426 protein-coding genes and 11 pseudogenes (1 of these 437 only partly in view) are annotated in these 461,373 nt (G+C 56.3%); 213 read left to right on the forward strand and 224 right to left on the reverse strand.

Going from position 1 to position 461,373, the window contains the following annotated elements:
• The 11 genes from CU103_RS07775 to CU103_RS07825 form a co-directional block, all read left to right on the forward strand.
• The coding region (locus tag CU103_RS07775) for a helix-turn-helix domain-containing protein (protein ID WP_146147757.1) at positions 1-435 on the forward strand (435 nt) is incomplete at its 5' end.
• A gap of 130 nt (positions 436-565) precedes the next feature.
• Entirely contained in the window at positions 566-1,336 is a 771-nt protein-coding gene (locus tag CU103_RS07780) for an ABC transporter ATP-binding protein (protein WP_106663889.1), read from the forward strand.
• Positions 1,333-2,010, forward strand: coding sequence for an ABC transporter permease (locus CU103_RS07785; protein WP_106663365.1), 678 nt, complete (start codon positions 1,333-1,335; stop codon positions 2,008-2,010). Before CU103_RS07780 ends, CU103_RS07785 begins: the two co-directional genes overlap by 4 nt.
• Positions 2,011-2,020: 10 nt before the next feature.
• Complete coding sequence (locus CU103_RS07790; RefSeq protein WP_106663366.1) at positions 2,021-2,779, forward strand: ABC transporter permease; 759 nt, start codon at positions 2,021-2,023, stop codon at positions 2,777-2,779.
• Entirely contained in the window at positions 2,776-3,966 is a 1,191-nt protein-coding gene (alr, locus tag CU103_RS07795; RefSeq protein ID WP_106663367.1) for an alanine racemase, read from the forward strand. Before CU103_RS07790 ends, alr begins: the two co-directional genes overlap by 4 nt.
• Positions 3,963-4,802, forward strand: coding sequence for a transporter substrate-binding domain-containing protein (locus tag CU103_RS07800; protein WP_106663368.1), 840 nt, complete (start codon positions 3,963-3,965; stop codon positions 4,800-4,802). The genes alr and CU103_RS07800 overlap by 4 nt, the downstream gene beginning before the upstream one ends.
• Before the next feature lie 317 nt (positions 4,803-5,119).
• A complete protein-coding gene (locus tag CU103_RS07805; protein ID WP_106663890.1) occupies positions 5,120-5,323 on the forward strand; it encodes a CsbD family protein in 204 nt (67 codons plus the stop codon).
• 107 nt (positions 5,324-5,430) lie between these two features.
• A complete protein-coding gene (locus tag CU103_RS07810; RefSeq protein ID WP_106663369.1) occupies positions 5,431-5,664 on the forward strand; it encodes a hypothetical protein in 234 nt (77 codons plus the stop codon).
• Positions 5,665-5,670: 6 nt separating this feature from the next.
• A complete protein-coding gene (locus tag CU103_RS31955) occupies positions 5,671-6,327 on the forward strand; it encodes an EF-hand domain-containing protein (protein WP_245448665.1) in 657 nt (218 codons plus the stop codon).
• Between the two features lie 526 nt (positions 6,328-6,853).
• Positions 6,854-7,108, forward strand: a complete 255-nt coding sequence (locus tag CU103_RS32725; RefSeq protein ID WP_170116993.1) for an alpha/beta fold hydrolase — start codon at positions 6,854-6,856, stop codon at positions 7,106-7,108.
• A 158-nt stretch (positions 7,109-7,266) separates the two neighbouring features.
• Positions 7,267-7,476: a cold-shock protein gene (locus CU103_RS07825; protein ID WP_106663892.1), complete on the forward strand. Its 210-nt coding sequence runs from the start codon at positions 7,267-7,269 to the stop codon at positions 7,474-7,476.
• A 92-nt stretch (positions 7,477-7,568) separates the two neighbouring features.
• Here CU103_RS07825 and CU103_RS31320 read toward each other — a convergent pair whose 3' ends face one another.
• Together CU103_RS31320 and CU103_RS07830 are read right to left on the reverse strand one after the other, a co-directional pair.
• Positions 7,569-7,739, reverse strand: a complete 171-nt coding sequence (locus CU103_RS31320; RefSeq protein ID WP_162707355.1) for a hypothetical protein — start codon at positions 7,737-7,739, stop codon at positions 7,569-7,571.
• Between the two features lie 268 nt (positions 7,740-8,007).
• The gene (locus tag CU103_RS07830) at positions 8,008-9,453 is read right to left on the reverse strand and encodes a tetratricopeptide repeat protein (protein ID WP_106663371.1); all 1,446 of its coding nucleotides are present in this window, start codon (positions 9,451-9,453) and stop codon (positions 8,008-8,010) included.
• A gap of 447 nt (positions 9,454-9,900) precedes the next feature.
• Here CU103_RS07830 and CU103_RS07835 point away from each other — a divergent pair, with 447 nt between their 5' ends.
• Complete coding sequence (locus tag CU103_RS07835) at positions 9,901-10,905, forward strand: zinc-dependent alcohol dehydrogenase family protein (protein ID WP_106663893.1); 1,005 nt, start codon at positions 9,901-9,903, stop codon at positions 10,903-10,905.
• Between the two features lie 145 nt (positions 10,906-11,050).
• Here CU103_RS07835 and CU103_RS07840 read toward each other — a convergent pair whose 3' ends face one another.
• A complete protein-coding gene (locus CU103_RS07840; RefSeq protein WP_106663372.1) occupies positions 11,051-11,413 on the reverse strand; it encodes a DUF6481 family protein in 363 nt (120 codons plus the stop codon).
• Positions 11,414-11,753: 340 nt separating this feature from the next.
• On the opposite strand from CU103_RS07840, the gene CU103_RS07845 reads away from it, so the two are divergent.
• Positions 11,754-12,659, forward strand: coding sequence for a hypothetical protein (locus CU103_RS07845; RefSeq protein WP_112761087.1), 906 nt, complete (start codon positions 11,754-11,756; stop codon positions 12,657-12,659).
• 74 nt (positions 12,660-12,733) lie between these two features.
• Here the strand turns inward: CU103_RS07845 and CU103_RS07850 are convergent, their stop codons facing one another.
• The 3 genes from CU103_RS07850 to CU103_RS07865 form a co-directional block, all read right to left on the reverse strand.
• Entirely contained in the window at positions 12,734-13,147 is a 414-nt protein-coding gene (locus tag CU103_RS07850; protein ID WP_106663374.1) for a cupin domain-containing protein, read from the reverse strand.
• Between the two features lie 414 nt (positions 13,148-13,561).
• The gene (locus tag CU103_RS07855; RefSeq protein ID WP_106663375.1) at positions 13,562-14,947 is read right to left on the reverse strand and encodes an MFS transporter; all 1,386 of its coding nucleotides are present in this window, start codon (positions 14,945-14,947) and stop codon (positions 13,562-13,564) included.
• Between the two features lie 269 nt (positions 14,948-15,216).
• Positions 15,217-16,164: a dihydrodipicolinate synthase family protein gene (locus tag CU103_RS07865; protein WP_162707301.1), complete on the reverse strand. Its 948-nt coding sequence runs from the start codon at positions 16,162-16,164 to the stop codon at positions 15,217-15,219.
• Positions 16,165-16,296: 132 nt separating this feature from the next.
• On the opposite strand from CU103_RS07865, the gene CU103_RS07870 reads away from it, so the two are divergent.
• The gene (locus CU103_RS07870; protein WP_106663377.1) at positions 16,297-17,328 is read left to right on the forward strand and encodes a LacI family DNA-binding transcriptional regulator; all 1,032 of its coding nucleotides are present in this window, start codon (positions 16,297-16,299) and stop codon (positions 17,326-17,328) included.
• 214 nt (positions 17,329-17,542) lie between these two features.
• Here CU103_RS07870 and CU103_RS07875 read toward each other — a convergent pair whose 3' ends face one another.
• The gene (locus tag CU103_RS07875) at positions 17,543-17,911 is read right to left on the reverse strand and encodes a DUF488 domain-containing protein (protein ID WP_106663895.1); all 369 of its coding nucleotides are present in this window, start codon (positions 17,909-17,911) and stop codon (positions 17,543-17,545) included.
• A gap of 1,808 nt (positions 17,912-19,719) precedes the next feature.
• On the opposite strand from CU103_RS07875, the gene CU103_RS07890 reads away from it, so the two are divergent.
• Together CU103_RS07890 and CU103_RS07895 are read left to right on the forward strand one after the other, a co-directional pair.
• A complete protein-coding gene (locus CU103_RS07890; RefSeq protein WP_106663379.1) occupies positions 19,720-19,908 on the forward strand; it encodes a hypothetical protein in 189 nt (62 codons plus the stop codon).
• A 489-nt stretch (positions 19,909-20,397) separates the two neighbouring features.
• Positions 20,398-20,673: a response regulator gene (locus CU103_RS07895; protein ID WP_106663897.1), complete on the forward strand. Its 276-nt coding sequence runs from the start codon at positions 20,398-20,400 to the stop codon at positions 20,671-20,673.
• Positions 20,674-21,138: 465 nt separating this feature from the next.
• Here the strand turns inward: CU103_RS07895 and CU103_RS07900 are convergent, their stop codons facing one another.
• Positions 21,139-21,417 (reverse strand): hypothetical protein, encoded by a 279-nt coding sequence (locus tag CU103_RS07900; protein WP_106663380.1) that lies wholly within the window; start codon positions 21,415-21,417, stop codon positions 21,139-21,141.
• A 1,120-nt stretch (positions 21,418-22,537) separates the two neighbouring features.
• Between CU103_RS07900 and CU103_RS07905 the strand changes: the two genes are divergently transcribed.
• Positions 22,538-22,813, forward strand: coding sequence for a DUF1488 family protein (locus CU103_RS07905; RefSeq protein WP_106663381.1), 276 nt, complete (start codon positions 22,538-22,540; stop codon positions 22,811-22,813).
• A gap of 95 nt (positions 22,814-22,908) precedes the next feature.
• On the opposite strand, the gene CU103_RS07910 is transcribed toward CU103_RS07905, so the two are convergent.
• Both CU103_RS07910 and CU103_RS31030 read right to left on the reverse strand, forming a co-directional pair.
• Positions 22,909-23,118 carry a hypothetical protein gene (locus CU103_RS07910; RefSeq protein ID WP_106663382.1) on the reverse strand — a complete coding sequence of 70 codons (210 nt, stop codon included), beginning with the start codon at positions 23,116-23,118 and terminating at the stop codon, positions 22,909-22,911.
• An 18-nt stretch (positions 23,119-23,136) separates the two neighbouring features.
• Positions 23,137-23,433, reverse strand: coding sequence for a hypothetical protein (locus CU103_RS31030; protein WP_146147759.1), 297 nt, complete (start codon positions 23,431-23,433; stop codon positions 23,137-23,139).
• Between CU103_RS31030 and CU103_RS07915 the strand changes: the two genes are divergently transcribed.
• On the forward strand, positions 23,427-23,891 hold the full coding sequence (locus CU103_RS07915; RefSeq protein WP_106663383.1) for a VOC family protein: 465 nt from the start codon (positions 23,427-23,429) through the stop codon (positions 23,889-23,891). The two genes, CU103_RS31030 and CU103_RS07915, sit on opposite strands and share 7 nt — an antisense overlap.
• Before the next feature lie 289 nt (positions 23,892-24,180).
• Entirely contained in the window at positions 24,181-24,549 is a 369-nt protein-coding gene (locus CU103_RS07925; RefSeq protein ID WP_245448666.1) for an XRE family transcriptional regulator, read from the forward strand.
• Positions 24,550-24,677: 128 nt separating this feature from the next.
• Here the strand turns inward: CU103_RS07925 and CU103_RS07930 are convergent, their stop codons facing one another.
• The 5 genes from CU103_RS07930 to CU103_RS07950 form a co-directional block, all read right to left on the reverse strand.
• Positions 24,678-26,879 (reverse strand): xanthine dehydrogenase family protein molybdopterin-binding subunit, encoded by a 2,202-nt coding sequence (locus tag CU103_RS07930; RefSeq protein ID WP_106663384.1) that lies wholly within the window; start codon positions 26,877-26,879, stop codon positions 24,678-24,680.
• A gap of 11 nt (positions 26,880-26,890) precedes the next feature.
• The gene (locus tag CU103_RS07935) at positions 26,891-27,907 is read right to left on the reverse strand and encodes an FAD binding domain-containing protein (RefSeq protein ID WP_106663385.1); all 1,017 of its coding nucleotides are present in this window, start codon (positions 27,905-27,907) and stop codon (positions 26,891-26,893) included.
• Positions 27,904-28,404 carry a (2Fe-2S)-binding protein gene (locus tag CU103_RS07940; RefSeq protein ID WP_106663386.1) on the reverse strand — a complete coding sequence of 167 codons (501 nt, stop codon included), beginning with the start codon at positions 28,402-28,404 and terminating at the stop codon, positions 27,904-27,906. The genes CU103_RS07935 and CU103_RS07940 overlap by 4 nt, the downstream gene beginning before the upstream one ends.
• Positions 28,405-29,176: 772 nt before the next feature.
• Positions 29,177-29,383 carry a DUF6494 family protein gene (locus CU103_RS07945; RefSeq protein ID WP_106663898.1) on the reverse strand — a complete coding sequence of 69 codons (207 nt, stop codon included), beginning with the start codon at positions 29,381-29,383 and terminating at the stop codon, positions 29,177-29,179.
• Positions 29,384-29,901: 518 nt separating this feature from the next.
• Positions 29,902-30,132, reverse strand: a complete 231-nt coding sequence (locus CU103_RS07950; RefSeq protein ID WP_106663387.1) for a hypothetical protein — start codon at positions 30,130-30,132, stop codon at positions 29,902-29,904.
• Positions 30,133-30,354: 222 nt separating this feature from the next.
• On the opposite strand from CU103_RS07950, the gene nadE reads away from it, so the two are divergent.
• From nadE to CU103_RS07985, 8 genes and pseudogenes are all read left to right on the forward strand, one after another.
• Positions 30,355-31,176 (forward strand): ammonia-dependent NAD(+) synthetase, encoded by an 822-nt coding sequence (gene nadE / locus CU103_RS07955; protein WP_106663388.1) that lies wholly within the window; start codon positions 30,355-30,357, stop codon positions 31,174-31,176.
• A gap of 138 nt (positions 31,177-31,314) precedes the next feature.
• The gene (locus CU103_RS07960; RefSeq protein ID WP_106663389.1) at positions 31,315-32,229 is read left to right on the forward strand and encodes a 4-hydroxyproline epimerase; all 915 of its coding nucleotides are present in this window, start codon (positions 31,315-31,317) and stop codon (positions 32,227-32,229) included.
• A 14-nt stretch (positions 32,230-32,243) separates the two neighbouring features.
• Positions 32,244-33,024, forward strand: a pseudogene (locus tag CU103_RS07965) (pyrroline-5-carboxylate reductase family protein).
• Positions 33,025-33,363: 339 nt separating this feature from the next.
• Positions 33,364-34,353, forward strand: coding sequence for a GlxA family transcriptional regulator (locus CU103_RS07970; protein WP_106663390.1), 990 nt, complete (start codon positions 33,364-33,366; stop codon positions 34,351-34,353).
• A 316-nt stretch (positions 34,354-34,669) separates the two neighbouring features.
• A complete protein-coding gene (locus CU103_RS07975) occupies positions 34,670-34,930 on the forward strand; it encodes a GlsB/YeaQ/YmgE family stress response membrane protein (RefSeq protein WP_106663391.1) in 261 nt (86 codons plus the stop codon).
• A gap of 564 nt (positions 34,931-35,494) precedes the next feature.
• Positions 35,495-35,749, forward strand: coding sequence for an HVO_A0114 family putative DNA-binding protein (locus CU103_RS32965; protein ID WP_483428616.1), 255 nt, complete (start codon positions 35,495-35,497; stop codon positions 35,747-35,749).
• Positions 35,750-35,777: 28 nt separating this feature from the next.
• Positions 35,778-37,829 (forward strand): hypothetical protein, encoded by a 2,052-nt coding sequence (locus CU103_RS07980; RefSeq protein ID WP_106663392.1) that lies wholly within the window; start codon positions 35,778-35,780, stop codon positions 37,827-37,829.
• A gap of 277 nt (positions 37,830-38,106) precedes the next feature.
• A complete protein-coding gene (locus CU103_RS07985) occupies positions 38,107-38,871 on the forward strand; it encodes an SDR family oxidoreductase (protein ID WP_106663393.1) in 765 nt (254 codons plus the stop codon).
• A gap of 130 nt (positions 38,872-39,001) precedes the next feature.
• Here the strand turns inward: CU103_RS07985 and CU103_RS07990 are convergent, their stop codons facing one another.
• From CU103_RS07990 to CU103_RS08005, 4 genes are all read right to left on the reverse strand, one after another.
• Positions 39,002-39,991 carry a Bug family tripartite tricarboxylate transporter substrate binding protein gene (locus CU103_RS07990; protein ID WP_106663394.1) on the reverse strand — a complete coding sequence of 330 codons (990 nt, stop codon included), beginning with the start codon at positions 39,989-39,991 and terminating at the stop codon, positions 39,002-39,004.
• A gap of 452 nt (positions 39,992-40,443) precedes the next feature.
• Positions 40,444-40,638 carry a DUF982 domain-containing protein gene (locus CU103_RS32730; protein WP_106663395.1) on the reverse strand — a complete coding sequence of 65 codons (195 nt, stop codon included), beginning with the start codon at positions 40,636-40,638 and terminating at the stop codon, positions 40,444-40,446.
• A gap of 174 nt (positions 40,639-40,812) precedes the next feature.
• Positions 40,813-41,205: a hypothetical protein gene (locus CU103_RS08000; protein WP_106663396.1), complete on the reverse strand. Its 393-nt coding sequence runs from the start codon at positions 41,203-41,205 to the stop codon at positions 40,813-40,815.
• Between the two features lie 519 nt (positions 41,206-41,724).
• On the reverse strand, positions 41,725-42,129 hold the full coding sequence (locus tag CU103_RS08005; protein ID WP_106663397.1) for an ester cyclase: 405 nt from the start codon (positions 42,127-42,129) through the stop codon (positions 41,725-41,727).
• Positions 42,130-43,344: 1,215 nt separating this feature from the next.
• Between CU103_RS08005 and CU103_RS31325 the strand changes: the two genes are divergently transcribed.
• Positions 43,345-43,482, forward strand: a complete 138-nt coding sequence (locus CU103_RS31325; protein WP_162707304.1) for a hypothetical protein — start codon at positions 43,345-43,347, stop codon at positions 43,480-43,482.
• Between the two features lie 914 nt (positions 43,483-44,396).
• Positions 44,397-44,819 carry a hypothetical protein gene (locus CU103_RS31330; RefSeq protein ID WP_106663398.1) on the forward strand — a complete coding sequence of 141 codons (423 nt, stop codon included), beginning with the start codon at positions 44,397-44,399 and terminating at the stop codon, positions 44,817-44,819.
• A gap of 210 nt (positions 44,820-45,029) precedes the next feature.
• On the opposite strand, the gene CU103_RS08015 is transcribed toward CU103_RS31330, so the two are convergent.
• Both CU103_RS08015 and CU103_RS08020 read right to left on the reverse strand, forming a co-directional pair.
• Positions 45,030-45,986, reverse strand: coding sequence for an NAD-dependent epimerase/dehydratase family protein (locus tag CU103_RS08015; protein WP_106663399.1), 957 nt, complete (start codon positions 45,984-45,986; stop codon positions 45,030-45,032).
• Positions 45,987-46,801: 815 nt separating this feature from the next.
• Entirely contained in the window at positions 46,802-47,053 is a 252-nt protein-coding gene (locus tag CU103_RS08020) for a DUF982 domain-containing protein (RefSeq protein ID WP_162707306.1), read from the reverse strand.
• Positions 47,054-47,227: 174 nt separating this feature from the next.
• On the opposite strand from CU103_RS08020, the gene CU103_RS08025 reads away from it, so the two are divergent.
• On the forward strand, positions 47,228-47,887 hold the full coding sequence (locus CU103_RS08025) for a LuxR C-terminal-related transcriptional regulator (RefSeq protein WP_106663401.1): 660 nt from the start codon (positions 47,228-47,230) through the stop codon (positions 47,885-47,887).
• Between the two features lie 889 nt (positions 47,888-48,776).
• On the opposite strand, the gene CU103_RS08030 is transcribed toward CU103_RS08025, so the two are convergent.
• Positions 48,777-49,289 carry a Hint domain-containing protein gene (locus tag CU103_RS08030; protein ID WP_170116995.1) on the reverse strand — a complete coding sequence of 171 codons (513 nt, stop codon included), beginning with the start codon at positions 49,287-49,289 and terminating at the stop codon, positions 48,777-48,779.
• Between the two features lie 171 nt (positions 49,290-49,460).
• Between CU103_RS08030 and CU103_RS08035 the strand changes: the two genes are divergently transcribed.
• On the forward strand, positions 49,461-50,681 hold the full coding sequence (locus tag CU103_RS08035; protein ID WP_106663899.1) for an adenylate/guanylate cyclase domain-containing protein: 1,221 nt from the start codon (positions 49,461-49,463) through the stop codon (positions 50,679-50,681).
• A 404-nt stretch (positions 50,682-51,085) separates the two neighbouring features.
• On the opposite strand, the gene CU103_RS08040 is transcribed toward CU103_RS08035, so the two are convergent.
• Both CU103_RS08040 and CU103_RS08045 read right to left on the reverse strand, forming a co-directional pair.
• Positions 51,086-52,105, reverse strand: coding sequence for an NAD-dependent epimerase/dehydratase family protein (locus CU103_RS08040; RefSeq protein ID WP_106663403.1), 1,020 nt, complete (start codon positions 52,103-52,105; stop codon positions 51,086-51,088).
• A gap of 18 nt (positions 52,106-52,123) precedes the next feature.
• A complete protein-coding gene (locus CU103_RS08045; protein WP_106663404.1) occupies positions 52,124-52,420 on the reverse strand; it encodes a hypothetical protein in 297 nt (98 codons plus the stop codon).
• A gap of 391 nt (positions 52,421-52,811) precedes the next feature.
• On the opposite strand from CU103_RS08045, the gene CU103_RS08050 reads away from it, so the two are divergent.
• Together CU103_RS08050 and CU103_RS08055 are read left to right on the forward strand one after the other, a co-directional pair.
• Entirely contained in the window at positions 52,812-53,438 is a 627-nt protein-coding gene (locus CU103_RS08050) for a DUF4142 domain-containing protein (RefSeq protein ID WP_106663405.1), read from the forward strand.
• Positions 53,439-53,690: 252 nt separating this feature from the next.
• A complete protein-coding gene (locus CU103_RS08055) occupies positions 53,691-55,970 on the forward strand; it encodes a PBP1A family penicillin-binding protein (RefSeq protein ID WP_106663406.1) in 2,280 nt (759 codons plus the stop codon).
• Between the two features lie 407 nt (positions 55,971-56,377).
• Here CU103_RS08055 and CU103_RS08060 read toward each other — a convergent pair whose 3' ends face one another.
• Together CU103_RS08060 and CU103_RS08065 are read right to left on the reverse strand one after the other, a co-directional pair.
• Positions 56,378-56,728 carry a hypothetical protein gene (locus CU103_RS08060; RefSeq protein WP_106663407.1) on the reverse strand — a complete coding sequence of 117 codons (351 nt, stop codon included), beginning with the start codon at positions 56,726-56,728 and terminating at the stop codon, positions 56,378-56,380.
• 142 nt (positions 56,729-56,870) lie between these two features.
• Complete coding sequence (locus CU103_RS08065; RefSeq protein ID WP_106663408.1) at positions 56,871-57,782, reverse strand: glycosyltransferase family 8 protein; 912 nt, start codon at positions 57,780-57,782, stop codon at positions 56,871-56,873.
• Positions 57,783-58,008: 226 nt separating this feature from the next.
• On the opposite strand from CU103_RS08065, the gene CU103_RS08070 reads away from it, so the two are divergent.
• Positions 58,009-58,317, forward strand: a complete 309-nt coding sequence (locus CU103_RS08070; protein WP_106663409.1) for a hypothetical protein — start codon at positions 58,009-58,011, stop codon at positions 58,315-58,317.
• Positions 58,318-58,343: 26 nt separating this feature from the next.
• On the opposite strand, the gene CU103_RS08075 is transcribed toward CU103_RS08070, so the two are convergent.
• The 5 genes from CU103_RS08075 to CU103_RS08095 all read right to left on the reverse strand — a co-directional run bounded on the left by CU103_RS08075 (position 58,344) and on the right by CU103_RS08095 (position 64,878).
• Positions 58,344-59,795 carry a hypothetical protein gene (locus CU103_RS08075; protein ID WP_106663410.1) on the reverse strand — a complete coding sequence of 484 codons (1,452 nt, stop codon included), beginning with the start codon at positions 59,793-59,795 and terminating at the stop codon, positions 58,344-58,346.
• Between the two features lie 78 nt (positions 59,796-59,873).
• Positions 59,874-61,247, reverse strand: a complete 1,374-nt coding sequence (locus tag CU103_RS08080; RefSeq protein ID WP_245448668.1) for a polysaccharide biosynthesis/export family protein — start codon at positions 61,245-61,247, stop codon at positions 59,874-59,876.
• An 86-nt stretch (positions 61,248-61,333) separates the two neighbouring features.
• Positions 61,334-62,338, reverse strand: a complete 1,005-nt coding sequence (locus tag CU103_RS08085; protein ID WP_106663412.1) for a glycosyltransferase family 2 protein — start codon at positions 62,336-62,338, stop codon at positions 61,334-61,336.
• Positions 62,335-64,074, reverse strand: coding sequence for a GumC family protein (locus CU103_RS08090; RefSeq protein WP_106663413.1), 1,740 nt, complete (start codon positions 64,072-64,074; stop codon positions 62,335-62,337). The genes CU103_RS08085 and CU103_RS08090 overlap by 4 nt, the downstream gene beginning before the upstream one ends.
• 93 nt (positions 64,075-64,167) lie before the next feature.
• Positions 64,168-64,878 carry a sugar transferase gene (locus tag CU103_RS08095; RefSeq protein ID WP_106663414.1) on the reverse strand — a complete coding sequence of 237 codons (711 nt, stop codon included), beginning with the start codon at positions 64,876-64,878 and terminating at the stop codon, positions 64,168-64,170.
• Between the two features lie 337 nt (positions 64,879-65,215).
• Here CU103_RS08095 and CU103_RS08100 point away from each other — a divergent pair, with 337 nt between their 5' ends.
• The 6 genes from CU103_RS08100 (at position 65,216) to CU103_RS08125 (ending at position 72,167) form a co-directional block, all read left to right on the forward strand.
• Positions 65,216-66,547: a glycosyltransferase family 4 protein gene (locus CU103_RS08100; RefSeq protein ID WP_106663415.1), complete on the forward strand. Its 1,332-nt coding sequence runs from the start codon at positions 65,216-65,218 to the stop codon at positions 66,545-66,547.
• Complete coding sequence (locus CU103_RS08105; protein WP_106663416.1) at positions 66,544-67,788, forward strand: glycosyltransferase family 4 protein; 1,245 nt, start codon at positions 66,544-66,546, stop codon at positions 67,786-67,788. The genes CU103_RS08100 and CU103_RS08105 overlap by 4 nt, the downstream gene beginning before the upstream one ends.
• 126 nt (positions 67,789-67,914) lie before the next feature.
• Positions 67,915-69,396 (forward strand): lipopolysaccharide biosynthesis protein, encoded by a 1,482-nt coding sequence (locus CU103_RS08110; RefSeq protein ID WP_106663417.1) that lies wholly within the window; start codon positions 67,915-67,917, stop codon positions 69,394-69,396.
• 45 nt (positions 69,397-69,441) lie between these two features.
• Positions 69,442-70,269, forward strand: coding sequence for a glycoside hydrolase family 16 protein (locus tag CU103_RS08115; protein ID WP_106663418.1), 828 nt, complete (start codon positions 69,442-69,444; stop codon positions 70,267-70,269).
• Positions 70,270-70,635: 366 nt separating this feature from the next.
• Positions 70,636-71,322: a Crp/Fnr family transcriptional regulator gene (locus CU103_RS08120; RefSeq protein ID WP_106663419.1), complete on the forward strand. Its 687-nt coding sequence runs from the start codon at positions 70,636-70,638 to the stop codon at positions 71,320-71,322.
• A 344-nt stretch (positions 71,323-71,666) separates the two neighbouring features.
• A complete protein-coding gene (locus CU103_RS08125) occupies positions 71,667-72,167 on the forward strand; it encodes a hypothetical protein (protein WP_106663420.1) in 501 nt (166 codons plus the stop codon).
• Positions 72,168-72,207: 40 nt separating this feature from the next.
• Here the strand turns inward: CU103_RS08125 and CU103_RS08130 are convergent, their stop codons facing one another.
• The 3 genes from CU103_RS08130 to CU103_RS08140 all read right to left on the reverse strand — a co-directional run bounded on the left by CU103_RS08130 (position 72,208) and on the right by CU103_RS08140 (position 74,966).
• Positions 72,208-72,861, reverse strand: a complete 654-nt coding sequence (locus CU103_RS08130) for a response regulator (protein ID WP_106663421.1) — start codon at positions 72,859-72,861, stop codon at positions 72,208-72,210.
• Entirely contained in the window at positions 72,858-74,249 is a 1,392-nt protein-coding gene (locus CU103_RS08135) for a sensor histidine kinase (protein WP_106663422.1), read from the reverse strand. Before CU103_RS08135 ends, CU103_RS08130 begins: the two co-directional genes overlap by 4 nt.
• 285 nt (positions 74,250-74,534) lie before the next feature.
• Positions 74,535-74,966, reverse strand: coding sequence for a hypothetical protein (locus CU103_RS08140; RefSeq protein WP_106663423.1), 432 nt, complete (start codon positions 74,964-74,966; stop codon positions 74,535-74,537).
• 586 nt (positions 74,967-75,552) lie between these two features.
• Between CU103_RS08140 and CU103_RS32735 the strand changes: the two genes are divergently transcribed.
• Together CU103_RS32735 and CU103_RS31735 are read left to right on the forward strand one after the other, a co-directional pair.
• Positions 75,553-76,188, forward strand: coding sequence for an LLM class flavin-dependent oxidoreductase (locus CU103_RS32735; RefSeq protein ID WP_425350584.1), 636 nt, complete (start codon positions 75,553-75,555; stop codon positions 76,186-76,188).
• Positions 76,189-76,718: 530 nt separating this feature from the next.
• The gene (locus CU103_RS31735; protein ID WP_210203728.1) at positions 76,719-76,979 is read left to right on the forward strand and encodes a hypothetical protein; all 261 of its coding nucleotides are present in this window, start codon (positions 76,719-76,721) and stop codon (positions 76,977-76,979) included.
• A gap of 116 nt (positions 76,980-77,095) precedes the next feature.
• On the opposite strand, the gene CU103_RS08155 is transcribed toward CU103_RS31735, so the two are convergent.
• Together CU103_RS08155 and CU103_RS08160 are read right to left on the reverse strand one after the other, a co-directional pair.
• A complete protein-coding gene (locus CU103_RS08155) occupies positions 77,096-77,869 on the reverse strand; it encodes an SDR family NAD(P)-dependent oxidoreductase (RefSeq protein ID WP_106663425.1) in 774 nt (257 codons plus the stop codon).
• Positions 77,870-77,979: 110 nt separating this feature from the next.
• A complete protein-coding gene (locus CU103_RS08160; protein ID WP_106663426.1) occupies positions 77,980-78,276 on the reverse strand; it encodes a YciI family protein in 297 nt (98 codons plus the stop codon).
• A 159-nt stretch (positions 78,277-78,435) separates the two neighbouring features.
• Between CU103_RS08160 and CU103_RS08165 the strand changes: the two genes are divergently transcribed.
• From CU103_RS08165 to CU103_RS08195, 7 genes and pseudogenes are all read left to right on the forward strand, one after another.
• The gene (locus CU103_RS08165) at positions 78,436-78,867 is read left to right on the forward strand and encodes a winged helix-turn-helix transcriptional regulator (RefSeq protein ID WP_106663427.1); all 432 of its coding nucleotides are present in this window, start codon (positions 78,436-78,438) and stop codon (positions 78,865-78,867) included.
• Positions 78,868-79,006: 139 nt separating this feature from the next.
• Positions 79,007-80,041: an NADP-dependent oxidoreductase gene (locus CU103_RS08170; RefSeq protein WP_106663428.1), complete on the forward strand. Its 1,035-nt coding sequence runs from the start codon at positions 79,007-79,009 to the stop codon at positions 80,039-80,041.
• 492 nt (positions 80,042-80,533) lie between these two features.
• Positions 80,534-80,884 (forward strand): CAP-Gly domain protein, encoded by a 351-nt coding sequence (locus tag CU103_RS08175; RefSeq protein WP_106663429.1) that lies wholly within the window; start codon positions 80,534-80,536, stop codon positions 80,882-80,884.
• Positions 80,885-81,618: 734 nt separating this feature from the next.
• Positions 81,619-82,374: a pentapeptide repeat-containing protein gene (locus CU103_RS08180; protein WP_106663430.1), complete on the forward strand. Its 756-nt coding sequence runs from the start codon at positions 81,619-81,621 to the stop codon at positions 82,372-82,374.
• 239 nt (positions 82,375-82,613) lie between these two features.
• Positions 82,614-83,497, forward strand: a pseudogene (locus CU103_RS08185) (ISNCY family transposase); the annotation flags it as partial.
• Between the two features lie 284 nt (positions 83,498-83,781).
• A complete protein-coding gene (locus tag CU103_RS08190) occupies positions 83,782-83,976 on the forward strand; it encodes a hypothetical protein (RefSeq protein ID WP_106663431.1) in 195 nt (64 codons plus the stop codon).
• 268 nt (positions 83,977-84,244) lie between these two features.
• Positions 84,245-84,403 (forward strand): annotated as a pseudogene (locus CU103_RS08195) (helix-turn-helix domain-containing protein); the annotation flags it as partial.
• A 22-nt stretch (positions 84,404-84,425) separates the two neighbouring features.
• On the opposite strand, the gene CU103_RS08200 reads toward CU103_RS08195, so the two are convergent.
• The 4 genes from CU103_RS08200 to CU103_RS08215 all read right to left on the reverse strand — a co-directional run bounded on the left by CU103_RS08200 (position 84,426) and on the right by CU103_RS08215 (position 87,479).
• Positions 84,426-84,914, reverse strand: coding sequence for a DUF1772 domain-containing protein (locus tag CU103_RS08200; protein WP_106663432.1), 489 nt, complete (start codon positions 84,912-84,914; stop codon positions 84,426-84,428).
• 500 nt (positions 84,915-85,414) lie between these two features.
• The gene (locus tag CU103_RS08205) at positions 85,415-86,062 is read right to left on the reverse strand and encodes a DUF6766 family protein (protein WP_106663433.1); all 648 of its coding nucleotides are present in this window, start codon (positions 86,060-86,062) and stop codon (positions 85,415-85,417) included.
• 27 nt (positions 86,063-86,089) lie between these two features.
• Entirely contained in the window at positions 86,090-86,506 is a 417-nt protein-coding gene (locus CU103_RS08210) for an HD domain-containing protein (protein WP_106663434.1), read from the reverse strand.
• A 415-nt stretch (positions 86,507-86,921) separates the two neighbouring features.
• On the reverse strand, positions 86,922-87,479 hold the full coding sequence (locus tag CU103_RS08215) for a YybH family protein (RefSeq protein WP_210203729.1): 558 nt from the start codon (positions 87,477-87,479) through the stop codon (positions 86,922-86,924).
• A 652-nt stretch (positions 87,480-88,131) separates the two neighbouring features.
• On the opposite strand from CU103_RS08215, the gene CU103_RS08225 reads away from it, so the two are divergent.
• On the forward strand, positions 88,132-89,379 hold the full coding sequence (locus tag CU103_RS08225) for a DUF763 domain-containing protein (protein ID WP_106663436.1): 1,248 nt from the start codon (positions 88,132-88,134) through the stop codon (positions 89,377-89,379).
• A gap of 257 nt (positions 89,380-89,636) precedes the next feature.
• Positions 89,637-89,909, forward strand: a complete 273-nt coding sequence (locus tag CU103_RS08230; RefSeq protein WP_245448669.1) for an ATP dependent DNA ligase — start codon at positions 89,637-89,639, stop codon at positions 89,907-89,909.
• Between the two features lie 165 nt (positions 89,910-90,074).
• Here CU103_RS08230 and CU103_RS32740 read toward each other — a convergent pair.
• Positions 90,075-90,628: pseudogene (locus tag CU103_RS32740) on the reverse strand (pyridoxamine 5'-phosphate oxidase family protein).
• Between the two features lie 202 nt (positions 90,629-90,830).
• Positions 90,831-91,400, reverse strand: coding sequence for a DNA-3-methyladenine glycosylase (locus CU103_RS08240; protein WP_106663438.1), 570 nt, complete (start codon positions 91,398-91,400; stop codon positions 90,831-90,833).
• A 190-nt stretch (positions 91,401-91,590) separates the two neighbouring features.
• Here CU103_RS08240 and CU103_RS08245 point away from each other — a divergent pair, with 190 nt between their 5' ends.
• Positions 91,591-91,950, forward strand: coding sequence for a hypothetical protein (locus tag CU103_RS08245; protein ID WP_106663439.1), 360 nt, complete (start codon positions 91,591-91,593; stop codon positions 91,948-91,950).
• 225 nt (positions 91,951-92,175) lie between these two features.
• Here CU103_RS08245 and CU103_RS08250 read toward each other — a convergent pair whose 3' ends face one another.
• Complete coding sequence (locus CU103_RS08250; protein ID WP_106663440.1) at positions 92,176-92,742, reverse strand: sigma-70 family RNA polymerase sigma factor; 567 nt, start codon at positions 92,740-92,742, stop codon at positions 92,176-92,178.
• 503 nt (positions 92,743-93,245) lie between these two features.
• Between CU103_RS08250 and CU103_RS08255 the strand changes: the two genes are divergently transcribed.
• Positions 93,246-93,746: a YciE/YciF ferroxidase family protein gene (locus CU103_RS08255; protein ID WP_106663441.1), complete on the forward strand. Its 501-nt coding sequence runs from the start codon at positions 93,246-93,248 to the stop codon at positions 93,744-93,746.
• Positions 93,747-93,812: 66 nt separating this feature from the next.
• A complete protein-coding gene (katE, locus tag CU103_RS08260) occupies positions 93,813-95,927 on the forward strand; it encodes a catalase (protein ID WP_106663442.1) in 2,115 nt (704 codons plus the stop codon).
• 34 nt (positions 95,928-95,961) lie between these two features.
• Here katE and CU103_RS08265 read toward each other — a convergent pair whose 3' ends face one another.
• The 4 genes from CU103_RS08265 to CU103_RS08295 form a co-directional block, all read right to left on the reverse strand.
• Complete coding sequence (locus CU103_RS08265) at positions 95,962-97,155, reverse strand: glycoside hydrolase family 1 protein (RefSeq protein ID WP_245448671.1); 1,194 nt, start codon at positions 97,153-97,155, stop codon at positions 95,962-95,964.
• Between the two features lie 37 nt (positions 97,156-97,192).
• The gene (glf, locus tag CU103_RS08270; protein WP_170117023.1) at positions 97,193-99,424 is read right to left on the reverse strand and encodes a UDP-galactopyranose mutase; all 2,232 of its coding nucleotides are present in this window, start codon (positions 99,422-99,424) and stop codon (positions 97,193-97,195) included.
• 1,549 nt (positions 99,425-100,973) lie between these two features.
• A complete protein-coding gene (locus tag CU103_RS08290) occupies positions 100,974-101,474 on the reverse strand; it encodes a YciE/YciF ferroxidase family protein (RefSeq protein WP_106663447.1) in 501 nt (166 codons plus the stop codon).
• A 129-nt stretch (positions 101,475-101,603) separates the two neighbouring features.
• On the reverse strand, positions 101,604-102,344 hold the full coding sequence (locus tag CU103_RS08295) for a Crp/Fnr family transcriptional regulator (RefSeq protein WP_245448672.1): 741 nt from the start codon (positions 102,342-102,344) through the stop codon (positions 101,604-101,606).
• 174 nt (positions 102,345-102,518) lie between these two features.
• Here CU103_RS08295 and CU103_RS08300 point away from each other — a divergent pair, with 174 nt between their 5' ends.
• Entirely contained in the window at positions 102,519-103,415 is an 897-nt protein-coding gene (locus tag CU103_RS08300; RefSeq protein WP_106663449.1) for a transglutaminase family protein, read from the forward strand.
• An 87-nt stretch (positions 103,416-103,502) separates the two neighbouring features.
• Positions 103,503-104,315 carry a transglutaminase-like domain-containing protein gene (locus tag CU103_RS08305; protein ID WP_106663450.1) on the forward strand — a complete coding sequence of 271 codons (813 nt, stop codon included), beginning with the start codon at positions 103,503-103,505 and terminating at the stop codon, positions 104,313-104,315.
• 188 nt (positions 104,316-104,503) lie between these two features.
• Here the strand turns inward: CU103_RS08305 and CU103_RS08310 are convergent, their stop codons facing one another.
• Positions 104,504-105,481, reverse strand: a complete 978-nt coding sequence (locus CU103_RS08310; RefSeq protein ID WP_106663451.1) for a sensor histidine kinase — start codon at positions 105,479-105,481, stop codon at positions 104,504-104,506.
• Between the two features lie 240 nt (positions 105,482-105,721).
• On the opposite strand from CU103_RS08310, the gene CU103_RS08315 reads away from it, so the two are divergent.
• The 7 genes from CU103_RS08315 to CU103_RS08345 all read left to right on the forward strand — a co-directional run bounded on the left by CU103_RS08315 (position 105,722) and on the right by CU103_RS08345 (position 112,053).
• Positions 105,722-106,615 carry a DUF72 domain-containing protein gene (locus tag CU103_RS08315; RefSeq protein ID WP_106663452.1) on the forward strand — a complete coding sequence of 298 codons (894 nt, stop codon included), beginning with the start codon at positions 105,722-105,724 and terminating at the stop codon, positions 106,613-106,615.
• Positions 106,616-106,851: 236 nt separating this feature from the next.
• A complete protein-coding gene (locus CU103_RS08320; RefSeq protein WP_106663453.1) occupies positions 106,852-107,346 on the forward strand; it encodes an acyl-CoA thioesterase in 495 nt (164 codons plus the stop codon).
• 439 nt (positions 107,347-107,785) lie between these two features.
• Positions 107,786-107,974: a hypothetical protein gene (locus CU103_RS08325; protein WP_106663454.1), complete on the forward strand. Its 189-nt coding sequence runs from the start codon at positions 107,786-107,788 to the stop codon at positions 107,972-107,974.
• Positions 107,975-108,219: 245 nt separating this feature from the next.
• Positions 108,220-109,044, forward strand: a complete 825-nt coding sequence (locus CU103_RS08330; protein ID WP_106663455.1) for an isocitrate lyase/PEP mutase family protein — start codon at positions 108,220-108,222, stop codon at positions 109,042-109,044.
• A 2-nt stretch (positions 109,045-109,046) separates the two neighbouring features.
• Positions 109,047-109,517: a methyltransferase family protein gene (locus tag CU103_RS08335; RefSeq protein WP_106663456.1), complete on the forward strand. Its 471-nt coding sequence runs from the start codon at positions 109,047-109,049 to the stop codon at positions 109,515-109,517.
• A 329-nt stretch (positions 109,518-109,846) separates the two neighbouring features.
• Positions 109,847-110,224, forward strand: coding sequence for a YciI family protein (locus CU103_RS08340; RefSeq protein WP_106663457.1), 378 nt, complete (start codon positions 109,847-109,849; stop codon positions 110,222-110,224).
• 578 nt (positions 110,225-110,802) lie between these two features.
• Positions 110,803-112,053 (forward strand): MFS transporter, encoded by a 1,251-nt coding sequence (locus CU103_RS08345; RefSeq protein WP_106663458.1) that lies wholly within the window; start codon positions 110,803-110,805, stop codon positions 112,051-112,053.
• A gap of 180 nt (positions 112,054-112,233) precedes the next feature.
• Here the strand turns inward: CU103_RS08345 and CU103_RS08350 are convergent, their stop codons facing one another.
• Positions 112,234-113,676, reverse strand: a complete 1,443-nt coding sequence (locus CU103_RS08350) for a mechanosensitive ion channel domain-containing protein (protein ID WP_106663459.1) — start codon at positions 113,674-113,676, stop codon at positions 112,234-112,236.
• A gap of 460 nt (positions 113,677-114,136) precedes the next feature.
• On the reverse strand, positions 114,137-115,171 hold the full coding sequence (locus CU103_RS08360) for a LacI family DNA-binding transcriptional regulator (RefSeq protein WP_106663460.1): 1,035 nt from the start codon (positions 115,169-115,171) through the stop codon (positions 114,137-114,139).
• A gap of 165 nt (positions 115,172-115,336) precedes the next feature.
• Here CU103_RS08360 and CU103_RS08365 point away from each other — a divergent pair, with 165 nt between their 5' ends.
• The 6 genes from CU103_RS08365 (at position 115,337) to CU103_RS08390 (ending at position 121,466) form a co-directional block, all read left to right on the forward strand.
• Positions 115,337-116,359, forward strand: coding sequence for a Gfo/Idh/MocA family protein (locus CU103_RS08365; protein ID WP_106663461.1), 1,023 nt, complete (start codon positions 115,337-115,339; stop codon positions 116,357-116,359).
• Between the two features lie 12 nt (positions 116,360-116,371).
• Positions 116,372-117,268, forward strand: a complete 897-nt coding sequence (locus CU103_RS08370; RefSeq protein WP_106663462.1) for a sugar phosphate isomerase/epimerase family protein — start codon at positions 116,372-116,374, stop codon at positions 117,266-117,268.
• A gap of 117 nt (positions 117,269-117,385) precedes the next feature.
• Positions 117,386-118,594 carry an ABC transporter substrate-binding protein gene (locus CU103_RS08375; protein WP_106663463.1) on the forward strand — a complete coding sequence of 403 codons (1,209 nt, stop codon included), beginning with the start codon at positions 117,386-117,388 and terminating at the stop codon, positions 118,592-118,594.
• Positions 118,595-118,665: 71 nt separating this feature from the next.
• Complete coding sequence (locus CU103_RS08380) at positions 118,666-119,568, forward strand: carbohydrate ABC transporter permease (protein WP_106663464.1); 903 nt, start codon at positions 118,666-118,668, stop codon at positions 119,566-119,568.
• A 45-nt stretch (positions 119,569-119,613) separates the two neighbouring features.
• Entirely contained in the window at positions 119,614-120,393 is a 780-nt protein-coding gene (locus tag CU103_RS08385; RefSeq protein WP_106663902.1) for a carbohydrate ABC transporter permease, read from the forward strand.
• 8 nt (positions 120,394-120,401) lie between these two features.
• Positions 120,402-121,466, forward strand: coding sequence for an ABC transporter ATP-binding protein (locus CU103_RS08390; protein ID WP_170116996.1), 1,065 nt, complete (start codon positions 120,402-120,404; stop codon positions 121,464-121,466).
• Positions 121,467-121,733: 267 nt separating this feature from the next.
• On the opposite strand, the gene CU103_RS08395 is transcribed toward CU103_RS08390, so the two are convergent.
• Positions 121,734-122,315, reverse strand: a complete 582-nt coding sequence (locus CU103_RS08395; RefSeq protein ID WP_106663466.1) for a TetR/AcrR family transcriptional regulator — start codon at positions 122,313-122,315, stop codon at positions 121,734-121,736.
• A gap of 122 nt (positions 122,316-122,437) precedes the next feature.
• Here CU103_RS08395 and CU103_RS08400 point away from each other — a divergent pair, with 122 nt between their 5' ends.
• Positions 122,438-123,466: a saccharopine dehydrogenase family protein gene (locus CU103_RS08400; protein ID WP_106663903.1), complete on the forward strand. Its 1,029-nt coding sequence runs from the start codon at positions 122,438-122,440 to the stop codon at positions 123,464-123,466.
• A gap of 93 nt (positions 123,467-123,559) precedes the next feature.
• Here the strand turns inward: CU103_RS08400 and CU103_RS08405 are convergent, their stop codons facing one another.
• Genes CU103_RS08405 through CU103_RS08415 form a run of 3 tightly spaced genes read right to left on the reverse strand, consistent with a single transcriptional unit; the run spans position 123,560 to position 126,219 of the window.
• Positions 123,560-124,381, reverse strand: a complete 822-nt coding sequence (locus CU103_RS08405) for an ABC transporter ATP-binding protein (RefSeq protein ID WP_106663904.1) — start codon at positions 124,379-124,381, stop codon at positions 123,560-123,562.
• A gap of 25 nt (positions 124,382-124,406) precedes the next feature.
• Entirely contained in the window at positions 124,407-125,405 is a 999-nt protein-coding gene (locus CU103_RS08410) for an ABC transporter substrate-binding protein (protein WP_245448673.1), read from the reverse strand.
• Positions 125,406-125,436: 31 nt separating this feature from the next.
• A complete protein-coding gene (locus CU103_RS08415; RefSeq protein ID WP_106663467.1) occupies positions 125,437-126,219 on the reverse strand; it encodes an ABC transporter permease in 783 nt (260 codons plus the stop codon).
• A gap of 544 nt (positions 126,220-126,763) precedes the next feature.
• On the opposite strand from CU103_RS08415, the gene CU103_RS08425 reads away from it, so the two are divergent.
• On the forward strand, positions 126,764-127,423 hold the full coding sequence (locus CU103_RS08425) for a TetR/AcrR family transcriptional regulator (protein ID WP_106663469.1): 660 nt from the start codon (positions 126,764-126,766) through the stop codon (positions 127,421-127,423).
• Positions 127,424-127,649: 226 nt separating this feature from the next.
• On the opposite strand, the gene CU103_RS08430 is transcribed toward CU103_RS08425, so the two are convergent.
• The 7 genes and pseudogenes from CU103_RS08430 to CU103_RS08460 all read right to left on the reverse strand — a co-directional run bounded on the left by CU103_RS08430 (position 127,650) and on the right by CU103_RS08460 (position 135,230).
• Positions 127,650-128,693: an amidohydrolase family protein gene (locus CU103_RS08430; protein ID WP_106663470.1), complete on the reverse strand. Its 1,044-nt coding sequence runs from the start codon at positions 128,691-128,693 to the stop codon at positions 127,650-127,652.
• Between the two features lie 159 nt (positions 128,694-128,852).
• Positions 128,853-129,932: pseudogene (locus tag CU103_RS08435) on the reverse strand (ABC transporter ATP-binding protein); the annotation flags it as partial.
• Between the two features lie 34 nt (positions 129,933-129,966).
• Entirely contained in the window at positions 129,967-131,040 is a 1,074-nt protein-coding gene (locus CU103_RS08440; protein WP_106663472.1) for a Gfo/Idh/MocA family protein, read from the reverse strand.
• A gap of 1 nt (position 131,041) precedes the next feature.
• The gene (locus tag CU103_RS08445; RefSeq protein WP_106663473.1) at positions 131,042-132,058 is read right to left on the reverse strand and encodes a Gfo/Idh/MocA family protein; all 1,017 of its coding nucleotides are present in this window, start codon (positions 132,056-132,058) and stop codon (positions 131,042-131,044) included.
• Positions 132,059-132,092: 34 nt separating this feature from the next.
• Positions 132,093-132,977, reverse strand: a complete 885-nt coding sequence (locus CU103_RS08450) for a carbohydrate ABC transporter permease (protein WP_106663474.1) — start codon at positions 132,975-132,977, stop codon at positions 132,093-132,095.
• Positions 132,970-133,929, reverse strand: coding sequence for a carbohydrate ABC transporter permease (locus CU103_RS08455; protein ID WP_162707215.1), 960 nt, complete (start codon positions 133,927-133,929; stop codon positions 132,970-132,972). The genes CU103_RS08450 and CU103_RS08455 overlap by 8 nt, the downstream gene beginning before the upstream one ends.
• A gap of 5 nt (positions 133,930-133,934) precedes the next feature.
• The gene (locus CU103_RS08460; RefSeq protein WP_106663907.1) at positions 133,935-135,230 is read right to left on the reverse strand and encodes an ABC transporter substrate-binding protein; all 1,296 of its coding nucleotides are present in this window, start codon (positions 135,228-135,230) and stop codon (positions 133,935-133,937) included.
• A gap of 711 nt (positions 135,231-135,941) precedes the next feature.
• Between CU103_RS08460 and CU103_RS08470 the strand changes: the two genes are divergently transcribed.
• The 5 genes from CU103_RS08470 (at position 135,942) to CU103_RS08490 (ending at position 141,865) form a co-directional block, all read left to right on the forward strand.
• Complete coding sequence (locus CU103_RS08470) at positions 135,942-137,090, forward strand: Gfo/Idh/MocA family protein (RefSeq protein WP_106663908.1); 1,149 nt, start codon at positions 135,942-135,944, stop codon at positions 137,088-137,090.
• 3 nt (positions 137,091-137,093) lie between these two features.
• Positions 137,094-138,257 carry a dihydrodipicolinate synthase family protein gene (locus CU103_RS08475; RefSeq protein ID WP_106663476.1) on the forward strand — a complete coding sequence of 388 codons (1,164 nt, stop codon included), beginning with the start codon at positions 137,094-137,096 and terminating at the stop codon, positions 138,255-138,257.
• Between the two features lie 5 nt (positions 138,258-138,262).
• A complete protein-coding gene (locus CU103_RS08480) occupies positions 138,263-139,684 on the forward strand; it encodes an enolase C-terminal domain-like protein (protein WP_106663477.1) in 1,422 nt (473 codons plus the stop codon).
• A gap of 23 nt (positions 139,685-139,707) precedes the next feature.
• The gene (locus tag CU103_RS08485; protein WP_106663478.1) at positions 139,708-140,529 is read left to right on the forward strand and encodes a sugar phosphate isomerase/epimerase family protein; all 822 of its coding nucleotides are present in this window, start codon (positions 139,708-139,710) and stop codon (positions 140,527-140,529) included.
• A 76-nt stretch (positions 140,530-140,605) separates the two neighbouring features.
• Entirely contained in the window at positions 140,606-141,865 is a 1,260-nt protein-coding gene (locus CU103_RS08490; protein WP_106663479.1) for a Gfo/Idh/MocA family protein, read from the forward strand.
• A 15-nt stretch (positions 141,866-141,880) separates the two neighbouring features.
• Here the strand turns inward: CU103_RS08490 and CU103_RS08495 are convergent, their stop codons facing one another.
• From CU103_RS08495 to CU103_RS08510, 4 genes are read right to left on the reverse strand one after another with little or no spacing between them, the layout of a single operon-like run.
• The gene (locus tag CU103_RS08495; protein WP_106663480.1) at positions 141,881-142,651 is read right to left on the reverse strand and encodes a sugar phosphate isomerase/epimerase family protein; all 771 of its coding nucleotides are present in this window, start codon (positions 142,649-142,651) and stop codon (positions 141,881-141,883) included.
• Complete coding sequence (locus tag CU103_RS08500) at positions 142,648-143,655, reverse strand: hydroxyacid dehydrogenase (protein WP_170117024.1); 1,008 nt, start codon at positions 143,653-143,655, stop codon at positions 142,648-142,650. The genes CU103_RS08495 and CU103_RS08500 overlap by 4 nt, the downstream gene beginning before the upstream one ends.
• Positions 143,655-145,508 (reverse strand): DUF2264 domain-containing protein, encoded by a 1,854-nt coding sequence (locus tag CU103_RS08505; protein ID WP_106663482.1) that lies wholly within the window; start codon positions 145,506-145,508, stop codon positions 143,655-143,657. The genes CU103_RS08500 and CU103_RS08505 overlap by 1 nt, the downstream gene beginning before the upstream one ends.
• Positions 145,505-146,536, reverse strand: a complete 1,032-nt coding sequence (locus CU103_RS08510) for a LacI family DNA-binding transcriptional regulator (protein ID WP_106663483.1) — start codon at positions 146,534-146,536, stop codon at positions 145,505-145,507. Before CU103_RS08510 ends, CU103_RS08505 begins: the two co-directional genes overlap by 4 nt.
• Before the next feature lie 149 nt (positions 146,537-146,685).
• Between CU103_RS08510 and CU103_RS08515 the strand changes: the two genes are divergently transcribed.
• Entirely contained in the window at positions 146,686-147,978 is a 1,293-nt protein-coding gene (locus tag CU103_RS08515) for an ABC transporter substrate-binding protein (protein ID WP_106663484.1), read from the forward strand.
• A 180-nt stretch (positions 147,979-148,158) separates the two neighbouring features.
• On the opposite strand, the gene CU103_RS08520 is transcribed toward CU103_RS08515, so the two are convergent.
• A complete protein-coding gene (locus tag CU103_RS08520) occupies positions 148,159-149,217 on the reverse strand; it encodes a LacI family DNA-binding transcriptional regulator (RefSeq protein ID WP_106663485.1) in 1,059 nt (352 codons plus the stop codon).
• 225 nt (positions 149,218-149,442) lie between these two features.
• On the opposite strand from CU103_RS08520, the gene CU103_RS08525 reads away from it, so the two are divergent.
• The 5 genes from CU103_RS08525 (at position 149,443) to CU103_RS08545 (ending at position 154,864) form a co-directional block, all read left to right on the forward strand.
• Complete coding sequence (locus CU103_RS08525) at positions 149,443-150,429, forward strand: autoinducer 2 ABC transporter substrate-binding protein (RefSeq protein WP_106663486.1); 987 nt, start codon at positions 149,443-149,445, stop codon at positions 150,427-150,429.
• A 78-nt stretch (positions 150,430-150,507) separates the two neighbouring features.
• Positions 150,508-152,019, forward strand: coding sequence for a sugar ABC transporter ATP-binding protein (locus tag CU103_RS08530; protein WP_106663487.1), 1,512 nt, complete (start codon positions 150,508-150,510; stop codon positions 152,017-152,019).
• Entirely contained in the window at positions 152,012-153,013 is a 1,002-nt protein-coding gene (locus tag CU103_RS08535; RefSeq protein WP_106663488.1) for an ABC transporter permease, read from the forward strand. The genes CU103_RS08530 and CU103_RS08535 overlap by 8 nt, the downstream gene beginning before the upstream one ends.
• Positions 153,010-154,005 carry an ABC transporter permease gene (locus CU103_RS08540; protein WP_106663489.1) on the forward strand — a complete coding sequence of 332 codons (996 nt, stop codon included), beginning with the start codon at positions 153,010-153,012 and terminating at the stop codon, positions 154,003-154,005. The genes CU103_RS08535 and CU103_RS08540 overlap by 4 nt, the downstream gene beginning before the upstream one ends.
• Before the next feature lie 4 nt (positions 154,006-154,009).
• Positions 154,010-154,864, forward strand: a complete 855-nt coding sequence (locus CU103_RS08545) for a sugar phosphate isomerase/epimerase family protein (RefSeq protein ID WP_106663490.1) — start codon at positions 154,010-154,012, stop codon at positions 154,862-154,864.
• A 36-nt stretch (positions 154,865-154,900) separates the two neighbouring features.
• Here CU103_RS08545 and xylB read toward each other — a convergent pair whose 3' ends face one another.
• From xylB to CU103_RS08600, 11 genes and pseudogenes are all read right to left on the reverse strand, one after another.
• On the reverse strand, positions 154,901-156,379 hold the full coding sequence (xylB, locus tag CU103_RS08550; protein ID WP_106663491.1) for a xylulokinase: 1,479 nt from the start codon (positions 156,377-156,379) through the stop codon (positions 154,901-154,903).
• A complete protein-coding gene (locus CU103_RS08555; RefSeq protein WP_106663492.1) occupies positions 156,379-157,464 on the reverse strand; it encodes an ABC transporter ATP-binding protein in 1,086 nt (361 codons plus the stop codon). Before CU103_RS08555 ends, xylB begins: the two co-directional genes overlap by 1 nt.
• 1 nt (position 157,465) lies before the next feature.
• Entirely contained in the window at positions 157,466-159,073 is a 1,608-nt protein-coding gene (locus CU103_RS08560; RefSeq protein WP_106663493.1) for an FGGY-family carbohydrate kinase, read from the reverse strand.
• Between the two features lie 37 nt (positions 159,074-159,110).
• Positions 159,111-160,082 (reverse strand): sugar-binding transcriptional regulator, encoded by a 972-nt coding sequence (locus tag CU103_RS08565; protein WP_106663494.1) that lies wholly within the window; start codon positions 160,080-160,082, stop codon positions 159,111-159,113.
• A gap of 8 nt (positions 160,083-160,090) precedes the next feature.
• Positions 160,091-161,008, reverse strand: a complete 918-nt coding sequence (locus tag CU103_RS08570) for a sugar phosphate isomerase/epimerase family protein (protein WP_106663495.1) — start codon at positions 161,006-161,008, stop codon at positions 160,091-160,093.
• Positions 161,005-161,817: a carbohydrate ABC transporter permease gene (locus tag CU103_RS08575; RefSeq protein WP_106663496.1), complete on the reverse strand. Its 813-nt coding sequence runs from the start codon at positions 161,815-161,817 to the stop codon at positions 161,005-161,007. The genes CU103_RS08570 and CU103_RS08575 overlap by 4 nt, the downstream gene beginning before the upstream one ends.
• The gene (locus CU103_RS08580) at positions 161,814-162,716 is read right to left on the reverse strand and encodes a carbohydrate ABC transporter permease (RefSeq protein ID WP_245448674.1); all 903 of its coding nucleotides are present in this window, start codon (positions 162,714-162,716) and stop codon (positions 161,814-161,816) included. Before CU103_RS08580 ends, CU103_RS08575 begins: the two co-directional genes overlap by 4 nt.
• Positions 162,717-162,759: 43 nt before the next feature.
• Positions 162,760-163,311, reverse strand: coding sequence for an SIS domain-containing protein (locus tag CU103_RS08585; RefSeq protein WP_245448675.1), 552 nt, complete (start codon positions 163,309-163,311; stop codon positions 162,760-162,762).
• 79 nt (positions 163,312-163,390) lie between these two features.
• Positions 163,391-164,743 (reverse strand): ABC transporter substrate-binding protein, encoded by a 1,353-nt coding sequence (locus CU103_RS08590; protein ID WP_106663498.1) that lies wholly within the window; start codon positions 164,741-164,743, stop codon positions 163,391-163,393.
• A 1-nt stretch (position 164,744) separates the two neighbouring features.
• Entirely contained in the window at positions 164,745-165,785 is a 1,041-nt protein-coding gene (locus CU103_RS08595) for a zinc-dependent alcohol dehydrogenase (RefSeq protein WP_106663499.1), read from the reverse strand.
• Between the two features lie 446 nt (positions 165,786-166,231).
• Positions 166,232-168,003: pseudogene (locus tag CU103_RS08600) on the reverse strand (SLC13 family permease).
• Between the two features lie 350 nt (positions 168,004-168,353).
• Between CU103_RS08600 and CU103_RS08605 the strand changes: the two are divergent.
• Positions 168,354-169,841, forward strand: coding sequence for a S10 family peptidase (locus CU103_RS08605; RefSeq protein WP_106663910.1), 1,488 nt, complete (start codon positions 168,354-168,356; stop codon positions 169,839-169,841).
• A gap of 72 nt (positions 169,842-169,913) precedes the next feature.
• Here CU103_RS08605 and CU103_RS08610 read toward each other — a convergent pair whose 3' ends face one another.
• Together CU103_RS08610 and CU103_RS08615 are read right to left on the reverse strand one after the other, a co-directional pair.
• Entirely contained in the window at positions 169,914-170,174 is a 261-nt protein-coding gene (locus CU103_RS08610; RefSeq protein WP_146147763.1) for a hypothetical protein, read from the reverse strand.
• Positions 170,175-170,206: 32 nt separating this feature from the next.
• Positions 170,207-171,796: an alpha/beta fold hydrolase gene (locus CU103_RS08615; protein WP_106663501.1), complete on the reverse strand. Its 1,590-nt coding sequence runs from the start codon at positions 171,794-171,796 to the stop codon at positions 170,207-170,209.
• 257 nt (positions 171,797-172,053) lie between these two features.
• Between CU103_RS08615 and CU103_RS08620 the strand changes: the two genes are divergently transcribed.
• Together CU103_RS08620 and CU103_RS31335 are read left to right on the forward strand one after the other, a co-directional pair.
• Positions 172,054-173,307, forward strand: coding sequence for a helix-turn-helix transcriptional regulator (locus CU103_RS08620; protein ID WP_210203731.1), 1,254 nt, complete (start codon positions 172,054-172,056; stop codon positions 173,305-173,307).
• Between the two features lie 104 nt (positions 173,308-173,411).
• The gene (locus tag CU103_RS31335) at positions 173,412-173,564 is read left to right on the forward strand and encodes a hypothetical protein (protein WP_170116998.1); all 153 of its coding nucleotides are present in this window, start codon (positions 173,412-173,414) and stop codon (positions 173,562-173,564) included.
• Positions 173,565-173,660: 96 nt separating this feature from the next.
• On the opposite strand, the gene CU103_RS08625 is transcribed toward CU103_RS31335, so the two are convergent.
• Positions 173,661-174,128 carry a hypothetical protein gene (locus CU103_RS08625; RefSeq protein WP_106663503.1) on the reverse strand — a complete coding sequence of 156 codons (468 nt, stop codon included), beginning with the start codon at positions 174,126-174,128 and terminating at the stop codon, positions 173,661-173,663.
• 888 nt (positions 174,129-175,016) lie between these two features.
• Positions 175,017-175,454 carry an SRPBCC family protein gene (locus CU103_RS08630; RefSeq protein WP_106663504.1) on the reverse strand — a complete coding sequence of 146 codons (438 nt, stop codon included), beginning with the start codon at positions 175,452-175,454 and terminating at the stop codon, positions 175,017-175,019.
• 121 nt (positions 175,455-175,575) lie between these two features.
• Here CU103_RS08630 and CU103_RS08635 point away from each other — a divergent pair, with 121 nt between their 5' ends.
• A complete protein-coding gene (locus CU103_RS08635; RefSeq protein WP_106663505.1) occupies positions 175,576-176,649 on the forward strand; it encodes an adenylate/guanylate cyclase domain-containing protein in 1,074 nt (357 codons plus the stop codon).
• A gap of 742 nt (positions 176,650-177,391) precedes the next feature.
• Here CU103_RS08635 and CU103_RS08640 read toward each other — a convergent pair.
• The 7 genes from CU103_RS08640 to CU103_RS08670 all read right to left on the reverse strand — a co-directional run bounded on the left by CU103_RS08640 (position 177,392) and on the right by CU103_RS08670 (position 185,626).
• Positions 177,392-179,353 (reverse strand): DUF3604 domain-containing protein, encoded by a 1,962-nt coding sequence (locus tag CU103_RS08640; RefSeq protein ID WP_106663506.1) that lies wholly within the window; start codon positions 179,351-179,353, stop codon positions 177,392-177,394.
• An 18-nt stretch (positions 179,354-179,371) separates the two neighbouring features.
• Positions 179,372-180,247, reverse strand: a complete 876-nt coding sequence (locus tag CU103_RS08645; protein ID WP_245448676.1) for a HupE/UreJ family protein — start codon at positions 180,245-180,247, stop codon at positions 179,372-179,374.
• Positions 180,248-180,393: 146 nt separating this feature from the next.
• Positions 180,394-181,290 (reverse strand): peptidyl-prolyl cis-trans isomerase, encoded by an 897-nt coding sequence (locus CU103_RS08650; RefSeq protein WP_245448677.1) that lies wholly within the window; start codon positions 181,288-181,290, stop codon positions 180,394-180,396.
• Positions 181,291-182,532: an alpha/beta hydrolase gene (locus CU103_RS08655; protein WP_245448678.1), complete on the reverse strand. Its 1,242-nt coding sequence runs from the start codon at positions 182,530-182,532 to the stop codon at positions 181,291-181,293. It lies immediately after the preceding gene.
• Positions 182,533-182,606: 74 nt separating this feature from the next.
• Positions 182,607-182,819, reverse strand: coding sequence for a hypothetical protein (locus CU103_RS08660; protein WP_106663508.1), 213 nt, complete (start codon positions 182,817-182,819; stop codon positions 182,607-182,609).
• Positions 182,816-183,628 (reverse strand): DUF2092 domain-containing protein, encoded by an 813-nt coding sequence (locus tag CU103_RS08665; protein WP_106663913.1) that lies wholly within the window; start codon positions 183,626-183,628, stop codon positions 182,816-182,818. Before CU103_RS08665 ends, CU103_RS08660 begins: the two co-directional genes overlap by 4 nt.
• Before the next feature lie 204 nt (positions 183,629-183,832).
• Positions 183,833-185,626 carry an adenylate cyclase gene (locus CU103_RS08670; protein ID WP_106663509.1) on the reverse strand — a complete coding sequence of 598 codons (1,794 nt, stop codon included), beginning with the start codon at positions 185,624-185,626 and terminating at the stop codon, positions 183,833-183,835.
• 130 nt (positions 185,627-185,756) lie between these two features.
• On the opposite strand from CU103_RS08670, the gene CU103_RS08675 reads away from it, so the two are divergent.
• The 3 genes from CU103_RS08675 (at position 185,757) to CU103_RS08685 (ending at position 189,071) form a co-directional block, all read left to right on the forward strand.
• Entirely contained in the window at positions 185,757-186,038 is a 282-nt protein-coding gene (locus tag CU103_RS08675; RefSeq protein WP_106663510.1) for a hypothetical protein, read from the forward strand.
• A gap of 422 nt (positions 186,039-186,460) precedes the next feature.
• Entirely contained in the window at positions 186,461-187,975 is a 1,515-nt protein-coding gene (gntH, locus tag CU103_RS08680) for a guanitoxin biosynthesis MBL fold metallo-hydrolase GntH (RefSeq protein WP_106663511.1), read from the forward strand.
• Positions 187,976-188,030: 55 nt separating this feature from the next.
• A complete protein-coding gene (locus CU103_RS08685; protein WP_106663512.1) occupies positions 188,031-189,071 on the forward strand; it encodes a CobW family GTP-binding protein in 1,041 nt (346 codons plus the stop codon).
• Between the two features lie 257 nt (positions 189,072-189,328).
• Here the strand turns inward: CU103_RS08685 and CU103_RS08690 are convergent, their stop codons facing one another.
• Positions 189,329-190,117: a DUF481 domain-containing protein gene (locus tag CU103_RS08690; RefSeq protein ID WP_146147764.1), complete on the reverse strand. Its 789-nt coding sequence runs from the start codon at positions 190,115-190,117 to the stop codon at positions 189,329-189,331.
• A 404-nt stretch (positions 190,118-190,521) separates the two neighbouring features.
• Between CU103_RS08690 and CU103_RS08695 the strand changes: the two genes are divergently transcribed.
• A complete protein-coding gene (locus CU103_RS08695; protein WP_106663514.1) occupies positions 190,522-190,881 on the forward strand; it encodes a hypothetical protein in 360 nt (119 codons plus the stop codon).
• A 371-nt stretch (positions 190,882-191,252) separates the two neighbouring features.
• On the opposite strand, the gene CU103_RS08700 is transcribed toward CU103_RS08695, so the two are convergent.
• The 3 genes from CU103_RS08700 to kduI are packed head-to-tail and all read right to left on the reverse strand — an operon-like array spanning position 191,253 to position 193,213.
• Positions 191,253-191,594: a cupin domain-containing protein gene (locus CU103_RS08700; protein WP_106663515.1), complete on the reverse strand. Its 342-nt coding sequence runs from the start codon at positions 191,592-191,594 to the stop codon at positions 191,253-191,255.
• Between the two features lie 12 nt (positions 191,595-191,606).
• Entirely contained in the window at positions 191,607-192,371 is a 765-nt protein-coding gene (gene kduD, locus CU103_RS08705) for a 2-dehydro-3-deoxy-D-gluconate 5-dehydrogenase KduD (protein ID WP_106663516.1), read from the reverse strand.
• Positions 192,368-193,213 carry a 5-dehydro-4-deoxy-D-glucuronate isomerase gene (gene kduI / locus CU103_RS08710; RefSeq protein WP_106663517.1) on the reverse strand — a complete coding sequence of 282 codons (846 nt, stop codon included), beginning with the start codon at positions 193,211-193,213 and terminating at the stop codon, positions 192,368-192,370. Before kduI ends, kduD begins: the two co-directional genes overlap by 4 nt.
• Positions 193,214-193,542: 329 nt before the next feature.
• Here kduI and CU103_RS08715 point away from each other — a divergent pair, with 329 nt between their 5' ends.
• The 7 genes from CU103_RS08715 to CU103_RS08745 all read left to right on the forward strand — a co-directional run bounded on the left by CU103_RS08715 (position 193,543) and on the right by CU103_RS08745 (position 200,600).
• On the forward strand, positions 193,543-195,147 hold the full coding sequence (locus CU103_RS08715) for an ABC transporter substrate-binding protein (protein ID WP_210203732.1): 1,605 nt from the start codon (positions 193,543-193,545) through the stop codon (positions 195,145-195,147).
• A gap of 75 nt (positions 195,148-195,222) precedes the next feature.
• Complete coding sequence (locus CU103_RS08720) at positions 195,223-196,239, forward strand: ABC transporter permease (RefSeq protein WP_106663518.1); 1,017 nt, start codon at positions 195,223-195,225, stop codon at positions 196,237-196,239.
• Positions 196,236-197,144, forward strand: a complete 909-nt coding sequence (locus CU103_RS08725; protein WP_425350576.1) for an ABC transporter permease — start codon at positions 196,236-196,238, stop codon at positions 197,142-197,144. Before CU103_RS08720 ends, CU103_RS08725 begins: the two co-directional genes overlap by 4 nt.
• A 10-nt stretch (positions 197,145-197,154) precedes the next feature.
• Entirely contained in the window at positions 197,155-198,015 is an 861-nt protein-coding gene (locus CU103_RS08730) for an ABC transporter ATP-binding protein (protein ID WP_106663519.1), read from the forward strand.
• Positions 198,012-198,770: an ABC transporter ATP-binding protein gene (locus CU103_RS08735; protein WP_106663520.1), complete on the forward strand. Its 759-nt coding sequence runs from the start codon at positions 198,012-198,014 to the stop codon at positions 198,768-198,770. Before CU103_RS08730 ends, CU103_RS08735 begins: the two co-directional genes overlap by 4 nt.
• 64 nt (positions 198,771-198,834) lie before the next feature.
• Positions 198,835-199,548 (forward strand): FadR/GntR family transcriptional regulator, encoded by a 714-nt coding sequence (locus tag CU103_RS08740; RefSeq protein ID WP_106663521.1) that lies wholly within the window; start codon positions 198,835-198,837, stop codon positions 199,546-199,548.
• On the forward strand, positions 199,545-200,600 hold the full coding sequence (locus CU103_RS08745; RefSeq protein ID WP_106663522.1) for a dienelactone hydrolase family protein: 1,056 nt from the start codon (positions 199,545-199,547) through the stop codon (positions 200,598-200,600). Before CU103_RS08740 ends, CU103_RS08745 begins: the two co-directional genes overlap by 4 nt.
• Before the next feature lie 57 nt (positions 200,601-200,657).
• Here CU103_RS08745 and kdgD read toward each other — a convergent pair whose 3' ends face one another.
• Together kdgD and CU103_RS08755 are read right to left on the reverse strand one after the other, a co-directional pair.
• The gene (gene kdgD, locus CU103_RS08750) at positions 200,658-201,599 is read right to left on the reverse strand and encodes a 5-dehydro-4-deoxyglucarate dehydratase (protein ID WP_280954584.1); all 942 of its coding nucleotides are present in this window, start codon (positions 201,597-201,599) and stop codon (positions 200,658-200,660) included.
• A gap of 34 nt (positions 201,600-201,633) precedes the next feature.
• Positions 201,634-202,782, reverse strand: coding sequence for a mandelate racemase family protein (locus CU103_RS08755; protein WP_106663524.1), 1,149 nt, complete (start codon positions 202,780-202,782; stop codon positions 201,634-201,636).
• A 509-nt stretch (positions 202,783-203,291) separates the two neighbouring features.
• Between CU103_RS08755 and CU103_RS08760 the strand changes: the two genes are divergently transcribed.
• Positions 203,292-203,726, forward strand: coding sequence for a hypothetical protein (locus tag CU103_RS08760; protein ID WP_106663525.1), 435 nt, complete (start codon positions 203,292-203,294; stop codon positions 203,724-203,726).
• 212 nt (positions 203,727-203,938) lie between these two features.
• Here CU103_RS08760 and CU103_RS08765 read toward each other — a convergent pair whose 3' ends face one another.
• Positions 203,939-204,505 carry a L,D-transpeptidase gene (locus CU103_RS08765; protein ID WP_106663526.1) on the reverse strand — a complete coding sequence of 189 codons (567 nt, stop codon included), beginning with the start codon at positions 204,503-204,505 and terminating at the stop codon, positions 203,939-203,941.
• Positions 204,506-205,011: 506 nt separating this feature from the next.
• On the opposite strand from CU103_RS08765, the gene CU103_RS08770 reads away from it, so the two are divergent.
• A complete protein-coding gene (locus CU103_RS08770) occupies positions 205,012-206,667 on the forward strand; it encodes a GMC oxidoreductase (RefSeq protein ID WP_170116999.1) in 1,656 nt (551 codons plus the stop codon).
• A 184-nt stretch (positions 206,668-206,851) separates the two neighbouring features.
• On the forward strand, positions 206,852-207,106 hold the full coding sequence (locus tag CU103_RS08775; protein WP_245448679.1) for a KTSC domain-containing protein: 255 nt from the start codon (positions 206,852-206,854) through the stop codon (positions 207,104-207,106).
• Between the two features lie 256 nt (positions 207,107-207,362).
• On the opposite strand, the gene CU103_RS08780 is transcribed toward CU103_RS08775, so the two are convergent.
• Positions 207,363-207,626 carry a hypothetical protein gene (locus CU103_RS08780; RefSeq protein ID WP_106663529.1) on the reverse strand — a complete coding sequence of 88 codons (264 nt, stop codon included), beginning with the start codon at positions 207,624-207,626 and terminating at the stop codon, positions 207,363-207,365.
• A gap of 331 nt (positions 207,627-207,957) precedes the next feature.
• The gene (locus CU103_RS08785; protein ID WP_106663916.1) at positions 207,958-208,197 is read right to left on the reverse strand and encodes a DUF982 domain-containing protein; all 240 of its coding nucleotides are present in this window, start codon (positions 208,195-208,197) and stop codon (positions 207,958-207,960) included.
• A gap of 690 nt (positions 208,198-208,887) precedes the next feature.
• Between CU103_RS08785 and CU103_RS32745 the strand changes: the two genes are divergently transcribed.
• Positions 208,888-209,091, forward strand: coding sequence for a DUF4167 domain-containing protein (locus CU103_RS32745; RefSeq protein WP_106663530.1), 204 nt, complete (start codon positions 208,888-208,890; stop codon positions 209,089-209,091).
• A gap of 156 nt (positions 209,092-209,247) precedes the next feature.
• On the opposite strand, the gene CU103_RS31340 is transcribed toward CU103_RS32745, so the two are convergent.
• Positions 209,248-209,400, reverse strand: coding sequence for a hypothetical protein (locus CU103_RS31340; RefSeq protein ID WP_170117000.1), 153 nt, complete (start codon positions 209,398-209,400; stop codon positions 209,248-209,250).
• A gap of 11 nt (positions 209,401-209,411) precedes the next feature.
• Here CU103_RS31340 and CU103_RS08795 point away from each other — a divergent pair, with 11 nt between their 5' ends.
• Positions 209,412-209,678 (forward strand): hypothetical protein, encoded by a 267-nt coding sequence (locus CU103_RS08795; RefSeq protein ID WP_106663531.1) that lies wholly within the window; start codon positions 209,412-209,414, stop codon positions 209,676-209,678.
• 125 nt (positions 209,679-209,803) lie between these two features.
• On the opposite strand, the gene CU103_RS08800 is transcribed toward CU103_RS08795, so the two are convergent.
• The gene (locus CU103_RS08800) at positions 209,804-210,184 is read right to left on the reverse strand and encodes a hypothetical protein (RefSeq protein ID WP_106663532.1); all 381 of its coding nucleotides are present in this window, start codon (positions 210,182-210,184) and stop codon (positions 209,804-209,806) included.
• A 1,155-nt stretch (positions 210,185-211,339) separates the two neighbouring features.
• Here CU103_RS08800 and CU103_RS08810 point away from each other — a divergent pair.
• Both CU103_RS08810 and CU103_RS08815 read left to right on the forward strand, forming a co-directional pair.
• Positions 211,340-211,960 carry a hypothetical protein gene (locus tag CU103_RS08810; protein ID WP_106663534.1) on the forward strand — a complete coding sequence of 207 codons (621 nt, stop codon included), beginning with the start codon at positions 211,340-211,342 and terminating at the stop codon, positions 211,958-211,960.
• Positions 211,961-212,334: 374 nt separating this feature from the next.
• Positions 212,335-212,874, forward strand: coding sequence for a hypothetical protein (locus CU103_RS08815; RefSeq protein ID WP_146147765.1), 540 nt, complete (start codon positions 212,335-212,337; stop codon positions 212,872-212,874).
• Between the two features lie 500 nt (positions 212,875-213,374).
• Here the strand turns inward: CU103_RS08815 and CU103_RS08820 are convergent, their stop codons facing one another.
• A complete protein-coding gene (locus CU103_RS08820; RefSeq protein WP_106663536.1) occupies positions 213,375-213,731 on the reverse strand; it encodes an antibiotic biosynthesis monooxygenase in 357 nt (118 codons plus the stop codon).
• Positions 213,732-213,862: 131 nt separating this feature from the next.
• Between CU103_RS08820 and CU103_RS08825 the strand changes: the two genes are divergently transcribed.
• Positions 213,863-214,750 (forward strand): LysR family transcriptional regulator, encoded by an 888-nt coding sequence (locus CU103_RS08825; RefSeq protein WP_106663537.1) that lies wholly within the window; start codon positions 213,863-213,865, stop codon positions 214,748-214,750.
• Between the two features lie 171 nt (positions 214,751-214,921).
• On the opposite strand, the gene CU103_RS08830 is transcribed toward CU103_RS08825, so the two are convergent.
• Positions 214,922-216,343: an amidase gene (locus CU103_RS08830; RefSeq protein WP_106663917.1), complete on the reverse strand. Its 1,422-nt coding sequence runs from the start codon at positions 216,341-216,343 to the stop codon at positions 214,922-214,924.
• 203 nt (positions 216,344-216,546) lie between these two features.
• Between CU103_RS08830 and CU103_RS08835 the strand changes: the two genes are divergently transcribed.
• The 3 genes and pseudogenes from CU103_RS08835 (at position 216,547) to CU103_RS08845 (ending at position 218,630) form a co-directional block, all read left to right on the forward strand.
• The gene (locus CU103_RS08835) at positions 216,547-217,434 is read left to right on the forward strand and encodes a hypothetical protein (protein WP_245448680.1); all 888 of its coding nucleotides are present in this window, start codon (positions 216,547-216,549) and stop codon (positions 217,432-217,434) included.
• 180 nt (positions 217,435-217,614) lie between these two features.
• Positions 217,615-218,161, forward strand: a pseudogene (locus tag CU103_RS08840) (type 1 glutamine amidotransferase domain-containing protein).
• A 241-nt stretch (positions 218,162-218,402) separates the two neighbouring features.
• Positions 218,403-218,630: a hypothetical protein gene (locus tag CU103_RS08845; RefSeq protein ID WP_106663538.1), complete on the forward strand. Its 228-nt coding sequence runs from the start codon at positions 218,403-218,405 to the stop codon at positions 218,628-218,630.
• A gap of 107 nt (positions 218,631-218,737) precedes the next feature.
• Here CU103_RS08845 and CU103_RS08850 read toward each other — a convergent pair whose 3' ends face one another.
• Complete coding sequence (locus CU103_RS08850) at positions 218,738-218,974, reverse strand: DUF6894 family protein (RefSeq protein ID WP_106663539.1); 237 nt, start codon at positions 218,972-218,974, stop codon at positions 218,738-218,740.
• Positions 218,975-219,258: 284 nt separating this feature from the next.
• Between CU103_RS08850 and CU103_RS32750 the strand changes: the two genes are divergently transcribed.
• The 4 genes from CU103_RS32750 (at position 219,259) to CU103_RS08880 (ending at position 222,862) form a co-directional block, all read left to right on the forward strand.
• A complete protein-coding gene (locus CU103_RS32750; RefSeq protein WP_106663540.1) occupies positions 219,259-219,582 on the forward strand; it encodes a DUF982 domain-containing protein in 324 nt (107 codons plus the stop codon).
• Positions 219,583-221,102: 1,520 nt separating this feature from the next.
• On the forward strand, positions 221,103-221,531 hold the full coding sequence (locus tag CU103_RS31345) for a hypothetical protein (RefSeq protein WP_170117002.1): 429 nt from the start codon (positions 221,103-221,105) through the stop codon (positions 221,529-221,531).
• A 266-nt stretch (positions 221,532-221,797) separates the two neighbouring features.
• Positions 221,798-222,310 carry a GNAT family acetyltransferase gene (locus CU103_RS08875; protein ID WP_106663543.1) on the forward strand — a complete coding sequence of 171 codons (513 nt, stop codon included), beginning with the start codon at positions 221,798-221,800 and terminating at the stop codon, positions 222,308-222,310.
• A gap of 165 nt (positions 222,311-222,475) precedes the next feature.
• A complete protein-coding gene (locus CU103_RS08880; protein ID WP_106663544.1) occupies positions 222,476-222,862 on the forward strand; it encodes a helix-turn-helix domain-containing protein in 387 nt (128 codons plus the stop codon).
• A 1,217-nt stretch (positions 222,863-224,079) separates the two neighbouring features.
• Here CU103_RS08880 and CU103_RS08885 read toward each other — a convergent pair.
• The 3 genes from CU103_RS08885 to CU103_RS08895 all read right to left on the reverse strand — a co-directional run bounded on the left by CU103_RS08885 (position 224,080) and on the right by CU103_RS08895 (position 225,557).
• Entirely contained in the window at positions 224,080-224,418 is a 339-nt protein-coding gene (locus CU103_RS08885) for a hypothetical protein (protein WP_106663545.1), read from the reverse strand.
• A gap of 196 nt (positions 224,419-224,614) precedes the next feature.
• Positions 224,615-224,965 (reverse strand): hypothetical protein, encoded by a 351-nt coding sequence (locus CU103_RS08890; RefSeq protein ID WP_106663546.1) that lies wholly within the window; start codon positions 224,963-224,965, stop codon positions 224,615-224,617.
• A 139-nt stretch (positions 224,966-225,104) separates the two neighbouring features.
• Positions 225,105-225,557 (reverse strand): hypothetical protein, encoded by a 453-nt coding sequence (locus tag CU103_RS08895; RefSeq protein WP_106663547.1) that lies wholly within the window; start codon positions 225,555-225,557, stop codon positions 225,105-225,107.
• 360 nt (positions 225,558-225,917) lie between these two features.
• Here CU103_RS08895 and CU103_RS08900 point away from each other — a divergent pair, with 360 nt between their 5' ends.
• The 3 genes from CU103_RS08900 (at position 225,918) to CU103_RS08910 (ending at position 227,594) form a co-directional block, all read left to right on the forward strand.
• The gene (locus tag CU103_RS08900; RefSeq protein WP_106663548.1) at positions 225,918-226,106 is read left to right on the forward strand and encodes a hypothetical protein; all 189 of its coding nucleotides are present in this window, start codon (positions 225,918-225,920) and stop codon (positions 226,104-226,106) included.
• Between the two features lie 582 nt (positions 226,107-226,688).
• Complete coding sequence (locus CU103_RS08905) at positions 226,689-226,976, forward strand: PepSY domain-containing protein (RefSeq protein WP_425350585.1); 288 nt, start codon at positions 226,689-226,691, stop codon at positions 226,974-226,976.
• Between the two features lie 24 nt (positions 226,977-227,000).
• On the forward strand, positions 227,001-227,594 hold the full coding sequence (locus CU103_RS08910; protein ID WP_106663550.1) for a hypothetical protein: 594 nt from the start codon (positions 227,001-227,003) through the stop codon (positions 227,592-227,594).
• Positions 227,595-227,797: 203 nt separating this feature from the next.
• On the opposite strand, the gene CU103_RS08915 is transcribed toward CU103_RS08910, so the two are convergent.
• The 7 genes from CU103_RS08915 to CU103_RS31045 form a co-directional block, all read right to left on the reverse strand.
• Positions 227,798-228,187 (reverse strand): hypothetical protein, encoded by a 390-nt coding sequence (locus tag CU103_RS08915; RefSeq protein WP_106663551.1) that lies wholly within the window; start codon positions 228,185-228,187, stop codon positions 227,798-227,800.
• 415 nt (positions 228,188-228,602) lie between these two features.
• A complete protein-coding gene (locus CU103_RS08920; protein WP_106663552.1) occupies positions 228,603-228,938 on the reverse strand; it encodes a hypothetical protein in 336 nt (111 codons plus the stop codon).
• Positions 228,939-229,257: 319 nt separating this feature from the next.
• A complete protein-coding gene (locus CU103_RS08925; RefSeq protein WP_425350586.1) occupies positions 229,258-230,481 on the reverse strand; it encodes an alpha/beta hydrolase in 1,224 nt (407 codons plus the stop codon).
• Between the two features lie 625 nt (positions 230,482-231,106).
• Entirely contained in the window at positions 231,107-231,493 is a 387-nt protein-coding gene (locus CU103_RS08930) for a hypothetical protein (RefSeq protein ID WP_106663554.1), read from the reverse strand.
• Positions 231,494-231,782: 289 nt separating this feature from the next.
• The gene (locus CU103_RS08935) at positions 231,783-232,178 is read right to left on the reverse strand and encodes a hypothetical protein (RefSeq protein ID WP_106663555.1); all 396 of its coding nucleotides are present in this window, start codon (positions 232,176-232,178) and stop codon (positions 231,783-231,785) included.
• Between the two features lie 891 nt (positions 232,179-233,069).
• Positions 233,070-233,261 (reverse strand): hypothetical protein, encoded by a 192-nt coding sequence (locus CU103_RS31350; protein ID WP_170117003.1) that lies wholly within the window; start codon positions 233,259-233,261, stop codon positions 233,070-233,072.
• A gap of 360 nt (positions 233,262-233,621) precedes the next feature.
• Positions 233,622-234,320, reverse strand: a complete 699-nt coding sequence (locus CU103_RS31045; protein ID WP_146147766.1) for a hypothetical protein — start codon at positions 234,318-234,320, stop codon at positions 233,622-233,624.
• A gap of 882 nt (positions 234,321-235,202) precedes the next feature.
• On the opposite strand from CU103_RS31045, the gene CU103_RS08960 reads away from it, so the two are divergent.
• Both CU103_RS08960 and CU103_RS08965 read left to right on the forward strand, forming a co-directional pair.
• Positions 235,203-236,690, forward strand: coding sequence for a bifunctional aminoglycoside phosphotransferase/ATP-binding protein (locus tag CU103_RS08960; protein ID WP_245448681.1), 1,488 nt, complete (start codon positions 235,203-235,205; stop codon positions 236,688-236,690).
• Between the two features lie 455 nt (positions 236,691-237,145).
• The gene (locus CU103_RS08965; protein WP_106663561.1) at positions 237,146-239,485 is read left to right on the forward strand and encodes a heavy metal translocating P-type ATPase; all 2,340 of its coding nucleotides are present in this window, start codon (positions 237,146-237,148) and stop codon (positions 239,483-239,485) included.
• Between the two features lie 168 nt (positions 239,486-239,653).
• Here CU103_RS08965 and CU103_RS31355 read toward each other — a convergent pair whose 3' ends face one another.
• Positions 239,654-239,803 (reverse strand): hypothetical protein, encoded by a 150-nt coding sequence (locus CU103_RS31355; RefSeq protein ID WP_170117004.1) that lies wholly within the window; start codon positions 239,801-239,803, stop codon positions 239,654-239,656.
• 521 nt (positions 239,804-240,324) lie between these two features.
• On the reverse strand, positions 240,325-240,990 hold the full coding sequence (locus tag CU103_RS08970; RefSeq protein ID WP_106663562.1) for a GntR family transcriptional regulator: 666 nt from the start codon (positions 240,988-240,990) through the stop codon (positions 240,325-240,327).
• Positions 240,991-241,146: 156 nt separating this feature from the next.
• Between CU103_RS08970 and CU103_RS08975 the strand changes: the two genes are divergently transcribed.
• From CU103_RS08975 to CU103_RS08985, 3 genes are all read left to right on the forward strand, one after another.
• Positions 241,147-242,580, forward strand: coding sequence for a malonyl-CoA decarboxylase (locus CU103_RS08975; RefSeq protein WP_106663563.1), 1,434 nt, complete (start codon positions 241,147-241,149; stop codon positions 242,578-242,580).
• Positions 242,577-244,103 (forward strand): malonate--CoA ligase, encoded by a 1,527-nt coding sequence (locus CU103_RS08980; protein ID WP_106663564.1) that lies wholly within the window; start codon positions 242,577-242,579, stop codon positions 244,101-244,103. The genes CU103_RS08975 and CU103_RS08980 overlap by 4 nt, the downstream gene beginning before the upstream one ends.
• A 120-nt stretch (positions 244,104-244,223) precedes the next feature.
• The gene (locus tag CU103_RS08985; RefSeq protein WP_106663565.1) at positions 244,224-245,576 is read left to right on the forward strand and encodes an SLC13 family permease; all 1,353 of its coding nucleotides are present in this window, start codon (positions 244,224-244,226) and stop codon (positions 245,574-245,576) included.
• Between the two features lie 545 nt (positions 245,577-246,121).
• On the opposite strand, the gene CU103_RS08990 is transcribed toward CU103_RS08985, so the two are convergent.
• Genes CU103_RS08990 through CU103_RS09020 form a run of 7 tightly spaced genes read right to left on the reverse strand, consistent with a single transcriptional unit; the run spans position 246,122 to position 252,720 of the window.
• Positions 246,122-247,117, reverse strand: a complete 996-nt coding sequence (locus CU103_RS08990) for a Gfo/Idh/MocA family protein (RefSeq protein ID WP_106663566.1) — start codon at positions 247,115-247,117, stop codon at positions 246,122-246,124.
• Positions 247,114-247,995 carry a sugar phosphate isomerase/epimerase family protein gene (locus tag CU103_RS08995; RefSeq protein WP_106663919.1) on the reverse strand — a complete coding sequence of 294 codons (882 nt, stop codon included), beginning with the start codon at positions 247,993-247,995 and terminating at the stop codon, positions 247,114-247,116. The genes CU103_RS08990 and CU103_RS08995 overlap by 4 nt, the downstream gene beginning before the upstream one ends.
• Positions 247,996-248,021: 26 nt before the next feature.
• Positions 248,022-248,855, reverse strand: coding sequence for a carbohydrate ABC transporter permease (locus CU103_RS09000; protein WP_106663567.1), 834 nt, complete (start codon positions 248,853-248,855; stop codon positions 248,022-248,024).
• On the reverse strand, positions 248,852-249,775 hold the full coding sequence (locus CU103_RS09005; RefSeq protein ID WP_106663568.1) for a carbohydrate ABC transporter permease: 924 nt from the start codon (positions 249,773-249,775) through the stop codon (positions 248,852-248,854). The genes CU103_RS09000 and CU103_RS09005 overlap by 4 nt, the downstream gene beginning before the upstream one ends.
• Positions 249,776-249,823: 48 nt before the next feature.
• Positions 249,824-251,023 carry an ABC transporter substrate-binding protein gene (locus CU103_RS09010; RefSeq protein ID WP_106663569.1) on the reverse strand — a complete coding sequence of 400 codons (1,200 nt, stop codon included), beginning with the start codon at positions 251,021-251,023 and terminating at the stop codon, positions 249,824-249,826.
• A gap of 27 nt (positions 251,024-251,050) precedes the next feature.
• On the reverse strand, positions 251,051-252,031 hold the full coding sequence (locus tag CU103_RS09015) for an alpha/beta hydrolase (protein ID WP_106663570.1): 981 nt from the start codon (positions 252,029-252,031) through the stop codon (positions 251,051-251,053).
• Entirely contained in the window at positions 252,028-252,720 is a 693-nt protein-coding gene (locus CU103_RS09020; RefSeq protein WP_245448682.1) for a GntR family transcriptional regulator, read from the reverse strand. The genes CU103_RS09015 and CU103_RS09020 overlap by 4 nt, the downstream gene beginning before the upstream one ends.
• A 97-nt stretch (positions 252,721-252,817) precedes the next feature.
• Here CU103_RS09020 and CU103_RS09025 point away from each other — a divergent pair, with 97 nt between their 5' ends.
• Positions 252,818-253,975, forward strand: a complete 1,158-nt coding sequence (locus tag CU103_RS09025) for an ABC transporter ATP-binding protein (protein WP_106663921.1) — start codon at positions 252,818-252,820, stop codon at positions 253,973-253,975.
• A gap of 358 nt (positions 253,976-254,333) precedes the next feature.
• On the opposite strand, the gene CU103_RS09030 is transcribed toward CU103_RS09025, so the two are convergent.
• The gene (locus tag CU103_RS09030; RefSeq protein ID WP_106663571.1) at positions 254,334-254,579 is read right to left on the reverse strand and encodes a DUF2188 domain-containing protein; all 246 of its coding nucleotides are present in this window, start codon (positions 254,577-254,579) and stop codon (positions 254,334-254,336) included.
• Positions 254,580-254,759: 180 nt separating this feature from the next.
• Between CU103_RS09030 and CU103_RS09035 the strand changes: the two genes are divergently transcribed.
• Positions 254,760-255,707, forward strand: a complete 948-nt coding sequence (locus CU103_RS09035) for a hypothetical protein (RefSeq protein WP_106663572.1) — start codon at positions 254,760-254,762, stop codon at positions 255,705-255,707.
• A gap of 136 nt (positions 255,708-255,843) precedes the next feature.
• On the opposite strand, the gene CU103_RS09040 is transcribed toward CU103_RS09035, so the two are convergent.
• Positions 255,844-256,644, reverse strand: coding sequence for a hypothetical protein (locus CU103_RS09040; protein WP_106663573.1), 801 nt, complete (start codon positions 256,642-256,644; stop codon positions 255,844-255,846).
• Positions 256,645-257,041: 397 nt separating this feature from the next.
• Between CU103_RS09040 and CU103_RS09045 the strand changes: the two genes are divergently transcribed.
• Both CU103_RS09045 and CU103_RS09050 read left to right on the forward strand, forming a co-directional pair.
• Positions 257,042-258,106: a dsDNA nuclease domain-containing protein gene (locus CU103_RS09045; protein WP_106663574.1), complete on the forward strand. Its 1,065-nt coding sequence runs from the start codon at positions 257,042-257,044 to the stop codon at positions 258,104-258,106.
• A gap of 44 nt (positions 258,107-258,150) precedes the next feature.
• A complete protein-coding gene (locus CU103_RS09050; RefSeq protein ID WP_106663575.1) occupies positions 258,151-259,899 on the forward strand; it encodes an ATP-binding protein in 1,749 nt (582 codons plus the stop codon).
• Here the strand turns inward: CU103_RS09050 and CU103_RS09055 are convergent, their stop codons facing one another.
• A complete protein-coding gene (locus tag CU103_RS09055; RefSeq protein WP_106663576.1) occupies positions 259,900-260,238 on the reverse strand; it encodes a hypothetical protein in 339 nt (112 codons plus the stop codon).
• 377 nt (positions 260,239-260,615) lie between these two features.
• On the opposite strand from CU103_RS09055, the gene CU103_RS09060 reads away from it, so the two are divergent.
• Positions 260,616-261,002: a hypothetical protein gene (locus CU103_RS09060; RefSeq protein ID WP_146147767.1), complete on the forward strand. Its 387-nt coding sequence runs from the start codon at positions 260,616-260,618 to the stop codon at positions 261,000-261,002.
• On the opposite strand, the gene CU103_RS31050 is transcribed toward CU103_RS09060, so the two are convergent.
• The 3 genes from CU103_RS31050 to CU103_RS09070 all read right to left on the reverse strand — a co-directional run bounded on the left by CU103_RS31050 (position 260,950) and on the right by CU103_RS09070 (position 264,815).
• A complete protein-coding gene (locus CU103_RS31050) occupies positions 260,950-261,375 on the reverse strand; it encodes a hypothetical protein (protein WP_146147768.1) in 426 nt (141 codons plus the stop codon). The two genes, CU103_RS09060 and CU103_RS31050, sit on opposite strands and share 53 nt — an antisense overlap.
• A gap of 388 nt (positions 261,376-261,763) precedes the next feature.
• Positions 261,764-262,774, reverse strand: a complete 1,011-nt coding sequence (locus tag CU103_RS09065; protein WP_106663578.1) for a GSU2403 family nucleotidyltransferase fold protein — start codon at positions 262,772-262,774, stop codon at positions 261,764-261,766.
• Between the two features lie 349 nt (positions 262,775-263,123).
• A complete protein-coding gene (locus CU103_RS09070; RefSeq protein ID WP_146147769.1) occupies positions 263,124-264,815 on the reverse strand; it encodes a hypothetical protein in 1,692 nt (563 codons plus the stop codon).
• A gap of 348 nt (positions 264,816-265,163) precedes the next feature.
• Here CU103_RS09070 and CU103_RS09075 point away from each other — a divergent pair, with 348 nt between their 5' ends.
• Positions 265,164-266,285: a hypothetical protein gene (locus CU103_RS09075; RefSeq protein ID WP_106663580.1), complete on the forward strand. Its 1,122-nt coding sequence runs from the start codon at positions 265,164-265,166 to the stop codon at positions 266,283-266,285.
• 58 nt (positions 266,286-266,343) lie between these two features.
• Here the strand turns inward: CU103_RS09075 and CU103_RS31740 are convergent, their stop codons facing one another.
• Positions 266,344-266,571, reverse strand: coding sequence for a hypothetical protein (locus CU103_RS31740; RefSeq protein ID WP_210203734.1), 228 nt, complete (start codon positions 266,569-266,571; stop codon positions 266,344-266,346).
• 16 nt (positions 266,572-266,587) lie between these two features.
• On the opposite strand from CU103_RS31740, the gene CU103_RS31745 reads away from it, so the two are divergent.
• Positions 266,588-266,818: a LysR substrate-binding domain-containing protein gene (locus tag CU103_RS31745; protein ID WP_210203735.1), complete on the forward strand. Its 231-nt coding sequence runs from the start codon at positions 266,588-266,590 to the stop codon at positions 266,816-266,818.
• Positions 266,819-266,939: 121 nt separating this feature from the next.
• Entirely contained in the window at positions 266,940-267,548 is a 609-nt protein-coding gene (locus tag CU103_RS09085; RefSeq protein ID WP_106663582.1) for a TetR/AcrR family transcriptional regulator, read from the forward strand.
• A gap of 350 nt (positions 267,549-267,898) precedes the next feature.
• Here CU103_RS09085 and CU103_RS09090 read toward each other — a convergent pair whose 3' ends face one another.
• From CU103_RS09090 to choX, 4 genes are all read right to left on the reverse strand, one after another.
• Positions 267,899-268,546 carry a class I SAM-dependent methyltransferase gene (locus tag CU103_RS09090; RefSeq protein ID WP_106663583.1) on the reverse strand — a complete coding sequence of 216 codons (648 nt, stop codon included), beginning with the start codon at positions 268,544-268,546 and terminating at the stop codon, positions 267,899-267,901.
• Positions 268,543-269,481 carry an oxidoreductase gene (locus CU103_RS09095; protein WP_106663584.1) on the reverse strand — a complete coding sequence of 313 codons (939 nt, stop codon included), beginning with the start codon at positions 269,479-269,481 and terminating at the stop codon, positions 268,543-268,545. Before CU103_RS09095 ends, CU103_RS09090 begins: the two co-directional genes overlap by 4 nt.
• An 833-nt stretch (positions 269,482-270,314) precedes the next feature.
• Complete coding sequence (locus CU103_RS09100; RefSeq protein WP_106663585.1) at positions 270,315-271,331, reverse strand: NADP-dependent oxidoreductase; 1,017 nt, start codon at positions 271,329-271,331, stop codon at positions 270,315-270,317.
• A gap of 262 nt (positions 271,332-271,593) precedes the next feature.
• Positions 271,594-272,535: a choline ABC transporter substrate-binding protein gene (gene choX, locus CU103_RS09105; RefSeq protein ID WP_106663586.1), complete on the reverse strand. Its 942-nt coding sequence runs from the start codon at positions 272,533-272,535 to the stop codon at positions 271,594-271,596.
• Positions 272,536-272,811: 276 nt separating this feature from the next.
• Between choX and CU103_RS32475 the strand changes: the two are divergent.
• Positions 272,812-273,353: pseudogene (locus CU103_RS32475) on the forward strand (IS66 family transposase); the annotation flags it as partial.
• Between the two features lie 24 nt (positions 273,354-273,377).
• On the opposite strand, the gene pdxR reads toward CU103_RS32475, so the two are convergent.
• Entirely contained in the window at positions 273,378-274,835 is a 1,458-nt protein-coding gene (gene pdxR / locus CU103_RS09115; protein WP_106663587.1) for a MocR-like pyridoxine biosynthesis transcription factor PdxR, read from the reverse strand.
• A 75-nt stretch (positions 274,836-274,910) separates the two neighbouring features.
• Here pdxR and CU103_RS09120 point away from each other — a divergent pair, with 75 nt between their 5' ends.
• Together CU103_RS09120 and CU103_RS09125 are read left to right on the forward strand one after the other, a co-directional pair.
• Complete coding sequence (locus CU103_RS09120) at positions 274,911-275,534, forward strand: FMN-binding negative transcriptional regulator (protein WP_106663588.1); 624 nt, start codon at positions 274,911-274,913, stop codon at positions 275,532-275,534.
• A 44-nt stretch (positions 275,535-275,578) separates the two neighbouring features.
• Positions 275,579-276,262: a B3/B4 domain-containing protein gene (locus tag CU103_RS09125; RefSeq protein WP_106663589.1), complete on the forward strand. Its 684-nt coding sequence runs from the start codon at positions 275,579-275,581 to the stop codon at positions 276,260-276,262.
• A gap of 265 nt (positions 276,263-276,527) precedes the next feature.
• Here CU103_RS09125 and CU103_RS32755 read toward each other — a convergent pair whose 3' ends face one another.
• The 3 genes from CU103_RS32755 to CU103_RS09150 all read right to left on the reverse strand — a co-directional run bounded on the left by CU103_RS32755 (position 276,528) and on the right by CU103_RS09150 (position 279,424).
• Positions 276,528-276,968: a GNAT family N-acetyltransferase gene (locus CU103_RS32755; protein WP_425350577.1), complete on the reverse strand. Its 441-nt coding sequence runs from the start codon at positions 276,966-276,968 to the stop codon at positions 276,528-276,530.
• 672 nt (positions 276,969-277,640) lie between these two features.
• The gene (locus tag CU103_RS09145) at positions 277,641-278,885 is read right to left on the reverse strand and encodes an MFS transporter (protein WP_170117005.1); all 1,245 of its coding nucleotides are present in this window, start codon (positions 278,883-278,885) and stop codon (positions 277,641-277,643) included.
• The gene (locus tag CU103_RS09150; RefSeq protein ID WP_106663593.1) at positions 278,882-279,424 is read right to left on the reverse strand and encodes a Chromate resistance protein ChrB; all 543 of its coding nucleotides are present in this window, start codon (positions 279,422-279,424) and stop codon (positions 278,882-278,884) included. Before CU103_RS09150 ends, CU103_RS09145 begins: the two co-directional genes overlap by 4 nt.
• A 254-nt stretch (positions 279,425-279,678) precedes the next feature.
• Between CU103_RS09150 and CU103_RS09155 the strand changes: the two genes are divergently transcribed.
• Positions 279,679-279,915, forward strand: a complete 237-nt coding sequence (locus CU103_RS09155; protein ID WP_106663594.1) for a hypothetical protein — start codon at positions 279,679-279,681, stop codon at positions 279,913-279,915.
• Positions 279,916-279,983: 68 nt separating this feature from the next.
• Positions 279,984-280,169 (forward strand): hypothetical protein, encoded by a 186-nt coding sequence (locus CU103_RS09160; RefSeq protein WP_106663595.1) that lies wholly within the window; start codon positions 279,984-279,986, stop codon positions 280,167-280,169.
• 30 nt (positions 280,170-280,199) lie between these two features.
• Here CU103_RS09160 and CU103_RS09165 read toward each other — a convergent pair whose 3' ends face one another.
• From CU103_RS09165 to CU103_RS09195, 7 genes are all read right to left on the reverse strand, one after another.
• Positions 280,200-280,478 (reverse strand): DUF982 domain-containing protein, encoded by a 279-nt coding sequence (locus CU103_RS09165; RefSeq protein ID WP_106663596.1) that lies wholly within the window; start codon positions 280,476-280,478, stop codon positions 280,200-280,202.
• Between the two features lie 65 nt (positions 280,479-280,543).
• Complete coding sequence (msuE, locus tag CU103_RS09170) at positions 280,544-281,104, reverse strand: FMN reductase (protein WP_106663597.1); 561 nt, start codon at positions 281,102-281,104, stop codon at positions 280,544-280,546.
• A gap of 222 nt (positions 281,105-281,326) precedes the next feature.
• Entirely contained in the window at positions 281,327-282,205 is an 879-nt protein-coding gene (locus CU103_RS09175) for an ABC transporter permease (protein ID WP_106663598.1), read from the reverse strand.
• Entirely contained in the window at positions 282,202-283,161 is a 960-nt protein-coding gene (locus tag CU103_RS09180; RefSeq protein ID WP_245448683.1) for an ABC transporter permease, read from the reverse strand. The genes CU103_RS09175 and CU103_RS09180 overlap by 4 nt, the downstream gene beginning before the upstream one ends.
• A gap of 17 nt (positions 283,162-283,178) precedes the next feature.
• The gene (locus tag CU103_RS09185) at positions 283,179-284,822 is read right to left on the reverse strand and encodes an ABC transporter substrate-binding protein (RefSeq protein ID WP_106663599.1); all 1,644 of its coding nucleotides are present in this window, start codon (positions 284,820-284,822) and stop codon (positions 283,179-283,181) included.
• Positions 284,823-284,834: 12 nt separating this feature from the next.
• Complete coding sequence (locus CU103_RS09190; RefSeq protein WP_106663924.1) at positions 284,835-285,641, reverse strand: DUF427 domain-containing protein; 807 nt, start codon at positions 285,639-285,641, stop codon at positions 284,835-284,837.
• Between the two features lie 25 nt (positions 285,642-285,666).
• Positions 285,667-287,025 (reverse strand): LLM class flavin-dependent oxidoreductase, encoded by a 1,359-nt coding sequence (locus CU103_RS09195; RefSeq protein ID WP_106663600.1) that lies wholly within the window; start codon positions 287,023-287,025, stop codon positions 285,667-285,669.
• 178 nt (positions 287,026-287,203) lie between these two features.
• Between CU103_RS09195 and CU103_RS09200 the strand changes: the two genes are divergently transcribed.
• The gene (locus tag CU103_RS09200) at positions 287,204-289,000 is read left to right on the forward strand and encodes a dipeptide ABC transporter ATP-binding protein (protein WP_245448684.1); all 1,797 of its coding nucleotides are present in this window, start codon (positions 287,204-287,206) and stop codon (positions 288,998-289,000) included.
• A 452-nt stretch (positions 289,001-289,452) separates the two neighbouring features.
• Entirely contained in the window at positions 289,453-289,869 is a 417-nt protein-coding gene (locus CU103_RS09205; RefSeq protein WP_146147770.1) for a hypothetical protein, read from the forward strand.
• 84 nt (positions 289,870-289,953) lie between these two features.
• On the opposite strand, the gene CU103_RS09210 is transcribed toward CU103_RS09205, so the two are convergent.
• The 8 genes from CU103_RS09210 to CU103_RS09245 form a co-directional block, all read right to left on the reverse strand.
• Positions 289,954-291,585, reverse strand: a complete 1,632-nt coding sequence (locus CU103_RS09210; protein ID WP_106663602.1) for an ABC transporter substrate-binding protein — start codon at positions 291,583-291,585, stop codon at positions 289,954-289,956.
• Between the two features lie 182 nt (positions 291,586-291,767).
• Positions 291,768-292,847 (reverse strand): amino acid ABC transporter permease, encoded by a 1,080-nt coding sequence (locus CU103_RS09215; protein WP_106663603.1) that lies wholly within the window; start codon positions 292,845-292,847, stop codon positions 291,768-291,770.
• Positions 292,844-294,049: an amino acid ABC transporter permease gene (locus CU103_RS09220; RefSeq protein ID WP_106663604.1), complete on the reverse strand. Its 1,206-nt coding sequence runs from the start codon at positions 294,047-294,049 to the stop codon at positions 292,844-292,846. Before CU103_RS09220 ends, CU103_RS09215 begins: the two co-directional genes overlap by 4 nt.
• Positions 294,050-294,068: 19 nt before the next feature.
• On the reverse strand, positions 294,069-295,112 hold the full coding sequence (locus tag CU103_RS09225) for an amino acid ABC transporter substrate-binding protein (protein WP_106663605.1): 1,044 nt from the start codon (positions 295,110-295,112) through the stop codon (positions 294,069-294,071).
• Between the two features lie 255 nt (positions 295,113-295,367).
• On the reverse strand, positions 295,368-295,910 hold the full coding sequence (locus tag CU103_RS09230) for a GNAT family N-acetyltransferase (protein WP_106663606.1): 543 nt from the start codon (positions 295,908-295,910) through the stop codon (positions 295,368-295,370).
• 24 nt (positions 295,911-295,934) lie between these two features.
• A complete protein-coding gene (locus CU103_RS09235) occupies positions 295,935-297,116 on the reverse strand; it encodes a M20 aminoacylase family protein (protein ID WP_106663607.1) in 1,182 nt (393 codons plus the stop codon).
• On the reverse strand, positions 297,116-298,474 hold the full coding sequence (locus tag CU103_RS09240) for an LLM class flavin-dependent oxidoreductase (protein ID WP_106663608.1): 1,359 nt from the start codon (positions 298,472-298,474) through the stop codon (positions 297,116-297,118). Before CU103_RS09240 ends, CU103_RS09235 begins: the two co-directional genes overlap by 1 nt.
• Positions 298,475-298,490: 16 nt before the next feature.
• On the reverse strand, positions 298,491-299,498 hold the full coding sequence (locus tag CU103_RS09245) for an LLM class flavin-dependent oxidoreductase (RefSeq protein ID WP_106663609.1): 1,008 nt from the start codon (positions 299,496-299,498) through the stop codon (positions 298,491-298,493).
• A gap of 484 nt (positions 299,499-299,982) precedes the next feature.
• Here CU103_RS09245 and CU103_RS09250 point away from each other — a divergent pair, with 484 nt between their 5' ends.
• Entirely contained in the window at positions 299,983-301,020 is a 1,038-nt protein-coding gene (locus tag CU103_RS09250; RefSeq protein WP_170117006.1) for an isopenicillin N synthase family dioxygenase, read from the forward strand.
• 68 nt (positions 301,021-301,088) lie between these two features.
• Here CU103_RS09250 and CU103_RS09255 read toward each other — a convergent pair whose 3' ends face one another.
• From CU103_RS09255 to CU103_RS09265, 3 genes are read right to left on the reverse strand one after another with little or no spacing between them, the layout of a single operon-like run.
• Complete coding sequence (locus CU103_RS09255) at positions 301,089-302,051, reverse strand: homocysteine S-methyltransferase family protein (RefSeq protein ID WP_106663611.1); 963 nt, start codon at positions 302,049-302,051, stop codon at positions 301,089-301,091.
• Between the two features lie 10 nt (positions 302,052-302,061).
• Complete coding sequence (locus tag CU103_RS09260) at positions 302,062-302,916, reverse strand: amino acid ABC transporter permease (protein ID WP_106663612.1); 855 nt, start codon at positions 302,914-302,916, stop codon at positions 302,062-302,064.
• Entirely contained in the window at positions 302,906-303,733 is an 828-nt protein-coding gene (locus CU103_RS09265) for a transporter substrate-binding domain-containing protein (RefSeq protein WP_106663613.1), read from the reverse strand. The genes CU103_RS09260 and CU103_RS09265 overlap by 11 nt, the downstream gene beginning before the upstream one ends.
• 461 nt (positions 303,734-304,194) lie before the next feature.
• On the opposite strand from CU103_RS09265, the gene CU103_RS09270 reads away from it, so the two are divergent.
• From CU103_RS09270 to CU103_RS09330, 13 genes are all read left to right on the forward strand, one after another.
• Positions 304,195-304,815 (forward strand): GNAT family N-acetyltransferase, encoded by a 621-nt coding sequence (locus CU103_RS09270; protein ID WP_106663614.1) that lies wholly within the window; start codon positions 304,195-304,197, stop codon positions 304,813-304,815.
• Positions 304,816-304,858: 43 nt separating this feature from the next.
• Positions 304,859-306,496 carry an ABC transporter substrate-binding protein gene (locus tag CU103_RS09275; protein WP_245448685.1) on the forward strand — a complete coding sequence of 546 codons (1,638 nt, stop codon included), beginning with the start codon at positions 304,859-304,861 and terminating at the stop codon, positions 306,494-306,496.
• Between the two features lie 52 nt (positions 306,497-306,548).
• A complete protein-coding gene (locus CU103_RS09280) occupies positions 306,549-308,183 on the forward strand; it encodes an ABC transporter substrate-binding protein (protein ID WP_106663616.1) in 1,635 nt (544 codons plus the stop codon).
• Positions 308,184-308,250: 67 nt separating this feature from the next.
• Positions 308,251-309,252 (forward strand): ABC transporter permease, encoded by a 1,002-nt coding sequence (locus CU103_RS09285; RefSeq protein ID WP_106663617.1) that lies wholly within the window; start codon positions 308,251-308,253, stop codon positions 309,250-309,252.
• Positions 309,253-309,261: 9 nt separating this feature from the next.
• On the forward strand, positions 309,262-310,125 hold the full coding sequence (locus CU103_RS09290; RefSeq protein WP_106663618.1) for an ABC transporter permease: 864 nt from the start codon (positions 309,262-309,264) through the stop codon (positions 310,123-310,125).
• Positions 310,122-311,789 carry a dipeptide ABC transporter ATP-binding protein gene (locus CU103_RS09295; protein WP_106663619.1) on the forward strand — a complete coding sequence of 556 codons (1,668 nt, stop codon included), beginning with the start codon at positions 310,122-310,124 and terminating at the stop codon, positions 311,787-311,789. Before CU103_RS09290 ends, CU103_RS09295 begins: the two co-directional genes overlap by 4 nt.
• 105 nt (positions 311,790-311,894) lie before the next feature.
• Positions 311,895-313,256 (forward strand): LLM class flavin-dependent oxidoreductase, encoded by a 1,362-nt coding sequence (locus CU103_RS09300; protein WP_106663620.1) that lies wholly within the window; start codon positions 311,895-311,897, stop codon positions 313,254-313,256.
• A 49-nt stretch (positions 313,257-313,305) separates the two neighbouring features.
• Entirely contained in the window at positions 313,306-314,592 is a 1,287-nt protein-coding gene (locus CU103_RS09305) for an NtaA/DmoA family FMN-dependent monooxygenase (RefSeq protein WP_106663621.1), read from the forward strand.
• 206 nt (positions 314,593-314,798) lie between these two features.
• Positions 314,799-315,767, forward strand: a complete 969-nt coding sequence (locus tag CU103_RS09310; RefSeq protein WP_106663622.1) for an aliphatic sulfonate ABC transporter substrate-binding protein — start codon at positions 314,799-314,801, stop codon at positions 315,765-315,767.
• Positions 315,768-315,818: 51 nt separating this feature from the next.
• On the forward strand, positions 315,819-316,622 hold the full coding sequence (locus CU103_RS09315) for an ABC transporter permease (protein ID WP_245448712.1): 804 nt from the start codon (positions 315,819-315,821) through the stop codon (positions 316,620-316,622).
• A 2-nt stretch (positions 316,623-316,624) separates the two neighbouring features.
• Complete coding sequence (locus CU103_RS09320; RefSeq protein ID WP_106663624.1) at positions 316,625-317,374, forward strand: ABC transporter ATP-binding protein; 750 nt, start codon at positions 316,625-316,627, stop codon at positions 317,372-317,374.
• A gap of 18 nt (positions 317,375-317,392) precedes the next feature.
• On the forward strand, positions 317,393-318,568 hold the full coding sequence (gene ssuD, locus CU103_RS09325) for an FMNH2-dependent alkanesulfonate monooxygenase (RefSeq protein ID WP_106663625.1): 1,176 nt from the start codon (positions 317,393-317,395) through the stop codon (positions 318,566-318,568).
• Complete coding sequence (locus CU103_RS09330) at positions 318,565-319,983, forward strand: FAD/NAD(P)-binding protein (RefSeq protein ID WP_170117007.1); 1,419 nt, start codon at positions 318,565-318,567, stop codon at positions 319,981-319,983. Before ssuD ends, CU103_RS09330 begins: the two co-directional genes overlap by 4 nt.
• Here the strand turns inward: CU103_RS09330 and CU103_RS09335 are convergent.
• The 5 genes from CU103_RS09335 to CU103_RS09355 are packed head-to-tail and all read right to left on the reverse strand — an operon-like array spanning position 319,967 to position 325,803.
• Entirely contained in the window at positions 319,967-321,178 is a 1,212-nt protein-coding gene (locus CU103_RS09335) for an acyl-CoA dehydrogenase family protein (RefSeq protein WP_106663627.1), read from the reverse strand. The genes CU103_RS09330 and CU103_RS09335 overlap by 17 nt on opposite strands.
• A gap of 23 nt (positions 321,179-321,201) precedes the next feature.
• Positions 321,202-322,203 (reverse strand): ABC transporter permease, encoded by a 1,002-nt coding sequence (locus tag CU103_RS09340; protein ID WP_106663628.1) that lies wholly within the window; start codon positions 322,201-322,203, stop codon positions 321,202-321,204.
• A 1-nt stretch (position 322,204) separates the two neighbouring features.
• Entirely contained in the window at positions 322,205-323,227 is a 1,023-nt protein-coding gene (locus CU103_RS09345; RefSeq protein ID WP_106663629.1) for an ABC transporter permease, read from the reverse strand.
• Positions 323,217-324,764: a sugar ABC transporter ATP-binding protein gene (locus tag CU103_RS09350; protein WP_106663630.1), complete on the reverse strand. Its 1,548-nt coding sequence runs from the start codon at positions 324,762-324,764 to the stop codon at positions 323,217-323,219. The genes CU103_RS09345 and CU103_RS09350 overlap by 11 nt, the downstream gene beginning before the upstream one ends.
• Positions 324,765-324,789: 25 nt before the next feature.
• Positions 324,790-325,803: a sugar ABC transporter substrate-binding protein gene (locus tag CU103_RS09355; RefSeq protein WP_106663631.1), complete on the reverse strand. Its 1,014-nt coding sequence runs from the start codon at positions 325,801-325,803 to the stop codon at positions 324,790-324,792.
• Between the two features lie 356 nt (positions 325,804-326,159).
• Between CU103_RS09355 and CU103_RS09360 the strand changes: the two genes are divergently transcribed.
• Positions 326,160-327,398 carry an SfnB family sulfur acquisition oxidoreductase gene (locus CU103_RS09360; RefSeq protein WP_106663632.1) on the forward strand — a complete coding sequence of 413 codons (1,239 nt, stop codon included), beginning with the start codon at positions 326,160-326,162 and terminating at the stop codon, positions 327,396-327,398.
• Between the two features lie 15 nt (positions 327,399-327,413).
• Positions 327,414-328,805: an LLM class flavin-dependent oxidoreductase gene (locus CU103_RS09365; RefSeq protein WP_106663633.1), complete on the forward strand. Its 1,392-nt coding sequence runs from the start codon at positions 327,414-327,416 to the stop codon at positions 328,803-328,805.
• A 108-nt stretch (positions 328,806-328,913) separates the two neighbouring features.
• Here CU103_RS09365 and CU103_RS09370 read toward each other — a convergent pair whose 3' ends face one another.
• Positions 328,914-329,960, reverse strand: coding sequence for a substrate-binding domain-containing protein (locus CU103_RS09370; protein WP_106663926.1), 1,047 nt, complete (start codon positions 329,958-329,960; stop codon positions 328,914-328,916).
• Positions 329,961-330,357: 397 nt separating this feature from the next.
• Between CU103_RS09370 and CU103_RS09375 the strand changes: the two genes are divergently transcribed.
• Positions 330,358-331,842: a sugar ABC transporter ATP-binding protein gene (locus tag CU103_RS09375; RefSeq protein WP_106663927.1), complete on the forward strand. Its 1,485-nt coding sequence runs from the start codon at positions 330,358-330,360 to the stop codon at positions 331,840-331,842.
• Positions 331,839-332,897 carry an ABC transporter permease gene (locus tag CU103_RS09380; protein ID WP_106663634.1) on the forward strand — a complete coding sequence of 353 codons (1,059 nt, stop codon included), beginning with the start codon at positions 331,839-331,841 and terminating at the stop codon, positions 332,895-332,897. The genes CU103_RS09375 and CU103_RS09380 overlap by 4 nt, the downstream gene beginning before the upstream one ends.
• Before the next feature lie 293 nt (positions 332,898-333,190).
• Here CU103_RS09380 and CU103_RS09385 read toward each other — a convergent pair whose 3' ends face one another.
• The 5 genes from CU103_RS09385 to CU103_RS09410 all read right to left on the reverse strand — a co-directional run bounded on the left by CU103_RS09385 (position 333,191) and on the right by CU103_RS09410 (position 339,927).
• Positions 333,191-334,177, reverse strand: a complete 987-nt coding sequence (locus CU103_RS09385) for an LLM class flavin-dependent oxidoreductase (protein ID WP_170117008.1) — start codon at positions 334,175-334,177, stop codon at positions 333,191-333,193.
• Between the two features lie 879 nt (positions 334,178-335,056).
• Positions 335,057-336,061, reverse strand: coding sequence for a TRAP transporter substrate-binding protein (locus CU103_RS09395; RefSeq protein WP_106663637.1), 1,005 nt, complete (start codon positions 336,059-336,061; stop codon positions 335,057-335,059).
• Between the two features lie 17 nt (positions 336,062-336,078).
• Entirely contained in the window at positions 336,079-337,869 is a 1,791-nt protein-coding gene (locus CU103_RS09400) for a TRAP transporter large permease (RefSeq protein WP_425350587.1), read from the reverse strand.
• 69 nt (positions 337,870-337,938) lie between these two features.
• Complete coding sequence (locus CU103_RS09405) at positions 337,939-339,069, reverse strand: LLM class flavin-dependent oxidoreductase (protein ID WP_106663639.1); 1,131 nt, start codon at positions 339,067-339,069, stop codon at positions 337,939-337,941.
• A gap of 15 nt (positions 339,070-339,084) precedes the next feature.
• Positions 339,085-339,927 (reverse strand): ABC transporter substrate-binding protein, encoded by an 843-nt coding sequence (locus CU103_RS09410; RefSeq protein WP_106663640.1) that lies wholly within the window; start codon positions 339,925-339,927, stop codon positions 339,085-339,087.
• A 240-nt stretch (positions 339,928-340,167) separates the two neighbouring features.
• Here CU103_RS09410 and CU103_RS09415 point away from each other — a divergent pair, with 240 nt between their 5' ends.
• Both CU103_RS09415 and CU103_RS09420 read left to right on the forward strand, forming a co-directional pair.
• Positions 340,168-340,542, forward strand: a complete 375-nt coding sequence (locus CU103_RS09415; RefSeq protein ID WP_106663641.1) for an ArsR/SmtB family transcription factor — start codon at positions 340,168-340,170, stop codon at positions 340,540-340,542.
• 8 nt (positions 340,543-340,550) lie between these two features.
• The gene (locus CU103_RS09420; protein WP_106663928.1) at positions 340,551-341,198 is read left to right on the forward strand and encodes a glutathione S-transferase family protein; all 648 of its coding nucleotides are present in this window, start codon (positions 340,551-340,553) and stop codon (positions 341,196-341,198) included.
• 106 nt (positions 341,199-341,304) lie between these two features.
• On the opposite strand, the gene CU103_RS09425 is transcribed toward CU103_RS09420, so the two are convergent.
• On the reverse strand, positions 341,305-341,655 hold the full coding sequence (locus tag CU103_RS09425) for a hypothetical protein (RefSeq protein WP_146147771.1): 351 nt from the start codon (positions 341,653-341,655) through the stop codon (positions 341,305-341,307).
• A 210-nt stretch (positions 341,656-341,865) separates the two neighbouring features.
• A complete protein-coding gene (locus tag CU103_RS09430) occupies positions 341,866-342,858 on the reverse strand; it encodes a quinone oxidoreductase family protein (protein ID WP_106663643.1) in 993 nt (330 codons plus the stop codon).
• A gap of 165 nt (positions 342,859-343,023) precedes the next feature.
• On the opposite strand from CU103_RS09430, the gene CU103_RS09435 reads away from it, so the two are divergent.
• The gene (locus CU103_RS09435) at positions 343,024-343,995 is read left to right on the forward strand and encodes a GlxA family transcriptional regulator (RefSeq protein ID WP_170117009.1); all 972 of its coding nucleotides are present in this window, start codon (positions 343,024-343,026) and stop codon (positions 343,993-343,995) included.
• A 342-nt stretch (positions 343,996-344,337) separates the two neighbouring features.
• Here CU103_RS09435 and CU103_RS09440 read toward each other — a convergent pair whose 3' ends face one another.
• Positions 344,338-345,249 (reverse strand): LysR family transcriptional regulator, encoded by a 912-nt coding sequence (locus tag CU103_RS09440; RefSeq protein ID WP_106663645.1) that lies wholly within the window; start codon positions 345,247-345,249, stop codon positions 344,338-344,340.
• Positions 345,250-345,399: 150 nt separating this feature from the next.
• Here CU103_RS09440 and CU103_RS09445 point away from each other — a divergent pair, with 150 nt between their 5' ends.
• From CU103_RS09445 to CU103_RS09460, 4 genes are all read left to right on the forward strand, one after another.
• Positions 345,400-346,173, forward strand: coding sequence for an SDR family oxidoreductase (locus CU103_RS09445; RefSeq protein ID WP_106663646.1), 774 nt, complete (start codon positions 345,400-345,402; stop codon positions 346,171-346,173).
• 95 nt (positions 346,174-346,268) lie between these two features.
• Positions 346,269-347,645: an aldehyde dehydrogenase family protein gene (locus tag CU103_RS09450; protein ID WP_106663647.1), complete on the forward strand. Its 1,377-nt coding sequence runs from the start codon at positions 346,269-346,271 to the stop codon at positions 347,643-347,645.
• 13 nt (positions 347,646-347,658) lie between these two features.
• The gene (locus tag CU103_RS09455; protein WP_106663648.1) at positions 347,659-347,928 is read left to right on the forward strand and encodes a hypothetical protein; all 270 of its coding nucleotides are present in this window, start codon (positions 347,659-347,661) and stop codon (positions 347,926-347,928) included.
• A 15-nt stretch (positions 347,929-347,943) separates the two neighbouring features.
• Positions 347,944-349,158, forward strand: a complete 1,215-nt coding sequence (locus CU103_RS09460) for a low temperature requirement protein A (RefSeq protein ID WP_106663649.1) — start codon at positions 347,944-347,946, stop codon at positions 349,156-349,158.
• A gap of 301 nt (positions 349,159-349,459) precedes the next feature.
• Here the strand turns inward: CU103_RS09460 and CU103_RS09465 are convergent, their stop codons facing one another.
• The 7 genes from CU103_RS09465 to CU103_RS09495 form a co-directional block, all read right to left on the reverse strand.
• Positions 349,460-351,406: an FAD-binding monooxygenase gene (locus CU103_RS09465; RefSeq protein ID WP_106663650.1), complete on the reverse strand. Its 1,947-nt coding sequence runs from the start codon at positions 351,404-351,406 to the stop codon at positions 349,460-349,462.
• Between the two features lie 53 nt (positions 351,407-351,459).
• A complete protein-coding gene (locus tag CU103_RS09470) occupies positions 351,460-352,248 on the reverse strand; it encodes a class II aldolase/adducin family protein (RefSeq protein WP_106663651.1) in 789 nt (262 codons plus the stop codon).
• Between the two features lie 11 nt (positions 352,249-352,259).
• Entirely contained in the window at positions 352,260-353,714 is a 1,455-nt protein-coding gene (locus CU103_RS09475) for an aldehyde dehydrogenase family protein (RefSeq protein WP_106663652.1), read from the reverse strand.
• 49 nt (positions 353,715-353,763) lie between these two features.
• The gene (locus CU103_RS09480; RefSeq protein ID WP_106663653.1) at positions 353,764-354,525 is read right to left on the reverse strand and encodes an SDR family NAD(P)-dependent oxidoreductase; all 762 of its coding nucleotides are present in this window, start codon (positions 354,523-354,525) and stop codon (positions 353,764-353,766) included.
• A 21-nt stretch (positions 354,526-354,546) separates the two neighbouring features.
• Complete coding sequence (locus tag CU103_RS09485; RefSeq protein WP_170117010.1) at positions 354,547-356,724, reverse strand: hydantoinase B/oxoprolinase family protein; 2,178 nt, start codon at positions 356,722-356,724, stop codon at positions 354,547-354,549.
• Positions 356,711-358,828, reverse strand: a complete 2,118-nt coding sequence (locus tag CU103_RS09490; RefSeq protein WP_106663655.1) for a hydantoinase/oxoprolinase family protein — start codon at positions 358,826-358,828, stop codon at positions 356,711-356,713. Before CU103_RS09490 ends, CU103_RS09485 begins: the two co-directional genes overlap by 14 nt.
• A gap of 202 nt (positions 358,829-359,030) precedes the next feature.
• The gene (locus CU103_RS09495; RefSeq protein WP_106663929.1) at positions 359,031-360,002 is read right to left on the reverse strand and encodes a LysR family transcriptional regulator; all 972 of its coding nucleotides are present in this window, start codon (positions 360,000-360,002) and stop codon (positions 359,031-359,033) included.
• Positions 360,003-360,140: 138 nt separating this feature from the next.
• On the opposite strand from CU103_RS09495, the gene CU103_RS09500 reads away from it, so the two are divergent.
• From CU103_RS09500 to CU103_RS09515, 4 genes are all read left to right on the forward strand, one after another.
• Complete coding sequence (locus tag CU103_RS09500) at positions 360,141-361,184, forward strand: sugar ABC transporter substrate-binding protein (RefSeq protein ID WP_170117011.1); 1,044 nt, start codon at positions 360,141-360,143, stop codon at positions 361,182-361,184.
• 5 nt (positions 361,185-361,189) lie between these two features.
• Positions 361,190-362,701 carry a sugar ABC transporter ATP-binding protein gene (locus CU103_RS09505; protein ID WP_106663657.1) on the forward strand — a complete coding sequence of 504 codons (1,512 nt, stop codon included), beginning with the start codon at positions 361,190-361,192 and terminating at the stop codon, positions 362,699-362,701.
• Positions 362,698-363,696, forward strand: coding sequence for an ABC transporter permease (locus CU103_RS09510; protein ID WP_106663658.1), 999 nt, complete (start codon positions 362,698-362,700; stop codon positions 363,694-363,696). Before CU103_RS09505 ends, CU103_RS09510 begins: the two co-directional genes overlap by 4 nt.
• A gap of 467 nt (positions 363,697-364,163) precedes the next feature.
• Entirely contained in the window at positions 364,164-365,216 is a 1,053-nt protein-coding gene (locus tag CU103_RS09515; RefSeq protein WP_170117012.1) for a type I restriction endonuclease, read from the forward strand.
• 194 nt (positions 365,217-365,410) lie between these two features.
• On the opposite strand, the gene CU103_RS09520 is transcribed toward CU103_RS09515, so the two are convergent.
• The 7 genes from CU103_RS09520 to CU103_RS09545 all read right to left on the reverse strand — a co-directional run bounded on the left by CU103_RS09520 (position 365,411) and on the right by CU103_RS09545 (position 377,118).
• Complete coding sequence (locus CU103_RS09520; RefSeq protein ID WP_170117013.1) at positions 365,411-367,804, reverse strand: DEAD/DEAH box helicase; 2,394 nt, start codon at positions 367,802-367,804, stop codon at positions 365,411-365,413.
• 824 nt (positions 367,805-368,628) lie between these two features.
• The gene (locus CU103_RS09525) at positions 368,629-369,942 is read right to left on the reverse strand and encodes an EH signature domain-containing protein (RefSeq protein WP_170117014.1); all 1,314 of its coding nucleotides are present in this window, start codon (positions 369,940-369,942) and stop codon (positions 368,629-368,631) included.
• Position 369,943: 1 nt separating this feature from the next.
• A complete protein-coding gene (locus tag CU103_RS09530) occupies positions 369,944-370,789 on the reverse strand; it encodes an OmpA family protein (RefSeq protein WP_245448686.1) in 846 nt (281 codons plus the stop codon).
• Between the two features lie 56 nt (positions 370,790-370,845).
• Complete coding sequence (locus CU103_RS09535; protein WP_106663662.1) at positions 370,846-372,294, reverse strand: hypothetical protein; 1,449 nt, start codon at positions 372,292-372,294, stop codon at positions 370,846-370,848.
• Between the two features lie 177 nt (positions 372,295-372,471).
• On the reverse strand, positions 372,472-373,719 hold the full coding sequence (locus tag CU103_RS31980) for a DEAD/DEAH box helicase (protein WP_245448687.1): 1,248 nt from the start codon (positions 373,717-373,719) through the stop codon (positions 372,472-372,474).
• Positions 373,719-375,782 carry a TM0106 family RecB-like putative nuclease gene (locus tag CU103_RS31985; protein WP_245448688.1) on the reverse strand — a complete coding sequence of 688 codons (2,064 nt, stop codon included), beginning with the start codon at positions 375,780-375,782 and terminating at the stop codon, positions 373,719-373,721. Before CU103_RS31985 ends, CU103_RS31980 begins: the two co-directional genes overlap by 1 nt.
• Before the next feature lie 433 nt (positions 375,783-376,215).
• Positions 376,216-377,118: a LysR family transcriptional regulator gene (locus CU103_RS09545; protein ID WP_106663663.1), complete on the reverse strand. Its 903-nt coding sequence runs from the start codon at positions 377,116-377,118 to the stop codon at positions 376,216-376,218.
• Positions 377,119-377,239: 121 nt separating this feature from the next.
• On the opposite strand from CU103_RS09545, the gene CU103_RS09550 reads away from it, so the two are divergent.
• The 6 genes from CU103_RS09550 to CU103_RS09575 all read left to right on the forward strand — a co-directional run bounded on the left by CU103_RS09550 (position 377,240) and on the right by CU103_RS09575 (position 382,239).
• Positions 377,240-377,965, forward strand: coding sequence for an SDR family oxidoreductase (locus tag CU103_RS09550; protein WP_106663664.1), 726 nt, complete (start codon positions 377,240-377,242; stop codon positions 377,963-377,965).
• Between the two features lie 193 nt (positions 377,966-378,158).
• Positions 378,159-378,851 (forward strand): type 1 glutamine amidotransferase domain-containing protein, encoded by a 693-nt coding sequence (locus CU103_RS09555; RefSeq protein WP_106663665.1) that lies wholly within the window; start codon positions 378,159-378,161, stop codon positions 378,849-378,851.
• 97 nt (positions 378,852-378,948) lie between these two features.
• Complete coding sequence (locus tag CU103_RS09560; RefSeq protein ID WP_106663666.1) at positions 378,949-379,791, forward strand: type 1 glutamine amidotransferase domain-containing protein; 843 nt, start codon at positions 378,949-378,951, stop codon at positions 379,789-379,791.
• A gap of 96 nt (positions 379,792-379,887) precedes the next feature.
• Positions 379,888-380,184 carry a putative quinol monooxygenase gene (locus tag CU103_RS09565; RefSeq protein ID WP_106663667.1) on the forward strand — a complete coding sequence of 99 codons (297 nt, stop codon included), beginning with the start codon at positions 379,888-379,890 and terminating at the stop codon, positions 380,182-380,184.
• Between the two features lie 33 nt (positions 380,185-380,217).
• Positions 380,218-381,240 (forward strand): Gfo/Idh/MocA family protein, encoded by a 1,023-nt coding sequence (locus CU103_RS09570; protein ID WP_106663668.1) that lies wholly within the window; start codon positions 380,218-380,220, stop codon positions 381,238-381,240.
• Positions 381,241-381,285: 45 nt separating this feature from the next.
• Complete coding sequence (locus CU103_RS09575; protein ID WP_106663669.1) at positions 381,286-382,239, forward strand: alkene reductase; 954 nt, start codon at positions 381,286-381,288, stop codon at positions 382,237-382,239.
• On the opposite strand, the gene CU103_RS09580 is transcribed toward CU103_RS09575, so the two are convergent.
• A complete protein-coding gene (locus CU103_RS09580) occupies positions 382,214-383,005 on the reverse strand; it encodes an aldolase (RefSeq protein WP_106663670.1) in 792 nt (263 codons plus the stop codon). The two genes, CU103_RS09575 and CU103_RS09580, sit on opposite strands and share 26 nt — an antisense overlap.
• Before the next feature lie 26 nt (positions 383,006-383,031).
• The gene (locus CU103_RS09585; protein WP_106663931.1) at positions 383,032-383,736 is read right to left on the reverse strand and encodes a haloacid dehalogenase type II; all 705 of its coding nucleotides are present in this window, start codon (positions 383,734-383,736) and stop codon (positions 383,032-383,034) included.
• Between the two features lie 89 nt (positions 383,737-383,825).
• On the opposite strand from CU103_RS09585, the gene CU103_RS09590 reads away from it, so the two are divergent.
• On the forward strand, positions 383,826-384,710 hold the full coding sequence (locus CU103_RS09590) for a LysR family transcriptional regulator (protein WP_106663671.1): 885 nt from the start codon (positions 383,826-383,828) through the stop codon (positions 384,708-384,710).
• A gap of 222 nt (positions 384,711-384,932) precedes the next feature.
• Here the strand turns inward: CU103_RS09590 and CU103_RS09595 are convergent, their stop codons facing one another.
• The 4 genes and pseudogenes from CU103_RS09595 to CU103_RS09610 form a co-directional block, all read right to left on the reverse strand.
• Positions 384,933-386,099: an alpha/beta hydrolase gene (locus CU103_RS09595; protein WP_106663672.1), complete on the reverse strand. Its 1,167-nt coding sequence runs from the start codon at positions 386,097-386,099 to the stop codon at positions 384,933-384,935.
• A 126-nt stretch (positions 386,100-386,225) separates the two neighbouring features.
• Positions 386,226-386,385 (reverse strand): annotated as a pseudogene (locus tag CU103_RS31990) (hydrolase); the annotation flags it as partial.
• A gap of 217 nt (positions 386,386-386,602) precedes the next feature.
• Positions 386,603-386,944, reverse strand: coding sequence for a hypothetical protein (locus CU103_RS31995; protein WP_106663673.1), 342 nt, complete (start codon positions 386,942-386,944; stop codon positions 386,603-386,605).
• A 326-nt stretch (positions 386,945-387,270) separates the two neighbouring features.
• Positions 387,271-387,539: pseudogene (locus tag CU103_RS09610) on the reverse strand (pirin family protein); the annotation flags it as partial.
• Between the two features lie 203 nt (positions 387,540-387,742).
• Here CU103_RS09610 and CU103_RS09615 point away from each other — a divergent pair.
• Complete coding sequence (locus tag CU103_RS09615; RefSeq protein ID WP_106663674.1) at positions 387,743-389,308, forward strand: methionine--tRNA ligase; 1,566 nt, start codon at positions 387,743-387,745, stop codon at positions 389,306-389,308.
• A gap of 140 nt (positions 389,309-389,448) precedes the next feature.
• Here the strand turns inward: CU103_RS09615 and CU103_RS09620 are convergent, their stop codons facing one another.
• Complete coding sequence (locus CU103_RS09620) at positions 389,449-390,357, reverse strand: LysR family transcriptional regulator (protein WP_106663675.1); 909 nt, start codon at positions 390,355-390,357, stop codon at positions 389,449-389,451.
• A 274-nt stretch (positions 390,358-390,631) separates the two neighbouring features.
• Between CU103_RS09620 and CU103_RS09625 the strand changes: the two genes are divergently transcribed.
• Complete coding sequence (locus CU103_RS09625) at positions 390,632-392,107, forward strand: alginate export family protein (RefSeq protein WP_106663932.1); 1,476 nt, start codon at positions 390,632-390,634, stop codon at positions 392,105-392,107.
• A gap of 147 nt (positions 392,108-392,254) precedes the next feature.
• Here CU103_RS09625 and CU103_RS09630 read toward each other — a convergent pair whose 3' ends face one another.
• On the reverse strand, positions 392,255-392,671 hold the full coding sequence (locus CU103_RS09630; protein ID WP_106663676.1) for a VOC family protein: 417 nt from the start codon (positions 392,669-392,671) through the stop codon (positions 392,255-392,257).
• Positions 392,672-392,878: 207 nt separating this feature from the next.
• Between CU103_RS09630 and CU103_RS09635 the strand changes: the two genes are divergently transcribed.
• Positions 392,879-393,397 carry a prolyl oligopeptidase family serine peptidase gene (locus CU103_RS09635; RefSeq protein WP_106663677.1) on the forward strand — a complete coding sequence of 173 codons (519 nt, stop codon included), beginning with the start codon at positions 392,879-392,881 and terminating at the stop codon, positions 393,395-393,397.
• 27 nt (positions 393,398-393,424) lie between these two features.
• On the opposite strand, the gene CU103_RS09640 is transcribed toward CU103_RS09635, so the two are convergent.
• Both CU103_RS09640 and CU103_RS09645 read right to left on the reverse strand, forming a co-directional pair.
• Positions 393,425-394,165, reverse strand: coding sequence for an SDR family NAD(P)-dependent oxidoreductase (locus tag CU103_RS09640; protein WP_106663933.1), 741 nt, complete (start codon positions 394,163-394,165; stop codon positions 393,425-393,427).
• Positions 394,166-394,334: 169 nt separating this feature from the next.
• Positions 394,335-395,168, reverse strand: coding sequence for an enoyl-CoA hydratase/isomerase family protein (locus tag CU103_RS09645; RefSeq protein WP_106663934.1), 834 nt, complete (start codon positions 395,166-395,168; stop codon positions 394,335-394,337).
• Positions 395,169-395,294: 126 nt separating this feature from the next.
• Between CU103_RS09645 and CU103_RS09650 the strand changes: the two genes are divergently transcribed.
• Positions 395,295-395,681 (forward strand): winged helix-turn-helix transcriptional regulator, encoded by a 387-nt coding sequence (locus tag CU103_RS09650; protein ID WP_106663678.1) that lies wholly within the window; start codon positions 395,295-395,297, stop codon positions 395,679-395,681.
• Positions 395,682-395,849: 168 nt separating this feature from the next.
• Here the strand turns inward: CU103_RS09650 and CU103_RS09655 are convergent, their stop codons facing one another.
• A complete protein-coding gene (locus CU103_RS09655; protein ID WP_210203736.1) occupies positions 395,850-396,461 on the reverse strand; it encodes a TetR/AcrR family transcriptional regulator in 612 nt (203 codons plus the stop codon).
• Between the two features lie 78 nt (positions 396,462-396,539).
• Between CU103_RS09655 and CU103_RS09660 the strand changes: the two genes are divergently transcribed.
• Positions 396,540-397,547: a saccharopine dehydrogenase gene (locus CU103_RS09660; protein ID WP_106663935.1), complete on the forward strand. Its 1,008-nt coding sequence runs from the start codon at positions 396,540-396,542 to the stop codon at positions 397,545-397,547.
• Between the two features lie 170 nt (positions 397,548-397,717).
• Here CU103_RS09660 and CU103_RS09665 read toward each other — a convergent pair whose 3' ends face one another.
• Positions 397,718-398,605, reverse strand: coding sequence for a LysR family transcriptional regulator (locus tag CU103_RS09665; protein ID WP_106663936.1), 888 nt, complete (start codon positions 398,603-398,605; stop codon positions 397,718-397,720).
• 226 nt (positions 398,606-398,831) lie between these two features.
• Here CU103_RS09665 and CU103_RS09670 point away from each other — a divergent pair, with 226 nt between their 5' ends.
• The 13 genes from CU103_RS09670 to CU103_RS09730 all read left to right on the forward strand — a co-directional run bounded on the left by CU103_RS09670 (position 398,832) and on the right by CU103_RS09730 (position 411,741).
• Positions 398,832-399,485: a hydrolase gene (locus CU103_RS09670; protein WP_106663680.1), complete on the forward strand. Its 654-nt coding sequence runs from the start codon at positions 398,832-398,834 to the stop codon at positions 399,483-399,485.
• Positions 399,486-399,723: 238 nt separating this feature from the next.
• On the forward strand, positions 399,724-400,761 hold the full coding sequence (locus tag CU103_RS09675; protein WP_106663681.1) for an Atu2307/SP_0267 family LLM class monooxygenase: 1,038 nt from the start codon (positions 399,724-399,726) through the stop codon (positions 400,759-400,761).
• 31 nt (positions 400,762-400,792) lie between these two features.
• Positions 400,793-401,683 (forward strand): LysR family transcriptional regulator, encoded by an 891-nt coding sequence (locus tag CU103_RS09680; RefSeq protein WP_106663682.1) that lies wholly within the window; start codon positions 400,793-400,795, stop codon positions 401,681-401,683.
• A gap of 306 nt (positions 401,684-401,989) precedes the next feature.
• On the forward strand, positions 401,990-402,829 hold the full coding sequence (locus CU103_RS09685; protein WP_106663683.1) for an alpha/beta fold hydrolase: 840 nt from the start codon (positions 401,990-401,992) through the stop codon (positions 402,827-402,829).
• A 120-nt stretch (positions 402,830-402,949) separates the two neighbouring features.
• Complete coding sequence (locus CU103_RS09690; RefSeq protein ID WP_106663684.1) at positions 402,950-404,692, forward strand: monovalent cation:proton antiporter-2 (CPA2) family protein; 1,743 nt, start codon at positions 402,950-402,952, stop codon at positions 404,690-404,692.
• Complete coding sequence (locus tag CU103_RS09695) at positions 404,692-404,934, forward strand: alpha/beta hydrolase (protein WP_106663685.1); 243 nt, start codon at positions 404,692-404,694, stop codon at positions 404,932-404,934. Before CU103_RS09690 ends, CU103_RS09695 begins: the two co-directional genes overlap by 1 nt.
• The gene (locus CU103_RS09700) at positions 404,931-405,941 is read left to right on the forward strand and encodes an alpha/beta hydrolase (RefSeq protein ID WP_106663686.1); all 1,011 of its coding nucleotides are present in this window, start codon (positions 404,931-404,933) and stop codon (positions 405,939-405,941) included. Before CU103_RS09695 ends, CU103_RS09700 begins: the two co-directional genes overlap by 4 nt.
• Before the next feature lie 225 nt (positions 405,942-406,166).
• Positions 406,167-406,841, forward strand: a complete 675-nt coding sequence (locus CU103_RS09705; RefSeq protein ID WP_106663687.1) for a response regulator — start codon at positions 406,167-406,169, stop codon at positions 406,839-406,841.
• Positions 406,838-408,163: a sensor histidine kinase gene (locus CU103_RS09710; protein ID WP_245448689.1), complete on the forward strand. Its 1,326-nt coding sequence runs from the start codon at positions 406,838-406,840 to the stop codon at positions 408,161-408,163. Before CU103_RS09705 ends, CU103_RS09710 begins: the two co-directional genes overlap by 4 nt.
• A gap of 153 nt (positions 408,164-408,316) precedes the next feature.
• Entirely contained in the window at positions 408,317-409,006 is a 690-nt protein-coding gene (locus CU103_RS09715; protein ID WP_245448691.1) for a CPBP family intramembrane glutamic endopeptidase, read from the forward strand.
• Positions 409,007-409,198: 192 nt separating this feature from the next.
• On the forward strand, positions 409,199-409,531 hold the full coding sequence (locus tag CU103_RS09720; protein ID WP_106663689.1) for a hypothetical protein: 333 nt from the start codon (positions 409,199-409,201) through the stop codon (positions 409,529-409,531).
• A 369-nt stretch (positions 409,532-409,900) separates the two neighbouring features.
• Positions 409,901-410,668 carry an alpha/beta fold hydrolase gene (locus tag CU103_RS09725; protein WP_106663690.1) on the forward strand — a complete coding sequence of 256 codons (768 nt, stop codon included), beginning with the start codon at positions 409,901-409,903 and terminating at the stop codon, positions 410,666-410,668.
• A gap of 107 nt (positions 410,669-410,775) precedes the next feature.
• Positions 410,776-411,741, forward strand: coding sequence for a zinc-binding dehydrogenase (locus CU103_RS09730; RefSeq protein ID WP_106663691.1), 966 nt, complete (start codon positions 410,776-410,778; stop codon positions 411,739-411,741).
• Positions 411,742-411,757: 16 nt separating this feature from the next.
• Here CU103_RS09730 and CU103_RS09735 read toward each other — a convergent pair whose 3' ends face one another.
• The 4 genes from CU103_RS09735 to CU103_RS09750 form a co-directional block, all read right to left on the reverse strand.
• Positions 411,758-412,156: a RidA family protein gene (locus CU103_RS09735; RefSeq protein WP_106663692.1), complete on the reverse strand. Its 399-nt coding sequence runs from the start codon at positions 412,154-412,156 to the stop codon at positions 411,758-411,760.
• Positions 412,157-412,216: 60 nt separating this feature from the next.
• The gene (locus CU103_RS09740) at positions 412,217-413,161 is read right to left on the reverse strand and encodes a pirin family protein (RefSeq protein ID WP_106663693.1); all 945 of its coding nucleotides are present in this window, start codon (positions 413,159-413,161) and stop codon (positions 412,217-412,219) included.
• A gap of 24 nt (positions 413,162-413,185) precedes the next feature.
• Positions 413,186-413,437, reverse strand: a complete 252-nt coding sequence (locus CU103_RS09745; protein WP_106663694.1) for an MFS transporter — start codon at positions 413,435-413,437, stop codon at positions 413,186-413,188.
• Positions 413,438-413,952: 515 nt separating this feature from the next.
• Positions 413,953-414,510: a TetR/AcrR family transcriptional regulator gene (locus CU103_RS09750; RefSeq protein WP_245448713.1), complete on the reverse strand. Its 558-nt coding sequence runs from the start codon at positions 414,508-414,510 to the stop codon at positions 413,953-413,955.
• A 172-nt stretch (positions 414,511-414,682) separates the two neighbouring features.
• Between CU103_RS09750 and CU103_RS09755 the strand changes: the two genes are divergently transcribed.
• Together CU103_RS09755 and CU103_RS09760 are read left to right on the forward strand one after the other, a co-directional pair.
• Positions 414,683-415,621: an alpha/beta hydrolase family protein gene (locus tag CU103_RS09755; RefSeq protein ID WP_106663696.1), complete on the forward strand. Its 939-nt coding sequence runs from the start codon at positions 414,683-414,685 to the stop codon at positions 415,619-415,621.
• A 91-nt stretch (positions 415,622-415,712) separates the two neighbouring features.
• A complete protein-coding gene (locus tag CU103_RS09760) occupies positions 415,713-416,462 on the forward strand; it encodes an SDR family oxidoreductase (RefSeq protein WP_106663697.1) in 750 nt (249 codons plus the stop codon).
• Positions 416,463-417,022: 560 nt separating this feature from the next.
• On the opposite strand, the gene CU103_RS09770 is transcribed toward CU103_RS09760, so the two are convergent.
• The 9 genes from CU103_RS09770 to CU103_RS09810 form a co-directional block, all read right to left on the reverse strand.
• Positions 417,023-417,745, reverse strand: coding sequence for an amino acid ABC transporter ATP-binding protein (locus tag CU103_RS09770; RefSeq protein WP_106663699.1), 723 nt, complete (start codon positions 417,743-417,745; stop codon positions 417,023-417,025).
• The gene (locus CU103_RS09775; protein ID WP_106663700.1) at positions 417,742-418,395 is read right to left on the reverse strand and encodes an amino acid ABC transporter permease; all 654 of its coding nucleotides are present in this window, start codon (positions 418,393-418,395) and stop codon (positions 417,742-417,744) included. The genes CU103_RS09770 and CU103_RS09775 overlap by 4 nt, the downstream gene beginning before the upstream one ends.
• A gap of 9 nt (positions 418,396-418,404) precedes the next feature.
• A complete protein-coding gene (locus CU103_RS09780) occupies positions 418,405-419,067 on the reverse strand; it encodes an amino acid ABC transporter permease (RefSeq protein WP_106663701.1) in 663 nt (220 codons plus the stop codon).
• 92 nt (positions 419,068-419,159) lie between these two features.
• The gene (locus tag CU103_RS09785) at positions 419,160-419,981 is read right to left on the reverse strand and encodes a transporter substrate-binding domain-containing protein (RefSeq protein WP_106663702.1); all 822 of its coding nucleotides are present in this window, start codon (positions 419,979-419,981) and stop codon (positions 419,160-419,162) included.
• A gap of 99 nt (positions 419,982-420,080) precedes the next feature.
• Positions 420,081-420,989: a bifunctional Delta(1)-pyrroline-2-carboxylate/Delta(1)-piperideine-2-carboxylate reductase gene (gene lhpI, locus CU103_RS09790; protein WP_106663703.1), complete on the reverse strand. Its 909-nt coding sequence runs from the start codon at positions 420,987-420,989 to the stop codon at positions 420,081-420,083.
• Between the two features lie 2 nt (positions 420,990-420,991).
• Positions 420,992-421,999, reverse strand: a complete 1,008-nt coding sequence (gene lhpH / locus CU103_RS09795) for a trans-3-hydroxy-L-proline dehydratase (RefSeq protein WP_106663704.1) — start codon at positions 421,997-421,999, stop codon at positions 420,992-420,994.
• A 207-nt stretch (positions 422,000-422,206) separates the two neighbouring features.
• Positions 422,207-422,635 (reverse strand): GNAT family N-acetyltransferase, encoded by a 429-nt coding sequence (locus CU103_RS09800; RefSeq protein WP_106663938.1) that lies wholly within the window; start codon positions 422,633-422,635, stop codon positions 422,207-422,209.
• 38 nt (positions 422,636-422,673) lie between these two features.
• Positions 422,674-423,708, reverse strand: coding sequence for an Ldh family oxidoreductase (locus CU103_RS09805; protein WP_106663705.1), 1,035 nt, complete (start codon positions 423,706-423,708; stop codon positions 422,674-422,676).
• Positions 423,701-425,884, reverse strand: a complete 2,184-nt coding sequence (locus CU103_RS09810) for a N,N-dimethylformamidase beta subunit family domain-containing protein (RefSeq protein ID WP_106663706.1) — start codon at positions 425,882-425,884, stop codon at positions 423,701-423,703. The genes CU103_RS09805 and CU103_RS09810 overlap by 8 nt, the downstream gene beginning before the upstream one ends.
• A 109-nt stretch (positions 425,885-425,993) precedes the next feature.
• On the opposite strand from CU103_RS09810, the gene CU103_RS09815 reads away from it, so the two are divergent.
• Positions 425,994-426,704 (forward strand): GntR family transcriptional regulator, encoded by a 711-nt coding sequence (locus tag CU103_RS09815; protein ID WP_425350578.1) that lies wholly within the window; start codon positions 425,994-425,996, stop codon positions 426,702-426,704.
• 747 nt (positions 426,705-427,451) lie between these two features.
• Positions 427,452-428,183, forward strand: coding sequence for a bifunctional helix-turn-helix transcriptional regulator/GNAT family N-acetyltransferase (locus tag CU103_RS09825; RefSeq protein ID WP_245448716.1), 732 nt, complete (start codon positions 427,452-427,454; stop codon positions 428,181-428,183).
• Between the two features lie 194 nt (positions 428,184-428,377).
• Here CU103_RS09825 and CU103_RS09830 read toward each other — a convergent pair whose 3' ends face one another.
• Entirely contained in the window at positions 428,378-428,587 is a 210-nt protein-coding gene (locus tag CU103_RS09830; protein ID WP_106663940.1) for a cold-shock protein, read from the reverse strand.
• A 291-nt stretch (positions 428,588-428,878) separates the two neighbouring features.
• On the opposite strand from CU103_RS09830, the gene CU103_RS09835 reads away from it, so the two are divergent.
• Positions 428,879-429,298 carry a VOC family protein gene (locus CU103_RS09835; protein WP_106663709.1) on the forward strand — a complete coding sequence of 140 codons (420 nt, stop codon included), beginning with the start codon at positions 428,879-428,881 and terminating at the stop codon, positions 429,296-429,298.
• Positions 429,299-429,337: 39 nt separating this feature from the next.
• Here the strand turns inward: CU103_RS09835 and CU103_RS09840 are convergent, their stop codons facing one another.
• The gene (locus CU103_RS09840; protein ID WP_106663710.1) at positions 429,338-430,036 is read right to left on the reverse strand and encodes an RES family NAD+ phosphorylase; all 699 of its coding nucleotides are present in this window, start codon (positions 430,034-430,036) and stop codon (positions 429,338-429,340) included.
• Positions 430,030-430,443 carry an MbcA/ParS/Xre antitoxin family protein gene (locus CU103_RS09845; RefSeq protein WP_106663941.1) on the reverse strand — a complete coding sequence of 138 codons (414 nt, stop codon included), beginning with the start codon at positions 430,441-430,443 and terminating at the stop codon, positions 430,030-430,032. Before CU103_RS09845 ends, CU103_RS09840 begins: the two co-directional genes overlap by 7 nt.
• 468 nt (positions 430,444-430,911) lie before the next feature.
• Here CU103_RS09845 and CU103_RS09850 point away from each other — a divergent pair, with 468 nt between their 5' ends.
• The 4 genes from CU103_RS09850 (at position 430,912) to CU103_RS09865 (ending at position 434,657) form a co-directional block, all read left to right on the forward strand.
• Positions 430,912-431,469: a hypothetical protein gene (locus tag CU103_RS09850; RefSeq protein ID WP_106663711.1), complete on the forward strand. Its 558-nt coding sequence runs from the start codon at positions 430,912-430,914 to the stop codon at positions 431,467-431,469.
• 232 nt (positions 431,470-431,701) lie between these two features.
• On the forward strand, positions 431,702-432,319 hold the full coding sequence (locus tag CU103_RS09855; protein WP_106663712.1) for a hypothetical protein: 618 nt from the start codon (positions 431,702-431,704) through the stop codon (positions 432,317-432,319).
• A gap of 61 nt (positions 432,320-432,380) precedes the next feature.
• Positions 432,381-432,719 carry a DUF6634 family protein gene (locus tag CU103_RS09860; RefSeq protein ID WP_106663713.1) on the forward strand — a complete coding sequence of 113 codons (339 nt, stop codon included), beginning with the start codon at positions 432,381-432,383 and terminating at the stop codon, positions 432,717-432,719.
• Between the two features lie 12 nt (positions 432,720-432,731).
• Positions 432,732-434,657 (forward strand): AAA family ATPase, encoded by a 1,926-nt coding sequence (locus CU103_RS09865; RefSeq protein ID WP_106663714.1) that lies wholly within the window; start codon positions 432,732-432,734, stop codon positions 434,655-434,657.
• A gap of 2 nt (positions 434,658-434,659) precedes the next feature.
• On the opposite strand, the gene CU103_RS09870 is transcribed toward CU103_RS09865, so the two are convergent.
• The gene (locus tag CU103_RS09870; RefSeq protein ID WP_146147774.1) at positions 434,660-434,884 is read right to left on the reverse strand and encodes a hypothetical protein; all 225 of its coding nucleotides are present in this window, start codon (positions 434,882-434,884) and stop codon (positions 434,660-434,662) included.
• A gap of 729 nt (positions 434,885-435,613) precedes the next feature.
• On the opposite strand from CU103_RS09870, the gene CU103_RS09875 reads away from it, so the two are divergent.
• The 4 genes from CU103_RS09875 to CU103_RS09890 all read left to right on the forward strand — a co-directional run bounded on the left by CU103_RS09875 (position 435,614) and on the right by CU103_RS09890 (position 437,927).
• The gene (locus CU103_RS09875; RefSeq protein ID WP_106663716.1) at positions 435,614-435,814 is read left to right on the forward strand and encodes a hypothetical protein; all 201 of its coding nucleotides are present in this window, start codon (positions 435,614-435,616) and stop codon (positions 435,812-435,814) included.
• 69 nt (positions 435,815-435,883) lie between these two features.
• Positions 435,884-436,426 (forward strand): PIN domain-containing protein, encoded by a 543-nt coding sequence (locus CU103_RS09880; protein ID WP_106663717.1) that lies wholly within the window; start codon positions 435,884-435,886, stop codon positions 436,424-436,426.
• Between the two features lie 188 nt (positions 436,427-436,614).
• Positions 436,615-437,388: a hypothetical protein gene (locus CU103_RS09885; RefSeq protein WP_106663718.1), complete on the forward strand. Its 774-nt coding sequence runs from the start codon at positions 436,615-436,617 to the stop codon at positions 437,386-437,388.
• Positions 437,389-437,639: 251 nt separating this feature from the next.
• Positions 437,640-437,927, forward strand: coding sequence for a hypothetical protein (locus CU103_RS09890; RefSeq protein ID WP_106663719.1), 288 nt, complete (start codon positions 437,640-437,642; stop codon positions 437,925-437,927).
• Between the two features lie 2 nt (positions 437,928-437,929).
• On the opposite strand, the gene CU103_RS09895 is transcribed toward CU103_RS09890, so the two are convergent.
• The gene (locus CU103_RS09895; RefSeq protein WP_106663720.1) at positions 437,930-438,322 is read right to left on the reverse strand and encodes a hypothetical protein; all 393 of its coding nucleotides are present in this window, start codon (positions 438,320-438,322) and stop codon (positions 437,930-437,932) included.
• 336 nt (positions 438,323-438,658) lie between these two features.
• Between CU103_RS09895 and CU103_RS09900 the strand changes: the two genes are divergently transcribed.
• From CU103_RS09900 to CU103_RS09925, 6 genes are all read left to right on the forward strand, one after another.
• Complete coding sequence (locus CU103_RS09900; protein WP_106663721.1) at positions 438,659-438,886, forward strand: hypothetical protein; 228 nt, start codon at positions 438,659-438,661, stop codon at positions 438,884-438,886.
• A gap of 514 nt (positions 438,887-439,400) precedes the next feature.
• The gene (locus tag CU103_RS09905; protein WP_106663722.1) at positions 439,401-440,018 is read left to right on the forward strand and encodes a PDDEXK family nuclease; all 618 of its coding nucleotides are present in this window, start codon (positions 439,401-439,403) and stop codon (positions 440,016-440,018) included.
• A gap of 12 nt (positions 440,019-440,030) precedes the next feature.
• Positions 440,031-442,202 (forward strand): Mu transposase C-terminal domain-containing protein, encoded by a 2,172-nt coding sequence (locus CU103_RS09910; protein ID WP_106663723.1) that lies wholly within the window; start codon positions 440,031-440,033, stop codon positions 442,200-442,202.
• Between the two features lies 1 nt (position 442,203).
• Positions 442,204-443,283, forward strand: a complete 1,080-nt coding sequence (locus CU103_RS09915) for an ATP-binding protein (protein ID WP_170117016.1) — start codon at positions 442,204-442,206, stop codon at positions 443,281-443,283.
• Complete coding sequence (locus tag CU103_RS09920; RefSeq protein ID WP_170117017.1) at positions 443,283-445,118, forward strand: TniQ family protein; 1,836 nt, start codon at positions 443,283-443,285, stop codon at positions 445,116-445,118. The genes CU103_RS09915 and CU103_RS09920 overlap by 1 nt, the downstream gene beginning before the upstream one ends.
• Before the next feature lie 577 nt (positions 445,119-445,695).
• Positions 445,696-446,115 carry a hypothetical protein gene (locus CU103_RS09925; RefSeq protein WP_106663726.1) on the forward strand — a complete coding sequence of 140 codons (420 nt, stop codon included), beginning with the start codon at positions 445,696-445,698 and terminating at the stop codon, positions 446,113-446,115.
• A gap of 432 nt (positions 446,116-446,547) precedes the next feature.
• Here CU103_RS09925 and CU103_RS31055 read toward each other — a convergent pair whose 3' ends face one another.
• A complete protein-coding gene (locus CU103_RS31055; protein ID WP_146147775.1) occupies positions 446,548-446,742 on the reverse strand; it encodes a hypothetical protein in 195 nt (64 codons plus the stop codon).
• Positions 446,743-447,229: 487 nt separating this feature from the next.
• On the opposite strand from CU103_RS31055, the gene CU103_RS09940 reads away from it, so the two are divergent.
• Entirely contained in the window at positions 447,230-447,691 is a 462-nt protein-coding gene (locus CU103_RS09940; RefSeq protein WP_106663729.1) for a hypothetical protein, read from the forward strand.
• On the opposite strand, the gene CU103_RS09945 is transcribed toward CU103_RS09940, so the two are convergent.
• The gene (locus CU103_RS09945; protein WP_106663730.1) at positions 447,688-448,113 is read right to left on the reverse strand and encodes a transposase; all 426 of its coding nucleotides are present in this window, start codon (positions 448,111-448,113) and stop codon (positions 447,688-447,690) included. The two genes, CU103_RS09940 and CU103_RS09945, sit on opposite strands and share 4 nt — an antisense overlap.
• A gap of 213 nt (positions 448,114-448,326) precedes the next feature.
• Between CU103_RS09945 and CU103_RS09950 the strand changes: the two genes are divergently transcribed.
• Positions 448,327-449,151: an alpha/beta fold hydrolase gene (locus tag CU103_RS09950; protein ID WP_106663731.1), complete on the forward strand. Its 825-nt coding sequence runs from the start codon at positions 448,327-448,329 to the stop codon at positions 449,149-449,151.
• 57 nt (positions 449,152-449,208) lie between these two features.
• Here the strand turns inward: CU103_RS09950 and CU103_RS09955 are convergent, their stop codons facing one another.
• The 3 genes from CU103_RS09955 to CU103_RS09965 all read right to left on the reverse strand — a co-directional run bounded on the left by CU103_RS09955 (position 449,209) and on the right by CU103_RS09965 (position 451,406).
• On the reverse strand, positions 449,209-449,499 hold the full coding sequence (locus CU103_RS09955) for a hypothetical protein (protein WP_146147776.1): 291 nt from the start codon (positions 449,497-449,499) through the stop codon (positions 449,209-449,211).
• 190 nt (positions 449,500-449,689) lie between these two features.
• A complete protein-coding gene (locus CU103_RS09960) occupies positions 449,690-450,310 on the reverse strand; it encodes a transposase (RefSeq protein ID WP_146147777.1) in 621 nt (206 codons plus the stop codon).
• 283 nt (positions 450,311-450,593) lie between these two features.
• Positions 450,594-451,406 (reverse strand): hypothetical protein, encoded by an 813-nt coding sequence (locus CU103_RS09965; protein WP_245448694.1) that lies wholly within the window; start codon positions 451,404-451,406, stop codon positions 450,594-450,596.
• Positions 451,407-451,897: 491 nt separating this feature from the next.
• Between CU103_RS09965 and CU103_RS09970 the strand changes: the two genes are divergently transcribed.
• Complete coding sequence (locus CU103_RS09970) at positions 451,898-453,820, forward strand: potassium transporter Kup (protein ID WP_106663735.1); 1,923 nt, start codon at positions 451,898-451,900, stop codon at positions 453,818-453,820.
• Positions 453,821-454,402: 582 nt separating this feature from the next.
• On the opposite strand, the pseudogene CU103_RS09975 reads toward CU103_RS09970, so the two are convergent.
• Positions 454,403-454,588, reverse strand: a pseudogene (locus CU103_RS09975) (IS110 family transposase); the annotation flags it as partial.
• 387 nt (positions 454,589-454,975) lie between these two features.
• Here CU103_RS09975 and CU103_RS09985 point away from each other — a divergent pair.
• The gene (locus tag CU103_RS09985) at positions 454,976-455,905 is read left to right on the forward strand and encodes a LysR family transcriptional regulator (protein WP_106663737.1); all 930 of its coding nucleotides are present in this window, start codon (positions 454,976-454,978) and stop codon (positions 455,903-455,905) included.
• Here the strand turns inward: CU103_RS09985 and CU103_RS09990 are convergent.
• The 5 genes from CU103_RS09990 to msrB all read right to left on the reverse strand — a co-directional run bounded on the left by CU103_RS09990 (position 455,894) and on the right by msrB (position 459,570).
• Complete coding sequence (locus CU103_RS09990) at positions 455,894-456,850, reverse strand: alpha/beta fold hydrolase (protein WP_106663738.1); 957 nt, start codon at positions 456,848-456,850, stop codon at positions 455,894-455,896. The genes CU103_RS09985 and CU103_RS09990 overlap by 12 nt on opposite strands.
• Before the next feature lie 22 nt (positions 456,851-456,872).
• On the reverse strand, positions 456,873-457,094 hold the full coding sequence (locus CU103_RS09995; protein WP_106663739.1) for a DUF2798 domain-containing protein: 222 nt from the start codon (positions 457,092-457,094) through the stop codon (positions 456,873-456,875).
• A gap of 257 nt (positions 457,095-457,351) precedes the next feature.
• Positions 457,352-458,242: a YeeE/YedE thiosulfate transporter family protein gene (locus CU103_RS10000; protein WP_210203738.1), complete on the reverse strand. Its 891-nt coding sequence runs from the start codon at positions 458,240-458,242 to the stop codon at positions 457,352-457,354.
• Between the two features lie 377 nt (positions 458,243-458,619).
• Positions 458,620-459,126, reverse strand: a complete 507-nt coding sequence (gene msrA / locus CU103_RS10005) for a peptide-methionine (S)-S-oxide reductase MsrA (RefSeq protein WP_106663741.1) — start codon at positions 459,124-459,126, stop codon at positions 458,620-458,622.
• Positions 459,127-459,570, reverse strand: a complete 444-nt coding sequence (gene msrB, locus CU103_RS10010; protein WP_106663742.1) for a peptide-methionine (R)-S-oxide reductase MsrB — start codon at positions 459,568-459,570, stop codon at positions 459,127-459,129. It lies immediately after the preceding gene.
• Between the two features lie 242 nt (positions 459,571-459,812).
• Here msrB and CU103_RS10015 point away from each other — a divergent pair, with 242 nt between their 5' ends.
• Positions 459,813-460,763, forward strand: coding sequence for a DMT family transporter (locus CU103_RS10015; RefSeq protein WP_106663743.1), 951 nt, complete (start codon positions 459,813-459,815; stop codon positions 460,761-460,763).
• Positions 460,764-461,023: 260 nt separating this feature from the next.
• On the opposite strand, the gene CU103_RS10020 is transcribed toward CU103_RS10015, so the two are convergent.
• Positions 461,024-461,373: the 3' portion of a TetR/AcrR family transcriptional regulator gene (locus tag CU103_RS10020; protein WP_106663744.1), read on the reverse strand. 238 nt of this gene lie beyond the right edge of the window; only the last 350 of its 588 coding nucleotides appear in the window; its start codon lies beyond the right edge, outside the window; it ends in the stop codon at positions 461,024-461,026.

Consider the following 461,373-nt stretch of genomic DNA (forward strand, 5'->3'; position numbering starts at 1 on the left):
CCGCTCAGCACCATGCTTGTCGAGAGCTATACCGCCACAATCTTCACCCAGCTGATGCGCAAGCAGAAATATCCGCCCCCCGTGCGCAAAGGCGGGCTCGCCGCCACGAACCTTAACCGGGTGATTGCGAAAATTGACGATGACCTCACGGCCGACTTGTCGCTTTTACAACTGGCCGAACTTGCCGGTTTGAGCGTTCCCCACTTTTGCCGCGCATTCAGGCAAACGCTCGGTTGTCCGCCATACACCTTCATTATCCGGCGCAGGATCGAGCGGGCAAAGGACTATTTGCGCCACTCCTCCAGGCCTGTCACCGATATCGCCCTGTCCTGTGGTTTCTCCAGTTCAAGCCATTTTTCCAATGCCTTCCGGCGAGAAACGGGAACGACCCCCTTGGCATATCGCGGCACCTGGCCGGGCAACGCACCGCAATGATTTACTGATCAGATCCCGCACTTGCATCAATTTACTGCAAGCACGGTCGCGCTGGCTATCGCATCCTCGCGAAAACGAGCCGAGGTCCCCAGTGAATACTCTCCCTGATGCCGGCAAAGTCCGGTCGATCATTTCTGACATCAACGCCCCGCTACGCGTCAAGAATCTCAAGAAGCGCTTTGGTGCGATCGAGGTCCTCAAAGGGATTTCCATGACCGCGCAGCGCGGCGATGTGATCTCCATCCTCGGAAGCAGCGGTTCAGGAAAAAGTACGTTTCTGCGATGCCTAAACTTTCTGGAAGAGGCTACGGAAGGTGAAATCTGGATTGCCGGAAAACGTGTCAGGATGACCGGCGGTCTCGTGGGTCAGCGAGAGGTCAACGCTCTGCGCGCCAAGCTGGGAATGGTATTCCAGCACTTCAACCTTTGGTCATGCAAGACCGTTCTCGAAAACATCGTTGAAGCACCGGTCCATGTACTCGGCATCTCGAAACAAGAGGCTCGCCTAAGGGCAGAAGAGTTGCTTCTAAAAGTGGGCCTGGTCGACAAACGCCACAATTATCCAACTCATCTTTCCGGCGGGCAACAACAAAGGGTGGCGATCGCGCGTGCTCTGGCGATGGAACCAGAGATACTCCTCTTTGACGAACCAACCTCCGCGCTGGATCCGGAGTTGGTTGGGGAGGTTTTGAAAGTCATTCGATCGCTCGCGGATGAAGGGCGCACGATGCTCATCGTTACACACGAGATCGGATTTGCCCGCGAGGTGTCCAACCACATCGTGTTTATGCATCAGGGGCAGATCGAAGAGGACGGCAATCCGGGCGAACTCTTCAGCAAGCCCTCCTCACCGCGGTTCAAACAGTTTCTGTCGGCGCATCTCGGGGATCGTTGCCAATGATCGAGTTGCAAGGCTTTGGCGATCAAATAGCCGTTGGCGCATTCACTACACTTCGCACAGCATTCACAAGTCTGGCGCTTGGTGTCTGCGTCGGTATTTGCGGTGCGGTGGCGAAGCGCAGCCGGCTTCGGATTATTCGGTGGCTCGCTGACTGCTACACCACGATTGTCCGTGGCGTTCCCGAGCTCCTTATCATTCTTATCCTGTACTTTGGCGGCACCGTTGCGTTGACAGCGCTGTTTGGTCGCTACGTCGAGGTCGATGCGTTCGCCGCTGGCGTCTTTGCATTGACGATCGTTTTTGGAGCGTACGCGACCGAAGTCTTCAGGGCGGCAATTCAGGCGGTGCCTTCAGGGCAGATTGAGGCGGCTCAAGCCCTTGGTCTGTCGAGGCTTTGCATATGGCACCTCGTTATTCTCCCCCAGATGTGGCGCTATGCGTTACCTGGACTCGGCAACCTTTGGCTCACGTTGCTAAAGGACACGGCGCTGATTTCCGTGGTCGGTCTCGAAGATCTGATGCGTAAGACGAGTATTGCTGCAGGAACCACCCATGATCCACTGACGTTCTATTCGATCGCTGCCAGCCTTTATCTGTTGTTCACCTCCCTTTCGCTGTTCGGCCTGACATGGCTCGAGCGCCGCGCCGATCGTGGCGTCCGGTTCGCGAAGTGAGACATTGGTCATGAACTTGCATCTCATTGTCGAAGTTCTGCCACTTCTTATCGAAGGTATGCTCCTCACGGCGCAACTGACGGTGACTTCCGTTGCTATGGGACTTCTCATTGCCGTTCCACTTGCGCTGTTGCGAACATCGCCGTGGCCCGTATTCTCGCATGCCATTCTCCTCTACACGTTCGTGTTTCGCGGCACCCCCCTGCTGGTACAGCTATTCCTCATCTATTACGGGGCCGGCCAGGTTGAGTGGATACGGTCAAGTGTTGCCTGGAGCATATTGAGAGAGCCTTACTGGTGCGCACTCATCACGTTTTCCCTGAACAATGCAGCCTACACGACGGAGATTTTGCGTGGTGGAATACGTGCGGTTCCTGCGGGTGAAATCGAAGCTGCGAAAGCGCTCGGTATGTCCTACGCGTTGCGCATTCGACGGATCGTCCTTCCTGTCGGCTTTCGGCTCGCGCTTCCGGCCTACGCCAATGAGGTCGTCTTGATGCTGAAGGCGAGTTCTCTCGCCAGCACCATCACTCTCATGGAATTAACCGGCACGGGGCGCAAGATCGTGGCGCAGACCTTTTCTCCTTACGAGGTCTTCATATCGGCGGCACTGATTTATCTCGGCTTAACATTTGTGATCGTTCATTTCTTTGGCCAGTTGGAAAGGCATATGGCAAAGCATCAAAGACGCATCGACCCAAGCAACAACAGCCGCTCGCGTCCCAGCGCCGCCGAGAAAATGTCCGCATCGCAGGAATTGGCATCATGAAGCCCGTTCTGGTGCCTTTTTCGGAAGTACGGGGGGCAGATCATGCCACCGCCGCAATCATGCGAGGTAGCTGGTACGAGATCGACCTTGATGCAATTCGACACAACTACCGGCAATTGCGCAGTCATCTGCCTCGGCACGTTAAGATCTATGCTTGCCTGAAACGCAACGCATACGGGTGCGGCGCTGGTCCAGTCGCCTCTGCCTTGGCCAAGGAGGGGGTCGATGGCTTCGCGGTGGCTTCGCTGCTCGATGCGATCGCTATTCGCCAGGAGGGCGTGTCCCACCCGCTTCTGCTCTATCCGGGCGCCCTGCCTTCGGCAGCGCCGACGATTGAGTCTCTTGATCTGACCGTCAGCGTTTCGACCATTGATGAGTTGGTGCAATGGCGAACTGCCATGACGAGACCGCGTGTGTTCATAAAGGTCGATCTTGGGTTCTTCCGTGCCGGGACCACACCGATGGAAGCGAACAAAATTCTCGCCACAGCCAGAGGTCTTGCGGATGTGGATGTCGAGGGCATCTACGCCCACATGAGTGAGTTGCCGACCGCGCAGCCATCAGATGCGCACGAGCAGCTTGATAGAATGCGTACAATATTGCGAGAAGCCGGCGTTCTGGGTTTGCGGCCAGCTGTGGTGATGATGTCCAGTACAGAGGGGGTGTTAAACCATCCGGACATGGACTTCGATGCCGTTGATCCAGGGGCGCTCTTTTTCGGGCTGTCAGAGTCCGACAAGCCCACCCGCCCGGTAACGTTGCGCCCCGCACTGAAATCCATCTCCGCAAGCCTAGTCTCGGTCAAGCGCCTCGACGCTTCACTCGGCCCCGTACCCGCCATATTCGGGACCAATCCGGGGATGACAATAGGGGTGATTGGCATGGGTTGGGGAGACGGGTTTCCCAGGCAGGTTCCAAGCGGTGCGGTGGGCCTCATACGGGGAAAGCGAGCTCGGTTGCTGCCTCCCGCCCATCTTGAACACATACGTATCGACTTAACCGATGTTCCAGAAGCTCGCTTTGGAGATCAGGTCGTGCTGCTCGGCCGTCAAGGTGATCAATCCATCACGCATGAAGAAGTCGCCACCTCCTGGGGGACAGATATCGTCGGCCTCTACGCGCAGCTCAGAGATCATGTCCCGAGGATTTACACCGCCAAGCAAACTCGAAAGGGTAATCCACAATGAATGGTTTCAAACGACTGTTATCTTTCCTTTTCGCTACCGCGATTGCCGCCCAGGCAAATGCCCAGGACGGCAAACCGATCAGGATCGCCACGGAAGGCGCATTTCCACCCTGGAATGCAGTCGACATGTCTGGAAAACCGGTCGGTTTTGACATCGATGTAGGAACGGCGCTTTGTGAACGCGCGAAATTGAAATGCCAATTCGTCACGCAGGCATGGGACGGTATCATTCCCGCTCTGAACGTCGGCAAATTCGATGCAATCATGGCCGGAATGTCGATCACCGAAAAAAGAAAGCAGGTTATCGCCTTTTCGAATCCCTATGCACTGACCTCCAATTACTTTGTTGTCAGAAAGTCGTTTGATCTTCCCGAGATGGCCAGCAATTTGAAAGTGAATCTGTCGTCCGAAGCGGAGGAGGAGAGGGGCGTTCTCCAGGCCCTGAAGGACAACCTTAAGGGAACAATTATCGGCGTGCAGGGATCAACGAACGCTGAAGTATTCGTACGGGAATATTTTGGCGACACCGTCGAAGTCCGGACATACGACAAGCAGGACAACCTGAATCTCGATCTGGTCGCAGGCCGCATCGACGGGGGACTCGCAGATTACTCCGTCTGGAAGGCATTTCTGGAGTCCAAAGAGGGTGCGATCGCAGCGCTCTACGGCCCCAGAATTTCGGGAGGACCCTTCGGGCCCGGCATCGGTATAGGATTGCGGAAGCATGACGAGATGATTGCCGGACAGTTTAATGGCGCGATTGAAGAAATTAAAGCGGATGGTACTCTGAAGGCACTGAGCTTGAAATGGTTCGGGGCAGACTTGGTGTCCAACTAGACTTGTGAGTTCTCGCTGAGGCGCGACTTTTGAGCATCGCTAGCGTATTCATCGCGTCCTCGCCATGATCTTTTGCCGAGACACTTCGGCGGGTCTTGTAGCCGAGGCATTTGCGCGGTGTCATATTGCGCTGATCGTAGACACGGCGCAGTTCGCTGTCACTGCTGGTGCAACTGGCTATCGGCCAGCTCGAGGAACCTATTTGCTTTCCAGCTGACGCCATCCTCATGATTTGGAGCGCCAAGCGATTGTGGAACTTTGATCGGAACACTGTCACCGTGTGGCGCGTTTCAAACCATCAAACAAGGAGGTTTGTCATGGATTGGGATCGCGTAGAAGGCAATTGGATGCAGCTGAAGGGCAAAATTAAAGAGCAATGGGGCAAATTGACCGATGATGACCTCGACGTCATCGCCGGGAAGCGTGAACAACTTGAAGGTAAGATTCAGGAGCGGTACGGCAAAGCCAAAGACGCGGCCAAGCGTGAGGTCGACGATTGGTATAACAGTCAGACTTGGTAGAGTTCAACCGGCGATGAATATGGCCCAGCACCGTGCGATTGCTGGGCCACTTACGACAGTTTTCAATTCTTCCGCTGTAAGTTCGCACAGTGACTGGAGGACATCGGATGGATCAGATTTATTTTGTTGCGGTCTTTGAACAGGGTGACGGCGGAGAGTTGTTTCGGGTCGGCGAACCGCAACGGTGTGGATCGGAGGAACAGGCGAGGACAGTCGCAAGGGATCTGGCGTCAAAGCACGCAGGGGTTATTGCCTGGAGCCAGGAAACAAAGCAGGGGACGGAGAAATATGGTCCTCCTATCGTTTTCTATACCGCTGGTGAAGTTATTGACATGAAATGACGGGCGTTGCTTGTAGACATCGCGTTGTACCTACCAAAAATTAACCCACCCATCATCTCCCATTCATTTTCGCACCGCTACGGTCTCTTCAACGGGCGGAGAAACCGCTTGCGATATAGGAGACAACGAATGAAACGTATCCTCGCTCTTATTTTGTCTGGCACATTTCTTACGGTATTTGCAGTGGGTGGCGTCTTCGCGCAAACGCAAACGCTCGCACCGACGCAGACACCAGCGTCCGGCGAAGCGCAAAACAAACCCGCGCCTGCCAGCAGGAATGCGAAACAAATAAGAGGAAATATGGACGCGAACGACGATGGGGCTGTGGACCTGACTGAGTTCACCAACACGGATCGCTTGAAGCAGGCCGATACGAACGGCGACGGAACGCTATCACAGCAAGAAATTGAGGCGATGGTGATGAAGCGTATGGTCGAACGTCAGGCCCGGCGAATGACCAATCGCCTTGACGTCAACCGCGATGGTGCCGTGACGATCGCAGAAGTCGAAAAGCAGAAAGGAAAGCGCTTTGCCTTGTTGGATCGCAATGACGATGGCAAATTGGAACAAAGCGAACTTCGCCACGGCAGGAAGACCGATGAACGTGGCGGCCATAGGCATCATCAGCATCAAAAGGCCGAAGAAGGCGATACCAACGATTAAGACAGGGCTTGGCTTGGGGGCTCCGAAATGGGCAACACGGGCCGCTACACGATCGCTATGGAAGACACGTGAGTGCCTGAAAGTTCTGCCACAGCCAGCGCTCGCTGCCAAACCCGGCCCAGTAGTCAGGGGAGGCATTTCGGGACGACAGTGATGCAGACACGCATGATCGAAGGTGACGCAATCACTATTGCGACGCAGGTCCACGGGGATCGGTCCGATTCACCGATTGTTCTCGTCATGGGGCAAAGGCATCTCTGGCGCGCTCAGGACGCTACGTTATCCGATACGATAACCGCGATACGGGGGGCTCTCGACGACCGGGAGCGGCGCCCTACGATATGAGCGATATGGGGAACGACAGCATGTCCGTCATGAACGGCAATCGCGCCGATATTCTGAAGTTTATGCTGCGCGATGCGCACGCGCCTTACTCGAACGGTCTCCATCATTTGCTTGCGCTACGAACCATTTCCTTATTCCAGACGACAACGGGACCAGAACGCTTGCCGCTTTTGACATTAAGGTGCCGACGCTCGTTATCCATGGCAAAACCGATCCGACCTTTCCCATTGAGCACGGCGAGGCGATAGCGTCAGTGCTTAGCGGTGCGACCCTTGTTCGAGTCGAAGGCGGAGGCATGAATTACACAAGGCGGACTGGCCACAGATCCCCAAAGCGTTCATTGAACATACCGAAAGGCGTTGAAGATAACGCGTCAAACGGTGCCGTTCGGCGAATAGTCAGAGGCACAATTATTGCTTTTAGGTTAGTTGCTTGACGTTCATGAAGCTTGGAAAGAGCTCGCCGTGCATATGATCTGAAACAATCCTGCGCATTGGTCGAAACCGTCCGAGCAATTTCAACGTCCTGATTGTGAAGCAGAGCATATCGCGCTATTGATGCGATACGTATCATGTGAAAGGGGAGGGTTTCATCTTGGCTAAAGGCACCGTTAAATGGTTTAATTCGACCAAGGGTTTTGGATTTATCCAGCCTGACGATGGCGGCGCAGACGTGTTCGTACACATCTCTGCGGTTGAGCGCGCTGGATTGCGTGGTCTCAATGATGGTCAGAAGATCAGTTATGAGCTCGTGCAGGACAAGAGGTCGGGCAAGACATCAGCTGATCAATTAAGTACGCTTTGACGTAGGACTCAGCGAGGAATCCTACGCGTAACAGAATCTATCCCAAGCGACGGGCCATGCAACTAGATACGGCGACTTTTAGTAATGCCTATCTATTTTTCATGGTCCAGCTTGGCATCGATTTCAGGAGCTTTTGGCGTTTCGCCGACCGCATCCGTTGCAGATTTAAGTTGCTTGGCGTCCCATAATGGCACTTGTTCACGAACGAGCTGCCGACGGCCGTTGCGTTTGATTTCAACGACAAATGATTTCGAATGCTTCATGAGATCTCTTTACGTTCGGAAGGAGCAAACCTGATTATAGGCATCAACGGAGTCAAACATATCCCGTTTCGATCCTCCAAAGCGCCCTGATTGCGCATCGCTAGTGCCTGTTTCCGGGAAGCAATGCTTTTACTTCGCAAGCGCTTGAGCATGTTAGTTCGACGGAACGCTTGCCAAGAGTGAGTTGAAATTTTTCCCCGAGGTTTCTGGCCGTAGGGTAGGACGGGTCGCAGCAAGATCATAAAATACAACGGTTACATACATTTGTTTAATGCTCTTGAATCGAATTCTTCCAAAATTTCGTTTTGCTCTGATGACTAGACCTTAGCTTCGCGACATAGTCTTCATGGGAATCGATGAAGGTCCGGTCTCCAATCTCCGCCCCCAGCCGCTTGGCCTCCGCTAAATGACGGGCAGCGTGCTTATATCGGGCGGTCCGTGCGCGATCGAGCACGAAGTCGATCAATGCGCGCAGCATGATGACTGATGCAGATGGGTGATTCTCCCGCAGCACCTCGGCTGCTGATGTCAGGAATTCATAGCGGTCGCCGTCGAACTCTGTTGCGCGCGAGATCACAAGTTTCGCTGCGTGATCCAGCGACGGCCACGACAATAAGAATGCCAAGGCGCGGTGAACGTCCGGATACTGATACCCATACGCGAGCGCCTTCTCCTCCGCCTCCATGTCGTCGAAATCCGGCAGACGTTTCAGAAATGCTCGCAGATGATCGGCGCTAAGCGTTCGTTCAAAAGAATGCCACCGAAATTCCTGGGCCTCCTCTTTACGTCCCAGCGCTTCCAATACCTCCGTGTATGCGACTTCCCATTCGAAAGTGTCTGGGTGGCCGACTGTGTGGTTCGCCTTGTTAATGGCATCCAGCGCTTCGTCCGGTCGCCCCGCGTCGACCAGCTTGCGGGCAATCTGTGCGGCGACCACTGGCTCGGACTTCGCTTGCGCATCTTGCAGGGCGATGAATGCGTCGACATCTCCCTGAGCGTTAGCGATTTGCTCCAGGGCAGTTCGTATGGTTCGATCGCGTTTTCGCAGATTGAGGATATCCTCGTAGGATGCTCTTGCATCGCTTGGGCCAGCGGTAGCTCGGTCAGCTCCTGGCAGATTGCTCTCGGCCAGTTTTGACCATTCCAAAAATAGAAATCTCAAGTGGTCGAGACCCTTCACGCCGAGTGAAGGCGCTAGCGCCTCTATCAGAGTGTCGTACTGGCCATATTCATTGTCCTGCAGCGCACTGAAGACGCGGTCCGCAAGCCGACGCGGGTTTCGTTCGGCCGCCTTTGCGATCACGCTCAGATCAGCACAAGCGAGACGGAAAATGGCCATGATCGTTCCATTGGCGTCGGCACAACGGCTAAAGACAGAACGAGCCACTCCCATAAAACGCCACATCACCTCCAGCGCTTCATCTGCGTTGCTGCCGGCGATTGTTTCAGCGATCACACGACGCTGGGTGTCGAGATCGTTCTTGAGCGCTTTAACCCGCCGCCATCCTACCTTAGACTTTGAACGGTCAATGGATGTCAGACGCTTGGTCACTTCCCGGGCAACCTCTTCGCCGCTCTGCATTCCGGCGAGCTCGATCCGCAAGAGTCGCTTGTTGGCCGCACTTCCCCTACTGATATCGATCAGCAAGGCGGCCAGCCTTTCGACACCTAGTGTCTCAAGATTCTTTGCGTTTAACGTCGTCTTCGATGCCACTTGTTATTCCTGCGTTCGTCGTCGAAACGACCTTATAGACGGTGATAGGCTCGGCCAACGATCGTGGCAAATTGTTTAAAGCAGGGATCTGTTCCACCGTACGGCGGCCAATCGCCCCTCCAGTGGAACCACCAAAAGAATGCCGCTGCCGAAGCGGTGCGGGCCTGAGCGGCGTGATTGACGTTTACAACACAATCGAGGTCAATCCGCGACCGACCGCTTGGGACATCAAAAGCGCATCGAGGACGCGTTGAAACGAGCAGCCGAAGTCGAAGCCAAGAGCATCACAGTGGCCGTCGACGGGTTCGGAAAAGTCAAACTCGAGGGCGTGTGAACGCCTGGTCTGCTCGGGGGGTAACGCTGGTGGACGACCGCATCATCGTTGTATGATTGTCCGCAGGACCCGCATTCTCTTCTTGCTATTGGGAAACGCCAATGAAAGCGGACATGCAAGCAATGGTTCTCCATAAAATCGGAGAGCCATTGATATTGGTGAAACGCCGAATACCGGAGCCGAGCACCGGCGAAATTCTGATTAGAATCGAAGCCTGCGCGGTTTGTCGAACGGATCTCCATGTCATCGACGGCGATCTCACCGCAGCGCGGTTGCCGCTTGTGCCGGGACATGAAATTGTCGGCACCGTGATCGATGTTGGACAAGGCGTCGATCCGATACGAAAGGAGCAGCGCGTTGGCGTTCCTTGGCTCGGCCACACGTGTGGTCGATGTGCCTATTGCCAACGCGGAGACGAAAACCTGTGCGATGAACCAGTCTTCACTGGATACACCCGCGATGGCGGCTTTGCCACGCATGTGGTTGCCGACGCAAATTTCTCGATCGAACTCGATTCCCATGCGGATCCAGTCTCTTTGGCACCACTCTTGTGCGCGGGTTTGATAGGCTGGCGTTCACTGAAAAAGACTGGCAAAGCCGAGAAAATCGGACTTTATGGTTTCGGCGCTGCGGCCCATATCATCACGCAAATCTGCACATGGCAGGACCGGGAAGTCTACGCATTCACTCGTCCGGGAGACACGCCGGCGCAGGTCTTTGCAAAGAGCCTTGGCGCCGCATGGGCGGGTGGTTCTGATGAAAGACCACCCGTGGAACTGGATGCCGCCATCATCTTCGCTCCAATCGGCGACATTGTCCCAACGGCCTTAAGAGCCGTGCGGAAGGGTGGCCGCGTGGTTTGCGGCGGTATCCATATGAGCGAAATTCCAGCCATGCCATATGCCACAATTTGGGGAGAGCGCGAGCTGGTTTCCGTGGCGAACTTGACGCGTGAGGATGCCAGAGACTTCTTCACGATCACCGGAAAAGCCGGTGTAAAAACGACGACCTCTTGCTATTCTCTGCAAGCGGTGAACCTCGCGCTTGCAGATCTGCGCTTCGGACGCTTGACTGGGGCCGCGGTCATCCTTCCACATGGAAACCGGCAGAATTCGTAACACCAAAACTCGTGCTTAAAAGAGTGTATTGCGATATGCGGCCATCGGCCAATCTATTCCAATGGATTGTGCATTCGGTGCGTAATCGTCGTCAACGATCTAGTTGTCGCTCATCGACGTCTTTGAAGACTGATCAGGCTGACTTTTACCGCTGCTTGGCTTTGCGGGCGGCATAACGTCGATCACGTTCGGCTTTGCGCTCAGCTTCATCGGTCAGAACCCGAGCGATGCGATTTCTTGCGTCAGCTTCGCGTGCGTCGGCCTCGGCCGAGGCGGCACGAGCAATGGCTTCAGCCTCGGCAGTTTGGCGGGCGAGATTTTCCTGCACCGATCGTTCGCGATCTGCTCGTCTTGCTTCCCGTGCCGCGGCAACTTCCACTCGTTTGGCACGTCTAACAACCATATCGGGGTCGCTCGATTTCGGCGCGGCCCCGAATTTTTTGAGCAGCTGTTCTTTGGCCTGCGCCGCAGCTGCACGCCGTTCACTCAATTCTTTGAGATTTTTCAATTGATGGTCGTCCTATGGGCGCAATGGCTTCGCTTGCGAAGCGATTGCCGACAATAAAGACCAGGCAAGAGCCCAGACTCAAGTTTATATTTAATCCATTGATGCCATCACTATGTCCATTGCAAGGCGGACGCTGATTATACAGCGCTTAATTATACTGGCGATGCCAGACGGGCCGTAACACGACTAGAGGGAGACTTTATGGAGTTTGATGCTGGGCCTGCAAACGATGTGACGACGATGAACCGCCAAATCCCTTGTGATCATGGCACGATATTTCCTGACGGCATATCGTTCGCCCGCAGTGTCGCTGGTGCATCCGTTTTTCGGGGAGACCATCATGGCTAAAACCTCTGTTCACCTTGATTTCAAGACTGCCTTCAAGATGGAGCCCGATCCAAAAGAAGCTCTCGTGTTCAAGATCAGGCCACGAAAGGGGATCTCGGCATCTGATGCCGTGAGAACAATGCGGCGTATAACGCTTGCGGAGCAGTTGGTAACAACAATGTCGGCAGGAGGCAGGATAAAGATCCTGGCCGAGGGAGATTCTTGGGTCAACCTCCTTTGGCCCGAGTCAAGCGCGTTGGGATACGAGATGACCTTTGTTAACGCCCTCGCTAAAGATATGGCAAAGTACGATACACTTAATATTGGTTTTCCAGGCGACACATTCGCGGAAATTACAAAAAATCCGCCCCAATATAAGCAACCGATTTCGGGCGGACAAAGGCAATTTTTCATATTTTCCGGTGGCGGCAACGATTTCCTCGGAGGTGGCAGTTTGGTCAAGTACGTCAAGCGCTTTTCTCAAGGTGGAGGCTCGAGCAACCCCCGCGACTACATCAAAGACAATGAGTTCAAGGCAATCCTGAACAGGCTCAAAATCGGATACAGACAAATGGTGAGGAACGTGGACGTTTGGTCAAGCGGCTACACCCACGTTCTGCTGCAGGGGTATGACTATGCGCATCCGCGTAACAACGGGCCGTGGTTGGGCAAACCGTTTAAGGCACTGGGATACGCCTGGGACAGCAATATCGCCAAAGAGATCGTGAAATACTCAGTCGACAGGTTTTATGAAATGCTGGGCGGAGTCGCGGATTCATCGGCAAAGGTACACCTTGTTGATGCAAGGAATTGCTGCCAGGGCAATTGGCATGATGAACTTCACCCCAACGAAAAAGCATCAAAGAAGATTGCAAAAAAATTCGATGCGGCAATCGACCAAATTCTGGCCGTGTCGTGACAATTCAACACGTCAACGGATACATGCAAGACCTTGAGTTATCGATCACTTTTGTCATTGATCGACGCAGCGGCTTAAGCCGGCACCAATTCATCCAGATCCGGCCGCAGCACGACACTTTCCTGCTCATTCGGGTCGGTGCGGGCGATGACAGCGGTGCACGGCGTGTTGCTGAGATTAGCGGGAAGGTGCGGGACACCGGCCGGTATGTAGAAAAGCTCCCCGGTATGCACGACAACATGTTCCTCCAGCCGATCGCCGTACCAGGTATGCGCTTCGCCGGACAGAACATAGATCGCCGTTTCGTGTGCCTCGTGCAAATGTGCCTTGGCGCGCGCGCCTGGCGGGATAGTGAGAATATGCATGCAGATTCCCGTGGATCCGACCGTCTCCGCGGCGATACCCTCGAAATAGTTGAGACCCTGCTTGCCGCCATAGGTGTGATGCGGCTTGACAATGCGGCAGGTGGGCTTGGACTTTGCGTCCATCATTCTCTCCTTCATCAACATTAGGGCTGAGCTCAAACACTAACATATCCGCGTGCCAGTTACCTCAGTTTCGAAGCGTACCGCGGGAGGCAGAGATGAGACGGCGGGAGACTGGTGGCAAAAACTTGTTATCAAGGGCATGAAAAAAGCATTCCGTTTTGGTAATTAACAAATTCAAGTTCCTGCGCGATGAAGAGATGGCCAGCCAAGCAACTGGTCTGTCATGCGATGGTCGCGCGGCAGTGTTGCACGCGACACTTTGCCGTCCCTTTTAATTCCTGCACCAAACCGCCAGCGCCGGACACGTCCCCAAAGGGTCAGTGAGGGTGCATTTGCACGCCCGACAGAACAATGACGCGGCAGAGAGAACTGCCGCGTCAGGTGTAACAATCGCAAGAACGGCCTAGCCCGGGTTTAAGGAGAGAGTTCTTCGAGAACCTTCCCCTTTGTTTCGATCGCAAAAAGCATGGTTATTAGCGCGCCAACGATCAGTATGGCCGAAAAAGTTGCGAAAACGTATTGGATACCCAACGTCGACATGATGAAGCCCACAACAATCGGGCCTGCCGAGGAGCCCAGACGCAGCCAGGCACTGCCAGTTCCCGTGCCAATCGCACGCAGCCGTGTTGGATAGATCTCGGCCGAATACAGATAAAGCGAGAATGTGACAGTCTGCACGATCGCATATGCAAGTCCCGCGAGGATAAGCACTTGCGTGGCCGATGTCGCGCCGAGCCACGCCAGGAGAAGCAGCGGAAGCGGTGCGATCAGCAATGCTCCAGTGTACCACCGTTTACGACCAACTTTGTCAATCAAAAGCGCGCAGATAACCGCTGCGACGACACCACCGACCGATGTGAAGAACCCGTATAGGATGCTTGTTTCCAGAGGCAGGTTGAACGTTTGGCGGTAAAGCGTCGGCAGCCAGGTGATCATGCCGTTGGCCACCATGTAGGCACAGAACCACATGGCCCAGATCGAAAGTGTGCGCTTGAGATAGATTCCCTGGAACAACTCCCGCCAGTCTGACTTTCGTTGGAAAGGTGCGGCGACAATTTTGGGTTCCGGCAGTTGCTGACCTGCATCGCGGGCACTTTTTTCCAACCGCGATACAATGCGATCAGCCTCCTCATAACGGCCATTAGCCACCAGCCAGCGCGGCGATTCATGCAAAAACCAGCGCAGCGGAATCATCAGGATCGCAGGAACAAGCCCGACAACAAACATGGCCTTCCAGCCATAGAGGGGAACCATGAAGTACCCGATTAAGCCGGCGCCAACCAGACCGAGCAGAAACATGACCTCATAGAGAAGGAAGAAGCGGCCGCGTCCCTTGGAGCTGATCATTTCGTTGATATAGGCGCTGGCGACAGGTACTTCGCCACCGGTACCGATCCCTTGGACGAAGCGGAATGCCATCATCATTGTCGCTCCGGCGGCAAAAAGGCAGGCTACATCCATGCTGACGAACAACAGGATGGTAAATAGCAGGACTTTGAGCCGACCGATCTTCTCGGCAAGCCAGCCAAACAGGATCGCACCAATCAATTGGCCGAGATAGCCCATCGACAGTATCATACCTGTCTGGCCCGGTGTTAATCCCCACTCTCGAACAAGGACGGGCATAGCATAGGCGATTGCGATGACCGTATAACCGTCGAAGAAAGTGGCAGCCCCAACGATGTTACGAGCCCAGAAGACTTCCCGGGTTATTGGAAGACGCTCAAGGCGGGCGCTGATGTCGGCCTGCGGTTCGGTAACCTGTGCCGATCCAACGGGTATTGGCTGAACTAAATTCATTACTCCTCCTTCCCGCCCTGTGGCCTACCATTCTCCCGGCCATGGGGCGCTCCAATGTGATTGGTTGTACGGCACAATCCGGTGCCGATCGCAAAAAGACCTTGATGAAAGCTGCCTTCATAGCCTGTCAACTTGGAATGGTTTGAAGAAAGAGCTGCCTGGCGGCAATCAGTTCTGTCCTGAATTGCCAGAAGCAAACCTGGCGGAACTGCAAATTTCTCCTCCCATCAACAATAATCCCCCCGGACCGCTCGGGGGGGTATTGTTGTCTATTCCGCAGCCAAGAGCTGTTCGACCCGACCAATACCCGCAGCATCGAAGGCGGCAAAGATTTCGGCTTCGGCCTTTTCGCCAAGGTCTTTCAGCGGCTCACGGATCGTCGCGTGTTCCAGAATCCCTCGATGAACAAGACCAAGTTTCAGTGCAACGGTGCCTTCCATGTGTGAGCCGCGATGATAAACGGCGCGGGTAACTGGCAGGAGGCGTTCAAAGATCTTGCGTGCCTGGGGATAATCCTGTGCCTTGCCGGCTTTGATCAGGTCGACAAGGAGTTCAGGCGCTATGTTGCCATAACCAACGAGCAGCCCATCAACGTCAAACATTGTCGGTAGCAGCCATTCATCATGGCAGCTCAGAATCTGCAGATTGGGATTGGCTTTCTTGAGTTCAGGAATCTCGACATACCAACGTTTCATGTTGCGTACACCGTTCTTCGTCGCAACGACGCCAGGCTGCGTGGCGATCTCAAGCTGGGTATCAAGATCATAGGAGGCTTTGGTCGCGTCCGGATATTGGAACAGGATGCACTGAAGTCCGGACTCTTCCCAGATGGCCTTGTACCGGTCCTGGGGTGCGCCCCTTTGGAAACCAAAGCGCAGCCAGCCGTGATTTGGGTAGACAAGCGCGCCAGTGGCACCGGCGGCCTTGCACTTCTTGGCCTCCGCGGCGGCAACCTTCGTGCCTTCACCAGTGATGCCGGCAATGATTGGAACAGCGCCGTCAACCGCTTCGACATAGGTGCGGATCAGGGCAAGGCGTTCTTCTTCAGTCAGGAAAGTGCCTTCACCAGCGTGACCGAGGATGACAAGGCTCTTCACGCCCTCCATCGATACGAGCCATTTCGCGATACGCGCATTGGCTTTGTGGTCTACTTCGCCATCGCGGGTAAACGGGGTAACGGGAGCAGGACTAAGGCCGCGTAAATCCATCGGGTTCATATCAATCTCCTCCATAGGATCGTTAGTGGGAACGTTCCCATAATCGTTCTCAAAAACTCTGGTGTCAACGATTTTTTTAGGGCATCTTACAATGTAGTGGTCGCTTAGGGCCTATAAACGCGGAAAGTTGTAATGAATTCAAAGGTAGACGAAGTTTCGTGGCAGCAACGCGTCACCCTCTATGACGTTGCGGCCGCGGCTGGTGTGTCAAAATCCACTGTGTCGCGCATATTGGATGAAAGACTGCCGCGCTCGGACAATGAGACTGCAAAGCGGGTCAGAAAGATCGCCGAAAAGCTCGGTTACGTCCGCGATGTCTCGGCATCGAGCCTCAGACGTGGCAACACCATGACTGTCGGCGTCATCGTGCCCCGGCTCACGGACACCGTAATGGCGATGCTGTACGAATCTCTGGCAAAGGCCTGCAGTCGTTCAGGCCGCTTTGCGATCGTCGCAACGACCGATGATAAGCCCAACGCTGACCGGCTGGCCGCAGAGTCTTTGCTGAGGCGAGGGGTCGATGGACTCATATTGTCAACGGCTCGTGAGGATGATGACTTCCCGGACGAACTCAGTCGAAGGGGAATTCCCTATGTCCTGGCGTTGCGAACAGATGGCCACAGTCTGTCCTCGATCGGCGACGATAGGCTCGGCGGGTACCTTGCGACCCGCCATTTGCTCGATCTGGGACATCGAATGATTGGGGTCATTGCCGGGCCTTCCTATGCCTCCAGTTCCCGTGGCCGCGTCGAAGGTTATAAGCAAGCGCTCGGTGAAGCAGGTATCGTGGTTAATCAAGACTACATCATACCCTCAACGTTCGGTATCAATTCCGGAACGGAGGCCGTCGAAGGGCTCATGCGACTCGATCCCCGACCGACCGCAGTGTTCGCCGTTAACGACAATACCGCTATTGGCGCGCTATCGGGTCTCGCCAGGCTCAGTTTGTCCGTCCCTGGCGATGTTTCATTGGTCGGCTACAACGACATTCCGATCCTAAGCCATTTGCCAACGCCGCTGACCACGCTGAGGGTACCCTTTGATCAGATTGCATCCGAAGCCCTCGACCTGTTGGGGCGCGAGAATGTCGTTCAAGAGGAGCGAATTCGCGTTTCCGCTCCCACTCTTATCCCCCGGAAGTCCACCGCACCGCATGATGGCTGATTTATTGGCACAACTACGATGTCGGAAAGTGTCAGTCGATGAAAGTAGGGCGGACCTGACTATAAGCTCTACTGGGCAGGTTGAAAAATTTTAAACGAGGATACGTCGAGCGATCGTGAAGGAAGCGAATGAGCTTATTGCAATGGGCAGCGTCGCAATTCCGTGGTCATGCGGTGCGGAACGATCTGTTTGAGCGCGGGGGTCATTTCCTCCGCTAGTGATCCAAAATCAGGGTTTTCAACGCCACGGCGTTATTATGCGCTTCGTCATGGGCGGCAAAAACCAGTGTAATTTTCTCATTTTGCGCGAAGGAGCGCAATTGATCCAGAAGAGCATGATTTTGTTTGACCTCTCGTGCATAGCGCCGACGAAATTCGTTCCAGCGGGCAGGATCGTGCGCGAACCACTTGCGCAATTCTGTGCTGGGCGCAATTTCCTTCATCCACAGATCAAGCGCAGCATCTTTCTTTGAAACACCGCGCGGCCAAATGCGGTCCACAAGAATTCGCATGCCGTCGTTCGCTGCCGGAGGTTCGTATATCCGTTTCAACTTCACATTTTCGGCCGGAACAGATGTCATCATTTGCTTGGGTCCCTGGCTTGATTCTTCAATGATACACTTGGGCACATATTTCACGGCCCTTTTGGCTCCCACCACAAACAAACCGGAAATTGGGCAGCAGAAAGCGTTTGCTCCCCCCAAGTTGGATTTATCGACATACCATTCGTGATCGAGCTTTCAGATGGCTCACTCGGCGACACGAGAAATTGCTTCGCGCTTGTTCGCAAGATTTCAAGACCGTAGCAACCGCTTACCTTTATGCCACGTGGGCGCGAGCTTGCCTGTCGGCGGTGAGCCCGTGGCGTGGTGTCGATAAAGACACCAGCTTCCCACAGCCTCGACAAAATGGCCAGCCAGGCACATTGCCAAAATTTCCGTGCAATTTGTCAGCTTCGGCCCGCCCGCGTCGTCATTGCTCCAATATGGATCTGGCGACGTCGTAAGCGCAATCAATGGCGATGGCGAAAAGCGCCGGTTCCTGGCTCAACACTAGCCCTTTCGAATGATTAGTCCGTCGTGCATTTCGAAGACACCATATTGTCCTCCCTGCCTATTGAAGCACTGTTCCAGATCACCCCAACTGCCAAGGAATCTACCGCAGGTGGTACAGGTGATCGGGGTATCGCCTGTGACGTGTTTAGGGATGTTGAGATAGATGGTGCCGCAGTCTGGGCAGCCGAGTCCGTGGTCCAACTTCTGATCCATTTTTAGCCCCATGAGCGAACAAACAAGAGAAGAAGAACGGAAAAAATATATTTCGCTTTTTGGTAACTTCAATGGCATGTCAAGCAGCGGACAATTCTTGCAGCAGCGGCGAACCGCTGGGCTCTGAGACTTTTGTCGGAGAGCAGTGCCAAGGAACCCGCATCCAATTTAGGGGTGGCAGCACTTGCGCTGAGGCGGCAGATGTTAACGGGCTTCCGTTCGGTCCCGGCCCGCTCCAACCGCAATGGATGCGACATTCGAGAGCCTGCTGGCAAAACAAGAGCAGGCGGAGCTCGACCAAGCAAGGCGCTAGGCCTCACCATCCGATCGTGCGCGCGGCCGTACCGCTTTTCAAAGCCGACGCTCCCGATGTTGCAACCGGATGTACGCAGCCATGCTCGAACAGCCCGGCCGGCGCTCTTCGTGCGCTTATGGGTTAGCTAAGCGGGCGGTATTTCAGAAGTTTCGTTTCTTCATGAGCTGCGCGACATGCAATTCAATTGATAATGCCACATCCTCACGCCTGGCGAGGGCCAGATTGTCAGTCAGCTCGGCTATTGCTGCCAGCACTTCGTCTCGGTGCCATCCAACATCGCAAGCGCGGCCGACCAGCTCAATCGGCTCGTCCGCTATTGCCATCTTACAGGCATCAAAGCGGTCTGAATGTTTCCTCGGTTTGTCTGGTCTTAACATCGCCATTGTGAGCCCTCCGGTTCACAATAACATAGTCTCGCTTTTCGTCTTCTGGCTATTAAGAATGAGGCTGATGTCAGAAAGTGATCTCTGCTCTGCGGCACAAATTGGCCTTGGCGAATGAAATTTGCTCGCGTTCTGTTCTCTCGTCGAAATGATAAAAGGTATGCGCTGGCAGGCGGTTCGCCAAGCGGTGATGGTGCAAGTGACGTGGTGCCATTTCTCGCTGCGCGATTGGCATTTAGTTGGGCTTTCATCGTTAACTTGGAAAGAGCTATCGAGCCCGACGTGTTTAGGCGGTTTCTTGGGCTATCGAAGGTTGGCGCAGCGCAACCGGCCTGACTGAAGGCGGCCCCAACAAAACTGTGATTTTGCCGAATTGGGATTAGCGGTTATTCTGGCCGCGCACCACAAAAGCTCGGAGTTGGACGATGAGAATGATTCTCGTACTTGCCGCTGCGTTCGGTTTTACCGTTTCGGCCGCCTCGGCCGACTGTGTCGGACATACCGCGTCCGTTGACAAAGAAATGACAACGGCAAGTGTTTCGAAAGACCAGACCCCCATTCCTTCTGATGCCCAGTCGGTCAAGAAGGAACTGCCGCAACAGGAAGCCGAATAGCTCGAGCCTCCAAGGAATGTGACGGATCGAATGCCGTCGGGAGGTTGGACGACCAACGTCGCCCAAGCAATTTTGGGCGCCGCCAGGGACTGGCCGATTGGCCTCCAACGTGAGTATGAGTGTCGGCGAGATCGGCCAATGTAGCGGTGCTCTTGTTCTCGCCACCTGGCAGCCGGGGCCCACTAATAATCTGACGCGATCTGCATCGCATTCTAACACCGAAGTTCCAACGTCAAGTTCCGGTAAGAAGGTCGAAGCGTTGTGCCTGGCAGCCGTTCGCCTGCGATGACGACCGAATGATATCAACCTGCAGCCCTTCATTTCCAACACCCGCTTCATGAGTGAAGCCTGTGCACTTGCCTTTAGGACAGCATCGGAGATCCTTAGTCAGCTCTATCATCCATCGAGCTGACCATTTTCTCAAATCTGGCTGAAGTGACGCACACAGTGGGACCAAGCATCGTGGCTGTCGTGGAAGTCGATCCGAGCATGCGCAGGAGCGTTCAGCGCTTGCTGAATGCCCATGGCTCCGTGACGGAGGAATATTCGTCGGCCGCAGACTTTCTTTGTCACTCCGAATTGCAGCGCCGATTGAGGGCTTCGGGCTCCAAGCTTCCGGTGATTTTCATCACTGCTCTCGAAGACGGCGCACTGGAAGCGGAGGTGACACAAGCCGGTTGCGTCGCCTATCTGCGCAAGCCGTTTCCGGCCAACCTACTAATCAACGCAATCAACAATGAATGGGTAGCTTCTACGACCGATTGATCGGCAGGTGACTGCTCATGGCGCCGAAGCGACCATCGGGCCACCGCCAACAGCTGATAGTCGGGGGGCCAGAGTTTAATCTGTTCAGCGATCTTCAAGGCTGATGCTACAGACCGCAATATCGATGAGATCGACGGCCGGCTGAAAACGGTTGAGAAACCGATTGCGGAGTTTGAGAAATGGCGGGAGAGGCGATAATGCTCGGTTCTCTCGTTTCGGCCTATATCGGGGTTATCGCTAAATGCGATATGGCGCAAGCCAGTAAGACTTCTGTCGTAGCTTAAAATACATTAGAAAATCGCGGGTGAGCTAATTACGTGAGCCCCGCTCAGCTTACAATCCTGTCGATGCAGGGTGTCAGCCGTTTTTCGCTGCGTTCGTCGCTGCCAATCATCGCAGAAAACACGCCCACTCAAACATCGGTCGGAAAGCCTGCTCCCTATTAACAGCCGTTTCTTTGGATAATTACGCGTCTGCCGGTCCCTTAAAACTGTTGCGGTCGCCACTGCTCCAGATGTCGAGGGCTTCAAGATTATCTTCCGTTGTGATCCGTTCGTATTTCTCTTCAGCGTCGCGGATGCGGTACTGGAAGGAGCGGCCCAAAGGTGGAAGGGTAGCCAAAATCTGGAATATGGCGCTCGGTTTCATCATCGCCCCACCGCCGCTTCGCATTCGGACCTGCTGACCGATTACAAAACGGTGTGGAGGTGTTTCAGGGGCTTTATAACGCCGGTGGATGTGCATGTGATTGTCTCCTGATCTTCTAATTGCCGTCTCGCGTTCGGGGTAGGCGATCGCGAAAGCTGCGTTTGGGGGGGTGGAATTCCTGGCCGGATGTGGATGAAAGTCGCGACGCTGGTAGGCCTAGCCAAGGACAGACCTTCGATTATATTTTCGTCCTCGTTGATATCGTCGTCGCCCACAGGCCGAATCCCATCCAGTCCGCGCAAGGCGAAGGGGGCCTCGAAATAAGCCATTGAACGTTTGGTGCGCGTGGTCATGTCATTTCCTCTGAGGAACGATGCTCAGATGAGAGCAACCATCGCGTGGCAAGGAATGACACGCAAAGGATCGGCAGTTTGGGATGAGATTGGCGGGTCGGGGATTTTTGACGCCGCGAAGAGCCAAAGTTTGGCCAAAAGACGATAGCACAACGTTGCTCTGCAATTGCGCCTTAATTGCGACTGAGCGGCATGTCGATGTAAAATAAAAACCAACAAGATAGCTTCAAAGCGCAAATAAGCTCCCCACGATTTGTCACATTGTGCTACTATGTTTTTCGGGTCGGTTTATTTTAAACAAAGGAAGCCGCCATGAAAAACCTTAGTCATGTCAAAAATTATTTCGACGACCACAAGATCGTTGTATTCAAGGCTTTATTTTCCATCGCCATTGTGTTGCTAATCTATTCAATACTCTTTGGAATCACTTGGTAAATTCAGTTTGACAGGACGCTGGGCCTTTACTTCACTGAGCCGCGATTGTTCGCGCTCTGGCAATCGATCAACGAAAACTTGAGGCTCAACAGTCTATAAGGTGTTGATTTTGACTATCAATGAATTCCACAACAATCAGAACGCCATCGATATTGGCGTTTGGGAAAACCAAGGCGGCGCGCTCCATCGCTTCAGCATGCATCATCATTATGGCCGTCGAATAGAGCCCAATCGATGTGGACGGTCTATCGCGTCTATACCGGAGTTCCCGCGGATTGGGGCAAGCGTTCCACGACAGGACTTAACGAAAGGACCGCAATTTCGATGTTGAGATCACTCAATGCGAACAATGCAACGGCGTCGCGCTGCGAGGATCAAACGGGCATTGATCGACACCCCACCATTTCGCGTGTCTTAAGGATGATAAAATGGCGCTAACTTTTCCGAACCGAAGCCGCAGCTATGATACGGCATATCAGCGCGTACGCTTCCTTGGTTATGACGGATTGCTTGAAGTTCCGTTTTTCATCGAGGCTTCCGCACTCTCGAATGCCGAATCAAATACAATTTCGGCGGAAGAGCATAACCTCGCCGCATTTGATGCAGCGCGCGGTAGAATTCTAGATGTGGCACGACAAGTTTATTCATATGGTCGCAAGAACGTGTACGTTCTGACGCCAGCCGATTTTGAACGGGGCAATTAACCAAGCCGCTGACGATGATGATCTTGTGTGCCCCAATCGCTGCTATGTGCGCAAACTTTTCGACGAGCACTCGCTGACCAGCGTTGCGACGCCTGTCATGAAAAACGATGGTATATGTTGCAGTCAGCCGGGTTCGGACGAAATGCCGAGGTCGCGGCAATTGCGTCAACAGAACACAGTTCTATTTGTGCCTCAGACATCACCTTGCGTATGTCGTCGGCTTTGACCCCATCGCTCGCCATTACGAGACGGATGATAGGTTCTGTCAGCAACTCATCCAGCGTTGGTTCAAGTTTTTCCAACATGATCTCCTCCCATCTAAGTCAGTCTCTGGATAGGATGCCATCACGCGATGTCTTGCGCATGTCGTCAATGTGACCGTTCTGTGAGATTGCTGCTGCCCAATTGGCCACAGCTAGGCAGCAATGGGTGGATTTCGCACCTTCGGGCCGTAGATGATCCGGCGACTTCGACGGCAACCCTTCAGGGTAGAGGCGATGGGCGAGAACCATGGCCAGTGTGATTGCTGTGCCAAGGAGAGCCGCTGCATCCAAGGCTTCGTCTACGACGGTGACGTCGCACAGTGGGAAACCAAGAGCGAAAGGACCACGTAATGGCAAAGAACACGATCTGCCTTTGGTACGACAAAGACGCCGAAGATGCCGCCCGCTTCTACGCAGAGACTTTTCCCGACAGCGCTTTGGGCGCCGTCATTCGTGCACCTGGCGACTATCCAGAGGGTAAGCAGGGAGACGTCTTGGTTGTCGAATTCACCGTTGCGGAGATTCCTTGTATCGGTCTCAATGGCGGTTCACACAACGAAGCCTTCTCATTTCAAATCGCAACTGACGATCAGGAAGAAACCGACCGCTACTGGAATGCCATTGTCGGCAATGGCGGCCGGGAAAGTGACTGTGGCTGGTGCAAAGACAGGTGGGGTGTGTCCTGGCAGATCACACCGCGCGTTCTGACCGAAGCGCTTGCGGCAGGCGGTGATCAAGCAAAACGTGCTTTCGATGCGATGATGACCATGAAGAAGATTGATGTTGGGATGATCGAAGCGGCTCGGCGCGGCTGAGGCCCCGTCGCGTCGGGCGCTTGATCCCTGGGGCTTGAAGAATGAAAGTGACTGGGCGGGCCGCCCTTACGGCGAGAATTCCTTCGCCGCAAACCTTCCGCTGTACTCGGGACATCGTCGGGCGTGATCGGGACGGCGGTCGACAGCAGAGCCGCCACCACAGTTGAATGCCCGGAAAGCTTGCATCCAGCTTACGCCGGGCCTGATCGCGGACAGCCGTGAGGTACGGTCGAAGCTACCGAGGAATTCATATATTCATCGAGCGGAGGATTCTGACGGGACATCAGAAATGTTTACCGGTGCCCAATGTCGTGCGGCACGTGCATTTGTCGAAATATCCCGCGATGTTCTCGCCAAACTGGCCGAAACAGAGATTTCGGCAATCGAACAATTCGAGCGAGGACTGGCAAAGCGCGACGCGGAAACCATTTCGGGTTGCGCCGTGATCATTCCCGAAAGCGAGAATGGCAGCGGCGTGGGAGTTCAGCTGGGGTTCAACAGTTCGTCGACGAGGCGACTCGCCATTCTTGAGGCAGAAGGTGGTATCGTTCAACTGGACGACATTCATAACCGAGTTGTGGCTTTTGTTCGGTCGATCGGAGTCTTGTACTTCGCTTGGTCTCGGCCTCCTGATTACGATCGCGAACTGCCTTCGTGACGTTGACCTTCTGCATTGTCGCCCTACAGGTGTTTGGCGGTCGTCAACCAAATGCAGGTGCTGACGCGCGTTAATAACAAAGGTCCCGGAAGTGGTGCGGATGATAGGACAAGCAGATCTCTTTGGGACTAATCACTCAATCGTGTCAGACGATCAATGGTGATTGGAAGGTCCCGCATCCGTTGCCCTGTCGCATGGAATATTGCATTGGCAATGGCGGGCGCGACAGCGACCGAGCCGATTTCGCCCAAACCCTTCACACCGATCGGACTGACTTTGTCATCAGTTTCTTCGACGAACAAGACTTCAATGTCATACACATCTGCATTTGATGGGATGTGATAATCTGCGAAATTGTGAGCCATGCATCGCCCTAAATTGTGGTCGGTGGCCGCGTCTTCGTACAGAGCTTTGCCAATCCCCATGACCGAGGCACCGATGATCTGGCTTCGGGCTGTGGCAGGGTTGAGGATGCGCCCAGCTGCGACCGTGCATACAAGCCGGGTGACCCGAACGACAGCAAGTTCTTCGTCGATGCGGACTTCGGCAAAAACCGCAGAATGAGTGGCGCTCGCGTATTTCTTGCCAAATTTAACGTTGATGATGGTCGCGGTGGCGCTCAGATTATCGCTGCCCGACAGTTTTAATAAATCAGCGAGAGCCGCCGGAGAAAGCAATTCCGTTGCTTGCCCATTTCCCACGATCCCGGTTTGCTTCGCACGCAACAGGATCTTCTTCTTCAGCTTGTCGCAGGCCGCTTGGACAGCGGAACCTGACGTTGCGGCAGTCCACGAACCTCCTTGAATGGGATTGAAAGGCAGGGCGGAGTCACCGAGCTTGACAACCACTCGCTCCCTTGGCGCTCCAAGCGCATCGGCAGCAATTTGGGTGAGAATCGTGTAGGTGCCAGTGCCGATGTCCGTAATAGACGTCGTCACCTCGAACCTGCCGTCGGCAAGAAGGCTGACTTTGACGCGTGCAGGCGCGGGTGACATTGCCGCCTCCCAAACCCCCGTTGCCATGCCCCATCCGATCAGCTCTTTCCCCTTACGCATCGATCGCGGCGCGTGGCTACGCTTAGCCCAACCAAAGCGCTCGGCCCCTTGCAAATAGCATTCGCGGAGGGCTTTGCTGCTGAACGGGCGGTTTTCGCTTTGATCGCGCTCCGTGTAATTTGCGAGGCGCAGGGCGAGCGGATCAATATTGATAGCATAAGCCAACTCATCCATCGCGCATTCCAGTGCGAACATGCCGGTGGCCGCACCCGGTGCGCGCATGTCGCACGGGGAAACGGTGTCAAGTTTTGCGAGTTGGTAGGTGAGCTTGACATTGTCGCAGCGGTAAAGGCTCGCCGAGAAATTCAGCATCGGATCCTGGGCATCCTCGCTTTGCGACGTGGCGGCAACGGCTTGATGCTTGATCGCGAGCAGGCGGCCGTTCTCGTCGGCACCAAGAGAGACGGTTTGTATGGCATTGGCGCGGTACCCGAGCGCGAACATGTGGTCGCGCGGCAGCACCAGCCGAACGGATCGCTTGAGCGCCTTAGCCGCTAGAACTGCGAGGATTACAGATTGCTGAGGTCGAAGACCGAGACCGAACGCGCCGCCGACAAAGCTGCTTACAACACGAACTTTGCGTCGAAACAGGCGCAAGGCGACTTTAAGAAAAATCTCCACGCTCTTGGGGCTCTGTGTCTTATCATAGACGGTGACGATTTTGTCGCTCCATTCTACCGTCGTTGCGAACAGTTCCATCGGATGATGATTTTCCGCAGCGGTCGTATAACTAGCCTCAACCTTGACGGGAGACGCCAAAAACGCGCGATCAGCATCACCAGTGGGGTGGGGTGTTGGAGCAAGGCCGAGCCGATGTCTCGGGGGCTTATAAGCTTTTGATACTTCAACAGCCAAATCAGTCGCGTGTTGCTCGCGTTCATAGGAGACGCTGACCAACGCCGCCGCGTCGCGCGCCGCTTCGTAATTGTCGGCGACAATAAGCGCTACCGGTTGACCGCTGAAAAGCACCCGATCATCGTACAGCGGCCGAAAGGGTTTGCCGGGCGGGCCAGCCAGATCCTTGTAAAGAAAGCTGAACGGCCAGAACCAGGGGCGGTTTTTGTGGGTGAGAACCGCCACGACGCCTGGGAAATTTTTTGCGGCTGCAGCATCGATCGAAATCACCCGGCCTTTTGCGATCGATGCAGATACGATTGCGGCATGCAGCAGATCCGCGACGTCATATTCCGCGGCATATTTTGCCTGACCCCGAACCTTTACTGGCCCGTCAATCCGAGGGATGCTCTTGCCCGTGATCGCAGGTCCCTGATCCACAATTGCCTCTTTCAATGGACACGCTTATCTGACTGCGACTGCGGCGTTCGCGACGCGGCCTGTTCGAGCGCCCGAACGACAGTTCTGCGGGCGAGTTCTATCTTGAAGCCATTCTGCGACAGCGCTTCGGACCGTGACAACAGCATCGACGCAAACTGATGGAAATTTCCGCGGGACGCGGGACGCCCGACAAGCACGACTTCCGCAGCTGTGTCCCGCCAGGGTTTATGCGCGACACCACCCAGGGCCACATGTGCCGTGGAGATCACACCATCATCGATTGTCAGCAAGGCTGCAGCCGATACGAGGGCAAAAGCATAGGACAAGCGGTCGCGGATCTTTAGATAGCTGTATCGCTGAAACTCGGGAGCAGGGGGCAACTCGATACCAAGGATGATCTCGTTGTTTCGCAGCGTTGTGTCCTGCTCGGGTGTATCGCCGGGCAGTCGGTGAAAATCTGCAAGCGAAATCGAGCGTGCTCCGTTAGGGCCCTGCACGACGATCATGGTTCCTATCGCGGCAAGAGCGACACACATGTCGGAAGGGTGGGTTGCTACACAGTCTTGGCTCGCGCCAAGAATGGCGTGGTTGCGATTTAACCCATTTCGCGCAGGACAACCGCTGCCGGGTGTTCGCTTATTGCACGGTGTCATCACGTCATAAAAATAGGAACAACGCGTGCGCTGCAGCAGGTTGCCAGCGACTGTGGCAGCGTTGCGGAGCTGCGCAGACGCACCCGCAAGAATGGCGCTCGCTAACAGGGGATAACGGTTTTCGATGACTGGATGAAATGCCAGGTCCGAATTCGTCACGAGCGCGCCGATCCTAAGTCCCCCGTCCGAGGTTTCCTTAATATCTCCGAGCGGCAAGTCGTTGATGTCAATGATCGTCGTCGGACACGCTACATCGTACTTCATCAAATCCACGAGGTTGGTGCCACCGGCCAGCAGTTTTGCGCCAGGATCGAAAGAAAGCCTCTCGATAGCCTGATCGATGCTCGCCGCGCGCAAATATTCAAAACGTCTCATCGCACCGTCTTTCGCCTGGGGGCTGCAATGACCTCTTCGATCGCGTCGACAATGCCAATGTAAGCGCCACACCGGCAAAGATTGCCGCTCATTGCCTCCCGGATTTCGTCGCGCGTTTTGGCTTTACCTTCCGAGATGAGGCCGATAGCCGAGCATATCTGGCCGGGTGTACAATAGCCGCATTGAAGCGCGTCATGCCGCACGAATGCATCCTGGAGGGGATGCAGTTCGTTGGCCGTACCAATTCCTTCAATCGTTGTGATTTCGGAGCCATCGCGGCTCACAGCGAGAACGAGGCAACTATTGATACGCTTTCCATTGATGAGGACGGTGCATGCGCCGCATTGGCCGTGATCACAGCCCTTTTTTGTGCCTGTAAGGTCAAATTTTTCGCGCAGTAGATCAAGCAAAGTCACGCACGGTTCAATACTGGCTTTACGCTCAACACCGTTGATGGTCAGTGTTACGTGGAGTGCTGTGTTTGCCCTCACTTCCATCTTCGTCCCTTCGGACCCGAGCTCGTATCGATGCGGTAAAAACTCTAAGCGCGCATCAACGCTCTGACAAGTTGAAAGCAGACCTTCATGCGAACAACGAATTGGCACTTTAGGCCTGAGAGAAGCGAGGGTCGCGCAAAACTATTGTCTACGTTTTACCTCCTCGGCAAAACGGCGATCGCATGCGCAGAAAACCAGATCGGCGAGACGTATTGTGGCTGCGTCGTTGTCGGCCAAACTGCTTTCTTCTGGATAGTTGAGCCCGGTTTGACATTGAGAAACTTTGCAAGGCTGGCCAGCGCCTCAGTCAACTTGCCAAGTCGCGCATAGGCTACCAGATGATATGGCTCAGACCGCCTGTCGAATGATCAGGGCCTATGGGAGCACACGCTCGAAAGTTTTGTTTACTCCGATCCTATCAAGCAGCGTGTTGGTCGGAGGAGAGGGTCTCCTTCTTTCACTATCGTGATCGGGATCAGGTCGAAGTAGACATCTTGCGGGAAAGCGACACACGTCACACAGCACAATTTCAAAATCGGCATGGTTCTTTATGACGGTGACAATGTCGTTCCATTTGGATCGAAAATGTTCGATGGCACCGGCCTGGCATGACTTGCATCTCGCCGACACGTCCAAAGTCCGCCGTGTCAATCGCCTTGCGAACCATTCATCCATAAGACCACAATCTGACTTGCTGCGAGTCATGCTATGGGATTTCCAAAAGACGGACGCTGATGCAGATTGTCGTTATGAGCTGCGGCAATTGCAGCTGTTATTGAAGCTCGATCGTACCGTCGATGGTGTGGGATAGCCCGACCTTCTCGAGGGTAAGCACCACCCTGGCTGACAGCGTCTCGCTGCCTTTAAGGCGCCCCTCGGCTATCGCCTCGCGGATGGCTAATTCGATCTCGCGCTGGGAAGTGACTCCGACCACTTTGAGAAACCGGCGCAGAGAGGTGTTGAGGGCATCTTCGTTCATGGCAATCTCCTTATCAAAAACTGTCACTGGCCGGATCATAGGCTGCTGCGGGCAGATCATAAATCTACCTGATGCAATTCGAATAGCTTCGGTAATCATCGGGAATCTTTGCGGGGCGCCGACGGCACAAAGTTCGCCACATCCCCTTGATCGAAAATGACCACCTCTACCAATTCGCTTTCAATTACGGGGAACCGCCACCGCATGTTGCAACCAGGCTTATGGTAATTGCGACAGCGTCGGTCGGACGGGATATGCGCTCGCCTGCCATTTCGTTGGCCAGGACCGGAAACCAGAAAAACTGTCCTGTCCGCCCTGCCGTCACGTCTGGTTAACACGACCGACGCTGTCTATGAGCAAACGTATCCAACTTCAATCAGTTCCCGCGAGTGGCCGCACGCGCCAGCTGATCATGTGGATCACGCCCTTTTCGATCGGTGTCCTCCCATAACAAACGTTTAGGGCCGTGAAATATAACGTGGTGCAATACTAGCCGCCATCGTGGTTTCACAACGATTCTAGTTAATCGAACGCGAATCGTGGCGTTCATATAAGTCCGGCCAACCAAGGTCGTGTCGTATGTCTTCAGGCAGGCCCTCGAGCGCAGTTTCCGTTGCCCTCAGTTTGCGTGCTCGCAGAAATCTGTCACGTGCAACCTCGGCAGCCTTAATCACAAGGTTCGTTCCGTTGAAGACCACCCCGGCAAGACCATTCAAATGGTGATCATGGTTTTTATGGTGCGTGGTCATGGAAAGTCTCCTAAACTCGCGGTCCAATGGGGCCGCACTAACTTAACCAGCAGTTTCCTCTCATTTCATCTTTCAATCAAACGAAATTGATGCACATAATGAATCAATAAAATTGAAGTCACAGTACAGGGGCAACTCGTTTACTGACGCGATCGTGGACAGCCACTCCGGTTTCCGGTTTACAATGTTTCCTGATTTCCACCATTGGAAGGATCAAGAGAAATGCCGAACGAACAGCGCCAAATCATTCATACGCTCGGTGTGTCCCCGATTTTCGAACCTGATGCCGAGATCAAGAAGCGCATAGAATTTTTATCGGAGTATTTGATTTCATCCGGATTGCTGGCGTTCGTACTCGGCATCAGTGGCGGTGTTGATTCTCTGGTGGCTGGGATGCTGGCACAGCGGGCAGTCATGCAATTGCGGGAGGACGGGAGGGAGGCACAATTCATTGCGGTGCGCCTGCCGTATGGATTGCAGGCCGACGAGGACGAAGCACAAAAGGCCCTGTTGACCATTGCTCCAGACCGCACGTTGATGGTCAACATCAAGCCGGCTGTTGATGCCATGATGATGGCACTTAAGTCAGGTGACCTCGTGTTTCGCGATGGTGCGCACGAGGATTTCGTGCTCGGCAACATAAAGGCCAGGCAACGCATGATTGCCCAATATGCCATTGCCGGGGCTCACCAGGGGCTTGTCATCGGCACAGATCATGCGGCAGAGGCAGTGATGGGCTTCTTCACGAAGCACGGCGATGGAGCCGCCGACATCCTGCCGCTGTCCGGTTTGAATAAACGCCGCATCCGAGCGATCGGTGAACTCCTTGGCGCCCCCAGGGATCTCGTCTTCAAAGTGCCTACGGCCGATCTTGAGTCGATCACTCCCCAACGCCCTGATGAAGATGCGTACGGTGTAACCTACGACGAGATCGATGATTTCCTGGAAGCGAAGCCAATTGCGGAAATTGTCAGGGAAACCATCGTTCGTGCCTTTAAAGCCACGTCGCACAAGCGCGCTCTGCCCCTCGTTCCAGCAAAATAGACCGCCGTGTAGCCATTTCCTCGGTGCTAGCGGGACAGGCATGCAAAATCAGCCTACCCGACCGCACGGTCAACAAGCCGATTTTGTCCGGGAGCTCACGAACTCTCTCTTTCCGGGTGTTCTCCTAGTCTCGATCAGATCGGCCACCGCCAGTATCGCGGCCGTGCCTGTGCGACGCATTGGCTCGGCAACAGAGGTCGCCAATACGCCGCATTCCGCGGCCATGACATCATGTCCGGGGCGATCATCTATCCGGCATACCGCCCAGACTGTGATTTTGCAGTCATCTTCGTCGAAGTGAGTGGCTGTCTGCCTATGTGCGGCGCGGGTACTATCGGGCTTGTTTCTGCGGTCATCGAAGAGGGGTTGGTGACGCCCCGCGTTCCGGGACGGCTTTCCATTGAGGCGCCTGCTGGAAAAGTCGACATCGAGTACGAAAAGCCCGGTGAGTTCGTCGAGTCGGTCCGTATGGTCAATGTCGCGAGCTATCTCCACGCCGCTGGTATCGAGGTGGACGTCCCTGGATTGGGACGTCTCGTTGTCGACATCGCCTATGGCGGAAACTATTACGCAGTGGTTGAGCCGCAGGACGCATGGGCCGGTCTCGCCGGCATATCGGGCGCAGAAATCGTCGACCTGAGCTGCAGGCTCCGCCACGCACTGGCTGGCGTCTGCGATCCGGTCCATCCTGATGACGACAGGATACGGGGCGTGCACCATGCGCTCTGGTGCGACAAACCGAACAGTCCTGACGCTGACGGGCAGGGCGCTGTATTCTACGGCGACAAGGCGATCGACCGCTCGCCAGGTGGCACGGGAACTTCGGCACACATGGCGCAACTGTATGGCAAGGGCCGTCTGAGGGTAGGGCAAACGTTTCGACAGGAATGCGTTATCGGCACGGTGTTCGTAGGCAGAGTCGAGGCCGAAATGGCGGCCGGCTCGTACAGAGGCATCAAGCCGAGCGTTAGCGGTTGGGCAAGGATCATCGGCCACAACACGATATTTGTGGATGACCGTGGTCCGCTGGCACTTAGGTTCCAGATCAAGTAGGGAGTACCAGGTGTATGGTTGCTATTGGTCGTGTCGGGATAATTGGAGGTGGCGGATGGCTAGGATCCGCTATAGCGAAGGCGCTTGTCGGTTCGGGCACGGTCTCGGACCAACTGCTTACATGTTCCTTCCGAAGCAATAAACCCGAGAATTCTGTGGACTGCCTTTGGACACGGGACAACAGTGAACTTGTGAAGAAGAGTGATGTCGTTATCCTGTCTGTGCGACCGGGTGACTGGAGCGCCATCGACATCGATGCAGGCGGGAAACTGGTTGTCTCGGTTATGGCCGGAGTGACGGTTGAGGACATAAAACGAAGAACCGGCAGCACGCGTGTGGGGCGAGCCCTCCCGAATGCAGCGGCGGAAATCGGATATTCCTATACGCCATTCTTTGTCGAATCGTCTGAACCCAAAGACGCCGATATCATCGATACACTGTTCCGCAGTTGCGGTACAGTCGACGCCGTGAATCAGGAGGAGCACATTGACTATTTTACGGCGATGTCCGGCTCCGGCGCGGCGTTCCCGGCACTTTTGGCCGAAGCGCTGATGAGTGACGCGATAGCCCGAGGCGTTCCCGCCGAGGTCGCCCAACGCGCGGCGCAGCAGGTTATCATCGGAGCTGGGCGGCTTCAGGAGTTTAACAATGTCTCTCCATCCGAAACGGTGAAGTCGTTCGTGGACTACAAGGGGAACGACCGCAGCTGGCATCATTGCGATGCGGCAAATGGGATTTGACAGTGCAGTGGGTGCAGGTCTCGAGGCCAAGGCCCTGTCGACTTACCTTGAATAGGACTGGTGGGAGAAGGAATTTTTCTGCCTTGATCGGGAAGAATAACGCTTGTCGTTTCTGATGACTGGGTCGTTCTTTCGCATTAGCGTCCAGGGCGGGAACTTCAATTGCGTGGCGGCTGTTGTCGGCGAGGAATTCATCGGAGCGGCTGCGATTGTTCATCTTGAAGCGGAACATGGCCTTGAGTGATTGCACAAAAGAGCTATGCCGAGCTTGAGCATTTGAATTTGTCGCCAGGGTCGAAGGTGTGGTTTTCATGGCCGGCTGGTGCTGCTCATGTCCTACCCATTATAACGGGTTTGCCATTAACCCGCGGATCAAGTTTATCGGAGAAAGCGCATGGAGGGTCTCAAGAGCAAAGGCATTTCTGCGGGGACCAAAAGTGTAAAATTCGGCATCGTTCTGCTGCCAAATTTTACACTGTCTGCCCTTAGCCTTTTTTTGGATTGTCTGAGGCTTGCTGCCGACGAAAAAGATCAAAGCCGTCAGATTAGATGCAGATGGGAGATCACCACATTAACGGGTGACAGCGTGCGGTCCAGTTCGGGCATGGTTGTTGAGACTACGGCCGGGATAAGCAGCGTTCTCGATTGCGATTATGTAATCGTCGTCGGTGGTCTCATCATGCCCAAGCGCCAACCACCAGTGGCTTTGCTCGAACTATTGGACAAAGCAAACAAGCGGGGCGTGTCGGTCATTGGTCTATGCACCGGAAGCTTCGTTCTGGTGGAAAGTGGCATCCTGCCTGAAAAGCAGTGCTGTGTAAGCTGGCTGCACAAGCAGGAATTCGACGACGAATATTTTGACTATCGGTCCGACACAACCAGTCTCTATCGTGCGAACGGCAACCACTACACGTGCGCAGGGGGTGTTGGATCAGCATATCTGGCGCTCGAAGTTATCGGGTCGGAATTCGACGAGGAACTGGCACGCAAGTGTGCCTCGATCTTGATGATACCTTACGAGAGAAGAAAGTCAGAGCAGCCGGCGCCAGCGGTCTCGGAGATCAGCAACAAAGTGATCCGGCAGACAATCCGTGTCTTCGAAACCACCATGGAAGACCCCCCTTCGCTCAGCGAAGTTGCTCGAAGGGTCGGGATCACCAGCCGCCAATTGGAACGAATTTTTCGCGATGAACTGGGAACGTCTCCTTCCAGGATTCGCGACAAGCTTCGGGTGCAGCGGGCAAAGCAATTGCTGGTGGAGACGGATCTGAATTTCACCGAGGTGGCCGTTGCGTGCGGGTTGTTTGGAACCCGCACGCTAAACCGGACCTTTGAACGTGAGGGCGAGAAACTGCCCCGAGAAATACGATCACGAACGGCCTAGGTGACGTCGTTCTTCTGCATCGTCGCCAACAATGAATTTCTACGCTGCGCTGCAAAGCAAACGCAGTTTGTCGGGGTTATCCATAACAAGGAAAAGAGCGGTTGGACGCAAAAATCTCCAACAACAAAACTGCTCGTGTATTCCAAATAGTGCCGTTCGGCTCTGTTGCCGGGCAAATTCGACCGATCGGACCCGGCCGCAATGTCAACAAGCCGCCGCGAACGCTCTTCCAGATATTCTCCATCGTGCCTGGAACAATCCGACGCATCCGGGGTTCTGCTTGTTGAATCAACGCAAGGGGAATTGGAGAAGTTTTATGGAAACTGCGGCAATTGGTTGGATCGCAGCCATCATTATCGGCGGCATTGCAGGTTGGCTGGCCGAAATGTTCATGAAGAGCAACATGGGCATCATCATGAATGTGGTTTTGGGCATCGTCGGAGCACTTGTTGCCAACGCTCTGCTGTCAATGTTCGGCGTGGTTCTTGGCGGCTGGCTCGGCTATTTAATAGCTGGCTTTATTGGGGCCTGCATTCTGATTGCCATCGCCAGGATGTTTCGTCGGCCTGCGGTATAGTGGGACGCTTTTCTCGTACGCTTCCAGTAATCAGTTTTGCGACGGCAACAAGGACCGCTGGACTCTGAAACTTCTTGGGTAACGGCTATGGCTTGAGAGCACCCTGCGGCCCATGGAAGTGACATAAGAGCGTGTTTAAAGGCGGCTTGCCCGTCAGCACACAACCGCTCCGGCAAGGGCAACACCGACGAAGAACAGGTGCAGGTCAGCCAGGGTTCTTGCTCTCTCGCCGTTTGCCTCTTGATTTGTGCATCGCTCCATTCAATGCTGCCACTTTGGCTGGCATCGGTTATAAAAGGGGGCCATCGCCTCAGCCTAGATTTCGAGTGTGCTGGCGCTTTTGCTACAGTGGATGACAGTGGAGTTCGTCTTGCCACAGGGTATGGGGATTTATCTGCGATCAGGGATAAGAGCTTGAAATTTAGGGGAGAGGCAAACAAAGCTAGAAGTCCAAATGGACAGTTAGATCAGGTGGCCGCGATCTCTTCGCACTTGAAAATATCGTTAAATGATTATTATGCCATCATTGCTGCTTGCGATGGGGACAACAGTCCGATGAAGTCGATGCCAACACCTGAAGAAATTCTTAGGGCATTGACGCCAGAAAACTGTCGCCTTGTCGCATTGATATGTCGCCATCGGCCGCAGAGCATTTCTGCACTGTCCGAACTCGCCGCCCGTCCCCAGCCAAACGTATCTCGATCACTGGCAACCCTCGAACGCGCAGGCATCATATCGTTGGTGGGGACAAGGCCCAAGCGGCCAGAACTCGCAGTAACCGAACTAAAGATTGAGTTGCACAACTTGCAATGCAGATAATGGGTATTCATCTGTTGGGATCATGCCAATGGGAACGGGCGTACGGGTCTTTATTGCAATTGCACTATTTGCGGCCCTCGGTGTCGGATGGCGGGCACTTCAACATTCAAATTTCGAGCGGGACCGCACCCTATCGGAGTGGACCTCGCTGTCCGAGACGGAAAACCTCCTGAAGCAGAAGCCTGTTCCGGAAGCGTGGTCAGCGGGCGTGTTTGTTTCGGAACGGGGATTAAACACCGCGCTGGAAAGCCTAAAAGATGCAAAAATTGCCTATGACCCAGAGTTCAAGCCGAACGAGGACACCGTCGTAACCCTGCGGGCTGTTACAGTCTACCTTCAACCGGGTGTTGCCTTGGCAAACCTTCGCCTCGACGCCTATTCGAAGAATCGTGATCTAACTGTAAAGTTTGACGGACAAGCCTCCCTTGTTTTCAAAGGCGTAGAAGAAGGGGAGAACGGGAACGCGCAAGCCGTCTTCGGAATTGTCCTGTTGAGACTTGATCCGGAATTCGAATGGGAATGGTTCAATTTAAAATTGCTGGGGTACGCCAACGACCTCATCGAAACGGGCCTCATCATGAAGTTGACCGAAGCTTTCAACATGACGCTCCCCTTCAAAAACACAATCACTTACGATTTGAAGCAAAATCTCACAAAGATGTTGCCGGTCCGCGATCCGAAGGATGAAAACTGGATTAAAGTTCAGATCACCGTCCCGCCATATGAGATATCGCAAAAAATTCACGCTGCTCACGCAATCGTCCTCGATGGCGGAATATGGCTACTGACCGATTTCAACGAAAAACCTATGACACCCCCCATCGATAAGCCTCCCCCCGAAATCCAGGCCGACATCGTCAGGAAGCGGAAAAATCTGGAGCAAATCCGGATGCCTAAGTTGAACGATGCCGATATTGCTGTTCGGATAAACGGGACGGTTGCTCACCTGGTTCAAGACAAATTCAACCGACTCCCGGCTGCAAACAGGACCACAACGGTCAAGTCGGTACAATTCAAGGGTCGGCTTGCTGATCAAAAATGGAGAGACGAAGTTCTAGGCGAGGGTGAGGTTCTCGCCGAACTTGCCAGTCCAGGGGCGGTTGCGGCAACGGTAGTGGTGAATGCGGTCGGCATGTCTTGGATCAAAGGGAAACGCTTGAAGGTTTCGCTCAATGCGCAGGTAGACGCCAAGGCATCCATACAACTGCATATCGACCCGTTGATAGGGGCAGGAGTTGGCACAACGGTTGACCTGCTCGGGAACACAGGTATCGAGTTCGGGCTCGTTGCAGGCATCGAAATAAGGAAGGTGGGTGGCAACATAGTCGTGATGCTAAAGCCCAACGTCGGTTGCCGCGATGTCAAACTGGCGCTTGAGTCGGATGGAAAAGCGAAGTTTGAGGAAACTTGGGTATCAGTACCGTCAGTCGAAGCCAACATCACGCTTCCAATTGGCCCGCAGACCGTTCCCGATGTCCTGCTCTTCAGTGATTTGCCTTTTCAAAGAAAGGGTCGTGGGCCGGATGGCGGTCCCCTCAAGGTCAAAAACGGGGACGACCATTTCCTGTTCACGCCAGCGTGGACCGAGGTACAGTACGCACTGGTCCCGGGGAGGATCGATGATGACGATGCGGGACTTTGGATCACGGCCAAACTGATCACCAAATTCCTTAACTCCGAGACAGCCGGCTACGATCGCGCTGCTGCCGAAAAGAAACTGGCTGCCTCAGCGACCCAAGGCCCGGTTAACTGCCCGAGCGAACCGGTCGTTGGCTTGGCGATCGGCGCTCTCGCGTTCGGCAGCGCCAACGATTTCGTGAAATTCTTCCGGGAACGAGGGCTGCCTTTGCCGCAGATTCTAGATGGACTGCCAGGCACTCCCGGCGCAGGCGTTGCTATACCATCCCCGCTAGCGCCAATTCCCGATCCCACGATTCCGAATATACCGTCCCCAATATCGCCTACTCCCGATCACACGATTCCGAACATACCGTCCCCGATACCGCCTACTCCAAGTCCCGCGATTCAGAATATACCGTCCCCTCTGCCGCTACTCCCGGTCCCCCCAGCAATCCGATAGAAATGTTGCGCGACCGCTAAGAACGCTTTTCGAAACAGCGCTTTGTGCCGGGCGATAGGAGGCTCGGAAATTCAATATCAGCCCGATGAAGAACATTGCGAAGTGTTTGCCTCGGTCGGGTTTGTCTCCACGGCCATGGGCATGAAGCGGATATTCAATCGGTTGAAACCGAGATCTTGAGAGGCTTTGGAACACGACGCGACTTTTTCCGTGTAGAATATATTCATTTTCAATTTAGCTATCGCCGAAGCGGGATTCTGACGAAGGGAAGTGATCGATGGAATTGTTCGACCTTAACGGAGAAGTAGCGATGGTTACGGGTTCGGGAAGCGGCATCGGCCAGGCTATTGCGATTGGTTTGGCCGAAGCTGGGGCCGACATAGCCTGCTTTGGCCATCTGTCAAATGGCGGCTTGTACGCAACGGCGGAGAAAATTCACGCTCTCGGCCGCCGAGTCTTAGCGCTCGAAGGCACCGTAACCTCTGCCGCAGACCTGAAGGGGGCGATCGATTTGATTGAAAACGAGCTCGGCTCGTTGACAGTCGCTGTCAACAACGCAGGTGTTGGTGCTGGCGGAGATGCCGAGACGCTTCCGCTGGAGAATTGGCAACGGGTTTATGATACAAATGTGACGGGTGTTTTTTTGTCCTGCCAGGCGCAAGCACGTGTAATGCTTCCCAGAAAAAGGGGCTCCATCATTAACATTGCTTCCATGTCAGGCTCGATAGTCAATCGTGGTTTGAAACAGGCCGACTACAACTCATCCAAGGCTGCGGTTATCCACCTGTCAAAAAGCCTGGCAATGGAATGGATTGATCGCGGTATCCGCGTCAACTCGATTAGCCCGGGCTACACGCTGACACCCATGAACCGTCGAGCTGAAGTCGCTGATCAGGTGAAAATATTCGAACGGGACACGCCCATGGGCCGCCTGGCCGATCCCGAAGAAATGGTCGGTCCTGCTGTATTCCTTTCAAGCAGGGCTTCTTCATTCGTAAATGGTATCGATCTTGTCGTGGATGGCGGTTTTATGTGTTGGTAGCCGCACACCAATGCGGCTGACTGGCGGACCTCAGGGACAGGGACGACTCGACAGCGCAAGGGAAAAGCGTCACCACTTCCCGTCATGGAATCCAGTTGCTAATTTTTTGGCACCCGGCGCCTGAAAGTGATCAATCCATCTGGACGTTGGCGTCATTGACGACTGGTGTCCACTTGGCGATTTCCGCCTTCACGTGAGCGGCCAGATCCTCGGGAGTAGAAGCGACGATCGTAGCACTGAACTCCTTCATTCGTTCGACCACAGCGGGATCTGCCATGGCTTTGTTGGCCGCCTCGTTCAGCTTGGCGATCACTTCCGACGGCGTTCCCGCCGGTGCGAACAACGCATTCCATGTATAGGTTTCGTAGCCTTGAATCGTTTCTGCAATAGTGGGCACATCCGGGAAGGACGATGCCTTTTCCTTCGTCGTCACACCCAAAGCGCGCAGCGTACCGCCCTTGATGTGGGGCGACGATGAGGGGAGGTTGTCGAACATAATTGGTACCTGGTTGCCAATGACATCATTCAGCGCCGGCCCGGCTCCCTTATATGGGATGTGCTGCATGGTTACACCCGCCATCTTCTTGAACAACTCGCCAGACAGATGCAGCGGCGTGCCATTGCCGGAAGACGCATAACTGTACTTATCCGGGTTGGCCTTCAGCAGCTCGACCAGTTCCTGGACGGATTTCACTGGCAATTCCGGATTGACCACCAGAACGTTGGGAACCACTACGAGTAGTGAAATCGGAGCAAAGTCTTTTTCTGCGTCGTACGGCTTGGTCTTCAGGATAAGTGGATTGAGCGCATGCGTTGCGACAGTGCCCATGAGGATCGTGTACCCATCGGGATCGGCCCTCGCAACATTGCCGGCGCCGAGGCTGCCGCCCGCGCCACCCACATTCTGGACGATCACCTGTTGGCTGAGCAGTTGCGACATTTTATCTGCGATCACGCGTGCCACAACGTCCGTCGAACCGCCCGCGGCAAAAGGCACCACCATCGTCACGACGCGATCCGGAAAAGATTGCGCCTTTGCCTGCCCCCCAAAAGCTACGGTCGACAGCATTGAAATACCGAGTGCGAGACTCGCGCGCCGGGTGATCGCATAAAGTGACATTCGCTTCCTCCTGATATCGAATTAGATTCGGTCCGGGAGTTAAGCACGCGACGACGAAGGAAGGAAGCTGGTCGCGTTAATTGCGCCAATTGATGATACAATTGTCAGTTCTAATCCGACCTGTCGCAGCCGGCGCTCATTTGAGAAGGATTGCTTCATCGGGAGCGACTTGACCCGGGGTGCCTCCGCCCTCGAACAAAGCGCTCGTAGCGGCAGCAATACGAACATGGCAACGAGCGCGGGAACAATTGCTTATGACTGTTTCATCGCGCACTCCGATGTCCTTGCACAAATCCATCATTCCACCGTTTCGCATAGTGCAGGCGGGTGCGGTCACGGTTTCTGTGCAAATAAGATGCCGGTTGTAAGAAACGGCCCTGAGGTTCTTGTCAGTGAATGGCCCGTTAGAAACCCATCCCTCCCACTTTAGCGGGTCAAAAAAATTGCCAAGATCAATGTCGTGCTTGCCCGTTGCGGAGCCGAGGCTTTGACCTAACAAGAATATTGGCTTCTTGCGCTGCCAGGATGAAGGCGCTTCTTGCTTGCCCATGGCTAATCGAGCCGGCCAACGCCTCCAGCAATTCTTGCCAATTTGCAGTTCTTTCCGGGTTCAACGGGCCAATTGTAGACCAAGAAGGTCGCAGCATCTTCCACGGACCGGCTATACCGCACCACTACCGCTGAAAATTCAATATTTTCCATAGGACCTGTCTCCTCCGCAGTACGCTCGTATCAATTCGTGGACCACAATGCGTGGTGCCGGATCACAAATCCTCGATTTCGGCGCTCGCTGACCTCGTATAAGCCCCGTGGAACTGACCTCATCGCACGGTAACAGAATCAAGAATTCGCTCTATTTGGGGCCGCGTGTACGCCTCAACCGGATCTTTATCTGGACTACCATCATGAAGATATTCGCCAGAATCGAATGCGAGATAGATTTCCGAGAAGAAATGCGGGCGTTGTTCGTCGCAAAAAATTATTACCCAATGAATTTCATTGACGACAGCATCGCAAAATTCAAACGATAGCTCCGAGGCGTTAAAGCCATGGGCGAGTTCAAGTGCCAATTGATCGTAGAGGTCTTGCCTGGACATGCCTGCAGACGCAGTCCACTTCAGAATGTCCATATTGGTGATACTAAGACGCTCACGCCAAGGCGGACCATCCGGATATCTGACGCGCAACTCGGCGAGTAGCTCGTCAATCGTCATATCGTACTCCTTTGCTTTTTGGGCTTGCGCTATCCTCCCAACAGAGCCGTTCAATCCATCCAGACGTACCACAGTAAGGCGGACGCGACCGTGACTCCGCCAGGTCCCGGCACACCACCTCGCCGGGGGTTTCGTGAAGCTGTGACGATTGGGACCTTGTTTTTTGACCGGCGTTTCGACGTTCGCTGGGGTTCGGGTGTATTTAGTCTCAATTATCCTGGGCCAATGGCCGTGCATACATCCCGGCCATCGAAGCTACTTGCGCGATCACCCGACGAACGCATTATTCGTTCGGCGACTGGCACGCGTGACGAGGCGACGCGGCTGGTGCAAATGTCAAAAGAAGGAGCGCGCTGGTATCTTCAAGACCAAGTCATCAGGAAAGGAGATCATTATGCGCGAAGCCCTGTTTGACGTATTTGTAAACACCTTCACAGAAGATGAGCAGCTTACCAGGGCTCGACGTCTTATGGATGAGTAGGGCAAGCTGTCCGAACCAAGAGCCTAGCCAGGCTGAAATCATCGCTTCTGCAAGCCCGGAAGCTGAGCCTCGATAGCCGCCTTATCGATAACCGACCACACTTGCGCAATCTTTCCGTTGCTAAATTTGTAGAAGACGTTCTCGGCAAAGGAAATCATTTTGCCGTTTACAGGGAGATCAAGAAACATGCCTTTCGGGGTACAATTAAAGCCTAATCGGGTCGCCACATAGGGTGGGTCGAGCATCAGCATCTGGACGTTAAAATAGAGGTCAGGAACTTCGGAAAAATCTTTCTCCAGCATTTCGCGATACCCTGATAACCCGACCTGCCTACCGTTGTGGATGGCATCATCGTGCACAAACCGACCCAGATGTGGCCAGTCCTGCTTATTCAGGCAGGCAATGTAGTCTCTGTAGATAGCGGACAGGTCTGTTCTGGACACGGCAGTTGTTCCTTTTTTTCGCTAGGCGGATACGCTGGTAAGATCGTGTAATCGAAAACGTTCCAAGTCCCGTAAGGCTCCGGCATCAATCCAAGTGGGGACAGTAGCGCAACGACCGCGTCTTGCGACGGGCACAACGTCTACCCCGCCACAGATCGTGAACCATGTTTCTGCAATCCTCGGCATATGTCTGAAGTATACGCGCATCAGTGGCCATGAAGACGCGTGATCCAATCCGATAGACTGTGCTGATTATAGTAGATAGCCTCGAGATGAGCTCTGGAACCGGGTAGAGTGAGTCCCCCGGTGAGACCTGATGTGTTCCGAAAAAAATAGAGGCTTGGCCCGCTTTGGAACAACGCACCAAGCCTCGAAGCTTCGCCGTACCTACTCGCCAGTAATCACGGTGAGACTTCACTGATGACGGATACCAGCTTCTAGGCAACACGTGTAGGTGGATAAAGTTCCGGTGGTTAAAAAAACCCGAACTATCAACCTTGGACATCATGTGGCGGGCTGTCCTGCGCCGTGCATCACAACAACTTTGAACCGAACGACCGGAACGCACAATGGTCGCGCACCAATGCTGCAACAAAAAGACGGTGAGATCACTCCCACCGTCAATTGAATGAGCCCAGATTGCAACGGGAATGCTGTCTCTGGGACTCAGCCGAACTGGAAATCGGCCAGCTAAAAACTAATGACTTCAGGATTTGTTCCTGACCCCAAATCGAAAAATCAAGGAAACCACCATGTGTCTCAAAGACGCGTGCGGGCTGTTCTGCGCAAAGCGTTGAGCATCCACGTGATGCTGCTTGCCGGTCAGTTGTCCGGCCTTGAAGTCGTGTTGCCGTGACGGCGTACTCCCAATCTCTTGCGGCATATTTGCAGCACAGCCATTCGTGACTGTGGCGGCCGTGTTCATTGCCCGGGTCGTTGCACAGAAGGATCTAGACAATCAAAAGCCGCTGCCTTGGCGCGGCCGGCGCTGCGTTCCTGGCGTTCGCGTCGGTTTCACATTGTCATGGGGGCGGGCGCTATGTCGCTTACCGGGACGTTGCGGTGTGTGAATGATCTGCGATGGGAATCAAGGGCATCAGGAAAGGCGATCGGGCCCCGAAGCGTAACAGCGCGCGTCAGCGGCTGCGAAGAAGGCGGCAGTTAGAATACTGGTTTCCCTGGCTGCCAGCCTGGACTGACAATGAAGATCGGTAGGTGCAGACTAAGCGGGTCGTAGCTGCCGCTGAGATCGTGGGTGAGACGCGTCGGCGCATGGACAAAATTGTTGGCGAAGTCGGCGATCTCAAGACCCACATTGCGACCATTATCGAGCAGGTCAAAGACAGCAAGTAGGTCAATGATGAAGTGAAGAAACGGAAGCTGATGGGGATCGGCACGTCCTTGGCGTTGTTGGACCAGCCGGAGCTGCGCTTAGCGCTACGCGAATGCAGCTTCATAGGTGAGGCCCGGCGAGGTGCAATCGATAACAGTGGCAGACCGTCGGGCCTCTGTGCGCGCTTTTGGGAAAGGAATAGCCACGATGATCCCTTCGGGGCAATTGGTCAATCACGCTCCGACCTCAACGGCCGACGAAAAATCTCATGCTTTATGATTGGGTTCATGAGTTGATCGGGGCTGCGGTGAATTGCGTTTCGGCCGAACCGATACCCAAAGCGATAGCCACGCCACAAAAACACAACGCCGTAGATCAGATAGGACCAGTCTGTCGTTGGGCCCCACTATCGTCATTTAGGTTGTCTCGCATTTTCACTATCCACAGTTCCTAAGCTTTTCTGGTAAGCCACGTCATTACATTAAGCGACGGACCGGCAAACCGAGACAAATTAACATATTGGAAGCGACCGCGAAATTCCGGCAAGTGGTCTGGGGATCAGCTAATCGTTACCTGACCACGAGGGACGGCGAAGTATGCTATCGCTATTGTCAGGTGAGTTAGTCGATATGCAGCCGCCAAGAGCCACCAAAATCAAAACGAGAAATAGTCGCATTTTACCCTCCGCATGAGGCGTCACTCGGTGCTCAGCTCAGGGTAATCACGCTGCACCCGGACTGTTGTTTTCGTCAATTCACAATCATGAATAAGATCCGTGATCGCGGGCTAGGCCCGACGTGCTGGCTTCCGCTTGCCCCTCTCGGTCCCAGCTTTCCTGTCGGCGGTTGCCGTAGCGTGGTGTCGATTTATTCCCGCCTCCCTCGCGGCCTCGACTAGTGCCAAGCGAAAAGCAGTAGCCGCTTAGGAGCCGTATATGAAAGCCCGCATCATTCAGACCTTACACGGCGAATTCATCACAGCCACCGGGGGCGCCGACAATCTTATTGCTGCGATGGAAGTTCCCGACTTCGCCCTCGGCCTCTTCAACAGCGATGACCACCGGCAACGAGCCGAATGCAGGATCAACCCATCAACGGCCCCATGTGCGACGGCGATGCGATCCGGGAGGAATGCCCGGAAATCTACACTTCACTTAGTGTCGGGCGCTCAACCAGCCCGGGGGCGAATGCCGCGCATAAGCATTTCTAGGAAAACCCGCCATGACGAAGCCTGCAAAAAAACACCGGCGGTATGTGCTTATGTTTCCCGCCGTGCCGCCGCGTTCAAGAGTTGTTGGAAGCAAATTACCGCTAGCTTGAGCGCGCAAGGTCCGCCGAAGCCGAACTTGCAACCTTGAAGGGCGAAATACCCGCCGGTTTCGACTGCACAATGCCATTGACGGACGAGCCACCCGCCCCGCTTGGCCGCCCTACGCCTTCGTGGCAATCCTGAACGCGCAAATGCCCACAGTGTGAACTACTGAATGGCATACGCGACAACTTGAAGTTCGCCGGATATTAAGCAAATCTCCAGATAAACATTTACCTCTAGTAATATACATGAAAATTTATTTATTGTTTTTTATCCAGTTCAACGTTATTTGAATGGCCTCCTCCAATGAGTATGTGCTGGCTCCGGTAATTTTATATAAATTATCCAGTGGCAAAATATTATTTGTCGTCATATTCTTTAACCGGAAAGAAGTCATTGGAAAATTAATGCCTATAGTTTGCAGCATATCACCCGAAAGTGCCGCCATCTTAAAAATATAATATGGGAACGAAGGCGGTTTTTTATATCCAAGGGCAGTCGCAATATCATTTGTCCAGTTAAATATGTTCAGCGGTGGTGCATCTCCTATATAATAAACTTTATCTTCCACCTGCTTTGCGAATAACAGCTTTTCTATTTGCACAACTCCATTTAAAATAAAGCCATAGGTTTTTGTACAGCTTCGATTCCTGATGTTGAACATTTTTTTTGCAAGGACCCTGTCAAAAAAATCCTTATATGGAGTTTCAAACCAAGGTCCCCACATCGATGTGGGTCGTATGATCAACCAATCATACAACAAATTCTTTTTCCTGATCAGTAACTCCATTTCTTTTTTACTTTGCCCATAAATGGTGGTCGCAGCAAAATCTAGTTCCCCCGTTGGAATATATCCGGGTCTGCACACCAGCATCGAGGATGCAAATATAGCACGTTGAACGGTTTGTATTTCATCCAGCGCTTCTAATAAATTATTTGTACCAAGAGTATTTACCTTATAATCACCTAACTGCTTGCCATTTAGGTCGGTCCTGGCCGCTAAATGCACCACGTGTGTTGGTGAAAATTCTTTTACGATCTGCTTTACGGCCTGGGCATTCAGCAAATCAACATTTCTCCAATATACTTGGTGTTCTTTCTTTTTAGGTACATTGTCGTCGAGATTTATCACTGTATGGCCGAGCACTGCAAAATGATCTACCAGGTTGGTTCCTATAAATCCTGACCCGCCGGTTATCAATATTCTAATCACTTTGTCCTCCAAACGCAGCGGCAAATTCCAGGAAGCCATCGGCCCAATATGTATTTGGCCGCGTCGTGGGCGCAATCAATGCCGATCGTCTTACTGCCCCGGGAGCACGGAGACGATTTTGAAAGGTTGGAATCTTCCATGCCCCCATTGCAGCACAGTGGCGCCGAGGTTACCACTCCATCAATTTCTGTATGGCTTTAGGTTGAGGTGAGCCTCAATGGAAATGACACGAGTCCCGGCAAGGGACCGAACTTCCTTCGGGAGCCGGGACTCGTTGCCCTATGGACAGACGGGCACTAAACCAATCGTCGTCGTGTCAACACAGGCTGTCAAATCACAAGTTAGAGCGCAAGCAAAAGCTCAAGCCTTCTTTTTGAACAGCTTGAAGTTCAGCTCTAGACCTCACCGTCGCGTCGCTTGTGCTCGCTGCCCGTACTCTCTTCCGGCAGGCCAGGTATGATCGCTCCAACGATACTGAAGATGGTCACTAGCAGAATAATGGACACAGCTATGAGGATGATCATTGTAAACGAGATCAACCGTCCAAACCTGCCATCGACCAAAGCCTAAAGAGAACAGTACTATTCGCTCACTGAATTGATCCCGACGGGGCAATATCGCGCCGACGTAGTTGCCTGAATGTGTATCGTCACCCCTATAGTCGCGTCTGTTGGCCATTGTCCTGGCACTTCTGTTGTTTGCCTTCTGGCTGTTGTCCCCCGCGGCCCTTGCCGGGGGAACGAGCCGGGCACTGGAAAGAATACTTTCATCCGTGAAACCGACGGACCAAAGGTTAGCCGTGCTAATAAAAAGGGCTATAGCCGCTTGTCTGCGATATAGATGCCTGCCTCTTTAGCAGCTTCAATGAAGGCGTCCCGGCAGGCGGTACAAGTGACTTTTTCATCCAGAGCATCCAAGCAGGTTTGCCGAGCAACGGTGAATTTGTCGCCTGTCAGCACAGGCCAATGCGCGACGAGCCACTCCGCCGCTTGGACAACAGATCTGATGTTTTTCGTCTTACCAAAGGCAGTCGTAATGGTCACACTTGGGAATGAAAGCTCGCGCATGCCGATCAACGCGCAGCCCAGTTCGGGGTTCCTTTGTTACTCCGGCGGAGATTGGAACTTTACGATGGCGAGATCATTTGGATAAGCAGGCCCTACTTTTCCACCATTTGCAGATCAGGAAAACCGGGCACTTCGGGAATCAGAACTCGAGAGTATGGACGGGATGGAGCATACATGATGGGGGAAATCCGAATAGCAGTCATCGACGATCATCCCCTGTTCAGGGAGGGCGTTAAACGCAGTCTTGGTGAAATCGGCGGCCTCGAAATCGTGGCAGAAGGAAGCACGAAGGAGGACGCAATTCGGATTGCACTCGAGTACCTTCCAGATGTCATTTTGCTCGACGTTTCAATGCCCGGTGGAGGTCTGGACGCGATCTCGCCGATACTGGCCCGCGTTCCCGATCAGAAGATCATTATGCTGACTGTCTCCGAGACGAGCGACGATGTGACCATTGCCTTGAACAGCGGCGCGAAAGGATATGTCCTGAAAGGCGTCGGTTCCCGGGCACTCGCGGGTATAGTTCTCGCCGTGGCCTCCGGTGAGGGCTATGTTTCTCCTTCCCTATCGGCCCGGTTGCTCTCGGACGCATCATCGATGTCCGGTGCGCCTGGCAAAAATCACTCGATCGCCGGACTGACCGCCCGCGAGCATGAAGTATTGAACCTTGTTGCGGCAGGATTAAGCAACAAGCGCATTGCGCTGAAGCTTGACCTGCACGAAAAAACGGTGAAACACCATATGGGACGCATCCTTGCCAAACTCAACCTCACAAACCGGACCGAAGCTGCTATGGCATTGCGCGACGCCGGTCACCAAATTCATTTTGCGTAAGGATCGATCATTGACGGCAGGAAGAGCTGCTCCAAAGCTCTAGGGCAGGCGACTCCCCAAGGCATGAAGCGCTTGCCATCCAACTTGGCCCGGATCCCGGTACCATGCATTGCGAATTGGTGCCCAGGCTTAAATGCTCGGTTTGCGGCTCAAGGGACGTCGGCGCAGCCCTCTGATCAAGGAAACTGAGGGCTAGGGGGCACGTCTGAATGTGCGGCGCATTACGTGGGCGCCCCAACGGTGTTTCCTTTTGCTGGTGCGAAAAGCCCGATCAGCACGGAGGGTTACTTGAACTTTGGCTGACCGGGCTGTTTGGGTCCCCCACGACCTATGCCGACCGGTGGACCTGCCGGCAGCCGTAGAATACCTCCAATCTGCCAAAACGACATCGGACCAAAGGCCTAACGGTAACAACCAAAAGGCCTATAGCCGGTTGTGTATAATGTAAATGCCTGCCTCTTTGGCTTCAATGAAGGCGTCCCGTGCGGGCCGTGCAAGTGACCTTTTCCTCCCAAGCCTCCAGGCATTGCTTAGCCCCCACGAGCCACAGCGCAGCTATGCCAACGGACTTGATGTTTTTCGTCTTACCAGGTCAGTTGTGATGGTCATACTGGGGAATGGAAGCTGGTGCGCACCTGCACACCCCAGCTCTCCGTTTCTTCGTCATCCGGTGGTCAGGCTCGGGGCGCCCCTTTGGTGTTTCACCGTCCAAACTTGAGTAAATTGCAAGGATCAATCAATTGGTTCGCGCTCAGCTGGTAAGCTACCCGGGCGCGTCGCAATCCTCTCGTAAGCCACTTGGATCGGGTCGTGCACTTGAACAAACCCCGAGATACTACGGCTGAGAAGTGCCTTTAGGTGCTCGTGCTCGTGCTCGCGTTCGCCATCGTCACCCACGATCGGCGCGAAAGGTGTCACAGCAAGGCGCGAGTGGCCAGGACAGCCGCTCATAGTCGGCAAAGTTCGTGAAGTTCTCATGGTTACCGTCCTTGAGCAGGAAGGACTGGGCAGGAGCACTCTGCGTCGCCCCAATCACTTCATGCGTGTCGAGCATGCTCTGCAGATATTCTGTCCTCTCACGCTCTGCAGGGCGGGCAGGGGCTATCGAGATCCCGTTGACCAGCTCCTTTACCCGGATGAGAACCCCATCAATCAACAGAGCGTGGTTGGGAGAGATAAAAATCCCGGTGCGGCCTGCGATCATCGAGGGCGTGGCGGTCGGGGAGCCCATCCTCGGCGGCAGGGGGCAGCACTGTTCATGTGGGCCGACGCCGTCTTCGGACTCGGATGCAGGTGGCGGGAAATCGCCTCTGGGGGCGAGGCCATCACCTGCGCGGTTGTTACCAGACGCTAATCCGAGCGCCACTGCAACAGGCAAGGCCATGGCGGCCGTTTGCAGCATTGCACAGCGGGTCCCCATGCTCGTTGGTAAGACCCAGTGGTTTAAGAGCGGTGTCACGTTTGAAGGACACGTTGCCCGAAAGGGCCAAGTCCTTCCTCCCTTTGAGGTACTATGATTGCGTCGCAGAATGACTACTGTGCCTTACTATCGGTGTCGAGCAGGCTGAGGGCAATGCAATATATATCGCGGACCGCTCTGTCTTCCTTGACGGGGTGCGGAGAAGATCAGCTTCTACAATTTGAGGCGGCTGGCATAATCGGAAGAAAAACGGATTATCTTCTTGAAGACGCGGATAGGATTCGCGTTGCACTTGCCTTGCATGAAGCGGGCATATCCTTGGACACATTAGCCAAAGCAATTCGAAACAAGGTATTCGCGCTCGACTTTGCTGCGCAGATTATGTTCGACCCGGTCTACCTGTCGACGACATCGATGGAGAGGGCGCTCGACGGTTCGGATGTCACGCCAATCACACTGAATAATTTGAGGGCTGCGGCCGGTCTTCCTCGCTTGTCAACAGAGCAGGTTCTGCGCGAGGACGATGTCGAGTTGCTTAACCTCATTACTGAATGTCGCCGACTGGGCATTTCCGACCTGGCAATGACGAGAGTATTGCGTGCCTTTGGGCAATCAACACACCGCGTTGTGGAAACAATGCGCGATTTGTTCCGCAGTGAAGTCGAAGAGAGAATGCTGAATGCTGGAATTCCACACGCTCAGATGCTTGACGCTGCAGCTGCCAAACGACTCGAGCTACAGCGGATAGGGTTCAAAGTGTTATTTATGCTCCAGCGTCGCCTGCTGGAAGAATCGGTCTTCGATAACATTGTCTCACGCATTCAGGAAGCTCTTTGCGAGAGCGGTTTGGAGACAGGGCCTGATGTCGATTTACCAACCGTTGCTTTCGCTGATCTCTGTGGTTTCACTGAATTGACACACGAACTTGGCGACATGAAAGCAGCCGAACAGGCAGCTCGCTTTGAAGCCTTTACACAGCAAATTGTCTCTCATGTCGGGGGTAGATTGGTTAAGGTCCTCGGAGACGGCGTGATGGTACTTTTCCCAGAGCCAACCGCAGGGCTGACCGCCTGTCTAACATTGGTGGACTCGGCCGAAGAGGCCGGTCTCCTGCCGGTGCGCGTTGGCTTGGTCACAGGCCAGGTTGTGCCGCGAGACGGTGACATTTTTGGGCAGACCGTGAATTTGGCCGCGCGGATTACCAGCGTCGCAAACCCCGCACAAGTAGTCGTTTCCGAAAGTGCAATGGTAGCCGTCGCTACCAACAATCCGGAAATGTTTAGTTTCGCGGCCCTGGAACCCACCGTGCTAAAGGGTCTGCCAGGTCGCTTTTGCTTGTTCTCGGCGGAAATCGCCTCGTCATACGAATCGTGAGCGGAGGCCTGCTGGAGTTGTTTGGATGGCAAACGCAATGCTGTCTGCATTAGGCTCCAGTCTTGGTTTGAATAGAAGCTTTTTGGTAGGATTGACTACCCATAACGCCCTCCCGCAGTTATGGCGGGAGCTCATAGCAGCTCTCAAGCGCGGTTCGCCGTTAACAGGTCCAGCGAGGGATACATTAAAAAACTCATGTAAGCTTGCGGCAATGTCATATCGGCCAACAGTCAATTCAGCGCGACCTTCGAGAGCCTGCTGGCAGAGCCGGAGCAGGCGGAGATCGACCAAGCATAGCGCTAGGCCGCGCCATCACGCTTGGCCGTACCGCTTGTGCGAAGTTCAAGTCTACGCCGCCGCCAATTGTCCGTTTCACTGGATTCCATTTCAAGTGCCTCACGTCCTCAAGCTCTAGCGTTAAGCGACGCCGGGATTATAGGACGCGATGACCGACAGAGGTGTTCTATCTGACGCACAGGATCCTCGACCGGCTGCCACCCTGTAGCTTCTAGTTTGGCAGACGAGGCCACGAGGTCGCGGCCGAGCCTTTTCCTGCGCTCGCCTTGGCCAGTTAGCGTTGCGGCGAAATCCAATAGCGCCGCGGGGACCGCAAATAGCAATTCGCGTCGGCCCATGCCACGCCGCATGGCGGCCACCATTTCTCCGAGGGTTACCGGACGCCGGTCCGCCACGATGAAAGTCTCGCCGTCCGTCTTTGGCTCTTTGAAGCTGTGAAGAATCGCCGCACAAAGAGCGCCGCGGTCGAGAAGCGACCTCTTGCCCGGCAGCGACTTCAAGGGAAGCAAGATGGGCAGCGCCGCAAGGCGCATCAGCTTCCCAAGATTCCCTGTTGCGTTTGGTCCGTAAACAAGAACTGGTCGAAGGATGGTGTAATTGCGGCGAGGCATGCCAGCGGCGATTTCTGCCTCCGCGGCGAGTTTTGTCTGCCCGTAAAACTCTGTCGGCTGTGGCGGATCACTTTCCCGAAGAACGCCGTCGAACACACTGCCGCACTGCGCCCGGATTGATGAGGTGAAGACGAACTTTCCGTTGATCCTTTTGTGAGCGGCCTTGGCCAGCTTTGCCGTCAAAACACAATTGGCAAGGTAATACTCGTCGTTGGAGACCGCTCGCTTGGCGTGATGAATAGCTGCCAGATGGACGACATGATCAACGCCATCCAGGAGAGCTTCAAATGCGCTTTCGGGCGCATTCGCGTCCGGCAAGGATACGGATGGCGAAGCGCTGCTTACAGATCTTCGCGACGCGCTGACGATACAGTAACCAGCAGCTTCGAGTTGTCTAACCAGTTCGCCGCCGATAAAGCCGGACGCCCCGGTTACGAGGATGACTTCCCGGTGTCGATTGATGTTATTCCCGGGAAATCGGTCTAGAATTGTATCGTGCAAAAGTGAGGTTGCCATGTGTTTTGTCTTTTCTGTTTACCCCCAAGCGCCTCCCTGCTGCCGTGCAAAAGAAGCGACGCTGTTCCAAAGGGCCGGGTATGGAGAACATTTGACAATTTGAGATGGATACTGGCCAAAGGTCCATTCGTCTCCAGCGGACAGGCACTCAAAGACGTCAGGCGCCGCGATGAACTTATTTGAATCCGCCAACAAGTTTTTTACCATGGCCGAAGCGAGGTGCTGGTCCAAAAGCCCGATCAGCACGGAGGGGTTCTCGATGATGATGGCTGACCGGGCTTTTTGGCTCTCCTTGCCGGCGGGACGAGCCGGCATCACAAGTATACCCCCAATCCGGGAAAGCGACATCGGACCAAAGGCCTAGGCGGCGATGGTCAAAAGGCCCACAGCCGGCAAACGCCTGGCTTTTGGCCGCTGCATAATGGTGTTCCGACGGGGCCGTGCACGAGGTCTTTTCCAGCAAGCGCACAACACATGTTTGTTTTGCTTGTTGGTGTTGCTCCGCTTCTTATCGGCCAATGCGAAATCAACTCCTCCTGTGAGCCTCAGACTATGGTCCGATGGAGTCCGTCAAAGGTCTTACCCTTGATCGGACTGAAGTCCAGGTACGGAACTAGCCATTCCGTTCTGGCGTTTTTCCCCTGATTTCGCCGCTTTAAGTGACGCGCGTGAAACAGTTTTTATCCATTTCGGCAGGGAGGAACCAGTGACCCTAAAGGTGTCGGCCGCCAATTCAAATCGTGCTCCGCTCATCACCAAGCCGGGGCTGCTGGGTCTACTGAGATCTGGTTGGACAATGAGGGCTGCTGTTGGGTTTGAAAAACCATCATTATCGGTAAAGATGAAATTCTCGGTCGTCTTGCTTGTGGCCGGGATTATTGCCCTCGCGAGTGCGTTTGCAACGGACGCGAAAATCACCAACCGACAGCAGTTCGGGGAATTGGCGACTGTTGCAAATATGTTCGAGGTCCAGTCGAGCGAACTCGCCCTGAAATACGCAGTCGACGCAACTACCAGAGAATTCGCGAAGCATATGATCGCGGATCATTCCAGGGCCGGCGAAGACATCAAAGCTGCTAGCGAAGCCGATAAGGTTGCAATACCGACACAGCTTGATGACCATCATCAGGCAAAAGTGGATGCACTTGCAGTGGCGAAAGGGTCGGACTTTGATAAGGCCTACCTGTCGCAGCAACTGCAGGCGCACCAAACAAGCCTTGCTCTTTTTTCTGTATATTGCACGAGTGGGGAGGAGGGAGAGCTGAAAAAGTTCGCAGCAAGAGCGCTACCTGCTCTGACCCAACACCTTGCCGAGGTGAGAAAACTGAACTGAGGGTTCTTTTATCGCCTGACCCAGATGCAAAGGTTCAAACGAGGTGGTTGCGAGCGATCTGGGTCGTATGCCGTGCGCTAGGCTATCCCTGGTTGTGTTTTTGCCGATGCCAAATTCCAGGCCGTGCATATTGCCGCTCAGGCGCTCGCAACATTGAAAAAGTGCCTGCGCCAACTGCTGAGATCGCCTTCAAACGCCGGATCTATTATTCTCTGACTTTTTCACTTACCGAGGGAATTAAAGAGAGCACGCATGGAAGAGAGTCCAACCGTATCGGACGGCACTGCCAGGACCGAAGGGCACGATGAACCAAGGTCTCACGAGACGCGAGATGCCGCGTCAGATGGTGCGGCGTTTGCGCGGACGCGAACAGCGCTTACCGCACTCGGTCGGGCACTACGGTACGATTTGTCTATCGCGTCGCGTCTGGCGGCCAAAAAGCTCCGAGCAGCCGGCAGCGGGGCCCTGTTGCGGATACGGGACATCGATTTGCAAGCCGCGAAGACTAGAGCCGCCGAGGCAGCGGCCCGCTCGGCGGCAGTTTGGTCGCGGGTAAAACTTTGGCATTTCCGCTCGACTGACAAGCGAGCTGTCGGAGAGAAGCAGTTCCGCTGGCGAGCGCTTGGGTTGCTGAGCGCAGCAACGGCTGGCGCATGTCTTGTGTTCATCGTTATCCTCTTTGCCTGGGCATTAAGCGACGTGCCATGGGAAGAAATAGCAGAGGGCTCGCTGAAGCCGGTGGTATTGCTCGAAACGGTAGATGGCAAACCGCTGGTAAGACAGGGGCCGATCCAGGGACCCTTTGCGGCGAGAGAAGAATTTCCCCGTCATCTAATCGATGCGGTGCTCACCAGTGAGGATCGGCGTTTCTACGACCATTCAGGCATCGATCTGAAGGGCATTCTTCGCGCCTCGTTTAGGAACGTCCGCGCCGGCGAGGTCGTCCAGGGCGGCAGCACAATCACGCAGCAACTTATTAAGATTCTTTACCTCGAGCAGGACCGTACCTGGAAGCGGAAAATCCAGGAGGCGGTGATCGCATTCTGGCTGGAAAGGAAGCTAGGCAAGGACGAAATCCTTACGCGGTATCTCAACAATATCTATCTCGGCGCAGGCGCAACCGGCGTTCCTGCGGCGTCCCGCATCTATTTCGACAAGGAGGTGCGAGACCTCACTCTCGGTGAATCAGCCATGCTTGCAGGCATCATCCGGGCGCCATCACAGCTCAATCCAATCCGCAATCCAGAGGGCGCGCGTCGACAGGCGAGCCTCGTGCTCGACGCGATGGTCAAACGCGGCAAGTCCACCGCCGACCAGGCAAAGGTCGCGACTGCAAAATTTGCTGAACTTCATCCGGCCAAACCCGCGGCACGGTCGGGAGGTTGGTTTTCGGACTGGGTGATGCAGGAGGCGCGCGAGCTTGCTGGCCCTTATCGAGGTACAATAAAAATCAGAACCACGATGGTGCCGCGGCTGCAGGTCATCGCCGAAAAAGTAGTGGCCGAAGCGCTTAAACAGGAAGGCGCGGCAGCGGGTGCATCGCAGGCTGCCTTGATTGCAATGACGCCCGAAGGCGCTGTGGTAGCCATGGTTGGCGGGAGCGACTACGCCAAGAGTCCGTTCAACCGCGCGACGACAGCCATGCGGCAACCCGGCTCAGCCTTCAAACTGTTCGTCTACTATGCCGCGTTGAAGGCAGGCCTCACGCCTGGTGACTGGATCGAGGATGCCCCGATCGAGCTGAACGGATGGTCTCCCGAAAACTACGGCGGAGGCTATCGCGGACGCGTCACCATTGCAGAGGCATTTGCACGGTCGTTGAATGCGGCGACGGCGGCGCTTGCTATGGAGATTGGAATCGACCAGGTTATTGCTGCTGCGCGCGAACTGGGAATCGACGCAAAGTTGGCACAGACACCAAGTTTGGCACTTGGATCCTCGGAAGTGAATCTGCTCGACCTTACCGGCGCCTATGCTTCGATCAGAACAGGCATCGCTCCGGTCGAGCCGTGGGGGGTCGTGTCCTTCCACGCCGACGGCCAGCGCGCCTTCCGCGTCGGGCCGCCAAAGCAGCCGACGGCAGATATACGCCAGTACCAGCCGGACATGGTTGCTCTACTGAGGCTCGTTGTCGAACGAGGAACGGGCCGCGAAGCTGATCTCGGAGCCCTTTCAGCAGGCAAGACCGGCACCAGCCAGAACCATCGTGACGCCTGGTTTGTCGGCTTCACCGAGCCGCTGGTAGTGGGAGTGTGGGTTGGCAATGACGACGAGGCACCGATGAACGAGGTGACGGGTGGCAGGCTGCCGGCCAGGATCTGGCGAAATTTCATGCGCGCCGCCGCTGCCGAGCCTGCCGACAGTGCGCGAGACAGCGCAACTAATGTCACCGTGGATGGTTCTTCCGCCGACGGCGCCGAAGCCGCCGCCACCTGCAATTTTCGCGCCTGTGCCAGTGCTTATCGTTCATTTCGCCTAGCCGACTGTACCTTCCAGCCCTACCGGGGGCCGCGTAGATTTTGTGAGAAATAGCTCGCTTGCTTAGAAGCCTCCGATCCGTATGGGAGTCGAATATTATCGGCGAGTGCTCAGTGAGTTTTGCAAAAAAATTCCCAGCATCTGGAGACTGCCGGTGCCATTTCAGGTACTTAGTGCCAGCGCTGGCTTCAAAACCCGTCGTGACCGGAATTTTCAACCGATCGTATTCATAACTTCCGACTTGCACAAAAGTCACGGCGCTTCCGACAGTCAACAATCCGGGCTGTGAATTGGCGTCCTGATGCCTTTGCGGGCAACCCCTTCGAGCGACTGATTAAGCTCACTCACGGAAGCATGCCGAACAACGCGCAGCCCAGCTGTAGTTCCTTTCCGGTCGACATAGCGTTGTATCGCCTAGTAGGCTCTTACAACCGGTTCACATGGCTAGTCCGGTTTCGGATCTATTTGCCAATGCCATTCGCATTCTCAAATCTGGTTATGGCCTCGTCAATTTCCTGCATAAACGCCATCTGCTTTTCTAAGAAACCGATGCGCTGAGAAAATCTTGTAAGCGCCTGTGTGAAATCATCCACCTGGGCTGATGCTTCTTCTGTTTCACCCTCGTTCTGCATGTTCTCGAATGAAAATGCAGCATTGACTGCAGCATCTTCATATCGGCGGCGAAAGCCATCGCGCTCTCGTTCTGCCCCAACAACTGCATCCCTTATCGCCCGTTTAATGCTTAGTAGACGTGTGGCGTCTGATTGCCGATCCCTTTCGGGGTTTCTTGTCCGGAAGCCGAATAATCCCATCAATCACTCCCTTAGTTGGGACGCTTAGGACTCTCTTTAACAACTGTCCTGGATGTCGATACCGTCACCGTTGGAAACTGGCAATCAGGGCTGCTTTCTTTCTCTTCTGCCAATACGCTGTTGGGCGAAGCGACATTTACGATCATACGACGTAGTCCCCGACGAGCAGGCGTTGTAGGCGCGGCTGGGTGTCGTCCGATTGTACGGTGTGTTTGAGCCGTTCCAGGATCGAGCGATATTTGTATAGTATCAGACGATCGAAAGTTAATCCGCGATACAGCGCGTCGTAGAGCGCGTCAGACTTTCGCAAGTCGCGGTAAACCCGGTTTTCAGCATCGCTCCACGGAAAGAACGTACCGTGCCATGGCTTCGGATGCGCCATATAATGAACGATGGACAGCAAGGACATGTTCGCAAGATGGAGAAATTGTTTGGGGAAGTTCCAACGATTCGATACCATGATGAGTGCAGAGCCGCCTAAATAGTTCAGGGCGCCCTGATCGTGCTTGCCCTGACAGACCTCTGGATGCTTGAGGAAAATCTCCAATGCTTCCGGCCCGATCCAGCCGTTACGGTGAAACTTCAGGACGCCGGCGTTGAAATAGGAACTGTCTATTCCCGTGCGCAGGTAATCATCCATCGCCGTGTAATCCCGTGCCGCAAAGAACTTTCCTTCCGGAGCGAGGGCGTTTTCGAGCTCGGACAAATCGCCAATGATTTGCGTGTCGCCATCAAGATAGATGATCTGGGTATAGTTGGCGGGCAGTACGTCGCAAAGGACCAGCTTGGCCATCGTGCTGATGCTGATGCGTCCCTGGAAAAACGTTTCATCCAGTTTTCCAAGCCTCTCTCGTAATGGGGCTGTGGCATCGACCATATTGACCCCGCTGGTGGCAAGGAGGTTTTTCAGCTGGTCAAAATTGTCGAGGCGCTCGGACAAGAGGATCAAGACGTCGGTCGTTTCCCTGGTGAACTTGCGGGCCTGAAGTGCCGAAAGAATAGTCGGAAACGAGTATTCGACATCTGTAACATAGACGACGCATTGGCTATTCATGACACCACCTGCCTATGGCTCTATTGCCGATGCGCTCATGGTTGCGCGCATGACCATACTGTCGCATTGAAACGCGGTCCGTCATACTCTTGCCAATGCAAGCGCAAGAGCGCCCAGAAGAAAGCGGCTGGTTGACGACGATTTTTAAGCGCTTAATTATGGCATACTGGGAAGAGCTTATTATTAGCATCGGGCCGCTATTGGCGGACCCGCACAGCGAGGGGTAATGACAATCCTGAACGGCGCCATCATAGTCGTGTTGATTTCGATCGCCGCGGGCACAGCCATCCCTGTCTGGGGGTTTGCAATCTTTGCGTTTTTCGTGTCGATCGGCTGGGGGGGCGGCGTGTTCTACGCAGGGGGCTCTTCCTTGATTACAGCGACGATCTACAGCATCGGCGTGCTTGTGCTCATGGAGATCTCGTATCTGGCGGGCGTTTTCCTGTCGGGACTTTGGCGCCGTGCGCGCAAAGCTCCAACAAATGGTCGGGTGGCCGACCCGGCGCAGGCGACCAGCAAGCACCGCCGTAGTTGACTCCGAGGAAAGGATCATAAAGCAGGTCATCGGACAACGAGCATCGGCGATGCCTCCCGGGGACGCGCGCTTGTCGGCGATCCGCTCGCATATCGCGGTAAGGCCTGCGGCGCGGCCAAGCAACCGGTTGCCAGTCCGGCCAAAATGCTGAACAGCAAGCCGAGATCAGTACCGCTTCCGGAGATCATTGCCACAGCGATCTGCGCGACAGACGCAAACACAGCAGCCATTCCAATCGCTCGGTCCTGCCCATTACCGGATGAATGCAGCCGTGCAGCAGTCAAGAGATTGTACAGGAAGGCGCCAAAAAGCAGTGTGCCGCATAGTCCGACATTGGACAGCAAAGCGGCGATGAAACTTGACGCCCGCACTGTCCCCAGCCCTGCGCCGAAAGTGGAAGTGTCCACGAAGGAGATCAGCGCCAGGGTGTTCCAAGCGGTGCGTTCTTCGCCCGATTGAGAATCGAGTTTGTTTGTGAAAGTAGCATCAAGGAGTGCAGTGATGGAATTCCAGACATCTGGCATCTGCATGAGGGTGACGATTCCACAGGGAACAATGAACAGGGTGACGATGAGGAAGCTCGCATGGGGAGGACCGGCCCGACCGCCGAGCAGGCGCCTCACGCTGAATAGCACGAGGATGCAGACAACGAACAGACCACCAATATACGCCGTTGTCGATGTGGAGATCAGGATTGTGACGCCAATGAATGCCGCCGCCAGTCCCGCCAAGCGGCTCGGAAAACGTTCCAGCCAAAGCATGAACGTGAATGAAAAGAGAACCAACGCCGTGCCAGCATAGGTGCTTGCTTCGGGAAAGGAGCCGACAATGCGTTTAAAACCGGCGATTGTCTCGGCCGTATGCATCGTATAGTTGGCATTGCGTATGAAATCGAGCAGTTGCGAGTGGCCGGTCAAATATGTCGCAATATCCAGAATCGCCAGGACGAGGCATGCGATTGTCGTCGCGACCAGGCTTCTTGCAATCACCGGCGCATAGCCGAGCCGTGTGAGCCCGGCGGCTGCGGCAAAGCAGGCAAGGTCGCTGAGGAGATATATGGCCTGAGTAACATTGGACGAACCTGGAGAGAGCGGGGAGGCCACCGTCGACATCGTCCCCAGCGCGTCGCGTGCGGACGAATACACCAGGGTCGCCCCTGCAAAGATTCGCGGCAGAAAGAATGCTGATGCAACGGAGAACAGGACGTAGGCGGCAAACCAAAATCCGGGCCCCGGATAGGCAATGCTGACCAAGGCTGCCTGAGTTTGGACGGGGCGCAGTAAAACACTTGCTATGAAAAAGACGAGCATGAGATGGCCTGGTTGGATGCTGGCACCGCCGAGCCAAGGTAGCTGGAGCGCGGCCGCCGCCCCGAACAGCGTCGACAAACAAAGTGTCCAGATGGCTAATCGCGTGCCATAGGCAACACCAAAAATACCCAACAGCACTACAATATATCCCAGCGGTTCCATTATCATGCTTCACGACCCGATCTGGAAAGCCACATCGCCGACCGCCTTGGTGCCGCAATGAGAAGGCAGTGGGCTCCGAGAACTTCAATCACGGCCGCGGCTTCCTTCGATTGCGCTTGACAAATCAGGGCGGGACGACGGGTGCTTTCGGGTTACGTTGGCGGCAACTGACTGCGATGGGGGCGACGGCGGCGACGAAGAGAATTCTTCGGCACTGGCGCCGACACCGATTTCAACGAGGTCGTGCGGCAGTAAGGCAGTTGTCTCACTTGCCTTGATATCGCGATTGGACCCGTCGTCGCTGCGCCGTACCACTTTGAACGACTTTTCTGCTTTTCCAAGGGTCATGGCGTCCGCTCCGCCCTGCACTGGTTCAGCACTATATCCTGCATGCTCGCCAAGCAGTTGCGCGATCTGCATTTCGACAGCGGCCTTTCTGATAGCCAGATTGGTCGCGTTCAGCTGTTGTTGGGTCTCGGAATTTTGCTTGTTAATTATCTTGGCCTTTTCGCGCTCGCTGTCTCTGAGCTCTTGGCGAGCTTTTGTCAGCGCAACTTCGATATCGAGCATTGCGCTTTGGGCGTCGGCCAGGTTCCTGTCCGAAGAAAACTGGCGGGCATTGTTCGACAGGCCCTTGCGGGTAAGGCTGCTCACGGCATCCAGCTCTTCCTGTGCAAGCGAGATCTGTCGCGTTTGCGTGACGACTTTGGCTTCGAGCGACTTGATTTCCTGGCTATAGAGGCGGCTGAGATCATCTGCTGCAGCGATCTGACTCGCGGCTTCGACACGCCGGAGCCGCATCAAGTTGGCCTCGTCCGCCTTCAGTTTCTCCACATCTGGCGTGCCCGCAAGTTCAGGGGGAATCGCAAAATCCTGTTCGCCAGCGGCCTCGGCGCGCAGACGTGCCTGTTGCATCAGGAGATCGCGCCGCTTGAGGTTAGCAGCCTGATAGTCACCCGCCGCCTGAATCCGGTCGCGCTCGAAGTAAGCAGCGTTACCGTCGCGTGGGCGCATGAAACCGCCAGCGAGGCTTACCGCCTTCATGACAGTCATATTTGTTTCAAAGGGATAGCGTCCCGGGGTCTGCACGTATCCTGTTACAAAGATCGGGGCATGTTCCTCGATCTCCAAGGCTACAAATGGCTTTCCGGGAAGATTGGCATTTGCAGCCAATGCGTTAGCAATATCGTCCGCGACTTGTTCAGTTGTCTTCCCTATCGCCTTTATTTGTCCTGCTATCGGGATCGAGAGATTGCCCGTGTCATCAACTTGATAGGCCCCCTGGAGCGCCTCCCAGCCCATATACTGAGGAGTTTCAGAATTTTGCCAATCGACAACGCGCAATTTAACCTTGTCTTCGGTGACAAGTGTGTAGGGGTCGGCATGCGCTACTCCCGAAAAGGTGATGCAGGAGAAAACAAGCAGGAGAAGGCAGACAATGGGCAAGCGAACTGACACAATCCGAATTCTCGAGTGTGCCTGATAAGGTGTTGCGCTTGGCTGACGATCGAGTTCGATCGAAGAATTGCATGGCATGGCGTCTGCTACCTCCGCCTTGTTTCTCTAGGTGACAAAAGCATTTCCCGAAGTGAGAGATTATCGAGTTTAAGGATCTTGGATGGATGCGCGCGACCTCTGAGCAGGTCAGTCAGGGCGATTATGTTACCGGCGACGCGCCCCCACCGATCGATTGTTCCGTCGCCAAACAGGGTGCCAAACGCGTTTGCCGTGATGTTGCGGCTTATCTGGGCAAATGCACGCGTCTTCGACATGGTCCCCTTCCTGATTAAATATGCGGGATTGGCAATCTGGGAATAACCCAGCCTCAACCCAGGCTGGCGACCCGATTTGACTCCAAGATGAACGCCGCGCGCGCCCTCGACTCGAACGGACCGTCCGTGACGGGCCATGGTTCTGCTGAAGTCGACGTCCTCGAGCCAGCCATGAAGTGGGAGCTGTTCGTCAAAGGCAAGGCGGTGCTGAACCACGGAAGACAGGCGGATGACCATGTTACATCCGTAGGCATTGTAAGTATCCGCCACGATTGCGGGCCGCTCGGCGGCGGTCGCGATGACTTCCAGCGCATCGGTCAGGGTAAGGCCCCCGCAAAGGATGCCATCGGCCAAGACCTCGCCCGTTGCGATCATCACATTTGGTTCTTGGGCGAACACCTCCTCCATGCGGGGTATGAAGTGCGGGGCTGGGATGAAATCATCATCCAGAAAGACCAGAACATCGGCGTAGCGGGCTGCTACCTGGAGAATCCGGTTGCGCTGGCACGTCAAACCTCTTGGGGCGAGCATGAGTTCGACGCCAGGACAATCGGCAAGGCCGGCGGCATCCTCGCTGTCTGGCACGCAAACGAATATCCGTTCTGGGCGATTTTCCAAGCTGGTAAGATAGTCGACAGTCTTTCGCAAAACCGCCGGGCGTCTCGCCGAAGCTATGCCAACGGCAGTCCTGATCTGAGGGCCTGCGCGCGTAGCCGCAGCCACGACTGGTTCGATTGTTCCCCCTTGTCCGGTAATATCTGCGATAGCCACGGTCATGACTCCATTCTCAGGGGTGCCTTGTTGATGACTGCGCCAAGCACGTCGGCGCCAACATTCCGCAGGCTGTCGATAGCTCTGATAGCCTCGTCGATGGACGTGCGCCCGTGCCAGGTTATGACCAAGACCGCATCCAGAAGAGGCGCGATCGCATTGGCGTCGGCCGATTCAGAGAAGGGCGAGATATCGACGAACACGGCGTCATATACTTTTTTCAGGCTTTCGAGATTCAACTGCGTGCGGCAGGAACTCAAGCGCATAGCTGGAGTAACGCCCCGCACAGTGCCGAGCGGGAGAAATCGCAATGTGGGCATGACGGGCAATATCGCCTCGCGGAGAAGTTCGGCATCATCGAGAACGTTGGCAAGGCCTATCGTGCTATCGGGCGCAATCGAACCGCTGAGGGATGGTTTGTCAGCGGCCGCATCGATAAGAAGTGTACGGGATCCCGACTCGGCGCATAAGACTGCAAGCTCGCAGGCTATCGTCGATGCTCCGCTCCTTCGATTGACACCGACGATTCCAATGACAACGACCTTTCGCTTCCGCCGGAGCCCTACCATCGTTGCACTTAGTTCCGCCATGCCCGGTATGAACGGATAGGTAATGGCGCTGCCGCTGTCAGCCTCGGCCGCCAAAAACCCACCGGGTCGACCCTTCCGGGTTTTCCCCGAATTTGCCAGCGATGTGACGAAGGGTACGCCCGCTGCATCTGCGAACCGTCGGACCCGAACGATACGGCGGTCGCCGGCGTGGCGAATCATGCCGAGCATCGCACCCGCACTCGCTCCCAACACAGACGCAAAGCCGATAATGAGTGCACTGCGCGGCCGTGCCTTGGAAAGCGGCGAGGTCGCTGGCGAAACGATCGTGGCATCAGATACGGGGTCGGATATGCGCTGCTTGGCCTCGGAATATTGTGTAAGAGTACTCTCATAGAGCGCGCGGCGGGCCGCAGCGGCACTTTGCAGTTCTACGAGCTTGAACTGATCACGCGGGTTACTCTTGAAGCCGGCAAGGTCATTGGCCGCGTCGGTCAGTCCGCGCTGTTGTTCGACCAGGAACTTTTCCAGCCAATCGCTATACTGCTGAGAGGCCTGGGCCTTCATCAGCACATTTTTCCGGATGTATTCCCGCGCAACGGTATCGGCAATTGCCACAGCCTTTTTGGCGGTGGATGCGGAGGCCGAAATCTCGAGGATCATCGAATGCCCGATCTGACGCATTGCCACGTTGTTTCGCAATCTGGCAATGGCGCGATCTGATTTGTTCGTTGCTCCTGCCGCAGGGCCTGTCGTCCCCCGTGACTCCGGATCGTCGGTCAAACTCCGCGCCAGCCAATCCTTTCCGGTGTCAAGCAGCGAAGGTGCGCTGCGGGCAAAATCGGGGTCGTTGGCGAGGTCGAGCGATTTCGCCGTTGCACCGAACACATCGTTGGACCTGGCAATTTCCAACTGGGCCTCCAGAAATGCGTCTTCGGCGAATGCCTTCTGCGCTTCAGAACCATTCAGCTTAGGAGAGACGAACAGCTGCGTGGTCGCAATATAAGTGGGCTGGGCAATCAGGAGGTAACCCACAGCCATCGCGACGAAGATGCTGGTCGTAATGACGATCCATCGCCACCGCATCCGTAAGAAAAACTGTATGTCCCGGAGGGTCAGTGGCGAGCTCTCCCTAGGGCTCGCGCTGGGCAAGGATATCGACGAAACACCGCTGAATGTGTGGCTGGAAGTCATTTCATTCTCATCCAAAATCGCTGGTGGCCATATGCTTCGCTTGGGAAAGCGGAGAGGTCTGGACAGGTAGGGAGCGTTCTCCTTTGAGCAGGGCTAGTACGAGCCGCGGTGCGAAAACAGGACCGGAACTGTCTTCGCCATGATCACAAAGTCCCAGGCGAGCGACCAGTTTTGGAGGTACTGAACATCAAGACTGACGCGTTGCTGGTAGCTGACATCGTTGCGTCCGCTGATTTGCCAGTGCCCCGTCAGGCCCGGGCGGCCGGCCATATAGGACCAAACATGCTCTCCATAAAGGGGGAGTTCCTCGCAGGTGATTGGCCGTGGGCCCACGAGGCTCATCTCGCCCCGCACGATGTTGATCAGTTGCGGGAGTTCGTCGATGCTTGATTCACGCAGGATTCCGCCGACGACCGTAACTCTGGGATCGTTCTTTAGCTTTCGGGTTGCCTCCCATTCAATTTTCGCTTCTGGATTCGCATTCAGCAATTCCGTGAGATGAGCGCCTGCATCGGTTTTCATCGTGCGAAACTTGAGACATTTGAACGAAGCGCCGCCCAAGCCAATCCGGGTGTGAGAATAGAACACCGGGCCCCCATCACTGAATTTTACGATAATCGCTACTATCAGGAGAAGCGGCGAAAGCAGCAGCAGCGCGGTACTCGCGATAATAACGTCCACAATACGCTTGGAGGATCTGCCGATCGGCTCGGATATGGCCCCCCGCTGCCTTCTTCCTTGTTCGGTCTTTGCGACGCCTGACCAGGATTTGCCAACTTCAATTCGCTGTGCTTCCCACGTCATCAATCGTCTCCCAGAATGTTCCGGTTAGATCCAAAGCTTGATGCAGCGCAACCGGGTTGTCTGTGACCGAGGTCATAATCGAGGATAAAAATCGATGCTAATAAAGTAATAGAGCACAGAAAGTCGCTTCGATAGTTAGTCTAGACTAGATCGAACGGATTAGTTCTAGATAATTCGATCTAGATTTATAGATGTTCTGTCTGTCAATTCGAGGCGAACTTTGGATTGAGACTTCACGCGTGAAATCATTAATTCAATTGGATCGATGGATCTTGGACACCAACACGAAGACAAGAAGCGAGTTAGTATAGTTGCCGACGACTTTTGGAGAGCCCCGATGAGCGATAGAAGCCAAGTTGGTCGTGATCCAAATCGCTCGGCTCGTTCGGCGATAGGTGTTGAACGCGTGGTCATTATCGATGATTACTCCACCGCGCGAGGTGGCGCGACCGCGCTGTCGCTGCTTTCCGCCAAGCTTTTTCGAAGCTCCGATATCCCCGCGACTTACATTTGCGGCGACGACGGCGTAAATGCAGAGCTCGCCGCGATCGGGGTCTCTGTTATTCCACTTCACGGCCGCGATCTGATGAACGCCGAACGTACCAAAGCCTTCGTTACCGGCATCTACAACATCTGTGCGGCACGGATGATCGCGGCGTGGATTCTTGCAAACGACACTCCACACACGGCCTATCACGTTCATGGTTGGTCCAAGATACTATCGCCGGCGGTATTCAGTGCGCTGGGGCCTGTGGCCAGACGATGTGTGGTGCACGCCCACGATTTCTTCATGGCTTGCCCCAACGGCGCGTTCTTTGATTACCAGGCGCAAGAGATCTGTCTCCGACGTCCGCTTGGAGTTGGCTGCATGGCGACCACCTGCGATAAGCGAAGCTATCCGCACAAATTATGGAGAGCGGCCCGGAGCTGGAATGTCGTTCGCCTTTTAAGAAATCATGGCGAATTCGGCAGAATTATCCTGCCGCACGAAAAAATGGCGAGCTTCTTCCTTAAGGCCGGCTTTCAGCCCGAACGCCTGAAAACAATCCGTAATCCAGTCGCTCGATTTTCTGCCGAACGCGTTGCGGCGGAGAGCAATGACGAGTTCATCTTTATCGGCCGCCTGGACGAGGAAAAGGGTGTGGAAGACGCAGTGGCCGCAACGCGCAGAGCAGGCGCAAGGCTTTGCGTAATTGGTGACGGGCCACTCATGAAGCGGGTTGCAACAGCTGGAGAACACGTCAGGACTCTCGGCTGGAAGTCGCATGCGGAGATCGGATCAATCATCCGCCAGGCGAGCGCACTTTTGATGCCCTCGCGCTATCCTGAACCCTTTGGCCTCGTCGCCATTGAAGCGGCCGGGTGCGGTATCCCCGTCATCCTGTCTCGAAGTGCGTTCCTTGCCGAGGAGATGCAGGCGGCAGGCATAGCGCTTTCATGCGATACCAAGGACGAGCGGGCCTTCTCAGATACTTTGACGACATTTCGGCGAATGCCAAAACACGAGGTTCGCCAGATGAGCGAGCGGGCCTTCCGGCTGTCGCAAAACCTCGCATCGACGCATGAAGAATGGCGAGACGCGCTTCTTGCACAATACAGCAGCTTGACTTCCGAAAGTATGGCGCTCCGGCCGTCGGACGCGCTGATTGTATCAGGAGCCTCGAGATGACCTTGGAAGCGAGCACACCACTGCCGAAAGCGATGGCGTTTCTGACAGATCCACCAACGGTGGCGCCAAGTTCAGCCGGCAAAATCCGCAGCCGAAGCGAAACGGAGCATCTTCGCGTGGCCATTGTGCATTATTGGCTCGTATCGATGCGCGGTGGCGAGAAGGTGGTTGAGGAGCTTTGCCAAATGTTTCCGCACGCCGATATATTCACCCTCGTCTGCGACCCGGAGCGCCTCAGCGACCGTTTGAAGAGACGCAACATTCGCACCTCCTTTCTGCAAAAGATTCCCGGTGCGAAACGCCACTACCCAAAAATGTTGCCGCTGATGCCCTTCGCGCTCGAGCAATTCGATCTGCAGGATTATGATCTGGTGTTGTCGAGCGAATCCGGGCCAGCAAAAGGCGTGATCACGCGGGCAGATGCCCTTCATATTTGTTACTGTCATTCGCCGATGCGCTACATTTGGGATCAATTCCATGTGTACCAACGTGGGCTTCCGTGGCTGGGTCGGGCGTTGATGTCCGTCACTGCTCCAATATTGCGGGCGTGGGACGTGACGACCGCTTCAAGGGTAGATGTCTTCGTGGCGAATTCCAACTACGTGGCGAGCCGGATACGGCGCTATTACGATCGCGAGGCCGCGGTCATCCATCCACCGGTTGCAATCGAAGATTTTGCGATTCGCGAGGGCAGGGGTGAGTTCTATCTCTATGCGGGGCAGCTGACGGCCTACAAGCGTCCCGATATTGCCGTTCAGGCTTGTACCGAGACAGGCAGGAAATTGGTCGTGATAGGCGAGGGTGAGCAAGCAGCTTTCCTGAAGTCGATCGCCGGACCCAACGTTGAATTTCTGGGCCACCAACCCGTCCACGTCCTGAGCGACCATCTCGCACGGTGCCGCGCCTTGTTGTTCCCCGGAACGGAAGATTTCGGAATTCTGCCTGTGGAAGCAATGGCATCGGGGCGGCCAGTTTTGGCTTATGACGCCGGCGGTGCACGGGAGACCGTCTCCACACCCCATGTCGGTTTTCGCTTCGCACCGCAGAGCAAAGAGGGCCTGATTGAAACGATGGCAGCGTTCGAGGCGGTCGAAGACGATTTCGATCCAAATGCGATCCGCGCCCATGCCGAGAAATTCTCCTCCGCGGTATTCCGAAATCAACTCACCGCCCTGATCGAAAATGAATTGTCCAGGCAAACCGAACCCTCCGCTCATTCTATGCCAAGATGGTCGAGCTGATGGCCTGCGCATTGTGCAGTCAGGGCATTGTGGGTCCTGATCCGTCGCGGGCTGCGCTCGGAATCGTTCGGACCCCCGAGAGATTGATTGGTTTATTGCAATCCAGTGCAATCGACGAGGTTAGTCGTGTCAAGCGTATCGCATAGGACTGCCACCGCGAGTCTCTGGACCATTGGCGGAAAATTGTTGGCGCGAATGCTGGATTTCGTGAGCCTGCTGGTGCTGGCGAGGCTTCTGAGGCCAGAAGATTTCGGCCTGGTCGCCATAGCAACGTCGGTTTTGGTAATAGTCGAAGCAATTCTCGACCTTCCGCTGAATCAGGCTTTAATCCGTCAGCCCGCCCTCACAGCACGGATGCTTGACACCGCCTTTACCCTGGGCGTCCTTCGGGGGGCGGCCATAAGCCTTACAATGGTCACCATCTCCTGGCCGATCGCTTTTTTCTACGGCGACCCGCGACTTGTCCCGCTTGTCGCCACTCTCTCCATCGCGCCCACCATGCGCAGCCTCATCAGTCCTCGCATGGTTCTTTTCATGCAGCGCTTTGATTTCAAGCGCGAATTCGCGCTTGATATCATTACCAAGGCAGCGACGCTCCTATTCGCGGTGAGTGTAGTACTGACGACGGGCAGTTACTGGGGATTGGCTATCGGAGCGATCGCGGGACCATTTGCCGCGGCAATTACCTCGTATGTCTTCGCACCGATGCGTCCGCACCTGACCCTCTCCGAGTGGAGCCGCTTTCAAGACATGATTGGTTGGAACACAGTCTCTCAAATCTTGAGCTCCATTAACTGGCAACTGGATCGGCTTCTGCTGCCCCGCTTTACGAGTCTGTCGATGTTTGGCGCTTTCAGCGTGGCGGACAATCTTGCCGGAATTCCGCATCAAACTTTTGTGGGGCCGTTGATGCGCCCCCTGATGGCGGCATTTTCAAGTGTAGAGGAACATCGCAAGCTGGTGGCAGCCTATCTCAAGGCGACAAGCGCCATCACCTTGGTCGCTGCTCCCGTTCTCTTGATAATCGCCTTTCTTGCCGAGCCGATCGTGCGCATCACTGTCGGCGAGAACTGGTCCCTTGCCGCCCCCATTCTTCGATGGCTCTGTGTAGTCAGCGTGATGGGCCTTCCATCAACCATGATGCCGGCGCTGGCGATGGTGTTGGATAATACTCGCTACGTTGCGTTCAGGATGTTGGTGGAGTTCGCTGTAAGAGCACCTTTGACGCTCGTGGGCATAGCCTATTTCGGGCTCGTAGGAGCAATCGTTGCTCGACTCATGGCAATGTTCGTGGCCTATGCCGCGTCAATGGTCATCGCAAAACGGCTGATCGGAGCGACGTGGGGCGCACAACTCCATGCTTTCGTTAGACCGCTTGCCGCGACCCTGCCAATGATCGGCTTTCTGGCCTGCGTGGAGCCCATGCTGGCGCCAATGCCTGTGGGCCTCAACCTTATCGCCGGTTTGACGTTGTGCGGCGGAGCTGCGCTGCTGATCTTTTGGGCCGGTGCATTGCTGCTTTGGCAACTCGCCGAAAAACCCGATGGCCTTGAAGCCATCGTCGTTCAGAAACTTTCGCCACGAAGGAAGAAAGCGATCACCTCGTGATCGAAATCATTGACGCCTGGATTGGCATCTTCGGAGGAGCAAAAGATGCATCGCTCTTTATCTGCCAAACGCTTTATGACCGCTGCTGCTTTCATGCTCCTGGTCGCAATCGACCAGCCCGCGCGCGCGCAGGAGCAGATCGACATCGCCAAGTTCGACATGACGTTGGAGGAAAACTTCGACAAGCTGGACGTATCCCCCTGGGGTGAGAACGGCTCACGCTGGATTGCTCACACACCTTGGAACGGTGATTTCGGCGATGCCCGTTTCACCGACCCTACAGACGGATTTCCCTTCACCGTTGATGCCGGAGTTCTGCGTATCGAGGCTCGCAAAGGACCCGATGGAAAATGGCGTTCGGGCCTTCTGGCGTCAACGAATCCCAAAGGACAGGGCTTCTCGCAGCAGTTCGGTTACTTCGAGGCGCGCATGAAGTTGCCACCGGGAAAGGGAGTCTGGCCGGCTTTCTGGCTGATCGGGATCGATCGCTCGAAGTTGACCGCAGAAATCGATGTGATGGAATATTACGGCCGGGTTCCGTACGAATTCAGTAGCGGCTATCACATCTGGCGCGCGAGCCACGGTGGTAAGGATTCCACGGACGGCCATTGGACTACGGTCGAAGATGGAACATTGAGCAACGAGTTTCATACCTATGGGGTAGAAATCAAACCGGAGAAAACAACGGTTTACCTTGATCGCAAGTCCATATGGAGTTTCGACACGCCGAGGGAGTTCCACATGCCATTCTACCCGTTGGTAAATCTAGCGTTGGGATCGGGATGGCCGATCGATGAGACGCCAAATCCCTCCTATTTGCTCGTAGACTATATTCACGTTTACAAGCGAAAGGCGCCAGATACCGCCGATTGACCTAGCGCTCGAAGAAGAGGCGTTAATGTCGTTTTTGTGGCGACGACCAATCCAGGGAGCAACGGTGATCTTCGCCGCAGTTGTCGCATCTGGCGCATTCGTCTCGCGCTTGCCGCTGCCGTCATGACGTTTTCGCGTTCTCGTGTTGCCGACCTTAGGTATAGGACCGATGCCGCATTGCAAACTGGACTAAAGTCCGATTTCGGCACAGCCAATATTTGGTAGGAATGACGCCTGCATTTTCTGCCGCGGTCGGCTGCGCATTGGAACTTGCCGGGGCGATCGCACCCAGAGGGGACTCTCGACCACTAGTGGACACTCTGAAGCATCCGCTAGGGCCACCAGATTGCGTTTGGGAGTTTGTCCATGGACGGATTGATTCACACGCTAGATTACGGCACCGCCGACACAGCGATTTCAGAAGTTGATGAATTACCTTTCCCCCGTTCGAGCGCTCGCAGCTTCCGTCGCGGAGAAGTCATAGCGAGGGCAGGTTTTCTAGCTGACATGTTTGCTCGCGTGGAGCGCGGCTTTGTCAGCGCGAGAACGACCTTGGCCGACGGCAGGGAGTTCATTGTCGAAATTGTTCCCAAAGGCGGGTTCATCGGCGAAGTTGAGGTGCTGCACCGTGAGGCCTCAAATCTCGAATACCAGGCTAGTTCAGATTGCGAACTGCACTTTTTCGAAGGTCGCTTGCTCCGCAAAGCCTGCGCGAGCGATCCGAACTTTCAGGCCAAGGTTTTTTCCAGGGCACTGACGCGCGTTGCGGAGCTCGAGCTGCGCATCGTCTCGAATGCCGCATCATCGTTACAGTCGCGGCTTGCTAGCGCGCTGCTGCGCCTCTGCGCTGTCTACGGCAGCGAAGCGCCGAGTGGCCCGGACGAATTGACTATTTCGCAACACGACCTGGCCGCAACGCTACCGGCTTCCCGCGAAAAGGTGAATCAGTGTCTGCGCCGCCTTCGGGAGAACAGGATAATCGACGGAGCTCAAGGCAAGATTTACATTCTCAACCGGAGTGCGCTGGAAGCCTATGCCGAAGGCGGATCCTAGTGACATAGTGCTCACGAGCCTGTTGTTGCTTGGCGACTGTGGGCAGGAGGTCGGCCAAGCGGATTGAAGCGCAGTTCGGTAGACCCGACCACCAGGTGACTTCCAATTTCACAGGAAGTCCCTTGCGGGCTTTATCTCGGCCCGTTGCGAACCAATCCTCTTTTAGTCGGACGCTTTTCGACTTTTCTGGCCGTGCACGACGACGGAAACGCTGTCGAGACTGAACCGCATCTCGCTTGGAGCGTTGAGGCTTGTAGAAGAGGTGATCGTGAAGCCAAAGACAACACAGCCATGGTTTGGTGCGGAGATGTTTACGACTTTCTGACATACAGAGCGAATTTGCTATGGCCATATCAGTATCCAATATCTCAGCTGGACCGTACAGCACCACCCCCACAGGAGGTATACGCAAGGCGGTTTTCGTTCTTTGTACGATCCTTCTGACGGTTCTCACTGTTCTAACGCCTTACGAAATCACCTTCGATAATCGAACGCTCCATTTGCATGCCACCCAGCCTGCATTGGCAAAAGATGCCGGTAAGGGCGGCGGCAATGGCAATGCCGGCGGAAACAAAGGCAACGGCAATGCCAAGGGTCAAGGCGGAGCGAACGGAAGTCTCAGTAACAGCGGCAACGTAACAGGAGGGACAGTCAGCCAATCCCCGGCCGAATCGCGTGACAGCGTGCGCATTGGGGCGCCCGCCAGAAAGGTTCGACACGCCAACGGTATGATGGAAGCGATTGTAAACGGCCGTTACGTGATGAAGGACGCAAGAGATCGTACGATCATCAACCGCAAGGCAACACCAGCCGATGAGGTGAGGCTGCAATCATTTTCCCACTGAACAACGACCCATTCGGTTGACGCGATCTCTAGCCCCTCACTCATTGCAGTTCGCGTGCACCAGCGTCGCGCAGTACCATGGCGGCTTCTGTTCGGTTTGTGACGTTCAGCTTTGCCAGAATCCGTCCCACATCGTGTTTCACCGTCTTTTCATGAAGGCGCAGCTTCAACGCGATCCGTTTGTTGCTCAGCCCCGTCGCAACAAGATTCAAAACCTCACACTCACGGTTGGTGAGTTCGCCGATCGAGTCAGTTGTGCAAGGCGCACCAGACAACGCCGAAATGTCGGAGAGCAATCGGGCCGATAGTTCCGGAGAAACGTAAGCTTCGCCAGCTGCCACGGTACGTAATATTTCGGCGAGTGCGCGCGATCCAACGCCTTTCAGGACATAGCCTTTTGCACCGTTCTGCAATGCCTTGATTACATCGTCCCGCGTCTCTGACACAGTCAACATCACGATCTTCTGCTCAGATGACAGCTGGAGAATTGGCGAGATTGCACTCAGTCCTCCACCCGGCATGGAGATGTCCATCAATAAGACATCCGGAGATTGCCCACGCGAGATTTGGATTGCGTCCTCTTTTGTGCAGCCTTCGCCTACGATCTGGAAATCGCTCATTTCGCCCAAGCTACGCTTGACGCCCTCCCTGAACAACGGATGGTCATCGATCACTGCTATACGCACTGCCATCATACCTGCTCCATTGAATCCATATTCAGTGACATTCGCACCCTCGTGCCATACTCCGAAGTATCGAGGCTGAAATGCCCACCCAGGCTTTCGACTCGGTCCTTCAGCCCGGCAAGTCCAATACTGGGATGGCTGATTGACGCTGGGTCAAATCCCGGTCCGCCGTCAGTGACATCCACTACAACCCGCCTGCCTCGGCAGGTTTGTACTACGCGTTGTTTGATTCCTCCGCCATGGCGGAAGCCGTTGTTCAGCGCCTCCTGAACGAAGCGGTAGATGCAAATTTTTGCAGAAGGTGCGAGCTGCGTCGGCGTGCCGGACATCGACAGATCAACGTTTGTCCCGGTTTGATATTGATGGGCCGCTACGGCCCGTTGGAGGATTTCTGACACATCAGCGGCCTCGACGTGCGGTAGCACCAAGCCCTCGCAAATGTTCCGGATTTCGCTCATTGCCTTGTCAAGACTCTCCTTGATTGCCATGACTTCACGCTCGCGGATTTCACGTGGTGCGGCAGGGTCGATCAATGTCTCGCTGTCTAGCCGGAGCGCGGCGAACGCCATCAGCTGTGCGGGCCCATCATGCAGATCCGCACCTATCCGTCGAAGATGGCTCTCGTTCAACGCCGCGGCGCGCTGCGCAGCTCGCTGGACGCGGGCATGTAGCGTCTTGTTTTGCATAAGCAGATGGGAAAGTTCGCTGATTCGACGTTTTAGGGCTCGGTCCTGGCGGTCGATTGTCCTGCTCCCGCGGAACACGATGGCTGATAAGACTAGGAAAAAAGTCAGCATAAAGATGGTAACAGCAAGCCAGCTGCGCAGTCGTACCTGGTCCAAACTATGTTGGAATTCGTCGGCAATTTCATAGAATTCTGTCACGGCGACAACCTTGCCCGACCACGGCTGGAGGACCGGATTGTAGATCTCCAGAAGCGGCTTGCCGCTCGCGCGTTCAGCATCGCTCTCTACATCGTCGATCTTGTCAAAATTAGCGACCATCTTGCCGGAAAAAGCCGTTTTCAGGTCTTCGTTGACCGGGAAGCGCTTCCCCAAAAGGCGCTTGTCATTCGAATAAAGCACCACTCCGTCGCTTCGCCAAAGCCTGAACGAAAAAAGCCTGCTACCCAATGCCCCATTCCCCAGCGTCTCGTCCAAGGCATGGGTAACGGTATCGTCGAGCACTTGATTTGTTTGCATATCGGGAAGGATCGGCGCGATTACGCTGTCGACGTATAACGCTGTGGCGGCGGCGGAATTCCGGGTAACGGCAGCTTCAACAAGAGCTGTCACAAAAATACCTGTGAATATCAGCGCGCCTGCCGATACCAGCCCCCCAGCCAGCAAAAATTGCTTTGCAAGAGACTGCGAATTCCAGCGGGTCAGGAGGCTCATGGGGACGCACGGAAATCGGGCCTATGTACAGTTTGCAGCTGCACCGCGAGTTGATTTCGCACTAGACCATTTGATCGAAGCGGCATTCGTACGATCTTTGCTGGTTCATTCATCATTTTCTCCGTCCGGTTTCGCATGTCCTAGTGGGTGTTGTCTCTCGGAAAGCAGTACATGGCTAACGGCGACAATCGGCGCGATGATCTTGTTTCGGCAGTTGAACAACATCATTGCGGCACAGGTCTGCGGACTCTGCACGCGGCCCGATTGCTTGAATGCCATGCCACGCTACTCGGCAATCGTATCCCATAACCATGCGATGAGATTCCGACGCGTGTTGCTTGATGCTTTGCGGACGTAGTGGGCAGCGGTCGCAGCGCTCACGGTCCCGCCAAAATGGCAATAGCAAAGGGCTCTATGCAATTGGTAATCGGTCAGTTGGAAAAACCGCTTTGCTTCGCCGTAGCTGTCGCCTTGCAAGCCGGCCGCTCGCAGGACGGGATCGGCGAAAGCAACCGAGATCGGCGATCTATCAACGCGGATGCGCTCCCTGGCCTCGGGAGGCAGGTTTTCCGTCTGTTGCAAAGTAGCGAGTCGCTGGTCTGGGATCGATTCAAGAAGTTCTGCCCAGCGTTCAATTCGCTGATTGCGCGATAGAGGCAGTGTTTCTCGTTCAATGTCGGCAACGGTCTGCAACTGATCGATTGCAAAGTGCTTCATTTTCTCCTCCTTTTAGATATGCGACATCAACAACGAGTAGTCAAAAACGTTCCATTCCGTAGAGGGCCGATGAAAAAATACCCACCTTCGGCTGTCAGGCCTTGACCTGGCAATGCCCTCGACGGGCGACGCCGCTACAGAAACGCAATTGCAGGAGGTAGTCATTACCTCTCGCAGAGGCTACATTCGCATCCCGAAATGTCGGCCCTGAAATAAATCCGTTAATAGTTGTAGGATTTGAACTCCTGCCGCCGGCAACCCCAGGGACCATCATGCCAAAAGTCAGAACAAAGTTGCGAGGCGGCGTCGATGTCAGTCCTGATTGCAATTTGGAAAATCGACTCAACTGGTAGACTTACTGAGGAAAACTCCCATGATGTCGGGGACGATACCGTTCGCTTCTCTCGCCGCGCTTCACATGGAAGGAGATTGGAATGTCAATCGGGTTCATGCATGTGCCGACCACCGGAATGCAAATACGAGGTGAAGTCACTTCTGTTTTCGATGGCCTATAGAAGGCTTGCGCTTCTGGAGCAGACGTGTTTCCGGCAGCTCTTGATCGAGGGGCCAGCTGGCAACTTCGCAAATATCGGGACACGTCCTCTCTCGGACTCATCCTGACGCATCGAGCCGGAATCCTTCAACCCACGGATGCGCCCGCCAGCTTACCGAACTCGATAGACTGAGTGATGGTCGTCTTTCAATCAGGTTTCCTGCCGGGTTGAAAGTGGCTGCGAATGATCAAGAGCGTCGCGTGCCCCGAAATCCCGTGGAGATGTTTCAGCAGACCGACGAATATCTGGTCTTGCTGAAACGGCTCTGGTCGAATGACCGCTCGTTCGACCATCAGGGGCCGTTCTACAGCGTCACGGCTGGCTACGTTGATAGGAGGAGCCCGCGGCGAGCCGGAATCCCGATACGGATGGGTGGCACCTCGGGCACCGCCCTCAAGTTCGCGGGGCGGCATGCTGACATGTTCGAGTTGACCCCTGGTACGCCCGAGGAGGTCGTCAAGCTCATGGAGAGAATGCAAGTGGCCGCGGCATCTTACGGGCGGGAGGACAAAATGCGCTTCGCCCTGCCAGTTAGCGTTGGTGCCCTGAGGCAACCCTTTCAAATCCTGAGACTGCAAAACTCGATGCCGTTGCCAAAAAAATCCACGTTTTTGGTACGCCAGTGCAAATCGGCGAGGAATTGGAGCCTACACGTCCATCGGTGTTGACGAATTCATGGTCGAGGGCCCGGAGGATGATCTGTCGATCGCCGAGTTTTCATACCAAAGCACTCAGTTTTTCAAGCCGCTCTCGTCTGCGGTAATTCCGCTGAGGGGAGGGGACACCCCACCCATGCTTCCCGCAAATCGGAATTGCTTAATCGGGAGAAACTGAGCTGGCAGAAACGGGGACGAGAAACGGTCGGAATAGCAGCTGCAGAAAACAGCAATCGTGGCTGTTCACAAGGAACGATTTCTGACAGGTTCCAGCCGCAACGCGAGGCTTTGGCAGCATGAGCCAGTCCAATCGCGTGATCGTTGTCATGACAGATCGAATAATGGCAAACTTGAGCTGGCGTTTGATCTGTAGAGTTCGACGAAGAAGAACGCGCCATGAATGCCCCCAGAAACCTTGCTGAACAGCATGCTGGAATACTCGGGAAGCGCCCTCGACATTCGCAGCTCAGGACCTGAGCAAGATCACACTTCGAATTGGCGACCAGACAGGCGCTACGCGCGCGAAGCTGGAAGCTGCGGGGTTGCTGAAAGACGTGCCCTATCAGATTGAGTGGTCGGTCTTTCCTGCAGCCGTCAATCTTCATGAGGCCTTGAAGGCCGATGCCATCGATATTGGACAGGCCGCCGACTCTCCGACCGTCAGCGCAATTGCCGGAGGATCGAAAATCAAGGTTGCTAAATTCTCGTTCGTGCTCCGCAGCGACGATCCGACAGCGGAGCTACTGGGAACGTTGCTGGCGTCGATGCTGAACGTCCATTGGCCTGTGACAGGCCCGCAATAAGCCTGTCACCAGCCCACTGAGAAAGAGCTCCCATCTCGGATCGCTTACGGAGGACTGCTCCGGCAGGTCGAGTGGGACAGCGCCGACCCCGTATGAGGGCCGGCGCCACCTGATGATCAGGCGCGGTACCGTGCCGCCGGTTCGGAATTGCTGAAGCCTTGCGCCAGCGCGAAGCGCGCCTGCTCGAAAGCTTCCCATGCGGCAACGTCCGGGACCGGCGGGATGGTGACGAGTTCCTCGCGGTCGAAGCCGATCAGTGCAGCATCGACGAGATGCGCGACCTCCATGACATTGGGAACCTTACTGATGTCGCCGCCAGCGCGTTCGTAGATTTCTGTGCGCGTGGCAGCAGGCAGCACGGCCTGCACATAGACGCCCTTTGCGGTGACTTCCGCTGCCAGGCTCTGCGACAGCGTCATCAGATAGGATTTGGTGGCCGCGTAGATCCCTGGCGAGTATTCGGGCAGAAGCGCCAGCACGGACGCAATGTTGACGATCGAACCGGTACCCCTCTCGACCATTCCGCCGACAACAGCGGATGTCAGCAACGTCGGCACAAGGACATTGAGCCGCAACAGCTTGTACATTTCATCCGGATCGGCCGTCGTAAAGTCGCCGATCAAGCCAGCGCCCGCGTTGTTGACCAGGATGTCGATCGGTGTGCCCGAGCGGAGACGGTCGATCACCTTGTCGAGTTGGGGGCCGTCGATGAGGTCCGCGGTGATGACCTCGATCGTAACCCCATACGCGCCGCGGAGTTCTTCGGCGAGCGTGTTCAGACGGTCGGTCGCGCGGGCAACGAGGACAAGATCATGGCCCCGTGCGGCCAGGCGGCGTGCGTAGACAGCGCCGATACCGCTCGAAGCGCCAGTTATGAGTGCGGTTGTCATGGGTGTTTTCCTGCTTGGTATCCAGCGGCTCAATGCGCTGATTGAGGTTGATCGTGAACGTGTTTCTACGAGCGGGCCGATACTCGAGGCCACCCAGCTCTGTTGCAGCGTTAGCCGCGCGCCTTCAGATGAAGCATGGGATGGTGCTCGTAGTGGCCGGCGCCATTCTTGACGATGGGATCTTCCGACGTGATCGCCTGGATGTCTTGGTCATCGGCAATCTGGTAGAGTGAGACACCGTAACCGCCGGCAGGATCCATCACGGGACCATGGGCGACGACCTTTCCTTCGTTGAGAAGCGCATCGAGGAAGGCCCCATGCTGCTTCATCCATTGCTGTTCATCGGCAGACATGGTCGCCAGAAAGTCCGCGCGTGGGGGGATGTACTTGCAGAGATAGTATTTCATAACGTGGCTCCTGGGTTGCCGGGACGTGCCTTGGCAGGGCCAGACCCGTGGTCCGACCCTTCACCTCCTCTCAGTAAATGTCCCGTTTTCTGGTGGAACATCGACGCGCAATGAGTTACTATCATTTTCAAAGCAAGTCACTATCAAAAAGATACCAACGTGAAGAATCTTTCGAGCCAGCCCTGTCTTATCGCCCGCAGCCTCGCCCTGGTGGGAGACGCATGGAGTATGCTGATAATGCGCGACGCCCATGCGGGATCCACCCGCTTCGACGAGCTCCGCAAGAACCTGGGGATCGCGCCGACCATGCTGACTAGCCGCTTGGCGGTGCTGACGGAGGAGGGGCTTTTGCAGAAGCGGCGCTACTCGGAGCGCCCCCCGCGGGACGAATACGTGCTGACACCGGCCGGCCAGGACTTCCTGCCCGTGCTATTTGCCCTTGGTGCCTGGGGACGCAAGCACCGCAGCGGTGGGGAAGTAACTCGGTTTTTCGATGCAGAAACAGAAACAGAAATCGACCCCGTCACAATTGACCGTGTAACCGGTGCACCGATCGGTTCTCGTCCCATCCGCATCGTCATGCCGCGGTGATGCCGAAGACGATTGTGAAGCACGCGACCTTGCAGCTTGGCTCCCTCTGTGGGGAAAGAGTGCCAACCCAATCCGACGTCCCATTTTACAAGGACGGCGGCTTACAAAAGCAGGACTGGGCAAGCCCGGCTGCAGGAGAATGGTCATGACAGAAAACATGCGGATACTCCTGGCGTCCCGACCCACAGCAGCGCCGAAACCAGCTGACTTCACCTTGGACAGGGCGGCGATACCGGAGCCGTCTGAAGGCCAGGTCCTGCTGAAAATCCTTTACCTATCCCTTGATCCTTACATGCGTGGGCGGATGAGTGCTGCCAAATCCTATGCGGCGCCGGTCGAAATCGGGGCAGTAATGGAAGGAGGAACAGTGGCCCGTGTCGAACGGTCGCTGCACGCCTCTTTCAAGGAAGGGGATACCGTGCTTTCGCACTCAGGCTGGCAATCGTATGCGGTTGCAAACGGCAGCGACCTGCGCAAGCTCGATCCCGCAGTTGCCCCCATCAGTACGGCGCTTGGTGTCCTTGGAATGCCAGGTTTCACAGCTTGGGCCGGCCTGCAGAATATCGGCCGGCCCAAAGCGGAGGAAACGGTGGTCGTTGCGGCGGCAAGCGGCGCGGTAGGATCAGTGGTCGGCCAAATAGCGCGCCTCAGGGGCGCGCGTGCGGTCGGCATTGCGGGCGGGCGTGAGAAATGCGCATTCCTGCTGGAAGACCTTGGGTTCGATGCCGCCATCGACCACCGAGGCCCCGATTTTGCAGACCAGTTGGCCCGCGCCTGTCCAAAGGGCATCGACGTCTATTTCGAAAATGTCGGCGGAAGAGTCTGGGATGCGGTCTTTCCGCTGCTCAATACCTTTGCCCGCATTCCAGTCTGCGGACTGATCGCTCAGTATAATGCGACACCCGGTGACACGGGCGGTGCTGACCGTCTCGACGGCACGATGCGTTCTGTGTTGACGAAAAGCCTATCAATTCGCGGCTTCATTCAGCGAGAATTCGCGAGCCAGCGCGACCAGTTCTACGAAGAGGCCAGCGATTGGATCGCCAAAGGCAAATTGCGGTATCGCGAGGATATCGTCGATGGCCTGGAAAACGCTCCAACTGCGTTCATCGGCCTGCTCGAAGGACGCAATTTTGGAAAACTCCTCATCCGTGTGGCTAAAGAACATGCGTGATAGCCGGCCATGGCACATCGCTTCCCTGGATGCTGACCAAGTTGGTGCCTTGGACGCTGTGCATGACGGCGCGAATAGACCGTTAGATCAAGAGCCTCAGCAGATGCGCGAGGTTCTGCTGGCCCTGGCTGAAGGCAGTCGCCGCTGACCGATAGGAATGCACGCGAGCCACGCTCATTTGGCGTCCGCGCGCAATAGCCGAGACAGAAAGCAGTCGGGGCCCGCCCGATAGATGAATACCCGCTTTGGGTTGTCAGCGACCTTATGAAGGGTTGCCACAGCATATTCGAGAAAGACCATCAGAATGGCTCGAATGCTTTGACGCGGTTCCTGTCGGTCAATTGCAGTTCGTCGCTAGGACCTCTGCGGGATACCCCATCAAAGACATGCTTTGACGGGAATGCTATACGAGAAGGTAGTGAGAGCTTTTTGGACCAAATGCTGCTCAACTGATTTGTTTGACGACAGGCGGATAGAAAAAAGGACAGTCACATGAACGATTTCTATTTTGGCCAAAAAGTCGTTTGCATCGACGACAAATTCAAAAACGTGAGCATCGACCAACTGATCCGAGAGGGTCAGATTTACACGGTCCGCTGGGTTGGCATGTACAACCACTATATTGACTGCGAGTTTGTCGGGATCAAAGTCGAAGAAATACACCGCGGCAATGATGATGGACCCGAAGGATATGGTGCCGCCGATATGCCGTATCGGGCGACCAGGTTCCGTCCATTGGTGAAAGATAAAATTAGCGCGTTGCGAGGGCTATTGGCCCCCAAGCCTGATACCCCGCAAGAACCGAAGACGAAAACTCCGGCAAAGAAGAAAGCGAAGGTATGAACGGTTACGAGATTGCAGAACTGTTTATTAAGGCAGCGATTGTTGACGGAATCAGCGCCAAAAAGTGGCGGAACAGGAGCGGGCAGGCTGGTGGGGGACCGTCGCGCCGTCGTCGCTGTTCCGCCAAAGGCTGACTGCGTGCTTGGCGGCAATGCGCAGTCAGGCGTCCAGAATACACCCGGAGGCGAACGACGACTAAGCAATGCTTTGAAGCTATCCACCGGAAAATAATTTACGGAATTGATGGGGAAGAAAGAGGAAGCCACGCAGGGCTGCTAGGGAGATGTAGTTGCGGGCTTCCTCTGGAAGTTTGCCCTTAAAATTTGGGGTTCACAGGGCAAAATGAGAATACACCCTGAGGCGCGCGGCCACCAACAAAATATGGGTTCGCAAAATCTTCGCTCTTCGGCAGGGCAAAAGCTTAACGCGGCCAAGTACTTGGAGCCGCACGCTGACAAAAAAGCGCATGAGACCATAAGGTCAGCGCCGACTAAGCCAACAGACTCGTGCTCAACCGTAGTAGCGGGGAGAGGAGTTCGTTGCCCCGATCTGGGCGACGAAACCAGCCTATGTCCGAAACACCGTTGGCAAAATTCCTTACAGTTTGTCAGCTTCGGCGCGCTCGCATTGGTCCAGTATGTATTCGCTGCATCGTAAGCGCTTTTGGCCGCATTCCATTTGATCTATGCTGACCTTGAAACATCTGTCCCAATGATATGCGACGGAGCAGCATTATGAGTATCTTCGGTGAGAAGCTGATGGGATCGCGTGGAGCGCAGAAATTGTCGGCTGCCGCCTTTGTGGCCGTCTCGTTATCCTCGGCTATCGCCAGTATATGTGTTCCATACCCTGCTGCAGCGGCAGATTGCAGTGCATTGGCGGCACCTGAATTGGACTGGAGCGACTGCAGCAAGAGCAAAATCATGATCCCAAGTAGCGAGCTTGAGGGCGCTAACCTTCATAGTACCAATTTTTCTGGGACCGATCTCAGCAAGTCAGATCTGAAGACGGCGAACCTGGTACAGGCAAACCTCGTGCGCGCCTCGCTTGCCGGTGCAGACGCAGAAAAGGCCAATTTCTCCGAGGTCGAAGCCTACCGCTGTAATTTTGCCGACATATCGGCTGTCGGCGCATCTTTCACAAACGCCGAGCTGCAGCGCGCCAACTTCCGTGGAGCGAAGCTGACTGGAGCGAGTTTCGAGAAGGCAGAGCTTGGACGCGCAGATTTCGACCAAGCGGTCTTGACGGGCGTCCGCTTCTCGCTCGCCGATCTTTCACGCGCAGATCTCAGTCAGGCCACCTTCGAGGGTCCGCTCGTCTTTGACCGCGCATTCATGTTCCTGACAAGGATCGAGGGGCTGGACCTCTCGGCTGCACAGGGGCTGGAGCAGCGGCAGATCGACCTAGCCTGCGGCGACGCTAAGACAAAACTGCCGGCGGGACTTAAGACTCCTTCCAGCTGGCCTTGCCCGGCAGATGTTCCAGATTAGCCGATTATTCAACAATGAAGAAAGCGGTTTCGACGCAAAATGCAACAGCTACAAGACTGTTCCATAATGTTGATTATGCGATTTTTGTATGTAGGGGGGCACATTCTATTTAGTAATGCGACAGTTGGGCCAGTTAGAGATGCGACAGTCTCGCCTCTCGACGCGCTGGTCAATGCCAACGTTGGGAGCAAGGATGACGACCTTCAGCCTGGTCGAGACCATGAGCGGTCGGAGTCGTCATGTCCTGTTTGATCACCATGTCGCAGAAAGAATTGCGTCGCCTCGAAGTTATTCAGAAGATCCGTGATCAGCGCCTGAGCGTCGTCCAGGCCGCTGAGCTGCTTGGGCTCAGCCGAAGTCAGGTGCACAGGCTGCTGCAGGCCTATGACCGTTCCGGTGCAGCCGGGCTGGTTTCGAAGAAGCGATCACGGCCAAGCAATCGGCGCCACAGCGAGGAGTTTCGCAATGCGGCGCTAGACCTGATCCGCGAACGCTATCTCGATTTTGGCCCGACGCTGGCGCGCGAGAAGTTGATCGAACTGCATCACATCTCGCTCGCCAAGGAGACGTTACGCCAATGGATGACAGAGGCCGGCATATGGGTCTCGCGACGCGAGCGTAAGAAGCGGGTTTTCCAGCCGCGTGGCCGGCGTGATTGCTTTGGTGAGCTCGTGCAGATCGATGGCTCGCATCACTGGTGGTTCGAGAACCGCGGCCCCAAATGCGCCCTACTCGTCTATATCGATGACGCCACCGGCAAGCTGCTGCATCTACGGTTTGCCGGATCGGAGAATACATTCGACTATCTGCACGCGACCAAGGCCTATCTGCAGCAATGGGGCAAGCCGCTGGCGTTCTACAGCGACAAGCATGGCGTTTTCCGCAGTACGCATGCTTCTGAGAAAGACCGGACGAGCGCCTGACACAGTTCGGTCGGGCGCTTTATGAGCTGAACATCGACATTATCTGCGCCAACACCCCGCAGGCCAAAGGCCGCGTAGAACGCGCCAACCAGACGCTGCAGGATCGGCTGGTGAAGGAACTGCGGCTGAGCAATATCAATACGATCGAAGCGGCAGACCTCTATGCACCGGCGTTTATCGAGGATTTCAATTCCCGCTGGCACTCATAGTCTCAAAGCTAAAGCCGAAGGGTGTCCCTCACCCGCCCCCGCTCCTTCCTTGCAACCCGGACCAGCCGGGCGGATCGGGGGCTGACCGTCGGCGCCGGCAGAGGTGCTGAGTGTCGCGATTCTAACTGGCTGGCGACGTCGCGCCTCTAATCAGCTTTGACATTTATGTAGCCGCAAAGTTCACATGTCCTGTTTCTGCAAAGTAGAAATGTCCGCGTGTCACCTTCTCGTTCAACGCAACGAGATATGGGATTCAGATTTTGGGATGGGTTTTAATGAGCGAACGCGAACTGCATCGCATCGAGGTTTTATCGGAGGTTGTTGAAGGTCGCCGCACGCTCGCCTCGGCGGCAATTGTGCTGTCGCTGAGTGTTCGCCAGGTGCAAAGGATCGTGCGGGACATTCTGTCTCGAAGGCGCGCCGGCGCGGCGTCATCAGAGCCGCGGCCGGCGGTCGAACAACCGCATTAAGGATGCCATGCGCGACTTGGCGCTGCAGCTGGTCCAATGCGGGAACTAGCCGCTGCTGCCCAGTCGAATGTCGCCGGTCCGGGTTGCGAGATTGAGGTCTCCGCCCTGCCCGGCGACGCGCCTCGGCGGCTGTCAGGATGACATTTCTACTTTGCACAACCGGCGACATTTCAACCTTGCCGCCACATTGTATGTAGCCGGGTGGGTTCAAGGATGAAGTGCGACTTTGTAGCGATACCAGTGGCTCATCGCAGCAAAGGGATTGCCCATGAACCGACCGTTTCGCCCCTATTCTCAGATCACCCTCGACGAACGTCGCAAGATCGAGCGCTGGCATGCTGCGAAGCTCAGCGTCGATAGTATGGCCGAGAAACCCGGACGGAATCGTTCAACGATCTTTCGCGAACTGAAGCGCAATCGCTACGAATAGATCCAGTTTGAATATGCCGTTACGGATTTGACGCTAAGGCGACCGTTACGGCTATGAGGCTCAGCATTGCGAGCACTGACCTAGCCATATGTGAGTATTCCCAGATATCACGCAGTTCTTTCCAGTCTCGAACCTCCTTGGTGCCGCCCAAGGAGAAAAAGCGCCCGCCCGCTGCATGCAGGTCCAAATCCTTTATCCAGAACTTGTTGACCGGCTGCGTGACCAGCCAGAAAATTGCCTGTACGCTCAGCATGAGCGCCAACGCGACGGCTATCAGCCAAAATCGCAGCGTGCCAAGCGGAGTCAGGAACAAGAGCGCGACCAGTGCAACAATGCCCCCCACCTCACAGATACCGCCGAAAGTGAATCCGGGATAGTAGATCGTTTGAGTTGCAAGGTAAGACTCCTTCGAGAGCCGCAACTTGCCTGGGTATTCCAGAGCGTGCGCAAGCGCCATTGCCATGGTGATGGCGACCAATAGCAATGCGATGACGTGAAGGACTTGCATCGCCGGTAAACGCACTTGCCACAGGCACGGTTCCCGCCGGTGAGATGATTCCTGATTGAACGATGCCGGGTAAAGCCGGTCGCGGACTTGCCCAATTCAACACGCTCCGCACTGTAGGACGGTCTTTCCGGATTGACCTTGCATTCAAGACCGGCGTGGCGCGGTACATCCATAGGGTACGGGTACGACTTTATCCGAATTCATACGTACGCGGAGTGCGCCCCAGCGTGCCGTGCGTGGATCCGTCTACCCTCACCTTCAGTTTCCGCGTGAACTCGGGACGCACCCATCATTTGGTTTGACAATTTCGAACGCTGATCGAAATGGTTTTAGTTTTACTTTAGATCTAGCGTTGAACAGTTTGGTTTTATTGGTGAAATCTTGTAATCGATAGCTAGTGTCAGGCGGCATAGACTGGCCGTCGCAGACCCGTTCTTCCAGCATTCCCGTCAAAATCCTGCGTGGCCTCAACGATCAGCAGCCGTTCTTTTTTACCCATCCTATGCACCGGTTTCGTCGTGGCCAGCGCTGAGCGGCTTCGATTCAGGCGAATCTTTGAACCGTAGAAAGATCGACAACACGACCAGCGTTGCAGTGGAAACAAACTCCGATTGCCAGTTTTGAAAGGATTCGAACCAGAACCGCGCGCCGCCAATATATTGGAGAAGCGACTGTTTGTCATTGCCATGGAGCACAGCCTCGGCATTTTCTGCCAAATGGCTGGCGATAAGGTGCCCCACAAAGGAAAAAATGAACAGGAACACCAGCACGAGACCAAGCGAGTATCGGTAAAGCCAACGTAACAGAGGTGAGCGCCTCGACCAGGTCGGATAGCGCGGCTTCTCACTCTCGTGCCCTTCTTCGGATGCTTCATCAGGATCCCGGGACTCGGCTGATCCCTTCTGAAACAGGTATGCAGTGAGAACGACATAGGTCGCCATCTGTAGCCACTCACTTTCCCAATTTTCGAAGAGAGCAGACAAAAAATTCTCGTTCGTGAGGTATTGTCCGACCGATATCTGTTGCAGGCCATGCTGCGCCAGCTGCTCGTTTTCATGGTAATACCCAGCGATTATCATGCCCGCCATGCTTGCCAGGAATGCAATCAAAAGAGCAATTGTGAGGCCATTGTTGCGTAAGAAACGCATATTGTTCTCCGTCGTTGATCGAGCAATTCATGAAAGACGCGTCAGGGCCTCTTCATATTTGACCAGCTTCTCACGCGCTGTCGGATCTTCCGGCTGTGATCTGACCTTTGCGATGTTATCTTTCAGATCGGCAATCTTTACGCGCCGCCCAAGGCTATTCTCGCGCGTGCGATGCACGAAGTCGAAATAATCTTCGCCTTCGCGACGGGTCACAGAATCTATGGCTTCAAGGATACGAGGGGCAAATCCTTCTGAACGGAGTTTATCGAGAGACCACGTGGTCTTTTCGACAACATCGTGCAAAACCCCGACGATCATTTCATCCTCTTCGTCCAGGGCCATCATTACCCGCAACGGGTGGAGGATATAGGGCTCTTCGTCGTCTGCGCGATTGCCAGCGTGGGCGTTGGCAGCAATTGAGATGGCATGCTCGAGGAGTGACATTTGAAAGTCTCCTGCCGGATTTGATAACGTTCAAACCCCTGCGAGCCAAACGCGTTCCGTGGAGCGCCGAATTTTTCTTCCATGCGCTGAGCGATTGGACATCAACCCGAGAAAGGATCACCCGAAGGTCCCCGCAAGATATTGTCGAGGATTCGAGTATGGTGTACGCCGTATACTAGTGGTCGAGCGTTGTGGGACCCACCACTGAATGAAGCGCAGCCCCGTAGCAAAGGCCACAAATAGCGTCGCAATGGTTTGATTGTGCTAACTGATGTTCACTTTGCGTATGCAGCGCTGTCGCGCAATAGGGTCATTGGATAGCTCCGTATAACACCTTGAGTATGCCGATGGAGAGAGACTTTAAAGAAATCCTGCACCCTTATTTCATCGCACAGATGCTAATTTCCCGTCCACCTTAACTGGTGCCATGACTCTTAGTTTCGAAAAGCGGATCAGCGTGTCTGTGGATCAAGCGCCACTCACCTTCCTCCTTGCGAAAAATTTCGGTCACCCTCAATCGCATCGGGATTGTACCCGCTCGGCCCTTCATCCGCAGCCTGGCGTTCTGAAAACCTGCCCAATAGCCTATTTCGCCGTTGGCACACATATGCACAATCTCCAGGTCGCTCTCACTCCCTGCATCGAACGAAAGCGCATCAAGCTCATATCGTCCCAAAACTTCGCGTGCGCCCTCGACGACGGCGCCCATGGGGCCGAAAAAGGTCGCAGCAAAATTCTTGACGGCAATTTTAGCTAAGGGTCCGGCATCTCCGTTGACATAAGCCTGCGCAACGACCTTGCGCTTTTCGATAAACGTCTTGAAATCATCGGTCATGCTGCACCTCTTCTTATGCACGGTTGTCCTTGCCTGCAGATCGATGATGAAACCCCAAGAGCCTTCAATGGTTCCAGCAGCGATGGCCACCCATGAATTGGACAAGTGCGGAACGGGCTGCCGGAAAAATGTAGCCATCGAGACGCTCCTGCTTTTGCCTAGTATCATCCCGCATGTACGCCGGCAATCGTCCGCCGTTTGTGTTGGGTTGGCCGCATAAAACGGTTGCCATCGGGATCGCGTTAAATTCACTGGACTAGTCCTTAGAATCCGGCACGGATATATGTCTGACCGTTTTTAGAACCTCATCTTGTTTTCAAGCCCACCTTCCAGGACCAACAAAAGGCCATGGACAACCAGTTCAAGGGCTGACCGGAAGGTTTCGACTACTCCCGACACTAGGCTGTCCGAGAAAAAACTGGTTGACATTGTTAACTCGTCTCTCACTGCAGGCGATAGGAGCTTCCTCATGAACCCCAAGAAATTTGGAACCCGACTGGGCTAAGACTCGGCTTTCCCATCGGTGAGATGGAAGTTGTTCAACCTCGAGAAACTTGAAAAGGCCAATCCCAACAATGAGAGTTTCGCGTTGGCATTGCGCGCCAAGCTGTGGCCCAGGTGATTTAGTGATTCCGCAGCGTGAGTGTTGGTAGTTTCGCGTAACCTGGTTTTTGAACGTGGCCCTCTGAGCAAGATTCGAAACCTCCGCAGGTAGTGCGTGTCTTTAAACTCGCGGCTGGGCTATTGAAAGCTTATATCTAAACCGTGACACGTGGTGTGGAGTTCGACCTTGGCACAAAGATCCGGAAGCGCTGACCTTCCCTTGCACGGCGGCAAGGTTCCAAGGTGGCTTGGGGACCGCATGACGAGGCTCGGCGCAGTAATGTGCGAGGCAATCGTCCATCATTATGGGCGCGACGAACTCCTGCGCCGCCTTGCGCATCCGTTCTGGTTTCAGTCCTTCGGCACTGTTATGGGGATGGATTGGCATTCCTCCGGCATCACCACCAGCGTGATCGGCGCACTGAAACGTGGACTTACCCCGCTATCGCGCGAACTCGGCGTTCATGTGTGCGGTGGCCGCGGGGCCTATTCGCGCAAGACTCCCGACGAACTCACTGCGATTGGCAACCGGGTCGGGATTGACGGTGCCGGACTTGCCAAGGTGAGCCGGCTGGTGGCAAAGGTCGACAGCGCGGCGGTTCAGGACGGTTTTGACCTCTATCTGCACGGCTTTATTGTCACGGACGATGGTCATTGGACCGTTGTTCAGCAGGGGATGAACGGCGATGACCGACAGGCGCGCCGTTATCACTGGCTGTCGGAAGGCCTGACGAGTTTCGTTGATTCACCCCATGCGGCCATTGAGGGAAAAGGGCACGGGAAGATTGTAAATCTTGCCGATCGCCGTGCCGTTGCTTCGCGCAAGGGTCAACTTGACGTCTTGCGCACCTTAGGTCCGGATCGGATTGTGCGTGAGGTAGCAGCGCTCAAAGCTGATCCTCTCGCACTGCCGGGTGCCAAAGATCTGGCGCAACCGATGCTGCCACATCTGATCATGCCAGCTCATCATGATGTGAGGGAATCCGATATCGTCATGCGGCGTTTGCACGGAAATCTTGCGGCTGCTGCCGACAGAGGCCCCGCAGATTTCGAGGACTTGCTTCTCGTTCCGGGCGTTGGCGCACGCACGGTCAAAGCGTTGGCCATGGTTGCCGAAGTGATTCATGGAGCACCATGCCGCTTTTCAGATCCGGCACGCTTTTCCCTTGCCCACGGCGGCAAAGATCGGCACCCCTTTCCAGTACCTTTGAAGGTATATGACGAGACAATTAAAGTACTGAAGTCAGCGATACAGAAGGGAAAATTGGGGCGGGCAGAGGAGCTTCACGCAATTAGGAAGCTGGACGAGCAGTCGCGGGAGATCGAACGCTATGTGACCGGACCTGACCTGAAGAAAATTGTCACCAGCGAGTATGAGCGGTCGGCCCAATTTGATGGCCGCAGTGTGTTTGGTTGGGAACCGGGATCAAGGTAAAGCGAGGTTGTAACGGAGACGTTGGACATGACGACCAGACTTGAAACCTGTGCTTGTTTTCGTGGCGCGATCACAGCAACCTTTCTGTGAATCGTCATGTTACGACACCCTTGAATTTGCAATGACCCGATGTAACACAAAGCCGCAACGCCGGTCATTCACTTAAAGTGATCATCACCCTGAATTGCCCGGCAGGCCACACGCGCTCTGGTGCAGAACATACTTAGTCGACGGCGTATCTCCTAAGAATATTGAAGGTGCAAGGCTCAATCGCCAGCCTGCTGTTGGCGGCGAAAAAGGTGAACAAGCTGGTCTATGTGGGCAACGTTGGGACAGGTTTTTCGGCAAAGCTGGCGCGAGATTTGCGCAGACTGCTTGATACGATGCGGGTCGATAAACCATCTATGCCGATCAAGGGCAAGGGGCTGGTGTTCGTTCGACCCACGCTTATCGCCGAAGTCAATTTCAGTGCCTGGACGCATGACGGAAATTTGAGGCATCCGCATAGGGAGGTCTACCGACTGGCGTGAGTGGGTCACGAACATATCGTTTGCCCCCTCGGCGGCCTGGCACAGCGTCCCCGTCGCGGGCCATAGATTCCCACGTGCTGTTCGATGACGGCATGCGGAGGTCCCCTCGCCCCAACCGAGCTGCTATCCGGTAATGCTGCCACATATTTGTAACATTCGATCAGTTCAAGGGCACGTCCGCTCGTTCGTCTTGTAGTCGTGTTTTGGATCGACGCTCAGAAGCATTTTAATGCCCGCCAAGATGCTGGAGCCATCTAACCATATTTCAGCCCGCTCCGCATTCAAGCGCAGTAGCACAAGCTTGGGATCCTCTTTGCCGTGCTCGTACCAGGCCGCGACAAAATGGTTCCATAGCGCGTCAATGGTGGCGCGATCGTTGTCAATGACAACTGATCCGTGAACGGATGCGAAGATATCGTGGCCCTTAGATGCAAAAGTTGCGACAGCGCGGGCCCCATCTCCGAAATTTTTGACAAGAGAGCTTCGGTCGATGTGAAGAACCAAATAGGACCGTGTTGTCCGTCGAGCTGCGCTGTCATGGGTCGGGTGTGGCTCTCTTCGACCCCGACTAGACCCAACATCATTGTCATGTCAGACTTAAGCGCTTCCCAAAATTTTTCCTGGATTTCGTGCGGATTTGTCATGTGAAGTCCCTCCTGAAAATGGCATTGCTCAACTTTCAATGAGACCAAAAGTTCCGGGCTTTTTAAAAACCTCATTCAACGCGACGCAACTACTGCGAGAGCGAGACCTGAAGTGGAGTGCCAACGGCCATCTTCTAAAAACACTTAATGAAAATTTAGTAATATTTTGAATTTATTGATTAATTAACCGACAATTATTCTTCCAAGCGGTCATTTTGCCACCAGCCCTGCTGCGTGAGCATCTTCGCTGGCGGTTGTGACCGGAGCGGCCCCAGCCTCACTCAAGAGGCGTTGCTGCCAAGCCAAGCTTTGCACTTAGAAAGGGAGAGCCGAGAAGCCCAAAACGCCAGGGTTTGTCGATAGCCCGGCTAATGCCGACACGCGGTCCGCAGCAGACGTCGAAAATGTCATGAGACGGCTCTAACAAAAAAGGAGGCACAAGCAGAGACATGCCGTCATGTGACTTATCTATGCCAAGAGCCTGGGTGAGTTTTCCCGGTCCTGAACATAGGTTTGGAATATTGCCGCGTGATCGCCGGCGCTTCATGGTCTCAATACCCTGGGCAGGCTCCAACGCTCTAATGAGCACAGCTGATCCGGGCAGACATACAAAATTCAAACACCAGTGAATGCCATAAGAACGATAGACATACGCATGGCCCGCAGGTCCAAACATCGATCGGTTGGACTTGCTTGGCCCGCGAAAGCTATGTGAGGCGGGATCATCAGGAGCATAGGCTTCAGTCTCGACAATTAGCCCGCCCACGCCGTCAACCAATAGGCTCATTCCGATGAGATCCCGGGCAACGGCATGGGCACAACGATGAAAAAAGATCGAATTCAGCATCGCATCACTTTTGCTCAAGAGTGGAACCAATTTGTCTGATTTGGCCTTTAAGGTCCGGAGACGCAAAGTGCGAATTCCACACAGACGTTATTCACCCGTCGGGAGGTTTCCATGGGCCGCGGCATCTAATCCTAAACGGGTGGACAGCGCTTTTCCTGAACCGTTATCATTAAGAATGGAGAGTGATCAAATGAAAGACAAAATCCCACTCGATCGCCCTGGATCTCTGGATTCCGAGCCGGGTAGCGACACTTATTTGGTCGATCAGGTTTTGGAGGCCAGGGATAAGTCAGACCATGATGCAAATAGGCCAGTTGACGTCGCGGAGGAATTGAACACCATGCGCGCCGAAATTGATAAAATCACCGAATCCATCGGATTGTTGGCAGGCAGCGCGAAGACGCTGGTTTCGGAAACTCCAACTATACTCGAACAGGAATTGCGCAGCCTTGTACAGCGCAAGCCTTTAACAGCGCTTATTGGAACAGTCGCGTTAAGTTTCGGTCTAGCCCTGCGGTTGATCGGTCCCAGCAATCGCCGCTCGTATTAAATCAACCGAATATAGCAACGGGAACTCAAGCCTATTCGCAGATTGGGGATGGCTGATCCCCAATACCGTCTTCCTTACACTAAGCTTATGTTTCAACGATGCCTCTATGCGCCATTTCGGCAACGTCGTGTATTTCGATAGCCATCAATGTGTTGCTCAGCGTCGAGGCAACGGTGGCGTGGCTACGCGGTCGCGGTGGCGTCCAGATGCCAGCCCCGAGTTGATTTACTGCGGTAGGGACTGCTGGGGAGCTTCCAGCATGTCGTCACGGGACTTTTCACCCAACATTTCCAAAAGGTGGGCCTTGGCCCTATTCAATCTGCTCTTGACGGTACCAATGGGGCAGTCACAGATTTCTGCAGCTTCGTCGTAACCAACACCCATTACACAAACGAGCATAATAGCTTGCCGGAAATCTGGATCGAGCTGATGCAAAGCAGTTTCAAGTTCATGACCCCGGATAGTCCACTCCTGCGATGCAGGCCTTGAAGGTCCTACTTCAGCAATATCTTGTTGACTGCCTGTGACCTCCCTGAGCCGGCGCTTTATCGCCGTATTGAAAGTATTTCTCATGATGGTGAACAACCATGACTTCATACTCGTCCCCGGTGTAAATTGGTTCAATGATCCAAGTGCTTTTTTGAGCGTTTCTTGGACCAGATCGTCGGCTTCATCTGGATTTCTATAGAATGACCTTGCGAATGCCCTTAACGCCGGCACAAGAGCAACAAGTTCCGCCCTGGAGTTGATCTCCAACTTGAAATCTCGATAAATGGGATCGATTGCAACCATGTCACCTCCTCTTTAATGAGATGACAATGCATCGAAATTGTAACCGTTCCTCAGTCGGCCCGAACTGTACGCTATCGAACACTCCAGTATTCTCTGGTCAAGGGTGAACAAAATTACCCCGTTGTAGGTTCGTTCCCAAAAAGGGCGAACAGTTGATCCCACCACAGCAATCGCGTTGACCTTACGATGGCCGAACTGCTTCGGGCCGCCAACGGTGGGATGGGGCTTTGTTCATAAGCGCCTTGTCCAGTGAGCGAACAGTCGGTGATTTCCTCGCCTGTGCAGCCGCGATCAGGGATCCACGGTTCAACCGACACCCGCGCCTCCGCCAACCTCAACCGAATGAAAATTCGCGTTGGTCCCTTTCCTCCTAATTCTCCAACCCAGTCGCAGAGCATTTTCGATCGCTATACGGCTCAAAAAGGGAACCGGGCCGCGAAGGCCTGGAACAACTACTGAACTGCGTAGTTAGACCGAAGTCCGATGCGAGAGAGGAACCCACCATGGCAAGCAAGAACCTAGACGACTTACTCACCGATGGTTTGAAAGACGTTTATTACGCGGAACGCAAAATCCTAACGGCACTTCCGAAGATGGCGGCAAGCGCCCAGACGCCAAAGCTCAAAGAAGCCTTCGAAAAACACTATGAGGAAACGCAGAGCCACGTCGAGCGCCTTGACCAAATATTCGAACTTTTGGGCAAGCCGGTGAAAGCCAAAACCTGCCCGGCCGTTGATGCCATTATCGAAGAAGGCGAGGAAATCCTCGATAAATTTAAGGAAAGCCCCGCGCTGGATCTTGGTCTGATTGCGGGCGCGCAGGCCGTCGAGCATTACGAAATCGCTCGATACAGCGCGCTCAAAAAGTGGAGCCTGGCTTTGGGGTATTCGGAAGCGGCCGATCTTATCGACGCCACCCTTCAGGAAGAACTGAAAACCGACGCCGATCTCGGTTCGCTTTCAGATTCATTGGGGAATTCCAAAACTTTCAAAACGTCGCGCTGAATGCGTCCACGACAAGTCGGACCAACTTCCAAGGAATCTCGTGACGATCAAAATCAAGGAACCAGAATGCCTAAGACATCTAAATCAAGTCGCTCCAACACCGCCACCGTCCACGATCAATCGCTGCAGCGTGGCGCGGGCGGAGAATTACACCAGATTGCTGAGTATGGCACTCCGGTGCTCACGACTGCTCAAGGTAGTCCAGTTACAGATGATCACAATACCCTGAAGATCGGGCCCAGGGGACCCGCGCTCCTCGAAGACTTTCACTTTCGCGAGAAGATCTTTCATTTCGACCATGAGCGCATTCCTGAACGGGTGGTGCATGCTCGCGGTTATGGAGCGCATGGCTTTTTCGAAACCTACGAATCGCTTGCCGAATACACCCGGGCTGACCTCTTTCAGCGGGCAGGCGAGAAGACTCCGGCTTTCGTCAGGTTTTCAACTGTCGCCGGCAATAAGGGCTCGTTCGATTTGGCGCGGGACGTGAGAGGATTTGCCGTCAAGCTCTACACTCAGGAAGGCAACTGGGATTTGGTCGGTAATAATATCCCGGTTTTCTTTATCCAGGATGCGATCAAATTTCCCGACATAATACATGCGGTCAAACAGGAGCCCGACCGAGCTTTTCCGCAGGCACAATCGGCACACGACAATTTCTGGGACTTTATAAGTCTCACGCCCGAAAGCATGCACATGATCATGTGGATCATGTCCGATCGGGCTATCCCCCGGTCCTTTCGGTTCATGGAGGGATTCGGAGTTCACACGTTCCGCTTTGTGAACGCCAAGAATGAGTCCACTTTCGTAAAATTCCATTGGAAACCCAAGCTAGGCCTTCAATCTGTTGCCTGGAATGAAGCTGTCAAGATCAATGGATCCGATCCCGATTTCCACCGCCGCGATCTATGGGAGTCCATTAAGTCGGGTGCATTCCCGGAATGGGAGCTGCAGATCCAGCTTTTCGATCAGAACTTCGCCGACAATTTCGATTTTGACATACTCGACGCAACAAAGCTCATTCCCGAAGAAATCCTGCCCCCCATTCCTGTGGGCCGCCTAGTGCTAGATCGGATGCCTGATAACTTCTTTGCGGAGACTGAACAGGTGGCGTTCATGACGCAGAATGTTCCACCTGGCATCGATTTCTCCAACGATCCTTTATTGCAGGGGCGAAATTTCTCCTACCTCGACACACAGTTAAAACGACTTGGTGGCCCCAACTTCACGCACATTCCAATCAATGCTCCTAAATGCCCCTTTAATCACTTTCAACAGGATGGCCACATGGCGATGCGTAATCCTGTGGGGCGGGTCAATTATCAACCTAATTCCTGGGGAGAAGGTCCGCGGGCATCAACCGAGCGGGGATTCCGGTCATTTGCAGACGCGGAGTCTGGACAGAAGGTCCGTCTCCGGGCCGAATCCTTCGCTGATCACTATAGCCAGGCGCGTCAATTTTATATCAGTCAAACTCTGCCTGAACAGAAACATATCGCGGCTGCCCTTACATTCGAACTCAGCAAAGTAAAGACCCCAGTAATCCGCGAACGATTGGTCTCGCATCTTCTCAACATTGACGAAACGCTAGCCGCAAAGGTTGCGCGCGGCCTTGGTCTGAAATTCATGCCCATTGCGGCGGAGGCTGCTGTGCCGACGCGGCAGGACCTTGAGCCGTCACCTGCGCTCAGCATTGCGAAAAACGGCCCGGAGCGTTTTGAGGGTCGAAAACTGGGAATTTTGCTAACGGATGGTTTTGATGGGACCCTGTTGAAAGCATTGCAAAAAGGCCTGCTGGCAGAAAAGGCTGCGTTTGAAATCATCAGCCCAGTGGTAGGGGGTGCCGAAGCCGCAGATGGCACCATGGTCGAAGGCGACCAGATGATCGATGGCGGTCCCTCGGTCCTCTACGACGCCGTCGTGTTGTTAACCTCGGATAGCGGAATGCTGGACTTGCTGAAAGAATCGACGGCCCGCGACTTTGTCGCGGACGCATTCGCCCACTGCAAGTTTATCGGATACTCCGCATCGGCTTTGCCTTTACTTGAAAAGGCAGGCATCGCCGATAGCATCGATAACGGGGTGATACTCCTGACCGAAGCGAAAGATGTCGCCCCCTTTATTGCAGAGCTTGGAAGGTTGCGAGTATGGGCCCGGGAAGCGAACGTAAAGATGAAATAGCACATCGCCGGCGGAAAGCGGCCCCGTACTAATTTTAATGCCTCTTGTATTGGCCGAACAAATGCTTCTGTAATTTCAATTCTTCCGCGAGGGGCACATGTTCCTCACGGCGGCCTGCGTCGGGAAGCGATGACAAGAGACCATTCCGACACAGGCGACTATCATCCCAGCCAAGATGTTCAAGGATTGGATAGAGGCAGATTCCTTCCAAAGGCACCCCAATTGAGATAGCTTTGCGGGCTTCCGCGCAGACATACCGCAGCCATGCCGGCCGCGCATCATCTTCGATCCCCGTTTCGGCGACGAATATCGGCTTTTTGTATCGGATGAATGTTTCCAGTAACAGTGAACTCAGCGGTCTGTACCGAGAGTCGTCCACGGCGAGAGTATCGCCTTCCAAAATCCACTGATTGTGTGAATAGTAATTCACCCCAATGATATCGAGGAGATTTTGCTGGCCTCCAAGCTGGGGCCAGGATGAGCCACAAATCATATCCCAGGATTCGAATTGGGCTCGACGGTGGCCTTCTGCTGCCTCATGCTCCCATGGTCGAGCAGAATCCGCCACGACATTAATAATAGGATCACAATGGACAAAACGGGCTCGGGGATCAATGTCCAGTATGGCATGCATAGCTGCAATCGACGCTCGCACCAATTGGACCTTCAATTCAAACCCCCGCGCGCGGGCGAAGGGATTGAGATAACCCACCTGGCCGCCGCCCCAGGCCATGAACGAAATTTCGTTTATTGGAGCGTAAAACGGAATGCTGTCACTATGTTCTTTTATTATTCCGGCAGCCGCGGCGGCGAAGGAAGCAAAGCGCGCCACAAATTCCGGTTTCCAGATATCGATCCCGCAAGGCCAGCCGTAATGCAATAAGTCCCAAATTACCTGAGTGCCCGTCTCGCGGGCAGCTTGCAGCATGGGAAGAAAACTATCCCAATGGTAGATTCCCGCAGTACCTTCGATCAAATGCCAGCGAATTCCATCGCGAACCGTTGATATGGAATGTTCGCTCAATTGGGAGTAGTCGGCTGCTGCGGAAATATCGTGTTTTGTTGAAGCGATTATGTCGAGGCGACGCCCAGAAGCCAATTGATGGGTGGAGCATTCAAACCCGCCTTGAAAGAAGGACTGGAACAGGTTGGGGGCCGGAATCCCATCCAATACTGCATGGGGGTCAGGTTTTTGACCGACAAAATCCCTTCTGCGTGGCAGCATCATCAGCTTCTCAATGTGGAGAGCAGTTGACGACACTCTCTCATGATCGCAATACCACCCTTCCCTCGCCGATCGAGAACGTCTTCAAGCGGCGATAGGTAGCCAAGGCTTGGCCCACGACCTGATCCATATTGTAGTATTTATAAGTGCCTAGTCGACCGACGAAGGTGACGTTGGGACTTGCTTTGGCAAGTTGTTCATATCTCTTAAAAAGAGCCTGATTTTCCGGACGCGGGATCGGATAGTATGGGTCACCCTCTGAGCAAGCAAATTCATAGCTCACGCTGGTTTTCGGGTGAACTTGTCCAGTCAGGTGCTTGTACTCGGTAATGCGAGTATAGGGTATTTGTTCTGATGGATAGTTTACCACACCCACGGGCTGGATCCGCCGCCTATCGTACGTTTCATGTTTAAACTGCAGACTTCGATAGGGAAGTGCTCCGAAAATGTGCTGGTAATATTCATCGATTGGTCCGGTAAAGATCGTATGAGCCGACACATGCTCTTTGCGAACCTCGGAAAAGTCTGCATCCAGCAGTATGTCGATGTTGTCGTGATCAAGCATATTCTCAAACATGTGAGTATAGCCATGAAGTGGCATTGCTTGGATACTGTCCTGAAAGTAACGATCGTCTGTGCTCGTGCGCGTGGGTATGCGCGCAGCGACAGACTTATCGAGCTCGGAAGGGTCGAGTCCCCATTGCTTGCGCGTGTATCCCTCAAAGAATGTATGGTAAAGATCCCGACCAACAGCGGCGATAACCACATCCTTTGAAGAAATGATCGCCTCTACGTTTTCTGCGCAGCTAGTGAGAAAGTCCGCCGCTTGTACGTCATTTCGAAGGTCGAGCCCATAAAGTCCATTGAGGGTAGTGCGATTGATCGGGATCGGGAGCAAGGTTCCCGCCACATCAGCAAGGACGCGATGCTCATAAGCCCGCCAGGCAGTGAATCTCGAAAGATAAGAAAAAATTGCATCGTTGTTGGTATGAAAGATGTGAGGGCCGTATTTGTGGACAAGGATACCGCTGCGATCGTAAAAATCGTAAGCGTTGCCGCCCACGTGAGGGCGACGATCGCACAGCAGGACGCGTTTGCCACCATCTGCGGCCAAGCGCTCCGCCAGCACTGAGCCGGCAAATCCCGCGCCGACAATGAGACAGTCATACCCCCCGCCGGAACCTTTGCGCCGACACAGCGGAGGATGGGAAACATCCTGAACAGATTGCGTTTTGCGAGCCATTGCGGCGTTAATGTGCCCGTTCATCTGATTGAACGTTTCATCCCAAGTGCAGGTCGCAAGGATTTCATCCGCGTCCACTAACCATGAATCATCCGAATTCTTTAATGAAAGCGCCTCATCACAAAGCTTGATGAACTCCTCGGTGTCGCCAGCGATAAACACCCCTTTGACACCACCATAATGACGAACGACATCCCTGATTGGAGTCGATACTACGGGTCGACCAGCTGCGAGGTACTCAGGTGTCTTAGTTGGGCTTATGAAGCGCGTAGCGTCGTTCAATGCAAAAGGCATGATCGCCACGTCCCACGCAGCCAGATAGTCCGGAAGCTCTGCATAGGGGACCTTACCCGTGTAGTGGATATTGGGCGCGCGGGGCAGATCACTTTGGGAAATCTTTGCGACAGGTCCAATCAACTCAATCGACCATTGTGGTCGAGCCGCCGCCGTCGCGGCGACTAACGCCAGATCCAGCCGTTCGTCGATAACGCCACAATAACCCAGCTTCGGACGGTTTATGGTTTTACGATTAAGAGTGGTTGAAGGTCGGTTGCGGGCGATGCGAAAGTGTTCGATGTCAACCCCGGATGGAAAGGGATGAATGTTGTCGTGAAGCAGCCGCTTTGCTTCAAACAGACTGTATCCACCTGTGAATACGACATCTGCTCTGCGTATTAACTCGACTTCCAATTCATGCAAACGCGCCGGGGCGCCAAGAAAGTTCGCCAATTCGTCCATGCAGTCGTAAACCACAAGTTCGGTATCGATTGCACTTGCGAATTCATACATCATCGGGGTGTAAAACCAGAAGTTTGGTTTTCGCCCCCCGCTCAAATGAATGAGTTGGACGACAAGTTCTTCCAGCGCATCCCGGGTTTCGCTCTGCGAGAATGCATGGGGAACGCGAGGACGCACGCACTTGACCGCGGATCCCTTAAATGCATGAAATTCCAGGTAAGGCGCGTAGTGATCAGTTCCGATCGATTCCTCGAAGAAGAATACTTGTCGCTGGATGGCAAAACGTTCCATGAGATGCTGTGGTCTCTGATAGACAAAATCCCATCTAAGGTGAGAAAAACATATAAGAGGGCCAAGGACTTCTGCATTGTTGGGATGAAACGCAGTATAATTATCTTGGATGTTCATCAGGACTCCTATATTGGCAGGTTTGTCCTTAGCGAACCTCCGGGAATGAATTAGGTTCCTTAATATGGGGAACATGTACTATATCGCACATAATTTTAAGCTTTAAGTGAGCGGCATTTGAACCTGGGTTCGGGAACTGAACGCGCATTTTCAGCCGGTTAAGCCCGAACCGGGCCAGCCCTTCTGGCGCGTCAAATCTTTATCTCCGCGGAACTGGCCTCGCTAAGGTCGCATGGGCTCACAAGAGTGCGTTCGGCAACTTGGTTCCCAAGAAGCTCGTCAGGCGATTATCACTGATCTGGATATTTGGAACGTTCGGTGGCCCAATGTTGGGGCCACCGTTTTACGCATTACGTGGCGTTAGCGGCTCTTGCTGCTCTCGCCGCCTTTGGATTGCTTGTCAGACCCTGAACCGCTTTTGGATTGCTTGTCATCCGAGCTTTTCGAGCCGCCCTTGCTGCTGCTTGATTTATTGCCTTGATTATTTGGCACGTGTTTCCTCCAATGTTTGACTGAATGAATATCCAGCACATACTCAACATCGTGAGAAGAGAAGTGTTCCCCATAACCGGGGCTTGGTGCGCTATCGTACACATCTTGCAGGCATAGGTGCGTACACGTGCCGACCCGGCGATTTCTTGGGCGTTCATCCACGCAGCTAAAAGCGAATGAAGGTTCATCCAACCGCTGCAGCCAGCGGAATCTGCTTTCAAAAGATCGGCAAACAATATGGTTCCGACCAACTCGCCCGGCTGATTATATACGCGAACCACCCGAGGGGTGGGTCGAGGCCGTCAAGAATCCCGTCGACAAGAATTCCTTGGCTGCTTGCTTGGCTTCTGCCAGGCGCGTTCGCAATGCGCAGGTTAAATTCCTTCCACGTCTTCAAGAACAACATCGTCATGAACACAAAGCAAAATATCGGCATCGGAGGCACTTCGCCGAGAAAGCCCACTTGTTAAGGTATTACGAAGCCGTTTTAAGCTGCCCGGCAATTGCAATGCTCACTACGGAATCCGGATCTCTGCCATGCAAGCGATCTTCCATGCCTTCCTGAAATTGTTCGTCCAGCGTCTCTTTATCCACTGCTCGATCCTCGGTGGGTCGCTCACGGCCAGAGAGTGTATTTCATTTGGAAGCAAGCTATGTTCTTGCGATTATTGGCGTTGCTCTGTGCGTCATATTCGGAGATCGGCTCGTCCCAGTGAGAGATTGTAGCGATCTGGGTCATTATTGCTTTGGCCTTGGTGATAAGACTAACTCGGTCCTCAAGCGTTACCGAAAAGGATTCCCCACCTTCGCCCACGAATTTTATGAAAAAGCTACCGATTCCGGGGTCTCGGGCGGCGTTACAAGTGTATCAATCAATCGCAAAGTAACCTCCTCACTGTTGAAAACCGTGCCCACTCCACTGGAATGAGCACGGGTGCTGCTACGCAGCTACTTTTTGGGCTTTGGCGTTGACGCCGCCTTCGGCGAGTTTGGTGAGGGCCGCATCGGTTGCTATCTCTTCTTCCAGGGTTTGGACCAGAAGTGCCAGAGCATCCTTCATGCCTAGTTCATCGGCCCAACGGGCCAACGTGCCATAACGAGCTATCTCATAGTGCTCTACGGCCTGAGCCGAGGAAACCAGGCCTGCGTCAAGAGCTGGCTCGCCCCTAAAGTCGTCGAGCATTTCTTCACCTTCAGCAATGATACCTTCGATCGCCTCGCAGGTTTTGCCTTGTGCGCGCTTGCCGAAAATCTCGAAAACCTGCTGGAGACGCTCTACATGGACTTCTGTTTCGTTCCGGTGTTTCTCGAATGCAGCCTTTAATTCCATGGAGTCTGCGCCTTTCGCCATTTTCGGCAAAGCCTTCAGAATCTTCCGCTCAGCGTAGTAGATATCCTTCAATGTCTCATGAAATAACGTGTCTAATGTTTTGGTGACCATGGATCATCCCTCCAGTTTTAATCCGCCACCGAATGTGGCGAGTCGGAAAGAACTACGCCAAACGATTATTGTTCCTCTGATGACTTCGTGGAATCCTGTCGGCCAGTTCCACTGAATGACCTTAACATCTCACATCAACGCCCTGTGCGTCTGCCTTAACGACCAGCCAGTCAAACGCACCGATTCTTCTTCGGCCAGACCATAGGCACCGTCCGCAAGTTCCATCAGTCCCTCGCGGTCTAAGACGACGATCTCTGACCGCTTGGATCGTATAAGGCCTTTTCCTTCCAAGACATGGAGAGCAACGGTTACGCCCGCCCTCCTGACGCCCAACATGCGAGCCAAATGTTCATGGGTGAAAAACATGCTATCGCCGTCCACCCGGTCATGAGCAAGCAACACCCAGCGGGCCAATCGATCTTCTAATTTTGAATGTCCGTTGGCGATGGCCGTTGAACCCACCTGAATTGAAAGCGCGCGCGCAAAACGTGTGAACAACATTTTCATGGGTTCACTAACCGAAAGAGCTTCAACAAGGTCGGACGCATCGATCCGAAAAGCGCTTCCACTCATTTGAACCACTGTGCGATAGGCGCTTCGATCGTCGTATTGTAGAAGTGCCGATCCAGACATCCCATCTCTCCCAAAAAGACCAACTTCCAGATCGCGAGCACGCGGCAAGCTCGCCATCATCGATGCGATTCCACTTTCAAGAAAATAGACATGTTCGAGCGTTTCTCCTGGCGTCTCAATTTCCTGTCGCAATTTCAATGGTACGACCTGCATTTTGGGCAATAGCAAAGCCAGGTCCTTTTCGGACAAACGCGACAGCAAGTGGTTGCGTATCGGGCTCATTTGATCAATTGGCACCAGCCATTCCTTCCAATAAATTCAGGGACTTTCATCAGCGGAGATCAAATGCTTGCAGATTTCACATGCTCTTCTCCGAATTGAGCCAGCCATGAATCTAACGAAAACAAGTCAGAAAACGTAAAGTTCCAAATAGGACTTTGCTGAACAGCGCGTGCGACGTAAGAATCTGCTATGACCATTTTTTCGGTGCGACATTCAACCGTTTATCGGTACCTCAGGCCCGTGGCATTTGGTGAGCATCGGCTGATGTTTCGTCCGCGGGACAGTTTCGATCAGCGCCTTCTTGAGGCGGCGCTTGTTGTCGATCCCACACCGCGACAAATCCGCTGGATCCATGATGTCTTTGGCAATTGCGTTGCGATCGTACAAATCGCCGAACCAGCAACGGAGTTGCGCTTTCAAAGTCATATTCGACTGGAACATACACCGCAGGTCCCCCTTGATCTTCAGATCGATGAAGAGGCGCTCACTTATCCCTTTAGTTATGACGGCGACGAGATCATCGATCTGGAGCGGACGATCACGTGTCACCATTCCGATCCTGATGGTGTTCTCGATCGTTGGGCCCGGCAATTTGTCCGTGTTGGACATCCGACCGAAACCGGGCATCTCTTGATGACCATGTGTTACGCAATTCACGAGAGCTTCGTATACGAACGCCGTTTGGCAAGGGGCACGCAGACGCCACTCGACACGTTGCAATTCCGTCGCGGCACATGTCGGGATTTTGCCGTCCTGATGATGGAAGCGGCCCGCTCGCTCGGTTTAGCGGCGAGATTTGTGACAGGGTACATTTATGTTCCTAGTCGAGACGGTTCGATAACACGTGGGGGCGGTTCCACACATGCCTGGTGCCAGATTTATCTCCCTGGAGCAGGATGGGTGGAATTTGATCCGACCAACGGCATCGTCGGTAATCGCGATCTAATCCGCGTTGCCGTCGCGCGCGACCCCCGCCAGGCAATCCCCCTGACAGGCAGTTATGACGGACGACCCTCGGACTACGAGGGGATGTCGGTGCAAGTGAACGTAACCACGGAAACACCAGGAACTTTTCCAAACCGCTGACGAATGAAGGGAACCCCTCGCCGCTATCCTGCGTTGCGCCATATTCACTGCTGATGCGGTGGTTATCGCTTCAACCAAGGAGAGACCATGAAGATACGCGCCGGGTTCACATTAGGCTACGAATGCCCCCAACCGACATCGATGCTACTGGTTTTGAATATTCATCCCTCGCGCCGCATCGACCTTCTCACCGACCAAATACTCACCTTCGACCGCCCGATTGAGGCCTGGGGATACACTGACAGCTTTGGCAATGCCTGCACACGTATCGTTGCGCCGCCCGGGCTGACAACAATATCGTCCGAGTTCGAAATCTATGACAGCGGCCAACCTGACCTCGTTCCCGTGAATGCTATTCAACACGATATCAAGGATTTGCCCGATGATGTCCTGGTCTTCCTGCTTGGCAGCCGTTATTGCGATACGGACCGCCTCAGCGATTTTGCCTGGGCTCAGTTCTCGGCAACGCCACCGGGATGGCCACGCATTGCAGCGATCCTGGACTTCGTACACAACCATATAACCTTCGACTACCAGAAGGCGGACGTCCTGAGGACCGCCCACGGGGGCTTTACCGACAAGACAGGCGTCTGTCGCGATTTCGCTCACCTCGCGATCACGTTGTGCCGCTGTATGAACATTCCTGCGCGTTATTGCACGGGCTATCTTGGTGACATCGGTGTTCCATTCAATCCCGACCCCATGGATTTTAATGCGTGGTTCGAGGTTTATCTCGGCGGACATTGGCACACCGTCGATGCGCGCCATAACACGCCAAGAATTGGCCGCATCCTGATGGCCACCGGGCGCGATGCAACAGACGTGGCGATATCGACCAGCTTTGGCCCATCGGTCTTGTCTCGCTTTGAAGTTCACACCGAGGAAGTGCGCGCAGGATAGGACAATCAAATTCCTCGACAGGGCTCGGCACGTCGTCGCCCATCGATGAGAAACGAGGCGGCGGTTTTCACAGCCACGGTCAGGGCGAGTGTCGAAAAACAACCTCAAGATGAAAGGGGAAGACACAAGGCTCGTCGCGAGAACTGTAACAGCGTTGGTCGATCCGGTGAGATCGCTCCGGCACGCGCTTACAAATCGGCTTGGAAGCCTTTTAGCTGCGCTAGCACCGTGCACCTCAGTCCATCTGGTGCATAGACCAAATCGACATGATTTGGTGCGCCCGCAACCCCGCTTCTTATCAGTCGGGTGCCCAATCCCTCGGCCGTAGGTTCAACAACCGGAGGACCGTTCTTCTCCAGCCAGTCAAGCCTGAAGGCAGGCTCGCCATCCAGATCTGCAATCCCCCATTTGACGCTTACCTGGCCTCCTGCCGTCGACAATGCGCCATACTTAAATGCGTTGGTTGTAAGTTCATGGAGTAGCATTGCCAAAGATAGGGCAGACTGAGGTCCCACCTCCAGGGCTGGACCTTCAAGACTGAACTGGCTGCCACGCCCGTCCTGATGGAGATTTACCGATCTCTCGATCAGGGTTTGAACTGCTATGCGTTCCCCATAACCCGTCAAGAGCAAGTCGTGTGCTCGTCCTAGAACGCCAAGGCGCTGGCTGATTGACACACCCGCGGCCTCAATATTGTCCGCACGCCGTAGCGACTGGTTGACAATGCCCTGTACCATCGCAAGCTGGTTCTTTAACCGATGGCTCAATTCCTGACTTAACATCGACTGTAGTTCATCGGCCCGCTTTTGCTGCGTTCGGTCTCGAACGATCTTGAGGAAACCTTCGGCAGTCCCACCATCTTGAAGCGGCAACATCAAGCCGCTGGCCCAAAACTTTGAGCCATCCTTACGCAGATGCCAGCGCTCGTCTGTCGCACGGCCGTTTTTTAGAGCATTTGCCATTTCTTTGCGCGGCACGTCCTGCGCACGGTCGTCGCTTGTGAAGATGATATCGGCAGCCAGCCCTAATACCTCTGCCTCGCTCCAGCCAAATAACTCCTGAGCTCCAACGCTCCATGAGGTGACGTTGCCGGACAGGTCAGCTGTGATGATGGCGTAGTCGATCGCGCTTTCTAGTACAAGTTCTGCGATTCTTTTGTTGGTCATTGGCCTCCCTCGTACAATCTCCGCTCAGGTTGTGATGCCGGCGTAGTAGGAAAGTTCTGGCAAACTTCAGTCCTCACGATCCTGTCGTCAATAGGGTTCGGCGCAATCAAGCAGGAACATCGATGGCCGTCCTTCGTTCCAATAAGCAGAGTACGCATTTCATGTCTCAGATTGCAAATATCGACCCTGGGCAGAGTGGTAACGCAACATGCCGGTTGCCATCGGATTAAGGCCACAGCGATGGACTGTTCCCCCGAAGAGATCCAACGACGACGCGAGCGGCGCGCCGAGCGCCGGCAAAAGCAAAGGCTGGCAAATTTGCAGCGCGCGGCAACGATGCACGAGGTTCGTATTTCGGAAAGGCAGGTGCCAAAAACTGCGGCTTCAGCCGGCCGTTTGGGGGACGGCATCCATGTCGGATGCTCCGGCTGGTATTATTGGCATTGGAAAGGCAGATTTTATCCAGAGGAAGTCCCCTCCAAACAATGGTTTGCGATTTACCAGCAAAATTTCAAAACTGTGGAGCTCAATGCACCGTTCTATGCGTGGCCCTCGATTGCGACAGTCAAGTCCTGGCTGCGCCAGGCGGATGGCGACTTCATTTACACAATCAAAGTATGCGAATTAATCACTCATATTAAGCGTTTTGAGGATACCAGGACCTTGATCGGGGATTTCGGGTATATCGCCGATCTGCTTGGGCCACGCATGGGCTGTTTTCTCTTTCAGCTGCCACCAAGCATTCGCTACGACCAAGCTCTTCTCAAGACCATCTTGCAGCAGCTGGATCCGCGTCATCGCAACGTGATCGAATTTCGTCACAAAAGCTGGTGGAATGCGGACGTTTATGCGGCGTTTCGTGCAGCGGGAGCGATCTTCTGTTCCTGTAGCGGCCCGCGACTTCCCGATGAGCTGGTGAAAACCGCTGAGGACATCTACATCCGCTTTCACGGAACCAAACAGTGGTACGGCCACGACTATAGTGAAGTAGAATTGGCAGTTTGGGCTAAGCGCATTCAGAAAAGCCGGGCCAGAAATGTTTGGGTATATTTTAACAACGATCGCGACGGTTACGCGATTAAGAACGCAAAGGTGCTGTTGGAATTGCTGAGCAGAAAAAAACACGAGACTTGAAACTCTCGATGGTAATGCCGTCCTTCATTTCGCTCATTGCGTGTGGGGCATTATCCGCTGTGGGATATATATCCTTGGCGATGCCCGCAGCTTCCGGCCGCAGATCAGTAAGATCGGGAGCGAGCAGAGGCGGTTCGCCGAAGAAAAATTGCGCAACGATCGGTATCTTATATCTGCGTCTTTCCGAAGCCTCCCTTTTTCCTGCATAATGATTGCAAACGCTGGAGATGCACGCAATGGATGACGGCACCGATACAAGTCGAATTGAAATGGTCGTCCTGATGACGCCAGACATGGCCAACTTTAGTGGCAAGGTGCATGGCGGTGCCTTGCTCAATGTCCTGGACCGCGTCGCTTTCTCCTGTGCATCGCGCTTCTCGAAGCAATACGCCGTCACGCTGTCAGTAGATCAAGTCGTGTTCCGTCAACCTATCATGGTCGGCGAATTGGTGACCTTTCGAGCCTCGATCAATTACGCCGGTCGAACGTCAATGGAAGTCGGCATTCGGGTTGAGGCGGAAGACATCCGCACCGGCACGCGTCGGCACACGAATTCTTGCTACTTCACCATGGTGGCCGTGGATGTCGATGGCCGGCCGACTGAAGTGCCAGCATATCATCCCAAATCAGAGGTTGCGCAGCAGCGTCTGCGTGCTGCCGAAGTTAGACGCAGCCTGCGACGCGAGTTCGAAACACGATTTCGAGCCGCCGGTTCTGGCACGTCCGGTTGATCCTGGCCGCACAGAAACATACAAAAATGGAGCGGAATTTCTCCAAACCGTCCTAACCAGGCAACCGATCAGGCCCGCCAACACGGAAAGCAGACCTGGAAGAGGGCTTTGGCCGCGTCATCTTTTACCAGCTCTGAGACCGTGGCATCGCAGGGCGCGTTTGTTCTGGTTTTGAGTCACGCAACCGAGAGTTGTCTCCTTCTGCAGCTAGAACGAACGTGCGCTCGACAGGCATGGGACGCGACCTTGGACAGCCAGTGAGAGCAGACTATCTTCTCCGTGTTGACTACCTAAAGGGCATTGAGGAAAGGGCGGAACAAGGGCACGAGATGACCACTTCTCCACGCGGCCGAACTGAATTTTGACAGATCAGAGCACGGCGGAACGAAATGAGAACTCAACCGTTGAGCTGGCGGCATTGAAACACGGAGGAAATGCAATGGGTATCGAGCAAGCCCCTACAGAAAAAGGTAGGAAATCCGCGCGGGGCTTGAGGAAGAGCGCCGCAAACGAGGAAAAGAAAGTGGAAGCCCAGAAAGGTTCAGACCTAGCAAAAGGCTCGCAGCGTTTTGAGGAACGTTCGAAAAGCTCCGACGGCAAGAGCGCAGGTACAAAGCAGCGACTTTAAAATCGGGCGGTTTTGTTGCGGGATCTGTCCATCAACGCAATAACCCTTTCCCGTCCTGATCACGTCGTTGACGAAGACGCTGGACCAGTGAAACCAGTTCGGAAGGCGGGGAAAGTTATTCCGGTGTCGGCGAGACATGTCGTGTCTTCGCGATTCGTGTAGGCGCTATTGGCAACCAAGTGAGCAAATGAGATATTGAACTACCTCGGGCCCCTCCTCGGTTGGCCGATAATAAAGGGGGCCTTATGGAAGACAAGGGTAAAGCATTTCGACGACTGCATGAAGAGCCTGGCGCGTTTATCATCCCCAATCCTTGGGACGTTGGAACGGCGCGAATTCTCGCAGCAATTGGCTTTCCGGCGCTCGCGACCACCAGCGCCGGAATGGCTTTTTCTCTCGGCGTCCCTGAGGGCAGTGTGTCGAGAGAAGATACCATGAACCATTGCCGGACTATCGTGGCAGCTACACCTCTGCCGGTTTCTGCCGACCTTGAAAAAGGTTTCGGAGACAGCCCCGAAAGTGCCGCCGAGACAATTCAGGCCGCCGCCAATATAGGGCTTGCAGGATGTTCTCTCGAAGACCACACCGGCCGACGGGATCATCCGATCTACGATTTCACCTTGGCCGTAGAGCGTATCGCAGCGGCGGCCGAAGCCCGCCGCGCCTTGCCGCATGATTTTGTGCTGACGGCGCGATGCGAGAATTTCCTGTGGGGTCGCCCCGATCTCGATGAGACCATTGAGCGGTTACAAGCTTTCCAGGACGCCGGTGCCGACGTTCTCTATGCACCAGGTCTCCACGACCTCGGCACGATCCGTGCGGTTTGCGAGGCAGTGACCAAACCCGTCAATGTCGTCATGGGCATGCCGGGGACAACATTTGGCATTGCAGAACTGGCACATGCCGGCGTCAAACGCATCAGTGTCGGATCGGCGTTGGCGCGGCTGGCATTCGGCGCATTCGCAAACGCAGCGCGGGAGATGAGAACAACAGGAACTTTTCGGTTTTCAGAACAAGCCATGGGCTTTACGGAGCTTGAGGGTTTTTTCACGGGCGCAACGAAAGCTTAGCCATGAGTGATCGCGCAGACACCGCCAATGTCGTCATTCGGCCGCCGATCGCGTGGGCGCTCGCGGTGCTCGCCGGATTCGCCCTGCAATGGGCCGTGCCCTTGCCGTTCCTGCCAGCCTCGCTGCCCGCGGGCTGGGTCGGCGGGATTGTGTTCGTCCTCGCGCTGGCGTTCGTCGCCTGGGCGATCGCCACCATCACCAAGGCCGGCTCGAACGTGCCCACCAACATGCCGACCACTACCATCGTCCAGGGCGGACCCTACCGCTTCACGCGCAATCCCATCTACCTCGGCATGTTTTTCGGGCTCGTCGGTCTCGCCATTGCCTTCGACAGCCTTTGGCTGATCGGGACGCTCGTGCCCTTCGCCCTTGTAATTCGCCACGGTGTGGTGGCCCGTGAGGAAACTTATCTTGAGCGCACGTTCGGCGACGCCTATCGCCACTACTGCGCGCGCGTGCGGCGCTGGTTGTAGCGCCGACAGCAGATCGATTCTCGAGGCAGGCGCCGCGACAAGGGCTCGCAGTCTCCTTCGGGGCTTTCCATCACCCAGGGCGGCCTCGTTCGGGTCGGCGAAGAATAACGTTTCCGCGCCAGAAACCGACGCCCTAGCGGGCTCTCGTACTGCACAAGCACTGTTTTCCAATAACAGGGAGTACCGGTAGGGCTTGCCCGACGATTATCGAACCTATCTAATCAACAAAATCCAACGAGCTACGGAATTTCGGTCGCGTCAACGTCAACTCAGTTCAGGACGTGCAATGGGGCCGAGACGAAAGTGATCGATGCACGAGAGGGACAACCATGTTCTACGCCATCTTGGCCTATCACGAGGAGGAAGTGGTCGAATCATGGACCAAAGAGGAGGACGCGGCGCTGATGGCCGAACTGCTCGAGGTCAATGATCGCCTCGTCCGTGAAAAGTGTCTGGGACCAGCTGCACGCCTTGGCCCGACACGAAGCGCCGTGACCTTGCGTGGGAAGGATGCCGGCATGATCACCGACGGCCCCTTTGCTGAGACCAAGGAGCAGTTGCTCGGCTTTTATGTGGTGGATTGCCCAACCCTCGAGGCCGCCGTTGCGACCGCGCGCGACCTGCGTCGTGCCAATCCAACCGCAGTCTATGAAATCCGACCAATTTTACTCTATCGCGCTGGTGCGCCGCTTCACGCCGAAGATTAGTCAGGCTGACGACCCAAGCCAGTCCAAGGCCCTTTGCGCGAGCAGATATATCACCGGCGTGTGCCCGCTAGACGGCAATACGCTCGCCTTTTGCGTACAAAGGAAACAGTTGGCTGCTTGATTTGAAGCGCCGGGGTGAGAGCAGATCGACACAAGTGAGGGTGTCGAGAATGGCGTGAGATGGGGCGCTCGCCGCCTCCACCTCTGTCCTCCTCATGCTGAACTTTCGGCTCGAAAAGGCATAGCCAGCGAGTTGACCGCTTTCTGCGACATTCAACTTGGGCTGGGTTGGTCTTGTTTGCGCCCTCAGCGCAGTATGGAGCGCGTTGCTTTGCCGTTATTAAGCTGAAGGCATGGTGGCATTGACGATGTGCAAATTTCTGTCTAGCTGTAACGTCATGAAGATCGCAATGGTTCTTGTCGTGGTAACAAAGCGCATGGGCAGGATGGGATAGCCATCCGGCGAAAGCACCCATGCGCGGTAAGCAGGCTCCTGACGGGGCCTTTTTTATGCCCGGAATTTGGGCCCGCGCCTCGTCAGATTTTCGCAGTAACCCCCTGACAAGACGGACATAACCATGAAGGACGACGATCCCATTCAGATTTCCTGCGCACAAATGGCCGAGGAACCGGTCATGACGCGAATTATTACTCCACCCCGACTAACCACCCTCATCTTCCTTTCAGCGCTCGCAGCGCTGCCGGTGAATATGATTTTACCGTCCCTGCCGAACATCGCTTCCACGTTCCAGGCTGATTTCGCGCTCGTCAACCTTTCGGTTGCCGGCTACGCGATCGTTACAGCCCTGACAGCACTCATCGCAGGTGCCTTGTCAGATCGATATGGGCGCAGGCCAGTCGTATTGCTGTCTGTCTGCATCTTCATTGCAGCGTCCATTGGCTGTGCTCTTGCGACCAACATTGGTGCCTTCCTTGTTTTCCGAGCGATGCAAGGCTCCATTTCTGCCTGCTATTCCGTGGCTCTCGTCATTATCAAGGAGACATCGGGTGAACGCAAAGCTGCAAGCAAAATGGGTTACCTCGCCATGGGATGGGCGATTGCACCGATGCTCGGTCCTCTCTTGGGTGGGCTGTTGGACGAGTTGTTCGGGTGGCGAGCGGGCTTTGCTGTTTTTGCGATCCTTGGTGCCGCTGTCCTCGCATTGTCTATGCGCGAGCTAGGAGAAACGGTCGCGCACGCGCCCGGATCAAATCGGGACTACCTTGCTTCGTACGGGCAGCTCCTCAGCTCGGCACGGTTGTGGGCTTATACTCTGTGTATGGCTTGCTCGATGGGTACGCTCTATGTCTTTTTCGGCGGGGCTCCGTTGACGGTTAATCAAGCGCTCGGCGGATCAAGTGCGAAACTTGGCTTCTATATGGGCATGGTGCCGGCAGGCTTTATCCTGGGTAGCTATTTAGCTGGCCGTTACGCCTCCCGGTACTCGCTGAGCACATCCCTTATTTTCGGGCGTGTTTTGACCTGCATCGGGCTGTCGATTGGCCTGGTCCTGTCGACATTGGGCAGTACCGATGTTCTTGCATTCTTTGGACCTTGCATGTTCATCGGCATCGGCAATGGGTTGACCATGCCCGCGGCCAATACCGGCGTGTTGTCCGTGCGGGCTGATCTTGCTGGCACCGCTGTGGGGCTGGCCTCGGCAATGACAATTGCTGGCGGAGCACTCATCGCCTCTGCTGCGGGTCTCTTTGTGACGGAAACAGTCCATACACTGCTCGCCATATTGCTGATATCGGCATCGCTCGCCTTGTTGGCGGCACTTTTCGCGGCTTTTGTCGACTGGCGGACTTTTAGGTCAGTTTCATAGTGAACGTCTGCTTGCGCCTCCGTTCTGGCCGGTGGCGGAAAACGCACGGGCATGGGCGAACCGTCCAAGCTTTACGCTATCGCCTCATGAAAGACGCTGGCGCACGACATTTCCACCAGCGCTTTGCAAAGCAGCTTTGAATGGATGCTCGAACATGCCTGGATATCAGGATCGCCCGGATTATCGGCCCCACAAACCCTGAACTTTACGGCGCAGGATGGATGCATGCTCCGCTTGAACAGGCCGATTGTCCGTTGCTGCCACATTCCTCGCAAGGCTGGAAAGGTGGCGGGTAAGGTTCTCTTGGATTTCAGGATGATTTCCCAACAACGACACCAAGGCCGCTCCGTCAATCTCATAGGCTTCGAGCACCGTCAAAGCCTCGTATTTGGTGTCCTGGCGGACGATCCCATCGATCTGACCGAAAATGGCGCCCGGTGCGAGTCGTAGAACTTCCATGCCATCACAAAGTGCCGATACAGCTCCCGAGCGGACGATCATCAGGCCCGGCGTATGATCCGCCCCATGGAAAAAGAGCTGTCCGGGGGCATACCGCTCTAGTGTCGCCGACGCTTCGAGCTTCTGCAGTTCTTCCTGTTTAAGACCGGCGAAGATTGGGATCGACTGCAACACTTCCTGCAACGACTCTGGAAGGGCACGACCAGCGTCAAGATTGTCGATAAGGATGGCAGACGACGGCGGTAGGGCAAGAAATATCCCGGTCGCCATACATTGACGGTAGGCGAGATCCAGAAGCTCGTTTTTGGCAGGAATTCTATCTGCGGGATGTCTGACGCGGAATTGCAGATCAATCTCGATGGCAAAGGCATCGACGCCCTTGAGCGCGACGACGGGAGCAGGATCATGAACGATGTAGTTTGCTCCAATCATGGCTTGCTGCATTGTTTCGACGACAAAGGTCGGGGTGCGCGTCGGCTTCACACGGAGCGTCAGAACCACCTGATGCGTCTCGTCAGGACGGCTGATATTCGTCAGCCCGATCTTAGCCAGGAAACTGTTGGGCAAAACGACGATGTTGTTGGCCGGCGTCAGGATATGGGTTGAACGCCAAGTGGTCTCCACGATCCGTCCTTCAGTGCCGTCGCTTAGTATGATCCAGTCACCGATTCCATACGGACGTCCCAATGTGAGCGCCAGGCCGGAAAAGACATCGTTGAGCGTGCTTTGCAAGGCAAGCCCGAGGATGATGGCGATGACACCGGAGGTCGCAAGGAGCGTTCCTATCGCAAAGCCAAATACGAAGGCGAGAACCGAAAGCATGACCCCGAGGTAGACTACGGCGATGATCAGGTCCTGTAACAACCGTGCTTCCCGCGGCCTGCCGTCGAGAACAATGTAAATGCGGATAAAACCGATCACGGCCCAGGCCAGATGCACCCACCACAGCATCTTGGCGGCAAGGAGCATACCGCCGCCTTCTGGCTCGAACTGGTCGGGGGAGATACCGTTTCCAAACAGTATTGCCGTCATGGTGGAGAAGAATGCGATCTGGACGATGAGGCGCGCGTTGGGACGACCACGCCCTTGCAAATGCCACGTGATGATGCCTGCAACACCCAGAGCAACAATCTGAAAAGGAGGTGAGACAAGCAGATCATACATGGTGGGTTTCTCCTAAGGGTGGCTCATGAGGCCCGGACATGATTTGTGGCCGGCCGACTTTGTTAACTCTACTTCAGCGGCAAGACGAGCTCCTTTTCATCACTATTGACGATGAAGACCGCAAGTAGTTTTTGCCGGACCGGTTTTACTATCGTTCGCACTTACGCCATGCCTGTCGCCTGGCGACTCCGAAAATCTTCCTCCGGCTGGAGAGATTTTAAACGGGCCATCGTTGACTTGGCTGCGGATTTCGCACCCTCCAGTCGGTCGCATAGATGATACCGAAGTGAGTTGAGCATATCCTGCAGAGAAGCCGCCGGGGCCACAGTCACGAACACGCCTTTGATATTCTTGCTCGGCACGCAACTCGTGGTCATAACCCAGCGTGACCTTGGAGGTGTCTCCAGCAGTGGAAATTTTTGGCTCGCAAGCTAGGAATGTGGCAGCCAAAACACGCCAATCACGTTCCACGCCAAAGTCGATCGCTTTCGCCGGGTACCAATTCCATCGGCCAAACTAGCTCAATCCTGCCCTGCGGATAATTGCTCATGAATGCCGGCATGGTTGAAAGCAATGCTTCAGCCAGCTTTATGCCAAGATCACGCAGGGAAATTCGAAAACAGGTCAATGTCGGTGACAGAAAGCGGCTTTGCGTGCTTTCGCGGAAACCAACAACAGCAACATCGCGACCCGGATGAATCCCTGCTTCATAAAAACGCCTGTAAAGACCGATGGCCATATTCTCGTTCACGAGAATGACTGCCGTGGGCATTTGCTTTTGCGCCAGCATCCCACTGGCGACCTGGTAACCGCCTTCTTCATTGCTGTGTGCACGCAGAACAAGTTCAGGATCAAAATGGATGCCACTCATCTTGAGGGCGCGCTTGTAGCCATCCTGGAAAACATAGCCAAGATTGATATCACTGGCAGGAACACCGATGGCGATCCGGCGATGACCAAAGTGCACAAGGCGCGCGACAGCCGTTGCCGCGACCCCTTCAAAATCAAGATCGATCCAAGGATAGCTCCCTCGGGTCGCACTGCGCCCAAGAGCCACAAAAGGAATTTTACGCTCCAATAGGAAGCTTATGCGCGGATCGTTGCGGGTCGTTGCCGAAATGATCAGTCCGTCTACAAACCGGCGCCCAACGACGCGGTTGAGGTAGGTGGCGGGATCCTCATCGGTTCCACACAACAGTGCCACAAGATCGAGATGATGGCGCCTGAACACAGATTGCACGCCCTCGAACACCGGCATAAAGAAGTTACCGCCACTGTCAGCGCTTTCAATGGTCGATTCGATCATGAAGCCAATCGTGTTGGTGGTGCCCTGCCGCAAGCTGCGGCCTGACTGATTGGGCACATAGCCGAGTTTCTTGGCCGCAACCAGTACACGTTCGCGTGTTTCTGGATTAACGTCCGACTTGCCGTTCAGGGCCCGCGACACGGTACCAATCGAAATATCGAGATGGCGGGCAAGGTCCCGAATACTCACGCTTTTTCTCCCTTTACCGATTCGTTCTAAGCGCCTTCCCTCATAAAACACCCAAATGAGGGATTGACAAAAACAAAACGCCGATATGAAATCGTAAACGTTTACGGAGTCCAATTGCAATCGATTTAATCGGTTTAACCATGGATTTCGTCGGGAGGAGATTAGATGCAACGTGCCGTTTTAGTCGGCTGCGGAGCCATGAGCAAAGCCTGGTTCGAGGCAGTTGGCGCCCTTGGGGACATCGATATCGTCGGTGTTGTCGATTTAGACACAGACCGTGCTGAAGCGCGGGCCACGGAGTTTGGCCTCACCTCCGCCCTCATCGGCAACAACCTTGTGAAAGTTTTGGCCAAAACCAGCCCCAACCTGCTTTTCGATATCGTGGTACCCGCCGCACGGCACGCAACTGTTGCAGCCGGACTGGAAGCCGGTTGCCATGTTCTTTCCGAAAAGCCCATGGCCGAAACCCTGGCAGAGGCCCGCGATCTCGTTTGGCGTGCACGTGAGGCAGGCCGGATTCACGCCGTTGTGCAAAACCGGCGCTACCTTGCCCAAATCCGCCGTATCCGCAGACTGATCGAATCAGGCGCTATCGGCGAAGTGACCAGCATCCATTGCGACTTCTTTCTCGCTCCGCATTTTGGCGGCTTTCGCGAGGAAATGCCTCACGTTCTGTTTCTTGACATGGCGATCCACACCTTCGACGCCGCGCGCTTTATGGCCGGTGAAGCCGCCACGGCCGTTTACGCCCGTGAATGGGAGCCGGCCAATTCGTGGTACAGCCAAGGATCATCGGCAGCCGCCATATTCGAGTTTTCCAACGGCGCGGTTTTTACCTACCGCGGCAGCTGGTGCGCAGATGGTTTGCGCACAAGCTGGGAAAGCGCATGGCGTATCGTGGGTTGCAACGGGACTGTTGTCTGGGACGGGCATGATGACATTAAGGCCGAAGCCGTCACCTCCGGCAAAAACGGCCTTTTTTCCGGGGTGGCCGCCGTCGGGGTCCCTCCCCTCGATGCGTCTGATCGCGTCGGCGGCCACCTCGGAGTCATGCAGGATTTTATTGTCGCCACAAAGGGCGGGCCCGTACCGGAAACGGTCGGCACGGAGAATATCAAGAGCCTGGCCATGGTGTTCGGTGCAATTGACAGCGCCGAGTCCGGCCGGCGTATCGAAATTACGATCTGAAGGAGCATTCGAGTGAGCGACCCGGCAAAAGCCATCCGTATCGGCACCATGATCAAGGGTAATACACCCGATCCCGCCGCTTATGTCAAAAGCATCCTGCCGCATGGTTTCGAAAGTATCGAACCCTTCTTCTGGCAGGTGATGAACAAGGATCTGTCGCGGCTGGCGGCAGAGCTGAAAGAGGCAATTGGCGATGCGGATGTGACAATATCAACGCTCGGCATGTTCGGCAATCCGCTCGAGGATACTGAAATTGACCGCGAAACCCTCAAAGGCTGGGAAGCGCTGATCGACAATGCCCACCTTTTCGGCGCAACCACGATTGCAGGCTTTACGGGGCGAATTCGCGGCAAACCGATTGAGGAGAGCTTGCCACAATTCCGGCGGGTCTGGACCGAACTCGCCATGCGTGCCGCCGACAAGGGCGTGAAGCTGGCCTTTGAAAACTGCGCCATGGATGGCAATTGGGCAAGCGGTGACTGGAACATTGCCCACACTCCCGATGCCTGGGAGATGATCTTCAACGAAGTTCCCGCTGACAATCTTGGTCTCGAATGGGAACCATGTCATCAGATGATCTATCTCATCGACCCGCTGCCGCAGATCCGCAAATGGGCGCCGAAGATTTTCCATGTTCACGGCAAGGACGCAACGATCCGCTGGGAAGTCATTCGCGAGCACGGCATCTTCGGCAAGGAAAAGTTCGTGTTCATGCGTTCGCCGGGTTTTGGCGACACCAACTGGGTGGATGTAATTTCTGAACTGCGCCTCGCAGGCTGGTCGGGATCGATCGACATCGAAGGCTGGCATGATCCGGTCTACCGCAACGAACTGGAAATGACCGGACAGGTCCATTCGCTCAATCATCTGAAACAAAGTCGTGGCGGCGCATTCGTCGCCAATCCTTGATTTCCCCAAGCGGGCCCGCTGCCGGACGGGAGTTCCGGAGACAACACAACGCCAATACCGGGAAAACGTGCCAACAAGAAGCATCCAAATCCGGTCCAGCCACACGAGGAGGAAGCGATGAAACGCATATCACATTGGATCGCAGCTGCTGCGCTGCTCATTTCCGGTGCTGCTCAAGCCGAGCCGGTGACATTGGACATTTGGACGATCGATCGGCCAGATCAGTATATGTATCTTTTGAAGGATGAATTCGAGCAGGCCCATCCCGACATCAAGCTAAACATCAAAACCGTTCAGTTTCGCGACATGGTCAATGATCTGGCACGCGCCACCGCGACCGGGGAATCGCCCGATGTGACCTACATTGACAATCCGGAAGTTGCGCTGTTTGCCTCCCGCGGTCTGTTGCTCGATCTTAGCGCGATGCTGGCGGAATCAAAAGTCATCAAGAAGGACGATATCTTCCCCGGTCCCCTCTCATCGGTGACCTGGGATGACAAGATTTACGGTGTTCCCCGCGGCGCCAATACAATCGCGCTTTACTACAATGCCGACATGTTCAAGGCGAAAGGGCTCGATCCCGACAAACCGCCCAGGACATGGGATGAACTTTACGCAGCCGCCAAGAAACTCAATGATCCAGCCAAGAATGTCTATGGTCTGGCATTTTCCGCGGTCGCTACAGAAGAAGGCACGTTCCAGTTCCTGCCCTGGCTGCAGATGGCAGGCGGCGACTACAACAAGGTCGACACGGAAGGCGGCGAGAAGGTTCTGAACTTCTGGGGCAAGCTCATCGACGAAAAGCTCGCTTCTCCAGATACCTTGATCCGCAGCCAATATGATTCAACTGGAACATTCAACGCTGGCAATGCGGCGATGGCGATCTCGGGCCCGTGGGAATTGCCGCGCATGGGACGGGAAGCAAAATTTGACTACCGCGCTGCCCTTCTGCCGGTACCCCGGGACGGTGCCACCCGTGCATCTGCCCTGGGCGAAGGCGACAATGTTATTCTTGCCAAGAGCGAACATCCCAAAGAGGCCTTCATCCTCCTCGAATTCCTTTACAGCAAAATGCCTGATGTCTGGAACCGCTTCGGTTTTGTCCCGGCGGCGAACGTACAGTCGAACAATCCTAATAATCCCGCGATCTATGCAGTGTTCGAAGAGAGCATGAAATATGCCCGCAATCGCGGTCCGCATCCCGAGTGGCCAAAAATATCGAAGGCGATCTACACCGCCATTCAGTCATCTTTGACGCATCAGAGCGATGCGAAGACGGCGCTTGCTGCCGCGCAAAAGCAGATCGACGGCGTTTTGAACGACTAGGGCTGTTGTCTGTCGCTTTCCCGCCAATGCGGGGAGCGACATCTCAATTGAAGCGGCGAGCGGAGGACGCGATGCAGGGCATTATCAGAACCATCCGGGATGGCAGTGGATTTGACATCCTGCTGCTTGGACTTGCCCTTGTTTATTTGGTTGCGTTTTCCGCCTTTCCGATCATCTACAATATCATCATGTCACTGCAGACCGTCGACATGTTTACGATCACCTCCTTCAAGCGTCCCTTTGTTGGCCTGGAGAACTACTCCACTATTTTCGCGCAGCCGATTGCCGCGACCGTTTTGTGGAACACCGTGCAATTCGTCGTGTTGTCGATCGTGTTCCAGCTTTCGATTGGCTTTGGCCTTGCGCTCTTCTTCCAGCAGGATTTTCCGGGCGCGACCTATTTGCGCGGCCTGTTCCTTGCCGGATGGATTATGCCGGCGCTCGTCGTGGGCGCCATCTGGAAATGGCTCTTTGCCGGTGATTTCGGCGTTATCAACTATGTGCTGACGGCACTTGGTCTCACCGATGATCGCATCTTCTGGCTATCGGATCCGAATGTCGCCCTCTACGCCGTCATCATTGCCAATATCTGGCTCGGTATTCCCTTCAATATGATTTTGCTTTCGGTAGGCCTTGCCAGCATTCCGCGTGATGTCTACGAGGCGGCGGAACTGGACGGTGCCGGTCCCCTTGAACGCTTCCGATCAATTACCCTGCCTTTGATGCGAGCGCAGCTTGGCGCAGTCATTTCGCTCGGCGTCATTTTCACGCTGCAACAATTCGATCTGATTGCTGCGCTGACGCAAGGCGGCCCGGCCGACAGCTCCAATGTCGCCCAGTACTGGTCGTGGCAACTGTCTTTCCAGACTTATGAGATATCCCTCGGCAGCGCCGTTTCCGTGCTCATGATTCTCTTCGTTATCATCGTTGCCGCAGCCTATGTCCGATCCACTCGTCACGAACACAGCTACTGAAGAGAGGCACCCGTGAAACGCTACGTCCTCCTCGTCATCGGTCTGATGATGACGGCAACCTATCTGTTTCCGCTCTATTGGATGTACCTGACGGCCCTGAAGGGCAGCAGTGAGATCTTTCAATATCCGCCAACGTTCTGGCCTAGCGATCCACAGTGGAATTTTCTGGAGATCTGGAAGAACCGCGACATGGGTCGTTACATCTGGAATTCATTGCTCATCGCCATCGGCGTTACAATTCTGGTGACAATGCTTGGGACCGGATGCGCCTACGTCTTATCGCGTGTTCGCAACGTGTGGATGGAGATCGCTCTGTTCGCGATCCTGATGATGCAGGTTTTGCCATCTTCGTTGATGGTGACGCCGATATTCGTCATGTTCAATCAGATCGGTCTTTTGGCCAGCCCGCGCATTGCGGTCATCCTGGCGCAAACCGCCAAGGTGCTGCCCCTCTATATCGTGCTTTGCCGTGCCACTTTCGTGCAGGTACCGCGTGAACTTGAAGAGGCTGCGCTCGTCGACGGGTCATCGCGCATTGGCGCGTTCTTCCGGATTATGCTGCCCTTGGCGCGCAACGGCATTCTGGTCACATCCGTGCTGATCTTTCTGCAATCCTTCGGCGAATATGTTTATGCCCGTTCGCTGATCGCCAAGAACGAACTGCAGACAGCAACGGTGGGTCTGCAGACGTTCATGGGCCCCAATGCCAATGACTGGAACGGCATCATGACCTACGCGGCTATCTATGTAACGCCCATCCTGATCGTATTCATGCTGTTGCAACGGCGTATCGTCAGCGGCCTCACCGCCGGCGCGCTTAAATGAGGTGAATCATGTTCCAGATCGAGATCGACAATCTGAACAAGCATTATGGCGGGTTCCACGCGCTTCGGGACGTCAACATTTCCATCAAACAGGGCTCGTTCGTCGCCCTTGTCGGACCGTCCGGCTGCGGTAAGTCGACGTTGCTGCGCACCCTCGCCGGGTTGGAGAAAACCAGCTCCGGCGATGTCCGTATTGCCGGTCAAAGCGTCATCGGCAAACCTCCGCGTGAGCGCGACGTCGCCATGGTGTTTCAGTCCTACGCGCTCTACCCGCATATGGATGTCGAGCACAATATGAACTATTCGATGCGCCTGAAGCGCCGTCCCAAGGACGAAATTGCCGAGCGTACACGAACCGCCGCAGAGACCCTCGGTCTTTCCCGTCTGTTGGATCGTTTGCCTAAAGCCTTGTCGGGCGGTCAGCGGCAACGCGTTGCCATGGGCCGGGCCATTGTGCGCAATCCGAAAGTGTTCCTGTTCGATGAACCGCTCTCCAATCTCGATGCCGCGCTGCGCGTCCACATGCGCAGCGAGATCCGCAAGCTGCATGAGCGCCTGAACGCCACATCGGTCTACGTCACGCACGATCAGGTCGAGGCGATGACCATGGCCGACCATGTCGTCGTTATGCGCGCCGGAATTATCGAGCAACAGGGAAGTCCGCTTGAACTCTATGACCGTCCGGCGAACAAGTTTGTCGCCGGTTTCATTGGCTCACCGGCAATGAACTTCCTGCCTGCGACCGCAGCCGACAATGGGGCGTTGGTGCTGGACAGCGACAGCGTCCGTATCGGTTTCAATCGCGATATCGCTGCTGGCCGGCAAGTCTGGATCGGCATGCGGCCCGAACATCTATCCCTGAAGCCGGGCGTCAACGACATGACCATTGGGGCCACCGTTACCGGCATTGAGTCAACGGGAAGTATGACCTTCGTGGTTCTTGCGGTCGCATCGCAACCAGTCGTTTTGGCCCACGCCGGCAGGCCCGAGGCTTGCAAAGGTGACCAGGTCCGCTTGCATATCGCCTTGGACAATCTGCATTTCTTCGATCGAGAGACAGAGCTGGCAGCATAGCGGTTCAGCAATTTTATGTTGATAGTTCGCTGAAAGCGAACGCTGCCTAGACGACTTTGAGCAATAGCGATTACAATTATTCCAGCGCGTCGGCTTTGACAAAGTCTATACTGTCGGAACTGCCCGCAATGCGACCATCAGCTCGCCTCCATCTCTCAAAGGGCCTGTCCTCCTTGTCGCTCTAAAATGTCCCTTTCTGTTCTGGCCAGCCTCGCCGTCCTGCCCTCCGACAATGCCAAGGATGAGTGTTGGTGGGTCAAGCGTCGCTCAACTTTGACTTGCCTGAAGCAGAGCGTTGGCCGCCTGCTGTAGCAGCGGCTTCGCCTCCCCGGCGTCGAACATCTGTGAACTGACAAACGCGCCATTGATAAGTAATGCGAACTGCCCAGCAAGTTCTGCGGGCCTGTTCGCCCCCAGTTGCTCAGCCAGTTCATGAAGTCGCCGCCTCAACTCGGCTTTATGCGCGGCAGCTACCTTGCGGGCAGGATGCTCTATTTCAGCAAATTCAGCTGCAACATTGATTTGCGGACAGCCACGATAAGCTGGGCGATTGACACGCTCGCCGATCCAATTGAGGTGAGACTCCAACTCTCCTTTTGGATCGCCAACATGCATTTGAGCGACCTTGTCCCAAGTGTCCCAGAAGTCTTTGTCCTCGCGCTCGAGGAATGCCGCGACGAGATCGTCTTTTGTGCGGAAGTGTCGATATAGGCTCGTCTTCGCAACTTCGGCCTTTTCGACTATGAGGTCCACGCCAACCGCGCGGACGCCTTGCTTGTAAAAAAGCTCGGACGCCGTCTCCAGAATGCGCTGGCGAACCTCTTGCAAGTTTAACTCCGAATTCTTCACGCGTCCTCCGTTTGTTTCATGGCGCCGGTCATCAAGAATCTTTCTGTATCAAAAAAACCCTTGACGCGCTACAGACCTGTACGTATAGCAACAGACAGGTCTGTAGCATCAAGGGGATGAAGATGGCTAACCAGAAAAATGAAAATGCAGCGATCGCAGTGTATGGCGCCAACGGGCACACCGGAAAGTTCGTGCTATCCGAACTGGCGCGCAGAGGCTTGAAGGCGCTGGCCGTCGGTCGGAGCGCCGCGAAGTTGGCTCACGCCGGCACCCAAGCCGTCGAAATTCGCGAGGCGTCAATCGAAGACGCCAATTCGCTCGACAGGGCATTTTTGGGAGTAACAGCCGTTATCAATTGCGCCGGCCCGTTTTTGGACACGGCCGATGCGGTGGCCACAGCAACTTTGCGGGCGGGTGCCCATTACTTTGATGTGACGGCGGAACAGGCCAGCGCATTATCGACGTATGACACCTTCGATAATGACGCAAGGCAAGCCGGGCTGGTTTTTATACCTGCCATGGGGTTCTACGGCGGTTTTGCGGATTTGCTTGTGTCAGCACTACGCGGTGATTGGGACTCGGTCGACGATATTCGGATCGGCATCGCGCTGGATAGCTGGCATCCGACAATCGGCTCCCGCAATACCGGAGCGCGCAACACTGCTCGGCGATTGGTGGTCGCCAATGGGCGGTTGGCACCAGTGTCTCTGCCGGCTGCAGTGCAGGAATGGAAGTTTCTCCAACCATTCGGCCCTCAACAAGTCATCGAACAGCCATTCTCGGAGATTTCCGTCATCAACCGGCATCTGCGCAGCACGGAGATTCATACATATCTTAATGAGACTGGTTATCGAGACGTCCATGATCCGAGCACGCCGCCACCTGCGCCGGCTGATGGATCAGGTCTTTCGGCGCAGCGCTTCATGGTCGAGGTCATGGTTCGGAAGGTGAACGAAGAGCGCCACATTTCCGCTTTTGGTCGCGACATCTACGCCTTTACCGCCCCGCTCGTATGCGAGGCAGTTCAGCAAGTTCTTGCGGGTAAAGCGCGCGTACGCGGGGCGCAGGCGCCTGGCGCTGTCTTCGACGCGCTCGAATTCCTCAACGCCCTGGCGCCTGACCAGCTGTCTTTCCAGACTTCGGGTATCTAGCGGTCAGGCGCCTCCCTGCCCCGCACCTTGCGGGCCCGTTGGCAAATTGCAAAAACGCCTGCCGCTTAAGCGTCAGGCAGCCAACGCGACGGTTTAGTGGTCGTCCAAAGACCCTTGCGCATAGAAATGGGCGCGGATCATTCGCGTATAGGAGGCAAATTCCGGGGTAGCCATTACATTCAACGAACGCGAGCGCGGCAAATCAATGTCATAAGTTGCCGCAATTGACCCTGGACGTTCACTCATCACGATGACGCGGTCGGAAAGAAAGACTGCCTCCGGGATACTATGGGTAATGAGCAGGACTGTCTTTCGAGATTCAAGCCAGATGCGTTGAAGTTCGATGTTCATCTTCTCCCGGGTCATTGCATCCAATGCGCCGAACGGTTCGTCCATTAACATGACCGCCGGATCGTGCAGCAAGGCTCTGCAGATCGACGCACGTTGCTGCATGCCGCCGGAAAGCTGCCATGGATATTTTTTCTCAAAGCCTTTCAGACCGGCCATCTCGATAAGCTGCTGCGCGCGCTTTCGCGCCGCAGCCATATCCATTCCCCGCATTTCGGCCTGAAGCAGAATATTGTTGCTCACATTCCGCCACGCCATGAGCACAGCATTTTGGAAAACAATGCCGACATTCGTCTGTGGCCCAACGATGCGGCGGCCACCGATTCTTATTTCACCTCCTGAGGCGGGCGCGAGGCCGGCGACCAGTTTGAGCAACGTGCTCTTGCCGCAGCCCGAGGGACCGACCACGGAAACGAACTCACCTTCGTTGATGGAAAGGTCTATCGGGCGCAATGATTCCGTGGGGCCATCGCGCCCTGGATAGGTCTTCGTTACTCCCCGTACTTCGATTAACGGCACGTGGATTTTTGGAGGTTGGGCGGTTGGGCGCGCAGCGTCTTTCTTCATCGAAACAGCTAACATCCTCGACCTTTCACGGTAGAAACTCGTTCGTAAAGAACTTCGAAGCGTTCATCTCCGATTTGTCGATGCCACCGGTATCGACCATGGTTTGGATTGTCTTTTCCATCGCCTGCGAGCTTACCCGAAGTGGCTTTTGGCCGACTGTATCCTGTGTATGGAACAGCGGGATGGCTGTTTTCAGCCCCGACATCAGGCTTTCCTTGGCACCCGCTTTGGGAAAGGCGACCAGCAACGCATCCACCGCCGCTTCGGGTTCCTTGACCGCATCCTCGAACGCCAGCGTCGCTGCCCGCAGGAACCGCCGGATCATTTCGGGGTGTTCTTTCAATGTAGCAGTATTGACGATAAACGACGATCCGACGCTGTCGACCCCGTGATCGGCAAAAAGCATCAAGCTGACCGGCTTCTTGGTGACGAATTCGATCTGGTTCCCCTGATCCGTCGCAAAACCAAGCAGGGCATCTGCTTGACCGTTGATGACTGCATTGATCTTCGTCTTCGCGTCGCCAGTCACCGTTTTGTAATCGGTGTCCTTTAGTCCATTCTTCTCCAAAAACAGCGGCCAGGCTTGCGATGGGGAGTCGCCCGCCGTCATCGCGATGGTTTTACCCCTGATGTCTGACGGTTGAAGTATCTTTTTTTCACTGAGGCTAATAACTGCGAAGGGGCTGCGCTCCAGGGCCGAACCGACCGATATGACTGGCGCGCCCTTTGAAACGAGCTTCATCATCGTGGTGATGTCGGCAAAGCCAATGGTTACGTTTTCCGCCGCGACGGCCTGGACGGTCGGTCCGGAACCCTTCCCCTCCTGTACTTCCAGGTCCAGCCCCTCTTTTTCAAAGTAACCCTTTTGCTTTCCCAGTAAAATGGGAGCATGCAAACCCGTCGCATACCAGTTCAGCATGAGCGTTACCTTGTCGAGGGATTGTGCCCTCGCCGAGGCGACGACGATCGCCGTTACCATGGCGGCAGCGATGCAGGCCTTGAGCGAATTGCCGACTTTCATCATTCTCCTCCTATGATGATTCACACCGAATTTGTTAATGCACTTGCGTGGAATCCAACCTGTTGGAGACATGCCACGGCAAAAGGTATTTCTCCAACGCGTCGATAGTCATGAAGAGAATCACCCCCATGAGGGACAGGACGATCAATGCGGCAAACATCAGCGGCAGATCGAAGTTGCCGTTGGCACGCTGCAAGACGTAACCGATACCCGCGTTTGATCCCACGAATTCGCCGACCACTGCGCCAACGACTGCCAAGGTAACGGATACCTTCATGCTGGAAAAAATAGCCGGCATGGCATTCGGCAGGCTAACTTTGTAGAACATCTTCCAGCGTGAGCCGCCCATCGATCTGACAAGATCGACCATGTCGGCCTCCAGTGACTTGAACCCCATGACTGTCGAAACCACCACGGGAAAGAAACCCAGCAGAAAGGCAACGATAATCTTTGGCAAAATGCCGAAGCCGAACCAGACGACAAACAACGGCGCTATCGCGACCTTGGGAACGCTTTGGGAGAAAACAAGCAAAGGGTAGAGGTAGCTTTCGACAGTTCGCGAATATGCAATCAGCATAGCAAGCGGAACGCCGATAAGGACTGAAAGTGCAAATCCGCCGAGGGTGGCGACCAAAGTGGGAACTGCCTCTGCCAGGAGCATCGGTCCCTCGAGGACGAGTTGCTCAAGGACCTGCCACGGCGGCGGGACAAGATAGGCCGGTACATTCAACAGCCTGACTGAAATATCCCACACGACGATGACGATGGCCACCAAGAGGATCGGTCGGAGCCAAGCTGAATTAAAAGCGTTTCGCATACGCATTCCTCCGGGCATTGTCTGGCAACGACTACGCCAATGCAATCGTCAGCAACTGAAGTGCCAATCAAACGATTGTCCGTCCACCGTCGCCCCGAGGGCTAAATTCGTATTCACGCACTGCCGAAATGCCGCGATATCGCAGCAAATCAACAAGGCTCGTGAACACGAGTTCCTGCGAAGGGACTTGGATGATCGGCTGATCAGGACTGGCGACTGCAGATCGTTTAGACGTGCATTCGGCGGCGGACTGTTTGCTTCCCATTGAAATGTTCCTCCCTTGGAGTAACTCAATAGTTACTTTTTGTCTTAAGAGTTGTCAACAGTTTGTAAGAAGGTGTCCCCTGCGAATGATAAAAGCGCATAGCGTCGGCATTTTCAAAGTCGGTCCCCTTAAAACGCCTGTCACATCCTGGATAACTATATGGTTACGGCACTTGGCTTGTTGTTGTATTTGTGACAAGTTAATATTCGAAAAAAGGGACTCGAGGTCTCAATTTGAAATCGGGTGTCAAACATGTTGCATGTTGTTCTGGAGTGAAAAGTGACTGAGCAGGGAACGGCAGACCCGGAACGCAAAGCACGCGCGCCCAGCGCGCGAGCCGACGCCACAAAAAAGCGCATCTTGAGCGCGGCAATCGAACAGTTCACCTTGAAGGGACTTGCAGGCGCGAGGGTCGACGAAATCGCCGACGCCGCTCGGGTGAACAAGCGCATGCTCTACGCCCATTTTGGCAGCAAGGAGGAACTGTGGCTCGCCGTTCTTGAGGATGCCTATAGTCGCAAGCGCAACGAAGAACGCTTACTGGAAGTCGGCTCACTGCCCCCGGAACGGGCCATGGCACTTCTCGTGGCATTCAACCTGAGGTATGTCGTTGAGCACCCGGAGTTCGTGCGCATCCTCAACGAAGAAAACCTGCACCAGGCAAGCTATATCCGGCAAAGCCGATTTGTGAAAAGCCTTTACCCGCCGCTGCTGGAGCTGCTGGACCAAGTCCTGCTCGACGGAGTCCGCAAAGAAGTTTTCCGCGAGGGGATATCGCCGATGCAACTATACATCACGATTGTAAGTCTCGGTCACTTCTATGTCGCCAACCAGTACACCCTTTCGACAATATTCGATGTCAATCTTATGCACTATAACGCCCTGGCGGAACGGGAAGCGCACAACATCGACGTTGTCTTAAGGTATCTGGCCAAGTGAATGTTTAGCTTTGCGAATTTTGGCAAGGTCCAGAATCACATTCCCCACCCCCCGCTTTCAAAACGGTCGCGCGTCTTACCAGCGAAAGAAGTATCTTTCTGTAACATCAGGTATTTCCTTCGCGTAGTTTCGCAAACACCTTGCCCCTTGCCCTCGTGATTGTATCCCGCAGAGCTGCAGCTGAGCTGGTTCGAGGAACGTCAATTTCCGCCCGACATTGCGTGCTTTAAAATTGGGGCGTGAAGCTGGGCCTTGAGAAGTTTTGCGCGTTGCGATTTGCAATACGGGCAAAATCAGACGCCGAAATACCCAGCCCTTGGATCGATTTGAGTGTTTCCCGCACCAGATAGGAACCGCCTTCGGCATCGAACGGAAAATCGCTTGCGAACATGACATGATCGATTCCAAAGAAGTCCAGGCCGCAGCGGAGTGCGCCCGTCGCTCCCGAGAGGGCGGTATCGCCAAAATACGCCTTGAAGTAAGTCAAAGCCGGATGTCTTAGCGGGACTGGCAGCAAATCCGCATCTGACGGTGGCGTGCGCGCACCCATTTCCAACCCCCAACCCTGTTCGATGCGCCCCGCAAAGAAGGGAATCATTCCACCCATATGATGAGTTAGAATTCGAAGGTGTGGATGGCGGTCCAACAGTCCGGAGAAAACCAATCGCGACAGCGCAACTGTGGTTTCATAAGGCCAGCCGAAGCACCACCAGATTTCGTATTTCGACTTCTTCTCGGTTGGATAGTCGGGTACCGGACCGCGGATCGGGTGTAACCAAATCGGACGCCCCGATGCGGCAAGGGTGTCCCATATGGTGAAGAATCTCGGATCATCCAAGGGAATTCCTTGCACATGTGAAGGCAACTGAAACCCAATGGCGCCCATATCCAAAGCTCGCTGGATCTCGCTACAAGCGGCCTTGGCGTTCATGAGCGATACCCCCGCCACGAAATAGGGAAAGCGATCAGGATATTGGGCGACCAGTGCGGCCAAGCCGTCGTTCATCAGTCGCGCCAGCGTTTGAGCTTCGCTCGGATCGGCAATTTCGTCAAAGGCGGGCATGGACGGCGTGAGGATCTGCTTGTAGCCGCAAAATTGATCCATCAAGCGGAAACGTTCATCCAAATCGTATAGGGAACGCAGCGTCATCCAGCGCTTTAACGGCCCCGATGCGTTCGAAACAGTGTTGAGTTTTGCGAAATATGCCTGCGGAAAGATGTGCGTCCAGGCATCCAGCAAATGCGGCTCCGAAGTCTGATCGTTGTCCAAGGTGCTTCCCTACCCTAACGTCCAACCGGACGACCTACGCATCGCCAATCCTCAGGAGGAAATCGCAAGCTACGACAGCCCTGTCGTCTAGCTTGCAGCATGGTAACGATCTGAAACAGAACCTCCGCCATTGGCGGCCGCATGTTCTTCATGCGCTTGAATGGCCACGCCATCGGCGCTGAATACGTGGCAGCGGGCCGGGTCGAAATAAACCTTGATATTTGCGCCGTGCTCCACGTTCTGCTGGCCATCCAGCGCGACGGTCAACTGCTGGCCATCGGGCGTGGTCGTATAGAGCATCGTCGCGCCGCCGAGATTCTCGACCAGATCGACATTAACGGTAGCCAGTGCGATACCCGCCTCCCTGTCGGCAACCAGATGCTCAGGCCGGATGCCAAAGGCGACCTTATCTTCTTTCGTGCCGCCCTTCAGCTGCCATGGCAGACGCATCTTATTTCCACCGACACAAAGATCAGTATGGTTGGCACTGATTTCCTCGATGCGGGCATCAAGGAAGTTCATCTTCGGACTGCCGATAAAGCCGGCCACGAAACGGTTGACCGGGTTGTTATAGAGTTCCAAAGGCGCACCGACCTGTTCGATCCGGCCAGCGTTTAACACGACGATCTTGTCAGCCATGGTCATCGCTTCGACCTGATCGTGGGTGACATAGATCATGGTATTGCCGAGCTTGCGATGAAGGCGCGAGATTTCCACCCGCATCTGCACGCGAAGTTCCGCATCGAGGTTGGAGAGTGGTTCATCGAACAGGAAGATGCGCGGCTCGCGTACAATGGCACGACCGATCGCAACGCGCTGACGCTGCCCGCCGGAAAGCTGCTTGGGTTTGCGTTCAAGAAGTTTCTCGATCTGCAGGATCTGCGCGGCGCGGCGCACACGCGGTTCGATTTCAGCTTTCTTGTATCCGGCGGTTTCCAGACCAAAGGCGAGATTTTTATAGACTGACATGTGCGGATAAAGTGCATAGGACTGGAACACCATGGCGATGCCGCGTTTGGCTGATGCCACCTCGTTCATTCGCTCCCTATCAAGAAGCAGCGCGCCACCGCTGATTTCCTCCAGCCCGGCGATCATGCGCAGCAGGGTCGACTTCCCGCAGCCCGAAGGGCCGACGAAGACGACGAATTCGCCAGGTTCAATGTTGAGGTCGATGCCGTGGATGACGTCGACAGTTCCATAGCGCTTTTCAACCTTTTCAAGAACTACACTGGTCGACATGTCCCAAATCCTCTCTTTCGACTGATCTTAGACCTCATCGCGTGGTTGCACGCCATTTGGCATATTTCGGGCTGTCACCCTTGATTGGAAGCGTCACTTCGCAACCCGCGTCGGAAGACTGGTAGATGGCCGTGACGAGTTCCAACGCGTCGCGCGCATCGCGACTTGTGACCGGAAGCGGGCCCTGCCCGTTCAGATGGCGGTGAAAGTGCCGCATCTGCGTCGTGAAGCGCGGGGCAACCGGCGTCCAATCTGCAATCAGGGCATCAATCTGCCCCTGGACCTGGTCGTTGGCCGCGATGATCCTCCAGGGATCCTTGCCGGGTGCATAAGGCTCATGGCTGCTCTCAAAAGTGACATTTTGAAAGTGGAGCCGCAGCCGGCTGATCTCCTCCTGAGATCCGAGCGTGCACGACAGCGAAACGAGCGCCCCACTTTGCATAAGCAAGCTGGCTGAAGCGCAATCTTCAACTTCAATATCGTTGACCCGCGTGCTGACCCGGCCGAAGACCTTCGACACTGGCCCCATCAGATGCATCAGCATGTCATGTTGATGCAGCGCATGTGTCACCAGCACGCCGCCAAGTTCCGTCTCCCATTTGCCGCGCCAGGGCACAGCATAGTATTCCGGAGTCCGTAGCCAGAAAGTCTCTACCGATCCAAGATAAGGCTTTCCGGCCACGCCGGCCGCGATGATACGTTTTGCCTTCTCGATGCCGTCGCCATAACGGTACTGGAAGATTGGCATCAATACCCCTTTTGCGACCCTCTCTGCTTGCATGATCGCATCAACGCCAGCGAGCGATCCAGTCAATGGCTTTTCACAGATCACGTGCTTGCCGGCGCGAAGCGCCGCAATGACCTGTTCAAGGTGGATCCCGGGCGGTGTACAGATATCGATGATATCGATGGTCTCGTCGGTCAGGAGTTCGTCGAAGGATGCGGTACGGCGAGCGATGCCGAATTCGTCGCCAACCTCTTTGAGCCGCACCTCGTTGAGATCGCAGATCGCGGTGATCTTGAACATGTCCGGATGAGGCAGGTAGCCTTCGATGATATGCGATCTGCCGATGCCGCAGCCAACGACGGCGACTGTTTTGATACTCATTTCAATATCTTTCCTGCTTGCTCTCGGCCATTTGCTGTGCGGTCAACGCAAGTTCCATTGCCGCAAAGCAGCGCTCCTGTGACATGGCGGTTTGAGTGCGATCGCGTATATCGGCCAAAAACTGCTGTCCGAAAGGTAATTCGAGCTTTGAGCAGTCAACATGCTGCACACCCTGCCGGTCCGTCAAAAACAGGTGATCGCCGCCGGGCCGCCCCGCGAGGTCGACGGCCTTGCGGATTTCAATAGCGCCGGTCGTTCCGATAATGAAAAGCCGGCCATCGCCCCAGGTCGGCATCCCGTCTGGCGTGAACCAGTCAACATGGACCGTCCCCGTGGCTTTGCCGGTGGTCAGGTGAATATCGCCGCTGTCCTGAAGCTCAGGCCGATCGGCATTGGCGTGATTGCCGATACTGGCCGAAAGGACGCGCGCTTTATCGGAACCGGTAAAGAACAGGAATTGCTCACATTGATGCGAAGCAATGTCGGTGAGAATGCCACCATATTCGGCGCGGCGGAAAAACCAGTCGGGACGCGTTTCTCGTCTAAGCCGATGCGGGCCAAGGCCCGCCGTATGCACAACCTCGCCGATAGCACCGGCGGCAACAAGCTGCCCGGCCCTGACCGTCGCCCGGCTCTCAAAATGTTCGGAATAAAGCACTGAGAAGATTTGCGCCGTTTCCGCCTGCACGGCACGGACGGCCTTGAGCTGATCGAAACTGACCATCGCTGGTTTGTCGACCAGCACATCTTTGCCGTGGCGCATCGCGGATACTGCCAGCTCCGCTCGCCGGGCCGGGATCGCCGCGGAAGTAATGAGGCTGATGGACCGGTTTTCAAGAATCTCCTGCAGAGATGCAGTTCGCGGCACATCGGCGTAGGTGGCAGAAAATTCTGCCGCAAGCCCATCATCTTCTTCGTGGAAAGCGACGAGCCTGGCCCCGGCCCGCAACAAGCAATTGACCTGGCCGTAGATGTGATTGTGATTAAGGCCGACGGCCGCAAAAAGCAGTTCACTCATGGATTTCTATACCTTGAAAATTGAAACGGCCCCGTCACCGCTTCATTCCCGTTGTGGCGATGCCCTCGATGAGCAGGCGCTGGAAGAACAGGAAGAAGAAAAAGACGGGAACGAGTGACAGCGTCGACATTGCGAAAAGCCCACCCCAATCCGACGTGCTGCTCGAGTCGACGAATGTGCGCAGCCCCAGCTGGATCGTGTAGTTGTTCATGTCATTGAGATAGATCAGCGGACCGAAGAAATCGTCCCATGTCCAGATAAACGAGAAGATTGCAGCCGTCGCCAGAACCGGCAAGGAGAGCGGGAGCATGATTTTCCAGTAGATCCGCCATGGACTGCATCCATCCATCATCGCGGCCTCGTCGAGTTCGCGCGGGATGCCGCGGAAGAACTGCACCATCAAAAAGATGAAGAATGCATCCGATGCGAGGAACTTGGGCACCACCAGTGGCAGGTAGGTGTCCACCCAGCCAAGATTAAGAAAGAGCACATATTGGGGGATCAGCGTCACATGATAGGGAATCATGAGCGTGCCGAGCATAATTGCAAACCAGAAGTTGCGGCCCTTGAACCTTAGTCGGGCGAACGCGTAAGCTGCAAGCGAACAGGCCATGACGTTGCCCGTGACCGTCAAAACCGAGACGACAAGCGAGTTCCAGAAGAAACGGCCAAAGGATATGTCGAGCCCGAACCAACCGCGGATGTAGGAGCTGAAATCCACCGACGATGGCAAAAGCGACGTCGAGGAGAAAATTTCGTCTTCCGGCCGTATGGAGGCCGAGACCATCCAGAGCAAAGGATAAATCATCGCAATGGATGCTGCGATCAGCGCGGCGTGAATGAGCACGCTTGCCATCGGGTTGCGTCCGCTCACGGGTGGCGGCGGTGCCGTCACGGAGGTCATCGGCGTGTCAGTCATCGTAATGTACCCAGTAGCGCGATGTGAGGAAGGAGAAGGCGGTGAAGATTGCGATGATCACCACCAGGATCCAGGCCAGCGCGGAGGCGTAACCCATGCGGAAATTTCCGAATGCCTCCTGATAGAGGTAGAGCGTATAAAACAGCGTCGAGTTGATTGGTCCGCCGGTGCCACCGGAAATGATAAAGGCCGGCGTGAAGGCTTTGAATGCATCGATCGTCTGGACAACGGCATTGAAAAAGATCACGGGCGTGAGAAGCGGCAACGTAATCTTGTAGAACTGGCGGAATTTGGAGGCGCCGTCGAGGCTGGCGGCTTCATACATGTCGGTGGGAATTTGCCGCAGACCGGCGAGGAAGATGATCATCGGTGAGCCGAATTGCCACACGCTAAGGGCGACAAGCGTATAGATCGAATAGTTCGGATGGGAAATCCAGCTTGGTCCTTCGATGCCGAACTGTGACAGAGCTGCGTTGACCAGCCCGTCGCCGGCAAACAGTTGCCGCCACAAAACGGCAATGGCAACACTGCCGCCAAGAAGCGAGGGCAGATAGAAGATGGCGCGATAAAAAGTCAGCCCTTTCACGCCGCGGTTAAGGGCTATAGCGACGAGAAGTGCGAAGGTGAGCTTAAAGGGCACGGAAAGAACCACATAGGTGAGGGTTACCTGCATGGCTGCCGCGAATTTCGGATCTGCGGTGGCGATCCGGACATAGTTCGCCGCACCCGTCCATTGCGGAGCGCGGATCAGGTCGAAATCTGTGAAAGATAGATAAAGTGACACCAGGGCCGGTCCGAGGGTCAGCCCGAAGAAGCCTAAGAGCCAGGGCAAAAGGAATAGATATCCTGGTGCGTTGCTGGCCCAAAGGCGTGCCAGACGTCCCCTGGCCCTCACACTCTGGTGTCTTTCTACAGCTATGTCGGCGGCAGATGCGTGCGTTGCCGTGTTCATGCGCACTAGCCCCGGCTGACGATGCGCGAGATCTCTTCAGCCAACAACTTACCGCCATCGGCTGCCGATAGCTGGCCGAAGCCGACCTGCTCTGCGACGTTGCGCAACGCCAGTTCAGCTTCGCCGGCACCAGCTGGCGGCGGCGGCGGCAGCGCACCAGCAAGATCACCAAGACCAGTGACGTAGTCGAGTGCTACCTTGCCTTGGGCGTCGAGCTTGGATGCAATGACTTCACGCGTTGCAGCCGATTCCGGTATGCCGCGTTCAACACCGAGAACGAGGGCTGCCTCCGGATCCTTGATGAAGAAATTAATATAGGCGACAGCCTGGTCGATCGCCTTCGACTGGGCCGACACGGAAAAGAACATGGAGGGCTTGCGATAGTGCCCGCCCTTGGAGTCTGCCGCGATACGCGGGTGGTTGGTGAGGCCGAGCTTGTCCTTGTTGATCGCTTGATAACCGACGAACTGATTGGAATGAGCAAAGGCTGCAGCCGAGCGGGCGAGCGAAACGGTGTTTGTCTCGATGTCGTTCTTGTCGAGCGCCTGAACGTCTGGCGGAACACAGGCACCGGCCTGGCGGAATTTGCTCCACATTTCAAACCATTCGGAGGCATCATTGTGATCGAAGGCGATCTTGCCTTCAGCCGTATAGAGAGCCTTGCCCCGCTGGCGTAGCCAGTTTTCCAGGAGCGGCTCCACGACGCTGCCATCGGCGATGCCATACATGCCTTTACGCTTGCCCGCCTTGGTAATTTCCGCGCCCATGCGGGCGAATTCTTCCCACGTCGTCGCCTGAGTTGGCAAAGGAACGCCGGCTTGCTCGAATGCGGAGACATTCAGGACTGTGGTTGCGGCGTTCGCGCCGAGACTGACCCCGTAAAAATGCCCGTTGACGCTCCCCCCATCGATCTGTGTTTTGTCGAAATCGTCGATTTGCAATTTCGCCGGCATATAGCTTTCCAGCGGTGCCAGCGCTCCGCGCTGCGCATATTCGACGATGTAGCGATAGTCCATCTGGATGATATCGGGTGCATTGCGGCCGGCGACCTGCGTTGCAAGGCGTGGCCAGTAATCCGTCCACCCCAGGAATTCGCCATTGACGGTCGTGCCTGCATTCTTTGTCTGAAAGAGTTGGGAAACTTTGTTGGTGCGATCCGCCCGTGCTTGCGAGCCCCACCAAAGGAGGCGAAGACGGGTATCGGCTGCAAAAGAAGTACCCCCGCCCGCACCGGTCGTTGACAATGACAGAAACGCGGCTCCTCCCGCGATGAAATTGCGTCTGCTCACACGTAGCATCACCTGTTCCTCCTCCTGTTGGAACGCCCTCCCGAACGTTCCGCGCATGTTTCCCTTGCAACAAATAACTAATTAGTTACAAGCTATGTTGAAAGCGGCGAGAGAGTCAAGCGGTTGTGTGGTGAACCAATCCTCGTTGGGCTTCAAGGCGCGAATGTAGGGCACAACGTCACCGACGAAACGAGCGAACAAGCCGCCCCGCGCGCCTGCAGGGGAACCAAAATCGCCCGCTCCTTGCACAGTTGAGAACGGCATGGGCGCCAAGCTATCGCCAAGCGCGATGGCAAAAAAACGCATTTTCTACCGCTGTTTCACATAAAGGTGCAATTCACGCGGCTCTCCCGGGAAGCTTGGGCAACAGTTTTGTACAGCCGAGCGGGCGACTGGCCCCGGTAGACCCAGGCTCGCGGACATATTTGCGATCCCGCACGGGCAGCGGACTTTCGCTCTGTTCGGCTGTTCCACCTTTCAAATCACTGCACCCTGGCATCGGTGTTTGACCACGACCACATCGAAACGCACAATCTGCAAAATGGCAATGGCGCTCTTGCCCGTCAGATGCTCATCCGTTCGCCGCTTGTTTTCGCGACATTTCGTTTTTTTGTTGACATATGCGCTTTTGCTCTGTCATCAAGTAACCGTTTGGTTACTGATTATGAAAAGCGCGGCCCTGGCTGCCGCTTCCACAATCGACCCCATGCAGGGAGGAAAGCAATGGCGCGTCTTGGAATCATTCTACACGGGGTTACGGGGCGCATGGGATACAATCAGCATCTCGTGCGCTCCATACTTGCCATCAGGGATCAGGGCGGGCTGGCGCTACAATCGGGAGAACGTCTCGAAATCGATCCAATCATTGTTGGCCGCAACCGCGCCAAGATTGAGCAACTTGCCCGCAGGCACGCCATAGAGCGCTGGTCGACGGACATCGATGCGGCCCTGGCGGACCCTCGCGATACTGTCTTTTTTGATGCAGGCACCACCCTCATGCGTGCCGGGCTGATCGGCCGGGCGCTGGACGCCGGCAAACATGTCTACTGCGAAAAACCGATATCGGACGATCTGGGCATCGCAATCCAGCTGGCCAAAAAGGCGCGCGCATCCGGTCTCAAGCATGGCGTCGTCCAGGACAAGTTGTTTCTTCCGGGGCTGCGCAAGCTCGCAATGCTGCGCGACTCAGGCTTCTTCGGCAAGATCCTCTCCGTGCGCGGTGAGTTCGGCTATTGGGTGTTCGAAGGCAATTGGGGCGTGCCGTCGCAGCGCCCCTCTTGGAACTACCGAAAGGCCGATGGCGGCGGCATCATCCTCGATATGCTGTGCCATTGGCGCTATGTTCTGGACAACCTGTTCGGCGAAGTCCGGGCCGTCTCCTGCCTCGGCGCCACACACGTCCCAGCGCGGATCGATGAGAACGGCAAGAGCTATGGCTGCGATACCGACGATGCGGCTTACGCGACCTTCGAACTTGAAGGCGGCATCGTGGCACAGATCAACTCCTCCTGGGCCGTCCGTGTCCGCCGCGACGACCTTGTCACCTTCCAGGTTGACGGCACCCACGGCTCAGCCGTCGCCGGGCTGACGAAATGCTGGACGCAGCATCGCGTTAACACACCAAAACCGGTCTGGAATCCTGATCAGCCGCAAACGATCGACTTCTACAAGACCTGGGATGAGGTTCCCGACACCCAGCTTTTCGACAATGGCTTCAAGGCGCAATGGGACATGTTCCTTCGCCATGTCGCCGAAGATGCCCCCTGGCCCTATGGGCTCGAAGCCGGCGCCAAGGGTGTCCAACTTGCCGAACTCGGGTTGAAATCCTGGGCGGAACGGCGCTGGCTTGATGTTCCAACCCTGGAGTTCTAGGCGATGACCACAATCAATCTGCCGCTAGCGGGGCAAATTACGCCCTATACGCTCACCGGTACACCGATACCGCTTGCACGGCGTGACGCGAAATCATTTCCGCGCGTGGTCTTCGCTGCCGCCCATGTTGTCGCCGACCCTCTCGCCGACAACGATCCATGGCTGACGCCTGCAATCGATTGGGAGCGCACGCTTGCCTTCCGTCACCGGCTGTGGGATCTGGGCCTTGGCGTTGCCGAAGCAATGGACACAGCGCAACGGGGCATGGGCCTTGGCTGGGCGGAAGCACAGGAATTGATCAAGCGGTCCCTCGCGGAGGCGCGCACGCGCGGCGACACACTGATTGCTTGTGGTGCTGGCACAGATCATTTGGCCCCTGGACCAGACGTGACGCTTGATATGATCATCCGGGCCTACGAGGAACAGATCAGCATCGTGGAGGCCGCGGGTGGCCGGATCATTTTGATGGCGAGCCGGGCCCTGGCATCGGCTGCCGAAGGTCCGGACGACTACGTCAAGATCTATGATCGCATTCTGTCCCAGGTCCGCGAGCCAGTGATCATCCATTGGCTTGGCGAAATGTTCGATCCAGCGTTGGAAGGCTATTGGGGCAATCGGGATCATCTCAAGGCGATGGACACGTGTCTCGACGTCATCGCTGCCCATGCCGCCAAGGTCGACGGGATCAAGGTCTCGCTATTGTCCAAGGAAAAGGAAATCGCCATGCGACGCCGCCTGCCAGAGGGCGTGCGCATGTATACCGGTGACGACTTCAACTACGCAGAACTGATCGCGGGTGATGAAGTTGGCCATTCCGATGCGCTGCTCGGCATCTTTGATGCGATCGCACCGGCCGCCTCAATGGCGATGGAGGCACTTGGCGGTGGCCGCGAAGCCGAGTTTTTCAATCTCCTCAATCCGACAGTTCCTCTGTCGCGGCACATCTTCAAGGCCCCGACGCGGTTCTACAAGACCGGCGTTGTTTTTCTCGCCTATCTCAATGGCTTGCAGGATCATTTTGCCATGATTGGCGGGCAGCAAAGCGCGCGATCACTTGCCCATCTTGCTGAGCTGTTTCGACTGGCCGATCAGGCGCGGGTCCTGTCCGATCCCGATCGCGCCATCGAGCGGATGCGCCGCATCCTCGCCGTTCACGGCGTCGGCTGAAGGCAATGACCAGCCCCATGCGCATAAAGCTTGAGGAAGCCGAGGTCATGGAACGTCCCGTTCACTTCCGTTTCCCCTTCCGTTTTGGCGCAGCACGGGTTACGGCGGCGCCGCAAGCCTTCGTCAGGGTCCGCATCAACGACGCCCGGGGACGCAGTGCCGTCGGTTGGTCAGCGGAAATGATGATGCCCAGGTGGTTCGACAAGAACCCGTCGCTTGCGCCCGGCGATAATATCGATCAGTTGCGCATTTCCTTGCGTCTTGCCATCGACGCCTACCGAAACACGGGGCGCAACACGCCCTTTGGCCTGCATGCACTCAACGAGGCGCAGCACCATCGACAGGCCGCCAAGCTCCAGCTTCCTGGCCTTGTCGCCTCCTACGGCCTGGCGTTGGTCGATCGTGCGGTGATTGACGCAACCTGCCGCCTGGAAAGTTTGAGTGCCGTTGAAGCCGTGCGGTTGGGCCGCCTTGGCATCAATGCCGCGACGGCTCCAGACCTCGCGGAATTTGATCTATCTGCATATTTCGCCACCATAAAGCCCGCCTCCAGCATGGCCGTGCGCCATACGATCGGTCTGGTCGACGCACTCACTTCGGCCGATGTCGAACCCGACAGCCGGCTTGAAGACGGTCTTCCACAGACGCTCGAGGCGGTGATTGCCAGCTACGGCCATCGACATTTCAAGATCAAGGTGTCCGGCCACCCTGTTGAGGACGTTGAACGGCTGATCCAGATTGCGGCCGTGCTCGATGCTGCGGCGGACGGCTATCAAGCGACACTGGACGGCAATGAGCAGTTCGGTGGCAGCGATGCTGTCGGCGAATTCCTTGAGCGAATTTCCTCCGAACCCCGGCTCCGCCGGCTGCGCAGCTCGATCTTGTTTTTCGAACAGCCCATCGCCCGCGCCGATGCCTTGACGACTTCGCTTGCCGACATAGCCCGCCACGTCCCGCTGGAAATCGATGAATCTGACGGCGAGATGGGCGCTTTCATTGAGGCGAGAGCCCTCGGATATGCCGGCATTTCCTCAAAGTCGTGCAAGGGATTTTATCGTTCGCTACTCAATCGCGCCCGTGTTGAAAAATGGAACAATGAGGAAAAGAGCAGCCGCTATTTCATGTCCGCCGAAGATTTGACGACGCAATCGGGTCTCGCCTTGCAGCAGGATCTCGTGCTCGCCTCTCTCGTTGGGGCAACGCACGTCGAACGCAATGGCCATCACTATGTCGACGGCATGTTTGGCGCTCCTAAAGGAGAGCAGGCCGCCTATCTTCGCGGGCATGGCGACCTGTATCGGCAGGCTGGTAGCGGTGCCCGGTTGGCGATCCGCAGTGGCCGCGTCGATTTCTCCTCGGCTGTCACAGCAAAAGGGCTTGGATCCGCTGTCGAACCCGATTGGGAGACAATGGCACGCCAAGAGTAGTGCAACAGGGAGGAAATCCGACGATGCAGTCCCAAGGCCTATCCATCAACCTTGCCACTATTCGCGAACAATGCGGTTTCGCGCAAGCGGTTGACATCTGCCTGCAACACGGCATCACCGCAATCGCGCCCTGGCGCGAGCAGGTTGCTGCAATCGGTTTGAACGAGGCGGCAAATATCGTGCACTCCAATGAGTTGCGGTTGACAGGCCTCTGCCGGGGCGGCTTCTTTCCCGCCGCCAGTTTCGACGACCGGCAAAAGGCGCTGGACGATAATCGGCGCGCGATCGATGAGGCCGCCACGCTCGGCGCAGATTGCCTGGTGCTCGTTGTTGGCGGCCTGCCGGGCGGTTCGCGGAATCTCGACGAGGCACGCAAGATGGTCGCCGATGGCATCTCGGCCGTTCTTCCGCATGCACGCCAGGCAAATGTGCCGCTCGCCATAGAACCGCTGCATCCCATGTATGCCGCCGACCGCTCATGTGTGAATACGCTTGGCCAGGCGCTCGATATCTGCGAGCTGGTAGGAGAAGGCGCCGGTGTCGCGGTCGACGCCTATCATGTTTGGTGGGATCCCGACCTTGCGCAGCAGGTTGCGCGAGCCGGACAGATGAATGCCATCCTCGCCCACCACATTTGTGACTGGCTTGTTCCAACTGCACACATGTTGACGGATCGCGGCATGATGGGCGACGGCGTGATCGACTTGCCGGGCCTGCGCCGTATGATCGAAGCGGCGGGCTTTCACGGCGCGCAGGAGGTTGAGATCTTTTCGGACAATTGGTGGGCACGCCCGGCGCAGGAGGTCATTGCGACGTGCGTTGGACGATATCAGGCGTGCTGCTGATAGGGACGCCACATTTTAACAAGCCGGGTTTGTACCGATAAGCTGAACCCGACACGGCAGGAACCACGAGGATAGCATGGAAAAAAAGCGGCGTTTTGCCCTGATCGGCACCGGTAATCGTGGCACGACCATGTGGGGCACTGATCTGCTCGCTGGCTGGGCAGAACATGTCGAGATGGTTGCGATCGTCGACCGGAATCGACTGCGGGCCGAACGGGCCCGGGCAATGATCGGCGCTGAGGCACCCATCTACACCGAGCTCGATCCGATGTTGCAGGCGGTAAGGCCGGACCTTGTTATTGTCTGCACACCCGACGATTCCCATGACGATATTGTCGTGCGTTCGCTCGAGTCCGGCGCAGACGTCATCACCGAGAAACCGATGACCACCACCGTCGACAAGATTCGCCGCATCATTGAGGCGGAGAAACGGACCGGCCGGCGCGTTGACGTCTCCTTTAACTATCGTTACGCACCAACGGCCGCCCGCATCAAGACGCTGCTTGATGCGGGCGAGATCGGCCGGGTGACCTCAGTCGACTTTCATTGGTATCTCGACACCTCACATGGCGCCGACTATTTCCGCCGCTGGCATGCCTATGCCAAGCACTCCGGCAGTCTGTTCGTGCATAAGGCCACCCACCACTTCGACTTACTGAACTGGTACCTCGGCAGTGACCCGCAAGCTGTTACCGCCTTTGCCGATCTTAAGATGTATGGTCGCAAGGGCCCATTTCGCGGATCGCGCTGCAGGCACTGCGCACACATGAAGGAATGTGATTTCTATTTCGATCTTGAAGCTGATCCCTTCCTCGGCGCCCTCTATGAAGAACCCTCAAAGCTTGATGGTTATTTTCGCGACGGCTGCGTCTTCCGTGAGGACATTGACATTCCCGACACGATGGTCGCCGCCATCCGCTACGGCAATGGTGTCCATGTGTCCTATTCCCTCAACACGTTCCAGCCGATCGAGGGTCACCACATTGCCTTCAATGGAACCGGGGGACGTATCGAACTGCGGCAATATGAGAGCCAGCCCTGGGAGGTACCTGCGCAAGACACGATCCTGGTCGTGCGGAACTTCCAAAAGGGCGCGCAAGCTGTCGAACGCATTGCAGTACCGCACGCCTCAGGGGGGCATTATGGTGGTGACGACCGCATGCGCAACATGATCTTTAAGCCCGGCATGTCCGATCCGCTCGCGCAGCGTGCCGGCTCCCGCGCCGGTGCGGTTTCAGTTCTTTGCGGCATTGCAGCGCTGTCCAGCGCTCGCGCCGGCACAACGGTGCGCCTTGCCGAACTGATGCCAGAGCTCCTGGGCGAACAACTGCTCTAGCCGGTGGCGGCTTTTTCACGCTTTAAGGATCTGCCTGAGCGTTGCCGCGTCATCGAGCAACGCGAGCGGATCGTCATCGACCACAAATTCCAGCATGGCAAACCGCCGGCCGGTCCATCTTGACGCGGGCATGGCGCTGAACACGGTTCGCCAATACGCAGACGCCGTCTTTAGCGAGAAGCGATTACGGGTGCTATTCCAGGCGAAGACATGGACATGGGACACATGGGCGCCAATTTCGGCGATCTCGGCCAGCGCGTCATCAAGCGCCAATCCAGGCCGCGGCTGCCAATAGAGATAGACGTTGGAATGGGCAATCGCGTCAATCAGACGGCGGGCGGAATCGGTATTTTCGGTCAGCGAGAGCGGATGATATTCGAGCGCGACCGTCAAGCCGGACCGCGCGGCCTCCGTTGCCATGTCGCGGATCGCATCTACTGTGCTGCGCCGTTCGTCCGCATTGTAATCCGAAGACGCACGCTCGCGCGTGCCTGGCCAGATGCGGATATTGGAGGCATCAAGGGCGATCGCTGTTTCAAGTGCTCGTCGGAAGACAGCCAGGTCCGCGGTTGGTGGCGCTACATAGGAACCATAGGACGTTGCAAATCCTGCCTTGCGGGACAGGCGCGCGACATGCGTGGCGATCATTGTGTCGCCAAGGGGAACATGCGCGTCCCCGGCCCATTCGATGGCGGCGAGCCCGGCATCGAGCGAAAGCTCCACGATTTTTTCCGGGGTCAATTTGCGGAAGGTGACCGAGCAGAGCGCTGGTTCGAAACTGCTCATGCCATGCGCTCCAGATCGTCCTTGCGAACCTCGAAAAGCAGTGGTTTGCCCTGAACGAACCTGGTGATTTCGTCGACCACCGTCGCGCCGAGGCGCATGCGTTCAAGGCCGATGGCGCCGGCAATATGCGGTGTCAGAAACACATTCTCAAGTTGATATAGCGGCGAGTTTTTCTCTGGCACTTCAGGATCGGTGACGTCAAGGATGGCATCGATCGCACCCGATTTCAGCCGGTCGATCAGCGCCGCTTCGTCGATCAGCGCGCCACGCGCCGTATTGATCAAGGTCGCACCGTTTTTCATCAGGGCGAGGCGCTGCGCATCGATCATGTGCCGCGTCTGAGGAAGCAATGGCGCGTGCACCGATACAATGTCCGATTGCGCCATTAGCGTGTCGAGATCCACTTTCTCGACCTTAAGCAAGCGGGCGCTGTCGTGCCCGACCAGCGGATCGTAGAGCAGCACGTCATAGTCAAACGGGCGAAGAAGTTCGATCACCCGTCGCCCGATGCGGGAAGCGCCGACAATCCCGACCGTGCGGCGATAATTTCCAATCGGCTGCGCCTGGAGCAGATGGGTTCGCATGCGTCCCTTGTCGGCGACATACAGATCACGCAATCGAATGATCTGCTTGCCGGCAAAGATGATCGCCGCGAGGGTAAACTCGGCCACGGGCTGAGCGTTTGCTTCAGCTGCATGACTGACGGCCATTCCAGCTTCGAACACGCAATCGTCGATCAACCCCTTGATCGTACCGGCCGCATGGACGAGGAGTTGGAGGCGCGGTGCTGATGCGAGCGTTGCTGCGTCAAACACAGGCGCTCCCCAGCCGGTGACAAGAATTTCCGCTTCAGCCAGCAGCCGTTTTCCCCGATCGTCGTCGAAGCGCGTCATCGGTTCCTGATCGAGAATGCGTCCGATATCATCGAGTTTCGACAAAAGTTCGGGCGGGAAAACATATTGGGTCCGCTCCGGTTGCATGGCAAAGGCAATCGTCCGGCGCATCACGGCTTGTGCCCCGGCGCATCCATCGCGCTGACGGTCGCGCCCCCCGCTTTCATGGCGAGCAACACGTCTAGATCGGGAGCCCCCGGCGGCATCAACCAGGTGTCCGACACGGCGCCGGTGTCGCGAAGCGCCACGACCGCGCAACGAAGAATGGTTTCACCCATCGGTATCGTGGCGCGCAATTGCGGCACCAGGGTCTTTGCCACCATCAGGTTGGTATTCGGGGGCGCCTTTTGCACCACACCGGTGCGCGCAACGCTCGAACCGAGGTCGCAGATACCGCTGAAATCATCCGCGCCAACGGCATGGGCTGTGCCTGTGCCAGAGGAAAGGAGATCGGCGTCGAGATCTCTCCTGGCGATGGCAAATCCACCTTCGGCGGTCTGAAGCGGCCTTGGTGTCGTGATCCGGTGCACGCGGATATGCCAGGGTGCACACGGCAACAGCCAGGTTTCAACCACAACATCTGGCCAAGGAGACCATTTGGCCAAAAGCACCTTGCCGGCAAGTTTGGCCTCCTGGTTGGTCTCGCGTACTCTGTAGTGGATGCCGTCATCGCTGAAGGCCAGCATTGAATCGAATGCGCCGCCGCCAAATGCCCGCTCATCGCTCTCCACGCTAAAGCCGTACCGGCTCGAATAGGCGAATTTCGCGTATTTTTCCGAACCGAAGCGCATTTGCAGGTTCTCCTGGCCGGAGGAAAGCGCGACAACATCACCCTTGCAAGGCATTATCACCATGCCTGGATGACGAAGGGCCAGGGTCACGGCGGGTGTCTCAGGCACGGTTTCGGGGGTCGTCCAGAACGGGTGATCTTTGCTCACTGCCAGGGGCAGGAAGGCCTTGAAGGCCCAATAGGGCGAGCCGGCCGAATTGTAGTTTTCCGACATCAGCAAATTGGGGTAGCCGTACCCGATCGACAGCACGCCATCGCGATGCGTCATGGGCTTGTCCGCCCACCACCGCAGGTGCCGAAGGCACAAGGATTTGATCTCGCCCCAAGGCAGTGCCTCCAGATCTGCGAAGGCAAGCGCGGACCAAAACCCGGCGCAGGCGAAGCGATAGGTCAAGCTGCGGCCAAAGGCTATCGTCGCGCCATCTTGCGCGAACCAGTGACGAAAATCCTGTGCGAATGCGATCGCGCGGTCACGGTATCGCTTGGCGTGATCGTCTTCGACCAGGCGCGAATAGATCAGGCCGTAAAAATGCATGGCAAAGGGAATGTAATGGTCAACGCGCCGTACATTACCATCGCGGTACCAGCCATCGGCAATGTAGAATTCATCGAGTTCGGCCAGATAGCTTTTTGTCAAGCTGCGGTCGTACTTTATGCCAAGGCGTTCAAGGGCGATGTCAACGAGAATGCGGAAGAATTTCCAGTTATTGTCGGCATAATCGAACTGCCGGGCATCAAGGAGATAGTTGACGAGATTGTCTCGCGCCCGTGCATTGAGCGGGTCCCACAATTTCTCCGGCACAAGGGCGAGCGCGAAACCAAGTGCGGCAAGCTCTACCATGCGTTGATCCCGGCCCTTGACGGTGCCCCAGTATTCGGGATGCGCAGGATCCGTGCCATTGGCGACACCCTGCGCATAACGGTCCCAGTGGGCGAAAGTGCCGCCACCGGCGCCAAGCGGCGCAAGACCCCAAAGTGGCCTTGCAAAGCCTTCCAGATCGGCCGCAGCGCGGTCGAAATGCCCGGCGGCAGCATCAAGACGCACGCGCGCATTCCCTGTTGAAAAATGCGGCAACAGCGGATTGAAGAGGTCAATGAGAGCACGCTGCATGTCGGTGCGTGTTTGCATTAAATTCGCGGCAAGGGGATTGGCGCTGGCGGGATCAGGGATCATGCGTGCAATCCTTCATTGGCAATCGTGCCTCCGGCAACCGGAACGACCGCGTGACAAACGTGACGGGCGGGTGCGTCCCGGTCGTGAAAGCGGGACGTCATCAAGCTGACCGCTTCACGACCCAGTGCGACGCGGTCGACCCGCATCGTTGCAAGGCGTGGATTGGCCATCTGGGCGCAAGGCAGGTCGTCGAAACCGACAATGGCGAAATCCTCTGGAACGCGAAGCCCGATTTCAGTAACCGCCTCGAGAACGCCCACGGCAATAAAGTCGTTCATGCAAAAAGCCGCCGTGAACCCCGGCGCCTCTGCCAGTGTTGCAATCGTCGCTCCATGCGCTTCGATGCTCGCATTGGCTTGGAGCGCCAGCTGGACAATGCGAGCCTCGCCATCCTTGACTGATGCGAGTGCAGCTTCAAAACCGCGCACACGCTCGCGGATCGTGTGGCGATGCGATCCAGTCAGGTGCAAAATACGGTGATGACCAGCGTAAAGCAGTCGGCGTGTCGCGGCATAGGCGCCGAAGAAATTCGATGGAGAGACGCCATCGAAGCGCAATTGCGGGTCGGTACCGTTGACCAGGACCACCGGAATGCGGCTCTCCTCCAGCCATCCGCACAGCGCATCAGCTGGATCGATACCGACCAGGAAGAGCCCTTGTGCACCGACGGACTCCATTAGACCCTGAACGGTTTGCGGTGTTGCCTTTGCTTCACGCACAAGCCTGATTTCAAACGGCATGCCATGCTCAACCGCGCCGGAACGCAGGCCTTCGACAATGCCCTCATAAAAAACACTCAACCCACCGGTGACGCCGTCACTGGCAATGAGAGCAAGCGCTCCATGACTGGTCTTTGGACTGATCTTCAACGGATAGCCGAGATCCGTTGCGACCTGCAGAATCTGCCGCCTGACGCTTTCGCTGATGCCTTGCTCGTTGGCAAGCACGCGCGAGACGGTGGAGACCGAAACGCCTGCCCGTTCGGCAATGTCGGCTTGACGGAATCGTTTGGGTGCAGGATCGATCATGCCGCAAATGTTACGCAAATTACGCAAATTTGCAAGATATAAACAACTTCTTGCATCATATCGGTTTTTTGCATAGGATTTGATCTGAAACTTCGCCCCGTCAGACGCCGGAGGAGCGCAGCGGGTCGGCAATGACAGGGAGGAATGTCATGCTACACAATCGACGCTCATTCATGCTCGGCGCGGCGGGCACCGCCGTTGGTATCGCGCTCAGTTCTGTGGCGCCCCGACCGGCCCATGCGCAAAACGTGCGCCTGCGCGCTATGTGGTGGGGATCCAACGATCGCTCAAAGCGAACATTGAGCGTTGCCAAGCTGTTTCAGGAGAAGAACCCCGATATCGCGATTGTCGGTGAAACGCTCAGCGGTGACAGTTACTGGACGAAACTTGCGACCCAGATGGCCGGCCGCTCCGTCGCAGATATTTTCCAGCTTGAGCCAACGACGATATCTGACTACTCCAAGCGCGGGGCATGCCTTGCCCTTGATCCCTTCGTCCCGTCGGCGCTCAATATCGACGCCTTCGGCAAAGACGTGCTGAAACTGACGACGGTCGATGAAAAGCTCTGGGGCATTGGCCTTGGTCTGAACTCTTTCGCGCTCATGTACGACGCCGATGCCTTTGCCAAAGCCGGCATCACGCCGCCCGGTGCAGAAACCACCTGGGCGCAGTACGCCGATATCGCGGTCGAGATGACCAAGGCCGCTGGTAAGAAAAACTATTGGGGCGGCCCTTATGGTGCACGCTACCAATACGTCTTCGACGCCTGGCTGAGACAGCGCGGAAGCAGCCTTTACACCGATAGCGGCCTTGGATTTACCGTCGATGAAGCCAAGGAATGGTTCGCCTACTGGGAAGATTTGCGCAAGCGAGGCGGTACCGTTGGCGCCGATATCCAGACGCTTGACCAAAATACGATCGAGACCAACGGCCTGGCGCTCGGTCATGCGGCTATAAGCATGGCCTATTCGAACCAGTTGGTCGGCTATCAGCTATTGGCAAAGAGCAAACTCGGCATCACCATGCTGCCGCGCGGCAAAAAAGGTGGCCCCTCCGGGCATTATTATCGCCCGGCCTTGATCTGGAGCATCGGCGCAACGACAAAACATGGCGAGGATGCTGCAAAGTTCATCAACTTTTTTGTCAATGACGTCGATGCCGGCAAGATCCTCGGTGTCGAACGCGGCGTTCCGATGTCGCCGGCCGTGCGCAAGGCGATTTTGCCGTCGCTCAATCCGACGGAAACGGAAACGGTCAATTACATTAACGCCTTGGCGGATCAGGTGGGCAGCTATCCTTCGCCCGCTCCGCTTGGCTCCACCGAATTCGACCAGCGCGTTCTTCGTCCCATTGCCGACGAGCTTGCCTTTGAGCGGATTTCTGTCGCCGACGCCGCAACACGCTTGGTCAGCGAGGGCAAGTCCACCATCAAAGCAGGCTGATTGACCATGACAAGACCAAGCCAGGCGGGAAACGGGCGACCATTGTCGAAGCGACTTCTATGAGAGGCCGCAACGACATTGCGGGTCGCAGGGCACATTGATCCTTCCGCAGCCCTACCCTCGCCGCGACCTGCGGGTTCCCGCACGGCCATGCCGTCATGGCCGCAGCGTTGCGCACACCTATTCGATGTCCTTTATGGCATCGAGAGGCCCCTTCAGTGCAGTGCGTGGCGGCACAAGGTGCGGCTGAATGAGGTAGGTGCGTACCGCCGGGCGATTCTCCGACAGGATCTGAAACGCTTTTGTGATCATCGCGTCAGCATCCTGGCGGATCATGATAACGGGGAACGGCAGGAATGACCCGAAAGGATCATAATCGTAGCAGCCGACAACGATATCCGCGAACGCTTCGTCTGGATGCTGTGACATGAACCGCAGCAGCCCCTCGAAATTGATCGACGAGTTTATGAAGAGCCCTCGCGGCAGTTTTCCCTCGCGCTCGTAAAACCGTTCGAACGCCGTTTGCGCCGTGTTGGGCGAATAGCCCGTGGGTTCGATACATTTGTCAGCGTCGCCCTGCATGCGTTCGCGCTTGATGGCGCGAAAGCCGCGGATGCGTTCACGGCTGGCGTGGTCGTCACGCCCGCCGAACAGATAGAGTTCATCGGCTTTGAGCTGCATGTCCTGGCTGAAACGGCAAATTATCGCCTCCGTCAGCATACGCGCGCCTTGATAATTGTCGCTGATTACAGAGGGAGCCAAAGTGCCAGGCAGGTCGATATTCACATGCCTTAGTCCTGATGCGACGCAAAGGGCATGAACACCGTCCGGATCAGTGGCGCCGGCCACAATGAGTTCGTCGACGGAATAGGCAATGAGCGTTTCGACAGTATGGCGCTCCTCTTGCGGGTCGCGGCAGGCACTGACGACGATCGGGCATTGCCCTCGGCTGCGCACATGCGCTTCGAAGGTTTGTGCCATGGATGAAAAATAGCGGTTGTCATGAACCGGCAGCAGCAGTCCGACCAAACCGGAGCGGGAACTGCGCAGGCCTCGCGCCTGAAGATTGGCGGTATATTGATGCTGCTGCGCCAGATCGCGAATAAGGTTGGCCGTACTTTCCTTGATACGCCGCTTGCGCCACGTGCCGTTGAGCACCGCGCTGACCGTCGAGGGTGAGCTACCGGAAAGCACGGACAGGTCGTAGATCGTCGCCTTTTTCTTTGGTTGATGTTCCATCCCACTCTCCTGGCGTCTTCTAGTGCCAAAGACCGCTTGACGAACAATTAAAACTGACTGATATTCATTGCACCATCGATTGTGCAAATATGCAACAACAATGGTGCAAGAGCATACCGCGAGGAGGCGGTGACCAGGCAACTGGAACGTCCGGGCCATTTTAGCTGCCTGCTGTTTGGTTGGATGATAAGCTCCCGCAGGGAGCAATGTGGAGGAGGAATTCAAATGAAAAAGCTTTTGATCGCTGCATTTGCGGCAGCGTTGTCCATGGCGGCCACGTTTGCGGCAACTGCAGCCGATGGCAAGGTTGGTATCGTTGTCAAGATTGGCGGTATTCCATGGTTCAATGCCATGGACGCCGGCATCAAGGAGCAAGGCAAGAAAATCGGCGTTGACGCTTTCATGGTCGGTCCAACGAGTGCCGATCCTGCACTTCAGGTTCGCGCCATTGAGGACTTAATTGCGCAAGGCGTGAAGGTCATAGGCGTGGTTCCGAACGATGCGAAAGTGCTTGAGCCGGTGCTCGGCAAGGCAAAAGAAAAAGGCATCATTGTCATTACCCATGAGTCGCCGAGCCAGAAGGGCGCCGACTGGGATTTCGAGCTTGCATCTTCCACCGGGTTCGGGGAAGCACATGCGAAGCTTCTGGCCGAAAAGATGGGCGGAAAAGGCGAATATGCTGTTTTCGTTGGATCGCTGACCGTTCCACTCCACAATGCATGGGCTGACGCGGCCAACGAATATATCAAGAAGAACTATCCGGACATGAAGCTCGTTGGTGAACGCTACGGTGTTGCCGAAGATGTTGACAAGAGCCGTGCTACTGCCCTCGACCTTATTTCGGCTCATCCGAACCTTAAGGGTTTCCTTGCTTTCGGCAGCCAGGGTCCGATCGGGGCTGGACGCGCTGTGGAGGAACGCCGCAAGATCGGTGAAATATTCGTGCTTGGCCCCTTCTCGCCTGGCCAGGGACAAAAGCTTATCAAGTCGGATGCAATCTCTGGCGGCTTTATGTGGAATCCGAAGCAGGCGGGCGAAGTCTTCGTCACACTGGCCGACAAGCTCATGAAGGGCGAAAAACTTAAAGACGGCGATAACATCGAGGGGCTTGGTGTAATCCACCCCGATTTCGAAAACCACAATATCATTGTCGACCAGTTGGTGCCCATCAACAAGGAAACCGTCGGCGACCTGGCCAAAATGGGCCTCTGATCCTTTGCGGATTTTCCTGCTGCCGGCGGTCATGGCCGTCCGGCAGTTTCGACTTTCGGTTTTGACGGGCAGAACACAATGGCTGAGACTATGAGCACTGGCGGCGTTAAACCGCTGTTGTCGTTGCACAATATCAATATGACCTTCGGCGGGATCAAGGCGCTGAAGGATGTGAGCTTCGAGGTGCTGCCAGGCGAGATTCATTGCCTGGCCGGCGAAAACGGCTCCGGCAAGAGCACGCTCATCAAAATCATAACCGGCGTCTATCGTCCCGAAGCCGGTGCTGTTATCGAGTATGACGGACAGACATTTTCCCATATGTCTCCCGTCACCGCACAGGCCGGTGGAATTCAGGTGATCTGGCAGGATCTGGCGCTGTTTCCCGAGATGACGGTGGCCGAGAACATCGCCTTTCACACTGTAATTGGACGCTGGCCACGGCTGGTGGACTACCGGCATATGCGACGAACCGCATTAAAGGCGCTCCAACGCCTTGGCGTTGCGCTTGATGTCGACCTCCCATTGAAAGACTATTCCATTGCACAGCGGCAGATCGTGGCAATCGCCCGCGCTCTTGTGGGCGAGGCCAAGCTCGTATTCATGGATGAACCGACCGCCTCGCTGACACAGTCGGAAACCGATCACCTGATCGACATCGCGCGTTCCCTTTCAGTCTCCGGCGTCGCGGTCGTTTTCGTCAGCCACCGCCTGGCCGAAGTACTGGAAATCTCGAGCCGCATCACCGTGCTGCGTGACGGCGCGCTTGTCGGCGTCTATCCGGTAGAAGGCATGACACAGTCGCGCATTACCGAGCTAATGACTGGAAAGACATTCAACCAGCAGGTTCGTGCAAAGCCGGTTGGTGATGAACCCATCGTTCTTGAGGTCAAAGGCCTGTCGCGTCCGGGGCAGTTTGAAGATATATCGTTCGCCGTCCGGCGCGGCGAGACCCTCGGCATAACCGGGCTCTTGGGCGCCGGCAGAACGGAACTTGCTTTATCGATCTTCGGCATGCTGAAACCCCGCTCCGGTCGTGTCTGGCTGAACGGAAGGCCGGTGCGTTTTTCCTCGAACCGCAAGGCAATCGAGGCGGGGGTTGCGTATCTTTCGGAAGACCGCCTGTCGCTTGGTCTCATTCAGCCGCAGTCGATTGCCGACAATTTGGCGATCGCCTCGCTCGACCGTATCAAATCCGGCGGTCTGCTGTCCGATGAACGCAAAAGAAGATTGGTCGACCGTTGGATTGCTGATCTGGGGGTCAAGATCGGCCGGCAAAGCGATGCGGTTTCAACCTTGTCAGGCGGCAATCAGCAGCGCATTGCCATTGCCAAATGGCTGGCCACTGATCCGAAGCTTCTTATTCTCGATGCGCCGACGGTTGGCGTTGATGTTGGCGCACGCGCAGGTATTTTTGAAATTGTCGCCAAGCTTGCCGAATGTGGCCTGGCTATCATCCTGATTTCGGACGAAGTCCCGGAAGTTTATTTCAACGCCGACCGGGTGCTCCACATGGCGCAGGGCAAGATGGCCGGATGGTTCGATCCGCGCACCTGCTCCCTTGGGCAAATCGAGGCTGCCGTCTATGGGTAAGCTCGTTCGATCCCACGCCACCGAGTTCGCGCTGCTCGCCGTCATTGCGGCGATGTGCGTTTTCCTTTCCCTTGCGACGAACAATTTCTTTTCCCTGGGAAATGCATTCGATCTGCTCAATACAAGCTCCGTCAACATCATCTTCGCTGTCGGACTGCTGGTCGTCCTTATTGCGGGGGGTATCGATATCTCGTTCGCTGTCGCTGCGTCCGTCGTCCAGTACGGGGCGGCCCTGATCCTTGGCTGGATCGGCGGCGGGGGATGGATAAGCGGGCTGCTGATCGCCGGCGGCCTCGGGATCCTGCTTGGCGCATTCAACGCTTTTCTGATCCACCGGTTTCGCATTATTTCCATCGTCGCGACCATTGCCACCTTCAACATCTATTTCGGCCTGCTGATGTTCTTCACGCAGGGCGTATCAATCTACGACCTGCCGGATTGGCTGACGGACAGGATCATACTCTTCGAACAGGAGATGGCTGACGGTACATGGGCGGAAATAACATTGCCAGTGCTGGTCATGGCAGTCTGTGTCTTTGCGACCTGGCTGCTTATTACGCGTACGACAACCGGGCGGCAGCTTTATGCCTTTGGCGACAATCCCGAAGGCGCGCGCCGCTTTGGTATCAATATCGGCGCGATGCAATTTATCGCCTTCGGCTGGCTCGGCATGATGGCAGGCATCGGCGGTCTGATCCAGGCGCATTATGCGCAAGAGGTCGTGCCCAATGCGCTTTATGGGCGCGAACTCGACGTGCTTGCCGCCGTCGTTCTTGGCGGCGCAAGACTTGGCGGCGGCAAGGGTTCTGTTCTGGGCTGTGTGCTCGGTGTGCTGCTGATTGCCATCACCCAAAACGGGTTGAATCTGTTGGGCGTTTCGCCATTTGCATTCAAGATGATCATCGGCGCCATCATCCTGGCAGCTATTACGCTTTCCAATACCAGTTTGGAAAAACTCCTGCCATTCATGCGCCAGCGGGGAGCGCGCCAATGAACAGTGTTGCAACGCGGATCAAGGACCTGTTGGGACCGGAGATCGCTGGACCGGGCTTTGCGTTTTTGGCTGTGATGCTGTTCTTCGGCTTTGCCTCTCCGCAATTCCTCAGTGAAGCAACATTCGGCTCAGTGGCGTTCCAACTCCCGGAACTTGGCCTGCTCACGCTGGCAATGCTTTTGCCCGTACTGACGGGCGGCCTCAATCTGGCGATCACTTTCACCGCAAACATCGCCGGACTGACAGTCGCCTGGGTGCTTCAGGCCAATGGCGGTGTGGACGCGGGCATTGCATGGTTTGCTCTTGGCTGTGTTCTTGCGGTTGCCGTCGGGGCAGCCACGGGCGTCGTGATGGGCCTCGTGATTGCCTATACGCGTGCTCATCCGATCTTGGTCTCGCTGTCGATGATGATCTTTGTGCGCGGTCTTGGCGAGTTCCTGACCCGCGGTGGAGATGTTTCGGGGTTCCCGGCCTTCTTGCAACCGATCGGTCACGGCAGCATTCTGGGCTTTCCAATACCGCTTTTGATCTTTATCGCCTGCGTCCTCCTCTGGCACGTGCTTTTGACGCGCATGAAGCTTGGCTTCAACACCTATATGATCGGTTCCAATATTGAGGCAGCGCGTTATTCCGGCGTCAACACACGTAAGGTGATCGTGCTGGTCTATACGCTGTCCGGAGCCATGTGCGCGGTTGCCGGCATCATTATGCTGGCGCGCTTCAATTCCGTGCGCGTCGGGCACGGCGAGTCCTATTTGCTGATCACCGTGCTCGCCTGTTTCCTTGGCGGCGTCAATCCGTTCGGCGGCTTTGGCCGCGTTATTCCAGTGTTCGTCGCACTGGTCGTTCTTCAGCTTCTTTCATCGGGGCTGAACCTCATGGGGGCCAATCAGCATCTGGCAACCGCGGTCTGGGGCATACTTCTGATCGCGGTCATGATCCTGCGTTGGCTCGCCGCTCAGCTTATGATTCTCAATCGCAGAAAAGGGTAAGACAATGTCGGTTCAAGGATTTGGCGTCCATACCAGCATGTGGACAATGAACTGGGATCGCGCTGGGGCCGAAAAGGCCATTGCGGCCGCGGTCAAATACAAAATGGATTTCATCGAGATTGCCCTTCTCAATGCGCCGGCAGTCGACGCGGCACATACGCGGGCCCTTCTCGACAAGCACCAGCTGCGGGCCGTCTGTTCACTCGGCCTGCCCGAACCGGCATGGGCATCGGTTCGCCCTGATGCGGCGATCGAACATCTGAAAGTCGCGATCGACAAGACCGCCGAGATGGGAGCAGAAGCACTTTCCGGCGTCATCTTCGGTGGTATTGGCGAACGCACCGGTGTGCCGCCAACACAAGGCGAATACGACAATATCGCCCGTGTGCTGACGGCGGCAGCCAAACATGCCAAGACCCTTGGCATCGAGCTTGGCGTTGAGGCGGTCAACCGCTATGAAAACCATCTCATCAACACGGGCCGGCAGGCGGTGCAGATGATTGAGCGCGTCGGTGCCAGCAACATCTTTGTCCACCTGGATACCTACCACATGAACATCGAGGAGAAAGGCGCGGCCAACGGTATTCTCGACGCACGCGACTACCTGAAATACATCCATCTTTCAGAAAGCGATCGAGGAACGCCGGGCTACGGCAACTGTCCGTGGGACGAAATCTACGCGGCGCTCGCGGCCATTGGCTTTAAAGGGGGGCTGGCGATGGAAAGTTTCATCAACATGCCGCCTGAAGTCGCATACGGCCTTGCCGTGTGGCGTCCGGTCGCAAAGGACGAGGAAGAGGTGATGGGCAACGGCCTGCCCTTCTTGCGCAACAAGGCGAAACAATACGGCCTCATCTGATCGGTTGCCCTTGCGGCGCGTTCGCGCCGCAGCCCGTCAGGCAACAGGTGGAGCTGAATACAGCCGAAGATAGCGATCGCGCCGTTCAGCGAGAATTGAGCTTTTGGCCGGATCAGGTTCGAAACGGGCACGAATCGCGGGCTTGCGGCAGATGGCCCTGACTGACCCCGCACCGGCAGCCACCATTGCCAGCCGGGCTGCTCCAAACGCTGCACCGATTTCCGCCCCTTGCGGCAAATCGAGTGACAGTCCCAAGACATCAGCCAAAAGAGCATTCCAGTATGCGCTGCGGGATCCGCCACCGACCAACATGCACGAACGCGGGGCTGCATTGGCTGCCTTGAGCACATCGAGACCATCTGCCAGGGCAAAAGCCACGCCTTCAAGTACACCGTAGGCGAGCGCCCCGGCATCGTGCTCGGCTCGTAAGCCATCGAATTTGGCGGTGGCGTTAGGATCGTTGTGCGGTGTGCGTTCCCCGGTAAGATAGGGCAAGAAAACCGGCGCGCTCTCGCGGCGTCCAGGATCGGCCGCGAATGCATTTGCCTTGCCGATGAGACCGCCGATATCGTGTTCGTGGCCGGTGAGACTTCCAAGCCAACTGAGTGCCGAGGCGGCTGAAAGCGTCACCACCATACCATGCCAGCGGTTCGGGAGCGCATGGCAAAAGCCATGCAGCGTCCGCTCTGGCAGCGAAACGAGCTGATCGGTAGAAACAAACAGGACGCCAGACGTTCCCAGCGACAAAAAGCCATCGCCCGGATCAACAGCACCTATGCCGACGGCCGAGGATGCATTGTCCCCGCCGCCGCCAGCAATCGGGATTTTCCGATCTGTCAGACCCCAGGAAGCCGCCACGTCGCTGGAGAGGTACGAAGAGATCGCCGATCCTTCAACAAGATCAGGCATTTGCGCGCGTTTCATCCCACTTGCGTTTAAAAGCACCTCATCCCACGACCGGCGGCCGACATCGAGCCATAGTGTGCCGGCCGAATCCGACATGTCCGACACATACGCACCGGACAGCCGGAAACGAAGGTAATCTTTTGGTAACAGGACTTTGGCGGTCGCGGCGAAGATTTCCGGCTCGTGCCGTGCCACCCAGAGCAGCTTTGGTGCGGTGAACCCTGGCATGGCCGTATTCGATGCGCGCGTCAGAAAATCCGGGATGCGTGCAACGAGCTCGGCACACTCCCTTCCGCAACGTCCATCATTCCAAAGGATCGCGGGGCGCAGGACAGTCCCATGCCGGTCCAATAAGGTCGCACTGTGCTGCTGGCCGGACAAGCCAATGCCCTCCAGCTGCAGGAAATCTTGCGCGGCAATCGTGCGCACCTGCGAAATGGCTTGGTGCGCGGCCTTCCACCACGCGTGCGGATCCTGTTCCGACCAGAGGGGTTGGGGCCGTGCGACCTCTATCGGGGACGAACCCTCGGCAATGACATTTTGATCCTGATCGAGCAGGACCGCCTTTACCGAAGAGGTTCCAACATCGATGCCAAGATAGCTGGCCATCAAATTCCAAGGCCCTGCTTGTCGAACAGATAGATGTGATCTGGAGCAATCCCGATTGGCAAATCCTCGTTCTTGCTGATGGGTGGACGTCCGGGAACGACGATGGTCATCAGTGCGCCACCATCCGGCTGGGCATAGATCTGGCTCGCTCCGCCGAGATATTCGGCAAAATCGGCCTTAAGGGTCAGTACGGGCCTGGCCGTTCGCAGTTCAAGATGTTCGGGCCTCATCCCGACGCTCACCTCCTCGCCAATACGTACCTGATGCGCTCCCTTGGTGGCCACCGTCAGCGTGCCGCCGGTGAATGCCGGGCTTGAAACGGTCAACTGCCCGTCCGTCGCGGCCGTCACGCAAGCTGGAAGGAAATTCATCCTGGGCGAGCCGATAAAACCTGCAACGAACACATTGGCCGGTCGGTCATAAAGTTCGGTCGGTGTGCCCACCTGTTCAACCAGCCCCGCCCGCAGCACAACAATGCGATCCGCCAGTGTCATGGCCTCGATCTGGTCATGGGTGACATAGACCATCGTAACTCCAAGCGCGCGGTGAAGCTTTGCGATCTCGACGCGCATTTGTGTGCGCAGTTCCGCGTCGAGATTCGAAAGCGGCTCATCGAACAAAAAGAGCTTTGGATTACGAACAATCGCCCGGCCAATCGCGACACGCTGGCGTTGTCCGCCGGAAAGCTGACGGGGCTTGCGCTGCAGCAACGCTTCGATTTGAAGGATCCGCGCGGCTTCCGCGACCCGCCGCTTGATTTCACCCTCGCTGGTCTTCACCATACGCAGGCCAAAAGCGAGATTTTCAAAGACACTCATATGCGGATAAAGGGCGTAGGACTGGAACACCATGGCAACTTCACGGCGCGCGGGTTCCACATGGGTAACAACTTTCTCGTCAATAAGGACATCGCCGTCGCTGATTTCTTCCAGGCCTGCAATCATGCGTAAAAGCGTGGATTTCCCGCATCCCGAAGGGCCAACGAAAACGACGAACTCACCCTTTTCTGCAGAGAAGCTGACACCTTGAACCGCGGAATGTTCGCCGTAGCGCTTGACGACATTATCGAGACGAAGAAATGGCATGCTAAAGGGCTCCGCTGCGTTTATGGGGCAAAAGGGCTTCAAGCGCCCGGCCGGCGACCTCCACCTCGTTCCTGACGTTGAACAGCTTCAAGTAGATGCGATAGGCAGCGTCATGAGCCAATTGCCAATCGGGATCGGGTTCCAATGTCGTTTGCCGAGGTGCCATGGCTTCAAGAGCCGTGAACAGATCGGGATAAAGCCCCGCTGCGCGCGAAGCCACCATGGCTGTTCCTAGCAAGACCGGTTCTTTGGCGTCACTGACAATGAGTTTCGCGCCGATTGCATCGCGGTAAAGTCTCACCAGGAGGGGATTATGCAGATGGCCGCCTGCCAGCGCCACGCTATCGATGGCATAGCGGCCGCGGGCATTGAGATGATCGATAATGTGCCGTGTCTGCAAGGCAAGGGCTCGCGCCGTGGCGTAATAGCTTTCAAGAAACGACCGCTCGCCTGTTTCCGTGCCAAGACCCGTGGCCAGTGCGCGAACCCGGCCATCGCCAAGTGGCGCCCGATTGCCAAGCCAATCTGGAACAATATGGCGCGTTGCGGCGAAACCCGATCCCTCTTCGTCCAGCAGTTTCAAAATCCGGTTGGCGGTTTGCCGGTGCAACTCGCTGCTCGGCTGGCCGGGGCTTGCCGGATGATGCGCGAGCACCGCGTCAAGAGCTGTACCGGAAAGGCTTTGACCAGCCTCATGCATCCAGTAGCCAGGAAATACGGCATCCTTGAACGGGCCCCACACCCCCGGAACGAACCGTTCATCGCGTGCAAACGGCATGTAACAGGTTGATGTACCACCGATCATGGGCAACAGATTGTTCATTCGGGCAAGGTAGTTGCGTCCCAGAACGCCGAGTGCCCCTGCCTCCGCGTCGATCAAGCCAATAGCAACCGGTACACCGGCCAAGATGCCAAGTTCTGCGGCCGCTTTCTTGGACACCGTTGCGTGAACCTCGCCGACCTTGCCGGGCCTGTCGCTCAGATGGTCGAGGGTTGTCAGATCGCCGATACCAAGATCATCGAGCAAATCCTGGCACCAGGGCTCCGTATCATTGGGAAGGTAGGGCCATTTGCAGGCCAGACCGCAAACCGAATGACGCCCGACGGAGGTTGCACGCCGGGCAAGCTCGTCACAAAGGTCGCGCACGCCTCGCACGCGTGCCCAGGCCTCGGGGCGATTTCGCTTGAGCCACAAAAGCTTCGGCAGGTTCGTTTCCGGGGAAAGCGATCCGCCGACGTGGCTGAGAAAACGGTGTCCCGTCGCATCGACTTCCGCCGCTTGCGCTTCGCCGCGATGATCCATCCAGCAGATTACATCACCGCCACCATCAAGGGGTGGCTCTCCTTGTGCATCGATATAGACCGATGACGTCGCATCGAACGCTAGTCCCGCGATCGTCTTCGCGCCGCCCGGGGTCTGGGCAATGCATTGTGCAACTGCCCTGCAAACGGCGGTCCAGATATCTTCCATACGGTAGATCGCATGGTGCTCGGCCGGCTTGATCAACTCGAACGAAGCAGCCGCGGTTGCATGCAGGGTTCCTTCACCATCGAAGACCCCTGCTCGGGCTGACAGTGTTCCGACATCGATTGCCAGGAGATGGTTCATCGCGTGTGCACCTGTGTCTTGCTTGATGCTGCCGGTTTCATGGCGTCCTCAGGATCGCTTCTGCAACATCTTCATCCGTGACCAGACGATTGACGTAGCCAGCACGCAAGACAGCCCTGATAATGGGAGCCTTGTACATGGCGCCCGACGCCAGGATAGACGATGGAATGCGTTTCAAGTCTGATGGACTCATGGCCATGACCCGCTGGTTGAGCGGGTGATCGACCGGACTACCGTTTTCATCAAGGAACACGCCAAGGATATCCCCAACTGCACCGGCGGCTTTCAGCGTTGGCAAATTCTCCGTAACGATCTGCGTCTTGGCAAGCAGCGATTGATCGGAAAGGTCGCCGCACGCGATCAAGGCGACGGACGTGTTGCGGCCACGTTCCATCACCTCGGCCAGACCATAATGGGTAAGCAAGGTCGTCCTGCTTTCGCTGGAGGGACAGTAGATGGGAGCGGCAACATAATAGCATTCAGCACCCAGAATTCGCGCAAATTCCGTCGATACTTCAAAGGTGTTTGTCCCCGAGCCGCGTGTCAACCCACCCATGAGCGCCGCGACCCAGGCATTGCCGAGGCGCCGCGGCGTCAGGTGCCTTCGCGCTGCCGAAAGCGTCTGGCCCCAGCCAATGCCAAATCCCTTGCCATCGACGAGGAGAGGATCCAGCATCGCGGCGGTGGCGCGGCCCAAGACCCTGTGCAAATCGCCCATATGCGGAACCGAAGGCACGACCGAACAATCGACAAGCCCGAAGCGTTCCTTCAATTTCTCCTCCAGAACCACGCAATGCGTGAGCGGCATTCTGATGTCGACACTGACCAGACCATCGTTTCGCGCCTGCACGACAATCTTGTTCACACGCAAACGCGTTATCGACAGCTTGTCGGCAATTTCCTGCTGGGTCAGGCCGCCAACATAATAATACCACGCCACACGCGCCCGGATTTGCTCGGTATCGGCTTGAGAATATGAAAGTGCTTCGTCGGCAGTGGTTTCGTTCAAGGGAGTTCTCAGGCAAAGGCCGGTTTGAGGACAGATATCGTATGCGCGAGTGCTTTGAGAATCGATGCATCATCCCGCTCGAATGGATAGAACACTTCAAGGAAAACCGGCTGGTTCGCAAGGCCGGCTTCGCGTTGCAATCGAGCAGCCTCAGCCGGGTTGACGGCGCCTGTTTCGGTAAAGTCCCAGTGGCGATCATATTGAAAGTCAGTTTGTTGCATATGCACCATGCCGACATGCGGCGCCAAGTCTTGAAGCCATTGCGCCATCCTCGCCCGGTACCGTCCGTAAAGCGGCTCGAATGTCGCGTGTCCCCAGTCAAGGCAGAATTTCCAAGGAACCGGTGTACCGGCCAGGTCCGCCGCCATGCGCTGCGCCTGGGAAATTGTCCATGGCCATTCGCGCCGCATCGGCGTTGGTTCGATGTAAAGTTCAACGATTCCAGATCGTTGTGCTGCTACCGAGAGCCGGTTCAATCGGGCAATCAGATCATCGTAGTCAGACGCAGGAATGCTATCCATCTCGACGCCATCCGTTCGTGACGCAATTGCGCCGAGCGGACCGCCGACGCGGTTAATCCCCGCCAGACCAGCAAAACGATAAGCCCGTGTCATCCATTCTTCCGCCACGTCGCGAACACGCGCATTGGGGTGGAGCAGCTGGTTGAACGTATAATGAGCCAGACCGATGAAAGCGCTGTGGATCGCGATCGAATATTGATCAGCCGCAGCGCGGATGTCTCTTGCACAATCGTGAAGAACGTCGTCTGGCCACATGGGATCGACGAGGTCGAACGACAATTGCACAAGATCAAGGTCTAGCTGCTCGCGGACAATCGGTGCCCAGAGCTCCGGCGTTACCCATCGCTTGACGCAAAAGGAAAGATTGATCCCAAGTTGCATGGAAGGCGGTTGCGATCCAGTCATTTGGTTGCGCCCATCGTGAGACCCCGAACCATGTGTTTGGAGACGAGCAAGGCAAATACCGTTACAGGCAACACGATGACCGTGCCCGTCGCCATGATCTTGCCCCAGGGCAACTCATAGCCAGACATGAAGCTCGTTGCGATCACGGGCGCTGTCTGGACACTTCTACGTGTTAGAACGAGGGCATAGAGCAGTTCATTCCATGAAAAGATGAAGCTGAAGATCGCCGAGACGGCGATGCCGGGCAATCCGAGCGGAATATAGATCTTGCGGAAGATCGTAAACTGATTGGCGCCGTCAAGGCGTGCGGCCTGCTCCAGTTCGATTGGGATGGAACGGAATTGATCGGTACAAATCCACACCACGATCGGCAGATTGAACGTCAGATAAATCAGAACAAGCACAAGATGGGTATCGAGAAGATTCATTTGCAATGCGAGCAGATAGACCGGAAGCGCCAATACGATCGGGCTGATCATGCGATTGGAAATGAACCAGAACCAAAGGTCTGATTTACCGCGGAAATCGAACCGGGCCAAAGCATAGGCGGCCGGCGCGCCCAGAAGCACTGAAAGCGCCGTTGTCAGCGTCGCGATAATCAACGAGTTGACGATGGCACCGAACACTTTCTCATCGGCGAAAATATCAGCATAGTTGGCGAGCGTGGGCGTAAATAGCCAGACCGGCGGCGAGGCCAACAGATCGGTTTGATCCTTGAAGCTGGAGGAAACCATCCAGTAAAATGGAAACAGCGTAAAGCAAAGGACGACCACAAGGCCCAGGCCATGGAGCAGGCGGCGAAGCATCATTCGATCTCCTTGTAGATAAGCTTGATGTAGAGCCGGCTTAGGATGATTGTGACGATCAAAAGCAGAATGGCCTGAGCCGAGGCGGTGCCCATATCGAAGATACGAAATCCCACACGTTGAATGTAAACGGAGACGAGGTCGGTGGCAGCACCCGGCCCGCCCCGCGTCATGACGAAGACCATATCAAAGAGCTTGAGGATATCGGCCGAACGCAGGATCAACATTGCCGTCAGCCCGGGCAACAGATAGGGCAACTGCACGTACCGCAGTTGTGCCAGTTTGGAGGTTGTCTCCAGCCTGGCCGCTTCCTCGATCTCAACCGGTACCATGGACAAACCGGCGAGAAAGATAAGGGCGCAAAACGGCGTCCATTGCCAGATGTCCATCACCGCAGTTGCAATGAAAGCCCCCGTCGTCGAGCCAAGCCAGTCAAGTCCGCCAATTCCGACCCAATCAAGAAACTGGTTGGCAACGCCAAAATCACGGTTAAAAACCAATCGCCCGATCAGACCGACGACCGCATAGGTCGTGGCGAGTGGAACGACCAGCGACACGCGCGCCAAGGCACGCAACAGACCTTGACCTGGCTGATGCAAGAGCAGTGCAATGCAAATGCCAAACAGGAGTTCAAAAGGCAGCACCGTCAAAAAGAACTGCGTTGTCAGCCCCAAGGATTGCCAGAAGGTCTGATCAGACAGCACGCTGATATAGTTGTCGAACCCGACGAAGGGAAATCCGTCGCGCGGACGGGTGATATTGTATCGCCTGAACGAGGTTACCAACGCGGAAATCGTCGGATAGATGCCGATGACCAGCAAGGCAAAGACGGCCGGTGCAAGAAACCAAAATGGCGTCCAACGTCCGTAGCCCGGATTGAGTTTGGTCCGTGTCTGCCCCACGAAGTTTCCTTCCTTCCTCATCTGGTACAAAGCGCCCCGACGTTCATTCCAGATTGGTATGATTGGCGCGCATTGTCTCGGGCGATATGGCGAGCCGTTCCTTGAGTTTTAGAACGATCACCTCAAAGAGGACATACTGCGCGCCTTCAAATAGCGAGCCCATCGGCAGAACCGAGGTGCGTGCGCCCCGATCATCGGCCATCGTCTGCGCTGGAATGGTCAATACGTAGTCTGCCCGCCCGGCAGCTTCGCCGTTTGGCTGCGCTGTGACTACCATTGTTTTTGCGCCGGCTGCCTTGGCCTCCCCCATTAATCCGAGAACAGTTGAGAAGCTGCCGGGACCGGCGGAGACGATCAGCAAGTCCCCCTTGCCGACAGGCGGCGTTGTCATATCGCCGACCACTGACGCCTTGAGCCCCAGATGGAAAAGCCGCATGGCGAGGCCCTTGATCTGCAACCCCTCGCGGCCAACGCCATAAAGCGCGATGCGTGCGGCATCGCCCATTACTTCAACGGCGGCATCGACTGCCCTTTCGTCGATACGATCAAAGACAGCCGACAGTTCCTGGAGAGCCTGATTGTATAAGCTGGGCAACGCTGCCTCCTGAAGCTTTGAGCAAGGGGAGCGGAAGAAATTTCTTCCATCCGCCCTCCTTCAACACAGCAACTCTGACTTACTGCAGCAGTTCCTTCTTACCGTCATAGTAGCCTTCCTTGCCAAGGATGCTCTCCATACGGGTGCCAATCTCTTTGGCGCCGGCTTCGGTGGTAACCTCACCCAGCATCATCTTGGAGCCCCATTCGGCGACCACCTCGGATATTGCTGGCCAAGCCGGGAATCGGGGCCGGAATTCAGGCACACCTTTTTGCCAGGAAGCGACCATAGGCTCGACGAACTTATACTTCGCCTTGATGTCCGCCTGCTCATAGATGGAGGTTCGCCCCGAAACACCGCCGGCTTCAACATAGGGCCGGGCGATTTCCTCTGATGTTGCCCACTGAATAAAGAGCCAGGATGCTTTCTTCAGATCATCGGGAGCCTGTTGGGCGACGGCAAGAGAGAAGCCGCCAAGGGCGGGCAGTCTTCCGGCAGGGCCAGCTGGTTCTGGAGCTACGCCCAGACAATCACCAAGCTTGGACGTCGCCGGATCGGTCAAGGTGCCGTAAAAGGCAGACCATTCGGTGATCATGGACACTTGTCCTTGGGCAAGTGCGTTGACCGCTTCCGCGTGATCGAAGCTGACAATGCCGGGAGGCATATATTTCATCAGGTCCTGACGAAATGTCAGACCCTTTTGGCTTTCCGCACTGAGCAGATTGGACTTGAATTCCTTGGTCAGAAGTGATCCGCCAAATGGCCACAAGACCCGCATGAAGCTGTCGGCGGACTGCGTTTCACCACGCAGCGACTGCAGGGCGAATGCATAGCGATTCTTGGCCGCGTCCGTCAGCTTCGGAGCGTAGTCCTTCATCAACTCGTCCCAGGTCGCGGGCGGTTTTTCGAAGCCCGCCTCTTTCAACTGGCAGGAATTATAGAACAAAAGGCCCGAATAATTGTCGAAGGGAAGTCCGTAGGTCTTGCCGCCCCAAGAGCCGAACGCATCAAGCAACAGCGGAAAGAAACCCTCAAGCTTCAGATTTGGATCGGTGATGGACTTGTCTGCAGTAAACTCATCAATGGGCGCGATCCAGTTGTTTTCGGCAAATTCACCAATCCAGACAAGGTCGACCAGAGCAATTGTCAGATCGCCGTTGGAGGTGAAGTTGAGCACCTGTTTTTCACGCGTGTTCTCATAGGGCACAATTTCGTAGTTGACCTTGATTCCCGTCTTCTTCTCGAACTCCGGCAGGAGCTTGATAACGGCGCGATAGCCTGGCCGATCCAGGAAAATCACGTTGATTTCTTTGCCCTTGAAGGGTTGCGCCGCAGTCTCGAGCCAATCTGCAGCGAGCGATACGGACGGCAACGATACGACGCCGGCCAAAAGCGCCACTGCGCTTAGTGATGCATATAAAAGCTTTCTCACGTCATCCTCCCAGTTTTGAAAAGCCTTTCGGGTAGATCAGACTCTTGATGTATCCCGGCACATTGTCCGCGTGGTTGCGAAATGTATCGGGAGCCTCGTCCAGACCGACTTGATGTGTCACAAGTGAAGTGACATCGACCTTTCCTCCAGCGACGAGTTCGATTGCGCGCGGATAGACCTCTCCCATCCGCCGCGCGAATTTGATCTTGAGCCCGCGCCGACGCGCTTCGGCAGCAGGCAAGGTGTAGGTATCGCCGTCAGGTATGCCAACAAGCACGATACGCCCGCCAATCTTTGCAGCAACGACCGCGTCACGGAAACCCAGTGGTGAATTGGTGGCCTCGATGACGAGTGGCGCGCCCGCACGATCCGTCCATTCACGAATATCGTCAACTGAAGTGCCCGTGCGGGCGGCGCCAAGTTGCCCGGCCATGTCACGGCGGTGCTGCAGTGGATCAACGGCGAGAATCTCGCCGGCGCCGGCGGCTTTGAGAACCTGAAGTATAAGGAGGCCAATGGGACCGCACCCGACAAGTGCCACCCGCTCCAGGAGCTTGGGCTTGGCAAGATCGACAGCATGAATTGCAACACCCAGAGGCTCAAGCATGACCGCTTCGAGCGGGGTGAAATTGTCGGGCAGTGGCACAATCTGCGATGACGGAACCCAGATCCGTTCCGTCATCGCCCCGTTGAAAGGCGGAGCTCCGATAAATTCTACATTGGGGCAAAGATTGGCATAGCCTTTTTCGCAATACTCGCAATGCCCACAAGCCCGGTTCGGGTCCACTGCCACAAGCGATCCTTTGGCCAGCCCGAGATCATCAAAATCTTCGCAGAGATAGCCGCCAAATTCGTGTCCTGGAACAAACGGTTCTTTGACCACGGCAGAGCCAATCCCTCCATCCTTGTAATAGTGGAGATCGGAACCACACAGCCCCACGCAAGCGACATCGATAAGTATCTCGCCAGGTTGACCCTCACGAAGGTTGAAGGGGGCGACATAGGCGTCGTTGGCTCCACGGATAAAGAGGGCGCGGCTCATTTTGGGTTTCCAAATGCGGTAAATCGAATTGCAGCATACAAATGTAATTTTAATGTTTCAAGTGTATTATGAAGGCAAGTCACGGCTGTCAGAAATTGCGACTTGCCGCAAGCCAGCCGCTACGTTTGGGATCGTGCTCCCGCTGCCCTTCGACGTGGAAAGGGCCGTATTTCAAACGCGCGTTGATTTCTCTGGCGCGGCAAACTTATGTTTAATGTCAATTATTTATATGGTATTTTTCATATCTTCGGTGAATTGACAGGCGCAGTTGATGTTCGGTATCAGGAAAAGTCCGAATGAACCGAAACGAACACGGGTTCTGGCGCTTTGGCATGTCGCCGGCTGTGAAGCACGATACAACGCCCGCCCCAGTAGGCTGCCGATTCAGGCACACAATCACAGATTTTGAGGACTGTGCTCAAAGGGCAGCAAAGCGGCAAACTGTGTTACGTGAGCGGCCAGAACACCATCAATGCTGGCACCGCCGTCAGCACGATAATCAATGATAGCGGCAAACCAAGGCGCGGGTAGTCACTGAACCTATAGCCGCCGGTGCCCATGACCAGCGTGTTGCATTGGTGGCCGATCGGTGTCAGGAAATCGCAGCCCGCGCCGATCGCCACGGCCATCAAGAAGGCTTCCGGCTTAAAGCCGAGGGTGCTGGCGAAACTCGTAGCAATGGGCGCCATCACCAGGACCGTTGCAGCATTGTTCAAAAAGGGTGTAACGGCCATTGCGGCCACCAGTATGAGGGTCAGTGCGCCGAAGGGCGGCAACTGATGGGCAACCTGTGTGAGCCAGTAGGCGATCAGGTCGGTGCCGCCCGATGTCCGCAAGGCGTCACTAACAGGTATGAGGGCGGCGAGCATAATCAGTATCGGGCCGTCAATGGCCCCATACACCTCAGACAGTGGAATAGCACGAAACAGGACCATTGCGACGGCGCCGGCGAAGAATGCAATCGAGACCGGAAGCAGACCGATTGCCGTTGCTCCTATCGCACACAGCAGGATGAAAAGCGGTATGAGCCCGCGCCGGACACTTCCCAGCATGATCGTCCGTTTTGCCAGCGGCAGACATCCGAATTCGCGTAGTAGCGAAGGCAGCACACTGCTTTGCCCCTGAAGCACAATAACGTCGCCAAACCGGAAGGTGATTTCGCCCCGACGCTGCTCGATCCGTTCACCATGACGGCTGACTGCCAGCAAGTTGACGTTATACTGATCGAACATGGCAAGTCGCTGCGCTGAAATATCGATAAGCGGCGAGTGTTCACCGATGACCGCCTCGATGGCCTCGATTTCGGCCGATTGCTCCTTATCGGATGGGAACCGGTTACGCGACAACTTCAGCCGCCCCACCATGACGATGGCGTCCAGCGCATGCGGGTTACCTTCAAGCACCAACACGTCACCTTCAGCAGCACAGAATCGGGAAGCGGTGTAACGCGGTGATTGGCCCGAACAATAGATGTTACCTTCGCGCCACCCTCGGCCGGCTTCACCAGATCCATCACCGTCTTGCCGACCGCTGCAGAGTCCTTCGCCACGGCTGCCTCGGACACATAATTGCGAATTTCGATCGCTTCGGCGACAGAAACGGTTTCGCGCGTCCTTTCCGGTACAAGCCGGTAGCACAACACCAGATAAATGATCCCGGCAGCAGCCAGTGTCGCGCCAACGGGCGTGAAATCAAACATGGAAAAACTTTGTCCAACCATTTCCGCACGTACGCGCGAAACCACAATGTTTGGCGAGGTGCCGATTTGGGTCATCAGACCGCCGATCAGTGCGCCGAATGCCATGGGCATCAGAAACACGGACGCCGATACATTGGACCGTCGGGCAAACTGAAAGGCGATTGGAATCATGATTGCCAATGCCCCAATATTTTTTACGAAAGCCGACAGGACAGTCACAATGATCACGAGTACGGCAAGCTGGGCCCTGACGGAGGACAGGTCCGGCACAAAACGCTGTACAGCCGCTTCCATCAGGCCGGAGCGCGCCACACCGGCACTCACAACAAGTGCACTGCCCACGATAATGACGATTTCATCGCTAAAACCGCTGAACGCCGCCTCAAGGGGCACGATCCCGACGGCGAGAGCTGCAAGGAGCGAGCACATCGCCACGATATCATAGCGAACACGTCCCCAGACGAAAGCAATCATCATCAAGCCGATGACGGCAAAGGCCAGATATTGTTGCGTTGTCATGGAGTCTCCCGTCTCTACGCAATGTCGATAGACCAGGAACGCTCTTGGCTCAATGAATTTTCCTGACGGCTCGAGCGCGTGACCGAGCAATTCAACCAGTAGCGGGCGGGCGGCTGAGAACACATTTCAACGCGCGCCTCTACAACAGTGCGGGAAAGCGGATCAAGTTGTATTGAGTTCCCTCCTCCAAGCAAAAAGCCATACACTCTGGTGATTTCCTTACGGGAGAGTTGAGATTGTCTTTCCATCGCACCCTTGCATGTCTTGCAGTCGCTTTTGGGCTTGCGGCTTCGCCAGCCCTTTCGCAGAACGATACGCGGCAATATAGTGGCGCGAACGCGCACAATGCGATGATCTCGCAATCTCAGCCGTCTTCCGGGAAAGCAGAACCGCAAACGACGAACGGCGTCGCTTCGACAGGTATATTAAGTCTCCTGCCGGCCGATTCGGTTACTGACCACATCCTAAAGATCAAAACACAGGATCTTGCCTATAGGGCAACGGCTGGCACGCTCGATCTCTTCGGGCAAGATGGCGCGCCATCTGCCAAGATTTTCTATACGGCCTATGTGGCGCGCAACAGACAACCGGGGCGTCCCCTCACCTTTGCCTTCAACGGCGGACCGGGGGCCGCTTCAGCCTATCTTCACCTTGGGCTGGTTGGGCCACGCATTCTCGATTTCGGTCCGGGCGGACACGATGGTACCAGCCCCACCCTCGTGGATAACCCCGATAGCTGGCTGGAATTCACCGATCTTGTGCTGATTGATCCCGTCGGCACGGGCTGGAGTCGTGCAGCAAACGACAGCGTCGCTTCGAATTTCTATGGCGTGGGACAGGATGCGGAGAGCATCGCCAAGGCGATCGCACTCTACGTCAATCACAATGACCGCATGGCTTCGCCGAAATACCTGCTTGGTGAGAGTTATGGAGGATTTCGCGCGGCTAAAGTTGCTTCCGCACTGAAAGATGGCCAAGGTATTCTTGTCTCTGGAATTATCATGCTGTCGCCATTGATCGAGGGGCAGCTCTTGTTTGGGGCGAGCCAATATCCGCTGGGCGCAGCCCTTCAACTTCCCTCACTTGCAGCCGCAGAAATGGAACGCCGAAACACCTTCAGCACAAAGGCGATGGAAGAGGCGGAAGCATTTGCCATGTCCGACTATCTTGTGACGCTTGCAGGACCCGAGCCCTCAGGAAAAACCGCAATAGACTTTTATGCGCGGGTTTCGCAATTGACCGGCATACCCGAAGCGGTCGTGAGCCGCACGCGCGGCTTTCTCACAGACGCTTACGTCAAACACTCGAAGGGCAACGAATTTGAAGTGGTCAGTCCCTATGACGCATCCTTTGCCGTTGCAGACCCTTATCCTGAGTCCGATGCGGACCGAAGCAGCGATCCGGTCCTTGACGGTTTCACACGCGCCTACGGCGCGGCCCTGGCCAGCTACGCCCGCAATGAACTGGGTTTCCGCACGGAAATGACCTACACGCTGCTTGCCAGCGATGTGAACGAACGTTGGGAATGGGGCCGCCGTGGCCCCAATGGCGGCACGCGGGCCCAAGTGAGCGCGACCGGCAATATTCGCGACCTGCTTTCGCTTATACCGTCTTTCCGCGTGCTGGTAGCGCAGGGCTATAGTGATGCGATAACGCCCTATGGGATCAGCAAATATGTCATTGATCATCTGCCGTCATCGCTTGCCGCAGGCCGGGTTGGGCTCAAGCTTTATCGTGGTGGTCATATGTTCTATACGCGGCCAAGCTCGCGCCAGGAACTGAGCTCAGATGCCAGGGCTTTTGTTTTGGCAGCGACTGGAAAAGCGCATGGGGAATAATGGAGCGTGGGGCTTGCACGCTTGACCTTTGCCGGACAAACAATCGCGCATCCGTCTTGGGCCGGTACGCGTTCATTTAATTGCAATGCTGATGACCATGTTATTATGGGTCTGGCAGACATAGCTCGCACCACCCGTCGCCTTCCCCTCGACCGTCACCCGATTGCCTCTTGGATTGAAGGTCGCTGTCGGTGCGGAGACGGGTTTCAGGTTCTTTTTCGCAAGTGCTGTCGTGCACGCGACAACAGACCGTTGTTTCTCGGAGGCGGCCTGCGCGCCAACGCTGAATAAGGCAGTGCAAAGCGCCACCATCAAGACCAGACATTTTCTCATGAGCCCCTCCAAAAGCTTGAGTCCAACCCAATTTATCTGTGCAACATTGATGGCAGCACCGATACAGTCATGAGTGCATCGGTATTGTCACCCTCGGGTATTGAAAATTGAGGAGCCGACATCTCCCGCACACAGGATGTTTTGATCCGGTCTTGCGGATTTGTCAGAAAGTCGGCGACCACGTCTCCACCGCATTTCGTGGCATCAATCACATCATGGCCAACGCCGCGAAACAATACAAACTGACTGCGCCCCATGTTTTTTGCCAGGTCCTCCGCCCAGGTCGAGGGCGTAGCAGGATCATATTCTCCTGCTAGCAGCAGGACTGGAACCTCATTTTTCTGGCGCGGTCCATTTGGTTCGACTGATTTTACAAAGGGCCAAAGCGGACAAGCCCAATTGTAGAAATTATCGCGCGCCCAGCTATCCAACAGCGCAAATTTTTCCGGCCTCGCTGCAGGAGGCATGCGGTCACCGCATACGACCGACAAATGCATACCATCGGCGAACGCACGACTGTCTTCCTTCATGTCGTAAAAGCTGAGCATCTGGGCAAGCGGCCCATAATCCTGATCCGCAGTCTGCCGGATCAACTGCGGTAACATTTCAATCGCGCCCCGGTCATAGAATTGATTGAATATCAATTCCAGAAAGTCGGCTCCCGACACCCGTGTGAAGGCAGTTGAGCGGTCCTCTCTTTTGAGCCGCAGCAACATTGGTTCGGCATCCAATTGTTGCACAATCTCGTTGATCAATGCCTTCATATTTCCAATGCCACCGCGGCAGTCGCGGTGCGCCGCACAATCCTTATCAAGTTTATTTAGGACCCTGTCCAAATTCGCGGCATCATGATCGACGTAGTTAACGTCGAGCGGCAGCGTTGAATCGAGCACTGCGGCAATGATCTCCTGGGGATGATGTTTAAGGACGTGCAAAGCAACCTTGGTTCCGTACGAAATGCCGAACAGCACCCATTTTTCTATTTTGAGCGCCACACGCAAGTCGTGAATGTCGGCAGCGTTCTCGCTGGTATTGTAGGCGGCCAGATCAATCCCCTTGCCGATCAAATCATCGCGGCATGCCTCTACTTCGCGTTTTTGCGCCAGCTCAAAATCGAGGGGGTCGTCAGGGTGTGATATAATTCCATTCCAGACCGCAGGACTGTAGTGTTTCGAACAGCTCAGTGACGGTTCCGACAGGCCGGCGCCCCGCTGGTCCAATACGACCAAGCGGCGCCCGCGTAACCATGCGCCATTGTCGATGAAGCTCCACCATTCTTCGATGTCATCCTTGCTCTCGATCCGCGCGGCTTGACCCGGTCCCCCGCTTAGATAGACAACAGGCTCATGCCGCTCGCGATCCGGCTCGAAAACAACAACCGCCAACTTGATAACGGCGCTGTTTGCTTTGGTACGGTTTTCCGGCACCACCAGATGCCCGCAGCGCATATCGCGATCCTTGGGGACGGTGAACCAGCATGTGGTCTGCTTGAATTCCGCTTGCATTGCAGAAACCGGCCCCGCAATCAGCACGATGACGAGCAGGATGAGCCAAAACAGGCTTCCGGCAGGCGCGGTCCTGTCGGACGGTTGCAGACAGATTTTGGATTTGATCGCGCGCATCGTCACCCCCAATACTCAGACCGCTGTCATTATCCGGTGAAATGGCGGTTTTCGAAACACCCATTTGGGTGGCATTGCCGGTCATCTTTTAGGATGCATCGCAGTGGCAGCGGTCCTGCCGGTTTGTGTGCCCAACTTTAGTGTTTGGTTGTTGCCTCGGCAGGTGACGCGGCTATCTCAGTTGTGCAACTTACGTATATTTGACTAGGTGGCCTGAGGGATTTGTCCCTTTTGGTCTATTTTGTCGTGAAACAACGTTGGGTATTGTTACGGCTCCGCATTGGTTTGCGTATGGCGGCTGGAGGGAAGGCGTGCCGATGGGACAGGACCGCCTGACGGACAGGGTTGGAAGATGGCCTGCCCCCGTCTTCGATGAGAAACGCGTTGCTACTATTGGCAGCGCCGTTGCTGAGGCAATCGACGCGGCGGCGTTAGGGAGCGCTGCGTGGGATGAGGTTCCGCGCGTGCTGGGGGAGGCATTTCCCGGATCACTATGCTCCCTCCTCAATCACAATGTTGCCGAGAACAAACTGAATTTTCAGGCAGTGCACAATATAGACCCAGAATTCCTGAAATCTTATGCGGAACACTACGCTCCATTGAATCCTTGGATCTCCTTGTGGCAGACGGTCGAAAGCGGAACCGTACTGATCGCCGAAAGAGACTGTCCTGCACGTCTGTTCGCCGATACCGAATTCTACAATGACTGGCTTCGTCCGCAAAACATTGAGGCAGCGGTCGGTATCAAAGTCGAAGGATCGCTGCGAGAAGTCATTCATCTTCCCATGCACTATCCCCTGTCCAAAGCTGGCACATATGATCGCGCCGCGGCCGAAGTCTTCGCCCGCATACGAGGACACCTGCGAAGGGCGGTTGATCTTGGTCACCTGCTTCGGAAACGAACCGAGGACGCTATGGCCGGAGCGGCCTTGGTAGAACGTGCCTGCTGCGCGGCTTTTGTCATTGATGGCGACGGGCAGCTGCGTGAAGCGAACCAGCGGGCTGTTGACCTGTTTTCAGAAGGTTCAGTGACGGTGCTGCGGCACGGCGGCGTTTCCCTCGCCGATACCCGCGCCGACAAGCTGTTCCGCAATGAGATTTCCGCGCTCTCCAAAGGGTTGCCGGCGACATTGTCCCGAATTCCCCTGTGCACGGATCACCGTAACTGGCAAGTTTCGCTTGCGCCGCTTCCCACCATGTCAGGGGCTGCAGGCGGCATCCTGTCCCTTTTCCCGATAAGGCCGATGGTCCTCGTCTCTATCCGGGATTTGGATGCGCGCGTCCGCGATCCTGGCGACTTGTCGGCATTTGCCCTACAGTACCGGCTTACTCGCGCCGAAATAGCGTTTTGCGAACGGTTAGCCGATGGGCACTCGCTTGCTGAAGCGGCCGATATGCTCGGCATCAAGGTTGAAACAGCGCGCGACCGTGTCAAATCGATATTCCATAAAACCGGAACGCATCGACAGGGACAACTTGTGGCAATGCTCGGTGTGTGCATGCAGGGCTGATGTTTCAGGCACAATCCTACTCTCCGGCGCATGGTGACCGGGTGTTGGCAGATTGGAACAATGTTTCCAATAATCGGTTATCTCCAAAATAGGAGGCAACGACAATGAGCGAATATCTCTGGGTTCTGGCCCTCGTTGGCGTGCCGGCCGTCCTTGGTGCAGCAATTGCATTCGGCATGATGTTTCGCAGGCGATTGTCCCGCAGCGATCGCGAAGACAGTGCGATCGACAGGCTGTATCACGATGCGAATAAATAGTTGGAATAGTTCGAAGAAAATTGCACGCCAGGAGGCGGCGCCTTTTCCTGCATTCGTTTCCCACACCTGAAGCCGAGACCTTAACTTTGATCAGGGTTAATAGCGGAACGCGGCAATGCTGTGTTCCGCCGTTCCAATCAGTTGAACAACGTTCCATCCGGTTAAAAATCCCTGAATGTTCAGTGGAGCGCCAATTTGAACAAGACCAGTATCGATATTCACTGCCATGGGGGTGGGCTCATGATGCATCAGCAAGAAAGTCGATCCGGCACCCACTCCTATCCAGCCCGCATGGCCATTCGTTGCGGCCCCGAATTCTACTGTCGATGGCTCGCCGTAGGCAACGAACCTGCAATTCTCTAGCTCGAAGACGGGGTCATTTGATGGTGGCGAGAACGCCTGGGATGCGGGATCATCAAGGTTGAGAATGTACATGTCCTCATTATCTGCCTCGCCCCAACCGAAGACCAGACCTGGAAAAGAAACCCCGTGCCGTTTAGCGATAACAATACTGCCAAAAGGGACATTTTTTGCCTTTTGAAAATGACCGTTCGATCGAAACATCTTAACGCCCCCTCCTCAGAAATACTTTTGGGCTGAGCAGTCGTTGGAGCAAGTCTGTGTTTCTGAACGATGCCAGCGCGCGCAATGCTTACGATTGATGTAAGCGTTCAGAGATTGCATCCACGCCAAACCTTTATTGATCCTCGTCAATCTCGCCCCCGGCAGTTTGCAACGAAAAGAGGCTCGGCGGCCCTGGGAAGATATACAGGCCGAGCCTCTTGCTGGGTTTCAACACCAAACTGCAAAACTGTCCTCCCGTCGCCATGTCCAGTCAAATCAAAAAGCAGGTAAGATGTCGGCGCCTTGCGCGTACTCACGAAGTCGCGCCTAACGAGGCGACGTTTTGAATTCCAACCTGTCCGGCCGCCAAGCACAGTTCACCCGCCTTTACCCGCTTCATCCATGGAATTTTGGCTCTCGCGGCCAGGCCAACTGCTTATGGCGTGTGCTGGCTGCCCACGCATGCGCAAAAGAAAGCCCTCCCAACAGCTGACAGGGAGGGCGCCAGAATAACGGTGTTTCCACTCCTATATTTTAGCTCTTAACCAAGGGAATACGCAATAAAAAATGCAGGGCATAAGAAGATTTCCTTTTGCAAGCAAGGGATTCGGCATGTGAAGAGTTGGAGCAAAGCTGACGCCGTTAGGATGCTTTGAGAAACGCGTTTGCCTCAAGCTCCGGTCCTGAAAGCTTTTCAGGGGAGGACGACAACTGGGCGATCTTGACGCCAGCGCGTTCGCACAACGCCGGTTCAGCGGTTGTACGTCTTTTGAACTGGCACCCAAGGTACCACAGTATTGAAGCACTCGGGCGCCCCGTTCGGCGAAACCGAGCAATCGCTCGGCCGCCGGTCGACATCTGTATCCGCTTGCGATTGTCTTCAGGCCTTCACGCATCGACAGGTCTATCCGGTCCCGGGTCGCCGCCAGCTGCGGCGACGGCCAGCCGGCGCAAATAGTGATTCCAACCCTTCTCGTGGCTGGCGCGTTCCTGCTCGTCGGGCAACCCGCCATGGGTGAAGCGCACCAAGGTGCCCCCATCCTTCTCGACAAGGTCGATTTCGATCAGGCCCGACCCCGGCGGCACATTCTCGTGCCCTTCCCAGCCGAAACTGTAGGCCAGGCGGTGGACCGGGATCACCTCCGTGAACTGCCCGCGGGCAGTTTGTGTGTCATTCATGCTGAGGAGATAGATGCCCCCGGGATACGGCTCAACCGTCGCCTTCGTACCCATCCAGCGCAGGATCTTGTCGGGATCGGTGAGGAAGGCGAAGACCGTTGCCTGCGGGGCTGCGATCTCGATCTCACTGCGATATGTCTCGGTCATGGACCTCCTCCCCAGCTAAGGCACTGTCGTACCGGCCAGGGGACAATCTAAGCCAATCGAGATATCGCGCAAGAAACAAAAAAACGTGACAGGTTGCGGGCATCGCTGCATGATGACGCGTATGCAACTGCCATCTGTTCTTTCCTTCCTGATCGACGAGGCGAGCGATATTCCGGACGGCGACGCTTTCCTGACAGCGCTCGCTGCACGGCTTATGGCCGACGGTGTGCCGCTGGCCGGTGGCGCGCTTACACAAGCGGCCCCGCACCCACTCATCGAGCGTCGGACCTGGCTATGGCGCGCCGACACGGGAAGGGTGATTGAGGCGCTGGGTTTGGCCAAGCCTGCCGATCCGGAACATGCGAATATTGCTGGTAACTGGCTGACTGGCCTCGGTAGCGGTCTTGTGCAGGAAGATGTAGTCGGCGGCCCGGCAAATGGTGCCGTGCTGGGCTGGACGTCAGCCCGGCCGTTCAGCGGGTTCGAATCGGAGCTGCTGCGAGAGGTTGCGCGCTTTGCCGCTGCGCCACTTGCCTTGCTGGCTGCGCGCTCGACGCTGGCGGCGCTGCTAACGGCCTACCTTGGCCAGCGCAGCGCGGCACAGGTGCTGGCCGGCCGTTTGCGGCGCGAGCCCGGTGAGACCATAAAGGCAGCCCTGCTTTTCGCCGACCTTCGTAGCTTCACCGAATTGTCGGAGTCGACTGAACCGAAGGAGGTGGTTGCCGCCCTCGATGCCTGGTTTGACCGCATCGCCGGTGCTGTCCATGCCTTCGGCGGCGAGGTCCTAAAATTCATTGGCGACGGCGTGCTGGCGATCTTTCCAATTGGCGAGCGTGACGCTGCCGCCGCATGCGAAGCAGCGCTACGCGCCGTTGTCGCCGCACGCGCCGGTATGGATCACCTCAATCGCACTCGCGCTGCGCAAGACGTGCCGCCTCTGTCGTTCGGCACGGCGCTGCATCTCGGCGAAATGCTGTGGGGGAACATCGGCACGGCGGACCGGCTCGATTTTACCGCAATCGGCCCCGCGGTGAACCTGGTGAGCCGGTTGGAGGGCCTTTGCCGGCCGCTTGGCCGCACTGCTTTGCTCTCGGGCGCCTTTGCAGCGGAAACGACGCAGCCCCTCATCGCACTGGGCCAACACACGCTGCGCGGCATCGCGTTGCCGTGCACGGTGTTTGCGCTGAAGGAGTAAAACGCCGCGCTTCTTGCGCGCTCCCGAGTTCCCAGAGGCTTTTGAGTGATCGACGCGCTCAAGCGGGTTGAGACCTGCCAAGTCGTTGTAGCTTCCATGCTTGTTCGCAAGGACCGTTGCGTCCCTCGATACGTGATCTCGAACAGCGGCCCACGCTGCCTCGCCATTTTCGTCACGGGTGAACCGCGTAAAGGTTTGCCCTGCCAGTCCCCGTTACGCTTCGCCAGGCGATTGACTCGCGAAGTTTCATGAGGAGCACCCACGGGGTCTTGTTCTCGACGCCGATCTCGCGTGACAACTGGACCTTGCCTTTCACTAAGGCGGCAATCTGGTGTCAGTAGGAAGTGCTGACCTTGCGGCCTGTCCTGCAAAGGGGCTATTGCTCAGGGCCTCCTCACCACGAGAATCTGCAGAGCATATTTCCAAGCCCCCGCTCATCATGCAGACGGGATGAACTTCAGCTCTGGCGCAACGGGAGGAAGTAATGGCGTATAGGGGCATGTTCAAGCTCCAGATAGACTACAGCGGATCGACGGCCTCCAAGGGGGCGCGGGAAGATCAAAACTGTATTCGTATCATCCTGAACATAACGGAGACTCTTACCACGAGATATAGGAAGAGTGATCAATGGCGAGCGTGGATGGTTAATGCCACACCGGGCTCGCAGATGGGCTATAACCGTTCCTCCGCGGGTTCGTCTTCGATCGATCGATCGGCCTTCGCTCCGTGCAGTGCTCGCATTTTACCTCGATGGATTGTACCAGATCGGCGAGGTATAGGCCCGTTCCTGCATCTTCATCGTTACTTCTGATGGCATAGTAACGCCGAAGTACTTCGCGTCGTATGCGGTCCAGCGCGGCGTCGGGATTTCGATGACACGGCCATAATAGAATGCACGCTGGGCCGCATCAAATTCAGGGTCCTTCCACACCGCGATTAGCTCAGGCGCACCGATTGTGTTGCTCCACGTTGCATTGGCGATGTCTACCGTGTCACCGACAGGTGGCAGCTTGCCTTCACTGCCCGGCTTGCGATCGCCCGACCATGCCACGTCGTATACCTTTTCATGGACTTCACCGGCTGCGTCCAGCCAACCCTTGACGATCTGGTATCGGTCGAGATTGGCACCAATCGGGTCTTTCAGCGCCGCGACGAGGAAGGTCGGCATCTTTCCGGCGGGAGCCGGTCCAATGTCACCCCCCATCGGTACCCCCTTGGTATAGCCCGCGATTGCAGGACTACGCGTATTGGCATCACTTTCGTCGAAGTCGAAGCCACCGAAAAAGCGGACCAGCATCCGCGGACCAGTCGTGGCGTAGGTCTCGCGGCGCTGCATCGCATCGAAAAGCGCCTCGCGCGTGTTTTCGCTCGCCCATACGCCGGCGTAGCCGGAGGCCGTCTGCTCCCAACCCATGATGACGCGATCGCCTTGCTTCACGAAGGGATGGGAGGCCCGCACTGCGCTCGGCTCGCTGCTCGATGTCTTGCCGAAAAAGTTGTCCTCCTCGACCGCCGTCAGGCTGGTATGGGCATCGGTCGATCCTACCATTCCAAACTTGTAGGGGTTGACGCCCAGCTGCTGCTCGAGCTTGAGGCCGTTCTTGAGAGCCGAGCGGGCATATTCGTATTCGAGCATGTCCGGCGTCTTGGCGACTGTCAGGTCGAGATTGCCTTTGTCCCAACGCTCGAAATTGGCAAACTCGTCATTCGGCGACAGGAAGGGATGGGTCTCGCCATCGCCCTTCATCTGCGTCACCTCATAGAGCCGCTCCCACTTGTTGCGAATTTCCGCATACTCGCGGTCGATCGGAGAATTTGTTCCCGGCTCGATCATCGGAAACATGCGCCCGTTCGACAGATTGCCATTATGGGCGATCGCAAGCACACTGCCGCCAGTCTTGTCTTCGTACCCGGCCATCCACTTCCACAGATCAAGTGGATTGTCGCTTCCAGGCGGTAGAGTTGTGTACGGCACGACCTGACTCGCCCGGTCGCCATTGTCGCGGAAAATGATGTTGCGGTGCAGATTGTTGCCCCCGGTACCCGAGGTCCACTCGTAGCCGATGAAGGCCGTGAAGCGACCGGGCTCATTGGCCTCCTCCGCCGCCTTGATGGTCTGCTGCCAGGCCCCGCGGTAGGCTGCTGAATCAGGCGAATAAAGGATTGGTCCTTTGAATTTGCCAGCACCGAATGCGGTAATAATATCGACGGCCGCCGCCGCGCCCTGCCCGGACTGCATCATGTCGTACCATTTGCGCCCCAGCGGATCAGCCAGAAGCTCAGGCTTTCCTGCCAGGAGATCAGGGAAGAAACCCATATTGTCGGAATGATCCGCGACGACGAGGAAGTCGAGTGGCCGTGAGAGCTTCGCCAGTTGGCCGGATGAAGCCATGATCTCCTCGCCCTTGGCAAAGCGATAGGCGTCCGCAGGGCCAAGCCGTGCGCCAAACGCGCCGGCGTCCATGGAAAAGGATGTATGCAAATGAGTGTCGCCGAAAAAAGGACGCGAAGGGAAGTTGCGTCCTGCCCAAGGTGAGTATGGCCGCTTGACGGGATAGAGCTTCGCGGCCGTATCAGCATCGAATGTTCCGACGTCGGTGGCGACGCTCTCCTGTGCCGAGACCGGGGGAGCGAGGCCGACGGCCAACAGTCCCGCCAATGCGGCTCCACAAAGTAGGCTTGTTCTGGCTTCGACCGTTTTCATCAACTTCCTCCTCCAGCTTCAAAATTGTGGGAACATCGCGTCCAGCCGCTGGACGCTCCAGAACGCCGCTACAACGCCGATCGCGTATGCCGAGCCGACGATGGCCTGTCGCGGAACCATGACGACATGCCTTGCCGAATAGACCGCAGTCAGTAGCACCGTGATGAAGGCGAGCTGTCCAAGCTCCACGCCTACATTGAAGGCGAGCAGCGCCAAGGGAATGTCATCTTGCGGCAGGCCAAGCTCAACCAGCGCGCCCGCAAAGCCAAATCCGTGCAGAAGCCCAAACGCGAAGGCGACTATCCACGGGCTGGTGATGGTCAAGCTGCGCTGACCACGCTCCATACGAACGACCTCTGCTGCAACCAGGACAATGCTGATCGCAATCATCGTTTCGACCGGAGCTGACGGGAGTTTTACCCATCCGAGCGTTGCGCATGTCAGGGTGATCGAATGTGCCGCCGTAAAGGCGGTGACGGCTTTCACCAGCTTGCGCCAATCACGCACGATCAGCATCAGCGCCGTAACGAACAGCAAGTGGTCGAAGCCGAATGCGATGTGCTCGATACCGTGTCGCATATAGACAGTGAAAACCCGCGCACTGCTTTGTGCGGCAGGTATGAGGGCTGAGGGCTCGCTGGGGGTTAGCCGCGTTGTCCATGTATTGCCGTTGGCAAGAACGACATGCACAAGAGCATCGGTCATGCTGTTCGTCAGCCCGTCGATGACGATGTTCTGGCCCGAAAGCGGCTCGGCGGTACGCATGCGCCATGTTTGGACCATCGCGTCGCTGGTCTGGCGGGAAACGACAGCCGTCAAATGCTCGATTTTGCCTGAAAACAGCGCTGACAATGCGAGCCGCGCATCGCCTTGCATCGGTGTCTTGAAAAGCACGCTGAATTCACCCGGGGACTTTTCCACAACGCTCAAGTAAGCAGGTCTTACTTCATGCGCATTGGCCGAAACCGCGCTCAGAAACAGGATGAGCGAGACAAACCAACACCGCCACAGTGGGTTCGACAAGCCATGGAAGAGCCGCGTCATTTCGCGGCCACACTGGGCAGGCCTGGCGATGCCAGCAAGGCTTTCGAGCCTTCATCGTATTGAACACCGTATTTCTTGCGCAGACCTTCGAGATAGGCACGGCTAAGGTCATTCTGTTGGCTGTTGCGCCACTGCGTGACGATGGCATCCCTGACAATGTCGAAGGGACGGGACTCCGCCGGCACGTGTTCGGTTACCATGACCAGGTGCAGGCCGTATCCTGATTTGATCGGCCCTTTCCAGCTTCCCGGCTCCAGTGCGAAGACTTGATTGGCAAATTCCGCGCCAAACATTCCAGAAAGGGCGGAATTCTCCATCCGCTGAAAGTCGTCTCCGAGCAACAACCTATCCCCCGCAACAGTGTCGCCGTTTCCCTTGGATCGCATCTCGGCGAGCAGAGCAGTGGCATCGGCCATGGGCTCCTTCCGCTGTTCGGGATTGAGATAGATTTGCTTGAATGAGACTGTGCCAGCCGTGGCGAAGCTCGCCATATGGCTGGCGTAAAACTGCCGCAGCTCATCCTCCGTGGGTTCGGCCAGCTGGACGGTATCCTCGATCACGAATTTGAGCTTCTGCGCCAGGCGACGGCGGATGATCGTGTCGTTCTCGCCGAGGCCCACCGCCTCGGCCTCCCGCGCCAGCAGTTGTTCGCCGACAAGATCCTTCACCAGACCGCTCAATTCCTCGGCAGTCGGATCGCGCAGCCACTGGCTCGCCCACGTCTGTTTCAGCCATTGAATATCGCCTTCGCCGATGTGTATGGGTTCCGCCTTGTCCGCTTCTGGCAATCGGCCGTTCAGCCAGTGGTAGCCGCCAAACACCACTGCGCCGATAAGCGCGAAATGCAGCAGCGGCTCCTTGGAAAGTACGCGATAGATGTTGGAACTTTTCACCTAGTTGCACCTCTCCGCTGGACTGGGTCCGGTACTGCAGCCCGCTGGGACCGCTGTCTTTGCTCCACTTTTCGGCCCGGTAAGTGCACCGACCTGGTTCGCGTAATTGTCCCTTGTATTTTGATCGACGACGGCTATGGGAGCAGCCAATATCATTCCAGCTGCATTACCTGCCGCGGCCGCCGTTCCGGACGTAGCCACCAGTATCTGGTCGCCGAGACCGATCCTGTTGTCCGTCAGGGTCTGGCCTTCCGAAATGCGGGCACCGATGAGTTGGACGACCTCGGGCGATTCCGCGAACTTGGCGTGGTTGAGGCTGTCGCCGGCTTTGACCTTGGTGAGGTCGATCACGGCGATCTTGTTGTCTTCAAGTTCCTGTTTATAGGGAGCCTCTTCGGGATCGATGGAGCCAAGTCTCGGTATATCTCCCCAAACCCGCCGCGAGAACGCCAGCGCGCGGTCATCGCGGGAAACGAACAGGGTGAACTGCGGATGCTGTTTTCCCATGTCGGCAATTTGCGAGCGGAACACGTCGACATCGACATCGGGAGCCGCCAGCATGACATTCTTGAATTTGGCCGGCAGCTTGCCATTGCGGATTGCCATCTGACGCAGCGACTCCAGAGCGAGCCAGTTCCCCATCGAATGCGCAAGTACCGAGACTTCCCTCACGTCAGGATCACGCGCCAGATACTGGAACAGAGTTTCCAAGGCGTTGCGTGTATAATTGGTGCTTTCGCGGTCATACCCATAGGCGAGCAGGCTGCCTCGCGACGGCCAGGTCACCAGCACGGGCGCACTGTGCACGCCTGAATCCTGCACGATCTGCGCGAAACGATAGACGGAATCCTCAAACCTGTTGTTGAACCCATGAATAAAGACCAGCACGCTGCGATCAGGGCTTTTCCTGACAGAGGCGCTGAGCCATTTCTTGGCCGCTTCCGATGTCAACTCAACGGCTTTCAACGTTGCGAAATCAGTCGCCGGATTGGAAGGCAATCTCTTGGGCCAAGCGACTTCGCCTTCCTTGCGGGCACCCGTGGGCGGGATCGATACGGTGATATCGGCAAACGCTGGTGTCCGCCCGCGCTCGCCGGTAAACATCTCTCCGGGAATCGACGAGCGGCTGCGCGTCGTCGCAACCAGCATATCAACCCTGCTTGATCTAGGAGCTGTGTCGGCGACAGGTAAAAGCACATTTTTCGGATGACCAGCGCACCCTGGACCGAGGATGATCGACATTACGATCAACACCCATTGCAAGCATCCGAAACGGCTGTTGCTCATCCGCATTGGGTGTCTCCGTCGGTAGAAACCTAACAATAGTACACGCCGACCGCACAGCGCCGTACCGTGCGCCGGGCAACACCTGCGACGCTGACGGGGGTTAGCGGACGTCCGACCCTGGCCTCGGCGGTGCCGACAAAGCCATATAAGCTCGGAACCGAGAACTCTGATCCAGGTTCCAGCCCGAACAATCCGACAATTGCGGTCAGCAGAATGACTTTGAGTTTTCTGGACACGGTCATTTGGTACCTCCTACGGCAAAGTGATCGGGAAGTTCATCGATGTTTACGAGTTTCTTCGGGTCGTCGACCTGCTTGGCGTCAGTCGGGGCCTTAAAGCCGAAATCCTGCGCAACGACGTCCGTGCCGGTCTTCCAGTCGCTGATCTGGACGCTGTATTGCGGGGCTTGGTCTACTTGATGGGAAGTGATGACATATCTGCAGGGATAGGGTTGCTCGCCCTGTGCGATCCATATCTGCCAGTCGACTTCCTTGGTCCGGAACGCGAGATGGTCGCATTCGGTGCCGCCAATCACACCGCTGCCAAGGTCCTTCACGTCGGTGACGTCACGCATTAACTCCTCGTAGACATTTGTCAGAAGGAGATCAGCCCCAGGGACGGGCCTTTGGTGCTTGTTTCTCAACTCGTCGATCAGATGATCAATCGTCCCCGGCACCTCGATCTGTGTGTAGAGGTTGTCATCCTTGCCGAGGAGCGTGAGGGTCTTTCCGTCGAAGGTCATCTCGACATTGGCAAATCCCCCGGAGCGCGTGGCGCGGAACTTGTCGGGCCGGCCCATTTCAACCTTGCCCGAGCTTGCCAGCAGCAGCTTCTGGTGATCCTTGGTGACGACCTCAAAATTGGTATCATAAGCGAAAGAAATAGCCTTTTGCTTCGCCATATAGTCGGACATTGCCTTGAGCAGGTCCTTGGCCTCCGCCTCGCCAGCAAACGCAACTGAAGACGCGCTGGACACGATGATCAGGGACAGCGCCACCGAAAAAAGGGCTGTCACAGTAAACTGCTTCGCTTTTCGAGCTGTGTTCTTCATCGAACTTGCCTTCCATTGGCTTCGCGCATTCGCCGACATCGGTCCGGATTGGGAACGCACAAAATGCATTCACGCTTGATCAGGACGACATGGCCTCCGAACGGAAGAACACTACGCGATGCAGGAAGGTAAAACCCGTAACCTCTAGTATGTTACGGGCGGCTCGCGGCTCCGTACCGTGTAGAGTCAAGGCGGGCGACGGCGCTACTGCAGTTGAGGATCGGATCCTTCACTCGGAGAGATATCCGCCTCTGCCGGAATCGGAAGACCCGCTTTGCGAACGCCTGCGATCATACGTGCTCGATCATGAGGTTGAATATTACGGTTTTTGAGTTCTGCCGAGAGGTTGGCGAGAAACTCCGGTCGCATCGCGACAAACACTGCACCCGCGCGCCTTGCATCCTCCGCCATGCCCTGCTGCGCATAGATGACGGCAGCAACAAGGTGGAAGAGGGGGAATTTCTGCAGATTGGCCTGCCGGATTTCGAGCAGAGCCGTATCATAATCCTCAAGCATATAGGCGGCGAGCGCCCGGTTGCCGTGATAATAGCCAGCGCCACCCGGGTTAAAAGCGAGGGCTTGATCCAACACCGCCGCGCCACGGCTCCATTGGCCGCCCATGGCCAGGCGAACGCCGTATTCCCCCATTAGTTCGGTATCGTTGGGATTGGTTGCGAGCGCCTGCTCTCCCACCCGCATCGATTCTGCCAATTGCTGGTTGAAGAACAGTGCTGTCATCAAAGCCTGAAGCGCGCGGGCATTCTCCGGGTCCAGCTCAACCGCGCGCCGCGCGGCCTTGAGCGCGCGCTCCAGAGGGGCGGACGGATCGGATTTTGGATTGTACCCAAACCGATCCTCGTCAAGGTAAATGATCGACAACATCGCCCAGGCTGTCGCATACGACGGATAGCGGGCAATGGCACTTTCCAGACACTCTCGAACGCCCGCATGGCGTTCCACGCTCAACTCGGCACGATAGGCGTAGAAACGAAGCGTGCAGCCGTAAGCGTCGAGATCGTCCGGTGGAGGATTCGCCGTGACGGCCTGCATGATAATGCCATAGGGCTGCGCCACGGCCGTTGCGACCTTGGCTGCGACATCGGACTGAATGGCGAACAGGCCCCGGGAGCGCAAGTCGTCGTCATAGGTTTGCGACCACAAAATTGCGTTTGTCGCCGTGTCCATAACGCGGGCTGTCACCCGCACGCGACTTTCCGAAACACGCACACCACCCGCCAGCAAAAAACGGGCACCAAACGTGCCACGGATGTCAGACGGTTTAACCTCCGGCGGCAAGGACTCTGAGGTCTCCCTGCCGAAGACCTTGAGTTCCTTGAAACGAGGCAGAGCTGTCAACAGTTCCTCGGTAAGTCCCAGTGCATAGAGCCTTGCTTCAGGCTGTTCGCCAAGATTGGCGAATGGTGCAACGACGAGCGTCGGCCCGCCGGGGACAGGTGCAGTTAATGCTCGCATGGATGCATCGGAGGCGGGCCGAACAATGATCCAATAGCCAAGCATTGCTGCGCTAATCAGGCCAATAAAGATCGTCCACCGCCCAGGCCTCAATAAATATTTTGGAGAAGACTCCATCTTGCTGGCAGGAGGCTCCGCCATCGGGTCGTTCCAGGTAAAGAACGGCACATACTTGCCTTTCGGGATATCGATCCGGACGGGGTCGTTTGGACCAGCAACCAGATAATAGCGCTCGAGCGTGCGCCGCAATCGCCCAGCCTCGATCCGCACGACGGGATCATCCTGATTAAAGCCCTCGTCGCGGTTGAACACCTCGACCGCAATCGAGTAGCCCTTTATGCGCTCGGCGCGCCCCGCGAGGGCCTCCTCGACAACATAGCGCAGGAAAGCGTGCGCGTGCCCGGCATTCGGAAATTCCGGGCTGCCAATTATTCGCTCCAGTTGGGCTCGGATGTCCTCGTCAGCAGGCGACGGTCGCGAGGCGCTGGTGATCTGGTCGACCCGAGCATCGAATGGGCCCTGCATCCCTCGTTCCCCCCATGGACAGAAGCGTCCGCATTTTAGGGTATGCTACTGTAACCTACTCCCCAAACGCGGATCCGTCCATGATAGTCGGTCGGCAACTCCGCCTGCTCAAGGAGAGGATGACTGTGAGATGGACAAGGGCGTGGTGGCCGCGACACGGCGCTTTCCCTTCCAAGGTATGGCGATCAAGGAACGCGCCGCCCGTGACGAAGAGTTCCGTGATCTATGCACCGACTTCGCCGACGCAGAGATAGAGCTGCTCCGGTGGGAACAATCGACGGAACTGAAGCGCGACGAACGTTGTGCTGAATACCAGGAATTGGTGACCGATCTGGCGCGAGAGATTGCGGCGGCGCTCGATACCGCCGCCATCATCCCCTTCCACAAGCGATGGCCCAAGCCCCGCCTATAGCCTCGGAAGTATAAGCAGCAGCAATCCCGTGGTGGATACTCGCCTTCCTGTTGGACAAGCAATCAAAATAGGAATGCTATTTCTCACCGACTCAAGCGCCGCTACTACAGCAAGCGCTTCGCCCTCACGTGGGAGAGGGATAACTTGACGCAACTCAAAACGAATTTCCCGAAGATCACGACTGCATGACCGCAGGCATCCGAGCAGCGTAACATACCCGATATTACGGGCGGAGCGGAACCGCAGCGCGTAGAATGTTTGATCTGATGGGCAAGTCGCCCTGACCATGCGGTCGCTATATGACGAACGTCTGAAGCCGAAAGCCTGTTTCGATGAAGTCGATAAATCGAAGTCTTTGCAGGCTGGAGGCTCGTTGTTTGAAATCGACCAGGAACTGCTTCCATCGGCGAGGATAACGCACCATGAAAAAGGAACCGAGAGAAGGACACATCAGGAGCGATGAAGCTGGCGCGGATCAGCGCCCGGTGAATCGCCGCGATGCGCTCAAGGCAGCGGGGCTGGTTGGAGCCGCGGCCCTATCAACGGGGACCGTGATGTCGGCGCAGGCGGCCGACGATCCTTCAACCGCAGCCCAGGCAAAAAACCCCTATGGCGGCGTGCCGAGCGGGGGGATCACGCTACCGCCCTATTACCGTCCCACCCCATATCTCGTCAGCAACAACATCTATTACCCAGGCCGGGAGCCGATCGGCCCCGACGAGATGCGGATATCCTTCATCGGCAGTACGCCGATCCCGGTCACGAAGGCACAGGCCGGCACCTGCATCATGGTCGAGCCGGGGAACGGCAAGCGGTTCTTCTTTGATTTCGGCTCCGGCTGCATGCGGAACATCATTGCGATGGCCGTGCCGTTGCAGACGGTCAACGATATTTTCTTCACCCATCTGCATGTGGATCACTACGCAGACCTTCCCTACCTCTTCGCGTTTGCTCCGTGGATGGGGCGGTGGAAGCCGCTGCGCGTCCACGGGCCATCGGGCCGCACACCCAAGGATGGCATCAAGCACATGATCGAAGGCATGAAGATGATGACCCAGTGGCACACCGACTCGTTCAACGCACTCCCGATCGGCGACGGCTACGAGATCGAGGTCAACGAGTTCGATTTCCGCGACGACAATGGCATCTGCTACGACAAGGACGGCGTCGTCATTCGCCATTGGCGGCGTGCGCACACGAAGGACGGCGCGTCGGCCTACAGGCTCGACTGGAACGGGCTCTCCTTCGTCTGGACGGGTGACGGGCGTCCCGATGAACTCTCGTTGGAACTTGCCAAGGGTGTGGATGTGTTCGTGACCGAGGTGCAACCAGACGTGGCGAACCTCCAGGCGTTGAAGTTCGGCATGCCACCTATCATGGCTCAAAACACGATCGATCAGGCACACAGCCCGCATTACGCGGTAGGATACATGTTCGACCAGATCCAGCCGCGCCTGGCGATGGTCACTCACGTGAGTTACGACGAGGAACTGATCCCGGAAATCGTTGCCGGGATTCGCGTCCATTACGGCGGATTGTTCCAGTTCGGTGCGCCCGACGTCGTGGTCGTCAACGTCACTAAAGATGCTGTCTGGACGCGCAAGGCTGCGCTCCCCGAAGCTGGTAACATGGCTCAACCGAGCCCGAGAGACGCCATCGGCCTGTTCGACCTGAGCCCGACGAATCTGGAGGTCAAGTTTCCAAATCCCCGGCATACGGTCGCCGAGGTGCAGGAGCAGACTGTCCGCGATGCGGAGATTGACCCGAAGAAATACTACCCGCCCGACGTGTATCGCGAGCCGCAACCTGATTTCCCGAAGGACTTCAAGATAGATGTCAGTCAGCTCGTCCAGAAGAAGCTCCACGCGATGCAGGTCAAACTCACGGGCGAGCAGGAGAAGCTCCAGCAAATCATCGACAAGCTTGAGGGCCAATAATGCCGATGGATCACGACATCACGCTGCTGCTGGGAGATTCTGGAAGGGCGTCAAGATGACCGCAACCGATCAACGCCGCACACAGGCCATCCCCCTGACCGTCCTCACCGGATTCCTCGGCGCAGGCAAGACGACGCTGCTGAATCGCATTCTTACAGGCGATCACGGACTTCGGGTCGCGGTGCTGGTGAACGACTTCGGCTCGATCAACATCGATGCCGAACTCGTTGTCGGCATCGAAAGCGAAGGGGATGTCATCAATCTCGCCAACGGCTGTGTCTGCTGCAACATCCGCGACGATCTGGTCGCGGCGGTGACGCGGATGCTGACGCGTCCCGAGCAGCCCGACTACATCCTGCTTGAGGCCAGCGGGGTGGCCGACCCGTCCGGCATTGCGCTTACCTTCATGGACGAAGGCATGCGGGACCGCATCAGGTTGGACAGCATCATGTGCGTCGTGGACGCGGAGCAAATATTCGCGGCACCGGGGATGATGGAATTGAAGCTTCGCCAGGTTGCGTTCGCGGATTTGCTCATTCTTAACAAGATCGATCTTGTCGCCCCCGAAGAAATCGACCGGATAGAGGCATGGCTCGACGACCGCTTCCACCGCTATCGGCTCGTCCAGACGTCCCACGGAAACGTGCCGCTGGAAATCCTGTTGTCCGTCGGTCGATTTGATCCCGCGCAGATCGATGGTACGCCTCGGCATCACCAACCCGATCATCTGACCGATTGTGATGATCCCGAATGTGGGAATCACGTTCATGGCTATCGTAACGATCACGCCGATGCCTTCGATACGTGGAGTTACGAGACCGATCAGCCGCTCTCAATGGACGCGCTGCGGGAAACGGCGCGCAAGCTCCCGGCTAGCATTTATAGATGCAAGGGCGTCGTTCATGCCGCCGAAGAACCTGGCCGACGGGTCATACTTCAGGTTGTTGGCAAGCGGGTGGATATCGCGGTCGGGGATGAATGGGGTGGCCGAGAGCCGCGGACGCGGATAATCGCCATCGGAGCACGCAATGGAGTGGATGGAGCGGCGCTGCACGAGCTTTTTGGCGGATGCAGGTATGCAACGCACCATGTATGACCGTCGTGCGCTCTAAAGTTGAAAGGTAACGCCAGAAAAGGCATTGCACGCGCTCGAACTATCTTCACCGTAATTTGCTGGGCCATGCGCTACGGAGGAACTAAGTGCCGCACGACCATGTCACGATGGGCGAGTCCAACGGCCGCCGAAGAGACTCACCCTGCTTGGGGACTGCCGCCACGAAGTATTTGGTACGTGTCTATGACCTGCCAAGAGGCGAAGAGACCCCATTGTGCCCTCCTGACCCGCGGCATAACTCAGAAATGCATGACGACACCGAAGATCGGCCCCTGCTCAACAATGTCCAGGACAAAACCGTCATTGCTGTAATCGACGCCCAGTGCACGGTAACCGGCGACCGCCGACACCTTTTCATTGAAACTGTAGCCGATGCCGCCGGCAACATCCCAGTCGACATCTGCTCCGCCACCGCCAACCATTCCCCAGCCAGTAAAATAGACGTTGTCGGTGATTGAATATTTGGCGCGTATCCCGCCGAGGCCATCGACCCAAGTGGCACCGTCGGTTCGGTCGACGCCATCGAGAATGCCGCCGGTGAACGAAATTTCCGTGCTCGCATGCCATACCCTCACGCCGGCGACGAGATCGAGATTGCCCCGGTCATTTTCGAGCACCGAGTAGCCGGCCCCAAGGAGCCCGGCAAAGGTTTCGGAGGTCACGTCGACATTCGTTGCAAGAATTCCTCTTGGGGTACCCGACCCGTTCGAAATCTTTGTATACATGACATCGGAAAAGATGCTGTATCGGCCGTAACGTGCCTCGGCGACGGCCATGGCGGCGAAATCGAGATTATCGAGGATATCGCCGAAATCCATGTCCAGATGCACCGTTGGCAGGCCAAAAAGCCCGGCATCGCCGGACATGCCCGCCGCCCAGAAATAAGGGGCGATCGCAAAGGTCCAGCCGTCCCTTTCGGTCTGCTTAAGCTCGGGTGCCATCGGCGACGCGATGTCGGCCGCGTGCACGGGACTCACTACCAGAACACCAGCCGCAATCATCGATACAAATGCAGTAGAGCATCTCATGGCTGTTCCCCCTTAAACAAAACGACTCTGTGTCATGAAGAAGGCAATGTCAAACAATAGACTCTGGTAGGTCATCGTCGCAAAGTACACGTTGTCATCGCGTCGATGCGAAGCCTGAACGCTCGCCATTGCTGCGGATCGGGGACTAACCGCTAGCGATGCAATTGGCGGCGTAACTTCAGTACTTGCGAGAAATCGCCGGCGACAATGACAGTCCAAAACGAGCGTCCGAGCGTTTACCTCGGCAGCTGGCGCTAACGACAATCGCAACATCCGCTTGTCGTGCCGCCGAAGAGGTTCTAAATCGTATCCCGTCTATTTCGCACAGCCGGCTAGCCTCGACTTTGATCATGACCGGCGAGCCGCTTCACATACGCTATCAGTTCCCAAGAGGAAACGTCTCCATGAAAATCGCCGGACTTGTCGCCATAGGAATCCTTTGCGTGTCAACGGTTGAGACGTTTGCCCAATCGGCAGAACAGATCAGGCAAACCGCCATAACCGGTGCACAAGTTTCTGGTGGAGTCGCCCGGATTGCCGCCGAAATCTGCCAGATCGACGCTAAACTGATTGATGCTTACAAGGAACGAGCGCGCAGCGCATATGCTGCCGACCAAAATTTTGAAGGCAACTGGATCATCGGCTGGAACAACCAGCAGGGCGCTGTCGATGATATTTCGAAGTTGCAGGCAAATAGTCACGATCAGTATGCACTTCGCCGGTCGGAAACCTGCGCACGGATCCGTAGCGAAATGAAGTTGTGACAAAGATCAAAGGATCTGAGGCAGGATAAGCCGAACCGACCGCCAAAGGGTTGACTCTTCCAAAGGGTCGCAATTCAGCTTTTGGCCCCGCCTTACGCTGATGTGCCCCTGGCGCAATCGCGATTGGGCTGCTCGGCGTCACCGCTTTTGAAAGCACTTTTTCGAGAAAATCAAGGATGATCTTAACTGGCCCTATACGTCGCGCTGTGGGCGTTCGTCCGTGCATCTGGGCCGGGGCCGGGAAGGTCTCCTGATGCCGTTCCCATTTGCAGGACGAACCAAAGATCCGGCATGATCCCCAGCGGTGTATGCTTAGGGCGATATCGTGGCGGATTTCGATGCGTCTTGCGCTGGCTCTCTGCAAAACGAGGTCATGCGTCAAGGAAATCCGAACGGTGCGGCGTGAAGGTGTCAATCAAGCGGCCTGTTTCCAGTGCTTTGACCCCGTGCAGCGCACCGGACGGGACGATAAAACTCCCGCCCTTGCCAATAACCGCTGACTTGCCGTCTATCGTCACCTCAAAGCGGCCTTCGGCAACGTAGCTTGCTTGCACATGCGGGTGCGAATGCATTGCACCGATTGCGCCTGCTTCGAAGTCAAATTCGACCTGCATCAATTCATCGGTGTAAACAACGACGCGGCGGCGGTTGCCGTTGTCGAGGACTGTCCAGGCCACTTCATCTGGCTGCGCGAACAATTTGGTATTTGACATTTTTTGCTTCTCCTATCTTGCCAGCCAGCCGCCATCGACTGGAATGACTGCGCCATGCATGTAATGTGAGGCCTTGGCCAACAAGAATACGGCAGCATCCCCGATATCATGAGGGTCGCCCCATCGTCCGGCCGGTATGCGGGAAAGAATTGCTTCATTGCGCTCAGGATCGCTGCGAAGCGCTTGCGTATTGGCGCTGACGATATATCCGGGCGCAATCGCGTTGACGTTAATGCCTTTCGCCGCCCACTCGCACGCCAGCAAGCGAGTGATGCCGACAAGACCTGATTTGGAGGCGGTATAGGATGCCACCCGAATGCCACCCTGGAAACTCAGCATCGAAGCGATATTGACAATCTTGCCGCGCCTGCCTTGTGCGACGATATTCTTGGCAAGAGCCTGAGACATAAAGAAAACGGATCGTAGATTGACATCCATGACCTCGTCCCAATCCTCAAGGCTGAAATCAAGCGCGTCGGCGCGCCGGATAATCCCCGCGTTGTTGACAAGCCCGTCAATGGCCCCCAATTCCTGCCAGATTTCCTCCACGACACGGATCGCTTGATCCACATCACTGAGATCGCAAGGGACTTGCGTGAATTTGCCCCCGGTCGTCTCAACCATGCGGGCAGTTTCACTCATGTCTGATCGTCCGACACCAACGACGGATCCACCTGCTCGCGACACTGAAACTGCAATTCCCTGGCCGATCCCGGTATTTGCCCCGGTCACCACAATGGTCTTGCCTTCAAGGCTGAAGGAACTGAGATCCGTCATGCAAGTTCTCCAACTGCAACGGGATCAACATCGGTGTAATCCACATTATCCCCGGCCATTGCCCAGATAAAGGTGTAGTTGGACGTACCGGAGCCGGAATGGATTGACCAGCCGGGTGACAATACTGCCTGCCTGTCGGCGACGATGAGGTGGCGTGTTTCTTGGGGCTCGCCCATCAAATGCACGACACGCGCATCATCCGTCAAGCCGAAATAGAGATACGCTTCCGACCGGCGGTCGTGTACGTGCGCAGGCATGGTGTTCCAAACGGACCCTTGTGCGAGTGTGGTCATCCCCACGACCAGCTGGCATGTCTTTGCGCCTTCTGGATGGATGAATTGAAAGATTGATCGCTGGTTTGAAGTCGCCTGTGATCCCAGATCCACCCTTTTTGCATCATTGATACCAATGCATTTCGTTGGATGAACTTGGTGAGCTGGCGCACTGATAAGGTAAAAGCAAGCGGCTTCCTCCTGCGACACGGATGTAAACCGCACATCGACGGCCCCCATTCCGACATAGATCATGTCCCGGTGACCAAGTTCAAAGCGCTGCCCGTCGACAGTGACAGTGCCGGCCTTGCCGATATTGACCACAACCAGCTCGCGCCGATCCAAAAAATTGGCTGTTCCTGTCGGCTTGATCGTTTTGAGCTTCAGTTCCTGCATGACCGGATTGGCACCACCAATTATCATCCGGTCATAGTGCGCGTAGGTCAGATTTATCTGATCGGGACTAAACAAGTCCGTCACAAGAAAATTGGCGCGAAGCTCACTTGTTCCGAATTTCGATGCTTCCGCGGATGACACCGCAAAGCGCGACGTGAAAAACGTTCCAGTCATACTATCTTTCCTTTCACAGAGGTCATTTCGCCCCGGCCAAATTCATCATCGGCCAGCTAGCACCGTTAGTGCAAGATCCAATTCCCATCATTTCATACATCCTACTACGTGGCGCCCCTTGGTTCGATTGTTCACACAACACTCTGATATATCTACAGACTCAACCAAGACGATTCAAACGAACGTTGCACCTGGCATCGCAATTGTTGATAGATTTGACTCCACTTGTAAGATGTCATATGTTTGAAATCAAGTTGCAGGAGGCAACTTTTCAATCATTCACGATATGGCCAGCAATTTTTGAGGCCGCGGGAGGAGGAGCTCCACTTATGAATGTCCTTACAAAGGCTGTAGCGGCCGCAATGCTTGGTACAGTTGCGTTTGCAACGCCCTCACTTGCCGAGACACCCCCGAACCAGCTTGTGGTTGGTTTTTCCATGTCGAATATCCTGACGCTTGATCCAGCAGCAATAACGGGCAAAGAGACTGTCCAAGTTCTTGCCAATATCTACGAGGGATTGGTTTCGCTCGATCCGGTGAACCGTTCGCAGGCCAATCCTCAACTTGCCGAAAGCTGGACAATCAGCGAGGACAGTTCAAAAATAACGTTCCAAATGCGCGCCGGTGCCCAATTTGCCTCGGGCAATCCAGTCACGGCCGAAGATGTCGTATGGTCATTCAAACGGCTAATGAAGCTTAATCTGGCCCAGGCATCCTTCCTGAAGACCCATGGATTTTCAGCCGCCAACGCGGACGCAAGCTTCACCACCCCTGATCCCTCAACTATTGTCGTTACGCTTCCCAAGAAAGTAGATCCGCAGATTATCGTGTTGACGCTGGGCATTGTCGGACCGGGCTCGGTCCTCGACAGCAAGACGGTCCTGGCAAATGAAACAAATGGCGACATGGGAAGCGCGTGGTTAACCACGCATTCTGCTGGATCGGGACCGTTTGTCCTGCAGGATTGGAAATCCAATGAGCGGGTGCTGTTGAACCGCAATGACGCTCACTGGGGCAAAGAAGCCGGCATGCGCCGCATTATCATGCGCCACCTGCCTGAATCACAAAGCCAGCGCTTGATGCTGGAAAAAGGTGACATCGACATCGCGTTTTCAATGTCTGCGGCGGATTTGACCGCCCTGCAGACCAACAAGGAAGTTGTCGTACAATCGATCCCTGGCAGTGGATTTTACTATCTTGCCGTGTCGATGAAGGACGAAAAATTCAACAAGCCGAAAGTGCGCGAGGCGCTGCGCTATCTCATTGATTATGAAGGCTTGAACGCGACCGTTCTTCCCTTCTTTGGCAAGCCGCACGATCGGCCCATTCAGACGGGCCTTCTTGGGGTGCTTCCCGATGCCGGCTACAAGCTCGATGTCGAAAAGGCAAAAGCTCTGCTGGCCGAAGCGGGATATCCTGAAGGATTCGCCACGACATTACGTGCCCTATCGGATGCGCCGTTCCTCAATCTTGCCACCGCCATACAAGCAAGCTTGGCGCAGGGAGGAATCAAGGCTGAGGTCATTACAGGCTCTGGAGACCAGATTTACGGCGCAATGCGTGAACGCAAATTCGAACTGATCGTGGGCCGCGGCGGCGGCGGCCAGCTCCCTCATCCTGACTCCAATCTACGCGCCATCGCTTATAATCCCAACAATGCGGACGATGCTAAACTGACCAATTTTCAGGGCTGGCGAACATCGTTTTACGATGAGAAGCTGAACAAGATGATTGACGATGCTCTCATTGAGACCGACACCAAACGCCAGGCGACCAGGTATGGTGAAATACAGACCTATTATGCGGACATGATGCCGTCCATCCAGCCGTTTTCTGAAGTTGTCGATTCGGTAGCGTCGCGCGCGGATATTAAAGGACTGGCTCTCAATCCGTCCTGGTCGACAGACCTTAGCACCATCACGAAGGCGCGCTGACCTCAATCACGGCCGCTGCCGCACCAAGACCAAGGCGTGACAGTGGCCGGACATACTAACGCAAGAGACATTCAGATGACTCACGAACGTGTTTACGCCGGAGTACGCCAAGTTGCCACGATTTTGGTGACGCTGTTCGGCCTTCTTGTGCTTACCTTCTGTATCGGTCGCCTCATGCCGGTCGATCCGGTGCGTGCGATTATTGGCGAGGAAGCAGACGCTGCGACTTATCGCATGGTCGCGGAACGTCTTGGCATGGATAAACCTGTTTACGAACAGTTTTTACGCTATCTCGGCGATATCCTGACCGGCAATTTCGGCGTGTCGATCCGCACCGGCCAATCGGTCATCAATGACATCGCCCACGTCATGCCCGCCACAATCGAACTTGCCACATTCGCAATTATCTGCGGTGCCGGTCTTGGAATACCACTTGGAATCCTCGCGGCGGTGCGCCGCAACCGTTTGACAGACCACGTTATTCGCGTTGTGACCTTGCTTGGCCATTCCATGCCCATTTTCTGGATAGGCATGATAGGCCTCATCGTCTTTTATGCGACGCTTGGCCTTGTGGGTGGCGGCGGACGAATGTCAGACTACAACATCGGACTTGTTCCAGAGACCACCGGATTCCTGTTGATTGACGCAGCTTTAGCGGGAGACCGGGACGTTTTCCATGACGCGGTCAATCATCTTGTTTTGCCTGCAAGCATACTCGGCTACTCATCGATGGCCTATATCACCCGCATGACGCGCAGCTTCATGCTGGATCAATTGAACCAGGAGTATGTGGTCACCGCAAGGGTTAAAGGCCTCTCCAACAGCCGGACGATTTGGTACCACGCCTTCGCCAACATCCGCGTACAACTCGTGACTATCGTGGCTCTGGCCTATGGAAGCCTGCTTGAGGGAGCTGTGCTGATTGAAACAGTGTTCTCGTGGCCTGGCTTCGGACAATACATGACGAACAACATGCTGGTCGGCGACATGAACGCTGTCATGACCTGCGTACTCATTGTCGGGATCATTTTTATCTGCCTGAATTTGCTTTCCGATCTCCTTTACAAAGTGTTCGATCCGAGGACGCGATGACAACCAAGAGCCTGTACAATCCCAAAGCCATGTCGACGCCAGGTATATCCGCGCGGTTTTCTGGACCGCTGAAAGCACTGGGCGCGGTTTTCAAACGGCTATCAAGCGACGTGTCGTCGTGCTTCGGCCTCGTTGTCATTGCCATATTGGTTCTAAGCGCAATCTTTGCTCCGTGGATTGCAACCCACGATCCAAATCTCGTCAACCTGCCCAATGCGCTTCGGGCCCCAGATGCCGTCAATTGGTTCGGTACGGACGAGCTGGGGCGTGATATCTTCAGCCGCATTGTTCATGGCACCAGAATAACGCTGTCGATCATCACGATCGTATCGATTGTTGTTGGACCAGTTGGTCTTTTGGTGGGGACAACCGCGGGTTATTTCGGCGGCTGGTGCGACACAGTCATGATGCGGATCACCGATATATTCCTGTCGTTCCCCGGATTGATTCTATCACTTGCTTTCGTTGCAGCGTTAGGCGCGGGGCTTGAAAATGCGATTATCGCAATTGCCTTGACTTCCTGGCCGCCGATCGCCCGACTGGCGCGAGCCGAGACCCTTACATTTCGGTCAGCCGACTATATTTCGGCCGCGCGCATGCAAGGCGCTTCGTCGATACGTATCATCGTGAAATCGATCATGCCGATGTGCCTCCCCTCGGTTCTTGTCCGGATAACTTTGAGTATGGCAACCGTTATCCTGACTGCCGCCGGCCTCGGTTTTCTTGGTCTGGGCGCGCAACCGCCATTGCCCGAATGGGGGGCGATGATTGCAACAGGCCGCCGGTACATGCTTGACAGCTGGTGGCTGGTCGCATTTCCGGGCATGGCCATATTGTTGGTAAGTCTTGCCTTCAATCTACTGGGCGACGGGTTGCGCGATGCTCTCGACCCCAAACAGCGTTAAGGAGAAGTCCATGAATGAAACGGATCAGCTGCTTGACGTTTCCAACCTTTGCGTAAGCTATCGCAAGGACAAGGGGTATTCCGATGCGGTGCGGGGTGTATCTTTTACTCTCGGTCGCGAAAGGCTGGGTATTGTCGGTGAATCAGGTTCCGGCAAATCGACGATCGGCCGGGCGTTGCTCAAGCTGCTGCCTTCTGCTCGCATCACGGCAGACAGGCTTCAATTTCAAGATACCGACCTGGTGAACGCCAGCGAACGCGAGATGCTGACAATCCGCGGTCGCCGCATCTCAATGATCCTGCAAGATCCCAAGTTTTCACTCAATCCCGTGCACCGTGTGGGCAATCAGATCTCGGAGGCTTACCGCGTACATACGCGTGTATCGAACCAGCAAGCCCGACGTAAAGCATTGGAAATGCTGGAGGCTGTTCAAATTAGAGATCCAGAACGGGTGTACGACCTCTACCCGCACGAGGTATCCGGCGGCATGGGCCAGCGCATCATGATTGCAATGATGCTGATACCCGAACCGCAACTGATCATCGCCGATGAGCCAACGTCGGCGCTCGACGTGACTGTTCGGATGCAGGTACTCAATATTCTCAATGAGCTTGTGACAAGAAAGGGCATCGGACTGATCATGATCAGCCATGATCTCAATCTGGTGCGCAACTTCTGCGACAGGGTTCTGATCATGCGCTCGGGCGAGGTCGTGGAATCGTGCGCGGCACGCGACCTCCTGCGTGCCTCCCACCCCTACACACGAGGATTGCTTGCCGCGCAGCCACATATTGGCGGGAGCAGAGGCCCCCTGCCCGTTCTCAGCCGGGACACTGGCCTTGCGAAAATTGCCGCGGAGGAAACACGATGAGCGATGTAACCGTCAAAGGGCTCACGATCGATCTTGGCACCGGTTCTGCCCAAAAGAAGATACTCAATGACGTCAGCTTTGCCGTTGCGTCCGGTGAGTCATTCGGTCTTGTGGGCGAATCCGGCTCGGGAAAGTCAACGATCTTGCGTTGCATTGCCCGCTTGCTGACATTTTGGTCAGGCGAAGTCACCATTGCCGGGCAACCGATCGCAAAGATACCAGGGGCTGACTATTGTCGTGTGGTGCAAATGGTCTTTCAGGATCCATACGGATCGCTCCACCCGCGCCAATCCATCAAGACCGCGCTTCATGAACCCTTGCGCATTCACAGGCTTGACCATCAGCAGGAATGTATGGAGAAAGCACTCCTTGACGTCGGCTTGAATGGTTCATTCCTGACGCGCTATCCACACGAACTTTCGGGCGGGCAAAGACAACGTGTCGCAATTGCCAGAGCGTTAATTCTGGAGCCCAGCGTATTGCTGCTCGATGAACCAACGTCCGCGCTGGACGTGTCTGTTCAGGCAGAAGTACTTAATCTGCTCAACGAGATCAGGCGTGCACGAAAACTAACCTATTTGTTCGTGTCTCACGATCTGGCTGTGATTGATTACATGTGTGAGCGATTGGCCGTGATGCAGTCGGGCAGCATTGTCGAAATCATGAATCGTTCCGAGCTTTGTGAAGGTCGTGCAAAGCACCCCTATGCGCGTGAGCTGATCAACGCGAGCATTGAATATGATCGCGTAGCGTGAGCAGGAGTGCTCAACGGATTTGCACCCGGTACATTTGGAGGTGGACTTGTCCAACGAGGATCGAATGAACACAAGAAGGCGCGAAACGCTCACCGCCCAATTGGTCCGGCAGGTGGCAGACCGGATCAAATCGGGCGAATTTCCTCGTGGCGCAAGACTTCCGACCGAAAAGGAAATGATCGATGAATTCGGTGTCAGCCGAACTGTCGTTCGCGAAGCAATCGCCAATCTGCGCGCAGCGGGAATGGTGTCAACACAACAGGGCGTGGGCGCCTTCGTCGTGCAAAATACCCCCTTGCCGGCGTTCCGCATCGCGGAGGAGGATCTTTCGGTCCTCGAAGAGGTTGTCAAGGGCCTGGAATTGCGCATTGCGGTCGAGTCAGAGGCGGCAGCGCTTGCTGCCCAGCGCCGGAACGAAAGTGACATTGTTGCAATCGAGTCGGCTTGCGACAGCATGGCCGACGCCATCAAGACTGGCAGTGACAGCATTGAAGCGGACCTGAATTTTCACCGGGCGATCGCCCGCGCAAGCAGGAATGATCACTTTCTGAACATTTTCAACTATCTCGGTGAAGTATTGATTCCCAGGGCGCGCTTGCAGAGCCACCGTTTCGAAGAGTTCACGCTCTCAGAATACCTTGAACGCATCAATTCCGAACACCGTCAGGTCCTCTTGGCCATCCGCCAGGGCGATACAGATGGCGCCCGCGCAACAATGCGAATGCATTTGAGTGGTAGCCGCGATCGCCTCCAACAAACGATCCCGGTACGCAGATGATCGATCAGGACAACATGTCCGCATTGTCGAGACAATTGCGCGACACGGTCCGGTTTACCAGGTCGTTCAATGCGCAAGCTTCATCGTTCGCACAATGGCAGTCCACAACACGGGCATTTGTTGTAGAAGCCCTTGGCGTTGGGAATGAACGCGCTGCACAATCCCGGACGCTTGAGCAGCAGGACCATAAAACTCACCACACGCGCCTTGTGGAGCTCACCTTCAGCAGCGGAGAGAAAACCGAAGCCTTTCTTCTCCTGCCTTTCACCAAGAACAAGTGCCCCGCGGTGTTATTGCTGCACGATCACGGTTCGCGCTTTGACATCGGCAAAGAAAAGCTAATCCAAACTTCCGACCCCGACAAAGCAGGTTCTTCAGAAGCATGGATCAAGCGCTGCTACGGCGAGCGCTACCTTGGCGATATGCTCGTCAAACGCGGCTACGTCGTTTTGTGTGCCGATGCCTTGGGTTGGAGCAGCCGCGAGGGCAACGGCTATGACGCCCAGCAGGCTCTGGCAGCAAATCTGATGCAGTTTGGAACGTCGCTCGCTGCGATTGTGGCTTCCGAGGATTTGCAGGCCGCGCTGTATTTGAGCGCCTTGCCGGAGGTCGACGAACGCTTCGTGGCGAGCATGGGATTCTCATTTGGAGGTTTCCGCGCATGGCAAGTGGCTGCTCTCACCCCAGCAATTTCCGCCTCGGTAGCTATCAATTGGATGGGGCAGTTGGCCGGGCTGATGCAGCCTGGAGCCAATTTATTGCGCGGGCAATCGGCGTATTACATGTTGCATCCACAGCTTGCCGGAAAACTTGATTATCCCGATATTGCTGCACTTGTGGCTCCGCGCCATGCACTTTTTTATGCCGGAGACCAGGACCCGCACTTTCCCGGGGAAACCGTGGAAGCGGCATTTGCTGCCCTTGCCTCCGTTTGGACGGCCGCAAGCGCTGCAGCGCATCTGGAAACGAGAATTTGGCCAGCGGGTCACGTCTTTGGACCGGCCCAGCAAGACGCTGCCATTCAATGGATGGATTCGGTATTCGGTCAATAGCCGACAAACGCTGCATGTCTGTCCCGGACTTCGTTGCGCGTCCGGGACACGCGCGCGTTATTGCGCTCCAAGCTTTTCGATGAGCGCCTGCAGATCTTGATGGTCCCGTTGTGTGCACTCTGCAAGTGGCGGGCGGACGGGTCCCGCTGATTTTCCGACAAGGCGCGCGCCGGCTTTGACGATACTGACCGCATACCCGCCACCCCGATTGCGGATGCCAATGTAGGGCAGGAAGAACTCCTTCAGCAGCCGCTCCGTAACGGTGCGGTCACCACTGCGCACAGCGGCGTAAAACTCCATCGCAGTCTTTGGGATAAAATTGAAGACGGCCGACGAGTAGACAGGAAAGCCGGCCGCATTATATGCCTCCGCATACACTTCTGCCGTCGGGAGACCGCCAAGGTAGCTCACCCGATCACCAAGTCTGCTGCGGATGACGGCAACGGCCTCAATATCACCAATTCCGTCCTTGAAACCTATGAGGTTGCGATTCCTTTGCACCAAACGTTCGAGCGTATCGGCGTCCAATCGGCAGACATTGCGGTTATAAACGATGACGCCAATTTCTACCGACCGGCACACGGCTTCAATATGGGCGGCGAGGCCCTCTTGATTGGTCTCGGTCAGATAGTGGGGCAGAAGCAGGATTCCCGCAGCGCCCGCCGCCTGGGCACTACGCGCCATCTCCATCGCCATTCGTGTGCTATACCCCGCACCGGCAATGATGGGCGTATGGGAACCGCAGGTATCGACGGCGGCGCGAATTACCTGTGCATGCTCAGGCAGGGTCAATGAGAAGCCTTCGCCCGTTCCCCCGGCTGCGAAGAGAACTGTGGCCCCATATGGCATCAGCCATTCGAGCCGAGATTTATAACCGGAAGCGTCAAACTCACCTTGTTCATCAAAATCGGTCAGCGGAAATGACATCAATCCAGACGAAAGAACGGATTTGAGTTCCTGCGGATCATATACGGACCGGCTGTTTGAATTGTAGTTCACTGTTGTTTTCCTATTCGTTGCCGTGCAATCGTTGTCAGTCGACCAGATTGTCATTGATGAAATCGAAATTGATGTCTTCGCCAAGTCCAGGTTTGCCGGAGAGATGGACAAAGCCATGCTCGTCCATCGGATCGACGAGTGAATTCAGATATTCGAACCCATCGTCGTATTCCAAAAATGGATGCAGGAGGCCGCGCTCATACCACCGGACGTTTTTTGAAACGGCCGTGACGATGAGATTGGGTGCGCCGTTGCCATGAACTTCACAATTCATCCCGAACGATTCGGCAAGGTGCATCGTCTTTAGCGCGGGAGAAATGCCACCCACGTCATGTACTCCGGTGCGCAAAATATCGCACGCATTGGACGTAATCCATTCGGCCCGGTTGTAGTGCTTGCCCCCCGCGCTTTCCGGACCGAGAACAGGAATATCGAGATTTGCCGCCAGCCACGTATACGAGGCGGAGCTTTGCTCATCCATTGCCTCTTCGATCCACGCAAATCCAAGTTTTTCCAGGCCCCGGCCAAGTTCAAGTGCTTCTGTTCGCGAATACCAGTGAAACGCGTCAAGCATCAAATGGATATCCGGACCGACGGCCTCGCGCACTGCGGCGCATGCCTTGATATCCATTTTGACGTCGGGTGCCCACGAAACGGGTGGCATCCAGGTATGCAGCTTGATACCCTTGTAACCGCGCTTGACCAGCTTTTCGGCGAATCGAGCGTAATCGTCGGGCGTTGCCAGCCCTCCTTCCAGCTCATCGCCGCACATGATCGATCCGTATGCCGGGACCTTATCGCGATAGCTGCCGATGAGCTTGTGAACTGGAATCGCGAGTTTCCTGCCGGCCAAATCCCACAAGGCGCAATCGACGATGGCAAGCGTGCGATCTGTGAGCTGCGCGGCGCTGCCTCGTTGCCAATGTGCGAGATCCTGCCAGAGGCGTTCACGATCGAAAGGATCCTGGCCAAGCAGTACTTTCTTGACATACTTATCGACAACATGTGGCCGCACGATCTCCGCAGGTGAGAAGCAGTAGCCCTCACTTCCGTCGTCGGTGGCGATAGTGAGCAAAGCAAGCTCAACCTTGTGTGCCGGCCCAGGATGGGCGTGGCCGGCGCTGTCGGCATGTCGATGAGTTGTATGTTTAAAGCGCCGAACACTGACATCAATTATCTTCACATCTCGCCTCCATCTACACGACCTCGTCCGACCGACAATGCACGAAGAAATCCAATTTCCTATCAACAGAATGTTTGCTGCTATAACATGTTGTATGATGACATACAATATAAAATCGTGCCTGCTGTCATCCGGCGGAGGTCTCTAACCCGCGAGAATCCCAACAGATAGCCGCGAAAGTGCGCTCTTGCAGATTCCGGCCTCTATTTGCCGGTGGTACTCTGGCGCATCATTGTATGACAAATGCCCCTTGCCCTCCACGTCCCGACAAGTCTTTGTCCGGCCGCCGGCGGTCGAACGCGTGAACCTGGCTCCGCCGTCGGTAGGGCGACACGAGGCCGGGCCCATCGCCAGCGCTACCATCCGCTGTTCAGACCTGGTGGGCGTTTAACGCCATTGATCAAAGGCCGCTTGCCCGAAACTTCCAACATTTTTTATGCAAGTGTGGACGTAGCGGGAACATTTTTTACCACACGTAGTTGATGTCGTATCATCGAGAGGAGGCCATCATGAAACACCATGCACTTGAGCAATTGCAGGCAATCGCTGAGGTCGATCGGGACCATCCCGAAAAACTCATGTCGCGTAACCAACGTCTTGAGCGCTGGGCCGCGCTTCTCGAACAGAACCCTGGTCAGCGGCTTTCGACGCTGCCTCAGACGGAGAACCAACCGGTAATCGCACGGGCGTCCATGCGCGCCGACGGCTCTCCCATGTCGATAGCGTTTGCGGATCCCGTCTTTCGCGCAGCCGGTCTGGCGAATGACAGTTATGGCGAGGCAAAGCGGTTCTTCGAATTGACGGACCGCCAACTGCACCGGACGATCTGTTATTGCCATTTCGGCGCGACCGTCAGCGCTGCGACGGCAGCCCACTATGTTCGAAAGGCAAGCGGACGATCGCGTGGCTTTCTTGCGTGGCTGGGAAATCTGTTCGGGAATTAATGCGGCAACGAAGCGTCTTGCTGGTCACTAACTGCCCAGGTGCCGGATGGCATACCGCCATATCGGGCTCATCCCGAACGCTCGTAAGCCCACTTACTGCCAAAGGAATCGAAGGCGCTGCGTGCGCCTTAAGGTCATCGGTTGGGGGCATGAGAAATGCGTTACGCATCAGGAATTCATCCGGCAACGGACGTTTGATCATACGTTGTGCGCTAGCCCAAAACGACGACCGTCGCCCCGACACCGACGTGGTCGTACAACTCAATGACGTGATCATTTATCATTCGGATGCAACCATTCGATACTGCCTTGCCGATGGTCCATGGTTCATTTGTTCCATGTATACGGTAATAGGTATCGCGGTTATCGCGAAACAGGTAAAGAGCACGCGCCCCGAGCGGATTTTCTGGACCGCCATCCATGCCCACTGCATATTTCCCGTATTTGGCAGGATCCCTGGTTATCATGTCACCTGTAGGGATCCACCGTGGCCAGACGGCCTTTCGGCCCACGACCGCTTTACCCGACCATGCAAGTCCTGCACGACCAACGCCGATGCCGTAGCGGCGTGCACTGTACGGACTTTCAATGAGGTAGAGGAACCTGTTTTTCGGATCGACCACTACCGAACCGGCAGGCAGATCCGTGTCATAAGGAACACTGTGCGGCTCGAACTTCGGATCCAGTTCAAAGGGCCTTTTTTTTGACTGGCCCAAAGCGGTTCCTGGCACAAGCGCCGTTATCGCTAATCCTGCAGTGAACCATCGTCTGGTGATCATGACATCCTCGTTGGATCTGTCGAATGAACGAAGTGCGCACTGTTAATGCATATCCGGAATAACACCTGAAAAGGGCGTTGTTTAAGCACTGATTTCAATATTTCGTTATTGATCTGCTTTACCAAGGGATCGCGTGGCGTTTGACGGAATTGTGTTAGCCGTCATCCCATGCAAGCGAAACCGCCTTTACATAGGGTAAGGGCGGCTATTGGGACGTCAGCTAAGGATAACCTTTGGAGCACCGGCAGCCATCAAAGGACGGGGGCGATCCACCAAAAGGCTACGTCTTTTACCCATCACGGCGCATTCTCCTATGCCGGCTCCATGCTCTATGATGGCGTGCGGGTATTCTAAGGGAAAGTCGGGGGCGACATGTTACCTTTTAATTCTGGGTGAAGTGATCTCCAATATTGAATCCGTTTTGCACGACAGGTTGCTCTGCATCACAGATGCCGACTGGGCTGGCGTTCGCATTCATTTGTTTATTGTTTTGGGGTCTTAATACTATGTTTATAGATGCTAGGGGCGTTCCAAGTGACTCTATTCTGGATACGGAAATCTGCATCGTCGGAGGCGGGGTAGCCGGCATTACCCTTGCTTTGGAATTTGAGCGCAAGGGTATCGAGACATGTGTTGTTGAAGGCGGGGGGCTCCACTTCAATTCGGCATCGCAATCCCTCTATGAGGGCGATAATGTCGGTATTGATTACGATCTTCAAGCCAGCAGAACGCGGCAGTTGGGCGGCAGCTCCAATTGCTGGGGCGGCTGGATACGCCCGTTTATTGGCATTGATTTCGAGGAACGCGACTGGGTGCCCAATAGCGGCTGGCCGTTCAAGCTGACGGAAGTTGAACCGTTTTATCGCCGCGCAAGTGAACTGGTTCAGGTTAATCACCATAACTTTGAGCCCCAGTTCTGGCACGAACACCTTTCCGGCCACCATGCCCAACTGCTGGAACTGAATGGAGCCGCTCTTGAGACCGTCGTCAGCAAGTTCAGCCCGCCGACGCGCTTTGGCTATGCCTATCATAAACATCTCGCGGCCGCCGCAACAACAAAGGTGTTGCTCAACGCCAATGCGATCGAGATCGCCACCAGCGATGACGCCGCAACGGCGACCGGTGTCCACGTCGCAACCTCGGCGCACAAGACGTTCTTTGTACGAGCGAAACGCACGATCCTTGCTGCGGGCGGCATCGAAAATGCCCGCCTTATGCTGTTGTCCCACAAGGTCGATCAGCGTGGGCTTGGCAACGAGCATGACGTGGTCGGTCGTTATTTCATGGAACATCCGCGCATTCGCATCGGCCAGATGGTCCCGTCAGGCAATGCCGCCGCATTCCGTTTTTACGATGCGCGCTACACCTATCACAATCGCAAGCTAGCCGTGGATGGCACCAGTGCCAGCGCTCATGTCGGGCTGGCCGAACACCTGCAGCGCCAGGAGAAACTCGTGCAGTGCCGGACCTATTTCCGCGCCTGCCGGCCAGGCGAGGATGGCGAAGTGACCGAACGCTTCCACGCGCTCTACAATGCCATTCGGTCGCGGCATTATCAGGACCTTAAGCTGCGAACATTTGCCACCGTTGCGCGTGGCAGCCCCAACCTGATGGCATCGCTGCTCTATCGTAGGCTGAAGCTGGCAGCGAAATCGGACTATTTCCAGATCGAGAGTGTTGTCGAACCGGTTCCGGATCGCGAGAGCCGTGTGACCCTCTCGCCTCAACGCGACAGGCTGGGACTCAACCGGGCAGCTTTGAACTGGCGGGTTGGCGATCTGGAAAAACGGACGCATTTGCGTATGCTGGGATTGATCAAGGAACAGATCGAAGATTCAGGCATGGGGCGGATTGACCTGGAGGAGGCGGACGCTGGAAGGCGGCTTTCGATCATCGGCTGCAATCATCATATGGGAACAACGCGGATGCACGCCGACCCGCGCCTGGGTGTAGTCGACCAGAACTGCAAGGTCCACAATATGCACAACTTGCATATTGCCGGCAGTTCCGTGTTCGCGACCGGCGGCAACGACATGCCGACATTGACAATTGTCGCCCTTGCGTTGCGTCTTGCCGAGCATGTTAAGGCCGAGCGCGACTTTGGCGAAAGCATAACGACGAGCCTGTCACGAAAATCGACGCGCCAGCAGGCAATGACGTAGTTGCGAAGAAGGAACCTAATCTCGTTCCGCTACAGGATCACAGAATTCACACGCAACGGCTCTCGCCGATCATGGGCCCTAAATGTCAACGGCCTCATCGCCAGCATCCAGAGCGATGAGATTGGAACGAGATACAGTTACATTCGTTTAACCATCGATTTCACATCGGTTCGCTGAAGATCCAGTGAGTACGTTGGTAGCTGAATTCGCCATGCCCTCCAACCTGATTCAAAAGACGGTCTATGATGAGGCAACCCAGACCCTATCGATCTGGTTCATGCCAAGCGGAAACCGCTATGACTATCAAGATGTGCCACCGGAGACCTATGCTGGGCTTCGGCACGCCTTCTCCAAGGGCCGATACTTCAACACTTTCATCCGCAATCGTTTCCGATGCCGCCAACACGGCGCTCCATGGACTGAGGGGCTTGATCTCTGACCCCCGGGATTCTTCGCTCTTTGACCGGTCGCGCGGCGTTGAATGGGATGCTGCCTCTAGCAACAGGCAGCCAAAGTGACGATCTGCTGAAAGAGGCATTGTGACACCAAAGCCGTGCACAAATCGCACGCTTTGGTGCCTGGTTTGCCGGCCAGCCTAAGATTAAAGGCCGCATGGGCAGTGCCCTTTACGGGGCTTTATTGACGCTCCGCCGCAGGCAGGGCGTTGGACAAAGGGACTGTTGAACGCTAGGCGCTCAGCTTTTCTTCATCGCATTCATCGCGTTCTGCAGATGCGTTAGGCATTCATCCGTCTTTTGTGCGGCCAAGGCTTCTTTTGCCTTTTCCATCTCCATCTTGGCTTGTTCCTTCTTGTCATTGACGGCCGGATCTACCATGGCATCCATATCCGCTGTCATTTTAGCCAAGGTGGCTTCATCACACTTCATCGCATCTTGAGCAAACGCCAAGGGTGTGCATGCGCATCCAAGAATTGCTGCTAGAAGCATTGATTTCAACATTTTTTCCTCCTCGATCCGCCTAAAAGGGTAAATTTCTCCCCTTGGAACGTCGCACGTGGAACTTTGTTCCGGTTCGGGGAGTACGTTGATTTATTTGACGTAACCTCCAGTAAGACGCCCAATTGCACACTTTGCTGGTGGCGCGGCCAAGGTTCGGCCTACCCACCCTTTGGCAGGGCCTCACCTGCTCGAACTGCAAACTTTAAGCATGGGCGGGGCTGTGCCAGCTCCATAACAGTGCTTGGCCATCCATGGGATGGGTTCACACGGATTCCCATGAGGCAATTTTCAATCAGGCTACACAGGGCGGGTCTTTTACTATTGCACTAAACTAAGGGTTGGCCAGCGAAGGTGTCCGCTCTCGGATATAAATATCGGCTTCCTTTGCAGCTGCAATGAACGCCGATCTTGCATGCTTGGCGGTTTCCTTGCCCTCCAGTGCGTCGAGGCACACCTGCCGCGCTGCCCTGTATTTTCTACCCTTCTCGGCGGGTGGCCAAAGCTGCAAAAGACATTCAGTCGCTTCCTCGACTGACGCAATGTTTAATACTCGGCCAGCGGCCCCAGTCATGATTGTCACGTGGTGAAAAGGCAAAACGCGCATCACCGTAAACGCGCAAAACCCATTTGCAGTTCCACATGCAGAACTACCGAAATGCCCTAATTGCCACGGTTGCCCAAAAACTCATTGCAAATACCCCGATTGATTGCAGTTCATGGGATGAATTTCGGGGTGGCTAAGCAAGAATAACGCCTCCATAGGGTCGTTTGGTATGCTTGGGCATGCGCGAGATTGTGGAAAGCCGCGACCGCTCACTCGATGCCAGTGTGATCCTGGACGGACTTGAAATGACCCCGCCGCACACCTACATACGTTTGGTCGACGAGATAGTTCGGCCAAACTCTGCCGGCTTTAAGAAGCGCAGAGTCATCTCCGCACCAATTTAAGGTTTTATCGCTGCCGTATCAGCAGCACATCCGCCGTTTGCTTGCATTCGGTGTTTCTCGCCGCGCGACCCTTGCGGCAGCTAACGGACCAAATATGCAAAACAATACTGAAATAAAAACGAGCGTGGCCAGGCCACGTCCATATGAACCCAACCATTTGAATACAGCGCAGCAAAAACGGCTGCTTGCGCCGAAGCTAAACAGTTCCGGATTTGCCCGAGAGGAAATGCGCCGAATAGTAGCCGAGCAAATCGACTAGTAACAAACGCTCAGATGGCGCCAAGAGGGAGTCGCCGTGCGGCTCATAAAGAGAATGAATACAACCAGAACCCATTCAACGAACAATCGACAGACATTTGCGGTGCAAACCCCCGGTCGTCAAAATGCCCAATCCAACTATGAGCGCTACCTTTCGCTGGCTCGTAACGAGGCAACCGCTGGAAATCGGGTGGACGCAGAATACTGGTATCAACATGCGGAGCACTATTTCAGGACAATGCAACGCCGCCAAAATTAGCAAAGACAGATCCTGTCGAAGAATTAATGGTCCCTCCCCCACGAAACGTGGTTCGCCCTGTTGCGCACGTATCTCGCATAGGCTGCGCTCTTGAAGAAGAATGAGAAGCCGGGAGCCGAACGCCACGATGTGCCGAAGCCGGGATGGCATCCGGGGTCACGGATTGGAGAATGGTTTGCATACCGAATGACAGATGCCTGTTGCGTGGGAGGAAGAATTACACTGATCGGCACCAATGCCGGTCAAAAACGGAACCGAACCCAAGGAAATGCCGCTCATTGAAGCGATTTGCCCCTTGAGTTCTTTCATTGGAGTGTTCCATGAACAAAGTAGCTGTAAAGTGGTTCGGCCGCCCCAACCGTTCCGGCATTGTCGCATGGGATACAAGCGACAAAGCTGTCTCCAACACGGCAGTAAAAGGCGCAGGCATATATCTTTCCAAGGAGCAGCGCGCACAGGATGCACGGCAGGCTGTGCACGAATATGAAAGCGGCATGCGCGCCGACCAGGAGAAGACCGAACGTCTCCGTGCGCTGAGGCTGGCGAAAGCGGCTGTGACTATTCCGTCCGAATTGCGTAGCAATTGACGGCAATCACTCGGCCAGGGTGGGCTCAAACCATCCGCCAATTTACAAATTGATGGCTCACCGAGGCATGGTCCACGTTTTCGCTTTGGAATTCCCATGCTCCATTAACGTCTTGTCCATGTCGTTTATTGTTTGCGATCGATATTGGTTGGTTCCGTCTCGTCATCGTCAGCAACGTCAACCGATACGCCATCGTCATTATCCGAAAGTGGCATTCGATGGTAATGGTCTAGGGATTGAACCTTTTCTTCGGCGGCATCACAAAGGACCTGCCAGGTCCTTGCCAAACGTTCTGCAGCTTGGCGATAGGTTTCCTCGACTTCTGCGTTTTGCATAAGTTGCAGCACCTCATCAAAATCGCGCGCGCCTTTTTCAATTACCGTACGCAAGCGGGCGGCGTGGTCAAATGTCAGACTTGGCCGATCGAGAGCCTTGGGAACTTCTTCAGCAAGCTTCTGAACGAGTTCGGCATGTCCCCTTAACCTTGGAATCCAATCAACAGTCATGGAATATTCCCCCAATGGAAACTCACCAAAGGGATACTACCCCATTATAACAATGGTTCCAACGTAATGGCTCTTGCGCATTACCGGCGCGCAGGCGAACCAGGCCGAATCGGGACATTTGGCGAAATTAGAAAACACGGGAAATAGCCATTTTTTGCACTGCCGACCTTTAAGCTAAATACTGCATCGCCTGCTAATCAAATACATTTCAGGCGGCTTTTAGTGGCCGTACCGGGCTAGTGTCCCAACCGGATGACGCGCGGGCAGAACATTGGCAAGATGGTCAAGTCCGTTCGCCGTGGTGTAAAAAGAGCGAACACCGCGTCGCTTCGATGCATGATCGATCGATAGCAGTCCATTGCGCAAAAGCCATTTCATTCGATAACACAGGAGCTTATTACCGTATGGCAGCCACCTCCAAATAGGCTCCATATCACGATCGAAATGCGAAAATGGAACATAGGCCGTCGGGCGCGCAGCCAATCTCAAAATTTGCACATCCATTCGGTTCAATAACGTCGTCATGTAGGTGCGCGTTTCCGTTTGTCGAGAGTGCGAAGGTGCATGGTGGCCATGCTTTCTGCGCCCTGCCAATTTCAGTGAAATGGCGACGGCGAAGATACAGTCTGTCCCGATCCGGTCACCTAATCAAGCCCGTCGAATTAAATCCCTCCCCATATTGAGAACAGTGGAACAACCGCGTTGGGTTCTTCATTGATCAAACTGTGATCGGCTCATCAATATCACGCAGCGACCCAACGCGTCGTGGTTGCAAACAAAATGCTCCATCACGGGTTCAATTGTCGAACGATCTGTGGTACTAGAATATATCCCACACGGAAAGTAACTTATCCGCACTCCTCGTGCGTTTAATGCATATTTTTTGCAACGAAAAGATGAGTAGATATATTGGAACATCTTAGTTACGACGCAGCCGGCAAGATAAACTTGAACAATATTTACAATAACTCTGATCCGACTGCTTACTTTTCGACTCTATCGCGGCTCAGTTATCGAATTCCTCAGGACGCAAAGCCTCGATTTCAACAGTTAATCGAGGCGCGGCGTAACACCACCGAGGCCGAAGCGTCTAAAGTGGTCGATCTTGGTTGCTCGTATGGGGTCAATAGCGCCCTTCTCAAGCACGGGTTTTCCATGGATGAACTCTACCGTATCTATGAAACGGCGGAAGCCGACGATCCCGCGTTTCTTCTTCAGCAAGACCGCGATGGCTATGCTGGACGGAGCGATGGCGCGCTTGAAATGGTTGGTGTCGATCCGGCGGGCCGCGCGGTGTCCTATGCGGTAGATGCAGGCATACTCGACGCGGGTGTCGCGACCAACCTCGAGGAACGAGAACCGACGGCACAAGACGTTGCGGCGATCGAAAACGCCGATCTTATCATTTCGACGGGCTGCGTTGGCTATGTTACAGAGATTTCGCTGGAACGACTCCTGCAAGCGAGCCTCGACAGCCGCCCTTGGATGGCGCATTTCGTGCTGCGCATGTTCGATTTCGGTGCTGCAGAAGAAATGCTGAGCCAACACGGCTATGTCACGGAAAAGCTGCAGGGCCTGTTTCCCCAGCGCCGGTTTGCTTCCACCGAAGAACAGCAGCACGTGCTCGATAATCTTTCCCGGTTGGGCATCGATGCCACGGGTGCTGAGGAGACCGGTTGGTACCTCGCCGAATTGCATGTTGCACGCCCGGAAGCGGTCGCGAAATCGTTGCCGCTCAACGAGATCCTAAAGGACAATTCTCTACATACCGCTTAAGCTGTTAGGAGTGATAACGGCAAACCACTGGTAGCATCGAATAGTGCAGCCGCCACGAGTGTGCGCTTATTCGATGGTTTTTGAATGCCTAGCGCCCTTCGAGAGCGCGAAGCGGATCAGGTTGCAGCGACGCTCGAAATGGTCTGATATCCGGCTTTATCAAAACGATCGATCCACCCAAAAACACATGAAATTTCCATGTGAGCGCCCATTGGGTTTACCGGAAATTGTTTTGAAGATGATATTAATCTGGAGAATGTGGCACGTTCTTCGGAGTCCTGAATGCGTGAGCTGTTACGAAAGCGATATGATCCCGAGTGGGAAGACATGTCGGATTATGTTGTCCATTTCACCAAGAAAACACCCGAGAATGATTGCGTGCGCAATATAACAGTATGTTGCTCGCCGGAGAAATCGAGGCAAGAACGAAGTTTGGGGTTGGTCGGTACTATCCCCATTGCCCGAGTTCGGTTTGCCTGAGCGAAATACCAATTCATAATCTCTCACGAATTAAGCGACTTCGGGGATCGTATGGAATTGGATTTACCAAGGAGTTTATTGGGCAGATTGGCGGAGGACCGCTCTTCTACACCATGGATGAAAGATATGAGGCTGTTGCGGAGTTAATGTCGCAATCAAGGCACGATCCGAAAGCGCCAATTTGGATTTTAGTTCCCTTCATCGATGTGCTCAGGACCAATTATCAGTTCGATTGGGAGCGTGAGTGGAGGGTACCGCATAATATCAAGTTTGACCCAAAAGCTGTGAGCTTTGTGCTCCTTCCCGAGGATGAACACGATGTTTTTTCCGCCTATTGCATTAGCAAGCACGCAGAGGGATCCATGCCGCTATACGACTGCCCTTTGATTGATCATCGCTGGCCGAAAGAAAGGATAAGGGTTACGCTCGGCTGATGCATGGAGTCGAGATGCGTGACATTTTCATCGCACTGATGAATTTGTGGTTGCAATTTGGCGTACGACTTGTGCCGCGCAACATGCGTCTCAATTGCGTTTATTGAACATCCCGTCATGTTGTCGTTACCCGGCGTACTGCCGCCCGCTTTCAAACATGAGGTATGACTTGGCTACACCGCATCGATAGATCAGAGCGATAGTCCGTGAGCCGTCTTCGAGCGGGTCTGGGATGCGGGATCTGCGTGAATGGAACGGTATTCCAGGAGACAATGCCAAGGCGTCAAAGTCCGGCTTTGCGCAATGTCGGCGCCGCCGGTTACCTGTCGAGCGAGTTGGCGATGGTGCTGCATTCACACCGGCCTGCATCGGAACCTTAAACTTTCGCATGAACAGCGCCTGTGTCCGCTAGGCGCAACAAAGAAACACTTACCCACCCCAACATGCCTCGTTGGGTCATAGATCCTTCCGGCTGCCCAGCCGGAAGGATTGTCCACGAACTATCGTATGAAATGGGTAGGAGGGAGCACGAGGTCGGAAACCTTGTATATGTGAAACTCGCTTGTTGAGACGGTGTCCAATAGCTTGAACTTTTCAACGAAGACGCGATCGGAGAAGAATTCCGCGACGTTGTGCTCATCGCGGATGGCCTCGATGTTGACGACGGTTTTGCCGTCGGTGCTTTTTGACAGGTTGCTCCAAATAAATCCTTCCTTTCGTTGCGCAACGTAGTGCACGACATCCTGGATGATTTCGAACGCTTCCTCCTGTTTGCCCGGGTGGGCATGGATGACGTTCACGATGAACACGGTGGCTTCGGGAGTGATTTGAAATTCGGCCTTGTGAGGATGTGTCACTTTATCTCCATTCGCGATTGAGGGCGGCAGTCAGATCCGCGACCTCGAAGTTAGGCCGCGACATGCGTTGAAGAAATGGGCTATTGCTCCATTGATCACGGACATCAGCGTCCGCAATGGAGTGTACCCGGGTGGACAATATCGGCGCGTTGAATGTATTCATGGTTGCGGCGGAAACCCGCAGTTTTGTGAGGGCGGGCGAAGCCCTCGGCGTCTCGTCATCGGCCGTTGGCAAAACAATGGCCCGCTTGGAGAAGAGGCTCGGTGTTCGGTTGTTTCATCGTAACACCCGCAGCATCGCGATCACGGCAGAGGGGATCATGTTCCTTGAACGCTGCCGACGAATTTTTTTCGAGATAGGAGCGGCCGAACAGGAGCTGTCGCAAACCCTGGCTGCGCCGCGCGGGCGAATTCGTGTAAGCCTGCCGCTCGCCGGGATGCTTTTCATGCCGACGATCACCAAGTTCATGCGTTCGTTCCCGGAGGTCACGATAGACCTGGATTTCTCCGATCGCATGGTTGATGTGATCGAAGAGGGTTTTGACGCGGTAGTGCGAACCGGGGACGTTGCCGATAGCCGCTTGATGATGCGGACCTTGGGCAAGTTCTCGCACCGTATTGTGGGATCGAAAGAGTACTTCACCCGCATCGGAATGCCGGAAAAGCCGCAAGACCTGTCTGCACATACATGCCTTCATCACAAGTACCCCTCATCCGGCAAACTTGAACGGTGGCCGCTGGTTTATGACGCAAGCGAAGGGAAATTGCATGTGCCTGTGTCATCGATGGCCAGCACACTCGAGCCGTTGATCGGCATGGCCGAGGAAGGACTTGGTCTGGCCTGTTTGCCGCTGTTCACCATCGGCAGGCAGATCGCGGATGGAAAGCTCGTAGCGGTTCTCGACAAGCACATTGAGGATGTCGGCGAGTTCCGCATTCTGTGGCCGTCCAGCCGGCACCTGTCTCCTAAAATACAGGCCTTCGTAAAGTTCATGGCGGAAAACCTGTTTCGTTACTGACGACATTATCTTTCAAAATGGCGATGAGAAACGGCAATGCGTGACGTGACCTTACCTTGATTTTTGCCATTGATAGCAGTCGTCCTTTTGGCTTGCCAAAGCGAACTTGATGATCGACCGTCTGAACGGGCCATGGGACGCGTTCGCACGCGGCGACATCGCGCTATTGCTTCAGTCGGGCGAGCGTGGGTCAATCGGCGTGACCGGACGCAGATCCAAGATGAGTTCAAGCGCACGCGCTGCGGCCAGGACATGTCCCTCGGCACGTCCGCGGCCAACAATTTGCAGTCCAACAGGGCGTCCATCGCTGGTGAACCCGCAGGGAAGGCTAATCGCCGGCGAAGTCGTCAGCGTAATCGCGTATGCGATCGCAAGCCACTCCACATAGTTTGAGAATGTGTAACCGGCACACTCCTTTACGTACCGTTCGCTCGCGGGATAGGCGGCAACGATCGTGGCGGGACAAAGAAGTAGATCATAGGTGTCGAAAAAAGCATTCATCCTGTGGAACATGGCAGCGCGATTGTTTTCCGCCCGGATCACGTCTGCCATGGAGTAGCTAAGGCCCTTTTCGATATTCCAGACGACTTCCGGCTTCATCTGGTCGCGATGCCGTTTCAAAAGCTCTGCATAACTTGAGGCGAAGGCCATGCCCCGCATGACCTGAAATGTATCATGTGCCTCGGAAAGATCGGGATGTGCCTCTTCCACAATGGTACCCATCTCGCTAAAACGTGTGGCCGCAGCGCGACAAATCGCAGCCACCTCCGGATCAACGGGCGTGATGCCAAGATCGGCGGAGAAAGCAACCCGCGCTGGCCGCCAGCCAGAACGCGCAGCAGCAAGGAAGTTTTCAGTCCTCGGCAACGACAGAGGGTCTGCGGGACTTTCGCCCGTCATCGCATCGAGAAGAAGTGCCGTGTCTTCGACGCAACGACCCATCGGGCCCTTGACGCTCAGCAGGCTATCGATCTTGGCTGCTTTATCGCTCGCAACGCGACCGGGGCTGGGGCGTAGTCCCACCACACCGCAGAAGCTTGCGGGATTGCGTAAGCTGCCTCCAAGATCAGACCCTTGTGCGACCCAAGCCGTCCCGGTGGCAAGTGCGACGGCGGCTCCGCCCGACGAGCCCGCGGCGGAGAGTTTCGTGTTCCAGGGATTGAGTGTAGTGCCGAAGACATCGTTGAAGGTATTGCCGCCCGCGCCAAATTCTGGCGTGTTCGACTTGGCGTAAATGACGCCGCCTTCCGCCTCAATTGTCTCGACGAGAATGTCAGACTTGTCGGGAATGTGATCGGCAAAAATGGTTGAGCCATAGGTGGTGCGCACACCGGCCACGTCAGTCAGGTCCTTAATGGGCACCGGCAGCCCTGCCAAACGGCCGCGGCTACCCGGAGGTCGTTGCATGAGCCGGTGCGCTTGATCGTAGGCGCGATCAAAGCAGAGGATCGGCAGCGCGTTGACGGCACCTTCGACAATCGCCATGCGGGCCTCAAGCGCATCGAGACAGTCGAGCGGCGTCACCTCACCCCGATTTAGCAGATCGACGACGTCGCAGGCGCTCATGTGCGTTAGACCCACATCCCCAGCCATGATCCAATCCTCTGTCGAAGCGCCCAAGACAAGTACTATACGTGTCTTGAGAGTGGTGTCCAACCAGCGTCTCGAGACGATAGTTTGATTTCCGGAAAATGGTCCTTGCGGAAGGCACTGCACGTAAAATTTCTGATGAGCAACCAGTTGGGGTCCTCAAACGTTTCATCCGGCGGCACAAGTTTCCTCGAAGGTTTATCGTCGTGGTCGACCGTCATTCCATCATCAAGGCGCGCAAGCCAGGTGTACTAGCCGCGTTTCCTTACGACCGGATGACTGTGGAACGGTTTCGGGAAGCCTTTCCTCGTGCGCGATGGAATGACCAAAAGCGTGCGTGGTTTGTGCCGGGCAAGACAGCTGCGCTTCGCCTGGACCGCTGGTTGGCGCGCGAGACAAATCAAGCGCTTCCTCACGCCGACGCCAAAGGCCGCGACGCGTACGAGTTTGAGCCGATCGCCAGCTCATATCTTGAGGTGGCCGACGATTTGCGTATCCGAACCCCGTATTCGAAAACTGTCATCGATACAGTGCGGACCATCCCCTGGGCGCACTGGGATGAGGAATTGCGGGCCTGGCGCGTTCCCTTCCGTTCCTATGAAGAACTGTTGCGTCAGTGGAAGTCTATTGAGGCCGCGGCTCGTCGCAACGAGCCGGAGGAACGAAAGCGGCGATTGGAGGAGCAAAAGAATTCCGCAGCTTATAGAGCTGCCCGACTTCGTTACGCAGAACGGCGACGGCGACGGTATCCCCTGCCATCGCAAGACATGCCTCCCCTCAGGTGCCCATTGATGACCGAGCAGTATGGCGTCGTGGATTTTACGGATCTTTCCGGCGAAATTGTCGATCCAGACATTCTGGGAAAATTCTACCCGCACGCTACTCCTGACCAGTTCACCTATATATGGGGCACGTGGCGAACGCCGACGCTCCAAGAACTTGTTGCAACATGGCCGGCTCGTCATGAACCCAACGCGATGGAACGTTCACGCGGATGGTGGCAGCCGACTCTAACCGAGTTAAGAATAGCACGCAGACGGGCACGCTCGATGGAACGCCGAGGGCGGCGGCCTTCGTCCTTCACCACAGCGTAGCGCGCATGTGGGCAGCGCAATTGATCCTGGACGCGATGCTTTTCTCTTTCCAACGTTTGGGAGCATTCAGCGCCTCTAAAAGTTAACGCTCCCAATAGCGCGGTCGGGGACCCACAAGGCCCGCCCAAGGCAAAACCAATCACCAGATGACGGCGGAAAGGAAAGATTAGCCTTCCATCAATCAAGCACCTATTTTTGATACTTGCCAGCGACGGCCATGAGCGATCGGAACTGCGTGTTCCCTACGAGAAACGGCGCAAGCGCGGAGCAGACGTTAAAATAGCATCGCCAAACCAGGAAAGATCAAGAGCTGGGACAAGAAGGATTAGGGCGAGAGCATCCATGTGGATATGATCGCTTCCACGGTTTCAGTTAATGACTTCGACGCTTGGTGCTTCCTGGAGGACAAATCAACTCGGACCTTCTGCGTTGCGATCAAGATGCAATGCGCGTGGTGCGAGACTTTCTGCAAAGTTGCAGGACGGTCGCGGCGATCTGCCATGGGCCGTGTCTACTCATGGAGGCCGGAGCTCTCCGGGAACGCGACGCAACCTCCTATTGGTCCATAAAAACGGATATGCAGAATGCCGGCGCCAACTGGAGAGATGAAGAAGTGGTGACCGATGACGGCATTGTCACCTCGCGCAGCCCGGACGACCTTCCTGCTTTCGGTGCAAAAATTGTAGAGGAAGTCGAACAAGGTGTCCACGAGCGGCGCGCTGCCTAATGCGACCGCAATAGATTGAATCGGCGGCTGTTGTGGATCACCCAATATCGAGGTCTCCTTCATGCTGCCCTACCTTTCAGATGTTGTGTGAACAGCGCCTTGCGATGCTGCTGCTGTGGCAGGATTTCCCCCGGCGGCGAGTGCAAACCACGGTTGCGTACAACCTAAGATTGATTATCATACATTGGCAGAGCGGTAACGGTGATTGGAGGGGGCCATAAGCAATATCCGGAACGACTTTATGGAGCGGATAAAGAACGTAATCCGCGAATATGAAGAGATTGCTGAGAGGCTTGAAGCGGGGAAAGACCATGTTTATCGCAAGACGCGGTTTGGGGAAAATGAAGATATTTCCGTCCAAACCGCTGGCCACTATCGGCGCCTGCTTTCTCACTATAAAGAAATTGTGGCGCGTAACGAAGCAAAGAAGAAGCAATCAGGGAAAAAGCAGGCGGGTACGAAGCGCTAACCATAGCCAAGTCGGGAACTTCACAGCTTCAGTGAATGCGGAACATCAAGTGCTCTGGTTGATAAGCTAGCGGCGTGTAGAAACATCACAATGCTGCCCCCACCCGCTTATTTCTTTGCTCGTAACAGGTCAGCTATAAATACAGTTTTTATCAGCTCACCTGGCTCATTGTAAATACGAACGACCCACTCGGTTGGATCAAATCCTTCTATCACTGCGTCGATCAGAGTTTCTCTTGCCGCTTTTGTGGCGGCGTCAATCGCAGCTTCGTAGTCGGGGAACTCAACGGGGGTTATATCGTCGAGAATTGCATCCTCCTCGAAAACGAAACGAAATAATGCCATGAGTGACCCTCGCGCTGCAGTTATAGAGAATGAACTCGCGCTGTAGGATTTCGTTCCGTTGTATTTGAAAACCAGCCAATCTCGCCCTTGTCAACCACCGGACAAAGCTCGTACAACCGGTCGGCGAGGTACGCGGGTCATCATGCAAAACAGCTCGCCCCGGGTGGGGGTTTCCGACGGGTCGGGCTTGATCTGTGACGATTACCGCCAAGGATCAAATCACCTAGTAAATATTGCTTACTCTGTGTTGCGGAACTGATGCCGCTTCTTCTCCGTTCGGTCCGATGAAAGATCGACGGTTCAACGCAGTAAGAATTGTGGCAAGCAAAACTGGTCGAATGCTCGTTGTTACGTCGGTACTTCGCGCAGTTGAACAGCTTCTCAATTATTGGCCTGTTGAACAAGGCGAGAAGCTTTCCGTTGCCAGGCGCGCACTTTTGTTGTGCCTGGAACGCAAGCTATCACCCGCTGATGCACGCGGCGCCTTCATTGAAGCGGCCAAAGAGGCAGGCAATTATGTCGATGAGCCGATGCGGCTGCCGCCAGCTGGAAATGTGAAAAAATGGCATAAGTCCAAGCGAGGCTGCTTTGGGATCAATCGGCCTTGAACAGACGGTTCCTTGTCGCGTATGCGCTATCCAGCTCTCTGAAAGGAGACAACGCCGTCTTTGCCGTGCCAAAAGTCTTACGTGTTTCGGAAGCTGTTCCTTCACGAAATTCATTGATTTGAGCGGGCTATCTTTCAAGCGCCGTCATCCCAGCGTCGTGGTCCGGTAAGCCGGGAAAAAAGCAAGAGCCGAACCGCCACACAAAAACTCTCCGCTTCAAGCGTACTTCGGTGGCTCCCGCACCTCATCGGGATTTGGGAGGGGCGCCTCATCCGGCAACTGGATTGGCGAGGGCTCCTCTATTGGCGGTCCCGGAATCGGTGGCTCGTCGGGCAACGGGATTGGTACAGGATCTGGGTTCGGGTCAGGTTCCGGACCGGGGATTGGATCGCCCATATCATTTTTCTCCGTGTGAAGCCTGCTTAACTGCTCACCGCAAGAGAATGTTCCAATGAATTGGCACATCAATACGGTGTACCGATATCCCAACTTGCTTCGATCCACATTTCGAGCACCGCAGCTTGGCACCAGAGCTGCCCGGCCAAATCCGTAAGAATGATGGCAACCGCCCGCGGAGTGTTTACCTGTGATCGCGCCGGTCGCTACCTTAGCCGGCCTGCTCACATTTGAACCGGGCGCCAGACGATCCGCTTCATGTTGACCCTGTCGCGATCATCTTCAATGGGCACAATTTCGCAATCGACGACATCGCATTCCTTGCAGCGGAACCTCAAAATGTCGAACGATCTGCCGTGGCGGCCATTCACGTTGGCCAGATCACTGGTAACAAAAAACCAACCCGCTCGCATTGGCGGCACGTCACCCATCCCCCATGCCTTAAGAGCCGCCTGCCCTAGAGTTTCATGTTATGAGAACAGAAATAAAACATCATTCCCTCAACGTCACCACGCCTCGCGATACGCTTGCGGTCGATGTCGGATCAACGCCACACCGACTCACGAAGCGACAGCTCTTCCTGCCGATTAATAATCTTATCAATCGACTGACGCAAAAGGTGGGGGTCTATCGGGAATAACGGCCCCGATTGGCTGTATGAATGGCAATGGCGATCGCGAGTTGGCACCAGCCCGCTGGGAAATGCCAAAGCCACCGCAGTTTGTAAAGGGTGACGTCGGCTACGGCTTTACCAACATCCGCAATGTGCAATGGCAGCGATGGCTTTGACTGGCAAGCAACTGCGCGGTACCGGCGACAGGCTTTTCGGAATACGGCCCCGAATCCCGATCCTGTACCGAAAAAAAGCCACCGCACTGGCTTGCTCTGAATGAGGACAATCCCCTTTTCTGGTTCGCAAGGATCTGGACGACGTGGTATAGCGTTCGAAAGAAGAAAGAGTATCCGGGCCCGATGGCTTCGCCTTTTTGACAACCGAGCCGAATGCCGTGGTGAAGCCCCTCCATGAACAGGCAATGCCGCTATCTTGCAAACGGCCGGGGAAATCGACATCTGGATGAATGCGCTCGCAGAACAGACCGCGCAATTGCAAAAACCCCTGCCAGATGGAGAAGGATCGTTTTGCCCCGACCGAAGGCAGAAGAACCGCCACTGCGCTAAAGGAGGATTGGGCGATGCCATGGAAAGTCAGGTTTCGCGACAGGGATTTCAATGGAGATGAACACTGGGATCGGGCGTTTGAATTTGAGGTTAGGGAGGCAATGACGGACACGCGCGAGCTTCCAGGCTCTGCAGAAATAATCTTCCATGCGAAGGACGAGGATCTTATTGACGATGTGACTTTTCACGAATCTTCCGATCCAGACGCGTTTCCGTTTCATGGCATCCATGGTTATCATCCTGAACTCGGTGAGGTATTTATCTTCTCAGGCGTGCCTGACGACGGCGAAGAACAGTTGATCGCACTCTATAGTGCAAGGGACTTCGGTGATCCGCCGTACAACGATGAGCGCTTTACAGGTGACGGCTCGTGACCATTCCAAAGCCACGATATCCACCAAACCATCCGGATCGCTTCCAAGATTGTCAGCGGGCAATTGAAGATCGAATGTTAGAGTTGCTGGGTGATGCTCAAGCAGCCGGATGGAGCAAAGAAGAAGTCTTGGCCGCAATGATCGAGATTGCCGAAACACCCATCTGGCGATGCATCCAAATGTGTTCCATTCGGTCGAGACCGAGTTGAAGCGATTGCGAAAGAAATGAAATATCTGCTGGTCCAATTTTCAGGGGAAATCAAGGCATGATTTTTGAGAGGGTTACTCGAATTGCTTTCGGCGTCGCGAGTGCATTTCTCATGTTACTGGCCTTCGGATTGATCGCCTACGCGGCCTACGAAGTAGCAAGAGATCTAGTGGCATACAGTGTCAACATTGGAACCACTCTGCTCGAAGCAGTGGGATATACCGTCATCGCAATTGCAGTATTCGATGTCGGAAAATACCTCTTGGAGGAAGAGGCAATTCGCGCACGTGAGATGCGTCAAGCGGCCGAAGCACGAAGGAGTTTGACCAAGTTCATTTCAACGATTGCCATAGCAGTGTTTCTTGAAGGATTGGTCGCGGTATTCGAAGCTGGGAAAAAAGATGTCCCGATGATGATATATCCCACCCTTCTCCTGTTCACCGGTGTGATGTTGCTCGTTGGATTGGGCGTTTATCAAAGATTGAGTGCCTCTGTCGAAAGCGAAACCTCCGATCGAGATGCGCGCCAGGCAACGCGCAGCAAACGCGCAGCATCGACCGTAAAACAATAGCAGGAAAGATGTCGAAAACCTTGGAAAAGCCCGCCGACCCTTTCCCGCATCGAGATAGGACCTGCCTTGCTCCTTGAAATGACTGCACGCGTTTCGGTTGCAAGGCGCTGGAGCCTTCGGTTTTAGAAAACGATACGGTCGGGGATGGTGATATGAAGATGGACGGTGAGGGCTGAATTGACCCCAAGATCACGTGTTGAGCAAATTGACAAGGACATCGGCGTGAAGCTCCGGGAATTCCGCTTGGCGGCAGGGTTCAGTCAGGTGCAGCTTGGGGCAGCAATCGGACGATCATATGTTCAGATCCAGAAGTATGAGAGCGGTGCCAACCGCATCGCCGTTGCCACGCTGATACACATTTGCCGGGCACTTGAATTAAACCCAATGGATATCATCGGCGAATACGTTGATGTGCATGAGCCGACATACAGTATGAGCAGTCAACAAGCTGTCGAAGCGGCGAAGGAGGCAGAGCGCTCCCCTAGGAAGAAGCCAAACGATTTTTTTTGGAATTGGCGCCTGAAGCGGAAGGCTCGTCCAAGACGGGGCTGAAGGACGGCATCGGTCGAAAGAAAATCAATGCAATCGACCCGCGGCAATTTCGTATGCATGAAGACTAAAAGCCATTACAATCATCTCAGTCCTGCACGGCCGCAAGCCTATAGGCCAAGCTTGAGACCCTGCAAAGGACATTCCACTGACGTGCCTGGCTGGCGAATGCCCTGCCGCTTAGGCCGACGGCCCCAAGACTGAGTTGCGTTGCAGTCGGAGCTCATTGATTTCCGGTGAGACGTGGGTCTCCCGGTATTATCGCAGCATTAGCCAGGCAGAGTTTTTTAGGAGCGGAAATGGAAAAGGCGATGGGTGTCGCTTTGGCGATTTTTCTCGTCTTTTTAATACTCTACCTAGCGGTTCACTTGGTGGATTGGGCGGTGTAGGCGCACCTTCGAGCCGGCCCCCAGCGACGTCGATGCAGCCGTCTGCAGCATCGTAAGGACTGCGAAGGCTCGGGTTGGTGCGGAAGCGTACTAAACAAGCCCGTACCGGTGTGCCATTGGTCATCATTGCCCCAAGGGTGGTACAAACATCATAATTTTTCGACTGCGCGCAGCCTTCACCTGCTGACGCCCAAATCCCGATCGCCGCTTTGTTGTCAGCACCGGTCACTGGGCAACGGCCGGGCGTCTCTGCTGGCCGACGGTCGCCGCGAAGAGCTCAGCACCCATAATGAATTCCAGCAAACCTACGATTGATTGAAAGTCGTTCGTTGATGCTCCAAAAATCAAAGCTGGTACCAGCACGGGGCACGGCGTTCCGCATTTTCTGCTTTGGTGCGCGTCGGGCTCTACAGCTACGGTCGCTTGCTAAATTCCGTCAACCTTGACAGCGTAAGTCAGCTCGCAGATGGCCTAACTATTTCGTGAAAATTTCGGATGTTAGAAGACAATGCTCAACCTAAATAGTTACTGTTGTGGCCATTGGAAAGAGCATATAATGTAAAGGCTGGAATCCCTCCCCCGGATTCGGCACGGACCCGGCGTCCACTCTCCAAACCGACGTCGGATGCGGAGTCTGGCGCCGATTCCTCAGTCGAAAGAGCGCCAGGCTTTCCGTAAGGTCTTGATGGCCGTCCAAGGCCGTGGCAATGTGTCTGCAGGATTCTGGTGTCGCATCCCGTTGATTAATTCCATAGACGCGTTGGGGTCCTTGCTTCGTGACGATGAGTGAGCGAAACGAAAAACGCTTCGCCAAGATCGCGGCACGGCGGGTTACTGCGCAGTCCCGGCAGGGTCCTTGGTCTGGGTGTCGCCACCGGTGCCCGTCTGAGGTGTCGGGCTTTCATTGGCGGGGGCAGTGGTCGTCGGTTGATCGCCGGAAGGCGGCATCGCATTGTTCGAAGGCGTGTTTTGTCCACCGGTGTCAATGTTCTGATTTGTAATCGTTGCGCCGTCGTCCGCGCTCTCGCCGAACATCTCGGCAGCAGCCCAAGCTACGAGTGCGAGAATCAGCCCACCAATAAGCACCATGAGAATCGGCCGACCGAGTGGGCCCTGCCGCGCCTCCTTTGCGGTCTCACGAACCGGTGTTTGTGGATTTTGCTTGTCCATGTTGGTCATCCTTTTTTGGCATATGGTGAACATGCGAAACGACAGATGGTTCCGCGAAGGAATGGACACCACGGCATTTGGGGGCCAACTGTTTGGGGCGGGATGGTGCAGTTTCGCACATTACCGGGTCTAATGGTGCAAGCGATGACAAGTCCGCATTTTACCGAAACACCAGCCAACGAACGGGATGGCCCCCTCAATACCATCGGTGTCGCGCGTTATCGGTCAGGGCTCGTCCAACCAGTAAGCCCAGGAAGAAGCCGAGGACGCCGACGACACCAAGAACTGACGTGGTCGTTCCCGGGTTATCTCGCGCCACTTCGGAAACAGTTTGCGCCTGCGCGCGCAGCCCTCGGGTCACACTTGACACGGTCTTCGACGCCTGATCGGAAGATTTCGCGCGCGCAGCAACTTTAGACCGCTGAACTTGAACGGGGGTTTGCTTTTTCGCAATCTTTTTCCGAGGCGATGCAATCGGTATTTCCAGCTTTTCCTGGCGATTTTCCGTAGCTGGAGCTTTTTCGTTGGGAGCGGAGGTCTCGACCATTTGAATCTATCCTTTATGCATGAATGGATGTCCAGCAACGGCTCATAAACATCTTGGTTCCGAAGGCGAACTCACCCAGCCGTCCAGTCGAGGTCCTTCCGTCCAAAATCGCGTGGCATGCCGAGCTGCAATCAGCGGTTCAAACCTCGACCGGACGGATGGTGTCGATCCTTATTGACCCTTCAATCAGGCCGCGTTTGAGATCGGTGCGATCGCTGTCAACTTCGATGACCGTATAAAGTTTGTCGTCCCTGAATGCACTTGCATTGATTGTCGTCACATCATCGGCAGGCGCAGCATCGACCTCCATGAAGTCGAGCTCCCGTCCTGCTGCGACCAATCTGGCGTCGCCAGTGGTCCGTGCGGCGACTAGCACCTCACCCTGGAAAGGCGAATTTTGCCAGCGAGGGTCCTCCGCTGAAGCTGTGGGAACCAATCGATACAAATGGAGAGGTTGATCGGATCCGGGAAGTGGAGAAGAGCGGCCGGCGGCATCTGTTTGTTGCGCTTCGCTTTCCACAGAACGTCCAAAGGTGGTGGAATTGCTGCGATCGAACACCTCGTTTTCATCTGATTTCTTAATGTCGGACATGAGGATCTTCCTTTGAGAGACTTCGTATTCGCGAAACGGAATATTCGGCGAATTGGTTCCCCGTGACCCTACAGTCTGTAATTCCGCTACGAGTATCTTGCGGGGTGTTGCAGCTGCACGATTTCGCCAGCGGTGTAGAGTAATGCGGTGCTCCAATTGCCCAGGTTACCCAGCATGCATGGCTGCCAAGTTTTGGGCACCAACTGCTCGCTCTTGTGGTGGTACAAGGGAGCTCGATCAAGCGATATTACGTCTGGATCCGTTCACTGTACTCAACTGGTTGGTATAAAACGCAGAGCGACTTATCCTCCCCATCAATATCTGAGCGATACTGTCTGCAGGTCCAATTTGGAGGCTCACGTGGTATCGTTGCAGATCGTCTTTATGGTTACAGATTTCATAACTATCTCCAGCGGCCTTGCGGCAACGTGCATCGTAATTTTCGGCGATACGCGTCGCAACGCTGGCCAGCGCTCCGTCGCTGAGAAAATGGTTCAAATTGCAGCAATTGGTGCCGCAGCGATCGCATCATTATTGGTCATCACTTAATCGGCGTTCGACCGGCGTATGGGCCCGTGTGTGTCTTCAGCGTCTGTATTGATCCGACGAAAACGGCAAAATAAGGCACACACGGAGCCCATCGCATCGACAGAAGGCGTTTCACTCAGCAGATATACCCACCCACGACCGCCTGCACCGAATAATCAGCACCTGTCGAACCGCCGTTCTGGCAGATAGCACGGGGCCAGCGCTGAGTCGGGTATCAAGCAAAGCCTACCTCGAAATGGATCTGGATTGAGTTCCGTAGTTTGGCCGGGATCCGACTGGAGGCGCCAACGACCACTGGTGCGATGCGGACGTCGATTTGGAATTCAACCGGCGCAACACAGTTGTGCGGCTACCGGATCATGCGGCCACATTTCGATCGAGGTAATAATGCGGCCCACCTCTCGGAAAACGTCAAAGTTGGCCGCCATGGCCAAGTACGCCGTTGGCGCGGGCCGCAACCAAACTCGGTTTATCGGCGTGTGAGGTTCGGAACCTTAGTTCATCGATGACGTTTGGCTGAAATGAAATCACGCGTAACGAAGTGAGGGTACTATGAAACGCACACTCATCGCACTCAGTGCAATGTCGTTCATTGCTGTCGCCAATGCTCAAGAGACAAAGCCAGCGACGGATGCTGAGACTCCAGCGATTTCGACCCCTGATACTCAAAATCCTGCGGCTCCAGTGGCCGGTGAAAACAGCTTCACGGAAGCACAGGCCAAGGAGCGGATTCAGGAAAAGGGCTACACCGATGTTTCAGCTCTCACCAAGGGCGAGGATGGGGTGTGGACTGGTACGGCCATGAAGGCGGGCAAGTCGTTTGAGGTCAAGTTGGACTTTCAAGGAAACATTACTGAAACCGCAAAATAACAAACCATAGTTGGGAGAATCGCCATGAAAACAGTTACCGGACTTTACGACAATTACGCCGATGCACGCGCTGCTGTAACCGCTCTTGAAGATGCCGGCGTCCCGTCATCTGACATCAGTCTCGTCGGCCGCAATGGAGAGGGTGAAACAAACGCTGGTGAAGGTGCGGCGGCAGGAGCTGGCATTGGCGCAGTCGTAGGTGGTGCGGGTGGCCTGCTTGCCGGGTTGGGAATGCTGGCGATTCCTGGCGTCGGGCCGGTTGTTGCGGCAGGCTGGCTTGCAGCGACCGCGGCTGGAGCTGCAGCAGGTGCAGTCGCAGGTGGCGCTGCAGGAGGCATCATCGGCTCGTTGACAAGCGCCGGTGTAGACGAAGATGAGGCACACGTTTACGCCGAAGGCGTTCGCCGCGGGGGTGTCCTCGTTTCCGCGAGGGTGAATGATGATAGGGAGGACGTTGCCCGCTCGATCATCAATGAAAATCGCGCTATCGACATCGATGCGCGTCGCGCAATGTATCGTGAAGAGGGCTGGGAACGGTTCGACGAAACAAGTCCGGATCTGACAGAGGAAGAAATCGCGCGCGAACGTGATCGGGCCAGGAACTATCGTCCGCTATAGCGCTCCACTTCAGGGCTGCGCGGCAAATGGTTGCGTAGCCCTTTCGTACGCCGTAGCCAAGGCGTTGACCGAGTGAACATTCATAGCTCGGCCGCCAACTGCGGTGGAATGATGTCTAATGACGGCGGTGGCCAGCCCTCGTATTGTTGAAGCCAGCCATTCTGCTTCATTTCAGACCAAGCTTGAAGCACGCGGGGTCGGTGCTATCTTTCGCACATCATCGAACGCAGAAGAGTCTGCATGTGCGCGGACAGGTCTAGCTCGCCCCGCGCCTCGATTTTCAAAAGATATCGAGCCTTGACCTGGCGATCCCATGTGCTAACCGCAGAATAGGCGCAGATAGCCAGCAATGCTCTCTCCTCAGCCCGGCTCGCTCTGTCAGCGTGGCCTGGGTCGCTGCCATTGACTTCGTGGATTGCGTTGGCGAATGCCGCATATGTCGCCTTGTGCGCTTTGATCAACGCCTGCAGATCGCGGGACGGTCCCCGGTCGCGGCGTAGCGCCTCTGTGGCGAGAGCCGTTGTCCCCACCGTCGAAGCTATGACGGCGCTGCCGGAATTAAAAAGCAAAGCGCGGCGGTTGATCCTGGACATGGCGAACTCTCCCTGGTCTGCTCTTCACTTCATCCCGGGCGGACAGGGCCAGCCCGCGTTCACAGTATCACGACTGTCTGCCCATTCATGTCAGCATGGATGAATGGGCACCGGCACAGCAAACCCAGACGATGCTTGTCACAGGAGGAAACCGCTCGCCCGGTGGAACTTGCTTGGCAAACGAAACGACAAGCGGGGTATGATCGCGAAGCCAAATTTGAATTCAAATGACCCAACGGAAGTTCGACCAGGGATGCAGTAGAGGCGTTGGCAAGATTGATGCCGAGTTCGGCAATAAGGAGTGTGCTCAGCCAATATTCGACCGGCAAGTGTGTCTTGTTTTGAAGACCCCTCTTCATCAAACCATTCAGCTGGCTGAAGGACTATTTTCGATAAACTGGGAACACGTGCTTGGCTATTTTTGGTTGATTAGCCGATCCACGGCGTCCTTGGCCTCTGCAATCAAAACGATACAATCGCCCCTATTGATCGGCTTGTTCATTTTCACTTTTTTGTTTTTTAACGCGGTATCGAGATCCTCTACGATCGTGTGGCTGAAAGACGTTACGCCTTGAAGCCGGGAAATAGTTTTCACCGCGTCGCTTCTCTTTGTCCTGTAAAGTGGATCGTCGCAAAAATAGGATATCTTTAACAACTCCAGCTGGGCCCGAACTATTTCATCTCCCTTTTCGATGCTTCCAATTGAAACAAATGCGCCAAGCAACAATACAGCAATCATGGCAATCTCCATTTGATTATCTTCTCAAATGTTGATGGGGTTTGATTACCAATCTATTTATACTGCAGGCTTTGGAACTAATCCCTTCGATTTAAGTATTCACGACCGTATCGGCTAAGCCGCTCCCAGCGAAACCCTAGAATTCCGCTTTTCGCAATGAGCAGCGGAGATGCCGGTTCCACGGATCAGCATTTTCGCGGGGGGCGTTCGCTCTTCCGTCGGTGTAGCTGGCTTTGGGCGGCATAGTGCGAGGCGCACCGTGCGGCGTGGCTGGTGTATACGTTAGCCTATAGGCAAAATTACTGTTTAGAGGCAGCATAGCCGAACCGTCTCAGTCGCACCTCGTTGTCGGTTGGGCATCGCAGCCCTTTGCGGCAGGTTTTCTTGCAGCACTCGGGCCGGTCAGCGCACCGACCTGGCTCGCGTAGTTATCACGGGTATTTTGATCGACGACAGCAACGGGAGCGGCCAGTATCAGGCCGGCGGCATTTCCTGCGGCGGCCGCCGTGCCGGTTGTCGCCACGAGTATCTGGTCGCCTAGCCCTACCCTGTTGTCCGTGAGCGTCTGGCCTTCCGAAATGCGTTTGCCGATGAGTTGCACAACCTGCGGAGATTCGGCGAACTTGCTGTGATTTAGATCATCGCTGACTTTAATTTTGGTGAGGTCGATCACGGTAATCTTGTTGGCTTCAAGTTCCTTTTTGTATGGAGGCTGCTCGGGGTCGATTGATCCAAGTCTGGGAATGTCTCCCCAGACCCGACGTGACAATGCCAGCGCGCGGTCGTCGCGAGACACGAAAAGCGTGAACTGCGGATGCTGTTTCCCCATATCTGCGATCTGCGACCGGAACACGTCGACATCCACGTCGGGAGCCGCCAGCATAACGTTCTTGAATTTCGCGGGTAGCCTGCCATTGCGGATCGCCATCTGTCGCAGCGACTCCAAAGCGAGCCAGTTTCCCATCGAATGCGCGAGTACTGAAACTTCCTTCACCTCGGGGTCGCGCGCCAGGTACTGGAACAAATTCTCCAGCGCATTGCGGGTGTAATTGGTGCTCTCTCGGTCATAGCCATAGGCGAGCAGGCTTCCGCGCGACGGCCACGTCACCAACACGGGTGCGCTTTGCACGCCCGAATCCTGGATGATCTGCGCGAAACGATAAACGGAATCCTCGAACCGATTGTTGAACCCGTGAATAAAGACAAGAACGCTGCGGTCCGGACTCTTCCTGACCGAGGCGCTCAGCCATTTTTTGGCCGCATCCAGCGTTAATTCGTCCGCCTTCAACGTGGCGAAATCGGTCGCCGGGTTGGGAGGCAGCCTTTTCGGCCAGGCTACTTCACCTTCTTTGCGAACATTTTTTGGCGGAATCGACACGGTGATGTCGGCAAATGCCGGCATTAGGCCCCGCTCACCTGTAAACATCTCACCACGGTTGGTAGAGCGACTGCGGGTCGTTGTCACCAGCATTTCCACCCTGCTCGACGATGGCGCAGTGTCGGCCACCGGCAACAAGACGTTCTTCGGACGTCCCGCGCAGCCTGCCACAAGCACCAGGACCGCGAAGATCGAGAACCCATGTAGACAACCGACAAGCAAAAGGGACTTTCTGGCCATTGGGCGGAACTCCCCACACCATCGTTTCACCGATTGAACAGAACCCCCCGGTTCTTTGCCGCTCAAACGACAAGCGCGATCACAATTCCAAATTGGATAAAGTAGAAACAGGTCACCCACCAATACCAGAGGAACACTATTGCCGCAAACGTCGTAGGTACCCTGAAGGTTTGGGCTGCGATGGATTTTCTTAATGTCTGGGTCGGCGATCCTCTTGTTTCCAGGACCACTGGCGATATGGCCTGTCCGCGTCCGCGACCTCCCCGCTCGAAATAATCAGCCCAATATCCTTTAATTGGCACTTCGAACGGTGGCGTTTGCGATGCAGTCCCTGCCCAAACCTCACTCGAAAGAACTAAGGATGGATGTGGCAAGCCGACGGAAGTGCCTCGTTTGCACGCTGACCAGAGGTGATCGATACATTCGCTAAAGGCTCGACAGGTCATCAAAATGTGACGCATTGCCGGTGCTGCACTGTTGCAACAGTCAGGAGGCGTGTTTCAGCAAAGTGTAAAGCAGATAGAACGATGTTTTGAGAACCGTCGCTGATGCTCAAGCAGAATTATGGCTTTGATCCGCAATATCGCATGAGTGCCCGCTCGTCCTGAAACTGTGCCTTCATTATATTTTCAAATGCGCGGATGTGCTGATTGACGACCCGCTGGGGTAGCGATGTCTGTTTGAGCGATTGTTGATAGCTGCCATGAGCCAAGCTTTTGGGAAAGAGATGATCGCCACACAGTTCATACGAGCCGCGCGCCAAAGCAGCGTAAGCGATGTATTCGGCATTCTTCCGGGTGATACCGCCTGCAACCATTTCGCGAATGTGAATTTCGAACTTTTCCTCAAATAGAATTTCAGCATAACTTTCAGCATGAGAAACGCCGCAAAGAGCAGTGAGCGCTCCAACGCCGAACATTGCATGTCGTAGGCTGATCGTTACCACCATTGATCGTCCTCCACTCAGGCCCGGGTTTGTAACGTAGGGAAACTACATGGCCCGTCTTTGCCAAGGTCGAAGCCACATCATTGGCCGCGTCACTTTTTTACATCGACCGTTATCGCTCTGGCGACGGCAATAGGCCTGATATTCACCCGCTTGCTTTATTACGTCAACCAGGCGGTAGAAAATGGCTTTGTCCGATCGGCTCGGGAGGAAGCAGGTTGCGGTGCAGCCACAGGAACGTAAAAATCTGGCTGAACCCGTGCCGAACAGCATCCAAACCTTGGTTCCCGCACTATTTTATGCCCATCAAGGTCTTCAGCTCTGAAACTTTTTTCATGCAACCTTGTTCATCGCCGGCGTCGACCATCTTGCGTGCTTCGCTCATCAATTGACCGATTTTGTTAGCCGGTTCCCCGGCGGGTTGGTCGGTAACCTGTTTTTGATGCGGTGAAATGGCTTCTACAGCACCTGTTGTCGACCCGCTGGTTTCAGTCCCGGTGCCCTGCTTGCCTGATAAGACTTCCTCCTGGTGCTTGGTGGCAGGCATTCCGGTACTATCGGTGGCCGCCCCGGTCTCAGCGCTAATAGTCGATTGTTTGAGATTGTTCAGCTCTTCTTGGCAGTCGGCGACCGCCGGAGCAGCAAAGTAGAGCGTCACCGCTGCAATCGTGAATATTCGAACAAACATTAGACTCTCCATGCTCAAAGATTTCTTCTCCTCATGAAAACGACCTCGGGCGCCAAGAGTTCCTCAAGAATAGGCCGGCACTGCATATGTTGCGAAGGATTGGCCCGATAAGTCCCCGATTGAACCAGCTAAATCACGTGTTATTTGACAGATATTCGGTTTAGGAGCAGTCTCAAACAGTTGCATGTCTGCACCCCTGCAACAGGAGGCCCGACGCTTTGGCCACCCTTCGATAAGTAGCCACCGCCGGGCCTCATCGGTCCACAAACCAAAATCATTAAGGTGTCTGGTCGTCGCGAGTTTCACCCCCCAATGTCACAAAAATCAGTCGCGAACCGAACGGCCCTTCGCAGGATTGAAATGCGGTCACGCCTAAAGTGCGCCTTTCCCCTCCGGGGTTGCGCGTTCATCAACTTTCTTCAGGCAGTAATTAAAGCCAAGCAGTCGACTCCACTCTGATGTGCGCCGTCTCACGTCAGCGATGACAGCCATCCTGATGGCTCTCTTACTCGGCCGTCGACCATCCGGTGGGGTCGGTTAACGAAATTCGGCCGACGTTGAACCAATTGAGATGGAACGCGTTTGATTGCTACGCCACAGTGTTTGGAAATTATCCCGCAGTGGCGCTCGCAAGAGCCTCCCAGCCTTGCTTGCAGCTGGCCAGTCTAATTCAAGGAAGGACGCATGACGGTATGTGCAGTCATTTTGCACCGACCTTGGCGAGGCTTGTTGCGATCGCGTGGACTGGAATGCTCGTTTATCTCGCCAATCGATGGGGCCACGGCCATAAGTGATCACAGTCCGTCCCAGTTCGAGGAACTAGGAAATGGCGGCCCCTAAGAGCCGCCCTCTCTTCATCAGAGCAGTCGAACGGTTAAAGACCGAAGATTGTCAGCGGATACCAATATCCATCACTATGGCGCCGATAGCCACGGCGATGCTCGCGATATCCGCGATGACCATGCCAGTACCCGCGCCGATCACGACGGCTCTCGTAGCGATGTTCCCGACGATCGCGACGGCTTTCATATCGGTCTTCGCCGCGATCCCGGCGATCCCAATGCTTCTTTTTCCGATATTCATAGCCTCTATCGTCACGGTATTGGGCTTGCGTCACTTGAAAACCGGCCGGAACGACCTGAACAGCCGTCGGTGCTGCAGTGGCCGCACCAACTGATGTCACTGCCATAATGACGGCGAGAAATGCCGCAGTTAATAGCGATACTATTTTTTGCATGGTAACTCCTGTTAACAATTTGCGAGTGGTGCGCCTTTGACTGTTAACGGAGCATGAACGGAAATCGCCAGTTGCTTGGCATAGGCTTGGAAATTGACTTCAATTTCATATGGGTGGGAATAAGGTTTGGCAGCAAGATTCATGTTCTGGTCAACTGCCTTAATCAGCTTTTCCCTGCCTTCATCAGCTTCTCCTATTCCCGGCCATCAAAATTGCATTGCAGTGAAGCATGAAGGCGCAGGTACCGTATTGGCCCCGCCGCTGCCAGGCATACCGATTGCCAAGCTGCCTTGAGGACGGCTAATGCAATGCATGGCCAGCACCGTTGGCGCGTGTTGCGTAATGGTGTTTCGAACAGCGTGGCCACGTTTCGGCCACGCATAATACTTGCGACCATGGTGGCGAAGGCACTCCGCTCCTGTCTGGATGCGCCACAAGCAGAACATTTTAATCTCCTGAAAATTTCGTGTGTTACGTGCAAAGCCGCAACCATAATGTTTGCGGGATTTGAACTTTTTATTTCCTCTCAAGGAGTCCCGCTCGCGGGCGAGGTCTGGCGGAAGCTTGCGCTCCTTGTCACACGCCCGACCACGAGGGCTTAACCAAAAATGCTCATTTGACGGTCTATTGCTGAAGCGTGCCTTCACTAGCACAATGGTCAAGCGTTCCCATGGAGGTTTGCCGTGCAGCCGGATCCCTTGCATACGAGAGAGATGGTGATAATTGCCATTCTTATTGCCGCCGGCATATTCGCGTTCGGCGGTGCTGTGTCTTATCTTGGCAAAACCAGACCTAGCTTCGATCCTCCGCCGGTCGTTGCAGGCGTTTAACGGTCTTGCTAGGCTCAAGGCAGAATACTCATGGGTCGCAATTGGTGCAACGCGGTGCGGTGGGAGCGTGGCCATGCAGCCTTGCCATTGGTTTCGCCCTCAGCCTATTGGCTGGGCTCCATTCCGATATCCAGGCTTCGGCTTTTTAGCGGAGGGGTGTCCGACTGCCCGCGATGCTTTCCCTGCTTTGGGGAGCTTGTCACAGACTGTGTTTGTTGAGTCTCAGTTTGCTGAGTGGGATCTTTCTTGAGAATTTCCGTTTGGGCGAGGGCTCCCGATGCTACGCCGAGAGTAAGAACGAGGGCGCCTTTGAAGATAATGCTCTTCACCGAAAATCTCCTCCTGATGATATCCCTCCAACTCAATAATTTCGTCTTTGTTCCGATTTTTGATTTTGGGAATCCTGGCGCTCACGGGTTTATTCGCAAGATCTCGAGAGTGCCATCGCTCCCGCCAGGTGCAATTTGGTAACGTCAGCGGATGCCCATGCCGCCATCGAACTGAATAGCGCGACAGGCAAAGTCTTTATCGATGTAGCGGAATAACCACCGAACAATCGCCAACGCATGCGTGGTTTTACCAATCGATCATTACAACCGAGAACAAAAGCTATTGTGCTGGTTGTGTATATAGCGGGCGGGATGCTCGGCGGTATGCCGACAATACACATGATCGTTTTGAAAGACATTTGCTTTCCTCTGAATGCTCTCTTTGCAAGAGCGAAATTTGGACGATTGACGCCTAAGACTATGATTTTTGCCTTGATCCAGATCAACACTGATAAGCCTCGGCATGATAGGTTTGAGCCTAGATTCGGAGCATCAAATGCGTTGGCTTGGTGCGCGCGTGTACAAGTGAAATTCCTGGAAAGCAGGCAAAATGTGCCATGATCAAAGCGAGACAATTGCGTTTTTGAGGCATGCCGAAAGTTACGGCCTGGACGGGGCGGTCGAGGTAATGGAAACGCACATATCGCTTGTCTTCCTCGTCGCGGACAGAGCCTTCAAACTAAAGCGAGCCGTCAAATTTCCCTACGCTGATTTCTCAACGCCAGCATTGCGGCTTGCCTGTTGTCTGAAGGAGGTCGAGCTCAACAGCAAGACGGCACCAGAACTCTATCTCGGCGTTCGTCGGATCACGCGTGGCGCTAATGGCAAGCTGTGTTTTGATGGCACAAACGAGACGATCGATGCTGTTGTTGAAATGCAGCGGTTCTCCCAAGAACAGCTGTTCGATAAAATGGCTGAAGCGGGCCAACTTGTGCCGACGCTGATGGACATGACAGCTCGAGAGATAGCGACGTTCCATCAGATGATTGCTCCTGTCCATGCCAACAGCGGTTCGTCCAATATCGAGGGCGTGCTTGACATCAACGAGCGTGGTTTTGCAACCAGTCACGTGTTTTCCGAGCCCGAAGTCGCGGCATTCAGCGATGCGTTCCGGACAGCACTCGAAGGTCATCGCAGACAGCTGGACCGCCGCGAAACTGCGGGGATGATCCGGCGCTGCCACGGCGATCTTCATCTGCGCAATATCTATCTGACCGAGGATGGACCCAGGCTTTTCGATTGCATCGAATTCAACGACCAAATTGCGACTGTCGATGTGCTTTATGATCTGGCATTTCTCTTGATGGACCTTTGGCACCGCCACCTACGCGACAACGCCAATCTGGCCATGAACCGATATCTGGACCTAACAGGTGACGCCGATGGCATTGCAGTTCTTCCTTTTTTCATGGCGTTGCGTGCTGCTGTCCGCGCGCACGTTACCGCGAGCCAAGTGGAATTGGGCAGCATGGATAAATCCACAAGTCTCAGACAGGATGCTCGATCGTACTTCAATCTTGCGATTGCTCTGCTTGGATCACCCTCACCGCTGCTAATTGCGATCGGCGGGTTGAGCGGATCCGGCAAGTCAACGGTCGCAGAGGCGCTGGCCCCATATGTCGGATGCGCTCCGGGCGCGCGAATTTTCGAAAGTGACCGCATCCGCAAGGCTATGTTTGGTGCACGAGCAACCGAAAGACTTCCAGCTGAGGCCTATCGGCCGGAAATTTCGGACGTCGTCTACAAGACCCTGTGCGATAAGGCAGCCGCTGCACTGGCATGCCGCGGTTCTGTTATTGTCGATGCTGTTTTTGACAAGTCCCGCAATCGGGATTTAATCGAACGTGTTGGGAAGGCACTTGGAGTCCCGTTCGTGGGGATTTGGCTCACGGCAGATCATTCAATATTAGCGTCACGAATAGAGGCACGAAGGAACAGCGCGTCAGATGCAACTGTTGAGGTACTGGGTATGCAGGAAGCCAGGGATGTCGGTGCCGTCCGGTGGCGGCATATTGATGCTGGCCAATCTGTTGATACCGTTGTCGAGCTGGTTCTCGATGAGATTGAGACAGTGTGTAATTTTTCATTGTCTCCACGAACCTACGGGGGGTGTTAGCCATGTTGCTCTTACTATGTCGGAATTTTCACGTTAGGCCCGGACGGTAATCGGGTCAGCGATGCCCCGCTGAGTCAAAGCGCCAATCCGGTGATCAGCCCAACTTGTGGGGGCAGAGATCCAATGGGCGCCAAGCGCGGATGCCGTCCAGTCGCCATATTTTCGGGGCCATGTGGAAGCAACTTGCCGTCTATATAGGAAGGCGATGCAACTGATGACTTGCCCGGACGCAAGCGTTCGCGCATTGACGCCGGGTGACAGCTCGAACCCTCCACCGATCGCTGCGTCTGGCCTAATCCCATCGTGCCGCAAAGGTGAAGTGTCAAATTTACTAGATCGTTCCTAATCGTTCAGCCGGACAAATGAATTTTGACAGGAGCGTTCTTGACCTTCCCACAATAGGAAGCCGTATGTTTCATCCTGATCATATCTGATGTCCCTGAAAGGTCGGTTCAATGGCACAGGAAACGCACAATCATCATAACGTCATCGTAACGAAGACCGATGTGTTTCGCGATCCCGTTTGTGGCATGACGGTCGATCCGAAGGCTGGCAAACCAACGGCGGAATATGAGGGCAAAATATTCCATTTCTGCTCGTCCGGGTGCCAGCAGAAATTCAAGTTTGATCCGGAGCAATACCTGGACAGTCACTCTGCGTCGCCCAAAGCGGTGCCGAGAGGCACGCTCTATACCTGCCCGATGCATCCTCAAATCATTCGCGAGAGGCCCGGCTCCTGCCCGATCTGCGGCATGGCCCTGGAGCCGATGGGCGTTCCGACTGACGAAGGCCCCAATCCGGAACTGGTGGATTTCACGCGGCGATTGTGGGTGAGCGCCGCCTGTTCGATCCCGCTGCTCATCCTGACCATGGGGCCGATGTTCGGTCTGCCAGTTCGCGACTGGGTCGGCGAACGTCTCGCAGCCTGGTCCGAATTCGCGTTGGCTGCGCCGGTCGTCCTTTGGGCCGCGCTTCCCTTCTTTAAGCGCGGTTGGGACTCCATCGTCAATCGCAGCCCCAACATGTGGACGTTGATTTCGATCGGGGTCGGTGTGGCCTTCGCCTACAGTGTGGTGGCGACGCTGTTCCCGGATATCTTTCCCCACTCCTTTCGTGGGCATGGCGGATCAGTGCCGACTTATTTTGAGGCGGCAGCCGTCATCGTTGCGCTCATTTTCGTGGGACAGGTGCTCGAACTGCGGGCGCGTGAACGCACGGGATCTGCTATTCGTGCGTTGCTGGACCTTGCGCCAAAAACCGCGCGCCGTATCGCCGAAGACGGCGTAGAAACGGATGTTCCTCTGGATGAGGTGCAATCAGGGGATCGGCTGCGCATCCGCCCTGGTGACAGTGTTCCGGTCGATGGCGTGGTCATCGAGGGCCGCTCCTCCATCGACGAATCGATGATTACTGGCGAGCCTGTTCCGGTCGAGAAGACGCAAGGTGACAACGTGACCGGCGGCACCCTCAACAAGAGCGGCTCACTGATCATGCGGGCGGAAAAGGTCGGATCCGACACCATGCTTTCGCAGATCGTGGACATGGTGGCCAAGGCGCAGCGTTCGCGCGCACCGATCCAGGGATTGGCAGATGCGGTCTCGTACTATTTCGTGCCGGCGGTGGTCATGATCGCGATCGTATCGTTTATCATCTGGGCCCTGTTCGGCCCTGAGCCGCGCATGATCTATGCTTTCGTTTCAGCAGTGTCTGTGCTGATTATCGCCTGTCCATGTGCTCTGGGCCTTGCAACGCCTATGTCAATCATGACAGCGACGGGTCGCGGCGCACAAGCCGGCGTTCTCATCAAGGACGCCGAAGCACTGGAACGTTTCGCCAAGGTCGATACGCTGATTGTTGACAAGACCGGGACACTCACGGAGGGCAAGCCCAAGCTCACCGATGTCCTCGTGGCAAATGGTATTGAGGAAAGCGAATTGCTGGCGCTTGCCGCAAGCCTTGAAAAAGGCTCCGAGCATCCCCTGGCGGAGGCGATCGTGGATGGCGCAAACGAGCGCGGCGTCAATCTGTCCAACGTCGACGATTTCGATGCGATCACCGGGAAGGGTGTTACGGGCAAGGTTTCCGGCAAGACCGTGGCACTCGGCAACGCGGCGATGATGGAGGAACTGAAGCTCGATACCACATCGCTCCGGGACCGGGCGGATACGTTGCGCACGGACGGCAAGACGGCGATGTTCGTGGCGATCGACGGCAAGCTCGCAGGTCTTGTTGCCGTTGCCGATCCGATCAAACAAACGGCCGCGGAGGCGATCCGCGCCCTGCACGACAGTGGCCTGAGGATCATCATGGCCACGGGCGACAATGAACGCACGGCAAAGGCTGTTGCCGCTAGGGTCGGCATAGACGAAGTGCGCGCCGACATCTTGCCGGAAGGCAAGAAGGCCCTGGTCGATGAACTGCAGGCAAAGGGGGCGAAGGTCGCTATGGCGGGCGATGGCGTCAACGACGCGCCGGCGCTGGCTGCCGCCCATGTGGGCATTGCAATGGGAACTGGTGCCGACGTCGCGATGGAGAGCGCCGGAATCACACTGGTCAAGGGCGATCTGACTGGCATTGTTCGCGCCCGGCATCTGGCGGCGGCGACGATCCGTAATATCAAGCAGAACCTGTTCTTCGCCTTCATATATAACGCGCTTGGGGTGCCTGTCGCCGCAGGTGTCCTTTACCCGATATTCGGCACGTTGCTTTCGCCGATGATCGCGGCAGCGGCGATGAGTGTATCTTCCGTCTCCGTGGTCGCCAATGCGCTGCGCCTGAGGACGGTGAAATTATAAGCTGAACAGGTCATGGTCACATCTTGGATGCCAACAGCACGTCCACTTTGCCCGCCATCCACGTTCTTTACCGCGCAAGGCGTGAATGCCCGCGCTCCCATGATGATCAAATCGGCCGAAATATTGGCCGCGTGGCCGCTCGCCCATTAGGCGGCAGGCAATCTGTCGTCACTTGGCACCGCGGCGCGCCGGATGGCCCGGCATGCTTGCCGGGAGCACGGGATTGACGTTGTCCGCTTGGTCGCCCGCGTCGACGATGGTGACGTGCGCCTCGTTTGCTCCTGCAATGTCATCAATCGCGGCTCGGGCTGCCCGCATCGCTTCCATCCGGGATACCCGGGCAAACAATACTTGTGCGGCCGCAAGGTCGGTGGCGCATCAACCGGCAGGATCAATATCGAAATGCCCGAGTGAAAGTGCACACCCTCGCTCGCAGAGGTCTTCAGAGCGCTTGTGGATTTGTGCTAAGGAAAAGCCTCACAACATGGTTGGGTGCAAGGGCCTTTCGGTGCGGGCTTTCAACACGAAAGCACGACAGAAGCGCCGCAATTAAAGACGTGTGATCAGGATCTTTTTGTCATCAACGCCCACCGGCCTGCGGCGCAGGGTGAATGATATCGAAGCCTGGCTTCAAGCCATTTTGCGATAACTTCCGCGGGTTCCATCGGCTATGATCACGCGATTGACCTCGGCATTCCCTTTGATGGATCATTCTCCGCGCGGCATCGATAGGGCTTCTGACGGACCGAACGAGGTACCCAGCACGTCGAGCAGAGGAGTTCAACCGTCACCTTACAACAGTGTCCTCATGTCATTGATCGCATACGACATTCCAGCCCCTAACCTGAATGCGCCTCGCGCTGTGACAGCGTCGCGACGAGATCGCTGAAGCGGTCGCCCTGCACTGCGATATGCTGGCGAAGCAGCGTACGGGCGAGTTCCGCTTCTCCAGACAGGATGGCTTCGACGATTCCTCCATGTTCGCTAAATGACGTCTTCATCCGATTGCGTACCCGAAGCTGGAGCCGACGATACGGCCGCAAGCGTCGATGCAGTGCTGTGCACTGCTCGATCAAAAAGCTGCTGTGGCTTGCGGTGTAGATAGCGTGATGAAAAAGTTCATTGTCATAGTAATAGGTGTCTGCATCGTCGGCATTGGCGGAGTGTTCGCATCTGGCATGAGCCGCAAGAAGCCCGGTTCGATCGGTGTCCGTATGGCGGCGTGCGGCCAGCGATCCGGCCATTCCTTCCAATTCGGCCATCACCTCGAACATCTCATAGATGCGGTGAGGTCCTGGCTCGACAACCACGGCGCCGCGACGAGGGCGCATCTCAATCAAGCCGATTGCGCCAAGCTGCATCAACGCTTCGCGGATCGGGGTTCGCGACACGCCAAAATGCTTCGCCAATTGCATTTCGTCCAGCCTGTCGCCGGGCGCGAACTGGTTCGTGACAATCCCGTTTTCAATCTCATCTCTCAGTCTTTGAACGATATTTTCGGCCATGATCCCTCTAAAAATGCATAATTCTCATTCTTGCATACAAGAATATTGACTTTGCATGCATAATCGTCGAAACATTATATATCATTCGGGCGCGAGATTTGAAACAATGTTACTTAGACAGCCTGTTTTGACCAATACCGTGTATCGGAGTTCGCAATGACTGGTACGACCTACTTCAAGGACATGGTCCAGACAATAACGGAGCGAGGCCGCAAGCTGTGGACGTTCGCCCCCCGTGCAGAACGGCTCCCCTCGGGGATTTTGGGTCTGGAGCGCCTTTGTGAAATGTTGCTGTCGAGTCGCGGCGAAGCATCCGGGATGGCCCTTGCTGCAGAAATCTTGCAACAATGGTCACGCTTGAGCGAAGACGAACAGCGCGATTTCATGCTTTTGCTCTTTGAGAAATTCGGGCCGGATTCGAAAAGGCTCGATGCCGCCATCGAGACATACCGGGTTGAGCGGACCGCACGGGCCGTGCTCGAACTTCATCGGGCAGCCGAACCCCGCCGGCAGGAACTGATCCGGCGTCTCAATCTTGCGCCAAACGGTATCTCCACGCTTGTCGGTATGCGTGAGCAGCTGTTGGGGTTGAAAGCCGACACCCCAGACCTTGCAACCGTCGATGCAGACTTTGCCCATCTTTTTGCCTCCTGGTTCAACCGTGGCTTTCTGATCCTGCGTCCGATCGACTGGTCGACACCTGCCCATATCCTGGAAAAAATCATTCGTTATGAGGCGGTGCACGAGATCGGCAATTGGGATGAATTGCGACGCCGCCTTGCACCTGCCGACCGAAGGTGTTTCGCCTTCTTTCACCCGCAGCTTTCCGATGATCCTCTGATCTTCGTTGAGGTAGCGCTCACCCGGACCATTCCTGGGAATATCTCCGATGTCCTTGACGAGACGCGCGCACCAATACGGGCGCAGGATGCGACAACGGCCGTTTTCTATTCGATTTCAAACTGCCAGGCAGGCTTGCGCGGGATCTCCTTCGGCAATTTCCTGATCAAGCAGGTGGTAGAAGATCTGCGCAGTGATCTTCCCAAACTGGATACGTTCGTAACACTCTCACCGGTCCCGGGATTTGCCAGTTGGCTGGCAGGAGAAAGGCATAGCGGGCATTCGCATGTCCTCAGTACCGGGTATCAGGCCGCCCTTGGCGCACTCGACGATGCCGAATGGCCAAACGATCCGGCCAGGTCTGCGGTCGTGAAAGCTGCATTGATGCCAGCTGCCGCTTGGTATTTCCTCCAAGGGCGCACGAAGGATGGTCGCCCAATCGATCCCGTTGCCCGATTTCATCTTGGCAATGGCGCGCGGCTGGAGCGGATGAATTTTCTCGCCGATGGATCAGGCAGAGCGATGCGGCAGGCGCACGGCCTCATGGTCAATTATCTCTACAAACTGGATGACATTGAAACCAATCACGAAGCATTTGCCCAGCGCAACGAAATCGTGGCATCACCGGCGGTCAAGAAGTTGCTGCGCAGTGACAAGCCCGGCCGCCGCCTTGCTCCGGCAAAGGAACCGAACACCAAAGACAACCAGCCCGACAAGAACAAAGCGAGCAGCAAGGAATTGAATTCATGAGCAATCATCTGTTTGACGCTATTCGCCGGTCGATTGCCAAAAACGACGCCATCTTCATCGAAACCGCGCAGGGAAATCGCTGGACCTATGGCGACATGATCGAATGGTCCGGGCGGCTCGCAGGGGCCATCGATACGCTGGGTGTCAGACCCGGAGATCGCGTTGCCGTCCAGGTGGAAAAGAGCGCTGAGGCGCTGATGCTTTACCTTGCCTGTATCCGATGCGGGGCTGTCTATCTACCCCTGAATACGGCCTATACACGGGCAGAGCTTGATTATTTCATTAGCGATGCAGAGCCACGTCTTGTCGTGGCCGACCCGACGGCGGCCGATGACATCAAGACGATCGCGTCCAAATATGGCGCGCTTGTCGAAACACTGGATGAAGGCGGCGGCGGTTCGTTGATTGAACTTGCAAACGAGGAATCACCGGATTTTGTTGAGGCCTCCCGAACGGCCGATGATCTTGCCGCTATCCTTTATACCTCTGGGACGACCGGCCGGTCGAAAGGGGCGATGCTTACGCATGCGAACCTGTTGTCGAATGCCTTGACCCTAAGGGATCACTGGCGCTTTACACCGAACGATCGGCTGATCCATGCCCTGCCCATCTTTCACACCCATGGTCTTTTCGTTGCAACAAATGTTATTTTGACCTCGGGCGCATCGATGTTGCTTTTGCCGAAGTTCGATCCAGCGCAAATTCTGGCATTGATGCCGCGGGCTACGGTTTTGATGGGAGTTCCTACCTTCTATGTCCGCCTGCTGCAGCATGAAGGGCTGAACCGCGAGGCCGTGGCCAGTATGAGGCTGTTCATTTCCGGCTCGGCACCGCTTCTGGCCGATACCCATCGGACGTTTCAAGAACGCACCGGCCACGCCATCCTCGAGCGCTACGGCATGACGGAAACCAACATGAACACCTCCAATCCCTATGACGGCGAACGGATAGCCGGGACTGTCGGCTTTCCGCTTGCAGATGTTAGTGTCCGCGTGACCGACCCCGAAACCGGCAAAATCCTAGGGCAGGATGAGACCGGCATGATTGAGGTGAAGGGACCGAATGTCTTCAAGGGCTATTGGCGCATGCCGGAAAAGACAAAAGTGGAATTTCGCGACGATGGTTTCTTCATCACCGGCGATCTCGGCAAGATTGACCGGCAAGGCTATGTCCACATCATCGGCCGCGGCAAGGATCTGGTGATTTCCGGCGGTTACAACATTTATCCAAAGGAAGTTGAGAGCGAGATCGACCAGCTTCCCGGCGTTGTCGAATGCGCGGTCATCGGCGTGGCCCATCCTGATTTTGGCGAAGGGGTTACCGCGATCGTGGTCAAACAGCCGGGGTCAAACCTTGATGAACGGGCTGTTCTTGATGCGCTTGGGGACCGTCTTGCACGTTACAAACAGCCAAAGCAAATCATCTTTGTTGACGATCTGCCGCGAAACACGATGGGCAAGGTACAAAAAAACGTCCTGCGCGAGCGGTACGGCAATCTTTATACCGGTCGCGCACGTGCATGAACCAAGCAAGGCTGCCATCGGGAGGATGAGAGCCGCGAACGAGGCGTAAGGGGAGCTCACGCCACATCAATGAGGAAAGGACGGCCGTCCTCTGGCGCGCCGTAGAGGGAGGATTTTGCCGTGAATATCGAGATTTTATCCATTCTTGTGCTGATTGGCATGTTCGTTATTGCAACCATCCTGCCCATCAATATGGGTGCGCTTGCCTTTGCCGCGGCCTTCATCGTCGGCTCCCTGATCATGGGAATGTCGTCCAACGATATTTTCGCCGGTTTCCCCAGCGATCTGTTTTTGACGCTTGTCGGCATCACCTACCTGTTTGCGATTGCCCAGAATAACGGAACAATTGACTGGCTGGTCGAGAAGGCCGTCCAGCTGGTGCGCGGACACATGGCTCTCATACCCTGGGTCATGTTCCTGGTCGCAGCGATCATTACAGGCTTTGGTGCACTCGGTCCGGCGGCTGTTGCCATTCTTGCCCCGGTGGCCCTGCGCTTCGCCGCGCAATATCGCATCAGCCCGGTCATGATGGGGTTGATGGTTATTCACGGTGCTCAAGGCGGCGGTTTTTCGCCAATCAGTGTTTATGGCGGCATCACCAACCAGATCGTTGAGAAAGCAGGCTTGCCCTATGGGCCAACGACGCTGTTCCTATCAAGCTTTTTCTTCAATCTCGCTATTGCCATTGTCGTCTTCTTCGTCTTCGGCGGCTGGAAGAGCCTGCGTGCACACACCGCCGCGTCGGGGCCGGATCCGGACACCCACCTGGCGGGCGCATCGCGCGCAATTGTCGGCCATGGCGGCACGCCCGCCTCTCCGGCCTATCACCGCAGCGACGTTTCTCCCTCCGGCGCGCACATTCCATCGAGCCAGGGCCTGACCCACGAACGACTGCTGACGTTGATCGGGCTGACAGCGCTTGCCATCGGTGCCCTGGTCTTCAAATTCAATGTGGGCCTCGTTGCCATCACCGTCGCTGTGGTCCTGGCGCTGGTGTCGCCCAAAACCCAGAAAGCTGCGGTCGACAAGGTCAGCTGGTCCACAGTCCTGCTGATTGCCGGCATCATCACCTATGTCGGCGTCTTACAAAAAGCCGGCACAGTCGACTACGTGGCATCGGGTATTTCAGGATTGGGAATGCCGCTGTTGGCCGCACTGCTCCTGTGCTTTACGGGTGCAATCGTTTCGGCCTTCGCCTCCTCGACCGCGTTGCTCGGCGCGATTATTCCACTGGCCGTTCCCTTCCTCATGCAAGGACACATCAGTGCCATAGGTGTTGTAGCCGCCATTGCGATTTCGACCACAATTGTCGATACCAGTCCATTTTCGACCAATGGTGCTTTAGTGGTGGCTAATGCGCCCGAAGGCGAGCGCGATGATGTTTTGCGCAAGTTACTTATCTACAGCGCCCTGATCGCGATAATCGGCCCGATTATCGCCTGGCTCATCCTTGTCGTCCCCGGCATGGTTTAACGATAGACCGGGAAGAAGAACGGCGTGGGCGGGCATCATCCATAGCGCGCCGGTTCCTGCCCTCTTATCCCAGGTCAAAGCAGGTATGGCGCTGTTGTCGGGATGGCACTGACAGGAGCCTTCGTCATTCCCCAGCGGTCTTTCCCGGTTGATTCACCGCTGGAGCCCGCTGTGCAACCGGCTTGGAAGCATTGCACTCCTTCATTCTAACCAGCTTTGCGGGCCGCATCATCCTGTTTGATCTCAGGATCGCAATTCGAGCAGGCACGCTGCCCACAACGGACAGGCATCCATCAGCAGTTGCGATGATTGCTGCGACTGCCTTGGAACACGGCCGTCACACGCGATCTCGCTCATTTCGAACCGCCTGGGATGGTTTACGTCGACCCTTGGCAGTATACGTCACGTTCGCCTCGCTGACCGGACCTGAATGGAGGTCGCGCCTGCGCAACGCGTTTGGTGGATCTCCTAAAATGACGGCCAATGTATCCTTGAAAATCTACAGACTTCCCAGTGACCACTTGCAACTGCGGCAGGCCATTGATTCACATGGAAAGTTCCCGTCGCAATACTTCGAGCCATTCCATGGCAACCACACCATCATGAATTGTCGGGGCAGCAGTTGAGGTGCCGCCCAGCGCCGGAACCACATCGGCCAAGAGTGAATAGTAACCTTTCGGATCTTCATTTGCCGCCGCCGTGAAATTCGGCTTCCACGTCAGTGTATCGACATCGTCGGCCAGCGTCGCATTGGGATCATCCACCTTGAAGGGCGGATTGCGGTTCCACCGCACCTCGATCACGTCGTCCACCTCCAGACGCTGGTGATCGCTCATCAGTTCGATACGCTCCACCGGCGTACCGCGCGACTGGATCGTGCCCATGGCGATATTGCCGATGGCACCGCACTCAAACTCGAACCCCACATGAAAAAGCACCCTGCCCGGTGTCTTTTCGACCTTCCGGGCCGAAATGGTCCGTACCGGCGACACAAAGAACGACACCAGATCCATGTAGTGGACGCAGTGGTGAAGGAAGAAGCCGGTGTAGTCGACATTACCGGTGAAATATCCCGGTGCCGTCATGTAGTACCCCGTCAGGCCCAGCACCGGTCCAAAGCGCCCCGATTTGATAATATTATGGGCGATCTTATTGCCGACGGAATAGCGCTTCATGAAACCAACGAGCAGTGGTTTGCCTGATCGTTTCGATGCCGCGCGCAATTCGCGTGCGCCATCCGCCGTGCCTGAGGGCGGCTTTTCCATAAACACAGACAGGCCGCGATCGAGGGCTTTCTTGCCGAATTCTAGATGCTGGTCAGGACCAACCGCCATACCGATGGCATCAATACCAGGCATGCGGATCAGTTCGTCGCCATCGCTGGTCAAGCGCTTTACACCAAATTGGCGGCTTGCATCGGCAAGACGCCTAGCGTCGATATCGCAAAGCGCAACGATCTCGACATCGTGCCTTAGGAGTTGGGGCAGTAGCATTTGGGTCGCATGAATACCGCAACCGATCCAGCCGATTTTCAATGTCATCGCCGATATTCCGTCAGTAGGAGATGGGATTTGATAAAGGCTGCGCTCGCCGCCAGGCGCTCGCTTTCGTCCTCATGCGGGGCGCGCCACTGCGCGAAAGGAACGCCGAACCGGTCGTCATTGCGACGAAAAGGTTCGAGTGATATCGGGCCCTTATAGCCGACTTCGTGCAGCGCCCTGCAAACTGCGACCCAATTGGTTGAGCCGGTCCCTGGAAAGCCGCGATGGTTTTCATTGGCCTGAAAATGCACAAGATGTTCGCCGCCCAGTCGGATCGCCTCAGCGATCGAGGCCTCTTCCATATGCATGTGAAAGGTATCCAGCATCAGTTTGATTGCTGGATGATCGACTGCCTCAAGAAGTTCGATGGCCTGCTGGGTGGTGCAAAGGACGTCACTTTCGAAACGGTTGAGCGGCTCGACTGCTAGCAGGACACCTGCTTTTGCCGCGTGATCGCCAGCCTCCTTCAGCCCCGCAACACAGCGTTCCTTTCGCGCCAGCCGCTCTTCCTCTGACACTGGCAAAGGGGCCCGCCCGGCAAACACCAGCGGATTGCCGGTCAACGGCCCGCCGACGACCGTAGCACCAAGGGCTGCTGCGCAATCGGCTGTATAGCGCAGATAATCTATCCCGGCGCGATGGGTGCTTGTGTCATCTGACGAGAGGTTGCGCTGAAGATTAACACGCGCTGCAAGCACGACGCCAAGTCCTGCATCGTCCAGGGCACGTCGCGCTTCGGCCAGTTCGATTTCACCGGGCTCGGGCACGAGCAATTCGACAAAGTCGAAGCCCAGATCGCGCATTTTCTTGAACAGGGGGAAATGCTCGGCGGTAAATGGCCTTGCATATTGCATGGAGATCAATCCGATGGGATTCATCATAAGTCCTCTTTGTAAAGCATGGGTCATCCCTTCACTGCGCCTTGGGTAAGGCCCCCGATGAGACGGCGTTGGACGAGAAGGAAAAGAAGGGTGGCAGGCAGTGCACCGACGACACCGCCCGCGGCAAGCAGTCCCCACTCGATCTGATATTCGCCGATGAGGGTCTGGATTGCTACTGTAACGGGACGAACATTGCGGCCTCCAAGCGTCAGGGCATAGAGGTATTCATTCCACGCGGTGATGAAGATATAGATGCCGGTTGAAATGATGCCCGGCATTGCCAGGGGCAGGACGATGCGCTGCAAGGCCTGAAGCCGCGAACACCCATCTATCATCGCCGCCTCATCGAGGCTGCGCGGTATGGCACCAACGTAACTGGTGAGCATCCACACGGCGAAGGGAATGGCCACGGTCGAATTGGCAAGGATCAAGCCGATATGCGTATCGAGGATGCCGATCTTGCGAAACAGCACGAAGAGCGGCAGGATCAGAAGCACGATCGGAAACATATTGACCAGCAGGAACTGCAGCATGACCACTTTGCGCCCTGGAAACCGGAAACGCGACAGTGCATAGGCAGCTGTGACGGACACCACGAGACCGAGGATGACCGTCCCAGCGGCAATGATAAGGCTATGGAGCATATTAGCGAGGAACGACGTCTGTTTCAGCAACCGGACGTAATTATCCATACTCCATCCCGCCGGTGACAATGACACCCCCGTTGCTGACAATTGCGCGGTTGGCGTCAGGGAGGTCAGGATCATCCAGGCGAAGGGCCCAATGGCAAGCAGGATGATCAGGACAACAGGAATATCGGTCGTCAAAATGCGCCGCATCGTTGAGGGCTTGTTCATCGTTCCACCTCGCGCAAGGTGCGAACGATATAGACCGCAACAATCGCCGCGAGCAGAATTGTGAAGGTGACGGCGATGGCGGTACCATAACCGAAATCGAGATTCTGCCGTGCCCTGATAAATGCATAGAGCGGCAGGGTATGCGTTGCATAGCCCGGACCGCCGCCGGTCATAACGAAAATCACATCCATCGAATTGGCGACCCAGATGATGCGCAGCAAACCCGCTGTCGCCAGAACCGGCGCGATGCCTGGCAGCGTTATGTGGACGAACTGGCGCCAGGTGCTTGCCCCGTCGATCGACGCGGCCTCGTATTGGCTCTGTGGAATGCCCTGCAGGCCGGCGAGGATCATTACCGCAAAGAACGGGAAGCCCTGCCAGGTCAGTGTTGCAATCACCGCATACAGTGCGAGTTGTGGATCAGCAAGCCACGGAACGGTCGTATGGATGATCGACAGGTAAAGCAAAATATCATTCAGCACCCCAGTCGTTGGATCGTAGATCCAGCGCCACATGAGCGCGATGACGACGCTTGGCAGTGCCCAGGGGATGATGACCAGGGCGCGGGCCAGGCCGCGCCATGGGAATTCGCGATTGAGCAGCAGCGCGGCGATGAGACCGAGCCCCATTTGCAGCGGCACAGTTAAGCCGATCCAGATGGCGGTGTGGCCGAGTGAAGTCCAGAACACCGGGTCGCGCAGAAGCTTGATGTAGTTACCAAAGCCGACAAAGCGAGTGGCGTTGGGTTTCCACAAGACCAGGTCATAGAAGCTGGTAACAAGCGCCTGAAGCATCGGAAAGAACACAATGAACAATGTCACAAGCACCGCAGGTGCCAGCAACGCATAGGGCATCAGCCTGCTGCGCAGCGGGCGAACCTGCGCAAGGTCGTGTGGTACGGGTGGTGCGAGCGTAGACATGAACTGACTTTCCGGCGGTCATCGAAAGGGGGTGTGGACCTGCTCGCGCTATTGCGCGAACAGGCTTTCGAGTTGCTCCATCATCTGCTGCGAGGTTATCTGGCCGGTCAGCGCCTGCTGCATCGAGGTCTGCCAGGCAGTGTTGACGAACTCCGCAGTTGCGGTGCTTTGCGGCAGCACGTGGGCGAAAGGCAGCGACTGAACCGTTGCGTCGACAAAGCGGCGTTCATGCAGCGTCCAATGTTCAGCTCCACTCTTTGTCACGGTCATCTGGCCAGTTGCCTTGTTGAAGGCCACGTTGTTCTCGCCTTCAGCCAGGAAGGAAATCCACTTCCAAGCAGCGTCCTTCACCTGGGACGAAGAGAAAATCGCCAGGGACTCGTCGCCATAGGAGGTCCATTGGTTGCCAGCACATTTGGGGGCGGGAACCGCGGACACCTTGTCACCGAGCGCTTTGACCAAATCATTGGACGAGCCGATATGATGAATGGTCATGGCCGTCTTGCCGGCCTTGAATGCTGCGACAATTTCCTGGAAACCGTCATTGGGGGCCGATGGCGGGATGACCTTGTCTTTCTGGAACAGATCGATCAACCACTGGTTAGCCGCCACAGCCTTGGCGTTGGTCAGGCCCCCTGGCTTCAGTTCAGCGCCTTGCGAAAAGACGAATGTCCCCCACTGGTCCCATCCACCCTTGCCGCCGCGCAAGCCAAAGCCATATGTATCGGGTGCTTTGGTCAGTTTTTGGGCTGCTGTGCGGAATTCTTCGCATGTCGTTGGTGGATTGAGGCCCGCCTGCTTGAAAAGATCGGCGCGATAATAAAGATAAAGGACCACATACTGGATCGGCAGATAATATTGCTGTCCATCCGGACCCTTGTTCAACTCCAGAAGATTGTCGAGAAGATCGGCCTTGCCGGGCCAGGCATTGATACGTTCGCCAATTGGCTCGAGCGCACCCATTTCTGTCAGTCGAGGCTGGGCAAAAAGCTTGACCATCCCAGCGTCCGGCGCGTTGCCGCCGACCAGCGACGTGTAGAGATTGTCATAGTAACTGTTCCACGGAACATTTTCCGCCTCGATCTTGATGTCAGGGTTCTTCGCTTCAAATTTGGCCACGAGATCCGACATCGGATTTTCCGGATTGTCGAAATGGTACCAGAAGCGGACCGTTTCAGCCGCGTTGGCGGTGCTTACAGCAAGGCCGGCTGCGAACGCACAGATGCTCAGTTTCTTGAGAATGCTCATTGTTTCCTCCACCTTGGTTATGGTTCATTAACTGCCGCGGATCATTCCTCGAACAGCCTCACCGGCCGCAGCAAGCGCCTCCCGCGCGGCGGCCAGTTCATTCGTGTTTTGCATGAATCCATGTGTTACTCCCGGCACCACGGTGACGGGATCATGGCGACCGACAGTCTTCAGCCGTTCAGCAAAGAGAAGCGTGTCGGATAATAGCGGATCGATGCCAGCCGCAACGAAATAGAGCCGCGGCAATGCGCGCAGCACAGTGTCACCGGCCCGAAGCGGCGCGGCGAAGGGATCGCGGCGCGCATGTTCATCCGGGCAATACCAGTTCCAGTATCGTTGCATCTTGCCGCGCGTCAGACCCGGCCCCTCGGCAAATCGTCCATATGATTGCGTATTGAAATCGGCATCAAAAGTGCCGTAGAAAAGCAGCATGCCTGACGGCAAACGGTACCCGGCCCTCTCTTCATGCATGACGGCTGCAAGCGCGAGATTGGCACCGGCCGAATCCCCTGAAACGATAAGCGGTCCGGCAGATACCCCCGCTTCTGAAGTTGCGGTGAATGCGCCACGCAGGCAAGCGACAACATCGTACAAGCCTGCTGGAAACGGATGTTCCGGTGCAAGACGATAGTCGGGAACAAGTACGGGCAGTCTGGTTTCATTGGCAAGAACGCGCGCACATCGTTCATGCGTCTCAGGACTGCAAAACGCGAAACCTCCGCCGTGAACGAACAGCACAGCACCGGCGCCCGCCCCATACGGTACAAGCACGCGCATGCGACATGCGGAAGAGCCGATTCTTGCGTCAGCGGCAACAAGAACGTCTTCTGTTTGCGCCATAGGCGGCAGGTTTACATTATTGCGCTCGTTTATGCGCTCCGATTGCGCCCTTCCCTCTTGCGGCGGAAGCAATGTGGGATCGGGCTGCGGTCCCAACTCCTGTTCAACGCGGAGCAACAGTGCGCGCATTTCCGCTGAAAGTTCATTGGAAAAACCAGCGGGATTCATTGATCAGCGTCCGGAAACACGGTCGGTCCGAAGTCAACGATCGTCGCGATATGGTGATGCAAGGTCTGCGTTGCGGCGGAAACATCGCCCTGTTCGATGGCTTCAATTATGACCCGATGCCGCAGTGCTGTCGCCATGAGATCACGCGAACCGATACTTCTGGATATCTTGAAGCGATGATTATGAACGAGGCATCGGTGCAGGATCGGATCCAGCGCTGGAAGATCGGCGTCGCGAAAAATTCGCCGATGGAAATCCCGATCGAATGCCGCGAGTTGCAGTTCATCATCGCCCTTTGCCGCCTCGACCATATCGCTTGCAAGCGCGCGCAGATCGGAAACCAGCGTACGGCTCTTGTAGCGGAGAGCCCGGACAATACCATTGCATTCGATCTGCTGCCGCACGCGGAACATCTCGACCGCTTCATCAACGGTGCAAGCTGACACTTGTGTGCCGCGGTGACCCTGACGTCGAACCAGTCCTTCTTCTTGTAGTAGCAGCAATGCTTCGCGAACTTTGCCTTGGCTACACTGGAACCGGGCTGCGAGATCAAGCTCCGTCAACAGCTCTCCGGCACGCAACTCGCCAAGCATGATGTCGCGCTTCAGCGAGTCGAACGCCACGGACGCTTTGGCGGCAACCGCATTGCGTGGCGGGCGGTCTGGCCGGGGAGCGATGGAGTCGGGCACTGCAGGCTCTCCTATGTGGGCTGAATGCGTTCAATTATCATTATTGATATTGATATCGATAATGAAAGTCAATAAGGTATCGGTGGAGGAACAATTTATGACAGCAATCAGCCTGAAGCAGATCAAAAAGCTCTACGGGACGGTTCCCGTAATCCACGGCGTCGATATTGACATTGCGAGCGGTGAGTTTCTCGTTCTTGTCGGACCGTCCGGGTGCGGGAAGTCCACTTTGCTACGCATGATCGCCGGACTGGAGGAGATCAGCGCCGGAGAATTGAAAATTGGCGACAAGGTGGTCAACGCCCTGCCGCCATCGGACCGAGACATAGCCATGGTCTTTCAGGACTACGCGCTCTACCCGCATATGAGCGTTGAAGAGAATATGGCATTCGGACTGAAGATGCGCAGTGAGTCCTTGAGCGAGATTGACCGGCGCGTAACGGGCGCTGCCGATGTACTCAAACTTCAGGATTACCTCGAGCGGCGCCCCGGACAGCTGTCGGGCGGCCAGCGTCAGCGCGTAGCCATGGGCCGCGCCATTGTCCGCCGCCCGAAGGCCTTCCTGTTTGATGAGCCTTTGTCCAATCTCGATGCTGCACTCCGCGTCGAGATGCGCCTGGAAATTGCCAAGCTGCATCGCCGTATGAAGGCAACAACTGTTTACGTCACGCACGATCAAGTGGAAGCGATGACACTGGCCGATCGGATCGTCGTCATGAATGCGGGTGAAGTGGAACAGATCGGGCACCCGCTCGACCTTTACGGCAAACCGGCAAGTCTGTTTGTTGCACGTTTCATCGGTAGCCCGACGATGAATACCTTCCCAGTGAGCGTTGTTGAATCCGCTGGCAATAACATCATTGTGGAGTTGCCGGCCGGCAGAACGACGATCAAGAGTCAAAACGGGTTGTCCGAAGCAGCAAGGACAATAACCTTCGGCATTCGTCCGGAAGACTTGACGGTCTGTGACGCTGGCCAGGCATGGTTCAGCGGTGAAATGGTGGTCGTCGAAAGGCTTGGAAGCCAGACCTTTGGTTACCTCGACGCCGGCACAGAAAAACTGATCACAGTTGAGTTCCCGCGAACAGCAGAGGTTCAGGTCGGCGATCGGATATCGGTCAAAGGCGATAGTTCCAACGTTCATCTTTTTGATAGTGAAAAAGGACAACGGATCAATTTTATCAAGCGACGCATAGTTAGGTCGGATTTACCCCAAAGAGTGCCTCAGACGGCGAAACAGTGCGGCGCAGGTTAAATTCGCATAGAGCGCAGCCTGTTGTGACTGACCCGAGCGGGAGTGCGTGTTACCGATCCCTTGCGCAGGTGGATCCCCCCTCTGACAGTATTAGGAAATGAATATGGAACTATGAATGAAGTCGTTTAGGGATACTTGTTGTTTTGAAACTGTGCGCTCGGAAGCCAAGCTGTCGACCCGTCCGGAGGCACCGACATTCGGCAGCCCTTCGGAAGCGCCTTTCTCGCCAACGGATGTTCGTACGATCAACGCTGGAACCGAAACGGATGTTCATACGATCAACGTTGGAACAGGAGATGACAGTTGTGGGGGACCCAGCGACGCGGAAAGATCCGCGAAGGTCTCCAGCACCGATCCATTAGTGTTCCTTGTCTTTCGGCGGATTGGGATCGTTTCCGCCACCGATTGTATCTTTGCTGCGAATTTGGCCGTCTAATCCTTTGACGGAAAGCTCGCCTCCTCCCGCGTTATCCAGCTTTTGTTTGGCGGATTTTATTGCCTCCTTTTGCGTGTCAAACAGGAAACCACGCTCCGCATCGTCTCGTTTGTCCACCCATTTCTTGTCTTCACGACGATAGACCGTTCGGCTGTTCCTTTTGCCCATTTCGCAAACTCCCTTGTCTAAGACGGTTACACTGTTCTCGTAGATCAATTGCTATTCCGGACGCGCTTGCGACGACGAACTGCTAGATGTTTAGGATAAACTATCGCCAACCTACAGAAAGTTTACAATGTTATATGGAAGACAGTAATAATAAGTCGCTTGTAAAGCCGGGGGGACGCGATGACGGGGACGTTGCTGCTCATACTCAAATATATTGTGGCGGGCTTGTCATTTGGGGTCGCTTTCGCAGGAGCATGGTTCTTTGAGTATACGACCACCGACAAAGATACCGGCCGACGCAAGCTCACACACTGGGGAAAACGCGCGATTGTTTTTACTGTGCTTGCGGCGATGATCGCTGGTCTTTCATCCATCGTGTCAGACCTGAGGGCGATGCGGTCAGCGGACGAAGCCCAACAAAAGTTGGCGCAATCGGAGGCTGCAACTGCAACAGAGCGAGCTAACGCTGAGCAGGAGCGAGTTGAAGCCGCCAAATTCAGGAATGAGGTGCTACCATCAATAAGGGTTCTTTCGGCTAATCTTAAATACTTGCCCCCCCGAATCCAGGATGAAGCAAATAAAGCGTTGCAGCGTCTTAGCGGGGTTGCAGCCATCCGGAGAGACTACCCGGAGCTATACAGTCAGATGGTAAACGCGCGCTCGGTTGACGACGTCAGAAAAGCGTCGAATGAAGCGTACGTCCTAAGAACAGAGGACCGGCTTTCAAAAACGCCGGCATGCCAGGCTTTTTTTACAAGAACTATCGACCCATTCTCATTGACTGCGCGGGAAACGTTTCCCGAAAGCCGTAGCATTGAGATAACTCTTGGCCCGGATGGGGTTAAATGGGATGTTGGAGATAATCGCGCGGAAGCTGGTTCGGTCGGTCTGAGCCGGGGCTATGTCTATCATTTCGATGATGGTTCCAATCTCGGAATGCAGTGTGAAGGTACGCCGCTTTTTTCGAGTTGCGCCAATAACACAGCGTCGGGTCCCGAAGCGGTTTTCACATTCCGCGAGCTTCAAAATAAAACGATTGCGTCAATCGCGTACGACAACAAGACAATTGATTTTCCACCAGACATTGCCCAAAGGCTGCAACAGAAATTCGCATGCGTTGTACCCTAGATGGTCGGTTACTGGTTTCGCGGGGTTGGCGTCTCCGCAGAACGAAAAGCATTCTCGCGCCAGCGCAAGATCGCACTCTTCTTCATGCGGCTGCCGTGCTCAACGAGGGACATGCGGCCAGCGCTCATCAGCTGACTCACCGGTCATTGTTGATGCGGTCGAGTTGAAGCTGCTGGATAATTGCGCGATTTTGTTCAAGGTTTTCCTGGGGAATTCCGCCGAAAGACGGCTGTTGGACGACAGGTCTCCTTCTTGATGGCCTCTGGGCAACGCCGGGACCCGCAGCAGGGAAGTTGGTGACGACAACAGGCATTGGGCCAGCTGGCGGAGCCAATCGCGAGAATGCGAAATCGACAGTTTGCGTGAACTTGCTGCCGCCGCCGATGCTCGCTGCACCAGAAACTCGGCCGTCGTCAGCTTCCGACGTGACCCCGATTGACGCTTCGGTGGCAACCTCAATAGAATAGCCGAACGAATTGGCGGCTTTTGATGCGTTGGCAATTTTCTCTACCCAATCACCCACACGAAATTTTGCCCTGAAGTTTTGATCGTTTCGGGTAACTCGTTCGGGGCAAGCCACATTCTCGGCCAGCTTCAGACTGTACTCGGCTTTGGCGTTTCGGGTGGCAACGCGCGAGATCTCGCCTGCGCCACCGAAAACGAGCCGGTCAATATTTGCTGGGATAACCCATTTCAGGACATCGACGCCAGCTGCAGCCGTATCTTTCACATTGTTTGTGACCGTGTAGGTCACCGTCCAAACCTGAAAATCCATCGAATTTTTTGGCTGGATTCGGTTGAAAGCAAACCTCAGTTCGCACTCTATCTCAGCAGACAGTTTGGAAATCGCATACGGGTCATTGATGACCCCGCCATTTATCGATGTGCACCCCGATTGAAGCAAAAGCGCTGCCGACAGAAAAACCCGAATTTTCATTTGACGTCCCCCCAATTACCGAAAATAACTGAGCGGTCGTCTGTCCACAATATTGGAGATCTTCTTTTAATTGCTTGTCGCCCCGTCAAAGTCGGAACCGCGAAGCAATAGTTCTCCCCGCGTGATCATTTCGCAATGGTCTATAAGCACTCGGGTCGCCGCTGTGGAGTAACCTTCCACTCCGACTAGCATCGTTGAAAATCGTGCTCATGATCTTGGCCACGGTTTCGTGCTCATGAACTTGGCCACGTTTTATTGAAACAAGGCTGTGCAGCATCGCGAAGATAATGCTCACCCGGAAAAGCCCCTGCGCTGATCTCGCACTAGCACTCACAACTGACAACAACTATAAGGCTCACATTTGCAGCCGTGTGCCTGATTCTTGGGGGAAGAACTGGTGTCGATCATCGAAACTCTGATGTCTGTCCCCGATGCCGTTGACGGGGGAAGGGTTGCCATCGAGAGACTCGACTATCAGACCGCGTGGGGGCTATCGAGAGCAATCGTTCTTCATACTGACGGCAAAGCCTATGCCGTAGGTTTCGAATTTCATGATGATATTGTCGAACTCGATGACGCCGACAATCCGACCAAAGCCTCTTTCTACCAAATAAAGACGGACAAGACCAAAAACTGGTCGTTGAACCGTATCGCGGCCAGAAAGAAGGAAAAGGGAGTGCTTCAACCTTCCTTCGCCTGGCGGATGTTCGACAACGCCAACCGTTTTGGCGGTGCTGTCCATCGGCTTGTGTTCGTCAGCAATATGCCCTGCCCTTCACTCGGGTCTGATTACAAAGACTTCGCATTCTCATCCGCACCGGAACTGGACGTCGAAAAATTTATTAAGGCAATGCAGACCGAAGACGGGTCCTTTAAAAGGGAGCACGTCGCGCTCTTCCACTTCTCCTATTCGCCTTTCAATCTAGGTAGTTTCGATAAAGCGCTATTGGGCGAAGTTGCCGACTTCATTCAAAGCGAGACCGGTCTTGAGCATGTGAATCCTAAGGCATTTGCTTTGATGCTGGTCGACCAATGCAACAAGCGTTCAAAGAAACTCTCTGATCTCAGTAGTTTCGACGCGTTGAAGTCCTCGAAGTTCGTCACGCGCGCCGACATGGACAAGTGGCTGGGCGAGTTGAAAGCCAAAAATGAGAACCGGGTGCATTGGACAGAAGTAGCAGCCTGGTTTTCAAACATTCACGAAGCCCAAGCCATTAAGGCGCACTTCATCCAATATGAGAACGAGCGCAGGAGCCGACTGGGGGTCGCATCGCTGAAGTTTCAGGCCGAGGTGAAAAAACTTGTTGCCCCTCATATGGAGACCGGTCAGACTCTGACTGAAATGCTGAACGCCGCCCTTCCTGAAGTCAGAAATATCTCGCACCAATGGTCTGTCGAAGCGTCTGTGAATGACGACTACCTGCGCGCCATTATGCTCTACGAGTACTGCCATGTCGGATAGCGAACACTTCAAAATCCTCGTCCGGAACCTGAGAAAACGACAGAATGAAAAACTTGCGCTTCGAGAAGTTAGAACTCCTGTCAGTGGTGGAGAAGCGCGCACGGACGATCGAGTTCCACCCGCGCCTGACGGTGATCAAGGGCGAAAATGACGTCGGCAAATCTTCGGTTATCAAGAGTCTATATTGGGCCTTTGGTGCGGGATCGAAGATCCACCCCACTTGGAAGGACGCGAAAGTAAAGGCGCTTGTCACTTTTACGGTTGACGGTCATCATCATTTCATTCTGAGAGACGGCTCGCGGATTGCTCTGTTCGACGCCGCTGGCGAGTTGATGATTTCCACAACGAGCATTACCTCGGAGCTCGCGCCCGCCATCGGCAGGCTATTCGATTTCAAATTGATTCTGACTGATAACAATGGCGTTGCCGGAACACCGCCACCCGCTTTCGCCTTCCTTCCTTTCTATGTTGATCAGGACAACGGTTGGGGTCAGGCTCTTGAGTCATTTGACAATCTCCAGCAGTACCCAAAGTTTCGAAAGAATGTCATCGAGTTTCATTCCGGTATCCGGCCCAACGAGTTCTATGAGCTCATGGCGGAGAAGCGCCAGGTCTCCCAAGTCAGGGACGAACTTGGCCGTGACCGAAAGGCTATTGAAAACGCGATCCACAAGCTCGGTTTGGAGGCCACATTTACCGGACTAGAGCTAAGCATGGCGGACCACGAGGCATCTATCGATCAGCTACTCGTGCGCCTGCGCGACCTTCGAAACGTTCGGCAAAAGCGTGCCATGGAACTGGCAGCACTTCTGCATGAACGAGAGATCGTCCGGGAGCAGATGGAGATCGCCAAGGCGGCGGCCAAGGAATTCGATCTGGATTTCAGGTGGCTGGCGCAAGTGGGCGATGATGGAATCCTTTGTCCAACATGCGGAACAACTCATCGGAATGACTTCGCCAACAGGTTTTCGATTGTTGATGATAGCGAAGCATGTGCAGAATTCGTCCGAGACTGCATTGATCGTTTGAGGGCTATCGCTGACCAAGTGGCGGCGATCGAGGCCGCTATGCGTCAAAATGACAGGACATCAGACGAAATCTCCAGGATCCTTGCCGAAAAGAGAGGCGACGTTACGCTTGAAGAAGTGATCGAGTCTAAGGGCCGAACCAGTGCCCGAGCTTTGCTCAATTCGCAGCTTGATGAGATTTCCAAAGAGTTGGCCGCGTACGCCGGACAAATTGCCGCCATAGACGATAAACTGAAGGCATTTGAGAAAGGCACCAGAGATCGCAGGAAGCTTGTCGAGAAATATTATGCGCGTGAGATGTTGGCTTTCCTCAACAAGCTCGATGTCCGGAACATCGAGCACGCATCCGTGACCAAGATCGACAGGAAGATCCATGATACCGGCAGTGATCAACCTCGAGCTGTACTAGCTTACTATCTCGCGCTGATGAGGACTATCTTCGAATTCTCCAAATCGCTTACCGCGCCGATGGTAATCGACAGTCCCAACCAACAGGATCAGGATGCCAGCAATGTGGCTGCGATGATTGACCTGATCTTCTCATCACGCCCGGACAACGGCCAGACCATCCTTGGTACAGTTTCCCTTCACGACCAGAATGTCAGCGATGGCAAGGTGATTGTGTTTGAGGACAAAAACGCCGTGCTGGTTGCCTCAGAGTACGAAGAAGTATCGAACAGGTTTCGTCCGTTTTTTGACAAGATGGTTTTAGGGGTTGGACCAAACGACCTGCAAACGCGGACGGATCCGGCAAAGCTGAATTGACTATGTTGATTTGCACTGAGAAGTGAACCTGCATTGGAGTGAACCCCTCGGACTGGGATTCCCCGGCCCCGCAAGGATGGATTCACCCACCCTTTCGAAGTGGGCGACGCCCCCGAGGTATTCAAGCTCCGGTGCCGACTTTAGTGCCTTCTGGAGAAGCGACCGTTCCTCGGCAAGGACATGGAATGCCGCCATGGCGTGCTGACTGCGCATGTCGAAGACGTCAAAATACCACTCGTCATCCGACTCTGGCAGGTAGCCGGGTTGCACGAAGAAGCCCTTGAGCTGTGCGATCGCCGGTCCTTTGGCAAGGACTACAATGTAGAATTCCGCCCACAAGTCGATTTCACTTTCTGTAGTAAATTACACCCATTTTTCATTTTGGGTGCAATTTACTACAGCGCCCTCGGAGGTAGGGGGCAGCCTCCATTTGTGGTCGAGGATTATGCTGAGCCGCCGCTGCGGGTCCGCTTGAGTGATTACAGCTAGGATATTAGCTGATTTTCGATTAGTCATGCTCAATCGCCTCGTATATTAGCTGTTCGCCGACTTGATATTGCTTGGTAGGCTTTCGGCGAGAGATGATGATTTCAAGCCACCGACCAACCTGATTCCGGCATATTAATTTATCAAACCTTTACAAGTCTTGACGTAACCGTCTACGCAGCGTCTCTCACCACTCGTTCATGTCATCAATTGGAAATCAGGAGGTGTCGGTGGCTCTTGTAGCGTTGCACATCGATCTAAACACAGCGCGCATCGTAATCCGTCGTCCCAATGGCAATGATGAGCTGACAATTAATGCGAACCCAGATTTCATCTATTGGGTGCGAATTAATGGCGGTATCCTTCAGGGAAGAAATGCCGACGGTTTAGCGAAAGTTTTGGGCGAACTTGGAGAAATTGACCGCAAACGCCTACGCCGAATTGCCGATGAGATCTCGGCAATTGATCAGCTCTCTTTCGACGATAAGGAGATCGAAGCAAGGTTCTTCGACGATCCACCTGTCTATGCTGTGAGGGACATAGGAGAAACCAGTCCAGAGGATTTCATAGATCTGGATCAATTAGCCAATCGGCTTGTCGCAGGATGGCGCTCCTGACGTCTTGCGGTGCGTTTTTGGCATTCTCCAGGTGTTGAGCTGGAAATTGTTTGGGGTTGCGCGCAATCAACGCCGCAACTGATTTGTCCGCCAAGTCGAGTGCGCTCCCCTCCCCATAGCGTCTTTCAAATTGTTGCGCTCGTTCCAAGGATTGTCGCAGATCGCGAAAGCGAGACCGAAGTTCATTCTCCGGGCAGGAGTCAAATTCAGTTTTAGATTTTTGAATCCAATACCGCCACGCTGGCACATTGCCCATTCTTTGCGCTCCCTCGACAAGTCGTAGCAACCCCCGAAGCGATTCTACTTGCCGTGTCGTCAATTCGTTGGTGGGCTTACTTTCATCGGCCGCAATTAGATCTTTTTCCCGTTTCACGAGGCGCTCTCCTACATGTCATCTGGCTCGTCCACGTTTCAAGAACAGGGCGACTCCCAAGCATGCTGCTGTCCTGCTGCCGGCGCAATGTCTTCGTATAGACACCTGACCATCGCGTGCGACACCGCAAGTAGACGACGTAGACCAAGCTTACAAATGGGACGGCACATGCGGCAGTCCCATTTTTCCGCATCCACTGTTCCACTCTGGAGGTTTTTATGGCTGTTCAGTCCAGCTTTTTTTCGCATAACTTTCCGAGCGATTCCACGGATTCCGTTTTGACGGCCCCGCGACTGGAGCCGCTGCCAATCCCAACGAATGGTCCAGATGGAGATGCATGGATTGGCCGGGACGCCTACTACAGAACGGGTGATCCTATCAACAAACCTTAATCGAGCGGCCTACTTTGAGCCGGGTCATGACCTATATCCTTCATACCTTGTGTCAGACCTTCAAGGATGCTGGTTCGCAGATGCATATCATCTATCAATTTTATCCCGCGCTCGATGAATCCTCTCCATGTATCGTTTCGGTTCCAGGCGGCTTCATACGCTTCAGCAAGATCCATCTGGCGCCGCACGCTTAACATTGCCTGCATGATGACAAGTGCACGTGTTCGGAAATATTCCCTCTCAGAACTGCCTTGGTTCCCGCCCGCCCGGGCTGACATCATCAGCTCGTGGACGGCGTAACGCTCTGGCCTCGGAACCGTGACTACAATGCCGGATTTGTACAACATGACAGCCGCCGCCGGATCTTCAACAAGGTATGCCGTCATCAGAGTTGCGGCCGCCAGTTCAATGCTGAAGCCACTGTTATTTACGAAAAGAACATTGCCCTGCCGCTTGCCGGCCCGATCCTCACGAGCAAAGCTCCGGTCGAAAGTTTTCAAGACCTCCTCGACAGTGACAGCGTCCCCGGCCGCATGACTGATCATGCTGATGCCAGCACGGTTATTCTCCCAAGGCACTTTAGGCAGCTCTACGCCCAGGAACGCCGCGAAACACTCGTAAGCGTTCTGTTCGATCAGGACGCAACCCCTTCTGAAAATTCCAGCCTCGGCCAAGCCTCGAATAATCTTGCCCGCTAGCGGGTTGGGGGCAGGCAACTTAGCATCCCGCGTCAGCATCCGCACAATTTTACGGCGCGCGCTTGCGTCAGTCTTCAGCTCTCTAAATTGGGTCACCAACTGGCGTACTGTTTCGTCGCTATCAGGGCCGACGTATTTCCGGACGCTGCCGCCGCGCGCACCGCGCATGTCAAAATACCAGTAGCGTCTACCCTTTACTGTGACGGGCACAAACCTTCCCTCGGTGTCGAACTTGCAGTCAGGCAACTCAGCAATCCGTTGGCCGAGTTCGGCCAACATGATCCGGAAAACGAAGTCGATAGAGTTCATTGGTTCACCAGACTGAAAAGCGAGACTGCATATTATATCAAACTTTGCGTTTTAAGTATAACTGTTTATCTTTCAAATCATTAACGCAATTTCTTTCAGTTCGCCTTAACAGTTGCCCCAATGGCATGCCGTAACCGGAGAGCTGCAACTCGTCTACGATTTCACCGGTCGTCGCTCCCCTATGAGATATTGCAACGCAATTGCCGGAAACTCTCCGGTGACAGAGGCGATCGACTCCCTACTTAAGTGTCACAATGTGAGGCATCGCTTATTGGATCGAAAAAATATGTCTCTGCCAAGTTCGTCGACGCGATTGAAGCGGGCATCGAATTGCACATTTTCGACCATCTCAGGATTTGAGCCGCACTTCCGCTAGGCGCACCTCCCCCCATTGTTCCACGATTTCGACTGCGAAGCCGTACCCATGCAACTGCTCCGTACCCTCCGCATCCGTGAGCGCGAGCAGCAGCGGGTGGACGTCCAGCAGGTCGGACGCCGACGGCCCGAGATCTGTGGCGCGAGACGGTAAAATCGAGGTGTCCAGAGCAGCGAGATCATCCAAATCAAAGGTATCCACCACCTCGACATCCACGAGAGTGACCGTGGCCACCCCCGCCATTCGCGCGAGCTCCCTCACAAGTTGCAGCAAGACTGGCTTTAGCGCGGGGCGCATAGAGCCTGACACGTCCACCAGAAGCAGCGCCTGCCCCGTACTGGACCGCAGTCTACGTCGAACCGGATCGCCGACTGTCGCTCGAACAAGCTCCGCCAGATGTCCTCGGGCGTCACTGTCGCGCGATGTAAGGTGACCGATAGTCTCACACCGCGCCTTAAGGCCGTTGTCAAATCGGCCAGTGAAGACATCGCCCACCGGTCCATGGTTCACGAGCACCACCTTGGCCGTCATATGAGCGCGCGCATAATCCTGAAGCACGTCACCGAAGGACCGGTTTTTAGCGCGCTTGTAGTGCTTTACCTCGACGACCAACTGGCACTGCTCATTGGGGGCGTCGCCCGACCAAATCCCATAGTCGGGCTGCACGCCGCTCGTGCGACCGGCACCGATCGGGTCTTTGAGCTGCGAGCGACGCTCCGATATCAGGCGTCGCTCAGGGCGCGATGTCAGCACCCGCGCTACCACCGTTTCCTTGAATGCGAAAACGATGCGTCCGTTCTCATGATGCAGTTCCACTTCATGGTCAGGCAGTGCAGCAACAATTTCGGTGGCTATCCATACTGCGTACAATTCATGTCGGCGCTGCCATACTGGCAGAGACAATATCCGCTCAAGCTGGGTGGCATCCGCATTGTAATCCACGATCCGCCGCGGGCCCGCGAACTCCGCCTGCAAAGCTCGATCCACCACGTCACGCGCCGTCGGGGGTAATCGTAAAGCGTGAAGCAGCAGTTTGAGAATTGACCTGGTCCAAAAATCAGTCTCAGCCTGACTGACGCTAGCCGGATGAAATGGGTCGTGCTGCGGCATTTGCCAGCCGCGGCGAGCCTTAGACTGCATCATCGTTTCTCGGTCAACATAGATTTTGCGCAAAATGTTCACGCGAACAGCCAGTATCCGGCGCACATCTTCGAAACCTGGCGAAAAACTGAAACTACTTAGGATTTCTGGAAGATCAGGGAACTCACCGCGTCTGTACGCCTTCAGCCATGAAGCGATTTCCGGATTGCTTGCATCCGAGAAGAGGTCCACATCATCGGCAGCTTGAGCCGCTGTAAGGACTTTCCAAAGTCCTCCAAGATGCGCGTCCTGGAGATCCGGCACATCCAGCGTGCCGGGCACTTCTGAGACAGCAGAGATGAACTGTTCGAAATCCTCAAGCCCCAAGTGTTCTTCATCGATCCTGATTGACCAATTTTGTCGCCCTTCAGTCGCCCCCGCCGTCTTGAAGAACTCAAGCGTCGCACGGAACATTTCCACGAATGGCGTGACCGCTTTAAACAGTGCTTGAACAAGATCGTCAGTGGTCGCTCTCGGGAGGGCATCCTCAAGCCGCAGTGCCAGAGGCTGGCCGATATGCGCCAAAATTTCTGCCTCCAGATCGTCGTCGCGGTCCGCCAGGTCAAGCCCGCCGACAGCTTTGAAGGCGTTCCAGGCCTCAAAAGCATTTCGATATACTTCAGTAGCCATGGCTAATTTCTCCCCATCACCTTAAACGGACCTTGGGCGTTTAGGCCGCCGTAATCCCGTTCGATATAGCATGGCGACCGATGCATCGGATTCCCCCTGTTTCCACTGCGAGTCGTGTGGATACAGTGATTTTGGCTTGGTTAAAAGGTGAATCAGAATAGTATATCAGCAGTTCTCGGAAACTGATTCGAGACGAAACCGCCAGGGAGGAGTTGATGGCAAAGCTTAGGGAAGAGATTCGCGATGAAATTGACTGCTCAGCATGCTGTAGAGTTTACATTTCCTGAAGAGTACACGAGCCACGCAACGTATCGCGAGGCACCCTATCACCTGGTTGAAGATTTTAAGGTTCACGTCAAAGAGACCAATACGCCTGAAACGTTTCCTGGATTGTTTTGGGGTCGTCTGAACACCAGCGAACCTTTCGAAATACTCCACCAGTTTGCTGTGGATCGGAAGCGGCGGCCAGCGGGAGACTACACCCCCTGCCCCATGTGCAAACACAAAGAGAAATTTCTCGAAGGAATGCTTGTTTTCGTTTTTGCGCGACAGTGCATTGCGATCATCGGCCACGACTGCGCCTCTGCAGAAACCAGACATGTGGCGCTATCCAAGAAGAAGATGGACGATGCGCGCCGGCATCAGGAAAACTTCCTGATGTCCAAACTGCATCTCGTGCCGGTGACGTTGCGTTTATTGGAAGGTCTGAAGCCGATCGCGACGGAGATCGATGGCATTTACAACATGTTCAAGCGTGGGGCACCGCGTATCCAAAAGGCGCTCCGTCAAGCCCAGAAAGGTGGAGGAAGACTTGTTCTGACCGAACTCGTAGACAACCAAGCTGCTTCGTACGACGACAGAGCTCCTAGGAAGGTTGCCCGGGAATACCACTTCGGCAACCTGAGAGGTGAAACGCTTGTCCGGACGAACGTGAGATTTCTGACGGATCTGAATATCGTCGAGCAGTTGCTCCTGCCGTTTGCAGATTGCGAGAACGAAGAACAGGCGCTTGAGATGACGGTTTATATCATGGAGCGCGGCGAAGGCCTGAAGGCGGTTGAATGCATCGGCTCGGCTGGCAAGAAGCTGGCCAAGCTGCGTTGGGAGATGGCACGTTGCTGCTCGTTCTTTGCCGACAACAACATCGAAGATATACGGGAGTGGGCGCGACACGGCCTCCAGCCGCTAGCTTTCGACGTCACCCGGCAAAGCAGGGGAGATGGCATCGCCGTTATCTTCTCCCGCTCATCCGGCAACGATGAGCAGCGGGAATACGCCAGGCTGTTTCTGCCCAACAGAGTTGCGGAATGGGCTGAGAAGAACGGCGATCTGCCTGATCTTGAAATGCTGGTCGCGGCAGGCTAGGGCCTGCCAGTCCGGAATCTCTGACTTTTCGTCTTCGTTCGTTTCACCAATTCGATAATCATGTCGAAGTGTGGTTTGTTGCTATGAGAGGACGGAATGGAATCAGAACGGCCTTGCGTGTCAACGCAGTGTGCCAGGCGAGTAGTAGTGGCACGCCAACGAGTTCGGCAACGATAGCCGCATTCAGCGCGCGCCCCGGCAAGCCGAATTGCAACGCCGCTGCGCCGCGTGCCAGACCACTCAAAAACAGGATGCCGAGAAGGCCGCGAAACCAGCCTGCATTCACCCGAAGATCCTCGCTTGTGCGCCAGCTCGTTCTGGCCGGGATCGGGCTAGGCCGTCTCGCGGCCTTCCATGTCGCCGAGGACATCGCGGCCGGAAGGCTGGTGCAGGTCCTTACAGATCACGAGGCGGATGATCCGGAGGAAGTCCATGCGGTCTTTGTCGACAAGCGGCATATGGCGGGCCGGCTGCGGGCCTTCATCGACTTTCTCGTCGAGAAGGTCACACCCGCACTTTGCAGGCGCTATTAGATTTGCCACAGACATGGCCGATACACACTCGTATCCTTATAGCGTTAAGTGACAAAATATCGGACTATCTGTACGCTGTAAAGATTCGTACTTATAATCTGAAGAGTTGATGGAATTCTGAATGCACTACATCCGTTACCACCATGGAGATTTACCGGCTGCCTTAATCCGAGCGACCGATGAAATACTCGCCGAACGTGGTTTGGAAAAATTCACGTTGCGCGAAGCTGCCAGGCGTGCCGGCGTTTCACCTGCAGCGCCAGCTCATCATTTCGGCAGCTCAGCCGGGCTGCTGACAGAGGTTGCGATTCTGGGATTTGATGAATTGACCCGGCACATCAGCATCGATCCCTCGGCAGGCGGACCGACTGATCGGTTGAAGATGCAGGGGGCAGGATATGTTCGCTTCGCATTGGCATTTCCCGGCCGCTTCCACCTGATGTTCCGCCACGACCTGCTCCTCCCGGACGACAAGCGATTGGAACTCGCTGGTGAGCGGGCATGGAGCGCGCTAGCTGAGACTGTAAGAGCACTGCGCTCAGTGCCGGATGATCACCCGTTTGACGCGGAGTTACGTGCCACGCTTCTGGCAGCTTGGTCGACGGTTCACGGCTTTGCACATCTCGCGCTCGACGGGAAATTTTCCCGCCTCTATCCCGATACTTCAAGCGATCATCTGCTGTCGCAGCTTCTGCCCGAGGTCCTCGGTGCCATCTGGCCACAACGTTAGAACGCTGGACATCGAAGCTCAAGATCGATCTCACATAACCAATTAGGCATCCTTCTTCAGCCGTTCTTCAGCGCCTGGGTCCGAGTATGCTCCGCTCAGGCTGTTTTAAATGTTGCAGACGTTGTGATCCGCTGCAGATCGCCAGCGCGTTCTAAGCGACTTTGCTTGTGGCGTCCGGTCTATTATTTAATTGATGACATCAACATTGTCATACGGTCAGTCGCCTCGATTGCTGGTGCTATCAACTCTGTTAGTGAGCCGCCCTGCAGGTTGGTTTCATCATCCTGCTGTAGAATTCGGCCGCATTCATCACAGTCTGCATCTGCGCTTCGCGGATTGGATTTTGTCGGTCACAACCAAACAGCGTTGAGCGCCTGCTCTAACTGATTTGACGCGATCGATTGGGGCCGCGCCGTAGCAAGCCGGGAGGGAGATCGCCGTGAAATCCGATAGACGGCGGCGGGCGGCAAATTCAAGAATGTGCGCCCAGTTCGTGTCGCCTTCAGGCCGAGCCGATCAAGTAACGGGCGTGGCACCGGACACCGCGGCCCGTATGTGAATTGGTAGAAGGCTGCATCGGCCCGCATGTGCTGAAAGGCCCCGGCCAAAATCGCCAGTATTTTCCGTGGTGGCATGGAGAGGAGCGGTAGTCCGCTAACAACAGCTCCCACTGGTAAACCGTCAAAAAGCGCTACCCGGCCGAGCCGTGCAGCATCCATCTGGAGAATCCGAGCAGATGGAAATCTGTCGTTCAACAGCTTGGCAAAGCCACTGCCGTACTCGACAAGCGTAAGGTTCTTCTCTTCGACACCCCGAGCCAGAAGCGCTCTCGTAAAAACCCCGGTCCCCGGCCCGAGTTCCAGGACTGGACCTGTCCGTGGCGAAATCTCCATGGTGATGAGATTTGCAAGCATACGGCTTGATGGTGCGACTGCGGCCACCTGTAGTGGATTTGAGGCCCACGCTCTGAGAAAGGAAAGGCTGTCAACGGCGCTCATCCGACTTGCTCCGACAACGTGCCTAAGTCTGGGCGCACGTTTGTCAGTTCCTCGGAAAGTCGCCAAAGCCGACCAGCGTCCGCTATGTCCTGTGCGGCCCCAATTGGTTGAACGAGTGTCGGATAGCCCTTCATCTCGTTCCGCCCGTCAGGTCCGATGAATTGGCCGCTTTCGACACCCGGTTCCGTTGCAGCATAGAGTTGGTTTAGTACCCCCATTTCTGCGCTCTGAGCGATGAACCGGTTGCCTATGCGCATGAAAACGTTGAGAAACCCGGTCGGCCCACTCAGCTGCAGGTTAGTGGCGGCGTAGCCGGGATGCGCAAGGAGGCTGCGAACTGGATTTCCGACCGCGCGAAGACGCCTGTCAAGTTCGAGCCCAAATAGGGTGTTAGCGAACTTTGATTGAGCATAGAAAGAAATCCGTCCGTACTTCTTTGCCCCGTCCAAGTCTTCGTAGTGAATTCTTCCACGCTTGTGCAAATCTGAACTCAACGTAACCACGCGGGGATCGTTGCCCTTCTGCAGCCGCTCGATCAGCAGTGCCGTGAGGGCGAAATGAGCGAGGTGATTGACGCCAAACTGCATTTCGAACCCCTGCCGCGTCAACGACCTCGGCGGCATCATCACACCAGCATTGTTGACCAGAACATCGACAGGCGTCCCATCATCGATAATCTGTTGTGCAAAGCTCTTCACTGCTGCTAGATCGGCGAGGTCCAGAAGGCGCAGTTCGACTTTCGCGTCTGGAACAAGCGAGCGAATCCGCTGGATCGCCTGGATTCCCTTGGTCTGGTTTCGAGCCGTCATCAGAACGTGAGCGCCGCGGCGGGCCACCTCCAAGCTGGTCAGGTAGCCAAGCCCACTATTCGCACCGGTCACCAAGAACGTCCGGCCAGTCTGATCCGCGATATCTCTTGTGGTCCAGAATGCCATTCCAAACTCCTTCCATGCGAGAGGCGTTACTCTATCCGAATTTAACAGTGTTAAGTTGGTTCATGCCATATAAATTGAACACTGTAAAGATTGACGATCATAGGGGTGACTGCGCAGATCACTTGTCACCATCACAATGGGAACCAGCTTAATTCCCGCCTGAAATCACCCGAGGAGGAGATGCCATGAGTTCAAGACCAGCGATCGAATCACAACCTCTTGCCGACGTTTTCATTTAGCGAGCCGTCGATTGCGTTCACTGCCGCCTATAAAGAATACTTCGTGCCGATCATGACGAGCCCCGAAAGCATCCTGTGTCGAATAATCACCGAAAACGTGGACCCGATTGCTAGCCTTGTGAACGTCGTACAAATACGCCGTGGACCTGCTCCTCGTTTCCAGCGAAACGATATTTCCAGAATTTCGGCGATTGGTTTCTCGCCAAGCCTGCGCGGTCAAGGCTTGGGCCGCCGCTATTGAAGGCGCAAGACAGCGTGGTGTCAGTCGAATACTGTTGGAGCTATTACCGTCAATGAGTCCGTCGTGGCGCTTTATCGGGCATCGCTCGAGCTCACCGGTTACAAATTTTACCGCCACCATCCTAAAACAGAGGGATACGTCCAGAACGACCGAAATGATCGCACGCGTCTCAGATACGAATTTGCCTTGGCAGCTGCAACCAGCATCGTTTGCGGCTTTAGGTGAACCGGCCAAGATCTTCACATTTCGAGGTGATCCGGCGGACGCAGCATAAGCGCTTGCGCACCGGGCAACCGGCATATGGCGTGCCGCAAACGCTGCGTTGCACGGTCATGAAGACCAGGGGACCTGAGCTACAGTCTGACAAGAAGCTTACCGAAATTCTTTCCTTGAAGCATACCGATAAAGGCCTCTGGAGCTTGCTCCAGACCATCGACGATATCTTCCTTGTATTTGATGACCCCTTGGGTGAGCCAATCGGCCATCTCGTTATAGAATACGGGCCTTTGATCAGCAAAATCGCGTTGGATAAAGCCACGCACAGTCAGGCTTTTGGAAAGCACGCTCGCCATGACAAGAGGCAAACGGTCCGGTCCGTCGAATGGGCCGCTATCGTTATATTGGGAAATCAGGCCACACACAGGTATCCGCGCGAATTTGTTCAGAAGCGGAAAGACGCCATCCCACACCTTGCCCCCGACGTTCTCGAAATAAACATCGACGCCATTCGGGCAGGCTTCCCGCAGTCGTGCATCAAAATCGGGCGACGTGTGATCGATCACGGAGTCAAAGCCGAAAGTGTTTTTTGCGAATTCGCACTTTCTTTGTCCCCCGGCAATCCCGACCGCCCGAGCGCCCTTGATCCGGGCAATCTGACCGACAACGGAGCCGACCGGGCCACTGGCAGCGGCGACGACGACGGTTTCACCGGTTGCAGGCTGTCCGATATTGAGAAGGCCAGAGTATGCCGCGAACCCTGGCATGCCGAATACACCAAGTGCGGTGGTCACCGGTACAAGATCCGGGTCGAGTTTCCGCAGTCCTGCCCCGTGTTCGGCCGCGTATGTTTGCCAGCCTGAATGGGAAAGGACGATCTCCCCAATCCGGTAGTCGGGGTTCTTGGTCGCCACGACCTCTGCAACCGTTCCGCCCTCCATCACACCGCCGATTTCCACGGGCGTTGCGTAGGACTTGGCTGCACTCATGCGCCCGCGCATGTAAGGATCCAAAGAAAGGTACCGGATTTTCAGCAGCACCTGACCTTCTTCAAGTGATGGAATCGCCGTCCGCTCAATCCGGAAATTGTCCAACGCGGGCAAGCTGACGGGCCTTGATGCCAGCACGATCCGACGATTACTGTCTTCGGTCATCGTAGGTCCTCTCTTACAGTACACATCCGATGGGTCGCTGAAAATGAGCGGTTGGACAAGCTAGGCATACACAGCGTCTTCGCCAATCACGATCGGCAGGCCAACGTTCCGAGCGCAGCAGTTGCACTTTCCCGTGCATAGGAACGCCGCGAACCGTGACGCCAACGCCGCCGGCAACAGCTGCCTGGATGCCCAATACGCTTCGCGTCGTGCAAGCCGCAAATCGATGACCGAAGAGCAGATTGTCTGCATGGAGCCCGAGTTAGATCCCGAGCGCGGCTCGAACCGCTTCCAACCCCGGTGCCCCCTCAACCGTCTTTACGTCTTTCAGCCAGATATCGAGTTGTCCCGGGTTCGCTTTGATCCATTCTTTGGCTGCTGCTCTGCCCTCTTCGCCTTCATCCAATATCTTGCCCATCAACGCGTTCTCGATGTTCAAATCGAAGACGAGATTCGAAAACAACTTGGCCGCATTTGGACATTCGCTCGCCCAACCCGTGCGGGCTAGCGTGTTGACTTCGGCACCACCGAAGTTGGCCCCGAAATAATCGTCGCCGCCTGACAAATATGTCAGCTCAAATTTGGTGTTCATGGGGTGTGGTGCCCAAGCAAGAAACACAACCCACTTCTGCGTGCGTGCGGCGCGCTCTACTTGCGCAAGCATGGCCTGTTCGCCGGATTCCACCAGTTTCCATCCATTCAATCCAAACTTTTCATCTGATATTATCTTCTCAATATTCTGGTTCGCAGGGGCTCCCGGCTCAATGCCGTAAATGCGGTTTTCAAACTTGTCAGCGTTGGTCGCCAAGTCGACAAAGCTCTTTACGCCCTGCGCCGCTACGTAACTTGGCACCGCCAGAGTAAACTTTGCACCAGTCAAGTTGGTAACGATCAGTTCAGCTGATTTGGATTTGTCGAGATCGTCGCGGAACTTTTGCTGGGCTGGCATCCAGTTGCCAAGGAATACGTCCGTTTCCTTGTTCTTCAGCGCCTCATAGCCGATTGGCACTGACATCGTCTTCACGTCAGCCTTGTAGCCCAGACTTTCGAGGAGCACGCTGGCGACCGAATTTGTCGAGGTGATGTCGGTCCAGCCCGGATCGGACAGCTTGACTGTTCTGCAGGCAGTGCTGTCGGCAAACGCATGCCGTCCGCCAAGGAGGGTGATTGCCAAAACGAAAGTTGTCGTTGCCAGCTTTTTCATCGAGGTCTCCTGAGGGTGTCGTGTCGTTCGCTCAGATACCGTAACGCCTGCATGGGGGGACAGCTTCAATGAACCAATTTGCCATCCAAAAGTGGAAAAGCGTTCTCAAAGGCACGGCATAATTTGCCCTTCAAACGATCATCCCCGCCTCAAAACGCTATCTGTCCTGCAGGAAAAATCAGGTCATCGTAACGGAGGTAGGGAATCTGCCGGAGCCCTTCTGGACGTCACCAGCTGCAGACACATCGTTCCAAGATTTATCCATTACCCAGGGATTGCTGGGCACATGCCCGTCGCAAGCTGGTGGAGATCACCCGCAACGGACCTGCGCCGATTGCCGAGGAAGGCGTAAAGTGGATCGGCGAACTTTACCGGATCGAGGCCGAACTACGAGGACTTGATCCGGAAACCCGCCTGGCTGCGCGACAGGAGCGAGCAAAACCCATGATCGCCGACATGGGAACATAGCTCGCCCATCACCGGCCCGCGTTGCCGCCAAATCCCCGCCCGGCGAAGCCCTGAACTACATCGCCAAATACTGGGACGGCCTGTGCCTCTTCCTGACCGACGGCCGCATCGAGATCGACAACAGCAGCGTCGAAAGAACTATCCAGCCGATTGCGCTGAACCGCAAGAACGCACTCTTTGCAGGGCACGACGCCGAGGCCGAAAACTGGGCCACCATCGCCTCGCTCGTGGAGACCTGCAAACTCAACGCGGTCGATCCGCAGGCCTATTTGACCAGCACGCTCACCGCCATCGTCAACGGCCATAAGCAGAGCCGGATCGATAAACTCCTACCGTGGAATCATCCGGTCTTATGTCGCAAGTGCCCAAACCGGTCATGCCGACCGGAATTTAGATCGGTAGACCTGTACTAGGTCATCTACACCCTTTCCAATCAGCGCAACGGGCATGGAGGCGTATCCGAATATGAACCCCGCACGTTGATCTGTTGGGGCCGCAAACAGACGCGAGATTGGGTAGATGCCAACACCTTCTTGCCTCGCGCAGCCGGCGAAACGCTCTTCATAGCTGGCAGTGAGGTGGTTGAACCACACGACGACATGGAGGCCCGCCGACGTTCCAACGATGTCGACCTCTTCGCCTAACGCTTCGGCCATTGCATTCAGGAATACCGCACGCCTTTCGGCGTTCAGTCGCCTCATTTTTCGAACGTGGCTTTCATATGCGCCCGTTTCGATCATTGAAGCGAGAGCCTCTTGGTCGAAGCTCGAGCTGTGTCGATCGGTGATCTGCTTGCATCGGACAAAGGGCTCCGCAAGCGTGCCAGGCAGCACCATGTAGCCAAGGCGGAGCGTTGGCGACAGCGTCTTGGATACGGTGCCGACATAGATGACCCGACCTTGACCGGTCATCCACAGCGGCGGAATCGGACGCACGTCATATCGATACTCCCCGTCGTAGTCGTCCTCGATGATGTAGGTGTTCCCGGCGATCGCCCATTCGATCAGGGCCTTGCGACGTCCGGACGGTAGGACGCCGCCCAGCGGAAACTGATGGCTGGGCGTCACAAATGCCAGGGCTATATCCTTAGGATCGGGAAGCCGAGAGGTGTCCATTCCATCCTTGTCGCACGTGATGGCGACGGGCATTGCTCCTGTAGCAAGCATCACGTTACGTGCCATCGCGTAGCAGGGCTCCTCGAGGACAACCTGGCCTCCCGGATCGACAAGCACCCGCGCACACAGGTCCAACGCCTGCTGGGAACCGCTGACAATGATGATCTGGGCGACATCGCATTCAATGCCACGGGCTCGCCAGAGGTAGCCTTGCAAGGCACGACGAAGTGCCAGGTTACCGGCTGGATGCTCATAGCCAAGCCGTTCTCGGTACGCCAAGACTGCCCCGTTCAGGGCACGCCGCCAAGCCAGCTTGGGAAAGTCCGACGAAGCGACGTCGCCGTACCGGAAGTCGTATTGAAGCGCTGCCTGTTCCGCGCTGATGTTCTTCGGCAATGCCATTGCACGCAAGGCATAGGCGGACACCTGGGGAGTGGTTTCCTGTGCTTGCGATACGGGTCTGGTGTACGGATGTCGTCCTTCGGACGTGACCGTCGGCTTCGCGCCCTGCCGCACCTGAATGTACCCCTCCGACATCAACTGGTCATAGGCGGCCGTCACCGTGGTCCTGGAAACGCCGAGTTCGTCCGCAAGCGCGCGGCTCGAGGGCAATCTCTCACCCGCATCGTAGACGCCAGACGTAATCTGGCCACGCAAAGACAGGTAAATGCGGCGGGTCGCGCCGCTCTTTCGTGAGCTCTTGACTAACTGGACCAATGAAATATTCCAAAAGTGGCAGTGTATCTTGTGCCACTTTGATGTGAATAATGCGCTCACGTCAAGGAGATGCTTATGTACACCCCGCCAGCCTTCGCCGTGGAAGACACGACCGAGCTTTACGAAATGATGCGGCAATGTCGCCTTGCCAATTTCGTGACGGCTACACCCGATGGTCCGATGGCCACCCCCTTACCTATGTTCCTCGATGAGGCGGAGGGAGAAAGGGGCATCCTCTATGCGCATCTGGCGCGGCCGAACCCGCAGTGGCAGGCTCCTGTCATCGGACATGGACTTGCAGTCTTTATGGGACCGGACGCCTATGTGACGCCGTCCTGGTACGCCTCAAAAGCCGAGCATGGGAAGGTAGTCCCAACGTGGAACTACACAGCCGTCCATGCGAGCGGGCCGGTCGAGTTCTTCGAAGAAGCCGAACGACTATTTGAGGTGGTGTCGCGCCTCACGGGCATTCACGAGGTGTCACGCTCGCTACCTTGGGCAGTCACTGACGCTCCCGAAGCCTACATCAAGGCTCAGCTCCGCGGCATTGTCGGTGTTCGCATGCCCGTCGTTTCGCTGCAGGGGAAGCGCAAGATGAGCCAAAATCGCCCTGAGGCCGATCGCAAAGGGGTGAAACAGGGACTTGGCGATAGCCGCAGCCCTACCGATCAGATCGTTTCTGACATGATCCGGGTCTGAGACGAGCAATTGGGTTTTGAGTGGAATTCTGGAGTTAGCAATAGATGTTTGAATCACCCGTGATCGACGAACGGATCAAGGAAATCGCCCCCGGTTTCAGAGCGATGAGCATTCATGTCGATGCGACAAATGCCGGAGAAGGAAGCCTTCCCACAGGGCTTCTGACAGATGCCTGCGATTACGTCTTGCGGGGCGGCCCAGCATGGGCGGACGCCCATTTGACCAGTTGGGCCGACGCCTATACCCGGTTCGGAGCCAAGCCCAATCGGACACCCTGTTCGTCGCAAGCACTGAGAAAGCGGGTGTTGAAGGACGGAATGATTCCTTCGATCAATCCTGTCGTCGATCTCTATAACGCCGTCAGTCTCAAATATGCCATTCCCGTTGGCGGCGAGAACTACGATGCCTATGCTGGGCGTCCGCTTCTTACCGTGGCCGACGGACGCGAACCATTCGAAACAGTCATGAACGGCGAAGTGGTGATCGAGAAGCCGCTCCCTGGAGAGGTCATCTGGCGAGACGATGCGGGCGTCACATGCCGGCGTTGGAACTGGCGGCAGGGCACGCGCACCCGACTGGAGGCAGCCGATGGTCGAATGTGGTTTGTGTTGGAAAGCCTTGAGACAATGCCAGAAGGCGCGCTTGCAGAAGCGTCGGACATGCTGGTTGAAGGGCTAAATACGCTGATGCCCGATTGTTTGGTGTTCGCTCAGAGAATCGCCGTCTGAGGATGACTTGTCCGCTGATGGCGCAAAGTTGCCATAGCGCTCCATGGCCGGTCACATTTGATACCGAATCCCGGAATTATCTCGCCGAGGTGTGAGTGGCACACCGCTTACGGTAAATCCGCCTGTGCAGGCAGCATTTGACGGAAGGCCGCTAGCGAAGAAAAAAGGATTGTTATCATGGCTGTTTGGAAAATAACCTTTTAACCGCCTACAGCTGCGGTCCACTCAGTCGGCAGCCTATATCGTAGGCAAACCGGTTTCAGAATTATTGGGTGTGGCCAGCTGATGGAGCAATGATTGTTTTGGAATATACTCTCCGCCCATCAGCTGCCTTCGGCGAAAGCTGGTACCCGACCTTCTCTAAAAACTGGTGTGCAGAAGTCCAATACTCTTCTGTGCCCGCCACAAGCGTCGATGCTCTGCCTTCGCAAATGGAAAGCGCGGCTTCAAGCAGTGCGCTGCCAACACCAATTCTACGCGAACTTGGTTCAACGCAAAGATGGGCCAGTTCCGCTTTCTGGTTTCTCGACCCCCGTACAAAGACCCATCCTACGATGTCCCCGTCCCTCAATGCGACCCGAATCTGGTGCTTATCGGCACCGACTGAAGACCGCCAAGACGCGAAATCTGCAATCATTGGGCTTTCTTGATTCGGAAAGGCAGGTACTCGCGGGCGTGAATGATGGAGTGCCGGTGGATTACCCACCCGAGCTCACCATTCCTCGGCTCCCTTACAATTGTCTTGCCATCGCCGCTGTATCCGACAGTACCAAGAACTGATCGAATCTCGTCCATGGATTCGAGCAGGCGTCGCTTCCCGGATGCAGACAGATTGCCAATTACAGCGTCCAGTGCGGCATTCAAGTTCTTCAAGAACGGCGTGTCCTTGATCAGACAAGTTGATTAGCTGCCGTTTCGCGTTCCAGTCGTCCGCAGCTTTTTCCACAAGGCCGAGCGAGAGCATTCTCGAAAGAATCCGGCTGATCTGGGCCCTATCCATCGCCAAGCTTGATCCCAGCAGCGTTGCTGTTGTGGTTCCAGCCGCCGCGATTTCGGACGCGATCCTGTGCATTGCAATCGTGTAACCGCTTTTTGAGTACGTTCGGTCAGCAATCCGAATTTGGCTGTATAGAAGCCGTTGAAGCGCCGTATCTCTTTTGTTGATTGCATCAACAATATTCCTCTGGATGGACCGGAACTATGATTTATGATGATGCTATCAACATATCGTAAACGTCGGCGGGCCACCTGACCGCATCCCTTCATTAGTCGACCATGATTTGGCGCGCTTTGTTCGCAGGATGGTAGCTCAACCGGTTCCCTGTAGATTAGCGAGAACCCGTGAGATCAGAGCCAGCGGATCTGGGTGCCGTCGCCCTCACTTGTGCTCCATGGCGATCAAGCGCCCACGTAGGAAAACAACACCGATCAAGGTAATCATCGCAAATGCTGCCCCCGTCAGGAACGTGCTCTGCGCGCCCAGCAGTTCCCATACGCCACCCGCGATGATGCTGGCGGCAAGAAGCGCCAGTCCGGTGAATAGATTGAACATGCCAAAAGCGGTTCCGCGGAGTTCCTCGGGTGCGGTGTCAGCAATCAGTGTGGCAAGTAACCCTTGTGCACACCCCATATGCAGCCCCCACAGAGCCACACCCACGCCGACCCAAAGGATGTCCGTCGCAAATGCCAGAACCACATCGGCAACCAGCAGTAGCACCAGACCGACGGCGAGGAGTGGAATCCGGTCGATACGATCCGACAGGATGCCCATCGGAAACGCCGACACCGAATAGGCAATGTTCATGATCACCAGAACGACAGGAACCAGCATCAGGGGCAGACCGATCGACTGTGCCCGAAGCACCAGAAATGCCTCACTGAATCTTGCCAAGGTGAACACGACTGCGATGGCGACGACCCACCAATAGGCTGTGCCCAGCCGCCTCAGTTTACTGCGATGCAATGGCATGGCAACGCGGCGCAGACTTCTTGGGCGCTCCGGTTCGCGGACAGCCACGACAAGTACCCCGACCGACAAAAATGCCGGAATGACGGCAATCCAGAAAACCGCTGGGAATTGGTCCGCCGTCATCCACATCAGGCCGATGGCTAAAACCGGTCCGAGGAAAGCCCCAACCGTATCGAGCGACTGCCTGAGGCCAAAACTGGCTCCGCGCAAATGAACAGGGCTGATGTCGGCAACAAGCGCGTCTCTGGGCGCTCCCCGAATGCCTTTGCCGATACGGTCAATGAACCGGGCCGCAATCAGCCATTCAACCGAGGCAGCGAGCGGGAAGATCGGCTTGGTTAATGCCGCCAAACCATAGCCGATTACGGCCAGGAGCTTGCGCTTGCCAAGCCAATCGCTCAGCGCACCCGAAAAGACCTTGGTGACCGAGGCGGTCGCTTCGGCAATGCCTTCGATAATGCCGACGGTCAGCGCCGACGTGCCGAGCACCGTCACCATATAGACAGGCAACAGCGCATGAATCATCTCCGAAGAGATGTCCATCAGCAGGGAAACGAATCCGAGCGCCCACACACCTGCCGGAAGATTGCGCCATGTCGCCTGCGGCGTTGCAATGTTGACTGTCATCGGATGCTGCCGATCTTCCAGTTTCATTTGTTTTCATCGTGGGCATCGAAGACGCGCTGTGCATAGCTTTCCAGCAACGCCTCGCAGCCCCGAAGCCTTTCGGCAGCCTCGTCAGCCAATGTGGCTCCGTAAAAATCAAGCTTTCGGATCTTTTCCAGCCAGCCCTGGAGCTTCTTCAGGTCCGTATCTTCTTCCTCGAGCTCCGCGTAGGTGAATTTGTTGATCGCGATCTCCTTGGCGATCTCGGCTTCAAAATCGGCGCATCGGCCAAGAAATTCACGATACTGCTCGTCCCGGTCGTCCTTGAAGCGGGCTACGACCTTGTCTTCCTGACTGCGATCCAATGCGACAGTCTCCAAAATCACTGCCTCACCGCGCATCTCGGCAATATCGTTCCCGAGCATCTTGAGCCGTCGAACATGGTCGTCGGCCTTGGGCAGCAGGCAAACACCGTTCTGCAGATATATCGCCCCCATACCCTTTAGCCGACGCCATAGCGCGACCCGTTTGGAGGCCGGATCCGGCGGGACCTTATAGGTGAGCAGCAGCCAAGTGATTTTTACCATGGCTACTTCATAATGTAACGGTCGTAACAAATCAATTGGACGGAATGATGCAAATCAATTGCACACCGCGGACGACAACCAATGCTTTGGAAGAACTAACAGCTACCCCGTCCAGCTTAGTTGGGGCAAATAATTCCCTTATGGGATCGTTCTTGAGAAATGGGTGCCCGGCATTGCCCTGAAGAACGTGATGTACTGACAGACTTGAATCGATGCGACTGCCTCACTGAGTGCAGCCCCGGGAGCTTCGTGCAATGGCGATCTTTTCTGACATCGAGGTTCACGACGAATTTCGAGAAATGCTTCAGCGGCTAGGAACCATCGAAGGCAATAATGCAGTCGGCCGACATGAACTGGATGTGCTGCGGAATGTGCTCGCCTTCTCCATGGCGCGACTTCGCAAACCGCGTGCGGATGAATCCACGAACGATAATCGAGCCAATCCAGGGAGCGGAGCGTGCAATGCTGCTTCTCTGAAATGTGAACAATAAGGCGTGCATCCCATTGGGGTGGAGACAACCAATCAAAGTTTGGAGACATTGTTGCAGGGAGAGACGCCGTGACGGAAGAACTCATAGCAAGTCTAAAATCGGAAGCTGAATCTGTCCGCGAACAAATCCTGGTTGTCAGAGAAAGTCACGGTGACGAGCCGATAGACCATCTCAACGCGTCTCTCGAAGCGCTCGAGCAAAGACTCGCGGATGTGGAAAACCGCCTCCAGCTGATCACCTATAGAGCCCTTTGAGCACCGCGCTGTCGGTGGAGCTTTCCGGCGTTATTCCTCACGCGGCGTCGCGGCGGCCTTGATAGGATAGTCTACGAGAATTCCTGCTTCCTTTGCAGCCTCTATAAAGGCGGATCGTGCAGCGGCGGTGCTTGTTTTTGCCTCCAATGCATCAAAGCAATGCTGACGGGCAAGCTTCAACTTCGGACCATCATAGGTTGGCCACTTCATCAGGAGAAATTCCGCCGCTTCCGTGACTGAGCAGACATTCTTTGGTCTGCCCAGTCGGGCCGCTTCGATTGTCACAGGAGGAAATGGATAGGTCATCATGGAAATCGTCCTTCTGTCGGTAAAATCCCGTGGGAGCCTGCAAAGGCCGACGGTGCGCGCGGCGCTCACTCCGCAGCGCTTGTGATGGCATCTCGAGGATTGAGAAATGGCCGGACTTCACGCACAGCCTGCGCGATTCTGGAACCAATATGTTCGGTCACAATCTCATAGTCCTGGAAATCGCGATCGATGGCGAAGATGCCGGTGGGCAGGGTATGAGCCATGAAAAAGCCGAACAGCGGACGCAATTGATGCTCGATGATCAGGGCGTGGCGATCACTTCCTCCTGTCGCCGTCAACAATACAGGCTTACCTTGCAGAGCAAACGGGTCGAGCAGGTCAATGACGTGCTTGAACAATCCCGTGTAGCTGCCCTTGTACGTCGGGGTTCCGACAACCAGGACGTCAGCTGCCAATATTCTTGCAATAATTCGCTCACCGGCATCATCGAGATTTCCCGCATGGCGGGCAGATCCAAGCGTATCGCCAAAATCGATCAGATCATATACCTCTGACGCCAGTCCGTACTGCTTGCCGATACGGCCGACCACGTCGGCGACGAGTGATCTGCTCTTCGATGGGCGCTGGAAATTCCCAGAAATGCCGACAACCGCCGGATTGGGCATGAGACTGTATCCTTTTGTTTATGACGCCGCAGCTGCGGCAATGCTCGAACAATATCAAGTCTTTGAAGGGAGCGAAGGAAACAGGCGTCCAACTATGCCGGATTACGGGCAATTAATTCGCGGACTTTAGCATGCTCAAGGTAAGAAAGCCTCCGTGCCTGATCTCCGCCCTCGCCTGGAAAACTCATCCCAAGTCAAGGCCGGCGAGCCGCTCCTCCGAAATCAAGGACTATCTTCAAAAGCGCCCAAGCTGTGGGCGATGAGATTGGTGGCCAGGACGAGCGAGACGATTGCGCCTGAGTTGAACAGCACGACCCACCACATCCCGCCCGTCAGAAAGCCGTATCCCTCGGCAATCGCCAGCCCCCAGTCGGCCGATGGCGGCTGTATCCCCAAGCCGAGAAAACTCAACGTCGCAACCGCAAAAAATGCGTATCCCAAGCGCGTGACGAGTTCGACCATGATCGTTTCCCGTACGTTGGGCAGAATTTCCAGGAACATGATGCTCAACGCGTTCTCGCCGCTCAACCGGGCTGCGCTGATGTAATCCTGCTCACGCTGCTCACGCACTGCACTGCGTACTGTTCTCGCAACCAGGGGCGTGTACGCCAGCCCAATCACCGTAATCACAGTGATGTTCGATGGTCCGATTGCGACGAGGGTCATCATCACCACCACAACGAACGGCAATGCCATGAAGGCATCGAGGATCCGCCCTCCGACAATATCGGTCAATCCGCCGACATAGCCGAGAATGAGTCCCACTAAACTGCCCGACACAACGCCGAGCAATGTGGCAAGCGGGGCTATAAGCAGAATATCGCGCGAGCCCACGATAATCCTGGAGAGCACATCCCGACCAAGCTGGTCCGTCCCGAACCAATGTAGACCGTCCGGCGGAGTGAGTGTCGACAGCAGATCGTCGGCGTAGGGATCGAATGGTACGAAAGCATTGCCGAACAGCGCACAAGCGAGCCAAAAGAGCAGGACTGACGCGCCGATGACGACTGGAGGCTTTGCGAATCGTTCGACAACGCGGCGGATCGAAGTGGCTCGATCGACCGGGGCTTGTCTCGCGGCAAGGCTCATATCACCGGTCATTGGAAACCCCGGCGTCTTTGTCTTGGATCGAGCGCCACCTGCAGCAAGTCGCCTATGGCGGCGGTGACCACGAATATCGCCGCCATGACAATAACGCCCGCCTCAAGCATGGGAAAATCCCGCGCCTTGGCGGCGTTCAAGACCAGGCTGCCCAACCCTTGTACACCGAAAAGCGCTTCGATAACGACGAGACCACCTAGAAGGAAACCGGTCTGAGTCGCCAAAACCGCAACCGTCGTCGCAAGCGCGTTTCTCAAGATGTGTCGAAAAATGACCTTATGGTTGTCCAGCCCCTTGAGAATTGCGGAGCGCGTGTAATCGGCTTGCTTTGCCTGAACAACGCCGGTTCTCGTCATTCGGGCCACATAACCTGTCAGGTTCAACACAAGAGGTAGTGCAGGTAAGACAAGATAGTAGCCTGTCGTCCAGAATCCCGCACCGTCAGGAGCCGCGCCGGTGATTGGAAACCAACTCAACCACAGCCCGAACACCATGAGCAGGATCAACCCGGATACGAAGTCCGGGATGATTGCCAGACATGCACCGGCCAGCACAATGAACCGGTCTGCGAAGCTGTTGGGTTTCAATCCGGCAACAATGCCTGAACCGACGCCCAAGGGAACGAGAAACACCAACACGACGGCGGCAAGGGCCGCGGAGTTTTTAAGGCTCTCAAGTACCAAGGGCGCTACGGGCGCGCGCATCGCAAAAGAGGTTCCGAAATCACCGACGAGGGCATGACTGAGCCAATCCCAGTATTGAACAAGAATAGGCCTGTCTGTTCCGAGCCGCCGGTTCAATTCGGCTACCGCATCTGTATCGGCGAACGGACCAAGCATCGCCCTGCCGACGTCCCCTGGGAGCACTTGGCCTGCAAGAAAAATGGCAACGCTGACCAGCCACAGGGTCAGTATCAGCGTGCCTGCACGTGTGCAGAGATATCGTATCGGCTTCACTGCCTGCGGCCGTTCGATCAGGCGAATGAGACACGATCAAGAAGGAGGTGGGATATCGCGGTGAACCGGACTCCGTCGACCTTCGAGCTCGTGATGCGACTGTACTGCGAGAAATAACTGATGATCAGTGGCGTCTCATCGAGGAGCAGATTTTGAATCTTGCCTGCCGCGATGCGCTGCGCCTGCAGGTCCCGCGCCTTGCTGTAATCCAGCAGCAGCGCGTCATAGGTGGGGTTGTTGAAATGGGCGGCATTCCATGTTCCTGAACTCTTCAGCGTTGCATTGAGGAATATATCGGGCGTGCCGCGATGCCCGAAATCGGTAATGCCCAGAACCGAGTCAAGCCATGGCGAGTTGCCGAAGGTTGCCGAGCCGTAGTAGGCATCCTGCGGCAGCACGTTCAGTTTGATATCAATACCCGCCTTCTTGGCAAAGTTCTGAATGAGAACGGCATAGTCCGGAATGTCGTAGGCGCGCTCAGTCGTGAGGGTCACCTCAAAGCCGTTCGCCACACCCGCCTCGCCAAGCAGTCGTTTGGCTTCTCCAATGTCCTGCTTACGCTGCGGTACTGATGGATCGGTCGACGAAAACACCGGTGCAAAGGGGCTGTCGTTGCCGACGATCGCACGCCCCTTGAGCAGCCCCTTTACGATTGCCTCCCGGTCGATGGTAAGTGCCAGCGCGCGGCGCACCCGTTTGTCTTCGAATACCGGCTGATCAGTTCGCAGATGCACTTCATCATGGGTGCTCGCCTGAACGCTGATGATTTTGTAGGCCGGATTGCTGCCGACCGCCAAAGCTGACCGCGGTGTATAGGGGATGACGTCGAGCTGTCCTGCCTGCAGCGCAAGAACCTGGGCCTGGGGATCGTTGTAGAACTTGATCTCCACCCGGTCCGGCAGGGCCTTCTCTCCCCAATAATCCGCATTGCGCACGAAGCTTGCCCCCTGCTTCGGGAGGAAGGCGTCAAGCTTGAACGGACCGGTGCCGATGAATGTCTTTTCGAAGTCACCCTTGTAGTCTGCGGGCAATATAACGGCATTTACCACATCCGACGACACATAGAACGGGAAATTGCTATTGGGAGAGTCGAGGTCGAAAGCGACGGTCTGTTCGTCAACGTAGCGTGTGCCCCCCTTGGAGAGTAAGCCCTTGTAGGCCGACAATGCGGACGAGCCGCTGGCTGGATCGACAAGTCTTTCGAACGTCGCCACAACATCCTTTGCTGTGACAAACCGGCCATCGTGGAATTTGACGCCCTGCCGCAGTTTGAACGTCCAGGTCTTGGCCGTTTCGTCGGCTTCCCAAGACAAGGCGAGTTTGGGTAACAGTCCGTCCTTCGGATCGTCCAGCAACAGATACTCGCCGACCTGGCTGATGAGTGCGATGCTTGCGGGATCAGTCACGAGAATTGGATCGATCGCAGCCGTTGGCTGGTCGAGCGCGACACGGACCGTACCGCCCTGTTGCCCGCCGGCTGCTCGCGCAGAACCGGAAATGCCCAATCCTTGCGAAGTGGCGAATCCGGTCAGGCCGATCAGAGCGGCATATTTCAGAAGATCGCGGCGTTTGAGGAAACCTTTTTCGTATTCATCCACGGCGACATTCCAGATGTCGCCTGAGAGGTCGCGCAAGGTACTGATATCAGAACGCTCGGTCATGTTGGTCTCGCTTCAATTTGGTGATGAGGTTGCGGGCCACGAAACAGGTGTGCCATCGAGATGGATGCGATCCACGGCCTGCGGATAGAAAGCGATCAGGCCCTTGATCTTCGGAATTTCGGGAATGGGATCCTTATAACTCCACGCGACATTTTCACGGACAGAGCCATCCCTCAGCGGCGCGGACCAATATGACGCCACGCCTTTGTAGGGGCATCGCGTCGTCAATTCCGACGGAACCAACCTGTCAAGGCGCACATCCGACGCAGGCAGATAAAATCGGGTCGGCAGATGTGTTTCGAACAAGAGCACAGGACGGCGGCTGTCGGCGATCAGTTCACTTTCCAGCCATACCTGGACGTGGCTTGAGCTGTGCAGTGCGTCGATGCGCGCATACGGGTCGCGCGGATGAACGAAAACCTCCTCGTCTTCTTCGAACCAGTGGTCAACGCTTTTCCAGTCGAACGCCACCCGGCCCACGAGCGGCGCGAATGTTTCGTTGGGCGGCGTCACAAAGGACCATGCTGCGCCCTCGGAAAACCTCTCTCCCGTATCGAGGTCCCAGGATCTTGTCTCGCCGCCAGCAACATGCTGCTTTTTGTAACCGGAAGCTTTGAGCAACGACTGCTTCACCGCGTCGGCGGGAAAGAAATATGTCGGCAGGAACTGGTTCGACCTCAGCACAAGAACATCGCGGCTGTCGGCGATCGTTTTCCCGGCAAATTCAACGCGAATGCGCTTGGGGCTGTGCAGAACGTTGACAAGCTGCGGTGTGAGCGGTTCCCGCGGCTGAAGCTTGGGCGAAGGGTCGGTGGTCATGGTCGAACGATGCTCCGTCAGGATTTCACGAGACTGCGCGGGCGCGATCGCGCGCTTCGGCAAAGCGGTTTGCCGGACGCGTCAAGCCAAGGCGGTCACGCAACGTTCCGGGCTCGTACTCGGTGCGGAATAAGCCTCTCCTCTGCAATTCGGGCACCACCTTCTCGGCGAAATTGTTCCAATCCTCGGGAAGCAGCGGGAACATCAGGTTGAATCCATCGGCGGCACCCGAAACGAACCAGTCCTCAAGCTGGTCGGCGATTTGCTCCGGTGGGCCGACGGCGGTCGGCACCGAGCCGCTGTTTGCGAGCTTTCGGGCGATTTCGCGCAAGGTGAGGTTCTGTTTCGACCATTCCTTGACACGATTGAGTGACGTGCGCCCGCCATTGAAGGTGCTCTCGTCGGGCAGCGGCGGCAGCGGTCCGTCCGGCGGGTATGAGGAAAGATCGACACCGCTCCAGCTCGAAAGAAGATCAATGCCGACCTGGTCTGGCAGCAGCGTCTGCAGGTACTCCTGCTTCTCCCTTCCTTCGGCCTCGGATGCGGCGACAATGGGAAGGACACCCGGCAGGATCCTGAAGCTCTCTGGACGCCTGCCGTGGCGGGCAAGTCTTTGGTTGATATCCTTGCGGTATTGGACGCCCTCTTCCTTGGTGCGGAATATGGCGAAGTGCACGTCCGCATGTTCAGTGGCGAAATCCTTTCCGGATTCAGACGACCCGGCCTGAACGATCAGCGGGTGCCCCTGCGGCGGGCGCGGCACGTTCAAAGGCCCGCGAACTTTCAGATGCGGCCCCCTGTGATTGATCGGGTGAACTTTGTCGGGATCGGCGAAATATCCGGATTCTTTGTCGACAAGCAGGGCGTCATCTTCCCAGCTGTCCCATAGCGCTTTTACAGTGTCGAGAAATTCAGCCCCGCGCTCGTAGCGGTGCGCATGCTCGATGTTTCCATCCCGGCCGAAATTCTGCGCCTCTTCGTCCATGGCGGACGTAACAACATTCCACGACGCCCTGCCCTTGCTGATGTGGTCGAGTGAGGCAAACATCCGCGCGACGTTGTAGGGCTCGCTGTAGGAACTGGACGCCGTCGCAATGAGACCGATATGACGGGTCACGCCGGCAAGAGCCGACAGAAGTGTGAGAGGCTCGAGACGGGCATTGGCATAGTGAGCAACGCCGCTCCTTACCGAATCCCAGATCGCGACATGATCGGCAAGAAACAGGGTGTCTATCTTCGCCCGTTCTGCCACCAGTGCGAGTTCGCGGTAGTAGTCGAAATCAAAAACCTCACGTCCGGGTGCCCGAGGATGCCGCCATGACATTCTGTGGTCACCCTGCGGATTGAAGAAAAAAGCGCTGAGGATCATGTGGTTGAGGGCCATGGCAATTCCTTCCCTGTTGTTCGGGATAAGAACGCCCTGCGAAAACGCAGAAAGAGGTCAAATAATCTCCCGATACGAAAAAGATAGAACGCCGCAAACCTTAACACGAGTAATATTGTCGAGTTAATTTGGCACAAGGTTAGAAGCGATTACCCCTTGAAGGCATAGGGAGAAGAATGTGGTTCCGAACAGCCATGAGCGCCCGCCGGTGCTGCAGATTGACCGGCTCTTCGTGACCTACGGCAGCGGTCAGAAGAGTCTCAGGGCCGTAAACGATGTTTCACTGAGCATCGGAGCGGGTGAGGCCTTCGGACTGGTGGGCGAGTCGGGCTCCGGCAAGAGTACGGTCGCGCTTGCCGCCTTGCGGTACCTGCCGAGCAACGCCCGGTTTCAGTCTGCAGCGCTGAACTTCCAGGGACTCGACCTTTACGGCCTCTCGGCTCCCCAACTGCGCCGACTACGCGGGAACAGTATTGCCGCGGTCTATCAGCATCCGGGGTCGGCGCTCAATCCCAGCATGACCATAGGCGCACAGATCGTCGAAACGATCGTGCAGCATGCCAAGGTCGGCCGCGACGCTGCTCATGAGCGCGCGCTATCGCTCCTTGAACGTGTCGGAATTATCAACCCAGGGCGGGTCGCACGGCTATATCCCCACGAACTGTCCGGCGGCATGCAGCAGCGCGCAAGCATTGCGATTGCCATATCGCTCGATCCCGCGCTCTTGATCATGGATGAGCCCACCACCGCCCTCGACGCCAGCATTCAGTCCGAAATCATCGCGATCCTCCGCGAACTGAGGTCGAGCAAGGACACAAGCATCCTGGTCATCAGCCACGACATCAATCTCATCCGGCAATCCTGTGATCGCGTGGCCGTGATGCAGGCGGGTGCCGTCGTTGAGACCGGCAACACCAGCGAGGTCTTCACAAGACCGCGGCACCTCTACACAAAAACCCTGCTAGCCAGCATCCCAAGGTCGAACCGCGGAAGACAATTGCCCGGCGAGCTTGCGCAGATGGGCGGAAACATCAGCGCTACGACAGAGGCGGTCGCCGTAAAGTGCCATGGCATCAGCCAGAATTTCGGCAGCCACCCCGTCCTCCACGACATCGACCTCGAAATAGGTCAAGGCGAAACATTCGGCCTCATTGGCGAGTCCGGATCCGGAAAATCCACGTTAGCCAGGATAATCATGGGGTTGCAGCCTCCCTCTTCCGGATCGGTCCAGCTTTTTGGCACTCGTGTTGCCGACCGGGTCGAGCGGCGCAGGTTCGCCGAACGGCGTGACGCCCAAATGGTGTTCCAGTCGCCCGACCGCACGCTCAATCCTCGCCACAAGCTCAAACGGATTCTGGGCCGCCCGTTGAGGCGTCTCGCTGGCGCACGCCGCGCAGACTTGCAGGCGCAAGTCGGTCGCCTGCTGAACGCGGTCCGCCTCTCGTCCCTTGGTACAGACCAGAAACCACGGTCGCTGTCGGGCGGACAGCGCCAGCGGATCGCTATTGCCCGCGCATTTGCCGGGTCGCCAAGACTGGTCGTGCTCGATGAGCCGACCTCAGCCCTCGACGTTTCTGTTCAGGCAACGGTGCTCAACCTTCTCAACGAATTGCAGCGTGAGCGAAAAACCGCGTACCTCTTCATCAGTCACGACTTGCGGGTCATCCGCTACATGGCCGATCGGATCGGCGTTCTCTACCGCGGCCACCTTGTCGAAGTCGGTGCCGCTGACGCCATTTTTCACGGACCAAACCATCCCTACACGAAGAAGCTTCTTGCAGCGTCAGCCGAAAGCCCAGCACCGGCTCCCTCAGCGCTGAGGATGGCTGCTGCTAAGGGGCGTGAAGGAAGGGGCTGTATCTACGTGGCTCAGTGCCCCTGCAGTCTCCTTGTATGCGGCACGTCGCTTCCTCCCGTAAGGACGGTGGATCAGAGCCACAGTATCGCCTGCTGGAGGGACCCGACTGAATTGTGAATCCACGTGACCTACGTAAACGTCGGCACCGGGTTCCTGCCCGCATTGGAGAGAACTCCGAATCCACTGCAAAGAAGTTCTAGACAAGGGTCGAACATTGAAAGCCTATTCCTAGTCAAAAATGTGTTGTTCGCGAATGATAGGCACCGGGCTTGACGGCAGTAACAGGAATGGAACCAGTGCATATGAACGACCTATCCAGATATGACGATCTAGACGGAGACGACGAGGCAGCGTGGTCTTGTCACTCTTGTCCCATCAAATATCTGACCGTATTGGCCATAGGAGTTGCGTTCGCGGTTTTGGTGGCCAAGATACTTTAAGAGAACGGCTCTAAGTAACAGAAATCTTTGCCAGCAAACGACGCATGACGAGGTTGAGCGGGAGACGGCTTGCAGCCGCACGTTGCCGACAACTGCTCCCTGTTGTTATGATGCGGTTGGACGAGCTGAATGGCTTTATTGGAGATTGCCATGACATCCGGAACCAGCAAGACGGACAGCGAGGCTTATGAGTTGGCAAGCAGGACAGCTGATGCACAGCGAGCAAAGCTTCACGAGTGGCAGCGCAATCAAATCAGTGAAGTCGACATGCAAACCGGAGAAACCTGGTTTGTTTGGGGCTTTTATAGCGCAATGACGGATGACATCGAACGCCGGAGACGATTGCTGGTGACCCACTTGAACAAAGAGTTTCCACACGGGCAAGATAATAAACAACGCGTCGACGAAATCGTCAAAACAGCGGACGAAGAAAACCGTTTGTTCGATGCGATAGCGGCCGCGGGCCGTCAAGCGTACCGGGAGGGCGGCGACAGCCATCTGGCAAGCATCGCGACAATCTTTTTGAACGTCATCAGAAACCATTAAGCGTTTGTACTGGAGATCCGAACGCCCTCAAAAATTACCGCGTGGTAGAAGCGGGTCCGTGATAGTACGCGGATCTCCTGCTGGTCATTTTGAAATGGTCGACAACGGATTGGGGCCGAACGAGGCCAACTTGTAATCGTGAAGATTCGACCTGTATGCCGCTACTTCGGTTTGCTGGAAAAGCACCACGAAGGGACTGGTGGCGAGAACCTGCCTCTGAAGTTCCCGATAGGCCTCTGCCCTCTTGGAGCCATTCGATTCCAGCAATGCGGTTTTGGTTTCCTTGGTCAGGTCAGGCACATCCCAGGCATTGCGCCAAGCCAGGGTCTTGTTGGTACCTTCGTCCGAATTGTTTGGGTTGTTGGTGAAAGTATCGGCATTGGAGTTCGGATCCCAGTAATCCGTTCCCCAGGGTCCAATGAAGATGTCGTGTGTGCGGGCGCGGTACTTGGTCAGCGTCTGCTTGCCGTCCCCGGGAATGATGTCCAGTTTGACGCCTCCTTGGGCGAACGTCTGCTGCAAGGATTCGGCTATGCCCGTGACTGGCTGGGTGTTTCGGGCATCGATGGTGACCGAAAAACCGTCTTTCAGCCCTGCCTTCGCGAGGAGCGCCTTGGCCTTCTGGACATCGAGCTTGTAGGGGTTATCATCGAGTTCGCCGAGGATGCCTTTGGGCAGAAAGGTCTGATGGATCTCACCAATGCCCTTGATCAGTTTTTCGCCGATCGCGTCATAATCCACGAGATATTTCAAGGCTTGGCGCACTTCCGGCTTGGCGAGGTTGCGGTTCTTCTGGTTGAGGCTGAAATAGTAGATCGTGCCCTTTGGCGCGCTGGTCGTGGCAATGTTCTTGTTTTTGACGACCTGCTCCAGGTCGTTCGACTCGAGATTGCGCGCAACATCGATATCACCCTTTTCAAGAAGCAGGCGTTGGGCGGCACTTTCCTTGACGTGACGGTAAATGACACGGTTGAGGGGTGCTTTGGTGCCGTAATAATTGTCGTTGCGTTCAAGAACGATGATTTCGTTTGCACGCCAGTCGCGGATCTTCCAAGCTCCGGAGCCAGCATATCCCGTCTTGAGCCAAGCGTTGCCGAAATCGTCATTGACGACATGCTCGGAGGCCAGCTTCTTGTCGACGACCGAAGCAACGGTCGCAGTGAGGCAATTCAGGACGAAGCTTGGCGCATAGGGCTGATCAACCGTGAAGACAAAGGTCGAAGGATCGGTTGCCTTGGCCTTTTCAGTGACATTGTCGGCCTTCAAGCCGAACTGGGCCAGGATGAGCGCCGGGCTCTTGTCGAGCTTGATAGCGCGCTCAAAGGACCAGGCGACATCTTCCGCGGTGATCGGATTGCCGGAGGCGAATTTCAGGCCCGGCTTGAGCTTGAACGTATAGGTCAGACCGTCGTCGGAAACCGTCCAGCTGTCGGCGATATCAGCCACGATCTTCGAAGGATCGTTAATGTCCAGCCGCACAAGCCGGTCATAGGAGTTGCCAGTAATTTCCCCGGAAGAGACTTCGAACGCCTCGGCCGGATCAAGCGTAATGAGTTCATCAAGCGCAAAGGCTTCTACAAGAGTATCAGGGGGCGTCTCCGCCACTGCTGGGGTGTAAGATGCTGACAAGAAAATGGTGGCGGCTGATACGGCTGCTAACAAAGCACTCGCTCGGCGTAGCAATCGTTTTCGTGACTTTGAATCAGAATATGTCATTTGAACTTCCTTGTGCTTTGAACGGAATAGGGCCGAGCAAGCGCCCAACAAACAACGTATCATTCACAAAGAACCTTTCGAGGATTTAAAAGCCTAAGTATCAGTATACTTAGGCAAATATTTCTTTTTATACTTGTGAAACGCAATTATGCATCCTGAATCAGCCTCGGAAGACGTAGGCTTTAAGATTTGACCGCGCGCAGATGTCTTTCGAGCCAGAGGCTGTAGCGGGAAGCCGAATAGCAAAGGCTAAAATAAATCAGGCCCACAAAGATATAGCTTTCGTCATAGAAACCGAGCCAGACCGGATCGTTCGCTGCGTTTTTTGCAGCGTTCAGCAGGTCAAAGATGCCGATGACCGCAACGAGAGTCGAATTGAGCAATATACCGATGGCGAGATTGACCAGAGCTGGAATGACCGCGCGAAGCGCTTGCGGCAATACGATCAGCCGGACAATGTGCCAATAGCCGAATCCTAACGCGGAGGCAGCTTCGGCCTGGCCGTGCGGCACCGACTGCAATCCCGCCCGTATAACTTCCGCCAAATACGCCGCAACGAATAGAGTAAGTCCGATCTGTGCACGTACCAGAGCATCCGGCGAAAATCCTGCAGGCAGCATCATCGGTACCAACAACATAGCGACGTAGAGAATGGCGATCATCGGTACGCCGCGGACCGTCTCGATAAACAGGATGGACAATGTTCGCAGACCGCCCATTTTGGAGCGTCTGGCCAACGCCAGAAGAATTGCGATCGGAAAAGCGCAGGCGAAGCCCACGACTGATATCAGCAATGTCAGCGCCAATCCGCCCCAGCGGCTAGTGGGCACCTTTGGCCCGACAAGTGTTCCTGCCATCAGCATCCACATGAGGATGACTACTCCTATCCATAGATAGACGAGATGTCTGGTCCAGAACTTCGGCGTCCCGGTTATCACCAATAACGAAGCAAGAAGCCCAATTACCAATGTAGGACGCCAATCCAGTTCGGGTGGATATAGGGCAAAAAGGATAAATCGAAGTTTCGCACCGATGAATGCCCAGCAAGCGCCTGTGTTCGAGGCGCAGTCCTTGGCGCTACCCGTCCAAGTGGCGTCAAGGAAGAGCCAACGTAAGAGAGATGGGACAGTCCAGAACAGCAAGGCAACTACGAACACGGTGATCAACGTGTTGAGGGGCGTGCCGAACAGACCATAAAGCCATTTCTGCCAAATTTGCCGCCATTTCATTTTCCTGGCGAGAGGATCAACCGCTGAATTCATCGTGGGAGAAATCCCCGGCTTTCGATGCGCTGGTTATAACGATTCATGATTGCTGACACCGCAAGATTAAGCGTGAGATAGGACACCACGATAATCGCAAGTGCCTCGAGGACCTGACCGCTCTGGTTGGCAGTGGTGTTGAGTACGCTGACAAGATCGGGAAAACCGATGGCGACGGCGAGGCTGGAATTCTTTGTGAGGTCGAGATAACTCGATGTCATCAATGGGATGATGACCCTCAGCGCTTGCGGCAAGATCACCAGCCGCATGATCTTCCCCGGCTGCAACCCGAGCGAACGCGCAGCCTCCCACTGCCCTGCGGGTACCGACTGGATCCCGCTCCGGACAATTTCAGCTATCGTCGCGGACGAATTTACCACCAGTCCGATCAGCAGCGCGGCAAATTCGGGGGTGAGATTAAGACCACCGGTTATGTTGAAACCACGAAGTGCCGGAACGTCGATGTTCGCCTGCGCTCCTCCGAAGAGGAACGCCACGACGAAACCCAGTAACGCAAGAAACACAACACCCCAAGGTCCGATGCGTTCTATTGGCTTCCCTGTCCGGTAGCGTGCAAGAGAAAGGGCCGCCGCAAAAACGATTAAGATCGACAGCACGACAGCCGATATCGAAAGGCCCTCTACTCGCAGACTCGGAACCGAGATACCGCGGTTGCTTAAAAAGATCACGCCAAACGGGTTGAACGCCTGGCGCGGTGCGGGGAACGCATGTGTGACGGCACTCCAGAAAAACAACTGCAGCAAAAGCGGTGTGTTTCGCACGACTTCGACATACCAGCGGACCAGGCCTGCCAGGAGAAAATTGCCGGAAAGCCGCGCTATCCCAAGAGAGACGCCGACTACCGTAGCCAGAACACATCCGGAGAGAGCTATTGCGATAGTATTCAATAGTCCCGCTAGCGCGGCTCGCCCGAAAGTGTCGCTCGGCGCATAGGCGATCAAGCTTTCTCCAATCGCAAAATTGGCGCTTTGATGCAGGAAGCCGAAACCCGGTGTGATACCCAACCGGTGCATGGTCTGGACCGTGTTCGATCCCATCGCCCAGAATATCGCCAGCAGCCCGATAAGGACCGCAAACTGGGTCACCGGATAATGGCCCCACCAACTCATAAACGCGTTGAAAATGCCGGAGCCTTTCGGACCCGGCATTGATTGCTTCAGTGTCGTTGAATCCGCAGACATTCTACTGCGAGCATCCGTCTCAGCGGAACGGCGGCGAATAAAGCAATCCGCCCTGCGTCCAGGGCTGGTTATAGCCGCGCTCAAAGCCGACAGGCGATCCCTTGCCGATGGTGCGATCAAAAATCTCGCCGTAATTGCCGAGGGTCTTGACGATATTATAGGCGAACTTGGGATCAAGGCCGATGGCTTCTCCGAGCGAAGGATCTGTGCCCAGGAAGCGGCTGATCGCGGGATCTTCGCTGTTCAGGAATGTGTCGACATTGTCCTTGGTAATGCCGAACTCTTCGGCCTGGATGGTCGCATAGACAGTCCAGTTGACAATCTCCAGCCAGCGGTCGTCGCCGGCGGCGATTGCCGGAGCCAGCGGTTCTTTCGACAGGCGTTCCGGGAGGAGGACATAGTCATCCGGTTTTGCCAGCAGCGTGCGTCTCAAAGCGAGGTCGGAAGCATCCTGCGTCAACGCATCCACCCGGCCAGACTCAAGTGCCTTCAAGAATTCATTGCTGTCCTCGATCGTCACCGGGGTGAATTTATGTCCAGTCTTGCGGAAGAAGTCAGCGATATTCAGTTCACCCGTCGTTCCACTTTGCACACCGATCGTCGCGCCGTCGAGTTCGCTGCCTTTGGTAACGCCGAGCGACTTGTTCACCAGTAACCCCTGCCCGTCATAGAAGATCGTCGGACCAAAATGGAAGCCGAGTTTGAAGGCGCGGGTGACCGTCTGAGTAACCCCGGAAAGCAAGATATCGAACTCACCCGACTGAAGTGCGGGCAGACGCTGTTGCGGCGACGACGATGTGAATTCAACCTTGTCGGGATCATTGAAGACAGTGATTGCCAGAGCCCTGCCGAACTCGACAAAGAACCCCTGCCACTTGCCGTTGCTGTCGGGCGCAAAAAATCCGGGCGACGTGCCCACACCGACCTTGATTGTGCCACGCTCCTTGATCTTGTCGAGCGTTGGCCCCGCCTGAACACCGTTGGCAAATAACGTTGCGATGGCCACCAGGCCTGCCGCTGCTGTTGCTCGCCATACCCTGTGGCGTCCGTTTTCTGTTCGCATTATCCATCTCTCCAGTTGGCAATTTTTTGACGGGTCAGACAAGTTTGGATCGTGCGATCCCCCGCGGTGCCCCGATCGATAGAGTAATGAAGTCACTGCCGGACAGGAGACATGGTTTTGCGATTGCAGCGTGCGACTTGCATTAACTTGCTCGCAAAATACGATAAAATCGATTTAATTTTTCACTTTAAAAAATACGTATAACTTTTATTTTTATCTGAACAAATGCCGTCCAAGAGTACTTGCTCTGAATTCTCAAGCGGCATGCGTCTTTAATATGTCCGTTCCTTCGCTCGCCATCAGGCAGCCTTCGGTAAAGTGGCTAATGTCCTTTTCAAAAGCCAGGTGGCCATAGATTTCCGGGTCGACGTTGACGTCAAAAAGAGCGGTATAGCCGGAACGGAGGTATAGCTGGGTGGCCTCCGGCTGGCGGAATCCCGTGGTGAGATAGATGCGGGAATAGCCCTGGCGCGCCGCTTGTGCCTCCAGCTCATAGACCACTTTGCGGGCCAATCCCTGCTGGCGCAGATCGGCATGGGTCCAGATGCGCTTCAACTCCGCTGTCCGGCCGTCATAACGCTTGAACGCACCGCCGCCGATGGTCTCGCCGTCGCGGATCAGCAGGAGAAAAGCGCCGTGCGGCGGGGCAAAATATTCGGCCGGGTAACGGCTGAGCTCATTGCGGGCCGGTTCGCCGAAATAATCGCCGTAGCGGCTTTCATATTCGTGGATCAAAGCCTCGATGAGCGGCTGGGAGCGCTCGTCGTCTGGAGTCGTGTAAACAAAGACATCAGTCATGATTGCCTCGTGCCGTTTAGAAATTCAGGATGGATTATTGGAGAGGTATTGCTCGGCCAGTTTGACCCAGTAGCGGGACGCCGGGCCGATGATCTCGTCGTTGAAGTTATAAAGCGGACTATGCAGAGGCGCGCTGTCGCCATTGCCGATGAAGAGGTAGCTGCCGGGAATTTCCTGCAGCATGAAGGCGAAATCCTCGCTGGCGGAAATCGGTCGGAACTCGTTCTCGACCCGTGAGGCACCGAAGTGGTCAAGCGCCACCTGCCGCGCAAATTCGGTCTCGTCCGGGTGATTGACGAGGACAGGATAGCCGCTCGGGTAGTCGATCTCGGCGGTTGCTCCGTAGCTTTCTGCCTGCGCCGTGGCCAGTGCCTTGATGCGGGCCCTGATCTTTTCGCGCACTTCCGAGCGAAAGGTGCGGACCGTCAGTTCGAGTTCGACTCTGTCGGGAATGACGTTCGGCGCGATGCCCGCATGAATGGTGCCAACTGTGATGACGGCCGCATCCAGCGGATCGATGTTGCGCGCGACGATGCTCTGCAGCGCCATGATCAGCGAGGCGCTGGCGACGACAGGATCAACTGTTTCCTGTGGCCGTGCTCCATGACCGCCCTTGCCGACAATGCGTATGGTGACCTTATCAACGGAGGCCATGGCGGGACCGGTGATGAAGCCGAACTGCCCCGCCGGCACGCCTGGCCAATTGTGCAGGCCGAACACCGCGTCACAGGGAAAGCGCTTGAACAGCCCATCCCTGATCATGCTGCGTGCGCCAGCGCCGCCCTCTTCCGCCGGCTGGAAAATCAGATTGAGCGTCCCGGAGAAATCGCGGGTTTCGGCGAGATAGCGCGCACTGGTTAGAAGGATAGACGTGTGGCCGTCATGCCCGCAGGCATGCATTTTTCCCGCATTGCCGCTGGCATAGGAAAGACCTGTCGCCTCGGCAATGGGCAGGGCATCCATATCGGCGCGAATGCCAAGGCGTCTGGTGCCGTTGCCGCTTTGCAGCGTTCCGACGACGCCGGTGCCACCAACGCCCCTGGTAACCTGATAGCCCCAGGCGCTCAGTCTGTCGGCAACGAGTTCGCTGGTCCGGTGTTCGTTATAGGCGAGTTCCGGATGGCGATGCAGGTCGCGGCGAAGCGCGACCGCCTCATCGAGATAGTCGCCGATCTTCGCTTCCGCGTCGTCCGCTTGTCGTCCCATCAGGCTGCATTCTCCTTGACGGCAGCACGTTCCGGTGCTGCTTCCGGTTGTCTCGCATAGCGGCTTTCGCGGAACGGGAGACCAAGGTTTTCCCGTAAGGTGGTGCCCGGCAAAACGGAACGGTGATGACCTCGCTCCTCAAGGATGGGCAGGACGAACTGGGTGAAATCATCGAGCCCGGCCGCCAGAATCTGAAAACCGAGAATGAAACCGTCAGCAGCTTCGGTCTCGATCCAGCGGATCAGCTCATCGGCGATCTTTTCCGGCGTGCCGGTGAACGCATTGCGCGGTGTTGTCACTTCCAGCGCGACCTCACGCAGGGTCTGGTTTTTCGCCTTGGCGTTGCGCTTGATGCGATCCGTCGTCGAGCGGAAATTATTCTTGCCAATATCACCTAGCTCGGGAAATGGAGCGTCGAGCGGGTAGGCGCTGAAATCGTGGTGATCGAAGAAGCGGCCGAGATAGGCCAGCGCCTCGTCGACCGTGACAAGATCGCGGATCTCGCGATATTTCGCTTCGGCTTCCTCTTCCGTGGAGCCGACGATGGGCGCGATGCCCGGGAAGATCAGCACGTCGCCGGGCTTGCGCCCATGCGCCACGGCACTCTCCTTGACGCGGCGGTAGAAGGTCTGTGCTTCCTCGATCGGCACATGATTGGTAAAGACGCCATCGGCGTGCTTGCCGGCAAGATCGATGCCGTCATCGGACGAGCCGGCCTGGAAAACCACGGGCTGGCCCTGCGGCGAGCGGCCAATATTGAGCGGGCCCTCCGAGGTGAAGAACCGGCCGTGATGGTTGAGCTTGTGCAGCTTGGCCTTGACGAAGAACTGACCGGTTGCGCGGTCGCGGATGAAGGCATCATCGTCCCAGGAATCCCACAGCCCCTTGACCACATCGAGGTGCTCTTCGGCGATATCGTAGCGCAGCGCGTGGTCAGGATGCTCGCGGCCGTAATTCTTGCCGGAGCCTTCCAGCGGCGAGGTGACGGCGTTCCACCCTGCCCGCCCGTTGCTGATCTTGTCGATCGATCCGAACTGCCGGGCGACGGTGAAAGGGTCGCTGTAGGACGTCGACAATGTGCCGACCAGACCGAGTTTCGAGGTTGTCGCGGCCAGTGCCGAAAGGATCGCGATCGGTTCGAAGCGGTTGAGAAAATGCGGAATGGATTTCTCGTTGATGTAGAGCCCGTCAGCGATGAAGGCGAAGGCAATGCCGGCGGCTTCCGCCTTTTGCGCCTGTTCCACATAGAAACGGAAGTTGACGCTTGCGTCTGGCGGTGAACTTGGATGCTTCCACGAGTTCATGTGGCTACCCGGGCCCTGCAGCATGATTCCGAACCGGACAGGTTTCTTGCTCATCTGAGAATCTCCTTGGTCATGCGGCCGCGGCGGCGAATTGTGCCTGCGCCAGCAGTTCGATCGATGCTAGCCGCTGTGCAGCATCGTTAATCGGGGTATCGATGATGAATTCGCGGATACCGTATAGCTCATGCAGACGGCCAAGCTCGCTGGCCACTTTTTCTGCCGAACCACGGATCACGTTCGCGACCTTGTTTTCAACGTGATAGTCACGCACTCCTGCCTGACGCACATATTCGTCGACCTGTTCCAAACTGCCGACCGTGACGCTTTGACCATTCCTCACATGGATCTTGAAATGTTGGAGATCACCCGCCAGCCGTTCCGCCTCGGCATCGGTTTCGGCAGCAACGACGCCAAGGGCCAGTAATGGTGCGCGCCCGGCAGTCTGCTCGCGGTAGGCAGCGAGTGTTTCCCTCAAGACTTCTTCATCTCCATTCAAGTGACTGGCAAACACGAAATCCCAGCCTTGCGCGGCGGCAAGTTCTGCGCTGTCGATACTCGCGCCAAGTAAGAAACGCTGTGGGGATACGGTCGGCCGCGGCGTTGCTTGTACTCCCGTAAGCGGGTGAGCGGACGGCAAGGTATTGTCGAGAAAAGCATTCAGCTGAGCCAGCTGCGCGGCGAAATCCTGCTTCTCGGGCCGGGGAAGCAATCCTTGGAGAGCGCGTGTCGAGAAGGGCAAGCCGCCGGGTGCTTTGCCCACGCCAAGATCAACCCGGTCAGAGCCAAGCGCTGCCAGAACGTTGAAATTCTCTGCCACCTTGTAGGGGCTGTAATGCTGCAGCATTACGCCGCCGGAGCCGATGCGGATTCGCGATGTATTGGCCAGCAGAAAGGCGATCAGAACTTCCGGCGATGAACTTGCGACGCGCAACGTATCGTGATGTTCGGCAACCCAGAAGCGGTGGAATCCCCACTGTTCAGCCTTTCGGGCTAAAGCAACAGTGCGTTTGAGGGCGGCGCTTGCCGTCTCTCCTTCGAATATCGGACTCTTGTCGAGCAGACTGAGCGAATAACTCATCTGGATAGCGGCCTCCATTGCATTAGGACGCGGTCCAGCCTCGATGCGGCGGGTGCGTCGTCTTGAGGCCGTAAGACTCCATCCAGAATCGATTTCGGTCAAAGAACAGATTGCTAAAATGACGCATCGGGTTGGAAATCCATTAACAGCGAGGTCGTTTTCGCAACTCGATAGCGAGCGGTTCTCGTCTAGTCCTAGCGAAGGACAGCTTGGCTCATTCTTCCGGACTGAATGACATTCGAGGCGTTGCAGGTGCGATTCTGAATCAGTGTTTACACATGGGCCTCATGTTTATTTTTTATATTTCGTTAGCGGACAAACCGCTTATTTCTATGGGCAGCTTTCCTGTAGGAATGACGTACCTCCTTATCCACGTCCCGGTTTCGTAGAGTAGCAAACGGCGTAAATCGTATGCCGCGCGGCCCGAGATTTCTTAACTTGGATGCCAAGGCCACACCAAAGATCGAACGATGGAGTTCTTAACTTGCCAGTCTCACCTCAATCCTTGCCCGTTCTCGACTTGAGACGGTTCGCACCGGATCATCCGGAACGCGACATCGCTCTCACGGAGTTGCGCGGCATCGCCCGAACGGTGGGCTTCTTCTATCTGGACGGACATGGCGTTCCCCAGAATCAAATCGACGGCATCCTCAGTCTTTCACGCCGTTTTTTCTCGCTGCCGGAAGCAGCCAAGCTCGAAATCGAGATGCGCAAGTCGTCCCATTTCCGCGGTTACAACCGCGCGGGTCTGGAATTTACCAGAGGAACGCAGGATTGGCGCGAGCAGGTCGACTTCGGCGCAGAACGGGAAAAGCCTGATATCAAGGCCGGCGACGCACCGTGGAAAAGGTTGATCGGGCCCAATCAGTTTCCGTCTGCTCTGCCCGAACTTAAACCAGCCGTCCTTGAGTGGATCAGCATTGTCACCAAGCTGGGTATTCAGGTCATTGAAATATTCTCCGAGGCGCTCGGTCAACGTCCCGATGTTTTCGAACCCATCTATCGCGAAGGCCCAAACCAGCTCTTGAAAATCATCCGCTATCCCGGTCGCGACAAGACGGAAACCGATCAGGGAGTTGGCGCGCACAAAGACGGTGGCTTCGTGACTATCCTCTTGCAGGACGTTGTCGGAGGACTTCAGGTAGACGACGGCAACGGTGGCTGGATCAGTGCGCCACCAAAGCGCGGGACATTCGTAATCAATGTCGGTGAACTCCTCGAATTGGCATCGAACGGTTATCTGCGCGCCAATATCCACCGCGTTGTGACACCGCCGGCAGGCGGAGATCGCCTTTCCGTTGCGTTTTTCCTTGGGGCCAACCTGGCATCAACGATTCCTGTATTGGACCTACCGGCCGAGTTTGCTGCCGAAGTCCGGGGTGTAACCCATGACCCGCTCAACCCTCTTTTCCATGAAGTCGGTCGCAACGCCCTAAAATCGCGACTACGGTCGCACCCGGACGTAGCCGCCGCGCACCATTCCGATCTTTTGGAGCAACAGAACGCCGCCGTTCCAGTCTGAGAAAGTTATCAGCGATCGACGCAAAGAACATTCAGACGTCCTTGAGAACATGAGCTCTAACGCCTGGCCTACTGCATTTTGATTGGAGAGTTGCTCCCCCAATCAGGCATTTTGCTTGGGCTATCGCGACTCGCGCTGATGGCGGAGATGTGTTCCGGACCTATGCCGCAGCACCCGCCGACGATAGTCGCGCCTTGTTCCACCCACCGGCCGACCCATTTCAGGTAGTTGTCCGGATCGAGATCCGCCCTGATTTCGGATATGCCCGCGTAGGGTTCGTCCGAAGGCGGTTCGGGCATAAAGGCATTGGCGTAGACGCCGAGACCTGCCGACGTATTTGACGATGCATCGATAACGCGGCGCGCCGCAAGAATGGCTTCGCTCATCACCTCAGGCTGACTGCAGTTGAAAAGAACAGCGTTTGCGCCTGCATCAAGGGTCACTGCAACAGCTTCCGCTACCGTTTCGCCTGACCGGAGTTCCGGCGGACCTGTCCGACCGTGCTCGTCCTTCAACGTATAGGACACGAAGATCGGAAGCCCACTATCCTTGACAACCGCGAGCGCCGTCAGGGCTTCCAAGGTGGAGCTTTGCGTTTCGATCAGCCAGACGTCGACGTGCGGAGCCAGACCTGCAACAAGGCTTGACAGAATGCGGGGTGCATCTTCGGCAATGAAATTGTCGGGCCGGTAGCTTTCAAAAAGCGGCGGCAAGGAACCCGCGACCAGCACGTTGTGCGGCGCGTTGTCCGCGACCTCACGTGCTAACCGGCCTGCCCTGTCAGCAAGCAGGCGGCCCTCATCCGCGAAGCGTTGCTCCCCGATCATGTGCGGCACCAAGCCGTAAGAATTGGTCGTGATGATCTCTGCTCCACTCTCCACGTAGGCAGTATGTGCCCGGGTCACAAACGAGGGCGCTTCGATCAGTGACAGTGCCGACCACTCCGGCAGGCGGAACGGAGCACCAAGGCGTTCGAGCAGGCGACCCATGCCTCCGTCCAGGATAGTGAAGCCAATTTGCTTATTAGTCATTTTTCCTCCGTCAAGCCCGCACAGTGAAATGGCCACGCCCGAATTTGAGTTCAAGCTTGTACTGCACGAGTTCGAGTGCAATCGAGAGCACCCAGTATATTGCCGCAGCGGTCAGCAGCATTTCCATATAATGATAGGTCGCCCGCCCGTAGGATTGGGCGAGAAAGTTCAATTCCCATAGGCCCATGATCGACACGAGCGACGAATCCTTCAGCATCGAGATAAACTGGGCTCCCGCCGGCGGTATGATGACGCGCATGGCTTGAGGCGCAACAATCTTCCAGGCAATCAGACGGCCCGACAGGCCAAGCGCCATCGCCGCCTCACGTTGCCCTAGCGGCACGGAGGTAATGCCCGCGCGTATCGTTTCTGCGAGATAGGCGGCGTAGTTGAATGACAACGCCAATATTCCCGATGTCAGTCCGGAAAGAATGATGCCGAACTGCGGTAGCGCCAGATAGATCAGCAGCACCTGTACCAGGAGCGGAGTGCCGCGGAAGAAAGAGGCGTAGAACGTCGCCACCCCAAACGCGACAGGATTGGACGACAAACGTCCTAGTGCCGTCAGCACCGCTACCAGCAAGGCAAACACCATCGAAACAGCTGTAATTAGCAGTGTCAGCATCATCCCCTGCAGAAACCCGTCAGGAGACAGATGCAAGCCGAGCATGAACGGCAGCTTCTGTCCGATCAAGCCGAAGTCGAGCCCGAAATGTCCGAGCGCGGTCCCGAGTAATACCAGAAGCGAACCCCAGGTAAGCCAAACCTTAAATCGGAAATTCGATGCGCTTGCTCCATGCGGAGACAGGAGCAATGCCGCCTCTCTTCCCTGCGCCGTCACGACGGACGTGGCTTCACTCGGCATATTTTGTGATGTCCACGTGGAACCACTTATGCGATATCTTCGCCAGCGTTCCGTCGGCTTTAAGTTCGGTAATTACGCGCTTGACCTCCGCATCCCATTCCGGATCGCCCTTGTCCGTCACCACGGCATTGGGTTCGGCAAAGAGCGGTTCTCCAAGCACTTTGATCTTGTGCGTGGCATCGATCTGGCCCTGGGCGGTGCCGAGCGAGGCGACGATTGCGTCAAGACGTACGCCAGGGCCGAGTGCCAGGTTCTGAAAGTTGACGGTCTCATCACCGGGAACTGCCTGAACATCGCTGAAAGGAAACTCGACGGGCGGTTTGCCCGGAATAACGAAGTTCCGGTTGACATAAGCCTCATAGGACGAGCCTGTACCAACGCCGACGCGCTTTCCTGAAATATCGGCAACCGACTTTATTTGATTTTCATCCTTGTTGACGACGAGCACTGCCGGAACGCTATAATAGACAACCGGGAAGTTCACGACTTTCGCGCGCTCCTCGGTTGGCGTGGCCGACGAAATCGCCACGTCCCAGCGCCCAGCCCACTTGCCGCTGATGATGGTTTCCCAGCCCGGGGTCTCCAGCTTCAGCTTTACGCCCAACCGGTCGGCAAAGGCTTTCGCGACGTCCACATCGAAACCATCGAGTTCGTTCTTGTCGTTGATATAGCCAAAGGGAGGATAGTCGTTGACCAGCACATCGACCACGACACCATTCTTGCGCACACGGTCCAGCGTCTCGCCGGCTAGAGCACTCGATGCCGAAAGGCCAGCGATCAAGATGCCGAGTTGTAGTGCAGATCCAAATTTGCGCATTATCCGTCAACCCCTTTTGGCTATGAAACTCCGATCAACAAGCAATCGGCTCAGTCATGAGTTGATAGGCATCTGCAAATTCCAATAGAAGAACAGATTTTCCAGAATGATTGAAGTTCTTGAAAAAGCTGTCTGATTGTCCAGAACAACGACACGAGCAAAACACGCCCTTTTGCCTTCATCCGTGCCCGAAGAGCTGCAGGAGCCGTCGCCGATTCTACGCTCCTTGCAGAAGTTCCAGATCACGGATCTGAGGCAACAGTGAATACCGAAGTCTTGGCGAAGCTAGAAATCCCCGGCTCTTCCCGATCAAAGAACTCTCTCAATTTTTCTAGCATTGCCACGTGATCTGAAACAGATTTCCTTCAATCACAACGCTCCACTCAATATCGTTAGATCAGTGTTGTTCGCCAATTCGGTGCAACCATCCGAGAGTCGGCGCAATCTTACCGGAGTGAGCGATGAACATAAGTGTAGTGAGGGAGCCAAGCGATCCTGGCGGCATTTCCAGCGCGCCCAAAAACGAGTTGATCCGCGTTGCCGGCGACCGCGATGCGCCCGCGTTGCTGGAACTTCTCCTCACTGCGTATGAGCCCCTTCGGGAAATGCAAATCCGCTTTTCCGCGACAACAGCCGATATCGAATTGGTACAGCGCACCATCAGACGTCACACGACCTTTGTTATCGAGCGCCACGGAACGATCATCGGAACTGTCTCAGTACGATTTCCCTGGCCGATGGGCGAAACCCATTTGACCAGCTACCCGTTCATCCACTGGTTTGCCGTGGCCCCGACGTTCAAGCGCCAGGCTGTCGGAACGACACTCCTCGATCATGTAGAGCTCAATTTTCTGCGCGATCAGATTAAGGCCCCCGCCGTTTATCTCGCTACGGCAACCCGCCATCCTTGGCTCGTGGGGCTTTACGAAAGGCGTGGATATGAAGGGTTCCACAAGCAAGTGAACCGGGGTGATGAGGTGCTCTACCTGCGAAAAATTCTCAACCCTGAAATCTATGACGACCTGGAAGTCCGCGAACACAAACACTTTGGCATCCATACCCCGACGGCGCTGCAAGCGTAACCGGCATCCGTGCGGCCACCATCTCGAACGAGGAAAACTGTGAATGCCTATGAACAGACATCGCCTGAGTCCAGCCGCAGCAGTGCTAGCTGTTTCTCTCTCGCTTTTGGTCACCTCGGACATCCGAGCAGATACGGCCGGATCACCGGTCGAAGGAGGATCATTGACTTGGGGTGTTGAGACCGAACCAGCAACACTCAATCCTCATCTCAACGGACAAGCCAAGACCAAACTGCTGCTGCGTAACGTGTTCGAGTCGCTGCTTGCCCGAACCGCGGACGGCGGTTACGTGCCCTGGCTTGCCACCGGTTACAAGATTTCCGATGACGGACAGACATATGTCTTCAACCTTCGCGGCGACGTAAAATTCAGCGATGGCACTAAGTTAGATGCTGGGGCGGTGGTAACGAACCTGGTCAAACTCAAGGACCCGGCTTACTCTGGGAGCATCAGCGCTGGGCCCATCTCTCACTTGGCAGAGGCTAAAGCCCTGGATGATCTGACTATCGAATTAACTCTCAAGCAGCCCTACGCGCCCTTCCTTGAATTTGCATCAAGTCTTGAGATTGTCTCGCCTGCGGCATTTGCCTCGACACAGATGAAGTCAGGCGGGCCTGGCGTTGCAGGTACAGGACCCTTTATCCTCGATCGCTACACCAAGGGTCAGGAAATCCATTTCGTCAAAAATCCGGACTATCGGTGGGCACCCTCGACGGCTGCCCATCAAGGTCCAGCCTATCTCGATGAAGTCACGTATCGCTTTCTGCCGGAATCGTCCGTGCGCACCGGGGCCCTCACGTCGGGACAAGTCGATTTGATAGAAGGAATTTCAGGAAACGATGCTTCGCTGTTCCGCGACAATTCCGAATTCAGCTATCAGAGCGCCTTGAACACAGGCACCCCCTATTCACTGTTCCTCAACTCGACTTTTGGGCCGACTGCGGATGTCAGGGTACGCAAGGCACTGATCGCCTCAGTCGACCTCAAGGCGGTACTGAAGTCGGTTTATCGCGGTGAACGAAAGCGGGCATGGGGAATTACCTCGCCGATCGACACGAAACTCTACGATGCCAGCATCGAGAGCAGCTACGGCAACGATCCAAAACTCGCTAATCAACTGCTCGACGACGCAGGTTGGACTGTACGTGACACTGGGGGTTATCGAAGCAAGGACGGCGAGCGACTGACAATCGAAATTGTGCAAGCGCAAGCCACGGTGCGCGACCAGCGCGATGTTTTATTGCTGGCATTGCAAGCTCAAGCGAAACAGCAGGCGGGCATTGACCTACGCATTGCCTATGTCGACGCCGGAACTTACGCCGACCGTCGTTCCAGCGGAAAATTCGGCTCCATTCCCAATTCAAGGACTCCGGCTGGGGATGGATATGACATCGAATATCATTACCTGCCAATCGATCAGGGTGGATCGGTTAATTACAGCCGCGCTGCAGCTCCGGAGCTTTTGAATTGGCTGCAGGCTGCGTCATCGACCTTGGATCAGAAGACGCGTTTTGACCTGTACGCACGCCTGCAGCGCTTCGCCATCATCGACCAGGGATATGCGCTGCCGCTTTATGTGCCTGACGACCAGATCGCCGCTGCCGTCGCGGTACAGGGCGAAGGGTTTCGCCCGTTCCACCAACTGCCCGAAAATGCCTACGACATCTGGTTGAAACGGTAGATCGAGGCCCAATTCAAAATCTCACTCTCATCTGCGTACAGGGAATTTCATCATGGACCTTATCAAACACTCATTCAGGCTCGCTGCGGCTACGTTTGCGGTCTCAGCTTTGGTTTTTAGTACTTTCAACGCCAACGCCGCAGCGGACGGTCCCCCAGTACAGGGCGGTTCGCTTATTTGGGGCGTCGAAACGGAACCGGCGACGCTCAATCCGCATCTCAATGGTCAGGACAAGACAAAACTGCTGCTGCGCAATGTCTTCGAAACACTCCTGGCACGAACCAAGGACGGTGGTTACCTGCCGTGGCTTGCAACTGGCTACAAGATTTCGGACGACGGCAAGACCTACACCTTCACACTCCGCGATGACGTTACATTCAGCAATGGAGAGAAGCTCGACGCCGCCGCAGTTGTGACAAACTTCACCAAGCTCAAAGATCCGGCCTATTCCGGCAGCGCCAGTTCAGGGCCAGTCTCCCGTCTGGCAGATGCCAAGGCATTGGACGAACGGACGGTCGAACTGAGCCTCAAGGAGGTCTATGCGCCGTTCCTCGACTTCGCGTCGGGCCTCGAAATCATTTCTCCCGCATCATTTGCCTCGCCCCAAATAAAGTCAGGCGGTACCGAGATTACCGGTACTGGTCCATTCATCCTTGACCGCTATGCGAAGGGTCAGGAGATACACTTTGTCAAGAATCCGAAATACCAATGGGCTCCCTCAACAGCGGCGCATCGGGGTCCAGCATATCTTGACGAGGTGACTTACCGCTTCCTCTCCGAGTCCTCAGTTCGTGCCGGAGCCTTGACGTCAGGACAGGTGAACTTGATTGAAGGCGTCTCGGGTAACGATGCCGGATTGTTTCGCGATGATCCCGAATACAGCTACCAAAGCGCCCTGAACACCGGAACACCCTATTCGTTGTTCCTCAATACCACCTTTGGACCGACACAGGATGTGAAGGTTCGTAAGGCTTTGATCGCCGCGATCGATGTCGATGCTGTCCTGAAGTCGGTTTACCGGGGGGAACGCACTCGTGCGTGGGGCATTACCTCGCCGGTTGATACGCAACTCTACGACGCGAGTATTGAGAAGAGCTATGGCAACGATCCCCAGCTCTCCAACCAGCTCCTCGACCAAGCGGGTTGGACCGCGCGAGACGCTGACGGCTATCGCACCAGGGACGGCCAGCGCCTGACGATCGAAGTGGTGCAGGCCCAAGCCACGGTCCGTGATCAGCGCGATGTGTTGCTGCAGGCGCTTCAGGCCCAGGCAAAACAGAAGGCGGGTATCGATCTGACGATTTCGTACGTCGACGCCGGCACATACACTGATCGGCGCGCTACCGGGAAATTCGGTTCCATTGCGAACTCCAATACACCGACCGATGGGATCGACATCGAATATCACTACCTGCCAATCAAGCAGGGCGGTTCGATCAACTACAGCCGTGCATCGGCTCCGGAACTGTTGGGGTGGTTGCGGGCAGCCGCCTCGACACTCGACCAGAAGAAACGTTTCGATCTCTACGCGCGCCTGCAGCGCTTCGCCATCATCGATCAGGCCTATGCTTTTCCGCTCTACGAGCCGGAAGATCAGATCGCCGCTTCCTCGCAGGTGCAGGGAGTGAGCTTCCGGCCCTTCAAGCAACTGCCGGAGAGCGCCTACGATGTCTGGCTTAGCAAGTAGCGTGCCTTATTGATCACACCGCTTCCGCCAATTCTATTGACGGGGATCCGTACTGGAGCAAGACATCATGACATTGGATAACCCAGCATTTATTGACGAGCTTCCATTAGGGTCCCCCAGCCGCATTGTTCGCTTCCGTCATTCGTTATGGTCGCGAGTACTGGGCCGCGTAGGATCAGGGGTTGTTGTCCTGTGGGCAGCAGTCACTCTGTCCTTTGCCAGTCTCCAGATAGCCCCTGGCAACATCGTCAACCTGCTGGTCGGTGACCAGCTTCCTACGCCTGAAGTGGAAGCGGCAATTCGTGCTGAATGGGGCCTGGATGAGCCGTTGATCGTCCAGTATCTGCGCTATCTGTGGCGGATTCTCCATGGTGATTTTGGTCGCTCATATGTCCTGCAAAGCGATGTTACGTCGTTGATATTGTCACAGCTTTGGCCAACCTTGAAGTTGACCAGTGCTGCCCTGGTTGTAGCCATTGTCTTTGCGGTCACCGCTGCTGTTCTCACTGCAGGGCGGCGCTGGCCGCGGCGTCTTGCGAGCGCGGCCGAGCTTGTGCTGGTCTCCACACCATCTTTTTGGCTCGGCATCGTCCTGCTTTTCGTTTTCAGTTTCACGCTCAAACTGTTTCCTGTCGCGGGCGATAAGAATTTTTCCTCGCTTGTGCTGCCCGCGCTCTCCTTGGGGTTGTCACTTGGTGCTGTTGTCAGCCAGGTCCTGCGCCAGGGACTTGAGAACGCCTTGGAGGAACCGTTTGCGTTGACGGTTCGCAGTTGGGGTTGCAGCGATTTAACGCTGCGGCTCAGGCACTGTTTGCGGCACGCGTCGCTTCCCGCAGTGACGTTAACTGGATGGCTGGTCGGTGGTTTGTTGAGTGGGGCGGTGATTACCGAACAGGTGTTCGGACGCCCTGGACTTGGCAAAGTGACCGTCGATGCGGTTCTTGGAAAGGACCTTCCGGTGGTCTTGGCTGTCGCGATCTTCTCCGCGTTGATCTACGTGGTGCTCAGCACCCTGGTCGACCTTCTCTATCTGTTTCTGGATCCGCGCCTGCGGACACGCAACCGCTGAGGATCCGACATGACCTTCCAAACGAGCGTCTCCCGGAAGCACCGCTGGCATGTACTTCCACTCCTGCTGAATAATGCTGGCCTGATCGCGTCGTTTATCTTTTTGGTGCTAGTGGCATCGGTAACGATCTCACCTGATTTGTTAAGTAGCTATGATCCGATCGCTGCCGATCCGATCCAGGCACAACTGCCGCCAACCTATGAGCATTGGTTTGGTACAGATCATCTCGGCAGGGATGTTTTCTCCCGAGTGCTCCATGGGGCACGTTATTCCCTGCTTATTGGCGTCAGTGCGATGTTGATCGCCGTTGTCGTCGGATCACTGCTTGGTCTGCTTTCCGGCCTTGCACGCGGGTTTGTTGACGAGATCATCACGCGTTTTCTTGACGTGGTCTCGGCGTTCCCTGACTTGCTGTTGGCCCTGGTTCTGATATCGTTCACGGGTCCCGGCACCTTCAACCTGATTTTCGCCCTTGGTGTCGCGTCCATTCCCCGCTTCGCCAGAGTCGTACGCGGCCAGACATTTGTTGTCGCCGAATCCGGTTATGTGGAACAAGCGAAGACGTTCGGCCTGTCACGCACAACATTAATCTGGCGTCACATCCTGCCACATGCGATCGAACAGGTCCCAATTCTGGCTACAATTGGCCTTGGAACCGCGATCATCAGTGCGGCGGGGCTCAGTTTTCTTGGTATGGGACCGCAGCCGCCCACCCCTGAGTGGGGAGCCATGCTGTCGGAAGGCCGCAACTATCTGCGCAACGCCTGGTGGATCGGCGTATGGCCCGGCCTTGCTATCACACTCACGGTTATCTCGGTAAGCGTGGTCGGCCGCAGATGGCAGGCGGCTTTTGAAGGACGGAGGCTGGTATGAACTCGCCCCGCCCCTTCCTCTATATCCGCAACTTGACCATTCGCTTCCCTGGCCCCAACGGCCCAACTGAAGTGGTACGCGGCCTTGACCTGACGGTATATCCCGGTGAGTCAGTCGCGCTGGTGGGTGAATCGGGTTCAGGCAAGTCCGTCACCGCCCGCGCTCTCATCGGACTGGCAGGAACTTACGCCGACGTTAAGGCCGACGTGTTCGAGATTAACGGCGAAGACGTTCTTCAGTATCGGGAACGCGACTGGCGTCGGCTCAGGGGCAGCAAGATCGGTTTCGTCCTGCAGGATGCGCTGGTATCCCTTGATCCGCTTCGCCGCATCGGACAGCAATTGTCGGACGCATTTGGCGAACGACAGGACCTGCCAGCCAAGTATGACCGCAGCCTCGATATTCTGCAATCCGTAGGCATCAAGGATCCCGAACGCCGTCTTTCCCAATACCCGCACCAGCTTTCGGGCGGCCTCAGGCAACGGGCATTGATCGCTACTGCGATTGCCCAACAACCGTCATTGGTGATTGCCGACGAACCTACAACCGCCCTTGATGTAACTGTTCAACGACAGGTTCTGGATCTTCTCAAACAACGACAGCGCGCCGGCAACACCTTGCTCATCATCAGCCACGATCTGTCGGTGGTCTCGCAACTTGCAGACCAAGTCTTGGTGATGAGGAATGGCGAAGTTGTCGAGCAGGGCAAAACAGCAGAGGTGCTTTCCGGGCCATCTCATCCCTACACCCGACAATTGCTGGATGCGATTCCCACAGCAAGCTCTCGCGGCTATCGTCTTTCACCAGTGGCGCTTGAACATTCCGACGAGATATCCCTCATTGCTCCTGCCGCCGCGCCCAATGTCAGAATTGCACTGCCCCAAAAACAAATAGACGCCGGACGCCATGTCCTGGTCGTTGATCGTCTGCAAAAACGATACGGGCGCAGCACCACCGGTCCGCTCGCGGTCAACAACGTCTCGTTTGAACTGGCAGCCGGCGAGGCACTCGGCATCGTCGGGGAGTCGGGATCGGGGAAAACAACGGTGGCCAAGATGGTCCTGGGCCTCGTCGATCCTGATGCGGGCAACGTATGGATCAATGGTCAGCCTTGGAGTCGAATGGATGAATCGCAGCGCCGACCCCATCGCGCCGGAATCCAATTGATCGCACAGGATTCTCTCAGTTCCTTCGATCCTCGCTACAATGTCGAGAAACTCATAGGCGAGAGCCTGGATGCCGTTGGGATCTTTGGCGACAACCGAAGACGCAGGGTACTGGAAGTACTGGATGCAGTGCGTCTGGGCCCTACCTTCTTAAACCGCCATCCACGCGAGCTATCCGGCGGTCAACGCCAAAGGGTTGCCATCGCGCGCGCTTTTGCACCACGGCCCCAGCTTTTGGTTGCTGATGAGCCCGTAAGCGCACTCGATGTTTCAATCCAGGCACAAGTGCTGGACCTGCTGGCCGAACTCCAGGCTGAATTCGGAGCGTCGTTGCTCTTCATCTCCCACGATCTGGGAGTAGTGCATCATCTCACGGACAAAGTCATCGTTATGAAAGCTGGCCAAGTGGTTGAAAGCGGCGACGTGGAGAAAGTGTTTGCGGGTCCCCGCCACAGCTACACGCAGGAACTATTAGCCGCGAGGCCCTCCTTGAATTGAACCCGCTTTCCCGACGCGCCCGGATTATGCGCGGCGTTCAACCACCGGAACCGTCCTTCCCTCAACGGACATTTTCTGAACTTCACGTACCCAAGGAAGACAACAATGAGTAAGCAAAGCAACCCTGGCAGACGTCGGCAGATTAGGCTTGGCGCGATTATCCAGGGGCCGGGGGGCAACATGGCTGCCTGGAGGCACAGGGATGCCGTAGCTGACGCCAGCATCAACTACAACTATTGCAAAGCACTGGCGTGCAAGGCAGAAAAAGGCAAATTCGACTTTTTGTTTGTCGCCGACGGACTGTATATCAATGCGAAATCAATACCGCACTTTCTGAACCGCTTCGAACCGCTGACTTTGCTCTCGGGCCTTGCATCGGTTACCTCCCACATCGGACTGGTAGGAACGCTGTCCACATCCTATAGCGATCCTTTCACCGTCGCCCGCCAGTTTTCCAGCCTGGATCATATCAGTGGCGGTCGAGCCGGCTGGAACGTGGTGACTTCGCCTCTCGAAGGGTCGGCAAAGAACTTCTCGCGCACGGAACATCCTGAACATGGAAAACGCTACCATATTGCCGGAGAGTTCCTGCAGGTCACCAAAGGGCTGTGGGATTCCTGGGAGGATGATGCCTTTGTTCGCGACAAGGACTCCGGTGTTTTCTTTGATCCGGAGAAACTGCATACGTTAAGTCACAAGGGCGAGTATTTCTCGGTCGAGGGCCCGTTGAACATCGGGCGTTCGCGGCAAGGGCGTCCAATTGTATTCCAGGCAGGAGCTTCGGAAGACGGCAAGCGGCTCGCAGCTGCGGAAGCCGATGCAATCTATACCCGCCAGGAAACAATCGAACTGGCACGCGAATTCTACCAGGACGTCAAAAAGCAACTCGTTGAACACGGTCGTGACCCGGACGAACTCAAGTTATTCCAGGGAATTAGTGTGATTGTCGGAGACAGCAAGGAGGATGCCGAGCGCAGGTATTGGGAGACCGCCGAGCTCGTGACAATCCAAAATGCCATCGATTATCTCGGTCGCTATTTCGAGCATTATGATTTTTCCCAGCATGATCTGGATGAGCCGTTTCCCGACATCGGCGACCTTGGCAAGAACAGCTTCCGCAGCACGACCGACACGATCAAGAGCAATGCACGCGAGAAAGGTTTGACACTCCGCCAGGTAGCTTTGGAGGCAACCACGCCGCGCCCCACCTTTATTGGAACCGCAACCGACATCGCAAACGGCCTGGAGGAATGGTTCGGGGCCGGTGCCACGGACGGGTTTATCCTGAGGGGTGGAACGCCGACTGCGTTTGACGATTTTGTCGACCAGGTAATTCCCATCTTGCAGGAACGCGGACTGTTTCGCCGGGAGTATGAGGGCGAGACGCTGCGCGAACATTTGGGCCTGGCATTCCCGATAAACCGTTATGCGGCGAAGGTCGAACAGGCAGTCGCCAATATAGGATGAGACGCATCATCGAAGGCGCAATTTCGATGCTGAAAACAGGAGTAGAGATTTGACGACCGTTCACCCACGACGTCTGAAGACTTTGGTCGGCGCTGGCAGTTTTGTATTCGCTCCCGATGATCCGCATCCCGCGACCGGACCTCAGCGGGCAGTAGAGCTCGCACGCAAAGCAGAGGCAGCGAAAATAACCGGCCTGTTCACGGCTGATTTGCTTCATGCCGATCCGGCCGGCCTTTCGGGCATCACGGGAACGCAGGAGCCGATCGTCGCGCTCGCCGCGCTAAGCCAGGTCACCTCGCATATCGGCTTGATTGCAACTGTATCGACCACATACCACCATCCTTACAATCTTGCCCGCATGATCGGCACGCTAGACCATGCAAGTGGTGGCCGTGCGGCCTGGAACGCAGTGACTTCCTCGGTCGGTGAGGAAAACTTCGGCGGCGGGTTGCCTGACCCGGCCAAGCGTTATGCTCGTGCTGCGGAGTTCATCGAAGTTATCAATGCTCTTTTTGATGCCAACGATCCAGACGCAGTGCGGCGTAGTCCAAGTGGGGCGATCAGCGTCGATCCGGGTAAGCTGCATCGTATCGACTACCGCGGGGAGCATTTCGAAGTCCAGGGACCGCTGAATGTGCCGCCACCGCCGCAACGCCGTCCGGTACAGTTCCAGGCGGGCCAGTCCACCGAGGGGGTAACGCTCGGTGCACGCTATGCCGAAGTGGTCTACACCTCACAGCCGACACTGGATGCCGCTCTTGCCTTCGTCGAGGAGTTGCGCCGTCAGGCGCGCGGTTTCGGGCGGGCTGCGCACTTACCCCTGGTCATGAATTCTTTCCACTCGGTGATCGGCGCATCCGAAGCCGACGTTGCCCGGCAACTGCGAGAGAAGCACGAGCGGATCGACTACGAGCAGGGTCGTTTGAAGCTCGCTGATATGCTGGGAGGCAATATCGATCTTTTCGATTTGCCGCTCGATCGGCCCCTACCCGCGCATCTGCTGCCAGATGTCGAGAATGTCAATCGAAGGCGTGGGCGTGCCGAGATATTCCGGCGATATGCACTTCAAGGGCTGAGTTTGCGCCAACTGATTATCGAAGCGCAGGAAACCGGGCACTGGTCCGTCGCCGGCACGCCAGAGCAACTCGTCGATGCCATTGAAGAGCGCTTTCGCGCCGGCGTGCTTGACATTATCTCCCTTCACGGTCTCGGCCAGCCCAAACAGGAGGACTTGCTCCTCAACGGGCTCCTGCCCGAACTGCGGAAGCGCGCCTTGATCGATAACGATTACCTTGGCGGCGATTTCCGCGCCAATCTGGAACTGCAAAAGGTTTAGCCAATCACATGCTCATCTCCGGATAGGCCTCCTTCCAGGACGGTCAAAAACTGGTGGGGATCACCATTTCAAAATTCCAGTTCGGCTTAAGTTGCGAGATTAGCAAATCATTCCTTCTTGGCCGCCGTGTCCCAATTTATTCTTTCGTTTCCCATTTGACGCCGCGACGTGATCGCATGTGCGGTGAACTCACAAGGATAATTCCGATGGTCACGTTTCGATCGCTCATCTTCAGCCTTACCGCCGTTACTTTTTCCCTCCTTTCTGCTGCGTCCAATGCAGCCGAGATTTCCGAATTGCGCATTGACTGGGCGACGTACAATCCGGTGGGCCTTCTTCTCAAGAAGCAAGGGATTCTTGAGAAGGAATTCGAGAAGGACGGGATCAAAATCCGGTGGGTGCAATCTGCCGGTTCCAACAAGGCGCTGGAATTTCTGAATGCCGGGTCCATCGATTTCGGCTCGACAGCCGGTGCGGCAGCGCTTCTTGGCAGGATTAATGGCAACCCTGTCAAATCGGTCTACGTCTATTCTCGTCCCGAATGGACGGCGCTCGTCACGCGTCCCGATACCGGCATCAACACGGTCGCTGATCTCAAGGGCAAGCGTATCGCCGTAACACGCGGCACGGATCCGCATATTTTCCTCGAACGCGCACTTGCCGATGCCGGTCTTACCGAAAAGGACGTCACGCTTGTTCTCCTCCAGCATGCCGACGGCAAGCTGGCACTGCAGCGCGGCGATGTGGATGCCTGGGCCGGGCTCGATCCGCTGATGGCGGCGGCAGAAGTGGAAGACGGGGCAAAACTGTTCTATCGCAAGCCCGAAAACAACAGTTGGGGTGTTCTTAACACCAGCGAGACTTTTGCAACCGAGCATCCTGCCATCGTCAGCCGTGTGATCGCCGCCTATGAGAAGGCCCGCGCAGAGGCGATCGCTCATCCGGATGAATTAAAGGCGGTCCTTATTGAAGCGACCAAACTTCCGGAAAACGTTATCGCCAAACAGATCGAACGTACCGATATCAGCCATTCGCGCATTGGCGGCGAACAGCGCGCTACGATCGTCGCAGCCGGACTTGCTTTGCAGAAAGCTGGGGTCATCGCCGCCGATGTGGACGTAAAGACGACCGCCGACAACCTGATTGATGTCAGTTTCGCCACGGCAAGCCAATAAGCGAAAAGCCTGAGAGCGATGAGCGCAACGGAAATCAGTTTGCCGGAGGCTATGGACGAACAGCGCAGTGCTGCACGTATTCCCAAATCGCGCCTGAAATCCGTCTGGCTTGGCGTTCTTCTGCCGCTGCTGCTGGCACTATTATGGGAGGCCAGCGTGCGAACGGGACTTACGTCCGGGCGGCTGATGCCGCCCCCATCGCGCATCATTACCACACTCTGGAATCTCTGGCAGAGCGGTGAGCTCACGACGCATATTGCCGCGACAACGTTGCGCGTTTTCTCAGGATTTGCACTGGGCGCGATCATAGGGACGTTGTTCGGGGCTCTGACCGGCTATTCCCTGCTCGCACGGCGTCTACTAGACCCGTCGCTGCAGGCACTGCGCGCCATTCCCTCCATTGCCTGGGTGCCCCTGTTCATCCTGTGGCTCGGTATTTTCGAGGAATCGAAGGTCGCCCTGATCGCGGTCGGCGTGTTCTTTCCGGTCTATCTCGGCGTCAGCGGCGCGGTTCTGTCCGTAGACCGCAAGATCGTCGAGGTCGGACGCATCTTCAGGCTGAGCGGCTTTGAATTGGTAAGGCGCATTCTTTTACCGGCCGTACTGCCGAGCTACATCATCGCACTACGTTCCGGCCTTGGACTTGGCTGGATGTTCGTGGTCGCCGCCGAGTTTATGGGCGCATCGGAAGGCCTCGGCTATTTGCTTGTGGATGGCCAGCAACTCGGCAAGCCGGACCAGATTCTCGCCGCGATCATCACCTTTGCCATTATCGGTAAATTGTCCGATAGCCTGCTCGCGGCCATCGCTGCGCCCTTCCTGCGTTGGGAAGACCGCTTCGGTCGGGAGGCCTAAAAATGCTTCAGGTCAACGCCATCGGCAAGATTTATCAGAATGGCGCACGGGCACTCGAAAACGTGACGCTCAACGTTGAGGATGGTGAGATTCTTGCGGTGGTGGGCGGCTCGGGCTGCGGCAAGAGTACGCTGCTGCGGCTTATTTCCGGACTCGACCGCGCCACAACAGGGACAGTCAGCGTCGATGGCGTGACGATCAGCGAGCCGCATCCCTATATCGGCTTGGTCTTTCAGGAACCGCGTCTCCTTCCCTGGCTGAGTGTCGCCGGTAATGTCGGCTTTGGCCTCGATGAACCGGATACGACGCGAAAAGCACAGCGGATCGGCGAAGCACTCGAGAAGGTCGGGCTTTCCCGTTACGGCGCGCGCTGGCCCAAGGAGCTGTCAGGCGGTCAGGCCCAACGCGCAGCGCTTGCCCGAGCACTGGTCACCCGTCCGCGCGTGCTGCTGCTGGACGAACCCTTCTCGGCGCTTGATGCCTTCACCCGCGCCGAATTGCAGGATCATCTGCTGGATCTCTGGAACGAGAGCCGGCCAACCCTCGTGCTTGTCACCCATGACATTGAAGAAGCACTGTTTCTCGCCGATCGCGTTGCGGTCATGCGTCCGCATCCCGGCCGCATCGCCCAGGCATTTGACATTACCTTGCCGCGCCGGCGCGACCGTACTTCACCCGAGTTCGAGGCCGTAAAACGTGACGTCCTTCGCTCGCTCAACTCTACCCTCGCCTTGCACAAGATTGCTTCCTGAAGCCCCATAGGATTGACGATGACCATCGCTGTTTCAGACAAAATCAAGGTTCTCTGGTTTCTACCTACGCATGGCGACAGCCGTTACCTCGGGACCTCGGAGGGAGGCAGAGCCGTTGACCTTCCCTATCTTAAGCAAGTGGCACAAGCGGCCGATACACTCGGTTACTATGGTGTGCTGTTACCGACTGGTCGCAGCTGTGAGGACAGCTGGGTCGTCGCCTCGGCACTCGCACCACTGACCGAGCAATTGCGTTTTCTGGTCGCCGTGCGTCCCGGTCTGCAATCGCCGACGCTGGCGGCGCGCATGACAGCGACCCTCGACCGCATTTCCGAGGGGCGATTGCTGATCAATGTCGTCACCGGCGGTGATCCGGTCGAGAACAAGGGTGACGGCATCTTCCTCTCACATGATGAACGCTATGAGGTAACGCGCGAATTCCTCGATATCTACAAAGCTGTGCTGCGTGGCGAAACGGTGGAATTCACGGGAAAGCATTTCAAAATCGAGGACGGGCGGCTGCTCTTCCCCCCGCATCAGACACCGCACCCGCCCCTCTATTTTGGCGGCTCATCCGAAGCGGCCAACGCTGTTGCCGCTGAACAGATCGACAAGTACCTGACCTGGGGTGAACCGCCTGCGGCAGTGGCGGAAAAGATCAATAGCGTCAATGCTCTGGCTGAGAACGCCGGGCGCAAGGTCAGCTTCGGCATCCGCCTGCATGTTATCGTGCGTGAGACCAATGAAGAGGCTTGGGCCGCGGCCGACAAATTGATCAGCAAGCTTGACGATGACACCATCGCCGCGGCGCAGAAAGTCTTTGCCCGCATGGACTCGGTCGGCCAGTCGCGCATGAGCCAGCTACATGGCGGTCGCCGCGATCAGCTCGAAGTCAGCCCCAATCTCTGGGCCGGTGTCGGGCTGGTTCGGGGCGGCGCGGGAACTGCTCTTGTTGGTGATCCGGCAACGGTGGCAGAACGCATGGACGAGTATCGCCGGATTGGCATCGACACCTTTATCCTCTCCGGTTACCCTCATCTGGAAGAGGCCTATCGTTTCGGTGAGCTGGTGCTTCCAAATTTGCCGCTCGACCATGAAATTCGATCGAGCCCGACGTCAGTCAATATGGGACCCTTTGGCGAAACTGTCGCCGGGGACCATCGCCCGGCAAGCTTGAGGGCAAGCCAATCGTGACAGCAGTCGTCGTTGCGATCATCGGCGGCGGTTTTTCCGGAACCGCCATTGCCTATCATCTGGCGGCACAGACACAGCGCCGCGATATCGAGATTGTCGTCATTGAACCGAGGGAGCGGCCGGGCGGTGGTTTGGCCTATTCAAGCAAGGATCTTGCCCACCGGATTAATGTGCCCGCCGCCAAGATGACGATGATCTCTGCGGAGCCAGAACATTTTACCCGGTGGCTGGCCAAGGACGCGGCGAGTGTCGGGGATGTCCTGGCGAGGACGGCGAAGGGCGATGAATTCCCGCAGCGTTCGGTATTCGGTCGCTATGTTCACAACCATGTCGAACCTTTCCTCGAGACGGGCCGTATTCGGCACGAGCGTGCAACAGCACTGAGCATCAGACCTGTCGGCGAGCGCTATTCGATTGTCCTGACTGGCGAAGGGAATGTGGACGCCGACATTGTTGTCATCGCCACCAGCCATCCGCTCCCCTCCGTACCTGGTGCCTTGCGACCCTTGATTGGCTCGCCTCGCTTTATTGCCGACCCCTATGCCGAGGATACGCTACTCAAGATCGAACAGGATCATGCGGTTCTTGTCATCGGGACAGGCCTTACCGCTGCCGACGTGATCGCCTCTCTCGACAGAAGCGGGCATCGCGGTGACATCGTCGCTCTCTCACGTCACGGTTACCGCTCTCGTGGGCACGCCGCACAAGTCGCTGAGCCATTCGGAAGCTTCGGCAATGACGAAACCGCATCCAGCTTGCTGATATCCGTAAGGCATGTATTGAAAGAGGCGCAAAACCAGGGCTTGGCCTGGCATCCCGTTCTTGATGCCCTGCGCGATCAGGCACCGGCCATCTGGGCTGCATTGCCATCGCACGAACGACGCCGGCTGGTTCGGCATTTGAGGGGGCTTTGGGATGTCCACCGCTTTCGCATCGCCCCACAAGTGGAGGATGTCCTCGATCGCCGCTTGCGTGAAGGCACACTTCAGATTATCGCAGCTTCACTCCATTCAGCGCACGAAACGAGCAGGCGATTCAACGTCTCATATCGACGTCGGTACAAACAGAGCCTTGAAAAGGCGGGCTTCGATGCCATTGTCATCACCACTGGTCCTGCTCACGCAACAATTGCTCAAAGCAATCCGGTGGTCCGGTCGCTGTTCGATCAAGGCCTGCTCGCGTCTGACCCTATCGGGCTCGGCCTTCATACGGCGAAGAGTGGTCAGGCAATTGGCAACAAAGGCGAGATCGCCCGCAATCTCTTTATCGGCGGACCGCTGGCACGTGGTACCTTCGGTGAATTGATGGGCGTGCCGGAAGTCACCCGTTACGCCGAATTCATTGCTGAACGTGTAAAAGAAAGAGCCCTTGAAGCACTCTTGCACGACGTAAAACCGCTCAGCTGTAGAGGCTGACTGTCGGTATTTCGCCGTTCAGCACAAAATTTCCCACCTCCCGCGCCTTGTAGAACACAGGGTCATGCAGCGTATGGGTGCGGACATTGCGCCAGAAGCGGTCGAAGCCGTAACGCGCAGCCGTAGCCCGCGCGCCCATCAATTCGAAAATGCGTGCAGTGATTTCCAACGCGACATGCGTCGCATGCACCTTGGCGTGATAGGCCTCGATTGCTGCCTCACCGCGCTCTTGTGCCGTGACGGAATGACCCTTGGCCAGGGCTGCTTGCACCGAAAGCGTGGCATTCTCAGCAAGGGCGACGGAAGCCTTCAACGTCGCAGAAAATTCGCCAAACCGTTCGAGGATATAAGGATCGTCTGCGGCGCGGCTCACACCGGACGTCTCCCACGGCTTGGTGGTCGTGCGAACATAGTCCAGAGCCTGTGCCAGCGCGCCTTCCGCCGTGCCAAGGTAAAAATTGACAAAAACCAGCTGGATCAGCGGTGTGTTGAACGTGGCAAGAGGCGGCAGCGGCGCATCGGGTGCGGCCAGCGGCACCAGGAAATCCGCTTCCGTCACGATATAATCACGGAATTCCACACTGCCGCTATCGGAGAGCCTCTGGCCAATATTGTCCCAGTCATCCGCCGGAAAATAGCCGTCCCGATCGGTCGGCAGCACCAGACTGGCAACCTCGTTGTCCAGCAGTGCAATGACATTGATACGATCGGAAATCCGTGCGGCGGTGCTGAAGGTCTTGCGGCCATTGAGGCGGTATCCGCCTTCCGCACGGGTAAGCGTCAGCCCGGCATCGCGCGGATTGACCACCGCCCCCCAGTAGTGGCCCTGTTCAACAGTTTCCACCCCGAGCGTATGAGCGGTTGCTTCGTCGGCGGCGATATACGGCACATAGGCGTTGACGTAGTGATAGCCGAGCAGCTGGCCGATGGAGCTTTCGCCACGCGAAATGATGCGCACCAGTCGCAAGCCCTCCGCCCAGTTGAGGCCACCGCCACCGATTTCTTTGGGATGCAATGCCGTCAGCAGTCCTGCCTGCCGCAACGCGTCGATTTCCGCCTTGGGCACGCCAGCCTCTCGGTCACGCTCCGCGCCGGTTCTGGCCAGTTCCGTCGCGATGGCGATGGCGCGGGCAGCAAAGTCTGCATAGGTGGCCGGAGCCGGATGGATGAGTTTCAAGGACGAACGATCGGACATGGGACACCTTTCCAAGAGGAGGATCAGTCGCTGCGGCTGCTCCGGTTGAGAAAGCTCGCGGCAAGGACGATGAAAATGAGAAGACCGGTGCCTACCTGCTGCCAGTAGAAGCTGAGACCGGTCAGAAGCAGGCCATTGGCGACGATGCTGAGCAGCAGAACGCCGAGCACCGTACCCGGCACATTCGGCCGACCCTCGCGGCTGAGTGTCGTGCCGATGAAGGTCGCGCCGATGGCATTCAGCATGAAGGCATTGCCGGAGTTAGGGATATAGACCGAAACGGTCGAAGTCAGGATGATCCCGGCAAGCGCTGCAACAAACCCGCTGATCACGTAGACGAGACCGATGTGACCGGAAATGCGCAGACCAGAATAGCGCGCCACGCTTTGCTGCACGCCTATAGCCAGGACGACCCGGCCAAAGCGCGTGCTGAACAGCAATGTCGATGCCGCAATGATCAGCAATCCGACGATGACGAGGGGTACGGGAATACCGAGGATATGGCCATGGCCAATGAACCCAAAGAGCGGCGGGATACCTGTTTGCGGCAGATAGACAGGATTGCCGCCGTTGGTCAGCAATTGCTGGGCGCTACGGCCAATAAACAATGTGCCAAGCGTCGCGAGAAAGGGGGTGATGCCGACACCGGCAATCAGCAGCGCATTGACAAGCCCGACAATTGCGCCGCTCGCGAGCGCGGCAATGACAGCCAGACCGACAGAATGTCCGGAAAGGACTAGCGACACAAAGGCAAAACTGGCGAAATCCACCGCAGTCCCGACTGACAGATCAATACCACCCGCCGACACGGCAAAGGTCATGGCGACAGCGATGATAGCGAGAAGGGTAAAATTATTGACCAGAATGCTGGCAAGGTTGGCCGAGGTCAGAAAGGTCGATGTGGCAAAGGAGAAGAAGGCAAAGACCCCGGCAAGCGCGATGATCACGGCATAGCGGACCACGCCCTCGCCGAAGGACTTCGGAGTGAACCTGTCTTTGATTGCGGGGTTGGCAACGGTGCTCATCTCAGACTGCTCCCTTGCCATGCTGCAGCGATGTGGCTGCCACAACCAGGAGAATGAGAACTCCCTGAATGCCGCTGACAAGCGTGCTCGAAATGTTGAGAAGCTGGAACCCATTGGTGAGAAACCCCACCAACAGTGTCGAGAGCAAAGTTCCACCAATCGTCGGCACCAGACGGCGCGAGAAGACGACACTAAGCAAAGCGGTGACCACCACCGGCAGCAGCATTTCACCGGCTCCCGTGGTCGAGCCGCTGAGATAGGCGACGGACAGGATCCCCGCGAGACCACCGCAGAGGCCACTGGCAATATAACTGCCGGCAACGATGCGCCTGACCGGCAGCCCAGCCGCCCGCGCCGCCTCCGGAAATTCGCCGACCGCATAGAGCCGCAACCCCAACGGCGTGAACTGCACGACCGCTCCGGCGAGAACCGTAAAGATCACGAGCACATAGGCCAAGACCGGAATATCGAAAGGGCCATAGGAAGACAGCACCGACAGGAAGTCCGTCGAGGCTGAAACCACCGTATTTTGCGTCAGGACCAGTTCCAAGCCAGCAACCACGTTCATCACAGCCAATGTCGCCAGCAGCGGAACGATGCCGAACACAACAACCGCGATCGCATTGACAATACCGATCAAAACACCCGTCGCCAACGCGCCCGGAATGGCCACGCTATCGCCATAGCCTGCTGAAATCAGTGTGGCGTAGACGGCTGCGCTCAGCCCCAGATTGGCTGCGAGCGAAAGGTCAATGCCGCCTTTGACGACGTTGGAGCCCCCGCCAATGATGACAATGGTCAGGCCAATGGCGAGGACACCAAGGATAGCTGACTGGCCAAGCACGTTGCCGATGTTGCCGAGGGTGAAAAAGAACGGTGCGCTGACCGAGAAGAAAGTCAGGACCGCGGCAAAGGCGAGCAGAGAACCGCCACGCAAGGCAAATCCGGCAAGCCACCGGCCGATGCCCTTTGTCGTGTCGCCCCCAGAGCCATAGGCGGGTAAGGTATCGATATCAGACGACATTGCGATGTTCCCCGGAACGTAGATCAAGTGCGCCCGTTGCTTCGGCGAGAATGGCATCCGGCGTCGTTTCCGACGATATGAATTCGCGGGTTACGACACCGCGATAAAGAACGAGGATACGATCGGTTATACCGACCAGTTCAGGCAAATCACTGGAAAGGACGAGGATTGCAGCACCCCGTTCGGCCAGCTTGCCGATCAGATTATAGATTTCAACCTTGGAGCCGATATCGACGCCAACCGTGGGCTCATCGAGAATATAAAGGCTCGACTGCCGGCTAAGCCATTTGGCCAAAGCTACTTTCTGCTGGTTGCCGCCGCTTAGCGTTCGTACCGGCGCAAATCGCCCATTCGTCTTGATCGCAAGCTGTTCGATCAGCCGGTCGACCTCGCTATGTTCCCGGTTGCTCTGCAGAAAGCCGAACCGCGTGAAGCGTTTGAGGCTGGCGAGCGTGGTGTTTTCAGCGACGCTCAACCCCAGCGCCACACCATCGCCGCGCCGGTCTTCCGGCACCAGCGCCAGACGCCGTGCCACGGCCGCCGCCGGGGAGCGCGGGCGGCCGTTTTCGCCCTCAATGACGATCTCCCCTGAATCCGCTGCTTCCAGGCCGAAAAGAACCCGCACCAGATCCTTGGCACCCGACCCGAGAAGACCGGTCAAACCGACGATCTCCCCTTCCCGCATGTTCAATGAGACATTGCGGAATTTACCCGCCTTGGTCAGCGCGTTGGTGGTGAGGGCCGGCTTGCCGATCGTGGCAGCAGTTTTCGGGAACATCTCTTCAATGTCGCGCGCGACCATCAGCGAGGCGATCTTTGCCGCCGACGTTGTGCGCGGATCGACGGTCGAAACGTCCTTGCCATTGCGCAGGATCGTTGCGCGGTCGCACAGCGCCTCGATTTCATTGAGATAGTGCGAGATATAAATGATGGTGATGCCATCCGCGCGCAGCCGCCGGATCAGGTCAAACAGGATATCCGCCTCGCGCCGTACCAAAGCTGCGGTTGGTTCGTCAAAGACCAGAATGGATGGCTTGTCGAGCAATGCGCGGGTAATCTGTACGATCTGCTTTTGCGCAGTTGTCAATTCACTGATGAGCGCATTGGCCGGAAGCTTCAGGCCGAAATACTTGTCGAGGATCTTTTCCGCCTGTCTGCGGATAGCCCGCCGGTCGAGGAACGGCAGACCGGCAAGCCGCGGTTCGCGTCCGAGAAACAGCGCCTCGCCCACAGTAAAGCTCGGTACCAGCAGACGGTCCTGATGAATGAAGTGAATACCAAGCTTCTCCACATCATGGGCCGTCAGCCGTTCATGCGTGACACCGTCGATCTCGATCGTCCCCTCATCCGGCTGATAGAGACCGGCAAGAATCTTGATGAGTGTGGACTTTCCAGCACCATTCTGCCCGATCAAGCCGTGAACTGTTCCGCGTTCCACCTCGAGCGTTGCGCCAGATAAAGCCTGCACTCCATTGAAATGCTTCACTAACTGCCGCAGGGCCAAAGCCAGATTTCCAGTCTCCGTCGCGGAACTCATGCGCCTGTCCCTGCCCGTTTTACCGTCAACCGAGCCTCAAGGTCTTGGTGACTTCCTCGATGTTCTTCTTGTTGGCGATCAACGCCGGAATATAGGTCTCCCGTGGCAACTTCTGCCCAGCCAGATAGCGGGCCACGTTGCGGATTGCGGTGCGACCGATCTCTTCCGGCTGCTGGGCCGCGTTACCGGCAGCAGGCGAATTCGGATCCCTTAACAACTGCAGGACTTCCGGGCTGCCGTCGACGCCATAGGTGGTGATCTCGGTGCGTCCGGCCGCCACGAGTGCTTGTGTCGCGCCGAGCTGAGGCACGTCCCAGGCAGACCAGATCGCCTTGATCGATCCCTTTTCCGGATATTTGTTGAGGATTGCAGTGATCTGGCTGAATGCGTCCTGAACCGTGTTCGGGATCACGTCACGCAATTCGGGTTCGATGATTTTCACATCGGGATAATATTTGATCACCGCCTTCAACTGATCATAGCGGATGGCACAAGGCACCACACCATAAAAGCCGTTGAACACGACAATATTGCCTGCACCGCCAATGTCGGAGACGAGCTGAAGCGCGAGATCTGAACCGATGCGCCAGTTGTCGGATGTGGTGTTGTTGATCGAATTGGGCGTCCCGACATCGATTGTGAAGACCGGAATTTTCGCGTCCTTTGCCCGCTTCAGCCATGGATCGACGACGGTGAGCGTTCCAAGCAACTGCACCAAGGCATCAGGCTTCTGCGCGATCAATGTCTGCAACTGCGAAACCAGCTTGGTATCGTTGCGCTGGGCATCAACAGCAATCGCCTCGCCGCCCAGCTTCTTCACTTCATCGATCTGGGCATTGTAGGCGGTCAGGTCGAAATGATGGTCGGTGCCTGTGGCGCTGATGGCAACGCGCTTGCCCTTGAGCGAAGGGATTTCCTCTTCCGCCGCCGCATTTGCAGTGGCTGCCAGCAATCCCGCGTTGGCGGCGGCAAATGTAGCGCCCGCGGCCAGACTTGCCTTTAGCAAATTGCGCCTGCCAATTCCCCTATTCTCACCCATTATTCTCTCCTGACAGCTGTTGCATCGTCACTCCGATGCCCGAAATCCGCACTCAGGGTAGTTACTCTACTCGTTTAATCGAGATTAAACTTTCCTCTGCTGCAGGGTCGGGGGAAAAACGGTCCTCATTTTGCCGCGCGTTTCACAAGGACATTCCCGGCAAAGCACGCGACCTCGAAGATTCGACCGCCGTTTACGGAATATCGCGAGCATCTTGTTCGGCTGACCCCCTCGCCTTTTGCGCAATCTGCCCGATTTATAGAAATTAATTTCTTCCAACTTCTATCCGATCAAAGAAGACTCTCCCACGCGCTTTCCTCATCCGATACCCAATCGAGACACCAAGAGAAAAACCTATGACGAGTGCCTCCATTCAGCCAGTTGAACCGGGCAATGAACCGCCCGTTACCACGCAACAGGCGCATCGGATCGCGAACGATCGAGGGGCGATCGAGACGGCGAAGCGGCTGGCAGAAGAGTTTGTCAAAGGCGCTTCCGCACGGGATCGCGAGCGCCAATTGCCCCATGCGGAACTCGAAGCCCTGTCGCAATCGGGCCTGCTTGCCATCACGGTTCCAAGGGAATTCGGTGGTATTGACGTGAAGGCTGCGACGCTGGCAGAGGTGACGGCAATCCTTTCCGAAGCCGACGCGTCGATCGGGCAAATCCCGCAGAACCATTTCTATATTCTCGAAGCCTTGCGTATTGATGGAACTCGGGACCAGCAGGCTTTCTTCTTTGACCGCGCGCTTCAGGGCGACCGCTTCGGCAATGCACTTTCAGAAAAAGGCACCAAGACCGTTGCCCACTATAACACACGTATTGTGCCGGACGGCTCACGCTATCGCATCAATGGCCGCAAGTTCTACTCCACCGGTGTGCTCTTTGCCGATTGGGTCGTGATTTTCGCCAATGACCACGAAGAGCGTATTACAATGTCATTTGTGCCGCGTGACACGCCGGGTCTGACGCTTGTCGATGACTGGTCTGGATTTGGACAACGCACTACCGGCAGTGGGACCACTATCATCGCCGATGTGATTGTTGAAGCGCACGCTGTGGTTCAGCACCACAAGGGTTTTGACCGCCCATCGACTATTGGTTCGGTCGGCCAGATCATCCATGCTGGTGTCGATCTTGGTATTGCCCGCGCTGCTCTTAAAGAGACAATAGATTTTGTCCGCACCAAATCACGCCCCTGGATGGACAGCGGCGTCGAGCGCGCCTCCGAAGACCCCCACACCATCGGCAGGATCGGCGATCTCGCCATCCGCATCGATGCCGCAACAGCACTACTCGCACGCTCAGGCGACCTCGTTGACACCGCAAAGGCCGATCCCAGTGAGGAGAATGTCATTGCCGCTTCGCTCTCCGTTGCGGGTGCCAAGGTGCTGACGACCGAAGCCGCCTTGCAGGCAACGAATGTCCTGTTCGAACTGGCCGGCACCAGTTCCACCCATACCAACCTCAACCTCGACCGCCACTGGCGCAATGCCCGCACCCATACGCTGCATGATCCTGTTCGCTGGAAGTACCACGTGGTCGGCAATTACCTTTTGAATGATGTGGCACCGCCCCGCCACGGTGCCCTTTGACCGGAGCCATGTAGCATGACCAGAGAAATCCGCCTCAACGCCTTCGACATGAATTGTGTTGGCCATCAATCGCCGGGACTGTGGCGTCACCCGCGCGATCAGGCATGGACCTATAAAGATCTTGACTACTGGGTGAACCTCGCCAAGACGCTCGAACGCGGCAAATTTGACGGCCTGTTCATAGCGGATGTCCTCGGCATCTATGACGTCCTCAACGGGAGCAAGGACGCCGCCATTCGTCACTCGACCCAGGTGCCGGTCAATGACCCGCTGCAGCTGGTTCCGGCCATGGCCTATGCGACCGAGCATCTTGGCTTCGGTCTCACGGCTTCGCTCTCATTCGAGCATCCGTACACGTTCGCCCGGCGGCTTTCGACACTCGATCACCTGACCAGGGGGCGAGCCGGCTGGAACATCGTCACCTCCTACCTTGAAAGCGGAGCACGTAATATCGGCCAGAGCAATCAGGCCCGGCATGACGATCGCTATGATGTCGCCGAGGAATACTTGCAGGTCTGCTACAAGCTCTGGGAGGGCAGCTGGGAAGACGGTGCGGTTCAACGCGACCGCGTGAGCGGCATTTTCACCGATCCGGCCAAGGTCCACGAAATCCACCATGAAGGCAAATATTTCAGCGTGCCTGGCATCCACCTATGTGAGCCCTCGCCGCAGCGCACGCCGGTGCTCTATCAGGCAGGTGCTTCCAAGCGTGGTAAGGATTTCGCCGGGCAAAACGCTGAATGCGTCTTTGTCGCCGCTCCATCAAAGTCGGTCTTGAAGAAATATGTGGCCAATGTGCGCCAGGCAGCAGCGGAGGCTGGACGCAACCCGCGCGATATTCTGACCTTCAATCTGCAGACGGTTATCCTTGGCGAGACCGACGCCGAGGCGAAGGCAAAGTTCGATGAATACCGCAAATATGTCTCCTATGAAGGAGCCCTTGCCCTGATTTCGGGTTGGACGGGTATTGATTTCGGCCAGTTTGCTCCGGATGAAACGTTACGCCACCGCTATACAGACGCCGTGCAGTCGGCTGTCGAGACATTCACCACCGTTGATCCAGACAAGGCGTGGACGGTACGCGAAATGGCCGATTGGGTTGGCATTGGCGGGTTCGGGCCGGTCTTCGTCGGCTCGCCTTCAACGGTCGCCGATCTCCTGCAGGAATGGATCGAGGATACCGATGTCGATGGCTTCAATCTAGCCTATGCGGTGACACCGGAAACGTTCGAGGATGTGGTCAATTTGCTGGTACCGGAGTTGCAGAAGCGCGGCGTCTACAAGAATGACTATCGCAGCGGCACTTTGCGCGAAAAGCTGTTCGGTGCCGGCCCGCGTCTGCAAGCACCTCATCCCGGTGCCAATTACCGGAATCTCCGGGATCATGGATCTCAAGTGGCCGCATAGAAAGCTTGCCGGGGCTGTGCGCGACATCGGCCCCGGATTGCCTGGCTTGGTTCCAGAGAAAACTGCGTTGCTGACCCTGGAACCGAGCACCATAGCGATTGCGAAAATCTAAAACAGCTTGGCAGGGATCCAATCTGCCGTCACAGCATCACTTGTGCTGAAGGATGGTAGCTTCGCAGCCAGGTCTTCAATTGTCTTGACCCCCGCCTCACGCAACGCAGTCTGGGTCAAGAGTACAGGTTTGACGACAATCTGCAGCGGCACATCGGCACCAGCGACCTTCAGAGCAACAGCGCGGATCGAGACGGCTCCGACAACAGCCGGATTGGTTGCGGCCGTTGCAACCCAAGGGCTGCCGTCCTCAGTGATCTCCTGTATATCAGCCGTCGACACATCGGCCGAATAGATCTTGACCTTGTCCGCGATACCGAGATCACGAGCCGCAAGTTTCACGCCGCGGGCGAATTCATCGTAAGGCGCAAAAACCACCTTGATGTCGCGATTGGCAGTGAATGCCGCTTTGGCCTGATCCGAAGTGCTGGTAGCCGTCGTATCGCTGACAACGCCGAACCGCGCCTTTTCTACGACAGCCGGGTTTTCCGATTTGAACTTCTCCCAGGTTTCATTGCGACGGTCGAGCGGAGCGAAACCCGCGACGTAGACATATCCGGCTTTGAAGCTGCCGCCATTGTCCTTGACAGCCTGTTCAAGTGCGAGGCGTGCCAATTCGTGATCACTCTGCTCAACCTGCGGTACTGCGGGATTATTGAGATTTACATCGAAGGCAACCACCTTGATCCCCGCATCGACAGCCTGTTGGACAACGTCGCCAATAGACTCTGGCAAACCGTGATCAATGACGATTCCTTTTACGCCGAGATTGATAGCCTGCTGAATCTGTTCTCGCTGTTCGGCAGCATTCTGCTTGCCGGGGAATATGCGAAGATCAATCCCGAGTTGGTTTGCCTGGGCCTTAGCGCCGGCCTGATAGGATTGAAAGAAATCGCCAGCCGAGATGTAGGAGATCAGAGCGATTTTCACGCCACCTTTATCAAAGGGCGAGGGTGCTCCCTCAATGCCGGCAGCTCCGGCGCTGCCGAGCAGTCCCAGGAACATCGCGCCTGCAGCTACGCCAAGTCGGTTCAGATGTTGCATGATCTCATTCCTTCCAGACAGACACTGATCGATTGTGGCGGCGAACGCTGTCTCAAGTTCCCTCGCCTCATCAAGATATCGGCTGTGGTTTCCTTGTATAATCATGCAGTTCCAATTTTGAGACGCCGCCGACAAACGGCGTTCTCCAGGCGGAGCATTATTGGAACGAAATAACGCAGGCCGACTGCGGCATCGGGGCGCGCGGACATAACTTTGAAACGCTGTTGGCGCGGCTTCCTATTCAATCGCATCACTCAGGTACAATCTTGCATCGCGATATGAATATTTGAAATCTGGTTCTCTGGTCCGCGCTATCCGGCAGACCCTGGATGTGGGACATTCCAGAGGTCTTTTGGATGATGACTTTCGTGGTCGTCGAACGGATCTCATCAATGCCATGCCACTCTTGCAGGTCGATAAACTTTCGCGCTCCTTCGGGGCCACACGCGCTTTGGCTGATGCCGATCTTCAAACCTCTGAAGGCGAAATCGTCGCTTTGATGGGGGCAAACGGTGCGGGCAAATCCACCTTGGTCAACATATTGTCGGGTGTGTTTCCTGCCGATGAGGGAACCATCCGCTTCAAGGGAGCGGTGTTTGCACCGCAGTCACCCGCGGAGGCAGTGCATGCAGGAATCGTAACCGTTCACCAATCTCTGGATCGCGTCGGCGCGCCCGGACTGACAGTTGCCGATGCGCTGCTCCTCAACCAGTATGCCAACCGTTCAGAGCCATTCTTCCTGACAAGGTCGCGAGTAAAACGCCGAGCTCAGGCCATTCTTGACGCAGTCGGATTCGACCTGCCACTCGATCACGACTTTGCCGATCTGCCTGCTGCCGATCGCCAACTGGTCGCCATCGCACGAGCGCTTGCCAATAAGGCTTCCCTCCTTATTCTGGATGAGCCTACTGCCAGTCTCTCAGGACAAGAGTCGAGGCGTCTCTATGACATTCTTTTGCGGCTCAAGGCGAAAGGACTGTCCATCCTCTATATTTCGCACCGGATTGCCGATCTGGAGGCGCTGGCCGACCGGGCGGCGGTGATGCGTAGCGGCAGGGTTGCGGGCGTTTTCGAACGACCCATTCCTTTCGACCAGGCTATAGAAACGATGATTGGCCGTAAACTTTCCGCCGCTCGACCGGATGCGCGCGCGGCGCAGGGCGTACCCGTTTTTACAATGCACGACGCGCAGCTCCTACCGGGCGCTGAACCGTTCGACCTGTCCGTGCACCAAGGAGAAGTCGTTGCGATTACTGGCGCTCTCGGTGCTGGGAAGAGCAGGCTTTTGTCCACCATTTTTGGATTACATTCTCTCACACGGGGCCAGATGTATCTTGAGAGCCAGCCCTATGCACCTACGAGCCCGGGCAACGCCATCGCGGCTGGCGTCGCCATGGCTGCTGAAGACCGTCACCAATCGTCGCTCATGCCGCCCGATTGGCCAGGCAGCGCGCTCGCTGAAACGCTCAGTTTGCCGCATCTTGCGAAATGGTACCCCCGCGTATTTCTTTTTGGCAAACGCGAACGGCAAGAAGCCGAAAGCGCAATTACCCGCCTGCGTATAAAGGCATCTGGACCGTTTGCGCCAATCTCTACGCTCTCGGGTGGTAATCAGCAAAAGGTCGTTCTGGCCCGCTGGGAAGCCGAACCGGGCAAACTACTGCTGCTCGATGAGCCCTTTCAAGGAGTGGATATCGGCGCACGAAGCGACATTATTCGGGCAATCCGCAGCCGGACAGACCGGGCAATCCTGATCGCCACATCCGACCCCGAAGAAGCCTTCGAAGTTGCCGACCGTGTCCTTTTCATTGACCGTCACAGCCTGAAATCATCGCTGGTTGCTGACACAACCCATCACACTTTAGAGGAACTGCCCTCATGACAAGTTTCAACGAGGACACGCACCCTCTTCCCTCCAATATAAGCGAGTTATCTGCAAGGCAGGATTCTCTCGCCCGCACGTTACAAAATGCGGCACAAAAGGGGGCAATCTTTATCTTGCTTGCGATGCTGGTCGTCGGCTTCTCGGCCGCGCAACCGGCATTTATCAATGTCGTCAATCTGATGAGTATTCTGCAGGCAGTTTCTGTTGTGGCTATTCTCGGCGCGGGTGTCACGATCACGCTCGCCGTTGGCGGCTTCGATCTATCGATCGGTGCTGTTGCCGCATCAAGTGTCATGGCGGCAAGCTATTCCATGATTGTCTGGGGATTTGGGGTTTATGCAACTCTCCCGATTGTGCTGGCCTTCGGTGCTGCAGTGGGCCTCGCCAATGCTGTGCTCATCGTCAGGCTGCGTGTACCTGATCTTCTGGCGACACTGGCGATGATGTTTCTGCTGACGGGATTGCAGCTCATTCCGACGGCGGGACGTTCCATTTCATCCGGACTGATCCTGCCGAACGGGACGACATCCACCGGTGCTTATGATCCCCATTTCCTGCTGATTGGCCGGTACAGTCTTTTCGGTACAATCCCCATCCCGGTCATCATCATGATCATTGCTGCAATCATGCTTTTCGTACTGACCGAGAACACTCGCGTCGGAAGACTGCTCTTCGCAACAGGCGGCAATGAAGTCGCTACCCGACTGGCCGGCGCTTCCACAGCTCGTCTCAAGACAATGGCCTATGTCATCTCGGGAACGTTGGCATCGCTTGGCGGCATTATAATTGCTGCTCGTGTCGGGCGTGGCGATGTGTCATCAGGCGCATCGCTATTGATGGATTCGGTCGCCGCCGCTCTCATCGGCTTTGCAGTGCTGGGGCTGCGCCGTCCCAATGTTTTCGGTACCGTTGTCGGCGCAATATTTGTCGGGATATTGCTGAACGGACTGACCATGCTCAACATCCCATATTACACCCAGGATTTCGTCAAAGGCGTCGTACTGGTAGGCGCTTTGGCCCTTACCTATGGCCTTGGCCGAAGCCGGCCCTGAGGGTGCTGTGCTACTCGTGGCCTACTTGACGACGAAGTATGCACGCGGAGAAAAATAGTGAACAACACGTAGACGAAATCGCCAAAACAGCGGAAGGAGAAAGCCGTTTGTTTGAGGCGATAGCGGCAGCGGGTCGACAGGCGTATCGGGACGATGGCGATGGCCATCTGGCAGCATCGCGACAATCTTTCTGAACGTGAGCAGGAACCATTAGGCACTTGCATATAGCCAAGCGGCATCAAAGCATCTCAGCACATATCCCTGCTCCGGTGCCAATCGGCCCCGCATGGTGATCAGTTTTCCCTGACCGCGAAATTCCGATTTGCGGAAGCGTGGGTGGGGCGGCGCGTCCCCTTCACCGGCTTGACCGGAGACGAGACCGACTTGAAAGATTGAGCGCTTTGGTGTGAAAACTCGGCGATAGACAGATGATCCTCCAGGCCTTCGACCATGAATTCGTCAACACCAATGGACGTATAGGCCCGCAATGCCTCGCCGATGTGCGCTGGCGAACCAAAAACGTGGATTCTCTTGGCAACGGTGTCGAGCTTTGCACCCTCGGGGTGCGAAGGGTCGGCCTGCCGCATAGGACCAACGCGAACTGGCAGGGCGAAGCGAATTTTGCCCGCCCGCCCGTAAGGTGCAGCGGCCACTTGCATTCTCTCCATGAGTTTGACAACCTCCTCGGGCGTGCCCGGCGTCAACTCGAATATATCAGCATGCCGTCCCGCAAACTTGAGGGCGGTGCCCGAGATGCCACCCATCCGAATTGGGATTCCCGCTCGTCGCGGGCTCTTCCTGTCAACGTAGCCAGCCGTGACGCTGTAGAACGGCCCCTCATGGTCGAACGGGCGGTCATTCGACCAGAGCCGTTTCAACAGGACCAGATATTCGTCGGTCTGCTGGAAAATCTCCACGTGGTTGCGGGGCGAGCGCGGTTTGCCATCCGCCGCTACATCGAATCCGACGGGGAACCTGATCGAGAGACGACCATCGCTCAGTCTGTCGAGTTCGGCAAGCTGGCGCGCGGCAACAGTGGGTTGGAAGATTCCGGCCCGGTGGGTCAGGGTGAGTCCGAGAGAGGACGTCGTGCGTGCTGCGGCGGCGGCAATACCTATATTTGCGAAAATGCCCGCTGGCCCGTCGATCAAGAGCTGCCGGAAACACGTGCGCTCCAGGAGCGCAAGCCTGCGCGTCTCATACGGGCCATCGAAAACTGAAGCAACTTCACCTCGTAGTTGCAATCCGGTGGTCGGCACATGCATGAACTCGATTGACATTCCAATCTCCTTCCATGTGAAGCGCGCATGACGCGAAACAATATGCCTTGGTCCTCGCGATATGCGCTCTGGTTTTCTGCCAAACATTCAGAGGGCGAACCGAACGATGCGCCGGTCGAAGCGTGCAGTCGCCGACCAGCAACCTCGCTTATCCTTCCGAATTAACCGTCCGGCGAGAGAAGCCGACGGTATCATTATGTGGGTTTTGCCCGTAAGTCTACCAATTGAGTCGATTTTCGAAGCTGCAACGACTGACATGCCCTTTGCGGATAAGAGCAATCGGCCGGCTGGCTTGCATTCGAATGGTGATCACTCAGCAGTCATGGTTGGCGCGTAACACGGCGTTTTCATCGATGGTCGGCAAGGAAGGCGGCCTCCTCGGCGTACAACAGTCCAGATGACTCTGTGACCGATGAGAGTCTGGACGCCGGTACTCTGCGTGAGAGCAACGCAAATTGTCATTCAACTTATCGTCCAGAGCTTGCGCAACTGATCACGAGGCTCAGGAAACCGGGCACTGGTCCGTCGGAGCAATTCGCCGATGCCATTGAAGAGTGCTGTCGCGCGGGGGGCCCTGACGCTATCTCCCTCCCTGATCTCGGTCAGCCCAGGTAGACTCGTTTCTTGATGGCCATTTGGCCCCGAACTACGCGAGCGATCCTGATCGACGAGTTCCATCTTGGCGGCGATCTGGAGTTGCAGAAGTTTAGAAAAGCTGAAACCCAACCCCACATATCGTCAAATCCAAAATTGCTTCAAACGTGACAGAGTGAGCGAATTCCCGGTACCGAGCGAATTTACCAACGTCCCGAATCCAGTCGGTATAATATTCCGGCTGGATTCAATCTTCGATAGAAGATCAGCTTGCAGTATCGAGGCTCAGACTGTGGCTTGGATAGCCTTGATCTTGTCGATACCGCCCACAATTGGAGCGAATTCCTCCCACACACCGTGAGCGCCCGCTTCCCATGTCGCCCGCTCTTCAGGCTGGAGCACGTGACCGCCATGCTGGACTGCGATCGCTACCGATCCGGCTTCGTCCCCGACAATTAACTGGTTGAAGTATGCTGCGCCCTCGGTTGAAGCTTGGAGGAAAACGGCTTTCTGCTCTTCGTTCAGTCCACTCCAGAATGCAGTCGAGTAGTAGACCACTCCTGATGCCCATATGTGACCGGTTTCGGTGAGGTAAGGAACGACTTCATACAGTTTGAAGCCAGCATAGGCTGATTTGGTAAGGTCCATCGCGTCGGCAACACCTGTCGACAGGGCATTGTAGGTCTCGGTAATAGGGATTCCGATAGGAGTTGTCCCGAACGCGCTCCACAGCTTGGTATGCAAAGGGCTTTGGATGACGCGAATCCGCTTTCCCTTCAACTGCTCGGGCCGGGTTACGGGCTGTTTCGTCAATAGATGCCGCGCTCCGTAGTTGATGTAGCCGCCAACGACGAAGTTCTGAGCAAGAAGTTTCTCGCGAAGTTCGGCTCCAACGCTTCCCTCTACGACTTTTCGTACATGCTCACCGTCACGAAAGAGGAATGGGAGGTCAAGTAACTGCAACTCAGGGACCCATCCGGACAGCCAGGAAACGGTGGACTGGCTGGCCTGGATCGAACCGAGCCGCACACCTTCTGCGACCTCCTTCTCGCCGCCGAGCGCTCCATTCTTGACGATGTTGAATTTAAACTGGCCCGGGAGTTTGGCCTCGACCAGATCTCGTATTTTGAACCAGATTTTGGTCTCCGGCTTGTCGTCTCCGAAGAGCGATGCAACCGTCAGCGTCCTGGTTTGTGCTGCTGCGCGGTTGACATAAGCGGGCATGGCGAGTGTGGCAGCTCCGACGACGGCGGCTGATTGCAGAAAAGCGCGACGGTGCAAGATGGTCATTGGTTTTTTCCTGTTCGTTAGAAGATGACGGCCCATGCGCAAATGATCGTAAGAGCAATCAGGAGCGCGAAGAGATAAGGAAGAACGGCTCGAAAGAGCGCTGAAGCAGGCAGGCGTGTGACGCCACTGACCACGAAGATGAGCATGCCAAGCGGCGGCGTCAGTCCATGGATCATCAGGTTGACGACGATGATGACGCCAAAGTGGATGGGATCGATTCCCGCGGCGACTGCGGCCGGCAACAAGATAGGTCCGAAGAGCAGGATAGCTGCCCCGATGTCGAGCACCAGCCCTACGACCAGCAGGATGAGGTTTGAAAGCAACAAGACCGCAATGGCGCTCCCACCAAGCGCCGTGGTTAGATCGGCGATAATGCCCGAGACGTTGTCCACCGCCAGCAGGAACGCGAAAGGTCCTGCCGTGCCAATCAAAAGACCGATCGCCGAAGCCTCAGTTGCCGCCTGCCGAAATGCGGCGAAGAGGGCCTGAAAGCGCAAACGTGCACTGATCCCGAGGACCAGTGTGTAAATGGCAGCCAAGGCTGCTGCTTCGGTCGTCGTGACAACACCCATGCGAATACCGACGACGACGATGATACCAAGGCCGAACGCCGGAATGGCGGCGACTGCGGAACGCCACCGTTCCGTGCCGCTTGCGCGTGCTTGCGGCTGTTGCTCGCGCACGGTTATATGGATAGCGACGGCAAGACAGACCGCCATCACGCCACCTGCAAAAAAGCCTCCGACCAAGAGAGACCCGACAGAAAGGTTTGTCGCAGCGGCCAGGATCAGAAATGCCACAGATGGCGGAATGATATTGTCGAGGACCGAGGTGGAGGCGATGATTGCAGCCGCTTGAGCTGGTGGATAACCACGCTTGACCAGTTCGGGTTGAAAGGTCGACGCTCCGAATGCCGCGTTCGCTACAGAGGAGCCGGATGCCCCGGAAAACAGGACACTCGTCAGCAAAGTTGTCTGCGCGAGGCCGGCGCGCCGATGACCGACGAGAGCCGCTGCAAAGCGCACCAGCTGGTTGGCAACGCCCGATGCCGTCAGCAGTCCACCCACAAGCAGGAAGAATGGAATGGCCAGCAAAAGGAACTTGGACATTCCGGTGACGGTGGAGGCGACGATCGCCGGCTCCGGCAAGGTACTGCCAAATGCAATGACAACGTAAGCAGCGGCAAGAAATGCATGGGGCAAGGGTGCGGCCACCACCAGACCAATGGCGGCAACCAGCCCCAGGACAATGCTGGGCGGCCAGTCAAACGATAATGCGAGATGCGGAATACTGAAATACAAGCTTGCGCCAATCGCAAGCGCCAACAAAATCTGGGCGGCTTTGCCATCGGTAATTCGCTGAAGCAGGAGGACGAGAAGCAACAGCGCCCCACCCGCACCCAGGAATCCGAAACGGATCCACTCCGGCAAGCCAAGCGTGGGTGAAACGCCACCGAGCATCGTCATGATTTCGCTGCCGCCAAAGCTGAGGATCAGTCCGGACAACACCGTGAAGATATCCGCAACAACGTCCGTCGCGCTCTGCCCCCGACGTGGCAACAGGCGTACGAAAACGTCAAGCCGCATAGCGAGCGCGCTGTTCAGGCTGAGCGGCGCGCCAAATGCGATCAGCGCCACGTGTAGCCAGACTGACAGATCTTCCGAACCCATGAAACCCGCACTGAACAGATAGCGCAGCACGACCGTCGTCAAAACCACAACCAGCAATACGGCCAGAATAAATGCGCACAGAGCGCCCAGCGCGGCCTCCAATGACCGAAGCAAATGGGATGCTGTACGTGCGACAATGTTGCGGGCTAGTGGCTCCGCGGCGTCAAGTGCAGTCACCGTCTGGAGCCCTTTTTCGAAGCGGCGGAACTATGCGGATTTTGCATTGGAGAGGTCCTTGTCGAACAATGTTGACCAGGTGAAATGCTTTGCCTGCGAAATCTCGCGATTGACATCGAGGCGCGGAAGCACGGTTTCACCAAAGCGGTAGGCTTCTTCGAGAAGCGGCATTCCTGACAGGATGAACGTATCGACGCCTGCTTCCTTGTAAGCCTCGAGAGTGCGAAGCACGGTTTCTGGAGATCCGACGATGGCCGTTCCCGGACCGGGCCGTACGAGGCCGATCCCGGCCCAGAGGTTGGGAGCAATTTCCAGATCGCGGAGATCGGCTGGCTTCTCCCCGCCGTGCAGGGCGCTCATGCGCTGTTGCCCGACAGAATCGCTCTTTGAGACAAAGCGCTGGTTGGCAGCGATCGCGGTATCGTCCATGCGGGAATACAGATCATTGGCCGCTTCCCATGCCTTGGCATCGGTCTCTCTGACAATGACGTAGAGTCGGATACCGTATTCCAGGGTTCGCCCCAGTCGGGCGGCCCGCTCCTTCACGGCATCGATCTTTTCCTTGATCTGATCCGGCGTTTCGCCCCAGGAGAGATAGACATCCACATGCTTGGCGGCGACATCGAGCGCCTTGTCGGAGGACCCGCCAAACCACAATGGCGGTGGCGCAATACTACTGCCCACCGGAAGTGCGAGCTTTGCGCCTTCTGTTGAGAAATATTTGCCTTGATAGGTCACGCTTTCGCCGGCGAAGAGGCGGTGCCACAACGATAGATATTCATCTGCCATCTCATAGCGCTCGTCATGCGGCAGCGTCATACCGTATGCGCCCAGCATCTTGGCATCCCCGGAGACGACATTGATGAGCAAACGGCCCTTCGAGAATTCCTGAAAGGTGGCCGCCATTTTGGCGAGAAGTGTCGGTGCTATGAGACCGGGATGAACTGCCACAAGGAATTTCATGCGCTCGGTATAAGGAAGCAGCGCGCCCGCAAGCACCCAGACGTCATGAGCTCCTGTAGCGAACAGCGCACCAGTATAGCCTAGATGGTCATATGCTTGTGCCAATTGACGGTAGTAGCCGTAATCGACTTGACGTGAGCCTTCAGGCTGCCAGGGGTAAGCGCCGTCAGGCGCGCACATGTACCAAAGTACGTTCATACCGAAGCTCTCCGTTCAGGTGTTTTGCAGGGATTGGCCGAGGCGCACTGGTGTCTTGAAGTGGCCATGGCGGTAAAGTGTGTCAGCCTCTTCCTGCTGTTCGGCAATGATGTTTTCGTCAGCGGGCACGACGGAAAAATCCCGCGATCGGACCACCTTTTCCCAAGCGTCGACGTCAGCATCGGCACCGCGGTTTTCAGCGAGACGCAACGCGGCCCGCCGTGGATCATCGGTGACTTCGCGGCCTATCCGGACCAATTCGACAACAATATGCTGTCGAAGATCCGCTGAAAGCCCCTGCCCTCCCAGTGTCCAGAACAGCGACCGGTTCGGTATTGTCGATCCGCAACGCGCGATCAAACGGATGTCTGTACGCTCTAGGGCCTTTTCGAGCCGGGGAGCCATGGCGATCCAGGCATCCACACGTCCTTCCAGCAAGGCAGGCAGAGCATCGCCTGCTCCCGTCTCGACGCGGGTCACGTCCGGCAGAAGCAGTCCTTCAGTTTCCAGGCTCCGCGCGAGCAAGTAGGTGTGAAACGATCCATCAATCAGGGATACACGCTTGTTCTCCAGATCTCCCACACTGCGAATGGGACTATCTTTCAGAACAAAAATGCCGCCGTTGGCCGGACGAGGCGCGGATGCCGCGATGTAGATGACATCCAGTCCCTCAACCTCCGCGGTAATCGGAGGCGTTGAACCGGTTCCACCGAAATCAATGGCCCGGCTATTCAACAATCGCGCGGTATCTCGGCCCTCAGGGTAGTTTACGAACTCCGGACCAAGTGACGCGAATGCGTTAGGCCAAACCTGCGCCAAACGCAGATGAAGATTGCTTGGATGAACGCCGATTTTCATTCTGTTTCTCGCCCATTGACAACGTGTGCGCGCAAGCAAAGCGCGACAAGAACAATCTACTTTTTTATATATTGACTTGGGAAACAGGACCGTCCCAATTGTGTAGCCGTTAACGCATTGGATTTCTAAAAATCCGCGCTCGGGAAGAACGTTCTTTCAAATTGGACCATCTGGCGCTTTGTCTGTTGAAAGCACAACAATCTCAATCTATCTTTTTATAAACAATGCAGGGTGATTTCCGTGACGAGATCTATCTCATCGAAACTATGCCGAAGCGTTGGTGATGCGAGCGAACTTCTCAAACTGATCGCGAACCCCAACCGGCTTTCCATTGTCTGTTATCTCATGGAACAGGAATGTTCTGTGACCTCCCTGGAAGAGGACCTGGGTATCAGACAGCCGACGCTTTCACAGCAACTGACCGAGTTGCGCGAGGCGGGCATGATCAAAGGACGGCGCGAGGGCAAAACTGTGGTGTATCGGGTCGCCGATCCGAAAATTTCTCGAATCGTCGAGACGTTGCGCGATCTCTTTTCCGGTCTCGATGATGTCACCAGCAAACACGCCATGCAGAGCTTCCATGGAATTCCTGTTGATGAAATGATGTTTGATTGAGCGAAGCGGTGATTGATTTATACACTTGGATTACACCGAATGGCTTGAAGGTTTCGATTGCACTCGAAGAACTCGGGCTGGCTTATCGCACACACACGATCGACATCACCAAGGGTGATCAGTTCGATAACGAATACTTACAGATCAATCCCGGCGGAAAAATTCCGGCTATCGTCGATCGCAAGGCTGGCCTTACTCTCACCGAATCCTCTGCAATCCTCATCTACCTTGCAGACAAGACGGGACGATTCTTGGCGAAGGATGGTCGCGCCCGACATCACACAATCGAGTGGCTTATGTGGCAGACAGGGAGTTTTGGACCAACGCTGGGTCACGCTCACTACTTTCTCACATACCATCCCGAACAGTCCCCAATGGCGGAGGAGCTTTTCCAAAATGATACCCGGCGGATGTACCAGACACTCAATACACGGCTCAAGGATCGCGCTTATCTGATCGACGAATACTCGATTGCCGATATGGCTGTTTGGCCGTGGGTTTCACGGTTTGAGAGACATAGGGTCGACCTGAACGAGTACCCCGCCGTGCAGCGTTGGTACGTCAATATTGCGGGTCGCAGTGCCGTCGAGCGCGGGTACCGCGTGCCGCGAGTGACGGGAGATATCCCACTCCCGGACTTCCGATCATTATTATGAACTTGTTTCAAACCGGTTTCTTGCTCAATTCGACCAGATCAATCGGCCACCGGTTTTAACTGAGAAGCTGCGAAGTCCGGTTTTAGGGTGTATTCGGTGCACAGCATCAAAAGCGGTCATTCATCGACAGACGATGATTTCGGCCAACACTTTGTTTATCGTGCGTAGGACGGGAAATTTGCAGCCGAATTTGCGCCAGTGACGTTACTCGGTTTATGCTGGATGTCACAGATCCTTCCGATGGCGATCGTTCAAGCCGCTGGGGAAGAACAGACTTCCAGCCACAAGTATCACTAGCGTCAGATTGGGAGCCCCGGCGGGAGGCATTCTTAATCGTTTCGTCCCATTTGCGGCCGCCGACCACAATGATTTTCACTTTGGAGAAATCCAGGCCTGAGAACATGCCACTTTCGGTCAGTTCCCCTTGGACTAGCTTTCCCTTCAAGCGCATCGACAAGACCTTCTCCCTTATGGTCTTCAGCGGCAGCCTGGCTTGTGTGTCGACAGCATCAGCCACAAGCAGACCACGCAGGCCGATTTTGTTGATGCTATCAACAGTCGGGCCAAGGCGAGGCCGCCCTGCGTCGCCCGGTCGCAATCTTGGGAGTATTACCCAAACGCGCGGCTGTTCCCTTGTGCAGGCAATGACGCAAACCGATGCTTGCGATCAGTACTCAAGTCCGCAGAGTTCGAAAAACTGCTTTCCGCGTTCGGGACGGTCCAGTGTCTCCGCCACCGCTCTTTCAAAGTCCTCCAGTCGGTTCATCCCGCCGACTGCAACCTTAAAGTCGGGCGATGCGGTTGCTTCAGCAATCCGCCGCAGTATTTGCCCGTCGTTCGGGTGCGGCGGTGTGAAGAAGTATCGGTAGACGTGCGATCTGATTTCGATTCCACTCAACAAGACATCGAAATTGTGCAGCTCGAACCGATCGGGGCTCATGCCTCCGTTAATGATGACCTGACCGCCAAATGCCATGTGCCGAATGAGCTCACCGGTGACTGGACCGCCGACATTGTCGATCAGGGCGTTGAGCCCCATACCTGCGGTGATCTCCGCGACCCGATCGCCCACGCTGCCTGCGAGCGATGAAAGCTCGACGACTTCCGCTGCGCCCAAATCGTTCAAGTCGAGATAGGCACGCCTCACGAAGGAGATGACGTTCACGCCCCGCGCCTTGGCGAATTGGAGCACCATCGTCGAAACAGTCGAGTTGCCGGCAGTGACAGCGAGCCAGTCACCCGGCTTGAGCTGTGCGGCCTCGACCAGATCCCACGCTGTTATGAGATTGAAGAATTGGGCGGCTTTTTCCGGCGGAAATATCCGTGGCAGCGGCATCAACCATTCTGCCGGGACGGCTGCGTACTCAGCCCAGCTATTGTAGTAGCTGAAGGCGACATAAGCGCCTGGCTCGGTCCCAGCAACATCCTTTCCAACCTCCTGCACGATACCTGCCCCGTGGTTTCCACCAGTTTGCTGCGGAAACACCGGCCTCTTCGACTCGGGATAGAGGTTTTCGATGAAGAGGAAGTCGCCGGGGCTGATGGGCGCTGAGACCATCCTGATAAGGACTTCGTTGTCTTTGATATCCGGGATCGGAACCTCTGCAAGGCGCAGCACCTCACGTGGCGAACCGACTTTGTCGAACACAATCGCTTTCATGACAATTCCTCAGAGCTCGGATTTTGCGGAATTGAATCTCGCAGGCGGATAGATGATGCCCGACCCTAGTTGCACGTCCGAAAAGCTGAATTGGCAAATATGACAACTTCTATGTTAAACTCGCCAAAACGTTATTATGCTGCATTCGGTGGTCCGCGAGCGAGAATGAGTTCTAAGCCGATCCACGTGGTGATTTGGTTGCCGGCCAATTTCTATTCGGCGGTCGCGGCGACGCTCGTCGAGATGTTCGAGTTGGTGAACATGATCCGGCGCGCCGAAATTTTTTCGTTCGAGTTTGTCTCGCGGCAGGCGGCAGCCTCCTCTTCGTCTGGAATTATTTTCCAGACCCTGGCGGCCCCATCACGACCAATGGACATTCTGATCCTGCTTGCCGTGCCCGGACTCAACGTCGGCGAGCTGCTGGGCTCATTGGACGATGAAAGCCGGCATGCCGAACCCATATTGGCCATGGCCAAGCATGATGACGCGATCATCGCTGCACATTGCTCTGCAAGCTACTTCCTCGCGCAGGGCGGTCATATCGACGGGAAACGGGCTACAATTTCTTGGTGGCTCAAGGGGGAAGCAGCACGACGCTTTCCCCAGGTACGCTGGGATCCCTCCCGCCTGCTGATCCGGGAGGGAAAAATCTACACCTGCGGCGGCGGTTTTTCCGGCTTGGAGCTGGCCAAAGCCCTGGTCAAGGATATGGGTTTCGAGAAGGAAGAGCGTATTGTGCGCAAGTTGCTCGTTCTGCCCCCATCGCGGCGGCTCCAGACCCCTTATGAGTTTCGGCTTGAAGATGTCGCCGTGCCGGAGCGCATGTCTTTTCGGGAGAGGCTGGAAATGGTGGCGTCCGCCAACATGGCCGCCTTCAATCTCGCTTTTCTCGCCGACCAGTTGGCGCTGTCGCCGCGCACGCTTTCACGACGATTCGCGCAGGAACTCCAGACCAGCCCAGGTCAGTGGATTCAAGATCGCCGCCTCGAAGCGGCCAAAGAACTCTTGGAAAGCACGCAACTCGCCATCTCCGAGATCTGCTATCGCGTCGGCTATCAGGATGTCGCCTCGTTCAGCCGCCTTTTCTCTCGCACTACCGGCTTGCCGCCCGGCGAATATCGCCGGCAAAGCCAATAATGCTTTGTCGAAGAATTCTTGCGCTTGTTCAAGCGACGAGCACATCTGCTCATGCCGCCTGCGCTTAACGGCCTTTGACCAAGTGTGGAGGATTGCCGCCGGAATGTGTTGATCCTATCAACAATCATGCCATCCACGCGGAAATTGAAAGCCCACGAGTTGGTTGCCAGCGCGTTGATGGCTCCCGTTCCGGCGCACATTGACGGATGCATCGCAAGGACGGAGACGCGAACCTGAAAAAGGGCCTGCCATCCCAACGGTTGTACGGATGGCCGACGGCGGCTCCTCAATGACTTTCTGCGCTCGGTGAAGGTGCAGTTTTCACACATCCCCGCCGGACCACTATCCCTCGTCATCAAGAAGCTCGCGCTTCAACAGCTCATCCAGCCAATCCGCGAAGACCTGAAGCCTCCGAGAGAGGTGCTGGCGGTGCGGATAGAGCAGCGCCATCGGCATCGGCGCGGCCCGATAATCGGGCATCACCTCTACGAGTTCGCCTGCGTCCAGATGGCGCTTTACGTCATAGGCCGGGATTTGGATGAGGCCGAGGCCGGCGAGGCAGCAGGCGATATAGGCTTCCGCGTTGTTGACCGTGACCCGGCCGGGCATCGGCAACGTCCGTACCTCGTCCTTCTCGATCCATTCCCAATCCTCGACACGCCCCGTGGACGGCGAGGCGTAATTGATGGCCAGGTGTTCTACCAGATCGTCCGGGACGCCCGGTGTCCCGTATTGGGCGAGATAGCTCGGACTGGCGACATTGACTAGTGGCAGGTTGCCGATCTTGCGGGCAATCAAGCCCGAATCGCCCAACGGACCGACACGCAAAGCGCAGTCGACGCCTTCCTCGACGAGGTTGACCGCGCGATCGGTCACGCTGAGGTCGATGTCGAGTTGGGGATAACGGGCGAGGATCTCCGGCAAGGCAGGTGCGATGATCAGCCGGCCGATCCGGCCCGGTACGTCGATCCTGAGCTTGCCTGCAGGCCCGACGGAGGTCTGCCGAAACAGCCCTTCTGCCTCGTCTACATCGGCGATCAGCCGGATGCAGCGTTCGTAAAAGGCGGCACCGTCCTGGGTCGGGGAGACCCTCCGGGTGGAGCGGTGAAGCAGGCGGGCTCCGACACGCGCCTCAAGCGCGATCACGGCAGCTGACACTGACGAACGCGGAAGTCCCAGCGTGTCGGCAGCACGGGTGAAGCTCGCGCATTCAACAACGCGGGCGAAGGTTCGGAAGAGGTCTATACGGTCCAAGAGCCCTCTCTAGTATCTTGGGGATTGTTCGCTAATTCTGACAGGTGATGTCAGAATTGGCGCCTTTATCAAGGTATCGTAGACGATATGGTGCTCTTCAGGAAGCGGTCACGAAGGTGGCCGTCAAGCAACGAAGGAGGCCAAACGCCCATGACCGATCACAGCATCAAGGGAAAAACCGCTCTCATCGCCGGCGGTGCGAAGAACCTTGGCGGACTACTCGCGCGCGATCTTGCGGTCCAGGGCGCGAAGGCGGTCGCTGTTCACTACAATACCAGCGCCACGAAGCTGGCGGCCGACGAGACGGTGGCCGCAATCAAGGCGGCCGGCGCGGATGCGTTCGCGTTCCAGGCCGATCTCACCACGGCCGGCGCGACCGAGAAGCTGTTCGCCGATGCCAAGACGGCGATGGGCGGCATAGATATCGCCATCAACACGGTCGGCAAGGTGCTCAAGAAGCCTTTCATAGAGATCAGTGAGGCCGAGTATGACGAAATGACGGCGGTCAATTCGAAGTCCGCCTTCTTCTTCCTCAAGGAGGCTGGCAAACACGTCAGCGACAACGGCAAGGTCTGCACGCTGGTGACGTCGCTGCTCGGGGCCTATACACCTTTCTATGCGGCCTATGCCGGCACCAAAGCGCCCGTCGAGCATTTCACACGGGCGGCGTCCAAGGAGTTCGGCGAGCGCGGCATCTCGGTGACGGCGATCGGCCCCGGCCCGATGGACACGCCCTTCTTCTATCCGGCCGAGGGCGCCGATGCGGTCGCCTATCACAAGACTGCGGCAGCGCTGTCGAACTTCTCCAAGACCGGCCTTACCGACATCGAGGACATCGTCCCCTTCATCCGCTTCCTCGTCTCGGACGGCTGGTGGATGACCGGCCAGACCATCCTCGTCAACGGCGGCTACACGACGAAGTAATTTGTGGTGCGGTCGGGCCGACGCCCGGCCGCCTTCGATTCCGACTCTTTTGGTTATTTGGAGCCAACGTCGCGTCGCAACTCCGGAGTCTCGTCATGACCAACCCATTCCAATCTCTGTTCGACGTGCAACGTGAGCATTTCCTGAGTGACGCAACCAAGAGCCATGACTGGCGGATCGACCAGCTCGACCGCATGGAGCACATGCTGCTTGATAACAAGGATGCGTTCTGCGCCGCGCTCCATCAGGATTTCGGCAAACCGCCTTTCGAGCAACTCTTCGAGATCACCGTGCCAAGCGGGGTGATCCGATACTATCGCGAGAACCTGAAGGCGCTGATGATGCCGCAGCCTGCGCCGATCCCGCCCGGGCTGGAAGCAACCGGCAACAGGGGCGTGATCTACAAGGAGCCGTACGGCGTGACGCTGGTGATCGGCCCGTTTAACGCGCCGATCCTTCTGCTGCTCGATCCCGCTGTCGCAGCTCTCGCCGCCGGCAACCCGGTTATCCTCAAGCCCGCCAATACGACGCCGGCGACGGCGGCGCTGTTGAGCGAATTGATCCCCCGCTATTTCGCGCCGGAGAACGTCGCGGTCGTCACTGGCGGGCGCGAGGAGATCGGCCAGCTCCTGGCATTGCCTTTCGACTTCATCTTCTTCACCGGCTCGTCGGCGGTCGGTAAGGTGGTGATGCGCGCGGCGGCTGAGAACCTGACGCCGGTCATTCTCGAACTCGGCGGGCAGAATCCGACAATCGTTGATGCCACCACCAATCTCGACATTGCCGCCGACCGCATCGCCTGGGGCCATAATGCGATCTCAGGGCAATGGTGCATCGCGCCGGGTTATGTCTGCGTGTACGAGAGCGTCGCCGATGCCTTCATTGCCAAGCTAAAGGCCTCGATCGTGAAGATGTACGGCGAGGACCCGAGCAGGAGTCCCGACTTCGCACGGATGATCAGCGAGCATGAAGCCGAGCGGGTTGCCTCCTACATCCTGCCGGAAAAGGTCGTCCATGGCGGCCGCTACGACGTCAAGGCGCGCTACGTCGAGCCGACGCTCCTCTATCCCTCGACCTGGGACGATCCGGCGCTTCAGCAGGAGGTCTTCGGCCCCGTGTTGCCGGTGATGCCCTATTCCGACCTCAAGGAGGTCGTGAACATTATCAAGCGCAAGCCGAAGCCGCTCGCAGCCTACATCTTCAGCAAGGACCAGGCGGCGATCGACTTCGTGCTCGGGTCACTTTCGTTCGGCGGCGGCTGCATCAACCAGACCAATCTGCATTGCTGGGTCGACAGCCTGCCCTTCGGCGGCGTCGGCAACAGCGGCATGGGTAAATATTACGGCAAGGCCGGGTTCGACGCGCTCAGCAACACCAAGGCGATGCTGATCGGCAATCCCGATCTCGAGCTCGATGTCTTCCCGCCCTATGCCGGCAAGGACATCGCGAAAAATCTGAGCGTGTTTTCATGAGGGGGACGACGCCATGCATATGCTAATGGTTATTGCTGGTGGGATCGTCCTGCTCGGCGTCTTTCTGCTGTTCGGCCAGCTCTGGGGCGCCACGACGCCGGCGCTCTCGACCGCATCGAAGTTTTTCATCCCGATTTGGCTGGCGGTGTCGGTCGCCAACCTCTGGGTCGGCGTTAACAAGGCCGGCTACACCGTGGCGCAGGAACTACCGATCCTGCTGGTCGTCTTCGCCGTGCCGGCCGCGGTAGCAGCCATCGCCATCTGGCGATTCGCCCACTCCTGACATGCCCGAACGCCCATGACCGAAAGCAATGCAGCCACAACCTCCCATCATTACCCGCTGCTGCGCCGCCGCGACGGCCATCATGCGCGGGTGACGTTCGAGGAGCTGTTCTTCGACCTCGTCTATGTCTTCGCGGTGACGCAGCTCAGCCACGAACTGCTGACCAATTTGAACCTGACCGGCGTCATCGAGACGCTCATCCTGTGGTTCGCGGTCTGGCTCGGCTGGCAATACACCTGCTGGGTCACCAACTGGTTCGACCCGGAGACACCACGCATCCGCGGCCTGATCTTCGCCGTCATGCTGGCGGGCCTGCTCATGGCCTCGGCCATCCCCGGCGCTTTCGGCGAACGCGGGCTGGTCTTCGCTCTCGCCTATGTCGCGGTCCAGGTGGGGCGCACCGCCTATATCGTCTGGGAGCTCGGCTCCGATCATCCGCTTTCGGCCAACTACCGGCGCATGCTCGGCTGGGTCTCGATGGCCGCCATCTTCTGGATCACGGGTGCCTTCGCCGAGCATGAAGCGCGCATAGCACTATGGGCATCCGCGGTCGCCTGCGAGTATGTCTCGCCGATGTTCGGCTTCGCGTTGCCGGGTCTCGGCCGCTCGAAGACCAGCGACTGGACGATCGATGGCGGTCATCTTGCCGAGCGCTGCCAGCTCTTCGTCATCGTCGCGCTCGGCGAGACGCTGCTGGCGACCGGCGCCACCATGGCGCGCGCAGAGGCCTGGGATGTGCCAATCCTCTCGGCGCTGCTCGCGACCTTCCTCGGAACGCTCGCCATGTGGTGGCTGTATTTCGGTACGTCGAGCAAGGACGCGACCGACGCCATCATCCATTCCGACGATCCCGGCCGGATCGGCGCCTATTTCCATTACATCCACGCTATCCTAGTCGGCGGGATCATCGCCACCGCGGTCGGCAACGATCTGGTGCTCGCCCATCCCCATGACGGACTTAAATTTGCCTATGCGCTGACGTTGTCCGGCGGGCCGGCGATCTATCTCTTCGGCAGCGCCGTGTACAGGAAGGTGGTCTACGGTGTCCTGCCGGCTTCGCACATCGCCGGCGTCACCGCGCTGTTGGCGCTCATTCCCGTCGCGCCGAGCGTCGATCTTCTGACCATGGGCTGGCTGACGACCATCGTCATGCTGGTGACTGGTTTTTGGGAAGTGCGGCTGGTCCGCAAGCGGCGTGAGGCAACCAAGCTGCAAACGATGACGCACTGAGGACCGGCGCCATGGAGGCAATCGACATGTTGCGATCGAGGCGATCGAACGAGCATCGGCACAGTGCGCCCGATGACATAGTTAGTTTCTGGCAGGATTCCTCACCGCGCTGGTTCTCGCACGACCCGGCATCCGACCGGCACTTTTGCGAACGTTTCCTCAACCCGCACAAGGCGGTCGCGGCGCGGGTAGCCTGATGATTGGATCGCGACAGCCGAGGGCGCAGTGGCGCTCCTGATCCTGTCCGACCAGTGCCGGAGATCGATCGGGCCGGTTGTGCCGCCGCTTGATTGTTGGCTGTCTAGTTTTGCCGCAGCATGAAGCCGTCGAAAAATGCCGCCAACTCGCCATGCGAGTCGATCGGTAGGATGTGCGCCACATATTGGTCGGGCCTCAACAAGACTATGCACCCGTCGTCGCGATCGATGCCCCGCATCTCGAAAATATTCATTCCGGTTCGTTGGTCGACGCAAAACGCTTTTTCGTAGTCGTGCAGGCCATAAGATCCCTTTTGTGGTAGCAGCAATGGGGGCAAGGTTCCGACATCCAGCAGCCGGTGATCCTGCTGGAAGACGGCGCGGAGGTCGAGTACAGCGTCAATATCCGCACCCGTTCTGGTATGCCGCAGGAGTGGTGACTCAGCTGATTCGGTCAGAAACGAGCACAATTTTCTGATGCCGGAATTTGGATACGATGGATCTTCGGCGCCCAAAAAGGCGATCAGCCGCCAACGACCGTCCGCCTTGAACGCATGACCCAGATGAAGCGGCTTCGCATCGGCCAGACGAACAACGGGCGCGGAATGGAAGCGCATCCCGATCGTCAGTCCTTTTGCCAGATGCTGATAGGTACCCGCGCCGGAGATCGCTGATCGCGCGTAACGTGTCGCGGTTCCGGCTGTGAAGCGGCCTTGCTTGACAAAGTAATTTTGGAATTCCGCAGGGTCGACGCTGTCGACGGCCTCTTCTTGCGACTCCTTTGGCCGGGCGCTGAACATCCTGGCGAACTCGCGGTCGAAATCGATCAGTTCCTTGGCGATTGCTTGCCGCTCAGCCGAGTAGGTATGCAGGAGACCGGGCGGCGAGCGACCTTCGAGAACCGCCGCCAGCTTCCAGCCTAAATTGAAAGCGTCTTGCATCGAGACATTCATGCCCTGCCCTGCCTTCGGGCTATGGGTATGGCAGGCGTCGCCGACGATGAATACACGCGGGGCCGGTTTCCCCAATAGTTTGGGCGTCACGTCGTCAAACCGGTCGCACAGCCTTTGACCGATTTCATAAACCGACCACCAGACGATTTCCTTTACCAGCAGTGTATAGGGACGCAGGATGCGTTGGGCCGCAGCTACCAGCTGATCAGCGGTGATGTTGCGATTCGCAATTCTCTCGTCCTCGCGAAGCTTGTCGAGCTCGATATAGAAGCGGACCATATAGCCGCCTTCCCGGGGTATAATAAGGATGCTGCCTTCACTCGCCGAATGGATCGCGGCCTTCAGGCGGATATCCGGAAAATTGCTCGTTGCCAGAACATCCATCACGCCCCAGGCCTGGTTGGCGGAATCGCCTTCCAATGTCAATCCGAGCGACCTGCGCACAGTGCTGCGCGCGCCGTCGCAACCGACAACGTACCGCGCCTTCACCGTCTCTACTTGGCCGGCATGATCATCATCGGTGCGTTCGAGTCGCACTGTAATCGGATGGCTCGCCGCGTTATCAGATGACAACCTGTCGATCTGCAGATCGAGCAGGCGGCGTGAATAATCCGGCCGCAGGCGGCGACGCGAATTGCGCATAACCTCTAGATAGAAATCATGAACGCGCGCCTGATTCAGAATCACATGCGGGAACTCCGACAGGCCGTCCTCCGTGTCCTGGATCCTGCCGCCGCGGACGATATTTTCCCGCTGGCCGTCTGCGGGTTTCCAGAAAGTTGTTTCATTGACCCAATAGGCCTCTTTCGTCACCCGGTCGACAAAGCCGAAGGCATTGAACATTTCCATGGTGCGGCAAGCGATACCATCCGCCTGCCCCATCTGAAGAGGGCCGCTCTTTTGATCGACGATCCGTGTGTTGATATTTGGGAAGGCGGCCAACTGTGCCGCGAGCGTAAGGCCCGCCGGTCCGCAGCCCACTATCAGAACGTCAACCTCGCTTGGAAGCTCCGACATTTCGCTGGACTTTCCATCCGGTTCGATCTGTTCGAGGATCGACGGATCGCCAGGACGAAAACCGTTGAGATGAAACTGCACGATATCTTGTCCTCCATTTTCGAGTGATAACCCAACCTGGCTAACGAGTTCGCTCAACCGGCAGCGCGGCGGGCGCGTGCCTGTTCGACCCATAGATCCCAAGGCCGATGCATCTGTGCTTCGACATTCCGGACTGCGGCGCGGCTTTCGCCTTCCGTCAGATGCACCACCTCGCCGAGCTGCATCGCCTCCAGCTGATAACGGGCGTTGAGTTCCGCATAGACGGCGCGATAGACCGCTTGCTGGATCGATTGGCCAACGACCGTCGAGCCATGGCCGCGCATGAGCACGATATCGCTGCTGTCGAATTTTTCGGCGAGTGCCCGGCCGAGCTGGCTGGAACTGATCAGGAGATCAGTGGACTCCCCGCCGGCTTCTCGAATCTCGAAGACCGGCGCGCCCTGGCCGATGAAGCCGGCCATATGGAACACTGGCCTCATGCGCATACCCTTGACGATGCTGAGCGGCACTATGGCGTGCGAATGGCTATGAACAACCGACTGCACATCCTCGCGCCGTCGGTAGATCTCGCCGTGAATAAACCGCTCGAGATATACGTTGCGGCCGTTGGCATTGACCGCTTCACCGTCAAGCGTGAACTCTACGATGTCATCGGCGGCAACGCGGCCCGGTGCCACATTGCGGGCCAGAAGGAAGCGATCCGGGCGTTTATCGTGACGGACGCTGACGTGGCCGAACGCATCGACCACGTTCTGATCGAAGAGTATGTGGTTGGCGACGACCAGATTCTTGATCAGGGACGCAGACGCGTCGATCCCCGCTGCGGCGTTATCGTCGATTGCGACTGCGATGGGGTCGCGATGGTTGCCGGCTGCGCACATGGCCAAGCCTCCTAGTTCAACATGATATTGATGGTTTTGGCCTCGGTATAAGAAAACATCTCCTCGATGCCCTCCTCTCGCCCGACACCAGAATTCTTCATCCCCCCAAACGGAACGCCGAGAAAATGATTGGAAACTCCGTTGATCCACACATGCCCGGATCGAATCTGGCGAGCGACGCTTAGCGCGTTGCGGATGTCGTTGGTCCAGACCGCCCCGGTAAGGCCATATTCGGTGCTGTTAGCGAGCTCGATCGCCTCATCGACAGTGCGCCAGCGCCCGACGCTAAGGATCGGTCCGAAGACTTCTTCCTGCCACAGTCGCATGCCGGGACGGACTCCGGCATAGACTGTCGGCTCAACCCAAAAACCTTTCTCGAAATTGGCGCCGGACGGCCGTCCTCCTCCGGTCATCCGCCGTGAGCCATCGCTTTTCGCCGTTTCAAAGAAGGAGAGGACCTTCTCGTGTTGGATTCGCGAGTTCACGGGCCCCATGTCGGTTGCCGGATCCGTCGGGTCGCCGATCTTCAGCTTCGAGACCCGTTCAACGACGCGCTCCAGCACGGCGTCGTGGATGTCCTCATGCAGCAGGAGCCGGCTGGTGGAACCGCAGGATTGCCCCTGCCAGGTGAAGTTCATACCCCGGACCGCCGCATCGGCAATGGTGTCGGGGTCAGTGTCCGGGAAGGCGATCAACGGATTCTTGCCGCCGAGCTCCAGCGTTACATGTTTGACGGCGGTCTCGGCGGCGGCGCGCTGGATCGCGCGCCCCGTGGATGGTGAACCGATGAAGGCGATACGCTTGATTCCGGGATGACGAACAATCGCGTCACCGACCGTCGCGCCGGCTCCGGTCAGAATATTGAACACGCCTGGCGGCAGCATGTCGCTGGCGATTTCGGCCAGGACCATCGCCGATAGCGGGCTGGTTTCCGGGGGTTTGACGATCACCGCATTGCCGGCGGCAAGAGCGGCGGCCGTACGTGCGACAGCGAACATCAATGGATGATTGAAGGGCGCGATCCTTGCCACCACACCATAGGGCTCGCGCAGAGTAAGGTGCAGGTTGTCGGGCGTTGCCGGCATCGTTTCGCCCTTGAGCTCATGGATCAGGCCAGCATAATAGCCAAGGCTTTCCACCGCCACGCCGACGTCACCGCGCATCGGTGTGATCGTATTGCCCGTGTCGGCGACTTCGACCTTGAGGATTTCCTCCGACCTTGCCCGCAGCGCTTCACCAAAAGCTCGCATACGAGCACCGCGCTCCGAGGGAGTGGTCGCCGCCCAGCCAGGCCATGCGGTCTCGGCCGCCGCCACTGCCCGTTCAACGTCTTCCTTCGTCCCGCGCGGCGACTGCCCGATGACCTCTTCTGTCGCCGGATTGATTGACTCGTCGAACTCGCCGCTCGAACTGTGGACCAGCGCCCCGTTGATCAGCATCCGGTTAGATGTCGTCACATAAGCCATATGATGGGCTCCATTCTGCTTCCGGTCGGCGTTCTGCCGAACTTTTTCTTCAATACGTGATCATGCCGCCATCGACGTTGAGAAGCTGACCGGTCACCCAGCGCGCCTGACGCGACAGGAGAAAAGCAATGGCATCGGCGATGTCGTCAGGCCCGCCCGCGCGTTTGAGGCATTGTTGGTCGATCATCGCGGCTTTCTGTTCGGCGGTGACGGTCGCTCGCTCGACCTCCGTGAAAGTCGGTCCCGGGGTGAGCGTGTTGACACGGATAGATTGCCCCCCGAGCTCGCGCGCCATGGCACGGGACAACCCGAACACGCCAGCCTTAGAAGCGACGTAATGGGCATAGTTCGGTCGGCCGAAATGGATGGTCGAAGAAGCAATGTTGACCACCGCGCCCTCACCTGACCTGGCCAGTTCTTCGCGTGCCACACGGGTCATGTTGAAAACACCCTTCAAATTGACCGCCTGCACCCGGTCCCACTCCTCGGTGGGTATCTCCCAGAAGGGGCGCATCTGCAGCGTTGAGAAAATCGATGCATTGTTGACGAGGCCGAAAACGCCACCGAAAGCTTCTGTCGCCGCGCTGACGGCCGCCCGACAGCTTTCCTCGCGCGACACATCCGTCTTGACGAAGACGCGGCGTCCATTACCGGGTGCTTCTTCACAAGCCACGGCCCGGCCTTTTTCATCGTTCCAATCGGCGATGCACACATCGACGCCTTCCGCAACGAGGGTGAGCACCAGACGTCGGCCAATACCCTGTGCTCCGCCGGTGACGATCACGGCGCCATTTTCGGGATAGAGTTGCATTTATGAAAGTCTCCTCAAGTATCAGGCGGCGGCGTTTGCCGATGATCGCTCGTAAGGTTGGGTGGGCATGTCGCCACTCCACTCGGCATCAAGCATCAGCGTCACCAGGGGCGCATCGCCTTTCCGGACCACTTCGGCCTCCAACAACGAACCGCATTCGGTGCAGACATGCTCATAGAGTTCGAGGTCGACGTGGGTCCTGATATGTTCGCCATAGCTTGTGGCTTCCACGCGATAACTTCTTGCGTGTTCCTTCCAGTTACCGTTGGTCGGGCCGAGATCGCAGCCGCAATCACACGAAAACCTGCTCGAGGAGATGCGCATGTCGCCGGAGCCTGCTGCGCGGGCCGGGACTGTCCCTCCCAAACGGCGGCTGCGTATTTCACCCCGCAGAACCTCGGTCGCCGCATGGTCAATCCCGTCGTTGCTGAGCGCAACGCCGTACTGGCTGCGCGCCGCAGCAACGCTGACATGGCCGTTAAGCACATCAGCACGCACCGCTTCCGGGTCTCGCTTCAACGCATCCCCATAACCTCCGCCACCCTGGAACGCGTAGCCCAACACATCTCGTGATGAGAGCCACATCCGGCCGGGTTTGGCTCCAAGCTCCTCAACATTCAAATCGAGGATTTCCTCGAGGTCGCCGGCAAGACCTGCGACGAATTCCGGGTCACCGGCATCCTTCAGCATGAAGTTGCGGCCGCAAGCACCCGGCAGACCGCCGAACTGGCCAACCGAATTCGGTACTTCCACGCCGTGTCCAAGCATCATTGCGTGCAGGCCAGGTGTGCCGTAGGGCACTATAGCAAGCGAGGTGCCGGCGCCGCCCCGCTGGCGACCCGGACCGCCCGTGTCACGGACGAAGGAGCGATAGAGATAGAGGAACGGTCCGTTGGCCTCGTTTGCTTCTACATTGGCGATTGCCGGGCGCGGCACACAATAGTCACCCGAACCGTCAAGCCCGTCGTGGTCATTAAACGCGCCGCCTCCGCCAGCCGTGGAGTCGAGCAGAAACGTGCCGAAGGGAGCGCCGTCGCGGTCGAGTCCGGCGAGCGTCATCACCATCATGTGGCCTTTAGTGACGGCCTGGCCCTCGCAGCTCAGCTCGGGCGAGCAGGTCACCATGCGCGAAAGGGCGGCAACAACGACATTTTGAACAATCCAGGCTGTTGAAATCGTGCCTGACGAAACCGGAGCCGGCCAGGATGCGTTGCACAAGATACCTTCGGGCGCGACGAAGTCGACGGCGTTCATAATGCCCTCGTTCCACCGGATCTGTGGCGCGAGAATCGGCAGCAGCCCCGTCATCGCTGCGCCGCGCATACCCGAGGCGGTGCAATTGATAAAGCCCGGCGCCTGCGGCGACGTGCCGGTCAAATCCAGTGTCAGGCAGTCACCCTTCTTGGTCGCGGTGACACAAACTTGGTAGAGCACGTTCTGGTGACCGTCGTGCTCGATGTAGTCGCGGGCACGGAAGACGCCATCGGGCAGAGAGCGCAGCAAGTCTCGGATCTGACGCTCGGAGTTGGCAATCTCGCCACGCATAATCGCGTCGACCGTATCGCCGCCATAGCGATCCATAAGTTCGACCAAGCGACGTGCAGCCACGTTGTTCGCGGCGATCATCGCCTTCAGATCGAGGCCAAGCATGTGGGGCAGTCGCGTCATACCCATGATCATCTGCCAAAGATCCTGGCGCAGGACGCCCCCCTCGACCAGCTTGATGCCCGGCAGGAGCATGGCTTCTTGCTGGATTTCGGTCGCCCCGATTGCCCATGAACCAAAGCTCATTCCGCCGACATCGAGCTGATGGGCACAGGACCCCGCCCATGCGACATGACGCCCATTATGGAAGACCGGCGCTACAATGGAGACGTCAGGCTGGTGGATGGCCCCTCGATAAGGATCATTGAGAATGAACATGTCACCCTCGCTGATGCCGGGATTCTCCGAGAAATTCTCGTTGATCGAGCGGATCACCGACGACATGGTGCCGGTATGGAACAGCACTTGCGGACCCATGGTGACGATCGAGCCATCGACGAGGTAGAGGCCGTTGTTGAAATCCGTGGCTTCAGTGACCACCGGCGAGCCGGAAACTGATTTAAGCGTGATCGCCTGCTCCTCTGTGATTGCCTGCAGTTTGTTGCGGACGACCTCGAACGTGATCGGGTCGATGCTCTGTTCAGTTCCTGCCATTGCCGCTCTCCTGACGCTCGATGGTGATATTGGCATTAGCGTCGAGCCGACCGATTTGACCCGCCGCAACAAAGACGGAGGTTTCAGGATGCTCGATGACAATGGGCCCTGACGCGACAAAATCCATCGGAAGATCGTGCCAATTGTAGACATCGCAATCTATGCGACGGCCGAGCGTCGGTTCGAATATCGAGCGGCGCGTGGAACGAGGCGCATTCGTCGGGAGGATCGGCTTTATCTCGGGACGGCGCGCCTTACCAAAAGCTTCAACACGCACATTCGTGAGTTCAATTCCCGCATCCCGAAAACCGGAACCTTGCCCATAGGTCTGTTCGTAGGTCCGTTCGAAACGTGCGACCAGATCGGCGATGCTGGCGTCACTCACCAACTCGTCAGCCATCGGAATGATAAGGTCATTCGTCTGGCGACGGTAGCGCAGGTCGGCAGTGCGTACCAACGTGACATCTGTATCGGCCACTCCTGCACGCCGCATGGCGTTGAGGCATTCGTCAATGAGTTCGCCATAGGTCCGCCCGATCTCTTCGATGTCAAAGCCATCGTACAATTGCCGTGCGCCGCCGCCGCCGCGCATCAGGACCGCACGCTCTGTTGAAAACTGAAGGTCCGCGGCGAGTGCGCCATATGCCGAGTGCGCCATGGAGGTGACCGGCACGACCATTTTCGGCACGCCCAGTTCCGCGCCGTAACCCGCGCAATGGACTGGACCGGCGCCGCCATATGCGAAGATAACGAAGTCGCGTGGATCGTGGCCGCGGCCGATCGTGACCTCGCGGAGGGTGTCGGCCATCTGGGCATCAACAATGCGACGGATACCGGCAGCGGCCTCTTCGACAGAAAAACCGAGCGGGTGGGCGACGTGTTCTTCGATTGCGGCAACGGCTGCCACGCGATCAAGCTTCATCTTGCCGCCAAGGAAGGTCTCGGGATCGATAATCCCCAGCACAACGTCGGCATCGGTAACCGTCGGCAAAGTGCCGCCGCGGCCATAACATGCAGGGCCAGGGCGGGCGCCGGCGCTGTCAGGGCCGACCTTGAGTTGACCGCCGACGACCCGCGCGATGGATCCGCCGCCGGCACCGATGGCGCGCACCTCGATCATCGGGGTGGCGATATGAAAACCGCCGGCCTCGTGGTTGGTCGACATCAACGGCTTCTCGTCGACGACGATTGCGACATCGAAGGAGGTACCGCCCATATCCGTCGTGATGATGTTGCGGTAGCCAAGCTTGCGGGCGAGATGGACCGACCCCATCACGCCGCCGGTCGGGCCGGAGGTGACCAGTGTCACCGGCCGGCGCGAGGCTTCCGACACGGGCATGACACCGCCGGCGGAATTAAGAATGGAAAACGCGCCCTTGAAGCCGCGGCTGCGCAGCATCTGTTCGATCGCATCAAGGTACGAGACTACTTTTGGCGCAAGATATGAATTGAGCGCCGTAGTTGCCGTGCGCTCATATTCGCCTAGCACTGGTGCGACCTCGCTCGAGAGGCTGATATACGCACCCGGCGCTTCCTCGCGGATGATGCGCGCGGCCACCCTCTCGTGCTCGGGGTTGCGGAAAGCCCAGAGGAACGCGACTGCAAAGGTCTGCACACCCTCCGCCAGCAGTTCCCGCACGGCACTACGGACTTCACCCTCCTCGAGGGACACGAGAATCTTGCCCGCGTGGTCGACCCGTTCGCGCACTTCGCGTACCAGATGCCGGGGGACGATTGGTTCGGGATAGCGTCGTTTGGAGTACCAGCCGAGCCGGTCGACTGGGACGCCTGCGGTAAAACCCATCAGGCGCTGGATCGCCAGTGTGTCGCCGAAGCCGCGTGATGCCAGCAAGCCGGTCCGAGCACCGTCACGTTCGATAACGGCATTGGTCGCTTGCGTCGTACCATGGCCGAAGGAAACGACCCTGGCCAGCAATTCTTCACCGCTCATGCCTCGTCTTGCTGCGGCATCGCGCACGGCGTTGAATACTCCGACTTCAAGTTCACCCGGAGTAGATAGCGCCTTGGTCGTGATAAGGTCGCCATCGTCCCCGAGCAAGATCAGGTCGGTAAATGTCCCGCCGATGTCTACACCCAAATACATAAAATCCTCCCTGGATCGGGATCCATTCTTTGTTCACTTGAGCTGACGTCCGAATGGTGCCAACGCAAGGAACATCTCCTCACTCCCGTGGAACCGAGGCTCCATCGAATAATTTCAGGCTAGTTGGGCGAGTACTCGAAATCCAATATATAATTTTTGCCGATCCATAGCTAAATGCCTATGGAAGTGGCGCCGAGGCAACTCATTCGCCCGTGTGGGACGCGCGTGGCATTTCCATGCCATACATCGGCGGACGGTCTTCGATCGCCGCTTTACGAACGAACTGCATCAAACGCTCCTGAAAATCTGAGAAACCTTTGCCGCGGTGATGGACCATGAAGACCGGGACCGGAAGATCAAGTCCCGGCGTCGCGATATGCCGGACCAGACCGCGCGACAGCTCATCACGAACCGAAGTTTCCATCACGAAGGCGACGCCAGCGTGGCTGCGGACGGCCTGCTTCATGGCCTCGGGGTGGCCGAACTCGAGCACGACCTGCCTGCCCACGATGCCGTGGGCGTGCAATGCGTCTTCCTCGATCTCGCGGCGTACCTGGTTGCGCGGCGAAGAAACAAAGGGCAGCGCACCGATCTCGTCGGGCGAAGCGGTGTCGCCGACGAGCTTACTATCCGCGGCGGCAATCAGAATGAGCTGCTCGGTCCATAAACGCTCGACAACCAATCCGTCGACGTCATGGCGCGGATCGAGAATGCACACGCCGAAATCGCAGGAACCGTCCCGCACAGCTGCGGTCACCAGCTGTGGGTTCGATATCTGAACCGTAACGCCACCCTTAGGAGAAACACGTCGGAACAGGGCAAACATCGGAGGCAGAACGTAAGACCCCACTGTCATGGAGGCCGCTACCATCGCGCTTCCGGACTCACCGTCCACGGAGATCGCAAGCTCACGCTCCAGTTCGCGCGTACGGGTAATTACGTCGCGCGCCCAGACATGGACTCGAGCACCGGCGGTCGTCAGCACGAGGCGCCTGCCGCTGCGCTCGAACAGACGAGCGCCGAGCTTGTCTTCGAGGAAACGAATATGGGCGGTAATAACCGGCTGGGCCACGCGCATTCGTTCGGCGACCCGGGTAACGCTTTGAAGATCACAGACCATGCAGAAGATTTCCAGCTTATGTAGCGTGGCCTGCGAGGCAAAAACCCGGTTCATGTCGAAAGCTTCCATATCCCAACGGCTATCATTACTGGCATAATTATATATTTTTCTTAGCGCCGCTGTCTTCCTATTCTTTCAGCGATGTTGCGATGCCGTCCGGGAGTGGCTGCCGCACTTCAGGGAGGATTCATCGTGAGAAAGACACTCGGCACCTTCGTGGTCGCGTTGCTTGCCAGCGCGTCGGCGGTTTTTGCGCAGGACATGTCCGTTGACAATGCACGCCAGCCATTGACCGCCTGGCCGGGGCCAGCGCTTGCCGTGAAGGTCGATCAGCCAAAGGTCATCTTTGTCGTCACTTGCTCTTCGCAGGGCATTGGATGTGTCCGCGCGGCCAATGGCGTGACGGCTGCGGGTGCGGCGCTGGGCTGGAACGTTCAGGTAATCGACGGCCGGGGTGATCCCGGGGCGTGGAATGGCGCAATTCTTTCGGCGATAGCTGCCAAGGCCGATGGCATCGTGCTCGCAGCAGTGCCGCCGATGTTGGTGGGTGACGCGCTTGAGCGCGCACGTGGGGCCGGAATTTCCGTCGTTTCGGTGTTTAATCCGCTGCCTGACAAACCGGGCAGTTTGTTTGCTTGGGTGCGCCCGGATCACGAAGCACAGGGCCGGATCGCGGCCAGTTGGGTGATCAAGAGCAGCGCTGGAACCGCCAAGGTGATACTAGTCGAGGACAACGAGTTTCCGGAACTCGCACAGCGCGTGAAGGGATTCCGCGAGACACTGTCCGGCTGCAGCGGTTGCTCCATCGTCGAGAACGTCGAGTCCACGATTGGTACAATGGCGCAGCGACTGCCGGGCGCGGTCGCATCGGCCCTCAGTCGCCATCCCGACGCCAGCTATCTTGTAGCACCGTTTGACTCCAACGCCTTTTTTGCCGCAGAGGGCGTGCGCCAGGCGGGGCGATCCGGCGCGGTAAAGGTGACCGGGTATGAAGGTGATCCACAGGCCATTGCCGCCATCCATAGTGGCGTGCAGGCGATGACTATCGCCAACCCCGCCGAATGGATGGGTTGGCAGGCAGCGGATGAACTTGCACGGGCATTCGCCGGGGAAAAAGCCGCCAACATATCTGTGCCGTTCCGCCTGATCGACGCCGAAAACGCGCCACAAACTGCCGGTTGGACCGGCGACCTCGACTACGAGGCCCAATTCCGCAAGATTTGGGGCAAGCCGTGAACGACATGAATCTCGCACTTGACGCGGTCAAGATCACGAAAAGCTTCGGTGGAGTGCATGCGTTGCGCGGGGCGGACCTGAAGCTGCGCCGCGGAGAGATCCATGCGCTGCTCGGGGAAAACGGCGCGGGCAAGTCGACCATGATCAAGGTCCTTGCCGGCGTCCAACGACCCGATAGCGGCACTGTCGCTGTCGATGGAAGGCAATTGACGTCCGCGTTCGATCCATCCGATGCTGCCGCCGCCGGCCTGCGATTTGTTCACCAGGACCTCGGCCTGATCAACAGTTTGTCCGTGGCGGAGAATATCGCATTCCAGACGGGCTTTACCACGCGCGGCGGCCTGATTGACACAAGTAAGTGCATGGCGCGCGCCGCCGAACTGCTGGGTCTCCTCGGAGCCTCCGTCCATCCTGCGACACTTGTTGGCGCATTGTCACAGGCGGACAAGACAATCGTAGCGCTGGCACGTGCAATGCACGGCGTAGCACGTCTGATCGTGCTCGATGAAGTGACTGCCAGCCTCCCAACGCCCGATGTGACGCGTATCCACGAGGTTGTTCGCGCAGGACGAAACCGCGGCACAGCGTTCCTCTATGTAACGCACAGGCTCGAAGAGGTGTTCACGCTTTGCGACCGGTTGACGGTGATGGCTGACGGCGCAAATGTCGCAACTGCGGAGGTGGCGCAAACAGATATGGGCCAGGTGGTGCGCTGGATCACGGGGCGGTCGGTGGAGTCCGGGCGGAAGCCGCGGTCCTCCGACAAAGTTGAGGCACTTGGCCCTCCCCGGCTGGTGGCAAAAGGACTCCTCGGGAACGAAATCACCGTGCCCGTCAGCCTTTCGCTTCACGTGGGCGAGATTCTCGGTATTACCGGCGTTCGCGGTTCAGGCTACGAACGGCTTTGCCGCTGGCTTGCCGGCATCGAACCTTGCCCTGCTGGAGAGGTCGAAATGGACGGGCAGCTTCTCGAGGGCGACCCCCGACAAGCGCGCAAGATCGGTTGTGACACAGTGCTGGGTGACCGGAATCTGGCTGCTTTTCACGAACTTACCGTCCGAGAAAACCTCTTTCCTCTGGGCACTGGCAACGGCTTGCAGGCCGAACGGGTCGTGGCCAGCCGCCTTATCGAACAGTTCGGCGTACGACCGCATGGGGCGCAAGAGTTGGCAATGCTGGCGCTGAGCGGCGGTAACCAGCAGAAGGTTATCTTCGCGCGCTCGATGAGCCGCGAGCCAAAAGTCATCGTTCTGATCGATCCGACAGCAGGCGTCGATATCGGAGCGCGGAGTGACCTGCACGGGGTCATCCGGCGTGCTGCCGCGGCGGGTGCGGCTATCCTGTTCGGGTCGAGCGATTTTGAAGAGGTGGCGGAGGTGGCCGATCGGGCGATCATAATCCGCAAGGGTGCCACCCCTATCGAAATTGCCGGCCGCGATCTCAACTGGGACCGCATGTTGCACGCGGCTCAGAATGCACGCATCACGACGCTTACGTCTGAGGAGACCTTGCCATGACGGCCTTGACAAAAACGCAGTCCGGCACTTCGTTCGGTGGTCGCTCGCAAATTTTAGTACGCTTCAGCTTGCCACTTCTCCTGATCGTGGTGGTGACGATCTTCTCCATCGCACTGCCGAACACCTATCCTACGCTGATCAACGCTCAGACCATAATGGCAACCAATGCAGTACTGGCGTTGTTGGCGCTTGCTGCGATCCCGACGCTCGTCACGAGTCAGTTCGACCTTTCGATCGGCTTCCAACTCGCCTTTGCACAATCGATTTGTGCGGGGCTGATCATCTACGGCAATTGGCATCCGGTGGCCGCAGTGACCGTGACGCTCTCGGCAGGGTTTGTCTTCGGGCTGATCAATGGTTGGCTTGTCGCCTACTGCGGACTTAACGCGTTCATAACGACGCTTGCCAGCGGCATCGTCATCCAAGGTGCAACGCAATGGTACACCAACGGCGGATCCGTTTTCGGCATGATGCCGCCAGCTTTCCTTGCGCTTGGCCGCTCGAGCATCCTCGGCATACCCTTGCCGTTCTTTTATGCGCTTGTCTTCGCCTGCTCTCTCTGGCTGCTCTACAGCCACACGCCGTGGGGTCGCCGCGCCTTCGCAGTCGGGGGCAACAGCCGCGCTGCCCACCTTATGGGTATCCCAGTCGAGCGGATGGTAGTGCAGGCCTTCGTCGCTGGCAGCTTGTTGGCTGCGACCGCAGGAATTCTATCCACCTCGATCCTCGGTTCGGCCAACCCGAACATAGGCGTCAACTTCCTTCTGCCCGCCTTCGCCGCCGTGTTCCTTGGCGCGGCCCCTGCCGGGCCAGGTCGCTTCAATGCTTGGGGCACAGTCCTTGCAGTCTATGCGCTCGCCGCCGGTATCGCCGGTCTACAGCAGCTTGGCTCTGCATTCTATATCGAGCAATTCTTCAATGGGGGAGCATTGCTCGTTGCAATCGGCCTCGCGCGATACGCTGGTGTGCGGCGCAGTCGCAAGTCGTCGAATTGACTGGCGCTTCTGCCTTCTACGGACCTGACAAATAGCAAGCGCATGACGAGGTTCAGCGGAGTGCGATTGCCTCCCGGGTCCCTTCCCGGTATCGAACTATTATCACGCCCTCCCGTAACAGCCGCAGGAGGCCAGTAGGCGCTTTCAACTGCCCGCTGTTGTTGATTGCATCAACAACCTCAGACGGTCCGGTTTGGGTGTGCAAAAAGTCGATGCTATCAACAAACGTTTGCCGCCTTAGTTGAAGTGTCACTACCAACTGATCTTAAAGCCCAACAGGCCAGTTGCGGTTAATGCCCGTGCCAAATATCGGCTTACCAATGCAGCCATTAGCCTAGACAATAGTTCAGCTAGACAATTGTTCACCGTTCCGAGCTGTTCACACTGTCTCGGAGGACGCCGCTTTAGCAATAGTTTCACGATTACTGATGTATCAAGAAATATAAGATGAAACGGCGGGGAAAACCATGAGCACGATCGAAGAGAGTCTACGGGCCATATCCGAACGAGTTAAGTCACATTCGAGCACCATGACCACTGAGGAAGCAGTAAAAACAGCTGTGGTTCTTCCATTCCTGAGGTCCCTTGGCTACGACGTATTTGATCCTTCGGAGGTTATACCTGAGTTCACAGCGGACGCCGTAGGAAAGAAGGGCGAGAAAGTCGATTATGCTATTAAAATAGCCGGAGATATTCGCATTCTCATTGAATGCAAGCCCATCTCTTTTACGCTCGAGAAGAAGCATCTCGACCAGCTGTACCGGTACTTCAGCGTTACTGAAGCCAAATTTGCAATTTTGACCAATGGACGGACATTCAATTTCTACACTGATTTGGATGCCCCAAACAAACTTGATGCTAGGCCGTTCTTCGTTTTCGATGTGACCGATTTCAACGCAAGTATCGTCACGGAATTGCGCAAATTCGAGAAAGCGAGTTTCGATGTCACGGCTATCCTCGCCACGGCGGAACGCTTGAAGTACACTTCGGGCGTCAAAAAGGTCATATCGTCATTGATAGAAGAGCCTTCAGAGGATTTCGTCCGGCTTGTAGCCGGTAGCGTTTATGATGGACGCATGACGGCGCAAGTTCGCGAAATGCTTATGGGCGTGGTGCGTACTGCTTTTCGCGAAGTAATTATGGATTCAGTCAAGAGCAGGTTGTCAAGCGCACTAGCTGATACCGAGGAAGTTATCGAGAAGATAGACGAACCGGTCGAAGACGAGCCCGATGTTGTCACAACAGATGAGGAGCGCGAAGGCTACATGATTGTGAAGGCAATTGTGCGCGACACAATCAGTCCCAAGCGGGTCGTAATACGTGATCAGAAATCATACTGCGGAGTGCTCGTTGACAACAACAACCGAAAGCCATTGGTCCGCCTATGGTTCAATCGGTCGGTGAAATACATCGGACTGTTCGATGGCGAGAATGAGGAACGGCTGATCATAGATTCACTCGACCAGATATATGATCATACTGATCGGCTCCGAGCGACGGCAAAGAAGTACGCAGGGTGAGCTTTCGTGGGAATCTCAAATTGCAACGAGGGAGCGGAGCGCGCGGCGTAGCGGCTGGCCTCAGCCGTGTCAACCACGTTCGGCAATAACCGGGTGCAGTATCAAAGTGAAGCTGCTCGTCAAGGTAGCGATGTACGGCAGCTTCTACAGCTACGGTGCATCCTAAGATATCTGCCAGGAGGTCGTCGTGCGCTTTAATCAGGCAATATAAATTCCGGCCACAGAGTTGCTGCCGAAAGCCTGGAATGAGGCAACGGAACCTGCGCGTTGCCGCCAGCCTTTGGGTTAATGGTAACCAGGACCGCGTCGCTATCAGGCTTGAGCTGCCGGACGGGCACATCCGTGTCGTTTGAGACGACGACGGTGGCTCCCCCTCCACGGAGCCCCACACGCACGGTCGCGGCGGAAATGAATTCCGCGGCAAGATCACTTCGTCCCTCAAAGACTCCGGTGAACTCGGTGCTGGCCTCAACTTGAGGATTGGCTCCCGCACTGATGACCGCGTCATACAGCAATTTTGTCTCATCAGGGCTCGCTTCGGCGGGCCAGAGAATGCGTTCAGCCAGCGACCGTTTGCGTTTCATCAGCAGTTGCAGAAGGCAGTCGAACGAGCCCCGTCCGAGCTGGGGGTGCACTGCCAGGGGAATATGAACGGTCACCGGTTTCGTTTGGCCGATGCGGTGCGTGCGGTCGTTGCATTGCTCTTCAACCGCAGGGTTCCACCAGCGGCTCAGGTGTATCACGTGGTTTGCAGCAGTAAGGGTCAATCCAGTACCCGCCGCCCGGGGTCCGAGCACGAGCACATCAAACCCTTTATCCTCCTGTAAATGTCGTTGAAAACGATCGGTGATGCTTTTGCGCGCGTCGACGGTGGTGTCGCCATTGATCACCAATACCCGCTCGAGCCCGAACTCGAGCCTGACGAGCTCCGCGAACCATGCCTGAATGTCCCGGTTTTCCACGAACACCAGGGCGCGCTCGTTCTTTGCTTTGATGTGTCTGAGTATATCTAGAGCTGCAGCAACACGCGCGGACGCCGCGCTGAACTCGTCCGGAGTTTCGCCTTCGATTAAGCCGGGATGAAGCGAGACGCGCCGGATATGATGGAGAAGCGCCAGCATCATGCCGCCTTTCATCCGCGCTTCGTCGTAGCGCAACATCTGTGCGGCTGGCATTTCGCGGGGATGGAGTATCCTGACCTTTGTAGGAAGATGTGGCGCGGCATCGGTCTTTAGCCTCCGCAAAGCAAGTTGGGGCCTACCGCCCTGACTGCGGAATAGAGCTGTATGGAGCACTGCCATGTTCTCTTCAGTCGGACGGTCAAAAATGCGCCTGAACTGGTCCCTTGCCCCGAGTGCGCCAGGAAACAGCTGGTCCATCAGTGCCCACAGGTCTTTCGTGGCGTTCTCTATAGGCGTGCCAGTCAGGCCAATCCGGAAGTCAGCCCGTAAGGACTTCGCTGCCCTTGCTCTCATCGTTACTGGATTTTTGAGGAACTGTATCTCGTCGAAGACCGCCACCGCGCAGGGAAGTTCCATGAGACTGATCGCATAGTTCGCAAGCGTCTGGTATGTCGTGATGATAATGGGCGAACCGCCTTCGCGTCGCAATAGAGCATCTGTGTCCAGTTGTGCATCACCCTGCCGGATATCCTGCCCGCTGGCGCCTTCTTTCTTGAATTCTGCCAGGTGGTCACCATAGAGACGAATGGGCGTTCCAAGTTCGCCCTCGTGGATGTGACGCTCGATTTCGGCTTCCCAGTTCAGCAGCAGTGAAGTTGGTGCCACGACGAGTATCGGCCGCGAAGCCAGCTTTCCCTGTGCCATCTGCTGCTTGAGCCAAGTGATGAAAGAAAGCGTCTGCAAGGTCTTACCCAGACCCTGTTCGTCCGCATTCAGGATTCCCGGCAATCCCTGCCTCCACGCCTCAACCTGCCAGGCGTGGGCCGCGACCTGATGCGGCTGCAATAAGCTTTTGACTTCGGACGGTATTCCTCCGTCAAAGTCGTCCCCGCGCTGTCGAATCTCTGCCTTGAAGTCGACTTCCCAGAAATTGTCATGGGTGACCGGAAGGTATGATTCCAGCGAGACTGACGGATCATCAGGCTCCTGCAGTCTGAGGAATTCGGCGAGGCGGCGTGACAAGGCCTCGATGACTGGCACCGTCGCCGGAATCTCGCCCAGTTCATGGGAAATACTCGGGACGCCCTCTATCAACGCCCGATTCAAGCGCTCAATGATTTCAGCAAGTTCCTCGGCAGGCAAAAGGGCCAGCAGTTCACCCAGCTTCGCGTCTACCGTGTCTGGAAGCCAATTTGTTCCCGAACTCTCCATACCGTCGATATCGGTGGCCTGCCATTTCGCAATCCCGACGACTCGTGATATCCAGTCCTTGGTCTCCACCCAGGTGCGGCTCGTCTCAGACTCCACGCGCTCGGCCTTTGCTTCAGGGCTCATGAGTTCCGTGAGCCTGCCGTCGCGCATCATCTGACTTTCCACGGCGTGAGAGATGACCCGTCCGGCGTCGGCAATAAAGGCCTTGCGGCCCTCGATGTCCTTTTTGGCGTGTTCAATGATGGTGTCGATCACAGGAAAGACGGATGGATCCAGGATCAGGAACTTTCCGTTGGAGACCCGGTAGGCGGGTTGGGACGACCTGCGTAGTGCGGCTGATCTGAACTCCTCCAGCTCATCGCCTTCCAGCGCCGCATTATCGGTCCCCCTGACGTCCGCTTGCGCTATTGCGTCCGCCACGAACGGTAAGGGATAAAAGCTCGTCGCGTCGTCTGCGTCGAAGGCCAGCCCGACGGCATCACAAGTGACGACCGAGATTTCACGAAGGAACCCGTCGAGTACCGCGGAATTTCCGGTTTCTGGCGACATTTCGAAGAGCTGCCGGAACCTGCCGAGCCCAAGCCAGTGATCGGAGAGCAAGAGGTTCTGCTCCAGCTGGGCCGCTTCCCGGATCGCGAGGAAGATTGGTTGCGGCAGCCGCATTGGTGCGGCAGAAGCACCAACAATGGCCCCCGTAACCGGTAGAGAAACTGTACGCCCGTTCTTTTCCCACCACCACTCGATCCTGAAATCAGGACTTCCAACCGTCCCGACCAGGCGGGCTCGAAAAACTATTCCACCTATCAGGGGCGGAAGCCCGAGAGCTGAAGCAGTTCTGGAATCGAGCATTGCAACCAGCGGGTGAGTGATCTTTATTGCATCTCCGCTGATCTCAAGAAGACCACGGCCGTTGTCGAGGTATCGCAACCGGGCGATAGCCAGCGCCGTGGCCCTCTCCTCTTTAGGGAGCGCCGACAGGTCAGGCCGCTCACTTCGCCTGAACGCGGAAAGCCAGCCTCTGCGCTCCGGAACGACATCGAGATACACGGCATCCGCGTCGTATTTGAATGTGAATTCTATCAAGTCAGCACCCGCTCTTCGACCCATCTCATCCAATGACCAAATTGGTCGTGTACGCGAGCAGAAGGATCATTCGCCGGAAAGGTGAGTGCCTCCGCATCATACTGCGGCTGGTAAAGCACCGGGGCGCGTGAATCCGTGCTCTTGAAAAGGTGAACGCGATAGTCATGCGATCCTTCGACAACGATATGCTGTCCAACCCGCATTATAAGCAGGCACGTGTCCCGTCGCTCTCTCGACACCTGGACCCCGGCAAGGGTGTAGATTTTGTTTTCGGTTTTCCTGAACATGTCATCTGCGATCTGCGCTGCCGGTCGCGAGAGAGCGATCCAGGCTTCCTGAACCAGTCCGCGATCGTAGAGGCCCTTCCAGAAATGATGACGCGCGTGCCACATATGATTTGCCGTTGCACGGGTGATGATTTCCAGGAGTGCGTCCATGCTCTTCCCGGCAAGCCATCGGTTGAGCACGTCCCGCGTGTGTCCTGCGACGAGAGGCCAGAAGTCGTTGCGACGCTCCCGCGGATCGCCGTATGCGCCTACGATCCTCTCGAGGAGCACCGACTGGAAATCCGGAGGTGGCGTATCAGAGATCCACGGTTCAACGAGTTTGTTTATGGCTCCAGCAGCCATGTCGTTTCCGATGGCAGGTCTGTTTTGCGGCCTGAGCCAAGCGAAGACGTGATCCAGTTGCCGAGTGGATCGAACCGGTGGAAGTTTGGCGAGCCAGGCAGAATGCGTTGCGGCCATGAGCCCGCCAGCGTGTGGCGACGTGACCCCATGCCCAAGCAGCCAATTGTATGGATCATCCTGCTGGATCATTTTTTCTGAAATCAGGCCGGGGGCTGCTTGGATATCGAGCAGCTCGGGAAGCGACATAAAAAGGTTATTCCAACGTACAGGAAGGTGTTGCGATCGTTCCTGAATAAGGGCGGCCAAGGCCGAGGTGCGGCGTTCTCCCTTCTGCCAATGGGCAAGATAAACTTCAGCCACGACGCCGAGGAGGATACCGCTGGTGGTTGCCTGAACCTCTTTGCGAAGAAACGAATCCACTACTGAATTTGTAGCTACGTCCCCCGTCAGGCTGGCACGTAAGACAAGCGCGACGTCCCCAAGCGAGATCTGATGCCACTGCCAACTCTCGACGGCAGCTGTCAGCTTGGAAACCGCCTCGCCGAGTGTAGCAGCGGTTGCCTTTGAATAATCGGGGAAGGCTTCTGCAATCGACCGGAGAGCCGCATCAAGAGCACCGGTATCAGGGCGGGCCGCGCCTCGGCTACGGGGCAGTGAACGCAGTGCCTGAATAAGGCTCATGTTAAGGTCCCTCCGACAGTGCCCGTTTAATCGACGAAATGTCGGCCTCTTTTGACGGAACCACCATGATGAACCGCAGATCAATTCGTCTGTTCGCATCCCTGCCGGCCGTGCTGTCGTTTGTCTGGATCGGCCTTCCCTTACCATATCCTGCAACAGATAGAATAGGTTGTGCCTCTCTGTTAGAGTAAAGTATGAGATCCGGGCGCTGCTCGGTCATCAGGGCATAGATGGACGCTGCCCGCTTTGCACTCAGATCCATGTTGAGGTTGTCACCGCCAAGGTTGTCGGTGTGTCCCTCAACCTGGAGGGCATCGATAAGCGCGTAAGCGTCGTTACAGTCGGGGCTGAAAGTCCGTCCCGGCCCGAGCGCGTAACACCCGAGATATTCTCCCAATATCTGCGCTATCTGTCGCATTCTCGCGCTGCCAGCAGGAGTTGGTATCTCCCGACCCGACTCGAACAGCCCTGCCCCGGAGAGTTGCAGGGCATCAAAGTTGGCGCTGATCTGGACATCCAGCCCTTTTATTCGCGCGTTGATTTCGTCCCTCAGATTTCTGAGCAGTTTTTTTCGCGTTTCGGCGACCGCCGAATTGTAGATTTCCATAGGATTGGGCCCTTCCGGCGTCACTCTCGCGCGGAGACGGTCAAGTTCCTCCTTCATTGCCTCTACGGGTGCCGCCACGCGCAGGTCGGGGGCGTTCACCGTCTTCTGCACCAGCCTGAGTTCATCTTTGAGACGGTCGTATTCGTCCCTGGCGACGGTGTCGGACACGTTGAAGCGGCTGGCGAAGAAAGCCAAAAGAATCATCAGAATGAACAGAAAACTTATCGTCAGGTCCGCCATCGATATGAAGACCGACTCTTCCTCCTCTTCTTGACGGCGTGCTCTCCCGGCTCCCCTCACGCAACAGGCCTTTCGCTTTCAGGTTGGAAGGCCTTTGCATTCTCGATTACAGACTGAAGCGTGCCGAGTGCGTCGGCATATTGCCGGTGCACGTTGTCGGAATGGTTTTCGACTTCCGAAATCGAGCGGCCGATTTCTTCCGTGAAGGTCTTGAATGCCCGCTCAAGCTGGCCGTCGTAAGCCGCGGCGCGCGCCTCGAAACTCTTGATCTGTTCCATGATCGAACTCGCTGCCGCGACGACTAGGTCCCGCTCCGACGCCATGGTCTTCCTGGCGGTTTCAACCATTTCTACACTGGATTTTGCAATCTGCTCGGTCGCGGTCGCGGTCTTCTCGGCTGCCTTGACCACCGGTCCAGCGGCATCGGCCAATCCGTTACCGGCTCTCGCCAGATTGTCCGATACGACTTCGAGCCTCCTCGCAGCCCCATCAAGACCAACGGCAGTTCGCTCGGCTGCGACGGAAAACTGCTCAGCAGCACTGCTTATCTCGGTGGCCAATCCCGCAAGCTTGCCCGATGCCGAGTCCAATCGGTCGCTCGTCGCGGTCATTGCTGCAACCAATCCATTTGACAGAGAACCTGCCAAAGACTGCACCATATCGCCCACCTGGTTTGCGCCTGAGGTGACGGCTGCGTGAAGCGGCTCTGAGATGGCGGCAATGAGTTCGTGGTTCAATTTCTGCATATGGTCGCGCTGCTCGACGATGGCGTTGAGCTGGCGCTCCGCGATGTCTTCGAGACTGACAAAGTTGAGCCGTTTCTCAAGGTCGTGAGTCAAGCGGCGCATCGCGGCCTCGAGGTGGTTTCCGGCTCTTCGCAGAACGACCGTGAAAACAATCGAGCACATCAGTCCGGTGAGCGACATGATAAATTTCGCCGAAGCCACACTTAACAGCTGTGTGAGTGCCCCTGTAACAGCCGCATCGTCTGATCCTACTTGAAGACTTTCCCCTGTTTGCTGCAAAGCGGCGATCAGTCCGAGGAAAGTGGCCGCAAGACCAACCGACACGAATAAACCAGGGGCTGACCGCCATCCCGAGACTCCAAATCCCATCTCTTCCAAATTGAAGAAAACGGACGGCCTGATCGCATTTCTGATCCCGTGTTGACCGGCGCGCGGTTCGATTGTTGTCTCGCGGAACTCTGACCACGTCTCCGCCAAATGTGCGGCGTCAGCCCCCTTCCAGGAGGAAAGTTCGGCGGAAATTTCCTCAAGGTTGTGTTGCAACCCCTCGTTTCCATGGTACCTGCGTATTAGCTTAGTTGCGCGTTTCAGCACACCAATTCTCGACCGCACGGTTATGAGGAACACGACGAGGACGACCAGGAGCACCACGACAAGGGCAAGGCTGAAAAGGCCCGGTGCCCACGGTTGTTTCAAAAGAGACGCCAGCGCAAGCACGAGATCTCGCGTGGCAATTCCGATCGTTATTAGATTCTCCAAGAAACTCTGCCCCGAAAATTCATACGTCCCACGCTACAAGCGCTATCCAATACTTCAGCTTATGTAAAGATCGATAGAATGACTTGGTGCCATATGTCTGTCCATCGACTCACGCTGACAGAAAAGAGAACAACTTTCGGTAGCGGGAACCTGGACGCGGTTGCAGTTCTCCCGGTGTCAGACAGCAGAAGATAATTCAAGATAGCGGCAGAACGCGTTCGCCAGCTGCATCTGCCGGGGTGTCCGGCACTGCGCCTCAAAAACAGATGGAGAGGCTACCAGAACGCAGAGGCATTTGGCGCGGGACGTGGCCACGTTGAGACGGTTCAAACTGTAGAGAAACTCCATCCCTCTTGGAGCGTCGGCATAGCTCGATGTCGTCATCGAATATATGACGATAGGTGCCTCCTGCCCCTGGAACTTGTCGACTGTGCCGATGCGCCCGCCGGGTATGCGATCCCGGAGTTCAAACACCTGCGCGTTATAGGGTGCGATAATTAGGATGTCCTCGAGGGTGATGACACGCTCCTGGCCATCTTTATCGATCCAAGTGGTCCGGGATGCAAAAATCTCGTTCATCAAATCACGCACGCAGTTAGCCTCTTCGGGGGAAGAGCTCTGATTGCCCTGCGTGGGGACCGAAACGAACCGTAATCCTGTTCCGCTTATGCGCCCTGACGGTCGGACATCCTGAACGTCCAGACCAGGCCGCGGGTGAAGCCGCCCCTGGTAGAAGAGCTCGGAGGTGAACCTGCAAATATCCGGATGCAACCGCCAGGTCTCCGCAAGGAAAAGCCCGCGATCTTCGGCGATCGTCTGTTGTCCGTTCAGGATGTGATGCAGGGCTGAGACGTCTGTGCCCTCGGGATGGCTGCCCTGCATCGGCTGCTCGAGCTGCTGCGGGTCCCCGAGCAGAACAATGCTGGTCGCCGCTTGTGAAACAGCGACAACGTTAGCCAGCGACATCTGAGCTGCCTCGTCAATGAAAAGGACATCGACCGCTTCAGCGGCGTCCGGACAAGCCCAAAGCCAGCTCGTTCCTCCTGCCACCTGTGAACCGTTACCTATAGCTCGCAGGAGCGCGGCATTATCCTTCGCGAAGCGCAGCTTCGGCTGGTCGGGCTCCATTTCAGAAGGCTTCTGAATGCAGTTGACGTCGATCCTCATTTCGGCCGCGGCTGTACCCACCGCATCCAGAAGGTTGCGGATCACCTTGTGGCTGTTGGCAGTGACGCCGACTGTCTTTCCGGCCTGCACCAGAGCACATATCATCCGGGCACCGGTATGCGTCTTCCCGGCGCCGGGCGGCCCTTGAATGGGAAATACCCCGCCATTGATCAACGGAGCTACCCGCATCGCGGCGTCGAGCGTCATTTCATCTGCAAGTTGGATTGGCTTGCCGCCGATCCGCGGCGGCATTCGCATCAGGAGATCCCGTGCGGCCTGATATGGACCCTCCCCTTCGATGCCGTGTCAGCGACATACTCGCCGAAACGCACGATCGAATCTGCCAGAATACCCGGATTTACAGCCTTGTGGCCAAACAGGGCGGAGGGATGCACATCAACGCTATCCATACGCTTCTTCACATCAATCCAGCGCTCGTCGAAAGAAACTGATACCGTTGAGCCGAGTTTCACGCCCCCTACGTTGTACAAGTCTTCGCCCCCTCGCAATTCCGTTTCCTGCGGAGGAAAACCGAAGCGGTGGACGGGCGCTTTCGCAGTGCCGCCGGTCACGCCCATGAATGTAAGGCCGGAGAGACCCGCGCGTTCCTCAATGAGTTCGTCGGCAGCGAGGTCCGACAGCCTGTAATATTCCCACCAGACAGCCTTTTCTTCGCGGCGATGCCAGTCCAGCAGGTTCGCAAGGAGCCAACGCGCGTGTTGTTCCGCAGTGCGTTCGGAGGGGTCGTCTGGCACGCCCTCCGTCAGCGACGCCGCGAGCGCGTTGATCTTCTTCTGCCGCTCGCTCAGTGCCTCCCCCGCCATTCCTTCAGGCAATTCCGGCCGAAGAAGTTCGGTGCCACTGTCAACGAATTCGGCCCGGCGCGCTTCCAGCCAGTCCCGCAGCTGCCACGTGGAGACACAGTCGTCTCGGTTGTATCCCTCGACGATGGCCCGGTCCGCATCGCCAATGAGTTCGAGGTCACCAAGTTCGAGCCCCGCTTGCACCTTGGTGAGGGCGGCATTGGCGTCGGGCAGATTTATGTCCCGGGTGAACCCATAAAGCGGCTCGAGCTTCTTGATCGAATAGCTTTCAACGCTGGCGCGAAGACCGTTTCGCACCACGCTGTAGAGATCGACAAAACGTTTCGAACGCAGCAGAAAATCGATCTCCTCCTCGCGGGTGGCATGGCGTCCCATCAGACGCTTGAGCGCCGCTGGTTCATACGGGGCATAGTGGTAGATATGCAGGGTGGGATGATGCTGCAGCCTCGCCATAACGAAATCCACAAAGCCCTCGAACGCCTTTTTTTCCTGTTCCCGCGAATAGCTCCATTTCCCCGAATAAGCCTGAGTTCCGTCGATGCCGCGGTAGGCGTATCCGAACAGATACTCAAGTCCGCCCTCCCCCACGAACGGGTCGCCCTCCAGGTCGAAGAACACGTCGCCGGCAGAAGGTTCGGGCAGGATCGTCAGTCCGAAGCCCTTCACCACTGGCAACAGCTCGTGAAGCACCTCCCCGGCCTCGCGGCCCGCGATCTGAATGCGAGCCTGCTCGCGGATCCGTTCGTACGATTGCGCAGCGCCGCGGTCCGGCTTCCATCCCAAGGGTACCGGTAATGCCGCCAGTCCGGCAACGGTTTCTACCCCGTGCTGTTTCAGTTCGTTGATTTGAACCTTGGTGATGCCCGCTACCAGCGAGAGGTGGTCGTCCTCCCGTCGTTGCGCATCACACCGCCGCTGCCAGCGGCAGACGTCGCAGTGTTCGTTCGGCTCGGGATAGACCTCCGCTCCGTCCGGAGATCCGATGACGGTTTCAAGACTCCTTTGCACCCGGCGATAGTACGCCCGGTAATCGTCCATCCGATATAGCTGGGGTTCAAAATCCGACCACGGCGTGACCACATAGCTGTGGGCAGGATGCAGTCCTTGGACCGCCGCGAGCAGGTCCGCATAAAGGCATAACTGCAGCACAGTCGCGCCTTTGGTCTCCGTTGCCAGCTTTGTATCGATGACTTCGTACGACCAGGGGCCAAGATCGCTGGGAGTATCGATCCGGCGCAGGATATCCGTCCGGCCGATCCAGTTGTCCGAGCGGAATGCTCCCTGAATGATAATCTCATCGCCCGCGACCATCGCTTGTCGTGTCTTGACAACGGCCTCGCTATCAACGCCAACACCTTCGATAACGGTGACGCTGAGGCCTTTGGCTTTTAGATGTTCAACATACTCGCGCTCATGGCGTGCACCGCGCTCCCAGAGCAGTTCCAGAAGCGGATCCCATATATGCGGCTTGGCCAGTGTTCCGTCGGCCACCGCCACATCGAGCGCGGTCAGATGCCCGCAATGGAGGTGCCCGACCAGATCAGTGGCGCTAAGAACAATAGAGTCACCAAGTTTTTGCATAGATGGGCCCCATGGATTTCACGACACACGACGCTCAGGTGGTAGATTGTCCGGATTTGGATAGTGACACCCAACATAACAGAGTCATTTGATATCCCGAAGTCGTGCTGCGCGCCCGCCTAGCGCATCCTCGGAAAGCTGATTCACTACGTGACAGCAACGGTTCAGATTTCATACAAATGTTTGAGCGCAGAAATCTTACCTGACGGAATTACGATCATCTCGAGATCGTCGTCTCTGCTACTACGACGCTAGCGTTGATAGCATCAACTGAATTGAAGATACGGCAAATAGTCTTGACTGTGTTGATGGTGTCAACACAGCTCGATAGGGTAGAATGAGCAGGCATCTAACCGTCCTTGGCGAGGAAATCGATGAGCGCCCGTGTGGCGGCAGACAGGCGGCGGTGCGGCGCGAAAATAATCGAGAATGGGCGGGAGCGCCCGCGCGCGTACTCCAGCACGTCGACGAGACGCCCCTGATCGATGCGATCGCGCACGATAAAATCGTAGGTCTGGCAGATACCCAGGCCATGTTCGGCCAATGAGACCACGCCTAGCACGTCGTCAAAGACCCGGATACGGCCCGGTGGCGTCCAATCGACGTCGCGGTCGTCGACACGAAACAACCATGGTGCGCAGCGCCCCGTGCTCGGCATCACGAAGGGCAGGCATTGATGGTCGGCCAGATCCTCGATCGTCCGCGGCGCTCCTACCCGCTCGAGATAGTGCGGGGCGGCGACCAGACGCAGTGGTGCATCCTCCAGCTTGCGGGCCACCAGTCCGCTGTCGGGCAAAGGACCCAACCGGATCGCCAGATCGTAGCCCTCCGCCACGAGATCGACGTTGCGGTTGGTGATGCTCAATTCGATGTGGACCTCCGGATAGGCGCGCATGAAACGATCAAGCATCGCTGGCAGCCGGTAATGGCCGTAAGTCGTTGGCACGCTGATCCGCACATGGCCGGTCAGCAGCGCTCCCTCCGGGCCCTGAATGGCCCGTTCGGCATCGTCGATCAGGGAAAACGCGGCGCGCGCCTGTTCGAGGTAGGCACGGCCTGCATCCGTCAGGCTCAGCCGCCGGGTCGTCCGCCGCATGAGCTGGATACCAAGCCGCGCTTCCAACCGGCTTATCGCCCTGCTGAGAACTGAGGGCGTCGTTGACAGCGCAATCGCCCCGCCGGTCATGGAGCCTTTTTCGACAACGGTGACAAAAACCTCCACGTCGCCAAGATGGTCAAATCGGCGGCCCATTCCTAACCTCACGCGAATAAATCTGTTTCTTCCAGAAGACTTTATCCTCGATTGCGGCGCCAATAAAGTGCTTCCGTTGATGCCTCCCATTCGGCACAACGAACCCGAAAGGAACGAGATGATGGCAGAACAACGAACATTCCTTGTGACCGGCGCCAGCAAAGGCATCGGACGCGCCTTGTCCGAACACGTTGCCGCGAAAGGTCATCATGTGATTGGCATCGCACGACGCGCAGACGACGCCCAGTTTCCCGGAAAGCTGATATCAGTCGATCTGGAGGATCGTCAGAAAGCGAGAGAAGCCTTTACCGATATTTGCACTCGCTACCCTATAGACGGTATCGTCAACAATGTCGGTTTGGTCCGACCGCAACGTCTTGGCGAGATCGAACTCGATGATCTTGATGCTGTTCTATGCCTGAATTTACATCCTGCCGTTCAAGCCGTGCAGGCGGCGCTACCTCATATGCGCGCCAATAGGTGGGGGCGTGTTGCCAATATTTCCAGCCTCACCGTTCTCGGCGTCGCCGAACGAACCGCTTATGCGGCGGCAAAGGCAGCGTTGATCAGCTTCACACGAACCTGGGCGCTCGAACTCGCGCGGACTGGTATTACGGTCAACGCGGTGGCACCCGGACCAACGGAGACCGAACTGTTTCGCGCGAACAATCCGCCCGGTAGCGACGGCGAAAAGCGCTATCTTTCGGCTGTGCCGATGCACCGGCTTGGAAAGCCGGGCGAAATCGCGGCGGCAATCGAATTCCTGCTATCGGAGGATGCCGGCTTCATTACGGGCCAGACACTTTTTGTGGATGGCGGCGCGTCTATCGGCAAAGCAATGCTCTGAAGCACATGCTTGCTGGGCAGTTCGGCACGATAACGGAGCGATCCGCTGTCGTGCATCTATGCTGACTTATGCACATTTTGTCTTCTAGGGAACAAATGAATTCCTCGCTGGCATCTTTATTCTCTCCTTGAGCGTCAATAGATTTGCAATATCGAACGCGATCGCGCGTCAACTCAGATTTGAGGAGCAGACAATGAGCAGCACAATTGCAGGGCAGAAACCGGTTCTGTTCGTTCTTACCAGCCATGGCATCAAAGGCGAAACCGGCGAAGCCACCGGCTTTTATCTCGGCGAAGTCACCCACCCCCTCGCCGTCCTCGTCGCCGCCGGCATCCCCGTCGAGTTCGTCTCGATAGACGGCGGCGAACCGCCGGTCGACGGTCTTGACCTCAACGACGCGACCAATGTGCGCTTCTGGAACGATGAAGGCTTCCGCGGCGCCATTCGCAATACACCGCGTCTCGCCGATGTTGATCCGGAACGTTACTCGGCCATCTTTTTTGCAGGTGGCCACGGGGCGATGTGGGATTTTCCGGTAAGCTCGGCCGTCAATAGCATCACCCGCGACATTTACGAGGCGGGCGGGGTTGTCGCCGCCGTCTGCCATGGCCCGGCGGCGCTGGTCAATGTCACGCTGAGCAATGGCACCCACCTTGTCGCCGGCAAGAATGTCGCCGCTTTCACCGATGACGAAGAGCGGGCCGTCAAGCTCGACAAGGTTGTCCCCTTCCTGCTCGCCAGCACGCTCACCGCCCGTGGTGCCCATCATCATCCGGCGCCCGATTGGACGTCCAAGGTCGTCGTCGACGGACGGCTGGTAACGGGCCAGAACCCGCAATCGGCAACCGGTGTCGGCGAAGCCGTACGCAACCTTCTTTCCGCTTAACATTCGCAAGTCACCAAGCTTGCACAATCACCATGACCTTCACTCCCCAAGCCTTAGGTGTTTGGGGATGCGGGCTGCTCATCTCTGGAGAAAAATCATGACGCTTATCCGCACTTTCGCAATCGCCCTCGCTCTGGGCACCAGCGCATTCAGCGCACATGCCGCCAACGTCCTGGTCGTGCTCTCGGATTCCGACCGTCTCGAACTGAAGGACGGCAAGGTTTTTGAGACCGGCTTTTATCTCAACGAACTGATGCAGCCCGTCAAAGCGCTGCTTGACGCCGGTCACGAGATCACCTTCGCAACCCCGAAAGGCACGGCGCCAACCCTCGACAAATCCTCGGTCGACAAGATGCATTTTGGCGGTGACGAGGCTGCGGTGCGGGAGAGCAGCGCCCTGCTCGACAAGCTCAAGCTAACATCGAACGGCGTCTCGCCGGTGATCAGCCTGGCCCGCGTTGAACAGATCGGCTACGATCACTTCGATGCCGTCTATGTCCCTGGCGGCCACGCTCCCATGCAGGACTTGCTTGTCAGCCCGGAACTGGGGAAGCTTCTCACCAATTTCCACACCAGCGGCAAGACGACGGCACTCGCCTGCCATGGCCCGATCGCCCTGCTTTCGGCCCTGCCCGACGCGAAAGGCTTCACCGGGCAGCTTGAAACGCAAGGCAGCGTTCAACAAAAGCCGGAGTGGATTTATGCCGGATACAAACTCACCGTCATCAGCAACCAGGAAGAAGAAATGGCCAAAGGTCTACTGAACGGCGGCGAGATGAAGTTCTATCCGCAGACGGCGCTGGAGCAGGCCGGCGCCGAATACCTGAGCAATCAAACACCCTTCACGTCGAACGTCGTCACCGACCGCGAGCTAATCACCGGCCAGAACCCGGCCTCTGCTTCGGCGGTCGCCGAAGAACTGCTGAAGCGGCTGAAATAGGCAGCACAGCGCAAAGATGAAAGCATCCCGGCAGCCATCCCGGCAACCGCACGCTGCGAGCCGGATGCGCTTTCGCCCAACATGAAGGATACAAGGATGACCAACAGCATCAAAGTTGTCGCGCGCGTTGTCGTAACGCCGGGACAGGAGGCCGCGTTCGAAAAGCACGCCGGCGCGCTCTCCATCGCAACCCGCAACGAGGACGGCTGCCTCTCCTACCACCTTTTCCGCAATCCGACGCAGCAGGGCGTCTACGTCTTCGTGGAAGACTGGGCGTCGCGATCCGTCTGGGAAAAGCACATGTCCTGCGAGCCAATCCGCGCCTTCAACAAGCAACTGTCGCCGGGCACGATCGCCCACATCGAAATTCAGGCGCTCGACCAGATCGCCTGACGTTAAACACCGTACAGAAGAGCGGGACATACAATGAACAAGCTGAACATCGGAATTGTCGGCACGGGATTTATCGCCGGTATTCTTGCACCGGCAATCCAGTCGTCCAAAAATGCGCAGCTGTCGGCCGTTTCCAGCCGGACGCTGGCGAAAGCAGAAATTTTCGCCGCCGACTATCCGGGCGTGGTTGCCGTTGAAGGGGCGGATTGGTTAATCGCGCGCGACGATGTCGATGCCGTCTACGTCGCGACGCCGACAGCGGCCAAGGAAGAGGTTGCAAGACGCGCACTTGCCGCAGGCAAGCATGTGCTGATCGAAAAGCCGCTCCATTCGAAGCAATCCTTCGAGCGGCTTTCGGCACTCGCCCGCGAAAAGGGTCTCGTGCTGATGGACGCCACCCATTTCGTCCATCATCCGCGCACAGCGGTGATGCGCGAACGGTGCGCCGAACTGATCGGCGCGCCGCGTTCCCTGCACACCATGTTCTATTTTCCGTTCTCGGACCGCGACAATATCCGCTTCGATCCTGACTATGAGCCGATGGGCGCCGTGGGCGACATGGCGTGGTATTCGATGCGGGCGGTCGTGGAATACCTGGCGCCGGAGGTGCTGGAGGACATCAAGGTCTTTGCAGAGCACGATAGGCAGTCGAGCGCGGTCATTCGCGCCACGGGCGTCCTGAAATTCGACAGCGGCAAAACCGCAACCTTCGACGTCGGCTATACCGCCGGCGCGGCGGTGATGGACCTCGCGCTGGCCGGAACGTCCGGCATTCTGACGCAGGACGACTTCGTTCTCGACTGGCACAGCGGCTTCGGCTTCGACAATCCCGATATTCAAACAGGTTTCGTGCACCGTTCCGGCATGGCCACGCGAAAGGACTTCGTTTTCATCGAGACGCCGAGCGAAAAATCGCAGCACGGCCTGATGATCGACAACTTCGCCAATCTGATCCGCAATGGCGATGACGCCGCGCGCGAGACTTGGCTGTCAGCGACCGCAAAGACGCAAGGCTTCCTCGATGCGATCTGGCGGGAGATCCAGTCACAGGGCTGAGCCCTTCCCCGGTAATGACCTCAAACAGAATACGAGAGAAAATTCATGAAAAGCCTGTTCGATTCCTACGATCTGGCGGGGCGCACCTTGCGCAACCGCCTTGTCATGGCCCCTATGACCCGCGCCCGCGTCGGGAATGGCATAGCCGACGCGCGGACCGCCCTTTACTACCACCAGCGCGCTTCCGCCGGGCTTATCGTCACCGAAGGAACGCCGATCTCTCAGGAGGGACAGGGCTTCGCCTTCGTTCCCGGCATCTGGTCGGAAGAACAGGTGAAGGGTTGGCGCCTCACGACCGACGCGGTGCATGGGGAAGGCGGAACCATCTTCGCACAGATCTGGCATGTCGGCCGGATGTCGCACACCTCGTTGCAGCCGTGCGGCAAGGCTCCCGTCAGCGCCACCGCCCGACCCGCGAGGGACGATAAGAGCGTGGCTTTCGCCTTCGATGAGAGCGGCAAGCCCGGTTTCGTGCAGACGAGCGTGCCGCGGGCGCTGGACGCAGACGAAGTCAGGCGCGTGGTGAACGACTTCGCCAATGCCGCCGCCAATGCGATCAGTGCCGGCTTCGACGGCGTGGAAATTCATGGCGCCAACGGCTACCTGGTCGAACAGTTCCTCAACCCGACGGTCAACGATCGTACCGATCGTTACGGAGCATCGACCCTGGAGGACCGGACGCGTTTCCTGCTTGAAACCGTTGACGCGGCAATCGACCGGATCGGATCGAGCCGTGTCGCGATCCGTCTGTCGCCCTATGGCCAATTGTTCCAGATGGGGCTGTATCCGGAAATCGAGGCGACCTATCTCCATGTCGCGGCGGAGCTCTCCAAGCGAAATCTTGCCTATGTGCATATCATGGACCAGGCGAGCCGGGGCGCGTCGCCCATGCCCGCAGGCTTTCTGCCAAAATTCCGGACGGCCTATTCGGGAATCCTCATCCTCGCGGGCGGGCTCGATCAGGCAAAGGCTGCTACAGTCTGTAATCGGGCGCGTTAACATCGAGTCTGCGCTTGAGGCTTTCCAGATGCAGCCGCGCACTTTCCGGATCGCCCTCCCGCATCTGTCTGGCGGTGGCGGCTGCAATTTCAGGATCGACCGCCAAAAGGGGCCGTCCAGTGCTCATCGCCTTCAACTGCACCTCCGCCGCCCGCTCAAGATAATAAAGATCATCCCACGCCTCCGCGATATTCGGCGCGCAGACCATGACGCCATGGTTTTTCATAAAAAGAATGTCCTTGTCGCCGAGCACGCTCGCCAGACGATCCCCTTCCCGTTCATCGAGCGCAAGGCCGTTATAATCCGCGTCAACCACGGTGCGACCGTAAAACTTCAGCGCGGTCTGCCCGGCCCAGACGAGCGGTTCGCCCTCGATCATGCTGAGCGCCGTCGCATTCGGCATATGGGTATGAAATGCAGCACCGATGCGCGGCGCCATCTTGTGCAGGCGGGCATGTATAAAGAAGGCCGTCGCTTCGGGCTCACCATCGCCGGACAGCACATTGCCCTCGAAGTCGCAGATTAGTAGGCTGGATGCAGTCGCCTCCTCGAAAGCCCAGCCGAGCCGGTTGACGAGGAAGAGGTCCGCATGTCCCGGCACGAGCGCTGAAAAATGATTGCAGATCCCCTCTTCCAGTCCATGCCGTGCTGCGGCCCGCAGACAGGCGGCCAGATCCACACGCGCCTGCCAAATCTCCTCCCCGTCGAGTTCGGCGTTTCGCAGGATCGCCGGCACGGCCTGTCCGCGTTTAAGTTCATGCGCCATGATAGAATCTCCGTAAGAACTATTGCCTATTCCATCCAGCCCGCTGCGGAAAGCAAGCCCGGAACCTCGTCAAGCCGGCCGACCGTTTCGTTCGGCACATAGTCGGCAAGCGGCTTCCGGCCGGTTCCGCGGTCGACCCATATCGTTCTGAAGCCACGCTCTCTTGCCGCGGCGAGATCGAGATGCGGACTGGCGCAGATATGAACCAGTTGCTCCTTTTCGACGCCAAGCTCTCTCCAGGCATGCTGGAAGATCTGCGTAGTCGGCTTGTAGGCGCCGGCCTGCTCCGCCGTAATAACGCGATCGATCGAACCGCCAAGCTGTGCGACATTTCCCGCGATGATTGCATCATCCGTGTTGGAGATGATGGCAAGTTTGAAACCCGCCGCCTTCAGTCTGGCCAAAGTGGCCACCACTTCCGGAAATGGCGGCATGCGACTGATGGATGAGGTGAGAATATCCGCGTCGCCGGCCGATGTCTCAAGAGAGAATTCGCCCATGGCAAGTGCAAGCGCCGTGGCGCTCACATCCTTGAACGTACGATGGGGCCGCTCCGCTTCAAGCCGATGCTCGTGCCGGTCGTAAACGGCGATGAAGGCATCCCGGTCGATGGAGCGGTCTTTTCCGGCAAGAACCTCGTCCACTGCCGCCAGCAGTCCCTCGTCCCATTGGATAAGGGTGCCGTAGCAGTCGAAGCTCAGCCATTCCGGCCGCGATCCTGAAAGTGTCATGTCGATCTCCTGATTGTCGCCGGAAAGCTTGACATCCGCCGTCCTTATTTGGAAATTAAATGTCAAAATATCTTTCATTGGAAAATCAAATGAGCTTCGGCTTCGATCTCGATCTCCTGCGTACCTTTATCGCCGTCGTGGAAGCGGGCGGGTTTACGCGGGCCGCGGAACGCGTTCATCTCACGCAGTCGACGATCAGTCAGCAGATCAAAAAGCTAGAGACGAACCTCGGCCATTCCCTCCTCATCCGCGACCGCGCAACGGGCAGCGTACGCACGACAGAGGAAGGCGAGCTTCTGCTGAGCTATGCGCGGCGCATATTGTCCGTCTCCGCCGAGGCGAACGAGGCGCTCGGCCGGTCCGTACCCTTGCCGAAGACCGTGCGGCTCGGCGTTCCCGAGGACTTCGCCGGGCGGCGCATGATCGACCTGCTCTCCGGCTTTGCGCAAACCTCGCCGCACACAAGGCTAGACACGATCAGCGGCTGGAGTTTCGAGTTGCGCCGGCTTCTTCAGGCGGGCGAAATCGACCTTGCTCTCGTCAAGCGCGAACCGGGCGATGGAACCTGCATTGCCAGGTGGGAAGAGCAACTGGTCTGGGTCGGCACCCGGTTGCTCAGCGCCAGCATCGATCCGGTTCCGCTTGCGGTGTTTCCCGCCGGATGCATCTACCGTGAGCGGGCAATACGCGCGATCGAAAGCGGCGGACGTCGCTGGCGCATCGCCTATTCCAGCCAAGGTTTGATGGGTGTCCAAGCGGCGGTCGCCTCGGGGCTCGGCATCAGCTTGCTGCCGAACGATGCGGTACTGCCCGAGCACTATCTGTTGAGCAGCGCCGACGGTTTTATACCGCAGCCCCCATCGGAACTCGCGCTGATCGGGGCCGCGAAAAAACTGGAACCAGCGGTGCTCGAGCTTGCGGATTTCCTCGTGATCAATCTGACGTCACTGCGGCGAACCCAGAGCGCCGCGTGAACTGATCCTAAATTTCCATTGATCTGAATTGCACCGGCGATTCCACCGCGCAGTATGTCATGGGCATCGCATTATGGGCGACTGGAGCGTATTGAAGCGCGGTTGCGGGGGCAGGATTTCATCTTAACTTGCGATCATCATCACCGTCCCATGCCCTTCTAAAATCACTTCCTACCAGCAACCATAGCGGACTATTTCGTACAGTTGCGTAACTGCGAAGTGCTAGCGCTGGATGGTCGTTGGATCTGCGACCCGTTGGACCAGTCGGGCGTCGAGCGTTTCGAACTTGTTAGCGACATCAAGCTCGTAGACGCCCGGACCGACGTCGGAAGAAACCCTTCCATCTGAGCTCTGCGGAAGGCGGCCGTAGATAGAAGCGAAGGCCGCGAAACCATCGTGGCCGGCTCCCGCCTGCGTGGCCAGATTAGTTATGTCGATCACGCGGAGGTTTGAATTCCGCGCTTCGACGAGAACTTGGGGGTCATCGATGTTGGCTGCGCCGGCGCGGAATTGCCCTCCGGCGATAAACCTGGATATCGACAGCGCCTGATCCTCCTTGGAGACGAGAACGGTGACGGGGGAGCGCAGGCGGCCGACGATCCGAAGTTGTTGAAGAAAGACTTCCGCGTCTATATCTGGCGCAGCGAGCGTGAGGTCGATGAGCTTGCCGAGGGTGCGTTCGTCTTTAGCGATCCGGATTTGCCGGACAGACTCCATTGTCAGCCAAGCCCCCATGCTGTGGGCGTAAAGCTTCATCCCCCTGACATGGCGGTCGGCAGCGACCCGCTCGACCACCCGGGCAAGCGCATCGCGCGAGAAGGTCACCGCATCTTTGTCTGCGAGATACCCGGTGACCGCTGCCTTCGAAGGCCATGAGAACAGCACTGCCGATCGCGCGACATGGACGTCGGCGGTGAGTTGCGCCGTGCGAAAGAGTGACTCCGGGAAGTTGTTGTTGAAACCGTGGACGAAGATGGCGACGTCACGGCCGAGCCCTTCTCCGCGGGCGGCAGTGGCCCCAACTTCCACAAAGAACCGCCTTTCATCAAGGCGCTCGGACGAGACAATCGCGAAGTGCCGGGTCGGGTCCGGCACATCCGTCGGCCATTCGATCTCGGTCGGTCGGTGGGTCGGCGGAATGGAGACGACATAGCGAACGTAGGTAGTTGTAGCCGTAATCCGGTCGGTCAAGAAGGTTGGTGCGCTCGGATCGGTTGCCCGCGTACCCGCCACGAAGATGGTAACGTGCTTCGCGCCCTCGACGGCAGTCACCGGAGTGAGGACGGATGAGCCGGGCCGCGAGGCGCAGGCGCCCAATGCAAGCGCTAGCGCCGTGATCAGTGCGACCGCCATGTATCGCCCGGATTGCTGTCGCCGCCTGATCGTCATCCTCTCCGCTCCTCATCCCACGGACCAGAGGCCGCAAGCGCCGTGAATCCGCGACAGTCATACCTTTCACTTGCAGTATGTACTGCCGGTATCTCCCAATATTCGGTCACGCAGCCCCACGTAATAATTGAAAGCTTTTGCCAGCTCCGCCGCGACGGTCGCATTGACCATAGTCTGAGGATCGTGGCTGCTCAAAATTAGCCAGTTGGTAGGGCAGATGATCGATCAGAACGAGAACCGAATCCTCAGGACGAAGGAGTGACTCCAGGTCATTGTGGAGCGCCATTTTTAATCCTTCTACTGAGGTCATCGATAGTGCGTGCGAAGCGCAGCAACCCCGTGCGCATAGCCCTCTTCTACCGTTCGATCGGGCGTCACTGTAGTCTCGCCGCGCGCGAAACTGTGTCCTGCAACCAGGAACGCAAGTGGAAGGATCGAAGATTTGCAAAGGCTCGTTGAGATCGCGGATGCCGCGACTTAACACCTAGTGATAAATACTATTCTCACTTGGCTGGGTAAGGCTCGATGTCCGCCGACCAATAGCGTTTGGCAATGTTCTGGCTGTTCCGGATAACGTGGTAGGCGATATCCGGATCTCCTCCTTGAAGAGTGTCCGGATCCGCACCACACATCAAACAATACATTTGCTGATGAACGACGCTTGCAAAATATTGCAGAACCGGCGTGGCGTCCTCCTGGCCGATTGCTCGCAGGTCATCGGCAGCCTGTTTGACCGCACTTTCCAAAGCCAACGAAACGGTAGCCGCCAACATCCTGTCCGCACGGCTAATGACGTCGGCGACTTCGCTTCCAGCCGACGTAAGGTCATGTCCATTATTTATCATTGTTCACCTCACGTATTGTTAGTGTACTTCAATTGCTGCCACAACGCCTACTCTGGCGGGTGCTGAGAATCGACAGATAGCTTTTGCCTTCCGCGTAAATTCGCGGACGTTAATGTGCCGAAAGATTGCCCGTTGCTGCTGTTCACTCCATCTTTGGGAACAGTCTTCTGACGTTCCCTTTCCTTCCGAGTGCTGCCGCGTTCCCTCGTCTTTCGCCTTCGGGGCGGCGACCCGAGATACCCCCCATCTTGCCGACCAACCTTTCAACGTGGTTGGTATCGTTGCCGTCATGGGTTGGGTAGTCCTGGTATTTGCAACATTCCGTCACCAAAGGCGGAACGCGCGCCGCCTGACTGCTCGCAATGGGAAACACCACGCCCTGCGACCGTCCGGTCCAACGCACCCGGACGGATAATCTGGTCAGCCCGAGTGCTGCAGCGGTAATGAAAGTCACCGCGATACAGACGTCTGACAGTACCAAGCCCGATAAATTGGTGGGTCGAACATCGATGCTGTGACCGGTCACCAACTCGGCCGGGCAGGCCTGATCGAAGAAGAACGGTTTCGCCATTTGCCGCTTCGGCGCCGGCAAAGCTGTCAGTCGCGATCTTGTTCCCGGCGTCTATACATGCTAGCAGTGACGATATGGACAGACTTTTTGCCAACGCCACGATGATGATGCTGCGCTCCTAGCGTGGCGGATTTTGTGCGCTTTTTATGCACCTTAGACCGCCCTTGAGGCGGTTTTTCATTGGTCGATCCGCCTTGAGGGACAATCAACCTTCAGAAGGATAGCCAATGAACAGCACGACGACTTACATCACTACCTCGATTCCATACGTCAATGCCGCACCGCATGTTGGTTTTGCGCTCGAACTCGTGCAGGCCGATGCTTATGCTCGCCATTCCCGACTTCTCGGCAACGACGTCAGGTTTCAGTGCGGGACGGATGATAATAGCCTGAAGAACGTCCGTGCAGCGGAGGCGGCGGGACGTCCCGTGGCCGACTTCGTCGGTGAAAATGCAGACCGCTTCGAAGAGCTTGGCAAGCGACTCCACATCTCAAACGATGCGTTCGTCCGCACATCCGCAGATTCAAGACATGCTGCCTGCGTTCATTCACTCTGGAACGCATGTGCGAAGAATGGCGACCTTTATCGAAAGAGCTATGAGGGCTTTTATTGCGTGGGCTGTGAGCAGTTCTACGACCTAACGGATCTCGATGACGGCCGATGCCCGGAGCACGGTATCCCGCTTGAAGTCGTGAAGGAAGAAAACTGGTTCTTCCGCCTCTCCCGATATGGCAACCGTATCCTCCACCTGATCGAGACCGAGGAGCTTCAGGTCGTACCGGTTCACCGGCGAAACGAGATACTTGCCTTGCTCCGGCGCGGACTCGAGGACATCAGTGTGTCGCGCAGTGCGGAAAGGGCACGTGGCTGGGGAGTGCCCGTGCCCGGCAGCGACGAAGTTATCTATGTCTGGTTCGATGCCTTGGCGAACTACCTGACAGGGCTCGGCTATGGTTCCGACGAGGCGCTGTTCAGTCAATATTGGGCACGCCAAGGCGAGCGCACTCACTTCGTCGGAAAGGGGATATCCAAGTTCCATGCGATCTACTGGCCGGCGATACGCCTTTCCGCTGGCCTACCGCTGCCATCGTCGATCTACGTTCATGGCTACCTGACCGCCAACGGGCGGAAGATCGGGAAATCGGCCGGCAACGGCATCGATCCTGATGGCCTCGTGGAGTGCTACCAGACTCCGGACGCATTGCGCTATTACCTGCTCCGCCATATCCGTTCGGCCGATGATGGGGATTTCTCCGAGGAACGGCTCGAGGCTGCGTGGTCGGGAGAACTCGGCGGGCAGCTTGGAAATCTCCTCAATCGGGTTCTCACATTACTGTCTTCGTCCTTCTCCGGTGTAACGCCAGCCGTTCCCAACAGTGTCCTTGTTCGCGAAGCAGCGCGCCTTCCCGAAAAGATCCTGGATGCCTTCGATAACTACGAACTTCACCTCGGCCTGACAGAAATCTTTTCCTATCTAGGGTCCGCGAACAGGGAGTTTACGCGGAAGGCGCCATGGTCTGATGCCAAGGCCTTGCTCGATGAACTCGATGAAACGGAACGAAAAATAATCTCCGATCGTCTTGGGGCAACTCTGGCGGAGCAGGTCTACGGCCTCGCCATCGTCGCTCGGTGTTTGCTCCCGTTTCTGCCTGAATCAGCTTCAAGGCTGCACGCGAAGCTGGGGATATGGAGCCCGGCAAGGTATGACGCTCCACTCGTTGTTAGCGGAGTGGAGACATCTTCTGGAGGGATTCTCTTTCCGCGGCAGACGGTGGTGCGAACGACGCCATGATTCAGCGCTGGTGTTTCCGGCAGGTGTCCGCGCCATGCGGGACCGCTATGGAATATCTTTGCCGGAGCGATTTCGTCGTCTTCGCTTCAGTCGGCTCTCACGCCCTCAGTGCAAGGAATGCTACTATCCTGCCCCGATCGTTAAAATAACTTGTCGGTATCCGACTTTCCCTCGCTAACGGACGGCGTTCCAAATCGTTCGATAAGCATCTCAGTGAGGGTTCGCACTTTTCGAGAGGGGTACTGGCCGGGCGGCCTCACCACGAAGATGCCGGCCGGCGGAATCGGATGACGCGTCATGATTGGCACCAGCGCACCCGAACTAATATGATCCGCGACCAACGGCTCTGGCAGATAAGCGACCCCGACTCCGTCCAGAGCGGCCGCTACGAGAGACATTGCGTTATCGGCTATGAAGCGTCCCTGGGGCCGCACCGTGACGATCTCGTCGCCATCCATGAACTGCCACTTCTCTGCGTCCCGCATTACGACCTGATGCTTCACAATCTCGTCCGGTGTCTCGGGAGCACCGTGAGCCTCGATATAGGCAGGACTTGCAACCAGCTTGCCAAAGATCGGTCCGATACGTCTTGCGACGAGGTTCGAGTCCGACAGATGCCCCAGCCGGATTGCGCAATCAAAACCCTCTCCCACGAGATCAACGAAGCGATCAGTATAGGAAGAGAGGATTTGTAGCTGCGGGTGTTGGCTGGCCATCCGGGAGAGGACGGGAGCAAAACAGGTCGGACCAAATGACAATGGGGCGGCTACGCGCATTCGGCCTCGAAGCTTACCGGCGGGCAGGATCGTTTCGCGGACCAGATCCAATTCAGCTGAGGTCCTGGCTGCGTAATCGCGGAACATGGCCCCTGCTTCCGTGAGCGCTATGCCACGGGTCGTTCTTGCAAATAGCTGTGCGCCGAGTTGTTCTTCTAGCCTGGTGATCCGCCGGCTGACCATCGACTTGGAGATGCCCAGTCGCAGCGCTGCAGATGATACTCCGCCCGCATCGGCAACTTCGACGAATATTCTTAGATCCTCAATTTCCACAAAGCGTTCCTTATTTTGCGACACGGCTTCACACGACCGAAGACTACCAAGGCAAAGAAGAGAATGACAACTTCGCTGCGGCTGACTCGCCCATGAGAGTATCCTCGCAACGTGCCTCACGAACATCAAATAGGATTTACTGCATAATCTTTCGTAACGGCTTCACCTCGTTTCTCCGTCCATCGCACGCCGTACCAGTGGCAGACGGCGGCGATCACCCATGAAAAATTTAACACAGGATGTGGCCATGGGCCGAAGGCTGAAAGGCAAAGAGATGATTGACCGACAGAAATACGCCGCCTCCTGTCTTTCAATAACGCTCGACCTCCGGTCCGAATCCAGAGCGCGGTTACTGCTGCTTTCGCTCGTCGCCTTCGCCTTCGCTCAATGGGACCACCGACCGGCATTGGCGGATGATTTTCGCTTTGAGCACGAGAGGCCTTCGATGAAAGCCGACCGGTCGCGGGAGGACTGGTCGCTTCTCGCAGATCCGAAACTGCGGACTCAGCCGCTGGACAGCCTTAAATACATTCCGTTGTTTTCTTCCAATCCCGACAGCTACATCTCGCTCGGGCTCAATCTGCGCGAAATCTTCGAAGTCAGTGATACGCCAGCTTTCGGAACCGTACGTGCGAATCCCGGAGACTCCTACTGGTTACAGCGCGCGCAGTTCCATATCGACGCCCACCTGAATGAAAACTGGCAAGTGTTCACGCAGTTCGAGGATGTGCGTGCGTTCGACAAGACGGTGGTCGGCCCGAACGACGCAAACCGGTTTGACCTTCGGCAAGCATTCATCGGCTATACGCAAGAGACCGACAGCGGAACGTTCAGGGCAAGGGTCGGCCGTCAAGACTTTGCGTTTGACCTTGAGCGGTTCGTTTCGACGCGCGATGGGCCGAATGTCCGCCAGTCATTCGATGCTGTCTGGGCCGGGTGGGAGACGGATGCATGGCGCTTTTATGGTCTTGTCAGCCGGCCCGTCCAGTATCGCGATGACCGCCCTTTCGATGATCGATCGAGCGGCGATGCAATGTTCAGCGGGGCTCGCGTGGAGCGGCAGCTGTCGCCGGATATCGAGGCCTCTGCCTATTACGCGCTTTATCAGCGCAAGGACGCCACTTTTCTCACCACGTCGGGTGAGGAGGACAGGCATATCCTCAATATCCGGACAGCCGGCAAATATGCCGGTTTCGACTGGGATGCGGAAGCGATGGGACAGGTTGGCAAGGTCGGTTCGACCGACATTCTGGCTTGGGCCGTTGGTGCGAGGACCGGCTACACCTTCGAGAATGCCAGCTGGTCGCCGCGGATCGGTCTGCAGTTCGACGTGGCGTCGGGCGACCGGGACGCAAGTGATGGCACGCTTGGCACTTTCAATCCGCTGTTTCCAAACGGCTTTTATTTCTCGCTAGGCGGCCATACCGGATACGCCAACCTCGTTCACATCAAACCATCGGTCACCGTTCAGCCGATAGAAGACCTGACCCTGATGGCCGGGGTCGGACTGCTCTGGCGACAGACGACACAGGACGCCGTCTACACCCTGCCAAGCATTCCCGTGGCTGGCACGGCGGGTCAGGGGTCGGCATGGACCGGAGCCTATTTGCAGGTCAGGGTGGACTACCGCTTCAATCCCAATCTCACGGGGTCGCTGGAGGCCGTCCATTATCAGGTCGGCTCGGCGCTTCGCGAAGCCGGAGGCACTGACAGCAACTATGTTCGAGCGGAATTGAAATACTCATGGTAGCGAATGCACAGCCCTACGCACCAACGCCGCCTTTCGCCGTGCCGGACATTCAGGGGCGATGGATCGGTCGTCTGATATGCAAGACGCGGTGCTGTACGATGAGGAAAGCCGGGTAGGATTCTTGGGCCGATATCGCAGCACCCATTCTCAGGACGCCGATTGAAACAACTCGACCAGCATCCTGTCATTGTCTCGGATGTAAGCGAAACGATCGCCGGAATTGTTGGGGACGGAGGACGGCGGTATGACGATTTCAACACCCTTAGCCGCCAGCGCGGGTATGGTCTCTTCCAGATCATCGACATTGAGCGCGAAATGGTTGACGCCACCGCGTTTCAGGAGTGTTTCCATTTCTTCTCGCTCGCTCGCCATCGGGGCAGCACCTTCGACTTGAAAGATTTCGAGCCGAGCTTCGCCGCGAACGAGCATGGCCACCTGCGCGCCAGGCAAGGTGAAACTGTACTGGTGCTCGAACCCAAGCTTATCTCGATACCAGTCAAGGCTAGCCTGCAGCTCGTTGACGACGACACCAACATGATGAAGGCGACGGACGAAATCTTCCATGTGATTTCCTGAGTTTTATTTTTCTCGCTTCAGATCCGATTCGAACCACCGTTATTATGGTTGCGGCAGTAAGTGCCCTGCCGGAAAGGACCGCCTTCATTAGAATTTCATGGCGTGGAGGTTAGTCCTGCATGGGCGAGCAGCATAGTCTCTCCAAATGCGAAACGTTGTTGCAAAACGTCGAACGGCAAGCCCATCAAGGATGTCATGGCCCATTCTGGGAAGCACTCCCAATCGGGCGCCGCGGCCCTTCCGGGCGTCGGCGTCATGGGCATGTTGCGCTTCGCCCGCTTCACAGGCGGACAGTTCTGGATCGGGGACTATGGCGATCCAGGGAAGGAAGCCGACTTCCGCAATTTCCTGTCCTATTCGCCCTATCACACGATCCGCTCGGGCACGCCCTATCCGGCGATCCTGGTCACGACGGCTGATACCGACGACCGCGCCGTGCCGGTCCACAGCTTCAAATATGTCGCGGCGCTCCAAGCCGCAAAGCTCGGCGATAAGCCGCGGATCCTGCGGGTCGACAAGCGGACCCGCCATGGCGCCGGGAAGCCCACCGGCAAGGCGATCGACGAGATCGCCGACCCTTGGGCGTTCGCCGCGCATTGGACCGGCCTCCACTCTACGACGGCGGTGACCGCTTGGCGGAGCAACCCCTCATCGTCAGCGCGGCAGTGCTGGGCTAGGAGATCCACGATCATCCGCGGGTGGAGCGACGGTTAGCCCCGGCATACAGAAGATTGAGCGCAGTCATGCTATCGCGCCCCCATCGGCGGTGAGGATGGCGCCCGTAATCAGGCTCGCGGCAGGACTTGCAAGAAAGACCACAAGGTTCGCGATTTCGCGTGGCTCGCCGAAACGCCCCAGCGACGTGAGGCCCCGCTGGAAGTCAGCGGCCGCACCGTCCGCCGGATTTGCGTCGGTATCCACCGATCCGGGCTGCACTAGGTTTACGGTAATGCCGTTCGGACCAAGTTCGCGCGACAGCCCGCGGGTGAAAGAGGTGAGTGCTGCCTTGGACATCGCATAAGCCGTTACGCCCGGGAAGGGAACCCGCTCGCCGAGACCCGATCCGATAGAGATGATGCGCCCGCCAGCGGAAAGATGCGGAATGACAGCCTTCGCGAACAGCACCGGCGCTCGCACGTTGACGTCCATCAATGTTTGATACTCAGCCACATCAAGGTCGGCGATCGTTCCGGAGTGGCCAATTGCCGCGCTGTTGACGAGGATATCGAGACCGCCAAGCGCCGTGATGGCATCGCTGGCTGCGCGCGTGATCGCCTCAGGATCGGCACTGTCGGCTTGAATAGCAACCACGCGACGCCCCGTACTCTCGATGGATTTGGCCACCGTGTCAGCTTTTTCAGCCGAGCGCTGGTACGTAATCGCCACGTCAGCGCCGTTCTCGGCCAATGCCAATGCGATCGCGGCACCGATGCCCCGCGACCCTCCGGTTACCAATGCACGTTTCCCGTTCAGATTAATCATTTGTTCTTCCTTTTCTAGGTAGTCGACCCAAGCCCAAGTGGTTTGCACAAGATGCGACAGGCGCTCGACCGCCTGTCTCGCCAACTTAATGTTCTCCAGTAACGACTCTTAGTATCGAGAAGTGCTGAACTGTGTTGCAAAGTGCGGAACGTCGGGCGAAGCCGTAGCGTCAAGCCCGCAGCGCACGGAGCAGACCTTCCAGATTTCGTTCGCCTTCCCTGGTCTGAGCTCCCGCGTTGAGCCCACCCCGGATGAGCCTCTCGGCCGCAGGACGTGCGAACAGCCCGGCCCAGGCGTCGTGTTCGCGACTGAAGCCTTCCCGCAAGTCTGCGGGTGGAATCGCCTGCTTGGCGGCGGCGATGACGCCTTCGGGCAACGCCGCAATGTTCCGCGCCAACTGGTCGACGAAGCCATCAAGCTCCGAGGCCGGCACTGCCCGGTTGATCCATCCGTAGCGCTCCGCTGTCGCCGCGTCGATGAGATCGGCGCCAAGGATTATTTCAAGAGCCCGGCCTCGCGTCATCCGGCCGGAAAGATATTGCGTGGCGCCGCCGCCCGGCGTGATGCCCATCAACGCCTCGCATTGGGCAAGTCCCGCCCGGCCTTCGGCGGCAAATGCCATGTCGGCAGCAGCGACGAACTCGGCACCGCCGCCGCGTGCCAGGCCAGCAAGTTTGACGATCGTCACCTGCGGCTGCTCGCGCAGAAGTTCGCCGAACGCCTGGAACGGGTTGAGGCCTTCCGGAGCCTCGCGGGCAATCCCGTCGAAGGCATGCGGGTCATCGATCAATGTCATGTCGACATGGGCAATGAAGAACTCCGGATCCGCGCTCTGGAAAACCAGCACGCGGATGTCCGGATCATTGCGAACTGAAAGGAGAAAACGGCGAATCTCGTCCATCAACGGAACATCGAGAACGTTTACCGGCGGATTGTCGATCGTGGTCGTGGCTATACCGTCTGCCCGGGAAATCCGCAGCCGGCTGAAATCTTTGTCTGTCATACGTAGCATCTCTGTTCTTCGGGAAACTCTGGCGCTGATCTTCCGCGCCATTGACTTTAAAGTATTCATTGCATACCTAGCGTCAATTACGCACCTGAAGCATCCCAGGGATGCGGGAGGATACCAATGGATGAACCAGCACGTGAAAATGATCCGGTCTACCGTGCAGACTGCCCGAGCCGCGTAATCCTCGACCAGATCGCCGACAAATGGTCGATGATGGTGCTTGCGGTGCTCAGCGAGCCCCGTCGCTTCAATGCGATCAAGCGCCGCCTAGATGGCGTCACACAACGCGTGCTGACGCAGACGCTGCGCAAGCTTGAGCGCAACGGCATGGTGACGCGCAGGGTTCTGGACGGGCGCGTGCTGGGCGTCGAATATGCGCTGACGCCGCTCGGCCGGTCGCTGCAGGGGCCGTTCTCGATCCTGTTCGACTGGACTGTTGAGAACATCACTGTGATTCAGGACTGCCAGCGCAGCTACGATGCGCGCGAAGATCAGGCAGCGGCCTGAACGGTGGGCGGTGCGAACAGGAAGTTCACCCATGTAGTCTCGAATGCAGTCACTCCTCACTTTAACAACATTCGGACGACCCACGTCGAAGGCAGTACGGATGTGGCGATTTCTCTCAGCACTTACCTCGGATGAGATTTCCGCTCAGATCTTTCAGAACTTGATAATTTATAGTGCAACCATTCCGCCACCAATCAGCGATGCAAAGACCTCGACGGCTTCCCTCTGGTGCAAAGTCTGACGCACTACAGCCGACGAAAGCGCTTCTCCCGCGCCAACGAAGCCAATGCAACGCTTCTCTAGATCCCCCGCCGATAGAGTGTCGAAGGGCTTAAGGACTGCAGCGAACATCTGGACTGAGTTGTCGAGCAATTCCTGAAATACGACGGCTTTTTCCTCGCTCCCGGTTAAAGCTGCGCCGACGGCTTGAAATTCATCCGTCATGTCAGCAGCGCAGCGGATGTAAGCTTCCGCCAGCAAACGAATGGTTTCCTCCAAGCTCCGCCCACCGGCTGCCATCGCGGTTCGAAACGCCCTCACCCGCTCGTCATCAATCCACCGGTAAAGCTCGATGAGCAGACCTGAACGGGTGCCAAAATGTTCGTACACCACCGGTTTCGAGATTCCGGCACAGGAGGCAAGATTGCCCAGCGTCAGACGGTCTGCGCCTTCATCGCGGACGATCAACAACGCAGTATCGAGTAGTTGCCGTCGTCTCTCTCCTTTCGAAAGCCTACGTGATGAGGTCTGTATGCCAACGTGATTGGGAGTGCCTGTCACTGTCGAGTCCTTGCAAAGCCTACTTTTAGTAGGTATAACCTACCATTTGTAGGGTACCCCAAGTGAGGACATATGACAATGATTTCCCATCCTATTCTCCTGATGGGTGGCACCGGCGCGATCGGGCGCCTGACTGCCCGCGCGCTTCGCTCCGTCTATCCCGATGTTCCTTTATTGATCGGTGGACGCGATTTGCTCAAAAGCCGCAACGCCGCTAGCGAGATCGGGCAAGCAGAAGGCGTGTTGATCGACTCGCATGCTGACAATCTCGGTCTCGGTGATCGCCAGGTAAGTGCCGTCGCGATTTTTTACACTGACGAACGATTGGCCAGCCTGCGCTTCGCTCAAAGCCGCAGGGTACCCCATCTGGGCATTTCTTCAGGCGTCTATGAAATTGCTCCCGAAGTTGCGACCTATATGCACGCGCCAGACGCGGCGGCAGTCGTCCTCGGCTATGAATGGCTGGTCGGTGCCACAACCGTCGCCACGTTCACATGCGCCAAACCATTTGCCCGACTTCACGAGATCACGATCGGTGCCCTTGTCGATGAGCAGGATGGTGGCGGTCCGGCCGTCGCCGAAGATTTTGAGCGATTGAACCGGATGATGCCGGCCGCCCTCACCCGTCGTGACGGCAGCTATATCTGGCGTAGTGAAGATGATGCCAAGGCCGAGTTCTGTGCAATCGATGGTACCAAAATGGCTGGGATAGGCTTTTCGTCTATCGATGTTGTCGGCCTGGCGGCAGCGACCGGGGCGCCGAATGTACAGTTCAACATAGCGACCGGCGTGAGTACGTCCCGTCGTCGCGGCGAACCCAAGTCGACGGAGATCATCATCGAGCTGGCTGGCGAGGATCACGACGGACAGCCGCTTCGCAACCGCCATGCAGTGTTTCACCCGGGCGGCGCTGCGCCCTTGACTGCACTGGGCGTCAGCATGATCCTTGAACGACTGATCGGGCTGGACGGTAATAGGCCGACCCCGGTAGGGCTGTATTTTCCTTTTCAGGTCCTCGATCACGCCAGCTATCTGTCCCGGTTGCACGCGGAAGGTGGCAGCATCGTCCCTCTGGACGCCAAGTGAGTAATTGGCGGACCGGTAAGAGATAGTGCGTAGACGCCGGCTCAAGTCAGGTCCGAGACATAGAGATTGAACAGCGCCGATCTGATACAATCAGATCGCTCGAGGCAGAGTGATCTCCAGCAATTGCTCTGCGTTATGAAATCCGCAAAGGGCCCAGCCTCATCCGGAGCCTAATTTTCACGATCTGTCGAAAAGTCTTCAAAACACTCGACTAGCATCTCGGTGAGCACCCGTATCTTGCGTGCGGGATGCTGCCCTGGCGGCCGGACGACATAGATGCCCAATTTGGGGGGCGGATAGCGCGTCATCACCGGGACCAGCGCGCCGGAAGCCAGATGCTCCCCAATCAATTCTTCAGGGACACCGGCCAGACCAATTCCGGCAAGTGCTGCAGCTACAAGAGCTACAGCATTGTCGGCTTTGAAGCGCCCCTGCGGTTTCAGCGTGATGATCTTGTCCCCATCCATCGCCAGCCAGGTTTCAGTACCCTGCATGACGACCTCGTGCGTAACGAATTCCTCCGGCGTCTCGGGCGATCCGTGTTTTTTGATGTAGTCCGGTGTCGCGACGTACTTGGCGGTGGTCCATCCGACTCGCCTTGCGAGCATGTTGGAGTCGGCAAGATGGCCGACACGTATCGCACAGTCGAACCCTTCTGCGATAAGGTCGACGAACCGATCCGTGTAGCTGGCTTGAACCTGCAACTCCGGATGGCGCTGCGCTAGAGATGCGAGCACAGGGGCGAAGTGCGTCGGACCGAATGTAAGCGGAGCTGCTATTCTTAGTCGACCGCGAAGGTCGCCGGCGGGCAATATCGTCTCCTTGGCAATGTCGATCTCGGCGCAGACTTTTGCGGCGTGTTCCCGGAAGGTGATCCCGGCCTCTGTGAGGGCGGCGCCGCGTGTCGTGCGGGCGAGCAACTGCACGCCCAAATCCTTTTCAAGCCGAATGAGGCGCCGGCTGACCATCGACTTGGAGATACCGAGCCGCCGCGCGGCTGGAGAAACCCCGCCAGTATCGGCCACTTCCACGAAGGTCCGCAGGTCTTCGATGTCCAAATCAACGTTCCTGTATTCACGACAGATGAGTGCTCGAATCGCTCCGATCGTATCACAAATAGAAAGAACAGGGCCGGCATTGGCGTTCCACGTTTCGCGACACAGCTTCACGGGATCGGGCGCTACCGCATCACAAATGAAAATGACACTGTCCATCAAGGCGCCCTCGGAGGCAGTGCGCGCCTGCCGACTTCCCCACGCCTCAACAACAGCAAAGGATGCTTCCATGACCTTTCGTAACGGCCTTGATTCGCTTCTCCGCCCCGAAGATTCCGTTCTCGTTCTGATCGATCACCAGCCCTATCAGCTCGCAAATCTCAACAGCCACGACCCGCAAGCTGTGGTCAACAGCACGACCGCGCTGGCGAAGCTGGCAAAAGCCTTCGATGTCCCGACCATTCTGACCAGCGTGATCGCGGGGCGCGGCGGACTTCTCTTCAAGCAGATCACCGACGTATTTCCGGACCAGGAAGTCATCGATCGCACCTGGGTGAACACCTGGCAGGACGAGAATGTGGTGAACGTCGTCAAGGCGACTGGCCGCAAGCAGCTGATCATCGCCGGCCTGTGGACGGAGGTCTGCGTCGCAATGCCTGTCATCCAGGCCGCCGGCGAAGGCTGGGACGTGACCGTGATCACCGACGCGTCGGGCGGGATTTCAAAGGAGTCTCACGAAGTTGCCGTCCAGCGCATGATTGCGGCCGGTGCGAACCCGATGACCGTGATGGCGCTCGCTGGCGAATGGCAACGCGATTGGGCGCGCACCGGGCATGTCGAGCAGCTGACCGAGATACTCATCCAGCACTTCGCCGGCAGCGGCATCGCCTACCTCTGGGAGCAGCAGCTTCTCAATACACCGGTGTCGGGCAAAACCGCCTGATCCGAACCGGCTATCGGGAAGGGGAAGGGCGTGCAACCGCAAGCGCCCTCTCCGTCGCATTCATCAACGCCGGTCGGCAGCGAGGCGGAGTTTACATCGATGCTGGAGGCCATTGTGAAACGGCATTGGCCGCCGCAAAGGCCACGACTATCCCACCGATATTGGATGCCGAAGGGGTTGAGCAGCGACCTCCCCTCGCGGCCACCCCCATCAACCAAAGAGTTTCGAAGGAGCCTTCATGGAAATTGGTGTCGACAGTTTTGCCGCGATCCTTTCTGATCCGACGACAGGAAAGCTCCCTTCGGCGGCCGACCGCATGGCCGATCTTCTTGAGGAAGTGGAGGTCGCCGACAGGGTCGGGCTCGACGTATTCGGCATCGGCGAGCATCATCGCGCCGAATTCCTCGATTCCGCACCGGCGATCATACTTGCCGCAGCAGCGGCGCGCACCCGCCAGATTCGATTGACCAGCGCGGTAACGGTATTGAGCGCCGCCGATCCTGTAAGACTCTTCCAGGAGTTCGCGACCCTCGACCTGATTTCCAGAGGGCGCACCGAGCTCGTCGTCGGCCGTGGTTCGTTCGGCGAGGCCTTTCCACTCTTCGGCCTGGACACACGGGCATATGACGAACTCTTCGCCGAGAAGCTCGACCTGTTCCTGAAGCTTGGCGAGACATGCAATCCCGTATGGGAGGGCCAATTCCGCCCCGCGTTGGACGGTCAGGGGGTCTTTCCGAGGCCCCACCAATCGCGACTGCCTCTATGGATCGGCGTCGGCGGCACGCCGCAGTCCTTCGCGCGTGCCGGCGCGCTCGGCCTTCCGCTGATGGTGGCGATCATTGGTGGAACATTTGAACGGTTTCGCCCGCTCGTCGATCTCTATCGCGAGGCCGGCATACGCGCGGGGCACAGTCCCGAGAAGCTTAAGGTGGGCATTCATGCGATGGGCTTCGTCGGCGAGACCGACGCGGCAGCAAGGGATGCCTTCTTCCCGGGCTGGGCACATCTGACGACCAAGGTCGGACGCGAGCGTGGCTGGCCGCCCCCGACACGTCAGCAGTTCGAAGACATGGCGGGGCCCCAAGGCGCCTTCCTGATCGGCGCCCCGGCGACGGTTGTCGAGAAGACGATTAAGGCCCGCCAGGCGCTGGGCGGTCTATCGCGCATCACCTTTCAGATGAGCACCGCCTCTCTGGAAACGGTGGCAATGAAACGCTCGATCGAGCTTCTCGGCACCGAGGTCGCGCCAATTGTGAGGGCTGCGGGAAAGATCTGATCGAGAAACGAAATCGAAGCGGGGTGACCATATGGATATCGAGGATCTGCGGACATTTGTCGAAGTTGCCGATGCCTGCGGCGTTTCTCCCGCGGCCCGTCGGCTCGGGATATCGAAGTCAATGGTCAGTCGCCGCCTTATCCGGCTCGAGGGAGCCTTGGGTATCCAGCTTCTTGCACGAACGACCCGTGGTGCCGCGCTGACGGAGGCCGGGGTTGCATTTCGGGAACATGCGGCAAAGGTTTGCGCCGAAATCGATGCGGCGAAAGACGAGATATTGCCGGCCGGTGACCTTCGCGGGCGCTTGCGGGTCGCCGTGCCACTGACATCGGGGCCGATGCATTTTGCGCCCGTGCTTTCTCGGATGGCATGGCTTCATCCAAAGCTGCAAATACAGGCCGACTACAGTGATCGCTTCGTAGATTTGATCGCAGAGGGATTTGACTGTGCGATCCGGGTCGGCGCACTGCGTGATTCGAACCTGATCGCGAGGCGAGTTGGTCAGATCTATGGGCAGCTGGTCGCAAGTCCAGACTATATCAAGATGCATGGCTCACCGGAAACACCGGATGAGATCAGCTCTCACCAAGCTTTGGTGGGGGCTGAAACGTGGCGGTTCGTGGATGGAGACAAAATCGTCACCGTGCAGCCACAAGGACGATTCAAAACCGAGAACGGCATGGCACTTGCCAATGCAGCTGCGGCCGGGCTTGGCCTTGCATGGCTTCCCGACTGTGTCACCCAACATTATCTTGCCTCCGGCGCGCTCGTACCGGTCATGACCGGATATCCGCTGCCGGTCGGCAATGTCCACGTTGTGCGCCCACCAAGTCCGCATCCGGCGCAAAAGGTGCGCATCCTTTCCGAGTTGCTGATCGAATCGTTCGAGCGAAATGCGCCTGTTTGGAGTTCAGGGACATGACGGCCTTCACTCGCGCACTTCTCATGTTTCGAATTGGTTTGTCGCGACAGACTACGACTTACAGTCTGCAACTGAACGGCGGGCTTAGGCCACGACGCCGAGGAGACGCTTCGCATGGCACGGGCGAAATCTGATGCGGAACTGGATGCGCTGCACCTCATCCGTCTGGAATGACCCAATGAAGCGACAAGAACATCCGCGTGCCGATGATCGACCATGAAAGGCTTCAACGACGATCGCTCACCATCGGGGAGATGGTGGCAACCCGGTCTTCCCATCCGAAAACCTAAGGAAAGCAAAGAAACCATGACGACGATTAAAACGCAGGACGGCACCCGGATCTTCTACAAGGACTGGGGTTCGAAAGACGCGCAGCCCATCATGTTCCATCACGGCTGGCCGCTCAGCGCGGACGACTGGGACAATCAGATGCTGTTCTTCCTCGGCAAGGGCTACCGCGTCATCGCGCATGACCGGCGCGGTCATGGTCGCTCCGACCAGACCGATACAGGAAACGAGATGGACACATACGCGTCCGACGTCGCGGAGCTCGCCCGGGAGCTCGATCTGAAGGACGCGGTTCACGTCGGGCACTCGACCGGCGGCGGCGAGGTGATCCGTTATGTTGCTCGCAGCGAGCCTGGTCGTGTGTCGAAGGCCGTTCTGATCGGCGCGGTGCCGCCGATCATGCTGGCGACGCCGCGTTATCCCGGTGGTCTGCCGATGCAGGTATTCGATGGATTTCGCGAGGCGCTCTTGCTCAACCGGGCGCAGTTCTTCCTCGATGTCCCGACCGGCCCCTTCTACGGCTTCAACCGCGACGGTGCCGAAGTAAGCGAGGGACTGATCCGCAACTGGTGGCGGCAGGGCATGATGGGCGGCGCAAAGGCCCACTACGACTGCATCTCAGCCTTCTCGGAGACGGATTTCTCCGCGGACCTGAAGGCCGTTTCGCAGCCGGTTCTGCTGATGCACGGCGAAGACGATCAGGTGGTCCCGATCGATGCTTCAGCCCGCAAGGCGATCGACCTGCTTCCGAACGGCCGGCTGAAGACCTATCCCGGCTTGTCGCATGGGCTGTTCGCCACGCATCCCGAGCTGATCAATGCCGATCTGCTGGCGTTCATCGAAGGCCGTGAGGCATGAGCGAGGGGGCAAACACCCTACCGGGCGCCGCTTCCCAATATCAATCACGGGCGACGGCTACTCATCCACCGCCCCGTCGCCCTTCGATCATGAAAAACGCAGAGCAGGAAAGGCACATCGATGGCTGAAGTAAGCCTGGGGCAAACGATTGGACCTGCAGTTGTCCTGATGGGAGCGGCTGTTGTCGCTGTGCCGTTGTTCCGCCGGTTGGGGCTGGGATCGGTACTCGGCTACTTCGCCGCCGGAGTTCTTGTCGGGCCATCGGTTCTTGGCCTGTTCACAGACGCCCAGTCCATCCTCCATTTTTCCGAGCTTGGAGTAGTCATGTTCCTGTTCGTGATAGGACTGGAACTGCGCCCGAACAAGTTATGGGCGATGCGAACACAGATTTTCGGGCTGGGCCTCGCCCAGGTTTTCGCAGCCACAGCCATCCTTACGCTGACAGGCGCGTTGCTCCTTGGCCTTTCCGCGACCGTCGCTTTCATCGCAGGAGCGGGCTTTGTCTTATCCTCAACTGCCGTCATCATGTCGGTACTGCAGGATCGGGGGGAGATTTCGAGCGCAGAGGGACAGAAGTCAGTCGCTATCCTGTTGTTTGAGGATCTGATGATCGTGCCGCTGCTGGTGGTGGTCGCTTTTCTCTCACCGCTCTCGCATGGAGAGGCAGAATGGACTGACGCCTTCGTGGCCGTTGCGGCGCTGCTCGTGCTTCTCGGCGTATCGCGCTGGGGTCTTAATCCGTTCTTCGCATTGCTGGCCCGCACACACACCCGCGAAGTGCTGACTGCAGGCGCGCTGCTCGTCGTGCTCGGCGCAGCATTGCTGATGGATGCGGCCGGATTGTCGATGGCGATGGGCGCGTTCCTCGCCGGAGTGATGCTCTCGAGTTCGAGCTACCGGCACCAGATCGAAAGTGATATCGAACCGTTTCGCGGCTTGCTGATGGGACTGTTCTTTCTTGCGGTCGGCATGTCGCTGAACCTTTCGATCGTCTCGGACGAATGGCCGCTCCTGCTGGCGCTGCTGGGCGCGTTCACGGTCGCGAAAGGCGCCGTGGTCTATGCGGTCGCGCGTCTGTTCGGCGGCTCCAACCACCAGGCCCTGCATCGCACATCTATGTTCCTCCAGGGTGGCGAATTTGCCTTCGTCCTTTATGCGGCAGCTACCTCAGGCGGTGTGATCGACACTCGGGAGAACGCATTGTTTGCCACTGTCGTGATCCTGTCTATGGTGCTGACCCCGCTGCTCACGATAGCGACCGACCTTCTGCTTCGTACGGAGGAGTCGATGGATGGCGTCGATCACGCTCGTGATCTCAAGGGGCGGGTCCTTGTCATCGGGTTCGGACGCTTCGGTCAGATCGCGTCACAGATACCTCTATCGCAGGGCGTCGAGCTTTCTGTCATCGACAAGGACCCTGACCGCATCCGCGATGCCGGGCGATATGGGTTCAAGGTCTTCTTCGGCGACGGAACCCGGCTCGACACGCTGCGACACTCTGGTGCGGGGGAAGCCGACGCAATCATGATCTGTGTAGACGACCCGAAGGCCGCGATGAAGATCGTGGAACTCGCGCAGCACGAGTTTACGCAGGCGAAGCTTCTTGTCCGCAGCTACGATCGTGGAAACGCGATAGATCTGATCCGCGCCGGCGTCGATTACCAGATTCGTGAAACGGTCGAATCCGCTTACCTGCTGGGAGCCGAAGGTTTGCGGGCGTTGGGCTACGGAGAAGCCGATATTGAAGAAGCCACCATCGACATTCGTCGGCGCGATGCCGAGCGCCTGTCTGAGCAAGTTCACGGAGACATCATGTCGGGCAGCAACCGACTGCTCCTTCAACCCGTGCGAAAGCCGCTCTGATGATCCGGCTTTCTGCAAACGCACATATCGCTGTGACCGTCTCTGCTGTGAATTTTTCCGGAACGAGCGTGCTGATGCTCAATGAACAAAATGATCCATCGGAACACAAAGCGTCAGCAGTGGCTGACGCCTTGAAAGTAAATGGTGCGTCCGTGGAGTTGCGTAAGCTTCCAGTCGGCCACGGACCGATGGACGAAGACATCAGCGAGACGGATGGATGGACTGGGAGAAAATTCCGATGAAAGACGGTCAAAAATCCATTGTTTCACAAGGAGTTCGCGTAGACGAACGCATAATCCCCGTCCCAGCCTCAATCAGCGCCGAAGCGCAGGCGATGTTGCATGCCGCCGTACGCGAGGGAGCGCCGCTCAACGCGCTCATTCCAACACCGTCACCGCAAGATCATGAGGCATGGCGGCAGATGCAGATCGCTGCCGACAGATATTATGCCGAAACTCTTCTGGAAACTGTGAAGGAAACGAAAGGAAATCTTGAAACGCTACATCTCGACACAACCACCGTTCATGTAGCGACACCGGAAAATATTAGACTTGGGGATTGTGTCCTTATCGATCTGCATGGCGGCGCGCTTGTTTTTGGCGGCGGCGATTCCTGTCGGGAAAGTGCGCGAGTACAAGCAGAGCGGCACGGCATGATCTGTTACGGTATCGACTACCGCATGCCGCCAGATCACCCCTATCCCGCCGCCCTCGACGACTGCATCATGACCTACAGGCACCTGATTCAGCGGTATGGCGCAAACCGTGTCGTGTTTAGCGGTCGCTCGGCCGGTGGTAACTTGACGATGGCTACTATTCTGAGGGCACGGGACGAGGCCCTGCCTTTTCCGGCCGGTGCTGTGCTACTTTCCCCGGAAGTGGACCTCACTGAATCGGGTGACAGCTTTCAGACCAACCGGACGATCGACGTCATCCTGCCGAATTCGCTGATGTCGAATAACCTGCTCTATGCAAACGGAGCGGATTTGTCTCATCCCTACTTGTCTCCACTTTTCGGGGAAATATCGGCCGATTTTCCGCCGACTTTCCTGCAAAGTGGAACCCGCGATCTGTTGCTTTCCAATGCGGTGAGACTTCATCGCAAGCTGAGACGTGCGGGAGTTCCGGCAGAGCTGCATGTTTTTGAGGCAATGCCGCATGGCGGATTTGGAGGCGCCCCGGAGGATCAGGAGCTCACGGAGGAAGTTGTTCGTTTTGTCACCTGCTGCCTGGCGAAGACGGTTCGCTAGGTCAATGCCTTTTCCGATAGCACCTCATGCACGAAAGAGTTCAGTCAATAGGGCGACTGCGGCGAAGTCGTCACCCCAGCTCTGCGCCGAAGGTCCCGAATGCATGTCAAACCTGGGCACGACAGGGAAAATGAGGCGTATCGGTATTGGGGCATTACAGCTCGGCGGCAGGAGGTTCCACTTCACTGATTCAGGCGCGCCTTCCCGCGTTACGGGAGCGCCATCATGAGGATACTTCTCATTGAAGACGAGGCCGAGTTCGCCAAAGCCTTGCGTAGCGCGCTCGAACGCGACCGTTTCGTGGTTGATTGGGTAGCGAGCCTGTCGCTCGCCAGTGAAGCATCGCGGTCGCGAGTGCACGAACTCGTTCTGCTTGATCGCACGCTGCCCGATGGCGACGGCCTGAGCCTCATTCCGCAACTGCGGGTCGACACTCCGGGCGTCCCGATCATCGTGTTAAGCGCCCGCGGCGAACTGACCGACCGCGTGGCCGGGCTCGACGATGGCGCCGACGACTATCTGGTCAAGCCTTTCGATCTGGAGGAAATGCTTGCCCGTATTCGCGCAGTTCAGCGCCGTCCGAACGACCTTGCGCCAGACGAGATCGTCATCGGCGACCTCGCGTTCGACATGGCTTATGGCGAAGCCAGGGTGCGCGGCGCGCGTCTGGATTTGCAGCGACGGGAAGTGATGGTGCTCACCACACTGTTGCGCCGGCGCGGGCGCATCGTCGTACGCGAGTCCCTTGAGGAAGCGGTCTACGGCTTCGACGACATGATCCAGTCGAATACACTCGATTCCCATATCTCACGGCTGCGTCGGAAACTCAGCGGTGCGGGCGCCGGCGTCGAAATCCATACTGTCAGAGGAGTGGGCTATCTGCTCAGGGAAAAGGATTGAAGCGCCGCCAGTCATCATTGAAGGCACGCCTTGTTACCGGATATGTCGTCCTTCAATTTCTGGCGATCGCTGCTGCCGCCGTCGGTTTCATCGTCTTTTTCGTCAATTCCTCGCTCGACGGGATGTATGTCGAGGAGGTCATCGTAAAAGTCGCCGCAGATTCGATCGTTCGTGATGCGACCGGAACCGCAGTCGTGGAAGTGACGCCGGAGCTGGCGAAACTTCGAAACGAAGCGCCGGACATCTGGTTCGCGGCCCGGCTTGGCGACGGCAATACGGTTACCTTTGGCCGGGTGCCAGCGGCGTTCGCCCCCCTTGTTGACCACCTCGACAAACTGGCTTCTGCGGACATGCGCGGGCAGTTCGCGCCATTCACCCTTTCCGCCATCGTGCGACAGGCATCCGGTCCCTTAGGTGACATGAAGATCATCGCGCACGGTCGGGTCAAACCTTTTACAGCGCTGATCACGTTGGCGTCGAATATCGTCGCCATCACCATTTTCCTGACCCTGGCGCTCGTCTCCATCGTCGCGACGCCGATGATCGTCGAGCGCGCCCTGGCCGGCGTCATCAAGACCGCGGAGGAAGCGCAGGGGATCGACGCAGAACGTCGCGGTCTTCGCCTTTCCGAAGACAAGGTGCCGCGTGAAGTCGGCCCGTTGGTTAGCGCCTTCAATGAAGCTCTCGGTCGCCTTGATGAAGGCTATGATCGCCAGCACCGCTTCATCGCATCGGCAGCCCATGAGTTGAGGACGCCGATCGCAATATTGCGGATGAAGATCGACACAGCGAAAGACAAAGGCATACGTTCGCTTTTGCCGGATGTGTCTCGACTTGCGAACCTCTCAGAGCAACTGCTCGATCTTCATAGATTGGACAATGGCACGCCGAGCGATCGGATCGACCTCGTCGTCCTCGCGCGCAGCGTCGCTGCCGATCTGGCGCCGATGCTGATCGCGTCGGGTAAGACAATTGAAGTTGTTGTTGTGCAACCCGGTTCGATCATGGGCAACGCCGGTTCGATCGAACGTGTGCTCACCAATCTCATACAAAACGCGGTCGAGCACGGCGGCGACAAGGTCATTGTGCGGATCGGCGGACCCGTGTTGGAGGTCGAGGATAACGGTCCTGGCATTCCGGGGGAGGAACATGAGCGTGTATTCGAGCCCTTTCATCGGCTGCGACCGCGCTCATCCGGTACCGGCCTGGGTCTCGATCTGGTGAAGCAAGTCATGGACCATCACTGTGGCCGCGTCACCATAGCAACGGCGTCCAGCGGGGGAACAATTATGCGGGTGAAATTTCCCGCGGTTCGAGACTGACCGCTCAGCCAATGTTGAGGCAATGTTTCCATGCGTAGCTAACCCGGACGAAGCGATAATTCCGGCTGATGGTTGTTACATGCGTCCACACCCACGGTTCGCATTTGCTATGCGCTGCGCCCCGACAGGCACGCTCTGCCATAGGTGAGGTTAATGATGATTGCAGATGATCGATGGGAAGGACCCGGCTGGCCGGAAATACTCATTGGACTCGTAACATACGTGCTTCTTCTTCTTTCTTTCGGCATGCTGATGGGATTTCTGCCGGGAAACGACCCTGTTCTCATGGGAATTATCGGCTCGACGGCAGGGGGAGTCGTCGGCCTCGGCGCTTTCGCCGCAGCATATAGTGCCCGAATACGGAATCTACGCCCGTTCGGCTTCAAACCAGTTTCGCCTCGCTGGCTGATGTTCGCGGCAGGAACGGGCATCGTCGCCTATGGCCTTAACCTGATCATACAGTTCACATATCTGGCCTGGGTCGGAACCGGTGATCCTCAGGGCATCCTGCATGCGGCCGCGCGTGGTGGCCCGCTTCCGTTTCTCTTGTCCTTGCTGGGCGGCGCCATCTTCACACCCTTCGGCGAGGAAATCCTGTTCAGAGGTGTCGTTGCGAACGCACTCAACCGCTACGGCGCGTTTGCGGGCGTCGTTCTGAGCGCAATCATATTCGGACTCGCGCATGGCGTCAGCGTGATCCTGCCCGTTGCGATCATGGTCGGTCTTCTGGCCGCCGCCCTTTTCCGGGCAACAGGATCGGTCTGGCCCTGCGTCATCTTGCACTGCGTCTATAACGGGATGAACAGCATCGCGTCGGCGTTCGGCTTCGCACCGATGCAGTAATAGCGCGCCGCGACGGCTGAGAACTGCAACCGGGCTGCTCAGTGAACCCTTTTCGAACTCGGACAATGTTGCCGCAATGTTGGCCTGCTTTTTGAGGCCATGGGCCGTGATGACGGGCTTGCGGGGCACCGCTCCGCCTGCTCGTGTCGCCGAAGAAACGTCCAACGCTCATTTCTCAAGGAGATCAACAGAATGCTGCAACGTCCTTCCGTCGAACATCGTCGGTCTACGATAACCATATTCTCCATAGCCCTGCTCGGCCTCGCTGCAACAGGGTGTGTATCAGCCGAAGAACGGCAGTACAGGGACGCGAATACCTGCCAGAGCTTTGGGGCACCCTACGGGTCCCGCGCTTATACGAACTGCATGCTGGAACAACAGGCGCGGCGCGACAACGCGCAACGGGAGTCACTCGAGCGGACCCGCTTGACGCAAGAAATCGCAAGAAACGCTCAGGATATGGCCGATCGCGCGCGCTGGGACCGCTGCAAGCGCGATTCCGACCGCCGCGAGTGCCGTCGCTAGGACCAAACCTCGGCAGTGTCAGCGATGCGCCATCATCGCGTGCCGAGACTCAATAACCGCGCTCGCTGCCAATACCTGCTGACGAATGCATAGTGCAGCGTTCCGGTTTCAGCGACACAGCTCTTCATAAAAAAGGGCTACAGAAACTCGCGCAGAAACAATAAAAATCATGCCACCACGGCAGCAAAGGATCTGACGATGACTGCTTGTAACGGCTCTGGTCTGCCGTACTCGTCGACATCGGTCAGTCTTATCTGTCCGCAGATGTCCACTAAACGAGAGCCGGACCGCCTCCGACGCCAGGCTTCGTCCGCGCTTCGGATTCTCCGTCCGGGAATTCACAAAAACAGATATGAGTAGGAAGTGATCATGCTCAAGCTTGCTGCAACGGTTGCTATTGCGACCGCCCTTCTGTCCGGTGCCGCTATCGCTCAACCGGTCAAGCCCACTATCGTCCTCGTTCATGGTGCGTTTGCTGACTCGTCGAGCTGGAATGGCGTCATCATCAACCTCCAAAAGGACGGCTATAAGACGGCCGCTGTCGCCAATCCGTTGCGGAGTGTCTCAAATGATGCACGTCTCGTCTCCGACGTCGTCGGAAGCATCGAGGGCCCAGTGGTGCTCGTTGGTCATTCTTACGGAGGCCAGATTATCTCTAACGCTGCGAATGGGCACGACAACGTCAAGTCACTCGTCTATGTGGCTGCCTTCGCACCGGATTCTGGCGAATCTGCATCCGATCTGGCGGGCAAGTTCCCCGGCGGCACGCTTGGGGAGGCGCTTGCAGCCCCCGTTAAGCTCACTGACGGCGGCGTTGATCTCTATATCGACCAGACCAAGTTCCGCGACCAGTTCGCGCACGACGTTCCGCCAGAGGCCTCGGCACTAATGGCTGTCGGCCAGCGGCCAATCACTGAAGCGGCCCTGACGGACAAGTCCGGCGAACCGGCCTGGAAAACGCTGCCGTCCTACTTCGTCTATGGCGACAGCGACAAAAACATCCCGGCCAAGGCACTTGACTTCATGGCAGAGCGTGCAGGCTCCAAGCGGACGGTCGTGGTCGAGGGGGCATCGCATGTCGTGATGGTCTCGCATCCGAAGGTTGTGACAGATCTGATCGAAGAGGCTGCGAAATAATCCTGCTTTCGGCCGATATCCGACCACCGTTGCGCGTGTTTCCACCCGCGGCACGATACGCAACCAGGTCCAAAATCTGATCGAATACTGAATCGGGGAGTGTCACATTGAAAGCTGTTACAGTTTCGAAGACAGGTGCAGAAACTCACCTCGTCCTTGCCGAACATACAGAACCTGGGGCCGCGCCGGACGAGGCAATCGTCGCGGTTCGCGCGTTCTCGCTGAACAACGGCGAAGTTCGCGGTGCACTCTATGAAGGTACCGATGGCGATCGACCCGGATGGGATTTGTCCGGCGTGGTACAGACGGCCCCGGAAGGATCGGGTTTCCACCCGGGTGATCGCGTGGTGGGCCTGGTATGGACTGGTGGCTGGGCGGAACGTGTCGCCGTGCCGACGAGCCGACTTGCCAAAATTCCCGACGACGTAAGCTTTGAAGCGGCCTCGACCCTCCCTGTCGCAGGTCTGACCGCAGCCGTAGCGCTGCAGAAGAAGGCGATCGGTCCAGGAAGCCGTGTTCTCGTCACGGCGGCCACGGGTGGTGTCGGCATTTATGCGATCCAGCTCGCAGCGGCTGCAGGCGCCCACGTGACGGCCTTCGCGCGAGATGGTTCGACCGCGGAATTCCTGCGCAGCCTTGGCGCGAACGATATCGCGGTCGGCGTTGAGGCCGGCGAGAAGGGTGGGCCGTACGACCTGATTCTGGAGGGTGTCGGAGGCTCGCTTCTGGGCGAGGCGCTGATGTGGCTGGCATCGCGCGGTGTCTGCGTTCTTTTCGGGGATGCTTCGGAAGATACACTCACGACCTTTGACGCCCGTCGCTTCCGTCTTCAATCCGGCGGAGCATATGGCGGTACGGTTCTCTACGGCTTCTTCCTCCTCGAGGAGCTGACCCGGCCGGAGCGCGCGGCCGATGGGTCGGCCATTCTTGCCGATCTTGCGCGGCGGCTGTCCGATGGAAGTCTCCGTCCGGTCATCGGAAAGACTGCACCTTGGGCCGACATCGATGCGACAGCCCGCGAACTTCTGAAAAGAAAGTTCGCGGGAAAGGCCGTCCTTACAGTGGGCGGATGAGGAAAAGTCTCGGGACTTAATTGCTCTCCGGTATGCGTGCGATCACCTTGATCTCGAAATCGAACCCGGCCAGCCAGTTTACTCCGACGGCAGTCCAGTTGGGATAAGGCGGCTTGGTGAAAATCCTCTGCCTGACTTCCATGATCGTTGCGAACTGGCTCTCCGGGTCCGTGTGGAACGTCGTGACATCCACGAGATCGTCGAACGTGCAGCCTGCGGCATCGAGTGCAGCCTTCAGGTTGTCGAAGGCCAGTTGAACCTGGCGTTCGAAATCAGGTTCGGGTGTTCCATCGCCACGGCTGCCGACTTGCCCCGAAACGAAAAGAAGATCGCCTGATTGGATCGCTGCCGAGTAGCGATGTTCTTCGTAAAGAGCATGCCTATTCACAGGAAAGATGGCTTGGGGTTTTGTCACTTCTCGTTCTCTCTTAATTGTTGTCGATGGGTATGTTAGCCAATCTGGTATCACATTCGATCACTTCAGCTGTTCGGGCAGCGGGATGAACTCGGCCTCGTCGCCGGGCGGTAGACGAAAGCGACCATGCTCCCAGTCACCCTTGCGCCAGGCCTCTTTCGCGGCATCGATCTTCTCCTGCGACGAGGCGACGAAGTTCCACGAAATATAGCGCGGTCCATTCATTGTCTCGCCGCCGAGCACCATAAGGCGCGCGCCTGCCTCACCTGCTGTCAGGCTGATCCGATCGCCGGGACGGAACACCATCATCTGGCCAGCAGCAAACGGAGTTCCGGCGACCAGGATGCTGCCCTCGACGACATAGACGCCGCGATCTTCGTGATCGTCGGGCAGCGGCAGCTTTGCGTCGGCGGACAGAATGACATCGGCATAGAAGGTCTCAGTGAAGGTCTTGACCGGGGCCCGCGCGCCCCAGGCCGAGCCGATGATCAGCCGGACCTGCTTGCCTTCATCCTCGATGAACGGCAGCGCCTCGCGACCGTGATGTTCGAAACTGGCCGCAGTGTCTTCTGCGTGATTTGGCAGCGCGACCCAGGTCTGGATTCCAAAAGCGGTGCGGGGACGGCTGCGCATCTCCTCGCTGGTGCGTTCGGAATGAGTGACGCCATTACCGGCGATCATCCAGTTCACCTCACCGGGGTAGACCATTTGGTCGGCGCCGGTGCTGTCGCGATGGTGAAATGCGCCCTCATAAAGATAGGTCACGGTCGCCAGCCCGATATGCGGATGCGGACGTACGTCGATGCCACCGCCAGTCAGGAACTCCGCCGGTCCCACCTGATCGAAGAAGATGAAGGGGCCAACCATCTGCCGTTTCGGGGCGGGTAATGCACGGCGCACTTCGAACCCACCGAGATCGCGGGTGCGCGGAATAATGAGGGTCTCGATTGCGTCGAGGCTGCCAGTTTCGGGGCATTCAGGGTTCTGCGTGGGGTTCCAGCTCATGTCAAGTTCCTTCGCTCAAACTGGTCATAGAGGCCGCCGCAGGTGGCGGACGATTGGCGGTTGGTCACCGATATTGAAGGCATCCAGCAGTCCCCGATCCAGCGCGCGTGTGTTTGTGACAGGTGCGTGCCCGTACTGGTGCTCGATCCAGCGATCGACGACAAAGCCTCCCAGGACCCGGCCAGGATCGGCCACGTCATCCCAGACGTCCCAGCGGATTGCAGCGTCGCGCTGATTGGAAGCGCCACAGGCCGGCGGCGAAGTCGGTGACCACATCTTTTGGCAGGCATCAACCCAAGCTGGCAGCGCTGGTGATCGATCAGAATGACCACCGGGTCCTCGGAGCGAAGAAGCGAGCTAAAGCCACTATGAAAGGTCATGAAAACATCTTTTGTTGCCGATGAGGTTAGTTTGATTGGTAGGCACAAACCGCCTACGACAGTGCTTGAAAGGACACTGCCATTTATATTTATGGTGCGGTAGCGCCCGTTCAGGCGAAACTGTGTCGCGCTTAGGGGAACGGCAAGTTCCGCAAGTCGATCTTGGGAGCATTCGACGTACACCCTCGATTTTGGCGGAGTTACTTTCTCGCCTCGATTGTTCATCGATTAGGCGTGAAAATGCCGTCGGCGGTTCGGCGATCCTTACAAAGACGGCAATGGGGTGGAAACCAGTAAGGCTTCTTTTGGGAAGGGGAGCACCGAAAGCTTCCATCGGCGAGAGTCGTTTTCCCCCGAGAAGCGATGGAGTTCTGGTATCGGCCCTATCGAGCGTCTTCTTGGCAGTCGCGGCTATTTTGCCTTCGCCGCACCATAACGCAGGCCATCCAGCAGCAGCATGAGCATTCGTTCGGTGTGCGCCGGCCCGTCCTCCCCCGAGGCCACGGCAAGGTTTCCGATCGCGCGCAGCAGATCGTAGGGCGCAACGTCAGCTCGGACTTCTCCCGCACCGGCAGCAGCATTCAGCAGCATCGACAGAGCCGGTTCAAATCGGCTTCGGAAATAGTCCGGCAAGGTGGCGAATGCCGGATCGCCGGAATGGAGCGCGGCGGCCAACCCCTGCTTGGTGGCCAAGAAGCGCGTGTAGCCCTTCAGCCAAGCTGCCAGCGCATCGGCTGGCCCGCGCTCAGCGGCAAGCGGCGCTGCCGCATCGGCGCAGGCATCAACCTCGCGGCGGAACACCGCGGCCACCAGGTCGGCACGCGTCGGGAAACGGCGGTAGAGCGTACCCAGCCCAACGCCCGCTTGCGTCGCGATCTCCCGGATGGGCGCATCCACCCCCGAACGGGCGAACACGATCTTGGCGGCTTCCAAAACTGCTTCCTCGTTCCTGCGAGCATCGGCACGCATTCGCGGTGCGGGTGCTTCGGCATCGCCAAGAGCCGGTGACGCGGCCTCGACTGCATTCCGGAATTTGGTCGACAACATTTTCCGCGATCCTTCTTGCTATACGGATCAATGATCCGTATTTATAGTATAACGGATCATTGATCCGTTTGCCAGTTCGGAGGTTCGCAGTCCTATGTCCAGCTCGTTCGCTGAAACCCGCGCGCACACCGCCGGCTTACCCGCTATTCTTTCCATCTCTCCCATTACATTGCCGTCCCCGGGACGAGGCGTTGACCTGCACGTTCGGGTTTCCTTACCGATCGCAGGCGACGCGCTGCCCGTCATCATCTTCTCGCACGGCAATGGCCAGTCATTTCACGCCTATGGCCCCCTCGCCGATTATTGGGCAGCACATGGCTTCGCCTTGATCCAGCCAACACACCTGGATTCGCGGATGCTCGGCCTTGCCCCGGACGATCCTCGCCGCCCCCAATTCTGGCGCTTTCGTGAGCAAGACCTTGCCGCCGTTCTCGACGGGCTCGATCGCATCGAGAACGAAGCATTGATGATCCGGGGGCGGCTCGATCACTCGCGCATCGCGGTTGCTGGCCATTCGTGGGGCGCGCAGACCACCAGTACCTTGCTTGGCGCCACCCATCCCGATCCCGACGACGGATCGGTGGTCAATAGGAAGGACAACCGCGTGAAGGCGGGCGTGCTGCTGGCGGCGCCAGGTCGAGGCAATGACCTGACCGAATATGCAGCCCGTACCTACCCATTCATGTATCCAGATTTCTCGACCATGACGGCGCCGACCCTGATCATCGTCGGCGACCGTGATGTGGGCAGGCTTTCGACACGTGGCGCCGAATGGTGGCGTGATGCCTACGATTTGAGCCCCTCACCCAAGGCATTGTTTACAGCCTTTGGCGGCGAGCATGCTCTTGGCGGCATCCCTGGTTACGAGGCGCGCGAGACGACAGACGAACGGCCCCAGCGGGTCGCCGCGATCCAGCGCCTTTCAACCTCCTTCCTCCGCAGCGCGCTCTATCCCGGCGATCCCGCATTTTCGGATACGGTCGCGACGCAGGCAGCCGATGCTGCGCCGGAAGGCAGCGTCGAGACGAAGTAGGCCGCCGGACGCGCCTTTTACGGCTCCCTCGTAACGCGCGTCCAGCCCTTCCACGGTTGCGCTACACCATCACCACAAACAGGAGTTTCACATGAACACGATCCTCATCACCGGCAGCTCGTCCGGCTTCGGGCTTGAGACTGCCCGCTATTTCCTCGATCGCGACTGGACTGTCATTGCCACGATGCGCACGCCTCGTGGGGATCTGTTGCCCGCATCCGAACGGCTGCGCGTCGTTGCACTCGATGTGACCGACGCTGCCAACATCACTCGTGCTCTGGACGAAGCAGGGCCGATCGACGCCCTCGTCAACAATGCCGGTGCCGGTCTGATGGGTGCGCTGGAAGGCGTGTCGATCGACGCGACACGCCAGCTTTTCGAGCTGAACACGTTCGGCACCATGGCGATGTCGCAAGCGGTAATGCCCGGCTTCCGTGCGCAAGGGACGGGCGTGATCGTCAATGTGTCGTCCGCCGTGACGCTCAAGCCGTTGCCGATGTTGTCCGCCTATACGGCCAGCAAGGCGGCCGTAGAAGCATTCAGCGAAAACATGGCGTTGGAGGTGGAGCCGTTTGGGGTGCGCGTTCGGCTGATCGTCCCCGGTCGAGCGCCGGAAACCTCCTTTAGCGCGACCGCCCGCGACCGCTCGCAGAACGGCATACCCGAAGCCTATGCCGGCTGGGCGAAACAGGTGTTCTCCGCAACGCCACCGCAGCCGGCCGAAATCACCACTGCGAGCGACGTGGCAAAAGCGGTCTGGCAGGCAGTGAGCGATGCCTCTTCGCCGTTTCGCATCCCGGCCGGCGCGGATGCCGTAACGCTTGCCGCACAGGTCGCATAACGGCTTACTTCTGCCCCCTTCACCGGCCGGATCGTTCGATGAGATCCGGCCGTCCCGCTCGGAAGAGTCGAATGAGCCGATGCGCTCCGTCATCCCAATTTCACTCGCTCCCAAGAGACCCTGAGATGAAGCCATTGGCTATTAGACTTTCAACGTATTCGCGCTCGTGCCGTGCGCCGCGTTCCCAGAGAAGTTCAAGAAGCGGATCCCATATATGCGGCTTAGCTAGTAATCCGTTGGCGACTGCCATATCAAGTCCGGTCAGATGTTCGCAATGAAGGTGCCCAATCACACTCGCTTTGGTTGATGCAATCAAATTTGCCCGCACAGCCACCTTCGCCGTCCGGGCTTCCATACTCCGAACTGCCTTCTGGCAAAAAAAATGATCTAGCTGATATCGCGATTCTGGTCATTTAAGTTTACAGCATCAACTGAAACCGGAAGAGACATCGAGCTTTTCCTTTCGTTGATGCTAGGACCTAAGACAAACTCATTACCCAGCTGTGTCACATTTGAAGAGGTGACGAAGCTCGCAAGTCCTGAAAGAGATTCCCTTCCGGCTACAACACTGATCGCACAAAACTTGCGGTCTCCTGTTTAGTCGGATTGTCAAAGATTTGATCAGGTTTTCCGATCTCGTGGATCTGGCCCTTGTAAAAGAAGGCGATCCGATCCGAAACTTCGCGTGCGAACCTCATCTCATGGGTAACCACGATCATGGTCATCCCTTCTTTCGACAGCATACGAAGCGTGTCCAGGACTTCGCCTACCAGTTGCGGATCGAGTGCCGATGTAACCTCATCAAACAGCATATAGTCCGGAGACATCGCCAGAGCTCTCGCTATGGCCATTCGTTGCTGCTGGCCGCCTGAAAGGCGCGATGGGAACACCGAGAGCTTTTCCCTTAATCCAACGTGAGATAGCTGTTCGACAGCGATTGCTTCGGCCTCTTCTTTGGACTTTCGGAGGACCTTTCTCAGGGCAAGTGTGACGTTCTCCAGCACCGTCAGGTGCGGAAAGGCGTTCCACTGCTGAAAGACGATTCCGATACGGCGGCGCAGCTTGTTAAGATCCGTGTTCTTTGAATGCACCTCCACCCCGTCGACGGTTATGCGACCTTGCTGAATTCCCTCCAGGCCATTGATGCACATCAGCATCGTCGACTTACCAGATCCCGATCCGCCGATCATCGACAGGACTTCACCCTTCTGGACCGTCAAATCCACGCCGTTCAGCACATGCAGCGCACCGAATTGCTTATGTACGTTCTCGATTGCAATCATTGCATGCCCCACTTTTTCTCAAGTTGATTTCCGAGCCTGGCAATTGGGAAGCTCATGAAGAAGTAGATCAGCCCGGTGATGCACAAAATCAGCAAGGGCTCCTGAACACGGGATGTCACGATCTGCGAACTGCGCAGGAGTTCAACGATACCAATCCATAGGACGAGTGCTGTGTCTTTCATCACACCGAGAGTTAGACCGATCCAGCTCGGAAAGACGACCCTTGTGGCAATCGGTAGCGTGATCGACGTGAGTTCCTGCAACCAGCTGAGGCCGAGAGATCTTGCCGCTCGGCGTGTCGTCAGAGGGACGGCGCCAACGCCGCTTCTGACAATTTCGGTACAGAATGCCGATGCGTAGATACCCAAACATAGGCAGCCGACGGCAAATGTTGGCCAATTCAGCTTGAGGATGCTGTTGAACGAATTGAATAGCACGAGCTGAATGAGGAGCGGAACAGACCGGAATACGTCGAGGACGGCACCAAGAGCGTTACTGATCCACCAGGGAGAACCTGACCTGATTAGGCCAAACACTACGCCGAGACATGTCCCGATCAGAACGGAGACGAGGGTAATCGCGATCGTGGTCGCTGCTCCGTAAAGCAGGAACTGGAAGTCGCCCCAAGTAAATGATCCACCAAAATACATCGCGACCTCCTAATACCGGAACAAGCGCCATGCCACGATGCGCGCTGACAACGTGAAGGCCTTTGAAATGATGTAGTAGAGGCAAGCCGCGACGAAGAAATACTCGAAGGTTCTATAGGTCACGACATTGAGCTTCTGGGTCACGCCCGTGAGGTCGGTGGTCAAGCCAACGATGATGCCCAAGGAGCTCATGAGGATGGACCATACCATCTGGTTGGTCATGGCATGGAAAACCGCCCGCAACATCTGCGGGATCACAATATGCCACATGGTTTGCACGGTACCCATTCCGAGCGAACGCGCGGCTCTCGTCTGTGTTTCCGGAACGGCCAAGAACCCGCCGCGGAACGTTTCTGCAAGGTAGCCCGCATTGTTGAAGGTGATCCCGAACAGGAGTGCAGCATAGGAACCAACCTGCAGCCCGAGCGATCCCAGGCCGAAGTAAAGCATATAGATTTGGAACAAGGCCGGCGTGTTTCTTGCCGTCTCAATCCAGACGTCGGCCGGCCAAGACAGGTACTTTTTCCCTGATCGTTTGCCAAGCGCCAGGAAAATGGCAAGAACTGTTCCAAGCAACATGGCCAGGCCGGCGATCTCAATCGTGACCAGAGCGCCCCATAGCATGTCAGGAAGCGAGCGCAGGACCGGCCTCCACTGGAAATGATAATCCATTTGATACCTCATTCTCTGTAGCGCCCGCGAGCGATCCCCATTGGCGCCTGATCGGTTGCGATCGGGCGCCCCTTTTGGGCGAGGTAAAGCGGTTATCGATAGACGCCGGGAACGGTGAGGTCTGGTGCCGCACCGGCGTCGTCGCCAATCCACTTCTTGTAGAGTTCCGCGTAGCGACCGGAGCGAACCTGGCGGTTCAGGAACAGGTTGACGTAGTTAAGCAACCCCTGCTCCTGGCGCTTGACGATCAGGGCGCAATAGTCGGCATCGACCGGAGCATCGCCGACCACCTTCAGGCCCGGATACTTGCCAGACTCGATGATTGCCGAAGCAATGGTGGAGGTGGTGTAAGTCGCATCAAGGCGCTTTTGGCCCAGCGCCAGGAAGGTGTCGGACTGGCTCTGGAACGTCAGCAACTGCCAGTTTGGATCATTCGCCGCTTTGACCTGTTCGGCGAGTGCAAGCGTTTCGTATGCGCCGGCCGGACCTCCGACCGGGTGCCCCTTGATATCGTCCGGCCCTTTGATGCCTGACTCTTCGCGCGCCAATACGATCGTCTTGAATACGAAATAGGGGATTGAGAATCCCACGGTCTTGGCGCGTTCCAACGTATCGGACGCGACTGCAACGGCCACATCGGCTCGGCCCGACAGAACGGCCGGGATACGATCGTTCTCGGGTGTGTCTACGATCTCGACTTCGACGCCAAGCGCCTTGCCGAGGTCGTTGCAGTAATCCACGTCGAAACCGATCGGATTGTTGTTCGCATCACGCGAGCCGTTCGGGGGGAAATCGAGCTCCACGGCGCAGCGAAGCTTGCCGGCACCGATGATGTCGTCAAGCTGGTCAGCATGGGCACCGGTCCCGCAAATCGTTGCGGCTGCAAGAGCCATAAGCGGAATAATTCTATTCATTTCCAGTTCCTCTCTTTATTGAATTTTCGCATATCGGCTATCGTATACGCTGATATTTGGATATCGTATACGATGGTCCTTCGGAGTCAATCGATGCGGCTATATCCTGTCGCCCGCAATCATCGCGCGTGCTATGCGGCAAGCGGCAAGATCCCAGGCAGCGCAGCCAACGCTCTTGAAAAACACTGGTCCTGCAATATTCGCCGGGCTCTTGAGCACGTCGCCGAGGGAAATCACAGCAGACCAATCGGCGCCGGCCAAAATAAGGTCGCCAGCTTCATGGCGTGCGCCGGCAGGATCGTCGACGACAATGGTACTTGCTAATACCGTCTGTCTTCCCACTTCGGCTGCGTCCGGCGTAAAGGTCCCTACCCCCACAATAAGCCGGTCCTGCACCGCCGCTTGCACATAAACCGGTGTCTTGCTCGTGGTCAGCGTGATCACAACGTCAATGCGTGACCAGTCACCGTCCACAAATGGCTTGGCGGAGCAGGAAGAATGCCTGGCACAAAACTGTTCCTCTTCATGCTGGGAAATTCCGGCGACGACGAGGTCTAAATCAGGATAGTAGGATGAGAGCGCATGCGCATGCGTTGAAGCCTGCTTGCCTGTGCCAATGATCGCAATTGTCTTCGGCGGTGCTTTGCGAAGTCGGTTGATGGCCGACAGAGTCACCGCCGCTGTTCGCCGACCTGTTACTGTCGGACCGTCGAGGGCAAACAGGGAGATCCCGGTGACGGCGTCATAGGCCACAACTTCTCCATTGATTGTCGGAAGATTGCAGGAGAAATTCGAAGGACATACGCTGACCAATTTATGGATCGCGATGTCCTGAGCGCTGGCGGGCATGGAGAGCATGATGCCGCCCGCCGCTAGAGGAGTAACCAACCGTTCCGGACTGGTGATTGTGCCGGCGGTGTATTCGGCCACCGCTCTCTCCAGCTCCCCGACAAGCAAATCGAAGGGAAGCAGTTTTTCCGTCGAAGGAGCATCGAAGCGCTGGATCATCTTTAGTTCACCAGAAAACCAAACTTGAGTGGATCGGCTTCATCAATCACCCAGTTTGCGAAGCCACAAATGTGCGCGCTGCCTTCCACTTCCGGGATAACCGCATTAAATTCCCCGACCTTGGTCTCGGAAAGCACGCGCCCCTTGAAGATTGTTCCGATGATCGATTCATTGACGAGCGTGTCAGAAGCGGCCATCTCACCACGAAGGTAGAGCTGCGCAACACGACCAGCTGTGCCAGATCCCGTGGGCGAGCGATCAACCGCGCGGTCAGCATAGACACAGCAGTTGGCCTGTGTGGACCCCTCGTGACGGGGATCACCGTAGACCATCACACCATAGACATTATTGAACTCTGGGATCTCCGGGTGCACAAACGGCATCTTGGCGTTAACAGCGGTTTTGATTTCGTATCCAAGCTGCATGACGCGCTCGGCGTCTGCCTCACGGATCTCAACGCCGAACTTTCTTCCATCAACGTAGAAATACGTGGCGCCGCCGTAGGCGACATCGCCCGTCACTTCACCGAAGCTCGGCGTCGAAATGGTAACGTCGCGGCTGAAAATGAACGACGGTACGTTAATAAACCGGACCGAGCCGACGCGTTTACCATCCCATTGGACATAGGCCTCGATAAAGCCGCAGGGTGCATCGATGCCGACCTTCGTCTCCGGCGCCTTCCGCTCAATCCAGCCAAGCTCTACTGCGGCGGTGGCCAACGCAATCACGCCGTGACCGCAATGCGGGCTATAACCCATATTGTTGAGAAAGATCACCCCGAAGTCGGCCTCGGGACTGACCGGTTCGGTCAGATATCCACCGTAAAGATCCTTGTGACCACGCGGTTCCAGCAGCACTGCGCGACGATAGTGATCGGCATTCTGTTCGAGCCAGGCGATGCGTTCGACGATCGTCTTACCGGGAATTTTGGGCAGTCCCTGGGTGACAAGGCGAAATGTTTCCCCGCAAGTGTGCAGCTCGACTGTGGCCAGGAACCGATCGAATTTCATGTTGTTTCCTCTCTCTAACGGCCAGCTTCCGACCGTCATTTCACTATTTAAGATATCGTATACGATCTACTATAAGTGTCAAGATGGTTTCTTTCATTCCTGCCGGGCTCTCACCTGGATGGCTGGAAGAGGCAAACTCTGCAGGCTAACGCGGGGTGGTTCAGAAACGGCTTTCCAGCGGCATTTATTGGGCCAGATCGCTTCAACTCAAGTCGACTGACGCATGAAGAAGAGGCCCGGTAGATCGGCAGTGAAGCCCCATTTTTCGTAAAAGGGCACCATGTCCTCGAGGCAATAGAGTTCGCGATGCTTCACTTGCGAGAGGAGTGGATCCGTCATGACGGTCGCCATCAAAAGTCGACCGAGCCCGGTGTTGCGCCATATATCTTTGACGATGATGTCGAAAATCATCGCCTTGTAGGCACCGTCAGTCATCGCCCGCGCAAATGCGACGAGTTCCTCGTTTAGCGGATCTATGAAGGCAAAAATCGGCCCGGCATTCCTCATCAGCTTTTCCACATCCGCTTTTTGCCGGCCTTTGGTCCACCACTCCTGTTGAAAGAGGTCCACCAGTTGATCCACCTGCACTGGCGTCAGATCTCGCCGCAGTTCCAGTCTGTTTTTGTCAAGTGTCATGTCGCAACCTTCATATTTGAATAAACCGTCTTCGGATTTCACGAACCTTCGCCCGCCAGCGTCCGAAGCCGCTGAAGCTCGCCCAGTGCGATCGGGATGCCGGATTGATCAGCTGCTGCGCGGTTCGCGAACCGTCGCGCGCCTGGCAACCGATCCTGACCAGCGTCGACCAACTGGGCACAAAGAAGCGCCAGACGAGATTCAAAATTCGTCAAACCGCCGCAATTTGGGTCGATCACGATCAGGAGCTGCCCCGCCTTTGGGGTCTGCGCTCCAGGAAAGCCGGTGAAGTCATTTTCGAACGAGAATTGCCCGCCCGTGACCGCTCCAGCAAGAATCTCGACAAACAGAGCGATCGACGAGCCCTTGTATCCGCCGAAGGTGTTCAGCGCGCCGCCCGCCAAAATCGCATGAGGATCAATCGTCGGGTTGCCATCACGGTCAACGCCTGTCCCGCTCGGAACGGGTTTATTAGCGAGAGCATGCAGGCGGACCTCGCCATTGGCCATGACACTGGTGGCCTGATCGACCACCAAAGGCTGGGCATCGTGAACCGGCACTGCAAAGGCGATCGGATTGGTCCCATAAACAGCCAAACGACCACCATGAGGAACCACGTTCGCAAGCCCGTTCACCGCAGTGATGGCCATGTATCCGGCCAGGGCGAAGGGCTCCACATCCGGCCACAGCGCACTGAAATGATGAGAATTACGGATCGCGACAATGGCTATGCCAGTCTCGCGAACGGTGCGTCGGATCAGTTGGTCGGCAGACGCCAGCGCCCTCTGGGCAAAGCCGTTGCGAGCGTCAATGCGAATGAAAGACGGTCCAAACTGCGCGATGTCGGGGACCGCCCGGCCGTCAACCCATCCCGATCGCAGCGAATCCACATAGCCGGGCATTCGGAAAATGCCGTGGCTGAGCGCATTGTCACGTTCGCAGCCGGCACAGTTTTCCGCCAGGATATCAGCGGTCTCTGATGAGGTGCGGTTGTTGATGAGAATCGCCTTGAGGAGCAACTTCAATTCCTGAAAGCTGACACGTGGGTCCTGCGGATCGGCCTTATCAGTCATTGGCCAAAAACTTCTTCAGGCAATTCTCGAGCAGCCGAGAGACATTGTTGTTGTAGTCGTTGTGCGAAAGGCTCCCGCAAAATGTGATCGAGCCAACGGCAAACAGGCCGCCTCCCGTTTTGGGCCGTCCGTAGACGATGTTGGAGCTTATGCCGCCATATTCTCGCGGTGTTCCGTCGAATACGCCCGGCAACAGAAGTTCTTCAAACGTTGTGTGGAACGACGGCCCATGACCTTCGGAAAAAGCGACAACCGTCGCAAAATCCGGCGTGCCGAGGTCGCCCGCTGCCTGATCAATCTCAAAGCCAGCCGCTCCGCCCCCGGACAGTCCGAAGTCGCCAATCCGTTCACTGGACGATATGCCTTCGAAAAGAAACGCGAGATCGTCCCGGTACGAGGCAGGCGTCCGAACGTAATAAGAGCCTTCGAATCCTCCCTCGGCCGTAAAGCCGACCCCTGCAACCATTTGCGGGGGAATTCCATTGCGGCGCCACAAACCCCCATACTCTCCGTCCAACTGATGGTAATATTCGCCTGGCTGGCTTGCCCATACCCGCATGCCGCCTTCGGCACGCCGGACCTCGATCAGGTGCGGCATGTCACTGTGACGGCCGATCTTCCAATAAAAGCCGTTGCCGCCGAGATACATGAGGTTGCCACCAGCTTCCCGGTAGGCAATCAGGGCCTCGACTGTGCGCCGGGTGTGATACTCGGGATGCGTCCCTGTCAGAACGACGTCATAGGGTGACAAGGCAGCAAGACCGTCCCGATCGAGATCCTCATCTGTAATCACATCGAAAGCGAAGCCCTTTTCCTCAAGCCAATCTGTCAGATGCGAGTCCGCAGAAAAATGCCGCATGCCTGATCCTTTCGAATCGAAGTAGATGAGGTACTGCGGGCGCATGGTCAGGATGGGACGCAGGCGTGACGACAGGGTTATGCCGGAGCCGTCGGGATGCCGGCTATAGGTCGAGTAACCGTAGGCGCCGACCTCATCAGGATTGTGCGGATAGGCATTCCAGGCGGCCACTCTTTCCACAAGCTCGCCGGCAAAGTTTCCGCGAGCGAAGTTCGCATAGGCCAAATAAGTGAACGTCGGCACCAAAAAGACGATCTTCTGCCGCTCCGTTCGTGCACCGGGTATGACATAAAATGGTATCGTGTCCTTGCTGTCGCCGTTATCGATCTCAAGTCCGTAAACCCCTGAGCGCGTCCCCTCAGGTACATCGATTTGGATCGTCGTCTGCCAGCCGCAATCGCTGAGGTCGTCGGAATGAAAGGCGATCGCCGCGTATTCGAGCGGCGCCTGCTTCCAGTCCATATTGCGGCCGGACCATGCGGACGATCTGACGGCGCGGGTCGGCATGTTGATCAATGAGAGGCGCCGCCCCGGCTCTTTTTCATCTGCCACCCAGGCCTCACGGGCGTCTCCACCGAAATCCCAGCTGGCTACAACCTCCCACGTCCGCTCCTGCTTCCCCGTCGCATCCACGCCTCTTGTGCTCAGCGATGGATTTTCAATCGAACCGTTGAAGCTCTGTTCAGGGTGCTTCCGCCACAAGGCGGCGAAGCAGATATGATCGACCCCGGCCAGCGCGCGGCTCGTGACATATGAAACGCTAGCACTGTGCGCGTCAGCGCCACTTTTTTGTGGATCCTGTGAGACAGTAACTGAAACGCCGTCCCGATCGAAAGCGACCTCGAGACGGGACCAGCAATCCTTGGTCAAGCCGACGCCCACTTCATATGAGAGTTCTGTGCCCAGCTGCCGCAGAAACAGTTTATTGTCACGGGTGACCATTGCCACTCCTTCGGTCGCATCGGCATTCTGCAATGAGAAAAGCGTCTGAACAAAATCGGAAGGCAGTCTCGGCATGACCAGCAGATCGACCTTGACCGCAGCTTGATCGCTTAACGCCGGAATGGGGCCAAACGCGCAGGAGCCGAGAAATGCCTGTTGCTTGAAAGCCGCGTATCGTGGGGCGAGACCGAATTCGGCCTCCTCGATCTTCATGCCGGGTCCGTCCGGGTTCGGATCGCAGCAGATCAGTCGAAGCGCACGCGCGGTTACGGGCCGATTGTCTCGCGATGAAATCTTGAATTCCAAAGTGCCGCCTGGCTCCGCGCTCAACGGCGTAACGTATCCAATCAAACTCGGTAACTTTTGTGCGTTCATCGCCGACTATCCCATTTACCGCCAATATAGAATATCGTATACGATCATGTGTCAAGACATTTGCGGCAGAATCGTATATGAGCTACGTTATTCGATTTGGAAGCCAGATTTGCCGATTGTGGAGGAAACCTTGCCGCTAAAAGTTCAAAATTTGCCCTCTCTCGGCAGCACACCGCCGACCTCCGATATAATCGCCAAATACATCCGCGAGGCGATCATAACCGGCGGCTTGGATGAAAATGAACCCATCCGTCAGGATGACATCGCCAGGCTTTTTGACGTTAGTAAAATTCCCGTCCGGGAAGCCTTGAAACGGTTGGAAGCTGAAGGTCTTGTCGAGTTTCAACGAAACCGCGGCGCTGTAGTGACCAGCGTCACGGAACCTGAGATCGCTGAGATTTTTGAAGTCAGAGGCATGCTGGAAGCAAATGCGTTGCGACTGTCGATACCGCGCATGACCGACCGCACGTTTCAGCTAGCCGAAGAATATTGCGATGCCTTCGCACGCGAGACGGATGTTGCTCGCTGGGCCGAACTGAACTGGCAATTCCATTCTTGTCTCTACGAAGATGCCAACAAGCCATTCCTGCTCAATCTCATCCGGTCCGTGAACGATCGAATTGAACGTTACCTTCGTATTCAATTGACGTTGTCAGGTGGGACAGGCGTGGATGACCGGGAGCACCGTCAAATTCTTGCTGCTTGCCGAGGTCGAAATATAGATCTGGCATCGGAGCTTTTGGTCAAGCATATAACCAAGGCGTGCGAGTCTCTTCTGAGCAACCTGCCGAAAATTAGAGGTCCTAAGCAACTGATCTGAACCCTTTAAACTGGAGCTTTGGCCAGCGTTTGTCGGCGGTTTTCTGGGAGGGAAAGTAACCAATCCCACAGTTGGGAGGTTCTGGAGTGCCATAGCGTGACTACAGAGGACGTCAAGGCCTGACGACAATGACGCGCGGCATCGCGAGGTTCGACCTTTTATGAAGCTATGACAATACCGCGGCGAAGAAATGCCGTTCTTCGTGAAGTCATGGCAGCACGGCAACTCAAAGAACTACAAGCCCTCGGCGTTTAGGTCTTTGACGTAGAGACGTCCCATGGGCGACGTAGAGGAGCGCGTGAAACCTCTCTTTTCGAAGGACTTCTGCGCAATGCGCATATGATCTCCGACCCGCGATTGAGAGTTCACCAAAGGTATGCCAGCCGCATTGCCGCAGTCGTACGAAGACAGACTGAATACGTTGCCCCCCTCCTTTCGCCAGCTGAACGCGATTTCAATGGGAGCCACCCGAACGAACACCGTCTTGTAATCAATGCAGGGATAGACCACGCATAAACGTTGTGTTGACAGTATCATCATAATCTGGGGCCATAATCTGCCGAACGGAATTTATTGATGCAATCAACAAACGAACTCCGCCGCTTTAATTCGTTCTATATCGCAAAGTTCGGACTGCTGGATGAGCGTTATTCAAAGAGCGGTCATACGATCGCAATGCATAAGGTCGCATCACAAATCTCGGCGGCGGGAACAACAACCGCTACCCAGCTTGCGTCCGTCTTGAGCATGGACAAGGCGCAGATCAGTCGCATTCTTTCACGAATGTTCTCGCTTGGCCTTATCGATAAAACGGTAGACAAATGGAACTTAAAATCTCGGTTGATCCAGCTGTCCGACCGTGGGCGCACCCTTCTTGACGAATTTGATCGCGAGGCGGAAGCATCGTTGCAGGCCGTGGTCGGTAATCGATCCGCTTCCGGGAGACGCCGTCTGCTCGAAGCAACGCAGGAAATAACATCAATCCTTGGAACCGCCGGATACACCGGCGATGGCAAAACGATCATCCGGGATATCAGACAGGGCGAGGCAGGATGGGTGATTCACCGGCATTCAACCATTTTTTCCCGGGACTATCCAAAATCACCTCAGCCGGAGGCTCAGCTTATCGCAGATTTCGCGAACATGAGAACTAGCGCCGGCCAGCGGAGCGATTGCATGAAGGTCGCTTTAAGAGACGGCGATATTGTGGGTTGGGTGTTTATTCGAGCCCAGAAGAAGAAGCAGACGGCCGAACTGGTGCATTTGTGTGTCGAACCGACCTCCCGCAGAATCGGCGTCGGTACAACGTTGCTTCAAGCGGCGCTTGCTGGCTGTGCCTCCAAAGTGAAGACACTGTTGGCAAGAGCTGATGCACAACCAGACTTTCCAATCAATTTCTTTGAAAAGAACGGGTTCCACCCTCCCCGCACACCAAGTTCGGAAAAGGGACTTTACCTGAAGGCAATTGACCGTCCTTAGAAAGATGCCTGCAGATCTTGCTGCGGGTTGAGTCGTATCGCCAGTACGCCACACATGTGTTGGTATTGATTCTTACATGAGGGCGCAGCGAGCAAGCAGATCTGCCCAGAGCAGGGCAGCTAGCGTGGCTCATCTTCCGCCATAGCAAGGTCACAAGAGCGCTATGTCAATGGTATATTCTTGGACTACATGGATCAGCCTACACGCAACTGATCAGCTGAACTCTTACCCGATCTTTTGTCCTGGACTATTTCATAGCTGACTTTCTGACCATCGTTCAGCCCACCCAATCCGGCGCGCTCGACAGCGGAAATATGTACGAACACGTCAGCGCCGCCGTTATCAGGCTGTATAAACCCAAAACCCTTGGTGGAATTGAACCATTTGACTGTACCTGTAGGCATCTGCGCATCCTCTTTTTCAACCGAAACGACAACGTATCGAGGGCATTCCCACATATCAAGCCGCTGAGCCCTGAGACCTTCACCAGTCGCGTGGCCTCTTCGAAGACTGATTTGTTCGGAGGAGGAATTGTACTGCGGATTTCACTTCGCATATTCCGTCCTTCTTTGGCGCGACCTTCGCGGTTGCCAAGACGAAGGAACGCGATTTGGCGAACGGGGTAGAAAATAGACCTCGTCACCTCTACTATTCGAGACGAAGCACTTTGCGCTGACTGCTCAGGAGCGAACCTGATGAAGCCGAGAATTTCGGTAGTTACCCTTGGTGTCAATGACCTGGAAAAGGCGGTCGAATTCTACCGCGGTCTTGGTCTACCCACTGATGGTATCGTGGGGCGGGAATTCGAGCATGGAGCAGTTGCATTCTTCGACCTGACCTCAGGATTGAAATTGGCGCTCTGGGCGCAGGACGACATCGCTCACGATACGGGACTTCCCAAGACCGCTCCGAGCCCCACTGCATTCACTGTTGGTCACAACGTGTCGCGGAAGGATGAAGTTGACGAAGTAATGGAACAGGCCCGCATTGCCGGAGCCACGATCGTCAAAAGTGCGCAAGACACGTTCTACGGCGGGTATGCGGGCTATTTCCGGGACCCTGACGGGCATGTTTGGGAAATCGTCTGGAATCCTGCTCTTGTTCCGACAGATTAGTCCGGCCCTATGGAGCATGTGTCACAGCCACCTGTTAAGTTAAGTTACCGCCAAGACTGCTCCAGTGTCGTACTGACGCACAAAATCTACTCGCGCGCCGTTCCAGTGATAGCAGTAGTGCCGCCCTTGGACAGGAATGGTTATGGCGTCCGGCCAGAAGATGCCGATACAACATTGACCAGGCATTCGAACGCTGTTCCACAAGAGGCCATCGCTTCCCGCCGCCCTAAGTCCACGTCCCTCAACTTGGGAAGCGGTGTAATTGTGCGGATGAAGAACGTCAGGCACCGCGTTCACGTCATCCAGTGCTCGGTCCACGCTGCCCACCAGGACGCGAAAGTCCGACGTCCACCCCGGAGGCTGAGGCGTTGAACGCATGAATTTCTGATGGTGATGGATTGTTTCGGCGACAGCGACTTCTTCACTGTCGCCGGCATAGTAGATACCATAACTTCCGTCCGTGAAGCGACTTGGCCGCCCTGTTGAGCAATGGACAAATGGGGCCATCACATAACTAGCGCCGACGCCCGAAACGCGTCGGTTCGCGGGTACCTTGCCAAGATCGCCCACCTCAAATCGAATGCGCGGATTCGTTTTCGCCTCGACAGCGACAAGGGCCTCCCAGTCACGGGGGTCGGCGATGTCCTCGAACAAATCGATAGGCGGATAGATCGACCTGATGATGCGGTAGGTTTTTGGCCACTGTACCTGGGATCGGACAGCAAGGCCACTTACCATGCACTGCGCTCCGCATCGAGCCATTCTCGCATCACCGCAAGATCAGAAAGTTCGCCCTGAAGCATCACGTCGAGCGCTGACTGACCGCCAAAGGCCGTATTGGGCGCTTTTATCCACTCATATCCTCGTGCTGGGTCCTTAAACAGGTGTCGCACCCCCTTATGGATACCCATCAGGTGAGCCATCCGCATTTTCAGGTCTCGATCGACACGCCCCACGTTGCCTTCTTTCCATCGTGCCCAAGTGCGGGCTGACAAACCACCGAGCAAGGTGCAAGCTTGTGCGTCTGTGAGTTTCCAAGCGTTGAAGAGGTTCACCGTTGTGCGGGCGAGCGCGCCTGCTTCCACGTCAGTGATTTCAGTGGATGATCTGTTGAATGGAGTCGAAGCAATCGGTTGGAGCTGCATAGCATCCTCTCTTTCTGGCATAAAAATAGCATATTATTGCCAATTGGCAAGGTTCGTCTCTCAACGGCCAAACCAAACAAAAGAAATGTTTGAGAACGTCAATCTCGTCGCGCTCTTATTGTTGGGCGGGGACATTGGTCAGATAGTATCAGAGGTTACGGGAACCGTGTGGCACTTGCTCCATAATGCCGGATTAGTCGGCTACCGAGGACTACCGTCGCCGCTGTGAATTTGGGAGAATTGGGAATGGCAAGACAAGGCGCAATACCAGGACCGACGGCTCCAAAATACGATACTGGCCGCTTTGGGGAGTGTCAGATTGCTGTCGAGGATGGCCTGCTCCAGCTTTTAGGTGATGCCGTTGAGGCGGGCTGGGGGAACGGCGGAAGTGGTCGAGGCAATCGCTGTCGCTGAAAAGACGCAGCTCGCGGAAGACAAATTCGTTGGGCCGTCAATTGACATCTTCTTATGAAAGTTTCTCAAAAAGAACTGAAGCGCGATGTCAAAACAGCCGCCAAGCCCACCATGCGGAATACTGAAGCAAATTCCGGCCGGATTGCATCCAAGCTGCCTTTACTACCCCGCGAGTATTGCGCCGGCGGCAGTGTCGGACAATCCTTGAAAGGCACAAACAGAGAACCCAAGACTGCAATGGCAAACCCCACTTCGCGACAGACCCGCAATCCCAAAGGCGACTATATTATCCACGTGAGAGAAGCATATAGCCTCAACTCAGATTGGATGCCGACTCGCCGCTACCATTCTGGAACGGTCTTATTTGAGGAACGGAGCGGCAAAATACACTTTACTCATGTGAATCACATCACACTGAAGCTCAGAAAGCGGCACTTTTGCGTACCCGACGACGCAACTGCTGACGCAAAAGCCCGCGCTGCCGAATACAAGCGCTATGTTCGTGCGCTTGAACTGTACCGGGAGTTCTACAGGCGTACGGGGCAACGCTATGAATTGTTGCGCGAGGCGGACAGGTCCCTGCCCTATCTGCCGCAAGGTCTCAGCGTCTGAGACGGCCCAAGTCAGCTCAACTGGCAGCATCAAGCGCGCTGAAATTTCTGCTTGACATGCAAATGGATGTTCCCTATTTGTTCTCGCATGGAAAAACAGCGCAACAGATCTTTTTCGGGCGGGACGCACTTTTTGTGCCAGGCTCCACTGCGCTCCATACGAATACGTTAAACTCCCAAAAATTCTATCTCAGAGTTTGCGTAAGCGGACATACGTGTCCGGGAGGTGTCGTATGGTTAAGTACTTCGATGACAATACAAAAATCCGTAACGAAGATACTCAATCGGTCCGCAACGCGGCATCGTTGAACAGCTTTCTCCCGAAAGAAACCGTCAAATGTCGCGGCGATGCGGTGTTCCGTACACAGGCAGCCCGTGACCTTGCATGTCTCTTGGATATCGATCCGGACGTCGATACCTGGCAGTGCCTTCCGCTCGTCTTGGGGAATGGCGGAGACTGGCATATTCCGGACTTTGTCGTGGATCGTCGCGGCACACGCATTCTCGCTGACAGCGGAACGGGGCCGGACTGGGCGTGCCAGGCAGCGGTAGCCGCCGGATATATTTATGAAGTTACAGACACCACAAACAGCAAGCTTGCTGTCCGCCTGCAGAATGCCAGGGATCTTCTGCGTTATGCCGGACATCGGGTCGTTCTCGGGGACAAAGTCAGGCTCCTGGCCTTCCTCGAAGAACACGGCTCCATGCCGATCGTATCTTGTCTGCCGCTGCTCCAGCATTGCCGGGATCCGATCGGTGTCATTGCGAGGTTATGCCTCGACCAAGCCCTCCATATTGCACTTGATGACGAGGCAATAGGCCCGGAAACCCGAGTTCGACGGATAAAATAAAGCCACTATCGAAATTCCACTCTGCGGACGCCACTGGCCTCCGCGATAGGAGGATATTGCCATGAAATACAAAAAAACTGATATCGCTGGCGGTCATGCGCTCAATGAGGACATCGTCCGGCTTGAGAGCCTTTTGAGAGACTTGCGGGCAATCCGCGACGGCGACGCTCCGTCTGAAGCAACCCTGTTGGCCGCACCGGTCCTCAGTCATTGGACCTATGCCCGACGCCTCTCTCCATGCTTCACCGGGTACATGTCGGGTCATCCGGACATCGGGGAAGGACACTACGGCGTCACAAGCGAGATCTGGTTCACCGATCCGCAATACCGGTTCGTGCGCAGTCTCTCCCGATTCTACCGCCTCGGCATGCCCGCCCGGGTTTCCGGAAGCCTCAACTGATGGAGGAAGATCATGAAGCACAGTCAATCATCCTTCACACCTAATCCGGCATGGTCCGGGTTCGAGAACACGGCAGTGCTGATCGCCCGGATTCTGATCTTGCAGGCTATCAGGCACGGTGGTTTTCAGAAGCTTCTGACCGGGTGGCCGTGCGTGATTGGTCTGGTCCTGAACAAGGACCATGACCCGGATCTCTTTGACAGGGCCGTCGTTCGGCTGATGGACATCGCCGGGTTCGGTCAATTCCGGCCATCCTACGAAATCCTGTCTTTCGGAACGGTCCGGAAGAAGCGGCGGAGGAGCGAACTCATTGACGAGATGGCGGCAACAAAAACGGTGATCGGGATCGCCGCGGCGGAGCGCGACTTCCCTGGCGATTTTGTGCTGGCCTGTGACGGTATCCTACAGGTCGCTGCACTGGATGGCAGAACCCTGAAAGGGGTTTTGCGTTCCGTGACCGGTACTGACTTTTCAGACGCTGAGGTCGAGACGTTTCTGGAAATCCCGATTGCAAAGCTTGGCGCGATTATCCGGCGCGGGCGGGACCCGCAGGTGGTTCGTGCGAAACTTAGGCAATGTCTGGCAAATGCGGAGGTTAAGGATATCGAGGACGAGATGCCGCCTTCCCTATCCGATCTTTCGGGCTATGGAGAAGCGGCCGAATGGGGGTTCGCTCTCGCTGCAGACCTTGAAGACTACCGGGCCGGAAATATCGCTTGGCGGGACGTCGACAAGGGGCTGCTGCTCGCCGGGCCGACAGGTACAGGAAAAACTATGTTCGCCCGTGCCCTCGCCACCACCTGTCAAATGCCACTCTTCCCGCATTCAGCGGCCAAGTGGCAGGCCTGCGGCCATCTCGGCGAAATGCTCGCCGCAATGCGTAAGGCATTTCACGAAGCGCATCAGAACAGCCCCGCCATCCTGTTCATTGATGAGATCGACGCTGTCGGTGATCGGACTGCGTTCTTGGGAGAGAACAAAGATTACAGCCGTCAGGTGGTTAATGGACTTCTCGAATGTATCGACGGCTCCGACAAGCGCGAGGGTGTTGTGATTATCGGAGCCACGAACATGCCGCAACATCTTGACGCCGCCTTGTTGCGCCCGGGCCGATTGGAGAGGACAATCGAAATCCCGCTGCCCGACGCCGAGGCACGTGCAGGGATTCTAGAGTATTATCTTGAGGGCTTAGTGCCTGAAGCTGATTTGGGTGACCTGGCTTCGTCCATGGAAGGCATGTCGGGTGCCGACATCGAGATGTGGGTGCGTTCAGTCCGGCGCTCTGCCCGGACGCAGCGGAGACCGGTCGGACGGGATGTTTTTCTTTCGCTGCAACCGAAGCGGCGCGTCCTGTCACAAGATGACTTTCAGCGGGCCTGTATTCATGAAGCCGGGCACATCGTCGTCGGGTTAGCGCTTCGTGATGACCTTCAGGCAGAACTTGTGGGCGTGAGCGCGTCGATCGATCCGCCGCAGAATTCTATCGCCGCTGCATCTACTCAGTTCAGGCGCGCGCCCACAAGTTTCAGGGGACTCAAAAACTACCTGGCTGAGGCAACTCTGCTGTTGGGGGGTATCGCGGCCGAGCTCGAGATTTATGGAGACTTTACCGAAGGCGCTGGAGGGTCAGAGGCGTCGGATCTCTACCAGGCGTCGGTGGCTGTCGGCGTGGCGGAGCTTTGTCGTGGCTTCGGTTCGAGCCTCGTCGCCCTTGTTCCCCCAAGTGCGGAAGACGTTGCGGCAGTGCTTCGGGCAAGTCCGGATTCCCGCAGAAAGGTCGACGTGATTTTGAAGAAATGTCTCACTCGAGCGAGAGAGCTGGTTGCTTCAGACCGGTCTGCGGTGACCGGGCTGGCGGAATCCTTGATGGAACGAAAACATCTAATGTCTGAGGAGGTAGCCGTCATTGTGGCTTCGGTAAGGAACGGAAGAACTTAGGCTTAATCGGTCCATTCCTCGCCTTCAGTCAGGGGGCCGCCTTTACGGAGGAAATCTTTGGCGGAAGTTTTCTTCTCGTATTTTACCGCCACGAGGATGTACCGCCGATCAGGCTCCGCGATAATCTGCTCGCCTTCTGTGTCTGCGGCCGAAAGCAGTTCGTCGAAGGCGTCCTTGGCTTCATCGATCGACCAGACTTTTTTAACCACAGGAATCCTTTCAATCATAAGCGAGCTTATATCGAATATACGTGAACCATGCCTTTTCCGCTATTCCACCGGACGAAAACGGTGCGAATTCTTTGCATGTCATGCATATTCGGGAATCCTGTCAGAAGACGATTTCATCGATACGGGCAAGTTGCCGGAAAATCGATCGCGGTCGAAAGCTGGTTTCCGGCAGCGTCGTTGGGGCTGGATCGTGTTAAACCCAGCCCACTTCCTCGCTATTCGTCTTCGAAACCTTCAAAATAGTCCTTCAAAATCACGTCATAGATTTCAAAGAGCATTTCTCTGAGTTTGATGAGCTCGCGGTTTGACAACTCATCGCTACCGGAACCGGCGAAATCCTTCAGAGCCCGCAGGTCAGACGGCCCGGTGTCGGTGTCGACTTCTCCGTATCGACACCCTTCCGGAACAGAGTCATCACACGCGCCGCCAGCGCGATTCGGACCCGAGGGTCAGCTTGGTACTCTCCATAGCAAGAACCTTCCTTGAATATGCACGATTGGAAATTTAGATCGTGTCTATTCGGTTCATTGCTTCGCTCTTGAGTTGACGGTAGCGCCGTTTGGGAGGCGTCCTCAACCATGCCGTCGGTCGACGTGCAAGAAGTATTACTGGCAGACAAGAGAAACGCTTCGCCATGGTAATTGCAAAAGATGGGCCCCAGGTGTTGATGCTGTGGGAAAGCCGGGTCACGCTTGGTCGACGACAGTTTTTTTCGGGAACAGAGTGATGCCAGTTTATCCGAAAGTGAAAGTCGATCTGACACAATCCACTGATTACCCGCTGGCGATGCTCAGCAAGGTGCTAGTCAAATTGCGGGAGGCAAATGTGCCTTCGTCCATGATTGAACAGATCGGCAGTGAAGCGCTTTCGGGAGATTACGAGAAGGTGCTGACAACCTGCCGAAAGTACGTGGACATCGGACGTTAACTGTTGGTTTAACAAATATTTACACATTGAACTAAAATGAACTGTTTCATTTGATCTGGGGGTCGTTGCATGCCGAGATTCAAACTGATCGTTCTGGATACGAGTGTCGTAAGCGAATTTTCGAAGCTTAAGCCAAAAGAAGCGTTCTTGGAATTCCTTGACGAGTATGCCTCGCACCATCTCGCTATCCCGTTTCCGGTGCTGGTGGAACTGACTACCGGTATAGAGAAAAAAATGGCGGAACAGCCGCTGCGGGCACGGCAACTTCGGCGTTGGTTGAACCTGCTGATGGCGACTGACATTCAGTTCCTCCCGGCTGACGAACGCGTATGTTCGATATACTCCAAGATGCTGGTCATGCCACAGTTGCGTAACTTCTGGATCGTATGTCCTGGATCGAATAAAAAGCCGGGTATGGATCTTATGATTGCAGCTACGGCAATCGCTTATGGTTGTCCGGTCGCAACGTCAAACGTGAAGGATTTCATCGAGATTCACGACTATTTTCCGCTACAGGGTATATTTAATCCCTCTAATGGAGAATGGGCCGTACTGCCATCATTGCTTGGTCCGCCAGATAAATTGTTGCACCAGCCGATGCATTCTGCCTGAGCCTGTGCAGGGGATATTGCCCGCTAGCCTACGCACCGGTCGTCGGCCTGGAACGCAATAAACTCCAGTCCTTTAAGAGAACGCATCGGCTATCGAAATATCTGTCCACGTAGACGCTGTTCCAGCAGGCTGTTTTCTTGCCGCCGGCAGACTCACTCTTGGAGATCCATCCAGTTTGAGGGCCTTAAATGACAACGTTCCATGCTCATGATTTCGTCGCGCCGCCGATCAATTCAAGCGATCCATCAATGTACGAGACGAGCGGTCAGACAATGTCAGCCTCTGAACTGGCGGACGATGAATCCGCACTTTTTGCCGCCATAAACAAGAGGGGCCGTCTAAATTTTGCCCAAGCCCGATCAGATTTGAGCTGGCCGCCCGCCCGGTTAGCGTGCGCTTTTGCCAGGCTGGCCGCTCGCGGCCTGGTTGCTGACACCTCACCGGACAGCACACCAAGAGCGTCCGCCTGGAAAGCTCAGTGTGGCGCTGTTAGATCGCTTATCGGTGAGCGGGGCTGGTTGAGCACTTCTCAAGTCGACAAAGTCGCCAAAGCCATGGGTGTCCCCTGCCCGGTTGTTGCATGCGAGTATCTTTCACGCATTCAGTTGATCGAACGCTTGCCAGGAAATTCCACATTTTATGGACCGGTAGGATTGCCGTTCGAAAGTCAGCACGTGGTCAAAAAGGTTTCAAAACCGTTGTCTCTCTCTGAGCTCAGATTCATTGAAGCTGTGGAAGACGATTGCTCAACGCCTTTGGAGCTGGCGGCGCGCCTCAACTGCACCAGGCAGTGGATTGAGGTGATAGCAGGCGGACTGATGTGCAAAGGCTATATCGCTGGCGAACGCAGGGGAAGGCGTATTATCTATTCCAGCATGGCAAGGAAAGTTTCTTCTGAAAACCGGGCCGTCACATATTACGAGCTGGAAACGCCCGGACCGGCACAAGATTTCCGTCCGTAACAATGCGGGTATGGAGACGCGTTGGCCATCTTCTCCTGTAATGGCATCGAGATGAACGGAAGTAGCGATAACGCCGTTGCTATGTGAAAGCGCGATAACTCGATTCAAACGTTGAAGCGTTTTCCCCCATGAACTCGAGCGGCCCTATCGTCGTTGTCCGGCCCCCAAGAAATCGGGTGATCTCCAGTCCCTGCCGATTTGCGCCGGTAGAGTCTCTAATTCATCATGGGGAGTCGATTAAGGAGATGACAATGTTTGAAATGGAATCCCCGGAAATGGTGGCCGAATTTTTTCAGGCGCTCCTGCTGGCCGAGGAGCACAGAGACTACGCGCTGCTCGCTGATCAGTTCACATGCAACAGTGATTACATTATGAAACATGGCGCGGACGAAACCAGGAAAGATTTCGTCGCTTTGAAGGCGAGAGCGCAACCATTCATATCTCACGAAGCGATACACGGTCGCGGAGTGCTACTTGACCACAACCATCCCACGATCATAAAGCGGAAACTACGGCGTGCACGACAATCGGCAGTGTAGCGTCAAGGCTCGCCGCCTCCGGCCGGTTTTGAAAGACTTTGGACATAGTTGCGGTCATTCCACGCCTCGTTGATAGCGGCATTCAGATCTTTTGATCCGAATATCCCAATAACGCGGCCGGATGGTCCAATCAGCAGGTAACCGACGACATTTCCCTTTTCATCTACTTCTGCCCAGATGGAGTAGTCAGGTGGCAGTTTGGCTTGGACGAGAACCAGAAAACGTCTTGGTTTTGGTGCTCTTACCGCCTTTTTGAGAGATCGATGTGTACGCACGAACTTGTCGATTTCGGCAAGATCAAGGTAAACGTCTTCAAAAATCTCGTCTCCATTAGCCAGAAAATACCGGGTTTGGCCCTGGAAGACGTATTGGCAGACGTGATAAATCGGCTTCATTTTTCCATTCGCTTCAGCTGTGAGTTAAGGTGGGTGCACCGCTGAATAGAGGTTAATTCCTTCTTTTTCCTTATCAAATCGACCACGCTTGGGGCGACGAGGATCCGCGACTCTTAAATTAACCATATGTTTACTATGCTGTTGCATGGAATCGCGCCGTCGGCTATTCAGCGCTTCCCGACACGCAGTCGGCACTTGAAGGACCGGAAAAATGAAAACTGTCATAGGTAGAATCAAGCGGGACGCCCGCCTAGCCGTCATCTAACGGCACCGGTATGACAGACCGGTGTCCCAGACATCGGCTCCGGCGTCCCCCCAACATCGTGAGGGACAAAAATGCGCAAGCACACTTCCAACTCATCAAGCGGTTCGGGCAACCCTAAGGGTTCGCGCGGGCAGCGGCAAAACCATCTCAACGGCGCGTTTCTGCGCGCTGCGCGTAACGGCGCAGCGACACGGTCGCGCCCGCTCAAAATGACCTTCCGCCTGCAAAGCGCGGACCCGGTCGAGCGCATGGAAATGGTCATGGCCTGCCTCGCCAACGTCTTGGGCAAGGCCGAATAATCTTCGACAGTCATATCACGCTGGGAGACGGCCGCAATGCGGCTTGGCCCCGACGGCTATGCTCTGACCATCGCCGCTTCAAATCGCGGGACGGAATTCGTGTCCCGCCGATGAACACGCGTGGGCGGAATTCACCGCCCCCGCCAGGACCAAGGAGGTCAGCAATGCGTAACATTCAAAGTCAGTCTGCCTCCCGCGGCAGCTCAGCAACTCCTCGAATATGACAGTCGCCTGACGGGCTGAAACCGTCAGGTTCTGTCCGGGAGCAATCCCGTTTGCCGTCAACCGACCGGAAGCGCGAGCTCCCGGAACAGAGGAGCTATGCCATGAAGAACCGCAAGAAGTTGAAGGACCCTGCCCTTGGGAGCCGCGATCCGTTTGAAGCCGCCAGCGCACGGGAGGCTGGCGGCGATGCCTTCGAAAGAGGCTTGGTGATAAGGCGCTAAACACGCCTGACAGGCCCAACCGGGTCTGGGAGCCAGCCTCCGCAAGCCGGGCCAGCCGTCCCATCACCATGAGGAACGACCGGAACCTTCGCGGAATCATCGTCAACCCCAAAACCAGAAGGGAGATCAAATTTGAAAGCGGCCATGAACGCGATGCGGCCTACCTCCTCATCGCAAGTCCTGACGTCGTGGACGTCATCGAGCAGCCTCCGGCCGTCCCGTACGTCGACAGTCAGGGGAAGCAGCACTGGCACACGTTTGACCTCGCCGCCCGGCTGACCAGCGGCGAAAGGGGGGCATACCCCGTCAAGGCCACGTCCATGGTCGAGCGGAGCGGCATTGCCGAGGAGCTGAACCATATCCGTGACCAGGGCTCGGCTCCGTGGGCGGACCGGATCTGCCTCAGAACCGGAGAGCACATGTCCCGGGACGCCGCCGACAACGCCAGGCTCATCGCAGATGCCACGCGATGGAAGAATGCCGCTGACGTTGAAGTTGTCCGGGAGTTTGCCCGGACGCTCGTCGGAAGCATCGCCATCCGGACTCTCACAGACGCGACCATTCCCGCCGCCGCGGGGATGCAGGCCGTGCTTTGCCTTCTCGCAGAAGGCTTTCTCAACCTCAGCGGAACGGGGCTCATCGAATACTCGAGCCACGTTCAGCTCTGGACCAAACCAACCAACTGAAGGAGATTCACCATGAAGAACACACTCTCAAACAAAGAAAGCGAGAATTATCAGCGGTATGCTCTCGGACTCAACGACCGCATCATCGTAAAGGATATCGAGTATCGCTTTGTCCATTCGGATGAAGGGGGACATGTCTTCTACCGCGTGTCGCATCCCGACGTCTACGAGCGGATTTCGCATGGGATTCTTGCGAAGTACCGGGAGGACGGGCTCTTCAAATATACGCCCGACTACCACGCGCCCTCCAAGGCACGGAACCGCGACACCATCCGGCAGGAAGATTTTATCGATCTCTCGGAGAAAAACAGGGAGCGCATCTTCTGGTGCAAGGAATTCTGCGACAGCTTCCTCTTGATGGAGAAGGCTGGTGGGGCCTCGCGTTCGGACGAGTCAATGCGGGAGGCGATCCGCACGATCAACGCGAAAGTCATCGAAATCGAGACCAAAAAACAGAAGGGTGAAAACGGCCGCTGTGGGACTGAACTAACGACCAAGAGGCCCCCAAGTCCAACACAGCTGCGCAAGTGGTTGAAGAAGTATGAGGCCACGGACCGCGATCCCATTGTGCTCAAATTCAACTATGGCAAGTGCGGAAACCGGACGCCCCGTCTCGAACCGGAAATCGTTGAGCTGATCGACAAGTTCGCTGCGGAACATTCTTCCCGGACGAAGGCCGGACAGGAGCTGCTCCACGGCGAACTCATTGCGGAGCTCGAGGTCATCAACGCCGAACGCAAGTCGCGCGAGGAATCCGAGCTCCCGGAACCAAGCGTCCGGGCCTTGCAACGGGCCATCGACAAGCTTGACCCGTATCTCGATTATGTCGGACGCAACGGCGAAGCCGCGGCCAAGAAGAAGTTCTACCCGGTTCAAGGGGGAGTTCGCGCACGTCTTCCGTTTGAGCGCATCGAGATGGACGAGTGGCTGGTGTCTCTGCAGACGCTGCTGGTGAAAGCCGGGATGTGGAAGAAGCTCACCAAGGAGCAGAAGAAGAAGGCGAAACGTGTCCGCGTCTGGGTGTCCGCAGCCATCGACGCCGCAACGCGCTGCATCATCGCCTTGCGCATCCTGAGGACCGCACCAGATCACGAGTCCGCACTCGCCACCCTGCAGATGGCGGTGTCCAACAAGCGGGCCATCGCGGAAGCCGCAGGCTGCAAGTCTTCCTGGGACATGGAGGGAACACCGAGGCTCGTCTGCGTCGACACCGGGGCTTCGTGGTACAGCGACCAGTTCCGCATGGCCTGCTCGGATCTCGGAATTGAGGTGATGTACGCTCCCGCGGGCATGCCGCAGTTCCGCGCGCGTATCGAACGTGTGTTCGGCACCATCCATTCGCAGCTCATCGCGCGGTTCGACGGACGGACCTTCGCCAACATCCTCGCTAAAGGTGATTACGACGCCGCCGCGCACGCGATCATGAACGTCGAAGAACTTGAACGTCTCATGATCCGCTACATCGTCGATGTCTATCACAACACCGGACACAGCGGCCTGGGCGACGAAACCCCGGCGAACGCGTGGAAACGCCTGCGGAACGACTGGGGTGTCCGTCCGGGTCCCGACGCGGACGAAATCCGGCATGTCTTCGGCACGCCCATGGAGCGGCTGATCCAGAACGAGGGCATCCACTGCCTCGGCAACTGGTACCGCAGCCCGGCTACCCACGCCATGCGGCGCTCCATGGGCAGCAAGCAGAAGCAGGTCATGGTCCGGATTGACCAGTTGAACGTCGGGGAAATCTCCGTCCGCTTCAACCGCGTCTGGGTCACCGTGCCATGCGCCCGCGAAGGACTTGACGGCGTTTCCGCGCACGAATGGTTCGAAATGAACAGGGACCTGCGCCGCAAGCACCGGGCCGACGCCCAGGCCGTGCGCCCGATCGTTAACGCAGCCGTCCGCGACTTCCGCGCCTTCCGTGAAAAGGCCGTCAAGGATGCCGGGCTCGAGATGCCTGTCTACACCTACAAGCAGCTGATGCGGCTCGAAAGCTGGTTCAAACGCGCCGGGGAACAGACCAGGGCGGCTGAGAGCGATCCGGCCGACTTCCTCGGCGACGCCGAGGTTCCGGAGGATTTTGCGGCGACTGCAGCTCACCCGGGCGAAGCCGATCCCAACTGCGGCCAGCCGGAAACCCGCGTCGAAAACGCTGACGACGGCTTCATGGATGAGGAGGACTAAGATGGGAAAAAATCAGGTGAAACCGTTGACCGAAGGGGCTGCGCGCGACGAGCGCAGCCTCGATGACCTCATGATGGAGCTGAACCATCATTACTATGGCCGCAAGAAAAGGGACGATCTTCTGAAGGCCGAGGTTGAGCGCCTGCGCAAAAGGATCAAGTTCCAGATGGATGCCGCGTCAGGCAGCCTCGTGGGCGAAATGGCCGAAGGCCGGATTCTGGCTTTGCTGGGTGAATCAGGCGCGGGCAAAACCCGTTCGCTCACGCGCATTTTCAAAAAGTTTCCCGAGCTTCTCGGCAAACCGGAAGCAGGACGGGAGCGGTACCTGATTTCCATCAAGGCCCCTTCCCCCTGCCTCCCCAGGCTTATCGCCGAACGTATCCTGCGGGCGGTCGGATATCCCATCCAAAAGGAGCTTGCCGAAAACGTCGCGTGGAATCTTGTCACGCAGTACCTGCCTGCCTGCGGGGTTCGCCTGGTCCATATCGACGAGTTCCAGCATGTTTCGCAAAGAAACGATGCCTTGCAACGCCAGAAGGTCCGAGACAGCATGAAAGACGTGATGCAGATACCCGATTTTCCGGTTTCATTCGTTGTTTCCGGATTGCCGGAGATTGCGGAATTCCTTCAGCCCGACAGGCAGATCAAACGGCGCACGCGGACCATCGTGTTCCATCCGCTGAGCTATGAGCGTGACCGCAGTTTCCTGGAAACGATGATCAGCAACTACGTCTGCAGGGCGGGAATTGAAGCCGATTTCGGCGGAGAGTTCGTGAAACGCCTCATTCATGCCGCCAGTAGCCAGACCGGTATCTTCATTGAGTATCTCCTGGAGGGGATCGAGCAGGCTCTGCTGCTTGACCGGAATGTGCTCGATAACCGTTGTCTGGAAGACGTCTACGCCATCCGGTCGGGATGTCTCCCGGATCAGAATGTGTTCACCGCCAAGAACTGGAGGTCGATCGACGTCGAGCAGTCCATCGGCAAGTACGATGATTCCGAGTTCGTCGAATGGGACGATGTCGACATCGAGGAAGACAGCGATACGGCAGCCAAGCCGCGGGTACGGAGGAACAGCTGATGTCCTTTCTCAACAAGAAACTCCTGCCACCGCTGCATGCGGATGAAACCGCCTCAAGTTTGTGTTCGCGGACCGCGTTCATCTGCGGCCGCAGCGTTACCGATTTCTGCCTGGATATGGGAACCCGGTTCAGAGATGTTGCCAACGGCCATCGCAAAGCACTCTCTACGATTGGAAGAGTTTGCCATAGGGATCCGGATGCCTTGCTGCGGCACAATGCCATCCGTGTTGACTCGCACAATTTTAACTGGAACGGTCAAATCATTCACCGTATTGGCCTCGACAGACTGAAAATGCGCGTCTGCGTAGAATGTCTGAAGGAAGATCTCACTCACGACAATTGTGCGTTGCGTGTGCGACCGTACCTTCGTGCTGATTGGACAGTTTCAGGTGTGCGGACTTGCGAACGGCACGCCCGAAGCCTCATTGCGCTGTCTGTAAAGTTCGCCTATGGCGCACCGCGCGACACCGCAACGGTGCTCGCAGAGTTTGTCGATCGCCTCGACGAATTGACGCTGGAATGTGTCGATCAGAACTTCACCTCATTCGAACACTTCCTGCTTTCAAAAATTCGTGGCGAGCAGGCGGTAGTTTCCAACTGGTTGAATGAATTGCGCGTGGACGTCGCAATGCGTGTGTGCGAGATGATCGGCCTCGTCGCCGCTGAGGGTGCCTGGGCGGCCCGAAAACAGCTTGATGAACACCAGCTTTATCACAACGGGGAAAGCGGATTCCAGCTTATCAATGCGGAACCTGACCTCACTTCTCTGTTGGATCAGTTGGTGGCGGATTGTGCTAAGCGGCGGCACTATCCTTCTGTACCCAACGTGATGGGTTGCATTTGGAAGAACTACGCCACGCGAACTTCAGATGAGGGATTCAATCCGTTTCACGACAGACTCAGGGAGTATGCGCTTAAAAACCTTCCGGTCGGACGGGGAGATGATGCGTTCGGAATCGTCGATACCCCGCGGAAACGGCATTCCATCAGAACTGCCGCGGAACAATTTGATTTGAATCACGAGCAGATGGGCAAGCTTGTGGTCGCATCCGGATTAGGCAGCGTGGATGATGTTAAGACACCGAGCAACTCGTTCTGTTTCGACGCGGCAGAGATTGAGCAGTTTATGGAGAGGGTGAAAGCTGGAATCAGAAATGATGATGCAATGGATTACCTCAATGTGCCAATCAGTCAGGAAACTGGACTGCTGAAGGCCAAGCTGCTTGTGCCCCTCGTGGTGCGGGGCCAGTGGGGGCACCACCTGTTTGAAAAGCAGGCGCTCGATAAATTTCTCGAAAGGCTTTTCCAAAACGCCACGCCCGTTCAAGAATGTGGACCGGGCTATTCCAACATCGCACTCGCGACACGCCAGGCGAAGACCAACTCTGTAGTAATCGTCAGGCTACTGTTTGAGCGGAAGCTTGCCAAGGTTCAACGGTTGGAAGCGGAACGCGGCTTTTTGAGCCTTCTCGTGAACGCCGAAGAAATCAGCGCCATTCTTCATAAGCCGGATGATCGCGGGTATACATCCTCGCAGCTTATGATTGCGCTGAACGCGAGTTCCGAAACCGTGCGACGGCTCATCGACCGAGGCTATCTTCCGGCAGCACGACTCCGGAATACTAAAACCGGAATTCTCGGATTGAATGTTTCCCCCGCTGACCTTCAAGAGTTTCAGGAAAGATACGTTAGTTCCACCGAGCTTGCGAGAATGCTTCGTTTGCCAGTTTTCCAGGTGTTGAACTGGTGCCGCAATCACGGGTTGAACCCGGCTTTCGATCCGGCCACGATTGGTTCGCATTACTTTTTGCGAGAAGTCGTACCTCGGATCTGAAATCATGAAATTACAAAAAAACCCGGCAACGCCGGGTTTTTTTGTACCCGGTTACATTTTCTCAGCATCTCTCATCTGAGGCGCACTGTTGTGGTTTTATCCGTTAAATCTGAGGCATACATCAATATAGGCTATTGATTTCATTGCAGTTTTTTTGGGCACTGCGCCCAACTATGGGTTTATTGATAAATTTATCAAACGACACATAGGTAGGTCGAATCCACCCCATAGTGCGCCTCAAACGACTTAACAGTCCCCATACCCTCATAGCTGAGCTTCAGTTCGCGTGGCGGATCCGTGTGGATGATCATAGCTAAGATGTTAGCAGATTCCGATTGCTCATGCTCAAACGCCTCATATGGTGGCTGTTCGCCGAGAACATACGAGTATCCAAGCCCACCAAATTTGGAGAGAGATCAACCGCGGAGCCCAGGGGCGCGCCGCAGGGATCTTCAAGTAAGTCAATTTGTCACCTGCGGCATGAATTGAAGCCGGCAGATCCAGAGATCACCGTTGAGGCATGCAACCACTCCACAGTTGGAAAACTTGGCGTCTGGAGATTTTACGAGGAGATACTATGTTCGTTTTGCTGTCTGAAGGAAGGTCGTGGCCTGGCGGATATTTCCAGGGTAGATTCAACATCCAAGCCACCAACCTGAGAATCGCGAATATCGAATCGTTTCTCGCCAGAGGCTTACTGGTCGACGCTGGAGAGCGGCAAGCTGTCGTTTCATGGGGGTCAGATGGACCAGGTATTCATCCGAACGCTATAGGTATTAACTACGCGCTCGTTGCACTCAACAGTCCGGACTTGGGACCCAACGTCCAGAAGTATCTTGCTCATGGCGTTGCAACAGGTAAGATAAGACCTCTGATCATGGGGCAGCTTATTGGTGTCAAGGACATCAAAGTGGTCGCCGGAGAAATCTATTCCACTGCAATCCCAAATCTGGCTCGATTGCGGGCGAACCAGCCTTCAACGGTGGTAATTACATAGTCTGGGATTGGCCCCAAATCTCTTCGCGAGAGTTGTGTATTGTCCATTTGCCGTCATCTTCGGCCTTGGAAGCGGCCTTTCCAGCATTGCGCAGGGAACGCTTCCGCTCGCGCTGTTCGGCAGCCTGGGTTACGGCGAACGGGTTGGACAGTCGACGGCTGTCCGTCTGGTTGCATCGTCGGGAGCACCGTTTGTATTTGCCTTCATAATGCATTGGCTGGGCATCGGACCTTCCCTGCTGATTTGCATCGCCGTCGGGTGTTTGGCTGCGGCGTCGTTCGCACTTATTGGACGGCAGCTGCGGCTGCGAGCAGAGGAGCCAGTTTCTATATCGGGATGACGGAACGGCATCGGTTCGTACAGTAAAATTGCACCTATGGAATAATTCATCAATTGGGAGTGATTTGACTCTGTCTGTCCACGAGTAGACACTTATATCGTCGTCAGTTCGGTTTTGGCTTCTGGTGCTTGAGAGATGGAACGCGCTCCCGCCTGTTTATTGGGGGTGCCGTCATGCTTCACATAATCAGCCAGCATTCGTATTCGACCCAAGATTGGAATCTGATGCAGCGCGCCACGCTGCGCCTTCACTGACGAAAACGCAAATCGTCTCGCGCGCACCGTCATAAAGCTCTTCGACCAAGGCCTGCGGGATGAGGAGGTCATTGCTTCCAAGGCCGCAGAACAGGAAAAAGCGGTTTCTGACATCGCACGCCAACGCGATGGCCGCGAAGTATCATGAGCAGCACGCCTGGAAAATAAACTGGCATGTCCAAAGTGCCAAACAGTCTACCTTACCCTTACGCAGGAGGTGAGCTTCAATACGCCAATCCACTGCAGTTCCTGTGGAACTTATCTCGGTACGTATGAACTCGAACCGGATTTCATCGCCCAAGGGGGCGACAGCGGCGTCTTCGAAATGCACGCTGTTGTTTCGTGGCCATGGCCGACTACGAAGAGTACAGACCCTCCAAAATCGTTTCTGTGCTTCAGGTATCAAGGCCATCGCCACGACAACGCCAAAGACATATCACCGGAATTATGTAGCAAAAACCACCAGATTTGAATTCCTGTATACCGTAGCCTTGATCCAAAGCAGATGGAGCGGCATTGGATGGACGTAACGGTAGAATTGAAGCGGAAACGAGGCGAAATTCTCGACGGGCTGGTCAAACTCCGTGCGACGTTGACAAATTTGGAAGCCCAGATTGGGGCGTTGGATCAGGTGATCGCGATCTACGAACCCGACTATGAGCCGACGGGCGCTGTTGCAGGGCAAAAAGCCCGCAAGCAGCGTCAAAAGTCGCCTCAGGCTATTGAGATCGACGCCCTGATGAGTAGCATTGAGCCAACCAGCGCTGTGCTCGAGATCTTGCGGGAAGCTGCCAAGCCACTCACGACCGCCGATTGTGCCGTCAGGCTGATGCAGAAACTGGGCATTGCCGAAGGTGACCCGAGAACTGGGCGCGTGGCTACCCGCCTATCGGCCACGCTCGATCAGCTGATGAAGAAGCGTCGCGTCAGGCACGCGGGGAAGTTCGACGGGACGAGGAACCTCTGGGAAATCGCAGCTTAGACGGAATCTCCCTCCCAGATTAGGTCTGGCGGCTTGTTGCCCTGCCAATATCCGCACAGGTGCCGTGACGTCGGCCGCTTCGGTGCTCGCCCGAGAACCTCGAAGAACTGGTTCTTATTCGAGTTTCGCCGTACGTCTTCGCGCCAGGCCAGATCCGCAACGTACCAGTCGAAATATTTCAGCGAAAAGCGGTGGTGGATGCCGACATAGGCACGCTGTACCCGCGAGAAGAAGCTTTCGACCTGGTTGGTGTTGGTACCATCCTTGGTTTGATATGCCTTGGAGTGATTGACGCGCTCGAGCTTGTTCAAGCCAGTGAGGTGATCATAGCTCTTGTGCTCATCGGCGAAGAGTCTGGCTGTACGCAAGGCGTGATCCCTGGCGGCGGCCCAAGCGGCATCGCTGTCTTCGTCGTAAATGATGCGCTGTAGCGACTAGCAAAAGTCTGACTCATTTGCCGGGAGAGTCTGACTCGATCCGGCGCGAAAGCTGACTCAACCCTCACTTTTTACGATCGAAGCGCGAATCCCGCCTTCGACGGTCGAACAGTGGCTTCTGGTCAATAATTATAATTATTTGCTTGCGAGCATGTTTGTCCTACCGTCCGTTTTTTCCAACTGTGTAAAGGACACGATATGCCTACGATCACCACAAATGACGGCGTCAAGATTTTCTACAAAGACTGGGGTTCCGGACAACCAATCGTCTTCAGCCATGGTTGGCCGCTGTCGGCCGATGATTGGGACACGCAGATGATATTCTTCGTGAATCACGGCTTTCGCGTCATCGCACATGACCGGCGCGGGCATGGTCGCTCTGCCCAGGTCGGTGATGGTCACGACATGGACCACTACGCTGACGACCTGGCCGCACTGACGGAAAAGCTTGACCTCAAGAACGCCATTCACGTAGGCCACTCCACCGGCGGCGGTGAAGTGGTGCACTACATCGCGCGCCACGGCGAAACCCGGGTAGCGAAGGCCGCCATTTTGAGTGCCGTGCCGCCGCTCATGGTAAAAACAGACGCCAATCCCGGTGGCTTGCCGAAAGATGTATTCGATGGCTTCCAGGCACAGCTCGCTGCGGGCCGTAGTGAATTCTATCATGCCGTGGCCGCAGGTCCCTTCTATGGCTACAATCGGCCAGACGCAAAGCCCTCCGCCCCGGTGATCCAGAACTGGTGGCGGCAAGGGATGATGGGCGGTGCCAAGGCTCATTATGACGGGATCGTCGCCTTTTCTCAGACCGATTTCACCGAGGATCTTAAGAAGATCACGGTTCCCGTGCTCGTGATGCACGGCGACGACGACCAGATCGTACCGTATGCCGATTCTGCGCCACTCTCGGCAAAGCTTTTGAAGAACGGGACGCTCAAGACCTATAAGGGCTTTCCGCACGGCATGCCGACGACCCATGCAGAGACCATCAACGCCGACCTTCTCGCATTTTTCCGGACATGATCGCGACAGGGGCCGGCCAACTGATCGGCCCCCTCATGCATCAAGCCGCGTCTCTCTCTAATGCTCAGTGTGCCTGGTGAGAGTCGCGACCTGTGCCCCGATGCCGATACGCACTTCCTGTACAGTCGATCCGTCAGGAAGAAGCTTCAGCACCTGATCCACTGTCTCTAGGGCGACTGTCGATGGATCATCCCCCTCCGAAACGAGCCTTACAATCAGAATGCGATTTTCGTCGAGGTCTATTTGAGGACTGTCGAAACGTTCGGTGATGAGTGCCGCAAGCTTTGGGATATCAATAGAGTTGTTCGGAAGCTTAAATTGCAGTTGAAGCGGAAAATCTTCACTCACCGTCGAAAACTCCCAATTCGCTTCGGAAGGAACGATGTCTAACGACATCGCAGTCAGGCTTCGGCCGGGAGTATGCATTTGAGTCAGCTTTCTCGGCGGTAGCGAGTCAGAATTCCCGACTGGAGCCAAAATCAATACGCCCATTTTGCTGGTGTTTTGGTGGACCGGTGAGTCAGACTTTTGAAAGTGGCTACATGCGCGTGAAGGTCTGACCGGGTCGACCAAGGCCACGCTGGCGCAACGCCAGCGCGCATAGCCGCTTGTGGTTCTGATACTTCGCATTGCGGCGGTCAATGCGGTCCTCGGCCCTGTTCTTCGGACGAATGTGACCACCAGCGTACTTGCCGTCGATCTCGATCTCGCCTTCGAGCATCATCGTATCCCGCCGCGCCGCGATTGCCTCGCGCAGCTTCATGAGCATCACCCAAGCCGTCTTGTACTGAACGCCGATCTCGCGCGAGAGCTGCAGCGCGGCCTTTCCTTTGACTGAGTTCACCGACAGCCAGATCGCCATCACCATCTTCTTGAAGCTGAGTTTGCGAAACGCAAACACGGTGCCCGATGTGACGCTGAACACGGCATTACATTCCTTTGCCGAGCACTTGAAACGGCCGCGGCTCATGGAATAGCAGCGCAGCGTCCCGCAACCAGAGCAATAGGGTTCACCGTCGGTTTCAGGCCAGCGCATGCGCATAAACCACTTACAGGCTGTCGCCTCGCGAATCGTCGCAAGCTCCATGAACGTAAGCGTTCGGCACTCCAGTGTAAGCAGGAAATGCTGCCCTTTTGGTTGATCTTTGGACGAAGCCACTGCTCAGTCCCTCCCAGGCTCGGTCGGCAAAATAGCCGCATATTTCCCAGCCTCGGGACGAGTTACAGACGTGCGAAAGACCGCTCAAAAGCGGTGAGTGGGCAGACAGGATATGGATATGATTGCGCATGTTCAGGCTCCTTTGACTCCATCAATAGACGTACAGCGGCTGTCGGCGACCTAGGGGCACCTCAAGAAATCAACGCTGTATTCGAGCCATCCTGAACATGCGGGCTGTATGCCAGATCTCAGATGAAGAGTCGATCGAGAAAATTGGGATAGGTTAATTCGAGCCCGTACATGGGCTCTCACGTGGTCCGGTAGGAGTAGTCGGGTTCCTCAATTTGCAAGCGGCGGACAACAACGCGGGAAAGTTCTCTATGGGCCCCAACGCGTCGATGACGAATGCTGTGATGCCTTTTCCTTCACGTTCAGCCTGGCGAGCATGTGTCTCCACGGAGCTATCCCAAACCGTCCACACGGCGGCCAGATGTTGCTTGATTGATATGGCTGCGGTGCAGAATCTTGTTTTTGAGGAGCTTTTAGCATCACAGACCACCGATGCTTCCCCGACCTTTAGGCGCATTTGTTGAAGTTGATCCCAGACGCGTTCGCCGCCGACAGTCAGATGGTTTTGGAACACGTCCAAGTTCCTGTCGTCGACGAGGAAGAAACGATTATTCTGGATCGGCAACGCTTGCTGGAGCGGGGCCCTTGGATCATCACAAACGGACTTCGCCCATTGGCGGCTCAAGAGGGCACAAATTCCTTCCCTCGACGAGTCGACCCCTGTCGATCCGAATGTACTCATCGTAATTTCCAGTTGATCGGCTGACGGCGCTGTTTCCTGACTGCTTGCCGCGTTTCGAAAGGCTTCCAAACGTTCTTTCGCCGCTTGATGATCTTTCTGTTTATTGAATGAAAAGGATGGCTTTTTAGTTATCAGACCTGTCAAAGCGACAAATGGCACGATCAGCGGCACACCTCCGACGACCACATGAGCATCGGACGCGAGAAATTCGATTGATTGGTGCTTTGGCGATGGCGAGCACGCCGCAAGGACGGCACCCACCATGAGCAAAGCAGACAAATTCAATGAGAACGCGCAGCGTAATGTCATAGATGTTGAATTAAAGCATTCCTATTGCGATAGCGTTATTGCGTAGCTGTAAATTGTAGCGACTTTTTGCTTGGCCGTTCGCCTGACAGCTCAAGCCACTTGCAAAGATGCCAGCGCACATGAAACATCTGCTCCGGTCGCGCAGTCCATCGGGCTATTCGTAGTAAAACATTGAAAGAATATACTTACCTCTCAATTACTTAGGGGGTATTTGGTGGTCTTTGCTACCTAATCCCGCATATCACTGGCGCGACGACGCGAGCGGGCCAAAGCTGACAAACTGCAAGATGCCTGGCTGGCGAATATTCGCCGCTGTTCCTTGCGTGGCTGTTGTCGAAGCTACTAGGGAAGCTGGTAACGTTCGCACTGGAATATGCATGATGCTGGACGAATTGATGCTCTTGTGTTCAAACGGAGATCAACCACGGCCTTCAGACCGTCAATGACAACGAACTGAGAAGCAGCTCATGAGCAAGGCCCGGACGGATGACGAGGGCAAATTAAGCCATTCTCTGCACGATCCGGATGAACATCATACCGAGACCTACCCAGTTCTTGTCTTAGGAGCTTTGGGCGTTGTCTATGGCGACATCGGCACGAGTCCGATCTACGCGTTTCGCGAAGCACTGCACGCTGCGTCCACCGATGGTTCATTGTTGCGGGCAGACGTCCTCGGGATTGTATCCATGATCTTTTGGGCCCTGACGCTGATCGTCACCGTCAAGTATATCCTCTTTGTCCTTCGCGCAGACAATGACGGCGAAGGGGGGATCCTTTCTCTCATGGCGTTGGCTCGCGAGAGCTACAAATCCCGGCCCCGCTTGATCCTGGGCTTGGGCATTGTCGGCGCTTCCTTATTCTACGGTGACGCCGTCATTACTCCTGCCATTTCAGTGCTGTCGGCAATCGAAGGACTTGAAATCATCACTCCAGCCTTCACCCCTTATGTCGTTCCGATAACCATCACCATTTTGCTGACGCTCTTCTCGGTGCAGCGCTTTGGCACGGCCCGCATGGCGTTCTTTTTCGGGCCAATTACCTTCGCATGGTTCCTTGCGCTCGGTTTCTTTGGGCTGTGGCATTTGTTCGACGACCTCAGTGTTCTTGCAGCGGTAAATCCTCACTACGGGTTCGACTACATTGTCCGCAATCAAGGCACGGCCTTCGCCACGATCGGCACAGTTTTTCTTGCCGTAACCGGAGCGGAAGCTCTCTACGCCGACCTTGGACATTTCGGCCGACGACCAATCGCGACTGCTTGGATGTGGATTGTGTTTCCGTGTCTGCTCCTAAATTATTTTGGTCAGGGAGCCTTCGTGCTCGCGCATGGCGAAGCGGCCAAAAATCCGTTCTTTGAAATGTTTCCGCCATGGGCGCTTTTACCCATGGTGCTTCTGGCAACCGCAGCGACCGTCATCGCCAGTCAGGCGGTTATATCGGGAGCCTACTCGTTATCACGGCAGGCGGTACAACTTAATCTTCTGCCCAGACTCCGTGTCCAACATACGTCCGAGAAACAGTCTGGGCAGGTTTATCTGCCTCGGGTCAACTTCCTTCTTGGACTTGTGGTCGTGCTGTTGGTGCTCGGATTCGAACGCTCCACCAATCTGGCCGCTGCCTATGGCATTGCAGTGACCGGCAACATGCTGGTGACAACGACTCTGCTGTTCATCGTCATGACCCGCATATGGAAATGGCAATTCTGGGCGGCGGCTCTCACCACCGCCTCTTTCCTCATCATCGACATCACCTTCGTCGGTGCGAATCTCATCAAGGTCATCGACGGCGGATGGGCCTCGCTGCTGGTCGCCATCCTGATTGTGCTGATCATGTCCACCTGGGTGAAAGGCAGCCGCCAGCTGCAGAAGAAAGTCGGACAAGGCGACGTGCCGCTCGAACTGATTTCGAGGAAATTGGCACAGAGTCCCCCGACAATCGTACCCGGCACCGCGGTTTTCCTGACGGGCAACCCGAAAGGCACGCCCACTGCGCTGCTGCACAGCCTCAAACACTACAACGCGCTGCATGAGCGCAATGTCATCCTGAATGTGGTCACTGCCCCCACGCCCACCGTTAGGAAGAGCGACCGCATGCACATCGAGCCGATCAACGATCGCTTTGTCCAAGTCACGCTGACGTTCGGCTACATGGAGAGACCGAATGTCCCGCGGACCTTGGCGATCTTCAAAATCGCAGGCTGGAACTTCGACATCATGACGACCTCGTTCTTCCTGGCCCGTCGTTCGTTGAAAGCCTCCCCCCGTTCGGAGATGCCATATTGGCAAGACAAGCTGTTCATAGCCCTCGCGCATTCAGCAAGCGACGCCACCGAGTATTTCCAGATACCGACAGGACGCGTGGTGGAAATTGGTACGCAGGTCACCATTTGATCGACCTTCAAACTGCTGGAGTAAATCGAGTCGATGCCTCTTTCATCGTTGTGATATCGAATGCTATTTGTGAAAAGCCGCAATTTGATATGCCTGTTTTACGGCACGGCAGGCCACGCGTCCGAGCCCTTGAAAAATCCCTCTCTCTCACCCATCTAAGGTTGGTCGACAAGATTAGTTCGGCTATTACTGCAGGCTCCGATTGAGCGCAGAATTTTTACCGCACCACTCAAAGCCTGATTGCCATCTACGTAGCATCCCCCTCCTTGCTTGCATTCGACGTATTTCAAAAATGACAGGCCGCGGGCAACGCTGCGCAGCGAATGGATTTAATATGCAAAACAATATCGAAATGAGAGACACTGCGGTCATGCCGCGCCGAATCGAACCTAAAATGTCGAACATGTTGCCGAAGAAAGTCATGCGGGAACCAACTGCTAGCGTCGGGATTCACACGCGATGAAATGCGCCAAATCGTAGCGGAACAAATCGATTGACCATCAATCCGAATTTTCAAACCATCAACAACACCTCGGAACAACAGTGGAGTGAGCCGCCCAGCGGCTAGAGTATCCGTTTTGATCAAGTGGCTTTTTGGTTCCATTTTCGGTTGTCGCGTAGGAGCGCGTTGGCGAGGACGATAAGTTTTCGCATGATTGCAGTTATAGCGACCTTTGGCGGTTTTCCAGTCCCGATAAGTGCGTTGTACGTGGCCTTGAGATCTGGATTAAAGCGGGCAGCGACAAGTGCTGGCATATAGAGCGCGCGAGCAGCAGCCCATAGCGGGCGCCCTGGAAGATGGGACGTTTGAAATTTTAATCGCTGATATCGAGTTGCCGGACATGGCGGGGCTGGAATTGGCGGCTATGGCACGCCGCCGCCTCCCAGAGTACTATTTTCGCCACTGGCCGTATCGATATTGATGCGGCGTCGTTGGTCGAAGATGCAATCGTGATTGCGAAACCTTATGGCGAAGAGGAGATTGCAGACGCCCTCACTGCCTGCTGGCGTGGGCAAATCGGCTTTCTTGAGACGGTCTTCCAAAAGAATTGGTTTGGCGCGCCCGACGCTGCGCACCGGCACCAAAGCAGCATTGCGCTAGTCACCGAATGCAAATTGATCTAACTAAAATCAAACTCCAGGTGCGGGTGTCCAATGGATCGATTTGATGCAATGCGCGTACTGCTTGCGGTGGTCGATGCCGGCAGCCTTTCCGCGGGCAGTCGAAAGTTAAACGCTCCATTGCCAAGTGTCAGCCGCAAAGTGGCGGACCTAGAGCGCCACCTCGGCGCAAATCTCATAATCCGCACAAGTCGGAACCTGCAGCTGACTGATGCCGGACGTGATTACGTTGAATCGGCACGGAAGATCATGGCAGAGCTCGAGGAGACCGAGCGTCGTGCTTCCGGGGAATATCAGACGCCTCGGGGAATTCTGACGATCACAATGCCTGTGGAGTTTGGCAATCGTCACGTGCTTCCGATAGCACTGAACTTCATTGATCAACATCCGGAGGTTTCGTTGAATCTCCTGTCTCTCGATCGCTCGGTTCATCTGGTCAACGAGCAAGTCGACATTGCCATTCGGCTCGGCGAGCTTGCGGACAGTTCTCTTTACGTGGTCAAGGTTGGACAGTTTCGCCTACTGACATGTGCCAGCCCGACCTATTTGAAGAGATTCGGACTTCCACTGCATCCGTCCGAACTACCGAACCACGATGGTATCATTTTTAACAAGCAAACATTCTTCTGGACGTTTGATGTCGAGGGCCGGCCGACCGAGGCGGTTCCGCGAAATCGGATCGAGGTCAACACTGCGGCGAATTGTGTCGCCGCAGCTCTCAGCGGCGTTGGTATTGCCCGGCTCTTCGACTATCAGGTGTCTAACGAATTGTCTTCAGGTGCGCTTGTCCCGATCCTGAACGAATTTGCAGGAAAGCCCAAGCCGATCCACATTGTTTATCCTCGCCAAGGTCTCCTCGCTCTGAAGGTGCGCTCGTTCATAGACTTTGCACTGCCCCGACTTCGAGCGGTGTTGAGCGGTGAAAATGAAATGACAGAAGGATCGCAACGCTCACCTGAATGAAGCGCGGACCTCACGGATGGTCTGCTCCGGTATCTGCAAGTGGGGATAGTGACCGACACCGGGAAGAACATCGAATTTTGCCCCGGTCTTCGCCGCGAACTCGCGCCCCATCTCCTTCTCGATGTAGAAATCTCTTTCACCCCAAATCACTTTCACCGGCGTTCTTAGCTTGTCGAGTTTTGCCTCGAAGTATTCCTGGTCCCGGGTGAAGTTGGAGTAATAGTAGTAAAATGCGTCCGCCGAGGTCAGATCGCCATGACCCCAACTGCGGATCATGTCGTAATTTACGTCCACCTTGAGATCGAACTGTTGTTCCTTCGGAAGGTCACGCCTGTAGGCGTTTGCAAGTATTTCAGCACTCGTTTTGTTCATGTAAGCGCGAGTTTTGGAGGCTGCGGGTTCCGCTTTCAGGTTCTGCAGACTCTCGAACATATAAGCGGGCCTGTTGAATGGCGCGAAGTCTCCGACGATTATGCTTTTAGCGATACTGGGCTCGTCGAGAGCGAGCAATAGAGCAGGCAGGGCACCAATATCCGTCGCATAGATCGTAAGATGCAATTGATCAATCCCGGCTTTTTCGATGTAGGCCTTGAGTACATCGGCATAGCTTTTCGGCGCGTATGAGAATTTCTCGACTGCTGGTCTGGAGGATTTGCCATATCCTGGCCAGTCGAACGAATGGACCTCGTATTCATCACCGAGGGCGATCGAAATATCTTTCCAGACATACAACGTTTCAGGGAAGCCGTGCAGAAAGAGAACCGTTCCTTTCGGGCTCGGGTTGTGCACTATCATTCTGCGGAGCGTGATGTCCTGGTCGATTTCGATGAAACCGACGTCGGCCGTCCGGGCGTTCTGGGAATGATTGTCGGCATATCCCGCAACAACTGCGGTGAACAGAAGCGCAGCGGTGGCGACCAACGTTCGGAGCCATGGCTTCAACATTTTCCGTGATCCTTTCTGCGGTTCAATCAATCAGACGATCGAGGCTGGCCTGTAGCCGCGGACCGACCAGAAGAATGGCCGGTATCACGATGACATAGCCGATGCTCCATGAACGCAGCCACGTCAGGGCGAAACCTTCCGCAAATCCGAGATTGAGCGCTAGCAGGACAAAGGAAATGATCCCGGTCGTGACAACGCCCATCGACAAGGCGAAGGCGATCTTGCGTTTAAATTGTGTGTTCATCTTCCTTCTCCAACGTGTTGTTTTTCGACGCTTCGCTGACCAGATCAGATAGTCGACAAACTGGTGATTGTCAGGGCAAGAATAGAGCTTTGCAGGCCGACACGGGTAGACCGAGATTGCGAGAGGGAGCCTCTTGAATCCGACACCTCCCAAAGCGCGGGCATCTGGAAAAATGACCTAAGTCTTGTAAACAGGCGATCAAGCCTGAGCCTGACCACGAAGCAAGACGCCTTTTTCCTTCAGCACTGCTTCCTAAGTCATGACCAAGCGCGAGCCGTCGAACCGAACTTCGCGATGAGTACTGCAAGGGTTGCAACGAACAGGCCGTAGGCCAGAGCCGCCTGCCATGCCCCCATGGGAAAGCCAATCATCAGCAGGGTGTCGTTGCCACCAGGAATCAGCAGCGCTCCCCCTCCCATGAGGGTACCCCCAAACGTTCTCCAGGCTATGGTCTTGATTGTGGGCCATTTGAATAGAAAGCGACGCTTCCTGAATCTTGCTGAAACAATGCTGCCACAAAACATGCAGACCAATGTTATGGGGCCCACGACAGGTATCGAAATGATTGACCCGAGCGAGGCCGTAATCGAGAAGCCAGGCGCAAAAACTGCCAACATAGTAAAGGTGCTTCCGATCGCGACCATACATACTGTCAGCCGCGCAAAATTGGGTTTGGATTTCAACGACACACCGAACCTCAGCGCCAAGGCGGCCAAAAGCGCGATTGAGAGAAGCAAAGGTCCAAATGGTACAGAAGCACTTATCGGCGACCGATCTGGAAGGATGTCAAATGCAGAGTCGACGTACAGCACGGCAAAGATGCCCACAAACGTGAAAAAGAACTCGGAATCGCCGTTTCCGAAATGCCCGACGGATCCGAACACACAGGCACCGTTCACATGGAGGCCGATTCCAAACAATATGGCAGCCGGAACCAAATATCCGAAGGGCGACCAACCCAACTGCATCGTCGGCGACGTTTCGAGGATTGCATAAACGATCGCAGCCCAGACAGCACATTCGACGATGGCGATGAATCGTGCCGGCCTCTTTTCCAGCACCAACTCACTCGTGGCGATGACAGTGCAGATTGATCCATTATTAAGCGCGAAGCCGAGAACAAATGCCAGCAGTCCGACCGCAGCCATGCCCACCCAAAGCTCTACGCTGGAGGGACCAGTCCCTGATATGCCAACGAGGAACTCGCTCACTCCTACCTTCTTCCGGTTTGAGACACGTCCAGAAATTCGCATTGAATTACTATCGCTGCGATTCCCGCTACTGCTTCTGGGAAGAATGCTGTACGGGCGCAGTGTGCAGGCTGGACAATTTCCGCAAGTTTATAGTAGGTCAAATCCTCACAATACGCCACAGGACGGCCTCATTCTGCGTCAGAGACGATTGGCACGTGAAATATCTGCCGCGGGATGGGCATCTCAAATCCGTCCTTGTGTCCGGCACTGCGCCGGACACAAGGAGTCCACTGTAATACGACAATGTCACCAATCAAAGAATGACGCGTCGCCTATTCGGCGGCCGCCCGCTTGGGAAGCACCCAGTTGGCGCGAGGGAAATGGCAGGTATAGCCGGTTGGGTAACGCGCCAGGTAGTCCTGATGCTCCGGCTCTGCTTGCCAGAAATCTCCCACCCTTTCGACCTCGGTCACGGCTTTGCCCGGCCACAACCCCGATGCGTCGACGTCGGCGATGGTGTCCACGGCTATTCGCTTCTGCTCATCGTCCGCGTAGTAGATCGCCGATCGGTATGAACCGCCCACATCGTTGCCCTGTCGGTTACTCGTGGATGGATCGTGGATCTGGAAGAAATACTCCAGTATGCGCCTATAGCTCGTGATCTCGGGATCGAAGATGATCTCGATTCCCTCGGCGTGGGTACCGTGATTGCGGTAGGTCGCATTCGGCACGTCGCCGCCAGTGTAGCCTACGCGAGTGTCGATTACCCCAGGAAGCTTGCGGGTCAAGTCTTGCATGCCCCAGAAACAGCCACCAGCCAAAACAGCCCTCTCGGTCATTTAAATATCCTCCACCTGGTTGAGATACGCGCCGTAGCCCTCGGCCTCCATTTCGTCGCGCGGAATGAAGCGAAGCGAAGCAGAATTGATGCAGTAACGAAGTCCGCCCCGGTCTTGCGGGCCATCGGGAAACACATGGCCGAGGTGACTGTCGCCATGCACCGAGCGTACCTCCGTGCGGGTCATGCCATGCGCTTCGTCCCGCAGTTCGTTGACATTAGTCGGCACTATAGGCTTGGTGAAGCTGGGCCAGCCACAGCCGGAATCGAACTTGTCGGACGAGGCGAACAGCGGTTCGCCAGAAACGATGTCGACATAAATCCCCGGCTCCTTGTTGTCGTTATACTCCCCAGTAAAGGGTCGTTCGGTGCCGTTTTCCTGGGTAACCCGATATTGCGCAGGCGTCAGTTTGCTGACCGCTTCGTCAGTCTTTGCATACTTCATTGCCACAACTCCATTGTTGGTCTTGCCTTAATATGGCGAGTGGCTGGGAGGATTCCCAATACAGAGCATGCATAGATTCGATAGCTGCGCGACACGGCAGTTCTGGCCGCTCAAGTCCGATTGTCGCATGCATTCATCATTGGGATGTAATACACTATTCGAAACGCCGGACCGGAAATTGCCTGTTGACGTATCTCTATCCTTAAAACCTTTTTATTCGAAATTGGATCGCGAACTCTCCGATGAAAAATGTTTCAACTGCGGGCATCGCAGCAGCCATATTTGCCTCTTTCACATGGTCGATGAATTTTGTCGCTCCCTTTGTGGTCGGAAACTATTCAATCTTCGACCTAGCCGCATGCCGATTTCTGCTGTCTGGGTTGATCGGGATGGTCATTCTTATCGCCAGCGCACACCTTTGTCGTGGACTTACACTTCGGGATTGGTTTGTCGCCGGTGGACTCGGCTTCATCGGATACGTGGGTTACTTCCTCACCGTCATGGTCGCCGCCGTATACGCAGGTCCCGTGATCCCTCCAGCCTTTCTCGGGCTTGTGCCTGTTGTCCTCGCGATCGCCGGCAATTATCGCGGGCGGAGTATATCGTGGCTGCCTCTTCTGATCCCCCTTGCGCTGGCGGCGACAGGGCTGCTGCTGGTCAATGGTAGCAGTATCATGCAGGCGGATGTGCAGGGAGAAAAATCGCTTGTTACTGGTATCGCGTTTGCCATTGCGGCGGTAGCTCTGTGGACTTGGTTCGGAATCGCTAACCAAAATGCACTGCTGAAAAGGCCCAACATGGATGCACGCGTCTGGACGACGCTGATGATGATCGGGGGAAGCATCCAGACATTGGCATTTCTCCCGATTGGCTACGGCATGGACTTGTTCAGGGCTCCGGACCTCGGTTTCGGCCTAGGGGCCATCCGCAATCTCTATCTGCCAGCTTTGATGTTGGCAGCTGTGGCGTCGATCGGGGGAGCGTGGGCTTGGACGATAGCGTCACAGCGCCTGCCAGTAGCGCTTGCAGGCCAGTTGCTGATGACGGAGATCGTTTTTGCCACCTGTTTTGGGCTGATGGTCCAGCATCGTTTGCCAACCATTGCGGAGGCCGCCGGAATGATGGTGCTCGTTCTCGGCGTCGTGATGGCAATCAACGCCTTCCATACTCCGCGGCGACTCAGAGCTGCATAGAGCGTGGCGAGTCTTTCAGCATGCCCATCGCTGCCGGCTCGAAGTTAGTAGTCAACGCATCGAGGTGCAACTCAAGTGGCTTGTTCATCCGTAGTACATCATTTTTGCGCGTTCTTGGTGCTTCTTATAGAACCAGCAGGGGATGTCCTGGTTCTGGCTCACTAAGCGCCGAATCGCTAAGGTATATTTTCCGACTTCCCATGACGTGACTGGCGCGGGCTGAATAAGATTGGTGCACCGGCCCGCCTACATTTCTCTGGCTAGGCTGCCGGTGCCAACGGAGACCGCGCCGACGTCGCGAGCAATTGGCTTGCCATACGTTTCGCCTGCCGGGCCGGCTCGGCATTGCGAGTAATCTGTGCTACCGCCATTGCACCCTCCTGCAGCAGGTTAATCTCCCCTGCGATTTGCTTCGGCTCGGCAAATCGTGCGGCATGAGCGAGTTCCTCAAAATATGCGAGTACAAGGCGCTTGTGCATTTCGGCAGCTCGGAAAACCGGATTGGCGGGATCTTTATGCTCCCCCGCCGCACTCAGGAAAATACAGCCGCGATACTGCCTATCGTTGAAATCGATTTCGAGGAAATCGAACGTCGCCAGCAGGCGCTCTA

This window comes from Phyllobacterium sophorae (assembly GCF_003010965.1).
GTDB classification, from domain to species: domain Bacteria; phylum Pseudomonadota; class Alphaproteobacteria; order Rhizobiales; family Rhizobiaceae; genus Phyllobacterium; species Phyllobacterium sophorae.

Coding starts and splice junctions, on each gene's coding strand:
- CU103_RS09720 (WP_106663689.1), top strand. CDS start 409,199: ATGCTGCAACGTCCTTCCGTCGAACATCGTCGGTCTACGATAACCATA.
- CU103_RS09430 (WP_106663643.1), bottom strand. CDS start 342,858: ATGAAAGCGATTGTGTTCGACAAAGTCGGTTCGCCACGTGAGGTGCTG.
- CU103_RS09835 (WP_106663709.1), top strand. CDS start 428,879: ATGAAGCCGAGAATTTCGGTAGTTACCCTTGGTGTCAATGACCTGGAA.
- CU103_RS09230 (WP_106663606.1), bottom strand. CDS start 295,910: ATGACTGATGTCTTTGTTTACACGACTCCAGACGACGAGCGCTCCCAG.
- CU103_RS08240 (WP_106663438.1), bottom strand. CDS start 91,400: ATGCTGAATTCGATCTTTTTTCATCGTTGTGCCCATGCCGTTGCCCGG.
- CU103_RS08890 (WP_106663546.1), bottom strand. CDS start 224,965: ATGGTCGAGACCTCCGCTCCCAACGAAAAAGCTCCAGCTACGGAAAAT.
- CU103_RS08575 (WP_106663496.1), bottom strand. CDS start 161,817: ATGATGCTTCGCCGCCTGCTCCATGGCCTGGGCCTTGTGGTCGTCCTT.
- CU103_RS08660 (WP_106663508.1), bottom strand. CDS start 182,819: ATGACCGTGTCCAGAAAACTCAAAGTCATTCTGCTGACCGCAATTGTC.
- CU103_RS09475 (WP_106663652.1), bottom strand. CDS start 353,714: ATGGCTTATGTGACGACATCTAACCGGATGCTGATCAACGGGGCGCTG.
- CU103_RS09840 (WP_106663710.1), bottom strand. CDS start 430,036: ATGGTAAGTGGCCTTGCTGTCCGATCCCAGGTACAGTGGCCAAAAACC.
- CU103_RS09905 (WP_106663722.1), top strand. CDS start 439,401: ATGAGGAACGACCGGAACCTTCGCGGAATCATCGTCAACCCCAAAACC.
- CU103_RS09900 (WP_106663721.1), top strand. CDS start 438,659: ATGCGCAAGCACACTTCCAACTCATCAAGCGGTTCGGGCAACCCTAAG.
- CU103_RS08175 (WP_106663429.1), top strand. CDS start 80,534: ATGAACGATTTCTATTTTGGCCAAAAAGTCGTTTGCATCGACGACAAA.
- CU103_RS08490 (WP_106663479.1), top strand. CDS start 140,606: ATGGAAAAAAAGCGGCGTTTTGCCCTGATCGGCACCGGTAATCGTGGC.
- CU103_RS09010 (WP_106663569.1), bottom strand. CDS start 251,023: ATGAGCATTCTCAAGAAACTGAGCATCTGTGCGTTCGCAGCCGGCCTT.
- CU103_RS09005 (WP_106663568.1), bottom strand. CDS start 249,775: ATGTCTACGCTCGCACCACCCGTACCACACGACCTTGCGCAGGTTCGC.
- CU103_RS08605 (WP_106663910.1), top strand. CDS start 168,354: ATGATCTCGCAATCTCAGCCGTCTTCCGGGAAAGCAGAACCGCAAACG.
- CU103_RS08090 (WP_106663413.1), bottom strand. CDS start 64,074: ATGACTTCCAGCCACACATTCAGCGGTGTTTCGTCGATATCCTTGCCC.
- CU103_RS09025 (WP_106663921.1), top strand. CDS start 252,818: ATGACAGCAATCAGCCTGAAGCAGATCAAAAAGCTCTACGGGACGGTT.
- CU103_RS31335 (WP_170116998.1), top strand. CDS start 173,412: ATGAGCGAATATCTCTGGGTTCTGGCCCTCGTTGGCGTGCCGGCCGTC.
- CU103_RS09805 (WP_106663705.1), bottom strand. CDS start 423,708: ATGACTGATAAGGCCGATCCGCAGGACCCACGTGTCAGCTTTCAGGAA.
- CU103_RS08390 (WP_170116996.1), top strand. CDS start 120,402: ATGTTCCAGATCGAGATCGACAATCTGAACAAGCATTATGGCGGGTTC.
- CU103_RS09040 (WP_106663573.1), bottom strand. CDS start 256,644: ATGAAAATTCGGGTTTTTCTGTCGGCAGCGCTTTTGCTTCAATCGGGG.
- CU103_RS09625 (WP_106663932.1), top strand. CDS start 390,632: ATGATTGACCGACAGAAATACGCCGCCTCCTGTCTTTCAATAACGCTC.
- CU103_RS09000 (WP_106663567.1), bottom strand. CDS start 248,855: ATGAACAAGCCCTCAACGATGCGGCGCATTTTGACGACCGATATTCCT.
- CU103_RS08405 (WP_106663904.1), bottom strand. CDS start 124,381: ATGAAGAAAGACGCTGCGCGCCCAACCGCCCAACCTCCAAAAATCCAC.
- CU103_RS09940 (WP_106663729.1), top strand. CDS start 447,230: ATGGACGTAACGGTAGAATTGAAGCGGAAACGAGGCGAAATTCTCGAC.
- CU103_RS09695 (WP_106663685.1), top strand. CDS start 404,692: ATGATCCGGCTTTCTGCAAACGCACATATCGCTGTGACCGTCTCTGCT.
- CU103_RS31350 (WP_170117003.1), bottom strand. CDS start 233,261: ATGAATATCGGAAAAAGAAGCATTGGGATCGCCGGGATCGCGGCGAAG.
- CU103_RS09280 (WP_106663616.1), top strand. CDS start 306,549: ATGGACCTTATCAAACACTCATTCAGGCTCGCTGCGGCTACGTTTGCG.
- CU103_RS08000 (WP_106663396.1), bottom strand. CDS start 41,205: ATGACGATTGACGAGCTACTCGCCGAGTTGCGCGTCAGATATCCGGAT.
- CU103_RS09850 (WP_106663711.1), top strand. CDS start 430,912: ATGAAAGTTTCTCAAAAAGAACTGAAGCGCGATGTCAAAACAGCCGCC.
- CU103_RS09505 (WP_106663657.1), top strand. CDS start 361,190: ATGAATCTCGCACTTGACGCGGTCAAGATCACGAAAAGCTTCGGTGGA.
- CU103_RS08735 (WP_106663520.1), top strand. CDS start 198,012: ATGAGCGATGTAACCGTCAAAGGGCTCACGATCGATCTTGGCACCGGT.
- CU103_RS07975 (WP_106663391.1), top strand. CDS start 34,670: ATGGAAACTGCGGCAATTGGTTGGATCGCAGCCATCATTATCGGCGGC.
- CU103_RS09885 (WP_106663718.1), top strand. CDS start 436,615: ATGACAACGTTCCATGCTCATGATTTCGTCGCGCCGCCGATCAATTCA.
- CU103_RS07925 (WP_245448666.1), top strand. CDS start 24,181: ATGTTTACCGGTGCCCAATGTCGTGCGGCACGTGCATTTGTCGAAATA.
- CU103_RS09810 (WP_106663706.1), bottom strand. CDS start 425,884: ATGAACGCACAAAAGTTACCGAGTTTGATTGGATACGTTACGCCGTTG.
- CU103_RS09645 (WP_106663934.1), bottom strand. CDS start 395,168: ATGACAGACAAAGATTTCAGCCGGCTGCGGATTTCCCGGGCAGACGGT.
- CU103_RS09750 (WP_245448713.1), bottom strand. CDS start 414,510: ATGCGTGCCGATGCTCGCAGGAACGAGGAAGCAGTTTTGGAAGCCGCC.
- CU103_RS09770 (WP_106663699.1), bottom strand. CDS start 417,745: ATGATTGCAATCGAGAACGTACATAAGCAATTCGGTGCGCTGCATGTG.
- CU103_RS07810 (WP_106663369.1), top strand. CDS start 5,431: ATGGATCAGATTTATTTTGTTGCGGTCTTTGAACAGGGTGACGGCGGA.
- CU103_RS08155 (WP_106663425.1), bottom strand. CDS start 77,869: ATGACAACCGCACTCATAACTGGCGCTTCGAGCGGTATCGGCGCTGTC.
- CU103_RS09290 (WP_106663618.1), top strand. CDS start 309,262: ATGACCTTCCAAACGAGCGTCTCCCGGAAGCACCGCTGGCATGTACTT.
- CU103_RS08505 (WP_106663482.1), bottom strand. CDS start 145,508: ATGATCCCTGATCCCGCCAGCGCCAATCCCCTTGCCGCGAATTTAATG.
- CU103_RS09920 (WP_170117017.1), top strand. CDS start 443,283: ATGTCCTTTCTCAACAAGAAACTCCTGCCACCGCTGCATGCGGATGAA.
- CU103_RS08785 (WP_106663916.1), bottom strand. CDS start 208,197: ATGACTGGGGCCGCTGGCCGAGTATTAAACATTGCGTCAGTCGAGGAA.
- CU103_RS08210 (WP_106663434.1), bottom strand. CDS start 86,506: ATGTCACTCCTCGAGCATGCCATCTCAATTGCTGCCAACGCCCACGCT.
- CU103_RS09480 (WP_106663653.1), bottom strand. CDS start 354,525: ATGCAACTCTATCCCGAAAATGGCGCCGTGATCGTCACCGGCGGAGCA.
- CU103_RS08960 (WP_245448681.1), top strand. CDS start 235,203: ATGGAAACGCACATATCGCTTGTCTTCCTCGTCGCGGACAGAGCCTTC.
- CU103_RS09090 (WP_106663583.1), bottom strand. CDS start 268,546: ATGAGCGCCGTTGACAGCCTTTCCTTTCTCAGAGCGTGGGCCTCAAAT.
- CU103_RS09165 (WP_106663596.1), bottom strand. CDS start 280,478: ATGATGACCTATCCATTTCCTCCTGTGACAATCGAAGCGGCCCGACTG.
- alr (WP_106663367.1), top strand. CDS start 2,776: ATGAAGCCCGTTCTGGTGCCTTTTTCGGAAGTACGGGGGGCAGATCAT.
- CU103_RS09460 (WP_106663649.1), top strand. CDS start 347,944: ATGACCGAAAGCAATGCAGCCACAACCTCCCATCATTACCCGCTGCTG.
- CU103_RS09360 (WP_106663632.1), top strand. CDS start 326,160: ATGACGAGTGCCTCCATTCAGCCAGTTGAACCGGGCAATGAACCGCCC.
- CU103_RS09445 (WP_106663646.1), top strand. CDS start 345,400: ATGACCGATCACAGCATCAAGGGAAAAACCGCTCTCATCGCCGGCGGT.
- CU103_RS08410 (WP_245448673.1), bottom strand. CDS start 125,405: ATGATGAAAGTCGGCAATTCGCTCAAGGCCTGCATCGCTGCCGCCATG.
- CU103_RS09550 (WP_106663664.1), top strand. CDS start 377,240: ATGGCAGAACAACGAACATTCCTTGTGACCGGCGCCAGCAAAGGCATC.
- CU103_RS08480 (WP_106663477.1), top strand. CDS start 138,263: ATGACCAGCCCCATGCGCATAAAGCTTGAGGAAGCCGAGGTCATGGAA.
- CU103_RS09275 (WP_245448685.1), top strand. CDS start 304,859: ATGCCTATGAACAGACATCGCCTGAGTCCAGCCGCAGCAGTGCTAGCT.
- CU103_RS08070 (WP_106663409.1), top strand. CDS start 58,009: ATGACAATCCTGAACGGCGCCATCATAGTCGTGTTGATTTCGATCGCC.
- CU103_RS08850 (WP_106663539.1), bottom strand. CDS start 218,974: ATGGCATTATTTCGTTTCGTTTTCGAGGAGGATGCAATTCTCGACGAT.
- CU103_RS09015 (WP_106663570.1), bottom strand. CDS start 252,031: ATGAATCCCGCTGGTTTTTCCAATGAACTTTCAGCGGAAATGCGCGCA.
- CU103_RS08510 (WP_106663483.1), bottom strand. CDS start 146,536: ATGATCGATCCTGCACCCAAACGATTCCGTCAAGCCGACATTGCCGAA.
- CU103_RS08475 (WP_106663476.1), top strand. CDS start 137,094: ATGACCACAATCAATCTGCCGCTAGCGGGGCAAATTACGCCCTATACG.
- CU103_RS08990 (WP_106663566.1), bottom strand. CDS start 247,117: ATGACATTGAAAATCGGCTGGATCGGTTGCGGTATTCATGCGACCCAA.
- CU103_RS08905 (WP_425350585.1), top strand. CDS start 226,689: ATGTCGTTCATTGCTGTCGCCAATGCTCAAGAGACAAAGCCAGCGACG.
- CU103_RS09320 (WP_106663624.1), top strand. CDS start 316,625: ATGCTTCAGGTCAACGCCATCGGCAAGATTTATCAGAATGGCGCACGG.
- CU103_RS08885 (WP_106663545.1), bottom strand. CDS start 224,418: ATGGACAAGCAAAATCCACAAACACCGGTTCGTGAGACCGCAAAGGAG.
- msrA (WP_106663741.1), bottom strand. CDS start 459,126: ATGACCGAGAGGGCTGTTTTGGCTGGTGGCTGTTTCTGGGGCATGCAA.
- CU103_RS07950 (WP_106663387.1), bottom strand. CDS start 30,132: ATGACCACGCACCATAAAAACCATGATCACCATTTGAATGGTCTTGCC.
- CU103_RS09590 (WP_106663671.1), top strand. CDS start 383,826: ATGAGCTTCGGCTTCGATCTCGATCTCCTGCGTACCTTTATCGCCGTC.
- CU103_RS09855 (WP_106663712.1), top strand. CDS start 431,702: ATGGTTAAGTACTTCGATGACAATACAAAAATCCGTAACGAAGATACT.
- CU103_RS09350 (WP_106663630.1), bottom strand. CDS start 324,764: ATGAGTTCCGCGACGGAGACTGGAAATCTGGCTTTGGCCCTGCGGCAG.
- CU103_RS31995 (WP_106663673.1), bottom strand. CDS start 386,944: ATGATAAATAATGGACATGACCTTACGTCGGCTGGAAGCGAAGTCGCC.
- CU103_RS08635 (WP_106663505.1), top strand. CDS start 175,576: ATGCAACTGCCATCTGTTCTTTCCTTCCTGATCGACGAGGCGAGCGAT.
- CU103_RS09470 (WP_106663651.1), bottom strand. CDS start 352,248: ATGTGCGCAGCCGGCAACCATCGCGACCCCATCGCAGTCGCAATCGAC.
- CU103_RS09220 (WP_106663604.1), bottom strand. CDS start 294,049: ATGTCTGCGGATTCAACGACACTGAAGCAATCAATGCCGGGTCCGAAA.
- CU103_RS09640 (WP_106663933.1), bottom strand. CDS start 394,165: ATGATTAATCTGAACGGGAAACGTGCATTGGTAACCGGAGGGTCGCGG.
- CU103_RS09615 (WP_106663674.1), top strand. CDS start 387,743: ATGAACAGCACGACGACTTACATCACTACCTCGATTCCATACGTCAAT.
- CU103_RS08020 (WP_162707306.1), bottom strand. CDS start 47,053: ATGCGCGAGCTTTCATTCCCAAGTGTGACCATTACGACTGCCTTTGGT.
- CU103_RS08810 (WP_106663534.1), top strand. CDS start 211,340: ATGGATGAACTCTACCGTATCTATGAAACGGCGGAAGCCGACGATCCC.
- CU103_RS09635 (WP_106663677.1), top strand. CDS start 392,879: ATGGCCCATTCTGGGAAGCACTCCCAATCGGGCGCCGCGGCCCTTCCG.
- CU103_RS08265 (WP_245448671.1), bottom strand. CDS start 97,155: ATGATGCTGCCACGCAGAAGGGATTTTGTCGGTCAAAAACCTGACCCC.
- CU103_RS08180 (WP_106663430.1), top strand. CDS start 81,619: ATGAGTATCTTCGGTGAGAAGCTGATGGGATCGCGTGGAGCGCAGAAA.
- CU103_RS32745 (WP_106663530.1), top strand. CDS start 208,888: ATGAATACAACCAGAACCCATTCAACGAACAATCGACAGACATTTGCG.
- CU103_RS08630 (WP_106663504.1), bottom strand. CDS start 175,454: ATGACCGAGACATATCGCAGTGAGATCGAGATCGCAGCCCCGCAGGCA.
- CU103_RS09775 (WP_106663700.1), bottom strand. CDS start 418,395: ATGTATTTTGGTGGATCATTTACTTGGGGCGACTTCCAGTTCCTGCTT.
- CU103_RS07985 (WP_106663393.1), top strand. CDS start 38,107: ATGGAATTGTTCGACCTTAACGGAGAAGTAGCGATGGTTACGGGTTCG.
- CU103_RS08715 (WP_210203732.1), top strand. CDS start 193,543: ATGAATGTCCTTACAAAGGCTGTAGCGGCCGCAATGCTTGGTACAGTT.
- CU103_RS08800 (WP_106663532.1), bottom strand. CDS start 210,184: ATGACTGTTGATTGGATTCCAAGGTTAAGGGGACATGCCGAACTCGTT.
- CU103_RS09970 (WP_106663735.1), top strand. CDS start 451,898: ATGAGCAAGGCCCGGACGGATGACGAGGGCAAATTAAGCCATTCTCTG.
- CU103_RS09725 (WP_106663690.1), top strand. CDS start 409,901: ATGCTCAAGCTTGCTGCAACGGTTGCTATTGCGACCGCCCTTCTGTCC.
- CU103_RS08140 (WP_106663423.1), bottom strand. CDS start 74,966: ATGAAGCACTTTGCAATCGATCAGTTGCAGACCGTTGCCGACATTGAA.
- CU103_RS09315 (WP_245448712.1), top strand. CDS start 315,819: ATGGACGAACAGCGCAGTGCTGCACGTATTCCCAAATCGCGCCTGAAA.
- CU103_RS09410 (WP_106663640.1), bottom strand. CDS start 339,927: ATGAAAATCGGCGTTCATCCAAGCAATCTTCATCTGCGTTTGGCGCAG.
- CU103_RS08595 (WP_106663499.1), bottom strand. CDS start 165,785: ATGAGCCGCGCCCTCTTTATCCGTGGAGCCAACGACGCCTATGTCGCC.
- CU103_RS08685 (WP_106663512.1), top strand. CDS start 188,031: ATGACCGCAACCGATCAACGCCGCACACAGGCCATCCCCCTGACCGTC.
- CU103_RS08695 (WP_106663514.1), top strand. CDS start 190,522: ATGAAAATCGCCGGACTTGTCGCCATAGGAATCCTTTGCGTGTCAACG.
- CU103_RS08675 (WP_106663510.1), top strand. CDS start 185,757: ATGGACAAGGGCGTGGTGGCCGCGACACGGCGCTTTCCCTTCCAAGGT.
- CU103_RS07785 (WP_106663365.1), top strand. CDS start 1,333: ATGATCGAGTTGCAAGGCTTTGGCGATCAAATAGCCGTTGGCGCATTC.
- CU103_RS09870 (WP_146147774.1), bottom strand. CDS start 434,884: ATGATTGAAAGGATTCCTGTGGTTAAAAAAGTCTGGTCGATCGATGAA.
- CU103_RS08345 (WP_106663458.1), top strand. CDS start 110,803: ATGAAGGACGACGATCCCATTCAGATTTCCTGCGCACAAATGGCCGAG.
- CU103_RS09075 (WP_106663580.1), top strand. CDS start 265,164: ATGAAATTGACTGCTCAGCATGCTGTAGAGTTTACATTTCCTGAAGAG.
- CU103_RS08365 (WP_106663461.1), top strand. CDS start 115,337: ATGCAACGTGCCGTTTTAGTCGGCTGCGGAGCCATGAGCAAAGCCTGG.
- CU103_RS08520 (WP_106663485.1), bottom strand. CDS start 149,217: ATGGAACATCAACCAAAGAAAAAGGCGACGATCTACGACCTGTCCGTG.
- CU103_RS07890 (WP_106663379.1), top strand. CDS start 19,720: ATGAGAATGATTCTCGTACTTGCCGCTGCGTTCGGTTTTACCGTTTCG.
- CU103_RS08215 (WP_210203729.1), bottom strand. CDS start 87,479: ATGGCTACATTTTTCCGGCAGCCCGTTCCGCACTTGTCCAATTCATGG.
- CU103_RS32730 (WP_106663395.1), bottom strand. CDS start 40,638: ATGCTGCGACCTTCTTGGTCTACAATTGGCCCGTTGAACCCGGAAAGA.
- CU103_RS08170 (WP_106663428.1), top strand. CDS start 79,007: ATGGTCATGACAGAAAACATGCGGATACTCCTGGCGTCCCGACCCACA.
- lhpI (WP_106663703.1), bottom strand. CDS start 420,989: ATGATCCAGCGCTTCGATGCTCCTTCGACGGAAAAACTGCTTCCCTTC.
- CU103_RS08065 (WP_106663408.1), bottom strand. CDS start 57,782: ATGAATAGCCAATGCGTCGTCTATGTTACAGATGTCGAATACTCGTTT.
- CU103_RS08845 (WP_106663538.1), top strand. CDS start 218,403: ATGGAGCGGATAAAGAACGTAATCCGCGAATATGAAGAGATTGCTGAG.
- CU103_RS07850 (WP_106663374.1), bottom strand. CDS start 13,147: ATGGACGCAAAGTCCAAGCCCACCTGCCGCATTGTCAAGCCGCATCAC.
- CU103_RS09865 (WP_106663714.1), top strand. CDS start 432,732: ATGAAGCACAGTCAATCATCCTTCACACCTAATCCGGCATGGTCCGGG.
- CU103_RS08075 (WP_106663410.1), bottom strand. CDS start 59,795: ATGATAATGGAACCGCTGGGATATATTGTAGTGCTGTTGGGTATTTTT.
- CU103_RS09875 (WP_106663716.1), top strand. CDS start 435,614: ATGCCAGTTTATCCGAAAGTGAAAGTCGATCTGACACAATCCACTGAT.
- CU103_RS08720 (WP_106663518.1), top strand. CDS start 195,223: ATGACTCACGAACGTGTTTACGCCGGAGTACGCCAAGTTGCCACGATT.
- CU103_RS09255 (WP_106663611.1), bottom strand. CDS start 302,051: ATGACTAATAAGCAAATTGGCTTCACTATCCTGGACGGAGGCATGGGT.
- CU103_RS09860 (WP_106663713.1), top strand. CDS start 432,381: ATGAAATACAAAAAAACTGATATCGCTGGCGGTCATGCGCTCAATGAG.
- CU103_RS09235 (WP_106663607.1), bottom strand. CDS start 297,116: ATGGGACGACAAGCGGACGACGCGGAAGCGAAGATCGGCGACTATCTC.
- CU103_RS09510 (WP_106663658.1), top strand. CDS start 362,698: ATGACGGCCTTGACAAAAACGCAGTCCGGCACTTCGTTCGGTGGTCGC.
- CU103_RS09395 (WP_106663637.1), bottom strand. CDS start 336,061: ATGACCATCTTGCACCGTCGCGCTTTTCTGCAATCAGCCGCCGTCGTC.
- CU103_RS08910 (WP_106663550.1), top strand. CDS start 227,001: ATGAAAACAGTTACCGGACTTTACGACAATTACGCCGATGCACGCGCT.
- CU103_RS09285 (WP_106663617.1), top strand. CDS start 308,251: ATGACATTGGATAACCCAGCATTTATTGACGAGCTTCCATTAGGGTCC.
- CU103_RS09780 (WP_106663701.1), bottom strand. CDS start 419,067: ATGGATTATCATTTCCAGTGGAGGCCGGTCCTGCGCTCGCTTCCTGAC.
- CU103_RS08700 (WP_106663515.1), bottom strand. CDS start 191,594: ATGTCAAATACCAAATTGTTCGCGCAGCCAGATGAAGTGGCCTGGACA.
- CU103_RS09345 (WP_106663629.1), bottom strand. CDS start 323,227: ATGTCGTCTGATATCGATACCTTACCCGCCTATGGCTCTGGGGGCGAC.
- CU103_RS09050 (WP_106663575.1), top strand. CDS start 258,151: ATGAAAAACTTGCGCTTCGAGAAGTTAGAACTCCTGTCAGTGGTGGAG.
- CU103_RS08740 (WP_106663521.1), top strand. CDS start 198,835: ATGAACACAAGAAGGCGCGAAACGCTCACCGCCCAATTGGTCCGGCAG.
- CU103_RS09630 (WP_106663676.1), bottom strand. CDS start 392,671: ATGGAAGATTTCGTCCGTCGCCTTCATCATGTTGGTGTCGTCGTCAAC.
- CU103_RS09825 (WP_245448716.1), top strand. CDS start 427,452: ATGGACAAGGCGCAGATCAGTCGCATTCTTTCACGAATGTTCTCGCTT.
- CU103_RS09880 (WP_106663717.1), top strand. CDS start 435,884: ATGCCGAGATTCAAACTGATCGTTCTGGATACGAGTGTCGTAAGCGAA.
- CU103_RS08135 (WP_106663422.1), bottom strand. CDS start 74,249: ATGAGCCTCCTGACCCGCTGGAATTCGCAGTCTCTTGCAAAGCAATTT.
- CU103_RS09915 (WP_170117016.1), top strand. CDS start 442,204: ATGGGAAAAAATCAGGTGAAACCGTTGACCGAAGGGGCTGCGCGCGAC.
- CU103_RS31345 (WP_170117002.1), top strand. CDS start 221,103: ATGGAGAAGGATCGTTTTGCCCCGACCGAAGGCAGAAGAACCGCCACT.
- CU103_RS09155 (WP_106663594.1), top strand. CDS start 279,679: ATGGCGATCTTTTCTGACATCGAGGTTCACGACGAATTTCGAGAAATG.
- CU103_RS09030 (WP_106663571.1), bottom strand. CDS start 254,579: ATGGGCAAAAGGAACAGCCGAACGGTCTATCGTCGTGAAGACAAGAAA.
- CU103_RS09575 (WP_106663669.1), top strand. CDS start 381,286: ATGAAAAGCCTGTTCGATTCCTACGATCTGGCGGGGCGCACCTTGCGC.
- CU103_RS09685 (WP_106663683.1), top strand. CDS start 401,990: ATGACGACGATTAAAACGCAGGACGGCACCCGGATCTTCTACAAGGAC.
- CU103_RS08325 (WP_106663454.1), top strand. CDS start 107,786: ATGGGTATCGAGCAAGCCCCTACAGAAAAAGGTAGGAAATCCGCGCGG.
- CU103_RS09195 (WP_106663600.1), bottom strand. CDS start 287,025: ATGGCCCTCAACCACATGATCCTCAGCGCTTTTTTCTTCAATCCGCAG.
- CU103_RS08305 (WP_106663450.1), top strand. CDS start 103,503: ATGAAGATACGCGCCGGGTTCACATTAGGCTACGAATGCCCCCAACCG.
- CU103_RS09085 (WP_106663582.1), top strand. CDS start 266,940: ATGCACTACATCCGTTACCACCATGGAGATTTACCGGCTGCCTTAATC.
- CU103_RS08300 (WP_106663449.1), top strand. CDS start 102,519: ATGACCATTTTTTCGGTGCGACATTCAACCGTTTATCGGTACCTCAGG.
- CU103_RS08725 (WP_425350576.1), top strand. CDS start 196,236: ATGACAACCAAGAGCCTGTACAATCCCAAAGCCATGTCGACGCCAGGT.
- CU103_RS09925 (WP_106663726.1), top strand. CDS start 445,696: ATGTTCGTTTTGCTGTCTGAAGGAAGGTCGTGGCCTGGCGGATATTTC.
- CU103_RS07895 (WP_106663897.1), top strand. CDS start 20,398: ATGCGCAGGAGCGTTCAGCGCTTGCTGAATGCCCATGGCTCCGTGACG.
- CU103_RS08915 (WP_106663551.1), bottom strand. CDS start 228,187: ATGTCCAGGATCAACCGCCGCGCTTTGCTTTTTAATTCCGGCAGCGCC.
- CU103_RS08315 (WP_106663452.1), top strand. CDS start 105,722: ATGGACTGTTCCCCCGAAGAGATCCAACGACGACGCGAGCGGCGCGCC.
- CU103_RS08895 (WP_106663547.1), bottom strand. CDS start 225,557: ATGTCCGACATTAAGAAATCAGATGAAAACGAGGTGTTCGATCGCAGC.
- CU103_RS07855 (WP_106663375.1), bottom strand. CDS start 14,947: ATGAATTTAGTTCAGCCAATACCCGTTGGATCGGCACAGGTTACCGAA.
- CU103_RS09385 (WP_170117008.1), bottom strand. CDS start 334,177: ATGTCAATCGAGTTCATGCATGTGCCGACCACCGGATTGCAACTACGA.
- CU103_RS09260 (WP_106663612.1), bottom strand. CDS start 302,916: ATGCCGAGTGAAGCCACGTCCGTCGTGACGGCGCAGGGAAGAGAGGCG.
- CU103_RS08560 (WP_106663493.1), bottom strand. CDS start 159,073: ATGAACCATCTCCTGGCAATCGATGTCGGAACACTGTCAGCCCGAGCA.
- CU103_RS08380 (WP_106663464.1), top strand. CDS start 118,666: ATGCAGGGCATTATCAGAACCATCCGGGATGGCAGTGGATTTGACATC.
- CU103_RS09065 (WP_106663578.1), bottom strand. CDS start 262,774: ATGAACTCTATCGACTTCGTTTTCCGGATCATGTTGGCCGAACTCGGC.
- CU103_RS09190 (WP_106663924.1), bottom strand. CDS start 285,641: ATGACCACCGACCCTTCGCCCAAGCTTCAGCCGCGGGAACCGCTCACA.
- CU103_RS09185 (WP_106663599.1), bottom strand. CDS start 284,822: ATGACCGAGCGTTCTGATATCAGTACCTTGCGCGACCTCTCAGGCGAC.
- CU103_RS09225 (WP_106663605.1), bottom strand. CDS start 295,112: ATGCGAACAGAAAACGGACGCCACAGGGTATGGCGAGCAACAGCAGCG.
- CU103_RS08450 (WP_106663474.1), bottom strand. CDS start 132,977: ATGACTGACACGCCGATGACCTCCGTGACGGCACCGCCGCCACCCGTG.
- CU103_RS09450 (WP_106663647.1), top strand. CDS start 346,269: ATGACCAACCCATTCCAATCTCTGTTCGACGTGCAACGTGAGCATTTC.
- ssuD (WP_106663625.1), top strand. CDS start 317,393: ATGACCATCGCTGTTTCAGACAAAATCAAGGTTCTCTGGTTTCTACCT.
- CU103_RS09570 (WP_106663668.1), top strand. CDS start 380,218: ATGAACAAGCTGAACATCGGAATTGTCGGCACGGGATTTATCGCCGGT.
- CU103_RS09145 (WP_170117005.1), bottom strand. CDS start 278,885: ATGAAACTGGAAGATCGGCAGCATCCGATGACAGTCAACATTGCAACG.
- CU103_RS09830 (WP_106663940.1), bottom strand. CDS start 428,587: ATGCCTACAGGTACAGTCAAATGGTTCAATTCCACCAAGGGTTTTGGG.
- CU103_RS09990 (WP_106663738.1), bottom strand. CDS start 456,850: ATGTTGAAGCCATGGCTCCGAACGTTGGTCGCCACCGCTGCGCTTCTG.
- CU103_RS08205 (WP_106663433.1), bottom strand. CDS start 86,062: ATGCGTTTCTTACGCAACAATGGCCTCACAATTGCTCTTTTGATTGCA.
- CU103_RS07980 (WP_106663392.1), top strand. CDS start 35,778: ATGGGAACGGGCGTACGGGTCTTTATTGCAATTGCACTATTTGCGGCC.
- CU103_RS08045 (WP_106663404.1), bottom strand. CDS start 52,420: ATGCCGGCTCGTCCCGCCGGCAAGGAGAGCCAAAAAGCCCGGTCAGCC.
- CU103_RS09495 (WP_106663929.1), bottom strand. CDS start 360,002: ATGAACCGGGTTTTTGCCTCGCAGGCCACGCTACATAAGCTGGAAATC.
- CU103_RS08160 (WP_106663426.1), bottom strand. CDS start 78,276: ATGAAATACTATCTCTGCAAGTACATCCCCCCACGCGCGGACTTTCTG.
- CU103_RS09295 (WP_106663619.1), top strand. CDS start 310,122: ATGAACTCGCCCCGCCCCTTCCTCTATATCCGCAACTTGACCATTCGC.
- CU103_RS08085 (WP_106663412.1), bottom strand. CDS start 62,338: ATGACCGTGGCTATCGCAGATATTACCGGACAAGGGGGAACAATCGAA.
- CU103_RS08025 (WP_106663401.1), top strand. CDS start 47,228: ATGATGGGGGAAATCCGAATAGCAGTCATCGACGATCATCCCCTGTTC.
- CU103_RS31340 (WP_170117000.1), bottom strand. CDS start 209,400: ATGAAAGAACTCAAGGGGCAAATCGCTTCAATGAGCGGCATTTCCTTG.
- CU103_RS09745 (WP_106663694.1), bottom strand. CDS start 413,437: ATGTGGTCACCGACTTCGCCGCCGGCCTGTGGCGCTTCCAATCAGCGC.
- CU103_RS09270 (WP_106663614.1), top strand. CDS start 304,195: ATGAACATAAGTGTAGTGAGGGAGCCAAGCGATCCTGGCGGCATTTCC.
- CU103_RS09525 (WP_170117014.1), bottom strand. CDS start 369,942: ATGAGCCTTATTCAGGCACTGCGTTCACTGCCCCGTAGCCGAGGCGCG.
- CU103_RS09380 (WP_106663634.1), top strand. CDS start 331,839: ATGACAAGTTTCAACGAGGACACGCACCCTCTTCCCTCCAATATAAGC.
- CU103_RS08060 (WP_106663407.1), bottom strand. CDS start 56,728: ATGGGATTATTCGGCTTCCGGACAAGAAACCCCGAAAGGGATCGGCAA.
- CU103_RS09950 (WP_106663731.1), top strand. CDS start 448,327: ATGCCTACGATCACCACAAATGACGGCGTCAAGATTTTCTACAAAGAC.
- CU103_RS09545 (WP_106663663.1), bottom strand. CDS start 377,118: ATGGGCCGCCGATTTGACCATCTTGGCGACGTGGAGGTTTTTGTCACC.
- CU103_RS08920 (WP_106663552.1), bottom strand. CDS start 228,938: ATGGAGATTGCCATGATTGCTGTATTGTTGCTTGGCGCATTTGTTTCA.
- kduD (WP_106663516.1), bottom strand. CDS start 192,371: ATGACGGATCTCAGTTCCTTCAGCCTTGAAGGCAAGACCATTGTGGTG.
- CU103_RS08310 (WP_106663451.1), bottom strand. CDS start 105,481: ATGACCAACAAAAGAATCGCAGAACTTGTACTAGAAAGCGCGATCGAC.
- CU103_RS09910 (WP_106663723.1), top strand. CDS start 440,031: ATGAAGAACACACTCTCAAACAAAGAAAGCGAGAATTATCAGCGGTAT.
- CU103_RS07870 (WP_106663377.1), top strand. CDS start 16,297: ATGAATTCAAAGGTAGACGAAGTTTCGTGGCAGCAACGCGTCACCCTC.
- CU103_RS08930 (WP_106663554.1), bottom strand. CDS start 231,493: ATGGTGGTAACGATCAGCCTACGACATGCAATGTTCGGCGTTGGAGCG.
- CU103_RS09515 (WP_170117012.1), top strand. CDS start 364,164: ATGAGCACGATCGAAGAGAGTCTACGGGCCATATCCGAACGAGTTAAG.
- CU103_RS09485 (WP_170117010.1), bottom strand. CDS start 356,724: ATGGCAGGAACTGAACAGAGCATCGACCCGATCACGTTCGAGGTCGTC.
- CU103_RS08350 (WP_106663459.1), bottom strand. CDS start 113,676: ATGTATGATCTGCTTGTCTCACCTCCTTTTCAGATTGTTGCTCTGGGT.
- CU103_RS08485 (WP_106663478.1), top strand. CDS start 139,708: ATGCAGTCCCAAGGCCTATCCATCAACCTTGCCACTATTCGCGAACAA.
- CU103_RS09175 (WP_106663598.1), bottom strand. CDS start 282,205: ATGACCGGTGATATGAGCCTTGCCGCGAGACAAGCCCCGGTCGATCGA.
- CU103_RS09435 (WP_170117009.1), top strand. CDS start 343,024: ATGAGTTCTAAGCCGATCCACGTGGTGATTTGGTTGCCGGCCAATTTC.
- CU103_RS09125 (WP_106663589.1), top strand. CDS start 275,579: ATGTTTGAATCACCCGTGATCGACGAACGGATCAAGGAAATCGCCCCC.
- CU103_RS09670 (WP_106663680.1), top strand. CDS start 398,832: ATGACCTTTCGTAACGGCCTTGATTCGCTTCTCCGCCCCGAAGATTCC.
- CU103_RS08995 (WP_106663919.1), bottom strand. CDS start 247,995: ATGAATCCCATCGGATTGATCTCCATGCAATATGCAAGGCCATTTACC.
- CU103_RS08970 (WP_106663562.1), bottom strand. CDS start 240,990: ATGGCCGAAAATATCGTTCAAAGACTGAGAGATGAGATTGAAAACGGG.
- CU103_RS08255 (WP_106663441.1), top strand. CDS start 93,246: ATGGCAAGCAAGAACCTAGACGACTTACTCACCGATGGTTTGAAAGAC.
- CU103_RS07790 (WP_106663366.1), top strand. CDS start 2,021: ATGAACTTGCATCTCATTGTCGAAGTTCTGCCACTTCTTATCGAAGGT.
- CU103_RS31980 (WP_245448687.1), bottom strand. CDS start 373,719: ATGCGAATGCCGCCGCGGATCGGCGGCAAGCCAATCCAACTTGCAGAT.
- kduI (WP_106663517.1), bottom strand. CDS start 193,213: ATGACTGGAACGTTTTTCACGTCGCGCTTTGCGGTGTCATCCGCGGAA.
- CU103_RS08525 (WP_106663486.1), top strand. CDS start 149,443: ATGAAAAAGCTTTTGATCGCTGCATTTGCGGCAGCGTTGTCCATGGCG.
- CU103_RS08320 (WP_106663453.1), top strand. CDS start 106,852: ATGGATGACGGCACCGATACAAGTCGAATTGAAATGGTCGTCCTGATG.
- CU103_RS07935 (WP_106663385.1), bottom strand. CDS start 27,907: ATGAGACGTTTTGAATATTTGCGCGCGGCGAGCATCGATCAGGCTATC.
- CU103_RS08555 (WP_106663492.1), bottom strand. CDS start 157,464: ATGCCATTTCTTCGTCTCGATAATGTCGTCAAGCGCTACGGCGAACAT.
- CU103_RS08030 (WP_170116995.1), bottom strand. CDS start 49,289: ATGCTGCAAACGGCCGCCATGGCCTTGCCTGTTGCAGTGGCGCTCGGA.
- CU103_RS08765 (WP_106663526.1), bottom strand. CDS start 204,505: ATGATCACCAGACGATGGTTCACTGCAGGATTAGCGATAACGGCGCTT.
- CU103_RS08730 (WP_106663519.1), top strand. CDS start 197,155: ATGAATGAAACGGATCAGCTGCTTGACGTTTCCAACCTTTGCGTAAGC.
- CU103_RS07865 (WP_162707301.1), bottom strand. CDS start 16,164: ATGAACCCGATGGATTTACGCGGCCTTAGTCCTGCTCCCGTTACCCCG.
- CU103_RS08120 (WP_106663419.1), top strand. CDS start 70,636: ATGGACGGATTGATTCACACGCTAGATTACGGCACCGCCGACACAGCG.
- CU103_RS08610 (WP_146147763.1), bottom strand. CDS start 170,174: ATGAGAAAATGTCTGGTCTTGATGGTGGCGCTTTGCACTGCCTTATTC.
- CU103_RS08105 (WP_106663416.1), top strand. CDS start 66,544: ATGACCTTGGAAGCGAGCACACCACTGCCGAAAGCGATGGCGTTTCTG.
- CU103_RS09675 (WP_106663681.1), top strand. CDS start 399,724: ATGGAAATTGGTGTCGACAGTTTTGCCGCGATCCTTTCTGATCCGACG.
- CU103_RS08340 (WP_106663457.1), top strand. CDS start 109,847: ATGTTCTACGCCATCTTGGCCTATCACGAGGAGGAAGTGGTCGAATCA.
- CU103_RS09785 (WP_106663702.1), bottom strand. CDS start 419,981: ATGAATAGAATTATTCCGCTTATGGCTCTTGCAGCCGCAACGATTTGC.
- CU103_RS08690 (WP_146147764.1), bottom strand. CDS start 190,117: ATGAGATGCTCTACTGCATTTGTATCGATGATTGCGGCTGGTGTTCTG.
- CU103_RS08655 (WP_245448678.1), bottom strand. CDS start 182,532: ATGTCGATCATCCTCGGTCCAGGGTGCGCTGGTCATCCGAAAAATGTG.
- CU103_RS08470 (WP_106663908.1), top strand. CDS start 135,942: ATGGCGCGTCTTGGAATCATTCTACACGGGGTTACGGGGCGCATGGGA.
- CU103_RS08500 (WP_170117024.1), bottom strand. CDS start 143,655: ATGCGCCGGACGATTGCCTTTGCCATGCAACCGGAGCGGACCCAATAT.
- CU103_RS08495 (WP_106663480.1), bottom strand. CDS start 142,651: ATGAGCAGTTTCGAACCAGCGCTCTGCTCGGTCACCTTCCGCAAATTG.
- nadE (WP_106663388.1), top strand. CDS start 30,355: ATGCCGAACGAACAGCGCCAAATCATTCATACGCTCGGTGTGTCCCCG.
- CU103_RS08615 (WP_106663501.1), bottom strand. CDS start 171,796: ATGCGCGCGATCAAATCCAAAATCTGTCTGCAACCGTCCGACAGGACC.
- CU103_RS07805 (WP_106663890.1), top strand. CDS start 5,120: ATGGATTGGGATCGCGTAGAAGGCAATTGGATGCAGCTGAAGGGCAAA.
- CU103_RS09895 (WP_106663720.1), bottom strand. CDS start 438,322: ATGAAGCCGATTTATCACGTCTGCCAATACGTCTTCCAGGGCCAAACC.
- CU103_RS08335 (WP_106663456.1), top strand. CDS start 109,047: ATGAGTGATCGCGCAGACACCGCCAATGTCGTCATTCGGCCGCCGATC.
- CU103_RS09530 (WP_245448686.1), bottom strand. CDS start 370,789: ATGGCGGACCTGACGATAAGTTTTCTGTTCATTCTGATGATTCTTTTG.
- CU103_RS08040 (WP_106663403.1), bottom strand. CDS start 52,105: ATGGCAACCTCACTTTTGCACGATACAATTCTAGACCGATTTCCCGGG.
- CU103_RS31320 (WP_162707355.1), bottom strand. CDS start 7,739: ATGAAGCATTCGAAATCATTTGTCGTTGAAATCAAACGCAACGGCCGT.
- CU103_RS08375 (WP_106663463.1), top strand. CDS start 117,386: ATGAAACGCATATCACATTGGATCGCAGCTGCTGCGCTGCTCATTTCC.
- CU103_RS08115 (WP_106663418.1), top strand. CDS start 69,442: ATGCATCGCTCTTTATCTGCCAAACGCTTTATGACCGCTGCTGCTTTC.
- xylB (WP_106663491.1), bottom strand. CDS start 156,379: ATGGCCAGCTATCTTGGCATCGATGTTGGAACCTCTTCGGTAAAGGCG.
- CU103_RS09370 (WP_106663926.1), bottom strand. CDS start 329,960: ATGCAACATCTGAACCGACTTGGCGTAGCTGCAGGCGCGATGTTCCTG.
- CU103_RS09560 (WP_106663666.1), top strand. CDS start 378,949: ATGACGCTTATCCGCACTTTCGCAATCGCCCTCGCTCTGGGCACCAGC.
- CU103_RS08125 (WP_106663420.1), top strand. CDS start 71,667: ATGGCCATATCAGTATCCAATATCTCAGCTGGACCGTACAGCACCACC.
- glf (WP_170117023.1), bottom strand. CDS start 99,424: ATGGAACGTTTTGCCATCCAGCGACAAGTATTCTTCTTCGAGGAATCG.
- CU103_RS31045 (WP_146147766.1), bottom strand. CDS start 234,320: ATGGCCACGCTCCCACCGCACCGCGTTGCACCAATTGCGACCCATGAG.
- CU103_RS09740 (WP_106663693.1), bottom strand. CDS start 413,161: ATGAGCTGGAACCCCACGCAGAACCCTGAATGCCCCGAAACTGGCAGC.
- CU103_RS08625 (WP_106663503.1), bottom strand. CDS start 174,128: ATGTTTCGATCGAACGGTCATTTTCAAAAGGCAAAAAATGTCCCTTTT.
- CU103_RS08290 (WP_106663447.1), bottom strand. CDS start 101,474: ATGGTCACCAAAACATTAGACACGTTATTTCATGAGACATTGAAGGAT.
- CU103_RS08095 (WP_106663414.1), bottom strand. CDS start 64,878: ATGACGTGGGAAGCACAGCGAATTGAAGTTGGCAAATCCTGGTCAGGC.
- CU103_RS08980 (WP_106663564.1), top strand. CDS start 242,577: ATGAGCAATCATCTGTTTGACGCTATTCGCCGGTCGATTGCCAAAAAC.
- CU103_RS09205 (WP_146147770.1), top strand. CDS start 289,453: ATGGCTTTATTGGAGATTGCCATGACATCCGGAACCAGCAAGACGGAC.
- CU103_RS08100 (WP_106663415.1), top strand. CDS start 65,216: ATGAGCGATAGAAGCCAAGTTGGTCGTGATCCAAATCGCTCGGCTCGT.
- CU103_RS08545 (WP_106663490.1), top strand. CDS start 154,010: ATGTCGGTTCAAGGATTTGGCGTCCATACCAGCATGTGGACAATGAAC.
- CU103_RS09095 (WP_106663584.1), bottom strand. CDS start 269,481: ATGGCATTCTGGACCACAAGAGATATCGCGGATCAGACTGGCCGGACG.
- CU103_RS09365 (WP_106663633.1), top strand. CDS start 327,414: ATGACCAGAGAAATCCGCCTCAACGCCTTCGACATGAATTGTGTTGGC.
- CU103_RS09405 (WP_106663639.1), bottom strand. CDS start 339,069: ATGAACGTACTTTGGTACATGTGCGCGCCTGACGGCGCTTACCCCTGG.
- CU103_RS09595 (WP_106663672.1), bottom strand. CDS start 386,099: ATGACGATCAGGCGGCGACAGCAATCCGGGCGATACATGGCGGTCGCA.
- CU103_RS08455 (WP_162707215.1), bottom strand. CDS start 133,929: ATGAACACGGCAACGCACGCATCTGCCGCCGACATAGCTGTAGAAAGA.
- CU103_RS08795 (WP_106663531.1), top strand. CDS start 209,412: ATGAACAAAGTAGCTGTAAAGTGGTTCGGCCGCCCCAACCGTTCCGGC.
- CU103_RS09490 (WP_106663655.1), bottom strand. CDS start 358,828: ATGTATTTGGGTGTAGACATCGGCGGGACATTTACCGACCTGATCTTG.
- CU103_RS09700 (WP_106663686.1), top strand. CDS start 404,931: ATGAAAGACGGTCAAAAATCCATTGTTTCACAAGGAGTTCGCGTAGAC.
- CU103_RS07915 (WP_106663383.1), top strand. CDS start 23,427: ATGGCAAAGAACACGATCTGCCTTTGGTACGACAAAGACGCCGAAGAT.
- CU103_RS31055 (WP_146147775.1), bottom strand. CDS start 446,742: ATGACGGTGCGCGCGAGACGATTTGCGTTTTCGTCAGTGAAGGCGCAG.
- CU103_RS08760 (WP_106663525.1), top strand. CDS start 203,292: ATGAAACACCATGCACTTGAGCAATTGCAGGCAATCGCTGAGGTCGAT.
- CU103_RS07905 (WP_106663381.1), top strand. CDS start 22,538: ATGGCGCTAACTTTTCCGAACCGAAGCCGCAGCTATGATACGGCATAT.
- CU103_RS08640 (WP_106663506.1), bottom strand. CDS start 179,353: ATGAAAACGGTCGAAGCCAGAACAAGCCTACTTTGTGGAGCCGCATTG.
- CU103_RS08965 (WP_106663561.1), top strand. CDS start 237,146: ATGGCACAGGAAACGCACAATCATCATAACGTCATCGTAACGAAGACC.
- CU103_RS08540 (WP_106663489.1), top strand. CDS start 153,010: ATGAACAGTGTTGCAACGCGGATCAAGGACCTGTTGGGACCGGAGATC.
- CU103_RS08245 (WP_106663439.1), top strand. CDS start 91,591: ATGAAAGACAAAATCCCACTCGATCGCCCTGGATCTCTGGATTCCGAG.
- CU103_RS09995 (WP_106663739.1), bottom strand. CDS start 457,094: ATGAACACACAATTTAAACGCAAGATCGCCTTCGCCTTGTCGATGGGC.
- CU103_RS09660 (WP_106663935.1), top strand. CDS start 396,540: ATGATTTCCCATCCTATTCTCCTGATGGGTGGCACCGGCGCGATCGGG.
- msuE (WP_106663597.1), bottom strand. CDS start 281,104: ATGCCCAATCCGGCGGTTGTCGGCATTTCTGGGAATTTCCAGCGCCCA.
- CU103_RS08415 (WP_106663467.1), bottom strand. CDS start 126,219: ATGCGAAACGCTTTTAATTCAGCTTGGCTCCGACCGATCCTCTTGGTG.
- CU103_RS08975 (WP_106663563.1), top strand. CDS start 241,147: ATGACTGGTACGACCTACTTCAAGGACATGGTCCAGACAATAACGGAG.
- CU103_RS08200 (WP_106663432.1), bottom strand. CDS start 84,914: ATGCAAGTCCTTCACGTCATCGCATTGCTATTGGTCGCCATCACCATG.
- CU103_RS08330 (WP_106663455.1), top strand. CDS start 108,220: ATGGAAGACAAGGGTAAAGCATTTCGACGACTGCATGAAGAGCCTGGC.
- CU103_RS08385 (WP_106663902.1), top strand. CDS start 119,614: ATGATGACGGCAACCTATCTGTTTCCGCTCTATTGGATGTACCTGACG.
- CU103_RS09215 (WP_106663603.1), bottom strand. CDS start 292,847: ATGAATTCAGCGGTTGATCCTCTCGCCAGGAAAATGAAATGGCGGCAA.
- CU103_RS08130 (WP_106663421.1), bottom strand. CDS start 72,861: ATGATGGCAGTGCGTATAGCAGTGATCGATGACCATCCGTTGTTCAGG.
- CU103_RS31330 (WP_106663398.1), top strand. CDS start 44,397: ATGAAAGCCCGCATCATTCAGACCTTACACGGCGAATTCATCACAGCC.
- CU103_RS08745 (WP_106663522.1), top strand. CDS start 199,545: ATGATCGATCAGGACAACATGTCCGCATTGTCGAGACAATTGCGCGAC.
- lhpH (WP_106663704.1), bottom strand. CDS start 421,999: ATGAAATTCGATCGGTTCCTGGCCACAGTCGAGCTGCACACTTGCGGG.
- CU103_RS07835 (WP_106663893.1), top strand. CDS start 9,901: ATGCAAGCAATGGTTCTCCATAAAATCGGAGAGCCATTGATATTGGTG.
- CU103_RS07940 (WP_106663386.1), bottom strand. CDS start 28,404: ATGGAAGTGAGGGCAAACACAGCACTCCACGTAACACTGACCATCAAC.
- CU103_RS08670 (WP_106663509.1), bottom strand. CDS start 185,626: ATGCAGGGCCCATTCGATGCTCGGGTCGACCAGATCACCAGCGCCTCG.
- CU103_RS10000 (WP_210203738.1), bottom strand. CDS start 458,242: ATGGCTGCGGTCGGACTGCTGGCATTTGTTCTCGGCTTCGCGCTTAAT.
- CU103_RS09555 (WP_106663665.1), top strand. CDS start 378,159: ATGAGCAGCACAATTGCAGGGCAGAAACCGGTTCTGTTCGTTCTTACC.
- CU103_RS08055 (WP_106663406.1), top strand. CDS start 53,691: ATGGAAGAGAGTCCAACCGTATCGGACGGCACTGCCAGGACCGAAGGG.
- CU103_RS08515 (WP_106663484.1), top strand. CDS start 146,686: ATGCTACACAATCGACGCTCATTCATGCTCGGCGCGGCGGGCACCGCC.
- CU103_RS07845 (WP_112761087.1), top strand. CDS start 11,754: ATGGCTAAAACCTCTGTTCACCTTGATTTCAAGACTGCCTTCAAGATG.
- CU103_RS09585 (WP_106663931.1), bottom strand. CDS start 383,736: ATGACACTTTCAGGATCGCGGCCGGAATGGCTGAGCTTCGACTGCTAC.
- CU103_RS09760 (WP_106663697.1), top strand. CDS start 415,713: ATGAACACGATCCTCATCACCGGCAGCTCGTCCGGCTTCGGGCTTGAG.
- CU103_RS08250 (WP_106663440.1), bottom strand. CDS start 92,742: ATGGTTGCAATCGATCCCATTTATCGAGATTTCAAGTTGGAGATCAAC.
- CU103_RS07910 (WP_106663382.1), bottom strand. CDS start 23,118: ATGTTGGAAAAACTTGAACCAACGCTGGATGAGTTGCTGACAGAACCT.
- CU103_RS08570 (WP_106663495.1), bottom strand. CDS start 161,008: ATGACTGGATCGCAACCGCCTTCCATGCAACTTGGGATCAATCTTTCC.
- CU103_RS08035 (WP_106663899.1), top strand. CDS start 49,461: ATGCAATATATATCGCGGACCGCTCTGTCTTCCTTGACGGGGTGCGGA.
- CU103_RS31355 (WP_170117004.1), bottom strand. CDS start 239,803: ATGCGGGCAGCCCGAGCCGCGATTGATGACATTGCAGGAGCAAACGAG.
- CU103_RS08830 (WP_106663917.1), bottom strand. CDS start 216,343: ATGGCTGGGGATGTGGGTCTAACGCACATGAGCGCCTGCGACGTCGTC.
- CU103_RS08400 (WP_106663903.1), top strand. CDS start 122,438: ATGGCTAACCAGAAAAATGAAAATGCAGCGATCGCAGTGTATGGCGCC.
- CU103_RS09355 (WP_106663631.1), bottom strand. CDS start 325,803: ATGGGTGAGAATAGGGGAATTGGCAGGCGCAATTTGCTAAAGGCAAGT.
- CU103_RS09120 (WP_106663588.1), top strand. CDS start 274,911: ATGTACACCCCGCCAGCCTTCGCCGTGGAAGACACGACCGAGCTTTAC.
- CU103_RS09210 (WP_106663602.1), bottom strand. CDS start 291,585: ATGACATATTCTGATTCAAAGTCACGAAAACGATTGCTACGCCGAGCG.
- CU103_RS09100 (WP_106663585.1), bottom strand. CDS start 271,331: ATGACCGAAGACAGTAATCGTCGGATCGTGCTGGCATCAAGGCCCGTC.
- CU103_RS09845 (WP_106663941.1), bottom strand. CDS start 430,443: ATGCAGCTCCAACCGATTGCTTCGACTCCATTCAACAGATCATCCACT.
- CU103_RS09755 (WP_106663696.1), top strand. CDS start 414,683: ATGTCCAGCTCGTTCGCTGAAACCCGCGCGCACACCGCCGGCTTACCC.
- choX (WP_106663586.1), bottom strand. CDS start 272,535: ATGAAAAAGCTGGCAACGACAACTTTCGTTTTGGCAATCACCCTCCTT.
- CU103_RS09565 (WP_106663667.1), top strand. CDS start 379,888: ATGACCAACAGCATCAAAGTTGTCGCGCGCGTTGTCGTAACGCCGGGA.
- CU103_RS07970 (WP_106663390.1), top strand. CDS start 33,364: ATGGAGGGTCTCAAGAGCAAAGGCATTTCTGCGGGGACCAAAAGTGTA.
- CU103_RS32750 (WP_106663540.1), top strand. CDS start 219,259: ATGAAAGATCGACGGTTCAACGCAGTAAGAATTGTGGCAAGCAAAACT.
- CU103_RS09650 (WP_106663678.1), top strand. CDS start 395,295: ATGGATGAACCAGCACGTGAAAATGATCCGGTCTACCGTGCAGACTGC.
- gntH (WP_106663511.1), top strand. CDS start 186,461: ATGAAAAAGGAACCGAGAGAAGGACACATCAGGAGCGATGAAGCTGGC.
- msrB (WP_106663742.1), bottom strand. CDS start 459,570: ATGAAGTATGCAAAGACTGACGAAGCGGTCAGCAAACTGACGCCTGCG.
- CU103_RS08935 (WP_106663555.1), bottom strand. CDS start 232,178: ATGTTTGTTCGAATATTCACGATTGCAGCGGTGACGCTCTACTTTGCT.
- CU103_RS07875 (WP_106663895.1), bottom strand. CDS start 17,911: ATGATGACATCTGTTCCGGCCGAAAATGTGAAGTTGAAACGGATATAC.
- CU103_RS09150 (WP_106663593.1), bottom strand. CDS start 279,424: ATGGTAAAAATCACTTGGCTGCTGCTCACCTATAAGGTCCCGCCGGAT.
- CU103_RS07990 (WP_106663394.1), bottom strand. CDS start 39,991: ATGTCACTTTATGCGATCACCCGGCGCGCGAGTCTCGCACTCGGTATT.
- CU103_RS09985 (WP_106663737.1), top strand. CDS start 454,976: ATGGATCGATTTGATGCAATGCGCGTACTGCTTGCGGTGGTCGATGCC.
- CU103_RS09680 (WP_106663682.1), top strand. CDS start 400,793: ATGGATATCGAGGATCTGCGGACATTTGTCGAAGTTGCCGATGCCTGC.
- CU103_RS08780 (WP_106663529.1), bottom strand. CDS start 207,626: ATGTTGAAATCAATGCTTCTAGCAGCAATTCTTGGATGCGCATGCACA.
- katE (WP_106663442.1), top strand. CDS start 93,813: ATGCCTAAGACATCTAAATCAAGTCGCTCCAACACCGCCACCGTCCAC.
- CU103_RS08770 (WP_170116999.1), top strand. CDS start 205,012: ATGTTTATAGATGCTAGGGGCGTTCCAAGTGACTCTATTCTGGATACG.
- CU103_RS10015 (WP_106663743.1), top strand. CDS start 459,813: ATGAAAAATGTTTCAACTGCGGGCATCGCAGCAGCCATATTTGCCTCT.
- CU103_RS09035 (WP_106663572.1), top strand. CDS start 254,760: ATGACGGGGACGTTGCTGCTCATACTCAAATATATTGTGGCGGGCTTG.
- CU103_RS08190 (WP_106663431.1), top strand. CDS start 83,782: ATGAGCGAACGCGAACTGCATCGCATCGAGGTTTTATCGGAGGTTGTT.
- CU103_RS08535 (WP_106663488.1), top strand. CDS start 152,012: ATGGGTAAGCTCGTTCGATCCCACGCCACCGAGTTCGCGCTGCTCGCC.
- CU103_RS09240 (WP_106663608.1), bottom strand. CDS start 298,474: ATGAGCAAGAAACCTGTCCGGTTCGGAATCATGCTGCAGGGCCCGGGT.
- CU103_RS08665 (WP_106663913.1), bottom strand. CDS start 183,628: ATGAAGAACACAGCTCGAAAAGCGAAGCAGTTTACTGTGACAGCCCTT.
- CU103_RS09375 (WP_106663927.1), top strand. CDS start 330,358: ATGCCACTCTTGCAGGTCGATAAACTTTCGCGCTCCTTCGGGGCCACA.
- CU103_RS09265 (WP_106663613.1), bottom strand. CDS start 303,733: ATGCGCAAATTTGGATCTGCACTACAACTCGGCATCTTGATCGCTGGC.
- CU103_RS32965 (WP_483428616.1), top strand. CDS start 35,495: ATGCCAACACCTGAAGAAATTCTTAGGGCATTGACGCCAGAAAACTGT.
- CU103_RS07900 (WP_106663380.1), bottom strand. CDS start 21,417: ATGCACATCCACCGGCGTTATAAAGCCCCTGAAACACCTCCACACCGT.
- CU103_RS07945 (WP_106663898.1), bottom strand. CDS start 29,383: ATGAACGAAGATGCCCTCAACACCTCTCTGCGCCGGTTTCTCAAAGTG.
- CU103_RS08875 (WP_106663543.1), top strand. CDS start 221,798: ATGATTTTTGAGAGGGTTACTCGAATTGCTTTCGGCGTCGCGAGTGCA.
- CU103_RS09245 (WP_106663609.1), bottom strand. CDS start 299,498: ATGAGTTATTCGCTCAGTCTGCTCGACAAGAGTCCGATATTCGAAGGA.
- CU103_RS09800 (WP_106663938.1), bottom strand. CDS start 422,635: ATGACACTTGACAAAAACAGACTGGAACTGCGGCGAGATCTGACGCCA.
- CU103_RS09340 (WP_106663628.1), bottom strand. CDS start 322,203: ATGAGCACCGTTGCCAACCCCGCAATCAAAGACAGGTTCACTCCGAAG.
- CU103_RS09580 (WP_106663670.1), bottom strand. CDS start 383,005: ATGGCGCATGAACTTAAACGCGGACAGGCCGTGCCGGCGATCCTGCGA.
- CU103_RS09300 (WP_106663620.1), top strand. CDS start 311,895: ATGAGTAAGCAAAGCAACCCTGGCAGACGTCGGCAGATTAGGCTTGGC.
- CU103_RS09890 (WP_106663719.1), top strand. CDS start 437,640: ATGTTTGAAATGGAATCCCCGGAAATGGTGGCCGAATTTTTTCAGGCG.
- CU103_RS09335 (WP_106663627.1), bottom strand. CDS start 321,178: ATGTCCGATCGTTCGTCCTTGAAACTCATCCATCCGGCTCCGGCCACC.
- CU103_RS08445 (WP_106663473.1), bottom strand. CDS start 132,058: ATGAGTGAACTGCTTTTTGCGGCCGTCGGCCTTAATCACAATCACATC.
- CU103_RS09455 (WP_106663648.1), top strand. CDS start 347,659: ATGCATATGCTAATGGTTATTGCTGGTGGGATCGTCCTGCTCGGCGTC.
- CU103_RS08440 (WP_106663472.1), bottom strand. CDS start 131,040: ATGAGTATCAAAACAGTCGCCGTCGTTGGCTGCGGCATCGGCAGATCG.
- CU103_RS09310 (WP_106663622.1), top strand. CDS start 314,799: ATGGTCACGTTTCGATCGCTCATCTTCAGCCTTACCGCCGTTACTTTT.
- CU103_RS09715 (WP_245448691.1), top strand. CDS start 408,317: ATGATGATTGCAGATGATCGATGGGAAGGACCCGGCTGGCCGGAAATA.
- CU103_RS08530 (WP_106663487.1), top strand. CDS start 150,508: ATGGCTGAGACTATGAGCACTGGCGGCGTTAAACCGCTGTTGTCGTTG.
- CU103_RS09705 (WP_106663687.1), top strand. CDS start 406,167: ATGAGGATACTTCTCATTGAAGACGAGGCCGAGTTCGCCAAAGCCTTG.
- CU103_RS07800 (WP_106663368.1), top strand. CDS start 3,963: ATGAATGGTTTCAAACGACTGTTATCTTTCCTTTTCGCTACCGCGATT.
- CU103_RS09690 (WP_106663684.1), top strand. CDS start 402,950: ATGGCTGAAGTAAGCCTGGGGCAAACGATTGGACCTGCAGTTGTCCTG.